The sequence below is a fragment of the Acetobacter tropicalis genome, from assembly GCF_030644465.1.
GTDB lineage: Bacteria > Pseudomonadota > Alphaproteobacteria > Acetobacterales > Acetobacteraceae > Acetobacter > Acetobacter tropicalis.
Genome location: NZ_JAUYUW010000001.1, coordinates 2,442,672 through 2,904,044 on the forward strand (window position 1 = coordinate 2,442,672; position 461,373 = coordinate 2,904,044).

389 protein-coding genes, 2 tRNA genes, 25 pseudogenes, 2 riboswitches and 2 other annotated features (2 of these 420 running past the window's edge) are annotated in these 461,373 nt (G+C 53.9%); of the genes and pseudogenes, 220 read left to right on the forward strand and 196 right to left on the reverse strand.

Annotation, left to right across the window (positions count from 1 at the left end; all coding sequences use genetic code 11):
* Positions 1-598 (reverse strand): IS3 family transposase gene (locus QWU00_RS11095; protein ID WP_150395601.1). Its coding sequence is split into 2 segments (ribosomal slippage): positions 1-340 and positions 340-598, totalling 1,152 coding nucleotides (it extends 553 nt beyond the left edge of the window); the frame shifts between segments, so codons are not numbered across the junction.
* A 501-nt stretch (positions 599-1,099) separates the two neighbouring features.
* On the opposite strand from QWU00_RS11095, the gene QWU00_RS11100 reads away from it, so the two are divergent.
* From QWU00_RS11100 to QWU00_RS11115, 4 genes are all read left to right on the forward strand, one after another.
* Positions 1,100-1,648 carry a dTDP-4-dehydrorhamnose 3,5-epimerase family protein gene (locus tag QWU00_RS11100; RefSeq protein ID WP_035378821.1) on the forward strand — a complete coding sequence of 183 codons (549 nt, stop codon included), beginning with the start codon at positions 1,100-1,102 and terminating at the stop codon, positions 1,646-1,648.
* A gap of 39 nt (positions 1,649-1,687) precedes the next feature.
* Positions 1,688-2,974: a class I SAM-dependent methyltransferase gene (locus tag QWU00_RS11105; RefSeq protein WP_035378823.1), complete on the forward strand. Its 1,287-nt coding sequence runs from the start codon at positions 1,688-1,690 to the stop codon at positions 2,972-2,974.
* Positions 2,975-3,035: 61 nt separating this feature from the next.
* Positions 3,036-3,917: a hypothetical protein gene (locus QWU00_RS11110; RefSeq protein ID WP_150395721.1), complete on the forward strand. Its 882-nt coding sequence runs from the start codon at positions 3,036-3,038 to the stop codon at positions 3,915-3,917.
* A gap of 56 nt (positions 3,918-3,973) precedes the next feature.
* Positions 3,974-5,005, forward strand: coding sequence for a glycosyltransferase family 2 protein (locus tag QWU00_RS11115; protein ID WP_052051234.1), 1,032 nt, complete (start codon positions 3,974-3,976; stop codon positions 5,003-5,005).
* Positions 5,006-5,529: 524 nt separating this feature from the next.
* On the opposite strand, the gene QWU00_RS11120 is transcribed toward QWU00_RS11115, so the two are convergent.
* From QWU00_RS11120 to QWU00_RS11130, 3 genes are all read right to left on the reverse strand, one after another.
* Positions 5,530-7,017, reverse strand: coding sequence for an NCS1 family nucleobase:cation symporter-1 (locus QWU00_RS11120; protein ID WP_035378827.1), 1,488 nt, complete (start codon positions 7,015-7,017; stop codon positions 5,530-5,532).
* A gap of 67 nt (positions 7,018-7,084) precedes the next feature.
* A complete protein-coding gene (locus tag QWU00_RS11125) occupies positions 7,085-9,565 on the reverse strand; it encodes a TonB-dependent receptor domain-containing protein (RefSeq protein WP_035378829.1) in 2,481 nt (826 codons plus the stop codon).
* Between the two features lie 123 nt (positions 9,566-9,688).
* The gene (locus QWU00_RS11130) at positions 9,689-10,453 is read right to left on the reverse strand and encodes an aspartate/glutamate racemase family protein (RefSeq protein WP_035378831.1); all 765 of its coding nucleotides are present in this window, start codon (positions 10,451-10,453) and stop codon (positions 9,689-9,691) included.
* A 166-nt stretch (positions 10,454-10,619) separates the two neighbouring features.
* Between QWU00_RS11130 and QWU00_RS11135 the strand changes: the two genes are divergently transcribed.
* On the forward strand, positions 10,620-11,327 hold the full coding sequence (locus QWU00_RS11135; protein WP_052051238.1) for a GntR family transcriptional regulator: 708 nt from the start codon (positions 10,620-10,622) through the stop codon (positions 11,325-11,327).
* An 817-nt stretch (positions 11,328-12,144) separates the two neighbouring features.
* On the opposite strand, the gene QWU00_RS11140 is transcribed toward QWU00_RS11135, so the two are convergent.
* Positions 12,145-14,466 (reverse strand): TonB-dependent receptor, encoded by a 2,322-nt coding sequence (locus QWU00_RS11140; protein ID WP_035378833.1) that lies wholly within the window; start codon positions 14,464-14,466, stop codon positions 12,145-12,147.
* A gap of 238 nt (positions 14,467-14,704) precedes the next feature.
* On the opposite strand from QWU00_RS11140, the gene QWU00_RS11145 reads away from it, so the two are divergent.
* Complete coding sequence (locus tag QWU00_RS11145) at positions 14,705-15,541, forward strand: phytanoyl-CoA dioxygenase family protein (protein ID WP_035378835.1); 837 nt, start codon at positions 14,705-14,707, stop codon at positions 15,539-15,541.
* Between the two features lie 260 nt (positions 15,542-15,801).
* Here the strand turns inward: QWU00_RS11145 and QWU00_RS11150 are convergent, their stop codons facing one another.
* The 7 genes from QWU00_RS11150 to QWU00_RS11180 form a co-directional block, all read right to left on the reverse strand.
* On the reverse strand, positions 15,802-16,548 hold the full coding sequence (locus QWU00_RS11150; protein ID WP_035378837.1) for a class II aldolase/adducin family protein: 747 nt from the start codon (positions 16,546-16,548) through the stop codon (positions 15,802-15,804).
* Between the two features lie 39 nt (positions 16,549-16,587).
* Complete coding sequence (locus tag QWU00_RS11155; RefSeq protein WP_035378839.1) at positions 16,588-17,652, reverse strand: isopenicillin N synthase family dioxygenase; 1,065 nt, start codon at positions 17,650-17,652, stop codon at positions 16,588-16,590.
* A 14-nt stretch (positions 17,653-17,666) separates the two neighbouring features.
* Entirely contained in the window at positions 17,667-18,518 is an 852-nt protein-coding gene (locus QWU00_RS11160; protein ID WP_035378841.1) for a sugar phosphate isomerase/epimerase family protein, read from the reverse strand.
* The gene (locus QWU00_RS11165) at positions 18,508-18,726 is read right to left on the reverse strand and encodes a hypothetical protein (protein WP_148262781.1); all 219 of its coding nucleotides are present in this window, start codon (positions 18,724-18,726) and stop codon (positions 18,508-18,510) included. The genes QWU00_RS11160 and QWU00_RS11165 overlap by 11 nt, the downstream gene beginning before the upstream one ends.
* A 134-nt stretch (positions 18,727-18,860) precedes the next feature.
* Positions 18,861-19,586, reverse strand: coding sequence for an amino acid ABC transporter ATP-binding protein (locus QWU00_RS11170; RefSeq protein WP_035378861.1), 726 nt, complete (start codon positions 19,584-19,586; stop codon positions 18,861-18,863).
* A gap of 64 nt (positions 19,587-19,650) precedes the next feature.
* The gene (locus tag QWU00_RS11175) at positions 19,651-21,171 is read right to left on the reverse strand and encodes an ABC transporter substrate-binding protein/permease (protein WP_392388292.1); all 1,521 of its coding nucleotides are present in this window, start codon (positions 21,169-21,171) and stop codon (positions 19,651-19,653) included.
* Positions 21,172-21,371: 200 nt separating this feature from the next.
* Positions 21,372-22,352, reverse strand: coding sequence for a LysR family transcriptional regulator (locus tag QWU00_RS11180; protein ID WP_035378842.1), 981 nt, complete (start codon positions 22,350-22,352; stop codon positions 21,372-21,374).
* A gap of 427 nt (positions 22,353-22,779) precedes the next feature.
* On the opposite strand from QWU00_RS11180, the gene QWU00_RS11185 reads away from it, so the two are divergent.
* The 3 genes from QWU00_RS11185 (at position 22,780) to QWU00_RS11195 (ending at position 26,056) form a co-directional block, all read left to right on the forward strand.
* Positions 22,780-23,652, forward strand: a complete 873-nt coding sequence (locus tag QWU00_RS11185) for a dimethylarginine dimethylaminohydrolase family protein (RefSeq protein ID WP_035378844.1) — start codon at positions 22,780-22,782, stop codon at positions 23,650-23,652.
* A gap of 127 nt (positions 23,653-23,779) precedes the next feature.
* On the forward strand, positions 23,780-24,721 hold the full coding sequence (locus QWU00_RS11190; protein WP_035378846.1) for a 2-hydroxyacid dehydrogenase: 942 nt from the start codon (positions 23,780-23,782) through the stop codon (positions 24,719-24,721).
* Between the two features lie 84 nt (positions 24,722-24,805).
* A complete protein-coding gene (locus QWU00_RS11195) occupies positions 24,806-26,056 on the forward strand; it encodes a M20 family metallo-hydrolase (protein ID WP_035378848.1) in 1,251 nt (416 codons plus the stop codon).
* A 303-nt stretch (positions 26,057-26,359) separates the two neighbouring features.
* Here the strand turns inward: QWU00_RS11195 and eat are convergent, their stop codons facing one another.
* The 7 genes from eat to QWU00_RS11230 form a co-directional block, all read right to left on the reverse strand.
* Entirely contained in the window at positions 26,360-27,712 is a 1,353-nt protein-coding gene (gene eat / locus QWU00_RS11200) for an ethanolamine permease (RefSeq protein WP_035378850.1), read from the reverse strand.
* Complete coding sequence (gene eutC / locus QWU00_RS11205; protein ID WP_035378851.1) at positions 27,709-28,464, reverse strand: ethanolamine ammonia-lyase subunit EutC; 756 nt, start codon at positions 28,462-28,464, stop codon at positions 27,709-27,711. Before eutC ends, eat begins: the two co-directional genes overlap by 4 nt.
* A complete protein-coding gene (locus QWU00_RS11210; protein ID WP_035378854.1) occupies positions 28,461-29,837 on the reverse strand; it encodes an ethanolamine ammonia-lyase subunit EutB in 1,377 nt (458 codons plus the stop codon). The genes eutC and QWU00_RS11210 overlap by 4 nt, the downstream gene beginning before the upstream one ends.
* A 106-nt stretch (positions 29,838-29,943) precedes the next feature.
* A complete protein-coding gene (qhpR, locus tag QWU00_RS11215) occupies positions 29,944-31,023 on the reverse strand; it encodes an AraC-like transcriptional regulator QhpR (protein ID WP_052051235.1) in 1,080 nt (359 codons plus the stop codon).
* Positions 31,024-31,143: 120 nt separating this feature from the next.
* Positions 31,144-32,148: an HAD family hydrolase gene (locus QWU00_RS11220; RefSeq protein WP_166443793.1), complete on the reverse strand. Its 1,005-nt coding sequence runs from the start codon at positions 32,146-32,148 to the stop codon at positions 31,144-31,146.
* 236 nt (positions 32,149-32,384) lie between these two features.
* Positions 32,385-34,454 (reverse strand): phosphocholine-specific phospholipase C, encoded by a 2,070-nt coding sequence (locus tag QWU00_RS11225; RefSeq protein ID WP_035378856.1) that lies wholly within the window; start codon positions 34,452-34,454, stop codon positions 32,385-32,387.
* Positions 34,455-34,490: 36 nt separating this feature from the next.
* A complete protein-coding gene (locus tag QWU00_RS11230; protein WP_081938992.1) occupies positions 34,491-36,065 on the reverse strand; it encodes a TonB-dependent receptor in 1,575 nt (524 codons plus the stop codon).
* Positions 36,066-36,083: 18 nt separating this feature from the next.
* Between QWU00_RS11230 and QWU00_RS11235 the strand changes: the two genes are divergently transcribed.
* On the forward strand, positions 36,084-37,124 hold the full coding sequence (locus tag QWU00_RS11235) for an IS110 family RNA-guided transposase (protein ID WP_012813095.1): 1,041 nt from the start codon (positions 36,084-36,086) through the stop codon (positions 37,122-37,124).
* 543 nt (positions 37,125-37,667) lie between these two features.
* On the opposite strand, the gene QWU00_RS11240 is transcribed toward QWU00_RS11235, so the two are convergent.
* From QWU00_RS11240 to QWU00_RS11255, 4 genes and pseudogenes are all read right to left on the reverse strand, one after another.
* Positions 37,668-38,690, reverse strand: coding sequence for an IS110 family RNA-guided transposase (locus tag QWU00_RS11240; protein WP_035380744.1), 1,023 nt, complete (start codon positions 38,688-38,690; stop codon positions 37,668-37,670).
* Positions 38,665-39,606: a TonB-dependent receptor plug domain-containing protein gene (locus tag QWU00_RS11245; protein WP_262411453.1), complete on the reverse strand. Its 942-nt coding sequence runs from the start codon at positions 39,604-39,606 to the stop codon at positions 38,665-38,667. The genes QWU00_RS11240 and QWU00_RS11245 overlap by 26 nt, the downstream gene beginning before the upstream one ends.
* Before the next feature lie 504 nt (positions 39,607-40,110).
* A pseudogene (locus QWU00_RS11250) lies at positions 40,111-40,721 on the reverse strand (transposase); the annotation flags it as partial.
* Between the two features lie 323 nt (positions 40,722-41,044).
* Entirely contained in the window at positions 41,045-42,220 is a 1,176-nt protein-coding gene (locus QWU00_RS11255) for a cystathionine gamma-synthase family protein (RefSeq protein ID WP_035380567.1), read from the reverse strand.
* A gap of 238 nt (positions 42,221-42,458) precedes the next feature.
* On the opposite strand from QWU00_RS11255, the gene QWU00_RS11260 reads away from it, so the two are divergent.
* Entirely contained in the window at positions 42,459-42,938 is a 480-nt protein-coding gene (locus QWU00_RS11260) for an Lrp/AsnC family transcriptional regulator (protein WP_006558068.1), read from the forward strand.
* 176 nt (positions 42,939-43,114) lie between these two features.
* Here the strand turns inward: QWU00_RS11260 and QWU00_RS11265 are convergent, their stop codons facing one another.
* Genes QWU00_RS11265 through QWU00_RS11275 form a run of 3 tightly spaced genes read right to left on the reverse strand, consistent with a single transcriptional unit; the run spans position 43,115 to position 45,234 of the window.
* Positions 43,115-44,077: a cyclodeaminase gene (locus tag QWU00_RS11265; protein WP_035380564.1), complete on the reverse strand. Its 963-nt coding sequence runs from the start codon at positions 44,075-44,077 to the stop codon at positions 43,115-43,117.
* Positions 44,078-44,079: 2 nt separating this feature from the next.
* A complete protein-coding gene (eutB, locus tag QWU00_RS11270) occupies positions 44,080-45,048 on the reverse strand; it encodes a hydroxyectoine utilization dehydratase EutB (protein WP_035380562.1) in 969 nt (322 codons plus the stop codon).
* 12 nt (positions 45,049-45,060) lie between these two features.
* Positions 45,061-45,234: a hypothetical protein gene (locus tag QWU00_RS11275; protein WP_156105417.1), complete on the reverse strand. Its 174-nt coding sequence runs from the start codon at positions 45,232-45,234 to the stop codon at positions 45,061-45,063.
* 777 nt (positions 45,235-46,011) lie between these two features.
* On the opposite strand from QWU00_RS11275, the gene QWU00_RS11280 reads away from it, so the two are divergent.
* The 7 genes from QWU00_RS11280 (at position 46,012) to ehuD (ending at position 53,622) form a co-directional block, all read left to right on the forward strand.
* Complete coding sequence (locus QWU00_RS11280; RefSeq protein ID WP_035380556.1) at positions 46,012-48,267, forward strand: TonB-dependent receptor domain-containing protein; 2,256 nt, start codon at positions 46,012-46,014, stop codon at positions 48,265-48,267.
* Positions 48,268-48,334: 67 nt separating this feature from the next.
* Positions 48,335-49,516 carry an ectoine hydrolase DoeA gene (gene doeA / locus QWU00_RS11285; protein ID WP_035380573.1) on the forward strand — a complete coding sequence of 394 codons (1,182 nt, stop codon included), beginning with the start codon at positions 48,335-48,337 and terminating at the stop codon, positions 49,514-49,516.
* Positions 49,517-49,526: 10 nt separating this feature from the next.
* The gene (gene doeB, locus QWU00_RS11290) at positions 49,527-50,537 is read left to right on the forward strand and encodes a N(2)-acetyl-L-2,4-diaminobutanoate deacetylase DoeB (protein WP_035380555.1); all 1,011 of its coding nucleotides are present in this window, start codon (positions 49,527-49,529) and stop codon (positions 50,535-50,537) included.
* 5 nt (positions 50,538-50,542) lie between these two features.
* Entirely contained in the window at positions 50,543-51,331 is a 789-nt protein-coding gene (locus tag QWU00_RS11295) for an amino acid ABC transporter ATP-binding protein (RefSeq protein WP_035380572.1), read from the forward strand.
* A gap of 8 nt (positions 51,332-51,339) precedes the next feature.
* Positions 51,340-52,224 carry an ectoine/hydroxyectoine ABC transporter substrate-binding protein EhuB gene (ehuB, locus tag QWU00_RS11300; protein ID WP_052051385.1) on the forward strand — a complete coding sequence of 295 codons (885 nt, stop codon included), beginning with the start codon at positions 51,340-51,342 and terminating at the stop codon, positions 52,222-52,224.
* A complete protein-coding gene (gene ehuC / locus QWU00_RS11305; protein WP_035380554.1) occupies positions 52,221-52,880 on the forward strand; it encodes an ectoine/hydroxyectoine ABC transporter permease subunit EhuC in 660 nt (219 codons plus the stop codon). The genes ehuB and ehuC overlap by 4 nt, the downstream gene beginning before the upstream one ends.
* Positions 52,881-52,884: 4 nt before the next feature.
* Entirely contained in the window at positions 52,885-53,622 is a 738-nt protein-coding gene (gene ehuD, locus QWU00_RS11310) for an ectoine/hydroxyectoine ABC transporter permease subunit EhuD (RefSeq protein WP_035380553.1), read from the forward strand.
* 103 nt (positions 53,623-53,725) lie between these two features.
* On the opposite strand, the gene QWU00_RS11315 is transcribed toward ehuD, so the two are convergent.
* A complete protein-coding gene (locus QWU00_RS11315) occupies positions 53,726-54,214 on the reverse strand; it encodes an Lrp/AsnC family transcriptional regulator (protein ID WP_035380549.1) in 489 nt (162 codons plus the stop codon).
* A 170-nt stretch (positions 54,215-54,384) separates the two neighbouring features.
* On the opposite strand from QWU00_RS11315, the gene QWU00_RS11320 reads away from it, so the two are divergent.
* Together QWU00_RS11320 and QWU00_RS11325 are read left to right on the forward strand one after the other, a co-directional pair.
* Positions 54,385-55,320, forward strand: coding sequence for a DMT family transporter (locus QWU00_RS11320; RefSeq protein WP_331280071.1), 936 nt, complete (start codon positions 54,385-54,387; stop codon positions 55,318-55,320).
* Between the two features lie 309 nt (positions 55,321-55,629).
* Positions 55,630-56,178 (forward strand): IS5 family transposase, encoded by a 549-nt coding sequence (locus QWU00_RS11325; RefSeq protein WP_166443833.1) that lies wholly within the window; start codon positions 55,630-55,632, stop codon positions 56,176-56,178.
* Here QWU00_RS11325 and QWU00_RS11330 read toward each other — a convergent pair.
* A pseudogene (locus tag QWU00_RS11330) lies at positions 56,158-56,424 on the reverse strand (integrase core domain-containing protein); the annotation flags it as partial. The gene QWU00_RS11325 and the pseudogene QWU00_RS11330 overlap by 21 nt on opposite strands.
* 245 nt (positions 56,425-56,669) lie before the next feature.
* Positions 56,670-57,440, reverse strand: coding sequence for a LexA family transcriptional regulator (locus QWU00_RS11335; RefSeq protein ID WP_052051275.1), 771 nt, complete (start codon positions 57,438-57,440; stop codon positions 56,670-56,672).
* A 203-nt stretch (positions 57,441-57,643) separates the two neighbouring features.
* Between QWU00_RS11335 and QWU00_RS11340 the strand changes: the two genes are divergently transcribed.
* From QWU00_RS11340 to QWU00_RS11600, 53 genes are all read left to right on the forward strand, one after another.
* The gene (locus tag QWU00_RS11340) at positions 57,644-57,928 is read left to right on the forward strand and encodes a helix-turn-helix domain-containing protein (RefSeq protein WP_166443787.1); all 285 of its coding nucleotides are present in this window, start codon (positions 57,644-57,646) and stop codon (positions 57,926-57,928) included.
* Complete coding sequence (locus QWU00_RS11345) at positions 57,925-58,749, forward strand: ParB N-terminal domain-containing protein (protein WP_035379183.1); 825 nt, start codon at positions 57,925-57,927, stop codon at positions 58,747-58,749. The genes QWU00_RS11340 and QWU00_RS11345 overlap by 4 nt, the downstream gene beginning before the upstream one ends.
* Complete coding sequence (locus tag QWU00_RS11350; protein ID WP_035379181.1) at positions 58,746-59,027, forward strand: helix-turn-helix domain-containing protein; 282 nt, start codon at positions 58,746-58,748, stop codon at positions 59,025-59,027. The genes QWU00_RS11345 and QWU00_RS11350 overlap by 4 nt, the downstream gene beginning before the upstream one ends.
* Entirely contained in the window at positions 59,024-59,476 is a 453-nt protein-coding gene (locus QWU00_RS11355) for a hypothetical protein (RefSeq protein ID WP_035379179.1), read from the forward strand. Before QWU00_RS11350 ends, QWU00_RS11355 begins: the two co-directional genes overlap by 4 nt.
* Before the next feature lie 12 nt (positions 59,477-59,488).
* Positions 59,489-61,444 carry a transposase domain-containing protein gene (locus QWU00_RS11360; protein ID WP_081939008.1) on the forward strand — a complete coding sequence of 652 codons (1,956 nt, stop codon included), beginning with the start codon at positions 59,489-59,491 and terminating at the stop codon, positions 61,442-61,444.
* A 25-nt stretch (positions 61,445-61,469) separates the two neighbouring features.
* Positions 61,470-62,468, forward strand: coding sequence for an AAA family ATPase (locus QWU00_RS11365; protein ID WP_035379176.1), 999 nt, complete (start codon positions 61,470-61,472; stop codon positions 62,466-62,468).
* A 6-nt stretch (positions 62,469-62,474) separates the two neighbouring features.
* Positions 62,475-62,678, forward strand: coding sequence for a hypothetical protein (locus QWU00_RS11370; RefSeq protein ID WP_035379174.1), 204 nt, complete (start codon positions 62,475-62,477; stop codon positions 62,676-62,678).
* A gap of 20 nt (positions 62,679-62,698) precedes the next feature.
* On the forward strand, positions 62,699-63,331 hold the full coding sequence (locus tag QWU00_RS11375) for a hypothetical protein (RefSeq protein WP_304651041.1): 633 nt from the start codon (positions 62,699-62,701) through the stop codon (positions 63,329-63,331).
* Positions 63,331-63,618: a hypothetical protein gene (locus tag QWU00_RS11380; protein WP_035379172.1), complete on the forward strand. Its 288-nt coding sequence runs from the start codon at positions 63,331-63,333 to the stop codon at positions 63,616-63,618. The genes QWU00_RS11375 and QWU00_RS11380 overlap by 1 nt, the downstream gene beginning before the upstream one ends.
* Positions 63,618-63,842, forward strand: coding sequence for a hypothetical protein (locus QWU00_RS11385; RefSeq protein ID WP_035379170.1), 225 nt, complete (start codon positions 63,618-63,620; stop codon positions 63,840-63,842). The genes QWU00_RS11380 and QWU00_RS11385 overlap by 1 nt, the downstream gene beginning before the upstream one ends.
* Positions 63,839-64,147: a hypothetical protein gene (locus QWU00_RS11390; protein WP_035379168.1), complete on the forward strand. Its 309-nt coding sequence runs from the start codon at positions 63,839-63,841 to the stop codon at positions 64,145-64,147. The genes QWU00_RS11385 and QWU00_RS11390 overlap by 4 nt, the downstream gene beginning before the upstream one ends.
* Entirely contained in the window at positions 64,144-64,446 is a 303-nt protein-coding gene (locus QWU00_RS11395) for a hypothetical protein (RefSeq protein WP_035379166.1), read from the forward strand. The genes QWU00_RS11390 and QWU00_RS11395 overlap by 4 nt, the downstream gene beginning before the upstream one ends.
* Before the next feature lie 9 nt (positions 64,447-64,455).
* The gene (locus tag QWU00_RS11400) at positions 64,456-65,091 is read left to right on the forward strand and encodes a DUF3164 family protein (RefSeq protein ID WP_035379164.1); all 636 of its coding nucleotides are present in this window, start codon (positions 64,456-64,458) and stop codon (positions 65,089-65,091) included.
* A complete protein-coding gene (locus tag QWU00_RS11405; protein WP_035379162.1) occupies positions 65,088-65,396 on the forward strand; it encodes a DUF6874 family protein in 309 nt (102 codons plus the stop codon). Before QWU00_RS11400 ends, QWU00_RS11405 begins: the two co-directional genes overlap by 4 nt.
* Positions 65,393-65,830: a gp16 family protein gene (locus QWU00_RS11410; RefSeq protein ID WP_035379160.1), complete on the forward strand. Its 438-nt coding sequence runs from the start codon at positions 65,393-65,395 to the stop codon at positions 65,828-65,830. Before QWU00_RS11405 ends, QWU00_RS11410 begins: the two co-directional genes overlap by 4 nt.
* Positions 65,823-66,521, forward strand: a complete 699-nt coding sequence (locus tag QWU00_RS11415) for a DUF7168 domain-containing protein (protein ID WP_166443784.1) — start codon at positions 65,823-65,825, stop codon at positions 66,519-66,521. The genes QWU00_RS11410 and QWU00_RS11415 overlap by 8 nt, the downstream gene beginning before the upstream one ends.
* Entirely contained in the window at positions 66,518-66,838 is a 321-nt protein-coding gene (locus QWU00_RS11420; protein WP_035379158.1) for a hypothetical protein, read from the forward strand. Before QWU00_RS11415 ends, QWU00_RS11420 begins: the two co-directional genes overlap by 4 nt.
* Before the next feature lie 156 nt (positions 66,839-66,994).
* A complete protein-coding gene (locus tag QWU00_RS11425; RefSeq protein ID WP_052051272.1) occupies positions 66,995-67,372 on the forward strand; it encodes a hypothetical protein in 378 nt (125 codons plus the stop codon).
* Positions 67,373-67,471: 99 nt separating this feature from the next.
* Complete coding sequence (locus QWU00_RS11430) at positions 67,472-68,146, forward strand: glycosyl hydrolase 108 family protein (protein ID WP_052051271.1); 675 nt, start codon at positions 67,472-67,474, stop codon at positions 68,144-68,146.
* Between the two features lie 130 nt (positions 68,147-68,276).
* Positions 68,277-68,648 carry a hypothetical protein gene (locus tag QWU00_RS11435; RefSeq protein WP_035379152.1) on the forward strand — a complete coding sequence of 124 codons (372 nt, stop codon included), beginning with the start codon at positions 68,277-68,279 and terminating at the stop codon, positions 68,646-68,648.
* A 4-nt stretch (positions 68,649-68,652) separates the two neighbouring features.
* The gene (locus QWU00_RS11440) at positions 68,653-68,952 is read left to right on the forward strand and encodes a hypothetical protein (protein WP_035379150.1); all 300 of its coding nucleotides are present in this window, start codon (positions 68,653-68,655) and stop codon (positions 68,950-68,952) included.
* Positions 68,949-69,101 carry a hypothetical protein gene (locus QWU00_RS11445; protein ID WP_304651042.1) on the forward strand — a complete coding sequence of 51 codons (153 nt, stop codon included), beginning with the start codon at positions 68,949-68,951 and terminating at the stop codon, positions 69,099-69,101. The genes QWU00_RS11440 and QWU00_RS11445 overlap by 4 nt, the downstream gene beginning before the upstream one ends.
* Positions 69,098-69,403, forward strand: coding sequence for a hypothetical protein (locus QWU00_RS11450; protein ID WP_035379149.1), 306 nt, complete (start codon positions 69,098-69,100; stop codon positions 69,401-69,403). The genes QWU00_RS11445 and QWU00_RS11450 overlap by 4 nt, the downstream gene beginning before the upstream one ends.
* Positions 69,404-69,406: 3 nt before the next feature.
* The gene (locus QWU00_RS11455) at positions 69,407-69,976 is read left to right on the forward strand and encodes a DUF3486 family protein (protein WP_035379147.1); all 570 of its coding nucleotides are present in this window, start codon (positions 69,407-69,409) and stop codon (positions 69,974-69,976) included.
* Positions 69,973-71,556 (forward strand): hypothetical protein, encoded by a 1,584-nt coding sequence (locus QWU00_RS11460; protein ID WP_231551640.1) that lies wholly within the window; start codon positions 69,973-69,975, stop codon positions 71,554-71,556. Before QWU00_RS11455 ends, QWU00_RS11460 begins: the two co-directional genes overlap by 4 nt.
* Complete coding sequence (locus tag QWU00_RS11465; protein WP_035379145.1) at positions 71,553-71,795, forward strand: hypothetical protein; 243 nt, start codon at positions 71,553-71,555, stop codon at positions 71,793-71,795. Before QWU00_RS11460 ends, QWU00_RS11465 begins: the two co-directional genes overlap by 4 nt.
* Positions 71,795-72,049, forward strand: coding sequence for a hypothetical protein (locus QWU00_RS11470; RefSeq protein ID WP_052051270.1), 255 nt, complete (start codon positions 71,795-71,797; stop codon positions 72,047-72,049). The genes QWU00_RS11465 and QWU00_RS11470 overlap by 1 nt, the downstream gene beginning before the upstream one ends.
* A gap of 3 nt (positions 72,050-72,052) precedes the next feature.
* A complete protein-coding gene (locus tag QWU00_RS11475) occupies positions 72,053-73,777 on the forward strand; it encodes a DUF935 domain-containing protein (RefSeq protein ID WP_035379143.1) in 1,725 nt (574 codons plus the stop codon).
* Positions 73,767-74,969 carry a phage head morphogenesis protein gene (locus QWU00_RS11480; protein ID WP_052051269.1) on the forward strand — a complete coding sequence of 401 codons (1,203 nt, stop codon included), beginning with the start codon at positions 73,767-73,769 and terminating at the stop codon, positions 74,967-74,969. Before QWU00_RS11475 ends, QWU00_RS11480 begins: the two co-directional genes overlap by 11 nt.
* A gap of 165 nt (positions 74,970-75,134) precedes the next feature.
* On the forward strand, positions 75,135-75,671 hold the full coding sequence (locus QWU00_RS11485; RefSeq protein ID WP_035379141.1) for a phage virion morphogenesis protein: 537 nt from the start codon (positions 75,135-75,137) through the stop codon (positions 75,669-75,671).
* A gap of 205 nt (positions 75,672-75,876) precedes the next feature.
* Entirely contained in the window at positions 75,877-76,893 is a 1,017-nt protein-coding gene (locus tag QWU00_RS11490) for a phage protease (protein WP_081939006.1), read from the forward strand.
* A complete protein-coding gene (locus tag QWU00_RS11495; RefSeq protein WP_035379139.1) occupies positions 76,893-77,339 on the forward strand; it encodes a hypothetical protein in 447 nt (148 codons plus the stop codon). Before QWU00_RS11490 ends, QWU00_RS11495 begins: the two co-directional genes overlap by 1 nt.
* Positions 77,340-77,346: 7 nt before the next feature.
* Positions 77,347-78,297 (forward strand): Mu-like prophage major head subunit gpT family protein, encoded by a 951-nt coding sequence (locus QWU00_RS11500; RefSeq protein WP_035379137.1) that lies wholly within the window; start codon positions 77,347-77,349, stop codon positions 78,295-78,297.
* 4 nt (positions 78,298-78,301) lie between these two features.
* Positions 78,302-78,775: a hypothetical protein gene (locus tag QWU00_RS11505; protein ID WP_035379135.1), complete on the forward strand. Its 474-nt coding sequence runs from the start codon at positions 78,302-78,304 to the stop codon at positions 78,773-78,775.
* Between the two features lie 3 nt (positions 78,776-78,778).
* Entirely contained in the window at positions 78,779-79,201 is a 423-nt protein-coding gene (locus QWU00_RS11510; RefSeq protein WP_081939005.1) for a gp436 family protein, read from the forward strand.
* Positions 79,147-79,812 carry a hypothetical protein gene (locus QWU00_RS11515; protein ID WP_166443783.1) on the forward strand — a complete coding sequence of 222 codons (666 nt, stop codon included), beginning with the start codon at positions 79,147-79,149 and terminating at the stop codon, positions 79,810-79,812. The genes QWU00_RS11510 and QWU00_RS11515 overlap by 55 nt, the downstream gene beginning before the upstream one ends.
* The gene (locus QWU00_RS11520; RefSeq protein ID WP_035379130.1) at positions 79,809-80,015 is read left to right on the forward strand and encodes a hypothetical protein; all 207 of its coding nucleotides are present in this window, start codon (positions 79,809-79,811) and stop codon (positions 80,013-80,015) included. The genes QWU00_RS11515 and QWU00_RS11520 overlap by 4 nt, the downstream gene beginning before the upstream one ends.
* Positions 80,012-81,499, forward strand: coding sequence for a hypothetical protein (locus QWU00_RS11525; RefSeq protein WP_035379128.1), 1,488 nt, complete (start codon positions 80,012-80,014; stop codon positions 81,497-81,499). Before QWU00_RS11520 ends, QWU00_RS11525 begins: the two co-directional genes overlap by 4 nt.
* Position 81,500: 1 nt before the next feature.
* On the forward strand, positions 81,501-81,863 hold the full coding sequence (locus QWU00_RS11530; protein WP_035379126.1) for a phage tail tube protein: 363 nt from the start codon (positions 81,501-81,503) through the stop codon (positions 81,861-81,863).
* Positions 81,860-82,207 carry a hypothetical protein gene (locus QWU00_RS11535; RefSeq protein ID WP_035379124.1) on the forward strand — a complete coding sequence of 116 codons (348 nt, stop codon included), beginning with the start codon at positions 81,860-81,862 and terminating at the stop codon, positions 82,205-82,207. Before QWU00_RS11530 ends, QWU00_RS11535 begins: the two co-directional genes overlap by 4 nt.
* A gap of 138 nt (positions 82,208-82,345) precedes the next feature.
* Positions 82,346-84,523: a phage tail tape measure protein gene (locus QWU00_RS11540; RefSeq protein ID WP_052051266.1), complete on the forward strand. Its 2,178-nt coding sequence runs from the start codon at positions 82,346-82,348 to the stop codon at positions 84,521-84,523.
* Positions 84,520-85,944, forward strand: a complete 1,425-nt coding sequence (locus QWU00_RS11545; protein ID WP_052051265.1) for a DNA circularization N-terminal domain-containing protein — start codon at positions 84,520-84,522, stop codon at positions 85,942-85,944. Before QWU00_RS11540 ends, QWU00_RS11545 begins: the two co-directional genes overlap by 4 nt.
* Entirely contained in the window at positions 85,941-87,290 is a 1,350-nt protein-coding gene (locus QWU00_RS11550; RefSeq protein ID WP_035379122.1) for a phage baseplate assembly protein, read from the forward strand. Before QWU00_RS11545 ends, QWU00_RS11550 begins: the two co-directional genes overlap by 4 nt.
* Complete coding sequence (locus QWU00_RS11555) at positions 87,287-87,877, forward strand: phage baseplate assembly protein V (RefSeq protein WP_052051264.1); 591 nt, start codon at positions 87,287-87,289, stop codon at positions 87,875-87,877. The genes QWU00_RS11550 and QWU00_RS11555 overlap by 4 nt, the downstream gene beginning before the upstream one ends.
* A 77-nt stretch (positions 87,878-87,954) precedes the next feature.
* Positions 87,955-88,407 (forward strand): phage GP46 family protein, encoded by a 453-nt coding sequence (locus QWU00_RS11560; RefSeq protein ID WP_052051263.1) that lies wholly within the window; start codon positions 87,955-87,957, stop codon positions 88,405-88,407.
* Positions 88,404-89,477 carry a baseplate J/gp47 family protein gene (locus QWU00_RS11565; protein ID WP_035379120.1) on the forward strand — a complete coding sequence of 358 codons (1,074 nt, stop codon included), beginning with the start codon at positions 88,404-88,406 and terminating at the stop codon, positions 89,475-89,477. The genes QWU00_RS11560 and QWU00_RS11565 overlap by 4 nt, the downstream gene beginning before the upstream one ends.
* Complete coding sequence (locus QWU00_RS11570) at positions 89,474-90,016, forward strand: putative phage tail protein (protein WP_052051262.1); 543 nt, start codon at positions 89,474-89,476, stop codon at positions 90,014-90,016. Before QWU00_RS11565 ends, QWU00_RS11570 begins: the two co-directional genes overlap by 4 nt.
* Complete coding sequence (locus tag QWU00_RS11575) at positions 90,016-91,419, forward strand: hypothetical protein (RefSeq protein ID WP_304651043.1); 1,404 nt, start codon at positions 90,016-90,018, stop codon at positions 91,417-91,419. Before QWU00_RS11570 ends, QWU00_RS11575 begins: the two co-directional genes overlap by 1 nt.
* Entirely contained in the window at positions 91,416-92,054 is a 639-nt protein-coding gene (locus QWU00_RS11580; protein WP_304651044.1) for a hypothetical protein, read from the forward strand. The genes QWU00_RS11575 and QWU00_RS11580 overlap by 4 nt, the downstream gene beginning before the upstream one ends.
* Complete coding sequence (locus QWU00_RS11585) at positions 92,054-92,371, forward strand: hypothetical protein (RefSeq protein ID WP_035377011.1); 318 nt, start codon at positions 92,054-92,056, stop codon at positions 92,369-92,371. The genes QWU00_RS11580 and QWU00_RS11585 overlap by 1 nt, the downstream gene beginning before the upstream one ends.
* The gene (locus QWU00_RS11590) at positions 92,368-94,884 is read left to right on the forward strand and encodes an SGNH/GDSL hydrolase family protein (RefSeq protein ID WP_035377012.1); all 2,517 of its coding nucleotides are present in this window, start codon (positions 92,368-92,370) and stop codon (positions 94,882-94,884) included. The genes QWU00_RS11585 and QWU00_RS11590 overlap by 4 nt, the downstream gene beginning before the upstream one ends.
* The gene (locus QWU00_RS11595; protein ID WP_035377013.1) at positions 94,881-95,669 is read left to right on the forward strand and encodes a hypothetical protein; all 789 of its coding nucleotides are present in this window, start codon (positions 94,881-94,883) and stop codon (positions 95,667-95,669) included. The genes QWU00_RS11590 and QWU00_RS11595 overlap by 4 nt, the downstream gene beginning before the upstream one ends.
* 1 nt (position 95,670) lies before the next feature.
* Positions 95,671-96,084: a hypothetical protein gene (locus QWU00_RS11600; protein ID WP_035377014.1), complete on the forward strand. Its 414-nt coding sequence runs from the start codon at positions 95,671-95,673 to the stop codon at positions 96,082-96,084.
* A gap of 114 nt (positions 96,085-96,198) precedes the next feature.
* On the opposite strand, the pseudogene QWU00_RS11605 reads toward QWU00_RS11600, so the two are convergent.
* Positions 96,199-97,153, reverse strand: a pseudogene (locus tag QWU00_RS11605) (IS3 family transposase); the annotation flags it as partial.
* Positions 96,759-96,875: a sequence feature (AL1L pseudoknot), on the reverse strand. It overlaps the preceding pseudogene by 117 nt.
* 270 nt (positions 97,154-97,423) lie before the next feature.
* On the opposite strand from QWU00_RS11605, the gene QWU00_RS16915 reads away from it, so the two are divergent.
* The 3 genes from QWU00_RS16915 (at position 97,424) to QWU00_RS11620 (ending at position 99,499) form a co-directional block, all read left to right on the forward strand.
* On the forward strand, positions 97,424-97,762 hold the full coding sequence (locus QWU00_RS16915; protein ID WP_035377402.1) for an efflux RND transporter permease subunit: 339 nt from the start codon (positions 97,424-97,426) through the stop codon (positions 97,760-97,762).
* Positions 97,763-97,951: 189 nt separating this feature from the next.
* Positions 97,952-98,455 carry an RNA polymerase sigma factor gene (locus QWU00_RS11615; RefSeq protein ID WP_035377400.1) on the forward strand — a complete coding sequence of 168 codons (504 nt, stop codon included), beginning with the start codon at positions 97,952-97,954 and terminating at the stop codon, positions 98,453-98,455.
* Positions 98,456-98,545: 90 nt separating this feature from the next.
* The gene (locus QWU00_RS11620; RefSeq protein ID WP_035377398.1) at positions 98,546-99,499 is read left to right on the forward strand and encodes a FecR family protein; all 954 of its coding nucleotides are present in this window, start codon (positions 98,546-98,548) and stop codon (positions 99,497-99,499) included.
* Positions 99,500-99,537: 38 nt separating this feature from the next.
* On the opposite strand, the gene QWU00_RS11625 is transcribed toward QWU00_RS11620, so the two are convergent.
* The gene (locus tag QWU00_RS11625) at positions 99,538-101,988 is read right to left on the reverse strand and encodes a TonB-dependent siderophore receptor (RefSeq protein WP_052051128.1); all 2,451 of its coding nucleotides are present in this window, start codon (positions 101,986-101,988) and stop codon (positions 99,538-99,540) included.
* A 463-nt stretch (positions 101,989-102,451) separates the two neighbouring features.
* Positions 102,452-102,913 carry an MFS transporter gene (locus tag QWU00_RS11630; RefSeq protein ID WP_231551538.1) on the reverse strand — a complete coding sequence of 154 codons (462 nt, stop codon included), beginning with the start codon at positions 102,911-102,913 and terminating at the stop codon, positions 102,452-102,454.
* A gap of 188 nt (positions 102,914-103,101) precedes the next feature.
* Between QWU00_RS11630 and QWU00_RS11635 the strand changes: the two genes are divergently transcribed.
* The 4 genes and pseudogenes from QWU00_RS11635 to QWU00_RS16860 all read left to right on the forward strand — a co-directional run bounded on the left by QWU00_RS11635 (position 103,102) and on the right by QWU00_RS16860 (position 104,696).
* Positions 103,102-103,347 carry a hypothetical protein gene (locus tag QWU00_RS11635; RefSeq protein WP_231551537.1) on the forward strand — a complete coding sequence of 82 codons (246 nt, stop codon included), beginning with the start codon at positions 103,102-103,104 and terminating at the stop codon, positions 103,345-103,347.
* 196 nt (positions 103,348-103,543) lie between these two features.
* Entirely contained in the window at positions 103,544-103,873 is a 330-nt protein-coding gene (locus QWU00_RS11640; RefSeq protein WP_231551536.1) for an AraC family transcriptional regulator, read from the forward strand.
* 267 nt (positions 103,874-104,140) lie between these two features.
* Positions 104,141-104,386, forward strand: a complete 246-nt coding sequence (locus QWU00_RS11645; RefSeq protein WP_035377434.1) for a type II toxin-antitoxin system CcdA family antitoxin — start codon at positions 104,141-104,143, stop codon at positions 104,384-104,386.
* Positions 104,352-104,696 (forward strand): annotated as a pseudogene (locus QWU00_RS16860) (CcdB family protein). The gene QWU00_RS11645 and the pseudogene QWU00_RS16860 overlap by 35 nt, the downstream one beginning before the upstream one ends.
* A gap of 22 nt (positions 104,697-104,718) precedes the next feature.
* Here the strand turns inward: QWU00_RS16860 and QWU00_RS11655 are convergent.
* Positions 104,719-105,434 (reverse strand): annotated as a pseudogene (locus QWU00_RS11655) (IS5 family transposase).
* Between the two features lie 739 nt (positions 105,435-106,173).
* Between QWU00_RS11655 and QWU00_RS11660 the strand changes: the two are divergent.
* Positions 106,174-106,971, forward strand: coding sequence for an IclR family transcriptional regulator domain-containing protein (locus tag QWU00_RS11660; RefSeq protein ID WP_035377394.1), 798 nt, complete (start codon positions 106,174-106,176; stop codon positions 106,969-106,971).
* A gap of 7 nt (positions 106,972-106,978) precedes the next feature.
* Here QWU00_RS11660 and QWU00_RS11665 read toward each other — a convergent pair whose 3' ends face one another.
* The 6 genes from QWU00_RS11665 to QWU00_RS11690 form a co-directional block, all read right to left on the reverse strand.
* The gene (locus QWU00_RS11665; RefSeq protein ID WP_197056300.1) at positions 106,979-108,499 is read right to left on the reverse strand and encodes a tripartite tricarboxylate transporter permease; all 1,521 of its coding nucleotides are present in this window, start codon (positions 108,497-108,499) and stop codon (positions 106,979-106,981) included.
* 36 nt (positions 108,500-108,535) lie between these two features.
* Positions 108,536-108,991 (reverse strand): tripartite tricarboxylate transporter TctB family protein, encoded by a 456-nt coding sequence (locus QWU00_RS11670; RefSeq protein WP_035377392.1) that lies wholly within the window; start codon positions 108,989-108,991, stop codon positions 108,536-108,538.
* A 28-nt stretch (positions 108,992-109,019) separates the two neighbouring features.
* Positions 109,020-109,403 (reverse strand): RidA family protein, encoded by a 384-nt coding sequence (locus QWU00_RS11675; protein WP_052051126.1) that lies wholly within the window; start codon positions 109,401-109,403, stop codon positions 109,020-109,022.
* Positions 109,400-110,398 carry a Bug family tripartite tricarboxylate transporter substrate binding protein gene (locus QWU00_RS11680; RefSeq protein ID WP_035377390.1) on the reverse strand — a complete coding sequence of 333 codons (999 nt, stop codon included), beginning with the start codon at positions 110,396-110,398 and terminating at the stop codon, positions 109,400-109,402. Before QWU00_RS11680 ends, QWU00_RS11675 begins: the two co-directional genes overlap by 4 nt.
* Positions 110,395-111,666: an NAD(P)/FAD-dependent oxidoreductase gene (locus tag QWU00_RS11685; RefSeq protein ID WP_052051125.1), complete on the reverse strand. Its 1,272-nt coding sequence runs from the start codon at positions 111,664-111,666 to the stop codon at positions 110,395-110,397. The genes QWU00_RS11680 and QWU00_RS11685 overlap by 4 nt, the downstream gene beginning before the upstream one ends.
* Before the next feature lie 144 nt (positions 111,667-111,810).
* Complete coding sequence (locus QWU00_RS11690) at positions 111,811-112,728, reverse strand: LysR family transcriptional regulator (protein WP_052051124.1); 918 nt, start codon at positions 112,726-112,728, stop codon at positions 111,811-111,813.
* Positions 112,729-112,983: 255 nt separating this feature from the next.
* Here QWU00_RS11690 and QWU00_RS11695 point away from each other — a divergent pair, with 255 nt between their 5' ends.
* The gene (locus QWU00_RS11695) at positions 112,984-114,918 is read left to right on the forward strand and encodes a hydantoinase/oxoprolinase family protein (protein WP_052051123.1); all 1,935 of its coding nucleotides are present in this window, start codon (positions 112,984-112,986) and stop codon (positions 114,916-114,918) included.
* The gene (locus QWU00_RS11700; protein ID WP_035377388.1) at positions 114,915-116,522 is read left to right on the forward strand and encodes a hydantoinase B/oxoprolinase family protein; all 1,608 of its coding nucleotides are present in this window, start codon (positions 114,915-114,917) and stop codon (positions 116,520-116,522) included. Before QWU00_RS11695 ends, QWU00_RS11700 begins: the two co-directional genes overlap by 4 nt.
* A 46-nt stretch (positions 116,523-116,568) precedes the next feature.
* Here QWU00_RS11700 and QWU00_RS11705 read toward each other — a convergent pair whose 3' ends face one another.
* Together QWU00_RS11705 and QWU00_RS11710 are read right to left on the reverse strand one after the other, a co-directional pair.
* Positions 116,569-117,786, reverse strand: a complete 1,218-nt coding sequence (locus tag QWU00_RS11705; RefSeq protein ID WP_035377386.1) for an NAD(P)/FAD-dependent oxidoreductase — start codon at positions 117,784-117,786, stop codon at positions 116,569-116,571.
* Entirely contained in the window at positions 117,786-118,109 is a 324-nt protein-coding gene (locus QWU00_RS11710) for a 2Fe-2S iron-sulfur cluster-binding protein (RefSeq protein WP_035377384.1), read from the reverse strand. The genes QWU00_RS11705 and QWU00_RS11710 overlap by 1 nt, the downstream gene beginning before the upstream one ends.
* A gap of 198 nt (positions 118,110-118,307) precedes the next feature.
* Between QWU00_RS11710 and QWU00_RS11715 the strand changes: the two genes are divergently transcribed.
* The 6 genes and pseudogenes from QWU00_RS11715 to QWU00_RS11740 all read left to right on the forward strand — a co-directional run bounded on the left by QWU00_RS11715 (position 118,308) and on the right by QWU00_RS11740 (position 126,183).
* Entirely contained in the window at positions 118,308-119,642 is a 1,335-nt protein-coding gene (locus QWU00_RS11715) for an aromatic ring-hydroxylating dioxygenase subunit alpha (protein ID WP_035377382.1), read from the forward strand.
* Entirely contained in the window at positions 119,603-121,078 is a 1,476-nt protein-coding gene (locus QWU00_RS11720; RefSeq protein ID WP_197056299.1) for a glutamine synthetase family protein, read from the forward strand. Before QWU00_RS11715 ends, QWU00_RS11720 begins: the two co-directional genes overlap by 40 nt.
* 366 nt (positions 121,079-121,444) lie before the next feature.
* Positions 121,445-123,712 (forward strand): TonB-dependent receptor plug domain-containing protein, encoded by a 2,268-nt coding sequence (locus QWU00_RS11725; RefSeq protein ID WP_052051122.1) that lies wholly within the window; start codon positions 121,445-121,447, stop codon positions 123,710-123,712.
* Between the two features lie 60 nt (positions 123,713-123,772).
* Positions 123,773-124,714: an NAD(P)-dependent oxidoreductase gene (locus tag QWU00_RS11730; protein ID WP_035377377.1), complete on the forward strand. Its 942-nt coding sequence runs from the start codon at positions 123,773-123,775 to the stop codon at positions 124,712-124,714.
* Positions 124,715-124,839: 125 nt separating this feature from the next.
* A pseudogene (locus tag QWU00_RS11735) lies at positions 124,840-125,093 on the forward strand (IS481 family transposase); the annotation flags it as partial.
* 68 nt (positions 125,094-125,161) lie between these two features.
* Positions 125,162-126,183: pseudogene (locus QWU00_RS11740) on the forward strand (IS3 family transposase).
* 1,256 nt (positions 126,184-127,439) lie between these two features.
* On the opposite strand, the gene QWU00_RS11745 reads toward QWU00_RS11740, so the two are convergent.
* The 6 genes from QWU00_RS11745 to QWU00_RS11770 are packed head-to-tail and all read right to left on the reverse strand — an operon-like array spanning position 127,440 to position 136,360.
* Positions 127,440-128,036 carry a hypothetical protein gene (locus tag QWU00_RS11745; protein WP_238706722.1) on the reverse strand — a complete coding sequence of 199 codons (597 nt, stop codon included), beginning with the start codon at positions 128,034-128,036 and terminating at the stop codon, positions 127,440-127,442.
* Positions 127,985-130,432, reverse strand: a complete 2,448-nt coding sequence (locus QWU00_RS11750) for an ABC transporter permease (RefSeq protein WP_035377376.1) — start codon at positions 130,430-130,432, stop codon at positions 127,985-127,987. Before QWU00_RS11750 ends, QWU00_RS11745 begins: the two co-directional genes overlap by 52 nt.
* A gap of 17 nt (positions 130,433-130,449) precedes the next feature.
* Complete coding sequence (locus QWU00_RS11755) at positions 130,450-131,847, reverse strand: TolC family outer membrane protein (protein ID WP_150395698.1); 1,398 nt, start codon at positions 131,845-131,847, stop codon at positions 130,450-130,452.
* A gap of 5 nt (positions 131,848-131,852) precedes the next feature.
* Positions 131,853-134,324, reverse strand: a complete 2,472-nt coding sequence (locus tag QWU00_RS11760) for an ABC transporter permease (RefSeq protein WP_035377372.1) — start codon at positions 134,322-134,324, stop codon at positions 131,853-131,855.
* Between the two features lie 11 nt (positions 134,325-134,335).
* Positions 134,336-135,019: an ABC transporter ATP-binding protein gene (locus QWU00_RS11765; RefSeq protein ID WP_035377370.1), complete on the reverse strand. Its 684-nt coding sequence runs from the start codon at positions 135,017-135,019 to the stop codon at positions 134,336-134,338.
* 18 nt (positions 135,020-135,037) lie between these two features.
* Positions 135,038-136,360: an efflux RND transporter periplasmic adaptor subunit gene (locus tag QWU00_RS11770; RefSeq protein ID WP_052051120.1), complete on the reverse strand. Its 1,323-nt coding sequence runs from the start codon at positions 136,358-136,360 to the stop codon at positions 135,038-135,040.
* Between the two features lie 156 nt (positions 136,361-136,516).
* Between QWU00_RS11770 and QWU00_RS11775 the strand changes: the two genes are divergently transcribed.
* The 18 genes and pseudogenes from QWU00_RS11775 to QWU00_RS11855 all read left to right on the forward strand — a co-directional run bounded on the left by QWU00_RS11775 (position 136,517) and on the right by QWU00_RS11855 (position 156,923).
* The gene (locus tag QWU00_RS11775) at positions 136,517-137,737 is read left to right on the forward strand and encodes a sigma-54-dependent transcriptional regulator (RefSeq protein WP_052051119.1); all 1,221 of its coding nucleotides are present in this window, start codon (positions 136,517-136,519) and stop codon (positions 137,735-137,737) included.
* On the forward strand, positions 137,727-138,947 hold the full coding sequence (locus tag QWU00_RS11780) for a sensor histidine kinase (protein WP_035377368.1): 1,221 nt from the start codon (positions 137,727-137,729) through the stop codon (positions 138,945-138,947). The genes QWU00_RS11775 and QWU00_RS11780 overlap by 11 nt, the downstream gene beginning before the upstream one ends.
* Before the next feature lie 236 nt (positions 138,948-139,183).
* Positions 139,184-139,946 (forward strand): annotated as a pseudogene (locus tag QWU00_RS11785) (IS5 family transposase).
* Positions 139,947-139,948: 2 nt separating this feature from the next.
* Positions 139,949-140,208, forward strand: a pseudogene (locus tag QWU00_RS11790) (IS5/IS1182 family transposase); the annotation flags it as partial.
* 404 nt (positions 140,209-140,612) lie between these two features.
* The gene (locus QWU00_RS11795; RefSeq protein ID WP_231551533.1) at positions 140,613-141,353 is read left to right on the forward strand and encodes a haloacid dehalogenase type II; all 741 of its coding nucleotides are present in this window, start codon (positions 140,613-140,615) and stop codon (positions 141,351-141,353) included.
* A 114-nt stretch (positions 141,354-141,467) separates the two neighbouring features.
* A complete protein-coding gene (locus QWU00_RS11800; protein WP_035377362.1) occupies positions 141,468-143,399 on the forward strand; it encodes an NAD(P)-binding protein in 1,932 nt (643 codons plus the stop codon).
* Positions 143,400-143,477: 78 nt separating this feature from the next.
* Positions 143,478-144,038 (forward strand): hypothetical protein, encoded by a 561-nt coding sequence (locus QWU00_RS11805; RefSeq protein WP_035377360.1) that lies wholly within the window; start codon positions 143,478-143,480, stop codon positions 144,036-144,038.
* Positions 144,039-144,118: 80 nt separating this feature from the next.
* Entirely contained in the window at positions 144,119-144,763 is a 645-nt protein-coding gene (gene paoA, locus QWU00_RS11810; protein ID WP_035377409.1) for an aldehyde dehydrogenase iron-sulfur subunit PaoA, read from the forward strand.
* On the forward strand, positions 144,760-145,713 hold the full coding sequence (locus QWU00_RS11815; RefSeq protein WP_035377358.1) for an FAD binding domain-containing protein: 954 nt from the start codon (positions 144,760-144,762) through the stop codon (positions 145,711-145,713). Before paoA ends, QWU00_RS11815 begins: the two co-directional genes overlap by 4 nt.
* 62 nt (positions 145,714-145,775) lie before the next feature.
* Positions 145,776-146,045: pseudogene (locus QWU00_RS16865) on the forward strand (xanthine dehydrogenase family protein molybdopterin-binding subunit); the annotation flags it as partial.
* Between the two features lie 66 nt (positions 146,046-146,111).
* Positions 146,112-147,910: pseudogene (locus tag QWU00_RS11820) on the forward strand (molybdopterin cofactor-binding domain-containing protein).
* Between the two features lie 17 nt (positions 147,911-147,927).
* On the forward strand, positions 147,928-148,260 hold the full coding sequence (locus QWU00_RS11825; protein ID WP_035377407.1) for a tRNA-binding protein: 333 nt from the start codon (positions 147,928-147,930) through the stop codon (positions 148,258-148,260).
* A 205-nt stretch (positions 148,261-148,465) separates the two neighbouring features.
* Positions 148,466-149,652, forward strand: a protein-coding gene (locus QWU00_RS11830; protein ID WP_150395534.1) for an IS3 family transposase whose coding sequence is annotated in 2 segments (ribosomal slippage) — positions 148,466-148,736 and positions 148,736-149,652 — 1,188 coding nt in all. Because the reading frame shifts where the segments join, the coding sequence is not laid out codon by codon here.
* A gap of 255 nt (positions 149,653-149,907) precedes the next feature.
* Positions 149,908-150,582 carry a cupin domain-containing protein gene (locus QWU00_RS11835; RefSeq protein WP_166443794.1) on the forward strand — a complete coding sequence of 225 codons (675 nt, stop codon included), beginning with the start codon at positions 149,908-149,910 and terminating at the stop codon, positions 150,580-150,582.
* A 419-nt stretch (positions 150,583-151,001) separates the two neighbouring features.
* Complete coding sequence (locus tag QWU00_RS11840) at positions 151,002-153,542, forward strand: TonB-dependent receptor (protein WP_052051484.1); 2,541 nt, start codon at positions 151,002-151,004, stop codon at positions 153,540-153,542.
* A 23-nt stretch (positions 153,543-153,565) separates the two neighbouring features.
* Positions 153,566-154,276, forward strand: coding sequence for an HAD-IA family hydrolase (locus QWU00_RS11845; protein WP_035381624.1), 711 nt, complete (start codon positions 153,566-153,568; stop codon positions 154,274-154,276).
* A 13-nt stretch (positions 154,277-154,289) separates the two neighbouring features.
* Positions 154,290-155,618 carry an MFS transporter gene (locus QWU00_RS11850; protein ID WP_035381626.1) on the forward strand — a complete coding sequence of 443 codons (1,329 nt, stop codon included), beginning with the start codon at positions 154,290-154,292 and terminating at the stop codon, positions 155,616-155,618.
* A gap of 21 nt (positions 155,619-155,639) precedes the next feature.
* A complete protein-coding gene (locus tag QWU00_RS11855) occupies positions 155,640-156,923 on the forward strand; it encodes an NAD(P)/FAD-dependent oxidoreductase (protein ID WP_035381628.1) in 1,284 nt (427 codons plus the stop codon).
* Positions 156,924-157,030: 107 nt separating this feature from the next.
* Here QWU00_RS11855 and QWU00_RS11860 read toward each other — a convergent pair whose 3' ends face one another.
* The 13 genes from QWU00_RS11860 to QWU00_RS11920 all read right to left on the reverse strand — a co-directional run bounded on the left by QWU00_RS11860 (position 157,031) and on the right by QWU00_RS11920 (position 171,298).
* Positions 157,031-157,960: a 2-hydroxyacid dehydrogenase gene (locus QWU00_RS11860; protein ID WP_035381630.1), complete on the reverse strand. Its 930-nt coding sequence runs from the start codon at positions 157,958-157,960 to the stop codon at positions 157,031-157,033.
* A gap of 39 nt (positions 157,961-157,999) precedes the next feature.
* Positions 158,000-158,887: a GNAT family N-acetyltransferase gene (locus QWU00_RS11865; RefSeq protein WP_150395627.1), complete on the reverse strand. Its 888-nt coding sequence runs from the start codon at positions 158,885-158,887 to the stop codon at positions 158,000-158,002.
* On the reverse strand, positions 158,884-159,381 hold the full coding sequence (locus QWU00_RS11870) for an Lrp/AsnC family transcriptional regulator (RefSeq protein WP_035381632.1): 498 nt from the start codon (positions 159,379-159,381) through the stop codon (positions 158,884-158,886). Before QWU00_RS11870 ends, QWU00_RS11865 begins: the two co-directional genes overlap by 4 nt.
* A gap of 72 nt (positions 159,382-159,453) precedes the next feature.
* Positions 159,454-160,917, reverse strand: a complete 1,464-nt coding sequence (locus QWU00_RS11875) for an NAD-dependent succinate-semialdehyde dehydrogenase (protein ID WP_035381633.1) — start codon at positions 160,915-160,917, stop codon at positions 159,454-159,456.
* Between the two features lie 24 nt (positions 160,918-160,941).
* Positions 160,942-162,744 (reverse strand): ABC transporter ATP-binding protein, encoded by a 1,803-nt coding sequence (locus tag QWU00_RS11880; protein WP_035381635.1) that lies wholly within the window; start codon positions 162,742-162,744, stop codon positions 160,942-160,944.
* Positions 162,741-163,553, reverse strand: a complete 813-nt coding sequence (locus QWU00_RS11885) for an ABC transporter permease (RefSeq protein WP_150395628.1) — start codon at positions 163,551-163,553, stop codon at positions 162,741-162,743. The genes QWU00_RS11880 and QWU00_RS11885 overlap by 4 nt, the downstream gene beginning before the upstream one ends.
* Complete coding sequence (locus QWU00_RS11890) at positions 163,550-164,506, reverse strand: ABC transporter permease (protein WP_035381637.1); 957 nt, start codon at positions 164,504-164,506, stop codon at positions 163,550-163,552. The genes QWU00_RS11885 and QWU00_RS11890 overlap by 4 nt, the downstream gene beginning before the upstream one ends.
* The gene (locus tag QWU00_RS11895; RefSeq protein WP_231551843.1) at positions 164,503-166,101 is read right to left on the reverse strand and encodes an ABC transporter substrate-binding protein; all 1,599 of its coding nucleotides are present in this window, start codon (positions 166,099-166,101) and stop codon (positions 164,503-164,505) included. The genes QWU00_RS11890 and QWU00_RS11895 overlap by 4 nt, the downstream gene beginning before the upstream one ends.
* Positions 166,102-166,187: 86 nt before the next feature.
* A complete protein-coding gene (locus tag QWU00_RS11900; RefSeq protein WP_035381639.1) occupies positions 166,188-166,856 on the reverse strand; it encodes a haloacid dehalogenase type II in 669 nt (222 codons plus the stop codon).
* Between the two features lie 185 nt (positions 166,857-167,041).
* Positions 167,042-168,193: an NAD(P)/FAD-dependent oxidoreductase gene (locus QWU00_RS11905; protein WP_052051485.1), complete on the reverse strand. Its 1,152-nt coding sequence runs from the start codon at positions 168,191-168,193 to the stop codon at positions 167,042-167,044.
* Positions 168,190-169,575, reverse strand: coding sequence for an FAD/NAD(P)-dependent oxidoreductase (locus QWU00_RS11910; protein ID WP_035381641.1), 1,386 nt, complete (start codon positions 169,573-169,575; stop codon positions 168,190-168,192). Before QWU00_RS11910 ends, QWU00_RS11905 begins: the two co-directional genes overlap by 4 nt.
* Positions 169,560-169,859 carry a 2Fe-2S iron-sulfur cluster-binding protein gene (locus QWU00_RS11915; protein WP_035381643.1) on the reverse strand — a complete coding sequence of 100 codons (300 nt, stop codon included), beginning with the start codon at positions 169,857-169,859 and terminating at the stop codon, positions 169,560-169,562. Before QWU00_RS11915 ends, QWU00_RS11910 begins: the two co-directional genes overlap by 16 nt.
* 59 nt (positions 169,860-169,918) lie before the next feature.
* The gene (locus QWU00_RS11920) at positions 169,919-171,298 is read right to left on the reverse strand and encodes an aminotransferase class III-fold pyridoxal phosphate-dependent enzyme (protein ID WP_035381645.1); all 1,380 of its coding nucleotides are present in this window, start codon (positions 171,296-171,298) and stop codon (positions 169,919-169,921) included.
* Positions 171,299-171,541: 243 nt separating this feature from the next.
* Here QWU00_RS11920 and QWU00_RS11925 point away from each other — a divergent pair, with 243 nt between their 5' ends.
* Genes QWU00_RS11925 through QWU00_RS11935 form a run of 3 tightly spaced genes read left to right on the forward strand, consistent with a single transcriptional unit; the run spans position 171,542 to position 175,313 of the window.
* Positions 171,542-173,020, forward strand: a complete 1,479-nt coding sequence (locus QWU00_RS11925) for an aldehyde dehydrogenase family protein (protein WP_035381646.1) — start codon at positions 171,542-171,544, stop codon at positions 173,018-173,020.
* Positions 173,021-173,027: 7 nt separating this feature from the next.
* The gene (locus QWU00_RS11930) at positions 173,028-174,200 is read left to right on the forward strand and encodes an amidohydrolase (RefSeq protein WP_052051486.1); all 1,173 of its coding nucleotides are present in this window, start codon (positions 173,028-173,030) and stop codon (positions 174,198-174,200) included.
* A 45-nt stretch (positions 174,201-174,245) separates the two neighbouring features.
* Positions 174,246-175,313 carry a tartrate dehydrogenase gene (locus tag QWU00_RS11935; protein ID WP_035381648.1) on the forward strand — a complete coding sequence of 356 codons (1,068 nt, stop codon included), beginning with the start codon at positions 174,246-174,248 and terminating at the stop codon, positions 175,311-175,313.
* A 54-nt stretch (positions 175,314-175,367) separates the two neighbouring features.
* Here QWU00_RS11935 and QWU00_RS11940 read toward each other — a convergent pair.
* Positions 175,368-175,683, reverse strand: a pseudogene (locus QWU00_RS11940) (transposase); the annotation flags it as partial.
* Positions 175,684-175,794: 111 nt separating this feature from the next.
* Positions 175,795-175,845 (reverse strand): annotated as a pseudogene (locus tag QWU00_RS16870) (hypothetical protein); the annotation flags it as partial.
* A gap of 130 nt (positions 175,846-175,975) precedes the next feature.
* On the opposite strand from QWU00_RS16870, the pseudogene QWU00_RS11945 reads away from it, so the two are divergent.
* Positions 175,976-177,184 (forward strand): annotated as a pseudogene (locus QWU00_RS11945) (IS3 family transposase).
* Positions 176,252-176,368, forward strand: a sequence feature (AL1L pseudoknot). It overlaps the preceding pseudogene by 117 nt.
* A gap of 402 nt (positions 177,185-177,586) precedes the next feature.
* Here QWU00_RS11945 and QWU00_RS11950 read toward each other — a convergent pair.
* The 4 genes from QWU00_RS11950 to QWU00_RS11965 form a co-directional block, all read right to left on the reverse strand.
* On the reverse strand, positions 177,587-177,793 hold the full coding sequence (locus tag QWU00_RS11950) for a hypothetical protein (protein WP_150395519.1): 207 nt from the start codon (positions 177,791-177,793) through the stop codon (positions 177,587-177,589).
* 194 nt (positions 177,794-177,987) lie between these two features.
* On the reverse strand, positions 177,988-179,814 hold the full coding sequence (locus QWU00_RS11955; protein WP_035381553.1) for a hypothetical protein: 1,827 nt from the start codon (positions 179,812-179,814) through the stop codon (positions 177,988-177,990).
* Positions 179,811-180,281 carry a MobC family plasmid mobilization relaxosome protein gene (locus QWU00_RS11960; RefSeq protein ID WP_150395518.1) on the reverse strand — a complete coding sequence of 157 codons (471 nt, stop codon included), beginning with the start codon at positions 180,279-180,281 and terminating at the stop codon, positions 179,811-179,813. Before QWU00_RS11960 ends, QWU00_RS11955 begins: the two co-directional genes overlap by 4 nt.
* A 67-nt stretch (positions 180,282-180,348) precedes the next feature.
* The gene (locus QWU00_RS11965; protein WP_035381555.1) at positions 180,349-180,969 is read right to left on the reverse strand and encodes a hypothetical protein; all 621 of its coding nucleotides are present in this window, start codon (positions 180,967-180,969) and stop codon (positions 180,349-180,351) included.
* Positions 180,970-181,072: 103 nt separating this feature from the next.
* Here QWU00_RS11965 and QWU00_RS11970 point away from each other — a divergent pair, with 103 nt between their 5' ends.
* Positions 181,073-181,864: a hypothetical protein gene (locus QWU00_RS11970; RefSeq protein WP_035381557.1), complete on the forward strand. Its 792-nt coding sequence runs from the start codon at positions 181,073-181,075 to the stop codon at positions 181,862-181,864.
* A 692-nt stretch (positions 181,865-182,556) separates the two neighbouring features.
* Here QWU00_RS11970 and QWU00_RS11975 read toward each other — a convergent pair.
* Positions 182,557-182,814, reverse strand: a complete 258-nt coding sequence (locus QWU00_RS11975; protein ID WP_035381559.1) for a hypothetical protein — start codon at positions 182,812-182,814, stop codon at positions 182,557-182,559.
* The gene (locus tag QWU00_RS11980; protein WP_035381561.1) at positions 182,811-183,389 is read right to left on the reverse strand and encodes a recombinase family protein; all 579 of its coding nucleotides are present in this window, start codon (positions 183,387-183,389) and stop codon (positions 182,811-182,813) included. Before QWU00_RS11980 ends, QWU00_RS11975 begins: the two co-directional genes overlap by 4 nt.
* Before the next feature lie 138 nt (positions 183,390-183,527).
* Here QWU00_RS11980 and QWU00_RS11985 point away from each other — a divergent pair, with 138 nt between their 5' ends.
* Positions 183,528-184,334, forward strand: coding sequence for a hypothetical protein (locus QWU00_RS11985; protein ID WP_035381563.1), 807 nt, complete (start codon positions 183,528-183,530; stop codon positions 184,332-184,334).
* Between the two features lie 543 nt (positions 184,335-184,877).
* On the opposite strand, the gene QWU00_RS11990 is transcribed toward QWU00_RS11985, so the two are convergent.
* Positions 184,878-185,246, reverse strand: a complete 369-nt coding sequence (locus QWU00_RS11990; protein ID WP_150395517.1) for a hypothetical protein — start codon at positions 185,244-185,246, stop codon at positions 184,878-184,880.
* Between the two features lie 351 nt (positions 185,247-185,597).
* Here QWU00_RS11990 and QWU00_RS11995 point away from each other — a divergent pair, with 351 nt between their 5' ends.
* The gene (locus tag QWU00_RS11995; RefSeq protein ID WP_222941944.1) at positions 185,598-186,050 is read left to right on the forward strand and encodes a hypothetical protein; all 453 of its coding nucleotides are present in this window, start codon (positions 185,598-185,600) and stop codon (positions 186,048-186,050) included.
* Between the two features lie 81 nt (positions 186,051-186,131).
* Here QWU00_RS11995 and QWU00_RS12000 read toward each other — a convergent pair whose 3' ends face one another.
* Both QWU00_RS12000 and QWU00_RS16875 read right to left on the reverse strand, forming a co-directional pair.
* Positions 186,132-187,499 (reverse strand): site-specific integrase, encoded by a 1,368-nt coding sequence (locus tag QWU00_RS12000; RefSeq protein ID WP_035381566.1) that lies wholly within the window; start codon positions 187,497-187,499, stop codon positions 186,132-186,134.
* Positions 187,500-187,673 (reverse strand): annotated as a pseudogene (locus tag QWU00_RS16875) (DUF6538 domain-containing protein); the annotation flags it as partial.
* A 473-nt stretch (positions 187,674-188,146) separates the two neighbouring features.
* Here QWU00_RS16875 and QWU00_RS12005 point away from each other — a divergent pair.
* The 7 genes and pseudogenes from QWU00_RS12005 to QWU00_RS12025 all read left to right on the forward strand — a co-directional run bounded on the left by QWU00_RS12005 (position 188,147) and on the right by QWU00_RS12025 (position 191,215).
* Positions 188,147-188,389, forward strand: a complete 243-nt coding sequence (locus tag QWU00_RS12005; protein WP_035381568.1) for a type II toxin-antitoxin system Phd/YefM family antitoxin — start codon at positions 188,147-188,149, stop codon at positions 188,387-188,389.
* Between the two features lie 132 nt (positions 188,390-188,521).
* Positions 188,522-188,758 carry a transposase gene (locus QWU00_RS12010; protein WP_231551840.1) on the forward strand — a complete coding sequence of 79 codons (237 nt, stop codon included), beginning with the start codon at positions 188,522-188,524 and terminating at the stop codon, positions 188,756-188,758.
* A 212-nt stretch (positions 188,759-188,970) separates the two neighbouring features.
* Positions 188,971-189,276, forward strand: coding sequence for an IS66 family insertion sequence element accessory protein TnpB (gene tnpB, locus QWU00_RS12015; protein WP_052051474.1), 306 nt, complete (start codon positions 188,971-188,973; stop codon positions 189,274-189,276).
* A gap of 128 nt (positions 189,277-189,404) precedes the next feature.
* Complete coding sequence (locus QWU00_RS16920) at positions 189,405-189,698, forward strand: IS66 family transposase (protein WP_408735010.1); 294 nt, start codon at positions 189,405-189,407, stop codon at positions 189,696-189,698.
* Positions 189,631-190,583, forward strand: a pseudogene (tnpC, locus tag QWU00_RS12020) (IS66 family transposase); the annotation flags it as partial. The gene QWU00_RS16920 and the pseudogene tnpC, both read left to right, overlap by 68 nt.
* A gap of 72 nt (positions 190,584-190,655) precedes the next feature.
* Complete coding sequence (locus QWU00_RS16925; RefSeq protein WP_408735011.1) at positions 190,656-190,820, forward strand: transposase domain-containing protein; 165 nt, start codon at positions 190,656-190,658, stop codon at positions 190,818-190,820.
* Between the two features lie 29 nt (positions 190,821-190,849).
* On the forward strand, positions 190,850-191,215 hold the full coding sequence (locus QWU00_RS12025; RefSeq protein ID WP_262411391.1) for a PIN domain-containing protein: 366 nt from the start codon (positions 190,850-190,852) through the stop codon (positions 191,213-191,215).
* Between the two features lie 14 nt (positions 191,216-191,229).
* Here the strand turns inward: QWU00_RS12025 and QWU00_RS12030 are convergent, their stop codons facing one another.
* The 3 genes and pseudogenes from QWU00_RS12030 to QWU00_RS12040 all read right to left on the reverse strand — a co-directional run bounded on the left by QWU00_RS12030 (position 191,230) and on the right by QWU00_RS12040 (position 198,609).
* Positions 191,230-197,271, reverse strand: coding sequence for a DUF4011 domain-containing protein (locus QWU00_RS12030; protein WP_035381570.1), 6,042 nt, complete (start codon positions 197,269-197,271; stop codon positions 191,230-191,232).
* A 284-nt stretch (positions 197,272-197,555) separates the two neighbouring features.
* Positions 197,556-197,669: pseudogene (locus QWU00_RS12035) on the reverse strand (IS5/IS1182 family transposase); the annotation flags it as partial.
* Positions 197,670-198,003: 334 nt separating this feature from the next.
* Positions 198,004-198,609: a TetR/AcrR family transcriptional regulator gene (locus QWU00_RS12040; RefSeq protein ID WP_035381608.1), complete on the reverse strand. Its 606-nt coding sequence runs from the start codon at positions 198,607-198,609 to the stop codon at positions 198,004-198,006.
* Between the two features lie 247 nt (positions 198,610-198,856).
* On the opposite strand from QWU00_RS12040, the gene QWU00_RS12045 reads away from it, so the two are divergent.
* From QWU00_RS12045 to QWU00_RS12075, 7 genes are read left to right on the forward strand one after another with little or no spacing between them, the layout of a single operon-like run.
* Positions 198,857-200,503 carry an electron transfer flavoprotein-ubiquinone oxidoreductase gene (locus QWU00_RS12045; RefSeq protein ID WP_035381572.1) on the forward strand — a complete coding sequence of 549 codons (1,647 nt, stop codon included), beginning with the start codon at positions 198,857-198,859 and terminating at the stop codon, positions 200,501-200,503.
* Between the two features lie 45 nt (positions 200,504-200,548).
* Positions 200,549-202,813: a 3-hydroxyacyl-CoA dehydrogenase/enoyl-CoA hydratase family protein gene (locus QWU00_RS12050; protein WP_052051476.1), complete on the forward strand. Its 2,265-nt coding sequence runs from the start codon at positions 200,549-200,551 to the stop codon at positions 202,811-202,813.
* 27 nt (positions 202,814-202,840) lie between these two features.
* A complete protein-coding gene (locus QWU00_RS12055) occupies positions 202,841-204,613 on the forward strand; it encodes an acyl-CoA dehydrogenase C-terminal domain-containing protein (RefSeq protein WP_035381574.1) in 1,773 nt (590 codons plus the stop codon).
* A 29-nt stretch (positions 204,614-204,642) separates the two neighbouring features.
* The gene (locus QWU00_RS12060) at positions 204,643-205,392 is read left to right on the forward strand and encodes an electron transfer flavoprotein subunit beta/FixA family protein (RefSeq protein ID WP_035381576.1); all 750 of its coding nucleotides are present in this window, start codon (positions 204,643-204,645) and stop codon (positions 205,390-205,392) included.
* A gap of 31 nt (positions 205,393-205,423) precedes the next feature.
* Positions 205,424-206,359 carry an electron transfer flavoprotein subunit alpha/FixB family protein gene (locus QWU00_RS12065; RefSeq protein WP_035381578.1) on the forward strand — a complete coding sequence of 312 codons (936 nt, stop codon included), beginning with the start codon at positions 205,424-205,426 and terminating at the stop codon, positions 206,357-206,359.
* Positions 206,360-206,389: 30 nt separating this feature from the next.
* On the forward strand, positions 206,390-207,577 hold the full coding sequence (locus QWU00_RS12070; protein ID WP_035381580.1) for an acetyl-CoA C-acyltransferase: 1,188 nt from the start codon (positions 206,390-206,392) through the stop codon (positions 207,575-207,577).
* 60 nt (positions 207,578-207,637) lie between these two features.
* Entirely contained in the window at positions 207,638-209,149 is a 1,512-nt protein-coding gene (locus QWU00_RS12075; protein WP_035381582.1) for a succinate CoA transferase, read from the forward strand.
* Positions 209,150-209,449: 300 nt separating this feature from the next.
* Here QWU00_RS12075 and QWU00_RS12080 read toward each other — a convergent pair.
* Positions 209,450-209,683, reverse strand: a pseudogene (locus QWU00_RS12080) (IS5/IS1182 family transposase); the annotation flags it as partial.
* 61 nt (positions 209,684-209,744) lie between these two features.
* Here QWU00_RS12080 and QWU00_RS12085 point away from each other — a divergent pair.
* The 5 genes and pseudogenes from QWU00_RS12085 to QWU00_RS12100 all read left to right on the forward strand — a co-directional run.
* A pseudogene (locus tag QWU00_RS12085) lies at positions 209,745-209,972 on the forward strand (transposase); the annotation flags it as partial.
* A 235-nt stretch (positions 209,973-210,207) separates the two neighbouring features.
* Positions 210,208-210,537 (forward strand): annotated as a pseudogene (locus QWU00_RS16930) (IS110 family transposase); the annotation flags it as partial.
* A gap of 3 nt (positions 210,538-210,540) precedes the next feature.
* A pseudogene (locus QWU00_RS16935) lies at positions 210,541-210,972 on the forward strand (IS3 family transposase); the annotation flags it as partial.
* A gap of 100 nt (positions 210,973-211,072) precedes the next feature.
* Positions 211,073-211,474: a plasmid pRiA4b ORF-3 family protein gene (locus QWU00_RS12095; RefSeq protein WP_052051477.1), complete on the forward strand. Its 402-nt coding sequence runs from the start codon at positions 211,073-211,075 to the stop codon at positions 211,472-211,474.
* Complete coding sequence (locus tag QWU00_RS12100) at positions 211,429-211,731, forward strand: hypothetical protein (protein ID WP_150395514.1); 303 nt, start codon at positions 211,429-211,431, stop codon at positions 211,729-211,731. Before QWU00_RS12095 ends, QWU00_RS12100 begins: the two co-directional genes overlap by 46 nt.
* Before the next feature lie 74 nt (positions 211,732-211,805).
* Here QWU00_RS12100 and QWU00_RS12105 read toward each other — a convergent pair whose 3' ends face one another.
* Both QWU00_RS12105 and QWU00_RS12110 read right to left on the reverse strand, forming a co-directional pair.
* Positions 211,806-214,160 carry a TonB-dependent receptor gene (locus QWU00_RS12105; protein WP_166443748.1) on the reverse strand — a complete coding sequence of 785 codons (2,355 nt, stop codon included), beginning with the start codon at positions 214,158-214,160 and terminating at the stop codon, positions 211,806-211,808.
* 225 nt (positions 214,161-214,385) lie between these two features.
* The gene (locus QWU00_RS12110; RefSeq protein ID WP_331280075.1) at positions 214,386-215,789 is read right to left on the reverse strand and encodes an FAD-binding oxidoreductase; all 1,404 of its coding nucleotides are present in this window, start codon (positions 215,787-215,789) and stop codon (positions 214,386-214,388) included.
* Positions 215,790-216,062: 273 nt separating this feature from the next.
* On the opposite strand from QWU00_RS12110, the gene QWU00_RS12115 reads away from it, so the two are divergent.
* Positions 216,063-218,510, forward strand: coding sequence for a TonB-dependent receptor plug domain-containing protein (locus QWU00_RS12115; RefSeq protein WP_035381583.1), 2,448 nt, complete (start codon positions 216,063-216,065; stop codon positions 218,508-218,510).
* A 48-nt stretch (positions 218,511-218,558) separates the two neighbouring features.
* Here the strand turns inward: QWU00_RS12115 and QWU00_RS12120 are convergent, their stop codons facing one another.
* Genes QWU00_RS12120 through QWU00_RS12130 form a run of 3 tightly spaced genes read right to left on the reverse strand, consistent with a single transcriptional unit; the run spans position 218,559 to position 220,770 of the window.
* A complete protein-coding gene (locus QWU00_RS12120) occupies positions 218,559-219,455 on the reverse strand; it encodes a delta(1)-pyrroline-2-carboxylate reductase family protein (RefSeq protein WP_035381585.1) in 897 nt (298 codons plus the stop codon).
* Positions 219,456-219,504: 49 nt separating this feature from the next.
* On the reverse strand, positions 219,505-219,855 hold the full coding sequence (locus tag QWU00_RS12125; protein ID WP_035381587.1) for a RidA family protein: 351 nt from the start codon (positions 219,853-219,855) through the stop codon (positions 219,505-219,507).
* 33 nt (positions 219,856-219,888) lie between these two features.
* Positions 219,889-220,770 (reverse strand): D-amino-acid transaminase, encoded by an 882-nt coding sequence (locus tag QWU00_RS12130; RefSeq protein ID WP_035381589.1) that lies wholly within the window; start codon positions 220,768-220,770, stop codon positions 219,889-219,891.
* A gap of 207 nt (positions 220,771-220,977) precedes the next feature.
* Between QWU00_RS12130 and QWU00_RS12135 the strand changes: the two genes are divergently transcribed.
* A complete protein-coding gene (locus QWU00_RS12135; protein WP_035381590.1) occupies positions 220,978-222,294 on the forward strand; it encodes a dihydroorotase in 1,317 nt (438 codons plus the stop codon).
* On the opposite strand, the gene QWU00_RS12140 is transcribed toward QWU00_RS12135, so the two are convergent.
* Genes QWU00_RS12140 through QWU00_RS12175 form a run of 8 tightly spaced genes read right to left on the reverse strand, consistent with a single transcriptional unit; the run spans position 222,283 to position 229,504 of the window.
* Positions 222,283-222,936 carry an aspartate/glutamate racemase family protein gene (locus tag QWU00_RS12140; RefSeq protein WP_035381591.1) on the reverse strand — a complete coding sequence of 218 codons (654 nt, stop codon included), beginning with the start codon at positions 222,934-222,936 and terminating at the stop codon, positions 222,283-222,285. The two genes, QWU00_RS12135 and QWU00_RS12140, sit on opposite strands and share 12 nt — an antisense overlap.
* Positions 222,926-223,726, reverse strand: coding sequence for an ABC transporter substrate-binding protein (locus tag QWU00_RS12145; RefSeq protein ID WP_166443747.1), 801 nt, complete (start codon positions 223,724-223,726; stop codon positions 222,926-222,928). Before QWU00_RS12145 ends, QWU00_RS12140 begins: the two co-directional genes overlap by 11 nt.
* A 29-nt stretch (positions 223,727-223,755) precedes the next feature.
* The gene (locus QWU00_RS12150) at positions 223,756-225,213 is read right to left on the reverse strand and encodes an amidohydrolase family protein (protein WP_052051482.1); all 1,458 of its coding nucleotides are present in this window, start codon (positions 225,211-225,213) and stop codon (positions 223,756-223,758) included.
* Positions 225,210-226,097 (reverse strand): polysaccharide deacetylase family protein, encoded by an 888-nt coding sequence (locus QWU00_RS12155; protein WP_035381593.1) that lies wholly within the window; start codon positions 226,095-226,097, stop codon positions 225,210-225,212. Before QWU00_RS12155 ends, QWU00_RS12150 begins: the two co-directional genes overlap by 4 nt.
* On the reverse strand, positions 226,094-226,900 hold the full coding sequence (locus tag QWU00_RS12160; protein WP_052051483.1) for an amino acid ABC transporter ATP-binding protein: 807 nt from the start codon (positions 226,898-226,900) through the stop codon (positions 226,094-226,096). Before QWU00_RS12160 ends, QWU00_RS12155 begins: the two co-directional genes overlap by 4 nt.
* The gene (locus tag QWU00_RS12165; protein ID WP_035381595.1) at positions 226,900-227,751 is read right to left on the reverse strand and encodes an amino acid ABC transporter permease; all 852 of its coding nucleotides are present in this window, start codon (positions 227,749-227,751) and stop codon (positions 226,900-226,902) included. Before QWU00_RS12165 ends, QWU00_RS12160 begins: the two co-directional genes overlap by 1 nt.
* The gene (locus QWU00_RS12170; protein WP_035381597.1) at positions 227,748-228,551 is read right to left on the reverse strand and encodes an ABC transporter substrate-binding protein; all 804 of its coding nucleotides are present in this window, start codon (positions 228,549-228,551) and stop codon (positions 227,748-227,750) included. The genes QWU00_RS12165 and QWU00_RS12170 overlap by 4 nt, the downstream gene beginning before the upstream one ends.
* Positions 228,548-229,504, reverse strand: a complete 957-nt coding sequence (locus QWU00_RS12175) for an N-carbamoyl-D-amino-acid hydrolase (protein ID WP_035381599.1) — start codon at positions 229,502-229,504, stop codon at positions 228,548-228,550. Before QWU00_RS12175 ends, QWU00_RS12170 begins: the two co-directional genes overlap by 4 nt.
* A gap of 135 nt (positions 229,505-229,639) precedes the next feature.
* On the opposite strand from QWU00_RS12175, the gene QWU00_RS12180 reads away from it, so the two are divergent.
* Positions 229,640-230,536, forward strand: coding sequence for a LysR family transcriptional regulator (locus tag QWU00_RS12180; protein WP_035381601.1), 897 nt, complete (start codon positions 229,640-229,642; stop codon positions 230,534-230,536).
* A 5-nt stretch (positions 230,537-230,541) separates the two neighbouring features.
* Here the strand turns inward: QWU00_RS12180 and QWU00_RS12185 are convergent, their stop codons facing one another.
* The 3 genes from QWU00_RS12185 to QWU00_RS12195 form a co-directional block, all read right to left on the reverse strand.
* Positions 230,542-231,741 (reverse strand): MFS transporter, encoded by a 1,200-nt coding sequence (locus tag QWU00_RS12185; RefSeq protein WP_035381603.1) that lies wholly within the window; start codon positions 231,739-231,741, stop codon positions 230,542-230,544.
* A gap of 153 nt (positions 231,742-231,894) precedes the next feature.
* A protein-coding gene (locus tag QWU00_RS12190) for an IS5 family transposase (RefSeq protein ID WP_304651025.1) occupies positions 231,895-232,649 on the reverse strand; the annotation gives its coding sequence in 2 pieces (ribosomal slippage) (positions 231,895-232,310 and positions 232,310-232,649; 756 coding nt in all).
* A 106-nt stretch (positions 232,650-232,755) separates the two neighbouring features.
* Positions 232,756-233,967 carry an NAD(P)/FAD-dependent oxidoreductase gene (locus QWU00_RS12195; RefSeq protein WP_052051129.1) on the reverse strand — a complete coding sequence of 404 codons (1,212 nt, stop codon included), beginning with the start codon at positions 233,965-233,967 and terminating at the stop codon, positions 232,756-232,758.
* Positions 233,968-234,455: 488 nt separating this feature from the next.
* Here QWU00_RS12195 and QWU00_RS12200 point away from each other — a divergent pair, with 488 nt between their 5' ends.
* The 3 genes from QWU00_RS12200 (at position 234,456) to QWU00_RS12210 (ending at position 237,116) form a co-directional block, all read left to right on the forward strand.
* A complete protein-coding gene (locus tag QWU00_RS12200) occupies positions 234,456-235,451 on the forward strand; it encodes a sterol desaturase family protein (RefSeq protein ID WP_035377451.1) in 996 nt (331 codons plus the stop codon).
* Between the two features lie 73 nt (positions 235,452-235,524).
* Positions 235,525-236,133, forward strand: coding sequence for a hypothetical protein (locus tag QWU00_RS12205; protein WP_035377447.1), 609 nt, complete (start codon positions 235,525-235,527; stop codon positions 236,131-236,133).
* A gap of 146 nt (positions 236,134-236,279) precedes the next feature.
* Positions 236,280-237,116 carry a Vgb family protein gene (locus QWU00_RS12210; RefSeq protein ID WP_197056301.1) on the forward strand — a complete coding sequence of 279 codons (837 nt, stop codon included), beginning with the start codon at positions 236,280-236,282 and terminating at the stop codon, positions 237,114-237,116.
* Positions 237,117-237,325: 209 nt separating this feature from the next.
* Here QWU00_RS12210 and QWU00_RS12215 read toward each other — a convergent pair whose 3' ends face one another.
* Positions 237,326-239,200, reverse strand: a complete 1,875-nt coding sequence (locus QWU00_RS12215; protein ID WP_231551541.1) for a xanthine dehydrogenase family protein molybdopterin-binding subunit — start codon at positions 239,198-239,200, stop codon at positions 237,326-237,328.
* Between the two features lie 65 nt (positions 239,201-239,265).
* Here QWU00_RS12215 and QWU00_RS12220 point away from each other — a divergent pair.
* A protein-coding gene (locus QWU00_RS12220) for an IS3 family transposase (protein WP_150395601.1) occupies positions 239,266-240,416 on the forward strand; the annotation gives its coding sequence in 2 pieces (ribosomal slippage) (positions 239,266-239,524 and positions 239,524-240,416; 1,152 coding nt in all).
* Here QWU00_RS12220 and QWU00_RS12225 read toward each other — a convergent pair.
* The 3 genes from QWU00_RS12225 to QWU00_RS12235 all read right to left on the reverse strand — a co-directional run bounded on the left by QWU00_RS12225 (position 240,370) and on the right by QWU00_RS12235 (position 244,262).
* Positions 240,370-240,774: a molybdopterin cofactor-binding domain-containing protein gene (locus QWU00_RS12225; RefSeq protein ID WP_035378583.1), complete on the reverse strand. Its 405-nt coding sequence runs from the start codon at positions 240,772-240,774 to the stop codon at positions 240,370-240,372. The two genes, QWU00_RS12220 and QWU00_RS12225, sit on opposite strands and share 47 nt — an antisense overlap.
* A 156-nt stretch (positions 240,775-240,930) precedes the next feature.
* The gene (locus QWU00_RS12230; RefSeq protein WP_035378580.1) at positions 240,931-241,629 is read right to left on the reverse strand and encodes an SDR family NAD(P)-dependent oxidoreductase; all 699 of its coding nucleotides are present in this window, start codon (positions 241,627-241,629) and stop codon (positions 240,931-240,933) included.
* A gap of 146 nt (positions 241,630-241,775) precedes the next feature.
* Positions 241,776-244,262, reverse strand: a complete 2,487-nt coding sequence (locus QWU00_RS12235) for a TonB-dependent receptor (protein WP_035378578.1) — start codon at positions 244,260-244,262, stop codon at positions 241,776-241,778.
* Positions 244,263-244,665: 403 nt separating this feature from the next.
* Between QWU00_RS12235 and QWU00_RS12240 the strand changes: the two genes are divergently transcribed.
* The 10 genes from QWU00_RS12240 to QWU00_RS12285 all read left to right on the forward strand — a co-directional run bounded on the left by QWU00_RS12240 (position 244,666) and on the right by QWU00_RS12285 (position 259,270).
* On the forward strand, positions 244,666-245,052 hold the full coding sequence (locus QWU00_RS12240) for a non-heme iron oxygenase ferredoxin subunit (protein ID WP_150395615.1): 387 nt from the start codon (positions 244,666-244,668) through the stop codon (positions 245,050-245,052).
* Between the two features lie 267 nt (positions 245,053-245,319).
* Positions 245,320-245,420: riboswitch (guanidine-I (ykkC/yxkD leader) on the forward strand.
* Between the two features lie 205 nt (positions 245,421-245,625).
* On the forward strand, positions 245,626-246,357 hold the full coding sequence (locus QWU00_RS12245; protein WP_197056308.1) for an urea amidolyase associated protein UAAP1: 732 nt from the start codon (positions 245,626-245,628) through the stop codon (positions 246,355-246,357).
* A gap of 11 nt (positions 246,358-246,368) precedes the next feature.
* On the forward strand, positions 246,369-247,004 hold the full coding sequence (locus QWU00_RS12250) for an urea amidolyase associated protein UAAP2 (protein WP_035378575.1): 636 nt from the start codon (positions 246,369-246,371) through the stop codon (positions 247,002-247,004).
* Between the two features lie 93 nt (positions 247,005-247,097).
* Positions 247,098-250,697, forward strand: a complete 3,600-nt coding sequence (gene uca / locus QWU00_RS12255) for an urea carboxylase (protein ID WP_035378572.1) — start codon at positions 247,098-247,100, stop codon at positions 250,695-250,697.
* 4 nt (positions 250,698-250,701) lie between these two features.
* Positions 250,702-252,516, forward strand: a complete 1,815-nt coding sequence (gene atzF / locus QWU00_RS12260) for an allophanate hydrolase (RefSeq protein WP_035378569.1) — start codon at positions 250,702-250,704, stop codon at positions 252,514-252,516.
* 144 nt (positions 252,517-252,660) lie between these two features.
* Positions 252,661-254,379: an ATP-binding response regulator gene (locus tag QWU00_RS12265; protein WP_052051213.1), complete on the forward strand. Its 1,719-nt coding sequence runs from the start codon at positions 252,661-252,663 to the stop codon at positions 254,377-254,379.
* The gene (locus tag QWU00_RS12270) at positions 254,366-255,292 is read left to right on the forward strand and encodes a response regulator transcription factor (protein WP_052051212.1); all 927 of its coding nucleotides are present in this window, start codon (positions 254,366-254,368) and stop codon (positions 255,290-255,292) included. Before QWU00_RS12265 ends, QWU00_RS12270 begins: the two co-directional genes overlap by 14 nt.
* A 174-nt stretch (positions 255,293-255,466) precedes the next feature.
* Positions 255,467-257,056: a tetratricopeptide repeat-containing sulfotransferase family protein gene (locus QWU00_RS12275; protein WP_197056307.1), complete on the forward strand. Its 1,590-nt coding sequence runs from the start codon at positions 255,467-255,469 to the stop codon at positions 257,054-257,056.
* A gap of 184 nt (positions 257,057-257,240) precedes the next feature.
* A complete protein-coding gene (locus QWU00_RS12280) occupies positions 257,241-258,716 on the forward strand; it encodes an amino acid permease (protein ID WP_035378566.1) in 1,476 nt (491 codons plus the stop codon).
* Between the two features lie 239 nt (positions 258,717-258,955).
* Positions 258,956-259,270: a hypothetical protein gene (locus QWU00_RS12285; RefSeq protein ID WP_150395616.1), complete on the forward strand. Its 315-nt coding sequence runs from the start codon at positions 258,956-258,958 to the stop codon at positions 259,268-259,270.
* 69 nt (positions 259,271-259,339) lie between these two features.
* Here the strand turns inward: QWU00_RS12285 and QWU00_RS12290 are convergent.
* The 4 genes and pseudogenes from QWU00_RS12290 to QWU00_RS12305 form a co-directional block, all read right to left on the reverse strand.
* A pseudogene (locus tag QWU00_RS12290) lies at positions 259,340-259,761 on the reverse strand (integrase core domain-containing protein); the annotation flags it as partial.
* A 333-nt stretch (positions 259,762-260,094) separates the two neighbouring features.
* Positions 260,095-260,342 (reverse strand): annotated as a pseudogene (locus QWU00_RS12295) (IS5/IS1182 family transposase); the annotation flags it as partial.
* A gap of 384 nt (positions 260,343-260,726) precedes the next feature.
* Entirely contained in the window at positions 260,727-262,433 is a 1,707-nt protein-coding gene (gene traI / locus QWU00_RS12300) for a TraI/MobA(P) family conjugative relaxase (protein WP_052051209.1), read from the reverse strand.
* Positions 262,414-262,734 carry a plasmid mobilization protein gene (locus QWU00_RS12305; RefSeq protein WP_035378564.1) on the reverse strand — a complete coding sequence of 107 codons (321 nt, stop codon included), beginning with the start codon at positions 262,732-262,734 and terminating at the stop codon, positions 262,414-262,416. Before QWU00_RS12305 ends, traI begins: the two co-directional genes overlap by 20 nt.
* A 283-nt stretch (positions 262,735-263,017) precedes the next feature.
* Between QWU00_RS12305 and QWU00_RS12310 the strand changes: the two genes are divergently transcribed.
* The 6 genes from QWU00_RS12310 to QWU00_RS12335 all read left to right on the forward strand — a co-directional run bounded on the left by QWU00_RS12310 (position 263,018) and on the right by QWU00_RS12335 (position 266,306).
* Positions 263,018-263,440 carry a hypothetical protein gene (locus QWU00_RS12310; protein WP_150395617.1) on the forward strand — a complete coding sequence of 141 codons (423 nt, stop codon included), beginning with the start codon at positions 263,018-263,020 and terminating at the stop codon, positions 263,438-263,440.
* Positions 263,441-263,454: 14 nt separating this feature from the next.
* Complete coding sequence (locus QWU00_RS12315) at positions 263,455-264,132, forward strand: nucleotide-binding protein (RefSeq protein ID WP_035378584.1); 678 nt, start codon at positions 263,455-263,457, stop codon at positions 264,130-264,132.
* Positions 264,129-264,503: a hypothetical protein gene (locus QWU00_RS12320; RefSeq protein WP_035378561.1), complete on the forward strand. Its 375-nt coding sequence runs from the start codon at positions 264,129-264,131 to the stop codon at positions 264,501-264,503. Before QWU00_RS12315 ends, QWU00_RS12320 begins: the two co-directional genes overlap by 4 nt.
* Before the next feature lie 77 nt (positions 264,504-264,580).
* Positions 264,581-265,335 (forward strand): IS5 family transposase gene (locus tag QWU00_RS12325; RefSeq protein WP_304651020.1). Its coding sequence is split into 2 segments (ribosomal slippage): positions 264,581-264,920 and positions 264,920-265,335, totalling 756 coding nucleotides; the frame shifts between segments, so codons are not numbered across the junction.
* A 27-nt stretch (positions 265,336-265,362) separates the two neighbouring features.
* Positions 265,363-265,767 carry a hypothetical protein gene (locus QWU00_RS12330; protein WP_035378630.1) on the forward strand — a complete coding sequence of 135 codons (405 nt, stop codon included), beginning with the start codon at positions 265,363-265,365 and terminating at the stop codon, positions 265,765-265,767.
* 311 nt (positions 265,768-266,078) lie between these two features.
* Complete coding sequence (locus QWU00_RS12335; RefSeq protein ID WP_150395555.1) at positions 266,079-266,306, forward strand: hypothetical protein; 228 nt, start codon at positions 266,079-266,081, stop codon at positions 266,304-266,306.
* Positions 266,307-266,320: 14 nt separating this feature from the next.
* On the opposite strand, the gene QWU00_RS12340 is transcribed toward QWU00_RS12335, so the two are convergent.
* The 6 genes from QWU00_RS12340 to cydD all read right to left on the reverse strand — a co-directional run bounded on the left by QWU00_RS12340 (position 266,321) and on the right by cydD (position 273,248).
* Complete coding sequence (locus QWU00_RS12340) at positions 266,321-266,710, reverse strand: beta-lactamase hydrolase domain-containing protein (protein ID WP_081938979.1); 390 nt, start codon at positions 266,708-266,710, stop codon at positions 266,321-266,323.
* A gap of 105 nt (positions 266,711-266,815) precedes the next feature.
* A complete protein-coding gene (locus QWU00_RS12345) occupies positions 266,816-267,013 on the reverse strand; it encodes a hypothetical protein (RefSeq protein ID WP_035378626.1) in 198 nt (65 codons plus the stop codon).
* A 13-nt stretch (positions 267,014-267,026) separates the two neighbouring features.
* On the reverse strand, positions 267,027-268,166 hold the full coding sequence (gene cydB, locus QWU00_RS12350; RefSeq protein ID WP_035378624.1) for a cytochrome d ubiquinol oxidase subunit II: 1,140 nt from the start codon (positions 268,164-268,166) through the stop codon (positions 267,027-267,029).
* Between the two features lie 44 nt (positions 268,167-268,210).
* Entirely contained in the window at positions 268,211-269,812 is a 1,602-nt protein-coding gene (locus QWU00_RS12355; protein WP_035378622.1) for a cytochrome ubiquinol oxidase subunit I, read from the reverse strand.
* Positions 269,813-269,883: 71 nt separating this feature from the next.
* Complete coding sequence (cydC, locus tag QWU00_RS12360) at positions 269,884-271,569, reverse strand: thiol reductant ABC exporter subunit CydC (protein WP_035378620.1); 1,686 nt, start codon at positions 271,567-271,569, stop codon at positions 269,884-269,886.
* The gene (gene cydD, locus QWU00_RS12365; RefSeq protein ID WP_035378618.1) at positions 271,566-273,248 is read right to left on the reverse strand and encodes a thiol reductant ABC exporter subunit CydD; all 1,683 of its coding nucleotides are present in this window, start codon (positions 273,246-273,248) and stop codon (positions 271,566-271,568) included. The genes cydC and cydD overlap by 4 nt, the downstream gene beginning before the upstream one ends.
* A 289-nt stretch (positions 273,249-273,537) precedes the next feature.
* On the opposite strand from cydD, the gene QWU00_RS12370 reads away from it, so the two are divergent.
* Together QWU00_RS12370 and QWU00_RS12375 are read left to right on the forward strand one after the other, a co-directional pair.
* Positions 273,538-274,292, forward strand: a protein-coding gene (locus QWU00_RS12370) for an IS5 family transposase (RefSeq protein WP_304651045.1) whose coding sequence is annotated in 2 segments (ribosomal slippage) — positions 273,538-273,877 and positions 273,877-274,292 — 756 coding nt in all. Because the reading frame shifts where the segments join, the coding sequence is not laid out codon by codon here.
* 694 nt (positions 274,293-274,986) lie between these two features.
* Positions 274,987-275,385 (forward strand): helix-turn-helix domain-containing protein, encoded by a 399-nt coding sequence (locus QWU00_RS12375; RefSeq protein ID WP_222942020.1) that lies wholly within the window; start codon positions 274,987-274,989, stop codon positions 275,383-275,385.
* A gap of 38 nt (positions 275,386-275,423) precedes the next feature.
* On the opposite strand, the gene QWU00_RS12380 is transcribed toward QWU00_RS12375, so the two are convergent.
* Both QWU00_RS12380 and QWU00_RS12385 read right to left on the reverse strand, forming a co-directional pair.
* Positions 275,424-276,515 carry a site-specific integrase gene (locus tag QWU00_RS12380; protein WP_035381230.1) on the reverse strand — a complete coding sequence of 364 codons (1,092 nt, stop codon included), beginning with the start codon at positions 276,513-276,515 and terminating at the stop codon, positions 275,424-275,426.
* 88 nt (positions 276,516-276,603) lie between these two features.
* Positions 276,604-276,679: transfer RNA gene (locus tag QWU00_RS12385), tRNA-Glu, on the reverse strand.
* Positions 276,680-277,164: 485 nt separating this feature from the next.
* On the opposite strand from QWU00_RS12385, the gene QWU00_RS12390 reads away from it, so the two are divergent.
* Positions 277,165-279,450, forward strand: coding sequence for a TonB-dependent receptor (locus QWU00_RS12390; RefSeq protein ID WP_035381228.1), 2,286 nt, complete (start codon positions 277,165-277,167; stop codon positions 279,448-279,450).
* Positions 279,451-279,522: 72 nt separating this feature from the next.
* On the opposite strand, the gene mntR is transcribed toward QWU00_RS12390, so the two are convergent.
* A complete protein-coding gene (gene mntR, locus QWU00_RS12395; protein WP_035381226.1) occupies positions 279,523-279,996 on the reverse strand; it encodes a manganese-binding transcriptional regulator MntR in 474 nt (157 codons plus the stop codon).
* A 213-nt stretch (positions 279,997-280,209) separates the two neighbouring features.
* Here mntR and QWU00_RS12400 point away from each other — a divergent pair, with 213 nt between their 5' ends.
* Both QWU00_RS12400 and QWU00_RS12405 read left to right on the forward strand, forming a co-directional pair.
* A complete protein-coding gene (locus QWU00_RS12400) occupies positions 280,210-281,583 on the forward strand; it encodes an Nramp family divalent metal transporter (protein ID WP_035381224.1) in 1,374 nt (457 codons plus the stop codon).
* Positions 281,584-281,628: 45 nt separating this feature from the next.
* Complete coding sequence (locus tag QWU00_RS12405; RefSeq protein WP_231551812.1) at positions 281,629-283,992, forward strand: TonB-dependent receptor; 2,364 nt, start codon at positions 281,629-281,631, stop codon at positions 283,990-283,992.
* 161 nt (positions 283,993-284,153) lie between these two features.
* Here the strand turns inward: QWU00_RS12405 and QWU00_RS12410 are convergent, their stop codons facing one another.
* The 3 genes from QWU00_RS12410 to QWU00_RS12420 all read right to left on the reverse strand — a co-directional run bounded on the left by QWU00_RS12410 (position 284,154) and on the right by QWU00_RS12420 (position 288,115).
* A complete protein-coding gene (locus QWU00_RS12410) occupies positions 284,154-284,759 on the reverse strand; it encodes a superoxide dismutase (RefSeq protein ID WP_035381222.1) in 606 nt (201 codons plus the stop codon).
* Between the two features lie 34 nt (positions 284,760-284,793).
* Positions 284,794-285,315: a hypothetical protein gene (locus tag QWU00_RS12415; RefSeq protein ID WP_150395703.1), complete on the reverse strand. Its 522-nt coding sequence runs from the start codon at positions 285,313-285,315 to the stop codon at positions 284,794-284,796.
* Between the two features lie 649 nt (positions 285,316-285,964).
* A complete protein-coding gene (locus QWU00_RS12420) occupies positions 285,965-288,115 on the reverse strand; it encodes a M3 family metallopeptidase (protein ID WP_035381219.1) in 2,151 nt (716 codons plus the stop codon).
* Positions 288,116-288,539: 424 nt separating this feature from the next.
* Here QWU00_RS12420 and QWU00_RS12425 point away from each other — a divergent pair, with 424 nt between their 5' ends.
* Positions 288,540-288,989, forward strand: a complete 450-nt coding sequence (locus QWU00_RS12425; RefSeq protein ID WP_156105422.1) for a hypothetical protein — start codon at positions 288,540-288,542, stop codon at positions 288,987-288,989.
* Between the two features lie 110 nt (positions 288,990-289,099).
* Here the strand turns inward: QWU00_RS12425 and QWU00_RS12430 are convergent, their stop codons facing one another.
* On the reverse strand, positions 289,100-290,179 hold the full coding sequence (locus QWU00_RS12430; RefSeq protein WP_007397870.1) for an IS5 family transposase: 1,080 nt from the start codon (positions 290,177-290,179) through the stop codon (positions 289,100-289,102).
* Between the two features lie 80 nt (positions 290,180-290,259).
* Here QWU00_RS12430 and QWU00_RS12435 point away from each other — a divergent pair, with 80 nt between their 5' ends.
* Complete coding sequence (locus QWU00_RS12435; RefSeq protein WP_304651057.1) at positions 290,260-293,133, forward strand: TonB-dependent receptor; 2,874 nt, start codon at positions 290,260-290,262, stop codon at positions 293,131-293,133.
* Positions 293,134-293,222: 89 nt separating this feature from the next.
* Here the strand turns inward: QWU00_RS12435 and QWU00_RS12440 are convergent, their stop codons facing one another.
* The 8 genes from QWU00_RS12440 to QWU00_RS12475 all read right to left on the reverse strand — a co-directional run bounded on the left by QWU00_RS12440 (position 293,223) and on the right by QWU00_RS12475 (position 303,491).
* Complete coding sequence (locus QWU00_RS12440; protein WP_035377833.1) at positions 293,223-293,648, reverse strand: DUF1489 family protein; 426 nt, start codon at positions 293,646-293,648, stop codon at positions 293,223-293,225.
* A gap of 86 nt (positions 293,649-293,734) precedes the next feature.
* Entirely contained in the window at positions 293,735-294,847 is a 1,113-nt protein-coding gene (locus QWU00_RS12445) for a nucleoside hydrolase (RefSeq protein ID WP_035377835.1), read from the reverse strand.
* Positions 294,848-295,094: 247 nt separating this feature from the next.
* Entirely contained in the window at positions 295,095-296,255 is a 1,161-nt protein-coding gene (hemW, locus tag QWU00_RS12450; RefSeq protein WP_035377837.1) for a radical SAM family heme chaperone HemW, read from the reverse strand.
* Entirely contained in the window at positions 296,252-298,237 is a 1,986-nt protein-coding gene (locus QWU00_RS12455; protein ID WP_035377839.1) for a potassium transporter Kup, read from the reverse strand. The genes hemW and QWU00_RS12455 overlap by 4 nt, the downstream gene beginning before the upstream one ends.
* Before the next feature lie 95 nt (positions 298,238-298,332).
* A complete protein-coding gene (locus tag QWU00_RS12460; protein ID WP_035377841.1) occupies positions 298,333-299,016 on the reverse strand; it encodes a YggS family pyridoxal phosphate-dependent enzyme in 684 nt (227 codons plus the stop codon).
* A 162-nt stretch (positions 299,017-299,178) separates the two neighbouring features.
* Positions 299,179-300,222, reverse strand: a complete 1,044-nt coding sequence (locus tag QWU00_RS12465; protein WP_231551561.1) for an NAD(P)H-quinone oxidoreductase — start codon at positions 300,220-300,222, stop codon at positions 299,179-299,181.
* Between the two features lie 223 nt (positions 300,223-300,445).
* Complete coding sequence (locus QWU00_RS12470) at positions 300,446-302,215, reverse strand: chloride channel protein (protein ID WP_035377843.1); 1,770 nt, start codon at positions 302,213-302,215, stop codon at positions 300,446-300,448.
* Between the two features lie 211 nt (positions 302,216-302,426).
* Positions 302,427-303,491 (reverse strand): ABC transporter substrate-binding protein, encoded by a 1,065-nt coding sequence (locus tag QWU00_RS12475; protein ID WP_052051168.1) that lies wholly within the window; start codon positions 303,489-303,491, stop codon positions 302,427-302,429.
* Positions 303,492-303,935: 444 nt separating this feature from the next.
* On the opposite strand from QWU00_RS12475, the gene QWU00_RS12480 reads away from it, so the two are divergent.
* Entirely contained in the window at positions 303,936-304,217 is a 282-nt protein-coding gene (locus QWU00_RS12480; RefSeq protein ID WP_231551563.1) for a hypothetical protein, read from the forward strand.
* 29 nt (positions 304,218-304,246) lie between these two features.
* Here QWU00_RS12480 and QWU00_RS12485 read toward each other — a convergent pair whose 3' ends face one another.
* From QWU00_RS12485 to tkt, 8 genes and pseudogenes are all read right to left on the reverse strand, one after another.
* Positions 304,247-304,729 carry a gluconokinase gene (locus QWU00_RS12485; RefSeq protein ID WP_231551603.1) on the reverse strand — a complete coding sequence of 161 codons (483 nt, stop codon included), beginning with the start codon at positions 304,727-304,729 and terminating at the stop codon, positions 304,247-304,249.
* A gap of 105 nt (positions 304,730-304,834) precedes the next feature.
* A pseudogene (rpiA, locus tag QWU00_RS12490) lies at positions 304,835-305,536 on the reverse strand (ribose-5-phosphate isomerase RpiA); the annotation flags it as partial.
* A 32-nt stretch (positions 305,537-305,568) separates the two neighbouring features.
* Positions 305,569-306,309: a 6-phosphogluconolactonase gene (gene pgl / locus QWU00_RS12495; RefSeq protein WP_035377847.1), complete on the reverse strand. Its 741-nt coding sequence runs from the start codon at positions 306,307-306,309 to the stop codon at positions 305,569-305,571.
* Positions 306,310-306,313: 4 nt separating this feature from the next.
* Complete coding sequence (locus QWU00_RS12500) at positions 306,314-307,132, reverse strand: Cof-type HAD-IIB family hydrolase (protein WP_035377849.1); 819 nt, start codon at positions 307,130-307,132, stop codon at positions 306,314-306,316.
* Between the two features lie 4 nt (positions 307,133-307,136).
* On the reverse strand, positions 307,137-308,042 hold the full coding sequence (locus tag QWU00_RS12505; protein WP_035377851.1) for a Cof-type HAD-IIB family hydrolase: 906 nt from the start codon (positions 308,040-308,042) through the stop codon (positions 307,137-307,139).
* A gap of 99 nt (positions 308,043-308,141) precedes the next feature.
* Positions 308,142-309,143 (reverse strand): phosphogluconate dehydrogenase (NAD(+)-dependent, decarboxylating), encoded by a 1,002-nt coding sequence (gene gnd / locus QWU00_RS12510; RefSeq protein WP_035377853.1) that lies wholly within the window; start codon positions 309,141-309,143, stop codon positions 308,142-308,144.
* A gap of 23 nt (positions 309,144-309,166) precedes the next feature.
* Positions 309,167-312,022 carry a bifunctional transaldolase/phosoglucose isomerase gene (locus tag QWU00_RS12515; protein WP_035377854.1) on the reverse strand — a complete coding sequence of 952 codons (2,856 nt, stop codon included), beginning with the start codon at positions 312,020-312,022 and terminating at the stop codon, positions 309,167-309,169.
* 96 nt (positions 312,023-312,118) lie between these two features.
* The gene (gene tkt / locus QWU00_RS12520; RefSeq protein ID WP_035377856.1) at positions 312,119-314,221 is read right to left on the reverse strand and encodes a transketolase; all 2,103 of its coding nucleotides are present in this window, start codon (positions 314,219-314,221) and stop codon (positions 312,119-312,121) included.
* A 580-nt stretch (positions 314,222-314,801) separates the two neighbouring features.
* Here tkt and QWU00_RS12525 point away from each other — a divergent pair.
* The 5 genes from QWU00_RS12525 (at position 314,802) to QWU00_RS12545 (ending at position 320,147) form a co-directional block, all read left to right on the forward strand.
* Complete coding sequence (locus QWU00_RS12525; protein ID WP_081938934.1) at positions 314,802-315,374, forward strand: ankyrin repeat domain-containing protein; 573 nt, start codon at positions 314,802-314,804, stop codon at positions 315,372-315,374.
* A 363-nt stretch (positions 315,375-315,737) separates the two neighbouring features.
* Positions 315,738-316,805 (forward strand): histidinol-phosphate transaminase, encoded by a 1,068-nt coding sequence (hisC, locus tag QWU00_RS12530; RefSeq protein WP_035377857.1) that lies wholly within the window; start codon positions 315,738-315,740, stop codon positions 316,803-316,805.
* Between the two features lie 180 nt (positions 316,806-316,985).
* Entirely contained in the window at positions 316,986-317,255 is a 270-nt protein-coding gene (locus tag QWU00_RS12535) for a hypothetical protein (RefSeq protein WP_035377859.1), read from the forward strand.
* 152 nt (positions 317,256-317,407) lie between these two features.
* Positions 317,408-318,466: a transporter gene (locus QWU00_RS12540; RefSeq protein ID WP_035377861.1), complete on the forward strand. Its 1,059-nt coding sequence runs from the start codon at positions 317,408-317,410 to the stop codon at positions 318,464-318,466.
* A gap of 325 nt (positions 318,467-318,791) precedes the next feature.
* Positions 318,792-320,147, forward strand: a complete 1,356-nt coding sequence (locus tag QWU00_RS12545) for an inorganic phosphate transporter (protein WP_035377863.1) — start codon at positions 318,792-318,794, stop codon at positions 320,145-320,147.
* A gap of 266 nt (positions 320,148-320,413) precedes the next feature.
* Here QWU00_RS12545 and QWU00_RS12550 read toward each other — a convergent pair whose 3' ends face one another.
* Genes QWU00_RS12550 through QWU00_RS12560 form a run of 3 tightly spaced genes read right to left on the reverse strand, consistent with a single transcriptional unit; the run spans position 320,414 to position 322,487 of the window.
* Positions 320,414-320,749: a YnfA family protein gene (locus tag QWU00_RS12550; RefSeq protein ID WP_035377865.1), complete on the reverse strand. Its 336-nt coding sequence runs from the start codon at positions 320,747-320,749 to the stop codon at positions 320,414-320,416.
* Between the two features lie 11 nt (positions 320,750-320,760).
* Entirely contained in the window at positions 320,761-321,600 is an 840-nt protein-coding gene (locus QWU00_RS12555; RefSeq protein ID WP_052051147.1) for an ABC transporter ATP-binding protein, read from the reverse strand.
* Positions 321,597-322,487: an ABC transporter permease gene (locus QWU00_RS12560; RefSeq protein WP_035377867.1), complete on the reverse strand. Its 891-nt coding sequence runs from the start codon at positions 322,485-322,487 to the stop codon at positions 321,597-321,599. The genes QWU00_RS12555 and QWU00_RS12560 overlap by 4 nt, the downstream gene beginning before the upstream one ends.
* A gap of 192 nt (positions 322,488-322,679) precedes the next feature.
* On the opposite strand from QWU00_RS12560, the gene QWU00_RS12565 reads away from it, so the two are divergent.
* Positions 322,680-324,098, forward strand: coding sequence for a transglycosylase SLT domain-containing protein (locus QWU00_RS12565; protein WP_035377872.1), 1,419 nt, complete (start codon positions 322,680-322,682; stop codon positions 324,096-324,098).
* A gap of 103 nt (positions 324,099-324,201) precedes the next feature.
* Here QWU00_RS12565 and QWU00_RS12570 read toward each other — a convergent pair whose 3' ends face one another.
* The 5 genes from QWU00_RS12570 to rfaD are packed head-to-tail and all read right to left on the reverse strand — an operon-like array spanning position 324,202 to position 328,868.
* Complete coding sequence (locus QWU00_RS12570; protein WP_035377874.1) at positions 324,202-325,146, reverse strand: hypothetical protein; 945 nt, start codon at positions 325,144-325,146, stop codon at positions 324,202-324,204.
* A complete protein-coding gene (pgeF, locus tag QWU00_RS12575; RefSeq protein ID WP_045542941.1) occupies positions 325,143-325,964 on the reverse strand; it encodes a peptidoglycan editing factor PgeF in 822 nt (273 codons plus the stop codon). The genes QWU00_RS12570 and pgeF overlap by 4 nt, the downstream gene beginning before the upstream one ends.
* The gene (locus tag QWU00_RS12580; protein WP_035377876.1) at positions 325,961-326,989 is read right to left on the reverse strand and encodes a class I SAM-dependent methyltransferase; all 1,029 of its coding nucleotides are present in this window, start codon (positions 326,987-326,989) and stop codon (positions 325,961-325,963) included. The genes pgeF and QWU00_RS12580 overlap by 4 nt, the downstream gene beginning before the upstream one ends.
* Positions 326,990-327,000: 11 nt before the next feature.
* A complete protein-coding gene (lgt, locus tag QWU00_RS12585; protein ID WP_035377878.1) occupies positions 327,001-327,846 on the reverse strand; it encodes a prolipoprotein diacylglyceryl transferase in 846 nt (281 codons plus the stop codon).
* A gap of 41 nt (positions 327,847-327,887) precedes the next feature.
* On the reverse strand, positions 327,888-328,868 hold the full coding sequence (gene rfaD, locus QWU00_RS12590) for an ADP-glyceromanno-heptose 6-epimerase (RefSeq protein WP_035377880.1): 981 nt from the start codon (positions 328,866-328,868) through the stop codon (positions 327,888-327,890).
* 240 nt (positions 328,869-329,108) lie between these two features.
* Between rfaD and QWU00_RS12595 the strand changes: the two genes are divergently transcribed.
* From QWU00_RS12595 to QWU00_RS12605, 3 genes are all read left to right on the forward strand, one after another.
* Positions 329,109-329,702 (forward strand): LemA family protein, encoded by a 594-nt coding sequence (locus QWU00_RS12595; RefSeq protein WP_035378161.1) that lies wholly within the window; start codon positions 329,109-329,111, stop codon positions 329,700-329,702.
* A 27-nt stretch (positions 329,703-329,729) separates the two neighbouring features.
* Positions 329,730-330,632, forward strand: a complete 903-nt coding sequence (locus QWU00_RS12600; protein ID WP_035377881.1) for a TPM domain-containing protein — start codon at positions 329,730-329,732, stop codon at positions 330,630-330,632.
* Positions 330,633-330,767: 135 nt separating this feature from the next.
* A complete protein-coding gene (locus QWU00_RS12605) occupies positions 330,768-331,070 on the forward strand; it encodes a putative quinol monooxygenase (RefSeq protein WP_035377882.1) in 303 nt (100 codons plus the stop codon).
* Positions 331,071-331,228: 158 nt separating this feature from the next.
* Here QWU00_RS12605 and QWU00_RS12610 read toward each other — a convergent pair whose 3' ends face one another.
* Positions 331,229-332,827 (reverse strand): L-lactate permease, encoded by a 1,599-nt coding sequence (locus QWU00_RS12610; RefSeq protein ID WP_035377883.1) that lies wholly within the window; start codon positions 332,825-332,827, stop codon positions 331,229-331,231.
* Positions 332,828-333,040: 213 nt separating this feature from the next.
* Between QWU00_RS12610 and QWU00_RS12615 the strand changes: the two genes are divergently transcribed.
* Positions 333,041-334,441 (forward strand): lytic transglycosylase domain-containing protein, encoded by a 1,401-nt coding sequence (locus QWU00_RS12615; RefSeq protein ID WP_392388282.1) that lies wholly within the window; start codon positions 333,041-333,043, stop codon positions 334,439-334,441.
* Positions 334,442-334,510: 69 nt separating this feature from the next.
* On the opposite strand, the gene QWU00_RS12620 is transcribed toward QWU00_RS12615, so the two are convergent.
* The 3 genes from QWU00_RS12620 to QWU00_RS12630 all read right to left on the reverse strand — a co-directional run bounded on the left by QWU00_RS12620 (position 334,511) and on the right by QWU00_RS12630 (position 336,480).
* Complete coding sequence (locus QWU00_RS12620; RefSeq protein WP_035377885.1) at positions 334,511-335,554, reverse strand: MBL fold metallo-hydrolase; 1,044 nt, start codon at positions 335,552-335,554, stop codon at positions 334,511-334,513.
* Positions 335,555-335,567: 13 nt separating this feature from the next.
* Positions 335,568-335,969, reverse strand: a complete 402-nt coding sequence (locus tag QWU00_RS12625) for an Ivy family c-type lysozyme inhibitor (protein WP_231551572.1) — start codon at positions 335,967-335,969, stop codon at positions 335,568-335,570.
* A gap of 97 nt (positions 335,970-336,066) precedes the next feature.
* Positions 336,067-336,480, reverse strand: coding sequence for a hypothetical protein (locus tag QWU00_RS12630; RefSeq protein ID WP_035377887.1), 414 nt, complete (start codon positions 336,478-336,480; stop codon positions 336,067-336,069).
* Positions 336,481-336,564: 84 nt separating this feature from the next.
* Between QWU00_RS12630 and QWU00_RS12635 the strand changes: the two genes are divergently transcribed.
* The gene (locus tag QWU00_RS12635) at positions 336,565-336,747 is read left to right on the forward strand and encodes a hypothetical protein (protein WP_081938936.1); all 183 of its coding nucleotides are present in this window, start codon (positions 336,565-336,567) and stop codon (positions 336,745-336,747) included.
* Here QWU00_RS12635 and QWU00_RS12640 read toward each other — a convergent pair.
* Both QWU00_RS12640 and QWU00_RS12645 read right to left on the reverse strand, forming a co-directional pair.
* A tRNA-Arg gene (locus QWU00_RS12640) sits at positions 336,718-336,794 on the reverse strand. The genes QWU00_RS12635 and QWU00_RS12640 overlap by 30 nt on opposite strands.
* Positions 336,795-336,868: 74 nt before the next feature.
* Positions 336,869-337,336, reverse strand: coding sequence for a hypothetical protein (locus QWU00_RS12645; protein ID WP_035377891.1), 468 nt, complete (start codon positions 337,334-337,336; stop codon positions 336,869-336,871).
* A 221-nt stretch (positions 337,337-337,557) separates the two neighbouring features.
* On the opposite strand from QWU00_RS12645, the gene guaA reads away from it, so the two are divergent.
* Positions 337,558-339,159 carry a glutamine-hydrolyzing GMP synthase gene (guaA, locus tag QWU00_RS12650; RefSeq protein ID WP_035377893.1) on the forward strand — a complete coding sequence of 534 codons (1,602 nt, stop codon included), beginning with the start codon at positions 337,558-337,560 and terminating at the stop codon, positions 339,157-339,159.
* 124 nt (positions 339,160-339,283) lie between these two features.
* Here the strand turns inward: guaA and QWU00_RS12655 are convergent, their stop codons facing one another.
* Together QWU00_RS12655 and QWU00_RS12660 are read right to left on the reverse strand one after the other, a co-directional pair.
* On the reverse strand, positions 339,284-339,805 hold the full coding sequence (locus tag QWU00_RS12655; protein WP_052051150.1) for a DUF3574 domain-containing protein: 522 nt from the start codon (positions 339,803-339,805) through the stop codon (positions 339,284-339,286).
* A 73-nt stretch (positions 339,806-339,878) separates the two neighbouring features.
* The gene (locus QWU00_RS12660) at positions 339,879-340,919 is read right to left on the reverse strand and encodes a cysteine synthase A (RefSeq protein ID WP_035377899.1); all 1,041 of its coding nucleotides are present in this window, start codon (positions 340,917-340,919) and stop codon (positions 339,879-339,881) included.
* Positions 340,920-341,038: 119 nt separating this feature from the next.
* Between QWU00_RS12660 and QWU00_RS12665 the strand changes: the two genes are divergently transcribed.
* Positions 341,039-341,464 carry a rhodanese-like domain-containing protein gene (locus tag QWU00_RS12665; RefSeq protein WP_231551574.1) on the forward strand — a complete coding sequence of 142 codons (426 nt, stop codon included), beginning with the start codon at positions 341,039-341,041 and terminating at the stop codon, positions 341,462-341,464.
* Positions 341,465-341,505: 41 nt separating this feature from the next.
* Here QWU00_RS12665 and QWU00_RS12670 read toward each other — a convergent pair whose 3' ends face one another.
* The 3 genes from QWU00_RS12670 to mtnA all read right to left on the reverse strand — a co-directional run bounded on the left by QWU00_RS12670 (position 341,506) and on the right by mtnA (position 344,584).
* The gene (locus QWU00_RS12670) at positions 341,506-342,405 is read right to left on the reverse strand and encodes a DUF2272 domain-containing protein (protein ID WP_035377902.1); all 900 of its coding nucleotides are present in this window, start codon (positions 342,403-342,405) and stop codon (positions 341,506-341,508) included.
* 156 nt (positions 342,406-342,561) lie between these two features.
* Positions 342,562-343,056 carry a Cys-tRNA(Pro) deacylase gene (gene ybaK / locus QWU00_RS12675; protein WP_035377903.1) on the reverse strand — a complete coding sequence of 165 codons (495 nt, stop codon included), beginning with the start codon at positions 343,054-343,056 and terminating at the stop codon, positions 342,562-342,564.
* Between the two features lie 433 nt (positions 343,057-343,489).
* The gene (gene mtnA, locus QWU00_RS12680) at positions 343,490-344,584 is read right to left on the reverse strand and encodes an S-methyl-5-thioribose-1-phosphate isomerase (RefSeq protein WP_035377904.1); all 1,095 of its coding nucleotides are present in this window, start codon (positions 344,582-344,584) and stop codon (positions 343,490-343,492) included.
* Between the two features lie 305 nt (positions 344,585-344,889).
* Here mtnA and QWU00_RS12685 point away from each other — a divergent pair, with 305 nt between their 5' ends.
* Positions 344,890-345,570 (forward strand): hypothetical protein, encoded by a 681-nt coding sequence (locus tag QWU00_RS12685; RefSeq protein WP_052051151.1) that lies wholly within the window; start codon positions 344,890-344,892, stop codon positions 345,568-345,570.
* A 54-nt stretch (positions 345,571-345,624) separates the two neighbouring features.
* A complete protein-coding gene (locus QWU00_RS12690; RefSeq protein ID WP_035377905.1) occupies positions 345,625-345,822 on the forward strand; it encodes a hypothetical protein in 198 nt (65 codons plus the stop codon).
* On the opposite strand, the gene QWU00_RS12695 is transcribed toward QWU00_RS12690, so the two are convergent.
* From QWU00_RS12695 to QWU00_RS12705, 3 genes are all read right to left on the reverse strand, one after another.
* Complete coding sequence (locus QWU00_RS12695; protein ID WP_035377906.1) at positions 345,801-346,826, reverse strand: asparaginase; 1,026 nt, start codon at positions 346,824-346,826, stop codon at positions 345,801-345,803. The two genes, QWU00_RS12690 and QWU00_RS12695, sit on opposite strands and share 22 nt — an antisense overlap.
* A gap of 8 nt (positions 346,827-346,834) precedes the next feature.
* Positions 346,835-347,251 (reverse strand): hypothetical protein, encoded by a 417-nt coding sequence (locus QWU00_RS12700; protein WP_052051152.1) that lies wholly within the window; start codon positions 347,249-347,251, stop codon positions 346,835-346,837.
* A 189-nt stretch (positions 347,252-347,440) separates the two neighbouring features.
* Positions 347,441-348,004: a Fur family transcriptional regulator gene (locus QWU00_RS12705; protein ID WP_045542959.1), complete on the reverse strand. Its 564-nt coding sequence runs from the start codon at positions 348,002-348,004 to the stop codon at positions 347,441-347,443.
* A 328-nt stretch (positions 348,005-348,332) separates the two neighbouring features.
* Between QWU00_RS12705 and QWU00_RS12710 the strand changes: the two genes are divergently transcribed.
* The 3 genes from QWU00_RS12710 to QWU00_RS12720 are packed head-to-tail and all read left to right on the forward strand — an operon-like array spanning position 348,333 to position 350,858.
* Positions 348,333-349,208, forward strand: coding sequence for a metal ABC transporter solute-binding protein, Zn/Mn family (locus QWU00_RS12710; protein ID WP_035377910.1), 876 nt, complete (start codon positions 348,333-348,335; stop codon positions 349,206-349,208).
* On the forward strand, positions 349,205-350,017 hold the full coding sequence (locus QWU00_RS12715; RefSeq protein ID WP_035377912.1) for a metal ABC transporter ATP-binding protein: 813 nt from the start codon (positions 349,205-349,207) through the stop codon (positions 350,015-350,017). Before QWU00_RS12710 ends, QWU00_RS12715 begins: the two co-directional genes overlap by 4 nt.
* Positions 350,010-350,858 (forward strand): metal ABC transporter permease, encoded by an 849-nt coding sequence (locus QWU00_RS12720; RefSeq protein WP_035378174.1) that lies wholly within the window; start codon positions 350,010-350,012, stop codon positions 350,856-350,858. Before QWU00_RS12715 ends, QWU00_RS12720 begins: the two co-directional genes overlap by 8 nt.
* A gap of 11 nt (positions 350,859-350,869) precedes the next feature.
* On the opposite strand, the gene QWU00_RS12725 is transcribed toward QWU00_RS12720, so the two are convergent.
* The 3 genes from QWU00_RS12725 to QWU00_RS12735 form a co-directional block, all read right to left on the reverse strand.
* Positions 350,870-351,082: a hypothetical protein gene (locus tag QWU00_RS12725; RefSeq protein ID WP_150395557.1), complete on the reverse strand. Its 213-nt coding sequence runs from the start codon at positions 351,080-351,082 to the stop codon at positions 350,870-350,872.
* Positions 351,083-351,127: 45 nt separating this feature from the next.
* A complete protein-coding gene (locus tag QWU00_RS12730; RefSeq protein WP_254907003.1) occupies positions 351,128-351,259 on the reverse strand; it encodes a hypothetical protein in 132 nt (43 codons plus the stop codon).
* A gap of 85 nt (positions 351,260-351,344) precedes the next feature.
* A complete protein-coding gene (locus QWU00_RS12735; RefSeq protein WP_035378175.1) occupies positions 351,345-351,839 on the reverse strand; it encodes a flavin reductase in 495 nt (164 codons plus the stop codon).
* Positions 351,840-351,899: 60 nt separating this feature from the next.
* Here QWU00_RS12735 and QWU00_RS12740 point away from each other — a divergent pair, with 60 nt between their 5' ends.
* A complete protein-coding gene (locus tag QWU00_RS12740) occupies positions 351,900-352,919 on the forward strand; it encodes an enoyl-CoA hydratase/isomerase family protein (RefSeq protein WP_035377919.1) in 1,020 nt (339 codons plus the stop codon).
* Here QWU00_RS12740 and QWU00_RS12745 read toward each other — a convergent pair.
* A complete protein-coding gene (locus QWU00_RS12745) occupies positions 352,882-353,373 on the reverse strand; it encodes a hypothetical protein (RefSeq protein ID WP_052051153.1) in 492 nt (163 codons plus the stop codon). The genes QWU00_RS12740 and QWU00_RS12745 overlap by 38 nt on opposite strands.
* A 147-nt stretch (positions 353,374-353,520) precedes the next feature.
* On the opposite strand from QWU00_RS12745, the gene QWU00_RS12750 reads away from it, so the two are divergent.
* Positions 353,521-354,573: a glycosyltransferase family 61 protein gene (locus tag QWU00_RS12750; RefSeq protein WP_035377921.1), complete on the forward strand. Its 1,053-nt coding sequence runs from the start codon at positions 353,521-353,523 to the stop codon at positions 354,571-354,573.
* Positions 354,574-354,580: 7 nt separating this feature from the next.
* On the opposite strand, the gene QWU00_RS12755 is transcribed toward QWU00_RS12750, so the two are convergent.
* The 5 genes from QWU00_RS12755 to QWU00_RS12775 all read right to left on the reverse strand — a co-directional run bounded on the left by QWU00_RS12755 (position 354,581) and on the right by QWU00_RS12775 (position 363,566).
* On the reverse strand, positions 354,581-356,809 hold the full coding sequence (locus QWU00_RS12755) for an FUSC family protein (RefSeq protein WP_035377923.1): 2,229 nt from the start codon (positions 356,807-356,809) through the stop codon (positions 354,581-354,583).
* A gap of 13 nt (positions 356,810-356,822) precedes the next feature.
* On the reverse strand, positions 356,823-357,302 hold the full coding sequence (locus QWU00_RS12760) for a MarR family winged helix-turn-helix transcriptional regulator (protein WP_150395558.1): 480 nt from the start codon (positions 357,300-357,302) through the stop codon (positions 356,823-356,825).
* Between the two features lie 251 nt (positions 357,303-357,553).
* Positions 357,554-359,167, reverse strand: a complete 1,614-nt coding sequence (locus QWU00_RS12765; protein WP_035377925.1) for an efflux transporter outer membrane subunit — start codon at positions 359,165-359,167, stop codon at positions 357,554-357,556.
* Complete coding sequence (locus QWU00_RS12770; protein ID WP_035377927.1) at positions 359,164-360,363, reverse strand: efflux RND transporter periplasmic adaptor subunit; 1,200 nt, start codon at positions 360,361-360,363, stop codon at positions 359,164-359,166. The genes QWU00_RS12765 and QWU00_RS12770 overlap by 4 nt, the downstream gene beginning before the upstream one ends.
* Positions 360,363-363,566, reverse strand: coding sequence for an efflux RND transporter permease subunit (locus QWU00_RS12775; RefSeq protein WP_052051154.1), 3,204 nt, complete (start codon positions 363,564-363,566; stop codon positions 360,363-360,365). The genes QWU00_RS12770 and QWU00_RS12775 overlap by 1 nt, the downstream gene beginning before the upstream one ends.
* 573 nt (positions 363,567-364,139) lie before the next feature.
* Between QWU00_RS12775 and cobW the strand changes: the two genes are divergently transcribed.
* The 5 genes from cobW (at position 364,140) to QWU00_RS12800 (ending at position 369,583) form a co-directional block, all read left to right on the forward strand.
* Entirely contained in the window at positions 364,140-365,189 is a 1,050-nt protein-coding gene (gene cobW / locus QWU00_RS12780) for a cobalamin biosynthesis protein CobW (protein ID WP_035377928.1), read from the forward strand.
* A gap of 418 nt (positions 365,190-365,607) precedes the next feature.
* On the forward strand, positions 365,608-366,195 hold the full coding sequence (locus QWU00_RS12785; RefSeq protein WP_035377929.1) for a histidine phosphatase family protein: 588 nt from the start codon (positions 365,608-365,610) through the stop codon (positions 366,193-366,195).
* A 196-nt stretch (positions 366,196-366,391) separates the two neighbouring features.
* Positions 366,392-367,018, forward strand: a complete 627-nt coding sequence (cobO, locus tag QWU00_RS12790) for a cob(I)yrinic acid a,c-diamide adenosyltransferase (RefSeq protein ID WP_035377932.1) — start codon at positions 366,392-366,394, stop codon at positions 367,016-367,018.
* Positions 367,019-367,032: 14 nt separating this feature from the next.
* Positions 367,033-368,601, forward strand: a complete 1,569-nt coding sequence (locus QWU00_RS12795; protein WP_304651058.1) for a cobyric acid synthase — start codon at positions 367,033-367,035, stop codon at positions 368,599-368,601.
* A 214-nt stretch (positions 368,602-368,815) separates the two neighbouring features.
* Positions 368,816-369,583 (forward strand): SDR family NAD(P)-dependent oxidoreductase, encoded by a 768-nt coding sequence (locus QWU00_RS12800; protein ID WP_035377934.1) that lies wholly within the window; start codon positions 368,816-368,818, stop codon positions 369,581-369,583.
* 128 nt (positions 369,584-369,711) lie between these two features.
* On the opposite strand, the gene QWU00_RS12805 is transcribed toward QWU00_RS12800, so the two are convergent.
* Together QWU00_RS12805 and QWU00_RS12810 are read right to left on the reverse strand one after the other, a co-directional pair.
* Positions 369,712-370,485 carry a prephenate dehydrogenase gene (locus QWU00_RS12805; protein ID WP_052051156.1) on the reverse strand — a complete coding sequence of 258 codons (774 nt, stop codon included), beginning with the start codon at positions 370,483-370,485 and terminating at the stop codon, positions 369,712-369,714.
* 245 nt (positions 370,486-370,730) lie between these two features.
* Entirely contained in the window at positions 370,731-371,702 is a 972-nt protein-coding gene (locus QWU00_RS12810) for a DMT family transporter (RefSeq protein ID WP_187668546.1), read from the reverse strand.
* 278 nt (positions 371,703-371,980) lie between these two features.
* A riboswitch (Fluoride riboswitch) is annotated at positions 371,981-372,046 on the forward strand.
* A gap of 90 nt (positions 372,047-372,136) precedes the next feature.
* On the opposite strand from QWU00_RS12810, the gene QWU00_RS12815 reads away from it, so the two are divergent.
* On the forward strand, positions 372,137-372,571 hold the full coding sequence (locus QWU00_RS12815) for a CrcB family protein (protein WP_035377936.1): 435 nt from the start codon (positions 372,137-372,139) through the stop codon (positions 372,569-372,571).
* Positions 372,572-372,599: 28 nt separating this feature from the next.
* Here QWU00_RS12815 and QWU00_RS12820 read toward each other — a convergent pair whose 3' ends face one another.
* On the reverse strand, positions 372,600-372,986 hold the full coding sequence (locus QWU00_RS12820; protein WP_035377939.1) for a VOC family protein: 387 nt from the start codon (positions 372,984-372,986) through the stop codon (positions 372,600-372,602).
* Positions 372,987-373,661: 675 nt separating this feature from the next.
* Here QWU00_RS12820 and QWU00_RS12825 point away from each other — a divergent pair.
* The 3 genes from QWU00_RS12825 to QWU00_RS12835 all read left to right on the forward strand — a co-directional run bounded on the left by QWU00_RS12825 (position 373,662) and on the right by QWU00_RS12835 (position 380,519).
* The gene (locus QWU00_RS12825; RefSeq protein WP_035377941.1) at positions 373,662-376,055 is read left to right on the forward strand and encodes a TonB-dependent receptor; all 2,394 of its coding nucleotides are present in this window, start codon (positions 373,662-373,664) and stop codon (positions 376,053-376,055) included.
* 120 nt (positions 376,056-376,175) lie between these two features.
* Complete coding sequence (locus QWU00_RS12830; protein ID WP_035377942.1) at positions 376,176-377,495, forward strand: lipase family protein; 1,320 nt, start codon at positions 376,176-376,178, stop codon at positions 377,493-377,495.
* A 399-nt stretch (positions 377,496-377,894) separates the two neighbouring features.
* Positions 377,895-380,519 (forward strand): TonB-dependent receptor plug domain-containing protein, encoded by a 2,625-nt coding sequence (locus QWU00_RS12835; protein ID WP_193562547.1) that lies wholly within the window; start codon positions 377,895-377,897, stop codon positions 380,517-380,519.
* Positions 380,520-380,848: 329 nt separating this feature from the next.
* Here the strand turns inward: QWU00_RS12835 and QWU00_RS12840 are convergent, their stop codons facing one another.
* From QWU00_RS12840 to QWU00_RS12855, 4 genes are all read right to left on the reverse strand, one after another.
* Positions 380,849-381,889: an SDR family oxidoreductase gene (locus QWU00_RS12840; protein ID WP_035377944.1), complete on the reverse strand. Its 1,041-nt coding sequence runs from the start codon at positions 381,887-381,889 to the stop codon at positions 380,849-380,851.
* 412 nt (positions 381,890-382,301) lie between these two features.
* Positions 382,302-383,126: an acyl-ACP desaturase gene (locus QWU00_RS12845; RefSeq protein ID WP_006558449.1), complete on the reverse strand. Its 825-nt coding sequence runs from the start codon at positions 383,124-383,126 to the stop codon at positions 382,302-382,304.
* A 459-nt stretch (positions 383,127-383,585) separates the two neighbouring features.
* Positions 383,586-384,014 carry an acyl-CoA thioesterase gene (locus QWU00_RS12850; protein ID WP_006558448.1) on the reverse strand — a complete coding sequence of 143 codons (429 nt, stop codon included), beginning with the start codon at positions 384,012-384,014 and terminating at the stop codon, positions 383,586-383,588.
* Positions 384,015-384,060: 46 nt separating this feature from the next.
* Positions 384,061-385,524, reverse strand: a complete 1,464-nt coding sequence (locus QWU00_RS12855; RefSeq protein ID WP_035377945.1) for an AMP nucleosidase — start codon at positions 385,522-385,524, stop codon at positions 384,061-384,063.
* A gap of 213 nt (positions 385,525-385,737) precedes the next feature.
* Here QWU00_RS12855 and QWU00_RS12860 point away from each other — a divergent pair, with 213 nt between their 5' ends.
* Positions 385,738-387,102 carry an aspartyl protease family protein gene (locus tag QWU00_RS12860; RefSeq protein ID WP_081938940.1) on the forward strand — a complete coding sequence of 455 codons (1,365 nt, stop codon included), beginning with the start codon at positions 385,738-385,740 and terminating at the stop codon, positions 387,100-387,102.
* Between the two features lie 66 nt (positions 387,103-387,168).
* On the forward strand, positions 387,169-388,689 hold the full coding sequence (locus tag QWU00_RS12865; RefSeq protein ID WP_035377948.1) for a UvrD-helicase domain-containing protein: 1,521 nt from the start codon (positions 387,169-387,171) through the stop codon (positions 388,687-388,689).
* A gap of 323 nt (positions 388,690-389,012) precedes the next feature.
* On the opposite strand, the gene QWU00_RS12870 is transcribed toward QWU00_RS12865, so the two are convergent.
* The gene (locus QWU00_RS12870; RefSeq protein ID WP_006558084.1) at positions 389,013-391,382 is read right to left on the reverse strand and encodes a TonB-dependent receptor; all 2,370 of its coding nucleotides are present in this window, start codon (positions 391,380-391,382) and stop codon (positions 389,013-389,015) included.
* A gap of 62 nt (positions 391,383-391,444) precedes the next feature.
* A complete protein-coding gene (locus QWU00_RS12875; RefSeq protein WP_035377950.1) occupies positions 391,445-392,785 on the reverse strand; it encodes a cation:dicarboxylate symporter family transporter in 1,341 nt (446 codons plus the stop codon).
* A 324-nt stretch (positions 392,786-393,109) separates the two neighbouring features.
* Between QWU00_RS12875 and QWU00_RS12880 the strand changes: the two genes are divergently transcribed.
* On the forward strand, positions 393,110-393,811 hold the full coding sequence (locus tag QWU00_RS12880; RefSeq protein ID WP_045542977.1) for a GntR family transcriptional regulator: 702 nt from the start codon (positions 393,110-393,112) through the stop codon (positions 393,809-393,811).
* 75 nt (positions 393,812-393,886) lie between these two features.
* On the opposite strand, the gene QWU00_RS12885 is transcribed toward QWU00_RS12880, so the two are convergent.
* From QWU00_RS12885 to QWU00_RS12900, 4 genes are all read right to left on the reverse strand, one after another.
* Entirely contained in the window at positions 393,887-395,038 is a 1,152-nt protein-coding gene (locus tag QWU00_RS12885) for an energy transducer TonB (RefSeq protein WP_035377955.1), read from the reverse strand.
* 99 nt (positions 395,039-395,137) lie between these two features.
* Positions 395,138-396,991: a c-type cytochrome gene (locus QWU00_RS12890; protein ID WP_231551581.1), complete on the reverse strand. Its 1,854-nt coding sequence runs from the start codon at positions 396,989-396,991 to the stop codon at positions 395,138-395,140.
* Complete coding sequence (locus QWU00_RS12895; RefSeq protein WP_035377956.1) at positions 396,988-398,769, reverse strand: GMC family oxidoreductase; 1,782 nt, start codon at positions 398,767-398,769, stop codon at positions 396,988-396,990. Before QWU00_RS12895 ends, QWU00_RS12890 begins: the two co-directional genes overlap by 4 nt.
* A 3-nt stretch (positions 398,770-398,772) precedes the next feature.
* Positions 398,773-399,531: a gluconate 2-dehydrogenase subunit 3 family protein gene (locus tag QWU00_RS12900; protein ID WP_236709264.1), complete on the reverse strand. Its 759-nt coding sequence runs from the start codon at positions 399,529-399,531 to the stop codon at positions 398,773-398,775.
* Between the two features lie 97 nt (positions 399,532-399,628).
* On the opposite strand from QWU00_RS12900, the gene QWU00_RS12905 reads away from it, so the two are divergent.
* Positions 399,629-399,877, forward strand: a complete 249-nt coding sequence (locus tag QWU00_RS12905) for a hypothetical protein (protein ID WP_035377957.1) — start codon at positions 399,629-399,631, stop codon at positions 399,875-399,877.
* 92 nt (positions 399,878-399,969) lie between these two features.
* Here the strand turns inward: QWU00_RS12905 and QWU00_RS12910 are convergent, their stop codons facing one another.
* Positions 399,970-402,078, reverse strand: a complete 2,109-nt coding sequence (locus QWU00_RS12910) for a M13 family metallopeptidase (protein ID WP_035377958.1) — start codon at positions 402,076-402,078, stop codon at positions 399,970-399,972.
* A gap of 322 nt (positions 402,079-402,400) precedes the next feature.
* Between QWU00_RS12910 and QWU00_RS12915 the strand changes: the two genes are divergently transcribed.
* Together QWU00_RS12915 and QWU00_RS12920 are read left to right on the forward strand one after the other, a co-directional pair.
* Entirely contained in the window at positions 402,401-403,396 is a 996-nt protein-coding gene (locus QWU00_RS12915) for a 2-hydroxyacid dehydrogenase (protein WP_238706706.1), read from the forward strand.
* 530 nt (positions 403,397-403,926) lie between these two features.
* A complete protein-coding gene (locus QWU00_RS12920; RefSeq protein ID WP_231551585.1) occupies positions 403,927-406,362 on the forward strand; it encodes a TonB-dependent receptor in 2,436 nt (811 codons plus the stop codon).
* A 184-nt stretch (positions 406,363-406,546) separates the two neighbouring features.
* Here the strand turns inward: QWU00_RS12920 and QWU00_RS12925 are convergent, their stop codons facing one another.
* The gene (locus QWU00_RS12925) at positions 406,547-407,812 is read right to left on the reverse strand and encodes an MFS transporter (protein ID WP_035378195.1); all 1,266 of its coding nucleotides are present in this window, start codon (positions 407,810-407,812) and stop codon (positions 406,547-406,549) included.
* A gap of 232 nt (positions 407,813-408,044) precedes the next feature.
* On the opposite strand from QWU00_RS12925, the gene QWU00_RS12930 reads away from it, so the two are divergent.
* The gene (locus tag QWU00_RS12930; protein ID WP_052051157.1) at positions 408,045-408,893 is read left to right on the forward strand and encodes an ABC transporter ATP-binding protein; all 849 of its coding nucleotides are present in this window, start codon (positions 408,045-408,047) and stop codon (positions 408,891-408,893) included.
* Positions 408,890-410,461, forward strand: a complete 1,572-nt coding sequence (locus tag QWU00_RS12935; protein WP_035377973.1) for a type 1 periplasmic-binding domain-containing protein — start codon at positions 408,890-408,892, stop codon at positions 410,459-410,461. Before QWU00_RS12930 ends, QWU00_RS12935 begins: the two co-directional genes overlap by 4 nt.
* 144 nt (positions 410,462-410,605) lie before the next feature.
* On the opposite strand, the gene QWU00_RS12940 is transcribed toward QWU00_RS12935, so the two are convergent.
* Together QWU00_RS12940 and QWU00_RS12945 are read right to left on the reverse strand one after the other, a co-directional pair.
* Positions 410,606-411,808 (reverse strand): acyltransferase family protein, encoded by a 1,203-nt coding sequence (locus tag QWU00_RS12940; RefSeq protein WP_052051158.1) that lies wholly within the window; start codon positions 411,806-411,808, stop codon positions 410,606-410,608.
* Between the two features lie 132 nt (positions 411,809-411,940).
* Positions 411,941-412,321 carry a group III truncated hemoglobin gene (locus QWU00_RS12945; protein WP_035377975.1) on the reverse strand — a complete coding sequence of 127 codons (381 nt, stop codon included), beginning with the start codon at positions 412,319-412,321 and terminating at the stop codon, positions 411,941-411,943.
* Between the two features lie 288 nt (positions 412,322-412,609).
* Between QWU00_RS12945 and QWU00_RS12950 the strand changes: the two genes are divergently transcribed.
* The 5 genes from QWU00_RS12950 (at position 412,610) to QWU00_RS12970 (ending at position 416,933) form a co-directional block, all read left to right on the forward strand.
* Positions 412,610-413,575, forward strand: a complete 966-nt coding sequence (locus QWU00_RS12950) for a thiamine pyrophosphate-dependent dehydrogenase E1 component subunit alpha (protein ID WP_035377979.1) — start codon at positions 412,610-412,612, stop codon at positions 413,573-413,575.
* A gap of 108 nt (positions 413,576-413,683) precedes the next feature.
* Positions 413,684-414,712 (forward strand): alpha-ketoacid dehydrogenase subunit beta, encoded by a 1,029-nt coding sequence (locus QWU00_RS12955; RefSeq protein ID WP_035377981.1) that lies wholly within the window; start codon positions 413,684-413,686, stop codon positions 414,710-414,712.
* Positions 414,713-414,715: 3 nt separating this feature from the next.
* Positions 414,716-415,855 (forward strand): acetoin dehydrogenase dihydrolipoyllysine-residue acetyltransferase subunit, encoded by a 1,140-nt coding sequence (locus QWU00_RS12960; protein ID WP_035377983.1) that lies wholly within the window; start codon positions 414,716-414,718, stop codon positions 415,853-415,855.
* A gap of 409 nt (positions 415,856-416,264) precedes the next feature.
* A complete protein-coding gene (locus tag QWU00_RS12965; RefSeq protein ID WP_035377984.1) occupies positions 416,265-416,741 on the forward strand; it encodes an Hsp20/alpha crystallin family protein in 477 nt (158 codons plus the stop codon).
* A gap of 15 nt (positions 416,742-416,756) precedes the next feature.
* Positions 416,757-416,933 (forward strand): hypothetical protein, encoded by a 177-nt coding sequence (locus QWU00_RS12970; RefSeq protein ID WP_231551587.1) that lies wholly within the window; start codon positions 416,757-416,759, stop codon positions 416,931-416,933.
* A gap of 148 nt (positions 416,934-417,081) precedes the next feature.
* Here QWU00_RS12970 and QWU00_RS12975 read toward each other — a convergent pair whose 3' ends face one another.
* From QWU00_RS12975 to QWU00_RS12985, 3 genes are all read right to left on the reverse strand, one after another.
* Positions 417,082-418,368 carry an NAD(P)/FAD-dependent oxidoreductase gene (locus QWU00_RS12975; protein WP_035377987.1) on the reverse strand — a complete coding sequence of 429 codons (1,287 nt, stop codon included), beginning with the start codon at positions 418,366-418,368 and terminating at the stop codon, positions 417,082-417,084.
* A 120-nt stretch (positions 418,369-418,488) separates the two neighbouring features.
* The gene (locus QWU00_RS12980) at positions 418,489-419,541 is read right to left on the reverse strand and encodes a WD40 repeat domain-containing protein (protein ID WP_035377989.1); all 1,053 of its coding nucleotides are present in this window, start codon (positions 419,539-419,541) and stop codon (positions 418,489-418,491) included.
* Complete coding sequence (locus QWU00_RS12985) at positions 419,538-420,530, reverse strand: CobW family GTP-binding protein (RefSeq protein ID WP_035377991.1); 993 nt, start codon at positions 420,528-420,530, stop codon at positions 419,538-419,540. The genes QWU00_RS12980 and QWU00_RS12985 overlap by 4 nt, the downstream gene beginning before the upstream one ends.
* 280 nt (positions 420,531-420,810) lie before the next feature.
* On the opposite strand from QWU00_RS12985, the gene QWU00_RS12990 reads away from it, so the two are divergent.
* Positions 420,811-422,547: a Hint domain-containing protein gene (locus QWU00_RS12990; protein ID WP_081938941.1), complete on the forward strand. Its 1,737-nt coding sequence runs from the start codon at positions 420,811-420,813 to the stop codon at positions 422,545-422,547.
* A 102-nt stretch (positions 422,548-422,649) separates the two neighbouring features.
* Here the strand turns inward: QWU00_RS12990 and QWU00_RS12995 are convergent, their stop codons facing one another.
* The 3 genes from QWU00_RS12995 to QWU00_RS13005 all read right to left on the reverse strand — a co-directional run bounded on the left by QWU00_RS12995 (position 422,650) and on the right by QWU00_RS13005 (position 426,259).
* Complete coding sequence (locus QWU00_RS12995; protein ID WP_086641301.1) at positions 422,650-424,023, reverse strand: chloride channel protein; 1,374 nt, start codon at positions 424,021-424,023, stop codon at positions 422,650-422,652.
* 174 nt (positions 424,024-424,197) lie between these two features.
* The gene (locus tag QWU00_RS13000) at positions 424,198-425,133 is read right to left on the reverse strand and encodes a cation diffusion facilitator family transporter (protein WP_081938942.1); all 936 of its coding nucleotides are present in this window, start codon (positions 425,131-425,133) and stop codon (positions 424,198-424,200) included.
* Between the two features lie 52 nt (positions 425,134-425,185).
* Positions 425,186-426,259 (reverse strand): cation diffusion facilitator family transporter, encoded by a 1,074-nt coding sequence (locus tag QWU00_RS13005; protein ID WP_231551604.1) that lies wholly within the window; start codon positions 426,257-426,259, stop codon positions 425,186-425,188.
* A gap of 369 nt (positions 426,260-426,628) precedes the next feature.
* Between QWU00_RS13005 and QWU00_RS13010 the strand changes: the two genes are divergently transcribed.
* Positions 426,629-428,293 (forward strand): NAD(P)/FAD-dependent oxidoreductase, encoded by a 1,665-nt coding sequence (locus tag QWU00_RS13010; RefSeq protein ID WP_035377994.1) that lies wholly within the window; start codon positions 426,629-426,631, stop codon positions 428,291-428,293.
* Positions 428,294-428,304: 11 nt separating this feature from the next.
* Here the strand turns inward: QWU00_RS13010 and QWU00_RS13015 are convergent, their stop codons facing one another.
* Positions 428,305-429,090, reverse strand: a complete 786-nt coding sequence (locus QWU00_RS13015; RefSeq protein WP_035377996.1) for an alpha/beta fold hydrolase — start codon at positions 429,088-429,090, stop codon at positions 428,305-428,307.
* Between the two features lie 548 nt (positions 429,091-429,638).
* Here QWU00_RS13015 and QWU00_RS13020 point away from each other — a divergent pair.
* The gene (locus QWU00_RS13020) at positions 429,639-432,095 is read left to right on the forward strand and encodes a TonB-dependent receptor (RefSeq protein WP_035377998.1); all 2,457 of its coding nucleotides are present in this window, start codon (positions 429,639-429,641) and stop codon (positions 432,093-432,095) included.
* 350 nt (positions 432,096-432,445) lie between these two features.
* On the opposite strand, the gene QWU00_RS13025 is transcribed toward QWU00_RS13020, so the two are convergent.
* From QWU00_RS13025 to QWU00_RS13035, 3 genes are all read right to left on the reverse strand, one after another.
* Positions 432,446-434,437 carry an OPT family oligopeptide transporter gene (locus tag QWU00_RS13025; RefSeq protein WP_035377999.1) on the reverse strand — a complete coding sequence of 664 codons (1,992 nt, stop codon included), beginning with the start codon at positions 434,435-434,437 and terminating at the stop codon, positions 432,446-432,448.
* Positions 434,438-434,786: 349 nt separating this feature from the next.
* A complete protein-coding gene (locus tag QWU00_RS13030) occupies positions 434,787-436,553 on the reverse strand; it encodes an alginate export family protein (protein ID WP_392388279.1) in 1,767 nt (588 codons plus the stop codon).
* A 548-nt stretch (positions 436,554-437,101) separates the two neighbouring features.
* Entirely contained in the window at positions 437,102-437,626 is a 525-nt protein-coding gene (locus tag QWU00_RS13035) for a hypothetical protein (RefSeq protein ID WP_052051159.1), read from the reverse strand.
* Positions 437,627-437,893: 267 nt separating this feature from the next.
* Here QWU00_RS13035 and QWU00_RS13040 point away from each other — a divergent pair, with 267 nt between their 5' ends.
* Positions 437,894-438,127 carry a DUF3126 family protein gene (locus QWU00_RS13040; RefSeq protein ID WP_006558600.1) on the forward strand — a complete coding sequence of 78 codons (234 nt, stop codon included), beginning with the start codon at positions 437,894-437,896 and terminating at the stop codon, positions 438,125-438,127.
* A 290-nt stretch (positions 438,128-438,417) separates the two neighbouring features.
* Here QWU00_RS13040 and QWU00_RS13045 read toward each other — a convergent pair whose 3' ends face one another.
* Complete coding sequence (locus QWU00_RS13045; RefSeq protein WP_035378211.1) at positions 438,418-439,032, reverse strand: DUF2939 domain-containing protein; 615 nt, start codon at positions 439,030-439,032, stop codon at positions 438,418-438,420.
* 183 nt (positions 439,033-439,215) lie between these two features.
* On the opposite strand from QWU00_RS13045, the gene QWU00_RS13050 reads away from it, so the two are divergent.
* From QWU00_RS13050 to QWU00_RS13070, 5 genes are all read left to right on the forward strand, one after another.
* Positions 439,216-439,992: a HesA/MoeB/ThiF family protein gene (locus QWU00_RS13050; RefSeq protein WP_035378003.1), complete on the forward strand. Its 777-nt coding sequence runs from the start codon at positions 439,216-439,218 to the stop codon at positions 439,990-439,992.
* Positions 439,989-440,483, forward strand: coding sequence for a DsrE family protein (locus QWU00_RS13055; protein ID WP_052051160.1), 495 nt, complete (start codon positions 439,989-439,991; stop codon positions 440,481-440,483). Before QWU00_RS13050 ends, QWU00_RS13055 begins: the two co-directional genes overlap by 4 nt.
* 89 nt (positions 440,484-440,572) lie before the next feature.
* Positions 440,573-441,595 carry an SH3 domain-containing protein gene (locus QWU00_RS13060; protein ID WP_035378006.1) on the forward strand — a complete coding sequence of 341 codons (1,023 nt, stop codon included), beginning with the start codon at positions 440,573-440,575 and terminating at the stop codon, positions 441,593-441,595.
* A 36-nt stretch (positions 441,596-441,631) separates the two neighbouring features.
* Entirely contained in the window at positions 441,632-443,068 is a 1,437-nt protein-coding gene (pyk, locus tag QWU00_RS13065; RefSeq protein ID WP_006558606.1) for a pyruvate kinase, read from the forward strand.
* Between the two features lie 127 nt (positions 443,069-443,195).
* Entirely contained in the window at positions 443,196-444,401 is a 1,206-nt protein-coding gene (locus tag QWU00_RS13070) for an SMP-30/gluconolactonase/LRE family protein (RefSeq protein ID WP_035378008.1), read from the forward strand.
* A gap of 150 nt (positions 444,402-444,551) precedes the next feature.
* Here QWU00_RS13070 and QWU00_RS13075 read toward each other — a convergent pair whose 3' ends face one another.
* The 4 genes and pseudogenes from QWU00_RS13075 to QWU00_RS13090 form a co-directional block, all read right to left on the reverse strand.
* The gene (locus QWU00_RS13075; protein WP_035378010.1) at positions 444,552-445,718 is read right to left on the reverse strand and encodes an MFS transporter; all 1,167 of its coding nucleotides are present in this window, start codon (positions 445,716-445,718) and stop codon (positions 444,552-444,554) included.
* 153 nt (positions 445,719-445,871) lie between these two features.
* Positions 445,872-446,108, reverse strand: coding sequence for a DUF6587 family protein (locus tag QWU00_RS13080; protein ID WP_035378012.1), 237 nt, complete (start codon positions 446,106-446,108; stop codon positions 445,872-445,874).
* A 16-nt stretch (positions 446,109-446,124) separates the two neighbouring features.
* On the reverse strand, positions 446,125-447,966 hold the full coding sequence (gene feoB, locus QWU00_RS13085; protein ID WP_035378014.1) for a ferrous iron transport protein B: 1,842 nt from the start codon (positions 447,964-447,966) through the stop codon (positions 446,125-446,127).
* A 131-nt stretch (positions 447,967-448,097) separates the two neighbouring features.
* A pseudogene (locus QWU00_RS13090) lies at positions 448,098-448,325 on the reverse strand (FeoA family protein); the annotation flags it as partial.
* A 281-nt stretch (positions 448,326-448,606) separates the two neighbouring features.
* On the opposite strand from QWU00_RS13090, the gene typA reads away from it, so the two are divergent.
* Positions 448,607-450,430, forward strand: coding sequence for a translational GTPase TypA (typA, locus tag QWU00_RS13095; RefSeq protein WP_006557490.1), 1,824 nt, complete (start codon positions 448,607-448,609; stop codon positions 450,428-450,430).
* Between the two features lie 122 nt (positions 450,431-450,552).
* Here typA and bla read toward each other — a convergent pair whose 3' ends face one another.
* The gene (bla, locus tag QWU00_RS13100; protein WP_035378017.1) at positions 450,553-451,413 is read right to left on the reverse strand and encodes a class A beta-lactamase; all 861 of its coding nucleotides are present in this window, start codon (positions 451,411-451,413) and stop codon (positions 450,553-450,555) included.
* A 143-nt stretch (positions 451,414-451,556) separates the two neighbouring features.
* On the opposite strand from bla, the gene QWU00_RS13105 reads away from it, so the two are divergent.
* The 3 genes from QWU00_RS13105 (at position 451,557) to QWU00_RS13115 (ending at position 455,100) form a co-directional block, all read left to right on the forward strand.
* Entirely contained in the window at positions 451,557-452,717 is a 1,161-nt protein-coding gene (locus QWU00_RS13105; RefSeq protein ID WP_150395559.1) for a GNAT family N-acetyltransferase, read from the forward strand.
* A gap of 151 nt (positions 452,718-452,868) precedes the next feature.
* On the forward strand, positions 452,869-454,515 hold the full coding sequence (gene pgm / locus QWU00_RS13110) for a phosphoglucomutase (alpha-D-glucose-1,6-bisphosphate-dependent) (protein ID WP_035378018.1): 1,647 nt from the start codon (positions 452,869-452,871) through the stop codon (positions 454,513-454,515).
* Between the two features lie 258 nt (positions 454,516-454,773).
* Positions 454,774-455,100, forward strand: coding sequence for a hypothetical protein (locus QWU00_RS13115; RefSeq protein ID WP_035378020.1), 327 nt, complete (start codon positions 454,774-454,776; stop codon positions 455,098-455,100).
* 109 nt (positions 455,101-455,209) lie between these two features.
* Here the strand turns inward: QWU00_RS13115 and QWU00_RS13120 are convergent, their stop codons facing one another.
* The 4 genes from QWU00_RS13120 to QWU00_RS13135 form a co-directional block, all read right to left on the reverse strand.
* Positions 455,210-456,466 carry a D-amino acid dehydrogenase gene (locus QWU00_RS13120; RefSeq protein WP_035378022.1) on the reverse strand — a complete coding sequence of 419 codons (1,257 nt, stop codon included), beginning with the start codon at positions 456,464-456,466 and terminating at the stop codon, positions 455,210-455,212.
* 4 nt (positions 456,467-456,470) lie between these two features.
* Entirely contained in the window at positions 456,471-457,601 is a 1,131-nt protein-coding gene (gene alr / locus QWU00_RS13125) for an alanine racemase (RefSeq protein ID WP_035378024.1), read from the reverse strand.
* A gap of 134 nt (positions 457,602-457,735) precedes the next feature.
* Positions 457,736-458,755 carry an NAD(P)/FAD-dependent oxidoreductase gene (locus QWU00_RS13130; RefSeq protein ID WP_035378025.1) on the reverse strand — a complete coding sequence of 340 codons (1,020 nt, stop codon included), beginning with the start codon at positions 458,753-458,755 and terminating at the stop codon, positions 457,736-457,738.
* A 158-nt stretch (positions 458,756-458,913) separates the two neighbouring features.
* Positions 458,914-460,134 carry an NADP-dependent isocitrate dehydrogenase gene (locus tag QWU00_RS13135; protein ID WP_035378026.1) on the reverse strand — a complete coding sequence of 407 codons (1,221 nt, stop codon included), beginning with the start codon at positions 460,132-460,134 and terminating at the stop codon, positions 458,914-458,916.
* A 242-nt stretch (positions 460,135-460,376) separates the two neighbouring features.
* Between QWU00_RS13135 and QWU00_RS13140 the strand changes: the two genes are divergently transcribed.
* Positions 460,377-461,373, forward strand: the 5' portion of a protein-coding gene (locus tag QWU00_RS13140) for a peptide MFS transporter (protein WP_035378027.1). 503 nt of this gene lie beyond the right edge of the window; 997 of the gene's 1,500 nt are visible here — the first part of the coding sequence; its start codon is at positions 460,377-460,379; the stop codon falls past the right edge of the window.

Here is a 461,373-nt window from a genome sequence, read left to right on the forward strand (position 1 = left end):
GGGATGGTCATGGGAGAACGCGTCCCCAGCGCCCTCTTGCGGCCACCCCGATGGCGGACTTTCAGCCCTTCCTCCTTGTAAAGGCGGAACAGCTTCTTGTGATTGGGGCTAAACCCTTCCCGCGCCAGAAGATAACCCAGGCGGCGATAGCCAAAGCGGCGTCTCTGGCTCGCCAGATCCCGCAGGCGCTGGCGCAGGGCGGCATCATCTGCCCGGGTGGAAATATACCGCGCAACACGCCTGGCAAGACCAACAAGGGCACAGGCGCGACGCTCACTCAGTGCCAGAGCCTTTTGAAGGTGTAGGACCGCCTGCCGCTTTGCGACAGGCGTCACCACTTTTTTCCAACAATTTCCTTCAACGCCGCATTATCCAGCATCGCATCCGCCAGGAGACGCTTCAGACGACTGTTTTCATCTTCCAATGCCTTCAGCCGTTTGGCCTCAGATACCTCAAGGCCACCATAGCGGGTCTTCCATTTGTAAAACGTCGCATCACTGATCCCGTGTTTGCGGCAAAGATCAGAGACCTTGAGCCCAGCCTCCTGTTCTTTCAGCACCCCTATGATCTGCTCTTCCGTAAAACGACTGCGTTTCATTCGTCCGTATCCTTCTCGATCGGACTCTACTTTAAAATGGTGACATTTCCGGGGGGCACGTCATGCATGACGGAGCATAACCTTTCATAAGAAAATGAAAGCACAGCGCATTTAATTTGGTCGGTAGGTAATATTACTTACGGAAAGACATTCAGAAACAGCTTGGCCAAGCCAACCCTTTTGATAGAGCCAGCTTGGGGTAGAGGGCACGGCTTAGATGCCTACTTGCGCAAAACGTTTCTACATCACAAAACGCTTCCGTGATGGATCTACACATTTTCGTGTACAAAATATTATTTTTTGTAATTATTTACTCTCATATAGCAAGATAAATATGTCATAAATGCGAAGATAGTTGTCTAGCTACGATTCGACACTTGTGTGCCTAAGAGAATGGCTTAGGAAGCATGAACGTTTGAGCGTCACTCTTGAAAAGCGTTAAATGCCCTAAAAATTTCTTCCTGGAACATTTTATAGAAATTCATGTTAAGGAAAATAATAATGTTGTTTGAAGAAACACCAATTTCAGGAATGTGGAAAATTCATACTGAAAGAAAACAGGATACGCGGGGATCATTTGGGAGAATTTTTTGCGAGAAAGAGTTTAATATCAGGAATCTTGTTTTTCATTTTGTGCAATGGAGTAGTTCACGGACAATAGAAGCAGGAACTATTAGAGGGATGCATTTGCAACTACCTCCCGCTGGAGAAACAAAGCTGGTAAAATGTGTTCGTGGGAAAATTTATGATGTTGTTTGTGACTTAAGAAGAAATTCTCAGTCGTATTTAAAAAAAATAGAGATAACTCTTCATGAGGATGATGATATTATTCTTTATATCCCTGAAGGTTGTGTTCACGGATATCAATCTCTTACGAATAATGTAGATATTATTTACTTTATATCCAATTTTTATGATGCGGACCGATTGGGGGGCATTAGATATGATGACCCAATGATGAATGTGACGTGGCCTCTTTCTCCCACCTGTATATCTGCACGCGATCAAGCTCTACCATTTTTTAAACAGGGTCTTTTCGAGGGTTTATGAAGCTTCACAGACCGTTCTCTTTAAGGAAGGAAAAAAGAGATGCTTTCTCAAAAAGTGATAGACATAGAGTCCTCTGAAAACATACATCTCAAATCAAACCACGGGAACTGCCGCCTTTGTAATCAGGCACTCACCACAACGGTGATTGATCTTGGCATGTCGCCTCTTGCCAATGCGTATATCAGTTATGAAGCGCATAACAAGATGGAACCTTTTTTCCCACTTCATGCATTAATTTGTGATAGCTGCTATCTTGTTCAATTAGAGAAATTTGAAGAGCCAAAAGAAATATTTTCTGATTATTTATATTTTTCTTCTTATTCTAGTAGCTGGTTACGGCATGCAAAAAATTATATCATTGAGCAAGCTTTACGGTTTTCTCTTACATCCTCATCATTAATTGTAGAAATTGCTAGCAATGATGGGTATCTTTTGCAGTATGCTATGGAAATGGGAATAGGTGTGCTCGGCATTGAACCAGCAACGACCGTTGCCCAGGTGGCGAGAGAAAAAGGGATTCCAACTGAAAGCTTGTTCTTTGGAAGAGAGACAGCATTATATCTAAAGAATAAGGGATATACAGCGGACCTTATGACTGCGAATAATGTGGTCGCGCATGTTCCTGATCTACACGATTTTCTTGAGGGCTTTCGAATTCTGCTTTCAGAAAAGGGGGTGGTTACTTTTGAGTTTCCCCATTTGATGAGGATGATTCAGGAAACTCAGTTTGACACGATTTACCATGAGCATTTCTCCTATTTTTCTTTAAAAACTATTCAACGTGCTTTGTTTGAGCATGGTTTACGTGTGTTTGATGTAGAAGAATTACCAACCCATGGTGGTTCTTTGCGCGTTTATGCGACGCATGAAAAGAATGAAGAGCTATTAACCTTAGAGGCAGTGGAGTCTCTTTTGGTTAGGGAACGGAATGCTGGCCTTGAGCAAATTCTGACTTACGAGGCTTTTGCGCAGCGTGTCTTCAAAATAAAAGGAGATCTTCTTGAGTTCCTTATTAATGCTGGTCGAAATGGTTTAAAAGTTGTTGGATATGGTGCGCCAGCTAAAGGGAATACACTTCTCAATTATTGCGGTGTTAAGTCTGATTTAATTTCATTCACCACAGACATGAACCCGCATAAGCAAAATATGCTTTTACCAGGAACACATATTCCTATTTTTTCTCCAGATATAATCAAAAATAACAAGCCTGATTTTATTGTTATTTTTCCATGGAATCTGGAAGAAGAAATTGTCAATCAACTTTCATTTGTTTCAGAATGGGGAGGAAAGTTTGTTATTCCAATCCCGGAACTTAAGATTATATGAGATAATATTCTGATTTGGCAGGTAAGCAAGATTTTCCTGAAGATACGTAGAGTATGGTGGTATGACGTATTCATCTTTGTCTTTCGGAACATTTTGGTACGGAGGGCGTTTAAGTGCATTAGAACGAGCATGCGCTTACTCGCTGGTTCGCCAAGGTTATGAATTGACGTTGTATTCATATTGCCCGGTTTATAACATTCCGGAAGGTGTTTTTCTTGCAGATGCTGATCTGATTGTCCCACAGGAAATGACACAGCATTTTATTTTTAATGATGCGCCGGATCTTGGTCATTTCTCTGATTTTTTTAGATATTGCATGATCCAGAAGACGCAAAAAATATGGGTTGATTTGGATATGTTATTTTTATCAACACCATACATGGGTCCTTGTGGTAATATTGTTGTTAAAGAGCAGCAAGGAAGTGTGAATGGTGCAATATTGAGTATTACCTTGCCTGGCGTGGTTGATGAATTGATTTCGCGTTCGATAGCGCTGATGGACAAGAAATTGCGGTGGGGAGAGACGGGTCCACTATTGCTTGATTCAGTTTTTAGTAATAATAATTATGTAAATAAAATTTCTTCTGAAATTTATTATCCAATTGATCATTTAAATATTTATAGAGTTTTTCTCCCTGAGGAGATGGAGTGGTGTGAACGCAATACATCCCAAGCCGTTGCACTTCATTTGTTTAATAATATATTAAATAAAATTGGATATTGGAAAAATATTGCTCCTCCAGAAGGAAGTTATCTTCATAATATACTTCGGAATATAGATGCTTTAGAATTTTTTGAAAATATTTATCCTGATTATATTATAAGGAATATCATAAATAATTATAATCTTCGGTTAAATGGAGAAGACTTGGGAATTAAAAATATAGTGAAGCAGATTTTACCAAGTATGTATCGTACTTATACGCATTATAGGCCGACCTAGTGGATTCAATAAAACATGAAAATATCTGCCAGTTGCAGAATAGAAATGAGGAGAAAATGATGTTTCAGGAGCCTTCATTTTCTATCATAATAGCAAATTATAATTATGAGAAATATGTTGGGGATGCCATTGAAAGTGCTTTAATGCAAGATTGGCCTTCTAAAGAAATTATTGTTGTAGATGACGGATCTACTGATAGATCGGTAGAGATCATTAAGGGATTTGGAAACAAAGTCCTGAGTTTTTTTACTAAAAACAAGGGGCAGCGAGAAGCAAATAATTTCGGTTTTTCCATGAGTTCTGGAAAAATTATTATCTTTCTTGATTCTGATGATATGTTGTTGCAAGGCGCTCTTCGGAAGATTGCATCCGTGTGGCAGAAGGGGGTGAGTAAAGTTCAGGTGCTCGTTCAAAGGGCTGATGCTAGAGGGCATCCAGTTGGCGCAATTATGCCGCGAATAAAGGGAGGCATTACTCCGCAAGAAATTCGAAAACAGGTGGGAATATTTTTAGATTATCCAAGTCCTCCTGGTTCTGGTAATGCGTGGTCAAGAGATTTTCTGGAGAAAATTTTTCCGCTTAATGACAAGTTTGATTCTTCTACGGATACAACATGTATTGCGATGGCTCCTTATTATGGCGCGATTATTACAATTCCTCAACCACTTGTTCTGTATCGTACGCATGGAGAGAACGATAGTAATTTAAATAAGAAAAAGAAAAATTACAGTAGAGAAGTGTCTAGATCTCTTAAACGTTTATATGCGATTCAGGACGCCTGTTTGAAGACGGGTTACCCGGTCCCGAAATATGATGCTCTTTTTAAAAATAGTCATTTATTGCAGTTACGTATCGCATCCTTGCGTTTAACTCCAACGCTCCATCCTTTGTCGGGTGATTCTCTTCACAGAGCATTCTGGGATGCTTTTAGAATTTTTTGTGCTCCTAAAAAGGGCGAGTTCTTGTTTGGGGGAATGATATTGATCTGGTCTGTCTTAACGATCTTGGCGCCCACTCTTGTCGCGCAACAGCTGATTCATTTTCGATTTTCGAAAAGAATTTTAGAATGCAGTCTTTTGCCGGATTGATGAAGATAGCGGTTCTAATGCGTAGAAGTGATCAGCATTGAGAGAAATCCTAAATTAGATGAGTTTCTTCAAGTATAAAAATCTACCGGTTTTTATATTAACGTAAAATAGGAATTGGATTATATTATTGCTTAGAGTTTTTTTCAACTTACAGGTTGAAGAAAAAAGTCATATGACGTGCTGCATCCCCTCGACTGACACCCTCCCGCACGGCAGCCAGAGACAAAAGGAGCCGTGCAACATTCGCATCCCGTGCACGAGAGGCCAGTAGCGCGAAGCGCCTCAGCCGTATAATCCGTCCGCAATGCAATCGTACCGGCCATCTCCGATCCTCTCTCACAAGACAAAATCAGAAGAGGCGGACAATGTCACTTCACAGATGAATCAAACGTAATAGCCTTTGATATTATCATTCAGTCTTTCTCTTCACCTTCCTGTCATGGGGAGCGTGGAGGAATTGCAGAGGTCTTTTATGTTTGCCTGAATGATGTTCTTTAATACAAGGTCAGGTTGTTCTTACTGTGTTAATGGCTTCTTGTTTTCCGAAAGAGTTCTACTGAATTTGAGGCAAGTAAAGGATACAGAAAAACAGCCGAGAAGCAGCCGATAAACCATGATATGCCTGGAAATTCTGCCAAAGAGGAAAGGTAGCCAGACACGTTGGCAAGAATGGCTGATAGGCAGAGTGTCAGGATGGCCGGACGATTGATGCCATTCTCATACCAATAACGTCCTTCAGGAGAAAGGGAGTATAGGTCCGGCACGGAAATAGCCTTGTTTCTGATCAGAAAATAGTCGGCAATAATGATGCCGTAAAATGGGCCGATTAAACTGGCAAGAAAATCTAGAGTAAAGTGCATGGCGGCTGGACTATTGTAAAGATTCCATGGGGTTATAAAAACAGAAAGAAATGCAGCAGCTAATCCGGCAGTTCGCCAGCTTATTTTTTCAGGGGCAAGATTAGAGAAATCAAATGAAGCAGACACAAAATTGACCACTACATTGATGCCTGCCGTTGCGATCATGAAAGCAAGAATAGCAATAACAATAACAGTGGTATTGTCGGTTCTGGCGACTGTTTCCACTGGATCTGAAATCCGGATACCAAAGGCCGGAACGGTCAAGGCAATTGTGGTGAGAGTGAGAGCGGTAAATGCAAGAAAGTTGACAGGTAGCCCCCAGAAATTACCGCGGCGGATATCTTTTGTGCTTTTGGCATAGCGTGCAAAATCACCAAAGTTCAGCATGGGGGCAGAAAAATAGGAAATTGTCAGCGTTATGGTCATAAGGAAGGCGGAAAATACACCATGCGAGGAGAGGCTCTTACCTGGAAAAGTCAGGCTGTCCTGAATGGCGTGCCAGCCAGACGTAAAGCCAACTCGTTGAAGAAGGTATAAATCCAGTGCAAGCATGACAACATAAATGAGCGGGCCGGCCCATTCTGTGAAATGTTTGATAGCTTCTATACCACGCCAGAAGACTGCGGCTTGAAGGAGCCAGAGGGAAAGAAAGGCAACCCACCCTAAGGGAGAAAGGCCTGCCAGGCCGTGTTGTGTAACATCTGCCCAAGGGCTAAGGGTGGGGGCACATTTAAGAACAAGCACCACAAGGGCATTTGAGGCGAGCCAAGTCTGGATACCGTACCAGCAGACAGCAATAACACCCCGTATGAAAGCAGGAATAAGCGCTCCTTTTATGCCAAAGGAGGCGCGGCAGACAACGGGAAAAGGAGTTCCTGTTTGCAGGCTGGGCTGGGCAACAAGATTGCAGAATATCTGCACCATGAAAATGCCAGTAAAGAGTCCTGTTACAACGGCCATACTGGGGAGATCACTGGCAAACAGGTTTCCCAGAGTAACGTACGTACCCACGCTGTGGATATCAGACATCCAAAAAGAGAGATAGTCGAACCAAGACCAAGTCCGTTCTGTGGTTGGCAGAAGCGCGCTATTGGAAAGGCGCGGGTTCAGATCACTCTGCCTGGTATGAGAAATGGAAGCGGACTCAGGCATCAGGAGGTTTCTCCAACCAGAGGGTATGAGAAAAGGGGCCAGTTTACAAAGACCCCTTGGACGGATGTCAGAAACCAGTACGGAACGTTACGATAGCATAAAAATGACTTAGAGTATTGTAAGTAGGTGCACTGCCGCTGATTTCAGAACCAAAAATGCCGCGTGTTGTATGAGCGTTAAGTTTTACGCTGTTGATTGCGGAATAGGATTTGACATTGGCAAGATTATTGACCCACAGCATGATTTCAGGAGATTTCATGAAAGAAAGCTGCCGCCCTAGCCATGTATCACGCTTCAGGCGAGCACCAACTGTGAGATTCTCAGTGACAAGTTTAGGAAGATATTCGTCATTCATAAAGGTGGAATACTGGCGGGAGAAATACGTCAGGTTGAAATTCCAGAAAAACGTTCCGTTATCCCAGTCTATGCCAAGTGAGGTTGTCCATTTTGGAGCATTGGTTGAGGTTTTTCCTTTTGTGGGAAGGTAATCATTGCCCACACGAATATTGTTGTTAATAACTGAATGAAGATACTGGGCGGAAACATAGGGACGGAAATGGTAGAATGGGCGGGTGCCAAGTTCGACATCCACACCATCGCTGGTCTGGCCGCCACCATTGATATTTTGTGCAATCTGTTGATTGCCTAGATATCCATAGGTAGAAATTTGTCGGTTTGTAAAATTGTAGTGAAAATAAGTAAGAGAACCTACAAAAAGTGAGTCGTTGTAGCGGACGCCGGCCTCTTCCGAAATGGAATACTCTTCCTTGACGGAGTTACTGCCTTTGGAAGCGTAGGCTCCGGTGTTGGGGTTCATGGTGGTTAGCAGATAGCTGTCCGGTGGGGCTTTGGCACCCGTGGCGACACCAGCAAAGACCTGCCAGTTGCGGTTGATCTGATAATGGCCACCAAGTTGGGGTAGAAGTTGTAATTCGTTGAGGCCAATTTTGTAAGGCAGGCCGGGCAGGCGCTGGGTCGCGTTACGGTTAATCATGGTGACACGCATGCCGCCATCAATGACAAGTTTGTCGTGAAAAAGTTTAAGGGTATTACCGGCAAAAAGAGCGTGAGTGGTGGTGATATCGCTGTAGTTGGCAGTATAATAGTTCTGGCCATTAGGCATTTTCAGGCTTTTGCTTGACCACCCCCAAGGGGTTGTGGGGGAACCATCTCGATTGACCCCTGTGAAACCGGTAAGGGAGGTGGAGTTATCGTAATCGAACCAATATCCAAAATAAGGGTGGTTGGCACCCAGGTCCAAGGTGGCTTTGGTAACAACACCTCCTCGCATTTCGTTCAGGCTTGAATAAGATTCTGCATTACCGGAATTTGTTCCAGGAAGCTGGCCAGGAATAACCATGGCGGTAATCTGCTGATTACCATAATAGACGGTGTTGCCTAGGTCAGTTCCTGCACCGTAAACTTTATAATTATAAGCAGTATAAGGTGTGACTTCAAATCTGACTTTTCCAAATTTGAATTTTGATGGGGCAAGAATATTGTAGGTACGTGAGTGAAGCCAGTTTTGTTTCCAGTAGTCGGTGTTTTGCTCATGAGGGTTATAATAGCGGGCTAGCTGGTTGCTCCATCCTTGCTTGTGCCAGTTGGCCATGGTGGTGCTCCAGTAGGGCTCATTTCCGGCAAGACCGCGCATGAAGCCACCAATAAGCGAAATTCTGTTGTCTGCATCCCATTCTTTCAAAATATGAAAATCGAGATGCTGGAAACTTTCTTGGCCGGGGCCACGATAAAAGGAATCATGCTGGTTGGAGGCCGAAATGAAGGAGCGAATTCCGGAGTGTCCCCATTCACCGGTATCAATGCGGACAAACTGGCGGGTGTAATCACGGGAGCCCGCACCAAAATCGACAAGGCCACCGAATTTTCTGGAGGGATCACGCGTGGTCAGGGTGAACATTCCTCCCGAACCGTTGATTGCTGCTGTATCAAGGTTTGAGGAGCCAGGCTGAGCAGACACGGTACCAATATTTTCACTGTCCACAATCCAGGCAAGGTCCAGATTATAGCCTCCAACACTGGAGAGCGGCATGCCGTTATAAGTGTTGGCGATTTCATCTTGCGTCAGCCCACGCATGGAAAGAGCTGATTTTTCATGTCCTGCTGGATCTGTATTCGCCACAACCACACCAGGCATCATTTTTGCAAAATTGTAAGCATTCTGAGCGGGAGCCTGTTTGGCGATGTAGTCCTGAGAGACCGTACTGCGGGCTTTTGGTGCGGTCTGTACCCGGATAAGGCCACCCCCAGCAGCATGGCGGGTTACGCCGGAAGGGGAGAGCGCAGCGCTTACATTGATAAGCTCGGGAGAAGTGCTGACAGTCCGGCGGGGTTGGGTCGCACCATGAGGGTGGGGGGAGGCAGAATGCCGCGCTGTGTTGGGAGACTGACTGCTGGGCGAGGTGTTGCGTGTAGGGGCCGCTTTGGCGGGAGAGAATGGTAAGAGCAGCGTTTCGGTTGCGCTGGTAAACATGATGCCAGCCAAAAGGGTCGCATGGAATGTGTTGTTTCGGTGGAGGAGACGACGCATCCGGGAAATCCTTGAGGCGCGGGAAGGGCGCAGGTGGGTAAAAATGGCCCCGAAGTTGTTCCGGAATCCATATATTGCAAAAACAGAATGAATAAGACCGGCGCATAATGTCAACAATAAATGTTAACAATATTTCTCAGTGCAGGGATGCGCCAGAAGGTTGGCCAAGGGCGCGGAGAGGCCTGTTGTTATGAGCGGAGCGGGCTTTGATCCTTTCTGTTCGCAGGGTGAGTGGGCAATGTGGGTAATGCTTTCTGTAAACGAACAATAAACCGGCACGGGCAAGAGGGGAGAAAGGGCGCTGTTCAACCCGGCAAGTCCGGCTCCAGCCAGAAGAATATGGTCGGCGTGATCAGAGGTAATGAGATTACAGGCCTGTTCCCGAAGAGCTTGAAGAGTGGTTTCGGGGCATTTGGAGGCATGTTCGCCACTATCGGGGAGAGTGCGGATGCCTGCGATTGCGCTGCTAAACCCAGCAGCAGTAACCAACTCCTCAATCATTGGTTTCCAAGCGGTACCACCTGTAATAATCCCAGTGCGACCGCCTTTTTTCTGGCAGGCCTGAAGCGAGGCCTGGGCCATGCCGGTAACAGTGCATGAGGCAATATCTTGGAGGGCTGCAAGGCCTGGGTCCCCAAAGCAAGCGATCAGCACGGTTGTATCGGGCTTGGCAATGAGAGGATTGTCTTTGCTTGTGCGGGCAAATGTATCGAGTGTGGCGTGCGCAGCAATAGCGAGCGATGCACGGCAGGCAATGTATCGTGCTCCAAAGTTCGCTGTTGTGCTGCTGATTGTCGTGTTCTCGGGCAGCAGAGTAGTGGCCCGGAGGACGAGTTTTTGCGTGAGGGTTGAATCGGTGTTGGGATTAAGAATAAGAAGATGCCGCATGGGGTCCGTTTCTGATCAAGGGGTTATAAGGTCTGAAACCATTCGCCCGTGAGAAGGAAGTGAATCGTAAGTCAAAAAACGGGAACATTGTTAACAATAATTGTTGACGATGAAAACTGATCCACAAGTGTTTCGAGTGGAGGCCAGCGCGGAATGGAGCAAGAAGATGACGCGGGGGGGTGAGGAGGTGTCGCAGGAAGAGGGGTTGGTTCCGGAAGAAAGCGTTGTCGCGCAGGCGCTCCGTGATGCCATTCTTGAGCGCAGGCTGGGTCCAGGTAGCCGCCTGCCAGAGGAACAGTTGGCGGACATCTTTGCGTCCTCCCGGGGGCGTATACGGCGCGTATTGTTGGCCTTGGCTCAGGAGCGTATTGTTGTTATTCAGCCGTCTCGAGGAGCATTTGTGGCCTCTCCAGATGCGGTAGAAGCCCGGGAAGTGCTGGCTGCACGGAGAATGATTGAAGTTGGCGTGATGGAGCGCCCTTGTCAGCCGTTGACGGAAGAGAAGAAAGAACTCTTGCGGCAGGTGATTGAAGAAGAGAGATCCGCACACGCTCGCCATGATGTGGTGGGGATGATCCGCTGGTCTGGGCGGTTCCATTTGGAATTGGCGCGCGGGTTGGGTAACACGGTTATTGCCGACATTATTTCAGAATTGATTTTGCGGACATCTTTGATCATAGCCATTTATGAGCAACAGGAAGCCACATGCTGTTTGAAAGCAGATCATGATTTGTTGTTGAACGCTGTATGCACACGGACATGGCCGGAGGCTGCCCGTTTAATGTCGCGGCACTTGCTGGAAATTGAACAAAATCTCGATTTTTCTGCTCCAGCCCCCCCAACGGTATCACTGGGGTTGATTTTACGCCGTTAGGTTCAGCCTCCTCCTTAATATATAAGGGGCGATGTTTCAGGCTTCATACGCGGGGGTGAAGAAGAGATACCTTGTATCGTCGGTGTATGGGCGGAGAGAGAAGACGGCTGCCCTCTTTTATGAGATAAGCCAGATTAGTGATTATACGGAAGTTGCTTTGGTGCTCGGCCTCCTTACGGCACAATGGTAGTAACCTGATCTGGTGGCGCAAGCTGGTTTACGAGTATTTTGAAGGTTAGAGAGATCACGTTCTGCCTTCCAAATGCAAATTCTCTGCCCAATCTCTGAAATAGGACAAAGACGACTATAAATCCGGCACCTAGATTTCGTTTATATTAGGCGCCCCAATCACAGGCGGCGTGTCGCTATACAGGTTTGGACAGATGTGCCAAAATTTTCTTCTTAGCCATATACCTCCCCACGATTGTCTTGTTTTCGCCGTGATACCAGAATTTGATGGTGCTAAAGACCTATGCCGGCGAAGCGTTGTGGCAAGAAGATTAATGGATCTGGCCAGAGTTTTTTGTATTTGTAAGTAAATCACACGCCACACAATTTTTAAAGGATGAATAAGGCATCATAAAGGGTTGATGGCATGATGGATTGTGATAATTTTCGAGCGTTCATCCAAAATCAAGAGAAATTCAGTATTATTTTTAGATACTCTATGCGCTGCCTGAATAATAGGAGCTGGAGGTCTGCCAGAAAATAGCCAATGACCAGCACTTTGTGTTTTATAAAAATGTAAGTGAGATTCGAGAGGCGTGAGGCCGGTTTTTCTTGTTTGCTATCGGCCTCACATGATTTTTTAATGTGCCTAGAAATTGTAGGTCAGATCTCCACCAATCCATCGAGGTGTTTGTCTGTACTCCACACGGGAATTGTCATTGCTGGAAAAAGAGTAGGTATTCCCATGTTTGTTCAGAAGGTTATCTACCCAGACTGACGCTTCCCACTTGCTGTTGGCTGGACGCAACGCCAGGCGCATACCCATGGAACTGATTTTATCGGTAATACCGTTTGGATCGGCCAGACCGTCAATCTGGTTATCTTTCCACGTATAGCTGACCTGATACGCCATGACGTAATTTTTAGACAGATTCCACTGATAGCGTGCCACTGCGTCCCATGAAAAACGCGGAGAGAACGGTAGAACGGTATTGTTGGAGATAGGGGCAATCAGGCTCATCCCACGTACAGACGAGGGAGCTTTGAGGATAATCCCGTCCATATAGGAAAAACCTGCGTTGAAATCGAGCCCTTTGATCGGCGTTACCCACCGTGCCTGTAGCTCTCCACCGCGGGACCTGGCGCGTGGAACATTGCCCAATGTTCCTGCAACACCAGTAAGCGTGTTGGCGACTACCAGTGTTTGACGGTTATGGTATTCATAGTCAAACAGTGCGCCTTGTAGAGTCAGTTTGTGATTGAAGAGGGAAGCCTTGGCACCGACCTCATATGCTACCAGGTTTTCTGGTCTTACATAGGCCAATGCCTGCTGGCTGCCAACGGCAGCGGAATAATAGGTGCCGGGTTTGTAGCCGTTGGAAATTGTAGCATACAGCAGAACATCGGGCGTGACCTGATACTCCGCCCCCACTTTTCCGGTAAAGCGATTATTGTAGCGTGTCTGGCTAATATGGGTCAGGTTGGCCATGGGCACACCGCTCACGGCTCCATCATTATCAACCGTGCCGCCAAAATAGGACCGTTGATCCATGGAGTAGCGACCGCCAAAAATGAGGCGGAACTTGTTGGTTACTTTTACAACGTTGTTGGTGTAAACACCAAAGGAAACGTTCTGCTGCCGATAGTCTGATGTGAAATTGGCGCTTGGCAGTTCATACAGGTCTTTTTCCATATGTTTATAAAGACCATCGATATGATCGAATGATTCGAATAATCCGACAGTCCAGCGCACGGGAGAAGCGGTTCTGGACGTTAAGTGGATGTCCTGAGACTGCACAAAATAATTGTCTCGGAAGTAATAGTCTGACCGCTCCAGCCGTGATCCGTCAAAGTTATCATAGATACGGCGGGAATAGGCATCCACGGCTGAAGTTGCTACCAGCGTGGCAAAACTGAAGTCATGCCGCAGGGTTAGCGCTGCGCCGCCCCCATTCTCTCTGCGGCTTACGGGAAAATCTCCCACGTTTACGCGGGTTGCATCACGGTTGGAACCAGAAACGCCATTGGTGCCCACAGGTAAACCCATCAGGCTATCTGTTGTTGTATTCTGCGGAGAGTTTGGTGTGCCGTAATTACGAGTGTAATGAATGTTCAGCAGAAGGGATGTTTTGTCATCCAGTTCAAACTTTGTCATGTTGCGCAAAGCAAGGAGATCGCTCGCGCCATAGCGGTTGCCGTTATGCAGATCTTTCTGCCAGCCATCCCCATTGCGATAGGAAAAGGCAAAACGATCTGTAATGCGGTCTGTCAGCGCCCCATTGATGGCCCCTTTGGCGGTGTTGGTCGCATAACTGCTGTAACCCCATGTCAGATAACCACCAAATTGGTCTGTGGGCTTCACGGATTCATAATTTATGGCACCGCCGGTTGCGCTTCGACCGTAGTCAAACCCTTGCGGTCCTTTCATGACATCTACATGCTGGATGTCGAGCATTTGGCCGGAGTAGAAAACAGGAAAGGGCGAGTAAATACCATCAAAATACATTCCAATGCCGCTCATGTTCGAGGCATTGAAATCATCGAGCCCTACGCCGCGGATACTGAAAATGGGGACACTGCCGGATGTGGCCTCGACCGCACTGAGCCCAGGCACAAAGCCAGCAATATCCTTGGGGTTGTTAAGGTTGAGGGCCCGAATTTCCGCGCCTCCAATGGAGGTAACGGCTCCGGCAGTATGCAGGGCAGCGTTTCTGTGACTGGTGCGGACTTCCAGATCTTCTACCGCGCCTTCAATGGAACGCGGCCGGGGTGCAGGTTTGCGTTTTGTGACGGGTGTCTGTTTTTTTACGCTTCCCACCTTACCCGTAACGGCTGGTGCAGACTGCGCATTTGCATGAGAAGAGAGATTTATATGCCCCCATTCTGCCCCGACAAAAACAGCGCAACAGAGGAGAAGCTGCTTTCGGCGTAGCCCGGTTCTTCCGGAAGGCTGACAACGACCAGACATCATGATCTGTGGTTTCCTTATCCTCAAATCTGTGTTGAAGAACCAGCAAGATCTGGCAGGCGGTGTGGCCAGTCTGCATTTTCTTCCGGAAGAGTAACAGAATTTATGTGGAGAAGGAGCGCTTTTCAGGTGTTTCAGTTATCAAACAGAAAAAGTTCACTTTTCGAAATGATTAACAGAGGAAGATGGCTTTTTCTGGCATGATATCAGTCACAGAGCCGCAAGAAGGACGTGATTCGTGATGTCTCCCTTTATTACCTCTCCATTCATATCTGAAGCGCAATTCACTCAGTTTCAACAGGATGGAGCGCTTTGCCTGCGTAACGTGATACCGGCTGAAACACTACAATCACTTACAGAGGCGTTGCCACAAGCCATTGCCGCCGCTGGCCCGCATCATTTCAAGTTTGGGAACCCGGAAGAAAAAGGTGGTTTTTTCGGAGATGTTCTGGTGTGGCAGCGTGTTCTTGCTTTTCGTGATTTTGTTTGGACCGGTCCGTTGTCTCATGTTGCGGGTGCCTTGATGCATTCTCGTACCGTCACGTTTTATCATGATTTTCTGCTGATCAAGGAAGGAGGTACCTCTAAACGGACGCCATGGCATCAGGATCAATCTTATTGGTGTGTGGATGGTTCTCAGGCGCTTACGGTATGGATGCCGTTGGACGAGATTCCGCTTGAAACGTCTTTGGAATTTGTGCGTGGGTCACATCTTTGGAACACACTTTATGAAGCCGTGCCCTTTGACAGCGCCAGTCGCTTCAATGGCAGTCGCGATAACCGCCCTGCAGTTCCGGATATTGATGTTGCACGGGCAGATCATGAGATTCTGAAATGGGCCTTGAAACCCGGTGACTGCCTTGTGTTCCACTGCCGTACGCTGCACGCTGCACCGGGCAATACCAACCCCAATCGATCGCGCCGTGTGCTGTCCACCTGCTGGGCAGGCGATGATGCGCGTTACATGGAAATCAAAAGCGATCTTGCGCCGCCTGTCAAAGGTGACAATCTGGTGGCAGGAGGGCCGCTTACCTGTGCCACTTTCCCGCAGATCCTTCCGGCACCCACCGCGGCTTGAGGTGTTGTGGTGTTACCCCGCCGCGGCGGGGTAATGCCTGATCTTTTTCCGATATTTTTGCGTATGGAAAAAGTTGCGGCAGGCACTTATATGGCTGCGATAAGGGAGTGAGGGGCAAGCTTGTTTCCGTGGATCAGCAGATCAGGAAGGTAGATGCTGAGGAGGTATAACCCCCGGCATCCATGCAGGAACAGGCAGATGGGCGCAGTTGGATAACGGCTGGCCCTTGTGCGTGTTCAGTATCTGTTTCTAAGCCTGAGTTAGTTTTTGTAGTCAGGTTGTTCTCTGTCCAGTTTGCGGCGGAGTGCCTGCCAGATAAGCTGGCCCTGATCAGGGTCATCATCAAACTGCTTTTTGGTACGAAGAATTTTTTCTTCGGATGGGATATGCAATGGCATCCCTGTCGCCTGTGCCGCAATCTGGATACGGCATGCCTGCTCCATATAGTACATCCGGTAAAAGGCCTGCGCTACGGTTGCGCCCACAGTGAGCAGGCCGTGATTTTGCAGGATGAGCCCACAATGGTTGCCAAGATCGCGCACCAGGCGTTCACGCTCGCTCAGGTTGTCATCCGCAGCAATGCCTTCATAACCATGAAAGCCTACAGCACCATAAAATTCGATATTCATCTGGTTCAGGGGAAGAATTTTCTGATCCTGCGCGGCAACAACCATGCCTGCTACAGTATGGCTATGCATGACGCACGCTGCATCAGGCCTGCTGCGATGAATGGCGGAGTGAATGACAAACCCGGCAGGGTTGACTGGCCAGGATGTTTCCTGTCGGGGCTGACCATCAGCATCCACAATCACCAGAGAACTGGCGGTGATTTCCTCAAAAAGCAGCCCGTAAGGGTTGACCAGATAGCGATGGCTTTCACCGGGCAACCGTACGGATAGATGCGTGTAAACCAGATCGGTCATGTTGAAGAGCGCCATAAGACGGTAGGCGGCAGCCAGTTCTTCACGCAGAGCCTGTTCTGTGGGGGCAGCAGAGGCAAGAGACATTAAAATACGTCCTGTTTTTCTAAGATACGCACCATTTTTTCAGGCGGCAGGTTCAGATTTGGCCCGTTTGAAATGGCCAAAGGTGGCGGTTTTGCGTGCGCCTTCAGGCAGAGTGAGTTTGCCTTCCTGCACGCGGCGCACCAGATACTGATAGGTTTGCAGCGCCTGCGCCCACATATGCTCGCCAATGGTGATGGTTTCGTAATTCTCATTCCCTGTGGCGAAGGCGGGCAGCGGACGAATTTGGGTATGATAGTCACAGGCGTAGAACAAAGGAAAGGAGTAGCGTTCTTCCTTGACGCTCCGTACGCGGTGCGCTGTGGCCACAAAGGCCCCGGCCGTCATCACTTCCAGCATATCCCCGATATTGACCACAAAAGCGCCGGGAATGGGCGGGGCGTCAATCCAGTCTCCGTGCCCGTTCATCACTTCCAGCCCCGGCTGGTCCGCCAGCAGAATGGTGAAGCACTCGTAATCCGTATGAGCTCCGATGCCGGGGGCGTCCTGAGCTTCGGCGTCATAAGGGTAGTGGATCATACGCAGTTTTGACGGTGGGAAATTTGCGTGATCATCAAAATAGGTTTCTGGCAGATCAAGAGCGAGAGCAAAGCCACGGAACAGCGTGCGCCCGAGTGCGAATACTGCTTTGTAGTAAGCCTGTGCTGCTTCCTTGAAGCCGGGAACTGTGGGCCAGTTGTTCGGGCCCAGAAGCGGTGTACCGGCCTTGACCAATGGGTTATCTGCCGGAACTTCAAAGCCGATATCAAAGGCTTCCTTGTGGTCTGGCCGCCCGGAGCCGTAAACTTCTTCTCCTTCAGGCACAAAGCCTTTGTGGGTGGCGGATGTGCCAATGTAATAATCCATCTTGCGCTCAAAGGGCAGGGCGAAGAAGTTTTTCGCGGCCTCGCGCACGCCTTTGATCAGATCATCGGGCACTTGATGGCCAGAGATATAGAGGAAGCCGATATTCCGGGCGGCTTGCCCAAGTTCTTCTGCTACGGCCTGACGGTCTTGCGGGTTTTCACTATACAGGCCCGCAATATTGACAACCGGGATGGACGTGAAGGTTTCAGTCTGTTCTGCCTGAGGGGTGTTTGATGTCATGTCGGGATCTCCGGTTAGGGGCAGAGGGTCATGAACTGTTTGAAATGAACCTGTTCTGTTTGGCCCATCCACACATTCAGGCTCCACAAATCGGCAATGGGGGCGTTGGTGAAAGGCAGAGTGTGCAGGTAGCCATCAGGCCCGCATTCTGGCGTCAGGGTGGTAACGGCGTACCCACGTTTCTTTTGCGCCAGCCAGATCTGTTCCCAGATGTGCTGGTGGAAGCGTAAGGCTGTTTCATATTCCGGGGCAGCGGGATGCGGCACCTGCGGCCCCTGATCATAGCCGACACGTGCCTGAACGTGATGAACGCGGCTCAGAAAAGCTGAGAAATCATCAAGCGGGTCGTCCAGAAGCCGTTCACAACTGACAACCCAGTGGCTGATATCGGCCGTAAACAGGATATCGTCTGCAAGTTGGGGGAGCACATCCATTGTGATCCATGGGGTAGCCAGAATACGGGAGCGATGTGTTTCAAAACTGCAGAGCAGCCCCATTTCCTGACCGATGGCATGGGCCCGGTTTATGAACTTGGCCTGCTGGGGGGCGGACCAGCGGTCATTTCCTCCCAGCACGTTGATGAAGCGCGGTTTCATGCACAGCGCGCGTTCAAGAGCGGATTGAAGATCAGCCAGATGATCTTCAATGGTGGCCGCTTGCTGTGGAATCACACCGCCACCTGTCATGGCGATGGCAATATAGGGGATGCCTTCTCCAGCCAGCACATCCGCGTTTTGGCGCGCATCTTCCATTGAAGCGGGAATACGGGCTTCAATGCCGGTAAAGCCTGCCTTCGTCATATCCTTTATTGCGGCACCCCAGGGACGGAAATCTCCCCATAATGTTTTGAAAATATCAAGACGCATGGGATGATCCTGAAAGTGGGCTCCATTCCGGTAGTGTCAGAACGGGAGCGTGTTGGCGATCAGTCACTGTAGGGGAAGTCCATTCCCGGCAGGCACGGTGCTTGTGGAGGGAGGATGTCTGGCTGCTTTGGGGTGGTGGCAGACAGAAATCCACAGCGGGATGTGCCAACCCGTTTTTCACGAAAAGGCGCACAGAACAGGCGGTCATGATATCCCCTGTAAGCGGGAGCAGGCGAACCTGCCCGGGTAAAAACTTCATTTCCAGTTAATAATGAAGTGGACGAGTTTTCGTTTGAAATGTTGCAAACCTTACTTTTGGCAGGGCTTGGGTTTGGATGTGGCTCAGTAGCGAATCATCTGGTTCAGGAAGTTCTGGGCTCGTTCCGTCTGCGGCGTTGTGAAAAACTCTTCCGGCGGCGTGATTTCCAGAATGCGGCCACGGTCCATGAAAATGATCTTATCAGCAATATGGCGGCTGAAAGCCATCTCATGTGTCACACACAGGGTAGTGATACCCTGTTCTGCCAAGGTGTTCATGATGCTGACCACGCCGGTAATGGCTTCTGGATCAAGGGCAGCGGTCGGTTCATCAAACAGCATCACCTCAGGCTGCATGCAAAGGGCGCGGGCAATGGCCACACGTTGCTGCTGACCGCCTGAAAGCTGAATGGGGTATTTGTTAGCCTGTTCCGGTATGCCCACCTGTTGCAGAAAGTGGAGGGCCATATCCTTCGCTTCCTTGCGGGAGAGGGACCGCACAAGCTGAGGGGCAAGGGTGCAGTTGTCTACTACACTCAGATGAGGGAACAGATTGTAGTTCTGGAACACCATGCCAACCATGCACCGAAGCTGGGTAAGGTTGGTCTTGTCATCAATCAGGGTGCCATCAATCAGAATGCTGCCGCTGTCATGGGGTTCGATTCTGTTGAACGTGCGGATCAGGGTGGATTTTCCCGAACCTGATGGCCCAAGCACAACAATCTTTTCCCCACGCTGGACATCAAAATTCAGCCGGTCAAGCGCAACAAAGTCCCCGTAGAGTTTGCTCATGTTTCGTACGGAAATCATGGCGTCATCAGATGGCGTGCTGACAACGTCTGGAGTAACGGGGGCTGCGCCGGACAAATCAGGTTCAGGATGCATTGGCGGAAGCTTTCTTGCGGTCAGCCCAGGAGAAGCGACGCTCTACCCGTTTCTGCAGGAACAGGAAAAAGAACACCATGGCCAGATAATAGACGAGAGCCGCAGCGTAATATTCCGTAAATTCGAACGTGCGCGCCACCTGCACCTGCGTAATGGCCAGAAGTTCCTGCAAGGAGATTACGGAAGCCAGAGATGTGGTTTTCAAGAGACTGATGAAGTCATTGATGGTGGGGGGAAGTGCTATGCGAAGTGCCTGAGGGAAGATCACGTAGCGGTAAACTTGCCGGCGGCTCATGCCCAGTGCGTCCGCCGCCAGTTCCTGACCGCCATCCACCGCGCTCAGGGCTGAACGGTTGATTTCTACCTGATAGGCGGATTCATTGATGGAAAGGGCAACCAGAGTTGCCAGAAAGGGCGTAAACCATTGTTCCCGAAAGATGGGAAAGAACTGGGGTAGCGCGTTCCAGATGAACAGAAGCTGCAAGAGCGTGGGCGCTCCCCTGAAGACCGAGACGTAGGTTTTCAGAACGGCTTTGAGCAGGGAATTGCCGCGTCCATTGAGGGTAATGGCCATGGGGATGGAAATCACAATGGCAATGGCGTGGGATAAGAGCGCCACGGCAAGAGTAATGAAGGCACCCCGCAGGAAGGCCATGGAGGTTAGCGCAGAGAAAAAAGCCCCCCAGTTGAAGGCTGGTGCGCTGTTATCTTGTGTAAGCGCCTGTTCAGTTTGGGATGAGATAGACCATTTCTGACGATAAGCGGTAAGGGTACTATCCTGCTCAAGGGTGGAAATGGCATTTTGGACCAATGTGCGGTCCTGTGCGTTCTTGCGCAGGTAGATGGCGAAGTGTCTGTAGTCCGAATAGTCGGGTTTCAGAATAATACGGACCTTGCCATGGAGTTGCTTCTGCCGGAAATAAAGTTCCACATCTTGGCTGACAAAGGCAAACACACGGCCAATCAGCACCTGCTGTACAACCTGATCTTCTGTGGGGTATTGCTGGATGATAATGGGCAGCTTGCCCGCGGCGGTCAGGGCTTCGTTTTCCCGGTTGATGCGGGCTGCGTAACTGGTGCCAGACTGCACGGCTATGGTTTTGCCGGATAGATCGGCCATGCTGTTGATGGGTGCGGTATTGGCGCGTGCCACAACCGTGAGTGCCGTGTCCTGATAGGCAACAGCATCAAAATTCTTTTCCCGATCCGGCAACTGGATAATGCCGCTGATCACCATGCCGCAGCGTTGTGCGCCAAGGCTGGGGAACAGGCCCGTAAAATCCATGGGAATGATGGAGAGTGTGGCGTGCCATCGTTCAGCCAGCGCGCGGGCGACATCAATGTCCATGCCCTCCGGCTTGCTGGCGTCCGACCCTTTCACAAAGGTCATGGGAGGCAAGGTTGGGTTTGTGCAGACTGTTAAAGTGCCATTCTGAACAAAAGATGGGATATCTTCCTGATGACCTTGGGCATGGGCGACGTTTGCGCCTCCCATCATCAGTCCGGCCATAAGCAGGAAAGTGGTTCTGATATGGTGCACCGGTTTCCTCAACGGGAACGCCTTACGGGAGAACCCTATACCGGAGAGGCGTTGCCGGAAAAAATTGTTCCTGGCGTAAGGTGTTCCAATGGCGGCTCGGGAAGCGTGTAAAGGTGCGGTAAGAGGCAGGTCAGGATGTGAAGACCCAGAAAGCCATGGCGTTAAGGGCATCAGTAGGATTCTTCCAAAAGAGCGCGGAATGTTTCAACCATCAATCCTGTTTCTGGAGAGGAACGCGCCAGAAAATGAAAGCAGGTGATCAGTTGCAGGTTGTGAAACGAAATGCGTCGAAGCAGCCCACGGTCTACCAGTGGTTTGGCGAAGGCCTCTGGTAGAAAGCCAATAAAATTACCGGACAGGATAAGGAGGGCGCGGGCATCCACATTTTCCGCGGCAGCGTGAAATGAGAAATGGGAGCGGAGTTCATTCCACTGGGGAGATGTGGCGGCTTCTGCCACGGCAATCATGCGCTGGGCGGTCAAGATTTCCAGCGTAATGTTATCTTCCGGCACGGAAAACAGTGGGTGGCGCGCGCCGCAATAGAGATTGAGGGCTTCTGCCACCAGCGGGGTGCCTTTTACGTCCGGCATATCCTGCGGGTAGAGGGCGATGCCAGCCGTGGCTTGGCCGTTCATGACGGCAACTTCCACCTCTCGTGTCGAGGCGGAATGAACGGTCATGAATACATTTGGGTTCTGGGTGGTAAAGGTTTCTATAGCCCGCACCAGAGGAGTTTCCCCATGGGCTTGAATGTTATCCGGTACATAAAGGCGGAATATGCCGGAGAGTACCCCGCTGATCTGATTGATGCGCTGTTGAAAGCGCTGAATATCCAGCAAGAGGCTTTTGGTGGCTTCCAGTAAGGCGCGGCCTTCTCCCGTCAGGGAGAACCCACTACGCCCGCGTAAGCACAGCTTAAGGCCAAGCCGGGTTTCAAGGGCGGAAATGTCCAGACTGATGGAGGATTTGCTTTTGCCCAAGGAAATTTCTGCCGCAGAAAACCCGCCCTGTTCCGCTACGGTATGAAATACCCGCAGCAGCCGCAGATCAACCTCAGAAACCTGCCCCTGAAAGCCGCTGCTGCGTCTATGTTTTGGGGAACGAACGACTGAAGATGTTTTTGCTGGCGGGGGAGAAGCTGATCTTATCATGTGGATCTGGCGTGTCCTCTGTCAGATATAACATGCTGGAGAGATAACAACAGGATGTGAAGCAAGGTTCCTGCCTGATGAACGGCGGATAAACGCTTCGGCTAGAGGGTGAGTAAGGGGCAGTCCATTCTCCTGAGTTTTTGATCCGGCCTAGAAGACTGAGCCTGCGGCTTTCGAAAAAAAGATGCAAGAGGGGAATGATCCTCTTCCCCCTATCCTGAAGGCCGTCACAGGATGCGATGAAAGGGAGAGGATTCGGTAGTTATACTGATAATAAAGGCTATTTTTGTAAGAGTAAGATTTTCGGATGGGGCATTCATTCTGATGATTAACAAAATGACAAAGTGAACTCCGGTTTATTCTTATTTTGGAGCCGTTCTAAATTGGTTAGTGTGGGCGAGAATTCAGCAGTCTAAGGATTTCAGGAATGAAAGCGAACCGGTGGTTTATTGATAGCGAGACCGGTGATCTGGCTGATGTGCTTCTGTGCCCGCCTGAGTATTATCAGTGGATTCCCAGTAATGATATCGCCATTCAGACCATGGCACAGGGGGGAGCGGTTGACCGTGCAGCCCTGAATATCCAGTTTGCCGAACTGGTTTCCACTTTGCGGGAAGCAGATGTTTCCTGCCATTTCCTGAAGCCTCAGGAAGGAATGCCGTATCAGGTCTATACGCGGGATAGCTCACAGACCACACCGTTTGGTACGGTTGTGACGCGCCTTTCTCGTCCTGAACGGGTTGGGGAAGAAACAGAAATCCGGTCTTTCTATGGGGCGGATGAGATCTGGAAAACCTGTACAAAAGGAAACATTGAAGGCGGGGATATTCATATCATCCGTCCGGGTCTGCTGGCTGTTGGAGTAAGTGGTGGACGTACGGATGAAGCCGGAGCCGCCGAATTTATCAGCTGGTTTGAAGAGGCTGGCTGGACCTGCCGCATGATACGCTTCCCTGAGCATTTCCTGCATCTGGATGTGATTTTCACCATGGTGGCTGAAAATCTGGCGATTGCAGCCGTTGATTGTATTGCGGATGAAGATCTGGATTGGTTCCGAGCGCAGGGTATTCGTCTTCTGCCGGTGTCCTATAAAGAAGCGATGCGTGATATGGGGTGTAATGTGCTGGCACTGGGGCGCGAGCGCGTTGTAAGCCCGCACCATTCAACCCGTATTAATCAGATGTTGCGGGCTGAAGGGCTGACAGTGCTTGACCCAGAACTCAACCAGTTTTCCCGGGGGGGGGGAAGTGTGCACTGCATGACCATGCCACTACGTCGGAAATCGCTTCAATCAGTCTAAAGGCTGTTTCAGCCCCTCTCTTGCAGAAAGCAGAGAGGGGGAGTGAAAATCTGGTGCTGAGGCTCTGCGCCCAGCATGACCAGAGGCTGTGGTCGGTAGCAGAAGCATGTGCCTGGGAGAATAAAGCGTGGTCAGGCTTATTATCAGTGCTGATGGGGCAGACCAATTTGAAAGCTGGAAAAAAGCTTTTTTAGAGGTGTCGCCTGATCTGGATGTCTGTTCGTGGTATGAAGCTTCCGTAAAGCCGGGTGAGGCGGATTATGCTTTGGTCTGGACCCCCGAAGAGGACCATTTTGAACAGCTCTCTTTCGTAAAAGGTATTTTATGCGTCGGGGCAGGGGTTGATCACCTGCTGCGTACACCGCAGTTTCCGCGTCATGTTCCACTCGTGCGTATGGGGGGCGCGCAGACGGCTGAACTGATGGCAGATTATATAACCTGGGCGGCAATCGGCTTATTGCGTGACGCGCGGACATGGGCTGTTCAACAGGCTGGGCATATCTGGTCCTATAATGGTGTGGCCAGAACCAGTGGTGAGACCCGGATTGGCGTTATGGGGCTTGGGCATCTGGGGAGCCACGTAGCAGCTCATCTGGGGCGCATAGGGTTTCAGGTCTCAGGTTGGCGGCGTTCAACAGGCCTTCTGGCGGGTGTAGACGTGTTTTCCGGTAAGGCTGCTTTGCCAGATTTTTTGAAAAAATCTGATATTCTTGTTAATCTTCTGCCAAGTACAGCCGAAACCCGTGGGTTGATAACATATCCTTTCCTGAGTGCGCTTCCGCAGGGCGCTGGCTTTATTAATGTCGGCCGTGGAGATCATGTTGTGCAGGCCGATTTGGTGCGTGCATTGGATGAGGGGATGATCAGCGGTGCAGTGCTGGATGTGGTGACACCAGATCCGTTGCCTCCCACTTCCTCGCTTTGGTCGCACCCGCGTATTACGGTTACTCCGCATGTTGCATCTGTAGCTTCCAGAAATATGCAGGCGCGTTACGTTGCAGAGACCATTGCCCAGATGGAGCGTGGTGAACAGCCTCCTCTGCTTTATGATCCTGAAAAAGGATACTAAAAACAAAGTGGTTTCAAGATCTCCAATACTGACCTTCTGATAAAAGACGATCAGAACCCTTAACTGAGAAAGCGGAGAAAGCACATGGTTGCTCAAAGTAATATTGTAGTGGACGGTGCCGCTTTGTGGTCGGACTTGATGGAAACCGCACAGTTTGGGGCAACAGCCAAAGGTGGGATATGCCGTCTCGCTTTGTCAGGAGAAGATGCAAAAGTAAGGGCGTGGTTCAAAAGTACCTGTGAGGCTCTGGGGTGTGTTGTCTCGTGTGATTCCATGGGTAATCAGTTTGCGCGGAGAATGGGTGAAGAAGACGGGCTGGCTCCCATCATGATTGGCAGTCATCTAGATACCCAACCTACCGGCGGAAAATTTGATGGCATTCTAGGCGTGATGGGCGGTATTGCCGTGTTGCGCGCGCTACGCGATGCTGGCTTGAGCACGCGGCACCCTATTGAAATTATCAACTGGACCAACGAGGAAGGGGCGCGTTTTACGCCCCCTATGCTGGCATCAGGCGTGTTCGGAGGCGTATTTACCCAGGAGTTTGCCCAAAGTCGTGCAGACCGTGCAGGTGTAAGATTAGGGGAAGCACTGGAGGAAATCGGCTACGTTGGAGCGGAGGTCTGCGGTGAGCATCCTGCTGCTGCGTATTTTGAACTACACATTGAACAGGGACCAGTGCTGGAAACCGAGAAGCGGACGATTGGCGTGGTGCAGGGCGTGCAGGGGATGCGCTGGTATAACGTGACTGTAAAGGGGCAGGATGCGCATGCGGGAACAACTCCCATGACCATGCGCTCTGATGCGTTATGGGGTGCAGCCCGTATGATTGACGCAGTGCATCAGGTTGCCATGGATCACGCGCCGGATGGTTTGGGTACAGTGGGTATTATAGATTGTTTGCCTGGCAGTAGTAACGTTGTGCCCGGAGAAGTACAGTTTACTGTAGATTTACGCCATCCGTCCGATAGTGTTCTTGAAAAGATGGAAGAAAAATTCCGTCAATGCATGAACTATCTGGCCACACAATGCGGTGTGGAAATGGATATTACCCCCACTTGGGTGTCTGCAGCTGTTCATTTTGACCCGCTTTGCGTGGAATGTGTGCGTGAAAGCGCACAGGCGCTGGGTTATCCCTTGCGGGATATTGTATCCGGCGCAGGGCATGACGCTGTGTACGTAGCGCAAGTGGCACCTACAGCCATGATCTTTGTGCCGTGCTGGAAAGGTATCAGCCACAACGAGGCGGAAAGCGCAGAACCCGAGCATGTTACAGCAGGAGCTAATGTGTTGCTGCATGCCATTCTGGCAGCGGACGCCAGACTGGATGCCTGAGGCATCTGGGCTGATAGGGAAACTGCATGATTTGTCTTGAACAAGGCTTCTGGCTTAGCAGTGGTTTTGACAGAACTGTCGTATTGGACGTGTTCTTTCTTTTCCATCCCGGCAAGCAGGATGTGAGAGATTTTTATTCTTCTCTCACCAAGGTGAAGAAATTGAAAAACCGTCGATTAATAGGCCTGTCTGTCTGATTTTGGCACAGCAAGTACGGAGTGATCGGCTTTCTGTGCGCAGGACACATAGCTAGAACATGACAGTTACGGAGAGGTAGATATCGAGCTATTTCTTTCGATCAGGTCATGTGCGTTTCATGTGCCTGTCAAATAAAAGACGTCCGCCAGTCATCAGTGCGATGATCGAGACGTAAAGCCCCAGAAGCAGGGGTTTCTGGAGACCCACCAGTCCAAGGCAGAGGCCTGTGGCGAGCAGGGCATAGGCTGGGATAAAGGGATAGCCTGGAGCATGCCAGGAGCGCGGCATGTCGGGCGCGATCTGACGCAACTTGAAGAGGCTGGCCATGGTCATGATATACATTGTCAGCGCGCCAAAAACAGAAAGCGTGACGATGGATGCAGTCAGGCTTTCTCCTCCGAATGATACGATATCATCACTGAAAATGGCCAGAATGCCCACGCCTCCACAGACCAGAACGCTCGTATAGGGTGTCTGAAAACGCGGCGATACCAGCCCCATCCAGCGTGGCAGGCCGCCCCCCTGTGCAAGGGCGCAGATCTGGCGCGCGCAGCCCATGATGATGGCATGCAGAGAGGCAACAAGGCCAAATAGCCCGAGCCAGACGAGCATGTGAAGGTAAGGGCTATGTGAACCAACAACTGTTTTCATGGCAAACGGAAGTGGGTCATTGAGATTGGCCAGATTGCGCCAGTCTCCGACACCACCAGCAAGAATCATGACGCCAAAAGACAGGAGCACCAGCGTCACGATGGCGGCGATATAGGCGATGGGCAAGGTCCGTCTGGGTGAACGGGCTTCTTCGGCAGTTAAAGCTACGCCTTCGATGGCAAGGAAGAACCAGATTGCAAAGGGAACAGAGGCCGCAATGCCCCCCAGCACTGACCAGGAGAAATGATCGGTTCCGGCCCAACCGTGTGTCACGAAACGGTGCCATGAAAAGCCGGGCCAGACCACGCCCATGAAAATGAAAAGCTCAATGATGGCGGCTACGGTTACAATCAGTTCAAAGCTTGCCGCTACCTGAACGCCCGCGATATTCACGCCCATGAAAAGCAGGTAGGCCATTACGGCACCAGCCTTGGGCGGAAGTGCAGGAAACTGCACATGCAGGTAGGAACCAATGGCCAGTGCGATGGCCGGCGGCGCGAAAATGAACTCAGCCGTGGAAGCATAGCCCGCCACAAGACCGGCACGATGCCCGAAAGCGGCACTGACGTAGACGAAGGGACCGCCTGCCTTGGGCATGGCGGTTGTAAGTTCAGTGTAGGAAAAAATCAGAGCAAGATACATAAGCGCCACGAAGATGGTCGCAATCAGGAAGCCCAGGGTGCCAGCGCTTGCCCAGCCGTAGCTCCAGCCGAAATACTCACCGGAAATGACAAGACCTACGGCAATCGCCCATAACTGAACGGGGCCGAGGCTCTTGGCCAACTGCGGTTTGGAATGGTCCGTCATGGGGTTTTGGTTTCCGGCAGAAGTGTCATGTTCGTGCTTTCGTCCTTGAGGGCCACGCCCGTATATCCCAGTTTGCGGGCACTTTTCAGAAGCCAGCAAAGCTTGTGGCAACCTTCTCCAATCGAGAGGCCACGAGCATGGATGTTGGAGATGCAGTTACGTTCGGAATCTTGCCGCCCAACATGCGGGTTCCATGTCATGTAAAGGCTGAGGCTGTCTGACACGCTCAGTCCTGGACGTTCACCGATCATCATGACGACACAACGCACGCCAAGGAGAGCGCCAATCTCGTCTCCCAGAGCCACACGGGCATTATGGGCGACTACGAGTGGGGCAATACGCCATGTGTGAGCAAGGGCGGCTCGGACGGCGTTCTGAAGGGGGGGGGCTTGTCGTTCAACGGCAACGGCTGACAGCCCATCCGCAGCGACGAGCACAACATCCCATGGACCGGCCGGTGCAATCTGTTTCAGGAGTGCGATGGAAGGCCCATCAAGTCTGCGTCCCAGATCAGGCCGACGCACGAATTCAGAGCGATCCTTTGCTTGGCTTCGTACCTCAATAAAAGAATCTCCGACGGCCAGCTTAGCAGGATCAAGACAGGCATGGACAGCACGGCGGGCACATGCATGGGCGGCCTGCAGGGCGCGGACTTCGGACCCTGCAATGCTATCGCCCGTTCGTGGTAGTCCTATGCGCGCGTGCGTGTAACGTCGTAACGGTCCCCAGGGATCCTGGGCGAGCTGGCTCATGAACCGGCTCTGAAATTCGGTAATGCATACGGCTGGTTCATGCGCAGGCGGGTACCATCCACAAGCGCCATCCTTTCAAGCCACGCTTCAAATTCAGGTGCCGGACGCACGCCAAACACAGAGCGTAGGGTTAGGATGTCATGATAGGAGAGGCTTTGGTAGCTGAGCATGACGTCATCGCCACCGGGCACGGCAATCAGGAAATTCACGCCCGCGGCCGTAAGAAGCATCATCAGGGTGTCCATGTCGTCCTGATCTGTTTCTGCGTGGTTGGTGTAACAGACATCACAGCCCATCGGCAGCCCCAGCAGCTTGCCACAGAAATGGTCCTCAAGCCCCGCTCGGATGATCTGCTTGCCATCGTAAAGATATTCCGGGCCGATGAAGCCCACGACCGTATTGACGAGAAGTGGTGAATAGACACGTGCCACGGCATAGGCTCGCACCTCCATGGTCTGCTGATCCACGCCATGATGAGTACCAGACGAAAGTGCAGATCCTTGCCCTGTCTCGAAATACATGACGTTTGTGCCGACAGTTCCGCGGTTCAGTTCCCGAGCAGCCTGCCAGGCCTCGGAGAGGATACCCAGCGAAATACCGAAGCCAGAATTGGCCTGTTCTGATCCTGCGATGGACTGGAAAACCAGATCTACCGGCGCACCTTTTTCAATCATGGTAATGGTGTTGGTCACATGCGTCAGAAGGCAGCTTTGCACAGGCATATCAAAACGCTGTCGGATATCATCAAAACGCCACAAGATATCCATTCCTCGTCCGATATGGTCGGATGCCGGGTTGATCCCCAGAACCGCATCTCCTGCACCAAGAAGCAATCCATCAAGGAGGGCTGCGGAAATGCCATCTGGATCGTCAGTCGGGTGATTGGGTTGCAGACGGGAGCCGAGGCGAGCGGGAAGGCCCTGTGTGTTGCGAAATGCGCTGACAACACGCATTTTCCGTCCGACTGAAACCAGATCCTGGTTGCGCATCAGTTTGCTGACCGCAGCCACCATTTCAGGGGTCAGCCCTGGGGAAAGTTTCTCTAGGCTTGAGGTATCAGCCGCATAACTTAGCAGCCAGTCCCGAAACTGGCCGACCGTCATGTGTGAGATGGGGGTGAAAGCGGCTTCATCATGGCTGTCCATGATAAGGCGGGTAACTTCATCGGTTTCGTACGGGACAATGGCTTCCGTCAGGAAATGACGCAGTGGCAGATTAGCCAGCACTTCACGGGCGGCAACCCGTTCAACAGGGTCTCGGGCGGCAATGCCGGCCAGTTCATCTCCCGAACGGAGCGGCGAGGCGCTGGCCAGGATATGTTTCAGATCCTGAAAAACAAATGTTTCGCCTACGAGGGAAATGCGATGAACCAAAACGTCGATGTCCTGCCACAATCCGGATATGTTCTTTGCATAATCCTAACATGGACAGAAGGACGCTGACCGCCCAGCCGACACAATTGGTTGACATCCTGCATCATCACAGTTCCTTACGGAATGCCTGGGGCGAAACGCCGTACCATTTGCGGAACGCACGGCTGAAAGCGCTGACTTCAGAATAACCCAGAAGATAAGCGATTTCCCCGATAGACACGCCTTTCTGGCGCAGATAGGTCTGAGCAAGGCTACGGTGTGTCTCGTCCACAAGATTGGTATAAGTAACACCGATGGATTCTAGGCGGCGTTGTAGTGTCCATCGTGGAACACCAAGTTTTTCAGCCAGAACAGGAAGCTTCACGATCCCCTGTGGCAACATGGTGCGAACTTCACGCCGAGCCAGAAGCAGGAGATCGTCTCGCCCGTCAGTCGTCAGATGCTGGGAGTGATCAAGACGCGTAAGGCTTTCGCGGAGAACCGAAAGGAGCCCAGCGTTGGCGGCAGGCATGGGGACGTCCAGACCGATGTCAGAAAACAGGAGGGCGGTCGTGCCGCGCTGGAAGAAAACGGGGGCATCAAAAGCTGCGGCATAATCTGCCGCAGTGGACTGACAGGGATGTTCGAACCAGACAGCGTCAGGATGCCAGCTTTTACCAAGCGCCCGACGGAAGACATTGCAGAACATTCCCATCGTCAGCTCGGCGTCCTGTGCACGACGGGAGATGAGGGGATCAGTGATGCGGTACTCAATGCGAAACCCACCAGGCATCCGGACCAGACGTGTCTGGGTAGCTTTCTGATGGTAAGGGAAAAGTTCTGCAAGATTAACGAGGGCATCTCCGAGAGTTGCGGAGGTCAGGGCGATATAGCCGATAAGGCCGAGCTGGTCGGGCTGGAACTGCTGACCATAGACAAGGCCGGTATCATAACGGCCAGACTGGCGTGCTACTTCCTCGAACAAATTGCAGTAGTCTTCCAGACGAAGCGCAAGAGTGGGTGGCAGATCGTCAGCAATCTGAAGACCCACTGAACGAGCAATGATGTCAGGATCACATCCTTGCTGACGGATGAAGGAACTGGCACCCGTCATGGCCGCGGCCAAGACGCTGCCAGTCTGCCTGTCTGTCTGGGGAAAGGAATGCAGGCAATCATCAGTTAGGACCTGTGCAGAGAACACGGTCATCTCTCCTCACAACCAGGACGGAGTCCGCCAGTCATTTCTGTATCGCAATATCTTGTTGCGATCTAAATATAAATCCTCCTTCGGAATGAATTTTGTCAAGCATTCTGCCACGAGTAGGGGTCAGTTACCCCCCAGAAGGCGGGGCGTCTGGCTTCCGAAACCTAGGGTTTCCTCTGAGGGGCGCCATTCACCAGTATTGTCATCTCGCCCCTGAAGGATGAATCGAGGTGTAGACGATGTCATCTCATTGGCTGCCCGCTGGCTGAGGGCCCCTTCCGTCCCGTCTGCCAGGCGATTGATGATCACGGACAGGCGCGTATCGGAAAAGGCGGTTTGCATGGCGGTATCCCCGCCACTGTCCCCACACACAAGAACGGGGCCGTGCCCGCGCTCCCGGACAAGCCGGTGGCGTATGGCATCGACTTTCCCTGCACCATAGGTCAAAGGCCAGTCTGCAGCAGGTTGAGCCCCCAGCTTTCCGGAAGGCCAAGACATCCGGACACCCAAAATATTGTCAGCAGGCAAGCCGTAGCCGAAACCGGGGGCCGTGGCAAAAACCCGGACGACAGTTTCCAGAGATGCGGAACAGATGAAAACGTCAATATCTGCCTGTCTCAGGGCCGCTTGCAGGTCAGCGATTTCCGGGGTCAGACGCAACCCGTGAAAGACTTTGCATTGGAGTATACCTGATCTGCCGGATCGTTCAGGAGGGACGATATGTTCAACATATCCGATATCACGACCGAGAGCCCAGTGATTAGCCATGGCAGCCAGAGTCACAATATCGGTCTCCGTCATGCCGCAGAGCAGACGAATGATCCAGTATAAGGCAACTTCTGGCCCAGCTACAGCATCAATGGCTCTATAGCTGAAAAGGAGGCGGGCCCGGAGTGCGACGAGAGCTGTGATGTGTGATGGAACGGGCGCTCGCGCGGGCGACCACGCACCATACCGAGACCAGAGTTCGGTATAATCGCGGGTCATATCCTCGGCGAGATGGGAGAAACGTATCTGCTTTCCGTCCTGATTCAGGAAGTGGGGACCGAGTTCACCTTCTGGCACGTCCTGCTTGATTACATGCTCAAAACACGCGGGAGTCAGGGCGAAACTGAATGTTTCGAGCATGAACTGCAGGAGGGTTTCCTGGCAATCGCCAAAAATGCAGGTATTATCCCAATCGAATACGGCATAGGGCCGTCCGGATGTCGGCCTACTGACGATCAGTTCTGATAGGAGGCGCCGGTTGCGGGGCGCCCATTTCAAGGGAGACAATGGGGCGTTGTTGGTTGGTATCCCAAAAGCTGGCCTGCTTCCCATGAGAGCGGCCGTGCAGGCGAGAAAGCTTCTGCGATCAAACGTAGTCATACGCCGTATCGGCCCATCAGAGGATCAGTTCGGCTCGGACGTCCGGTCTGAATGTGGCCAGCGAAATGCAGCATGGCTTTGGTGGTTGGGCTAAGCCGTGTGGAGGTCTCGGTCACGACGATATCGTACCAGTTGTCACTGGCGGAAATGTCCCAAGTGACCTGTGCTTCCTGTTGGGGAAGAAGAATGATCTTGCGTATATCGGAGGGAATGTAATTACTGGAAATGATCAAATTCCGCGTGGTGGAAGAAAAATTTCTGATTTTCAGGGTGATCTCATCGAAGGACTTGCCCGTTTCAAGAACAGCCTGCGGAAGATCGGTGCCTGAAAAGGCTCGGTAAAACCCGTCTGGGCCATGAAGGGTTATTGAATAAGGCTCGTGCGCGTTGAGAAGAACGTCATGTGTGTGACTCGGACCTAAAGTGTAGTGCCGCATAGGGCGACCGTGCTCCAGAAGCTGGAAGACTGCGCCTTGCGTTCCGGTATTGGCAAGGTGGAGGCTGTGCGGGTTGGTTTTGTCGCGTACAAGGTCTGCGCTCAGCGCGTAGGGAAGTGAACGGGCGGGGCGCTGCATGATCTCCTGACGTGGCATTGTCTGTGGCTGCGGGATACTGGGCGCAGGAAGGCGGCAGGATGCCCGTGTTTCAGCCAGATAATGTTCGGTTTCGGGAAGATTGGTATTCCAGTGCAGGTCTGGGTTCGTGAAATCGAAAATACTTGTCAGGTCGCCACAGACTGTCCTGCGCCATGGGGTAATGTTGGGCGCAGGCACACCGAATCTGGCTTCGAGGAACCTGAGAACGGATGTATGGTCAAAGAGCTGAGAATTGACCCATCCCCCTTTTGTCCAAGGAGAGATGACAATCGCGGGAACACGTGGGCCGAGCCCGACAGGAACGTTCCCTAAGACCTCCCCATCCAACGGGACAGAACTGTAGCCCTGTAACGGATCATCGGCGCGGAGAGGCGGGACAGGTGCTGGCATATGGTCAAAAAAACCGTCATTCTCATCATAATTGAGGATAAACACGGTTTTTGCCCAGACCTCTGGATGACGCACAAATACATCCATCAGCCTTGAGATCAGGCTTTCGCCATATCCTGGCGGAGCATCTGGATGCTCGGACATGGCTTGGGAAGGGACGATCCATGAGACCTGTGGTAATTTTCCGGATGCTACGTCTTTCTCGAACTCTTCTACCAGAAACCGGCCTTCAGAGGTGGTGCTGTTACCTGCATGAGATCCCGGAACGATCTGGCGTGCTCGTTTGTGTTGCCAGCTTTCTGCAGGAACATTCCTGAATGTGGCAAAAGACTGGAGGGGATTGTCAGTAAAATTGTCATATTCCTGATAAACGCGCCATGAAACTCCAGCTTCCTGCAAGCACTCTGGATAGGTTTTCCAGTCAAAGGGCCTGAAAGAGGGATTATCAAGCGCGCTCTCGGCCGAGGGGTTGCCATCATCGATATTGACCGTGACCTGAGGTCCCTGGTTCCCAACAGCCAGGCCGCTCGTACCGGTAAAAAAATAGAGGCGGTTTGGATTGGTAGGGCCGAAAATGGACGCATGGTAAGCATCGCAGATCGTGAAAGCTTCTGCTAAAGCATAGTAATAAGGGATATCCTCGCGCGTGAAGTGTCCCATGGTCATTGCGGTCTTGTGCGGAATCCAGACGTCCCATTCGTTCCAGACGGCTTGGGAAGCTTTCCAGCTATGATCAAGGCTAGCAAGGCAGGCTGAAGATGTATGAACCGTGTTCAGGCGGAAGGGCAGGATCTGATGGCCGTGTCCGTCCGGCTGGGCAAAGACCGAGTTCCCATCCGGCAGGGGGAGCGCACGGGGATCCCCATAGCCCCGTACCCCGCCGAGAGACCCAAAATAATGATCGAAAGATCGGTTTTCCTGCATGAGGAGCACGACATGTTGGACATCCTGGATTGTGCCCGTCGTACGTTTGGCGGGAATGGCAAGAGCCTTGCGGATGTTTGCGGGCAGGAGCGTCATGCTAGCGGCAGTGGCTCCGGCTTTCATGAAAAACCGTCTGCCCGCATTAAACTGCGACATGTGTGATCTCCTTGCCCGTCGGAAGGGTGGTGAGCCTCAGAACGCTGCTGCGATGGAGCCGAAATACTGCCGCGGTGCCCCGATAAGGAAAGACTGGTTGTCTCCGGACATGGAGTTTCCGTTCTCGCCGGCGGTGGCAATATAGGTTGTATTGGTCAGGTTATAGACATTGAAACTGAAGGTCAGGTCCTGCAGGAAGCCGAGGTGCCGATTATACTGGCCCAGATTGCGCAGATGATATTGTGCGCCAGCACTGGTCAGCCAGTAGGATGGAATGCTCAGATCACCAGTATAGGTATAATTGCGCTTTCCCATATAGATTGTGTCGATATGAGCGCTAAGGTCACGCCAACTGTAAGACAGGCTCGCCTTATACATGAAGCGCGGATAATTGACGATCTGTTGTCCGGCAATGGCATAAGTTGTGCCGCCACTGGTTACGTTCTGGTCGTAGGTTGCATGATTCCAACTGATGGAGTTGGACAGAGACAGTCCTGTTACAGGAGTGATAACCAGAGCGGCATCCACGCCGTTCATCGTGACACCGCCCACATTCATGACTGCGGAATAGGGGTTGGTGATCGGGCCGCTGGTTATCTGCTGCAGGCGGTTATGGAAATTCGTATGGTAAGCGTAGAGGCTGGCGTTCAGCAGATGGTCCACGTAGCGATAACCTACAGCGAAGTTCCAATTGGTTTCCGGCTTCATCTTTCCGGCCCCCATGGTCTGGTCGTAAGCACTCTGAGTCATTGCGAACGGCGAGGCGCCACCTTTGTAGCCTGCGATCGGGTAGGATTTTACGTTCTCGGCAACATCGAAGAATAGTTCGTGGTTTTTGAGAAAATGCCAGTCTCCACTAATATGCGGGAGGAACGCGCGGGCAGTTGTTACCGTGCCGCTGGCAAGGGCATCCGTGCCAGTATAGGCTGGAATGTTGGTGGTTTGATCGCCAGTTACGGATTGCCAGAGAGATTTGAAGCCAAAATGCAGGCTTACATTCGGCAGGACGCGATAGGTGTCCTGAACGAATGCCGTGAAGCTATTGGACGAGAAGCTGTCGCCCCACAAATGGGCCGTTGGGTCAGGTAAGGATCCCATCGAGTTGATCGGGTTGCCTTCGCCAAGAACTGGTTCCTCGTAGGCGTTGCGGCCTACATTCACATGATAATGTTCGTACCAGATACCAGCGCTCAGATCATTATTGGCGATCTGGTAATGTAGGGCTGAGGTGAAGCCTCCGCGCTGGGCATGTTCGAGGGTGATCTGGTCGAAAAGCGGAGATCCATTCGGCATTAAGCCATCCGAATACCACGGATAGGGGCTGGCCCATGTGCCGCGTCCATACTGCCCCTGCGCATAAACGGTCGATTTCCAGCGTAGGCGTGATGTCAGGGCGAAGTCCATGTTCAGGCCGCCAAGATAGTCACGTTCGACCGTCCCGCCATCATAATATGAGGCATCATACGGGTCCGAGAGCTTGCTGTAGCCAGCAGGAAGGGCTCCTCCTGGCTTGTTGTTGGCGGCAAGTGCCAGCTTATAGGCTTTCTTCTGTGATGGGGTGGACGGCTCCCAACGGCATCGCGATGTGCCAAGGTGAAGTCGTTGCAGAATTCACAGAGGAGGCCACCCATGGAACAAATTATCCGTATTGGCATGGACACGTCAAAAAGTGTTTTCCAATTGCACGGTGTAAACGCGAAGGAGCAGCCTGTTTTGCGCAGGAAGCTATCCCGCCGGGAGATGGTAAAGTTTTTTGAGAAACTGCCCCCGATTGAAATCGCGATTGAGGCCTGTGGCGCCTCCCATTACTGGGGGCGGGTGCTCTCGTGTCTGGGACACACAGTGAAGCTGATCGCGCCGCAGCTCGTGAAGCCTTATGTCAAGCGCGGGAAAAACGATGCCGCCGACGCGGAAGCCCTCTGTGAAGCGATGAGTCGGCCTACAATGCGGTTCGTCCCGCTCAAGAGCGAGGAAGAGCAGGCAGCGTTGATGCTGATTGGAATGCGGGCACGACTTATCCGGAACCGCACACAGCTCGCCAATACGATCCGGGGATATGCTGCCGAGTTTGGGATCACGGCGCCCAAAGGCATGTGCCGGATTGAGGCACTCCTTGATCGGATCGCTGCGGACGAAAGCCTGCCCACATTGACGCGCGAGTTGTTTGCCCTTCACGCAAAGGAATATGCTGAATTGCAAGGTGAAATCGAACAGCTTGAGGGCAAGGTGATGGCATGGCACCGCGCCAACGAATGCAGTCAGCGTCTTGCGAAAATTCCGGGCGTTGGCCCGATCGGCGCAGCGCTGCTGATGATGAAAACGCCTGATCCGCATCTGTTCAAATCGGGTCGAGCCTTTGCGGCCTGGATCGGATTGACGCCCAGGGATCACTCAACCGGTGGAAAAACAAGGCTTGGCAGAATCACACGCGCTGGCGATGAGGTCTTGCGAAGCACGCTGGTGGTTGGCGCGACCGCAGTCGTGTCGCATGCCCGGCGGACCAATGGGAAGAATGCCTCATCTTGGTTACGTGAATTGCTGGAGCGCAAAAAACCGAAACTCGCAGCGGTGGCCCTTGCCAATAAGATTGCGCGGATTGCCTGGAAACTGATGGTCAGCGGCGAACACTATAAGCGCCTTCTGCAGCAACCCGGCGCAGCTGCTGTTTGAGCTTAGCCTGGCACGATGCGCTGACATTTGACGCTCTCGTGCCGAGCTGAGGTCGTGGCTTGCAAGTAATAGAGCAGATGGTGTGATCGATCGATCCATGGCGTGAGAAAACCCGTGGCAACCAGTGGTCATCAAAGACCGCTTCTGTGTTTGGGGCTCACGCTGCGGAAGCCATCTTGGCCAGCGACCCTATGGCCGCATCAACAGGCCGGACATATGGAAGCAAAGATCCGATCATTTTCTTGCCTAGCCCCTTGCAAGGGGGAGCCGTCCACATATGGTTGCCGTCCGTTATGCAAGAGTTTTCTGACCCATATTGACGTGTGATCGTGTGCGGTCTTCTGTAAGGCCTGTTGATGTGGCCTTTCAGAAGCCACTGGCCAGTATGGTGATCAGCGGATCAGATCCAAATCTCACAGGCGTGCTTTAAAGCACAGAGAAATCCACTGGTTTTTCCGATCCGGATCAGACGATCATGCGCCCATTCAGGTCATCGCCCTCTCACACCCCTACCGGTTCCATCCGCGGGAGCCGAGCCATCGCTCAGGCTGCCACGGACAGGGCCGGATCCCGATAATCCTCCTGTTTTGTTGCCATGGCCCAGATGGCTCGTGCCATCCTGTTGGCCAGCGCAATGGCTACCAGCATACGGGGCTTGCGGGCCAGCATCCGTGCCAGCCAGCTTCCCGGTGCAGGGGCCTTACGGGTGGCCCAGTTCACCTGGGTCATGGCGCCCATGATGAGAAGCCTGCGGATATCAGCCTGCCCGGCTTTTGATATCTTCCCCAGCCTTTCCTTTCCGCCAGATGAGAACTGACGGGGCACCAGCCCCAGCCACGCAGCAAAGTCGCGCCCGCGCCGGAAGCTCTGCAGGTCAGGCGCAAAAGCTTCAATCGCAAGAGCGGTCAGAGGACCCACTCCAGGCATGCTCTGCAATCTGCAGGTGTTTTCACTTTCCTGGGCAAGCATCCTGATCTTCTTTGTTCTGACATCAATCCGCACACTCTGCTCCGAAATCTGTCGCAGCAGATCAAGGCATTCCTGCTTCACAGCCTCTGGCAGAACCGCCTCATCCAGCATGGCTTCAATGTGTCTGATATGCGCAATCCCCTGTGGCACGACGAGACCGAATTCATACAGAACGGCACGCAGGGCATTCACCAGTTCCGTGCGCTGGTGCACCAGACGCTGCCGGGCCCGGAAAAGAACGCCACGCGCCTGCTGCGCTTCAGTGCGTGGTTCGACAAAGCGCATTTCCGGCTGACGGGCCGCAATGACGATCGCTTCCGCATCAGCAGCATCGTTCTTCTGGCGCTTCACGAAAGGCTTCACATACTGCGGAGCGATCAGTCTGACCTCGTGACCAGCTCCTGCCAGTTCGCGAGCCCAGTAATGCGCGCTCCCGCACGCTTCAAGAACGACCAGAGCAGGCGGCTGCGTGGCCATGAACTGCATAAACTGCTGACGACGCAGCTTTTTGCGAAACATCACCTCGCCCGCACGCGAAGCTCCATGAACCTGGAAAATGTTCTTTGCCAGATCAACGCCTATCACTGTATCCTTCATCTGCCGTCCTTTCGCGCAGTCGTTTATTCCAACGACCATTCTGGCACATTGCGATGCCGTGCGGGGAGGACGGCAACCACCCCATCTCATAGGCTTTGGGAGTGCCGATGAAATTGTCCAGACTGGAGCCATAGTTGTTCAGCATGTCAAACGACAGATCCTGATATTGATACTGATCAAGGTCGCCCCAGTCGAAGATAGCGGAGATATGGCTGTCTTCTCCGATGGGCTGCACGATCTTGGCATTGACCTGCTGCATGAACTGATTGCCGCCACCTTTCCATTTATTAAGGTTGTTGCGCATGTAGGAGGCATACATCCGCGTACCGGTCTTGTTGAGGTCTCCGGTATCGAAACGAATGAAGGTGTGCATGTTCATGCTGGACCCGAAGGTTTGGGCGACTTGGCCGCCAGCTTTATGCTTCGGGTCGCTGGAGAAATATTCGATCGATCCACCAAGGTTGGAGGTGCTGGCAATAGCTTCTGCGCCTGCACCTTGGGAAATCACCATATGCCCGATATTCTCGGAAGCGATGGCATTAATGATATTGAGGCCGTTGAAGGAATGGTACTGCTGATCCCCAAGTGGGATGCCATCAAGGGTCATGCCGACCTGATTCTGCAGGAAACCATGCATGAAAAACATCTGCGACCAGATGTCTACACCCTGTGCGTCAGCAGATTGGAGCATGATGCCTGGCAGCTTTCCCAGCACTTTGAGAACACTGGTTCCAGGTGTTTCAGCGCGAATAGCTGCCGAACCCACCACTTCCTGCACACCATGTGATCGATGAGCACCCGTGACGGAAATGGCTTCGCTTGAAGACTTGATAACGGCGGTTTTCCGGCCGGATGCAGTCGGAACGCGCCTTGATTTATCCGTTGTAGGCAGACGGTTTGTGGGGTGATGCGGCATTGCTGCTGCGTTCACACTGAAGCTGAGAATTGAAATGGCAATGACAAGAGGGGGGCGGTACCCGGATAGCATAATATGGTCGTCTCCTCGTAAGAGCGGGAAGATGTGCCCCCTCAGTTCGATACGAATGTGTTACATTTTTTCTCTACCAAATATCGTGATGCGCAGTCTTGACGGGGCGACACACTTTCTTGACAGGCCGTAATGATGGCGTGCGTCTTCAGGCCTCGTTGTAAGGAATAAGGAATGGTGCTTCTATCGACCGAAAATTCAGCCTGATCCACAAACGGAAGAGTGCTGATACTATGGTCCAAGGTGATACTAGACTGCACGAAGGCTCACTCGGCCAGAGTAACAGGAGGTGAGGCGTAGGTGCTTAGCCCTGAGTTTCAAGGATTAAATTAATGATGAATTTTTCCGGTTCGAGATGTTGTCAGTGAGTACTGATTATAATGGAGATAAGTTGCGTAGCCGTGAGGGAGGAGCCAGTTCTTAGTTTTTCTTTGACGGAATCGTTCCATCATCCTGCCGTTTCGCCTTGATAAATTTCAGCCTCTAGCGCGCTGGCGGTCCTTGAGGGACCGCTTTGCGGGGTTGTCCTTGCAAGCCTGATGATACGGTCCGCTCAGAGACCCGCCTTCTCCTCGTTTATATTGCGCTATTTTGGAGCAGCCACCAGCGTTGCGTCCAAGATCTGACCTGACATCAGTAATAACTGGCGTTACGTAGGGAGGCATCAAAGCGATTAAACAGTACGTCACTTACACCAGTCTGTGTCAGTCGTTCGCGAAACAGCCAAACCGTTTGGGCATCAGGCACGCGGTGCAATAGCCCAGACTAAGGAAACGCATAAAGGAGAGTAGGTCGTTTATGAGGTATGCCGTCCGTTCGTCGGGCAGGTTGTTCAGCGTCTGGATCACCAGGATCTTGAACATCAGAACCATATCAAAGGGCGGACGGCCGCGTTTGCTGCCGTCCGCATACGCCAGAATCTTGTCCAGATCAGGGCGGGATGCCTCAAAGTCCACAGTTCGGGAAAATGCTTCAAGCTGAACCCCCAGCCTGCTCAACCGGACAAAGTGCTCTTCAACATCAAAGAAACCCGGCGGCTTTATGATTCATCCTCCTATATCACTATAAGAGGTATGGAATCATAGATATGAATGCAAAACCATGGGTTTTGAGAACACTCCAGATCAGTCGATTGAAAATCATCAAGCGCACGATGTTTGGCAGAGTCGGCTTCGAACTCCTAAAGCTGCGTGTGCTTTCACTCTTACAATGCAAAAAAACTATACACTTTGCGGAAGAGCCTACTCCTTAATGAAAATCAGGAGAGAGAGCACAGTCAGATTTGTTTGTTCACAATTACCCACTCTTATGTTGAAGACTGGGTAATCACAGTGAAGACAATTTTCTACTATTTAATGATTTTATATCAGAGTTTGTCTAACGCGCTCGATAGATCTTCAATCAGATCACAGATGTCTTCCACACCAGCCGAGTATCGGATCAGGCTTTCAGGAATGCCGGCAGCCTGACGTTCTTCCGCGCTGAGTTCCACATGGCTGGTAGTTTTTGGGGGGCCAACCAATGTGCCGACAGAACCAAGGCTGGCCGCCTTGTGAGCATAGCGCAGGCTTTCCAGCAAAACGACAACCTTGTCAAAATCGCCTTTGACAGAAAAGCTGAGCATTCCACCAAAAGCCTTCATCTGCTTTTTGGCAACATCATGCCCCGGATGTGTCGCTAGGCCCGGATAAAAGACCTTGTCGATTTTGGGATGGTGAGAAAGAAATTCTGCAACTTTCATACCATTTTCATTATGGCGTTGCATCCTCAGTTCCAGAGTCTTCATTCCTCGTAAAATCATATAGGCCGACTGTGGATGCAGCGTTGCACCCGTAATCTCACGATAATGAAAAATCGTATCGATCAGATCTTTCCGGCCGACGGCCAACCCGCCCATTACATCAGAATGGCCGTTCAGATATTTTGTGGCGCTGTAAACCACAATATCGGCTCCCAGAGAAAGGGGAGTCTGGTTGATCGGGGTGGCGAATGTATTATCCACAATTACAATCGCACCATGGGCATGGGCGCATTTGGCAAGGCGCTCAATATCCAGAACTTTCAGTGTCGGGTTGGTCGGTGATTCCAGATAAACGACCTTACAGCCTTTTGCGATCTCACGTTCAATAAGATCATAATCTTCGGTATCACACAGGCAGACATCAACATTTATGTTTGGCAGAAACTCGATAAAAATCTTGTTTGTGCCACCATATGTATCCTTGATTGTCACAACACGGTCGCCCGGGCCCAAAAGAGCTAGCAACGTATTGCTTATGGCCGCCATGCCCGTGGAAAAGCTGGTTGCTTCTTCTCCACCGTCCATGATTTTTATTTTTTCTTCAAGAACACGTACCGTCGGGTTTGTGTTTCTTGAATAGATATGGCCGGGTTTTGCCCCCGTGGCGACGGCAAACCATTCCTCCATATCGTCATAGCCGAATGCAACGGAATTATAGACCGGCACACATATGGCCCCTTCGGAAAAAACGTCACTTTCTCCGGCCCAAACGGATTCTGTGCCAACACCCACGTTTTTCATAGCGTATACCTGAACAGAAGAGATTTCATTGAAGCGGCGGACGTTCTGATTTCATCCATTTTCTGGCTGCCACGCAGTCCGGAACCATTTCATTATTATGTTTCCTTCTTGTAACAAAAAGTGGAGAACGTCTCGATCATCAGAGTATAGGGCTATCCATAAACATATTTACTGCGTAATCTTCCGATTATGATATGATATCGTTCGTAATGATGTATTCGATGAGGATTTCCGGCTTATGAAGCTTTATGACCGCATTGATGCGAGTATTCTTGAGATCGTTCAGAAAAATAACCGTCTGACATCTCAGGTTATCGGAGATCAGGTTGGCTTGTCTGCCACGGCCTGCCAAAGGCGTTTGAAACGGCTTCGTGATATTGGTGTGATTGAAGGGGATGTCTCGATCATTTCCGCGCGGGCAGTAGGACGCCCGATTCAGATGATTGTTCTGGTCACCCTTGAACGTGAACGGTCTGATATTATTGATCGTTTCAAAAGAGCACTGCGTATTACGCCTGAAATTGTCAATAGCTTTTATGTGACAGGTGAAACAGATTTCGTTCTGTATGTTACAGCCCGCAGCATGGAGGATTATGAAGTCTTCACCAGAAACTTCTTCTATGAAAACCCAGATATCCGAGGTTTCAAGACGCTGGTGGTCATGGATAGGGTCAAAGCAGGTTTTTCGGTCCCTGTAGAAGTTCCTGATGAGGATTAGTACCGTTATCAGGGACTGACAGAACACTCGGTATCATGCCGTATTCTTGCTTGTGCATGCGAAGAGTGTTTGAAAGTTATATCAGATCCTGATGGAGGGATTTTCCTGCCATAACATAGAGGCTTTTTCTACTTCTTTTTTAAAAAGACCGTTTTGTGGATTATTTTCCCCGCATTTCATAAAGTTGTCTTTTTCCATAGGTCATAAGCCATTGTAGCAATAACAGTGTCCTGAACGCCTGTTCCAGTCAGATCGGCTACAGTAATCTCATCCGATGCGCGTCGGCCAGAGTGGTTTCCGTTCAAAACGGCTCCCAGTTCTGTGGAGCGGGAAGGATCAATGGTTAGGCCGCTTTCCAATGCATGGTGAAGCTCCCCAAGACGAGTGGTTTGAGGGAGACTATCAGCCACATAAAGGGATGCGTGAGAAATAATGGCCGGGTCTAATTCATTCTTGAATTCGGCATCTGATCCCATGGCGGTAACGTGCTGACCAGGCTCCAGCCAATCCTGTAGCAGAATGGGGCTAGCTGATGGTGTTGTCGTGACGAGTATATCGGCCCCTTTGGCAGCTTCTGCTGGGTTGGCATAAGCCTGAACGGGCAGACCATATTCTTTTTCACACCATTCAGCAGTTGCTTGCGCCTGCTCCGGGCGGCGTGCCCAAATCCGTGCCTCGGTGATGGGGCGTACCAGCGTCAGGGCTTCCAGTTGCAGGCGTGCCTGTAAGCCTGCACCATACATAGCAGCAATATGGGAATTCGGGCGTGATAGCGCGCGCGCTGCGACACCACCGGCTGCTGCAGTCCGTATATCCGTCAGATAGCCATTATCGAGCAAAAGAACTTTTGTCAGGCCTGTTTCTGCATCCAGAAGAACCATCATGCCGCTTAGGCTTGGTAGCCCCAAAGCGCTATTTCCAAAAAAACCAGAGCTTATTTTGACAGCAAAGCTTTGAACCCCTTTGACATAGGCTGTTTTGACATCCACTTCCCCACGATCGGGAATATCAAGCCGCAGGATATCAGGCATCACAACATTGCCATCGGTCAACGCTTTGAACCCATCGGCTACGGAATCAATCAGCGTTACATCCAGCTTTATCAGTGAACGCAGTTGAGGTTCGGTCAGAATTTGCATGCTTATATCTTCTGGTACTCTGAGACGAGCTTCTGATGCAAAGCCATGTCGATGTTTCTTCCAGAAACAACAACAGCTACCGTGCCAGATGGACGCACTTTTCCTGCCAGTAAAGCTGCAATTCCAACAGCTCCGGCTCCTTCAACAATTTTCTGTTCCTGCCAGTAGGCATGACTAATGCCAGCACTAATCTCTTCTTCCGTCAGAAGGATAATGTCATCAAGATATGTCTGGCACAGATTAAACGTGTAGTGGTTGGGAATGCCGATGCCACCGCCAAGAGAATCTGCCAGTGTCGGCTCTTCCGTTACCACAACAGGCTTGCCAGCCTGAAGACTGGCCGCCATGGCAGCGCCCTTTTCCATGCTGACCCCAATAACCCGAATGGAAGGTTTGACTGATTTGGCCGCCATGGCCACACCCCCGGCAAGCCCACCCCCAGAGAGAGGAACAAGAAGGGTATCAACCTCGGGTCTATCTTCCAGAATTTCCAGTGCGATTGTACCCTGTCCGGCAATCACACGCTTATCATCAAATGGCGGAACCGGAAGAAATCCTTCAGAGAGAACAAGCCGATCAACCTCTTGCTGCGCATCATCCTGCGAGGACCCAACGATTTTTATGTCTGCACCAAGCGCCCTTACAGCGCTGATTTTATTTTCAGGAACAAGTTTCGACATGCAGACAACACACGGTTTTCCCATCTGCTGTGCCGCATATGCCAGTGCGCGGGCATGGTTGCCGGTTGAGGCAGCAACAAATCCTTTTGCCGTCTGGCCAGAGAGAAGAAGCGTGTTGCTGACACCGCGTAATTTGAAACTTCCGGTGGTTTGACGAGTTTCCAGTTTCAAAAAAATAGATGAGGCTTGAGTCGTAGATAATGATGCCGACGAGATCAACGGTGTCCGAATAATTCGTTCCCGTAGCCGCCCTGCGGCGGCTATGACGTCACTTAGTACAGGCAGTGTCATGATGAAAGTTGTTCAGAAAAATACGTCGTTACGTCGCTTTGTTTTAGAGGTGACCTCTTGTAATCTGTTTGTAAAGAAAACAGGAAATCGGGTTTTGTTCTGTAAAGCCTTGCAATAATGGGCAAAGCCCCCTTTTTTTGAAGTTTCATCTGTTTCCTGCTCATGTGCCTGACGAATCGTTTCCATAGCACTGTATCATGATGCTGAACTGTTTTCCCGCATTTTGATACGTTGACGATATGGATTTCTACGCATATATGAAAATTAATGCAGAATTTCATCGCCAAAAGAGACATCGGAATGGCTCTTCTTTTTGTTATTTTTTAGTAACGTTATGCCTCTGAGGGATATTCTCTGCGATACCGCATTCTTATATGAATGAGATTCTGATGATAATAAAACAATTTTTCTCAATTACCGTTTTTTGGGAATGCAAAAAATCCTTACGTTAAAAAACAGGGAGATCACTCAAAACGCTGGTCGGGATACTGTTCTGAAAGAGGATGGGGCTAAGGACTGCAACCAGTATCTTTCAACGCGAGGGCGCAACGTTGCCAAGGAGACTAAAACAGAGGCGCATGCTTCACTACGAAAATATGTGAGAAATACGCTTATAGCGCATATTATCCTCTCATATTTGCATCGATATGATGCAAAGAGTCTCCCACGCTTTGTTATTCTGGTTTCGATATGAAACTGGAAAAGGCGCGATCCCCAGATCTTCTCGGAATGCTTTCTCCAGCCATGCCATCGCTGTGAGATACGCCCCATACGCAATCTGGATTTTCGTTGCCGACTGTTTCCTGACGAGACGCATGGACCAGTGGCCCTTGGCCTTTGATGAGGAACGTACGGATGAAACAAAGCACTTTGTGCCCATTGCTTTTATGCTCGACGCTATTTGTGTCGGTCGGGGGCTCTGAAAGTCTCGCAGCTGAGTCGCATCAGAAAGCGAAGGGCCATGTGGCGTTGCCCAAACAGGCTGGCGTCAAAAAGATTACGAGAGCAAAGGGCCGAGCGCGCGCAGCAATCTCTTCTGGAGAAGAGTCCGTAAATGTCGTCACGCGCCGTGCCTCCCATGGCTCCAATGAAATCATGACGGCGCGTGACATAGAGAAATTTGTTCCTGGCACCAATCCTCTCAAGGTGATTGCGCAACAGCCGGGTGTGCTCTTAACAGCAGCCGACCCTATGGGGCAGGATAGCTGGGCAACGCAGCTCTACGTTCGCGGTTTCTTTCAGGACCAGCTTGGCTTTACCCTTGATGGTATTCCACTTGGCGAGCTGACTTACAGAAACTACAATGGTCTGGGCATCAATCAGGCGATCTCACCTGATAACATCAGCCGGATGGATGTCTCGCAGGGGGCAGGGGCGGTTGATACCCCCAGCACCAATAATCTCGGCGGTGCGATTAGCTTTGTTTCCATGGACCCGACACGGAAGCGGCAGATTGATATTAGCCAGACGTTTGGAAGCAATAGTGCTTTTAGAACATTCGTGCGTCTCAATTCCGGCGATCTCAACGCGTCCGGTACACGGTTCTTCGTTTCCTATGCGCGTAGCAATAGTGAAAAATGGAAAGGTTCCGGCCCGCTGTTCGATCAGAAAGTGAATGCCAAATTGGTTCAGCCCATTGGTGAGAACAGTGAAATCTCGGCATTTTTTGACTGGGACGACCAGCAATATCTCAGCTATCAGGACCTTTCTCTTAATTATCTGCACACATTGGGGCCACGTCTGGATAATTTTTATCCAAATTATAAAGGGGCTTATCTTGCTGCGCAGGGCATTTTCACAAACGGGCAGGATAAAAGCAATGATCCGCTGGATGCCATGTTCTATGATTCAAGTGCAATCGCTCGGGATTATCTGGGTGGGCTAAAAGCGCATATTACACTTGCCGACAACCTGACGTGGGATAGTGTTGCGTATGGTCACTCAAATCTTGGATGGGGCGGCTACGCCAGTCCATTTGCGTCCTCACCAAATGGTGCCCCCCTGCGTTATCAGGAACATCAAGGATCCATTGCCCGGTATGGCTTTACGACGGGCGTAACATATCAGATCGCTCACAACACGATTAACAGTGGCGTATGGTATGAAAATAACCGTTATATGATGGATTATTTTGCGTATCAGATGCCGCTCCTTGGCGAAGGAAAGCCATTGAATCCGCTTTCCATGAGCAGTTTCAGAAATCCGATTGGGCAATTGTGGGGCACAACGTACAACACAAACACGTTTGAATATCATCTTCAGGATACCTACCGTATTCTCAAAAACCTAAGCGTACACGCTGGCTTCCGCTCCATGCTGGTTACAACTCATGGTGGTGCAACAGCGAATGATGTGGCTTATACAGGGCAGTCTGAGCTTCCTTCTGGTTCCTTGACCACAGCCGCCGCTTTTCTTCCGCACATCAGCGCCAACTGGCGTTTCCTGCCGGGGCACGAACTCTATTTTGATATCTCCCAGAACAAGCGCGCTTATGCTCAGGGTGGTTATCAGATGGGCCAGGCCTGGGGTGTAACCAATCAGGCAACGTTCCATGAATTGCAGAAAACCATCAAACCCGAATCAGACTGGGCCTATGAATTAGGCTATCGTTATAATTCCAATCTGATTTCGGCGTCGCTTAATCTCTATCGGGTTAATTTTTTCAATCGTCTTCAATCCATGGCCTCCGCATCCATTGTTGATCCGGTTTCTACCGTTGTGAATGTTGGATCCGTTACGATGAACGGCGTCGATGCCGCTTTTACAATCAGGCCAATAAAGAACCTTTCCATATATAACAGTATTTCCTATAACGATTCTCGTTACGGATCGGATATAACATCGGCGGGTGTGGCGTATCATCAGGCGGGAAAGAAGGTCGTGAACTACCCGGATTTCATGTACAAAGCGGGTGTGGATTATACCTATAAACGAATGTCGGCCCATTTTGATGTCAATTATATTGGTAAACGGTATCTGAGCTATATGAATGATACATCCGTTCCGGGCTACTGGCTTGCCAATCTTGGGGCAAAGTATCAGTTGGGAACAAAAGGGTTCCTGAAAAACATGACGTTTGAATTCAACGTCTACAACCTTTTCAATTCCTCTTACATCAGTACGATGGGAGAGAATGGAAACCCCTTTATGGGAGATTATCAGAGCTTCATGATTGGTGCGCCCAGACAGTATTTCGGGACAGTGCGTGCCAGATTCTGACGAACGATATTCGAAAAACTGTTTTATAAAATAGACTGTCTTCACTTTTTCAGAAAGAATGTGTGATATGGATCATGCAAGGTTGAGATTTTCCCGCGAAGAATATGCTGCGCGTCTTGAGAAGACACGTCAGGAAATGAGCCGACGCAATGTCGATCTTCTGATCGTAAGTGATCCATCAAACATGGCATGGCTGACGGGATACGATGGATGGTCATTCTACGTTTATCAATGCGTCATTGTTCCCTTGTCGGGAGAGCCAATCTGGTTCGGTCGGGAACAGGATGCCAATGGTGCGCGCAGAACAGCGTGGATCAGTGAAGAGAATATCCTTGGTTATCCTGATATCTATGTTCAGTCACCAGAACGCCATCCAATGACTTATCTGGCAGCCAAGATCTCGGAACGGGGGTGGCAGGCTGCTACTATTGGCGTGGAGATGGATAATTATTGGTTTTCTGCTGCCGCTTATGCCGCGTTAATGAAGGGTCTGCCAAATGTCCGGTTTTTGGATATAACTAGTCTTGTCAACTGGCAGCGTGCGGTCAAAAGTCCGCAGGAAATTGTTTATATGCGGCGGGCAGGTAAGATCGTCGAGAATATTCATTCCAGAATCTATGAAAAAATAGAACCAGGAATGAGAAAATGTGATCTGGTTGCAGAGATTTATGATGCAGGGCTTCGTGGCACAGCGGAGTTTGGTGGAGACTACCCAGCAATTGTTCCTTTGCTGCCATCTGGCACAGATGCGTCGGCTCCTCATCTTACATGGGATGACCGTCCTATGCTCAAGGGTGAGGGCACTTTTTTTGAAGTTGCCGGATGTTACCATCGGTATCACTGCCCGCTTTCCAGAACAGTCTTTCTTGGCAAGCCAACACAGGCTTTTCTTGATGCGGAAAAAGCAACTCTTGAGGGTATGGAAGAGGGGCTTCTGGCGGCAAAACCTGGAAATTTGTGTGAAGATATTGCCAATGCCTTTTTCGATGTCCTGAAAAAATACGGGATCAAAAAAGATAACCGGACAGGATATCCTATTGGTCTGTCCTACCCGCCAGATTGGGGTGAACGCACGATGAGTTTGCGGCCCGGAGACAAGACTGAATTGAAACCCGGAATGACGTTTCATTTCATGACTGGTTTATGGTTGGATACAATGGGTTTTGAAACAACCGAAAGTATTCTTATTACTGAGACAGGGTACGAGTGTTTGGCAAATGTGCCCCGCAAACTGTTTGTGAAGGACTGAGCGCCGCATCATGACGGATACACAGCTTGATTCCCCTATTGTCGCGACCGTTCCGTTTGATAAAGACGGTATTCATCATGGTTTCCTCCGCCTGCCTTACAGCCGTGATGATTCCGCCTGGGGATCAATCATGATTCCCCTAACGGTTGTGCGTAACGGGGAGGGGCCAACTGCTCTTTTGACCGGTGGTAATCATGGCGATGAATATGAAGGGCCTGTTGCGCTATTTGGGCTTGCGCAAGAACTTGATCCTTTAGATGTTTCTGGTTGTGTCATCATTGTCCCGGCAATGAATTATCCTGCCTTTCGTGCAGCCACACGTACCTCGCCTATTGATCGTGGGAACATGAACCGCATTTTTCCCGGCCGCCCGGATGGCACGGTGACAGAGAAAATTGCGGATTATTTTCAGCGCGTTCTATTGCCCATGTGTGATATTGTTCTGGACTTCCATTCTGGTGGTAAAACACTGGATTTTATTCCATTTGCGGCGGCACATGTTTTACCTGATCCTGTTCAGGAAGAGAAATGTTTCTCTGCTGTCAAGGCTTTTGGAGCTCCCTATTCATTAAAAATGGTCGAAATCGATTCACGCGGAATGTTCGATACAGCCATTGAAGAGATGGGAAAGGTATTTGTCACAACCGAACTTGGCGGTGGTGGCACGGTTTCAGCAAGAACAGCGGAAATTGCCCGGCAAGGCGTGAGGAATGTCCTGCGGCACGTGGGTATCCTTGCGGGTGACGTTGTGACGTCACCTACGCAGTGGTTGGACATGCCGGGAGATGAGAGTTTTGTTTTTGCAGAGCAGGACGGTCTTCTTGAAATGTGTGTTGATCTTGAAGCTTCTGTAAAAAAAGGTCAGACAATAGCGCGCATTCATACAATTGATAGAACTGGTGTCGCACCGACACGCATTCTTGCGCCCTGTGATGGTATTCTGATTGCTCGGCACTTTCCAGGCCTTATAAAAATGGGTGACTGTGTGGCATCTTTTGGCGTTGTAATAGAAGATTTATGATCATCATGGAGCAGATAGCCGCGTCACGTCCGATGATACAAATTTCAGACGTTTCAAAGGCGTTCAACGGTATATCGGTTCTTGATGGTTTGAACCTGGAAATTCCCATAGGCCAGAAAGTTGCTTTGCTTGGCCCTTCAGGGTCCGGAAAAACGACAATCCTGCGTCTTCTCATGACGCTGGAAACAATTGATGCAGGCCAGGTGCGGATTGAAGGTGTTCCGATGTATGAAGGAGCACCTGATACGCGACGCCTGCTTCCCGAAGGCCAGCTTCGTGCTGTCAGATCACGAATTGGAATGGTATTTCAACATTTCGGTCTTTTTCCGCATTTGAATGTTCTGAATAATATCGCACTTCCTCAGATCCTCAATGGCCAGGCAGGAAAAACTGAGGCAGAAAACCGAGCACACGAGCTTTTGCAAATGGTTGGATTAGGGGAAAAGGCCTACCTCCTTCCTGACCAGCTTTCTGGCGGCCAGAAGCAACGCGTTGCTATTGCACGGGCGCTGGCTCTTCAACCTGATATTCTGCTGTTTGATGAACCGACTTCAGCCCTTGATCCGCAGCGCGTTTCTGAGGTTCTAGATCTGCTTAACATGATTTGTCGGAAAACTGGCACCACCATGTTGCTTGTAACTCATGAAATGGAGTTTGCCCGGCAGTTTGCCGATCGTATCCTGTTTTTTGATCACGGTCAGATTGTCGAAGATGGCGCACCGGATGTGGTGTTCACCAATCCAAAGGATAATCGCACACGGGCCTTTCTGGGGCTCCCTGTCATAGATGTGTGATACGGAATATGATTTCTTTTTCAAAGAAAATAAAAAAATATAGTTTTATTTTAGGGATTTCTCTTTCATTTTTGTACTTTATCCATTCAGCAGATTGCCGAGCAAACGGTGAGAGCCGCCCAACGCGGCTGGAAAAATTGCAAAAACGTGGGTATGTACGAATTGGTCTGTCCAATGAACCTCCCTGGACAGTAATTGATGCAGACGGGCAGGTGGGTGGTGCTGGCCCAGACCTGACTCATGCTGTGTTTCAACGAATGGGGGTTTCAGAACTGCAGGGTGTGTTGTCAACTTTTGGCGGCCTGATTCCAGGGCTTCTGGCCGGACGAAGTGATGCAATCAGCTCAGGTTTGTTTATCCAACCCGGCCGGTGTCAAGCCGTTGCTTTCTCAGAACCGGACTTATGTGACCGAGAAGCATTTCTCATGAAAGAGGATATGCCTCTTGCACTAAAAACCTACCGTGATTTGGCGACAGACTCCTTGCTGCAAGTGGGCGTGCCCGCAGGAGGTACGGAGGAACGAGAGGCGTTGGCTGCGGGGGTTCCAGCGAGCCGCCTTGTTCCCGTTCCAGATGGTCCTAGTGGAATGATCATGCTTCTGGCAGGCCGCATACAGGTCTATTCCTTACCTGCATCTTCTGCACAGCATCTGGTTGATCTCTGGCGTGGACAAAAATTTTCTCTTGTGACGGTAAAAGACGCGCCGGTTATGTGTGCCGGAACAGCGTTCAGCCCGAATGCTGTTGACCTCAGGGATGCTTATGATCATGTGCTGGCAAAACTGAAGGCCGACGGGACGTATGACCGGATCTTGCGGGCGCACGGCTTTGATCCCTCTCTCGCGCGTGGTCATACGCGAGAGGAGTTTTGTAGGGGGAAACAGTCCTTATGACAGAACTCGTTTTATCTGATCTGCTCCGCTCTGTTCTGCGTGGGCTGGAAATTACGGTCATTCTGACAATTTCCGGTAGCATTCTCGCTTTTGTGTGCGCGTTCGTTTTTGGTTTGGGTCGTGTTTCGCGGTGGCGTTTCATTAGAGTTTTCAGCGTTTGCTATATTGAACTTTTCCGTGGCACGTCGGTGTTTGTTCAGGTTTTCTGGCTTTATTATGCTCTTCCGGCATTCGGGTTGTTACTCTCGCCTTTGCTTGCTGGCATCCTGGGGCTGGGTCTCAATGTTGGGGCATACGGGGCAGAAGTTGTTAGAAGCGCAGTGCAGGCGACTGGCCGAGATCAGTATGAAGCCTGCTGTGCGTTAAATTTCACCCGGTATCAGACATTCAGATATATTATTCTGCCTCAGGCTTTTCCCCGTATGTTGCCTGTGTTCGGCAATAATATGGTCGAGTTGATGAAAGCCAGCTCTATTGTCTCGTTAATATCGTTGTCAGATATTACTTTTCAGGCACAGCAGTTCCGTATCCGGACGGGGCAGACTTTTCTTCCATTTGCAGTGACGCTGATTGTTTATTTTATTCTCTATCTTGGCATTCTTTTCTTTATTCGTTCTGTAACGCGATTGGCTAACCCTCAAAAGGTGAAGGTATAATAATATGACGTGGGATAACCATTTTGCCGTCATGGTCTTCCCTTATCTGCTGAAAGGGTTGCAAGTTACTATCATAGCAACTCTCTGCTCATTCGCTTTGGCTGTGTGTCTGGGGCTGGCAATCGCCGTCCTTGAAAAAATAACCCGAGGGCCAATTTTTTTTCTGATCTCTGGTGTCACACATTTCATTCGTGGCACACCGCTTCTTGTTCAGCTTTTTTTTCTTTACTATCTTCTGCCGTACGCAAATATCACGCTTCCAGCGTTTGGTTGTGGAATTTTGGGTTTTGGTGTTCATTACGCAACATATCTGTCAAATGTTTATAAAAGCGGAATTGAAGCAATTCCCGTATTGCAATGGGAAGTGAGTAAAGCCTGCAATTTTTCGCCTTTCCAAACATGGCGATATGTTATTCTCCCTCAGGCTATCCGTCCTGTACTTCCCGTTCTGGGCAACTATTTCATTGCTCTGATCAAGGAAACACCGCTTTTGTCGTCAATTTCTGTTATGGAAATGATGGGAGAAGCCAGTTTGTTTGGCGATATGCACTATCGCTACCTTGAACCCATTACTATGGTCGGAGTGCTGTTTCTAGCTCTTGGTATGGTTGCCAGAGGTTGCGTTGGAAGTATGACGAGGATTCTCGGTGTGCTGCGTGAAAAAGACGATCATTCTGCGTCTTCTCTCAAGGGGCCTTATGAAAATTCTAAAATGGACCCGTCTGAGAATCTTATCTCGTAAAACGTAACAGAATAGAAATTAATTAACGCAAATAAATCCATTTTTTCAGAAATAATGGAGATTCACTGTATTTTATTATTTGACGAACATGACCTGCTATCATTTATTTGCCCAGATGTCCTGTTGGAAGAGCGGTTGTGTATTTGATCTGGCTCAGGGCGAAGCTTGAGCGTATATTGGAGACAACAGGAATTTTTGTTAGGAAATCCAGAATCAATTCCTGAAATTTCACCAGGTCTTCAACAACAATACGCAGCATATAATCAGACTCTCCGGACATAAGATAACATTCCATGACTTCGGGTCTGGTTTTTACGGCCTTGTTGAAAATCTCAAGAGAGTGTTTGTCCTGATGTGTTAAAGACACGTGGACGAAGACATTCACTGCCAAGCCAAGTGCTAGTGGATTCACAATGGCGACCGATCGCTGAATTACGCCCTGATTTTTCATCTCATTGACACGGCGCCAGCAGGGAGAGGCTGAAATTCCTGCTGCCATAGCAAGATCGTTATTGCTGATTTCACAATTTTCCTGAAGCACATTCAGAATGCGTATGCTGGTGGTATCCAGCGTAAAAGATGTTTCAGGCAAGATGTTCCCCTAAATTAGAGCATCAAGGTTATTATTACCAGATTATTCACCAACAACACAAAAGATAAGTCAGATTTTCCAACAAGCCTCCTTTAATATTTCGGCACATGATGCTGCAAGGTTTTTTTGCTTTGTGGTCCACGAAATTTCAAAAAAATGGACTTTCTTGAGTGTCGTCCTCAATAGTACAGCCAGTAAGAATTTCGGCAACAAATGAGACCAACTTCTGGTTGGGTGTTATGGTTGTGCTCTGGGGATTAAGTTGGCCTGCTATGAAAATCGCTGTTGGGCTAATGGATCCGCTGTGGATGGCAACACTCCGTTTTGCGACGGCAGGATTCTGCCTGTTTCTGTTTCTGGGGTGGCGACGTGAACTCAAACTGCCCAAGCGCGGTGACTGGGCCATTCTGGCAAGTATAGGCGGCCTGCAAATGATGGCTTTCACAGCGCTTGGTGTAACAGCAATGCAGTATACAGATGCGAGTCACGCGGCACTTCTTGCTTACACAACGCCTTTATGGGGCTTGCTGGCTGGTTGGTTGCTTTTTGGGGACAGACCAACTTCAACACAGTTAATTGCACTATGTGTCGGGCTTTGTGGCATTGGTTTGATCTGTTCGCCGCTAGAGATGGATTGGAATCGTCCTGGCGCAGTGTTGGGGGCCGCTATGTTGCTTCTGGCGGCGGTAGGTTGGGCGTTGGTGATCCTGCATGTAAAGCGGCACCAGTGGGTTTCCCGTCCTATTGATCTGGCCCCTTGGCAGATGCTGTTTGCAACTGTCAGCCTGACCGCGATGTCCTTGGCTATTGTGGGTTTGCCCCATGTTAAAAGCTGGACGCCCGAACTGTGGGGACTGCTGCTGTTTATTGGACCGGTTGCAACCTCACTCTGTTTCGTAATTTCAGCGGAATATGGACGTCGTGTTTCAACGTTTACCATGTCCAATGTGACATTGGGTGTTCCGGTTCTTGGTGTTCTTGCTTCAGCGGTATTCCTTCATGAACGCATTACCGCTTTGCTGGCAATTGGACTGGCGCTGATTGTTGGTAGCGTTATTTTCGCGACATGGGCAGGAGGAAGAGCGCGGAAGAGTGTTGATGAATGATGATGGAGTATCTTTTACTCTCGGTAACTTTACGTGTTTAGCAAATTCTTTCGTAATGTCGTGACGGTGTTATGTGCTGCTCAGTTTAGCAGGAACATGTAGAGATGTTCCTGCTAAAAAAGTTTGCTTCTTATTCAGATAGATTGATCTGCTTTTAATACGGCTTCCAGCAATATGTTGCCCTTGGAGGGTTCTAGGGCCAATCCATATTCATGATTTCCAAATGGCCTGATTGCTGATTGACAGATCTCCGTGCTGATGTGTGGAGCGGACGATGGGGATCAAGCAATACGAACTGAGCGCAGCTCAATGCGAGCAGATCAGGGTTCTGTGCCCGGGAAAGTGAGTGATCCTGGGCGGACGGGATTATATAATCGTCTGTTTTTAAAAGGATGCTTATGGGTCTTGAGATCAAGCGCGTATTGGTTCGATCTGCCTGAACGCTATGGAAACTGGAAGACGCTCCATCGGCGTTTCAGTCGCTTGTGTCATGCCGGCGTGTGGGAGCGGGTATTTACCGCGCTGGCCGCCGATCGCGACAAAGCGTATATGATGATCGACAGTGCCATCGTCCGCGCCCACCCGCACGCGACGAAAGGAAAAGGCGGGGCGCAAAATCAGGCGCTGGGGCGTTCCCGAGGTGGATTGGCCACCAAGATCCACACGCTGGCCGACTCCCAGGGGCGACTGTTACGGTTCATTATCACCAGCGGTCAGCTTCATGATGCCACCCAGGCATCTGCATTGCTCGAAGGTCAGACTGCGGGCGCGCTCATCGCCGATAAGGCCTACGACTGCGATTGTTTTGAATTGCCCCGGGATTTGTGGAGACGTTTTTTATCTGATTTCATCGGCTAATGCATGTGATTTCTGTTGCCCATAAAAACGTGCTTCAGCTTCTGCTGGCGGGATGTTTCCAATGGAGGACAGGAGCCGCCAATTATTGAACCAGTCGACCCATTTAAGCGTTGCCAGCTCAACAGCGTCCCTGTTTTTCCATGGCCCCTGCCGATAGATCCGTTCGGTTTTGTAGAGCCCGTTAATGGTCTCCGCGAGAGCGTTATCATAGGAATCTCCAACGCTTCCGACTGAGGCAACGAGACCTGTGTTACCGACCAGATGAAACTGAACTGTGGAGATTATCCGGGATTAGTCGGGATGGGCCGGGATATAATGGGATTTCTGCCCGGTAAACTGCCAAAAAATTTGGCTTCAACTGGCTGCGGTTCTGTTACCCTGTCAGCCAGTTGAAATTGGACTCCCGCCTATTTCATAAACAGTTCAGCCATATAAAATGGAACTGTAGCGAGTAGTGGGGCCGAACCTTTTAAAAGTCTTCTAAGAGCCTCTTAAAGCGTTGATGTCATTATCATGGCTACACGACCCACAATGCACATGCTGTCAGCTCCGTCAGGCTGCCCCCATCTTACGGAAGCCATAGAGACTTCCTCAGGTGGGTAGTTCTTGTTGTCACTAGAGACGAGGATCGTGCCATCGGTTCTCGCTGATAGGCGCTTAACGAATACAGCACCGTGCATCACGAAAACATAAATACCAAACAGCTGATCAGTTCTTCTGGTATCTATTACCATAGCATCGCCACTATTAATGGTCGGAGACATGCTGTCTCCAACAGCATGCATTACTATAGTATCTTTGGCTACACACTTAGCCATCTCTAATACGGCTCTAAATATTGGCATATAAATTGGCTTTTCTTGATCACAGTCAAGTCTACCAAAACCGGCAGAGGCGTCTATATCAAAATATCTGACATTCAGTGTGCTTTGGTCAGGAATAATTTCGACGTTAGAGAAATCTGATGAAGCCGTCTCCAAAGCAGATGGACCAGCCCCTTCAGCCAACCATGACAGTGAAACACCGCAGGCTCTAGCGATTGCTATCATCGCCCCCGCCTTCATCTCACGGCCAGCAATATAGCGATTTAGAGTGCCAAGAGGAATTCCGGATTTGGAAGCGACGAGTGCATTTCCGCCAGCCTCCTGCACGGCATGACGCAGCCTCTCTGATCTGGCTTTTATCTGCGGATCTACATCTTCCTGACCGAAACCGTACTTTCTAGGCTCTCTTTCCACGGTATTTTCGATTTCCTTTGTCATGACAAAGAGAATCCCGATATCGAAACTTGTCCGTAAAAAACTGGAACCGAAATGCCTTTATGAATTGACATACGGTTATTCATAGTGCAATGCTCCGGGGTAATGACACGGGGGAAAGCCCCGTGTTGTTGGACAAAAAAGAGAGTCGGTGGGGGCCGACTCAGTCAGAGGAGAATGCCATTATGGCACGAAAGCCGTGCGGAATGCACGTTGAGGATATTAAATCCGAGATTAGAAAGCGGTTTGGTTCCCTCTCTGGGGTATCCAAACAGATCGGATTGGCCAGAAACGGCATTAGCAACATTCTTTCCCAGCCTGGTTATTCCATTTCTGGAGAAAAGAAGGTGGCTAAGCTTCTTGGGCGTGAGCCATATGAAATCTGGCCAGATCGGTATCATGCTGACGGCACTCCTGTGTCTCGGGTTGTTGATCGGCAACCTACCAGCACGGTCCCTGCTGATCTCCGTCAAAACGGAGTGGCAGCATGAACGTCAAAAAAGTCAAACTGGCCGACATTGATCCGCGCATTGATGGGCGTATCCGCCCTGTGGATGAAAGCCATGCAGAAATCATTGCCCAAGCGTTTGAGGAGCATGGTCAGGAAACGGCTATCGTGGTCCGTTACGGCAGCGGTGCTGAGGGTGCGCCCAAGTATATTCTGGTCTCTGGGGCGCATCGTCTGCGGGCTGCTGAGATTGCCAAATGGGATAGCATTGATGCTTCCATCACGAAGCTGAATGCGGATGAGGCTCGGCTACAGGAAATTGACGAAAACCTCATCCGCCAGGAACTGGACGTCCTGTCTCGGGCTCGTTGTTTGTACGAGCGCAAGGAACTCTACCTTAAACTGCACCCTGAAACCAAGCTTGGTGTGAACCAGCATTCAGGAATTGCAACGGTTGCAAACCCTGCTCCGCGTTTCGCCCTGGACGCAGCTGCCCGTATGGGCGTGAGTGAACGCACCGTGCATGCCTATGTCTCCCTCTACAAAAACCTGCAGCCGGAAACGGTAAAGATACTGCAGAAAACGACGCTGGCAGATGATCGGCAGGAATTGATCTACATTGGTTCCATTGCGGAGCCAGTGCTTCAGGTTTCCACAGTCAAAGAAGCGATTTTCAAGGGTAAAAAGCCTTCTGAACTAAAGGAAGAGCCTGTTCGCCTTTCGGGCGATGCGCTTTGGCTGAGCCTGGGGAAAAAAGAAGCCTCCCGTGTCATGAAGATGGAAGTCCCGGCGCGCCGTGTGTTCCTTGATGAACTTGCAAAGGCCGGTGTGATCCGTCCTGAGCAGATCGTGGAGGCAGCATGAGCGGGGTGAGAATAAATGAACGCGATCTAGCTGCTGAGATCGGGAAAATCATACGACGTGAACGGCTGAAGCGGCAATGGACCGTTGAGCGGCTTGTTGTCGAAAGTGAACGCGATCGGAACACGATCATGCGCATTGAGAGTGGTGCAATTTGCTCCCGCCTTCCCGTCCTGATGGATCTGTTGTGGGCACTGGATTGTGAGCAGGATGTGTTTCTAGAAATTGTAGCTGCGGATGCTGCGCTGCGCATGCCGCATGTAGTGGCGGAGGCAGCATGAGCAAAACAGACACGCGCCAGCTTTCTTTGCTGGATTGGGAGCCCCCTGTGATCATCACCGGGTATGACCCGATGCAGGTTCGGGGCAATTCGTTCGGCTTCCGCCTTAGCCGTGCCATTTCCGTGACGCTGGAAGAGTGCGGAAAACCGCGTGGCGACGTGGCGGAGCGCATGTCCGATATTCTGGGCCGGACTGTTACTATGAACATGTTAAACGCCTATGCGTCTGGCCAGAGGGAAGATCATCAGATCAGCGTTCCTCGCTTTGATGCCCTGATTGGGGCAACCCAAGACAGGCGACTGCTGGAATTTCTGGCAGAGGGGCGAGGATGGGCTGTGATTGATCGTGGATATCTGCCGATGATCGAAATGGCGGCAGTTGCTGAGCAGCGCAAAAAGTTAGCGCGCATTGAGAGTGGACTACGGCGTCAGATTGGAGGCCGGTTCTGATGGACAAAGATCATGCTTACGCGTGAATGGGCAACGCTGCCTGAAATGGCGACGCTTGGGCTGCCTGGAATACCAGACGAACGGGCTCTTCAGATCAGAGCGCAGAAGAACCAGTGGAACAGACCGGAATGGCGCAACAAGGTGTGGCGCAAGCGGAACGTTGCCGGGGGCGGAATTGAATATTCTTTTCGGGTTCTTGATCGCGCTGCGCAGCTCGTGTGGATGCACAAGTTTCTCGAAATCAGCGAAGGAGATGAAAAGTCATCCGTGTCTGATGATGATCATCGCTATGATGCGGAATGGAAAGCATATGAGGAAGCAACTGAGAAGGCAAAATCCAAGGCTCTAAAGGTGCTCGTCTATCTCGATCGGATCAATCGTCTGGTGGCCGCTGGCCTTACAAATGAGGAGGCCATTCACGAGGTCCGTATGGATGCTTGTCTGTCTCGCACGACAATACAGAATTGGCGGCGACGGGTTAAGAATGTGCCCAGAAACCATTGGCTGCCAATGTTGGTTGATCAACACAAGGGAAACAAAAAGAAGCGTGCAGCGTGCGATGAACAGGCGCTGGACGCGTTCAAATCCCTATGGCTGCGCCCGGAAAAGCCTACATTTGAAAAGTGCTATCGTGATCTGGTGAAAATGGCAGAAGAACACGGCTGGGTTATTCCGAGCATCAACACGCTGAAGCGGCGCGTGAAAGAGTTGCCGCAAATGGTGGTGACTATGGCACGTGCCGGGAAAGATGCCGCCAAGCAGATGATCCCTGCTCAGGAACGTGACCGGACTGCACTGCATGCTTTGCAGGCGGTCAATGCAGACGGCCATAAATGGGATATCTTTGTCCTGTGGCCTGACGGGACTGTTGCGCGTCCGATCATGGCGGCATGGCAGGATCTGTATTCCAATATGATCTTGTCCTGGCGTATCGACCGATCTGAAAACACTGACCTGATCCAGCTTGCTTTTGGCGACATGGTGGAAAAATGGGGCATCCCGGAAGCCGCCTATCTGGATAACGGGCGGGCATTTGCCTCCAAGCGCCTGACAGGCGGTAGCAAGACGCGCTTCCGCTTCAAAGTGAAGGAGAATGAGGTCAACGGGGTGATGACCATTCTGGGCGTTAAAACCCACTGGACCACACCTTATTCCGGGCAGTCGAAACCGATTGAACGATCTTTCCGGGACCTCGAGGAAAACATTGCAAAGGATGTCCGGTTTTCGGGGGCGTATGTGGGTAACAACCCACTAGCCAAACCCGAGAACTATGGCAGCAAGGCGATCCCTCTTGATGAATTCTTAAAGGTCATTTCAGAGGGGATTAAGGAGCACAACAATCGCACAGGCCGGAACACATTGGTCTGCGGTGGAAAGAAGAGCTTCTACCAGGCTTTTTCCGAAAGCATGGCAATTCATGCTCCCAGAAAGGCGACTTCTGCCCAACGGCATCTGTGGCTGAAGGCTGCGGAAAACGTGACGACAAACAAGAAGGACGGCTCTATCCGCTTTATGCGGAACCGCTATTTTGCGGACTTTCTGCATGAGCATCTGGGGCAGCCTGTTGTAGTCCGTTATGACCCGCAGGATCTGCATGCCGATCTGCATGTTTACGACGCCAAGGGATCGTTCCTTGGGAATGCGCCAATTATCGAGCGGACAGGCTTTACGGATACAGAAGCTGCGACGACCACTGCGCGTAGCAAACGCCAGATCCTGCGGGCACGTAAACAGATACTGGATGCGGAACGCACCATGACGCCGCAGCAACTGGCGGACATGATGCCAGCAATCCCTGACGACGAAGAGGACAGTATTGAAAGCAAGGTTGTCAGGCCGTTCCGGCCCGGGCCGATCACCCATGGCAATGCAGCTGTGGCGCTTGATCCTGCTTATCTGGAGGAACACGACGATGAAGAGGTCTCCACAGTAGTAAAACTTCGCCAGTTTATGCGCGAACAGAACTGAATACTTTCTAAAAGGCCAGTAAATTATGTCTGAAACAGAAAATGGCATCGCCCATCTGGGCGATGAACGGGCGAACTCGGTCTCTGAAACGCTGCGGACACGGGTCCGGGCGCAGATGGAGACAGATGCTCTTTCTATCCGTGCTGCCTCAGATCAGTCTGGAGTTGGTTATTCCACTCTTTCTGCCTGGTTGAATGGAACTTACACAGGAAACCACAAGCAGCAGGAAGAAAAAATAGAGAAATGGCTGAATAGTTGCCGGACAAGCACGCACGTCCGCAAGGCTATGCCACAGGAACCGGGGTTTCTTGAAACGCCATCATCCCAGATCTGGCTGAGTGTGTTTGAATATGCTCAAGCCGGCCCAGATATCGGGCTGATCACTGGCAATGCCGGTGTCGGTAAAACGATGTCGGCTGAAAAATACCAGAAAGAAACACCCAACGTCTGGTTAATGACGGCGGACAGTTCCATGCGCTCTCCTACAGCTATCTTGCGGGAACTGACGGAATTGCTTGACGCCAATGAAAAGAGGGGGCCGCGTATGATGGCATCTGTCATTCAGCGTGTGCGCGGAACGCGTGGGCTGATCATTGTGGATGAAGCGCAGAACCTCACCACGGAAGCAATTGACTTGCTGCGAACCATATTTGACCGAGGCCGTATTGGTCTGGTGTTTATGGGGAACGAGCCCTTGAAAGGCAGGATTGAAGGCATGGGTCGCCAGAGCTCCCATGCGCAGATATTCAGCCGTGTTGGTATGCGGAAAAACCGGCTTAATCCGCTCGTAAAGGATGTGCTTCAGGTGCTCGACGCATGGGGCATTACTGATAGTAATCTGCGCAAAATGGGCCGCTGGATTGCCATGCAGGCTGGTGGGTTGCGGACGCTAAACAAGACACTGCGATACGCATTCATGCTGGTTGGATCGGATAACCGGGAGGAATTGGCAGAGGCCGACCTCAAAGCATCATGGAAAGAACTTACCGGCACCGAACTGCCAACTTTTGCAGGGCGGGAGTAATCGGCCATGGCTAAGAAGCAAAATGATCAGGCACCTGCCCACTCTGAAGACGAGATTTCAGAACTGTTTAACCAGGTCACTGACGTGGTTGCCGTTCAGGTGCAGATGGGGCCGGAAAGCAGGCAGCTTATCAGAGACTTTCTGATTGGGTTGGATGAAAACCTTACTGTGGCAGACGTGAAGTCTGCCCTGGAGGCGGACTGGTCATGATCATCCAGATTACTCCCGGTATGAAAACCATCATCTGGCTCGCCCACAAATATGGGGCGGTGAAACTGCGGTCACGTTCCGTACGGTTGACCTGGGAACCCGGTGAAGGGTGCGCTCTGATTGATACAACCACATACCAGACTGACACTATGCAAAAGCGCGGCTTTATCGTGCTTCAGGATGGTTCTGACGACACATTTATCCTTACGGAATTAGGGAGGGTTAAGGCGACAGCAATGTGGTTTGAGCCCCCACGCTTGCAAGAATGTCGGCGTAAATCTGGGTTGTTCTGGATCAGTGACGAGCAAATGCAGTGGCTAAAACCGTGGCTGCCCACCCGTTTTCACCATCTGCGAAATGATGACCGTAAACTTCTCAGCGGGATTGTTCATGCCTTGCGCGAAAATCTCAGCTTCCGTCAGGTTTCCGGCGAAAAATATGGGGCTGAGTTGGCATTGCACGGTCGCTGGGCACAATGGTGCATTTCTGGGACGATGGATGCTGTCCTGGGGCATTTGTTTGAGCGTGACGGCGAGAATATTCGGCTGGTTGTGACGACAGAGATGCTGCTGCGGCACCGGAAAGGCTCCGGTGCAATAGCCAGAGGTGAATTGCCGACCTTCTCCCCACTTCCTGACTTGGAGGCAGCTTGATGTCTATTCTTGAAATGCCGAACCCTTCTGAGGTGCTGCGGGCCGTTGTTGAGGGCAGCGTCTATAGCCAGCCTGACCGTTTCACGCCGCTGTTGCATGATATCCGGTCTCTGTTGCGCTCTCTTGGTGGAGACGTGACGGCAGGCAGTTTGGCGCACACGGTTCGCCAAGGCGTCTATTTCCTGCGCACGGCCCATCAACGGCGTGATCTGATGGCGGAGTTTTTTGAAAGCTACCCCCAAGCAATGACCGCGACCGAAATCCTTAAAACCATGGAGAATGTGTGATGCACGCAGCGACAGAAATCATTGCGACAGCCCGATCTCTTCGCGAAACAGCGCGCCTGTCTCGGGCTAGTGGGCCGTCTAGCCCAACAGACAACGCCTCCATGTGCGACTGGATGGAGCAGCAGGCGTCACGCCTGGAAGGTGCGCTAACACTGCTTGATGGGGTTGGGCATTCGTTCGGGCCGACCATCATTGATGCGGAATACACAGAGATACGGGCATGAGTGCCCGTATTGCAAAAGATGAGCTGATGACGGCGTGGGTGCATGGATCGGGGCGAATTGAATTTCGCCCTGGTGTTGGGTTTCCTGACGGCATGCTTCCGCTGTGCTGCGGCACACGAGACGCAATCCGCACAGCACTGAAAGCGCGCGCCTGGAACGGCCAGTATTACGCCGTGCCAGGGATAACGGACCGGCTTAGCGACCAGCAGGCATACGAGTGTCTGGAAAAACTGCGTGTCAGCCAGACGGGTATCTCGCCAGAGCTGATTTCCTATTACTCCGCAATGAACAGGAGAGACGTATGAGCGGCATCACCATGACCGTTGATGTTTCTGCTGCCCTGTCCGCACTGCGGGCTGGATTGCTCAAATTTATGACCAAAGACCAGCCGTTAGCAAAAGACGCAGCGAAACAGCTGAAAGATAAAGCCGGTCGTCTTAACCTTCGCATCCAGAACTCAGGGAAGCAGCCTGATCTTGGTGCTTTGGCAGACGATGCAGAGGATTTGACCATTCTGGCTCTGTATCTCGCACTGATGCTGCGGGGATACCAGAACGCGCAACATCAAGAAATGCAGGCTGCCAGCGCAGCCACGAAACACTGAGGAAATATCATGGGAATTAACCGCGAAGGTATGGTGAAGACGTGCAGTGGTGAGTGGCCGCGCGCAAAAGTTTCCGCCACCACGTTGCTGGCGAATGACTTTGCTATTGAGCTTGTTCAGGATGCCAAGGCCCTGCATGAACTGATGGCTGAGCAGAAAGCCAGAATGTATGAGAAGGCCGAAAGATATGAGCAGGAACTTCTTGCTCTGTATCGTACCAAGCGCCGGGGAAATTCACGCGGGCAATTCTCCGCAACGAGCATGGATGATTGCTTCCGTGTGGATCTGTCGGTTGCCGATTTCCGCCGTGTCACGTCTGATCTGATTGCGGCCCAGGCATTGATGGGTGAAGTTCTGGATGACCTGATGGATGGGGTTAATCCTGACATCAGACTGCTGCTGGAGGCAGCTTTCGTGCCGGACGAAAAGACCGGGCGTGTCAATGTGGACCGATTGCAGCAGGTGCGGAAAGTCCGGCTGTCTCACCCACGTTGGGAAGATGTACTGGATGCTGTGGCTGCAAGCATTGAGGTGACAAGCAGCAAGTCCTACCTACGATTTTACTGGCGCAAGCACCACAAAGATGACTGGCAGCAGATTGCTCTTCAGTTTTCCAAAATACAGGTTCCGGGAGTGGTGGCATGACCGTGAAGTTTGACGCCACGGATGCGGAAGCGGCAGCGGTCCGCAAGATTGCAAAACGGTATGCGCATTTGGCTCGCACCTATGGAGACACGAGGAAGTATAGAGCCATAAAACTGCACGCCACCATGGATCTTCTGGCAGTCAACGCGAATGGATGCCCGCTTGATTTCATGCGCATGCAGGACGCTGACGATTTTAATCTGTTGCACGACGTGTGCGGCATAGATCGGCACCTTGATCGTGATAGCGGCAAGCTGCTGGATTGCTTTGTGCCACGCTTTGCGAAGCAGGAGATGGTGGCATGAAACAGAAACGCACATCACGCCGTCCTGTGCGGCACGACAGCAACCGTGAGGGCATGGTCCGCAAGCTGCATGTCGGGCGGAAGCAGCTTGGGCTTGAGGATGCTGATTACCGGGCGCTTTTGCAGCGGGTAACCGGAAAGACGTCCTCAACGCAATGCAGTGAGGGAGAGCTAGACCTCGTGCTGAAGGAAATGAAGCGGATCGGGTTCAAGACCTCACGCCCCAGCGGGAAGCCGTGGGTTCGCAAGGTCTATGCGCTATGGGACGAAATGGGGCCGTTACTCCGCACGGGTGGAACACGTGAGGCACTCCGGGCCTACGTGCTGCGCATGACCAAAGTCAGTGCTCCGGAGTTTTTGGATGAACGCACGGCCTGCAAGGTCATTGAGGGGCTGAAGGCGTGGCAGAAGCGACTGGAGGATGGTCGTGTCTGATCAGAAACTCCATGAGCGGCTACGCAAACTGTTGGCTCTATCCAAGTCATCGAACCCTGCTGAGGCTGCGCTGGCGCTGGAAAAGGCGCAGCAGCTGATGGCAGAACTTGGCCTGGATGCTGATGACCTTGAATTGCTGGATATCGAAAGCGAGGATGTGGATGCTTTGCTGAGCACATCTACTGTGCTGCCGCTCTATGTCGCGGGCCTTATCCGCATGGTGACTGACACGATGGGCGTGGACGTTGTTTATACGCCGCGGCTGGGAAGGCTGCATTTCATTGGTAATAAGGCCAAGGCGGAGATTGCCGGATATGCCTACGGTGTCCTTGCCCGGCAACTGCGAAAAGAACGCCAAACCTTCCTCAAAGGACAGTCAAAGCGGTTGAAACGATCAACACGCATTGGCAGGGCAGACCAATATGCAGAAGGTTGGGTTACGGCAGCCAGAAAGAAAGTCTCTGCACTGGCAATTCCAGAAAAGGAGAAAGCCCTCATTGAGGTCTGGAAAGAAAAAAACATGGGTGATCTGGATACGTGCAAGCACCGCAAGGCTAAGGCTGTGAGAGGAAAGGATGACGCATGGCTTAATGGATGGCGGGATGGACAAGAATCCCGTCTGGATCATGGTGTGTCGGGATCTGGGGCCGCTACGGCTTTAGGTCATACCAGGCGGATAGGTGCCGCATGACGAATGGTCAGTCCGCGATACTGTCTAAGTTTAAATTGGGCAGCATTCTGATAAGTCCGATGAGCCAAGTTGATAAGAAAGTTGCCTTGGGTATCCATAGGTTTCGCACCAAGAAACAGGCTGAAAAGTATCTTGAGAAAATACTTGATGCGGCGCTTCGAGACGCATGGAGAGCTGGCGCAGAACATAAACATGACGGTTTTTCTGGTCCGGCATACATTCAGGGATCATATGGTTGGAGAATTGAGAAGGTGATTGAAGAAATTACCCGCCTTGAGATTAATGACAGGCTCAAAAAGCCACGACCTAAAATCTGATTGATGCATTGTGAGGGAGCCGAAAGGCTCCCTTTTTTTATGCGCTGGATACTCGGGACGAAAAACGGTAGAGTGTAAAAGCAGTGTGGCGCTAATCTGATTTTAAGCGCCTCTGAAAAGGCTTTTAAAACACTCCAAAACTGAAAGGCGTCTCTGGTGCAACCCCCATTATCAATCGCGTGGCTTGTTGATGCCGTGGGGGAAGATGCCGCACTGGAGTTTATTGACGGCAATGCGGGCCGTCGCCTTAAAATACCCCGGACCGCAGATGGCAGCCAGTTGGTGGAACTGTATGGCATGGCGTTGGCGCAGGCGTTGGTAGACAGAAATTATGGGAACGACGACTATCAGGTTCCCTTGGTGCGTGGCTGGCGTGCGCATATGTTGGCAAAACGCGGCTGCTGCAATAATGAGATTGCAACACGTCTTGGCACGTCGTGGCGCAATGTGCAGAAGCTGCTGAAGCAGGCTCCGGTTGATCGGTCCAGGCGTGACCGTCATCCTGCTGGGCAACTGGATATTTTCAGCCTGTAAGATGATGGGGGGGCGAACGTTTCCGCCCTGCTTTGATCAGGTGATGGCCCCTAGTGTTGGGGCATGCGAAACAACCTCTCAAAATCGCTGGATTTCACGATGGCTGCCGAAGGGGGCTATCAGTGCAACCGCTCGGACGATGGCAACTGGAGCGGTGGCCGCGTGGGGCGCGGTAATCTGGCTGGCACGAAATACGGCATTTCCGCAGCGCTGATGGCGCTTGTGATGGGTTCGGTCGCCTCTGTGACAGCAACCATCATGCGGCGCGTCACCATTGGTCAGGCGCGCTCTATCGCCACCGAGCGGTTCTGGCAGGTAATGCGCTGCGGCGATCTGCCAGCCGGTGTGGACGTGATGTTGTTTGATTTCGGGTTTAATTCCGGCGCTGAGCGGGCTGTTAAACACCTGCAGACTGTCACGGGTGTTGCGCATGTTGATGGCATTATGGGGCCGGATACACTGTTTGCGGTCGAGAATGCTGCGCTCCATCGCATCGCTCCCTTTATCTCCCGTGATTATGCCGAGCAGTTACAGGCGTGGCTGGGTGTCTCCCCTGACGGGCATATCGGTCCCCTGACCTTGCGGGCCGCTGCAGAGCAGCAGGCTCACGATGTGATGTTGGTCTATGCGCTGGCCTCCCAACAGGAGGCTGCATACCGCAGTTTCAAGCAATTTTCCGTTTTTGGTGATGGTTGGCTGATCCGGCTGGAGGCGCGTGTTGCTATTGCGCACCAGTTTCTGGCCGCGCGTGATGCGCCCGCTGCCGTCGCCTGAAATCAAGTGGACAAGCTTGTCCACTTGATCCGAACAGGCCGGGCGGGCGCGTCTGGTTTGCAATCTGATTGGCGCAGACGCAGCGCTGCATGGGTTTGCAAACGATGCAAACCCTTACGGAAGCACAAGCATGAAACTCGCAAGTTTTCTGCCGTCTCTGTTCGGTCTGCTGGGGAACGTTGGCTCCGCAGCACTGGGCGACAAGATGGCCGCTTACAACACAGCAGCCCAGACTGCGGTCAAAGCCGCTGTGACCAAGGTCGATGATGGTGTTGATCACCTTCAGACCGCGTTCAAAAGCTGGGAAGCCAACAATCCTGTTGCCCAGGAAGCCATTGACGGGACCGTTGGTCTGCTGCGCGATCTGGGTATTGCCGTGCCCAAGGAGGACGTTGTGGTGACACACGTCAAGGCGGCCATTGCTGATCTTGCCGGTATTTTTGTACCTGTGACCAGCACGGCTGCTGTCCCTGCCGCGTCTACCGACACACAGGCAGGCTAAACGGATGACCTGGGAGACCTTGCTGCATGCATTGACTGTAATCGGTGGTTTAGGCGGCGCTGCAGCACTGGTTCTTCTGGGTCGCCACCGCGCCCTGGCAGAAAGCCATAACAAGCTGGCTGCTTCCTGCAACAGCCTGACAGCGCGTGTTGTGGTTCTTGAGGCCACTCTCCCCGAGGTCCGGGAGCAATCCATGATGCTGTCCCAAGTCAAGCACACGCTCGACCTGGTGCAGCGTGATGGGAAGAATAACAACGAACTGCTGCACACGATCATTCGTGGGCATCTGGGTGACAAATCATGAAAAATCGTAAGAAGCGCAGTCTTTTTAAGGCTAGAAAGAGCGGTCCTTTCAAGAAAGTTTCGCGTGGTCATTCTGCATATATGCAGGAGCAGATGCTGCTGCGTGCCATGGCCCGTGGTGGTCGCATGTTGAAGGGTGTGCGGTCATGAGCCCTGCAACTGAGATTGCTGCCGACCGGCGGCGGAAGGTTCTGGACGCGCTGGCGCAGATGCGCGATGGCCTGCTTGGTGAAGATCTGATCCTGCGCGTTGTGTGCGATATGGGGCGTGATACGGACCGGACCATTCTGCGTGCAGACCTAGAGTTTTTGCAGCAGCATGGTTGCGTCCGCATCGAAAAGCTTGAAAAGGCCGGCGGAGAATTGTGGCTTGTGAAGCTGACTGATGATGGCTTGCTGGCAGCGCAGGGACATCTGCGCGTTAGTGGTGTTGCGCGTCGGACGGTAGGCTGAGTTATGGCGCGCCCTTCCCACATCATGCGCCTTCCTCCGAACGTGCGGGAAGGCATTACCCGGCTGCGTGAAGCTGGCCAGACGATTGATGAAATTCTCGAATGGCTGATTGAAAAGGGCTTTGTCGATATCAGTCGGTCGTCCGTTGGGCGGCATATCAAACGGGAAGACCAGGTGATGGAGCGGCTACGCCGTTCCAAGGTAATGGCCGATGCTGTTGTGCGGAGTGACGTTGATGCTCCCCCAGACAAACTGGCACGCCTGAACCATAGCCTGATGCACACGGCCATTTTTGATCTGCTGAGTGCGCTGGATGGCGATGATGACGCCATGAAGGAGCTGTTCAAAAATCCCAAGACGATTGAGCAGATTTCACGCGCCCTTTCCAGTCTGTCCAGTAGCGCCAAGACGGATATCGAATACCGGAAGCAGGTTCGGGAGGAAGTTGAGCGCGAAGTTCAGGCGAAGATGCGCAAAGAGACTGAAGAAAAGCTTGGTGACGCTATGAAAAAGCAGGGTCTGAGCAAGGACGTTGCGACTCAGATCAGGCAGAAAGTTTTGGGTATTTCATGAGCCAGAATACGGAAGATCAGGAAAAATGGCCTCTGCTGCCATACCAGCGTGAGGCAAACGAGATGATCATGCGTCACGATGTGACGGTGATTGAGAAATCGCGCCGGATTGGTCTGTCCTGGGGAATCAGTTGGCTGGCGGCTTATGTGGCCTCCTGCGCCCGAGATGCGGGCGGCATGGATGTGTTTTACATGGGCTTTGAAAAGGATATGACCCGCCAGTTTGTCTCTGACACGGCGGATCATGCCAAAATTCTGGAAATTCCGGTTTCAGAACTTGGTGAGACACTCTTCATAGACCCGGAAAACCCTGACAAGGATCTGAAGATTTTCCGGCTTGATTTCGCATCAGGCTATGAAGTTCTGGGGCTGCCCTCTGTTGCCCGCGCGTTTCGATCCAAGCAGGGCCTCGTGATTATCGATGAGGCAGCCTTTATTGATGATCTGGCTGCCGTGCTGAAGGCGGCTTTTGCGTTGCTGATCTGGGGTGGCCGCATTGTGATTGTTTCCAGTCACAATGGCGATGCCAATCCCTTTAACGAACTGGTCACGGAGATCCGTGCTGGGAAGCATCCTGATTACGGTCTGATGCGCATTACCTTTGATGATGCATTGGCGCAGGGTCTGTATAAAACCATCTGCGCCCGGCAGAAAAAGGACTGGTCACAAGCGGCGGAAGCCGAATGGCGGGAGAAAATCATCCGCCAGTATGGCGACGGTGCTGATGAAGAGTTGTTCTGCATTCCGTCTCCCACGACAGGAGCTTATCTGCCTCTGTCTCTGATTGAAGCGCGGCAGACGCCTGAGGCGAAAGTTATCCGGTATTCCTGCAAAGCAGAGTTTGCGCTTTTGCCTCAATATGTGCGCGAAGCTGAAGTCGAGATGTTTTGCGAGGAAGAACTCAAGCCGCTTCTGAACGGGCTTGATGTCCGTGTGCCCCACGCGCTGGGCGAAGATTTTGGGCGCAGTGGCGATCTGACAGTGTTGTGGATACTGGCTATTATGGAAAGCCTGAAGCGGACGACGCCTTTTGTGGTGGAGCTGCGGAATGTGCCGTTCGAGCAGCAGCGGCAGATCCTGTTTTACATTATTGACCGCCTGCCACGTTTCCGCGCCGCCAAGATGGATGCGAGGGGCAATGGTCAGTATCTGGCCGAAGTGGCGGTGCAGAAATATGGCAGCCGGGTTGAGGCGGTCATGCTGTCCGAAGGATGGTATCGGGATAATATGCCACCCCTTAAAGCAGCCTTTGAGGATGGCACGCTTGATATTCCTGCCGACCGGGACATTCAGGATGATCTGCGGGCTTTGAAAATTGTGCGTGGGGTGGCGCGTATTCCTGATGCACGCACCACCGACAAATCTGGAAAGCGCCATGGAGATGCTGCTGTAGCCCTGGCAATGGCGAATGCCGCCAGTCGGGCAGACGTCATGGAGTATGGCTTTACAGCCGTGCCTAATCCCCTGCGCGCGAACACTGATCCGAATGTCAGCGGTGAATGGCCCATTGAGCGTGAATTGATGATGGAGCGGTCTGGCATGCGCGATGCATCCGGCCTGCGTGGGAGTGTGCGGTTATGACCGACGTGCAGTGGATCTGTCTGACCATTCTGGTTGCGTTTATTTTTGCTGGGTCCGCCTGGATTATTTGGGCGGTGTGGCAGGCCAGCCAGAAGAAACAGACCGACGCGGACAGTGATGAAGAAAAGCAGGAAGATGATCTGGTTGTTGCTGTCACCCAGAGGATGGCCCAGGCACAGGCGGATGGCCCGGCTGATGATGCGGCGCTGCAGGCGCGCCTGAAGGCAGGCACGTTGTGATGCTCATGCCCCGATCCATGCGCTTTCTGATGTTCCTGACAGCGCTTGCCCTGGCTGCGCCACTGCTGAGTGGATGCGAGAGTGTGCGCTATAAGACCGTCTGCCCAACGCTGGTGACGTATTCTTTGGATGACCAGACCCAGCTGGCACAGGAACTGGTTGCTGCACCATCCGCCACCATGACGCATCGTGTCGTGCGGGATTACGTTGGGCTGCGCGATCAGGTGCGTGCTTGCCAGGCAGACGGAAAATAATCCATGGCCCTGCTTGACCATACCGGCAAACCCTTTCCCTCCTGGATGCTGCAGGGCAAGCCCGTTGGTGGCGCAAACCTGACGGGATCTCGCTCCGCCATCACCACCATGTCCATGGAATGGGTTGATCCTGCTGCTGTGGGTGAAATGCTGCGGTCTGCCAGTCAGGGAAACAGTCAGGCATGGCAGGAATTTTGTGAGTTAATTGAACAGAAAGACTTGCATTATCTGGGTGTGCTGAGCACCCGCAAGCGCACGGTCAGCCAGTTGCCGATCACGGTTGAAGATGCCGGGCCGTCGCCTGATCAGAAAAAGCAGAGTGAATTCGTTCGCGACTGGATTGCCAAGGGCGTCCTGCAACGCAGCCTGTTTGACATGCTGGATGCGATTGCCAAAGGATTTTCGGTGATGGCGTTGCAGTGGCATCTGGAGGCAGGAAATTACTGGCCGGATAATCTGATCTGGCGACCGCAGCGGTGGTTCGACATCTCGTATCAGGATGGTGAGACCATCATGCTCCGGGACGATGTTGGATCTGGGGTGACGCCGGACATGGCGGGTGCCGTTCCTGAAATGGGGTTTTCTGGGATTCTGGAACGCAGTGCTGTGATTCATCGGCATCAGTCGTGGTCCGGACTGACTATTGATCAGGGGCTGACGCGGGCCATTGCGTTTAACAGCCTCTTCAAACTGTTTTCAAACCGCGATTGGGGCGTGTTTGTGCAGGCATTTGGCATTCCCATCCGTGTGGGAAAGTTCGGACGCGATAGCACCGATGATGACCGTGCCACGCTCTGGCAGGCCATTGTGAGTAGTGCCGGCCAGCTGGGCATCATGATCCCAGAAAGCATGATGCTGGAATTTGTCGAGCCGAAAAATGGCGCGGGCTCAAATGATGTGCATGAGCGACGGTGCAAATGGCTAGACGAGCAGACCAGCAAGGCCGTTCTAGGGCAGACAGGCACCACGGATGCACGCCAGGGCACGCACGCTGCGGCTGCAGTGCATAGGCAGGTGCAGGACGATATTGAACGCGCGGATGCCATGCTAGTAGGGCACACGGTCAACCAGCAGATTGTGCGGCATATGATCGACATGAGCTTTGGTGCGCCCAAGGATGGGAACTATCCTGTGGTGCGCATTGGCCGCCCTGATGAAGCGCCGCTGGCGGATGTGATCAGCGCAGTGCAGAACCTTGGGCCGCAGGGCTTTAAAGTGCGGGCTGATGATCTGTATGGACGCCTGAACCTTCAGCCGCCGGAAGAAGGCGACGTGGTGGTGGGTATGATTGCCCAGCCACAGGTGCCGCAGCCTGCCAGCGATCAGCCTGCCCAGGTGAAGCCGCCGAAGCAGCTGCCGAGCCGTGACCCGGTGCCGACGGTGCATGACCCGCAGGCCGATGATCAGGCGCAGCAGACGTTGGCAGAAACCACTCTGCATACCCGGATTGGCAAGCTGGTGAGCCTGCATGTCCGCGATAATGGTCCGCTCCTGATTGACATGATGACGCAAAGCACCGCGCGTCGCGCCAACACGGCACTCCAAAACATGCGGGATCAGGTCCGGGAGGAGCTAGAAGCCTCATCATCATTGCAGGATTTTGAAAGGCGTCTGGATGTGCTGGACTTGGATGATGATGCCTTTGCGCAGGCGATGACAGAAGCGGTGCTTGTGATGGAGCTGGCTGGACAGGCAGAAGTGTTAGAACAGGTGCGCAATGACGGATGAAGTCATCCGTGGTATTGGCCTCGCCCCATCGGAGGCCATCAGCTTTTTCAGAAAGAAGATCAATATGCCCAGCAAGCGGTGGGGAGAACTGGAAGCGCAGGCACACGGCACCCAGTTTGCTGTGGCAGGCGCAACATCCAAGGCACTTCTGGATGACTTCCGGGTCGCGCTTAACAAGGCGCTGGTGGAAGGGACGACTCTTGCGGAATTCCGGAAGGACTTTGATCGGATCGTTCAGAAGCATGGGTGGAGCTATAACGGCTCACCTGGCTGGCGCTCCGCCATTATCTACGAGACCAATCTGTCCAGTGCCTATGCTGCCGGGCGTTATCGAGAGATGACGACGCCTGAGGCGCTGGATATCTATCCATATTGGCGCTACCGCCACCATGCGTGTGAGCATCCGCGGCCAGCTCACGTGGCATGGGATGGAATGATCCTTCCGGCAGATGACCCATGGTGGAATACGCACTACCCGCCAAATGGCTGGCGCTGCCATTGTACCGTGGAGCCTGTTTCTCGCCGCGATCTTAAACGTTACAACTGGACAGTCAGTGAGGCTCCCCCCCTAGAGGAACGCCCCTGGCGCAATCCGGCTACGGGCAAAACAGTCCTGGTGCCAAAGGGTATTGATCCAGGCTTCCAGAGTAACCCTGGCCGTGATTGGCTTGAGAGCGAAAAGTCACGCGCAACAGTGCGGATGACGCTGGATGCACAGCCAAAAGAAACGATGGCTCCGGCAGAACGTGAGAATTTCCAGAAGAAGCAGGTGCAGGAATTGCTAAAAGTCCGGTCAGGAATGGTCGAGGCAGGCACGGCGTCTGAACCACTGCAGCAGGCACTGAATGTAAAAACGGACAGTGTGAGACTGTCTGATGAAACACTGGGCAAAAATATGGCTGCGCATCCAGAAATCGAACAGGTGGACTACATGCGCCTGCCTATGTTGATTGCTGACCCCGTCGCCATTATTCGGGATAGAAAGCCGACATCTGTTGTGGTGATTTCCAGATATGCAGGCCAGCTATATCGGACGGCCATCAAGCGCACCGTGAACGGGGCTGAGATGTATCTGGATACGTTTTTTAAATTCGGGGTTACGGACGCTCAAAGGCTGGCGAGAAACCGTGGCACTCTTTGGGGCGAGGTTCCTGCTGAATTGTCAGCGAAGGATCAGACTAAAGAGAAGTGATGCACGGGTGGGGCCTGCCAGCGGAACCCCACAATGCACTCCATCGTATAGGTAATCCTCCCTGCTCGGGAGGGCCTTGCGACGTGTTACGGCAGGCAGAATATCACCGTGTCACCGTGCATCACACCTCACAGATACCACAGGACACTTTGAGAGGCGAGAGAAATGGGTGGTGTTTCCGTTCTTGGGTCAACGCAGCAGATCCGCGATGCCCTTGGTCGGGTTGCGGACATTGGCCGTGATCCATCCCGCGTCCTGAGTGCGCTGGGTGCTGGTGTTGTGCGGCATACACAGTGGCGGATTGAGGCCGGAGAGGATCCGCACGGTAAGCGATGGGATAGCTACGCGCCCCTCAACCCTATCTATGCCACCACAAAAGTGGGATCGGGAATCCTTATGGGGCGCGGCGGTATGGGTAGCGGACTGGCGGGGAGTATCACCTCTGCGGTTGAGGGGAACACTCTGGTCTGGGGATCAAAGAAGGTTTACTCCCGTATCCACCAGATGGGCGGCGTCATCCGCCCCAAAGACGCACCACAGCTTTCATTCAAGATGGGGCTGCACGACGATGGAAGTCCACGCTGGTGGCATAGGGGGAGCGTGCTTATTCCTGCTCGTCCGTATCTGGGGTTCACTGAGCAGGACCGCATGTTCTTGATTGAAGAGCTTGAGGATTATCTGGACCGTGCGGTGCGCGGATGATGCCTGCGAGAGGCCGTCCGGTTTTAAAAGGTTCTTAAAAGGGTCTAAAAGGGGTCTGTGTCAGTTTCTGAGCCTTCCGATCTCCGATTACCCATGATGGGGCATAACGCACACCAGCGGGCAAATATGGGAATGGTCTGACTTTGCGGATGGGGCGAACGTTTCCGCCCTGCGAACCCTGTCTGTAATCCGCCACAACAGGGGCATGCCCACTGTAACCTCATTCCATATGGCGCTGCCAGATGGTCCGGACAACAAACCGCCTGAGTGGATACATCTGACGCCCGCTGGCACGTGGGGCGGCAAGGATGGTCGCGGGCCGTTTGTGCTCAAAGATCCTGCTGGCGTGATCAAGCGCTCCATGCATATGGCTGGTGGCAAGCTGGTTGTGGACGAAAACCACAGCACGCATGTCGCTGGACCCAAAGGAGAGTCCACACCAGCCGTTGGTTGGGTGGTCGAACTGGCATCACGCCAGGATGGTATCTGGGGCAAGGTTAACTGGACCAGGCGTGGGGCAGAACTGATGGGCGACAAAGCCTATCGCGGCATATCACCTGCCATCGGGTCAAAGCCGGACGGCACGGTTGAATGGATTGAGGCAGTCAGTCTCACAAATCGCCCCAACTTCGGGGTGACAACTCTACATTCCCAAAATCAGGAGACGAGGATGGACCTCGCACAGCTACGGCGCACGCTCGGTCTATCCGAGACGGCGACGGAAGATGACATTAACGCGGCCATTGCACGCGGTAAGGCAGCGGTGACGCTGCACGCCAGCGTGGCAAAAGCGGTCGGCCTGGACGCGAATGCCACCGATGCGGCGGTGCTTGCTGCCGTGCAGGCCAAGGGCACTGAAGTCAGCACGCATGCTCAGGCTGAGATTGTCACTCTGCAAAGCCAGATGACAGCGGCACAGACCACAATTGAAGGCCTCAAAAAGCAGCTTTCGCAAAAAGATGCTGAAACATGGGTCAAGGAATTGGGCCGCACGAAGGTGGTCACTGAGGACATGGGCGCGACGCTTGTGACGCTGCACATGCAGGACAGCAGCATGGCCCAGAAAATTGCCGAAGGTCTGGCTCCTGTGCCGTCCAGCAAACTCTCGCTGCACACTCAGCAGAAGCCTGCCAAGAGCACGCCGTCTGGCAGTGGCACGGAAGAGTCACGGTTTGATTTCACCGACGAGGAAATCAAAGGCTACGTGGGGGATGAACGCTGATGCTGACGACCGATCGGGTTCTTGACCAGAAACAGTGCTCCACAGGACCGGTTTTTGGTGGCTCAGTTGCGAATGGCTTTGCCGTCAAGAAGGGCTCCATTGCCGGGATCTGTCAGGACGGCACCATTGTCCCTGCGGGCACCGCCAATCCCCCCACGCCCATTGTGGCCATTGGCGGCATCTGTGATCACGGTCAGGACAATACAGGCACCAGCAATACCTACGGCGCAACCACGGGTCCCGGCCCAGTGGACATGCTGAACGGCTGCTGGGCGCTTCCCTTCGACACTGCGCCTACGTGGGCGGACAAGGGCAAGCCTGTCTACGCCGTGGATGACGAAACCGTCTCCCTGACCGAAACGCCGGACGGCGGAACGGCGCGCCTGCAGGTTGGAACACTGGCGGGCCTTGAAACCAACGGCACGCCTTACGTGCTTATCCCCTGAGGAAAAGATGGATATTACATCAGCCAATATTGCTGCGCTGACGACTGATATTAACACTCAGTTCAACCGGTTTTTGCAGCTTGCTCCCGCAGTCAGTGCGCCGCTTGTGATGGAAATGCCATCCAAAAGCGCAGCCAATTTCTACCCGGATCTGACAGATTTCCCCGGCATGCGGGAATGGGTCGGCTCACGTGTCATCCATCGGATGAAAAACGGTGCGTTTGTCATCCCGAACAAAACGTTTGAGGGCACGATTGCGATCAAGCGGGAACATCTGGAGGATGATCTCTTTGGGATCTACAAGCCTTTTATTGCCCAGCTTGGCAAAGAGGCGACAAACCTGCCGGAGAAGCTTGTCTTCCAGCTGCTCAATGGTGCCACCAAGATCAAGGGCATAGACGGCCAGTATTACTTTGATGCTGACCATGTGACCTACGACGAAAATGGCACTGAAAAGTCCTACGCGAACATTGCAACCCCTCTGGAGGGTGAGCAGGCTGCCCCAGCTTGGTATCTGTTCAAGTGCGATGATCCACTCAAGCCGCTGATCTACCAGAAGCGTCGCCCTTACGTCATTACCGCCAGAACGAAGCTGACGGATGACAACGTGTTTTCTGACAAGGAATTCATCTGGGGTGCCGATGGGCGGTCTGCTGCGGGCTGCGGCATGTATCAGTTTGCCTACCGCTCCACCCGTCCGCTGACCATCGACAGTCTGGCAGATGCCATGGCTGCCATGGCCGAACAGCGGCGGAGCGATGGTGAGCCTTACGGCATTGAGCCAACACATCTGTTTGTGCCGACCGTGCTGCGCAAGACGGCAAATGCGGTTGTGAAAGGCGGCATGGTTCCGGTTCTGGCCCCTGACGGCAAGACCTGGTTGCCGGGCACGAACCCCGTTGAAGACAGTGTGAAGCTGGTCATCACGTCCCGGTTGAGCAGCAAGGTTGGAGCATAAGGCTATGGCACCGCGTTCTAAAAACACACATGCTGAAAAAGATGCAGTGTCTACACTGGACATCCCCGTGGCGGATGATGCCCCTGTCCAGGGCATCCAGGAGCAGCCTGAAACTCTGACTGCTTCTGTCGAAGGTGCAGATCAGTCAGAGCGTCTGCTGGCGGGAGATGCTTTTTCCAGTGATCGTATGGAAACCGCCGTTCCCGACGCTCGGGGCTCGGTAATTGTTGATCCGGAGCGGTCCAGAGCCGAGGAAGATGCCAAAGTGGCCTTTGAACGGGCCGTGCTCATCACATCAAACGGGCATGACTGCGTTGTGCGTCCTGGTGAAATCATTGTTGTCTGTCGTGATCCCGGCTTCCGCCGCGCGGGCATTGAACATCCTGCAATGCGTGTCTACCGCCGCTACGAGCTGAGCAAGAAACAGCTTGGGCTGATGCGGGCCGAGCCTCTGCTCGAAATTATCGAGGTCGGCTGAGCCATGGCTTACGCCACCGTGCAGGACATGATTGAGCGGTTTGGGGAACGTGCGTTGATTGATGCAACGCGTACGCTCAACCAGGACCGTGATGTCATGGACGTGATCAAGATTAACGGTGTGCTTGAGCGTGCCTCTGCCGCGGTGGATAGCTATCTGCAGCGGCGCTATGCGGTGCCGGTCCGTCCTGTCCAGTTGCCGGTGGTGGATGCGACCTGTGCTCTGGCACGGTATGCGCTGTGCCAGTTGGATGATAGCGAGCCAGCGCTGCAGATCCAGACGGGCCGCAAAGATGCCCTGAAATGGCTCTCTGATATCGGCTCTGGTGCTGCCACGCTGGACGCCACGGCTGTGCCCGACAAGAGCGATACGTGGTCCCGCTTTCAGGCGCGTCCGACCTCCATTCGGGGGGATGGCCTGTGGTAGCGCGCCAGTTTTCTGATGATCAGTATCCAAATTTTCTGGATGGCAATGTTCTGAAAGTTGCCTTCGTCGGCATCATGCAGAAATTGACTGAGGCTTTCGATCCAGACGGATATTCGCACTGTGTCCTGCCGCCCTCTCCGCAGGTGTCAACGTGGAAGCGCATTCAATCGGGAAAGTCCTGTGTTGCCATGACGTTTGGCGGATGGGTTCCTGAAGCCAAAAATGGCCAGACCTTTCGTGGCACGCTGGTTTTTTCGGTTTTCCTGCTGATCAAGCATAGACGCGTTGATGATCTGTGGCTGGGCAACAATGAGCTTTGGGGCTTCGGGACGCTTGGTCTGATTGCCCAGGCGATAGGTTATCTTCATGGCGAGGCGGTGCCTGGTCTGGATGCAACGATGCGCGTGACGCGCCAGATATGCCCGGCAGGGATTGACTGGCTGGATGAGAAATCTGCGCTGGCTGAACTGGAAATCCAGATTGAGGGCGTGGGGCTGGATACGGACGTTTTTACTGACAAACTGCCAGATTTCCTGCGGTTGGCTGAAATATGGACCGTGGATGGGAGCACCCAGCCACAGGCAATTTTGAATGTGAGGGAAAACGCATGACCGTGCGTGTAACTGTGGCCAAGGGGCGCGTTGTGCGTGACCAACATGGCCGGAAATGCCCGGACGGGGAGTTTCCCGTCGATGAAAAAGATTTTTTCTGGAGCGCGCATATTCGCAGCGGGGATCTGGAACTGGTGAAGCCCAAGGTATCTGACACGGCTGCAGCGGTGCCGGAGCCCAGCAATAAGGTGGCCGTGAAATGACCATTACTGTTGATCAGGTTCCCGCTGGCTGGAAGGTGCCGGGTAGTTACACCCAGGTGAGCGGCTTAAAGAGCAGCACCAGTCTGACAGGCATGCCGCTCAAAGTTTTGCTGATTGGTGTTCTGGGGGAAAACGGCAGTGGAATGCCTCTGACTGTTTACCCATACATCACTGCATCGCAGGCGGCGGCATTGGCGGGAGCTGGTAGTGCTGCCGCCAATATGGTTGCAGCCTTTCGGACTGACGCACCTTATACTGCTGCTGACCTTATTCTGGTCTCTCCTGCCAGCGGGGCTGCCTCTGCCGTATGGACAATTACGCCCTCGGGTCCTGCAAAGGCATCAGGCACGGTGGCGCTTGAAGTCAATGGCTATCGTGTCCCGGCGACTGTGACCAGTGGCATGACGGTTGTGCAGATTGGAGCCGCTCTTGCTGACGCCTGGACCGATGCGCTTTCTGTCTCCACCGGCTGTGCTCTGGTTGTTGATGCCACCACCGGCATCCTGACGCTGACAGCCACTGACAAAGGGGCCTGGACGAACGATATCGACGTGCGGGAAAGCAGCCGCTACGGCGACGGTGTTTCTGGTGCCGCATTGGCAATTGTGCAGGCGACGCAGGGCGCGGGTGTGCCTGATGTGACGCCTGCGCTGACAACGGTCAGCCGCACATGGTACACTGATATCGCATGGATTACGGCAGACCAGCCAAACCTGTCTGTGTTTGCAACGGAAACGGCGCGCCGATTCAATGCCATGGTTAAGCTGGATACGCATGTCTATCTGGGTATGCGGGGCACATATGGGCAGGCATTGGCCCTTTCCGAAACCCAGAACTCAAAGTTTGTCAGTATTCTGCCTGCCAATCGCGCACGGTTTTCCCCGTGGGAGGCTGCGGGATCGTTATGTGCTGTTGCTTCAGCTGCTCTTAATACAGATCCGGCGCGCCAGTTGCGTACGTTGGCTCTGACCGCACTTGCCGGGCGGGGTCCTGATGATGCGGACGATTACGACGACGACACACGCAACGTCCTACTCAATAACGGTATGAGCACGTTCAATGTGCAGCAGGGTGGCGCGGTTGAACTGGAGCGGGTTGTGACCACCAATCTGGTGGATGACACCGGCACCAAGGATGACACCTGGACGGACATCATGTCTCCCAAAGTGGCATCCCGTGTGCGGTATGAGTTTAACGCTTTCATCACCACCACATATCCGCGTGCAAAACTGGCTGATGATGGATCGCGATTGGCAAAGGTGAGTGCGGCAAATGTCGTGACGCCATCAACGCTACAGCTTTCATGGGTTGGGCAGTCCACCATCTATGCGGATTACGGCTGGATTGATGACGTGGATACGCTGAGCCCGCAGGCTGTATTTGAGCGCGATACGACAGATCGGAACCGTGTGAATTCCAGCCTGATCATCAACCGTATGGGGAGCCTGATGGTCGTGGCCAACTCCCTCGAATTGCAGGTGTAATATGGCCAAAACCGTAGGCATTATAGAGATCTGGTGGAAAGGCGTTCAGTATGAATGCGTGACTGGCAGTACAATCAAATTGCCAGGTTACAAAAACAACACGCAGGTGACCGGCAGCACCGTGCAGCGTTACCAGAGCTTTGCCGCAGGCGAAGTGAAAGCAACGCCGGTGCTGAAAAAAGGCATGAAGCTGAGTGCATTCACCGCAGATGATGAAGGCGAGCTTCAGGTGCGGTGTGATACCGGGCAGTCTTTCGTGATGCCGGACGCGTTTATCCTCGATAACCCCACACTGTCCGACCAGGGCGGCAAAGCGCCGGTGACCTGGAATGCGGGCCTGTTTCAGGAAATTGTAAGCTGGTGAGCGATACTTCCAAACTGACCAAAAAAGACCCTTTGGCTGATCCCCGGGTCACGAAAAATGATGACGGCTCTTACACCGTGCAGCTGACGCAATCAGTGCAACTGATCAAGGATGAGCCGCCGCTGACATCTGTCACATTAGGGCGGGTCAAAGGCCGTTCCATGGTGTCCATGCTGGATGCCACAGGAGAAGGGTCGCGCCTGGAAAAGCTGCTGCTTGCGTCTGCCGATCTTGTGGGGCCGAAAGGCGAAGCATTCATGGATAACGTGGAAGCGTCTGACTTCCTGCTCCTGATCGGTGTAGCCAGCACTTTTTTGGCGAGTGGCCAGACGACTGGCCAGTAATTCTGGCTGCCATTGGCAGTGAGATGGGCTTTTCGGAAGCCGAACTTCTGGACATGACGCCCAGGCGGGTTGCGTTCTGGGCTGTGGCGCTTGGCAAGCTGGCTGAGCGCCGCGCAGACGCAATACGACAGACGCAAAATGGCTGATGATCTGAGAGCAAAATTTGAACTGGATTTTGCTGTTGGGTCATCTGAGCCGCTACAGGCAATTCAGGGTGTCCTGGAGCGCATTGATGTTGCGCTCAACCGCCTGCGAGAGGTTACCAATCCTTTTGAGGGTCTGACCGAGCCAGTGGCCCGTGCCACGCGGGCCACTACTGAACTTAATGAAACACTGACACGCACGACCGGAGCCACCGAGGCTGCGGCTGAAGGCACAACAGCACTTGCTGAAACCCTGACGCGGGCGACAGCCACGACATCTGAAGTGACGGAGAGCGTCACGGCTATGAATGGGGTGCTGGAAGCAACCGGTGCCGCTACAGCAGAGGCTGCCAATGGGCTGGGGCGGATGGGCACGGAAGCAGAAGCGTCTGCCGCGCGTGTCAGCACCGCCATGGAACGGGCGCAGGCTGCGTATCGGGCAGGCTCAGAAATGGCGAGAATGCCTTCGTTACCAAGCAGCCCTGAAGGCGGAGACTATTTTGATCGCGTTCGGGGCGCTGGCCAGCATTTCATGCAGTCTGGCGAGCATGCCATGCATTCCGCCATGGGAGCGGCAATGACTGGCATGGCGTTTGTGGCTCCTGTTCACGCCGCTGCCGAATATGACAATGACCTGACACACATCGGCATTACGCTTGGTGTGCCTACTGCCCAAAATCCTGACTTTGCCCGCGACCTCGGGCGGAGAATTGATGCGATAGCGAGAGCCACTGGACAGCGCAGCACGGATCTTGTTGGGGCAGCCTCCTTCCTGTCCATGGAAGGATTTAAGCTGCCGCAGATCATGTCCATGGTTCCCGCTGTGGCAAAAATTTCGACTGGCTATAATGCTGACCCTGAAGCTGTTGCCAAAACAGCGTTTACCCTCAATCACAGCATGCATATTTCTGATCAGGATATGCCGCGTGCCCTGGCCATGGTTGCGCGTGTGGGTAAAGAGTCAGCATTGCCAATGGAAAAGCTGGCATCTCTCTTCCCCGAAGTTGCTGCTCAGGGGTCTTTTCTAGGCGTCACCGGCATGCAGGGTGTACGCGATATGGCAGCAATGACCGCCGTTATCCGTAAAAGTGTAGGGTCTGAAGGGCAAGCGACGACCAATCTACGTGCCATGATGCAGACACTGACCACGCAGCATGGACGCCAGCGTTTTTCCAAGGTGCTGGGTGTTGATGTTGAAAAGGTCATGAACAATGCGGTTGATCAAGGCTTAGACCCGCTTGAGGCTATTTTAGAAAAAATCCGGCGCACTGGCGATATGCGCACACAGGCGCATTACATCTCCCAGTTGTTCAATAATGAGCAGGATCAGGCGGGTGTTGCGGCCATTCTGAAAAATCTGCCTGAGTATTTTCGTATTCGTGGCCGGATCGGAAATACCTCTTCTAAAATGATTGATGAAGATTTTGATGCGGGCCTTAAATCCACATTGATCAGACTTCATGCATTTGAGGATGCTCTTGGGCAGGTTGAGCGCCGTATTGGCACCGCGTTTGTGCCGATCATGAATATTGGCACCAAGGCTCTCCATGGTCTGGCTAATGGATTTGACTGGCTGGATAAACACATACCCGGCGCAACTACGGGTGTATTGGCGGCTGTGGGCACGTTCCTTCTGCTATCCACGACCGTGGGTGCCATAGGTGCAATTGCCATCCCCTTCACGGCGGCATTCGGGCTGGTGGCAGCTGTTTTGGGAACCACAACGTTAGCGGCGGCGGGGGTAGTTGCAGGAGTAGCGGCTGTCGGAGCCGGTGTCGTGGCCGCAGGCATTGTCATCTATAAAAACTGGGGCACGATTAAAGGCTATTTTACAGCTTTTGGAGCATGGGTGACTGGGTGGGCATCCTCGATAGGCTCAGCAATCAGCCACGCTTTCGAAGGTATATTCTCAAAGCCTCTGGCGACATTGCATGCGGTGGATCAGTGGTTTGATCACTCATCCATTGGTCAGGCCATGGACAAATGGCTGGCGCATCCGGCTGTGCCAGCGGCGGTTCCGGCTGCCCCTGGTGCGCAGGCTGGTGAGGCAGGTGGCGGACAGTTTGGGCTGCATGTGAGCCACGATCCGGGAGTGCAGGTACGGCAGACATCCGGGCCGCGCGGGCTGGTTAGCATATCGCCTGACCGTGGGCGCATGGTGGCCCAGCCATGAGCGGGGCTCTTTCCGGGCTGACCTCTCTTTCCGGCCTTGGCGCCGGGTCTCTGGGTAGCCAGACCAATGTGCTGGGTGGCCTGCTTGGCGGGGCCGTGGGGAGTGCGCTGTCTGTTGCGGCGTGGCGGGGCGTGACGTTCTGGATGCCTAATTCGCAGGACGAGGCCGGACGGCGTGTCCTGCAGGTGTGGTTCCCAGGGCGTGATGACTACCGGGCGCAGGATTTCGGCTCCCTAGACGGGATGATCCGTGTTTCCGGGCTGATCATTGGCGATGATTATGTGATCCGTGCGCAACGGATGCGGACCGCGCTGATGCAGGCCGGTGCCGGGACGCTGGTGCATCCGTGGTGGGGTGCGATCCAGTGCCGTCTGATGCAGACGGGCACGATCTCCTTTGCGGACGGCGAGATCCGCATGGCGCGGTTTCAGGCCACGTTTGTGCGGGTGCCTGTGCAGTCCACCAGCAAGGGGCTGTTTGCTGATATTGAGGACACGCTGACCAGCGTGTTGACGCAAGCGGACGCCCTGGTTGATCAGGCCGTGCTGACCTGCCGGTCTGTGCTCTCCACGCTGACATTGCCGCTTGCCCTGGTAAGCGCCGTCTCCAGCACCATTGGCGTGACGCAGGGCGTGTGGGATGCCGCGACCGGATCAACGGCTGCTCTGCCGGTGCGCACGGCTGCTGCTGCACCGCTGGCCGCTCTATCGGCTGGCGTGCCGGTGCCGGTTGCCAACAGTGACACCAGTTACGCGGACAGTGTCGCCACGGTGCTGTCAGGCGTGCCTGCCGCCGTGGCTCAGGCAGTCTCTCCCACCGCATCCGCCGCCATTGCGCCTGCGGATGCGGTGAGCGGTGTGGATGCGGATGATATTGATCCTGCCGTTGCCACCACGCTGCTGATGACGGCCACAGAGTCCTTGCGGACCGCTGGGCAGACAGCGGCGGCTCAGGCTGCTGATCCGGCATCCGTGCGCGGGCTGATGATGGCATCCACCCTGGTGACGGCAGCGCAGGCCGTGGCTGCGGCATCCTCTCTGTCCTATACCAGTCAGGACGATGCGCTGACATGGCGCGACCGCCTGCTGGCCATGCTGGACACCCTGATTGATGACATAGAGACGCTGGCTGGCACCGCCGGGGCTGCTGTGCCGATCAGCGGCATGCTGGGAGCCATACGGGACTGCAAAGCCGCCATCACGGCGGATATTTCCGAGCGTCTGGGCCGTCTGCCTGCCGTGATTGCCGTGACTGTGCCGCGCCAGATGAGCGCGTGGCTGGTGGCGTATGCTGTGGCAGGTGACAACACAAGCGAGGTTGAGGAGGTCTGGACGGACATGGTGCAGCGTAACGGCCTGCGCCATCCTGCCGTTACCAGCCCAGGTGTGATCCGTGTGCTGCAACCGGGTGACGTGGCATGAGCGGGAGCACGACCGTCCGTGAGCGGCTGATGACCGTGCAGATTAACGGTCAGACCCTGCGCACATGGAGCGCGTGCGAAGTCGGCCGGGATCTGGCGGATATCGCCGGGGCTTTCCGGATCACCTATCTCGACACAAAGCGGGCCTTTGATGCGCTTGGCGGAGACGCACCCGAGTTTGCGCGGGTGCGTGAGCATGATCCAGTGACCATAAAAATCCGTGGGGAAACCGTGCTGAAGGGCCACGTGGACAACATCCAGTTGCGTATGGCCGACAGCCAGATTGAGGCCATTATATCCGGGCGTGATGTCACGGGAGACATGGTGGATTGCTGCTCCAATCCTACCGGGCCGGGCGAATATCGGCAGATTGATCTGGTGACGGTGGTGGGCAAGCTGGCCAGCCCTTACGGCATAGCGGTCGAAAGCGAGATTGATCCGGGCGCGCCGTTTACCCTGGTCGCCGTTGATCCTGGCGAGCGGACCATGCAGACAGTCGAAAAACTGAGCCGTCAGCGGGGCGTGCTGGTGGTGTCTGACGGGATTGGTGGCCTGCGCCTGACAAAGGCCGGGACAACGCGCGCGCCGGAGGATCTGCGTGTTGCGGACAATATCGAAGAGATAGATGCGCAGGTGGATGTGCGGGAGCATTACTCGGACATCTGGATCAAAGGGGCTTTCAAGAGCGTTTTAAGGCCCAAAAAAGCAGCGCTTGATGCCTCTGCTGCTCCACTGACTGACAAGCCGGAGCCAGCCCCCGCTGCGCCAAGCCACACCAAGACCGAGAGCATGGCCGTGGTGCGGTATGGCCATGCCATAGATCCGTCCGTGCGGCGGTATCGGCCTGCGGTTTATCTGGCGGCAACGCAGTCTGGCGGATCTGAAGCGACGCAGACCGCCACGGATGTGCCACTGGACAGCACTGCGCATGGGCTGAGCGCGGATGCTGGCCCTGCGCCAATGGCGTATCACGCGGGCAGCCGACGTGCGCCCCGTAAAGCGCGCAAGCCCCGGACGGACGCCAGCCCATGGACGCTGCAGGATCAGGCAGACTGGCGTATGCGCACCACACGCGCGCATGGCACGATGCGGATCTACACCGTGGCAGGACTGGCCGCACGCAACGGCGAGCGGTGGAAACCAAATGCCCTGGTGTATGTGCATGACCCTTACAGCGGACTTGACCAGGACATGCTGATTGGCGCTGTCACCTACGTGGATGATGAGAGCGGGTATAAGACACGCATCAGTGTGGTGCCCCCTGACACGTATGATCTGACCGGCGACAATGACCGGGTTAAAAAAGGCACGCGCCGGAGTGGACTGATCACCGCGAGGGGTGCATGAGCCGGAGCGTGCGGGATCTGTATATGTCCCTGCGCGGGCTGATCAGCCGGGCGGTTGTGCGGGATGTGGATGACAGCGGAGCCAACCAGACGGTGACGCTGGACACCCATTATGGCCGCACACGCGGCAAGGTGCCGGTCCATTATCCCTTCGGGTTCGGCAGTCATGTGCCGCACGATGGCGCGGTGACGGCGGTGGTGGCCGCAGGCGGTGACCATGCCGACCCGATTGCGTTGCCGCCCAGCAATCCTTCAGCCTCCCGCATGGGCAATCTGGCGGTAGGCGAAACGGTGCTCTATGACGCCGCCGGGCAGAAAGTCTATCTGAAGGATGGCAAGATTATCCGGGTGGACGCGGCTCAGCAGCTTGAGGTGCGTATTGCAGGCAAGAGCATCCTGACGGTAGACAAGGATGGCGCGACGCTGACCGGCACCCTGACTGTCAGCAAGGATATTATTGCCCAGGGTGACATGACGGCATCTGGCACAGTTACGGGCCAGAAGGACGTTGTGGGCAACGGCATCAGTCTCCGTGATCACACGCACACCAGTGCCGCAGCAGGTAGCCCAACCAGTCCACCCAAATAAGAGGGCGAACATTTCCGCCCTGCGACAATCCCGCATAATCCCGCATCAGGTGGGATATGGAGACGCCAACTACCCTTATGATGCGGTCAAACGCTGCTGGCAGGCTGAATCTTGTTGTCCAGGCTGGTGCTGGCGGGCGTGGCACGCTGGCGGTTGATGCGTCTCTGGCGACATGCGCCCAACTGGCGCTGCAATGCGACCGGCGTGCGGCATCTGATGACACCCTTCCAAATGAAATCAGTCTGCTGCCAGCACAGACCGGTGGCCTGCTGGCGCGCCGGGGTTGGATTGGCGATATCCTGATCGACACCCGGTTTGGTAGTCGGCTGTGGTTACTGGCGCGCGGAAAATATGATGAGGCAGACCGTCTGCTGGGGGCTGGCTATGCGGATGAGAGCCTGGCCAGCATCCGGGCGTATTGGGGTGTCAGCATCTCGGTAACCGCTACCCTGGTTGGCCGTGGCATCCTGCAGATATCCAGCGCGATTGGCGCGGTTTCGGTCTCCCGCACTGTGAGTGCAGCCGCATGAGCTGGGCGATCCCGACAACGCGCACTCTGGCGCAGCGTTTGGCCGCCTCCATGCTGGCGCAGCAGTTTGTGGCGGCAGACGGCACCGTTGTGCGTCTGGACCCCAATGCCCCCCATACGCTGGAGCAGATTTTGGGCGTTGTGTGGACGCTGGCACTTTCCGAAGTTTACAGCGCCATCCGCGACCAATTGCTGGAAATGATGGTGACGACGGCAACCGACGACGGATTGCTGTCCCAGCACGCCGAAGAGTGGGGCGTGCCGCGCAAGCCAGCTACCGGAGCCATTGGCAATGTGCTGGTCACGGTCAGCGCGGATGTGACGCTGCCCATTGGCACGGCTCTGGTGTCTGACGGCAGTGTGCAGTGGTTGGTGACCACGGCGACCACCATTGCGGCTGGCGCTATCGGCAGTGTGCCCGTGCAGGCCAACACCACCGGGACCGTCGGCAATCTGGCAGCCGGAACAGAGTTGACGTTGGTCTCTCCCGTAGCGGGTGTGACATCCGTTGTGGTGGATGATCAGGGGCTGGCCGGTGGCGCGGAGATTGAGGCCGTTGAGAGCTGGCGTGAGCGGATCATATCGAAGATCCGCAATCCGGTGGCGGGTGGCACCCCTACGGACTACGAGGGCTGGGCCAAGGATGCGGGCGCGGCTTACGTCAAGGTGATCCCTGAGGCGTATGGGCGTGGCACCGTGGGCATTGTCATTGCCATGGCTGGTCCTGCTGTGCCGACAGATGCGCAGGTTGCATCTGTGCAGGCGTATATTGATACCAAGCGGCCTGTGACGGCCAAGGTGACGGTGACAGCAGCCCAACTGGCGCAGCGCAGTCCTGCCGTGATGCTTAATCCGGATACCACATCAGCCCGCCAGCAGATTACTGCTGAGCTGACGGCCTATTATCCGTCCAAGGGTATTGGCGGCAAGCTGTATGTTGCTGAGATTGTGGCTGTGCTGACCACCATCAACGGCACCAGCAATGATCTGATTTCCCCTACGGCGGATGAGCAACTGGCGGACAACCAGATTGCCGTGCTGGGTGCGGTAGAGTGGCGGGGTGGCGCATGAGCCGCACGGCTGATCAGATCCGCGATGAATGGCTGCATGATCTGATGCCGCCCGGAGCCATTGAGCGCAGTCCGGATGGTAATCTGGCCAAGTTTCTGCTGGCTTTTGCAGGACCGTTCGCGGCGCTGGAAGGCGACATTGACGGTCTGGCACAGGAGATTTCGCCGCGCACGGCAGTTGGGCTTCTAGCGGATTATGAGGCTGTTCTTGGTCCTGATCCATGTGGGCGGGACCAGGGCAATCTGACGCTGGAGCAGCGGCAGGCGCTTGCCTATCAGCGCTGGGTTGCCGGTGCCGGTGTGACGCCTGCTTTTTTTGCCGCAATGGCGCAGGCCGCTGGCTACACGATCACGATTGAGGAGCCGGATACCCCGGTGCATGGCCGCGTGCGGTGCGGCGAGACGCGCTACGGCACGTCTGACCTGCGGTTCCTTTGGATCGTGACCCTTCCCGATAAATCAACAGGACTGGAGTGCCCCATGCAGCGGCTTTGCCCTGCGCACACGACCCTTGTTTTCAAATACGCGGACGCTGCCTGATGGTCGATTATACACAAACTGATGGTTTTGTGACGGACACCAAAGGCCGCAGGCAATATGCCAATCGTGACGATGCCAATCATGTCAAAGGGACTGAAATCGAAGCGGCTGACCATAATCAGGTGCGTAATGAGCTGGTTTATACGGTCAAGCAGGCAGGGATCACGCCAGATAACGATGATGACACGCAGCTCTATCAAGCGATCGGTAAGATCGCTGATGAACGGGCAGCATCTGCGGAAATTGGTTTTACCCCTGTGCAGCAGGGCGGCATTGAAGGTCTGACGGATGACAAGGTCCAGATTGGCAACAGCGCCAATGGTCTGGCGGCTTACGTATCAGGCAAACTGGTCGGGGTTTTTGCCTACACAGGCACTTATTTGCCTCTGTCTGGTGGCATTGTTGCGTGGCTTAATGTCAAAGGGGCGCTCAATGTTGGCGTGGGCGGCGGCTTTAACGGTGGGACTGCCCAAGGGTCTTTCAGGTGGACCAATCCGATCACTTTTGGCAACCCGAGCGCATCATCAAACAGTGCGTTTTGTGGCGGCCTGCAGATTGGCGACATTGTTAGTGATGCGGCCAATAACCAGTCCGGGATCAATCTGTTTGGATATGATTACTCTGGTGCCCGATATAATTGGTATTTCAGTTGGAACGGCAACATCATTACCCCAAAGGGGACTGTTGCATTTGCCTCTGATGTAGCGGCGGAGGCAACCCGCGCCACGACGGTTGAGAGCAATCTCCAGGGTCAGAAAGTCGATAAAGCCACCGGTGCCATGGCTGCGCTGTCCGTATCAATTGGTGCTGGCAGCTTTATGATGAGCAACACAGATGCGCCCGGATATGCGACCTGGATGCGGGCAACCAGCACTGGCAACGATGGCGTGCTGGATGTGTATAGCAATGCCGGGACTGCCAATAACAATGTGATGCGTCTCTGCGCTGACGGCTCTATCAGGATTATCGGCGGTGCTGGCGGATGGTTTTACATTGAGGGCGTGCGGGTCGCCATTCAGACAGATATTTCCGGGCTGCAAAGTCAGGTCAACGGCAAGCAGGCGGCAGGCGATTACGCGACCAATACGGCGCTTAGTAACGGGCTGGCGGGTAAGCTGGATATCTCGACGTATGAGGCTGATTTCAACAGCGGCGATAGTCGTGTCCATGACAGCCCATATGGCAAGCGCACCCAGCATTTCCGGGCTACGGCAAATGCCGGGGATTACATAACCTTCCCCGCCAAAATGGGCTCAGTTGATGCCTGCACGGTCCAGGCGGAGGCCAATACGGACTATAACTGTAAAGGCTACAATCCCGACAACAACGGCACTTATCTGCACATTAATGGTGGGGGTACCAACGTGCAGGTGGCTGTCATCGTCTCAGGAACAAAACCATGACGGACACAACTCTCACCGGTGCGGGGCTGATCGCGTCCGCGTATCCGGCGCGGTATTATGCGCAATATGACCGCACCGCCGCCGGGATCACACCGGTGACGGCGCTGATTGATACGCTGGCAGATGCCACGGTTGTCAATGCACTGCCCGCAGCAGCCGATATGGTGGCGCTGACGACTGATCAGTGGGCCTTGGCACAGACGGCTCTCTCCCTGCACGTCCAGGATGGAGCGCTGCTGTATCCGGACCGGTATTATGCGGAGTATGATGCGTCCGCTTCCCAGCCGACCAAGGTCATATCTTGGACGGATATGTGGGAGTGGTCTGACCTGACCGGAGCGCCCGATATCAGTAACCTGCTGGCTGTATCTGCCACGGATTGGGCGGACCAGTCTTACCGGCGTAATGGACGCGGTGTGCAGGACGGCAAGATCATTGATTATGTGCCGCCTGTGCCCATCGCCCTGCAGGCGCAGATGGTATTGTCAGGCGTGCCTGGGCAGACATGGGCCAAATTTGGCAGCCTTGGCGCAACGGTGCCTGAGGCGTGGGTGGCGTATCAGCAGGCGCTCAAGGCGATTGCTGATGGCAAGGATACCACCTCCACCACGCTGCCAGCGGAGCCCGCGAGCTGATGGCGGACTTTACCTTCAAGCGCGGCACGACGTTTTTGATCACGTGCATTGTCCAGGACCGCACAGGCGTGCCGGTTGATCTGGGCCGTGTGCGTGTGGCTGCGGATCTGCGCGATGCACAAAACACGCTGATTGCTCCGCTGGAGGCCAGTGTGGTGCCGGATCAGCCAGGCACCTACACGCTGGCCTATCCGGGAGACACAAGCGGTTGGCCCCTCACGGTGCTGCGCACGGATGTGCAGTTTACGGACCTGGACGGCACCATAATGCAGACACAGACCATCACGATTGCTGTGGTTGATAGGGTAACACAATGAGCGCGGTTATTGATCCGATGCGGTCAAATGGACCGTTGGCTGTAACTATTGCCGGGAGCGCCCCTGGGACCAAGGGTGATCCGGGGTTGAGTGTGTCATCTGTGGTTGTGGATGCTGCAGGCAACCTCGTGTTTACCATGTCTGACAAGAGCACGATCAAAGCGCCATTGGACGCGGTGGTGCAGCTTGCGGCGATGCGGGCAGCGACGACGATTGGCAGCAATTTTGACGATATCGCCCTGAGCGTAAAATCTGCGGCTGGATCAGCACAGACTGCGGAGCAGGCAAAAGCGGGCGCTGGCCAGTCCGCTCAGGTGGCACAGGCTGCGGTGACACAGGCGTTGCCGTTACTGCAATCTGCGCAACAGGCTCTCTCTGGAGTGAGTGCAGAATCAACTGCCGCCAAGGTGCTGATCACAGCCGCTCAGGCCGGTATCGCCCCGCTACATGAGCGCGGGTGGTGGGATGCCAGCGCCAACAACCCCCAGCTCACCAGTGGCACCGGGACTGAGGGCGACGTCTATTACGTGAGTGTGGCGGGCAATACTGCTCTGGATGGCAACGCCAAATGGGATGTTGGCGATGCCGCCTGGTTTTTTGGCGGCCAATGGCAATATTATTCGCGCGCCGTCTGGCCAGCCATTGCAAAATCCATCACGGCCCTGCGGGATATTACCGTTGCCGGGATCAAGACAGGCGGGGGTGGATCACAGCTATGGGCAGTAGCTTGGCTTAATGCATTTGCCGAGATTCTGGCTGGCATCCAGGCTGATGGATCTCCGATTTTTCCGGGTGTGCGGGCTCGGGTTGGTCCGCATAAGTTTGAGCCAGGGGCTCTGTCCGGTGCGGGGATGATCCTGCTGGATGATCTGGGGAGTGTCCTGGATAACAGCTCATCGCGCACCTGGCCCGGTCTGGACGATGCAGGCCCGTCACCATCGCCTATAGCGCGCCGACTGCTGGCACGCGGTCCTGGCGTAGGGGACTGCGCATCGCGGGGGTTTGGGGCTGGATCTCTGTGGCTGTATGACGGGGCTCTCTATCGTAGCCTCTACGATGCCCAGGACGCTGCCTGTTGGGATGTCCTTACGGACCAAGCCGCTGCACCGCTTGCGGCAGGATTTGGGTCGGCTCTTGCCGCTGCGTACGGACTGGATGCCATGGTCAGCGGATATACAGGGCCTGCGATTGACGTGGTTACGACTGTGGCCGCTGCTCCGGTCACGACGACTGTGGCCGTTGGGGCAGATGGACGCCTGGACCAGATTGCACTGGATACGGTGTTGGCATTGGCTGACGCCGGGACCAGTGCGACCGTTAGCCGATGGTATGATCAGAGCGGTGGCGGCCATCATCTGACTGTTCCCTCCGGAGCGAGCGCTCCGCGTATTGGTCAGGCACAGGTCAACGGACGTCCATGCATCAGTTTTGACACAACCGGGGCCGCCGTGCCGCTGCGGTTAGCCAATGCGGATATCTCGTTTGGCGCTGGCACGTTTACCGTGTGTGCGGTTGGGCGGGCATCAGGGACCAACTGCTCCGGGGATGATCGTATATCGGCCATATCTGTTGGATCAGGCACTGCGCGGATTGCGACCGTGTCAGGGATAGACGAGGACGCCCATTTGGGGCTGTGGGACGGAGCCGTGCTCCAACCCGGCCACCTGATGCAGTCGTCTAATCCGGGTGTGATGGGCATATCTGCTGCGGGCAAGGATACTGTTACTGTCTGGCACGGATCAACGCCCGACCCTGTCACTGTGACAGCAGCAGCCCTGGCTGGGGATTTAACCGGCCTGAGCATAGGGAGCGGTGATGGCTTGTCCTATGCTGCCAATATCCAGTGTGTCGGACTGATTGCTCTGACATCCGCAATGACACAGGCACAGGCGGATCTGCTGACACGTCGGTCTGCGCTCAGATACGGGTTTGCGCCCCAGACGGCCTACCGTGTTATCTGCATAGGAGACAGCCGGACAGCCGGTTTTCTCAATCAGGATGGCGCGTGCTGGCCCACGATGTTGCCAGATTATCTGGATGATCCTGCAGATATCTACAATGTTGCGGTATCGGGATCGACCACGCGAGACGCGGTCAATTACACGCTGGCGTCAATCCAGGCCGCCCTCTCTGGCTCTGCGGTCCCAACACTCTGCACCCTATGGTTGGGCGTTAATGATTTTGGGCGCATCGGCGGATCAGACTATTCGGTGCATGCACGCATCAAGACGTTGATTGACGGTGTTGTTGCGGCGGGGGCGCGTCATGTGTTCCTGATTTCCGAGGCCCCGATGGAAAATCAGCTGACATGGCAGGGTGCAACGGCCAGCGGATATTTTGGTCAGCATGTGACGCTGATCAACCCTTTCACATCCGGTCGCCCGTTGGCTGACCATACCGATGCCGTCCTGTGGCACGCAGATGGCGTGCACCCCACACGTGCTGGGGACAGATGCCTGGCCTCTGTTGTGGCGGACGCAATCAACACATATTTTGAGGGGCTCAACCCATGACCGTTGTGCAGACACACACCATTATTGGCCAGACAGCAGCGCGGGGGTTGGTTGGCATCCTGCTGCCGATTGCACGTCAGCCAGTATATTATAATCGCTTTGTCAGTGATGCTCTGAGCAACCTGGCCGAGGGCGGCAAGAGGGCGGCTGTTGCTGTGGGAGCGCCTGCGGTTGTTGCTGGTCCGCCGTCTTATCTCCCGGCAGCGGGGAGCGCTACGGGCATTGTTACGCCTGCATCAATGGCTGGGGATTGCACCCTGCTGGTGGCCGCCCGTAAGCCTGCGCAGGCAACTGGAGGTTTCCACGTCGCGCCTCTCATATCCAACTACTACACAGATGCATCCGGCAAATGGCAAGGTATCCTCTTTGGCCACGACACCTATGATCAGACGCAGGATTTGCCAGTGCTGTGGGCAGTCGAGAGCGAAACCGGGTCCAGCAATCAGATGGGGGGAGACCTGATCACCACGGCTCAGGGGCAAGCGTGGAATCTGCATTCTGTGCGGCTGACGGGCGTTGGGCAAAAAGGCTACACGGCGATTATCAGCAACCATACGACCGGCACAACCAAGACCATTACATCCGACAACACGATCCCTCTGCTGCCCGCCACTCCTAATTTTGCGGTTGGTACGACATTTATTGCGTCCAATGGTGGTCTGGTGGATCACGCAGACATCTTGTGTGCCGGGATATTTGATACCGCCTTATCTGATGATGATCTGCAGGCCGTTGTCGATATTGAGCGCCGCTGGCAGTCCAGCATTAACGGCGTCACGCTCTGATATGATTGGTCTGCTGGCGCTCTGGCATTCATATGGTGGTCTCGTAACGGGGGTCGGTGGAGTGGCTGGCGGCTGGTATGGCCGGATCGCCAGGACGCATGCTCTTGAGCGACGGGATCGACTGGATGCGGGAGCACAGGCGCTCCGCCTGACGGAGATGCTGACCGCCCGCGAGCGTGTCCTGAGTGACCGGCTTGATACGCTGCAGCAGCACCATTGGATGCTGATGGATCAGGTGCAGGACGTTTATGCCGAGGCTATTGCAGTCCGGCTGATCGTGCATGATCTGGACGCTATTGCGGGCAGACCCCTGCGCCAGTTTCGGCCTCTGCCGCCATACCCATTCCCTGCCCAGGATGATCAGGCAGCTTCTGGTGAGACATCCATATCGTCAGGTGGCGAGGATAATAAGTAGTCATTTAGGATGTCTTTAGAGACCCTTTAAAAGGCTCTTCAGACGGCCTTCATAGTATTGTTTTTGGGTTCCAAATTATGTGGCTGTGAGTTCCAAACCATGCGGCCCGCTACAACCTGCTTCAGCCAGTCTTTGCGTGTAGCGAATGGACACATACTGACAGCCGCGATCTGAATGATGGGTCACTTTTCCCTCAGGTTGCCTCTGGCACAGAGCCTGCTCAAGGGCATCCAGTACGAAGTCGGCATGGGCCGTTTAGGAGACACGCCAGCCCACAATAACCCGGGGAAACACATCAATGATGAAGGCCACATAAACAAAGCCCTGCCAGGTGGAAACGTAAGTAAAATCCGAAACCCAGAGCCTGTTGGGGGCTGGTGCATGAAACTGGCGCTGTACCAGATCCTGTGGACAGGGGCGTGCCGGATCGGGCCGTGTGGTTCTGACCTCCTTGCCACGAATGACGCTTTCAGCCCCATCCGGCGCATCAGCCGCTCTACCGTGCAGCGGGCGACATCCAGACCTTCACGTTTGAGCTGATACCAGACCTTGCGCGCTCCATAGACGCAAAAATTATCGTTCCAGACCCGGCGGATTTCATGACACAGTTCTTTGTTTTTCTGGTTGCACAAACAGGGATTTTTCTGTCTCGCCTGATAAGGATAAGAGGCAGATGGTGCAATCGACAGAACCCTGCAGATTGACCCGACAGCATATATCTGCCGATGCTCCTCAATGAAGCGTGTCATGGTCTGAAGATGCGGTCGAGCTCTCCTTCCGCAAAATATGCTGACGCCTTGCGCAGGATTTCATTGGCCGGCCGCAGTTCGCGGTTCTCTCGCTCCAGTTGCCTGATCGTCTCCCGATCAGGAAGATCACTTACCGCAGGTGCATTGGCCCGCTCATGCAGACGGGTCCATTTTGACAGCGTGTCAGGATGAATATCCAGCTTTGGCGCTATTATCATCACTGCGGACCAGCGTGATGGATGGTTCTCCTCTTCCTCCAGAACCATGCAGGCTGCACGGTCACGAAATTCAGGCGGAAAACGCTTCGATTTGTTGCTCATGAATTCTTCTTACCTCTCGGGTCGTTCTGCCTCCACAAATCCCAGGGCAATTCACTTCCAGCGCGATTCGGAGATCTTGAAACAGTTCTGGATCAGCCCATCCGGCAGCTCCGCCTCGGGTAGCTCGGCGTCAAACACCATCCGCGTGGTGACATCGCCGACAGCCAGCACTACGGCGTCGACGAGTGCGACGGCGTTCAGGAATCAGATCGCCCATTCTCTGGCGGGCGGGGCCAATGCATCGACCTGTTCGGGCTGCCGTTCTCGGGCATGGCGGTGATCGCCATGTTGCTGCTCACCGGCATTTCGCTGAAGAACGCCATCCTGCTGGTGGATTTCGCCATCCATGCCGAGCGCGCACGCGGCATGACGGCGCGCGAGGCTATTCGGGAGGCGTGCCTGCTGCGGCTGCGGCCCATCGTCATGACCACCTTTGCCGCCGCTCTTGGCGCGCTGCCACTAATACTGATGGGCGGCTGCGGCGAGGAACTGCGTCAGCCATTGGGTATAGCGCTGATCGGTGGCCTGCTCGTCAGTCAGGCCCAGACCATGTTTACCACGCCAGCACTCTATGTGGTGGTGGGGCGGCTTATCGGGCGGAGGAGATAAATGATATGTCTGATGGCAGTAATACGAGATTGTATTCCACATGACTTGGGTCTCATCCGGCGTAAAATAGGGTTTGACAGAATTAAAATTTACCTGCTGACAGCAGGTTGATGTCCTGCGCAAGAAGAGTTTGCGAATGATTCTTAAAAATGCTAGGAAGCCTTAGCTCTCATTGGATACCGGCATAAAATGCAGGACACAATCGCCCTTTTAACGGATATTATTGTCGATGAACGGCCTGTGCTTTTGCGCCTGATGTACCGTATCATTCGTAATAAAGAAGCAGCAGAAGACGCTGTACAGTCTCTATTTGAGAAAATTCTGCGTATTGAGCAGCCAGGCCTGATTACTAACCCCAAAGCTTATCTCTACCGTTTGGCCTCTAATCTTGCCATTGACCACGCCCGTCGTATCGGGCGGCAGGATGATGTGCAGGATAGCATTCATGACCTGCTTTGGCTGGAAGATGACAAACCTTCGGCAGAGCAGCATACGGCTGCTAAAAAACAGCTCGAAAATGTTGAAAATATTATAGAGACCATGCCAGAACCCATGAAAACCTTTTTCTACCTAAACCGTTTTCAGGGATTGACGCAAACTGAAATTGCCAGCCGCCATGGTAAATCTGTCTCTATTGTCAATCGTTATATTCATCAGGCCCTGGAAAGGTTGTCTTGCGCCAGAGATAAATGATATTCTTTTGTCAGGGTCATGATGTGTCAATATCCTGCTGATATCGCCTTGATAATATGACAATAAAAAACAACTGAGTACGGACAAATCTTGATCAGCGCGCACAATGAGATAGCAAAAACTGCACGGTTCTGGATTGTTCGCATGGCATCAGGCAAGATGACAGCGGATGAACTGTCTGAATTTCAAAAATGGCGGCATCTCTCCCCCGAACATAACAGAATTTTTGAAAGTGAGCGCACACTCTGGCGCACGCTTGCCGTTACACCCCTACAAGACCACACTTTGCAGGTCTCCGCGCACCGTATGCAGCGCAAGCATAAATTTAAAACACGTCTTTATACTCTGACCGCACTTGCTGCATCGGCAGTCTTTTTGTTGTACACACCCACCCTCAAACTATGGTTACAGGCCGACCAGTGGACCGGCACATCTGTTCGCACGGTCATGTTAGCTGATGGTTCCGAGGTTGTTCTTGATAGCAATACCGCTATTACGGTGCATTACACAGCCACTCGCCGGGATATTGGTTTACTGCGCGGGAATGCTCTTTTTAAAGTTCGGCATGACCCTGCTCGGCCTTTTCAGGTTGCAGACAGGTACGGCAAGGTGGAGGACATAGGCACTGTTTTTGAGGTGCGCGACCAGTTGGAGAAAGTGAGCGTCTCGGTTCTTCAGGGGTGTGTTGATGTGCATGGCTCCGAGTCCTCCCGTGTTGCAGCGCGTCTGCACGAAGGGGAGCGTTTTACCTATGGCGGGCATGGAGATGCTGTATTTGAGAAAAACATAAGCCCGAACGATATTGCAGTCTGGGCGCGGGGTGAGTTGATGCTGGATAACGCAACAGTACCCGAGGCTGTGCGGGCTATGGCACGCTATCTGCATGGTGCGGTCTATGTTTGGGGAGGAAAAGCAAAAGATATCCGAATAAGTGGGTCTTTTCGCTTGGACCGGATAGATGATGCACTCAAAACCATTGCGGCTACCGCAGGGCTGAAAATGCTTTATCTGCCCGGTCATATTCTGGTGTTACGGCCTTTATAATAACGGAAAAGGCCGCCTGAACAGAGTGTAGGGTACGCTTACCAGTGGTAACCAATCGTGCCATAAACAACGCGCTGGTTACCGTAGTGGCAGAAACGGGTTGAACCGCACTGAACATATGTATTATTTGCAAAATTTGTCATGTTCAGGCGAAAATTTAACCCGTTTACGGCTTTAAATACTTCTCCTGCGTTCCAGCTCATACCCGTGTCAAACAGTATAAAAGATGGGTTTCGGAAAGAGTTGGCCTGGTCTGCCCAGCTTTTATCTTGATACCGGACACCAAAATTGACCGAAAGACCAGGGGCAAGGCTTTTAGGCAGGTGGTAATCAAGGAAGCCTGATGCCGCATTGGTTGGTTGCTGCACAAGGCGTTTACCCAAAAGAGAAACACTTTCACCAGAAATGGTGTTACCTGTTAAAGTTGTGCGCGAATTGTAAACTTTATTCCATGTATAATTCAGGATAAGGTCAAGGCCCTGTGCCAGGTTAGCATGTGCTGAAACTTCAACCCCCCGGGATTTTACTTGTCCTATTTCGCTACTATATTGTGGAAAATAAGGATCACTGACCAGCACATTATTTTCAGAAAGATCATAATAAGCAACGGTCATAAAAGACTGAAGATGCGGGATCTGATATTTCAGCCCAACCTCCCATTGGTGCCCGCTTAGCGGGTCGGGTTGAACAAGGTTTCCTGCGCTATAAACCTTCCCGGTTTGCGGCATGAAAGACTTCGAATAATTGAAGTAGGGAGCAAGCCCAATTTTGGAAACATAATTGATGCCAACATTCCATGTAAACGGTCTGTTAAACATTTTTCCGTAGCCATTCCAGTCTTGCCGCCCTGCAAGGGTTACATAGAAACGCCGCCAGTTAATCTGGTCTTGAAAATAAATACCGTCTTGCCAGTAAGCATATTTTTCCGTTGTAGATTTGCCGCCCGTAGCCTGAATATAATCTGAAAACGTATATTGATTATAAAGCGGGTCAGTAATACTGACCGCAGGGGCAGAAGCAAAGCCCCAGCTTCCCTGCGACCATTGACCACGATAATCAACGCCTACAAGAAAGGAGTGAGAAACAGGGCCGGTTTTCATTTTGTAACTCACATTGGCCGTTAACTGTGAAGAGCGCCCGTGTGCATCACTATTACAAAATGCTGAGCGCTTCATGATATTTTTTGTAACATCAACCGCACCAGACATCAGGCTGCAACTTCCATCACTTTGTGCATCAAACCGGGCTGTTACGTTAAACTGGAGATTTTTTGTAAATTCATGATGAAAAAGGGCTTCCAGCATATATTGCCGGTTCCAGTTTTCATTAAAAGCCGGGTCACCATAAAATCGTGAAACAGGTATGCGGCCTGTCGGGCTTTTAATCAAGCTTCCATAGGCGGGAATGCCAATCCATGGGCTCCAGCTTTGCGGGTCATAGGCAAATTGCCCAATAAGCGTAATATCGGTTTTTTTGTCTATTTTCCATTCAATATCACCCTGTGTCGCAAGGCGTTTATAGTGGTTATATTGAGTTTGAGAGCCTTGCGTAACACCCATGCCAATAAGCCTGTACAGCACAGTGCGGCTTTTGTTTAAAGGGCCGCTCAGGTCGATCTGCCCCTGGTAGCGCCCGTAATTGCCAAAGCCAACATTTGCCTGCCCTTGCGCTTTTTCTGTTGGGCGCTTCAGCGTCATGTTTATCAGGCCGCCGGGGTTGGCCTGCCCATACATGACAGAGGAGGGGCCGCTCAGCGCTTCAATCCGGTCAAGAAAAAAGGGATCGGTTACGGATGTGCCATTCAGAAGGCCATCCACAAAAGTATAGGACTCAAACCCGCGTTGATGCACAGGCTGAAACAGGCTGGCCGAGGGTGTACTGTCGTTTGCAGTCAAACTGACAACCCCAGGTGTATAACGAAGCGCAGCACCAATGGTCAGAGGTTGGAGGTCATCCATCTGCTGTCGGGTTACAACGTAAACAGATTTGGGCGTGCTGATTAAAGGTGTGTCCGTGCGGGTAGCAGATGCACTGCGCGTTGCCACAAACCCTACACCGGGTCCGTAAGCAGATTGTGCGTCTTGTAGTACGGTCACTCTCCCCCCTACACGCACAGGCCCTAACATGATGGCTGAGTTTTCTTTGCCAAGAGTGGCGCTGTGAGCGCCGGTAAAACGGGGCGAAAGGCCTGTGGCCGTCGCCAGTCGGGTAAGTGCCTCTTGCGCTGTCATGGTGCCAGATATTGCCGTTGAGCGGGCGTTCCCTGCGGCAAGGGTGGGGTAGGCTACCTGCACACCAGATTGTTCAAGGTAGTGTTGCAATGCCGTGCGAAGTGGTTGTGCCGGAATTGAAAAATGGTGTGTAGCTTCGCTGTTACTTTCTGCCGCATGGGCCGCCCGTGACAGCAGGCCAGGCGCGATGGTGGATGTGAGGAGAGTAAGGTAGAGGCTCACAAGAGGGGCTGACGCGTTGCGTCGTATATCATCCATCGGCTCTGGTTTCCTAAATGCAACTGAGATGTGTTCTCAAAAAGAAAGTTATAAAAGGAAGACGAAATGAAAGTGCGGGTCTTCACATCCGGGTAAGTTTTTTTTGAGATTTTCTTTCTGCGGAAAAATCATCTGAAAATTATGCAGGCAAGTGTAGAGTAATAAATGGTATATTCAGTTTTTAGGATAGAATATCACATTAAAATTTTCAAATTATTAGTATATATTAAATAAAATTTATACAAAAGGATGCTGTATATTTAATTTAAATATTCTAAAAATAAATAATGGTAAAGAAATGGAGTGGTGTTTCGGGAGAAAGCGCAAAATCGAATGTCGGTCTAAACGCAAGGTCGGAGGAGGCTTGCCTGCTTTCATTTATAGATGGCTTGTGGCGTCCTGAAGAGGGTTGCTGTGGTGCTGGCTAACATAGTTCTGATTGTCCAGCCGAGCATTAGGGTCGCTACCCGTATATTCCACCCAGATAACTACCGAGCGGCACGGCGACGACGGTGGCCACAGAAATTCCGCTGAAAATGATGGATAAAGCGCTCGGCCGCAGTGGCGCCGGCACAAGGCGCATCGCCACTGCGGCCGCCATGCTCCAAAATCCTCCCAACGCAATGCCCAGCAGGACCCGCATTATGAGAAGTACGATGAGACTGGATGACAGAGCGGCAAAAAGATTGGACGCGATCATCAACACACTGAATGCAAGCAGCACAATGCGGCGATCGACCCGTCGCGTCAGGCTTGCAGTCAACAGTCCCGAAAACATGGCGATCGCAGCCGTTACGGTGATAGCCTGTTCGGCTAGAGCTTCTGAAACACCCAGTCTCGCTGCCAAGGGTGTCAAAAGGCTTGCGGGCAGAAACTCCGCTGTGAGAAGCCCGAAAACCCCCATTGCCAGTGAAAAGACGGCCATCCATGCGGGAGATGTCGGCTCAATGTTCTCTATACTGGCGATGTAAGATCCAGAGGTCTCTAGAAATTCGTCACTGATGAGAAACGTCCTTAGAATTGACTTTGCAACCTAAGCTAGACGGCATGCACGGGACGATCTATGATTAATAATCTGTTTTTCTTGATCAAAACACCGGAATATTTTTAGCGTTGGACCAGATCGCCCCATCCTCAGATCTCATGAACGAACTGTTTCTCGGGATGCGTCTGCGCGGGCTTCAGTATCGTCGTGTTTATGCTGAGGCCTCTTTTGGTTTTGCTTTCAGGGCAAAACCCGGTTGCGCCTATTTCTATTTCCTGGCAACCGGCATGGGAAAACTTCGGAACGAAAATTGTGAGATTCAGACACTTTCAGATGGCAATGCGGTTTTTCTTCAGTGGCTGCATGGAATTTGATCTCGGTGGCCTTCAGGGGCTTGTCCCCCTGATGCCGGAAATCATGATGATTGACGCTACAATCCAGCGTTACGACGAACTCATGCCGATTAGCGGCCATGGAGCAGGAGGCGCGTGTCGGACGCATAGGAGATGCTGGCGTGCTCGCACGTCTGGCAGATGTCGTGATGGCAGTCATTGTCCGAGGCTGGGTTGAATGCGGTTGCGGCAACCAAAACTGTCCCGTGCTATTCTTGCCCTGCATCGTCATCCCGGACACGACTGGACTGTGGCGGAACTGGCAACTGAAAGTGGTCTTTCACGATCGGTGTTTGCAAAGCGCTTCCAGGAGGTGATCGGCGTTTCACCTTTGCGTTACGCTGGAGAACTGCGAATGCGCATTGCCTGGACTTGGCTTGCTTACGACAGAATGTCTATCGAGAGCGTTGCCGATCAGCTTGGTTATAAGTCTCCGGCAGCTTTTAGCCGCGCTTACAAACGCATTGTTGGTGTACCGCCCGGTTACAGCCGTCGGGCAGTGGAATAATAGGTTTCATTCAGAAGCTTTTTGGTAATAATTAAACAGAAGATTGTCCGCTTAAAGCCAGATGATATTCGAAAGCTGACCTCCCGCCCTGACCTGCCTGTCAGCTCAGTGATACAAAAGTAGACGGGCAGTAATCGCCCTTATGTCGGACGTAAGAGGAATTGCTTCAGTTTTCGGAAAGCAGCCATATATAGGGATGATAATATGCGCATAGAAATGTGCATGAATATGTGCTTTACTCCGGTTTCGAGGGCATGGAGTAAAGCTATGGTTAGCCAGCATTCCACCAGCCTATTACGTGGTCCGACTAATGAGACGTTACGGGCTCAGCTACTCGAAGAAGCCAAATCGCTTGATCTCAACATATTGCAGGCCTGCGAACAGGGGTGGAAGTCAGCGATCGCTTCGATCCGTGCTCAACAATGGCTTGCAGACAATCGCTCGTCCTTCGAAGCATCCCGACAGTATGTCGAAGAGAATGGTCTTCTTCTCGCGGATTATTGGAACTTCTGAATGGTCCCGTTTTGATATGTATCGTTTGGCCGGACGAGGTGAAGCGCGTTTCGTTTTAGATGTGCAGGCAGACCTGCTGGACGCGTTGGGTAACCGCATTGTGGTGCCATTTTTATAACAGAAAGTGGCACCCAAGCCGGCAAAGAGACTGAATTCGGTTTATGTAATCGTCGATGACCAGTCGTTCATTATGATGACACAGTTTATGGCTGCTGTGCCTGAACGTGATCTGAAGAAAGTCGTGACTTCATTGTCTCTTTATCGGGATGAAATCACTCAGGCTATTGATCTGCTTTTAACTGGTTTCTGAGAGACAGTCTTACGGCTTGTCGTCAGCTAAGCAGGATGATGATTGAGGCGAACTGCACGGCTGCGCGGAAGGTCGATTTTAGTTTATCGTAGCGGGTTGCGATAGCGCGAAACTGATTGATTTCATTGAAGAACCTTTCAACAAAATTCCGTTCGCGGTAGAGAGAAAAATCGGTTTTCCGTCGTGTCGTTCTGTTGCGTTTTGGCGGGAGGACCGGAGTAATCCCGCGCTGTATCAGCCGATCGATCAACCTGTGCGCGTCATACGCCTTGTCAGCAAGGAAAACATCCGGGTCGATGTTTTCCAGAAGCGGTTCCGCCTGAGTGATATCGGCATCCTGTCCCGGTGTGATGCTGAGTTCCACCGGATTACCCAGAGCATCGCAGATGGCATGGATCTTTGTAGTCAACCCGCCCCGTGATCGTCCGATGGCCTGATCCTTGCCCCTTTTTTGAGAGATCCGGCACTATGCTAATGTGCCCGGACAATTGTGCTGTCGATCATCATGTATTTGTTGTCGTGATCAGCGGCCAGATAACGAAATATCCGTTCGATGACGCCGGTTTCACACCAGCGGGGCAGACGCCGGTGCACGTTTTTCCAGTCCCCGAAATGGGCAGGAAGGTCACGCCATGGAATGCCCGCGCGATAGCGATAAAGCACCGCCTCCGCGAACAGACGGTTGTCCGCTGCAGTGCCGCCGACATAGCCTTCTCGACCGGGAAGAAGATCCTTTATCTGATCTCACTGGTCATCGCGTAAACTATAGCGCCGCATCTGTCTGTCTCCCCCCAAAAACGGGAAAACAGTAGGCACACGTAGACACAAAGTACAACCCTCACGTGCCACACTCAGGGCTTAACTGACGACACGCCGTAGGTCTGTCTCACATTTCCAAAAACGGGCCTGATTTTCACGCGGTAGCGGGAAAGACGGGAGATTCAAAGAATAGACTATATCGTGCCCGACTGCCAAAGATGCTTATCAGAGTTGCGTTGAACAAGAACTGCGCTCATGGGGTGAGAGTTTACATAAATTTTAATGATGTCCTCATTCGAAATGTTGGCCCATTTGTTAATTTTTATTGAAAAATGTTAGATTTTCACTGTCAATGACGATCACTGCAAGCTTCTGAGATAGACGGATCATCTGAGGCGAGGTCAGCACAACCTGTTTCCTCTGTATCAACAACGTTGAGTTGAAACGCCTTTTTTGAGGTATTCATACCAATACGGACCAACTACTACATGATAGTTTCATCTCAGAAATTCTCAATATTTCCTTACAACGTTCTCAGAGCTGCAAGAAGGCGTTCGCATGATCGAAAATCAACAGTCAAAAAAACAGTTCCAAGTCTACAGAAGACCTTGGAAAGTTATAATAGATCCTCTAGGAATATTATCAGATACATTATGCCCGACAACAATGTTGAGAGCTATTTGAATCCCTAAAAAACGCCTTTGCGAATGGATATGTTGTGCAGAAGATCACGGGGCAGATCGAAGAGATCTCGAAACACAAAGCCGATAGTTTCTCTGAGGCGCTCGTGCGTGGTCTTGCTGTTATCAATGCCTTTGGGTCTGTGCATCCGGCAATGACCTTGAGTGAGGTCGCTGCCAAATTGGCTTTGCCTAGGGCAACGGTGCGTCGTACTCTTCTGACACTTGTTCATCTGGGTTACATGAGGTTGGAGGGACGGCTGTTTTCCCTTCGTCCTTCCATTCTTCGGCTTGCCACGGCCTATCTAGGGGCAGACCCGGTTTCAACTGTGATGCAGCCGGTGTGTGAAGAATTGAGTATGAAACTGGGTGTTACCTGTTCTGTGGCGGTTTTGGATGGACAGGAGGCTGTCATGATTGCTTATGCGTGTCCGCGTGGTGGGTACGGTATGGCGAGTGAAGGTATAGGGCTGCGTCTGCCGGCACTTTCGAGTGCAGTGGGGCGGGTTCTAGTGTCAGGTCTTGACGACGGGCATCGCGAAGACTTTCTGGATCACGTGGATATTAAAACCGTGACGCCCTATACAGTTACGGAGCGTGCCCATTTGCAGAAGCTGCTTATGGATGTCATGAACGAACGCTATGCCTTGGTGGATCAGGAGGCTGAACTGGGGTTCCGTTCTTTGGCTGTGCCGCTGTACCGTCATAATGGTCAGATGGTGGCGGCATTGAACGTCGGATTGCGTGTTGAATTGGCGACATTGAAAGAAATGAAGAAGAAATTTCTGCCTCGTCTGAAAGAGGTTTCTGCCTTAATACAAGAGCAGCTTGTCTAACACGGCTCTAGAGATCTTCATCGGCTGGTGTAAGGGGCGGGGCATTGGCAGCGCGCCATTTGGTGATGATTATGGCCCCTGTCAGAAGTGCGGTCAGGGCGATCAGCGTTGCGCTGATAGGGTGTGTGAATAGAATGGCTGCATTGCCGTGTGAAAGCAGCATTGTTCTGCGCAGGTTTTCTTCAAGCATTGGCCCCAGAACGAAACCGAGCAGAAGGGGGGCGATTGGAAAATCCAGAAAAATCATGATCGCACCGAGAAGGCCGAAAAAAAGTACCTCCCAGATGTGGAACAGGTTATTTTGGGTTGTGTAGACACCGATTGCGATGAAAAAAATTGCACTGGGGAACAGTATTCGATGCGGAACCCGTAGCATCCAGACCCAGATTCCGATCAGCGGCATATTGAGCACCAGAAGTAGGATATTACCGATCCAGAAACTTGCGATCAGCCCCCAGAAAATATCGGGATGTTCGTTGATCAGTTGTGGACCTGGCTGGATGCCGTGAATCAGCAAGGCCCCCAAGATAAGTGCCATCATGGCATCACCAGGGATGCCTAGGGTCATTGTCGGAATGAAATCAACCTGGGTTTTTGCGTGGGATGCTGCTTCAGGTGCAGCAACGCCTTCAATCTGCCCCGTCCCGAACAGCGAAGGGGTGGAGGAGAGACGCCGTTCAAATGCGTAAGCCACGAAGGTTGCGATTGTAGGACCTGTTCCAGGAAGGGCGCCAAACAGGGTGCCGATGCCAGTACCCCGAAGCATGGCGGGAAAAGCCCGTTTCAGGTCGGAACGGCTGGGTATGAGATCCCGCAGGGTGAGCGAAGCATGTGGGATAACTGGTGGTTCACGGTTTACGTGCATGATGAAATCAGCAATGCCGAATAATCCCATTGCCATGGCAACCAGTTCAACGCCGTCGGCCAGATTGAATGTTCCGAATGTAAAACGCAGGCGTCCGCTATCTCCGTCGATGCCAACCGTGCCAACAAGAAGCCCGATGAGCGTTGAGGCCAGACTGCGTACCAGTGGGCCACGGGACATAGTGGCGCCGATCAGCAGCCCCAGAAGCATGATTGAAAACATTTCCGGCGCACCAAAGCTGTCCGCAACGTGTACCAGAAGAGGGGAAGCCAAGATCATGATGATGATCCCGATTGACGCGGCCACGAAGGAAGACAGCATTGTCGTGCCAAGGGCGAGACCTGCCTGTCCGCGGCGCGTCATGGGATAGCCATCTAGGCAGGTAATGGCGTGGGGAGGGTGGGAAGGAAGGTTGAGCAGAATGGCGCTGATGGCCCCCCCATACTGCGAGCCATAGAAAATGCCTGCCAGCATCAGGATCGCGGCTACCGGATGCATGGTGTATGTCAGGGGAAGCAGGATGGACATGGTAGACAGAACCCCCATGCCTGGCAGGACGCCAATGAGGTTTCCGACAACGATTCCGAACAGGCACCAGAGCATGTTGTGCCACTGGAACGCTACGGAAAAGCCATAGAGCAGGTCTGTTAAAGAATGGGACATCAGGGTTCCGGTCTGGACTGGAAAGAGAGGTCGGCGTCAGGCGTAGAACAGGGGTAACTGTACCTTGAGGGCGCCCCAGAAAATTACCCCGGCGAGGATGGACAGGACCGTTGCAAGAATGAGGATGTCGCGCGGGCGGTTTGTTCTGTCCCCCAACGCGGCGACGGTAACGGTCAGGAAGGTTGCTGGTAACAGTCCAGAGTATCTTGCCAGGATTTCGAATGTCATCAGGCTCAGGATGATACACGTTGCGCCCCTCATGTCAGGCAAAGAGGGACGTACTGCATGGTGTGCTGCTGGCGCACTGATCCCCGCCTGCACAAGCATAGCCAGCCCACAGAGCATCAGTAGCGCTCCGATAACTGTTGGGAAGAAGCCGGCCCCGAGTGCTGCGAGATTGCCAATCCCGTAGGTTGCCCCTTGGGTTGCTGCCGCACAGCCGGCCAGAAATGTCAGCAGACCTCCGCAGAGATCGCGGTGTCGTGGAGACATGGGATGCTCCTTCAGGTCGGATGGTGTTTCATGGACTATTAGGCAGAACGGCGATGGCTTCCATCTCGATTTTGACTGGAGCGATCAACTGACTGATGACGGTTGATCGCGCGGGAGCATCTGTGCAGAAGTGGGCGGCGTAGGCGCTGTTGAATGCGGGGTAGTCTCTGGCATCGGTTAACCAGATAGTGGTTTTGACGATGTCTGACAGAGAACAGCCATGTCGAACCAGAATGTTACGGATCATATCGATGACGGCGTGGGTCTGGGTCGTAATGTCCTCTCCATTCGGCTTTCCGGCGCGCATGGGGACCTGACCTGCCACGAAGAGAAGCGTGCCCTGAGCTGTGGCGGCGGTACTGATGGGCTGGGGAGCGCCTGCCCGGATAACGGGGTCATGGGTGGTTTTCATTGAATGGAAAGCCCTGTTTGGCTGATGACATCGGCCCATTTCTGGGTATCTGCACGGATGAACGCCGCACTGGCGGCTGCATCTTTGCCCTCAATATCCAGACCGCGCACCGCAAGGAATTCGGCTAGATCGGGTGCACGGACCGCAGCGACAATTTCGCGGCTCAACAGAGTGATAAGGGAGGCAGGTACGCCGCTGGGTGCGAACATGGCCTGCCAGGACAGGCTTTCAAATGCAGGGTAACCGCATTCCGCCATGGTGGGCAGGTCTGGATAAAGTGCGTCCCGTGTAAGGGCCGTTACGGCAAGAGGGCGGAGTTTACCCGCGCGGATCTGGGGCGCGGTGATGGCGATATCACCAAACATGGACATGATCTGATTGCTGATTACCGCCTGCATGGCGGACGCACTGCCATGGTAGGGGATATGGGTCAGATGCAGCCCACCAGCTTGGGCGAACATGGCGCCTGTAAGGTGCATGGACGTGCCGTTTCCGGGCGAGCCATATGTCATGCTCCCCGGATTTCGGCGGGCAGCAGCCACATAATCGGCTACTGTGTGGATACCGGTGTCTGGGTTGACCACCAGCACCAGCGGGGCGCTGACAACAAGGCTGAGGGGGATGAAGTCCCGCAGGGGATCAAAAGGGAGTTCGGCATAAAGGGCGCGGCTGATGGCGTTGGTTCCCGTTACCCCAAAAAGCAGTGTGTGACCGTCAGGCTTGGCATGGGCCACAAAATTGGTTCCGATGATGCCACCAGCGCCACCCCGGTTGAGAACGATCACACCGCATTGCAGCGCCGTGGAAAGAGTTTTGCCGATTTGACGTGCCAGTAGGTCAGTGGAGCCTCCTGGTGGAAATGGCACTACAATTGTGATGGGCTCGGAGGGGAAGTCCCTACTTTCTGCCCGCGCATATGGTGCTGCAAGGAGGCTGGTCCCCGCCATGCCATGGCAAAGCAGCTTACGCCGCGAAAGTATGAAATTGGATTTCATCGGCGGTAAAGCCTCTGGAAAGACTGTGGGCCGGACCAGCGGGATGGGCTGAAGGGCGTAAGATCAATAGAGGGGGCGCGTCCGGCCACGAGTCCGGCAATTTCCCGCCCCGTGGGGGCCCCGGCGCACATGCCGATATGCCCGTGCCCGAATGCCAGCCAGGCATTTTCAACCGTGGGTGCCCGGCCAATGACCGGCAAACTGTCCGGAAGGCAGGGCCGGTGGCCCATCCACTTTGTGAGGCGGCTTGTATCCAGATGGGGAAACATTTCGATCCCGCGCGCAAGAAGGGCATCGGCACGGCTATAATTGGGTGGAGGTTTCAAGCCCGCCAGTTCAACCGTACCCGCCAGCCGAAGTCCCATTGCCATGGGATTGACCATCATGTTGTGTTCCACGGCCATAATGGTGTGTGAGAGCGTAAGATTGGAACTGTTGATCGTGACGTGATAGCCGCGCTGGGTTTCAAGTGGTACGGTTACGCCCAAAATATGCGCCAGATTGCCGGACCAGGCTCCACCAGCTACGACCACACCATCGACCGGTAGGGTTTCCCCGTTATCAAGCATGACGTTCTGTAACAAACCGTCCTTTTTTTTAAAGCCTGTCACACGCTGGCGAATATGCGTGGCCCCATTGGCAATGCATTTCGCATTGAGTGTTTTGACCAGCTTTGAAGGGTCCGTTGTGGCTCCATTCTGAGGTGCAAGAATACCAAAACGGAAACGACCCTTCAGATCAGGTTCCAGGCTTTCCAGTTCATCCCGGTTTACATCACGCATTTCGACACCGAGCCTACGGCGCAGGTCCATGCCCCATTGCCACTGGCTGGCAATTTCCCGGGAGGAATAGACATACAGGCAGCCGTCATGTCGTACCAGTTCCTGAGCGTGCGCCCATTCCAGTAGTGGTGCGTAGGATTCGAAAATAGGTGTTAGCAATGCGCGCAGCGCCGTGGCGATCCGTTCTACTTCCTTGCGGCTGGAATGATAAAGCAGGCGCACCAGCCAAGGCGCAACATGTGGCAGATATGGCCATCGTACTGTTAAGGGGCCGCTGGGGTCCATGAGCCAGTGGGGCACCTTGCGCCACATTCCCGGCATTCCAACAGGCAGGCAGGCGCTGGGAGAGAGAGAACCGGCATTCCCAAAAGAGCAGGCGTCGCCCGGTTCATAGGGATCAACAAATGTGACACGATGCCCATCGCGCTGCAGGTATGCCCCTGTACAGGTGCCTATGATCCCGGTTCCAATCACGCAGATATGCATTTCAGCAGCCTTTTACGGGTGCTCGGCAGTTTGAGGAGATGACGAGCATGAAAAATGGAAAGAAGTTATTTCCAGTATAACGTTGCGTAAATGGAACCATCATTCAAACGAGTTGTTCTGATGAAGATATCAATAAAATTGATGTCATGTTGTTTGGCCGGAAGAGGTGGCCAGCCCCCCCAGATGTTCGCGCAGGATATCAAGAAATGTCGAGGTGACCGGAGACATCGTGCGTATGCTCTGTCGATAGGCGAAAAAGCGCCGCTGGATGATGGGTTCGGTCAGACGGATCATGTGTGCCCCCATGGGTAGAATGAAAGGGGAAACATATTCAGGCGCGATGGTGATACCAAGACCTTGGCCAGCGAGGGCGATGGCTGTGGTCATGTGGTGGATGTCCCGGATAACTCCGGCTGGTGCCGGAATGTCCGCGCCTGCCAGAAGGCTTGGCAGCTCATGGCTGAATTCCGCCGAATAGTTGATCCAGCGGATATCTCCGATTTGGGACCAGGGAATTTCCTGGCTTTGGGCCAGACTGTGTGTCTGTGCACAGACCAGACAGAGGGGGACTTCAAAAAGAAAATCCCTTGTGATGTCTTCATCAAGCCGCCGTTCGGGGCCAATGCCCAGATCGACTTCTCCCCGCCTGACCAGCGTGACGAGTTCATCGACTGTTGTATCTAGAAGCTGGACTTCAACATGAGGAAAGCGTTTTTCAAATTCGCGTACTAGTGGCGGTATAAAAGTACAGGCCAGCATCTGGGTTGCACCAATTCGGAGCACGCCGCGGCGCAGGGTGCGGATATCGGCCGCACCGACAGCCACAAGTTCCAGATCCCGAAGAATGCGACGGACTAAAGGCAGAAGTTCCGTTCCTGCCTCCGTGGTGGATGTTCCACGGCCATGACGATCGAAGAGCGGAAGCATCAGTTCATCTTCCAACTGGCGGATCACCATGCTGATCGCAGACTGCGTAAGATGCATGCGTCGAGCTGCTTCCGTGAAGCTGCCCGTTTCGGCAACGGCCACAAAGGCACGGAGTTGTCTCAGGCTGATATTCATCACATTTCCTGATTGCTGCATCAAAACAACTTGTTTGTCTGATACCATAGCATTCTTCATAACGGTTTCGGAATAGTATCTTGTCATCAATTTAGCCGGTCTTCTGTAGAAGGCTGGCGCGGGATGCGTGTGGTGGTTTCACGGCTGGCCAGTATGTGTCTGTTCGGATTGTGCCTGCTGTCCAGGGAGCGTTCATGAAAAGACGCATGATAAATTCCTTTCTGTTCTCAGGCTGGTTTCCTTGGGGGGTTCGTTATGAGAGAGCATGATGACTGGGTGATCGGTTTTGATATGGGGGGAACCTATGTCGATGTTGCGGCCCGTGCTTCTGGCGGACAGTTGCTGGTGGCCAAGGTGCCATATGAGGGCACACCAGCACTGTCAGCGGTTCGGGCGCTAGAGCGATTTCTTGCACATCATGGCATCGCGGCGGATTCTGTCCGGAAACTTGTTCATGGCTCCACCGTAGTTACAAATCTGCTTCTGGAACGGGATGCCCCTGCGATAGGGGTCCTAACAACAGCCGGGTTTGCTGATGTGTTGTCTCTGCGTCGTCAGAACCGGAAGGAATTGTATGGGCTGGCGGTACGTGCCGAACAGCCTGAACATCTTTTTCCGGTAAGATTCAGGCGCGAAGTGACCGAGAGAGTATCCGCAGCAGCTAAGGAGCTTGTAAAGCTGGATGAAGAGGCTGTGCATGCGGCCGGGGAGTTCTGGAAGCAGGCGGGGGTGAAGGCGGTTGCGATCTGTTTTCTACATGCCTGCCGTCATCCTGTTCATGAACTGCGGGCGCGGGATATTCTGCAGGAATGTTGTCCGGGGTTAAAGATTTCCCTTTCTCATGAAGTTGATCCGGCTCCACGTGAATATGAACGTTTTCTGGCCACAGCGCTGAATGCTTATGCTTCTGTGCCGATATCAGACTACATGGGGTGCATCAGGCAGGGCTGCCGGGATATGGGGCTGCCAGAACCTTCTGTCATGCGGTCAGATGGTTTTGGGGAAACATTGCCAAAAGCCATGGAAAAACCGGTTTCTCTGGTCATGTCGGGGCCAGCGGCGGCGCTGGCCGGCGCCGTTGGATGTCTGGGTGGCACACGGCAGGCCGTGATGATTGATATTGGTGGCACGACCACGGATATCGGGTTGATCGCCCAAGGGCACATGCTGGTCTCTGAAGAAATCGGGCTAGGGCCCTTTTCCCTGCGGTTGCGCAGTGCAAATGTCCTGTCCGTGGCTATAGGAGGGGGCAGTATTGCCCGTATGACGCCGACAGGTGCGTTGCGGCTGGGGCCACAGTCACAGGGGGCGACGCCCGGACCGGCTGCTTACGGTAAAGGGGGAACAGAGGCCACCTTGACCGATGCTCTGGTGGTTCTGGGCAGATTACCGTCCTCCCTTGCGGGCGGGCGGACACTTTGTCCGGATCTGGCGCGGCAGGCCCTTCAACCGCTTGCAGATCGGCGTGGGTGCGGCTTGCAGGTGATTGCGGAGGCTATCGTGGCAGGGGCGCATGCTGTCATAGCGGAAGGCATAAAGACGCATGCTTATGCGGTGGGGCTGGAACCCGCGGATTGCATGTTGATTGCTGCAGGCGGCGGGGGAGCGCAACATGGCGTAGATGTTGCTGAACTTGTTGGGATAAAAACCGTTTTTCTGCCGCCTCATTCAGGAGTTTTAGCTGCCATCGGCCTTTTGGGGGTTTGTAAGGTTCGGGTCGAGGAGATCGCGCTTGATGTGTTTCTGGATGATCTGCACGCGGCTTTCCCGAAAGAGGATACAGGACTGAGGTTGCAGGAAGGTGAGAGTGAAAAATGGTCTGTCGCGTTGTGTTATGAAGGGCAGCAGGCGTCCATTGAGCTACCACTGGCGGGGAAGGCTGCCGATTTGGCAGTCCTGAAGGCGGAGTTCGAAGAGGATCACAGAAGGCTGAGAGGATACGTGCTTGAGAAGCATCGTCTCAAGGTCCGCCGGCTTCGTCGCGAACTGATCCTGACAGAGAAAGGTTATGGTCACGAGAAGGTAGCTACGCAGCCGGAGGGCCTGCGTGATGTTGCAGGCCCTGCCAGTGTTGTTCTGGAAACCACAACCCTTTGGATTCCTGCCGGATGGCGAGGAACGGAGGCGGAGGATGGGAGCTGGAGCGTGACGCCGCTTGTGGAAACCGATAGGATGGGGATGCCATTATGACGGGTACGCAATCTCTGGATGTTCGCTGGATCGAACCATTGCGGCTTGGCCTGCAAGGCATGACGGACCGGATGCAGAATGCCTTGATGACGGGAGCTCATTCCACTGTCGCTCGGGAAGGAGGAGATTGTGCAGCAGCAGTTTTCCTTCCAGACGGGCGGTTGCTGTCACAGGCACGTTCGCTGCCGCTGTTGCTTGGGTCTTTGATGCCAGCCGTAACGCACGTGATCGAGCGGTTTCCCGTGGAGACGATGCGCCCGGGCGATGGCTATCTGTTAAATGATCCTTGGTCTGGTGGGTCGCATCTACCGGATATGGTTGTGATCCGTCCTTTGTTCTGTGACGGCGTGATTTGTGCTCTGGCGGCGTCGAACTTGCACCATCAGGATGTGGGGGGCATGAGTCCGGGTTCTCTTCCATCCGCCGCACATGAGATTTTTCAGGAAGGGTTGCGTCTTCCGCCGATAAAAGCGTGGCGCGATGATGTGCTGGCTGATGGGGTACGCGCCATTCTGCTGGCTAATTCTCGGTCTCCGGATCTTCTTGCTGGCGATCTTGCATCCCAATGGGCCTGTGTATGTCTGGCCGAGCGAGAAATCAGACATTTTGTTTCGCGCTATGGGCAGGGGGCCTTTTTCCGGATGTGCGATCATCTGATTCTGGAAGCAGAGCGGATGACGCGATATGTTTTGGGTAATCTGCCGGATGGTGAGGCCGTCTGGTCCGACAGGTTGGATGGAGACGGAAGGAGTGAGGACCCGGTCCATCTGGTGGTCACGCTCCGTAAATGCGGTGAAAATCTGGAGATCGACTTCACGGGAACCCAGGATCAGGTGCAGGGGCCAATCAACGCCTCAAAGGCTTCCATGTTGGCGGCTGCGCTTTTTTTCATGCGGACGCTGGCGCCAGAAGCGCCCAACAATGCAGGCTGTCTGGCTCCCCTACGCTTCATTCTGCCGCAGGGTAGTATAGTTAATCCGCATTATCCTGCTGCGGTCAATGCGCGGACTGCCACGGTCAAGCTGGCAACCAATGCTATTTTGTGCGCATGGTCGCGCTATTGCGCTTCCCTACCAGGCGATATCAATCATCATGACCAGAGTGCCGCCAACGCCGGTGTGGCTGTTGTCGTGTCTGTCGGAGGGGAGCGGGAGGACGGAACGCGGTATTTCTTTACGGAAATTATTGCCAGTGGCGCCGGTGCCTGTGCGGATTGTGATGGCGTCGGTGGTATTTCCACAGATGTGAGCAACGCTCGTAACACCCCTATTGAAAGTTTGGAGGCGCGGGCACCGCTACTGTTTGAAACCTATGGTCTGCATCAAGGATCGGGTGGTGCTGGTCATTATCGTGGCGGAGACGGCGTGCACCGGTCCTGGCGGTTGCTGGAGGGGCACGCGGATGTTTCCTATCGGGGAGACCGGCATCGTTCCCAGGCGCGAGGTATGTCGGGTGGAGAAGATGGCGGCTGCACGCAGGCTTGTGTGATACACGAGGATGGGACGCGGGAATGGCTTTCTGCAAGGGCGACGGTCAGGATCAACGCCGGAGACGTGTTTTCCGTACAGACGGCTGGCGGTGGCGGGTGGGGAGAGGCGAAGTGATGTTGTCCCTGTTTCCTGAGATGAGGGAAACAGGGACAAGGTAGCGTTACAGCAGGTGCTTCAAATTGAAGAGTGGATCGGCAGCCTGTTCATGTGTGGGAGATACATTAGCAGCCAGAATTTTGCGGGCTAGCATATGAAGGGCGGGCTGGTTCACGGTTTCAATGGCGGTGAGGGTGCTCAGAGTATCGAAGTGGAAGAAGGCGCATCGGCCCTCTTCCGTGTTGCCCCGTAGCACGCAGGTTCCGCTATGTGGGATCAGCCCCGCAGTCTGTAGCTTTAGGCCAAGTTGGTCCGACCAGAACCACGGTACGGGATGATAGGACTGATGTTCCCCGGTAATAACGCTTGCAGCTACCCGAGCCTGATCATGGGCATTCTGCACGCATTCCAAGCGTAGGGCGGCACCGTTCATCAGAAACACGGAGCAATCTCCGATTGCAAAAATATCTGGATCAGTCGTCTGGCAATAGGCGTTGACTTCAATACCGTTGCTGCACGGAAGGCCAGCCTCTTCTGCCAGATCCTGATTGGGAATGACCCCAATCCCCATGACAACGATGGCAGCGTCCAGAACAGTGCCGTTTGTCAGGCGAACGCCCGTAACGGTTCCGCGATGACTTTCAAAGCCTGTGACACCTGTTCCAGTATGAATTTGAACGCCAGCCGAAAGGTGGTGATGGTGCAGGACGTTTGACAGATGCGAGGATGCAGCGCGGGCCAGAATGCGTGGAGCGGCCTCAATGACGGTTACATCACGTTGTTTGTCTTTGCGGAATGTAGCGGCCAGTTCCAGTCCAACATACCCCCCGCCTATGATCACAACGGGGCCGGATGTCTCAGCGATTCGAGTGCGGAGGCTCTGGGCATCATTGAAGGTTCTGAGGGTATGAATACCATGTGGCATATCATTGCCAGGCCATGGTCTGGGACGTGTCCCGGTAGCAAGAACCAGCGTTTTGTAATCGACTTTCTCTCCCGTCGAGAGAACGACTTGATGCTTATCGCGGAGAATTCTTGCAGCCTTTTTACCAAGGCGGAGGTCGATCCGTTCGGTCGTGTAAAAATCAGCGCTGCGGAGGGCCAGATTTTCGGGAGACGTTTCGCCCGTCATATATCCTTTGGAGAGAGGGGGGCGATGGTAGGGTAGCTGCGTTTCGGCGCTAATTACGGTAATAGGAGCCTCATACCCTTTTGAGCGGAGTGTGGCGGCACACTGGATGCCAGCGTGTGATGCGCCGATAATGACTGTTCCGGGTGCCATCAGTATTGGCGATCCGGAATGTCGATGATCATATCTCCAAGGGCGTCTGTAACGGTGATCTGGCAGGCAAGGCGGCTTCCTTCCCTGCGTTCGGCGCAGACACCATCCAGCATGTCCTCTTCTTCCTCCTTGGCGGCGGGGATTAGAAGTAGATCACTGGGAGCGATATAGACATGGCAGGTTGCACAAGCGCAGGCACCTCCACATTCAGCCTCGATACCACGGACGTTGGCGCGGATGGCAGCCTGCATCACGCTGCTGCCGTTTTCTGCAGAGACAAGTTGGGTAGAGCCATCAGGTTGGCGGAAAATCAGTTCTGGCATGAGACGGTCTTCCCTTTAATATCTGACATTAGAAAAACTGATCATAAGATCAGGAATATTTTTGAAACTGTATCGGTTTCAAAATGATCTTGCGTCCATTTGATCTTTATTGCAAGGATGGTGTTCGGAAACAGAAACATTGTTCGATAATTGAACAAACCTACTATTCTGTCTCTCATTTTAAGGAGTACGTCCACCATGATGAGCGCCGAACAGAATGCTGTGATTACTCAGACATCAGCCGGATCTCCTGCTGGCGCATTGCTGCGACAGTACTGGCAGCCTGCTGCTCTGGCTGTGGAACTTGATGGCGAGCGTGCGATTCGCCCAGTGAAACTTCTAGGGCAGGATCTTGTGCTGTTTCGTGATGAAGACGGTCGTCTTGGTCTGATAGACCGTGACTGCCCTCATCGCGGTGCCGATCTTGCGTTTGGTCGCCTGGAAGATGGTGGCCTGCGTTGCCCGTTCCATGGATGGCTATTCAATACAAAGGGTGATTGTCTGCAAACACCTGCGGAACCGAAAGATAGCCGTCTGTGCGAACGCATCAAACAGCAATCGTATCCAGTTATTGAGCGTAGCGGCATCATATTTGCCTATCTAGGTGAGGGTGAGCCACCGGCGTTCGCTGATCTGGATTGTTTTGTGGCGCCAGACAGCCATGTTTTTGCTTTCAAGGGGCTGATTGAATGCAATTGGCTTCAAGCGCTTGAAGTTGGCATGGATCCGGCCCATGCAAGTTTCTTGCACCGTTTTTTCGAAGATGATGACCAGTCCGGCGTATATGGACGCCAGTTCCGCGCAACATCGGCCGACAGTGATATTCCGATGACACGGGTTCTGCGTGAATTTGATTGCCCTACTATTGAAGTTGAAAAGACGTCATCCGGGCTCCGGCTGAAGGCGTACCGTAAAATCAGTGAGGCCAGTACGCACGTGCGCGTCACGAATGTGTTGTTTCCGCAAGCCTTTGTCATTCCATTATCGAGCGAAATGACAATTACTCAATGGCATGTTCCTATCGATGATACTAACTGTTACTGGTACGCAATATTTACCAGTTTTACAAAGGCTGTTGATAAGGAGGAGATGCGTGCGCAGAGGCTCAAGCTTTATACACTTCCGGACTATCGTCCACGTGTTGGGCGTTTTAATGATTACGGCTTTGACCCCTACGAGCAGGCACACAAGACCTATACTGGTATGGGGGATGACATCAACGTGCATGATCAGTGGGCTATCGAATCCCAAGGGGCGGTTCAGGACCGTACCCGTGAACATCTGGGCCAGACGGATAAAGGCATTGTGGCTTACCGGCGCCTGCTTTTGGAGGCGATCCGCAAGGTTGAGGCGGGAGAACGGCCCCTGATGGTACTCACGCCAGAAGAAGCATCTGCCATTCGAGGTCCGTCTACAATGGATGGTATCGGGCCCACGGGGCAGTCGGAAGAGTATTGGCGTGACGTAGATGCTCGTCGACGTGGAGGGGCATCGTGGCTGACGGAAAATCAGGTCGCTCAGGAGAAAAATTGATGGGCTTCATTGAAAAATTCGGATTGTGGACCGACCCCCAGATTCGTGCGGCAAAAGAAGTTGACCAGCGTGTGGAGGTAGAGGGAATTGAGGTTATCCGCTTTTCCTTTCCTGACCAGCATGGAATCCTGCGGGGGAAAACGCTTGTGGCGGCAACACTGAAAAGTGTTTTCTCGAATGGGGTGTCTGTTGCATCGTCCCTGTTGATGAAAGATACTGCTCATCGTACGGCTATTTCTATTTTCTCGGCCCAGAATACGACAGGGATGGCGGAGGTAAGGGGGTCGGCCGATATGATAATGGTGCCAGATCCAACCACTTTCAAAGTTTTGCCCTGGTCCCCCGGGACAGGATGGATGCTGTGCGATCTGTATTTTCGCGATGGTCGTAAGGTTCCGTTTGCAACCCGTCATATCCTACGTGACATGTTGGAGCGTCTGGAGGGAAAAGGCTACGATTTCATGACTGGTCTTGAAGTCGAATTTCATCTCACACGGATCGAAGATCCCTGCCTCAGGCCGGAAGATTCCGGCCAGCCTCCCAAGCCACCGCAGGTTGGACTCACGCATAGAGGGTACAATTATCTGACAGAATTGAACTATGATCAACTGGACCCGATCTTTGATATTCTGCGCCGTACCATGCAACAGCTTGGTCTGGGGCTAAGTTCGCTCGAAATCGAATTCGGGCCAAGCCAGGCGGAAATGGTTTTCAACGCGGATCTGGGTATGCAGCCAGCGGACGACATGATGTTGTTCCGTTCAGCGGCAAAGCAGGTCTGCCGTCGGCATGGTTATCATGTCAGCTTCATGTGTCGCCCAAAGCTGCCGGATGTGATGTCAAGTGGCTGGCATCTACATCAATCTCTGTGTGATCGGAAGACTGGTGCCAATCTTTTTATGCCGAGAAAAGAAGGAGAGGCTCTGTCGCCTCTGGGAAGGATGTGGCTTGCAGGTCTTCTTGATAATGCTGCGCCGGCTGCGGTTTTTACAACACCCACCATCAATGGCTATAAACGTTATCGTCCCTTTTCATTGGCACCCGACAGGGCAGTTTGGGGAGAGGACAACCGAGGAGTAATGTTGCGGGTCCTGTCGGGTGTAGGAGATAAAGCGTCAAGAATCGAAAATCGTGTTGGTGAACCAGCGGCGAATCCTTATCTCTACCTTGCTTCTCAGGTTGCTGCTGGACTGGATGGGGTTGCGCGAAGCGCCATGCCAGGTCCGTCTGCAGATGCGCCGTATACGGTTGAGGCCGCAATGCTTCCAACAACGCTTACACAGGCGTTGGATGCTTTGGAAAACAGTTCCGTATATCGGGATGCGATGGGTGAAACTTTCATAAAATATCTTATTGAAATAAAAAGATCGGAAATAAGGCGTTATGAACTTGAGGTCTCTGAGTGGGAGCAGAGAGAATATTTTGATATATTCTGATTACTTAATAGAAAGCTTTCAGTTTATTCTATAATCGGCTTTATCCTTATAAAATCTCTCTATTCGAATTGAGTATCAGTTTTTCTTTTTGTATCATCAAAAAATATCGCAACTGATTCTGCAATACATAACGCTTTCGTATTGACATTTGTATGCTAAATACAAAATAATAACGAACAATAATTACAGAAATATAAATATTTACGCAGACCGGCGTAAATAGACTCTCATGCAATACAGACAAGTGGGTGGTGGTTTATGTTGCGGTCAAGAAACATAACGAGACGAAGTGGTCTTCTGATAACGTCTTTCCTAGGTGTTGCGGGTCTGTACGAAAATGCACACGCTGCAGATCCGCAGGAAACCGTGAGTGATGAGCAAGTCATTGTTACGGGAACGCGTGATCCGCATCAGACGGCCCGTAAAAGTGTCAGCCCCATTCAGGTCATTAGCAGTAAGCAGCTTGCAGCAACAGGGCAGGCCGATATCAGGGATGCATTGTTGCAGATGGCGCCATCAATGACGCGATCCAATATGAACTTCGGTAATGCAAATATGACAGATGCGATCAGCCTGCGGGGGTTGACACCCAACCAAACGCTTGTGCTGGTCAATGGTAAACGGCGGCACACAACCGCGAACCTGTCCACATTTCGCGGTCCACAGCAGGGGACAACCCCGGTGGATATTGACTTGATTCCGGTTTCAGCTGTTGATCATGTGGAGATTCTGCAAGATGGCGCGGCAGCACAGTATGGGTCTGATGCTATTGCAGGCGTGGTGAATATTATCCTCAAACATGATGATCACGGTTTGAATGTGCAGGCTATCAATGGTGCCTATTACGCAGGAGATGGCTTTACAACTGGAGAGTCCGCGAACTGGGGAACAAAGCTGGGTCATAGTGGTTTTTTCGACCTGAGTGCTGAAATAAAACATAATGGCTATACTAACCGGAGTGGCATCGATAACCAGACCGGACGCTATGATAACAGAATTCTCGGAACACCCTGGCAATTGCGGGAAACGGTTTCCTATAATATGGGGTACCATATTACACCGGGAATCGAATTCTATTCTTTTGGTACTTATGGTCATCGTGATGCCTCAAGTCGTCAGAATTTCCGGCTGGCAACTGTTATTCCGTCAATGTATCCAAACGGTTTTGAACCAAGGATCACACTTACTGAAAATGATTTCAGTCTGGCAGGTGGATTCAAAGGCGACTTTCATGGATGGGATTGGGATATCGGAACGACCTATGGTGAGGACCATGACCGGACTGGAACGGAGAACACTGCAAATCCATCATTGATTGCGACTTATGGCTCTTCTCCCAACCATTTTGACAATATGGAAACCATTGTCTCGACAGAGTTGACCACAGACGCATCCCTGAGGCACGCCTTTGTGGTGCCCCTTCTTGCTGCCCCCGTCAATTTTGCGATTGGCGGCCAGTACCGATACAACACCTACCATATTGGCGCAGGGGAATATGGGGCGTATTATGGGGCCGGCCCCGCCGGGATGCATGGGCTTAGCCCGATGAATGCCTCCGATAACAGCCGTGATGTCGCTGCAGGATATATTGATGTGTCCACACAGCTGTTGCCAAAATGGCAGATAGATCTGGCTGGCCGTTTCGAGCATTATACAGATGCGGGAAACACCGTGACGGGTAAGGTTTCGTCACGGTATGATTTTAACAGGTTTTTTGGTCTGCGTGGAACCATCAGCAACGGGTTCCGGGCTCCTACGCTTGCTGAAGGGAACTGGTCAAGCCTTTCAGCATCTCCCACAGGTGCAAGCGGTATCCTGCCTGTCAATTCAGTTGCAGCGCGAGCACTGGGTTCGCGGCCTTTGAAACCTGAAAAATCGACCAGTTTCAGCGCGGGGTTTGTGTTAAACCCAACAAAAAATCTCTATATTACTTTGGATGCTTACCAGATTGCTCTTCGTGATCGGATTATGATCGGTGGTTCGTATAGTGGAACAACAGCCATCAATGCTCTTAATCTTCAGGGCTTTGGAATTCAGGATGGTGCTGACCCTAAAAACGTGACAGCGAGCTATTTTTCTAATGCTGCGGATACTCGCACCAGGGGGCTGGATATTACCGGGTCATATCGTACGAATTTGGGCCATGCAGGACATATTCTGTGGGATGTGAGTGCCAATTTCAATGAAACTCATGTCACTCATGTTGGTAGTATGACAAATGGCACAAGCCTGCTGAATGCACAGCAGATTGGATACCTTACCACTTACACCCCACGGAACAAGGTTATCTTTGGTGGTACATGGCATTATGGAAAGTGGGATTTTATAGTTCATGAAATACGATATGGGCATGCAACGTCACAGATGCAGCATTATACTGGTCCGCTAGCCTACTCGATTACTCAGTACCAGCGCTTCGTCAATGCTCCGAAATATGCGACCAATATTGCTATTGCCTACCAGATCAATCCACATTGGCGGGTTGCGCTTGGTGGCAATAATATTGGAAATGCTAAGCAGAATAAACTTCCCAAGGAGTTTCGTTACCTTGGAGCTCAACAGTACGATTACGATGTGCAGCAGATTGGCTTCAATGGTGGATTTTACTATGCGCAGATCAACCTTACTCTTTAAGGAAATCTCCTGTCGTGTCATGCGTAGTGTGGTGTCCGATAATAAAATGGAACGTTTTTGATGATGGATAACAAAGTTTCACCTAAGTTTGCATCTCCTTTGATCGGTGTTGTCGGTCTTGGTCGTATGGGAAGCAATTTTGCTCAAAATATGCTGGAATCAGGGTTTCAGGTTGTTGTTTATGACCGCAATCCTCCCCGCGTTGCAGCTCTTGTCACAGTGGGGGCGCAGGGAGCGTCTGTTCTTTCTGATCTGGCTTCGTGCGAAATTATCTTGACCGCACTTTCTGATGATCAGGCCATGATCGCAGTTTGTGACGGGCCTCATGGGCTTCTGGCCAGCATGGGGGCGGGGGCAGTGCATGTTTCCACAGGAACCATAAGTCCCGAGGCCGCAGAGGCGCTGGAGCGGAAACATGAAGCGTGTGGCCAGGCATTTGTTTCCGCACCTGTTCTAGGTAATCCGGATCTTGCACGCCAAAGATTGATTTTTGTGCTGGCTGCCGGGAAAATGTCAGCTATGAAAAAAGTCATGCCAATTCTAGAGGCTTTGTCTCAAAAAATCTGTGTAATTGCGGAACAGCCGGAGAAAGCCAATATCCTTAAACTGGCAGCCAATGTGCTTACCGCCCTGACAATGCAAGGAATGGGCGAGGTTCTGGTCTTGTTACGTAAAAGTGGTTTTAATGAGAGAGATGTTTTTGAAGTTCTGACCGGAACGCTGTTTGATTCACGCGTTCATAAGGGGTACGGAGGCAAGATCATGCAAAAGCACTATCTTCCTGCTGGCATGACGTTGCCTCTTGCTGTAAAGGATTTGCGTCTTGCCCTGTTGCAAGCAGAGAAAGTGCAAGCAGTCATGCCAACCGCAGCTATTGTCCATGACAGGCTTGTCGGTATGTGCGCGCAGGGCTGGGAAAATCTGGATTGGTCGGCGTTGGGACTTCTGACAGCACGGGATAGCGGTCTTGCTGACGATGTTCCGGGCAGAGACGAGGAATAGGTCGTCCTCTGTAGTTCGGCGTAACGTGGTGCCGAGGTATTCATCCGAAAATCCCATGCAGGAACTAGGTGTTGATTGCTGGGGCTTGATAATATGGTATTTTCACGCGAGTGGAAGGACGAATTATGGGACAGATACGTCATGGCAGCGCCACGACCACGCACGCGGTGCGGGCGGCATTACAGTGATCGCAGGCTTCGTTTTCGGCGCTAAGCGAGGAGTTCGGGATCAATCCAAAACGGTGGCGAAATGGTGAAAGCGTCCGACTGTCGAGGATCAGAAGGCTGGCCCCAAGGAGCCGCGTTCAAGGGTTTTGTCCGAGACGGACGATACGATGGTCGTGGCTTTCTGGCGGCATACTTTACTCCTGCTGGAAGATTGGACTTGTAACGGTTTTGTGCCGGTCATCTGAGCGTTTTAAGCTCGTATCAGGAGACCGACGAGACCATGAAGCATACGGAAGATTTCAAGCGCAACGCCGTGAGGATTGCGTTAAGCAGTGAGTTGTCACGCACGCGCATTGCGACCGACCTGGGTATTGGCAAATCCACTTTGGCGAAGTGGATAGTGTATTACCGTCCGAGCGAGCTGGTATCCGCGCCTCAGGCTGAGCTGGCCCGCGAGAATGAACGTCTTCGCCTGGAGAACCGGGTTTTGCGGGAGGAGAGGGAAATTCTAAAAAAGCTACCCAGTTCTTCGCAAGCCAAAATCCATGAGGTTCTCCATTCATCAATGGATATCGGCATGAATGGCCAATCGAGAGGCTCTGTCAGGTTTTAGGGCTCTGCACGGGGTTACCGGGCGTGGGCATCCCGATATTCCTGTCAGCGCCAGCGCACCGATCTGAAAGTGCTGGCGCATATTTGTGAACATTACGCCCTGAGAAACGGCCCTTATGGACGGCCGCGCATTACCATGGAACTCAGGGAAGCTGGGCGTGATGTCGAGGAACGTCGTGTCGGCTGCCTCATGAAGGACAACGGGATCCGGTCCGTGCACCAGTCGCCATAAAGTGACAACCGATAGTCACCACCAGTCTTATAGTGCGGCCAACCTTCTGGGTGGCGATTTCCTTGCAGAGAAACCCAACTAGAAATGGGCAGGAGATATTAGTTATATCTGGCCACACGTGCTATGGATATAGTGGTGCGTCTGCGTGACCCGGTGCCCGGCTGTATTTTCCACTCCGATCGTGGCAGCCAATACTGTTCTCATGATTTTCGGAAAAAACTGCTGCGCATGGAGTGCTGGCTTCAATGTCGGGAAAGGGAAACTGTTTTGACAACGCTGTTGCCGAAACATTTTTCAAAAGCCTGAAGGCGGAATGGGTCTGGAGGCAAAATTGGCCAACCGGTCGTCAGGCGACTGCCGCTATCACCCAGTATATCAATGGCTTCTACAACCTACGGCGACGCCATTCATATCTCGGCGGTATCAGCCCTCTCGTTTTTGAAGCAAGAGTGGCATAGGCACTTTCTGACCGGCACAAGACCGTTACGTTATAAAATTATTTTCAGAATAACCTGCACAAGTTCTTGCAAAACTTGGCGTGCCGACGGAAATGAAACTGAGAACTGGAACCTATTGATATCGCTGGAATAAAATAATCTGGCTATCTTGTGATGGTTTGAGTGTTAGAAACATTGCCTTGTAGGTCGAACGTCTGCTTCCTGGGGGATGAACGGACCCGCTGCGCGGGATTGGTGTTATGTAGAGCCCTGTCACCACAGCGTGAGAGACTTGTTTTATTTGGGACTGTCCTGATCTGGCCGGGCATTCCCGTTTCTTCCCACCAGAAAAAGTCGGATGATGACAAAGTCCCTGTGCATTGCTGCAATCAGTCCCTTCGTCAGCACCTGCTTGATGACATGGCGGTGCGGCGATTTTCCCCTAAGACGCTGAGCAACTATCTGCGCGATGTCGGCCGTTTCGGTACGTTGCCTGGGCTGCTCCCCCTATATGGCAACAGCCGAGGATGTGCGCCAGTTCAAGATTGCGCAGAAAGGGGCTGGCATGCCGACATCGACCATGAATGTCATCGTGTTGGCGCTGAGATTTTTCTTTCCCCAGACACTCGATTGCCCAGACTTTGTACGCAGGCTGGTTCGGGTGGCGCAGCTCCGCAACATACCCACGAGACCCAGCATTGAGAACTTCTCCTGTTCTGAGAAGGGGTTTACACTTTATCGTTTTCAGTTTTTCAATAAAATCAATGTTTTGAAGTGTGTGAACTGCGGGACTCGAACCTAGAGAATAGGAGGAGTTGCGTTCGAAACCTTTATGATTTTATCAAGGAAAACGCTAAAAGACGTCCTTCTTGGTAACTATTTACGAGAAAAATTTTGGAGAAGAAGTGATTTCTTGTCAAGAGACTTTCCAAAATACTCAGAACGGTGAGGGGATGCCTGAAATGCGGTGTTGGGTCTGGGGGTTGTGTGCGGGAAAAGATGCGGGACTGCGGGATAGAGACGGACTGATAAGCGTTTGATGTTTCACTTTATGGTTTTTCGTGTTAAGCAAATCAAAAAGTGGTTTAACTTCACGCAGAGCAGCATCTTTCTTGTCTATGTGCGCTCTGTTTCAATCAGCAATCCGTTTTTGGCGCGCTTGCACGATACGGTTAAAACGCTGGTTAAGCCATGGTTCCAGCATCTGTATGTCGGCCATGGCTGAAAATTCGGCATTATAGGTTTTCCTGAAGTGTTCCAGAGCCGGTTTGTTCTTTTCACTCAGGATGGAGCGGATCGGAGTGGGCGCTCTGCACGTAGCCCCACGATATGCAGCAAGGCTTGCACGACAAAACGCAGAACTTCCAGAAATTCGAAAAAGAGCTGATCCGCTCTTCTTTCAAGTTTTGTGGCTTTGCCAGTAAGATGCTGCCAGCGACTTTTTCCATGCGTATCCATGTGAACCGGCTTTCCAGAACATGATCCTGTTGCCACTCTGGCAGGACCAGGTGGCCATGTGTGCTTCCGTCTTTCTGGTGGATCACAAGGGTAAGGTGTTCGGGGTCTGTATGGAGTTCGTCACACAGACGACGGGCAATGGTACTCGCTCCGCTCTTTGTTGTGATTCTGCTTTCCTTGACGATCATTGGTCCTGCTCTCACAGGACTTTCAATGACGCGTCGTATGAGGCTCGTTGCTCCTGTGAAGGACTGCCGAATGGAAGGATTTTTGCGTGATCGTAACAGCACCTGCTCAGAAATTTTGAACTCGTTATGTTTGGTGTTGAAGCTGTGGATACTGGAAGTATTAAATAATAATTTTTTCAGAGGGTTTGACGGAGCCCGGCGGCTGGCGGACGGTGTGCTGCTCGCCACGTCTGACTGCAAATAGCAACGGCTGCGACACAAACAGTCAGGAAGGTTACAAGCATAAACGGGACCGGTGTGAGAGAGATTCTCTGATCAAACTTTGAGAGCCATGTCTGCATCAGCATCCACGCCACAGGCCACGCAATGATCGTGCCAAACATGATCGGGCGGAGAAACTGGCCTATAAGAAGGCGTAAAATATCCCCAGAGCGCGCGCCCAGAACTTTGCGGATACTGATTTCCTGCATCTTACGGCTGACCGTAAATGCAGAAAGACCGTAAAGACCGAGACAGGCGATTGCGACAGCGACGAGGGAGCCTATACTGAAAAGCGCGCTATGGTTAGCGTCAGACCTGTAATCCTCCGCAAGAATATCCGATACATCCCTGGCGGAAAACGGTACATCTGGCACCGTTTCTTCCCATACTTTTTGTAGGCGTGCCATTTCGATCTGTTCTGTTGCGCCGGTGTAGCGCACAATACCTGCGACATAATCGATCGGCGTTTTTGTTCCAAAAAAGAGCAGGGGGCAGATGGAGTTTTGTATTCCTCCAAGGCGGATATCTTCAATAACCCCGATAATGCGATACTTTATGCTTTTGTCGGGTACCTGAGCCTCCTGAATGTTCTGCCCAAGAGCCACCTCGGGTGAGGAAAAGCCAAACTGCTTTACCGCTAGACGTGAAATGACAACATTCTTCCCGCTGTCTGATGTGGCATTTGTCTGCGCGTAGTCTTGCCCATGCTCGTCATCAAACAATCGCCCTGCAACAAGCCTAGCGCCAAGAGTTTCAAAATATCCCGGCGTTGCGTAACCCCAATGGAGGCTGAAGGCGGTACTCTGGCCGGGGCGTTTCCAGTCATCACTGTCTGACATATGGTGGGGGTAGAGGTCCGAGCGTGTTGCAACCGTTACGCCTGCAACCTCGGCAAGGCGTGCCATGATGGAGGCCTGTCGGTTTTTCAGCGTGTCATCACTGAGCGCATCAATTACGATAAGCCCGTGGTTTGTCATGCCACGGTCCAGAGCCTGCACAAAGCGGGCCTGCTGGGCCATGACAAGGGTGCAGATGGCCAGAAGGCTTGCAAACGTGAATTGTAATGTCACCAGTGCGTTTCTGACTGTGCGGTCAAGCCGCCCGCCACCGGGCATTCTGCTTGCGGACAAAACATCAATGGGGCGGAAGGAAGAAAGGACAAAGGACGGATAGAGGCCCGCAGCCGTGCCGGAGAGGAGAGCAATACTCCCGGCGACCGGGAGTATAAAAGACCAGTTGTAAGAAATCTGCCAACCGCCGAAGGCATTAACCCATTGCAGGGCGAATTCGGCCAGCGCCAAAGCCAGTAGGCCAGCGCCGAATGTCAGGAAAATAGCTTCCGACATGAACCTGATAACAAGAGAGAAGCGTGAGGCACCAAGCACCTTACGCATTGCCACGTCTTTTGCGCGTAAACCAGCACGGGCGGTTGCCATATTAATATAATTGACCAACGCAGTTGCAAGTGCTGCAAGCCCTACTAAAGCCAGAATATCGACAAGCTGACGGCTTGTGCCTCCATCGCCAATATGAGCGTTGTGAAAGTGAATATCTTTCATTGGTATTAAAATTAAGCCGCCTGCTCCAAACATATTTTGTATCCCGCTCTGTGAATAATTACCGGGATGGCGGGCCGGATAAGCCATTAACTCTTGCCGGATACGGGGAACAGCATTGGCATTATCAATACGGATATAGATATGCCCCCACGTGCTGCCCCAGTTTTTAAAGGGAAGCGTATAAGGCGGTGTTGTAAAAAATTTACTTGGGAAGAGTGTAATAATATTAAAGGTTTCAGTCGAGTTTGAGGGCGTGTCGGCCATGACTGCGGAAATAATACCGTCCTCGTGATTATCAATACGAATTTTATGGCCCACAGCGTCCACTGTGCCAAAATATTTCCGGGCGAGGCTTGCAGAAATGATAACCTTTCCCGGCGCGCCCAGTGCAGTGGCTTTGTCACCAGACAGGAGAGGAAGGTCGAAGACTGACAGGAAATCCTGATCCGTCATGGTGACGGTCTCACGCCCCAGTATCTCGCCCGCGCGAACGGCCTGCGGGATGCTGAGAAGACGTATGGCGTGGCTGATTTCAGGGAAGTCCTGTTTCAGGAACGGAAAACTGACGAAACTGACGGCATCATTTTCATAAGCAGAATGCCCTGCCGGTTTGAGCAGTTCATCAACCTGATACAGGCTTGCTGCATGTGGAATATAGGAATCATAAGTCGTTTCGTATCGGACAATAAGCATCATGATGAGAAACACAGCGATGCCGAGTGCAAGCCCGATCAGGTTGATCAGTGTATAAAGCCGGTGGCGGGAGAGTGTACGGAACGTCGGGGTAAGAATTCCGGTCAGCATTGCGGTTCTCCTGTCCCTTACCAGCCAGCGCGGTCGAGTGCGGCCAGAGGCGCCTGAAGGGGTTCCCAGTCACGCGTACGGGCGTGCCGTAACTGAGCGTCGGCGTCATAGGAATGAACATTTGGTATCAGATCCTGTGCCTGCAAATGCCCGATGGCAGCCAGAAGCAGGGCTTGTGCAACAATGGTGTCATGCTGGCTGGTGGCCAGTTCCACCTGTGCGGACCGAAGGTTTTGGTCCGCATAGAGCACGTCCGTCGTGCTGCGCAGGCCATAGCCATATTCAAGCTGATAGCCTTTTAAGGTTGTCTCACCAGAGCGGACTTCTGCCTGACCTGCTCTTATGGCCTGTAGGCCGTTCTCTACTGCATTCCAGTATGTCACAACATCCTGCAGAGCGGAGCGGCGGGCCTGTTCCACGTTCTGGTGGGCCTGTTCATCTTTATCGCGTGCCTGCCTGATCTGGGAATTATAAAGGCCACCATTATAGAGAGGTTGAACCAGCGAGACCGTTCCTGTCACTTGTTCCCCGTATTCTCTTCCACGGAAAGGCGCACCCGGCCCGATGGTGCCAAACGTACCCTGAACCTGAATTTGCGGCCCCCATTGTGAACGGGCGGTATCAACATCCGCTAGGGTGGCACTTTTTGTCTCCCGCATCTGGGCAAGTTGAGGGTTGGACTGAATGGCGATTTTCATGGCTTGCGGCATGCTGGACGGCAAACCGGGCAGCACTACTGGCATGACAAGATGAGTGGGGTTTTCCCCAATAACGGCCCGAAACTGTGCCTCGGAGGCAGCCAAGGTGGCGCGGGCCTGCGTCAGAGCCACCTCTGCTGACTGGCGGCGTGTTTCGGCCTGTTCCACGTCAGTTCTGGTCACCTGCTCGGAGGGCGCGCCGCCAAGAGTATAGCGGGAAGTCGTCAGTTGCACCTGTCTTTGGAGCATGGTCAGATCCGCCTGGCGGATGTCCTTTATCGAACGGTCCCGCAATACGTTCATGTAGGCAGTGATAACGTTGGTGAAGACCTGCGCTTCCGTCAGGCGTAAGGCGTGCCCTGCGGCATGGGAGCGTGCATCAGCAGCTTTTACCTGATTGGCTGTGTGACCAAAGGAGTAAAGTGTCTGTTTGGCCGCAACATATCCTTCAGCATAGTTTGATGTATAGCTGCCCAGAGCAAACGCGTTGGTGTACGGGCCCTGCTGGTAATTGGCATCCATGTTGACAGAGACAGTCGGCCGCCAGCCGGACCGAGCCTGCACGGAGTTTTCAGTGACGGCACGCTGATTAGCCTGTTCTCCCAGCAGGGTCGGGTTGCTCTGGTAGGCATGTGCCAAAGCATCCTGAAGGGTCTGGGCTTGCGCGGCATAGGGCGGAATTACTGCAAGGGCAAAGCATGCAAGAATGCGGGACATGGGCATTATTCCGCTCTGAGGGCGCGTGCTGGTTCAGCCCGTGCAAGATGCACGGTCTGCCCCAGAACTGTGCAGGTTGCGATAAGGGTGGCTTCAGCCACGGCAAAGAGGAAAAGGGCCGGGGAGAGAGAAATACGTTCATCAAATCCGCTCAGCCACTGCCGCATGAGCAGCCATGCTGCCGGACAGGCGAGCAGACAGGCCAGGAGAACCGGTTTCAGAAAATCGCCGAGTAACAAGGCCAGTGTCTGGCCCGAGGTTGCTCCCAGTGTTTTGCGAATACCAATTTCATGCACCCGGCGCGCGGCTGCAAATGCTGCCAGGCCGTAAAGCCCAAGGCAGGCAATCAGCAGTGCGGCAACTGCACCAAGAGTAAACAGGTGTTCACGTTGTTCATCTCCAGCATAAAATTCTTCCATGAGCTTATCCGCTGGGGAGAAATGGCTGGGAATATCAGGCAGGAGAGTCCGCCATGTTCGGTCAAGCCGCTCAGACATCAGAACGGGAGTAACACCCGAGAAACGAACAGCCGGGACGGGATCATCAAACGGGGTGCGTTGCAGGGAGGAAAAGAACAGAATTTCCGGAGAGACAGTTTCACGCGGGGAACCGAAACGAATATCGTCAATAACACCAATAATTGTGAAGTGCTTCGCGCCTTCTCTAATAATTTTCCCTAAAGCATCGTCAGGTTTTTTAAAGCCAAAAGACAGGGAGGCTTTGCTGTTGATGATAATGTTCCAGTTGCCGTTCCCATTTTTAAAATCAGCGTTGGAGGGGCCGTCATCCTGCCCGTGTGTGGCATCAAACCAGCGTCCGGCCAGCAGGCGGGGCTGGTAGGTTTCTCTGTAATCGGATGAAACGCGATCCCGCAGCATCTGCACCTCAACCTGTCCCGCAGGACTCTCATAAACAAAACCCGTGCGGGTGAGAGAATGTGGATTGGGCTGGAGTTCACCTAACGTCACGGAGGTGACGTTAGGGAGGGATTGCAACGTATCCAGCATGTGCCGTTGCACCTCGATATCTTTCGAGTGCATCTGCTGGCCGATCAACAGGCCAGACTGGATGTAACCCCGGTTGGCATGCCGCATAAAACTGGTCTGCCGGTCAATCACTAATGTGCAGATAACGATGCAGATTGCGACAGAAAATTGCGCCACAACCAGCACGTTCCGTAGCATAGCTGTTTTCCGCCCCCCTGCGGGCATGCGGGCGGCTGCCAGAATAGAGGCAGGGTTATAGCCTGACAAAATCAGTGAGGGATAAAGCCCGGATGCCAGACCGCTCCCAAGGATCACGAGCGGGAGCAAGAGCGCTATAAAATAATAATTAATGCGGACGGCTTCCCCTGTCACGCTGGCAATAGCCGGGACACATATCTCACAAAGCACCAGTCCGCTCAGGCCCGCAATGCAGGAAAAAACCATGGCCTCTCCCATAAACTGGGTAAACAGCATGAAACGGGAAGCGCCAAGAGTCTTGCGGAGAGCAACTTCCTTTGCTCTTAGGCCAGCGCGGGCGGTTGCGAGGTTAACGGTATTGGCACACCCAAGAATAAGGGCAAGCAGACCAATCAGACCAATGCCGTCAATAACGTATTGTTCCACACTATTGTCCGTATCCTCAACCTGTGAGTCATGAAAATGTGTTTCCTTCAGAGGAACAACGGAGAGCGCGTAGACTCTTTTTCCATCTGCCCCAATGGAAATCTGGTCTTCCGCTGTGCCCGATGCTCGGTGTTGCACAAAATCAGAAAGGCGTGCGTTTACGGTAGCAATATCATTGTGTTTATGGAATTTAAGCAGAATTTCTCCACAACTACTGGCCCAGAAAAGGAAACAGGAGCGCTGTAACCGGTCTTGCGGAGGGACCGGCAGGAGCATATCCACATTATCCAGTAGTCCGGGGGAGGGAGCATCACCCAGTACACCAGTGACGGTATATGTGCTTTTCTGCCCAATTCTGTTGATTTCTACAGTTTTTCCCAGAACATCAGGCTTGCCAAACACTGTCATTGCGGCCTGCCGGGAGAGAACAAGACCATCAGGCCGCGTCAGTGCCGTATCAGAATTGCCCTGCAAAAGCCGGAGCGAAAACATCCGAAAAAACCCGGGGTCTGTCATTCGACCGGAAAAGTGTGTGAACTGCCCGTTTTTCTCGACATTCAGATTTGTGGCCGTAAATGTTACGCTGTCCTCAATTTCCGAAAAATCCTGTTTTAAAAATGGCAATGCTCTGAAGCTGACATCGGCACTTTCATAAGGTGTTGTGCCCGGCTCGGACCAGTGTTCATCCATGCGTGCCAACCTGTCCGCATCCACAAAACCAGTATTAAAACTGTATTCAAAGCGCACAACGAGAGCGAGAGTGAGGAAGACGCCAATCCCCAAAGCTAAACCAAAAACATTCAGACCAACATACAGGGGATGCCGCCGTGCCTGACGACCGATACTTCTGAGAATGACTTCAATCATCACGGTATCTTTCAGATGACATTGCGCACGGAAATGACAATCTGTCCGTCCAGCATATCAACCCGGCGTCTGGCCAGATCCGCATGGCTGGGGGAGTGGGTGACCATGATGATTGTGGACCCTTCATCATTCAGGGTTTGGAGAATATCCATCACCTGTGTGCCGTTTTCGGTATCAAGGTTGCCGGTTGGTTCGTCAGCCAGAATCAGGCGTGGTTCTCCTACAATGGCGCGGGCAATGGCGGCGCGCTGCTGCTGACCGCCAGAAAGCTGGGAGGGGTAGTGCCTGGCACGGTGGGCAATCCCAACACGGTCCATAGCCCGCGCAACCCGCTGCCGGCGTTCCGGTTTGGGGATGTTCCGATAAATGAGCGCCAGTTCGATATTTTCTTCAATTGTCAGTTCATCAATCAGATTGAAACTCTGAAAAATATAGCCAAGGTTTTCCCGGCGGAAGCGGGCAAGCGCGGCCTCGTTGAGTTTTGTCAGTTCTTCATCGCCAAAACGATAGGAGCCTGCCGTGGGCTGGTCGATTGTGCCCAGAATATTGAGCAGGGTAGATTTGCCACACCCTGAGGGCCCCATAATGGCGACAAACTCTCCCTGCGCGATCTCCAGTTCGATATCGTGCAGGGCTGTTGTCTCTACTTCGTCGGAGCGATAGAGGCGCTGGATACGGGAGAGGTGAATGAGCATAGCTGGCAGTCCTGTCACTTAGTGGATGGCGAGATGGTTGAAATTTTTATAGGAATTGTAAGAGGAGATGATCACCTGATCCCCCGCATGCAGGCCGCCTGTAATTTCTGCCTGCTCGGGGTTGCGGCGCCCGGAAGTGATTGTCACACGGTCGGCACTCCGGCCATTCCCTGCGACGACAAAAGCCGAGGACCCACCGCTGGCTTCAAGCCATGCACCATTAGGCAGAACCAGCGCCCTGTGCGTCTCCCCCAGTGTGATGCGGATATCAATGCTTTCACCGCGTCTCAGGCCCGGTGGCGGGGGGACGTCAAATGTCAGTTCCGCCCGAAACTGACCATTGGTGACCTGAGGGTGGACGCGCGTCACGGTAAGGGGAATTTTGACATCCCCGATGTCCGCCTGCGCGCGCTCTCCAGTTGCGACGCGACCCAGATAAAATTCATCAATATCGGCATCGAGACGATACTGGCCTTCACTATCAATCTGCCCGATCCTGTCGCCTGCCTTAAGAGATTGACCGGGCTGGAGGTCAAAATTGGTCAGGCGACCATCAAGCGGGGCACGAAGGGTCAGAGCGCCAAGGCTGTTCTCAACCACTTCCAGATTGGAACGGAGGCGTTGCCCCTCCTGGTCAATTTCTTTTTCCTGCCGGTCTGCTACCTGAATATCCTGAGTGCGTGCGGCATCCAGCCTTTTAAGGCGCTGGGCATAATAGTCTGCTTCATCACTGTAAGACTGCACGTTGGCATCAGATTCAAAGCCCTGCTGCCGGAGCTGTTCACGTATGGAGAGTTCATGTCGCGCTTTGAGAAGATTATAGCGGGCTTCAGCAAGCTGCGTTTCTTCGGTAGTGCGGGTTTGCTGCAATGTCAGGCGTTGCGCGCTGACTGCCCCGAGTTGACTGGCAATTGACGCCTCGCGGGAGGTTACATCCAGCTGAAGCTGCGGATTGCTCAGACGGGCCAGAACATCGTCTTTTTTGACCAGAACACCATCTTTTGCCACAGCCTCCGTAACCTCGCCCCCTTGCACGGCATTGATGAATGTAACATGCAAAGGGGCTACAGTGGCCCGTAGCGGCAGATAATCGAGAAAGGGTGCAGACTGCACTGTGGCCACGGAAAGCTGGTCACGCTTGACGGACAAGGAGCCGGAAGCGGGGGCAAGATGCCACCCACCCCAGATCAGCAGGACAACTGCAACGGGGCTACCATAACGCACGGCGCGCCGCAGAAAGATCTTTCGGGCGGATGGAACAACCGCCCGGTCCATGCCGGAGCCGGACAAGGGCTGAGGTTTTTCTGGCATTTCCACGTTGCCTGAAACCGGGTGACGCATACACTGTTTCTCCTCTTGAAAAACAGTGTATCGTAGAATCATAAAATTATATCCTATTGAAAAATAAAGGATATTTTTACTGTCGTTTATGTGTCTGTTCGGAAATGGACGGACTGTCCGGAAACGGACACCTTTCAGGGAGCTGTCAACAGAATAATGACGACATTTCGAAGCAAAGTGAGAGAGACCGATACGGCTCACGATGCAGGTTCGCCATGCCTGCTGTTTGTTGATGATGATCGGGATATTCAGGTTGCGGCCCGTCTACTCTTCCAGCGGCGGAGAATTAAAATATTGTCCGCCTATGATGCTGCGGGAGCCCTGACGCTGCTGGCCTCTCATCCTGTTGACCTGGTGCTGCTGGACCTTAACTACACCAAAGGCGCACGCACCGGTGCAGAAGGGCTGGCTTTACTGAAAGATATGCTTGTGTTGCGGCGGGATTTGCCAGTTCTTGTCGTTACCGGGCATAGCGGGGTGAGCATAGCGGTTGAGGCGATGCGGACAGGTGCGACCGATTTTGTCATGAAGCCCTGGAACAACGACCGGTTGGTCAGTCTGGTCACCAGTGTTCTGGAAAAATGTGGTCACAATAATGGTGTTGACGCAGAGCCGGTTCTGATCACGGCCTCCGATGCCATAAAGCAGATTGTTAGTGAGGCAGACCGGATTGCCCCAACGCGCGCATGTGTCCTTATTTCCGGCCCTTCAGGGGTTGGGAAAATGCTTCTTGCACGGCGTATTCAGGCTCTTTCGTCAGAAGCCAGTGCTGCGCAGAGTTTTAGTGCAGAAGACTGTGATGATTTGCCACAGGAGGGCGGTGTATGGATATGCCGGGAAATAGAAGCGCTTTCTCCAACGCTACAGCGCCGTTTGACAGACCGGCTTGACGGGAGTGCTCCACCGCGCCTTATAGCCCTGTCCTCACTGGATTTTGCGGCGCTGAGTGAACGCCTGCAGCCCAAGCTGATGTTGCATCTTGGTATGGTGAGTCTGGTAATTCCACCTTTGCGGGAGCGGCCAGAGGATATTGCTGCTTTGGCCAGCCACTTTCTACATTATTTTTCCGCGCGGCATGGGCTGCCTGAACCCCAATGTGACGCGGACCACATTGCGGCCCTACAGGCCGAGGCATGGCCCCAAAATGTAAGGGAACTGCGGGCCGCACTAGAACGCGTGGTGATTATGGGAGAATGGCAGCTCTCCGCAAGCAAGGCCGCGAACCAGACCTCTGAACCACAGACCTTGCGCGACACAGAAAAATCACTGGTTGAAGCTGCGTTGCGTCGACACAGTTTTAACGTGACACAGGCTGCCAAAGAACTGGGCCTGACACGTCCTGCACTCTACCGGCGCATGGCCCGCTATGGGCTTTAAACTCCATACGGTCTCGGCCGCCCTGCTCAGGCTGATGGGGCTTGTTAGCGTGTGCCTGCTGCTCACGCCTGTCTGGCAACGGGGTCTTTACGCTACGGCCTCTCTTCTGGTCTGTGTTGGGGCTGGGTGCATTGTGTCTCTGGTTGCGACGCAGGTTGATCTGGCCCGGCGCATGCAGCGCAGTGAACCCTCTGTTGTTACCCCGACTGATCGTGAAAAACTGCGCAACCGTGCCCTGCTGGACCATGCGCCCGTGCCGTTGTTGTTCCGGAGTGTGGATGGCACATTGCACGCTGCAAACCGCGCGGCACGCAAACTGTTTAAAACGGAAGATCGCCTGATAAATCCTCCAGCCGAATTGCTTGCAGCCTTGACTGAAAAACGCGTTTCTCCTGAAGGTCGTATGATAAGGCTACATTCTTCCGCCGATAGTCGGTTACGGATGTATGCGCTGTCAGTCGGGCAAGGAGCCGGAGTAGGGGGGATTGTTGAGTATCTAGCGCTGACCAATGTGGAAGCTGGCCTGAAGGCAGCTGAAGCACAGGCGTTGCGGGATCTGCTTCAGATTTTGAGCCATGAGATTATGAACTCTCTTACGCCCATTGTCTCCCTTTCCGTCACGGCGGAAGAGTTATTTACAGACGCTGATAAGGATGCATCCTCTCCCCTTATCCGTGAAGCATTGATGACCCTGCGGAGGCGAGCAGAAGGTCTGGATAAATTTGTAAGGGGTTACCGGGAACTCGCACGGCTGCCTCCACCGGATTTGGCTCCTGTTGAGCTTGAAGTGCTCCTGCGTGAGACGCAAACGCTCTTTCACGCCCGCTGGGGTAATGGCGTCCCGCTTGAATTGTGCCTTCCCTTCACACGGGTTTTGATTAGAGTGGATAAAGTTCAGATCGAGCAGGCTCTGCTTAACATTCTCAACAATGCGGCAGAGGCGTGTGCAGGTCAGCCTTCACCCTCGGTCCAAATTGTTGCTGAGGTTATTGATGGTGCTGCGGTGATCATCGTCAGGGATAATGGAATGGGTCTTGACCCGTCCTTACACGAAGAGATTTTCCATCCTTTTGTCTCGTTCAAAGAGAACGGAAACGGAGTAGGTCTCAGTCTGGCAAGACAGATTATACTAGGTCATGGAGGCGCTTTGGAGGTCGATGCCCCAGAGCCGGAAGGTCCCTGGAGCACAGCATTCAGGATGCGTTTGTAAATCGGGCTGCTTGCTGAAGAGCTGCAATCATGTCTTTCGATTGCCGGACGGGCTAGCGACTATCTATTTTGCGGCATGGTCATGAGCGCAGCAATAAGCTTACGCTTTCTTCATTTATTCTCCCAAATCAGACATTTTTTCCCCCTAAACCGTCATAGCCTAGGCTCAGGACCTATTAATTTATTGAACTGTGCGAGAGGTTGTGATTCACAGGCTTACCGATGGAGGGTGAGCCTGTGAGTGACGTATTTTTGCTGTCTGAACGTCAAATGGAGCGGATTGAGCCGTTTTTTCCTCTGGCGCACGGCGTGCCACGCGTGGATGACCGGCCTGTTCTGAGCGGGATCGTTTATGTCATCTGTAACGGTCTTCAGTGGAAAGACGCTCCGAAAGCGTATGGTCCGCACAAGACTTTGTATAATCGCTTTATCCGGTGGAGCCGCCTCGGTGTTTTTAACAGGATTTTTGTCGCCCTGACCGAACAGGCTGGCCGCTCGAAGCGTCTGATGATCGATGCAACACACCTCAAGGCACACCGGACATCGGCGTCCCTGCTCAAAAAGGGGCTTTTCTCCGCCATATCGGACGGACAAAAGGCGGCCTGAACTCAAAACTTCATGCCGTGGGCATTGATCTGGTGGCCATGTGCGCCTTCATCTGACTGCTGGACAGGTCAGTGATTTCAAAGGTGCTGATGTGCTGCTGGCCGATCTGTCGGATGAGACAGAGGAAGTCATCGGTGATCGGGGATACGACAGCAATAAAATCAGACAGTCTCTCGCAGACCGGAACATCACCGCCTGTATTCCACCAAAGAAGAACAGGAAATCAAAGCCACCTTACAATTGGCATCTGTATAAAAAGCGCCATCTGATCGAAAACATGTTCGCAAAGCTGAAAGACTGGCGACGGGTGACAACACGATACGACCGCTGCGCTCATACATTCATGTCCGCAATCCACATCGCAGCAAGCATCATCTTCTATCTTATAGAATGAGTTCTGAGCCTAGTGAATCTTTCATGGGAAAGCAAGGTTTTGTCTCAAAGATGCACAGGAAAATAGCTGCATCTCCAGCAGTCCAATGCCGGGAAATCCGTTATCCGATCCCGTCGTGAGTATGTTTTTTCTGAAAGAGAAATCACAGCTTGGACTGTTTGTCCGTAAAATCGGTATGACCCATGTTAACATGAGGATCGAGATGGTCAACATCGTCTGCTACACGCGCCGCGATCTGTTCCTGAAGCGGATTAGCGCGAGCGTGTACAAAGCCAAGGTGCCAAGTTTGCTGCTCTGTCTCAGAAGCAGAGCCAAAAATCATTACCCAAGATCATGATACGGCACCTTCATTCGATCATTTTTCGATTCTTCCATTTATTTCAAAATGAAAATCAGAGACATTTCACATCCATGTACGCCATATTCTACCTTTTCATCTTTAAAAACGACATAGAATATCATTTTTGGATCAGAATATAATAGGATTGTGCATGCTAGATGCGTCACTGTTTTCATTGCGAAACAAATATGTTTCTACTTCTGATGCGAAAGGATTAAATAAATATCATTTTCTTTCGACTTCGTATTACATAATGAAAAACGCATTGTGTAAAAAAGAAGAAATTCTTAATTTTAAGGCATTTCAAGAAGAAATGTGCTTACGGAATGATGGAGCGTAAAATGAGATTAAAAGACTTCAAGGTTCTGACTTTCGATTGCTACGGTACCCTGATTGATTGGGAGACAGGCATCATTAATGCTCTAACACCGTTACTATCACGGCTGAAAAAGCCTCTTAGCCGTGACGCCGTTCTCCAAGCACATGCCAAATATGAATCTCGTCAGCAGAAATGGACGCCGGACCGTCCCTATCCAGCTATTTTGTCGAGCGTCTATCGCCGCCTCGCGGAGGAATGGGGTGTTTCCCATACGATTTCCGAAGCGCAAGATTATGGCAATTCCGTTCCGAACTGGCCTGCTTTTCCTGATAGTGCGGAAGCACTTGCATATCTTAAACAACATTTCAAACTCGTTATTCTGTCCAATGTTGATGCTCGTTCTTTCAGTGGGAGCAACGCTCGGCTAAATGTCGTATTTGATGGCATTTATACGGCCGAGGACATTGGGTCTTATAAACCGTCAATGCGTAATTTTAAATACATGCTGGAATATCTGTCTGATATCGGTTTGGAACCGTCTAATGTGCTGCACACGGCGGAGAGTTTGTTCCACGATCATATGCCAGCTAATCAGGCAGGACTTGCATCATGCTGGATCTATCGCCGTCATGCTCAGGACGGTTTTGGGGCGACGATGGATCCAGGTGCGATGCCTAAGATTGATTTCCGCTTTAACTCCATGGCTGAACTGGCCGAAGCGCATAAAAAAGAAATGGCCGAAGGCTGATATCTGTTTCTCCTGTCATCATCTCCTGATATCTAATGGTTTTGAGGTCATGTATGAATAGCCGCGATAAAAAGTTGGGCATGGGAAACAGGATTTCCCGGCGTGATCTGATCCATGGTATTGCTGCAACTACACTCGCTTTACCCGTGGCTCAATCAGGGGGGGGGGGCTGTTGCGGCTGGCATGCAAACAGCCCTTACCAATTACGAAGGGGAAATTACGGATGCCGCGACTTATCCTCCCTTGCGTGAGGGCATGCGTGGTGCTCACCCGGGTGCGTTCGAGGCGGCGCATGCCCGCCGTGATGGTGTGTCTTACCCGACACCGGTTCATACGGGAGAGAGTTATGACCTTGTGGTTGTAGGGGGAGGTTTGAGCGGCCTTGCAGCTGCATGTTTCTACCGTCGGCGCTTCGGTTCGGATACTCGTGTTCTGGTGCTAGATAACCATGATGATTTTGGTGGGCATGCCAAGCGCAATGAGTTTGTTAGTGACGGTCGCATTCTCATGGCTACAGGAGGATCAGCCTATTTTGTCGCGCCGGATCAGTGGACCGACAACGCAAAGGAATTCGTAAAAAGTATTGGTGCGGATTTTACGGTCAAACGCCAGGAAGCCAATCCATATGTTCAACTGGGCATGCGGCCTGCGACTTTCCTTGCGCGTGAGAGTGGGGGAGACGGGCGGCTGTATCCCCACGTCCGTTTCACCGCGCCGACGCCTGAATTTCTGAAAATGGCAATCTTACCGTCTCGTGTGCGGCAGGATCTGACTGCAGTTTATTATGGTAAGACCGATTACATGGAGGGTATGACAAAAGCGCAGAAAATTCAGCGTCTGCAAACCATAACGTACAAGCAATATCTTCTGGACTATGTAAAGGTTGCTCCTGAAACCTTGCCATGGCTGCCAGGTGTGTGGTGCCTAAGCAAGACAGCCGCCAGTGCCTGGTTTGCTTATTTCCGTTATGCACCAGGGTTTTCTACGCTTGGGGTGGAGCGCGCGCCATATTCTCCTGAAGCCCCGGAGGATGAAGCTGCTGATTTCCATCTGCCCGCAGGAAACTCGGATCTTGCGCGTCTTATGGTCCGTGAACTGGTTCCCTCGTCCTTGCCAAAGGGCTCATGGCAGACTTTGGAAACAGTTCGCGTGCGCTATGACACATTGGATCGTGTGCACTCACCCGTGCGGATCCGGTTGAGTAGTATCGGGGTAAGGGTCCAGCATGTGGGTCCTGTGCCAGTGGGGCTTTTTGAACCAGAAACGCGGCCAGTGGCCGTGGATTATATACGGGATGGTAAATGCTATCGCGTCATAGGGAAAAACGTTGTTCTAGCTGGCAATAACAATATGATTCCCTACCTCTGTCCAGAGATGCCGGAAGAGCAGAAGGCAGCGCAGCATAAGGCTGTGCGTGCTGTTAACCAGATAACTAATGTTCTGGTACGTAACTGGGAAGCTTTTCACAAGGCGGGTGTGACCCATGTGGATACACCGACAAAGTTTTTTGGCAGCTTTGCTCTGAACGTGCCTTGGATCCAGAATGATGGCATGTCGGATTTGGATCCGGCCAAGGGCGCTATCGTGAGTTTCATGACCGGGACCAATTCTGGCATTTTGAACAATGAAACGATGACGCGTACTATTCTGGGTGATGACATGCCCGACGATCTGAGTATGCAACAACAGTTTCGCATTGTGCGAATGGGATTGTTGCAGACTCCTTTTGAAACATTTGAACGTGCGGTAAGGAGCCAGATGAATGATGCACTGGGTCCATATGGTTTTGATGCTGCACGCGATATTGTGGGAATAACTGTCAATCGTTGGCCACACGGTTTTGCCATGGCGCAGAACTCTTTGTTTGATCGACCCAGCCCAACGGGAGAACAGCCCTGCGAGATAGCGCGTAGGCAGTTTGGCCGGATTTTTATCGCCAATAGCGATGCTTCGGGGCAGGATTTGTGTAACACCGCAATTGACCAGGCATATCGCGCGGTGGAAGAAATGGTTCCTCATAATTATGGCTACTATAACAGAATATAGCCACATGGTGGTTTTGGTTGTCTCTATGCATTATTGTAAAATGCTAGGTAGACCTTAATCCAGAGAAGTTTGGAAGTAATGGCCGACATGAAAAAAGTATATTCTGCCATCGGTTTTTTGCCTCGTTATTTTTGGATTTATGCATTTCTGCTTACGGTCTCCTCTATGGAATTCGTTTCTCCAGCCGTCCAGGCGGCGGAAGAACCCTGGCATGGTACTGATGCACGGCAGCAGTTGCCGGATGCTTTGCTAGGACCATGGAAAGAGGACATTGCGGCATCACATTATACGGATCCTCCACCGCGTAAGGCACTACGCTTTTTTTCTTATACCGAGGGCGGAAAGGTTCTTGTCTCCTTCATGACACTGAGCGCCAAAGGACAATTTAGCTCTGGTCACTGGACTGCGGCTGTGGATGGAACACCTGGCACCGAATACCATAGTCAGGGCGGTTCAATTCCGTTTAATGTTGTTTATTTCACAAAAATTGATGATTATAATTATCATCTTCTTGTGAAAAGAAATGGCAAGTTGGAAATCACAGCAGATTATAGTTTGTCCAGTGATGGCAGGACATTATCATATCGTTACGGTAATAACGTGATTGTCTATCATCGTTGGGACATGATGGAAGAGTAGCGGATTACAACAGGTGGTATTGAGGCCGTCCGGTCTTTGTTCTTTCAGATTTTCTTTATACTCTGCGGGGATTTATGCCCATGCCTATCTTCCATTATCCTAGTCTTTCCAGGCGTAATCTTATGGCAGGTGGGGCTGTCACCGCAGCGGTAACGGCAGTTTCAGCTGTTCCTTCTACAGCATCAGATCCTGAAGGGCAGGGGGAAGAGCCCATCACTATCGCCTTTAACCTCAAGGTTAACGGTACGCTGTATGCTCTGGCGATTGATACCCGCACGACTCTGCTGGACGTCCTGCGTGAACATTTGCATCTGACCGGCACCAAAAAGGGGTGTGATCATGGGCAGTGTGGAGCTTGCACTGTCATCGTGGATGGTCGGAGACACAACGCCTGCCTAAGCCTGGCAGTGATGCATGAAGGTGATACTATCACAACAATAGAGGGATTAGGTCACCCCGACCGCCTGCATCCCATGCAGGCCGCTTTTATCCGACATGATGGATATCAGTGCGGATATTGTACGCCGGGTCAGATCTGTTCAGCGATCTGTGTCATGCAGGAAATCCGTGATGGTATCCCAAGTCATGTTACTGAAGATCTGACGGCTCCTTTTCGGCCTGACGCTGTGGAAATGCGTGAACGTATGAGCGGTAATTTGTGCAGGTGTGGAGCGTATTCCAATATTGCAGAAGCTATGGCTGAAATCGCGGAATCTTCCTCATGAAACCCTTCCGCTATGAACGCGCAACCTCCCCAGAACAGGCGGTTATGGCCAGGGTTCGTACACCGGGTGCACGCTTTATTGCAGGAGGGACCAATCTGCTGGATCTTATGAAATTACAGATTGAGAGTCCGGCACATCTGATTGATATTAGGCATATTGGTCTTGATACCATTGTTCCCACTTCTCAGGGGGGACTTCGTATTGGTGCACTGGTGACGAATACTGATCTTGCGGCTGACCAGCGCATTCGTCGTGATTATGGGGTGCTGAGTCGTGCAATTCTTGCTGGTGCATCTGGGCAGTTGCGCAACATGGCGTCCGTTGGGGGAAACCTCATGCAACGCACACGCTGCCCCTATTTTTATGATACCAATCAGGCCTGTAATAAGCGGCAACCTGGCGCGGGATGTGCGGCCATGGAGGGCGTTAGCCGGCAACTGGGTGTTATAGGCACTAGTGATTCTTGTATTGCAACACATCCAAGTGACATGGCTGTGGCCTTACGTGTGCTGAATGCGGGTGTAGAAACGGTAGATGCGCAGGGCCAGACACGCATGATACCGATTGAAAATTTTTACTGTTTGCCAGGCAACACACCTCACATTGAGAGTGTCATACGTCCGGACGAACTGATAACCGCCGTCATTCTTCCTGCTCCACTAGGTGGAGTTCATTTGTACCAAAAAGTGCGGGACAGGGCATCGTATGCATTCGCTCTGGTTTCGATTGCGGCTGTCGTGCAGCGCGATGGCACCGGCCTGATTGCGGTGGGGGGTATAGCCCCGCGTCCATGGCGGGTTGAAGCAGCAGAGGCCTGGCTGGCACATGGAGCAAAGCTGGTAGCCGAGGGCCTTCTGGCCGGGGCCCGCCCACGGCCAGACAATGTCTTCAAGCTGACGCTGGTGGCTCGTACGCTGGCGGCTGTTATGCATAGGGCAAAACAGGCATGAAGTTTGATCGGCCTGCAGGGCATAATCCCATCGACCAACTCCGCGTTGTCGGCAAGCCGATCATGCGGGTAGAAGGCAGACTAAAAACCACCGGTACTGCGCCCTATGCTTATGAACGTCACGATGTGGCGCCGGATCAGGCTTATGGGGTTGTTGTGGGGAGTTCGCTTGCCCGTGGCCGTATCAGGCATATTGAGACACGGTCTGCACGAATGGCCGGAGGCGTTCTTGCGGTTGTTACGGCGCTGGACGTGCCTCCTCTGGAAAGGGGACCTTTCAACGCGGCGCATCTGTTTGGCGGTAGGGAGATTGAACATTATCATCAGGCAATAGCGGTGGTCGTCGCCAGGACGTTTGAGCAGGCACGTGCTGCCGCAGCTTTGATAACGGCTGATGTCGTGGCTGTTTCTGGCGCATATGATCTGGCAGAGCAGGCAGAACGTGCACCATTGGCTCCCGAGAAGGTCAGACCACTGGACCGGGTGGGAGATTTTGAAGCGGCTTTTGCTTTCGCCCCCATGCAGCTTGATCAGACCTATACAACCCCCGATCATACCCACGCCATGATGGAGCCCCACGCGACGATTGCTGCGTGGCATGGGGAAAATTGACGTTATGGACGTCCCAGCAAATGGTGGCATGGGTGCGACGGGACGTTGCCCGTGCACTCGGGATATCACTCGACAATGTCCGGGTAGACTCCCCGTATGTTGGGGGCGGGTTTGGTGGAAAACTGTTTCTGCGTGCTGATGCCGTAATCGCGGCGCTTGCGGCCCGGGCTGCCGGATGTCCCGTCAAGCTGGCTTTACAGCGTCCGCTGATTATAAACAACACCACACACAGGCCCGCGACCATCCAGCGCATTCGTATTGGTGCTACGTATGACGGTGTCATGACCGCCATCGCTCATGAGAGTGTTTCAGGCAATCTGCGCGGCGGCAGGGTGGACACAGCGGTGGCACAGACGCGGCTGCTCTATGCTGCGGCAAACCGTCTGACATCTATGCGACTGGCGCACCTTGATCTGCCTGAAGGAAATTCCATGCGGGCTCCGGGTGAAGCGTCCGGCATGATGGCGTTGGAAATTGCAATGGATGAAGCTGCGGAACGGCTAGGGATTGATCCCGTTCGCTTCCGTATCCTCAATGACACTCAGGTTGACCCGGAAAAGCCGAACCATCCCTTTTCCGAACGCCGGCTGACAGCCTGCCTGTGCCTTGGGGCTGAGCGTTTTGGCTGGAAACATCGCGTGGCTCGTCCAGCGTCCACACGTGACAGAAACTGGCTGACAGGGGTGGGAATGGCTGTGGGCTTTCGTGATAGTCCGGTGACAAAATCGGCAGCGCGCGTAAGGCTTGATGCGCGAGGTACGATTACGGTTGAAACCGATATGACCGACATCGGAACTGGCAGCTATACCATTCTCGCCCAGACGGCGGCAGAAATGATGGGGGTAGAGGTCAGCAAGGTCGTGGTTAGGCTGGGAGATTCAGATTTTCCTGTCGCAGCTGGATCTGGCGGTCAGTGGGGAGCGAACAGCGCGACCGCTGGAGTTTACGCGGCTTGTGTGAAGCTGCGTCAGGTTGTGGCAGACAAGCTGGGGCTGGATGCAGAACGCGCTGTTTTCCGTGATGGAACCGTGTGGGGCGGGGGGCAGCATTTCAGACTGGATGCTGCTGCACGCAATGGTGAAATTGTTTGTGAAGATGCCATTGAGTTTTGTAATCTGGATAAAAAATATCAGTTATCCACCTTCGCCAGCCACTTTGTGGAGGTCGGCGTAGATATTTTTACGGGTGAAATCCGGGTTCGGCGCATGCTGGCTGTATGTGCGGCAGGGCGCATCCTGAACCCCAGAACAGCGCGTAGTCAGGTGATAGGTGCCATGACGATGGGGGTGGGGGCTGCATTGATGGAAGAACTGGCTGTTGACCATCAGCGAGGTTACTTCGTCAATCATGATCTTGCCGGGTATGAAGTACCTGTGCATGCGGATATTCCACATCAGGACGTTATTTTTCTTGATGAGGTAGATCCCCTCTCATCACCTGTGAAAGCAAAAGGGGTTGGTGAACTCGGCTTATGTGGAGTCAGCGCGGCTATTGCTAACGCGGTTTATAACGCCACGGGGGTGCGTGTGCGTAATTATCCCATTACGCTTGACAAACATCTTGATAAATTGCCACCCGTTACATGATGGAGACTGTAAGTATCATGGAAAAAATAAGCTGGAATGATTTTCAAAAAGTTCTCATTGTCGCAGGTACAATTATGCGCGTTGAGGATTTTCCGGAAGCACGTAAGCCAGCCTACAAAATATGGGCTGATTTCGGTCCCTATGGTGAACTGAAGACCAGTGCGCAATTTACGAGACTGTACAATAAAGATGACCTAATTGGACGACAGATAATCGGAATTATCAATTTTTCGGAAAAGCAGATAGGGCCTTTCCGTTCACAGTTTTTGTTATCGGGTTTTGAAACTCCTGACGGCGTTGTTCTGGCCTCACTCGAACGAGGTGTTCCAAACGGAACACGGTTAAGCTGACAGTGAATTTTGGCTTGGAAGTATTATATAAACCACAGGTTATTCTGTGGTGGAGTAAAATATTTAATGCTTCGCAAAGTGAAGTGATCTGTCGGAAATTATAAATTGTAAATAAGCGAATATTTTTTGCTTTTTATTCAGAGGTGGTCCCCATTTTTCGGACAGGGCGATAAGCTATCATCTGGCCTGAACGAGGACGGGTTTTATGGGCAAGGTTACGCGGAAACGGTATGCGGCAGAGTTTAAGTCACGGGTTGCGCTGGAGGCGATCCGTGGGGAACTGACGCTGGCGGAACTGGCTTCGAAACATGGCGTGCATCAGACGATGATCGCCCAATGGAAGCGCCAGGCGATCGAAGGCATGGCAAGCCTTTTTTCTGGTAAGTCAGTAACGGAACCTTCAGTCAGCCCTGCTGATGTAGAGAAACTGCACGCCAAGATCGGCCAGTTGCTGGTGGAACGGGATTTTTTGCGGGATGCCTCTGCTCGGTTGGGCGTGATCAGAGGCGGCAGATGATTGACCCGAAGAGAGCATGCCTGCCGATAATCCGGCAATGCACGCTACTGCAACTCAACCGGTCGGGCGTCTACTATCGGCCTGTGCCACAGAGCGAAGCCAATCTGGAGCTGATGCGGCTGATCGACGCCCAGTTCCTGGAAACGCCGTATTATGGCTCACGGCAGATGACATGGCATCTGCGCCGCCTGGGACATGAAGTGGGCCGCAAGCGGGTCCGGCGGCTCATGGCGATCATGGGCCTGCGGGCGATCTACCAGAAGCCGCGCACGACCGTGCCCCATCCGGAGCATCGGAAATATCCATATCTGCTACGGGATCTGGTCATCAATCGGCCTGACCAGGTCTGGTGTTCCGATATCACATATATTCCCATGAAACGGGGATTTCTCTATCTCGTGGCGATCATGGACTGGTTCACGCGCAAGGTCCTGTCCTGGCGTCTGTCGAACACGATGGACGTGGAGTTCTGTATCGAGGCGCTACAGGATGCCCTCATGCGCTATGGCGCCCCGGACATTTTCAATACTGACCAGGGGTCGCAATTTACGACACCCCGTTTCACCGGGATACTGGAAGAGCGTCAGATCCGCATCAGTATGGACGGGCGTGGGCGATGGCTGGACAACGTGTTCATCGAGCGTCTGTGGCGGTCGCTGAAATATGAATGCGTCTACCTGCACGCGTTCGAGACCGGATCAGAGCTGAGGGCCGGGCTTGGCAGATGGATCGCCCATTATAACGAAAGGCGTCCGCATACGGCGCTGGCTGGACGAACGCCCGATGAGGCGTATCATAACGTGCCGACGCCATCTGGTCCGGGGTTAACCCCGGACCAGATGGCCAACAGCAACGCCGTCAGAAGGGCGGCATAACAACAACCGGGTATAGCTTATCAAGCCCGCAAAACTGTCCGAACGGACGGGACCACCTCTTTCTTTCCACCTGTTTTGTAAAAGTTAATATGATCGCTCTTTTAAAGAGATAAATTTCTTTCTAAAAAAGAAGAAAATATTTTTTTCGAACGAAAAGAAGCATCTTTTACGGAAAGAAATTGTTATGATGGTGAAAATATAAGTTCAAATCATACAGGCATTAAAAATAATGCTGAAGGACATAAAATGGTAAATATGAGACGTGTTCTTGATCTTAAGGCTATGGCGGCGGAGACGGCTCTGACGGCAGGAGATTATTTAACGGCACGGTACAGGTTGCCTGCAAATGATGCTGCTGTAATATTCGAGCTGGTTGCCCCGCTAGGGCAAGGTGATGTCGGGGGGATAGCCTATGATGTTTTTGTATTTGTTCTGACAGGACAGTTCTCCATTAATGACATTCTTTTTGAAAAAGACTGTGGATGTAAAATTTCAGCAGGAATGGCATTTAGATGGACGGCAGCCCCAAATACCTGCCTTTTTGTTATGAGTGCCCCCGCAACTGAACAGACTGAGGAAGAGGTCGTTACTATTAACCCTCAGGCTCAAATGTCTCCGTCCTTGCCTCCTCCGGTAGAATATCTTCAGGGGCCTGTTCCTGTATGCCAAAGCGCTCCGGCATGGCGTAGCTGCGAAGGACAGTTTTACGGTGGAATCTGGGCTTCTACTCCATATTCCCGCAAACAAATTCCATATGTCCATGATGAATTCATGTTTCTGCTTGAAGGATGTGTCACGTTTGTCTGTGATTTAGGAGAAAAGCAGACCTTCCGGGCCGGAGATGCATTTCTGATTTGTCGTGGGGCAAGTTGTTCGTGGGATAGTCTGGAAGATGTCAAGAAAATATATGTTATTTTTAGGCCGGAATAAAATATAGATTGAATTTTTAATTTCAGTATAGATATCTATTTTCGTCATTATTTTTTTAGTGCGAACTGACAGATCCACGCAGGTCTCTCGGCAATTAGACATCTTATTTCAAAAGGGCAGGGGAATGATATTCCCTGCCCATGCAGGTACTGTTTCAGAACAATGCAGACCCGTAGTTTCTACTTACAATTAGAAATTGATCTCCCTCCTGTGCTTGAAAAATGGCAACGCGAGGTGCTTATTTTTTCTCTCTCTTACGGCTCGAAAGAATTTTATTTATTCCGGTTAGAAAATGATATGATGTTCTGTATTGTTTGAGAAAAAGGGGTATTCCGCTGCCTGCTTCTGCTCATAATCATTTGGATATTGGCGCTGTATCACGCTTTATCGCCCTTTTTGGGGTGTTCCGGAGGATAGGCATGGCAAACACTTACCCCTCTTTTATGGCGCAGAATGGTAAATCATTCCTGCTATCCTGTGGTGTGGCACGAGGGGGAATGTCCCGCTCGCTGCTCCTGCTGCTTTCAGTTTCGTCTTTCACAGTTTCTGGCACTCTATATTGTTCCGAAATCGGAACAGCTAATGCTGAAACCAATCATTCTTCTTCCATTGCAAAGCATGGTGGTCAGGTTGCTCCTCACAAAAATAGTTCAGGAAGAAAAAAAGAACTAAAACCACGTTCAGTAGTAAAAGGGCCACAGGCTCTTGTTTCTTCTGGAACGGAAGAGGTTGGTGTGACCGGTCATGTTTCCATGCCAAACGGTGTAACAAACAGAACTCCGGGTGGAGGTATGATGCCTCCGCAGACCATTGCCAAATCTCGCAGTGGTCTGACGCGAGACTATATCGCCAAGCAGAGCCCAACAAGCAATCCTGCTGCTCTTGTGGCTAGTCTTCCTGGTGTTGTCTATGCCGGAAATGACCCGCTTGGAACAAATGATGACCAGCAGGGTCTGACCATACGAGGTCTTAACCAACAAGAAATCGGCTTTTTGTTTGAAGGCATCCCTGCGGCTGCACCTGTTTATCTTCTGCCGTATACGTCAGCAGCGGCAGACAATGAAAATATTCAGTCTTTAACGCTAACCCAGGGATCTCCAGATACCCGCTCCCCTCTTTATAACGCGGTTGGGGGCGAGCTTTCTGAAACGATGCATGATCCTTCACATCACTTTGGTGGTCTGATTGATGCTTCTTATGGCTCCTTTAGTCTGCGGCGCCACTTTATCCGTGTGGATACAGGCGATCTTGGGAAGACTGGGGTTCGTGGTTTTCTGTCTTTCTCGCACCGTGAAGCAGATGAATGGCGTGGTGTCGGGGGAACGCGGCGTTACCATATTGATATGAAATTCGTGAAGGATTGGGGCGCAGACAATCACGCTGCCTTCATCATGACTTACAACGATGCCAAGCAGTATTACCTGCGCGCGCCAACCAAAGCGCAGTGGGATCAGTATGGCGTCAACTTCAATTATAACGATACCCCCTGGGGATCTTCTCCCTCAAACTACTATAAATATCAGGAAAACAGGATGAAGAAATTCATTCTGGGTGCGCCTGTAAATCTGAAATTCGGGCATGGTCTTGCTCTGGATGTTACGCCATATTTCACGTATTCTTGGGGGTATGACAACGGAGGCAGCACTCTGAGCCGTGACGGCAGCTTCCTGGGGCCAAACGCAGCCGGACCTTTGCAGGTGGGCGGCACAAACACCTCCATTATTGCGGCTTCTATTGATACATATCGTCTGGCGTATTCAGGGATTAATACTGCGCTTTCCTGGACACATGGCCACAACACCCTGACGGGTGGTGCATGGTATTCTTATTTTGATCAGACGGAACCGCAGAGCTATCAGGCGGTTAATCCGGATGGCGGCGTACCCAGCATGTGGGGCGATAAACCCATTCTTACAGCGAATGGGAGTGTGCTGCGCACCTATAACATCCATCTTATTCAGCAGACGAATGCTTTGTTCATCAATGATACTTACAAAGCGCTGAATGATAAGCTGACGGTGACAGCAGGTTTCAAGGAAATCATGGTGACCCGGTCACAGACAAACCTTGTACCGGGCGTGACATATGCAACCGGACAAAGTGTTGCTGAGCCTCTGCCTCAGTTTATGGCCAGTTACAAAATTACGCCACATGACCAGATCTATATCAACGGCACAGCGTCCTTCCGCATGCCAGCATCTATCATGACCTATGCAGATCGCTATAATGTTTCCACGGGAAAGCTCTCGTCCCGTCATGCGACTAATATCAAACCAGAATTTGCGATTGGTGAAGAAATCGGATATCGGCATACAGGTTTTGCCAATGTCTCAGTTGCATTGTTCAACTATAATTTTACGCATAGACAACTGAGCACAACGACCTATCAGAATGGACTGCCGGTTTCTGAGTCCATTGATGCCGGCGGCCAGACCATGCGCGGAGCACAGATTGAAGTGGGGCTACAGCGCTGGCATCACTTCAGCCCATACGTCTCCGGGCAGTATGAACATGCGACCATTGACAGTAACCTTCCTGCTGTCGCCAGTGATGGCATATCGGTCGCTCTGCCAACCAAAGGGAAAAGAGCAGTCAATACGCCAGAATTTACTGCGGCCGTCGGACTTAACTACGATGATGGGTCTATTTTTGGCGGTTTCAACATGAATTATATTGGTAAACAGTATTCCACATTCATGAATGATGAATCTATTCCAAGCTATGAAACCTTCAATGTGAACGTTGGCTACCGGTTTAAAAATATGTGGCTCGCAAAGCATCCGCAGCTTCAGCTTAATCTGCTTAATATTGGTAATAGTGGTTACTTGTCCGGCACGAGCAGCATTAAAACCAATGCACGCAGCATAATGGTGGCAGGGCACACAGTCGCAGGCTCTTCACCCCAGTACTATGTGGGTGGTGGCTTTGCCGGTGTCCTTTCTTTTTCAACAGGTTTCTAAAAATATTCGACGGAGACTTTGGTATGGCACGTTTTCCTAAAGCTTTAACTTTTGATGTTGTTGGCACTTTGATCGACTTTGAAAGTGGTATGATCAGCGCCTTACAGAAATTATGCGGGGTTGCTATCGACCGTGAAGCTTTTCTGACGGCCTATCGGGGGATGCGGGCACGGGGTCAGACACTGCCGTTCCCGCAGGACCTCAAGCCTATCTATCAGGAACTGGCAGCGCATTTTGGCTTGCCGGCAGATGAGGCATATGCCGATGCATTTGTTTACGCAGCCAAAGACTGGCCTGCGTTTGAAGATAGTGTGGACGCTATGCAGCGTCTTGGGCAGCACTTCACTCTTGTCGCCATGACCAACACGCAGCGGTGGGCTTTTTCCGGAATGGAAAAGACACTTGGTATGCCCTTCCATGACTCCATTACAGTGGATGATGCGTTATGTGAAAAGCCGGATCCTGCATTTTTTGGGTTTGCACGGGGGCGTCTCAGCCGGGATGGTCTTCTGCAGGGAGATATTCTGCATGTTGCGCAAAGCCAGTATCATGATATCGGGATCGCGCGTAAACTTGGTTACACGGTTTGCTGGATTGAACGCAGAAAAGCTGTTGGTGGATTTGGTGGTACCATTGCGGTCGAAAATTTGACGACGCCCGATTACCATTTTTCCACACTGAAGGAACTGGCTGATCTTGCCGATGAAGGTGGTCTGAAGCTGCTCTATTCCTGAGAGGCCGGAGACCATGGAAGTACGGACTCTTGATGATGTCCCGGCATCGGCTTTTCATTTGCGCCTTGCTCTTGTTGCCGGTGGCGGACCGTTTTGTGATGGTTATATTCTGGGCGTTATCGGTGTTGTGCTGCCTGTTCTGGTCTCCAGCTTTCATTTGAGTGCAGACGCGACCGGGCTTGTTGGTGCGGCCTCTTTGCTGGGCGTCTTTATGGGTGGTTTTGCAGGGGGGATAGCGTCAGACCGGTTTGGACGGAAAATTCTTTACACCGTAAATATTCTCATGTTTACGGTTTTTTCCGCAGCTCAGTATTTTTGCAATAGTTTTGCTGCCTTACTGGTCTGGCGCTTGCTTATCGGTATTGCTATCGGCGCGGATTATCCGATTGCCACGGCTTACGTTACGGAGTTCATGCCTCGCCGCTGGCGCGGGCCAGCTCTGAGCGGGCTTATTACTTTCTGGTGGCTGGGCTATGTGTGCAGTTTTGTCGTTGGATATACGCTGCTCTCATTCTTTCCTGAAAACTGGCAATTTGTCATGGGTTCCAGTTTTGTCCCCTCACTTTTTCTGCTCTTGTGTCGTGCTGGTATGCCGGAATCTCCTCTCTGGCTTATGAGTGTGGGGCGGGTGACCGAAGCACGGAATATCGTGAAGACTTTTTTGAAAACAGAGATTTCTTTCGAGTGCGTTCGACCTTCTGTGGTACCCGATAGCCCCGGTAAGGTTATGGGAAAATTATGCAGTCCGCGTTATCGTGGATTACTGATTTTTGTGAGCGCATTCTGGATCTTGCAAAGTGCTCCGGCATTTTCAATCCATACCTTACAGGCCCAGATTCTTGCGCAGATGCATATGAATAATCCTATTCTGGCGGCCTGTGTTGTCACGTGTTTTACGTTTTTGGGCATTCTTCCCGTCACGTTCGGGTTGATTAACCTTATCGGCCGACGAACGCTTCTGATCTGGTCCTTTATTCTGGCTGCTCTTTCTCTGCTCTTCATAGCCTTGTGGTCTGGAGAGGCTGGTTGGGCCGTCATGGCTGCCTTTATTATCTATTCCGCAGTGGAAGCTGCTGGGAGCGGCTTACAGTTTGTCTACCCCAATGAACTTTTCCCCACAGAAATACGGGGCACTGCGGTAGGGTTTGCTTCTTCTGCCAGCAGGTTAGGAGCCGCTTTGGGGACCTTCCTGCTTCCTGTAGGGGTCGCTCATTTTGGTGTGCGGGCTACTTTATTTGCTGCAGCAAGCCTGCTTGCTCTGGGGGCCTTTATATCTTGGCGCTGGGCCCCGGAAACGGCCGGGCTTAGTCTTTCTGAAGCCAGTCATATTACTCTTTCCTGAGATCACTATGGGGAATCTATTATGAAATTGACCTCCTACTGGCTAGATACCGCCCCTTCATTCGTGGCCAGTCCTGCTGCGGCTATGCCCGGTATGGTAGATGCTGTGATTGTGGGAGGTGGGTTTAGTGGTCTTTCTGCAGCTTTGCGCCTGCGGGAGCTTGGAGCTTCCGTTGTTGTGCTGGAGCGCGAGCGGGTTGTGGGCGAGGCTTCTGGCCGTAATGGAGGGCATGTTAATAACGGGCTGGCAGGTAGCTTTTCCATGGCCTGCAAAACGATGGGAGAAGACAAGGCAACTGCTCTTTATAAAGTTTTCAATAAAGCAGTGGACACTGTTGAAACTATTATAAGCACGCACGCGATCGCGTGTGATTTTGTGCGGTGCGGCAAGCTGAAAGTGGGGAATTTACCCGCTCATCATGCCGCATTACAGGCTGACTATGAGCAGTTATGCAAGAGTGCAGATCCAGATGTCCGGTTGATCAGTTATGCACAGATCCATGATGAGCTAAGATCTGACCTGTTTAACAATGGCCTGATTTACCCCCATAGCGGACGTATGCATATGGGGCGCTTTGGCGTTGGGCTGGCACAGGCCGTTTTGAAGGCTGGTGGTCTTATTTTCGAAAACACACCTATGATATCAATAAAATTCGGTCAGGGGTGTTTTGAAGTCATAACGCCTCAAGGCAAGATTGTTGCAAAATCAGTATTGATGGCAACAGGTACCAGTCGTCATGCTCCATCATGGTTCCGTCAGCGGATTATGCCCGTAGGGAGCTTTATCGTTGCGACTGAACCTATGGATGCTGCGACGCTGAAGCAGGTCATGCCTGGGGGGCAGAATGTTGTGACCATGCAGAATATTCACAATTATTTTCGTGCCACGGCTGATAATAGACTGATTTTTGGGGGAAGAGCGAGCTTTTCCCGTTCCCGAACTACAACGGATATTGTCAGCGGCCATATGCTGCTTGCCGCCATGAGACGCACATTGCCTGACCTGCCTGATGTGAAAGTTGAATATTGCTGGGGTGGTGACGTTGATATGACGGTGGACCGTCTCCCGCGTGCAGGGCAGTGGAACGGAATTTACTATACCATGGGTTATAGCGGGCATGGGACGCAGATGTCCGTTTATATGGGGCAGCGGATGGCTGAAGCCATGGCCGGTATGCCGGATACGAACCCGCTTGCAGGCCGTTCATGGCCTAAAATTCCGTTTTATGGTCTGGCATCGTATGTGCTGCCCGTTGTGGGGGCTTATTATCGCGCTAAGGATTACGTTCAGAATTTCAGAGCATAAAATCTTTTTTGATGATTATCTGATGTGCGTTTTTATACCGAAGTAAAGATTTAAAATCTCTTTGGTCTGTTTTGAAAATAAACTGACCAAAGAGAGGATCTTATTTTTTAATAACCTTTTGAACGATCAACTCTGGAGGAGAAAGTCCTTTCTCCTGCCAGATAGCGTTCTACAGTATCCAGCAGGACGTGACCTGCGGTTTCAGTCTGGCTGCTACTGGCGATGTGCGGCGTTATCAGGATGCGTGGATTGTCCCATAACAGGCTGTCGGCAGGTAAGGGCTCTGGATCCGTCACGTCCAGAATGGCAGCGCTAAGGTGTCCATTTTCCAGCATTTCAAGCAGATCCGGTATTACAAGATGCGCTCCTCGTGCTGCATTGATGAGTTGTGCGCCTTGAGGTAGTTTTTTAAACAAATCGGCATTAAGCATACCGCGCGTTGCGTTTGTGAGAGGCAGCAGACAGATAAGAATGTCTGTGATAGCCAGAAACGCATCAAGTTCTTCCGGTCCGGCATAACAGGTTACATTGGGCACTTCATGCCGCGAGCGTGACCAGCCGCTACAGGTAAACCCGTTACTCGCCAGAGCCTGCGCTACGGGTGCCCCCAGTGTGCCCAGACCCATGATGCCAACACGCCGTTGTGCTGCGACCAGATTGGGTCTGGCTTTCCAGATATGTTGTTTCTGCTGGTTAATATAGGTCAGTCCATCCCGGTGCAGAGTGAGGGTTGCCCATAAGATGTAGTCGACCATGCCATCTGTCAGGCCAGGTTCGATCATGCGGATAATGGTCACATGCTCAGGAATTGCAGAGAGATCAAACTGATCCACACCAGCGCCAACAGAGAAAATGACTTCAAGGTTGGGAAAATATGTCAGTAAATTAGCGGGTGGTTCCCATACGGCTAAAAAGCGGACCTCTTCTGGGTTTCCGGTTTCCGGCCAGACATGGAACGCAAGGTCTGGAAGCGCTTTGTTGAAAAGTGGTTTCCATACTTTTGCCCTCTCCGGGGTGGATTTGAGCAGAAAAGACATGCAAGCTTGCCCTTCAGGAAGAGGAAGATGTGTGGCGGGTCAACCCAATGCCTGGCTACACAGGGCAAAGCATGAAGGGGAATCTGATAAGGTATCAGTGTTTTCCGTCGGTTCTGTTGTCATGGAGACAACAGAGCTCACACGGAGCAGTCCCCACTGGTCCAGCAGGGTTGCCAGAGTTTCATCTTGTGGAATATCGACGCGCAGGAACTGCCCTGCACAGGTTCCTGCCCAGTATGCCAGCATCGGGAGGGCAAAAATTGAGTCCGTAGCAATGACGGGGCCGGCAACATGCCCCCAGCCAAATTTGCGACAGAAAGAAAAACCCTGAATGCCTTTCTCTGAATCCACAACAATACCTCGGCCATCATCCATCAGATGTTCAATGAGGGCTGATCGATCCATTTTGAGCGCTGCCGCGTCCATTGCGCAGATTGCGTTCAGATCGGCTGTGCCCATTGGGCGCATTCTGTAGCCTTCAGGAAGAGGAATAAGCGGCACTGTGGAAACATTCCCCTGATGCTGCGCAACGACCCCGGTGGAGCGGAAACCGGTTTTTTCGTATAGCGGGACGCCAGCGGAGGTCGCGTTCAGATGCAGTCTGAAGCCCGGCAGGGCTTGCCGTGCCAGTGTCATGAGCTGTTTGCCAATGCCGTGCCCTTGCCATGCCGGACTGACAATAATCATTCCCAGACAGGCAGTTTGCGGCCCCCACATCCACCATAGGATTGTGCCGATGACGCTTCCTTCCGGTGTGGTGGCTACCGCACCGTTACCAAGGCTGAGCATCTGCTCCCAGTCTTCAAGCCGATGCGGCCATGCCAGATCTTTGGAGAGCTGCCAGGCCTGAGTGAGGTCGTCCGTCTGCATGACGCGGAACGTAATTTGCATTTGCAGAAGTGGGTGAGAGGGGGCGATCTGAATCAAATTTTCTGCTCCGGGAAGAAATCCTGAATTGGGAAAGACTCTTTTAAGATCGGTGATTTTATGACGATGTAACTGAAATATTTTTCAATCCCGATATTTACCTCCAGAAGGTTTTCTATGATGGTCTGATAATGTTCCACGTCACGGGTCACGAACTTGACCAGATAGTCATACCCTCCACTGATCAGGTGACATTCAACGACCGTATCAAGCTTGCTGATGTGACTCTCAAAGCGTGCAAAGTCATGCCGGCGATGATCAGAAAGGGTGATTTCCGTAAAAACTGTCAGAATGGAGGTGATTTTTCGGATATCAATCTGAGCACCATACCCCGTGATATAACCAGCCGCCTCCAGCCGCTTGACACGGATCAGGCAGGGGCTGGCGGACAGGCCAACCCGGTTTGCAAGCTCAACATTTGTCAGCCGGCCGTTGCGCTGCAACTGTGTGAGAATTTTCAGGTCGATCCTGTCTAATTTCGGGGTGGGCTGCATGGCGAAGACTGTCTCCGGAACAGGATGTGTACCCCAGCGGGGGTATGGAAAATGTTGATCAGAATGTTCCGATTATAAAACGTCAAGGCCGCCGAGGTGGAGGCTTTTTATTTCCATGAATTCATCCATGCCTGCATGACCTCCCTCACGACCGAGCCCGGACTCCTTGACCCCACCAAATGGCACGCTTTCCATTGAAATCGCACCCGTATTATGGCCAATCATCCCAAATTCCAGAGCCTCTCCCACACGCCACAGCCGACGGATATCATTAGTGAAAAAATAGCTCGCCAGACCAAAGGGGGTATCATTTGCAATGCGGACGGCTTCCTCTTCCTCCTTGAAACGAAACAGGGGAAGCACCGGGCCAAATGTCTCTTCGTGCGCGACACGCATGTCGGTCGTTACACCTTCCAGCACAACCGGCCACACAAAACGTCCTTCAGTGCGGAGAGGTGAGCCTACGTAGCGGGCACCTTTGGCTAATGCATCCTCAACATGGGCGCGTACCTTGGTGACCGCAGCTTCGTTAATGAGTGGCCCGATGGTGCTGTTGGCATCCAGCCCGGCTCCAACCTGCAGAACATTCATTTTCGCCATGATGACTGGCAGAAGCTGGTCCCATATTCCGTCCTGCACCAGCACCCTGTTTGCACAGACACAGGTCTGACCGGCATTACGGAACTTACTCTGCATGATGCCTTCGGCTGCGGCTTCTACATCTGCATCGTCAAACACAAGGAAGGGAGCGTTTCCACCTAACTCCATGCTGCATTTTTTTACTGTAGCTGCTGATTGTTCCAGCAGAATTTTGCCAATGCCGGTAGAGCCGGTGAAGGTCAGTTTCCGGACAACTGGGCTTTCAGTCAGCACTTTCCCGACGGCAGCGGGCCAACCAGTCACAACGCTGAGCAGCCCCGCAGGCAGGCTTGCACGCTCGGCGAGTGCGGCGAGTGCGAGTGCCGAAAACGGGGTCAGTTCAGATGGTTTGATTACCATGCCGCATCCTGCGGCTATCGCGGGACCACATTTGCGGGTGATCATGGCCAGAGGGAAGTTCCAGGGGGTAATGGCGGCAGTCACACCAATGGGTTGCTTGAGCACAAGTACGCGGCGGGCCGGGTCCGCCGTGGTCAGGATGCTGCCTTCGCTCCGCCGGGCTTCCTCAGCGTACCATTTCAGGAAGGAGGCAGCATAGCGCACTTCCCCGCGTGCTTCGGCCAGTACCTTGCCCTGTTCGGCCGTCATGATTAGGGCGAGGTCTTCCACATTCTCGAGAACAAGCTGGTACCAGGCATTCAGAATTTCTGCGCGATGGCTTCCCGTTTTGTTGCGCCAGGCAATCTGGGCAACGCGTGCGGCCTCTATCGCCTTTTGCGTGTCGTCCGCCGTGCAGGCAGGTACCGAGCCGATGATGTCCCCGTTGGCTGGGTTATCGACGTCGATGGTCTGACCATCTGCTGCATCGCACCAGGTTCCGGCAATAAAGGCCTCCTGGCGGAAGAGAGTTGCATCATTCAGGGTTGGATGGGTCATGCTTGGTTTCCTAAATGCAAGGGGTCAGGACAGCTCTTGCGCTGTGCGGTGGCAGGCGATGAATGCGTTGGAGGGGGCCTGCCACACAGGCGGCGGCGTGTGCGTGCAGGCGGCTATGGCCATTGGACAACGCGGCATGTAGCAGCAGCCGTTTGCAGGGGGGGGGCCGGCTTTGTCCTGCTTCGACCCATGCTGGCGGATCACGCCATCCAGCCAATCCGGGCGCATTTCAGGCACCGAGGCTTCTAGTTTGCGCGCATAAGGGTGATGCGGCGCGGTCTGCAGGGCTGTTATTGTGGAGAATTCTACACAGTGTCCGGCATACAGGACGGCAACATGGTCACACACCGAGCGCAGGGCGTGCAGGTTATGCGTAACAAACAGCCATGAAAGGCTGAGCTCGCGCTTGAGCTCCATCATCAGGTCCAGAATGGCCGCAGCGACAACGGTATCCAAGGCCGCCGTGATTTCATCACACAGCACAAGGCGCGGGCGGGCAGCGAGTGCGCGCGCCAAATTGACGCGCTGCTTTTGGCCGCCTGAAAGCTGGGTGGGCAGACGGCTGGCCAGAGCGGCGGGCAGACGCACCATGTCCAGAATATGCCGGATGGCGTTATCAGAGGCATCTTCACCATAAAACGTCAGCACCCTGCGCAGGGTGGCTTGCACGGTCATGGCGGGATTCAGCACAAGGTCCGCGTTCTGCGCCACCAGTTGCAAGTGCTGGCGTTGTTGAGGGGAGCGTAAGTTGATATCGGCCGCAAGGGGTTGCCCCTCAAACATCATGCTACCGGCCGACCAAGGCTGAATGCCCGCAATGGCGCGGATCAGTGTGCTCTTGCCGCAGCCGGATTCCCCGATAATGCCCATGGTTTCGCCAGCCAGAACCGGCAGGCTGACTTGATTCAGAATGGTGTGCACGGGGCGCCCTTCCGGCGTGATACCCCCATAGCCAACCAGAATGTCACGCACATCCAGCAGCGGAGCGGAGGCCGGGACCGGATCATGATTGCGCGTGTGGGGCTCACTGGCCGCCACAAGGGCCTGTGTATAAGCTTGAGTGGGCGCGGTCAGGATCTGGCCGGTGGACCCTTCCTCCTGCACGGTGCCATTTTTCAGCACTACGGCACGGTCTGCCATCTGGGCGACAATGGCCAGATCATGCGTGACATAAACGCCGGTAAAGCCGCACTGGCGCATGGCAAGACGAAATGCTTCCAGAACCTCTATCTGGGTCGTGACATCCAGTGCCGTTGTGGGTTCATCAAAAATCACCACTTCTGGCTCGGTGATCAGGGCCATGGCAGCCATAATCCGCTGGAGCTGTCCGCCTGAGCACTCATGGGGGTAACGTGCACCGATGGTATGGGGAGAAGGGAGTGCCATCAGCTCAAACAGTGCTATGGCCTGCTCCACAGCCTCTTTGCGGGGCATGATATGGTGCACCAGAGCGGGTTCTATCACCTGCTCCATCAGCGGAAGGGCCGGGTTGAAAGCTGCTCCGGCATTCTGTGCGATGTAGGCGATTGTCATGCCACGAAAGGCATGTAGCTCACGCGCATTCATGTGCAGCACATCGTGCCCGGCCACACGTAGAGTACCGCCTGAAATGCGGCAGCCCTGCCGGGCGTAGCCTGTCAGGGCAAGGGCTATGCTGGTCTTGCCGGAGCCGGATTCACCAATCAGAGCCAGCATTTCCCCTTCCGCCACATTAAAGCTGACATTGGTGACAATAGGGGTTTCCGGGCCACGGCCTCGGCGGCCTGTCAGGCTCAGGTTCTGAACTGAAATGAGAGGCGGAGGTGCTGTAGGGTGAAGCAGGCTCATTGGCGTTGCCCTTTGCCGTCGAGTGCAAGGTTGAGGCCTACAGTCAGAATGGCGATTGTCAGGGCAGGGGCGATCACCGCGGGCGCGCCATACACAAGGCCCAGTAGATTTTCCCGTGTCAGGGAACCAAGGTCCGTCTGTGGCGGCTGTAGCCCGACACCCAGAAAGCTCAGGTTGCTCAGCAGCCGGACAGCATAAATGAAGCGTAAGCCGACATCTGCCAGCACGGGGCCGGTCATGTTGGGCAGGATCTCGCGCAGGACCAGATAACCCGTTTTTTCTCCCCGCATGCGTGCAGACAGAATGAAATCCTTCCGCACGATCGAGAGAGCCAACATGCGGCTGGTGCGGTAGGAGCCGGGCATGTAGATGCACGCCATGGCCAGTACCAGAACCGGAACGGACGAACCAAATGTCGCGACGGCCACCAGTCCGCTAAGCAGGGATGGAATGGAAATGACACCATCCATGAAGCGGGAAAGCAGGGTATCCGTCAGTCCTTGTTTAAGAGCAGCCATTATGCCCAGAAATGTGCCTGCGCCACACGCCAGTACGGTCGCTACGGCACAAAGCAGGACAGTACTGCTGGTGCCAAAGAGCAGGCGAGTCAGGACATCACGCCCCAGATAGTCCGTACCCAGCAGATGTGTGGAAGATATGGGTGCGAAAACCGTGGAGCTGACGACTTCGCCGGGTGGGCAGGGTGCTATGAGAGGCCCTGTAACGGCCAGTAAAAGCCAGAACAGAGCCAGCAGGACTGGTGTTTGCCGCAGGGGGAGCAGGCGATGCAGAGGCCGGGAGAGCATCATGCGCGTGTTCTTTCCTGCGAGGAGCAGAGCGCCACGATATCGGCCAGTGTTGTGAGTAGCAGGTAGGCCGCGCAGAAAATAATTGCGCAGGTTTGCACCAGCGGAATATCGCGCGAGGCCACACTATCCACCATCAGGCTGGCTATGCCTGGGTAATGAAAGACGGATTCCACGATGACCACGCCACCCAACAGGTAGGACAGGCTGAGGGCAATGACGTTGAAGAGGGGAGCAATCACGTTCGGCAGGACGTGGCGCAGTATGATGAAGGCCGGGGAAATGCCTTTGAGCATCGCCATTTCCACCCATGAAGAACTTAGTACGTTCACCATGACGGCGCGTGTCATGCGGGCCATCTGTCCGACAATGACACAGCCAAGTGTTGCTACGGGCATGGAAAAGGCGGCCAGAAACGAGCCGATGGAATGAATATCACTGATGCTGGCCAGTGCGGGAAGCAGATGCAGTTCCACGGCAAAAACCAGCACGGCCAGCGTCGCGATCAGAAATTCCGGCACAGACACAACGCACAATGTGAGCAGGGAGATCGTGCGGTCAAACACCGTATTGCGAAAAATGGCGGAAAGGGTGCCAAGAAGCAGAGCGGCAGGCACGGCAAACAACGTTGTAATGCCTGCCAGAAGGAGAGAATGCAGCAGACGGTCATGCACCATGCTCAGCACGGGCTGGTGGCTGACAAGGGATGTGCCGAAATCTCCCCGTAGCAGTCCCCCTGCCCAGCCTGCAAAACGCAGCAGCACAGGTTGATCCAGCCGCAGGCTGTGGCGCAGGGCGGCTATGGCATCGGGTGTGGCTGCCTGCCCAAGCAAGGCTTCAGCGACATCTCCCGGCAATGCGGAAGTTATAAAAAAGACGGCAACAACAACGAACACCAGTGAGACGAGGGAAGCCCCAACCCTGAGGGCAATCGCTTCACCCAACCGTGCTGTCATGGCTGGCCTCCTGCGGTATCCGTCTCATCAACCCAGATGCTGCGGGCAAAATTGTAGCCCATCAACTGGCCACCCTGACGCGGGCGCAGGCCCCGGATGCGTGGATGATATCCATCCAGACTGGTGATGAAGGTGGGGATCGCTATTCCGGCATCCGTATGGATGAGTGTTTGCATGTCATCATACAGAGCACGGCGTTTTGCCTCGTCGGGCTCACTCCGGCTGAGAACCAGAAGCTGGTCGAACTGTGCATTGCGCCAGTGCGATTCATTCCATGGCGCAGTGGATGCAAAACTGAGCGCAAAGGTCATGTCCGCTGAGGCGCGTGGGTTTACATTGCCGAAGCCCATGGGGAAACGCATCCATGACTGGCTCCAGTAGCCATCGGCAGGCATGCGGCGCACGTCCAACTGGAGGCCGATGCGTCGTGCGTCATTCTGGAGCAGAACCGCCATTTCGACGGATCCGTTGGCAGCGGGCGAGCAGATGAGCGGGGGCAGGCTCTGGTTTAAATAACCGCTGCGGCTAAGAAGAAATTTTGCCTGTTCCGGATCATAGCGGGTCTGAGGAAGGTGCGTGTTGAAATCACGATGTTCAGGGGGCAGGGGCTGGTCATTTCCCATGCGGCAGTAACCAAGATAAATGGAATCACGCATCTGTTCGCGGTTGAACAGCAGCTTCATGGCGCGGATAAAGTCCGCGTTGCGGCCCGGTCCGACATCCTGCCGGATGGCAAGATTGGTGTAAGTGCCTGTTGGGCTTTCCATCACTGCAAGGCCACGTTTGCGCACAAGAGCGACAAGGCGCGGGTCTACGGCGGCAATAATATCAACATCGCCCGAGAGCAGGGCATTGTGTCGGGCCATGTCATCACTGATGGAAATCAGCTCCAGACTGTCCACCCACACCCCGCCGGGGTTCCAGAAATTTGCGTTGCGCAAGGCAAGTGAACGCACGCCAGGCTGGAAAGCCGCACACGTAAAGGGACCTGTGCCATTGGCCTTATCAAATTGCGTTGTGCCCTCGCGGATGATGGCAAAATTTGTCAGCCCGAGCACGGAGGGAAACGTGATATTCGCGGTGTCTAGCTCAATGATGACACCCAACGGCCCATCTGCTCGTATGGTGCGCATGGCCATGGCCTGATAATGCACCTGCGAGCCAACAGTGGGATCTTTGTGCCGGAGAATGGAATACACAACATCGGCAGAAGTCAGCGGTGCCCCATCATGGAAGTAAACACCGCTGCGCAGCCGGATATGCCATGTCCGGAAGTCTGTGCTTTCAAGGCTTTCCGCCAGAGCCGGGCGTGCCGTCAGGGTCTCGTCCAGTGTGACAAGACCATCATAGAACATATTGCCGCGCATATAATCCGTCGCCATGGATTGGCGCGCGGGGTCGAGCGTGTCGCTCAGAGAACCTGTGGTGGAGGCGGCACGGACATGACCACCATGTCGCGGAGCAGAATTGGTCTGGCTATAAACAGAGTTACTGGAAACTGTTGCAAAAGCTGCGCCGGACCATGATCGTGCAGCACAGATGCCGGCTGCTGCCAGATGCGCTCCCTGTTTCATCATGTTGCGTCGGTTCAGCATCAATACGCTCCGGCGGGGGTAAAGCGCGGGACTGGATGGGAAGGCTAAGTCTGGCGTGCCAGACGTAACCTTCCCTGACGGAGGGTTTAAAGACCCAGAACGCCCGGCAAACCACCGATATCGGGAATTTCAGTATAGCCGTAGTAGGGGGTGGAGGGTTCATGACCACGGGCGACAAATACTTTGTTGCGAATACCCAAATCATGCGCGGTCATCAGGTCGTAACGCAGAGAAGAAGAGACATGCAGAATGTCTTCAGGCCCACAGCCAAGGCTGTCCAGCATGTATTCAAACGCACGCATATGCGGTTTGTAAGCCTGCGCGTCTTCTGCCGTAAATACGGCATGGACCGGAGCACCCAGCTTGGCAACGTTGGAATGAATTTGTGAGTTAGATGCGTTGGAGAGAATGACCAGCGGGACTTCCTTTGCAATCTTGGCCAGACCGGCCGGAACATCATCCCACGGCCCCCAACTAGGAACAGATTCATAGAATTTGTTTGCGATTTCCGGGGAGAAAGGAACTTTCCATTTTTTACACGTACGTTCCATCGCATTGAGGAGCACATAGCGGTAAGGCTGCCATGGGCCCAGAACTTCATCCAGCCGGTAAGCCGCAAAGTCCTTGCAGAACTGCTCCATTCCATCGGCAGGAATGACATCAGCATAAAGCTCACGTGCCATCTCGCTCATCCGGAAGCGGGTCAGGGTGCCGTAGCAGTCAAACGTTACGAATTTCGGCTTGAACGTCGTCATGATGTTTCTTGTCCGTCTGGGTTAACGTTACGATATCACAACATGGACTCTCGAGAGATTGCTGCCGCTTTTTGGTATTATGCAGCATAGCCTTCTGTATCTTGAAAAAGGGACAACAGAATATGCTGCACAAAAATTTTTACCTCGTAAAACGGCTTGAAGGAGCCTGTTTATGAGAGTGCAGGCTAAGCAAACCGCGCAATACTGAAGGGCTCGAGAGGAATGTCAGTTTTTCCTGAGAGAAGCAGATCTGCCATGGTGGCTCCTACGCCCGGACCAAGCTGGAACCCATGCCCGCAAAAACCGAAGGCATAATACAGACCTGGCACATGTGGACTGGGGCCCATAATGGGCAGATCATCATCGGTGTATCCTTCAATGCCCGTCCATGTGCGGATTACGCGCAGGCGGGCAAAATCAGGCAGAATACGCTCCAGATGCGGCATCTGTCGTACGGTATTCAGAGGATCCAGTCGGGCGCGTTTGGCTACAAGGTCGACAGTACCCCGAAAACCGCCACCAAAGATGATATTGCCGCGCTCTACCTGCCGTAGATAAACGCCTTCTTCTTCGACCCATGACGCATAGCCAATAACTGGCTGGATACGATAGGGTACGGGCTCTGTGACACCCATTTGCGGAGCTTTGGGTGTCAGGCGCAGGTTATCACCAAACGCCGCAGCCATTTTCTGCCCCCATGCCCCGCTGGAGATCTGCAACAAGGGGGCCGTAAAGCGTTGACCTTTTGCTGTTTCCACAACAAAATCTTCAGACGTGCGGGTGATATTGCTGACTTCCATCCCCTCCAGAACCGTAGCACCCGCCCGACGTGCAGCGCGACCAAAGGCGGGGGCTGCAAGGCGAGGGTTGGCATGACCATCAAGAGGAGAGAAAGATGCGCAGTCCACATCGGCTGCAAGCATAGGGAAACGGTCTATTGCTTTGCGTCCGCTGTATAACTCCAGATTAAGACCGTAAGGTTTACAGTCCTGTGCATACTGTTCAAGCCGTGCACTGTCCTGTGGTTTAAAGGCAACGCGCACATGCCCGCTGGGAAGAAATTCGACATCTTCTCCAATGAGTTCAGGAAGCTTACCCCAGATTGCACGAGACCGGTTGGCAAGCGGGAGTTGCGGCAAAAAACGCCCCTGCCGCCTGACGTTTCCAAAGTTCGTTCCTGATGCGTACTGGCCGACAAGATCGCGTTCCAGCAGAATGACGGAAAGACCTTTCTGGCGCGCAAAAAAAGCGGTTGCTGCCCCCATTAGACCTCCGCCGACAATAATAACATCGGCCCGTGCTGTGGTGGTTGTAACGGGCAGGGCAGGGTGGTTCATGTCATAATACCCCGAATTCTGGCAGGCAGTGGTTTGACTGGCGCTGCACTCCTAACGCGCCCGGCTTCTGCAACAGGGATCTTGCGGGCTGCCGCAAGAATTTCTGCGCCCGCCAGCCCACACATGCGTCCCTGACACCGGCCCATGCCCACACGCACAAATGCCTTGGCCCGATTGATCTCTGGTGCATCCAGAGGACCTGCTGCGCGCCGAATATCTCCGGCTGTTACGTTTTCACACCGGCAGACAACAGTTTCATCAGGGAGCTCGGCTGCATTCTGCCAGGGCCAGGGGAAACCGGTTTCCAGCCCATGCCGAAAGGCATTCATCGGTTTAAGGGCATTACGGAGGCGGACAATCTCTTTCTGAGATGAAGAAAAACCAAGACTTTCAAGGCAGCGCAGTGCAGCCAGTGCGCCGGCACTTTCAGCCGCATCGGCTCCGCGGATACCTGCACCATCTCCCGCCAGATAGATCCCTTTTTGCGAGGTGGCGCCATCTTCGTCTGTAACGGGCAGCCACTGGCGAGAGAGGTTGTCAAACGCAAAATTACATTTGAGCAGATCAGCAAGTTGTGTTTCTGACCTCAGACCATAGCCGATGCCAACGGAGTCAGCGTTTGTATGCTGCAAGCGTCCTCGAGCATCGCGCCATGTAACACCAGAGACCCTCAGATCCGCGTCATCCTCTGGCTGCTCTATCCTGACAGGCGTGATGCCTGAATGCAGAGGCACGCCGGCCCGAAACAGGTCACTCATGTAGCGGAAACCCTGGAGCATTACGGCCGGACGATGCCGCAGGCCGCTCAGCCCTTTGAGGCGTGTTTTGAGAGTGGACGTATCCAGAACAGCGCGAGGTCTGACCCCGGCGCGAAGATACTGCCAGGCTACCAGATACAGTAACGGGCCGGTTCCCATGAAGACTGGTGCTGCGCCGATCGTGCAGGCCTGCGCCTTAAGCGCAATCTGCGCGCCCCCCAGAGTGAACACGCCCGGTAAGGTCCAGCCAGGACATGGCATGATGCGGTCCGTGGCTCCTGCGGCAATAATCATGGCATCAAAGGGCAGAGCCTCAACGTGCTGATTATGCTGCGTTAGCAGATTTTTGTCGGATACACCCCATGCCAGAGTTTCGGGACGATAGTCTATATGGGGCAAAAGGGCTTCAAAAGCAGAATGAAGCGCTGTCGCGGCCCTTGCGGAAGTCCCGTAGAGTTTACTCGCTGGCCGTGAAAAATTTTCTGGCTGTCTGCGGTAAATCTGTCCGCCCTGCTGCCGGTTTTCATCCAGCACTACAGGACGAAGGCCGGCCTGAACAAGCGTTTCTGCAGCGCGTGTGCCCGCTGGCCCGGCCCCCACAACAATGACTACTGGCTTGTCCATGGCACCTCTGCTGTCACAATACGCAGGCCGGAAGAGACGGGGGTGGAACAGGCACGCAGTTCATCGCCTGTTTCTGTCCACACACGGCAATCCTGGCAGGCGCCCATAAGGCAAAAGCCTGCTCTGATTTTTTTATCAAATTCGTTTAGCCGCAGCTGGCTGCCAGCTAAAAGCAGGGCGGTCAGGAGTGTATCCCCTTCCAGTGCGATGACGGGAGTTCCATCGACTGTAATGATGATTTGTGCCCGATCTACTTCGGCCACGCGTCGAAATAGTCCCTTCATGAGGGGAGAACCTCCTGCCGTGCGCCCTGACGATGAGTCTACGCCAGGGCCAGAGTGTTTCAGGCGATTGCTGCGGCAATATCCTTGTCATCCAGAAGTACATTCAATACGATTTCGATACGGTCGCATAGAATATCAGTTTCTTCCAGTGTCAAACAAAGAGGAGGCGCCAGTCCGATAATGTCATCGCCAAAGGCACGGAACAGAACACCCTTCTCGTAACCTATCCGGGCCAGTTTTTTAGAGATACCGAGGGAGGCTGTGGGTTTGGTTTTAGCGGCTTTATCTGTCACCAGTTCAATGGCGCCGAGCATACCAATCGAGCGTGCATCCCCAACAAGCGGATGGTCTTTCATTGCAGCAAGACGGGTTGCCAGATGGTTGCCAGATGTTACGCCGTTATCCAGCAGACCATTTTGGTATAAATCCAGCACGGCAAGACCAATAGCAGCGCTAACAGGATGGGCGCTGTAGGTCATGCCGTGGCCAACAGCGATACCCGGTGGAGTGGCGTCGCGAATGGTGGAGTACATCCCTTCACTCATGAACACAGCTCCCATGGGGGCATAGCCTGAGGTCAGGCCTTTGGCGACGGTCATCATGTCCGGCACGACGCCTTCATGCTCACAGGCAAACAGCGGACCTGTACGACCAAAGCCCGTGATGACTTCGTCAGTGACAAACAGAATATCCAGCTCACGGCAAGTGTTCCGCATGGCGGTCAGCCAGCCTTTGGGAGGGATGGCAACGCCGCCAGACCCCTGCACAGGCTCACAGAAGAAGGCCGCGACATGCTCTGGCCCACCTAATTCTGTCACTTTATTGCGAAGATCAGCAACAGAAGCAGCAATAATGGGGGCGGCATCAGGCCCTTCAGGATGTCTGTAGGGGTCAGGGCTGGAAATATGGTGCTGCCACGCCAGAGGGACATCGGCATCACGATGGAAGGCAGCAAGAGCTGTCAGCCCTGCTCCGGTATAGGTGCTGCCGTGATAGCCTCGCGCAAGCCCAATCACATGACGCTTTTCAGGGGTTCCGCGCGCATGCTGGTAAAAGCGGATAAAGCGCAGAGCACTATCAACAGCGTCAGACCCGCCCTGTGAGAAAAAGACACGGTTCAGATCACCGGGAGTAACCACCGCAAGTCGGGAAGCCAGGGTGATTGCACTTTCGCTGGCAAAGCCAAAATAGCCGGTTGCGTAGGGCAGCCGTGCCATTTGTTCCGTAGCCGCCTGCACAACCTTTTGCTGACCGTAGCCGACGTTAACGCACCAAAGGCCGGCAAAGCCGTCAAGCAGCTTATTTCCTTCAATATCCGTGAGCCATGCCCCCTGGCCGGACTGGAGAATACGAGGGCCGTATTCCTCCTGATCACGCCATGATGAGACCGGATGAATGAGATGAGCACGATCAAGTGCGGCGAGTGTCTCTGGAGTCATGACGTTTGAGGTCCGTTATTCTGTTGCCAGTTGTTTTCCTATGCGGGCTGGCGAGAAAAATATGGTGCTATAAGCAAAGGATCTTAAAGTGGATTGTGCTGTTCTGAGCGGGAGGCCAGCAAGAATGCGTTAAATTGCCGCGAGGTCTGTTTTAGCGTTTGCATTGGGGTATGGATCAAGGAGAATGCGATACCGCAACGACCTGGCAGGTGTTTGCATCACAAGGGTGCAGGGGAAAAGAGCGTGACCAATCTCAGCTTTCGTCCAGAAGATATTACACTGCCTGTCGGGCATTTTCTGTCTGGAAAGATTGTTTCAGGTAAAAAAAATATTGCAGTCACCAGCCCCGGAAATGGCTGCATTTTGGGGTATATTCCTGAGGCTGGTCTGGAACTGGTGAATGACGCGGCACAAACTGCTGCCCGTGTGCAGGATGAGAGTGGCTGGGCGACCTGCGCACCGCGGGAACGGGCACGGGTGCTGCGCCGTTGGGCCGATCTTGTTGAGCAGCATGCTATGGAGCTTGCTCGACTGGAAACCGTGTGCTCCACTCGCCCCATTTCTCAGACTATTGGCTGGGATATTCCATTTCTTGCGGAGGGAATAAGATTTTTTTCTGAATATTGTGACAAGATTGGCGGAGACGTGGCAGCAACGTCTGCCAGCCTTCTGGGAATGACTGTTTACGAGCCCTACGGTGTGACGGGCGCTATTGCTCCATGGAATTTCCCGCTTGTCATGGCAAGCTGGAAGGTTGTTCCGTCTCTTGCTGCCGGGAACGGGACTGTTCTCAAGCCTTCTGAAATGACACCGTTTTCCGTTGTTCGCCTGGCAGAGCTTGCTGTGGAAGCGGGGATACCTGCCGGGTTGTTCAACGTGGTGCAGGGGACGGGACTTGCAACTGGTGAGGCTATCTGCCGTCACCCGGATATCGGCAAACTCAGTTTTACCGGTTCTACCCGGACGGGGATTGCTGTCATGAAAGCTGCAGCCGAAAGTGGGCCGAAGCCGGTGACATTGGAACTGGGCGGAAAAAGTCCACAGCTGGTTTTTGATGATATTTCCTCTGTAGATGAGGTGGCCGCCCGCATTTTTCGGGCATTTACAGGCAATGCCGGACAGGTGTGTGTAACAGGCTCCCGTTTGATTGTGCAGCGTGGTGTGGCAGAGCCATTAATTGAAGCGCTGGTTGCCCTGTGCAGTCGTGTTGCCGCTTTAGCTCCCTGGGAAGAGTCTGCGAGTTATTCGCCTATCATTTCAGAATTACAGGCGCAGCGTATTTTAAATCTTGCAGAACACAGCATAAAAGGCGGGGCGCAAAGCTTGGCTCCATGCCTGCGTATGAACAGTGAGGAAGGAGGGGTATTCCTCTCGCCCGGTATTCTGATGGTCACGGATGTCAATTCTCCTGTGTGGCAGGAAGAAGTCTTTGGGCCTGTTCTGGCTATGCAGATTTTCGATGAAGACGACGAGGCTTTTGCACTGGCACAGCACCCGATCTATGGGCTGGCGGCTGGTGTGCATACAGCCAGTATGGCCAGAGCAATGCGCGCCATTCGTACACTCAAGGCTGGTACGGTGTGGGTCAATCGGTATGGCCGGTCATCAGATTTTGTAATTCCGACAGGCGGGTTCGGTGGATCCGGCATTGGCAAGGATCTCGGACGACAGGCGTTTGAGGCTAATCTCCGGCTCAAAAGCGTGCTGATGGCGGCGGGGTAAGCAGAAAATGCATCGACAGGGATTTGATGCAGACTTCTTGACCAGAGTAAGAAGAGATCTGCATACGCATCCGGAACTTCGGTTTGAGGAGAAAAGAACAGCGTCTATCGTGGCAGAGCATTTGCGCAGGCTGGGATATGAGCCTCATGCCGGTTTAGCCAGAACAGGTGTGGTGGCAACGCTGGATACAGGTTGCCCCGGCCCTGCAGTTATGCTGCGCGCAGATATGGATGCTTTACCCATCAGGGAAACGGGGCAGGGTCCATGGGTCTCTCAGGTCGATGGTGTTATGCATGCCTGTGGGCATGATGGTCATACCGTCATGCTTTTAGGGGCTGCTGCTGCTCTGGCAGCAGATCCGCCAGAATGCGGGAAGGTTCATTTCGTATTTCAGCCCGGTGAAGAAGGCGGAGCAGGCGCACAGGTCATGATTGATGAAGGCCTGTTTACGCTTTTCCCGACGGATTATTGCTTTGGTCTGCATAACTGGCCCGGTCTGGCCGCCGGTAAACTGGCAGTGTGTTCAGGCCCGATCATGGCCGGTGGGTGGCGGTTTGCTATTGAAATTACAGGAAAAGGATCTCATGCCGCACAGCCGCATCTGGGGCGCGATCCTTTGACTGTGGGAGCCGCTCTGGTGCAGGAGGCGCAGCTTCTGGTTGCACGCCGCACTGATCCAATTATTCCGGCTGTCGTGTCTTTCTGCATTTTTGACGCGGGCACTGCTGATAATATTTTACCTGAGAAAGCACGGCTAGCCGGTACACTGCGTGCTCTGGCTCCAGATGTTCTGGATGAGCTCAGAGATGGGCTTCAACTTCTGTGCAATGGTCTGGCAATGGCTCATGGCGTGACAATTTCCGTTCATTTTCACCAGCCTTATCCGGTTACGGTCAATGATGGTGCGGCTACCCGCCTTGCAGCCAAAGCCATGCAGGCTCTGGAAGCCATGGAAGGTGGTCCTGTTCCGGATCTCGATATTGCGCCTAGTCTAGCTTCAGAGGATTTTGGCTTCATGCTCCGGCAGAAGCCGGGTGCATATGCCATGATAGGAAATGGAGAGTCCTCAAAGCTCCATGCTCCTGATTATGATTTTAACGATAATGTTATTCAGAAAGGTGTCAGGTACTGGCACATGCTTGCCCACCTATGTGCGGCATCGACGGCTGAAGTCTCTTGAAACAATGCCCCCTTTTTACTCAATGACAGGAAGAAGATAACGCACATGAAAACTTATGATATTGCGGTTATTCCGGGTGATGGAATTGGTCTGGAAGTCATGCCTGAGGCTCTGCGTGTTCTGGAGCGCGTGGCTGATATCTGTGGCTTTGTTCTGAAGTTTCATAACTATGACTGGAATTGTGAAACATGGCTGCGTACCGGGCAAATGATGCCTAATGACGGTATTAATCAGCTTTCGCAGAGTGATTCCATTCTGCTGGGCGCTGTGGGCTTTCCGTCTGTCCCGGATCATATTTCGCTGTGGGGTCTTCTTATCCCTATTCGGCGGGAGTTCCACCAGTATGTTAACCTGAGGCCTGTGCGGCTTCTACCGGGCATTCCGTGCCCGCTGGCGAACAAAAAGCCAGGTGATATTGATTTCTGGATTGTGCGCGAAAACTGTGAGGGTGAGTACTCGCAGATTGGCGGTGTATTTGGTGAGGGTACGCCATCCGAAGGTGCTATGCAGACTGCCGTTTTTACCCGTTACGGAACAGACAGAATTCTGCGTTATGCTTTTGACTATGCACGTAAACTGGGGCGGCCTCATGTAACGTCCGCAACCAAATCTAACGGGCTTTTCCACTCAATGCCATATTGGGATTCCCGCTTTGAGGCGATTGGGAAGGAATATCCCGATATCCGTATAGACCAGTATCATATTGATATTCTGGCAGCGCGCTTTGTCATGTCTCCCGAACGGTTTGATGTCGTTGTAGGAAGTAATCTGTTTGGCGATATTCTCTCTGACCTCGGGCCGGGGATTACGGGTACTATCGCGGTGGCTCCGTCAGCCAATATTAACCCCGAGCGTACGTATCCATCCATGTTTGAGCCGGTGCATGGGTCAGCGCCTGATATCGCAGGACGCTTCATCGCCAACCCAGTCGGGCAGATATGGGCTGCTGCAATGATGCTGGAGCATCTGGGTGAGGTAGAGGCCGCAAATCTTGTGATGAAGGCTATTGAAAAAGCCCTTGACGATCCACTGGCGCCACGTACTCCAGATATGGGAGGTAAGGCGGGGACACGTGAACTGGGAAATGCTATCACTAAGAAAATTGTCGCCTAGGCTCAAGACCTTGTCTTATGAAATCCGGGTCGCTGTATGTGCGATAAAGGCAGCAGTCAGGACGATCCGGCGCACGCTGACTTTTACGACTGTTACGATTTTGAGTAGTCCTGCGCTGATGGTGCCACAGGTCGCCTTTCTTCATGCTGGTCTGCCCAAAGGCTATATGCTGCAGGGCGGTGAACAGGACATAGGCGGCCGCGCAGAACCACAGCTCGAGCAGGTTGGCCCGGATGGTATGGGAGGACGTCCTGTCTCAGAACAGATCCATCTGGCATTCCTTGATCCGGTTTTCCATGTTCCTGCGTGCGCAGTAGATATGCTCATAAAGGGCGCGTGGCTCGGACGTTGCCTGCGGCAGGGAACTGATGGACGTGTCACGATTTAGCTCCGGACCATAGGTTATCTGTTGAGCGGCGTTGCGCTCATAATCCAGAGCGCTTTTCCATTGAAGTGCGGAGTGCAGCCTATGCGGATTATAGAAATCATTGATGTGGGATGTGATAGCCTGCTCGATTTCCTGACGCGTCATCCAGGTTTGCCGCCACAGGAGTTCAGCTTTCAGGGTTTTGAAGAAGCTTTCCGTGACAGATCATTATCCCAGTGGTTTCCCTTTCTGCTCATGGACACGATAAAGCCATGAGCAGAAAGGAGCTTCCGGTATGCCTCTGAACAATACTGACCGCTACGATCCGCATGATAGATGCAGCCTGCATGGTTCTGGAGGAAGAGAAGAACCATCCATCACGCTGGTCCGCAGTGATGATAATAGCGCCAAAGCTGGATATTCATCCTGACACGCTGTCAAAATGGACCCGTCTGCATGAGCGGGCCAATGCACCTGCGGTAAGTGATCTTCCTGATCGGGAGAAGATCAGGTAACTGGAGCGAGAGAACCGCGAACTGCGGCCGGCCAATGAAATCCTGCGCAAGGCGTCAGCATATTTTGCGGAAGGAGAGCTCGACCGCATCTTCAGACCATGACACGCTTCATTGAGGAGCATCGGCAGATATATGCTGTCGGGTCAATCTGCAGGGTTCTGTCGATTGCACCATCTGCCTCTTATCCTTATCAGGCGAGACAGAAAAATCCCTGTTTGCGCAACCAGAAAAACAAAGAGATGTGTCATGAAATCCGCCGGGTCTGGAACGATAATTTTTGCGTCTATGGAGCGCGCAAGGTCTGGTATCAGCTCAAACGTGAAGGTCTGGATGTCGCCCGCTGCACGGTAGAGCGGCTGATGCGCCGGATGGGGCTGAAGGCGTCATTCGTGGCAAGGAGGTCAGAACCACACGGCCCGATCCGGCACGGCCCTGTCCACAGGATCTGGTGCAGCGCCAGTTTCATGCACCAGCCCCCAACAGGCTCTGGGTTTCGGATTTTACTTACGTTTCCACCTGGCAGGGCTTTGTTTATGTGGCCTTCATCATTGATGTGTTTGCCCGGGTTATTGTGGGCTGGCGTGTCTCCTCAACGGCCCATGCCGACTTCGTGCTGGATGCCCTTGAGTAGGCTCTGTGCCAGAGGCAACCTGAGGGAAAAGTGACCCACCATTCCGACCGCGGCTGTCACTTATGTGTCCATTCGCTACACGCAAAGACTGGCTGAAGCGGGTCTTGTTGCTTCTGTCGGCAGTGTTGAGGGTTCCTATGATAATGCTCTCGCGGAGACCATTAACGGACTTTACAAAACCGAACGGATCTATCGGCAGGGGCCATGGAAAAACAGGGACGCTGTTGAGCTGGCAACGCTTAAATGGGTCGACTGGTTCAACAATTGGCGGCTCCTGTCCTCCATTGGAAACATCCCGCCAGCAGAAGCTGAAGCACGTTTTTATGGGCAACAGAAATCACATGCATTAGCCACTTAAATCAGATAAAAAAAGTCTCCACAAATCCCGGGGCAATTCAGTCCTCCTTTCGGCTATCGCACCGTGGAAGCGGAGCGTCGTGGGCAAAGCTGGCCGATGGTCCCATCGCTATGCGCAAGGAATATCTCCGTGCGATCGTCGATCGCATAGAGGCCGATGACAGGGAAATTCGTATTTTTGGAAGGAAAGACAGGCTGATGAACCAGCTCGTCTCAGACCGTCCTAAACTGAACCCGAAAGTTCCCAGTTTTGGACGGGAGTGGCGTCCCGTACGGGAGTTTTTGACAGCACTGCCACAATATGTTGATTTCGCTTGGTATTTAATCACTATATCTAGTGCCTACCGCTCCTGTGCCACAAACGTGTGCCACACGGTTGTCATGGCGGTCAAATAATCCGGGATTACCCGATGACCGTCAGCACCGTGAGCCGCTCCAATCGGCAGACCTCAAGGCAATGCTGTGGCATATCGAGCGACCAGGCCATCCGTTCCACAATCGCGCCGTCCGGCATGCCTGCCCGCACGCACTGCTCGAACTCGTCCACGAGAGGGCCTTCATCGAGGCAATCGAATTTTCCAGGCCAAATCACCACGTCAGTATCAGTCACCTCACTCTCCTTCTGTTGACCTGGAGATATCGAATCACGAAACGAGAGGGGACGCAATAACCGGCAGAAAACCGCCATTGATGAAGCCTTCATCAATTCACGATGGCACTCATGACCTGTGATGACGATTCATGAAAAAAGGGCCGTCACTCATGATGAATGATAGCTCTTCCTGTCACACTTTGTCGTAACTCTCAGAACTTCAGGCGCTCGATTTCCTCATCCAGACGGACCTCTGGGCCAAGCTCAGGCGCGTCAATCTCCACACGCTCACGAGCCGCCACCGCCTGGGCTTGGCGGGCTTCCTCTACACGGGCACGGCGTTCCTGTTCCTCGCGTTCGGCCTCCTCCTTGGCTTCGATGCCGGAGAGCTTGAGACGGGCGGGCGCGGTGTTGTCGAGCCAGTCATCATGTTCAACCTGGCGGGCCTGGGCGACCTGCTGGCTTTTGAGTGTGACGGCCTCATCATCAGGAAGGTTGGCGATATATTCCCTGAGTTTCTCCGCTTCCTGATGTGCCTGCTCGTGCTCTTTGGGATTGCCAGGGAGCTGACCGACAACACGGGGGCCGCCGAAATTCGGATGCGGTATCTCGGGGATTCCCAGCACCTTCAGAACTGTGTTGATGAGCTTGAGAGCAATACCAGCGGCGATATCCGCAAGTTTCTCGATGCCTTTACCCTCGGCAATCTCATCTTTTGGGGCCGTCCGCTCGATGGTTTTTTCTGTGGTTCCCAGCCGTTTTTCCGCTTTCTCGCGGACCACCTGCACGCGCCTGCGGTACTCGTCAGAGATGCGGGCAGGGTCACGATTGGCGTCTGACCAGGGACTCTCACCGATGACGCGCTTGAGAGCATCTTTGTCATCTGGCAAGGGCAGCGATTTCGGTCGTGATGGAACGACCTGCGCTGCTGGTGATGGGGTCTCCTGTGGCGCTGACGGGTCGGTATCATTGAAGGCTCTGGGCCTGCGGGATGCCGAGGGCTCAGAGAGGGACTGCTGACGCTGCGCTTCCTGTTCCTGCGCCCACGAAACGTAGTTCTCCAGGTCATACGGGTACTCGGTCCCATGACGGGCGTGATAGATACGCTGAAACGCCTGAAAGCTGCCCTGGGCACGCTTCTGGTTCTGCGTGCTGAGCTCGCCATATCCGCCTGCCGCCCTGGTCCACGCCGGGGCTTTCCTTTGTGTCGCCATCTCGCTCTCCACTTCTGACGATTTCACTTTCAGGAGCCGATGCAGCGCGGTGATTTCCACGCCATTTACGGCGGCGACCCAGGCCCCGGGACGCTTCCCGGGCACCAGGTCGATGCCCGTATGATGAAGCATCTTCTTGAAAGGCAGGCCGATTTCCTCGCGTGTCGCCCAGGCAGCCGATATGGCCGCTTTGATTGCGGGGGTGCTCAGGCCGTTTCTCTTCAGTATCTGGTGTGTCGCTGAGCTATATGATTCCCTCGGTGCGGCCTGGGCGGCTGGTCCGAATGAGGGGGCGGCTGGACCCAGGCGGACGGCCAGCGCGGCATCGTGGAAGCCCCTTTGTTCCAGCGCTGCCGCTGCCCAGGCGTTGTGTCGTCCAGGTGTGAGGCGGTGGCCGAGCCGAGCTTCAGCCAGCCGGGCAACCATCTCATTCCGCCTGAACATGAAGCGTGAATCCAAGACGGCTCCATCTAGCTTCATCTCGGGAATTGCCGCGTGCCAATGGACCCCAAAACCCTGGCCGTCCTGACGGGGCTTGCGGTGCTCGATGAGTGTGCAATCCGTTGGGTCGTATCCAAACTCGTTGCCGTGGAAGCGAAGGACTTCTAGGGCTTCGGCCCGGCTGGTGACCTCTTCGGGGTTGATGACAAGATGACGGATTCCGTATGTCCGACCTGCCGCCCTAGCGTCGTCCACCATCATAGCTAGGGCGGCCTTGCTGCCCTGAATACACACGATTTCCTCATTCCCTTTGCCGTGGAACAAGTGCCGGGTCAGGGCATGAGGGCCGGATGCGGTCTTGATACGGCTGGTCTTCAGAATCACCCTGCCGACCTCCTGCGACCGCCCCCTTTCCGGCGAGGGGCGCGGGCGTCATTAAGGAAGTCGGACACGTCGAGCATCGCCGCCTCTATCGCCTCAAGAGCCGCCTGAGGGCTGGCATTGCCGCCGGAATTGAGGTGATGGGCAATCTGATTCACGTTGTTGCCTATGGCTGCGAGCTCACGCCGCAATCTGGTTAGGTCGTCGGCCAGGGCACCAGGTGTCTGCCCTGTCGTTGCGGCCTCGGCTGCCAGGGACCGGAGCCACGACGTGCGATTGGTCCCGGCCGCATGGGCCGCCCGCTCCCAGGCCAGAAGGTCGGAGCGAGAGGCGCGGATTCTGAAAGAATGGATGCGGTCAGTCTGCATGTCGGCCTCCAGTCCCTCTGGGCGGGACGGCGAAAGGGTGGGGTCCACGGGGAGGGCGGAGCCTTCCCCTGGCCTGCTTGTTGTTGGGGTCCGAAGGGCCACAAACAACACGGCTGGCTACTGTCGAAGACAGTGACACCACCGGATGCAAACGAGACGATTTCAGAGGTCAGAAAAGGAAGTGAGGGATGCCGATGAACACCCCGGCCAGCGCGGCCACCACGGCAATCGGACGGACCCAGGAGAGGACGGGCTCCCACTTCTCCCTGCGGCGGCGCTTGAGATGGGCAGCGTGTTCAGTACCTTCATACAGCCGCTCGAAAACGTGTTGAGCTGTGCCCCGGCGTGCTGGCGTGAGCTGAAGGCCGCTGGCCCTGGCTGCGGCATAGTGCTCGAATGCCCGCGCCGCGCGCTCTCGGGGTTCATTGAGATAATCGCAATCCCAGTCATCACCTCCGGCGACTTCTTTATATACAGTCTCCAAGTCGCCCGCAGAGATGGCCCGCTTCTCTGCGTGATGCCAAAGTTCATGAAAGAGATTCGTCTGTTGATGCCGTCCCAAGCTGTCAGTGAAGAGGACTATTTTCTGTCCATCGACCACACCACCCACGCGCGCCCTGGCCGGTGCAATAATGACCGGCACATCCGGATATATACGCACGGCATGAGTGGTGAGATTGCTCTCACATGAGGAACCCGATTTCCTCACGATGTTAGTTTCGCTCTCATCGTACTCGAACTCCACCCGCTCGCCCGTTCCCAGCCTGCGCCCCTGAATGATTTCCGCCATGATGGACCCCCCTTTAATGTGGCCCTCTCATCTTCCTGTGGCGGTTTGCATACGAGCGTGAGAAAATGGGAGAAAACCGCGCAGTTTCCGGGAGCGTTTCCACATGAGAGAACCGTCACCAGCCGCCCACATTGACGGCATCTTTGAGCACCTGATTCCGTTCGCAGCGGTCACGATGGAATTGTGGCGTGTGTTGATGGAGCGGCTGATGGGCGACTTCCAGGCCATGGGTGAAGCAGACCGGCGGTTGATGGCGGCGAGACCGCACAGGTTCGATACAAGGCCAGGTCGTGATGCCCTTCAGTGTGCGCTACGGGAGCGCACTGCTGACCTGAGAGAAGCGCGTGACCGTGCGGAGAGGCTGCCGAAAGGATGGTTTGCGTGGACTGCGGCGTCCAAGAGGAGAGCGGTGGCTATCGAGGAAGCGTCGGCGGCGCTGAAGACATGGCAAGGCCGTGGGACGATAGACTTCATCCAAGCCGAGGCTGCCAAGATGGAGCGGACACTGAGACGGCAGGACAAGAAAATCAGGGACTTTGATGCTCGTCCTGATGTCATCCAGGCATCCCGTCGCCTGGATGATTTGCCCGGGGTGCTGCGGATGGCGGAAGGCTTGGCGGAGCTGAAGCCGGATAAGGAATTGCATGCCGCTCTTGCTCCTGTGGTCGGCCAAGATGGCGGCCTTCTTCGCATTGATGGCTTGGCTGGTCTGGCTCTGCTGCGGCGTAGGGTCGCCATTGCTGCCGCTGTCCAAGGAGCGGGCGGCAAGACCGGCGGCCCGAAGGCGGTGATGGAGCCGAACCAGCCGGACCCGAAGGCCGCTGACGTGGTGGCCGAAGTGTGGGAGCATGCGGCAGGAATGGGGCTGGATGACTTGGCGATGATGGGAATGTGACCTGACTGCGGCTGGCGAGGCGTAGCCGAGACCTGCTGCCCCTGGCGAGCCTGAGCCGCACCGGCGGCGATAAGGGCGAGCGGATGGGCTGGTTTGCATATCCGGATGAGAAGATGGATGGCCCACAAGGAGGGGGACATCATGAATCCTGAATTATCCACGCTGCCGGAACTCAAATTCACTCCATCTTGCCGAAAATATCGAGCGCAGATACCTCCGAACTCACCCCCGGATTGGTGCCACGCGGCGCACGGATATTTTAGAGAACTGACCGGAGAGATATCATGTGTGCTCTCATCTCAGACCGCCGATGGATTCTGCGAAATGGGGATTCTGATGAGCCCCAGCCGGGTTGAATCCCCTGACGCTCCGGACAGGCCGGCGATTCTCGTGGCGGCCTTTCTTCCTGGCCCAGACCGGCTATTCCCGGGTCACAGCGGGCTCCTTCCGCATGGAAGGTGCATTCCCAGTAAATGCCTGCCGGATTTGCATAGCTGGGCAATATGCGCGGCTCAAAATGTTCTGTTTGCCCTGGACCATCCAGAGAGGTCTAATCTAGCGTTGTCCATGATTTCCAGTCAGCCGCCTGGCTGACCGTAGCGAAGCGGAGCACCTTTTCCCCAGGCGGAGAGCGACTCCAGGGTCTAGCTGAGGAGCCTGGAGAAAAGGTGTGGCAAGCGTGGGCAACGCGGTCACTCTGTGTACTCCGCGACTACGCATAGAAATCCATAACTGACGTAAGCCCGGCACTGGCGACCGATGGCCTGACTGGCCTTGGCGGCAATGACCTCCAGCGTCACACCATTATGGAAATCACGGAGCAGGGTGTGGCGCAGGTCGTCATGGCCAGGCAGTTCGTAGGTGCGTCTGTCGAACTGCCCGAATGTGTTGCGGTACTCCATGACATGGCAGCCGTCCGGCTGCTCCGGGATTTCCAACCTGAATGTCACGCTGCTGCCCGCTCACGCTGTAGAGCTCTCACAACAGAGGATTTCGATACTCGGGCAATACCGGCTGCATCCCTATGCGAGTGACCTTCTTCAATCAACTTCAAAGCTAGTGATACAGCCCGACCCGTGCGCCTGGGTCTTCCAATGGCCTGCCCCGAGCGTGTGCCAAACTTCTTTGCTTTGGCGATTCCAGCATTAATGCGCTCAATGATGTATGTCCGCTCCCATTCCGCCAGCAGCGAGAATAGTTGCATCATCATGCGCCCGAGAGCTTGGTCTGTGCGGATTCCCTCTCCAACCGACACAATGGTCACGCCCTGCCCGTGAAGGTCGTCGGCTAACTCAATCATGTTCTTGAGCGACCTGCCCAACCTATCCATCCGGAACACGACTACCTCATCGCCTGGCATGAGGACGGAAAGAAGGTTGTCGAGGCCGGGGCGGGATTTCTTCGAACCAGAGATGCCGACATCAACATAGATATGCTCCGGGAGTACCCCCGCATCTGACAACTTGGCCGTCTGACTGCCGACATCCTGGTCAGTAGTCGATACCCTGGCATATCCGTATCTCATAGCAACAATCCTCCCGCCGACTTTTGAAACCAGGGTTTTGACACCACAAAACCCCTTGGAATCATTATAGAGTCGGGCGGGTGCATAAAAGAAATGGTTTGCGCATCCTGAGTAATGGCATGTCAAAAAAAATCTAGTATGATTTCATTTTTTCATGTTGGTGTGGATAAATCGATGAATGGAAGCGAAGCAAAAACTTCTCCAGATATTTTAGAAACTGTTTTCATGTCGTTCAGGAATTTTTTGCCGAATGCGTCAAATACTAATATAACTATTTTAATGGCCTGGGAAAAAACTTTTGAGGCAGGCCTTATTGGGCAATCTGCATTGTTCGCAAGGATTGGAGAAATATCTGAGATATTAGAAGAGGTTAATTTACAAATATCATCTTTAGATAATCTTAGTGAGGCACGAAAGGTGCGAGCAAGAAGTGTGGTATCATTGTTTATACCTGCTGTTACTCTTGCGAACATCAACAATAATGCCTGGTCTATGACTTCTAATTGTTCTGTCGAAAATTGTGGAAGTCTAGGGTTTTTGGGGGATGCTCTAAGGCCACATTTTTCTGAAAATGTACTTTCGGAACAAGATGTTTCAGAAATACTCGGAGTATTGGAAGAGGTAAAAACCCTTCTGAATCAAAACGATTTTCCTTTGAGATTGAAAATTATTTTGAAGCGGAAGCTAGATGTCTTAATTTGGCGCCTTAAGCACCCTGAATTTGAAACTTTGCAACAAGCTTCAGACGCTCTTGGACAAGCTACCTTAACCGCCAACCAAATGGAAAAACTGTGTCCTATTGATAGTAGCCGAGAGGCTGCTGCAGATATGAGAGGAAAACTTTTTGAGTGTTTTAAGAAAACTAGCGAAGTGGCGGAGCGTGGGGGAAAAATGGTTGTTGCTGGAAAGATAATTTATGATGTAGCTAAGCCGCTTCTTGGCTAAGAAATATAATAATTACGCTACAAATATATGGTAAAAACTCGAGAAAGCATTGTCGTTTACTGGGTCGAAAAAACGAAGTCTTTTTGGGCGAGGTGACACATTTGTCTTCTGGGTCTTGTCGAGCCTGGCCCTCATCTTCTCGACCACTGGGCCAATTGGGCCTTCCCAGAACTGAGCGCAGGCCATCACCGACGCCCTGACCTGAGCATCAGTAAGTCGTGGATTTAGGTCACGGTAGAACACTGAGAGCTGCTCGAAGTCCTCCTGGGTGGGCTGGTAGGCATCCTGAGTCTGGTCTTCATGCTGGATGGCTTCCGTGACGGTGTGGGGAGGTTGGCTGGAAGGCGGGGATGAAGCTGAAGGCTGGGGATTCAGGTCTTCACTCTTAGATGATGACTGACATGATGGAATCTGGGTTGAACTATCTGATGTCTTACAGTTGAACCGTAAGGCGGGCGGCCTCCTGGAGACGCTGAGTGTTCCGCTCGGCCCATCTGGCAGCCTGGTTGCACCTGTTCATAATCATGTCGAGACCGGAATGGCCTATTTCGGTTGTGGGCGTTCCAGTAAAGCCGAGCACGATAGAACACGGTTCACATACACTCGAAAACCGTGGGTGTGCCTGTCGGTGGTTGGCGGGCGCGGTTCCAGGCGTGGGCGCTGCACTCTCCTGAGCTCACGTTTGCCGTCGCGCCTGGGCACCCAGCGGATTTCTTCCCTGTTGTCGTTCAGCGATTTGCAGAAAACCTGGAATGAGCGGAGCGGCTTCACACGGGTGACGCCTAGGGTGGCGTGATAGTACCAGGCGAGTTCATCAGGTGTCAGCTCGTCAATGCCGACCAGACCATCAGCCCGGTCATCTGCGGTCAGACCTTCGCGGCCCCAGGAGAGCTTGAGGACGTACCTGACCACTGCTGCCGCGCTCCGTAGGGCTCCGCAATCACGCCAATGAGCCCCACCGAGACGGCCCCGGCTCCATCTCAGGAATCTTTCCCAGTCCTCAGGACTCAGGCGGCGCGTCGGACGATAAACTAGGTCGGCGTGGAGATTCACTCCGTCTGCCGTTGTTCCCTCGGCCCGGCAGAAAGTATCGTTATCGCCGCGATACAGAACTTCGATGCCGTATCTCCGCCTGGCCTCTGAGCTCCAGCGGTTGATGCGGTTCAGGAACTCCGCCCTCCGACCTTTCAGGTCTGCGCCCCACGGCACCCGCTGGCCAGAGGTGGCGACGGCATACCGGCAAGTCCGGCCCCGGTTGACGCAGTGCTCAAGGAAAAAGGAGAGCTGCCTAATCATGCGGTGTCGGTGCCTCTGGGCAAACTCAGGCAGAAGGTGCAGGCGACGGAAACCGATGATTCTCTCACACTCTCCCGTCAGCTCACCTACAAGAGTGATATCCCGGCCCTGGTCCCGTGCCTGGATGCCAGCCTCTTCCAGAGTGGCGGCTATCCTTTCGGTCTGCGAGATGATTGCCTCGCGGCTGGCGGCATAGCTGTCGAAATCGTCGGACGTCAGGCCGCATCCCCGGCTGATAGCGGTGAGAAGCTGTATGGGTCTATCTGTCCGCCGCGTTGCCACAAAAAAATCCTCGTCATCAGAACTGACAACGAGAAAGAATTGATGGCCTCGGCTGGCTTGGCTATAATGCTTCCATCGTCGTCAATACCCGCTCGCACTGGTCACTGGTCCTGCAAGACCTACCGGGGCAGCGGGTAAATTCTTTGAATTGTGACATCGCTGAATCTCCGATTTCAACTGTCACGGACGAGCTCCGCATTACAATTTGTCCATGTGTGTTCATCGACGGGCAGGCATCAGAAGATGGTCTAAATGGACAGGGAACCGGACGTGCTCGACAACCTGCTGAGCCTCCCCGATTGCTAGGGTGCGCCCATACCACTCGCCAGCTTTACCGGTCTCATGACCGAACACTTTGTTTACGATTTCTTCATTGATGCCTGACGCCCGGAGCATCTGACGGAAAGCATGGCGTAGGGAATACAGAACAAGCTCAGGGTTATCACCGAAGCCGATGGCATCGAAATAGTGTCCCAATCGCTTTCCCCACGCGTCAGATGTTCGCGGGCTGTCTGGTCTCTTTTTTGTGCGCTTGCCATCGTCCATCAGTAGACGACCGGCTCGGGCCTGTGCCTCTGCGTATTCAATGAAGCCAATTTTCCGAAGGCATGGAATCACGGGAATGAGGCGCGGGGAATTGTGGGTCTTCCGCCCGGCTTCTCGCAAGTCGAGGCATGGGATTCCGTTGAGGTCGTGAAGCCGGGCCGGGGCTGCTGCAAGCTCTGCTGGTCTTGCCCCGGTCATTGCTGCGATGGCGATAAACCAGAAGTCTCCCGTCCGGTCATGGCATCTGCCAGGCTTCTTCCAATAGACGCGGCTCTTATAACCAGTGAAGAGAGGGCTATCGAAAAGGCGTTGAAGCTCCGCTTCGGTAAAGGGACGGCGCACGTCTTCTTTGCGTCGCATCTTCTCCTCGGCAGTCTTCTCCCTAGGCATGATTTTCTCGAAGCCTCGGTCATGGACGTGGCCGTTAGACACGCACCATTCCAGAAACTTTTTAACCTCACCGAGCTGCCGTCCGATGGTCTTCCGGTCCAAGTTGCCACCTCTGGCGCTTGGCTTGTCTCGCAGATAGTCCGCAAATGCTTTCAGGTCCGATTGTTCCAAACCAGCCGGAGTTTTGCCCTTGGCGACCCCATGGAACTGCTCAAGCGTCTTCTCGTATGATTTGACGGATTTTGGGCTAAGGCCCGGCCTGTCTTTGAAGAACTCGGGAAGTAGCTCGGTCCATGACTTTCCAGATAATGCAGGTGTCTCATGCATAACGGGGGCAGGGGCTGCCAGGACGGTAGGGGCAGATTGCTGGAAGGCCCGCATTGCTCGCTCCATGCCGCGCATCTCGGCGTCATGAGCAAACTGGCGCATATCTGCGAGAACGCTGACACTGGCCGAGTGCCGGGACAACATAGCGTTGACCTCTTGCATGGATTCCATAAGCGCCGCGTTCAGGTCGGCCATGACTGCATCGACGACATCCGGTGGCAGGCTCTCAACGTCTTCAATGAGAGCGGTCTTTAATTCGTCTTTGGTGATTTCTTGGTTTCGGTATCGAGCAAGGTGCTCTGAAACCCGGTTTCGTACGTCCATCCAACAGCCATCTAATCGAGACACCAGGCCCGTCACTACTGTGCGGGCAGTCCGTTTATCCGATGTGCGAAGAGAGCGGACAAGATGTTGTCCGAAGATGGGTCTTAGGTCTGCCGGAACCCGTATCTTGAGATACCAGCCAGCCCGACGACGCTGCATGTATGGTGCTGCCATTGTCTTCCCGTATGTGCCACATGCGTGTGCAACAGGAGCGGGAAGTCAAAAGAAAAGCCTAGCAAAATCAAGCACTTATAGGTTCTGGTGTCCCGTACGGGATTCGAACCCGTGTTGCCGCCGTGAAAGGGCGATAAGTAGTGGCTAAATGGCTGGGCTTATCTGTTTAAATTGCTGATAACATGTTGTTTAATATCACTTACTATCACTGGGTACAACTGGATATCACATCAGGGTGGGCCCATATTGGGCCCAAGTGGTTACCGCTCTCTTTGGTTTTCTAACTTATATCCTGTGAATTGATGCTGCCTCATTTGAGGGGGTGAGAGCGTTTATCGTGATGCTGTGTTCCTTGAGGAATCACACTTCCGGGATGCTTTCTGAATGAATGGATTGGAATTGCGGGTGGTCTCGGATCAGTAGCATTCTCTTGCAACGAGGTTATGACTACAGTGGTTTCAATGGAGGCGATCATGCACGAAATTCAGCTACGTGATGCCAAGGCGACCCTGTCTGCGGTTGTCGATCACGCCTGCGCGGGTGAGCCGGCCATCATTACGCAGCACGATAAACCAACAGCTGTTATCCTGAGTTATGCGGAGTGGGAAAGGCTTTCCCGCGTGCCATCATTTGGTCGTTTGCTGATGAGTGCTCCCCTGGATGAAGCTGATCTCCCGGAAAGAGTTGAGAGTGGTCTCCGGGAAGTGGAATTCTGAGTGTATCTCGTCGATATAAACGTCCTCTCCGCGGCCGCACCAACCAAGGCTCGGATAGAGACAGGTCTCGTTGAATGGATGGACAGGGTAAGCTTCCGGTGTGAGACGCCTTGTTGAGTTTATGGTGTGGTGATGTGCTCTGTTCATGACAGAGAGCGATCAGAACAGAATGACGCTTGTGTCGCAGCGACATTCGCTGCGAAAGCATCGCGAGCCCTTCATCCGGTTATTGAAATTGTTGGCGAACGGCGCCGGGCTTATGATGACACGTTCAGGCGTCGGGTTGTGCTGCCTTCTTATGAAACTGGTCAGTCAGTCCGTGCTGTTGCGCGCCAGTTTGGTGTCCACGTCAGCGTCGTTTACCGATGACGTCAGAGACTGGATTTCGTAAACCCGTCTGCTAAAGAGCAGCTTTCTTTTGTGCCGGTTCACGTGACATCCCCAGTTGAAGGGCTGGGAGGAGACCAGTCCTGCGGGAGTGGACATGAAGCCAGCATTCTTTTTCCTGGTGGCGAGAAGATGATGGTTGACAGCCGGATCGCGATTGAAGATCTCCGTAAACTCCTTCAGGTTTTACGCTCATGATCCCTCTTCCCTCTGGCCTGAAGATATGGCTGGCGGCAGGTGCGACAGACATGCGCCTTGGCATGCCCGGTCTGGCGCTGAGGGTTCAACAGTTTCTGGGGAAAGACCCCTATGTTGGTGATGTTTTTGTCTTCCGGGGCCGACGCGGCGATCTGGTGAAACTGATCTGGCAGGACGGGGTTGGAGTGTCTCTCTATGCGAAACGGATTGAACGTGGCTATTTTATCTGGCCCTCGGCAAAGGAGGTGGCCATCCATCTGAGTGCGTCACAATTAAGTTGTCTGCTCGAAGGGATCGACTAGCGCAATCCGCCGAAAACATGGTGACCTGAACTGGTGGGATAACAAAAAGGGGATCGTGAGCCATAGTCCTGTACCCTTTTTAACGGTTTTGTGCTGAACTGTTTTTCATGACGGGAAGCATGGATGACATGACGGCCTTACGTGCGGCACTTACCGCTGTCGAGGCGCGTGCCCGTGCTGCCGAAACCCGGGCCACAGACGCTGAAGCCCGAACAGTCAGCGCCGAAGCGCAGATTGCCCATCTTAAACATCTTGTTGCACGGATGCGTCAGGACCGCTTCGGGGCGTCATCGGAACGGGGGCGGCGCCTGCTGGAGGAGCTGGAAACAACGCAAGCCGAAGGCGCGTCCGAAAATGCGGCGGACCCCACTGTCGGTGCAACAGCACCGCGAAATAACTGGGGGGCACCCCTTACCCGCTGATCTGCCACGTGAACGGGTGGTTCTTCCTGCGCCAACACAGTGTCCATGCTGTGGCGAGACGCGCCTGAGTAAACTGGGTGAAAGCATCACTGAGACGCTGGAAGTGATCCCACGCCAGTTCAAGGTCATCCAGGCGGTGCGGGAGAAGTTCACCTGTCGGGACTGCGAGAGCATCACCCAGCCACCAGTGCCTTTCTACCCGATCTCACGGAGGCGTGCAGGGCCAAAACTGCTGGCGGGCATTCTGTGCGACAAGTATCTCCAGCATCTGCTGCTGATCCGGGTACATGTGCTGGCAGCTGGTCGTCTGCATGCGGATGACACCACCGTGCCCGTGCTGGCGAAGGGCCGGACAGTCACCGGTCGATTGTGGAATTATGTGCGGGACAATCACTCCTTTGGAGGCACAGCGCCGCCAGCCGTATGGTTCCGTTATTCACGGGACCGCAAGGGCGAACATCCTGTCGATCATCTTTCGGGCTGGACGGGGATCGTGCAATCCGATGCCTATGCCGGATATAACGCTCTGGCAAAACCGGGCCGTCAGCCTGCACCTGTCGTGTCTGCAGGGTGCTGTTCAAAATTGCAGAAAAGGACAAAGCCCCCCTTGCCATAGAGGCCGTGCGCCAGATCGACGCCATCTTCGAGGCTGAACGTGTGATAAACGGCGCACCTGCCCAACATCGGTTCGCAGTCCGTCAGGAAAGCAGTGCTCCCATGGTAGAGGACCTGTTCATGTGGATGCGTGACACGTGCCAACGCATGTCGTCAAAAAATCCCATTGCACAGGCCATGAGCTATTTTCTCAGACGACCCGATATGTTCACACGGTTTCTACATGATGGGCGCATCTGTCTCACAAATAACGCCGCAGAGCGTGCGCTCCGTGGGATAGCCCTCGGCAGAAAAGCCTGGTTATTCGCCAGGTCAGACCGGGGCGGAGAACGCGCTGCCGCCATGTATTCCCTGATCGTCACCGCCCGTCTGAATCTTGTCGATCCCAAAGCATGGCTCGCAGATGTCCTCGTCCTTATCAACGATATGCCAAATCCACGCCTCCATGAACTCCTGCCATGGCACTGGAAAACCCTTCACCAGAGCAATAATACCATCGAAGCCTGATTACGCCCGCGGTTCTCTCCAGATGCTTACTGGACAGGAACAGTGATAAGCTGTTCATCTCTGTCATTACAATTGCAGAGATTGAGGCTGGTATTGCCAAATTAAAGGACAATGGCAGTCTGAAGAAGGCACAACGACTTTACGAATGGCTTGAGACGCTTCTCCATCTCTATCAGCACCGAGTGCTGCCGCTGGATATTCAGCTGGCACGCGAACTGGGGCGTATGACACAGGCGGTACGTCAGGCAGGCCGCATGCCCGAAATGGCCGACCTGTCGATCGCGGCAACAGCGATAGTGAGGGGCTATGTCATGCTGACTCGCAATCTGCGATATTTCCAGGGAACGGGTGTTACAGCCCTTGATCCCTTTGAAAGCCTGCCAACTCAAGGTTAGCAGGCAGTGCATTCCTATAGATGAGGCGTATCGGGCGCATCTTTCATACGGCGCGCTTCATTCAGAGCCGTGGCGAAGCGAGCGCGCGTTGCCTGTCCCATACGGCTCATACCGCAGGCATCGCGCATTCTTGCTATAGCGTCGTCATCCGGGCAGTCGATAGCGATGGCGCGGCAGGCGAGGTCTACGAGGGCCGCAAGAGGGACCAGCGCCGGGTCCAAGGGTTTCTCAGCTGTTAATGATGCAAGGGACAGTCGTGGAACGACAGGCTGTCGGTCCGACCATAGAAAAGTGCCAACATCTTCCTCGGTGCGCGTCGTTGATGAGGGAATGGCACGCTGGACGCGTTCACGAATCTCACGACCGACGCGACTGAAGCCGTGTGCCCGTGACAGAGTCTGAATGAGAACGTCTTCCCGCATGACCTTCGCCTGATCGATTGTACGAATGGTAAGGTGAGTCAACGTTGGCAAATAATCGTCCTGCGTAAATCTGGATGGATCAGCCTCGATATCCGAACTGGTTACATCATCAGATGGAGTATGTTTGGGTGCCTTTGCGTAAAGAGGCTCCAAATGCTCGATCTCTTCAGGTGAAGGTTCTATGGCGGGTTGAGCGGTGACTACTTCACATTCCGGGGTTTCGGCCGAAGCAGCGGGGTCTTCTTCGTGCTCATCCGGACCCGTGTTCAACAGTGCTTCAGCTTTTGCCGCATCCTGCTTTGCCTGATCAGCGCGCTTCTGACGGGCAATCTCCAGAAAGCCTTGCAGGGCGATGTTGACTCGTTCAACCTCGCGAGGGGCGTTCGTCCACCAGTCCGTGGACCAGATGCGCAGAATATTCCAGCCGAGATTTTCAAGAACGGCCTGTCTTAGGCGGTCGCGATCACGTGCCGTGGCACTCCGGTGATATGTGGCGCCATCGCATTCGATGCCTGCGAGGAATGTGCTGGGTAAATCAGGATCAATGACGCCAAGATCCACGCGGAATCCTGAAACACCGACCTGTGTCGTGACCTCCCAGCCTTTTGCCTGAAGCATTGTCGCAACTTCGACTTCGAAGAGACTGTCATATCCTCCGACAGACCCTGCATGCGCGCCGACCAGAGCCATTGGACCCCGTTCTGCGAATAGCAGGAAGCGGCGCAGATCCCGAACACCTGCCGCGCGTGTCCGTTCTATCGCAATCTGATCCCCCCGCAGCGACCCAAACACGATTAACTGTTCACGAGCACGGGTGATTGCAACATTAAGACGACGCTCCCCGCCATCGCGGTTCAAAGGGCCAAAATTCATGGAGATTTTGCCTGCGATGTCAGGCCCGTAAGTGAGCGAGAAAAGCATGATATCACGCTCTTCGCCCTGCACGTTTTCCAGATTTTTCACAAGCACTGCCTCATGAGCCTGTTCTCCCGTGAATCTTTCAAGCGCAGGGTCTTTGCGGACTTCGGCATCAAGAAGGTCGACAATCAGTTTCTGCTGCTCTGCGTTGAAAGTGACGATACCGACCGAGCGATCGGTACCATCGCGCATGATCCGGACAGCTTCGGCAACCACCATCCGCGCCTCTGTAGGATTGGTATGCGATCCATTCTTTCCGGGTTCATAAATCCCTTTCGGGACAAAGCGGAAAGAGACGGCTTGATCCGCCGTGACCGGCGACGGAAAGGTGACCAGATCGCCGCCGTAGTAGGCCTGATTCGAAAAAGCGATCAGACTTTCATGACGACTGCGATAATGCCATTCGAGACTGATGGCCGGGATACCCGCCCCGAGGCATTCGTCGAGGATCGAGTCAAGATCGGTCATCTCATCGGATGGATCAGCATCTGCTGCCGCGCGACCCGCTGTAAAGAAATCCGTGGGTGGCAACTGTTTGGGATCGCCAACCACGATGACCTGTTTGCCACGACCGATGGCGCCAATCGCGTCCCACGTCGCGATCTGGGACGCTTCGTCAAAGATGACAAGATCGAACGGATCTGCGTCGGCGGGCAGATACTGAGCGACCGACAACGGACTCATCATGAGACATGGCGTAAGGGTCCGAAGAGCTCTTGGCATCTTTTCCGCCAGTTGACGGACCGGAAGATGACGGGATTTCTTTGCGATCTCGCGCGTCAGAACTTTGTATTCCGGATCGTGCTGTCGTGCGGCCTCGCCGGGAATACGTCCGGCAAGGCGTGTACGGATCAGACGAATGGCCAGGGTTTTCAGCTTCTCGTCCAGTTCGCGGAACCTGATGATGCGCCCTTCATGGGTTGCAGCCACGAAACTACTCAACAGAGCAGAATCACTGACGGCGTGCATGGTCCACCAGCGCGCATAATTTGCTTCGAAAACGGCCAGCACGTCATCCTGCGCGACTAACCCGTGTTCGATGGCGTCGATCATGGGTGTCAGACCGAGTTGCGCCGCTTGATGGCAGGTGCGGCGCCATGAGCACCAGTCGCGCAGTTCGCGAGTGGCCTCTTTCCAGTCCCTCAGCCTGTCCGTGGTTTGTTTGAGCCAACCGGGATTTTCGGGAGGAGCCAGCCGGGTGACGTCGCTGGCGCTACAGTTCCCCAGCGTTTTCAGGGCGGCATCAAGGTCGGTAAATGCTGCGAGATAACGGTTCAGGGATGCGTGGATTGTTCCGCCAGGTGCCAGAAGATCCTGTCCTTCTGCCAGCAGAGTCCTGAGATGGGTGCGGGCAGTGAGCAGCTCTTCCGTCTCGGCTGTACAACCCGCAAGGCGGGTGCGTGTTTCCTGTCCCCAGTCAAATGCGACGTTGATTGCGTCGAAGTCAGTCTCCAGACCCCGCCACATCGGACCGATGCTTGTCTTGTGAGACGCATTCGCGAGCTTTTCAAGAAGGGCCGCACGTTCGACAAGAGCCTCAAGGTCGTTTTCGCAGTCTTCAGGCAGGGAGACGGCATGAGGTTCAAGCCGCTTACGGATAGCCTTCTGTCCCATAGAACGCGCAAGCAGCCATTTTCCCTTGGCGGTACGCCATTCCGCAAGTGTTTCAGCCAGTGAAAGAGAGCGTATGCTGTCTTTCCAGCGGGTATCAAGATCTGCTGTCAGGGCTTGGCACCGTGTAACAGGTTCCAGTTCCAGCAACACGGCATCCCTGGTTTCGCGTGCACTTTCTGTAAAGCTCCATGCCACTGCATGGGGTGACAGGAGATGGGAGCAAAGCGCTCTGATCTGTTCAAGCCGCTGAAGTGAGAGATTGTTCTGGGGGAGGGAAAGCGCCCTGATGACATTTTGGGCGGCCTCTCTCAGTACGCCGAGGGCGGAGAGCGTTCCATTGACGGCATCAAGCAGTTTGCCTTCCCACAGCGGTGACCAGTCCGTCTGCTCAAGACCTGCCAGTCTGGGTGAGACGACAACGTCTCCGATACGGGCATAGAGGGTCGACAGATCTTCAACCGACTGTACCAGTGCGTCGTAATCGGCTTTTGAATGAACATCCGCATTGGCCCATTCCAGAGGAATACGGATGATGGATGCCTCCTGAGCGCGAAGAGTGACACCAATTCCGCGATAGGGTGTCCAGCCATTGCGACGGGGCGTATGGAGATCGTGGACGTAGGCGTTCAGTTCAGTACGAATGGTATCCAGCGTCTGCTTCGTCCGAGAGTATTCCTCAGGCTTGAAATCCTCCAGCGCAGCCTGTGCTGTCTGGAATTGTTGCAGCACCGCCATCTTGTTCGCCTTGGGAGAGAACAGATCCAGACAGAATTCAGCAATGCCCAGTTTGGCCAGACGCGCACGCACCACTTCAAGCGCCGTCCGTTTTTCAGCCACGAAAAGGACCGTACGACCCTGCGCGAGCGTATTGGCAATGATGTTGCCGATGGTCTGACTTTTTCCTGTGCCAGGTGGCCCGATCAGGACGAAGTTTTCGCCCGCTGCCGCGCGTGCGATGGCCTTGAGCTGAGATGAGTCGGCCTCCATCGGGCAGACGAGATCGGCTTTGGCGAGAGCGTCGTCGAGGTCGCCAGCTGGATTAAAACCTTCAGACAGAGCAGAACCTGCCTGCTCACTGTCTTTGACCCCGTTCAGCAGACGGCTGGCGACGTCGTTCGTGGCAAGATGCTCTTTCCGTTCCAGCAGATCCTTCCACATTAGGAATTTCGCGAAGCTCAATGTCGTCAGACTGACATGCTCGCGAATTTCCCATCCCGGAATGTGTCGAAGGTGCAACCGGAAGGCTTCGATGATTTTTGGAACATCAAGGCCGGATTCATCTTCCGGAAGCGTCTCTCCTTCCAGCAGGGGAATCCGGATATCGTATTCGGCACGCAGCATTTCCAGCAGCGTTGTGTTGATACGGGTTTCATCCCCGTGCGCCCGTAATGTGAAGGGTGACTTGATGCTGGCTCTTTCCAGAATGACCGGAACGAGAATGAGAGGCGCGAGATAGGGCCTGGATTTATCCTGAGATGTCCAGGCCAGCGCCCCGATGGTCAGGAAAAGTACGTTCGTGCCGCCTTCCTGTTCGGAACTTCTGGCATGACGATAAATTTCGGTCAGTGCGGTCTGAAGCTGATCCTCTTTCCGCTGAACGACGATCTCGCGCCGCTTGAGAGCCTCCAGGGCATATGCTCTGGAGGCATCTTCGTGATGCCGTCCCTGATGGAGAGCCTTGTTTCTGGGATCATCGTCGTCCATGAGCCTGGGCGCTGAAATAAAACGAAGCGGTTTGGCGCTCCCGCCGGAGCGCATCTCCGCCACCATGTCTTCCAATGCTGCGGGATCAGGACAGTCGAGTTCAATCAATTGACGATCTGATTTGGGCAGATTCAGCAGCCGGTTGCGCGCGGACATGTCGAGCAGGCGATTACACCATCTCTGCACACGATCTGCCGGACGATCCGGCAGGCGCTCTTCCTCGCGGTCCTCACGTAACGGGGGAGGAGCCTCGAATGCCGGTTGTCCCGCTGACTCATCAAGGGCGGTTTCTGCCGCGTCGTCAGCCGGCATGGCAGCAGAGGTGGAGAGGGGACGAATACGGCGCAGGCGTGCCCGGTGAACATCGATAACTTCGCGGAATGCCTCCGGATCGTCATCGTCTATGTCGCGCAGATGGGCCTCGCCCCGCTCGCATGCCGCGGTGAAGCTGGGTTTGCGGGCAGCCGTCACCAAAGTTGTTTCAAAGACACGCAAATCGTCGAGCTTCAGGCGGTTGCGAATACCAGGCAGATCCTGGACCACCGAAGAACCCGCATCCTGCTGGGCCAGCCACAGGCCCGCGAAGGCGTGCCCGCGCGTCAGGACGATCAGGGGACGCAGACCAATGGCTTCGAGACATGCGGCAAACAGAACGGTCGTATCGAGACAGGTCGCCAGACGTTCCTCGACAACCTGTGTTGGAAGACGGATACGCTGGCCGTTTTCAACGAAAGACGCGGGCGGATTGATGTAGGTAATATCCAGTGCGCAGATGGCGCACCACAGCGCCTGAGCCTGCGCCCATACGCGCACTTTGTCCCCCTGATAGCCTTCCAAGGAAGGGGATCGCCCCGCTTGCCGGAGGATCTCGGATGCATTGCGCAGGATACGGGCAATAGCGGGGTCATTGGGAAGTACAAAGGCGGCGAGGATGTCGGGGATACCGGACAGGCCCCCCCATTCGTTGCGGGCAAGCATCCGGACATCGCGTGTTACCCTCGCAAGTTCCTGTTCTCCCGCACGGGCGATAATGGTCACTACAGCCCTTGACGCTTCGGTCTGGGCAGAGAGCAATGGGCCGTCCAGTGTCAGGTCACGATCGTTCAGAATCCGAAGTTCATCGGGGCCGATCTGCTGGAGCATCCACGACCGAGGCGTCAGAAAATGCGGCTCGCTGGTAATGGTTATTTCAACAACCGGATATGTATTTTCGCTTCTGTTGTCGAATTCCAGTTCTTCAAGGATCGGGACGCTGTTTTCCCACAGGCTGGCATTGACTGTTTCCTGTAAGACGATCCGAAGTTCGGGCTTTTTTTCCTCTGTGGTGATTTCAACATCGTCAGCAGTCTGTTCATGGTCGGCTGTCACTGAAATCTCCACAACTCTCGATAATCTCATGTATGCGCCTAGGATCTCGCAGAGCGCAACCGTAAGAAAGATCTATACTTCGTCACAGAAGACTGTCGGGGATCAGAGTGTAATTTTCAAGTGATCTTCAGGCGATCGACAGGACCATCTGTGCGACGGCACATATTTGGCCGCGCAAGATGGAGGGTCCGAAGAACCGTGAGTTGAAGACTTTTCTGCCTGATTTTGGGGGGCGGCAGGCTGGTATTGAGGTTTCTGGATAATGATTTTCGCTCTGCGATTTGAGCAGAGCGAGGATTTCATGCTCTGGATTGCTATGTGGCGGCGTTAATCCGCTCCAAGAGGAGAAAACGACGCATGTTATAGACGATGTTGGCCAGTCCGATCCTCATGGTGGCTCGAGAGATGCCTACGGTCTGGATGAACAACCATAATGTTTATGGTGCGCGCGTAGCCTGGCACAGCCTGCGGCGTGAGGGATAGCAGGGCGCGCGTCGCACTGTTGAGCGTCTAATGCGGTTGCATATGCGTGACAACCCGCTGCTCAACGCAATCCTCACGGCCTTGCGCTTGAAATCTTCCGTACGCTTCATGGTCTCGTCGGTCTCCTGATACGAACTTAAAGCGCTCAGATGACCGGCACAAAACCGTTACAAGCCCAAACCACGTGTGAGCGCTGTGGCAACGACACCGTGTTTCCCAAGGGTTCCTCGGCCTCGCCACTCAACCCACTGGTTTGGGGTTTTGTCAAGGTTACGGAGATTAATGCCTAAAAATCCTGAGTATCTGTTCGGCAATCTCCTCACGCGACAGACGCCCTTCGCGGAACCATCCATCAGCCGAGTTCAGCAGACTGAGCAATAAAATGCGGTAAAGATTTTTATCGATATTGCGATCAAGGGGCAGATCCGCCACGAGCCCGCGAAAGATTTTTTCAAAATCGTCACGTTGCTGGATCAGGACATCGCGGACACTTGTCGGCACGCTGCGCAGGTTATTCATGATCGGCAGGGTCAGGGAGCCTGAATTGAGCTGGATTTCCAGCATTTCCAGGCAGGCCGCCTGTAAGCGCGCCCAAGGGTCTGTTACGTCCTCCAGTGCGTTGTGGATACGCATGGCTGCTGCCGCCAGGGCCGTATTATGGATTTCAACGAACAAAGCCTCTTTCGAGCGGATATGATAGTAGAGCGATCCGGCCAGCAGGCCGGCTCGCTCCGCAATGTCGCGAATCGATGTGGCCCGGTAGCCCCGTTCGGCGAACAGTTCTGCTGCTATTTCCAGAATTTCATGGCGTCTGTCTGCTCCTTCCTCCTGCCCCGGGGTGCGGGGTTTTCCGTCTTCAGGCTGGGTCCGCGCACGGGCGGGCACGTCTTTTGCGTGTCTGGTGCGCGGGCTTTTGGAGGCGGTGGCGGGCTGGGCGGATCGTTTCATAGGCAACCGGAAAACAAGGGCGGATACGTGCCGCGCGAACAAGCGGGAACACGCCTGCTCATACAGCTGTGACCATGTCTATGTGCATTTTCTCTCGACAGCACGCAAAAAATTGCCTTCCTTTAATTCTAACAAATGTTTGGTTGTGAATCGGGCGGCAATTCCCGAGAGGAAGGCGCTGGTAATGGACGAATTGACACAACGCGATCACGTAACTTGCGACGTGGTGATTGTGGGGGCAGGTCCCGCAGGGCTTTCGGCCGCGATCAGGCTGAAGCAGCGCGCACCGGACATGGCGGTTATTGTGGTGGAAAAAGGGGCTGAACCCGGGGCGCACAGCTTGTCAGGCATGGTCATGGACCCCTCTGGCTTGGATGCGCTGCTGCCCGACTGGCGTACCGATACCGACCGCCCGCTCCAAACCGAGGTCACGGACGATCATTTTGCGTTCCTGACACAGCGGCGCGCCATCCCTCTGCCTGAAAAGCTGTTCCCGCCGTTGATGAGTAACAAAGGCTGCTTTATCGGTTCTCTGGGCAAGGTCGTAGCCTATCTTGCAAAAAAGGCTGAAGACCTTGGCGTTGATATCTATCCCGCAATTGCCGCGACGGAACTTCTATTCGATCCCGCCGGTCGTGTCATAGGCACCGTGACGGGGGATATGGGGGTCGATAAAGATGGCACGCATTCGAGAAACTACACTTCAGGTATAGAGTTACGTGCAACGCACACGTTGCTGGCTGAAGGTGCGCGCGGTTCGCTGAGCAAGATCGCCATCGCGCATTTCGGTCTGGACGCACAGTCCGGCTTTCAGAAATTCGGCACCGGTTTGAAGGAAATCTGGGAACTGCCGCCTGGCCGCGTTGTGCCGGGTCGTATCATGCATACGCTCGGCTGGCCGCTGGACCGCAAAACAGGCGGTGGGTCCTTTGTCTATCATGGTCAGGACAATCTGCTGACTGTGGGGTTTGTTGTGCATCTGGACTATACGAACCCGACTCTGTCGCCGTTTGATGAGTTCCAGCGTTTCAAGACCCACCCAAGCATGCGCGCCCTGCTGGAGGGCGGTAAGCGGATCGCCTATGGCGCGCGCGCCCTGACCGAAGGCGGCTGGCAGGCCGTGCCACGCCTGACTTTTCCGGGCGGGGCGTTGATCGGTTGTGCCGCGGGTTTCATGAACGTGCCCCGCATCAAGGGGACGCATAACGCCATTGCCTCGGGCATGCAGGTGGCCGACGCCCTTGTGGCCGATCCAGACGCAGCGGAACTGACCGCCTGGCGCGATGGCTGGCAGGACAGCCCCATCGGGCGGGATCTTTTTGCTGTGCGCAACGTCAAGCCGCTGTGGTCACGCCACGGATTGCCGATGGGTGTCGCGCTTGGGGCGCTGGATATGTGGTGCCACACGCTTTTCGGTAAATCGCCTTTTGGCACACTACGGCATGACAAGCCGGACTGGGCGACGCTCAAGTTGCTGGCGGAGGTGACGCCCATTACCTACCCCAAGCCGGATCAAGTTCTGACCTTTGATCGGCTGTCATCGGTGTTTCTGTCTGGAACCACACATGCGGAAAACCAGCCCTGCCACCTGAAATTGGCAGATCCCACCGTTCCGCTGGGGCGGAACCTGCCGCTTTACGGGGAACCGGCGCGGCTCTACTGCCCAGCCGGCGTGTATGAAATCGCAAAATCACCCGATGGATCGGACAGTTTCGTCATCAATGCGCAGAACTGTGTGCATTGCAAGACCTGCGACATCAAGGATCCGAACCAGAACATTACCTGGACCCCACCCGAAGGCGGGGGTGGCCCGATCTATGCTGGCATGTAGGCAGAACATCCCATTGCACAGTCCATAATCCGCAAGGAACAAAACATGTCTTACAAAGGCGATAAATTTCGTAAATGTGGTGTCATCGGTGCCGGAACCATGGGCGCGGGCATTGCAGCCCATATGGCCAGTTGCGGCGTGGATGTCGTGCTGCTGGATCTGGACGCACAACTTGCGGCTGAGGGGGTAGCGCGGCAGGTGAAATCGGGTGGGTTCATGATGCCCGAATTCGCCGCCCGGGTTACGACCGCCAGCACCAGGACCGATCTGGGTCTTTTGCAGGACTGTGACTGGATTGTGGAGGCCGTTGCCGAACGGATCGACATCAAGCGCGATCTGTTCGCGCAGATCGACACGGTGCGCAGGGCAGGGTGTATCGTTTCATCCAATACATCTACCATTCCACTGGCTGAACTGGTCGCCAATGCTTCGCTCGAGCTTGCAGGCGATATGCTGATTACGCATTTCTTCAACCCGCCACGTCATATGCGATTGCTGGAACTGGTGTCGGGTCCGCGCACGAAACACGAAACCGTGGAACGCGCAACCCATTTCATGGACCATGTGCTGGGTAAAACCATTGTTCCGTGCAAGGACACACCGGGTTTTATCGCCAACCGCATCGGCTGCTACTGGCTGGCCGCGGGTCTGGGTGAAGCGCTGAAGCTGGGCATTTCGCCCGAACTGGCGGATGCCGTCATGGGCCGCCCCTTCGGTTTTCCCAGTACCGGCATGTTCGGACTGTGGGACCTGATCGGCATCGACCTCATGCCCGGGCTGATCCGCTCGTTGCAGCACGCACTTCCCGCTGGTGATTCCGTACAGGCTTACGAGGCCGCGCCCGAACTGGTGGCAGCCATGCTGGCCCAGGGGCTGAAAGGTCGCAAATCGGGTGGCGGGTTTTACCGCCAGAGCGCGGACCGCCGCGTGAAGGAGACATTCGACCCCACGACCAGACGCTGGCGCCCGCGTGAAAGTCCGGTCCTGCCCAGGATGGATGCCGCAACGCTGATTGCGTCCGACACACCGGCGGGCCGATACGCCTGGGCGGTCATGTCGCGCACGCTGGCTTATGCGGCAGCGCTGGTGCCCGAAATCGCGGATCGCCCCGATCAGGTCGATACGGCTATGCGGCTGGGCTACGCCTGGCGGGCAGGCCCGTTCGAACTGATCGACCAACTGGGGGCGGCGGCCTTCGCAACCCGTCTGGCGCTGGATGGACAGGCCGTGCCCACCCTGCTGGCGGCAGCGGGGGAGGGCGGGTTCTATGGCCAGGCTGGCGGCCAGCGCACGGTCCTGGTTCCGGCCGGTTCCGGGGCGGTGCGCGAGCCTGTCGCCCAGCCAGCAGCTGTTATCGCGCTGCCCGCCCTGCGCTTGGCTGGCCAGCCGGTTTTTACGACGGATGCGGCATCCCTGTGGGATATTGGCGAGGGCGTGGGCCTGTTCGAATTCCGCACGCCGATGAATGTTTTCACGCCCGCGTTGCTGGACAGCCTGCGCCGGGTTCTTGTTGAAACCCCAAGGCATTTTCGCGCCCTTGTTGCGGGCAATGACGGGCGGGTGTTCAGTGCGGGGGCCGATCTCAAGGGCATGCTGGCTATGTCCGAAAAGAACGACAAGGCGGGCCTTGCGCGTTTCCTTGCCGATGGCGTGGACAGCTTTAACGCCCTTGCCGCCGCACCGTTTCCCGTTGTCGGGGCGGCGGGAGCTCTGGCGCTGGGCGGTGGCTGCGAATTCCTGCTGCATGTCAGCGCGGATGCCCTGCATACGGAGGCCAGCATAGGCCTTGTCGAAAGCCGCGTCGGCCTGTTGCCGGGCTGGGGTGGCGTCGCGCGCTGGCTGCTGCGTCACCACGAAGCCGGTCTGTCGCCCGAGGAGGCGGCGAAGCAGGTTTTTGCCGGGGTCCTGCGCGGTGTGGTCGCCCCCTGTGGCTTTGCCGCCCAGGCCCAGAACCTGATCCGCCAGACCGACCGGGTGGTGATGAACGTGGACCGCCTGATCGCTACCGCGCGGGACTGGGCGGTTGATCTGGCGGCCGGTTTTACCCCCGCAGTACCGCCCGCCGTGGTTCTGCCGCATCGCACGGTATTGGCCGAAATACTGGCGCAGCAGCAGGACAGCCTGTCCCCCCATGACCGCGTTCTGGGTGCCGGGCTGGTGGAAATCCTTTCAGGTGACGCAGAAACGTCGGTTTCACTGGCGGAGATAACTGATCGCGTCACCATGTATTTTCTCGAAATCGTTTTTACAGGCCTCACACGTGCGCGTATCGCGCACATGCTCGAGACCGGAAAACCCCTGAAAAACTGAAACCCTGTTCGAACTGGAGCAGAAACCATGCCGCACTACAAAGCCCCTGTCGAGGATATGATGTTTCTCCTGCGCGACGTGTTCCGCGTGGAGGATGTCTTTGCTGAATTACCTGAGCAGCAGGAGAACGATCTTGAAACCATAGGCAATATTCTTGAGGAAGCCGGAAAATTCTGCTCGGAAATTCTCTATCCGCTGAATGCGGTGGGCGATATCGAAGGATGCCGTCTGGAAAACGGCGTTGTCCGCACTCCACAGGGTTTTGCCGAGGCCTGGAAAGCCTTTTCCGACGCGGGATGGGGTGGGCTGTCGGCCCCGACGGATTATGGCGGACAGAACCTGCCGCGCACGGTGCAGATTCTGGTCGATGAAATGCTTTCGGCCTCCAACCTCTCTTTCGGTCTGTTCCCCGGCCTGACACGCGGGGCGTGTGAGGCGATCGAGGCGCACGCCAGCCAGAATCTCAAGGATACCTATCTACCCAACATGATCAGCGGTGTCTGGACAGGAGCCATGGCGCTGACAGAAGGCAATGCCGGTTCCGACCTCGGGCTGCTCAAGACGACGGCTGTGCCGCGGTCTGATGGGTCATGGACGGTTACAGGGTCGAAGATTTTCATCTCCTCGGGCGATCACGATATGGCGGAAAACGTCATTCACCTCGTGCTGGCCCGTCTTCCGGACGCACCCGCCGGCACGAAGGGCATCAGTCTGTTCCTGTGCCCCAAGGTGCTCGTCAACGCTGATGGGTCACTGGGAGCGCAGAACGCCATTTCCGTCGGGGCGCTGGAACATAAGATGGGTATCCACGCCCAGCCGACCTGCGTGATGAATTATGACGGATGCCAGGGCTGGATGGTGGGCGAGCCAAATCGTGGGCTCGCGGCCATGTTCACGATGATGAACGCTGAACGCCTGTTCGTGGGTGTGCAGGGGCTGGGTGTGGCCGATGCGTCGGGCCAGACCGCGCTGGCCTATGCGCGTGAGCGCCTTCAGGGTCGCGCCGACGATCGCAGCGGCGTTGTGCCTATCATTGCCCATGCAGATGTGCGCCGCATGCTGCTTTCCATGCAGTCTTTCATCGAGGCGGCCCGCGCCATGGCTGTTTACACGGCGCTGGAAATGGACCGGGAGAAATTTCACCCCGATGATGCCGTCCGCCAGCGCGCGGGTGAGAACGTCGCCCTCCTGACCCCCGTCATCAAGGCGGCCCTGACCGATTTCGGGTTCGAGGCGGCGGTCGCCGGCCAGCAGGTGCTGGGTGGGCACGGCTATATTCGCGAATGGGGGCAGGAACAGTATGTGCGCGATGCCCGGATCGCGATGATTTATGAAGGCACCAACGGCATTCAGGCGCAGGATCTCGTCATCCGCAAGCTGAGCCTGGCCGACGGTCAGCCGGTTCGCGCCTATTTCGCCCAGATCCACCAGACGCTCGCCAGTGCGGCCATGGACAGCTACGCCGCAGCCCTGGCCGAACCCCTGCGCGCTGCCTTGGACCTGCTCGAAGGCGTGACGGCGCGGCTTGTCAGCGGCGATCTTGCCAGCGCTGATGACCGTAATGCCGCCGCCGTCGATTACCTGCGGCTTTTCGCCCTGGTCAGCTTCGGTTGGATGTGGCTGCGCATGGTGCTGGCCTGCGCAGCCCCCGGAAAGACTTTGCCGGAGCCACGCGTGCGGCACAAGCGCGCGGCGGCAACCTTCTTCATGCAGCGCGTGCTGCCGCAGGCCGCGGCCCTGACCCAGCAGATCGGCGCGGGCGCGGGCTCTATCATGGCGCTGCCCGACGAAATGTTCTGACCGGACGCAACAAGACAGGATATCATTCCATGAAAAAAATTCTTGTCCCAATAAAGATGGTTCTGGACGCCAATGTGCGCCCGCGTGTGAAGGCGGATGGCAGCGGCGTCGATCTGTCAGGCATGAAGCTGTCGATCAACCCGTTCTGCGAAATCGCGATCGAGGAAGCGGTAAGGCTGAAGGAAAAAGGCCTGGCTGAAGAGGTGGTGGCGATCAGCATCGGCCCGGCCAAGGCGCAGGACATTCTGCGCCAGGCCATGGCGATGGGGGCGGATCGCGCGCGCCTGATCGAGACGGACCGGCCCATCGAACCCCTGACGGCCGCAAAGCTGATCCGCACCGTGGTTGAGGAAGAAAACCCCGATCTGGTCATTCTGGGCAAGCAGGCCGTGGACGATGACTGCAACCAGACGGGCCAGATGCTGGCGGCCCTTCTGGACTGGCCGCAGGCGACGTTTGCATCCGCCGTGGCAGTGGACGCGGGCACCCTGCATGTCACGCGTGAGGTCGATGGCGGGCACCAGACACTCGCCCTGCCGCTGCCGGCCGTGGTGACGACAGACCTGCGCCTGAACGAACCGCGCCATTGCTCCCTGCCCAATATCATGAAGGCGCGCAAGAAGGCGCTGGACATAACCCCGGTCGCCAACTGCGGGCTGGATTTGGCGGCGCGCCTGAACGTGCTGGGCGTAAAGCCCCCCGAACCCCGCAAGACCGGACGCCGCGTCGCCAATGTGAGCGAACTCGTCGGGGACCTGCGCGCCGCCGGCGTGATCTGAGGCCGGCGGCCCGAACGGAAAGAGTAACGACATGACCATTCTTCTTCTTGCCGATCATGACGGACACACGCTGGGCGACGCGACCGCCCGCGCTGTCAGCGCCGCCCGCGACATGGGTGGCGCCATCCACGTGCTTGTCGCGGGTGAGAACGTGGGGCCCATCACGCAGGTCGCGGCGAATGTATCCGGCGTGGACAAGGTTCTCGTGGCTGATGACCCGGCCCTGGCGCATCTGCTGGCCGAACCCGTGGCGGACCTGCTGGTGGGGCTGAGTGCGGATTATGCAGCCGTGATCGCCCCGGCGACCTCCATCGGCAAGGATATCCTGCCCCGCGTCGCCGCCCGGCGCGACGTGATGCAGGTCTCAGACATAACGCGCGTGATTGCGGCCGACACGTTCGAGCGCCCGGTCTATGCGGGCAACGCCATCGAGACGGTGCAGAGCACCGATGTGCTCAAGGTCGTCACCATCCGCAGTTCCGCCTTCGACGCCGCACCGCAGGGCAGTGTCGCTGCCCCGGTGGAGAGCGTCAGCCTGCCCGCCAGGGCTTGGAAAGCCCGTTTTGTGAGCGAGGAACTGACAAAAAGCGAACGGCCAGAACTGACATCCGCGCGGATCGTCGTCTCGGGCGGGCGCGGGCTGGGATCGGCCCAGGCTTTCCAGACGGTGCTCGCGCCGCTGGCCGAGTGCTGGCATGCGGCCATCGGGGCGTCCCGCGCGGCGGTGGACGCCAGCTACGCGCCCAATGACCTGCAGGTGGGGCAGACAGGCAAGATCGTCGCCCCCGAGCTTTATGTCGCCATCGGTATTTCCGGCGCGATCCAGCATCTCGCCGGCATGAAGGATTCGAAAGTGATCGTGGCGATCAACAAGGATCCTGACGCCCCAATTTTTCAGGTCGCTGATTTCGGTCTTGTCGGTGACCTTTTCACCCTTGTTCCGGAACTGGTGCGCGCACTGGGCTGAGCCCGCAGCACCCCGAGGAGTCCTCAAAAAATGACTGTTTCCGATCCCGTCGTCATCGCTTCGGCAGCCCGGACGCCCATTGGCTGGTTCCAGGGAGATTTTTCCACCATCGAAGCACCCCATCTGGGTGCGACCGCCATTCGCGCCGCCATCGCGCGCAGCGGCGTGGACCCCACACTGGTTGACGGCGTGTTCATGGGGTGCGTGCTAAGCGCCGGGCTGCGGCAGAACCCGGCCCGTCAGGCCGCCCATTACGGGGGGCTGCCGTTCAGTGCTCCAACGCTCAGCGTCAACAAGCTGTGCGGTTCGGGCATGATGGCCATGGGCCTAGGATATGACGCGCTGGCGGCCGGTTCGGCCAGTCTTGTCGTCGCCGGTGGGCAGGAAAGCATGACCAATGCGCCCTATCTGCTGAAAAAGGCCCGCAGCGGCTACAGGCTTGGCCATGGCGAGATTTACGACCACATGTTTCATGACGGTCTGGAAGATGCTTACGAACCCGGCCAGCTCATGGGGCATTTTGCGGAACTGACAGTGCGCCAGTATGGTTTCACCCGCGAACAGCAGGATGACTACGCCATCCAAACCTTAGAGCGGGCCCGCAAGGCAGTGGAAAGTGGCGCATTCGCGGCGGAAATTGCGCCCATCACCGTCAAGACCCGCAAAGGCGAGGTGGTGATAAGCCACGATGAAAACCCGCTCAAGGCCGATCCGAAAAAAATCCCGACCCTGCGCCCGGCTTTCGGCAAGGATGGCACCATAACCCCGGCCAGTTCGTCCGGTATTTCAGACGGTGCGGCGGCCTTGGTCATGACCCGGCGGACACAGGCCGAAAAACTGGGCCTGCCGGTTCTTGCAACTGTCAGGGGGTATTCGGTCCATGCCATGGCGCCGCGGGATTTTACCATAGCCCCTGTACCCGCCATGGAAAAACTGCTCAGCAATGTGGACTGGCGGGTGGGAGATGTCGATCTTTTCGAGGTGAACGAGGCCTTCGCCGTGACGGCCATGGTGGCGCAGAAAGACCTCGGCATTCCTGATGAACGGCTGAATGTCAATGGCGGCGCCTGCGCGCTCGGCCACCCCATTGGCGCGACCGGGGCGCGGCTGATCACCACCCTGATCCATGCGCTGAAGGCGCGGGGCCGGCACAAAGGGGTGGCCTCGGCCTGTATCGGCGGTGGTGAGGCAATCGCCATGGCTGTGGAACTGCCCTGATACAACACAGAACGCTCCGGCCCTGACGGGGCCGAAGCAAGCGGGAAAGTCTGAGAGAGCATGACAACAGAACGGATCGGATACCACGCGTTCCGCGACAGGGTGATGACCGCCGATGAGGCCGCCCGGCTGATCGCGGACAAGGAGACGATCGCCACCAGCGGTTTCGGGGCAGGGGGCACGCCCAAGGCCGTGCCGCGCGCCCTTGCTGCCATGGCGAAGGAACGCCATGCGCAGGGTGAACCGTTTGCGCTCAGGCTGTTCACCGGGGCCTCTACCATGACCGATGTCGATGGCGTGCTGGCGGATGCGGATGCGGTCAGTTTCCGCATGCCTTATATGAGCGACCCGATCATGCGCAAAAAAATCAACGCCGGCAGCATTACCTATGTCGATACGCATCTCAGCCGCGTGGCGTCTTGGGCCCGGGCAGGCTTTTTCGGCAAGATTGACGTGGCAATCATCGAGGTCGCACTGGTGCGCGCCGATGGTGGGTTCGTGCCCACCTTTGCGATCGGTAACGCACAGACCTGGCTTGATCTGGCCGACAGGGTAATTATCGAGATCAATACGTGGCACACGCCCCAGATCGAAGGGCTGCACGATATCTGGAACACCACCGCCCCGTATGCCGCCGCAACCCTCGCACGGATCGCAACACCCGGCACGCGTGTGGGCCAGGCGGTCCTGCATGTGGACCCCGACAAGGTCGCGGCAGTCGTGTTCACGCATGAAGCCGAGCAGAGCATCACGTTCCGCTCGGACCCGGATGCGGCGATCATTGCGGGGCATATTCTTGATTTTCTTCAAAACGAGGTTGCGCGCGGTCGTCTGCCACGCGCCCTGCCACCTTTGCAATCGGGTGTCGGCAATATCGCCAACGCGGTCATGGGCGGGCTGGCCAATGCGCCCTTCGAGAATCTGACCGCCTATACGGAAGTCATTCAGGACGGCATGCTGGACATGCTGCGCAGTGGTAGGATGACAGCCATTTCAGGGGCAGCTCTTTACCTGAGCCCCGCCTGCGCGGATTTCGCAAATACGCAGATGCACAGTCTGCGTGACAGGATTGTCCTGCGCCCACAGGAGGTCAGCAACAATCCCTCCGTCGTGCGCGCCCTGAACGCCATTGCCATGAATGCGGCGATTGAGGTCGATATCTACGGCAATGTCAATTCGACCCGGGTCGCGGGGTCGCGCGTGCAGAACGGGATCGGCGGCTCGGGCGATTTTGCCAGAAGTGCGATGCTGTCGATTTTCATGACACCCTCCATTGCGAAAAATCGCGATATTTCTTCAATCGTTCCTATGGCGTCCCATGTCGATCATATCAGCCAGGACGTTCAGGTGGTGGTAACGGAACAGGGCCTGGCCGATCTGCGCGGGCTAGGCGCGCGGGACAGGGCGCGCCAGATCATCACCCACTGTGCCCATCCCGCCTACCGCCCATTGCTGCTGGACTATATGCAGCGCGCCGAACGCCAGCCTGGTGGAGATACGCCGCATATCCTGTCAGAGGCGCTTTCATGGCATCAACGTCTGATGGATACGGGCGTCATGATGCCCCGGTGAGCATACTAGTACCGACAAACCTTTTCCCATCGCCAAAAACAAATGACGTACTATGCCCCGTTCTTGCCCGCCTGACGTCATTCCGACCCTGTATGTAGTCGCCACGCCCGTGTACACCAACTCGATGGGCGATGTGTTCAGCGGGTGGCTTATCTCCCAGATGGATATGGAGGGTTCGAAGAACCGTTGATTGTTTCCTCTTTTGTCTGATTTCAGGTTTTTGGCGTGTTGATTGCTGGTTCCTGGACCTGATTTTCACTCTGCGTTTTGAGCAGAGTGAGGGTTTCATGCTCTGGATTGCTACGCTGGGGTGTTAATCCGCTCCAAGAAGATAAAGCGGCGCATGTTGTAGACGATATTCGCCAGCCCAATTTTCATGGTGGCCCGTGTGATACCGACGATACGTATGAACAGTCGCATCTATGATTTCTGATCAGCAAAGACATGCTCGACACGTGATCTGTGAACTTTTCAGACAAAGCCGTTCTTTTCCATGAAGGCTTCATTGGCTTTGGACTTGTAACGGTTTTGTGCCGGTTGAGTGAGCGTTTACAGCATTCAACAGGAAAGGCATGAGACCATGGCATTGAAGTAGACAGAAGAGTTTCGCCGTGAGGCGGTCAAGATCGCACTTAGCAGCGGTTTGTCCAGGACACGGGTTGCGGCGGATCTGGGGATTGGCAAATCAACGCTGAGCCACTGGATTTCGCGGTATCGGTCGACTGATCTGACAGCGCCTGAAGCGCAGACGGACCTCGTCCGGGAAAATGAGCGTCTTCGCCTGGAAAACCGTGTCCTGCGGGAGGAGAGGGAAATATTAAAAAACGATCCCGGACGTTTGCCCGCCTGTGCGGCATGGAAACAGGCCATGCTATCATGCCGGACAGGAGGGTAGCGGCCGTTTGCTTATTGGCGGTATCGTTCCCGTTAAAAAACGTGGTCCATGGAACTGTGCGAACTTGAGAATGGTGACACTGCCTTGCGGTGATTCCGGTTAGGAAGATGATTGACTGGCATGTTCCACACCCTCCTCCAACACACTGTGTAGAGATGTTACGGTGCCTCGAAAATCCGCAAAAGCGTCCTTTGATCTCACACGTCATATTCAGGGAGCCGCTGCAATCGATATTGGATCACGGATGCATATGGCGGCGGTGTCCCCTGAGGCTGCGAAGGACCCAATCCGGTCCTTCGACACATTTACCTCAGACCCCCACGCTTTAGCTGAATGGTTCAAGGCTTGCAAAGTCACCAGTGTCGCCATGGAATATACAGGCGTCTATTGGATCCCGGTTTATGAAATCCTTGAGCAGCATGGTTTCGACGTCATTCTGGTGAACGCGCGCTACGCCAAGAATGTACCCGGTCGCAAGACAGATGTGAGCGATGCTGGATGGCTTTACCTTGCCGTCGTCATTGGCCTGTTCAGCCGCCGCGTTATCGGTTGGGCCGCCAGTGACCGGATGAAAAAGGATCTTGCTATCAGAGCACTCGATATGGCGGTGCGTCTACGCAACCCACCACCTGACTGTATTTTCCATTCTGATCGTGACAGCCAATATTGCTCCCATGATTTTCAGAAGAGACTGACGGAATACAAGATGACACCGTCCATGTCCGAAAAGGGAAACTGCTACGACAACGCTGTGGTCGAGACCTTTTTCAAGAGCGTGAAGGCCGAAATGCTTTGGCGACAAAGCTGGCCAACACGGCGTCAGGCAACGACCGCCATCTTTCAATACATAAACGGTTTCTATAATCCGCGACGGGGCCATTCTTATCTGGGCAATATCAGCTCCCTCGCTTTCGAGGCCAAAGCCGCGGAGAAGAGATCACATACTGGCACAAAACCGTTACAAGTCCAGGTCGGGATGGCCCTCTCGACGCGCGCAGGACGACCCTGGGCTAAGGCCCTTGGAAGGCATGCGCAGCAAATCCTTCCAGTATTTTTATGACTTCGGTGACGGCTGGGAGCATACCGTCAGAATCCGCACCATCATACCAGCCGACCCGAAGCTCAGCTATCCACGCCTGATCGAAGCCAGCGGAACCCGCCCGCCGGAAGATTCGGGTGGTCCCTGGGGTTTTGCCGAAAAGCTGGAAGCTCTTACCGATCCCGCACATGAATACCATGAGAGCGCCGAGGAAGAACTGGGAGAGGAATACGATCCCCATGCTCAGCCACCAGTCGACTGGTTTCAAACCCGTCTCGACGGACTCGCAAAGCAATGGACAACACGGCAGCGCATGACCAAATATCCCTATGTCAATGCCTCGTTGTGTCGGCGCTTACGGCAGGTCTACGTGCGGCTATTTATTTACTGACCGAGTCTGCAAGTCGCCAAGCCAAAGTTGTACTTGAAAAAATTCCGGCCTTGGTCACAGTCGAAACCAATGCGGATCACGGTGGCACAGATCGCTTGCGAGCACTCGTAGAAAATTCAGATATTTTTGTTCTAAACTGTTTGTCTGCCAAGCATGCAGCGACGGATTTTATTCGAGCACATCATGGTGACAAGCCTTTAGCTTATTCACAAGGAAAAGGCTTATCAAATATGTTTCATGAAATTGAAGTTTTTTAAATTTTAGCAAGTTCACATAAGGAAAATGAAGGACCATACCGCATAAATTGTGAGTGGTCCTTCAAACTGCTGTTTTAGAAGCCGGTACTAACAGAAACGACGGCGGCAAAACCACCACCTACATAGTAAGTAGGCGACCCTGCTGCAGCGATGGTTGTACCACGTATCCCTGTGGTTGCTTTTGCATTTGTTTTAATGCCGTAAGCACCAGAAAGATAATGCTCATTGCCAATGTTCATGAGGTTAAGCTGGATTTGCGGGTGTTTTGCAGCACCAATATCTTTGTAACGGTAGCCGAGCGTTACATTGGCGGTTTCGTAAGATGGCATTTTCTCATCATTCATGAGTGACGTGTATTGAGAGCCAACGTAAGTTAATGCAAAGTTTCCGAAGTATGTTCCATCGTCATAGGATAGTCCTATGGAACCCGTAAATGTCGGCATCATGGTGGGTTTCTTGCCTTTTGTTGGCAAATAGTCAGAACCCTGAAGAATATTATTATCAATTGAACCATGTAAATACTGGGCAGAAACATAAGGGCTGAAATGGTGCCATGGACGCAATCCAATTTCTCCCTGAACTCCACGAGTTGTTTGACCACCAGCATTAATTGAAAAAGTTTCGGGTGTGCCATTGACCAGTGCACTGGTGGAAAGCTGCCTGTTGGTGAAATTATAGTTAAAGAAAGCAAGTGACAGATTCAGGAAGCCGGTGTGACGGTATCCAAGTTCTTCAGAAATTGAAAATTCTGGATTGAGATTGGTATTATGTGTGCTGGACATTTTTCCAGTCGCGACGCTGTAGATATCAATGTAGGAGTTGATGGATGCCGGCTCACGGAATGCCGTTGTTCCATTGATATAGATCTGGTCGTGTGGCGTAATTTTATAACTGGCCGAGACCTGCGGCAGCGGTTGAGCCGTGTAAGCATTAACACGGGCCGTTGTGCCTGGCAGTTGACTGCTGGCGTTACGCGCAATCATGACTTCCTTGAAGCCAGCGTTGAGCAACAGTTTATCATGCAAAAGACTGAGTGAGTCGCTGATGAAAAGACCATTGGCCTGCTGTATGATATGTCCGTCAAAAGACCTTAGAATACTGCCGTTCTGCGTAAGAACAGGAGTGTGTCCGTAAGAATTGCCCACATTCCCGTTAGCATCAGCTTCTGCATAGGAAGTGGCTTCATTATGATCGAAATAGTCATACCAGGCACCAAACTGCAGAGTATTGATCCCCTTTTTCCATGTCAGATAAGCGTTTATGCCTGATCCAAACTGGGTGTAAGGATCAACGTTTTCAGCAGTTGCCTTCCCGTTAACAACATGTTCCAGATTAAGTTGTCCGGCAGGCGTATTGCCAAGATAGGAGTTGTCCTGACTGAGTGTGGACCCACCATTGATAATGCCGTGTCCATAATTGAAATACGGCGTTACAGAAAACGTCAACCCCTTGGCAATATGCAGATTGGTTGGCGCAGCCATCATGACAGTCTGACGACGGTAGAAATGGAACCCCTGATACATGGAGTCTCCAAACTGATATTTCCCGTCGTAATTATAGGAAATACCATATTTTTTCCACTGCGCCATGGTTGGGTTTGTGAACAGATCAGCTCTCACGAGATTCCATGAGACAAAAGGTGCAATCTTGTTGCCATTTCCCCATTCTTTTATGAAACGTGTATCAACATGGTAGCGTTTCTGCCCACCGGTGCCGCGCCAGTTGTTATTGGATTCGTGCGAGAAGGAGGTATAGTTCTTGATTCCAGAATTGCCTATATAACCGGTATCAATACGTCCGAACTCCTTGTTCATGGATTTAGTGCCACCTGCAAGGTTGAGGTAGCCCCCAAACTTGTCAGAGGGGTTGCGTAGGCCTGCGTTGATCTGGCCGCCTACAGAGTTGTACACTGGTGCACTGATATCAGCAGAACCCTGTGCGACATTCACAAAGCCGAGGTTTTCGGTGTCTGCCCATTCAGATGTAAAGGGACTGTAGTAAATTCTGTCTCCAACGGGCATACCTTCAAAAGTAGTTCCCAGTTCTGTTTGGTTCAGGCCGCGAATGGAAACATTCATGCGATCCGATGTGCCAAGAGAGTCAGACCCAGAAACGACAACCCCCGGCATGGCTTTAAGGAGCGTAAGCGCGTTTGAGGTTGGTGACTGTTTTGCAATAAAGTCGCGTGTCACGCCACTGATCGCCTTTGCAGCGGTCTGAGGCGGCATAAGGCCTCCCCCGGGGGTTTTGCCTCTTACGCCATCAGATGTCTTAAGTCCCCCTGCTGTCACGGTGACAAGTTCCTGATTTTGAAGAGGGCTTACAAGGTTTTGTGCATGAGCTTTGTCACATACTGTATAAAATGAAAAGCTTATTACCCCAGAACAAAGAACTCGTCTTAAGGGAAAATGTGACCGGGCTTGTGCCATGATTTTTCCTGCCATTGTGCGTGTTCTACCGTATGCAATAAGCATCCCATAAAAATTATCATTACGGTATAGAAACACCTATTATTAAAATAGGCACTTCATTACTCAACATTATAGAGAAGCACCTGATGGTAATTTTTTTAGAGAAAATTAGTAAAATTCAAAAAAATAAGAATATTTAAATTATTAAAATAAATATTTAAGGTATTAAATTGAGAGTGCTGTCTATTTCGGGATTGTTTTGCCAGGATTGAGAATGTTGTTGGGGTCTAGAGCGTTCTTTATAGACCGCATGATTTCCAATGCGACACAATTTTTGTGTTTTTCCATAGATTGAAGTTTACAGAGACCTATGCCGTGTTCTGCTGAGAACGTGCCCCCCAGAGCGACTGCCTGGTCGTCAATGGCTATCCGCATGGCTTGCAGCAAGCTTTCATCATCACGAGAGGGCCATACTGTATAGTGGATATTACCATCACCTAAGTGCGCAACTGCAATATCTGTATAGTGTGAGTCCAATTCTTTCATGCGGGAAGGAATAAGGCGCAGATATGTTGCAACCTGATCAAGAGGCACCGCAATATCTGTATCAACCACTGGGTGTTTGTGGAAAGAGATTTCTGCAGCGGCTTCTCGCAATAGCCACAGGTTTTTTCTTTGTGTCTCGCTTTGAGCAATGATCGCATCCCGCACCATATCATCTTCCATAGCACCGGCTAGAACATCCTGCAGAATTTTAGAGAGTGACGTGCAACTGGAGCTTGCGAGTTCTATAAGGATACAAGGAGAAGAAAAATCGAAGATTCTTTTTTCTTCAGGATGGAGTGAATGATAGTGCTGAACAAATTTTTCGCACATATATTCATATGCAATAACAGCACCATCGGAAGCATCTTGGAGCGCGTTCAAAAGAGCCGGGGCAATGCCAGGGTCGTCAATCGCCACAAGTGCTGTCGCATAAGTTTTTGGGTGTGGGTATAGTTTGAAGGTTGCGGCCGTTATGACACCAATCTGACCTTCGGCTCCAATGAAAAGGTCCTTCAAGTCAAAGCCGGAATTGTTTTTGGGTAATGCCTGCATCAGATCGAGAATACGCCCGTCTGGCATGACAGCTTCCAGGCCAAGGCACAGGTCGCGTGTGCTACCATAATGCACAACATTAGAGCCGCCCGCATTTGTGGAGAGCACACCGCCAATAAGTGCTGAGCCCGTGCCACCGAATGAAAGCGGGAACATCAGGTCGTGCTGTCTGGCTGCATTGTCCAGTTCACCCACAATAACGCCAGCCTCCACGACCGCAATGCGCGTGCTGGGGGAAAGTGAGCGGATACGGTTCATCCGCTCGAGGGACAGAACCAGACTGTTGTTACAGGCGGTGCCGCCTGACAGGCCTGTGTTGCCAGAGATCGGAACCACCGGGAGGCCGTGCGTGTTTGCGAAGTTAAGAATGCTCGCGACCTCATTCGTCGTGGCAGGGCGCACAACGGCCAGCGGGGTGCTATGGTACTGACCCGTCCAGTCAGATTGCCATTTTTCCGTCTCATGACCGTGGAGCACATTGGCCTGACCAATCAGTGACGCAAGTTGGCTAATGAGAGTGCTGTTTATCATGCTATTTGGCTTCATCATTTCATGAGAGAAAGTGGGCTGTTTACGGTTCGGAAAGAGATCCAAAATTAAGGAAGGGTAAGTCTCTCTGGAAAACTTATTCTTACAGAGTGTTTCTGGAGAAAAATAGATATGACCAGATCAGTTCCCTATTATTACTTTTCGAATAATATATCTTCCAGTGATAGTTTGTGCGTTTTTCTGATACTCAAAATTATAGAAAATTCTCGTTCTGCAACGATTATGCATTAATGTTCTTTTATCGGAATAATAATGGCTATTGGATGAGACAGCATGTTTGTCAGGCGCGTAAATTTTCTGTTGGTTTCTACATCACTTTCAGTTCTATGGAGTGCTGGTGCGTATGCAGATCCGGTAAAAGCGACATCCAAGGCCAGATCTTCTGCTTTGTTGCAGCAACCTGGGGCTTCCAGACATTCTCCTTTCAAGGTCAGGAAGAAGCGTCCTGCTGGCGATGATGAAGTGGTCATTGTAACGGGAACACGAGAAAGTAACAGAAAGGCAAGAAACAGTATTGCGCCAATTGACGTTATTACTGCCCGGCAATTGCAGCAAACAGGAGAAACCGATCCTTCCCGCGCACTTACGCGCGTTATGCCGTCAATTTCCATGAGCTCCTATGGTAACGATACATCGGCCTTCAATTCGACCATTCGGATGCGCGGCCTGAACCCCAATGAAGTCTTGATTTTGGTTGATGGTCAGAGGCGTCATCAAACCAGTCTCATGAGTTACGATACGGGACCGGAGCAAGGGGCAACGCCAACGGATATCGATACAATCCCTGCAAGCATGATCGACCATATCGAAGTTTTAAGGGATGGCGCTGCTGCGCAATATGGTTCTGACGCAATTGCAGGTGTTGTTAATATTATTCTTAAAAAGGATTCCCATAAGGGGAGTGCCTATAGTCAAATCGGTCAAACTGAGGAAGGTGATGGCTTTGCCGTTACTGCGGGGTTTGACAAGGGGTTCTCTTGGGGAAAAGATGGCTTTGTGCATCTGAGTTACGATTACAAACATCAGGATCATACTGTAAGAAGCGGACCAGATAACAGAACAGGCCAGTACGATAACAAGGTGCTGGGGCAACCTGAACTGACGCGTCACTCTTTTGGCACGACTTTTGGGAAAAATATTGTTGATGACCGCCTCGTGTTTTTCGGGAATGCAACATATGCGCACAAACATGGTGAAAGTTATCAAAATTACCGTCTTCCAACGTCACTACCAGCCGTTTATCCTAATGGTTACACGCCTATTCAGACAGATAACGAGAATGATTATTCGGTGACTGTCGGATTTAAAGGGACAAAGTTGTTGGGCTTTGATTGGAAAATATCTTCCACATGGGGGGAAGATATTGCAGATATCAGCAACAAGGATACCGCCAATCTTGCCTATTATGCAGATTATGGAACAACGCCGACAAATTTCGATGTCGCAGGGTATCGTAGCACTCAATGGACAAACAACTTTGATTTGCGGCGGAGTGTAGACGTAGGGCTCGCCCTGCCAATTGTTTTTGCGGGTGGGGCAGAATATCGGTATGAAAAATATGATATTTCAGCTGGTAGTCCCGCGTCATACTATAAAAGTGGCTCCCAAGGGTTGGGGGGAATTATTCCAGCTATTGCGGGTGGCCATAGCCGCGATGTAACGGCTGGTTATATTGATGTTGATATCCATCCTATAAAGCAACTGGATATTGATCTTGCTGGACGGACAGAACATTACACGGACGTAGGGGATACGCAGACCGGAAAAATAGCTGCACGCTATGACCTTTCACGCCGTATTGCTTTTCGTGCTGCTATAAGTAGTGGTTTCCGCGCTCCAACGTTGGCCGAAGAATACTTCAGTAATATCGTAACAGATGCAACCGGCGGCGCTAGTGGATTACTGGCTACCGGGTCTACTGGTGCGCAATTGATTGGCGCCAGCAAGCTTAAGCCCGAGCGCTCAACAAATGCGAGTGGCGGTATTGTGCTGGAGCCAATTGACCACTGGCATATTGCAGCGGATGTTTACCAGATCAACATTCGTGACCGGATTGTAGGTGGCGGGCGCGTTAATGGTGAGCAGGCTATCGAAGCTATCGAGGCAAACGGCATCCCGCTTCAGACAGCGACACCAAGTGATGTCACAGCCAATTACTTAACTAATGGCGCGAGTACGCGCACTCAGGGCCTCGACATTACATCTGATTATACATTGCGTACGCAGAAATATGGCACGTTTCAGTTCAATCTGGCGCTTAACCTGAATAGAACCACCATTCACCATATGGCGCTAAATGCATCCGGGGGACCGCAACTGAATGCACAGCTTGCTACATATCTGACAAATGCGACACCAAAAAGTAAGATTATTCTGGGTATGAACTGGAACTTTGGGAAATTTGATTTGATGTTGCGTGAAACCCGTTTTGGCAGTTTGGCGGAGAATCTGACATTTTATGCGGCAGGTCCCAACCAGTATTCAACATCGGTCTTTCAACATTTTATCAATGCCCCACGATGGAATACGGATATTGAGCTGGGTTACAAGCCATTCACCTATCTACGCGTTGCCGTAGGGGCACGAAATGTAACCAATATCAAACCCAGTAAGCTTCCTGCGGCAAATAGTTATGTAGGGTCTTACTGGTATTCGATCCGAAATGGTCAGATGGGTTTTAATGGCGGATTTTATTACGCACGAGCTAATTTGTCATTCTAAGCGTAACACGTCACGCCTGTCTTGCACTGCAGGACAGGCTGCCTGGTATCAAATAAGATTTTTTGTTGTTAGAGCAAGTCTGCAGGCTGCCAGATCCCATGCGGCGCAACCAACGCTTTTGAAAAAAACAGGTAATTCGCTATCTGGCTTATTTTGAAGAAAATCAGAAAGCTTTTTTACCTCTTGCCAATTTTTTCCAGCCTGAATGATATCTCCAGCTTCAGTAGGCGCTCCATTCGGATCATCGACAATGCATAAGCTGTTGTTGACAATTTGCGGGCCAATTTCAATCATGTCGGGTCGATAGGCACCGACACCAATAACCAGTGTTTCTGGTATTGCTGGCTGATTATACAGTATTTTGGTACTGCTAGTTACGGTTATAACCGTATCGTAATGTATATTCTGTGTTGGCTCGGCGTGTAACGTAAGGTTTGAATAAGGGGTTTTGACAAGAGTGTTGACGTGCTCGGGAGTGCGCCCGCGAATGAAAATGTTAACACCTGGGTATAATTCATCAAGAGCTTCTAGATGGACTCGTGCTTGTGCTCCGGTGCCAATAAGAAGAATATTCTCGAGTTTTTTTCTACTGAAGGCTTCCAATCCTATCATGGATATTGCCGCAGTTCTGCGTTCTGTAGTGGTAATGCCGTCCAAGGCAAGCAGGAAAGCGCCATCTGTTGCGCCAAGGCAGGTCACTTGCCCCTGTAGTGTGGGCAGGCTTTTGTTTTTGGGAAAAATAGTCAGAAGTTTGTGTGTGAGAATATCAGGGGCACATGCAACCATGGAAAGCACATTGCCCTGATGGTTCACTGATGGAACAACAAGCCGTTCTGGACAGATAATATGACCGGCGTCAAATTCTGCTATGACAGAGCGTAATGTTTCTATCAGTGGCCTGAACGGAAGAGCCTTACGGGTTTCTTCTGCGGAGAGTGCACGCATTATGATATTTCTACTATGTGGTGGAGGGAGGGCAGGTCTGTCCCAGATATTAACAGGTTTTGGCAATAAGTGTGATTTCGACTTTCCATTGAGGGTCAGCCAGTTTGGCCTCTACGGTGGCACGTGCCGGTTTGTTGCTGGTATCAAGCCAAGCATCCCAAGCCTTATTCATGGCGCCGATATCGGCAATCTCAGGCAGAAAAATCTGGACCGAGAGAATATTCGCCTTGTTGCTTCCAGCCTGTGCGAGCAGACTATCAATCTGTGTCAGGATGTTTGCGGTCTGACCTTCTGTGTCCAGCGTTGTATTTGTCGAGACCTGACCAGCCAGATAGACAATACCATTGTGAATGACAGCACCGCTCAGGCGTTCATGCGGATCAAGGCGTGTAATGGACATGATGTGTTCCTTTTGAATTGGATTTTTAGTGTTTTATGATGCAACGGGTGTAAGCTGCATGACTTCTTGCATATAGGTAGCGTAAAGAGCTTCAAAAACAGGACCGGGTTTTGTGCCCCCTACAGGCACACCATCCATTTCAACCACGGGAATGGCGATGGTCGAGGCGCTGGTGTAAAATACCTCGCGGGCATCTAATACTTCCTGCCGGGTAAACGGCCGCTCAACGATACGGAGTTTGAGGTCCTGTGCAATGCGAAGGAGAGTCTGGCGCGTAATGCCGGGTAGAGTTTCGTGCGAGAGTGCGCGCGTCACCAGATCACCGTGCTGGGTGACGATATAGGCAGTGGATGAAGCCCCTTCGGTAATAACGTCGTCACGCATCATCCACGCCTCGGAAACTTCGGCTTGAGAGGCTGCATGTTTTGCCAAAACTTGTGCCAGCAGGGATGTCGATTTGATATCGCATCGTGCCCATCTCAGGTCGGGCACGGTTATGATGCGCGCACCTGTCTTGGTCAGGGGGTTATACTGCACAGGTGAGAATTGCGGGAACACGACCACCGTCGGCACAAGCCCGTCTTTGTATTTGAAAGCCCGTTCAGCAACGCCGCGTGTCACTTGGAGGTAGATAAGGCCATTCGTTAGCTTGTTACGACGTACAATTTCCTCTTCCAATCGGGTCCATTGACTGGCTGTATGCGGGTTTACGATTCCAATTTCTTTCAAGGATCGCTCAAGGCGTGCCAGATGGGCTGCATCATCTACCAGTCGGCCTTCAATAACGGCCGTGACTTCATAAACGCCATCACCAAACAGGAAGCCGCGATCCATAACCGGAATACTGGCCTTTGTGAGGGGAACAAATTCCCCTCGTATATAGCCAATGCGCGTGTCTGCTGCTGTATTGTCCACTCTGGTCTCCTCAATGTCAGTTCTGGCCCTGTCGTGCGTCAATCATACGAAGCCAAAGGATTTTTAGCATATCGTATATTGAATTAGCCTATTCATCACAATGATACTCTTGAGCGTATTCCAATACGACATGAGGTGCAGAATATTGCTAGACTGTATAAATTGAAGAATGGATACACTTCTCCCAAAGCAGAACAGGGCGTGCATATGCAACATTTCGATATCATTTTGAAAGGCGGTACGGTTCTTGCCGAAAAGACAGAGGTTACAGATATCGGCTGTCGGCATGGTCGTATCGTCGCCTTGGGGGACCTCAGAACTGCCACGGCTGAGAATATTGTAGACTGCCGCGGGTTGCATGTTCTGCCGGGAATTATCGATCCACATGTGCACTTGCGTGAACCCGGAGATCCGACTGTCGAAACAATTTATGATGGCACGAAAGGCGCCATATTGGGCGGTGTGACAGCGCTGTTCGACATGCCCAACACACGTGACCCTGTGGTGTCTGGAGAAGCTATTGCCCGCAAACGTGATCTGGTATTGCAAAAGGCGTGGTGCGATATCGGGATGTATGTAGGCGGTACGAAGGCCAACATACCTCATCTGAATACGCTTGAGGTGGAAGAGAATATCTGTGCCATCAAGGTTTTTTCCGGGTCTGCCCCACCTGATTATCTGATTGAGGATGATACCAGTCTGGAAGCTCTGATGCGGAATGGGACGCGCACAGTATGCTACCATTCAGAGGACCAGACGCGGCTAGAGGAGCGCCGTAAACTTTTTACGGTCGGGCAGCCTTATCGCACGCATATGGAGTGGCGCGATGTGGAATGTGCCTTTCTGGGCACGCGCCGCCTGATGGCGCTTGCGCGCAAAACCGGACGTAAAGCGCATATTCTCCATGTCTCGACTGCCGAGGAGCTTGAGTATATGCGCGGCTTCAAGGGGCTGGGAACGGTGGAAGTTCTGGTGAATTATCTGACGCAGGTTGGGCCAGAGGCATATGACCGGTTGGGGGGATATGCCATTATGAACCCCCCTATACGCGATAAGCGCCATTATGATGCCTCATGGGCAGCAGTTAACGCAGGAGATGTTGACTGCATCGGGTCTGACCATGCCCCTCACTCGCGCGAGGCAAAGGAGCGGCCATGGCCCCTGACACCAGGTGGCTTGACGGGTGTGCAGACGCTGGTGCCCCTCATGCTGGACCACGTTAACGCGGGCCGCCTGTCATTGGAGCGCATGGCACAACTGATGTCCGCAGGGCCTGCGCGCGTTTATGGTGCGGTTGGTAAAGGGCACATTGCCTCTGGGTATGATGCCAGCTTTACAATTGTGGATTTGCACAAGGAGCGCACGATTGAGGAAAGCTGGATCACATCCCCCTGTGGCTGGACGCCTTTTGCCGGGCATCACTGCACCGGCTGGCCTGTCATGACGGTTATTCGTGGGAATATCGCCATGCGTGAGGATACTGTTTTGGACAGTCCGGCAGGGCAACTCATCTCATTTCGATAAAACGAGATCTCCGATAAGAAGTGCGACAGCCGCCTTGGTGGGTTCAATAACCGGGCGGTTTGTCTGATGTTCTAAGTTTTGCTGAAAGTGCGCCATCCCCGCGCAGCCCATGATGAAGGTGTCTGCTCCCATTTTGCAGAGGTGGGTGGCAGCATCCAACATGCGCTCCAGCAACATGCTGTCTGTCGCACCTTCTGCCGTTGTCTCGATAGGATAGCTGCCAGCATAGCGTTCGCAAAGTCCCATCGTGCGGACAAGGCGCCGCTGCCGTAGAATGGATTTGTGTGAGAGCGCGATAATGCCAAAGCGGTCCCCACGCGTCATGGCCTGTAGAATGGCGCTCTCGCCAATGCCTCGTATCGGTGTCGTGGGTGCGTTCTCTCGGGCGCCAGTAACGCCAGGGTCACTGAAGCACGCAATGCCGTAGGCGGCAGCCTTATGTGCCTGAATAGCGGCCTGAACCAGAGGGGCAGTTGTATCGGCATCGCTTTGCAGGGCAATGCCGGCAGGCGCCTCGGGTATATCAATAACCTCTATCGGGAACGGGCTGTATACGCGCATGGCATCAAGTACGGTATCGATGCCATGCGTCACGCGGCGTGATGAATTGGGGTTGATGACAAGTATACGGTCATGGTGCATGGGGCGTACATTCGGGCTGGGTTGGGAGTGGCGCTATGGCGCTGCTTTCGGGCAGGTTCCATTTCCTGATCAGGGCATGATAGGTGCCGTCAGCCTGTAGTTCTGCTAGGGCTGCCGTAATCTGACACTGAAGATGCACATCAGTCTTGGGTAGCCCGATCCCCAGGGGGGTCAATTCAAACGGCTCACCAAGGAGCTGAAACAGGCCGGTGTTGATGGCAATCGTCCATGGGGCAGTAAGGCTGTCTTGCAAAACGGCTACAACACGGCCCTCGCGCAGTTGCAAGCGGGCATCGGCTGAATTTTCAGAAGCAAAAAGCTCAATGGGTGGTTTCTGTTGCGCAACACAATGGGCGTTACTCCAAGCGATCAGGCTGGCCGGTTCGGATGTGATGCGGCTGGTCGCTACCATCTTGCCACATAATGCGGGCAGACTGTGGGGGGCGAGCGGGTCATTTGCCAGAGTGATGAATTGCAGGCCGGATTGCAGGTAATCCACAAACCCGATGCTGGCCCGGCGCGCTGGCGTATCCATCATACCATTGAAAAACAATTGGATGCGTTCTGTAAGAAGAGACGGAATGAGCTGTGCAAAAGATGTTTCAACAATATCCAGCGGACGCCCTATCCGTTCAAGAAGGGCGCGGCTGAGGTCAACGTCAAACCCTTCCAGTTGGTTGGTTTGAGGGTTACGCATATCCAGCGGAGGGTAGCTGGGGTACATGCCAACCGAGAGCGAGCGCTCCTGTGCATGCCCCGCTGCCTGCGGCATGAACAGGAGACCTAGCATGGCCCACTTTCTTTTGCCGCCCGTCTGCATCAATAACAGGTCGGGTAGGTTGAAGGAATAAGGTCTTCTACCGAACGCCCCAACCGGTCGCGTTGCGACACCGAGCCTGCAATGCGCGCCTGTTCCTTAACAAGGTTGGCAGTGGCTTTTTCGTAATCCATGGTCAGGACACGCCCTTTTTCTACAACCTTACATCCATCGACATAGACTGAGTGAATGGCCCGGTCATCGCATGAGAAAATGAGTGAGCGGATGGGGTCAAGGGAAGGGCGCATCATCGGGTGGGTCATATCGACCAGCACAAAATCTGCACAAGACCCCTGTTCGATACGGCCAATATCGGTGCGGCCCAGAAGCGAGGCCCCCACATGGGTTACGGCATCAAAGACATCTTTTGTGGAAACAGCTTCAGGCGTCTGTTCCTGAATTCGGCCAAGATAGGCGGCAAGGCGCAGATCATCCAGAATGGTGTGGGGATAAGTGTCTGTTCCAATGCCCAGACGTAAACCTGCACGCTTGTAACGCCCAAAATCACGCAAGACGTATCCACGTCGCGCAAAGACCGTAGGGCAATGCGCAATGGCTGTGTCATGCTGTGCCAGAATGTCCAGATCTTTTTTGGTGTGCCATGGTGTGGAGGGATGGTCATCCAGAAAAATGCCATGACCAATAATGCTGCGTTGTGCCAAAACCCCCAAACTATCCAGCCACTGGATAGGCGTTAAGCCGTGGCGGTGGGTTATTTCCTGAAATTCCACAATAGACTGCGCAGCATGTGTCTGCCATGGAATATTGCGAATTTCCGCTGCCTTGAAAGATGCCTTCAGAATTTCGGCAGAACAGGTGTCAACCTGGGCGGGCACGATCATGCCGGATAACCGGCCGGATGTATGGCTGCTGGCGGCATCGACCATAGCCAATGCTTCCTCCATGGAGCGACGGCCGCCATCTTCAGCCCATGTATAGTCAACCGTGTAGCCGTTTGTTGTTTTCCACGCGGCAGAACGGAACATAGGACCCAAACAGACACGCAGGCCGCTTTGCGCGGCAACGTCCAGCCAGTCGCTCCATGGGGTGGAGAGATCGACCACCGTGGTCACACCGGAGAGAAGCATTTCGCTGTAAGCAACACGGGCGCAGTCTGGTTTGCTCGCCGCATCCGACCGAAAAACCGGCATGTATTCATAAAGGGATGAATAGAACAGGCCGGGTGAACCAAGTTCGTCAAACATGCCACGGCTCATGGGTTCTGTCGCCGGGTGAGAGTGAACATCCACCATCCCCGGCATAAGCAGAAAGTCCCGCGCATCGACGGCAACAGGGAGCTCCGCATAGGCTGCGGGAAGGTGCTTGCGCGGTCCTGCGTAGAGCACTTTGCCGAGCTGGATGACAAGTTCAGCATCGGGTACATAACAGTGACTGTTTTTGGCCTTATCCCATAAAATGGCTTGTTTGATCTGGCTGATACGGTAAGGGGCGCTCCTCATGCAGCGCCTCCGCGTGCTGCGGCTTCGCATGTTTCAAAATGGCGTGCAATCTGCTCACCTGTTGCAATCCAGACGTCCCGGCATTCAAGCGTATAAAGCAGAAAGGTACGCAACAGGCGTAACCGCATGGGCCTGCCACTGACAAGGGGGTGTAAGACCGTACCCACCATGGCCCCCCAGGCCCGTGTTTCGTCTAGATCATCTTTCCACATGGAAAGGATATGCTCCTTGGGGAACACGGGGCGGGGGCCAAACCGGGTGCTCAGACCCAGTGTCCAGTCATCATACCCGGCAGTAGGGGGAAGTTCCACAACGCCGGGAGAGCCATCGGAGAGAACCTGACGATAGGGGCGTACATCATCACGCCAACTGCTGGAATAGAGCATACCTTCCCGCTTCAGGGCCGTGCGGAGTTCCTCGCAGCTTTCGCCATAAGGCGCACGATAGCCAACGGGACGCACACCGTGACGCGCGAGAGCTTCAAATCCTTTAGCCAGTTCGCTTTCAATGTGGGGCGAACCGGGGTCGGGCAGAAGGTGGTGGTAACCATGATGACCAATCTCGTGCCCATCCTTCAACACTGCTTCCACCATAGCGGGGTAGGCATCTGCAACCCACCCTGTCGTAAAGAAGGTTGCCTTCAGGTTGAGTTCACGTAGTAATTCCAAAATTTTTGGAAGACCTACGCGTGCTTCGTATCCTCCATAAGACATATAAACCAGCTTTTCAGCATGGGCTGGGTCTTTGGAGGTCATGGCTGTTTCTGCATCGATATCAAAAGACAGCATCATGGCCGCACGTTTCCCATCAGGCCATGGGAATTCCGGCGCAGGGCCCGCCATGTTCGAGGGGCGGACAGGAACATCATCATAAGAGCGGATCATGGCGTGGTCTCCTTGGAAGGCTCTTGCCGGGCGGTATTGCCCAGCACAGCTGACAGAAAGGCGCGGGTGCGCTCCTCTTTTGGGGTGGTAAAAAATGTGTTGGTTGCGGCATCTTCCAGAATAATACCGTTGTCCATGAACAGGATGCGGTCAGCAACCTTGCGGGCAAAAGCCAGTTCATGTGTCACGACCAGCATAGTGACGCCACTGGCTGCCACATTTTGCATAACGGCCAGGACATCGCCTACAGATTCAGGGTCAAGGGCACTGGTTGGTTCATCAAACAGCATGACTGAGGGCTTGAGAGCCAAGGCGCGGGCAATGGCCACCCGTTGTTGCTGCCCGCCCGAAAGCTGAGCCGGGTAATGACTGGCGCGATGCCCCATGCCGACCTGTTCAAGGAGAGCAAGTGCTTCTTCCTTTACTGCGGTTGCCGGGCGTTTTTGAACCTGTACAGGACCCTCCATCAAATTTTGCAAGGCGGTCATATGCGGAAAAAGGTTGAAGCGCTGGAAGACCATGCCAGTTTGCCGCCTCTGGCGTGCAATGTCGGCTGCGCTGCGGCGCACCATGCGTCCATGATGTTCCTGTTGGCCTAGAATTTCGCCGTTCATGACGATGAGGCCGCGCTCCGCTGTTTCAAGCTGAGCAATGCAGCGCAGGAGCGTTGTCTTGCCCGAACCTGATCCGCCCAGAACGCAGACAACCTGTCCTGTAGGAATATCAAGCGAAATACCTTTCAGGATATGTGTCTTACCAAATGATTTATGCAGATCACGTAACCAGATGGCGGGCTCGGTCATCAGCGTTTTCCTTTGGCAAAATGGCGTTCAAGGAGATGCTGGAGCGGGGACATGATGGTAACAGCCAGCAGATACCAGAACCCTGCTACAATAAGGAGTTCGATAACACGCGTGTTCGCGTAATAAATGGTCTCGGCATTATGCAGAACTTCCGGATACTGGATGATGCTGGCAAGAGATGTCAGCTTGATCATGTTGATGAATTCATTGCCGAGAGGGGGAATGACCGTGCGGAAGGCCTGCGGCAGAATGATGCGCTTCATGGCCTTGAAGCGTGTCATGCCTATTGCGGAAGCAGCTTCATACTGTCCGGCATCAACACTTTGAAAGCCTGAACGGAAAATCTCCGCAATATAGGCGGCCTGATTCAGCCCCAATCCCAGCAGGGCTGAGAGGAAGGGGGTCATGAGATCGACCGTACGGAATGTTCCGATGCCTGGCACCATGATATGAGGAAAAATAAGCGCTAGGTTAAACCAGATGAGAAGTTGCAGGATGACCGGCACCCCACGAAACAGCCAGACATAAAGACCAGAAACGATCCGTGGCAACCACGCTGAGGACAGGCGGCCGAGCGCGAGGAAAAGTCCTCCTGCCATACCGAGCGCCATGGCACTGACCGCCATGAGCAAAGTGGCGCCAACTCCCCTGATAATGGAGGGCACGAACAGGAATTGCGCAACGTAAGACCATGCAATCTGCCCAACGGCAAAGGCGTGGACAATCCAGATCAGCACTCCCACCAGGATGAGGCCGATTGCCAGATTGCCCCATAAAATACGGCGCCCGACTGGAAGAGAAAGATATTCCGGTGCGTCATCTCGTGTAATGGTGGAAATAGGTAGCTTCATGGAGAGGCTCCTTCTGCGGTCTCGATGGCGTCTTTTGAGAGTGACCATTTTTCAAGGAGCGTGGCGTAACTCCCATCCACTTTCATCCGTGCAAAAGCATTTTGCATTTTTTGTTCAAGAGATTGTGCATTTTTGGGAAAAGCAATGGCTAATGTCATGTGGGACAGAGGGCTTCCCAGTTGCCGGAATGCATTGTTTGTCATTTTCATAAAATATCCGACTGTTTCACGGCCCTGTACCATTGCGGCCACACGGCCCTGCAAAAGCTGAATGCGGGCGTCAGCACCACTTTCGGAAGGATAAAAACTCATGGCCGGCAAATGCTTTGCCGTGCAGTTCTTTTTGCTCCAGTCCTGAATCATCAAGGGGAAGGAGGTGGCACGACTTGCGGCTATTGTCTTGCCGCACAAATCCTGTGCCGTCGCAACGCTATCATCAGCCCGGACCAGTACCTGCGCCCCGGACCACAGATAGGGAATGAAGTTGAGCAGGGATCGTCGTTTGGGCAGGTCAGAGAAACCACTGAGAATGACGTCAGTGCGGCCGCTCTGCACCGAAGGAATCATTTGAGGGAAAGATGTTTCCACCCACTCCACCGTCATGCCCATTCTGGTTGCCAGAGCGGTTCCAAAATCAATATCAAAACCGATCAGGGTATCTGTAACAGGGTCCCGAAATTCCAGCGGGGGATAGATCGGATTGACAGCAATACGAAGCACCTCCGCAGCGTGGGCCGCGGGAGAAAGGCTTGCTATAAGAAGCGCTAGGCTGCCCAAGGTGTTCCGTATTGCTGTTTTCATACGGTTTTTTCGTTTTCGGGAATGATCACACCAGTTTGTTTGCAAAGGCGTTCGTAGTGCATGGGGCGTCGATGCGCCTCAAAGTTGAACATCTTGCTTTTGCCCTGCGTACACAGATCCATGTCACAATCAGCCACGATAACTTCGTCAGCCAGTGAGTGAGTCTGGGCTACAATAAGGCCATTGGGGTCAACAATGCAGCTGCCGCCAATAAGACCCGATCCATCTTCATTGCCGGCTTTGGCAACGGCAACGGCCCAGCAGGCATTCATGTAAGCATTGGCCTGTACAACAAGCTGGGCATGGAATGTGCGCAGTTCAGCACTTTCCGTATCCCCCCCGTTCGGATCATAGGCAGCAGAGTTATAGCCGACGCACAGCAACTCCATGCCTTGCAGGGCAAGACTGCGCCATCCTTCCGGCCAGCGGCGATCATTGCAAATCAACATGCCCATGAGCGTATTTGCCCATTCTGGTCCGCTTCGAAAAACAGGAAATCCCAGATCCCCGTAATCAAAATAGCGTTTTTCAAGTTGCTGATATCGTGCGCCGGCTCGTGGCTCGACAGAACCGGGTAGATGCACTTTGCGGTATTTACCTAAAAGCTTGCCATCAGGTGCTACAATTATGCTGGTGTTGAACTGCTGGCTGTCCGGCGTCAATTCTGCATAACCGACGTAAAATCCCACGCCAAGTTCTCTGGCGCGGTCGAACAGAGGCTGAACATGTGGGTTTGGCATCGCGGTTTCAAACTGACTGAGAACCTCTTTCTCATCAAGCAACCAGCGGGGAAAAAATGTTGTGAAGGCTAATTCTGGAAAGACAACCAATGTTGCCCCTTTTGCGGCTGCATTTTCCATAAGCTTAATCATACGCGCCAGCGTATTGTCGCGACTGTCAGCACGTTGTGTTGGCCCCATTTGAGCTGCAGCGATACGGATAATTCGGCTCATTATATAATGTAACCTCGTTTGGGGTGGCTGCCAGCGTGTGACGTGGCATGATGAAAAATCATTGCCATCTTGTTCCGAATTCTTCAATTATAATGACAATCAGATATCCGCCCTCCTTATTCACGTTGGTTATAGATGAACCTCAGGCAGATCGAAATTTTGCGGGCTATCATTCGCCATAATACCACCGTTGCGGCAGCGCGTGTGCTTGGGCTGTCACAGCCGGCTATCAGCAATGCACTGAAGGCCATGGAGGAGCAGACCGGCTTTGCACTCTTCCAGCGCGTAAACAACAGGATATATCCAACCGCAGAAGCCTCGATCATTGCAGAAGATGCGGAAGCCCTGTTTGATCTGCACGATAAGCTGGAGAGGCGTATCAAGGATTTACGTGAAAGTCGTGCCGGTCAGTTAAGATTGGTGGCAACACCTCCTGTCGGTTACGGAATTGTAACAAAATCAATCCAGAAAACACAGGCTCTTCGGCCAAAAATACGGACATATTTCGATGTAAGACGATATGAAGGGGTGGTGAATGGCGTGGAAAGCCATAACGCCGAATTGGGGTTTATTCTTGCCTACGGCGGAAAACCGGGCTTGCAGTCAGAAAAGCTATATGAGTGCAAGATGGTCTGTGTGATGCCAGTTGGCCATCCTTTGAGTAGCAAAAGTGAGATTACCCCGCGCGATCTGCGGGACCACCATTTTATTGCTCTTGAGCGTGAAACGCGTTTGGGAGAGGCAACAAGAGCTGTTTTCGAGCAGGAGGGAGAAGAGTTCAATTTCTCATCTGAAGTGCGCTATGGCAATACAGCTTGCGCTTTGGCTGAGGCTGGAGCTGGAATAGCTGTAGTCGATCCTCTGACGGCCTATTCGGGGCGCTTCAAGACCGATGTGCGCCCGTTTGTGCCGGTAATTCCTATTACTGCTTACGCAATCTGGTCAGAAAACAGGTCCTTATCGAGGCTGGCAAGATTTTTTCTTGATAGAGTGAAGGAAGTTATTGGTGAGTTGCCCAAAGACTTGCAGTGAGAGGGTCATGCAATAATTTCCTTCGTATTCTTGAAGTCAATGGTGGGAACAAGAAAAAATGTCACCAGAAAGTCAATGATATAAATTGAAGACAAGACAAAAAGAGCAGACGTGTAGGATGTGTGTGCTAACATATAGCCAAAGAGTGCGGGCCCCAGTCCTCCTATAGCGCGTCCTATGCTCCAGAGTGCATTCTGCGCAGTACTTCTGATCGCTGTGGGGTAAAGGCTGGCAATAAGGGCACCGTATCCGCCCATCATGCCATTGACGAAGAAACCCGCTATAAAACCGGCAAACAGAAGGGCGCTGGCTGTTGTCATGAGCGCATAAAATCCAACAGAAATTCCGGCAAAAACCTGGTATACAAGAAAACTCTTTTTCAATCCGAATGTATCGGATATACGACCAAAAACAAAAACACCTGCCATCATGCCGCAAACCGATACGGCAGTCCAAATGCCGGAAAGATGCAGGGAGAGATGAAAATGCACAACCAAATAAGACGGCAACCAGATCATCAGTCCATAATAACCAAAATTTTGAATGGTACTGAGGCAGAGTATAGAAAGACTCTTTTTGCACATGCTCCATCCACGGAATAATTCCCACAATGGAAATTGCATGGTCTGCACGCGTTGTGATTTTTGGAAAGCTTCTGGTTCAGGCAGTGAGTGCCGTATAATCCACGCCATGATAGCAGGTATGCCACCAATGACAAACATTCCCCTCCATCCGACATACGGGAGTAGCAAAGGTGTGAACAGGGATGCGGCCAATACTCCAAATTGCCAGCTCATACCAACCCATGACGTAATCCGCCCCCGCATGGTCGCAGGGTAATATTCACTAACCAGCGTCATGCCGAGGCCAAATTCACATCCCAGGCCAATGCCAGCCAAGATGCGCCAGGCAAGAAGATCTGAAAAGTTGACTGAAAATGAACAGAGAAATGTAAAGAGTGAAAACATCACGATGGCAATGTTAAGTGTGCGGACACGGCCAATGTAGTCACCTGTCGTGCCAAAAAGAATTCCGCCTATTGCTCCGCCAATCAGAGTCCAGGTCATGAGAGTGCCAGCCTGAATTGAGGTGAGATGCATGGTCTGCGTAATTTCTGGCAGCAGAAAGCTGAGCATGATGATGTCAAAACCATCTATGGCATAACCTGACATTGCTGCAAAAAGAGCGCGATGTTGTAAGTTCATGTAGATACCTGAAAATCATACTGTATCTGAAAAACTATATGGGATTCAAACAAATTTCTATATAGGAATGAAAAATTTTTCTTAAAATCGCAATTATGGTATTTTCGATTTCATTTGATTTTTTAAAATTTATTATTTGTCTAGGGTGTGTCGTCAGTTAATTCCAATGATGGCGGAGACGAATTGCACGGCTGCGAGGAAAGTTGACTTCAGCTTGTCATATCGTGTTGCAATACCCCTGAACTGTTTAAGTCTGGCGAAGAAGAGTTCGATGATGTTTCGTTTTTTATAAAGCGAGAAGAGGATTTTCCGTGGATTGCGTCGGTTTTTCTTTGACGGAATAACCGGTGTGATCCCCCGCTCTTCAAGCTTTTCGATGAGGGGATCGGCATCATAAGCCTTGTCGGCGATGAAGACCTCGGGATCGACTTCATCGAGCAATGGCTCTGCTTCTGTGATGTCGGCCCTTTGTCCGGGCGTCAGGGAAAGAGCCGCAGCCTTTCCCGCGGCATCGACAATGGCATGGATTTTCGTGGTCAGTCCGCCACGGGACCGCCCGGTGGCCTGATCCGCCCCCCTTTTTTACGGGCGCCCGCGCTATGCTGGTGAGCACGGACAATGGTGCTGTCGATCATCATGTATTCGTTGTCATGGTCAGCAGCCAGATGCCGGAAAATCCGCTCGATCACGCCGCCTTCGCACCAGCGACGCAGCCGCCGGTGCACGTTCTTCCAGTCCCCGAACCGGGCAGGCAGATCACGCCAGGGAATGCCTGCACGGTAACGATACAGCACGGCTTCGATAAACAGACGGTTATCCTCAGCCGTCCCACCGACATGACCTTCGCGACCCGGGAGAAGATCTTTTATTCGCTCCCACTGACCATCGCTCAAACCATACCGTCGCATTCACACTCTCCCCGTTCCAGAAACAGGAAGAAAACATCACAGATCAAACGGGAGTACAAGCTTCATAATCCCCCCGTTTAACTGACGACACGCCCTAGTAATCAGTTCAGTCCGTTGTTGGGTCCGCTAAAATATCTTGTGGTAATGCGCTGGAATTGTTGACTAACCGCCGTAATTTGCGTAACTCGCGCGTGGCATTAACGGCAGTTATCCCGCAGATAACTGAGTCATTAAGGTGGAAAATAACAAAAGCTCCATCGCTCGGGTTACCGCGTATAACTTCGCTGGTTCCAAGCGGGTTACCTACAACTTGAATGTTAAAGGTGTACTGGTCTGTCCAGTATGATCCTGGTGATGAGTAATCGTCAGGCACACCAAGAATCGCTTTAGCTACGTGCTCGCCATGGCTCGCTGCATGCTGCCATGTTTCATCACGGCGTTGCGTGCCGTAATGTACGTTGTAATGAAAGGCGACCTCTCCCGCAGCATAAATGTCTTTAATGCTGGTTCTGCCGTGTGCATCGACAGCAATGCCACCAGTTGCAGCCTCAATCCCAGCAAGGCTGCCAAGTTCGTGCTCAGGGCACACACCAATGCCAACAACAATCAAATCTGCAGCGAGGGTGCTCTTGTCGGAGAGGGTGAGAGAGTAGCCAGACTTGCCTTTTTCTACATCTATAATATGCGTTTGGCACCGAATATCTACACCGTGTTTAGTGTGTTCTGCCGCAAGAAAGCTGGACAGTAACGGGCTGCCAGAGCGCGCCAGTGGCCTTTCCCCAGCCTCAATAACAGTAACATGAAAGCCTTGTGCCGTTGCCGAGGCAGCGACTTCAAGGCCAATAATGCCTGCACCCACAATAACCATGCTGGCCCCTTTGGGTAGGCTTTGCATGTCCTGTCTTAATCTTTGCGCATCAAGGGACGTGCGCAAATAATGGATAAAGGGCGCACCGTAAGGAAAAAGAGGCAGCGTGCGGGGACGTGAGCCTGTGGCCAAAAGGAGCGTACTGTAAGGCAGTTGTGTCCCGTCAGAGAGCGTTACAAGGTGGGCTGCAGCATCAATAGCGGTCGCTTCAGCACCGAGCCTCAGGTCTATCTGGTTTGTCTTGTAAAAGGCTTCGTCACGGAGCAAGAAAGTGGCGGGAGGTGTGCTTGTATGCAGAGCATCTTTAGAGAGCGGTGGCCTGTCATAAGGCATTGTATTTTCACGGCTTAACAAGATAATCTGCCCTTTAAAGCCATTTTCCCGCAGGGCTTGGGCGGCAGATACGCCAGCTATGCCAGCCCCTACAATGACAACCGTTTTTTCTTTCACTCTCAACTCTCACTTACTTGTTAATGCGCATACAAGCAAAAAATAATACTTTACCCCTATGTCAGATAAACTTTTCCCTCACAAGAGAGGGAGTATATTAAAAATTACGTTGAAATAAGAAAAAATCATGTTTGTCATACGAAAGGAATAACTTGGGAGTTGTTCCTGATTGGCGAGTGGAATGCACTATTTTAATCAGTGGGCAGGACGCACAGGAACTTCTTACGCAGCATCACTCGGCGCTCATATTAAAAATTATCAATATTGTGTGCTGTAAAGTATAAATATCTCTTCATCTTTCGTACGCCAGAATTTTATAAAGACTAAAAATTTCTAGTGCATATCACCATAAAAAGCGCTTAAAAGAGAATTGTTGCGTTTAAAGAACGGAAAAGCCAGCCAGAAACCCTTCGGGCTGCGTCGAATGACGTATGAAACTCTGATGGAGAATGAGGTAAATTCAAACCAATGAATTTTTGGAGGTGGAGATGAGCGGAACTCGCGTTGGAAACAGAGTGATCGGTTCGCAAGCTCCCGTCACGATTGGCTGGGATAATATACCAAAAGTGGAGGGGGGTAAGGTTAAGCAATTTGTCTTCACCTATTTTCAGCCGACTATGCTCTTCGCCTTGATTATTTTTTGGTATTACGCTCCCAATTCAATAGCGACGGCCACAACGGCCATCTGGATAGGCGTAGGCTTTCGGGTTCTCTTGATGGCGCTTGAGTGGGTAAATCCACGTTATGAAAGTTGGCGTTTGACCTGGAAAGAACTGGTCACGGACCTTTTTTATGTCGGCGTCGGTTATACTTTTTTACGGATTGTAAATAGTTATATTGGTAGTGATGCGGTGATTGATTTCATCCAGAGCTATTTTCATTTTGATAAAGTTATGTGGTTTCTTGTTCTTCCTCTTTTGGTTCAGGCGTTTATTATTTCATTTATTTTTGATTTTGGGCAGTACTGGATGCATCGCGGTATGCATACATGGTACCCGCTGTGGTTACCGCACTCGGTTCATCATTATGTTACCCAATTGAATATTAATAAAGGTGCAGTGGGCAATCCAACAGAGTTGTTTCTTATCGGACTTGGTTTAGGTGGCTTTTTTGATTTTTTGCCACGAGCTGTTTTGTTGGCTGGAGCCATGTCTATGGCAATTGGCGAATATCAGCATATTAACGTAAGGTTTAACACGCCGCGTTGGTGGAGATATTTGTTTAATACTACGGAGCATCATAGTTTGCATCATGCACAGGATTATGAAGCAACATGTAGCAACTATGCGAGCGTTTATATCTTCATAGATAGAATGTTCGGTACTTGTGTTGACGGTGAGGCTGAACTGCTTGGAACAGAAGGCGGGCGTCGTCTTACAATCAGTGAACAAATGACGTACCCGTTCACGAATGGTTGGCGTTACTATAAGAGGAAAGTCAAAAAAATGACCAAGCAATGGTTTGGAACAAAAGCGCGGCAATAAGCCCTAAATCATTGTTTCATTACTATTGAATGGGTTTGACCACTTAAAATGGTTAAAGAAAAGGGACACAAAAGTGAACAGGCATCTTATTGATTGGATATGGCATGTAAGAGGATGTCTTTCAATTCCCGCGCAACAAACCAGCAGCGAAGTTTTTTGTAAAATAGATCCTTTGTTTCAGGAATTTGGAACAACGCATGAATTGAAAAATGAGAGTCTGATTTTTTCTAAAAAAAATCAACCTTCTCAAGATAAGATGGCTGTATTTGATGGTGGTGTTTTGAGCATAGAGAGCAAAAAAGAAGGTTCTGTTTTGCAATATGACTTAAGAAGTAAAACACTCCTTTTTTGTTTTCTGGCACCGTTTTTCTTTCTGGCAATGGCCGAACTCACAATTGTGGTTAAACACCTCCAAAAGTCATCAACCGAAGTGTCACAGTCTTTAGCCGAGAAGGAAAAAAAGGAAGAGGCCAGATATCTTATTCAAAGCCCGATAGACAAAGCTTTGGGGGTGCCTGCGCCAGAAAAGAAAACAGATAAAGATGACGAGAAGCAGGGCAAGAAAAAACTCTCTCCCGTAGCGGCTTATGTTTTTGCCGGTATCTTTTCGGTCTTATACGTTATCGGCAGGATTAGCGAAGCTTTGTCCGTAAAGTCTCTTTTTAGAAAATATTTGTCTTAGTATTGATTTTCTAAGACATTAGAAAAGGTTGCGGTGTGCGTATTAAAAAAATACTAAAACATGCTTTAATGTTGGCGGTGTTTTCACCGTTCAGTTGTCTCCCTCATGCATTTGCGGCAACAGCGCCTACACAGCAGGTTATGCATGTGCCGGGTTCACCTGATTTTCTTGCCGTTGATGGTGCTTCAGTTTGGGTTATGAACAGAGGGCGTGTAGAGCACTGGTCTGTGTCGGGGAAACTGGCTGAAGTTAAGCTGGACCATCCTTGTGGTGCCATGTCAGTAGCGTTTGGCTCCCTTTGGGTTGCTGATTGCAAAGCGAATACCCTAAACCGGATAGACCTCAAGACTGCACAAAAAGACGTTGTTATTCAAACAGGTATAGCAAACCCCAAAGGTGAGCTGAATGTTGTCAGTGGGGAGGGTTCTATCTGGGTAGCCAGTGATGGCAGCGGAAAAGTTGCTCGTGTTGACCCCCTTACAAACAAAGTCATTGCATCTATCCCGGTCGATTCTGAAACCTATTATCTTGCATTCGGTTATGGTGCCCTATGGGGTGTAAGCGCTACCCATAACACGCTTCAAAAGATTGATCCGCAAACTAACACCGTCGTCAAAAAAACCGCTCTTGGGCGTGCTCCTGGCTTTCTTGCTGCGGGGGAAGGGGCAGTTTGGGTACAAGAGCAGGATGACGGAACCGTTGCACGTGTCTCCCCAGAAACAGGAGAGGTTTCTGGCCGGGTGAACGTCGATAACTCATTGATGTATGGGGATATTGATGCCGGGGGTGGTAAGGTCTGGCTGCGTACCACAGACCATCAGACATTTGTCGTCATTGATCCCCAAACTCTGGCCATTCGTGCACGAATTGGTGCACAAACGGGCAGTGGTGCGTTGCGGTACACCCCAGAAGGTATCTGGACAACATCTCACGATATTCATGTTCTGGCATGGTGGGAAAACCCGGAAAATATCGGGAATTAAAAAAAGCTGAAGAAAGTTATCTTATAGAGTGGCAGATGCTTCGTGCGCGTCGGGTAGTATCTGTATTTTATAAAAGTAGTGACAAGGTAAGCCCTGCCTGTCTAACTCAGCCAATAGAGAGGCGAGCACAAAAAGCACCCTCCTATAAAGCTCTCCCTCTTATTGAGTGAGTTTTCCAAAAGCGAGAAACAATCCTATTACAAATTGGTCTAAATTGAACCGTAATCGCCATTAAAGAAATGTGGAGAGAACGGATAGCGCCTACATCTTTTGCCCGTAGCATTAAAAAGTGCATTGCCAAGCGATGGAAACGCCGCAGTCGTACCAACCTCTCCAATACCGCCGGGGTTGTCAGTACTTTTGATGATATGCACATCAATGGGCGGAGCGTCATTAATGCGCATAAGCGGGTAGTTATGAAAATTACTTTGTTCTATGCGCCCATTTTTTATGGTTATTTCTCCATAAAGTGCGGCGCTAAACCCAAAAAGAAGCCCACCTTCCATTTGTGCTATAAGTGCATCCGTATTAACGGCTATTCCGCAATCCACAACGGCGGTCACTTTTTTTATAGTAATAGATTTTTTCTCCGTTACCACTGCTTCAGTGACCACAGCGCAATGAGAGCCAAAAGCATTATGCAAGGCCAGGCCACGGCCGGTGCCTGTGGGGAGCGGTTTGCTCCATTGGCTTTCTTCCGCAACACGTTTTAGAACTGCTACGGAACGAGGGTTTTTGCCCAAAAGGCGTAACCTGTATTCGAGCGGGTCGGTATGTGTTGCGGTGGCTAATTCATCTATAAAACTTTCCACTACGTAAACATTATGCGCTGGGCCAACACCCCGCCACCAGCCAACTGGCACAGGTGTGTCAGCGCGCGTCCATGTTACAAACATCTGGGGCAAGTCATAAGGTGTATCTACTGCACCGGCTACAGCATCAGTATCGAGCTTGCCTGCGGGCAACCCGCCTGGGGCAAAGCGGTCAACAACAGAAGGCCCACTTACATGGTGCTGCCAAGAAAGCGGCTGCCCATTTTGCCCCAGTGTTGCACTGATACGGTCATAGTACGCGGGCCGAAAAAGATCCTGACGGATATCTTCTTCCCGGCTCCAGATAAATTTTACAGGGTGAGAGACCTGACAGGCAAAGTGTGTTGCCTGTTCTAAAAAGTCTGTAGCCAGCCTACGCCCAAAACTACCGCCTATCATGTGGTTATGAATTGCAACTTTTTTTGGCGGCAAACCTGTTATCTTTGCAACTGCAGCCCGTGCACGGGTCGGAACCTGTGTACCCATCCAGACATCGCAATGCTCTGCACGCACATGTAATGTTACATTGGCGGGTTCCATAGGCGCATGAGAGAGAAATGGGAGCTCATAAGCCGCTTCCAGTTTTTTGCCAGACTCTGCAGAAGTATTCTTGGGTTTATCATCACGCGCAATAATTTCTGGCACCGAAAGGGAGGCATCGCGGATTTTTCGTCTGATGTCTTCAGAGCTAAGAGAAGAATTTTTTCCTTCTACCCATTTAATTTTGAGAGCAGCTAAGCCTTTTCTGGCGGTCCAGTAATTTTTTGCTATAACAGCAACGGCTGTACTGGTTTTTAGAACATTCAGAACACCAGGGATAGTCCTGCACAGTGTGTCATCAAGGGTGTCGAGAGTAGCGCCAATAACAGGTGCTCCCATAACAGCGCCAATCGCCATTTCTGGCACACGCACATCAATACCAAAAACAGCAGTACCGTTCGTTTTGGCAGGAATATCAACCCGCGGGAAAGACTTGCCTATCAATTTCCAGTCGCTGGGGGCTTTTAGCGGCACATTTTGGGGTATGTTCTGCCGGGCGGCATCAACTGCAAAGTCACCATACTGCGCACAATGCTGGCCTGTATGGTCTTTTATGTAACCATTTTCGGCTGCTAACAAATGCTGCGGTATATTCCAGCGTGCAGCAGCAGCAGTAAGAAGCATAAGCCGAACCGCTGCACCAGCTTGCCGTAAAGGTACCCACGCATTACGGACAGAACGCGAACCGCCCGTTGAAAGGGATTTTAGAAACTTTGGAGCAACATCACTCACGTTGACGTGCCCCCCGGAAATGTCACCATTTTAAAGTAGAGTCCGATCGAGAAGGATACGGACGAATGAAACGCAGTCGTTTTACGGAAGAGCAGATCATAGGGGTGCTGAAAGAACAGGAGGCTGGGCTCAAGGTCTCTGATCTTTGCCGCAAACACGGGATCAGTGATGCGACGTTTTACAAATGGAAGACCCGCTATGGTGGCCTTGAGGTATCTGAGGCCAAACGGCTGAAGGCATTGGAAGATGAAAACAGTCGTCTGAAGCGTCTCCTGGCGGATGCGATGCTGGATAATGCGGCGTTGAAGGAAATTGTTGGAAAAAAGTGGTGACGCCTGTCGCAAAGCGGCAGGCGGTCCTACACCTTCAAAAGGCTCTGGCACTGAGTGAGCGTCGCGCCTGTGCCCTTGTTGGTCTTGCCAGGCGTGTTGCGCGGTATATTTCCACCCGGGCAGATGATGCCGCCCTGCGCCAGCGCCTGCGGGATCTGGCGAGCCAGAGACGCCGCTTTGGCTATCGCCGCCTGGGTTATCTTCTGGCGCGGGAAGGGTTTAGCCCCAATCACAAGAAGCTGTTCCGCCTTTACAAGGAGGAAGGGCTGAAAGTCCGCCATCGGGGTGGCCGCAAGAGGGCGCTGGGGACGCGTTCTCCCATGACCATCCCTCAGGAACCCGGGCAGCGCTGGAGCCTGGATTTTGTCTCGGATGCCCTGATCTGTGGCCGCCGGTTCCGCATTCTAGCTGTTATCGACGATTTCAGTCGCAAGAACCTGGCATTGGTTGCCGACACGTCATTATCAGGTGGACGGGTGGCGCGGGAACTGACGGCTCTGGTAGAACGATATGGCAAACCCCTCATGATTGTCAGCGACAACGGTACGGAGTTCACATCGCATGCCATCCTGAAATGGGCAGATGAGATGAAGGTTGAATGGCACTATATCGCCCCCGGGAAACCGCAGCAGAACGGCTTTGTCGAAAGTTTCAACGGCCGGCTGAGGGATGAATGCCTCAACGAAACGCTGTTCACCTCCCTCAGCCATGCCCGACAGGTTCTGGCTGACTGGCGGGAAGACTACAACACGGTGCGTCCCCATTCCCAATTGGATGGCAGGACACCGGATCAGGTCGCCAGACAAGTGTCTCGGGGGCATGCCCCCGAGACACTTGTCATCCCACCAACCCCAAGCCATAAAAAACGGGAACTCTCCTTTTGAGTGGATACAAAAAGGGGGGCACGTCAACGTCCTGCGGGAATGCAGGCAGGACAGTAATGTCTTTAGGGTCTACTTCCAGTTCTTCTGCAATAATAATGGCTTCGGTTGTGTAAATACCCTGTCCCATTTCAATGTTTGGAACAATGAGAGACATTTTATTATCACTCCCAATACGAACAACACCCCCAAGCGTAATATCTGATGGGGGGCGAACATTCAGGCTTGTTTGCGCGAAGGCCACTTTACTACGTGCAGCAGGTAGCCCTGCAAAAGCAAGCGCTATGCCCCCTCCCAAGAAGTGGCGCCGTAAAATAGGGTTCAAAGCGTTGTCAGTTTTGCTAACAAAAAGAGAAGGCATTTGTGCGCTTGTCACCTAATAGTCTCAAGGGAGAGGAGAGAAAGTAATGCGAGTAAAAATAGTTCCACACAAAGAGTGTATCAGGGTTATTAGACTGGCCAAGGCAAAGTTCTTGTGAACTCATCCTTGCTTTTCAAGTTTATTTTAAAGTCGAGCTTAGTAGCTTTCCTCTGCCCTGCAATTTACGGGAATTTCCGAAATACTAACCTCATTGGGCGACGTGACAAGGAAATGCGCAACGCGGGCAATTTCTTCTGGTGGTGTCATGTTCAGTTCCGGCATCATGCCTTCAACCATGTCGGTTTTTACAAAGCCAGGGCAGATCACCGTGGCTCTAATGCCATATTCAAACCCAGTGTGACGAATGGAGTGCGCCAAAGCAAGCGTTGCAAATTTGGACACGGCATAAGGGCCAGAATCTGAATCATAAACGCGTTTGCTCGACAGGGAGCCAATCATAACAACTCGGCCGCTGCCACAGGCAACAAGTTGTTCCCATGCAGCTTTTACGAGGCGGCGGGGGCTTTTAATATGTACGTCTAGCAGATCGTCCATCTCACGTTCAGAGATGTCTATAATGTTTTTCCAAATGCCAATGCCAGCATTTGCGACAACTGCATTAATATGCCCAAAATGGCTTATTGTGCTTTCAACCCAACTGGCTTCTGTTGTTGTGTCTAAGGCATCGTAGTGGCCAATCAAAACGCGCTCTTTGTCTGTTGCCCATGCTGGTATTTGGGATCTGCGGATACCAAGGCTAACACACCAGCCTTCATCGTAAAATTTTTTGGCAATCGCAGCCCCCATGCCTCTTGCTGCGCCTGAAACCATAATGACTTTTTGTGTTGTTCCCATCAGAAATTTTCCTGCTTATGGTAATTTTTTGAGTTGATATGAGCATCGAAACAAGGTGCACACCAAAATAATAGAAAGACCCCCGTATGGAAAATATGTTTCACATAGAGGGGTCTTTCTTTGTGGCATCAGTCAGGCACTAATTTTTAGAAATGTGCGCTTGCTTCCAGCCCAAAAGTGCGTGGTGTTAAAACGCTATAGGCATAATAACGTTCAGCAATGCCATCACGGGAACGAATGGAGCTCATATCATTACTGACTGCAGTTACAGCATACTGATCAGTCAGGTTATTGACAAAAAGATCAACACTCCATTTCCGTGTGTTGTATGTAATAGACGCTCGGTGCGTTACATAACTGGGCATGCGGTAGCCATAGCCTTCTAGCCCCACACGAGAGAAGATGCTGCCTTGATAAGTGGTCGCCCAATTAAACTGGATATTTCGGTCCTCATCTAGGGGGAAGGTATAGTTTGCAATGATACTCCCCGAATTCTTGGTCGAGCCGGGTAAACGGTCCCCTGGTTTTCCTGCATAGGAGCCTAGTACGTTGGTGACTAATCCGGGAGAGTATTTTGTCAAGTGTGCATCAACATAAGAATAGGTTGCTGAAATCGTAAAGTTTGGCAGAACTTTCACATTTACAGACGCATCGAAGCCTCTTGAGACAGCAGCCGCGCCGTTTTTCGTAATTCCAACATTCCCATATTGGGTCTGGCCGGGAACCTGTATGTTCGTCCAGTCAATATTGTAGCCAGCCAATGTAAATATTAACCGGCGGTGGAAAAAATTCCCACGGATACCAAGTTCGGCATTGCGTGTTTTATCTGGTTTATAACTGACTTCATTGGGTAGGGCGCAAGCATGCTGGACGCTTGTGTCCAATGGCATGGAACAGGGGGCCACTTTGTTTACCCCACCCACACGATAACCAGTACTGTAAGTAAAGTAGGTCATGATATTCGGGTTAATACGGTAGGAAATGTTCGCTTTCCACATGGTGCCATTGGCACCGGTAGAACCCTGTTGTGAGCTATAGTTTACATTCGGGTAGGTTTGGAAGAGCGGCAATGCAGTGCCACCATCTACCGAAGAATCATAATCAAAGTACCGGAAGCCACCTGTAATCTGAAGATTTTTCAAGATATGGTAGGTAAGCTCGCCATACACTGCGCGCTCCTGCGTTTTGGTGTGCACGCGTGAGGCATACTCAAGTTCATCAGGCCGATCGATACCCGCCCAAGATGTATACCCAGGGACATATTCGTGGCGGTTGGTATCTGTTTTCTGGTTGTTGTAAAAACCACCAATAACCCAGCTTATCGGCCCCTTATGGGTAGAAACAAGGCGCAGCTCTTCGTTGAACTGTGTGTATTTTCTGTGATTCTCGGCATAGGAAGAGAAGTTTGGGAAGGCTTGGTACCCATAATCAAGATCAAGCAGAAGATCCGTATTATCTTCAACTGAGTCTATGGTCTGGTGTGTATAAGCCGTTGTGTTGACCAACTGAGCAAAGTTGAAAATGTTGAAATAGAATTCCCCACTATAAAGGTCTGATTTGCGGTTTACTGGCTCCTGATAGCGCCACGGTGCATCATAATGGCCAGTCCCGAGCACGCCAGCAGCATTGGCCTGCTGGCCGCCTGTACGGGTTTCCTGGTGCATGTAGGTCAGGTAACCCTTGATGTTAGGGTTAACCTGCACCAAGAGCTGGTTACGGGTTGTAAAGGTGTGGTCGTAGTTCAGATCTTTACGGCGGTAAAAATTCTGGGCGCGCTGTTCAGCTGTACCCAAAGAGTTAGCACCCGGCTGCGGGTTAGAAACTCCCGGTGTCTTCAGCAGGTAGTTGTAGTCCATAAAGCCGGGGTCGTTATAGTACCCAACAACCGTTCTGAACGCCAGATGGTCTTTGATGAGTGGAATATTAAACGTGCCCGTTGTTTCACCACCGGGGGAGCCACTGTGCGATTCCCCAAAGGTCTTGCCGGTTACATCTGCAGACCAGTGGTTCAGAACCGGGCGGTGGGGCATATAACGAATAGCGCCAGCCAAGGTGCCTAAACCGTATAGGGTACCCTGTGGCCCCTGTAGCACTTCAAGGCGATCGATATCGACCATCTTGAAGTCTGTATAAAGCGGCACTTCACCCAGATAGACACCAACCGAGTTGTTGGTGAAGTTCCCGGTTGTTGACGTTGAGCCAGAAGAGAGGCCGCGCATAATAATGTTACCGGTATTGCCCGGGCCGTTATCGGTAATGGTCAAACCCGGCACAAAAGAGCTCAACTGACGAATGTCAGTGATCCGCTCATTCTTCATCAGCTTCTGATCAACGACAGAAATATTGATGGGCGAGTCTTCCAGCTTGGTTGAACGCCGCGTTGCGGTAACCATAATCTGCTCTTCTTGGGCAGCACGTACTTTCTGCTGAACAGGCTTAACCGCGGCGGCTTTCGTTGTTGCAGGTTGCTGCTTTGCTGGTGCGCCAGAATGTGCCTTCTTTTCTGCCACTGGGCCATTCTTCTGGTCAGACGAGGCTGCATGGGCAGAGGCAGCGAGAGCAAAGGGAGCGCCACTGATCAACATGGTGGCGCAGAACAGATATGCCCTTCTTTTAGCCGGACAATCCTGCATACATTACTCCTGTTTTCACTTTGGTGAGTGTCTTAGTCGCCAGTTTGAGCAATCAAGAAGAGAGTTGCTAAACAAATTCATATGGGAGCGTAGATCAATTATTCCGTTACCGATATATGTTGTTTGACGTAATTAAAGGTGTTTGTCATCAAAAAAGCATCGGTTTTCAAACATGAAGTGCATTAAATGATCGTTACCATTGAGATGTGGTAAGGATGTCAGATGCAAAATAGCGATTTTCCTATTTAGATAATTATGAAAAATAATGATAAAACAATATATCTTTCGGGTTATGTGAGGCGCAATAACGGCACGTACCAAGCGTGCTGTAGGCATAATCTGGTTTGGTAAAATATTTTTTGTGGCATGGGGAGGGCATGGTGATTGTAAAACCAGGCAACCTATGTCAGCTTCTATTCTCAGATCGAAACGGTCTACAGATTTACAAAAATATATGCTGGAGAAAGCAATGGTCGAAAAAGTTTTTTTGTGCCGTAACAGCGAGCTTAAAGAGAGCGCTATGCGCCAGGTGGCCGTTGCGGGAATAGATGCTTCGCTGGTGGTTTATAAGGTTAAGGGCAAGGTTTATGCGACAGACGCCCTTTGCACTCATGGTAAAGTAGCTCTTACGGAGGGTGATCTGGAAGGAACCACCATTTACTGCCCATTGCACGGTGGTGGTTTTGATGTGTGTACGGGCAAGGCTGTGTCTCCGCCGTGTACTGTTCCGCTCAAAACATATTCTACCGTTGTTGAGGGTGATGATATTTTCGGTTTGTTGGAGGATTAATCTTCCCCATCTTATGCGGATTTAAGCTGCCATCTTTACGTCAAAAAAGAAAAATGGGTGCTTTTGGCCTTAGTTGAAAGCACCACCTTAATTTCAGATAAAAAACAGTTACAATACAATATGTTAACCGTGTTCCTTGTGGCGTGCGGGCAGGCTTCACTCTGGTAAAATAAATGTTTCTTCCAAAAAATCCATTACGGTATTGATTCAATGTCAGAGACTCTGCTATAAAAGCGTTATGCAGTCTTAGTTAGACTGTAACAATATGCAATGGTTCGCTAGGGTTCCGACCTGTTTATGCAGGTGCCTGGTCCGAGAGCGAACGACCTCTGGTTGGGGTTACACGGCGGGACAAAAGCCCGGGAGACAGCACACTTTTTGTGTCGCGCTGCTCTGTTTGTCGTCGTGTTAACCGGAGGTCTTTAAAATGCATTTCTCTCCTTTTCCCTTGTTTATCAATGAGATAGGACTCTCGCTTACACCATCTTGTAGGCCTGAGTGTTCTGTTCCTGCTGCTGCACGTGCTTGTTCACGCTGTTGCGCTTCCCGCCCTCCAGGAGCTGAGAGTCTATAATGAAAAACGATATGTCGACGTTACGTCCGTGTCTTTACGAAGAGCTTGTCCCTGGTGGGGGGCATACGTCTTTTATCCTTAAGCGTGGGCGTGTTTTGCGCATTAAAGATATAGAAGGCGGTGCAAATGTAAGTGCCACTTTTCTCAATGCAGATCAGAAAAGTGAGCGTTTTAATCTACCAGATACCCTAAAGGGGCAGCATACTGCAAAACTGACTGCCGGGCACTGTCTGTATTCTGATATGGGACGCGTTTTACTCGCTATATCAGAAGATAGCTGTGGCTGGCACGACTCTTTTGGCGGCGTACTGAACGCGCAGGAAGTAGAAGAAAAATATGGCCCTGGCCGCTATCAGGAACTGCGCAATAAATTCCACCGCAATGGACATGATAACCTTCTTGTGGAGATGGGAAAATGGAACCTTAATATTCAAGACCTCCTGATGGTTGTTAATTTTTTCAGTAAAGTCATAGTTGATGAAACGGGTCAGTTTTCCTTTGTAGAGGGCAACTCTTCTGCGGGTGATTATATCGACTTATACGCCCCGATGGATGTGCTGATTATTCTGACTGCGTTGCAGCACCCCATGGACCCTTCACCGCAGTACAACCCAAAACCTATCTCTTTTTCAGTACATGATGTTGCAGAAGACGGTATTTCTTTTGGTTGTCACACCTCTCGGCCAGAAAATGGGCGTGCTTTTTTCAATACAGCTCTTTATTGCGTGTAAGGAAAACAGACATGAAATTAACGCCAAGTGCTCTGTCACCCGAAACAGCGTTTTTCCGCCATGTGATTCCCGCAGGTGAACCGTTTCTTTTTGAAGTAAAAGCTGGTCAAACACTGCGCCTTCTTGATCTGGAAGGTAATCAGGCCATAGATACTTTGTTTTATAACGCTCAAGCGCCACGGGAGCGTTACGACCCCCAGCGTACAATACGGCGCCAGAACAGCGTTTACCTTACGTGTGGCACAGTGCTGTATTCCAATATGGGCAATCCTATGTTGACAATTGTGGCAGATACATGCGGTCGGCACGATACTTTGGGCGGCGCTTGCGCGCAGGAGAGCAATACCGTTCGCTATGCGCACGACCGCCGGTTTATGCATAGTTGCCGTGACAATTTTTTGTGTGCCTGTCTGCATGATGGCAGATTAGGTAAGCGTGATATTGGCGCCAATATCAATTTTTTCATGAACGTGCCCGTTACCCCAGATGGTGGGCTTACGTTTGAAGATGGTATTTCCGCCGCCGGAAAATATGTTGAAATGCGCGCCGAACAAAATGTCATGGTTCTTATTTCTAATTGTCCGCAATTGAACAATCCCTGCAATGGGTGGAATCCCACACCGGCTGAAGTGCTGGTCTGGAATTAAAAACGGCCACTTCGGCTGTTTTTAAGCGGGTTGTAGAGCCAAGCCAGTCTTTTTCCCGTAGTGGGTAGCCACTTTCTTCTGAATGAAATTGTAATGTTTAAAAAATTACTCATAGCTAATCGTGGCGCCATTGCAGCCCGTATTGAGCGGACTTTACAAGACCTGCATGTTTGTTCGGTGGCTGTCTATTCAGAAGCAGACCTTGGCAGCCTTCATGTACGCAATGCAGATCAGGCTATTTCGCTTGGGGAAGGCGCTGCAGCTGAAACCTATCTGAAAACAGATAAAATTCTGGCAGCAGCCCGGCAGGCGGGTGCTCAGGCTATTCATCCTGGTTACGGGTTCTTGTCTGAAAATGCCGCTTTTGCTGAAGAGTGTGAGAGTCAAGGTTTTGCGTTTGTTGGTCCTACACCAGAGCAACTTCGTACTTTTGGTTTAAAACATACCGCGCGAGATCTGGCCGCCGCACAAGGCGTGCCTATGCTACGTGGCACCCCTTTGCTCAATACAGCCCAAGACGCAACAGATGCCGCCGCCCAGATCGGGTATCCGGTCATGCTCAAAAGTACGGCAGGCGGTGGCGGCATAGGCATGCGTGTCTGTTACTCTGAAGAGGAATTGATAGAGGCCTTTGATAAAGTTCGTCAGTTGGGCCTTAATAACTTCTCTGATGGAGGGGTGTTTATTGAAAAATACATTGAGCACGCAAGGCACCTCGAAGTTCAGATATTTGGTGATGGACAGGGTGAGGTTATTGCCCTTGGGGTGCGTGATTGTTCAATACAACGCCGAAACCAGAAAGTTATAGAAGAAACCCCGGCTCCCGGCCTGCCCGATGGCATAGCTGAAGCCTTGTGTGAAGCCGCAATTCGGCTGGGTAAAGCCACGCACTACCGCAGTGCGGGCACTGTAGAATTTGTTTATGATAGTGATGTCAAGCAGTTTTATTTTCTAGAAGTTAATACACGGCTGCAGGTTGAGCACGGGGTAACGGAGCAGGTCTGGGGTGTAGATCTGGTTCGGTGGATGGTTGAACTGGCGGCAGGCACACTGCCCCCGCTCAGCACGCTCATGGCTAGCTTAACGCCGCAGGGGCATGCCATTCAAGCCAGACTGTATGCTGAAGACCCTGGCCGTAATTTTCAGCCTTCTCCCGGCCTTGTCACTCATGTTCACTTTCCGCCAGCAGACGGAAAAGCTCTGCGTATAGATACATGGATAGAAGCAGGCGCAGAAATTCCGGCTTTTTTTGACCCTATGGTGGCCAAGGTTATTGCGCATGATAGCACACGCCAAGCAGCGCTTGCCCGGCTGGATGAAGCACTCGCCGAAACAGAGATTTACGGGGTTGAAACTAATTGTGCCTACCTTAGGCAAATTCTAGCCTATCAACCGTTTGTAGAAAGCAACCCATGGACAAGATGCCTTGAGGGCTTAACCTATAAAGCCAATACGTTTGAAGTTCTTGTCGCTGGCACACAAACCACCGTGCAAGATTTTCCCGGCAGGTTGGGATACTGGGCTGTTGGTATTCCCCCCTCTGGCCCCATGGATAGCCGATCTTTCCAGATGGCTAACAGGATTTTGGGAAATGCCGCAGGAACGGCCGGTCTTGAAATAACCATGAATGGCCCAACTCTGCGTTTTAACACAGACGCCGCTGTTGCCATTACCGGTGCCGAAATTGTTATTGAGCTTGATGGGCAGCCTTGCCCAATGAACACCGCATTCCGTGTTTGTGCGGGGTCTGTTTTAAAGCTGGGTAGTATCGTCAGAAAAGGAGCACGTAGTTATCTGGCCCTGCGTGGCGGTATTGTTGTTCCCTCTTATCTGGGCAGTTGCAGCACGTTTATTCTGGGTCAGTTTGGCGGGCATGCAGGGCGCGCGTTGCGTGTGGGTGATGTATTGCATCTTCCGCCATCACAGAGCCTAATAGATGGTGCTGTGCTGCCTGTATCGCTTGCACTAGCACTGCCCGATGTGCAGACCGTGCGTGTGATCTACGGCCCCCATGCCGCACCGGAATATTTCACGCCCGCCTATATGGAAACATTTTTCGCTACAGAGTGGGAAATCCATTTTAACTCCAGCCGCACGGGCATTCGTCTTATTGGCCCCAAGCCGGAATGGGTGCGTGAAAGTGGTGGAGAGGCAGGCCTTCACCCCTCCAATATTCATGATAATCCATATGCGATTGGGGCAGTCGATTTTACGGGAGACATGCCGGTTATTCTGGGGCCAGACGGTCCCAGCCTCGGTGGGTTTGTGTGCCCCGTAACCGTTATAAGCGCGGACCTATGGAAGCTGGGGCAGCTACGGGCAGGTGATTTGGTGCGCTTTGTACCGGTTGACCTCCCCACGGCGCACAGCTTGGCCCGTGCGGATGAAGCTGAAGTCCAGACACTGGAGGAGCAAAGCCCATCGTGGGAGCACGCACAGCTTTCCTCCCCTATTGTCATGACCGAAGGGGCGGGCAGCACACGCCTTGTGGCCCGGCTCTCGGGTGATGCAAACCTTCTGCTTGAAATTGGCGATCCCGAACTTGATCTGACACTCAGGTTTAGGGCGCATGCGCTTATGCGCGCAATGGAGGCAGAAAATCTCAACGGCATTATTGACCTAACGCCAGGCATTCGCTCCTTACAGATCCATTATGCTTCCAATCTAATCACTTCTGGGCAGTTACTCAGCATCATTAAGCAGCTGTGGGCTGATGTTTTAAAAAAAACCAACCTACGTGTTCCGTCTCGTATTGTGCATCTCCCCCTCTCGTGGGATGACCCCGCTTGCCAGTTGGCCATTCGCAAATACATGACCACCGTGCGCAAAGATGCGCCATGGTGCCCCAGCAATTTAGAATTTATCCGGCGTATTAATGACCTTGGCAGAATTGATGACGTGTACAACATTGTCTTTAACGCCAGTTACGTGGTCATGGGGCTGGGAGATGTCTATCTGGGCGCTCCAGTCGCAACGCCGCTAGACCCGCGTCATAGGCTGGTAACCACAAAATATAACCCGGCCCGCACCTGGACAGCAGAAAACTCGGTTGGCATCGGCGGGGCTTACCTGTGCGTTTACGGCATGGAAGGCCCGGGGGGCTATCAGTTTGTAGGCCGTACCTTGCAAATGTGGATGCGGTATCGCTTGCCAGCAGCGTTTCAGGGCAAATCTTGGCTCCTGCGCTTTTTTGACCAGGTCCGTTTCTATCCGGTTTCAGCTGAAGAGCTGGAAGTTATCCGCCGAGACTTTCCGTTGGGCCGTTATGATATCAAAATCGAACAAACAGAAATCGCTCTTTCAGATTATCATGCGTTTCTGGAGCAGCATCATGAGGCAATTTCTACGTTCCAAAAATGCCAGCAGGCCGCTTTTGATGCAGAGCGCCAACGCTGGATAGAAAATGGTACGGCTAATTTTGAAAGTAACGATGTAGCTCCAGAGGAAGGGGAGGATCTACCGCTAGCCAATGGCCTACAGGCCGTTGAAAGCGGCATTGCGGGCAACCTATGGCAGGTACTTGTTAGCCTGAACGACAGAGTTGAAGTCGGTCAGGTCGTTGTTGTTCTGGAATCCATGAAAATGGAAATATCTCTTGTTGCACCCTGTTCTGGCACAGTCATGGAAATTCGCGTTCAACCTGGCGCTCCTGTCAGATCCGGACAATGCGTCATTGTAATCAAGGAAGACTGAACTCATGACAAACAATTTTCCTAATTTACAGATTGATAGTCTTTCCGCAGCTTATACTCGCGGCGATATAACCCCGCGCGACCTTATGGCACAGTTGAAACGCCGTTCGACACAACTCAATGCAGAATTTAATCTGTTCATACATATTCTAGATGAAGCGGAACTCGATCCTTATTTGGAAAGACTTGAAAATCCGGCAGCCAAAACCAAACCGCTTTATGGTATCCCGTTTGTTATAAAAGATAATATTGACCTAAAAGGTGTTGCAACCACAGCCGCGTGCCCGGCTTTTGCTTATATGCCCAAGAAAAGTGCCACTATTGTTGAGCAGCTAATTGAATTAGGGGCTTTACCTGTAGGCAAAGCCAATCTGGATCAATTTGCAACAGGGCTTAACGGCACACGCTCCCCCTACGGTATCTGCAAAAACAGTGTTCTGCCGGAGTATCCTTCAGGCGGGTCAAGTGCGGGCTCTGCATTGGCGGTTGCGTTGGGTGTGGCCAGTTTCTCTTTGGGTACCGATACAGCCGGTAGTGGGCGTATTCCTGCTGCGTATAACAATCTGGTTGGCCTTAAGGCCAGTAAAGGACTTATTTCAACAGCCGGTGTTGTGCCCGCCTGTCGCACGCTTGATTGCACAACCCTTTTTACTGCTACGGCGGCAGAAGCCAGCCGTTTGCTGGGGTTGGTTGCCCGGCACGACCCGCGTGATGACTTTAGCCGCCACAACCCGGCATGGAACGATGCAACAGCCTTTGGCGATATTGAACCGGGTTTTCGGTTTGGTGTGCCAAAAGTAACAGAATTTTTTGGTGATGATGAAAGCGCAGCACTCTTTGCGGCCTCTATCACCACACTCAAAAACATGGGAGGAACAGAAGTCTCCTTAGATTTTAATCCATTTTTGGAAGCCGCCCGTTTACTGTATGAAGGGCCATGGGTGGCAGAGCGTTACCTGGTTGCGGGTCCATTAATAACAAAAAACCCAGAAGCCGTTTTGCCTGTTATTCATGATGTCCTTGAAAAAGCACCGCATTATTCAGCGCTCGATCATTACAAGGCTTTATACCGGCTGCAACACCTAAAAATGGCGTGTGATGCCCTGATGGCTGACCTCGACTTTGTAATAACCCCTTCCATGCCGCACCCGGTTACCCTGAATGACTTGTACAGGGAACCTGTTGAGGCCAATTCAAAATTGGGCTGGTACACCAATTTCATGAACCTGCTGGACTACGCTGCTGTAGCCGTGCCTGCCAGTTTTATGACCAACGGCCTGCCATGGGGCATTACGCTGTTTGGGCGGGCGTTTACCGATCAATACCTTCTGTCTGTTGCCAATAAATTCCAGCATACCACCAAGTTAGCGCTGGTGGGCGGCCACACACTGCCGGCTTCTGTGGGCAAAATGCGCCGGACAAGTAATGACAGAGCGCGGGTTGTTGTTTGCGGTGCTCATCTGGAGGGTTTGCCGCTTAACTGGCAACTGCGTGAGCGGCAGGGGCGTTTGGTCTCTGCCACCACAACTTCTGCGCATTACCGCCTATATGCCTTGCCGGGTGGGCCGCCTATGCGCCCTGCCATGGTACGCGCTAGAGAAGGCGGGCAGGCCATTGAAGTAGAGGTGTGGGAAGTGCCTTCAGCAGAGCTAGGGTCTTTTTTAACCAACATTCCAGCCCCATTAGGCCTTGGAAAAGTGGAACTGGCAGATGGCTCATGGGAGACAGGCTTTGTCTGTGATGGCTACGCCATTGCCGACGCACAGGAAATTACCAGTTGGGGAGGGTGGCGTGCATGGCTGAAGTCGCGCGCTCCATAAAGTGAGGCGGGTTCGGCTCCATTTTCAATGAAGTAATGATCCATTGAATAGTCTTAAAATGGGTCTGCAATAGCTTTTATCATTAGCGTGGGGTGCTACGTTAGCTAAGCATTGTAATAGCGTGCATACAAGGCAGGTCATGGCATGAAGATAAGCAAAAACATGTGGGAGAAACAGCATTGGCCGCTTATTGCGCCAATGCTACTTACTGCGTGTTTTCTTGCTGCTGTTTTGTTTGGGAGCGTGTTTTGGTCTGGCGTGGTTTTGGGTCGAGGTTCTACACTCATCTGGTATAGTGTGAGTGTTATTCTTTGTCTCGGCCTGCAGGCTGGCGTTGGCGTATGGCAGTTGGTTCTACAAGAAAAATGCCACCGCACAGCAGAGGTAGAGGCGCAAAATCACCTCAATGCGTTAAAAGCTGAGCTTGATGAGAGCACCAGAGCGCAGACTGCCCTACGTAGAGCGCATGATGCCGCCCTTGCCGCTAATGAAGCAAAAACACGTTATCTGGTCTCTGTCAGTCATGATGTTCGCTCACCACTAAATACCATTTATGGCTATGCGCAACTGTTAGAGCGCGGCAACCCGTTCCCCCCCAAAGAAGCCGGGGCTGTTATTCGTCAATCAACCGAGTATCTGACAAGCCTTGTCGAGGCCCTGCTTGAGGTTTCAAAAATAGAAAGCAAGCATGTAGAAGTCCAGTCAGACGTTGTTTCAATACGAGACTTGCTTGAACATGTTATCATGATGTTTCGGGTACAAGCACAAGCAAGAGGTCTTAAACTAGACTTCATTGTGCATGATCCATTACCAACCACAATCAGGACAGATGAAAAACGGCTTCGTCAAATTCTCGTAAACCTCCTTTCAAACGCCATTAAATATACAGATGAAGGCTGCGTAACGCTTTCTGTCCATTATCGGAATGAGGTGGCACGGATTGAGGTGAGTGACACAGGGGCAGGCATTGCCGCAGATGATTTGGAGCGTGTGTTTGAACCTTTTGAACGTGGTTGCGATGCGCAAACCCAGGGCAAGCCCGGAATAGGACTTGGCCTAGCCATAACACGAGTGCTTACGCAGATATTGGGAGGCGAGATCACAGTGGACAGTCATGTGGGGGTTGGGACCACATTTTGCCTCAGAATTATGCTGCCCATCGTTCATAACCTGTCCGATACAGCAGAACCCACTCCCTCTAAAGGTCAGATTGTAGGGTATAAAGGCAAGCCGCTTTCCGTGCTGGTGGTTGATCATGATGCGCTCCAGCGTGACTTTCTGGAAGCCTTGTTGGTGCCGCTAGGCTTTGTTGTGCATCAAGCGTATGACGGTCTTTCAGGTCTTCACGCCGTGGCGCAATGCCACCCAGATATGGTGTTGCTGAGCGTGAAAATGCCCGGTGAAGATGATCTGGTAACGGCGGCAAAAATACGCTCCGAACACCCAAGTAAACCAGCTATCATCATGGTTTCTGCCGGCAATGCCGAGTTAAGTGCAGATGCAGACAGAGCCACAGATTATGATGCTTTTGTTACAAAACCCGTTGATAGTAACACCTTACTCACCACCATTGGCCGCGTACTACACCTTGAGTGGATTTACGTGAAAGACGATGAGGTGGAAATCGACATACCTGATTTTTCTAACGATTATTTTTCGGGTCTTTCATCGAAAATTCGGCAGTCTTTCCACAAAATTCGCCAAGCGTCAGAACTGGGGCATGTCCGAGGTGTAGAAAACGTGCTGAATTCTCTCGCAATCGAAACGGAATCTGATAGAGTCTTTATTGCGATAATAAAACGGTATGTACGTGACTTTGACCTGGCAGCAATAACCAGAGCAATTAACGATGCCGAATTATGATCAACTGACAGAAAGAGCACAGCCATGTGTTCTGGTTGTCGATGATATGCCTCAGTCACTGCATTTTGTGACAGCTGCACTGGAGGAAGCAGGCATGACCGTGCTGATCGCTCGTGATGGTTTTGCGGCACTGGACCTTCTTAAGAAGGTGGTGCCCAACATTATTATTATGGATGGGTTAATGCCGGGGCTAGATGGTTTTGAGGTTACGCGGCGGCTACGGGCCGATCCCACGTTTACCCATGTGCCGGTTATTTTTATGACAGGCCTGACCGAAACTGAGCACGTTGTGCAGGGCCTTAAAGCGGGTGGCGTTGATTATATTCGTAAGCCAGTTGACGTGAATGAACTGGTGGCACGTGTACGTGTACATCTGCACAATGCTAGAACAGGGCAGGCTGTTACGCAGGCGCTCGATTTTGGGCACCGCCCAACAATTGGTGTCGATAATCAGGGCATCTTGTTGTGGCACACCCCACAGTCTGCTGTTGTGTTAACTAGTGCTTTTCCTGGTTGGGTCATTAATCAGCCTCTGCCAGAGCCACTGCGTTCCGTCATCATCAACCTCCTCGAGCAGCACTCCCTTACCATGCGCCAAACAATAGAGGTCGCTGGTGGGGTTATAGAGTGTGTGTTGATGGGTACAATGGATGACAGCATAAACGCTGTCTCGCTTTTATTAAAACGGCCAGGTGATGAGGAGCGTTTGCTTGAAACACGCCTTGGGCTTACGGTGCGTGAGGCACAAGTATTGCTCTGGATCAGCAAGGGTAAGTCTAACAGAGATGTGAGCATTATCTTGAACATCAGCCCGCGCACGGTCAACAAACATCTTGAGCAGATCTTTGTTAAACTTGGTATTGAAAACAGAACATCAGCCGCAGCTATTGCTATGGCAACAATGAATAAGTGAGGTCGTCTCAACATTATAAAAATCTGTCAACTCACAAACAAGAATAAGTCTTTTTCTTATCGTAACTATCACCTAAGGGAGTATAAAATCGATGCCGACATTGCCCGTCGCTCATAATGCCCCTTTTCGGGTAAAGAGCTTAGGAATATCAGTATGTTGCAAGAATAGGCTTTCATGATGCCGCATTTTCTTCTCAGCAACCTTAAGCAGGCTCGTAGCGCGCTTGAACAGGGCAACTTGCCAAAAGCACACTCTCTTGCCATGGCCGTCGTGGCGCAAGATGCGCGTTCAGCCGCTGCATATTTCCTACTTGGTGTTTGTGAAATAACGAGGGGAAACATACGGGCGGGAAAAGATCTTTTAGAAACATCTGTTGGTTTTGAACCCTCTGTGGAAGGTTGCGCCCAGCTGGCACGTGTTTTTTTACTGTTGCGGCGCGATGCAGATGCCTTAGCTGCGTTGCAGGAGGCCGAATCTTGCTTAAACGCTGGCAAAGAATCCGATGCTATAACGCGCGATACAATAGGCTGTGCCTATTCTCGTTTAGGTATGCACACGGCATCTCTTGCACATTTTGAAGCGGCAACCCGTGGTGCGCCAAGTAATGCAGCATTTTTGTATAATTGGGCAGTAGCTTTAAGCTTTGTTGGGTGTATAGATGAGGCCGATAAGGCTTTTGAGGCCCTTATAGCCCGTGCTCCAGATAATGCACGGGCTCACCACGGTTTAAGTGGGTTGCGGCGGCAAACCCCAGAGCGTAACCATGTGCCCCGTTTACGCGCAACACTGGCTCGGGCAGAAGATCCAGAAGCGCGCTTACTGCTGGGGTATGCGCTGTCAAAAGAACTCGAAGAAATTGGACAGGCAAAGGAGTCTTTCCAGTTTTTGTTTGATGCCAACAAAGCACATAAAAAGCAGTTGGCGTATAGCATTGAGCAGGATGAAAAAATTTTTGGTGCTATAGAACAAAACTGGCCGCTTTATGCTCAAGCACCCGTCAATAATGCGCCTGTAGAGGCTCCAGTTTTTATTATAGGTATGCCAAGAACAGGTACAACCTTGGTGGATCGTATTATTTCCTCTCATCCAGATATGGTGAGCGCTGGTGAACTTCAGGCTTTTCCCATCGCAGTCAAAGCCGCTTCTGGAGTCAGAACCAGATTAGTTCTTGATGTTGAGACAATTGCTAAAGCTGCAGATAAAAACCTTGGCATGATAGGGCGCGACTATATTGCGCGTGCACGCTCACATTTGCCTGCACAAGGCATGCGGTTTAGCGACAAGTTTCCTGGCAACTTTATGTATGCGGGGCTTATCGCCAGAGCGCTGCCCTCTGCACGTATTATTTGCCTGCGCAGACATCCGATGGATACTGTTTTAAGTAATTTCAAAAACCTATTTGCTACAACATCACGTTATTACGATTACAGCTATAGCATAGAGGATATTGCTAGATATTACGTGCGTTTTGATAGATTAATGCGTTTTTGGCAGAAGGAAATGCCGGGTCGTATCTTAGAGGTTCAGTATGAAAATATTGTTCTGGACCAAGAAAACATCACGAGGAATATTCTCGCGCATTGCGGTTTAAGCTGGAATGATGCCTGTCTTTCTTTTCATAAGAACAGTGCCGCAGTGTCAACACCAAGTGCATCTCAGGTGCGCCGTCCACTCTACCGAGATGCTTTAGAGCGTTGGAAGCAGCATGAGGAAGCTTTGATGCCTGCACGCCGTATTTTGGAGCAGGCAGGAATTGCATTGTAGAAAACCATCCTTTTTCGACGTGTGTAAAAGTGGTGGTTTTTCATCCCGTTGTATCATTCTTCCTTCCAAATGTTCGGTACAGCTGGTTTCTGCATGATGCTCTTTGTTCTTTTGGGCCTGCTCCCATGTTCAGTGTTTGTTATGATTGCTTGTCGAGGGTAAATTGATGTCATGTTCTCAAAAAATGTCTTCTGTCAAAGCTGTATCTGAGCTCTCTGGGGCGGAAGATCTTGCGCAGTTTGGATATGGTCAGGAATTGCGCAGAGAATTAGGGCCATTTGCATCTTTTGCATCTGGTTTTTCATTCGTCTCTATTTTATCGACAATTTTTGAACTTTTTGCGACGGGTTATGGCTTTGGCGGTCCGCTTTTTTTCTGGACCTGGCCGATCGTTTTTATCGGCCAGTTTTCTACCGCTCTCTGCTTTGCAGAACTTGCCGCTTCTTATCCTGTGGCGGGAGCGGTGTACCAATGGTCTCGGCGTTTATCCAATGAAAGCATAGGCTGGTCTGCGGGCTGGTTTATGCTGCTTGGCTATATTATGAGCGTGGCGGCCATTGCTATTGCCATGCAATCTGTGTTGCCAAGTGTCTGGATTGGCTTTCAGGTTCTTGGGGGTGATACAGCTTTGGGTTCCCCAACCGGTGCGGCCAATGCTGTTATTTTAGGAACAGTTGCCATTGTTATTTGCTCCGTAATCTCTTCTCTAGGAGTGCGGGCAGCAGCTACGGCAACAGCAATTGGTGTGTATTGTGAAATAATCGGTTTGATTATCCTGCTTGTTGTTTTGTTTACCCATACCAGTCGTGGCCCGTCTGTTGTGCTGGGTGGCGGGGTGCCATCACCTACATTCTGGAGTTTTTTGTCATCTACCTTAATGGCGGCCTATGTTATGTATGGGTTTGATAGCGCAGCAGAGCTCTCCGAAGAAACCAATGACCCACGGCGCACCACGCCCAAAGCTATTATTCAATGCCTTATGGTTTCATTTTTTGGCGGTGCTCTTATGGTCATGGGGGCTCTTATGGCCGCGCCATCGTTAACAGACGGCAATTTGGCCAAAGATGGTGTTTCCTATGTTTTGGCCGCTGTAACAGGTGGTTTTGCAGGGCACGTACTGTTTGCAATGGTCGCAATTTCCATTCTCTCTGCCACCCTTGCCATTCAAAACGCGGCAGCAAGAGTTATGTTTTCGATGGCGCGCGATGGTGCGTTGCCTCTCTCTTCTTTTTTAACACGCGTGTCAGTTAGAACCGGAACACCTTGGGTTGCAACACTCGTGGTAACTGTGCTGGCTATAGCACTATTGTGGTTGTCTTACGGTGACCCCGCTATTTTTAGTGCTTTGTGTTCTGTTACGACTGTTACAATTTATTTTGCTTATTTGTTGGTCACGCTTCCTATGCTTATTTTGCGTATCAAGGGTGTTAACCCTGCCTCAGGGGGGATGGATTATTTTTATTTGGGACGAAGCAAAGGGCTTATCATTAATTTTGTTGCTGTCGTTATTGGGGGCTTTCTACTTGTTAATGTGGCATGGCCAAGATTGTCAGTTTTTGATCCCGGCAATACCCATTGGTACCTGCATTATTTCCCGATTATTTTTATGGTCGTTGCGTCTGTTTTTGGCTTTATTACATATAAATATAAAAATAAATAAGCCGCGTTATCGGCTCTGTTGCATAATTCACTGATTGAGGGCGTTGAGCGCTTGGATCGTCTATGTATTTACCAAACGGCGTGTGAGCTGGGTTCCGAGTGCTGTGAAGAGATTGAGGACGGCGATACGGACGTGAACTTTGGCGGTCTAACGGTCGAAATCCCGTGCCGTCAGACGCTACCCGAGTAGTTTGATACACTGCATTCTAGAGCAGTTCCACTGAATTCCAGACCTATGCGGTGACACAGGATGTGAATTGTGATTCTCCGTTTTCATTGATGGAGACAGTGATGGTACGAGCATTGAGCGATGACCTTCGGGCGCGTGCTCTGGAAGCGGGAGTTTCGGGTGCATCACCCCGTTCGATTGAGGCCCGGAAGAACATCACGCTCAACGAAATGATGGCGCGTCTGGGCACTGAACGTGACGTTGGGATTGGTCATAGGATGCTCTGCGAGTGGCTGCAGCAGCGCGGCAGGACATTGAAAAAAGATCGCTCATGTACACTGGAGCAGGAGCGCGAGGACGTCCTGAAACGACTGCAGGACTTTTGATGCCCAGCCTGAGGACTTGTAACGGTTTTGAACCGCCCCGGGTTTACCGGAGAGTTTTTGGTTCAATAGTCAGGCTGCTTTTTTATCATCGTTCAGTCTTGTAGAGAAGATCTCCTCTGTTTCGTTCGGGGTGACGTAACCGATGGCGCTGTGCAGACGTGTGTTGTTGTACCAGTCGACCCATTTCAGGGTTTCTCATTCGACCTGTCCGACGGGCTTCCACGGGCCGAGGAACTTGATCACCTCTGTCTTGAACAGGCCAATGATGCTTTCGGCGAGAGCGTTGTCATAGGAATCCCCGACACTGCCGACCGAAGTATCGATGCCTGCCTCAGCCAGTCTCTCTGTGTATCGGATCGGCAGATACTGGGCGGCTTCAACCGGTCGCTGTGATGGATCAGTTGACTGGTCTCACCTGGCGCACGCTGACAGATGGCTTGGTTCAGGGCGTCGAGGACGAAGCCCGTCGTCATTGAGGTCGAGACGCGCCATCGTCGTAGATCTGAGCGAGGTGATCTCCGCGAATGGCCAGATCAATACCAATGGTACGGAATGTCATGGTCGGTCCTTTCTGGTGAGGGAACCAACGCTACGGTCACAGTCAGGTGTGTCATTCGTGGCCGATCAACTTCATTGAAAGAAGACGCCACAATCATGTTACTCTTGCCCCGTCAGCGCGGCCGGACCGGGTTCATGCTTCACAAAAGGCGAGACGATCAGCGGATCTCTCAGGGACTTTAGCCCCGAACCGGGTCTGATCCACAAGCACATTTTCGAAGCCTGCGCTTCTCTGACTTTCTCCATGGCATCAAACCCGGCACCGCTATCGATACCTGCGATTTATAGCCAAGAATGGGATGGGGAGATCCGTTGAGGGGATCGTTCCGTCATCCTGCCGGTTTTGCCTTGGTGAATTCAGGGGCCAGTGTGCATGACGATCCTTGTGGGACAGCTTTGCGGGTTTGTCCCGTCAGTCTTGTGGGATCCGACCTGCCCGAAGATCCGCCTTCTCCGCGTTGGTATGGCGTTGCTTTGGAGCCGCCACCAGCGTTGCGTTCAGGATATGGCCGCTGCGAATGACGTGAATGATCCTGCTCAGGACTTGTCTGTCGTCCACTCGTGGCACGCGTCATGCGCCAGAGGGAAAAATGGCTCAATCCGCTCCACCTAGTGTTTAGACATTAAAAATACGTCATTCACAGTCTTACCTCCATCGGTCAGCCTGTGAATCACAACCACTGGCTCAGTTCAATAAATTAAAAGGTTCTAAGCCTAGCAAGACATTCTTCAACATCAAATACACTCCACTATTTTATATAGTCATTCCTCTAATTAGAACCGGAAAAATGTAAATACGGTTTGGGCCACGAAACCAAGCGGTTTTTAGAGTTCACAGGTTGTAGAATCATTATTTTTAACCGGTGTAATGCAATATCCCATAATACAGCTTTATCGTTCAGCGTTCGAACCCCTTTGAAGGCTTATGGGGAAGTGATTGATTTGCGGATGAAGACTGCGTTGCTTTTTCTTCTCTTTGCTTCTGCTCTACGATTTTGAGTTCTTCAGCTTCTTTCCGTCTTTTTTCGACGGTCTGGCGAAGATCCTCGTTCTTCAACCGAAAGCCATGTTCAACGGCAAGGTCCACGACGCACGCCTTGAAGTCATCGCTCCCGGTAATTTTGACTTCATCCCATCTGCTGGCAGCCAATTGTAAAGAGGCCAGGATGATTGCCCGATCTGTGGTGTCGCAGACATCGATCCGATCGCCACGATCGGAGAAGGCGATATGTTCTGGATCGGTAAGCTTACAGTAATGGACATAGGCTCCCCGCACGATCGACCTGAAGCCCGGGATGCTGTAAACCCGCCTCTCGCTATCGGAACGTGTCCCATGCCCCTCCAGACGCATGAAGTAATTAGGATGTGCCCACAGTGCCGCCAGAAACGGATCCCTGTTCGCCTTCAACCACTCCTCTATCGTGGGGAAGGGAGGCAATCTTTCCCGGTTGGCAAGGCGTTCTTCCTTCTGCTGGTCCTGAAGAAGGTGGAGCGCTGTCCTATGTTCTTCAGCTAGCGCATGCCGTAGGGCGTTGAGCGCCACGCCACGTCGTCGCCATTTACCCTTCAGAACGGTCTCGCGTTCCCGGCGCTGCATTTCCTTCAGGCTGGTCCTCTGGTTTGCATGCTGGCGGATAAGGTCTGATAACGCTTTCGTTCTCGCAGCTTCGTAATTTTTGCGCTCCTGATGATAGTCGCTCAAATCGACATCATTCGGTCTCACCTGGAGAGGAATGGTAAGAGTGCCGTCAGCGGGTATGTCCGCAGCCTGATCAGGCTCTTCGTAAGGTCCCAACCTGAGTTGCAGCTTGATGAAGCTGATCTGCCGATCAGCCTGACTGGCTTTGACTGCTGAACCCCCAATCATGATGACAGCGCCATTGCCATGTCGGCGATATCGTATTCCTTTTTGTGCCAAACCCTCATGAACGTCAGCCCAGCATGTCGCTTCTTTAATGACAGGAACCGCCTCTTCAATAGCGACATCCCGGACAGAACGTTTACCGGTTTTACGCTCTGCTTTTTTGCCGTCGCCCTTGACTGGAGCCGCCCGATCTCTGTGCCTGTCGCATCGGACCAGTTTTCCATGCGCGCCAACCTGATAAAGACCATTTTTCTCGTGCGCCCATCCTTGGCGGTGCTCAATCAAAGCGATGGCCCTGTGACCAGCCTCAATGTCAAATCCACGATTGATTTCGGTGCATCGAAGTGTCTCGGGGTCAACACGATTGACCACAACATGCAGGTGACGGTTATCGGTGTCCGCGTGTAGTCCATAGACAATCTGATGCTGTTCCAATCCCATTTCTTTTTGCAGGAGTGTGACGGCCTCATCCACCTGTTTTGTTGTGGGACTTTCTCCGCGCTTCCAACTGAGCACGTAGTGGTTCACGGTATCTGCAGAGCGTACAGAGTCAGTGGCAAGTGCGATCATCTCCCCGATCTGACTGTTAAGAAGATCCGTTAGAAAACCCCGTGCTCCGAAATAAATACATTTTTCTGACGTGTCTGTTTTTTCCGGACTTACGACGTAGAGAATCAACCGCCTGATCCGCTCAGATTTGGACGTCGATTTCTTCGGGTTTTTAATCTTTTTGATGATCACGACTGATCGCCTCGATTACTGCTCTCAGTGTGTTTAGGGTAGCCAGTGTTTCCCGTGCATGTTCACCGTTACTCGACGTGTAAAGGTGTTTGAGAAGTCCGCCCAGGCGACGCAACTCCCGGATTATGACGATATCAGCGTGGGCAATAATCGGCCGACCAAAATAACGGCGTCGGACCAGTTCTGAGACACTCATTCCGGCAAGGTCAGCGTCCTCTTTCAGGCGAGCTTTTTCATCCGTCGTCAGCCTGACATTGACGATCGCATCCAGTGGGAAACGACCTCTGATTTCAAAAGGCATAATCTGGACTCCTTCTTTGGGAAGAAGAGAAGAAAAAGAAGCAGGAAAGAGCCAGCCTGTGAGACGCGGAGCGCCGAACGGTCTGGCGTGGTTTGTCACACCATGCGGCGTATGTGTGTGACAAACCCCATTCTGTAAATCGAATCAGTGATAGTCTACCACAAATAAGCGCCATTTTAGGCATGTCAAAAATTGCGATTTTAGCGCCATAAAAAATATTGCCGATAATGTATAATGAAATCATAACAGCGAATCAGTTTGCTGATTTGAAGCGGGGACGACAATGCGCGCACATCACACACGCTCAAAAATAGATGCCATATGCAAGAAGATGTCAAACTTGCCCGAACTAAAGGCAGATGAAATTCAGCTTAATAATAAGGAAAGCATTGCCGTTCTCGCTGACGATATCGCTGCATTGCGAAAACGAGGATATGGGTTCGAGCAGATTGTTGAGTTCCTTCATGAAAACGATTTTGAGATCACGGCCTCGACGTTGAAGACATACCTAAGAGGACAAAATCCTGATAGTGGAAAAGAACCTAAAAATAATACGAAGAAGACAAAAAAACCTACGACTGAAAATAAAATAGTAGCCAAAGTGACAGTAAAAAACGAGACAAAACGACAGACAAAGAAGCAGACGGCGAAGGAAGATAACAATCAGGCTGAATTTCTGATTGCGCCAGATCGTGATGCATTATGAAGAGGGTGAATCTCATGGAAAATATTTATCTGGTTGGCGGTGGAAAAGGGGGCGTCGGCAAATCAATAGTGAGCATGAGCCTCATTGATTTCTTGATGAGTGAGGGTAAAAATGTCTTATTTGTTGAGACAGATAATTCAAATCCTGATGTTTTGAAATGTTATGGCGGCGTGACAACTGCAGTCGCCTTGAATCTTGATCATGTCGACGGCTGGATGGATCTCATCACTCAATGTGACAACCATAGAAATCATGTCGTGGTCATTAATTCGGCGGCCCGGAATGATCATGCGGTACAGACGTATGGGGATCGCCTTCAACAGGCCTTACCATTGCTGAAGCGCAAACTGATCACGTTGTGGGTTATCAATCGCCAGCGTGATTGCGTGGAATTACTAAGAAATTTTTTAGAACAAATACCTGAATCCAAAACAAACGTTCTCATGAATTCTTATTTTGGGAACAAGGAAAAATTTGAAACCTACAATAATTCGCAAACCAAGAAATATATTGAAAAACTCTGTGGAAAGTCACTTGTTTTTCCAGAAGTCGCTGATCGGGTTGCTGATCAGTTGTACATAAAGCGGATGACGATCGAGAAGGCGTCGGAAGATCTTCCGATTGGCAATCGGATTGAACTTATGAGATGGCGGGCTGAGGTCAAAAAGATGTTTGAGGAGGTTGTCGAGTGACAAAATTCGAGACCGTTTTCCATGGATTTTATGGACGAAATCCCACGGATACCGAGATCCAGGAGCATTACCGGATCAAGGCTGCAATGGATATCCGGGATAGCGATGCGTTGTGGCTGATCCTGATACCTTTTCAGTATTATACAAAAGTATTGCAGGATATTCCAAAAACTATCGAAATCGTCTCCGATGAATTCAATGAGAATTCACGTGCTGCAATGCAGAGACATGAGCAAAGCATAAAATCAGATTTGAATTCCGCTGTCGCAGCAGCGGGGCAGGGCGTTGCGTCAACAATTCTGCGGCGAAAGATGCGGACATGGAGTGCAATTTCAATTGCGGTTTTTGCCCTAGGGCGTGTCGTCAGTTAAACGGGGGGATTATGAAGCTTGTACTCCCGTTTGATCTGTGATGTTTTCTTCCTGTTTCTGGAACGGGGAGAGTGTGAATGCGACGGTATGGTTTGAGCGATGGTCAGTGGGAGCGAATAAAAGATCTTCTCCCGGGTCGCGAAGGTCATGTCGGTGGGACGGCTGAGGATAACCGTCTGTTTATCGAAGCCGTGCTGTATCGTTACCGTGCAGGCATTCCCTGGCGTGATCTGCCTGCCCGGTTCGGGGACTGGAAGAACGTGCACCGGCGGCTGCGTCGCTGGTGCGAAGGCGGCGTGATCGAGCGGATTTTCCGGCATCTGGCTGCTGACCATGACAACGAATACATGATGATCGACAGCACCATTGTCCGTGCTCACCAGCATAGCGCGGGCGCCCGTAAAAAAGGGGGGCGGATCAGGCCACCGGGCGGTCCCGTGGCGGACTGACCACGAAAATCCATGCCATTGTCGATGCCGCGGGAAAGGCTGCGGCTCTTTCCCTGACGCCCGGACAAAGGGCCGACATCACAGAAGCAGAGCCATTGCTCGATGAAGTCGATCCCGAGGTCTTCATCGCCGACAAGGCTTATGATGCCGATCCCCTCATCGAAAAGCTTGAAGAGCGGGGGATCACACCGGTTATTCCGTCAAAGAAAAACCGACGCAATCCACGGAAAATCCTCTTCTCGTTTTATAAAAAACGAAACATCATCGAACGCTTCTTCGCCAGACTTAAACAGTTCAGGGGTATTGCAACACGATATGACAAGCTGAAGTCAACTTTCCTCGCAGCCGTGCAATTCGTCTCCGCCATCATTGGAATTAACTGACGACACACCCTAGTACGTGAAGCTTTGGTGACAGTTCTGTGGACCGGAAGAACACGGATTCACGATGAGCATTATGAGGTAGGTTATAATGCAGGATACACCAAAGGAACTGCGGACGGGCAAAAAGAAGGATATAGCGCGGGGAGCAATGCCGGGCAGAAAACCGGTTACGAAAAAGGAATGGCGGATGCCCTTGACACGAATGCGCTGGCGATGACGTCCTGGGCGACGAGTGAAACCGGGAAGACAGCCCGACAACTCTATGAACGCGGATTGATCGATCCGATCTACAAGCTCTACAAATCGGGTGACCTGACCAAGATACTTAAATGTGCAGGGAGTGGATGGCGCATACAGAACGGCTATTGTGTCAGTGCAGTGACGACGGATAATGGAGGTAGCGTTGTTTATGATGGCTGGAGGCTCCCCTGAGTTGTCTGTACGTTTGCTCGGCATTAAGCGGACCTCCCGCTTCCGCCCTCATCCTAGACACACAAGTACAACCATACCTTTTCCAAAAGCGGACATCGTGACGCGTGAAGAAGGCTGTGCCGTATCAGACGTTTAATGCTGTATTGAGCAGCTCTTAGCGCAATCTGGCACCATTTTGGCGACTGCATCCGTTGCCTACGTTTATCAGGCATGAGCGCCCCTTTCCTACATGACGGCCTCATGAAAGACGCGGTGTTTCAGGCCTGTGTCGAACAGGCTCCCATATCAACACTGGAGTGGACGATATCGTCATGATGGACAATCCGTCCGGCTCACAAGCTCCCGGCGGCACAAAAACCATCGGGCAGGCTGGAACTGTGTTGGTGTTCCGCCTGCCATACGCCCCCGACTTAACCTTATCGGAATGGCTTTCTCAAAACTCGATGCCGTGCTGCAAGAAAAAGCAGGACGAGTTGTCATTTCTCTGCGATAGGTCTGGGATGCGCTATTCTTTGCTTTTTAAACCCAAGGCCATGTAAGACTGGTTATAAATTTATAATGCCATTGCCTCTGCCCATATCCGTGCAGCCCGGAGATCACTTCCAGAATAAATGAGAACGGGACTTGGAAGTTTGGTTAGCACTGACTTGATTTGTTCGAGCTTGGGTGTGGCTATCGGGCCAGATTGCGGAATAGCGATATCAGCGAAACCAAGACCGCTACAAAAAGATGCCTGTTCAATTTGAAGGCTATTAGGAAACCTCTCCTTTGTTTCCTCTGGACTCAGGCATAGGATACTTCTAAAGCCTGCCCCCGCGACTGCCCCAACATCTGCAGCGACAATTTGTGACGATACCGAGATATCCGAAGAAAGTTTCTCAAAAAAATTACGCATGATTTCATCCTGATGATAGGGTTCAGAAAATTCCGGAATTCCGGTCATTAATTTCCGGTCATGGCAAACGGCGCTTCATACAGACATATGCCACCAGATAAATGGCCATATAAAAGAACGGAACGAAGAAGATGATGGCTTCCAGATCTCCCATCATGAGAGTTGCTCCCCGTTCGTGATGCCTTCTTCCTGTGCATCCAGAAGAACAGCGCCAGCACCGGAAATCAGAACGATCATGACTGTTCCAATCACCCATGCGAAATACCAGGGTCCCTGATCGCCCACAAAGACGGCGAACAGCAGCGCAATAACAAGAGCCAGACCCATTCCGGCCAGTCTGAAGATTTTCATGAAGGATAACTCCTCAATAGCTATGAGAGTCGTTGATGACGTCCTGAACCCGCACACGGCCACGCATGACATGATAGCACCACGACGTGTAGCTCAGGATGATCGGGACAAAGATAACCGCCACAACCAGCATGCAGCTGAGTCCATAGAGACTTCCGGTTCCGTTCCAGACTGTGAGGCTCTGATCGGGTGCGGTAATGGACGGCATCAGAAACGGGAACATGGCAGCCCCGACAGTCGTGATTGTTCCTGCCCAGGCTCCCAGACCGAACCACCAGCCCAAAGCCGGACGATTGACACGCAGAAGAAGCGCTTCACCAATCATGCAGACCGTACCAAGGGTCGGTAGCAGCCACAGAACCGGGTGGGCATGATAGTTTTCAAGCCATGCACCGGGACGGATTGCCGCAGTCTGACCATGGAGTGGGTTGGCAGGCATCGCAGGGTCAGACAGGGATGTCAGAACAAAACCCGGCATGTGAGCAATCCAGAAACCGCCAATAACAAACAGAGCCGCCGCAACAAATCCGCCGATCGAACCATAAGCCCGTGCTCGGCCATAAATCGGGTTTTCAGAGCGCAGCATCAACATTGCTCCACCCTGCTGCACACTTAATGCAACGGACATCAACCCGCACAAAATGGCGAATGGGTTGATCAGATAGTTCAGGAAAGATTCATCCTGAACATACTGCCCCGTCCAGGTGAAGTGATAGCCCACGCCTTCCAGAATATTTCCAAATGCCGCGCCATAAACGAACATGGGCACAAAACCCGAAATCAGGAACGTCACGTCCCAGCTTGCACGCCAGTGTCTGCTATCGGCTTTTGAGCGATATTCAAATGCCACAGGGCGCAGAATCATGCTGAACAGCAGCAGGATCATGACAACATAGAAGACAGAAAACGACGTGCCATACAGTGTTGGAAACGCCGCGAAAATCGCACCTCCACCCAGAATGAACCATACCTGATTGCCGTCCCAGTGTGGCCCGATGATATTGAGCGCCGTCCGACGCTCCCCATCATTGCGCCCCACGAAGCGCAGCAGCGTACCAACGCCCATATCCATACCGACCATGGTGCCAAGTCCGATGAACAGGACACCGAGAATTCCCGTCCAGATCAGTTTGAGAAGTGCATAGGTCTCCATGTCAGACCCTCCGGTTTTTCAGAGTAAGAAAAAGGACGTTCATATCAGGCGTGGCTCCCGTGGAAGTGGGACAGCAAAGCGTCTGTTTCGTTGTGAGGCGTTCCATGCTCTTCTGGACCGAGGCGGGCAAAGCGGAACATCAGATAGAGTTCAGCGGCGATAAACACACTGTAGAGCAGTGCAAAACCGGCCAGCGAGAAGACCATGTAGCCCGTGCTGTGCCCGGAAGCGGACAGGAAGGTCGGCAACTTGTTGAAAACAGTCCAGGGCTGACGCCCGGCCTCTGCGGTAATCCAGCCAAACTCTGTTGCGAGGATAGGAAGCGGGATCGACCACATGACCGTTTTGAGCAGCCAGGGGTTGGCTTCCAGCCGGTTCTTCAGGCTCAGGAGTGCGGATACTGCAAAAATTGCGAAGAAATACCCACCGAGAAAAACCATGAACCGGAACGACCAGAACGTCACAAACACGTTCGGCAGAATGTCAGGCTGTGTCTGCTTTACGACCGCATCAAGCTGATCGGCAGGGATATTCGTGACATCCTGATGGGGTGCATGACGCGTTGCCAGGAAGCCAAAACCCATATCGTCCTGATGGGCATTGAACAGATCCAGGTCGGCTTTGTCATGCGTCGCCCCATAACGGCGTAGTGCTGTCAGAGCGATAATCCCCGAGCGGATGCGCGGGGCAGCCTGATCTTCGAGTTCAGACATTCCGGTAACAGGTTGATCGAAGCTGTGCGTGATCAACGGCGTCAGAACATAGGGAATGTTGATCTCGAAGTGATTGACCTGCTTTTCATCATCCGGAAGAGCCGCAAGGATCCACGGTTCGTAAGGCGGCTTCGTCGTATGCCACAGACCTTCGATGGCGGCGATTTTCGTTGGCTGTTTTTCGTAGTCCATCCGGCCCAGAACATCGCCTAGTGTGATGACGGCAACGGATGAAATAAGACCAAACAGAGCCGCCATGCGGAAAGAGCGGGCTGCCAGTTCGCGATGCTGTTTGCGCAACAGGTAAAACGCGCTGATTCCCATGACGAACATGGCCGCGGCCACATAGCCAGCGACAGAAGTATGCACAAACTTCGCCTGTGCATCCTGACTGAAGACAACACGTACGAAGCTGTCAAACTGCATGCGCATCGTATCCGCATCGAAATGCGCACCTTCCGGCACATTCATTCCAGCATTGGCAATCAGGATCCAGAGCGCTGAAAGGTTGGATCCCAGCGCCACAAGATAGGTGATGGCCAGATGAGCAGGCTTACTCAGACGATCCCAGCCAAAGAACATGAGACCGACAAACGTGGATTCCATAAAGAAGGCCATCAGGCCTTCAATGGCGAGCGGTGTGCCAAACATGTCGCCAAAGAAATGCGAATACATGGACCAGTTGGTCCCGAATTCGAATTCCATGGTCAGCCCGGTTGCAACACCAATGGCGAAGTTGATGCCAAACAGCTTGCCCCAGAACTGGGCCATATCCCGATAAATTTTGCGGCCGGTGACAACATACACTGTCTCCATTGCGGCCAGCATGAACGTCAGCCCAAGCGTCAGGGGCACAAACATGAAGTGATAGAGGGCCGTCAGCGCAAACTGGAGACGCGAAAGATCGACGACCTGCGGGTTGATGAAATCCACGATGGGATCCTCCTGTGAACAGGACAGAAAAAGGAACGAAGGGCCGGTATCCGGCGTGCATCATCGTCGGATCACGGCAGTCCCTCCCGCTCATGAAGTCGACCATCCTCCAGTCGCAAAACACGCTGCATGAACTCCAGCGGCTCGGGACGGTGGGTAATACAGAGCACTGTTGTCTGTGGCAGTGCTGCCAGTATCGATGCGATCAGGTCTCTGCCTTTTTCAGGGGGCAGTCCTTCGGTCGGTTCATCCAGAATGATCCAGCGCGGTTGACGCAGAATAGTCTGCGCAACTGCCAACCGGCGCGCCTGTCCACCAGACAGCCGCATACCATGCTCCCCGATGAGGGTATTCAGCCCGTTTTCCATAAGCCGGATGTCTTCGGCGAGGCAGGCGCTGGATAATGCCGCCCACATTTCCGCGTCAGTTGCGTCTGGGCGGGCCAGCAATAAATTACGCCGGACACTGCCCTGAAACAGGTGAAAGTCCTGCGACAGAACGCCGATCTGCGTTGAAAGCGTCTGCGTATCGAGCTGTTTCAGATCAGTTCCACCCCATTGAATGGAGCCCGACTGATAGTCTTCCAGCCGAAGCAGCAGGCGAATAAGCGAACTTTTTCCCGCCCCTGATGGCCCGACGACCCCAATACGCTCCCCGGAATGGATGCTTAGGGAGCAGCCTTTCAGCACTTTCTTCCGGCTACCGGCATAGCCAAACTGGACGTCCCGCATCACAAGGCGTGTGAAATCGGCACTTTTCCAAACGTTTTCTGCTTCCGCAACAGGCAGGGGTGCCTCGCACAGTGTCATGAGGCGACGTATGGAAAGCCGCGCCCGAGCCAGGGCCTGGCGGGCCGGAACGACGCCCGAAACAAACTCCATTGCCGCCATGGTCCCTAGGATGAGCATAGGCAGTTCGGGGGTGCTCAGGGCTTGGGATTGTAAAGCGTGCGCACCGATCATCAGCATTCCGGCAACCGCGAGGACGGCGATGAAAGCCACCATCTGCCGCGACGCATGGGACCATGCGAGGGAACGCAACTGCATTTTTCCTGAAAGATCCTGCGTGGCATTAAGCGACGCTACTGTCCGTGCCACTGCGTCGCACAGAATGATATCGCCTGCACACTGCACAGCCTCAACGAGATCCGCACGGAAGTTGTCGCCAAGCTCGGCCAGGCGCTGCACGTCATGATCAACCCGACGGCCGACCAGAGAGGGCACCCCCACTCCCCCGAGCAATAGCGCCAGAGCCAGAAGCAGTCCCGCTTGAAGAGAGAACACAGTTGTGATGGCAACACTGACTGTCCCGCAGATTGCCGCCACACCAAACGGCATCAGTGCATCAATCGGGAATTGGCCGACGGTCTGAGTATCGGACACCAGTCTTCCCAATACATCTCCGCTACGGTGATCCGTCAGGAGAGTGGAACGGGGGATGAGGCGTGTAAACACCCAACTGCGCAGAACGCTGACACTTTCAAGCGCAGCGTCATGCGCTACCAGTCGTTCCCCATAGCGTGTCAGGATGCGGGCGGTCGCAAAAAACCGGACACCTGCGGCAGGCATGAACAGGTTAAAGAGATTGCGCGTCACTATTCCGCCAAGACCCGCCGCAGCTGCCGCCGCAATCAACCAGCCCGACAGGAAAAGAAGTCCGAACCCTGAGAGAGATGCCAGACAGGCAAAGGAAAAACCAAAGATCATTTTCCCCCGTGCAGGTGCGATCAGGCGAAAGGCATAGCGAAGCTCCGTCATGCTACGGCTCGCTGAATTTCATTGAGGTGAAGAACACCTTCGGGAAGGTGAAAAACTTGCGTAGCCTGATGAAGAATGTCCGGACGGTGCGAAACAGCGATCACGATGCGACTGGCTGCCAGTTGCTTGAGGGCGGTCGCAATCATGGCTGCGTTGGCACTATCCAGATCCGCAGTCGGTTCATCGAAAACCAGAATATCTGGTGCATTCATTAAAGCCCGCGCCAATGCCAGACGCCGGACCTCGCCACCCGAGAGAGCAGTGCCGCGATCACCCACTACGGTATCCAGCCCGTCAGGCAAGTCGTTGATAAAAGAGAGCACGCCAGCGAGAGCGGCGACAGACCGCAACCTGGTATCATCGGCATCCGGGTCTGCCAGACGCAGATTGTCCCGAATTGTCTCGTTCAGAAGATGCGGAGACTGCGGGACCCAACCAATACGCCAGTTCTGTGCAGCAATGCGGCTGCCGGCATCATCAACAGCAATAATCTCTCCGGCGCGAACTGGCATCATTCCCAGAAGAATGTGCAGAAGTGTGGTCTTACCACATCCACTGGCACCTGTTACCGCCGTAATAGTGCCGCGATGAGCAGTAAAGGAGATACCACACAGAATGTCTGAACCCTGTCCGTAACCTGCGGAAACATCCTTGAAAATAAGCTTTTCAGGGGCCGCAGTTTTGGCCTGATGAGGGCGCGCGCCCTGATCGACACAGAGTTCTGGAAGACGCATAAAGGCCATAAGCCCGTCCATGGCTGACAGCGCGTTCTGACGGGCATGATAGCTGGCAGAAAAATTGCGGAGCGGCGCGAAATACTCCGGGGCCAGCAGAAGAACCAAAAAAGAGGTTTGAAAATCAACCTGCCCTGAAAGCAGACGAGAGCCCAGAACAATCGCGACAAGTGCGACCGCGAGGCTGGAAAAGAATTCCAGAACGGCAGAAGTCAAAAATGCAACGCGCATGACCTGCATCGTCGCCAGTCGGTGCGCCTCGGCCATAGCCTGCACCATTTTTACGCTTTCCCGTGCCTGACCAAAAAGACGCAGAGTTGTCAGTCCCTGTACGGCATCGAAAAAAGACGCACCAAGCAAAAGAAGCCGCGTCCACTGTCGGTCCATCAAGCCTTGAGCGCTGTAACCGACCAGAGCCATGAAGATCGGTATCAGTGGTCCCGTCATGGCAAGGATCAGAAAACTCCAACCATCCAGCCCTGCGACAACCGCAAGAATAACGCACGGCAGGATCACCATTGCCGCAGCTCTTGGAATGTACTGTGCGATATAGGGCTGAAGGGCTGCCACACTATCCGTCAGAGACGTTGCAAGGCGCCCGGTTTCCAGATCCTGCAATCCGACAGGACCAATTCGGAACAGACGCTGGATCAGGTCCTGACGAAAGACGGTCACAACCTTCTGGGCCGCTTGCTCACCCGTCATCTCTGAAGCCCACTGCACGCAGCAGCGCATCAATGCTGCGCACAGGAAACCTGTGAAAGGCCAGAACTCTGCCTCGACAGGCAGGCGTTGCAAGGCAACATCAGCCACCAGTTTAGCCAGAAGAATCATCTGCACAACAAGCAAAACCGCCCCCACTCCGCCCAACCCGACAGCAACAGCCAGAGCTGGGGAAGCCTTGCGTGCGATTTCTGAGATGTCCGAGATTCTACCCGCAGACACTAGCTTTAACCCTCACTTAAAGTTTCTAATTTCTATTAACTCATAAATTATAGGTTTTATTAAAACGTAAAGTCAACGCATCATTGCCCCTTCCCCTCAAAGCGGTGAAAAAAGAAACAAACGAATTATCTAGGGATTTTCACCATCAATGAGGTCTGGAGATGCCTCACCAGATGATAGGAAGCATTTTCCTAGGGCGTGTCGTCAGTTAAACGGGGGGATTATGAAGCTTGTACTCCCGTTTGATCTGTGATGTTTTCTTCCTGTTTCTGGAACGGGGAGAGTGTGAATGCGACGGTATGGTTTGAGCGATGGTCAGTGGGAGCGAATAAAAGATCTTCTCCCGGGTCGCGAAGGTCATGTCGGTGGGACGGCTGAGGATAACCGTCTGTTTATCGAAGCCGTGCTGTATCGTTACCGTGCAGGCATTCCCTGGCGTGATCTGCCTGTCCGGTTCGGGGACTGGAAGAACGTGCACCGGCGGCTGCGTCGCTGGTGCGAAGGCGGCGTGATCGAGCGGATTTTCCGGCATCTGGCTGCTGACCATGACAACGAATACATGATGATCGACAGCACCATTGTCCGTGCTCACCAGCATAGCGCGGGCGCCCGTAAAAAAGGGGGGCGGATCAGGCCACCGGGCGGTCCCGTGGCGGACTGACCACGAAAATCCATGCCATTGTCGATGCCGCGGGAAAGGCTGCGGCTCTTTCCCTGACGCCCGGACAAAGGGCCGACATCACAGAAGCAGAGCCATTGCTCGATGAAGTCGATCCCGAGGTCTTCATCGCCGACAAGGCTTATGATGCCGATCCCCTCATCGAAAAGCTTGAAGAGCGGGGGATCACACCGGTTATTCCGTCAAAGAAAAACCGACGCAATCCACGGAAAATCCTCTTCTCGCTTTATAAAAAACGAAACATCATCGAACTCTTCTTCGCCAGACTTAAACAGTTCAGGGGTATTGCAACACGATATGACAAGCTGAAGTCAACTTTCCTCGCAGCCGTGCAATTCGTCTCCGCCATCATTGGAATTAACTGACGACACACCCTAGTCAGCAGCTGCGTGTATTAAGGGATCACCATATCCTTGAAAGTCGTCGTTCTGCGCGAAACGTATTTTATAGAATAAACAAAAATAATTGTTGAAATAAAATTATTGATATTATCGATATTATTATATGTTATTTTTGTGTATTCGTTTGTCGCTTGGTATTTAAATATAATATGGTCCAGATGTATTTCATGCCGCCACATGCCGTATGAGGCTTTCAGCCCTGGTATATATCTCTGGTGGCAGCAAGCCCCATCAATGCCACGATATCTACCGTCAGTATTAGCGCAAAAGTCTCATCTGGATGCGGGTTTATAGCCACAACATATATCCAAGTATCGCGATATATGTCGCTAATCGCACGTCATCAGCATTCTCCAAGAGTAGCATAAATCACAACTATGACCGTATAGCTGTTGTAAGCATCGGTCAGATGAATGACTGCTTTTCTAACCGCGCCATCCGCAAGCTGACCTTCCGTTCCCCCCCCCATTGCTGCCTTTTCTGAACGATTTTTTCAGAAGGAGAAGCAGTGCTTGATGGAAGCATTTTTAGCTCAGAAATTGAGGTATTATTTTCAATCAGTTTCTATCCCTCGCTGGCGGTTTCAGAACTGTGAGTTATCATTAAAGGAGAAAGTGATTCGTGAGTGTCACGGATCTGGCCATCGCAGAGGGTCATCATGTCACGAAACGCTAAACGCTTGCCTCAACAGGATAGTCTGGAACCGGCGTCCGCCTCACAACGTATTTCCGCCTATGTAAGGCGGGGATTGATGCGGTATCAAGAGGCAGCAGATTATCTTGGGATCGCCAAGGGAACGCTGGCCAACTGGGTCTCGCTACGGATTGGCCCACGGTCCGTCAAGATCGGCAGCATGCGGCTGTTTCGCCAGGAATATCTCGATCTCTTTATTGAAGAAAAGCTTTTTGAAACCGAACGGTTTGAAAAGCGTCGCCGCCGTCAGCGCGGACGGGGCGCACTGGTACTGAGCTGCCCGCATCCTGATCTGTTTCTCTTCTCCGTGATGGCGCTGGCGTTGGCAGCCTTCCTCTTCACCCGTGTTATCGGCTTCCAGTAAAACGCGCTCTGGTTACCTTTGATTATCCTGGCTGGCAGTTAGCGTGTCTTGTCCGCAATATCTCCAGGCACAGGCTGATAGTAGCGGTTAAGTGACTTCAGATCGCGATGGCCAGTGACTCGGGTCAGTTCAATTGGGTTCAGATAGCGCGCTAGGCGCGATGTTGCTTCGTGGCGCAAATCATGAAAGGTCAGGTCCTGAATTCCTGCTTGCCGGGTCATGCGACCGAACAAAACAGAAAAGATTTTTCTCTCTCCTACCGAAAAGACAATATCTTTTCGGTCAGGCACCGTTTCCATGGCGGCCCGCTTTTCCATGAGAACACGTTGTGCACCCTTGGTCATGGGACGGATTTCGGGACCAAGTTCTTCTCTGTGCCTGTCACTCTTCACGCGGGCGAGGGAAATGGTCTGCTTGCGGAAGTCGATATCCTGCCAGCGCAAACTGAGGGATTCCCCTAAGCGCCAGCCTTGTTCAATCGACCACCTGATGAGCCACACCACATCAGGATAATGCCTGAAAACCCCGTCGGGCCGAGAAGCAGCCCGCAGAAGTTCGTCTTCTTCGCCGTCCTTTAATCTCCGGTTTCTCTTGCGATCCGCTCCCTCGGGCCGTTTGGTCCTTTTGGCGGAAGCATGATTGAGGATGGTCGTGTCCCATTCCGAGTTGGCGTATTCGATGATGGCCGCAATCATGTTTAGGCGTTTGACGACGGTTCCCTTGGCCAGTCCCGCTGCCAGCATGGTGTCACGAAAATCCCGGACATCGCCATTGGTCCATTTGTCGATTTTCAATAAGGCAATGTCGGAACTAAGAAGGGCTGGAAGATGGCCCATACGATCGGCATCGCGTTCTGTCATGCGCTCCCGGCCGAAGCGCTCAAAGAGTTCACCAAAAGTGATCTGGTTTCTCTTGCGTGCGGGTGGCTCAAGTTGGCCCACATGCGCCTTGGCCCGTACGTCCTGAAGCCAGCGGCGGGCGAGGCTGGCTGACGCAAAGGTTTCGCGGTGACGTTTGCCGTTCACCATCTTGCGGGCCTGATACTGGCCGGGGCCACGATACCAGACGCCCTTGGGCAACGGCTTCCCTGTCACAGGGTCCTTGAGGGTCTCTTTTGGTGGTTTGGTCATCGTTACTCGATCCTCTCCCAGTTTGGCTCGGGATTGGCTCAAAAATCAACGATTTTCAGATTAACCTGCTGCAAGTTCTTGAAAAACTTGGCGTCCCGTACGGGATTCGAACCCGTGTTGCCGCCGTGAAAGGGCGGTGTCCTAGGCCTCTAGACGAACGGGACTTGAGGCTGTCTTGGGCTTTGATCTAGAGGTGTTTGAAACTGCCGTCAAGTCGTCTCGTGCAGTTTTTGGAAGAAACATGAGTATGTATGCTCCTTAATGGTTAGAGCGTATTTATCGCGTAAAATTAATAAAAATAATAATACATTTCATAATATATAAAATAAAAACACAAAAATTACATTTCATTATATATTATAATCTATTTTAAATGTATTTTTATGAGTTATTAAATATAAAATACATTATGGCGATTGAATTTTTCGGTGGTATTTTATTGGGCATTACGCATACGGAGTGATTGCGTGGGAGGAAGAACGCCAATCTTCTCTTTTTTATTTTCCGAACGTTTCATGTTGAAAATTTCTATCGCCCAAAAATTTTTATGTTTATAATGCGAATCATTCTCGACTAAGTTGCGGTGGATCACGGCTGGCGTGCAAGACGCATGCGGGGCTGGGTTTGTTATAGAACAAGGATTACAGGAATGAGCCAATCAGGCCGTTTTGCTTTTCAGAAACAGAAGGTCAGCCTTGCTGTGGCGCTCGGTATGACAACCAGTTTTGGGGCTGGAGAAGCGTTTGCCCAAGACACAACGCCATCAACCAATGAAACGGACAGCTCCATCAAACTGCCTGCAGTGCGGGTGCGCGGTGAGGGCGATGCAGGAGTTGCAGCCGGGAATACGAACAGTTCTACGCTGAATATCTCCCGTATGCCTGCTTCAGTCCGTGATACGCCTCAGACCATTACGGTTGTCCCTCATGAGATCATTAAGGAACAGCGGGTGTTCACGCTGGATCAGGCGCTGGCAAACGTTCCGGGCATTACGCTTTCCACTGGTGAAGGCAATGGCGGCATGAATGGTGACCAGTTCCGTATTCGTGGGCTACAGGCGCGTCAGGATATGTATACGGATGGCCTTCGGGATTTTGGAACCTACACACGTGATATTTTCAACACGGAGGATGTGCAGGTTATCAAGGGACCGACGGGAGAATATTTTGGTGCTGGTAATGTTGGGGGGGTTATCAATCAGTCCCTGAAACATGCCCATGCTGGAACAGACTATAATTACGATCAGGCTTTTGGTAGCGCCTCGATGTATCGCGGTGCGGGTGATGTTAATTATCAGATCAATGATGATATCGCCTTGCGGATCAATGGAATGTATAACCGCCAAGGTGTCGCGGACCGGAAGCGCACTACGTCCAACCGTTACGGGACTGCTGTTGATCTTGGTGTGGGGTTACACAGTAAGACATCCTGGCATTTGAATTGGCAGTGGTTCAATTCAGACAGCGTGCCTGATTATGGCGTGCCTTTTGTACAGATGGCGGATGGTGTTTACAGACCGATAACCAGCCATGGTCTGGCGCGGGACACCAGTTATGCGCGCAGTTTTGACCGTGACAAGAACAATGTACATACGCTGACATCCTTGTTGAAATCCGAAGTAACCCGCTGGTTTACAATTAGTAATGATACGCGTCTGACAAAATATGACCGTGAGTATGCGGCCACAACACCGGCAGCCTGTAGCTTTGCCAATGGATGCGCACCTTCTTTCTTTGCAGGCGGGAACCCCACGTTTCCTTATGGTGCTGGCGGCGGGGTCGGGTATCGTCAGGATGGATGGGCGGCTCAGAATATTCTTATGGGCACTGCCAAGGTCAAAACCGGGATTGTGTCTCAAGAAATCAAAGCTGGTGTTGATGTTGAATATGCTTATGACAACCGACATTACGGGACATGGGTCAATCGTTCCAATATCCAGACTCTTCGTGACCCGGATTATTCTTATCCTAACACGCGCCTGACTTTTCCTGATACGGGGCAGCGTGTCGCTTCTTCGCGTGATGTGGGGCTGTTTTTATCTGATCGCATAAAAGTTGGAAAATATGTTTCCCTGTTTGGAACAGGGCGGTGGGACTCATTTGTATCGACTTATAATTCAGCGTCTGTAGCTTCCGGTTTGCAAAGTCAGAGAGCGGATCGCTGGAGCCCCTCGGGCAGCATCATGGTGAATCCTTTGGAAACAGTCTCCTTCTATTTCACGTTTGCCCGGTCTTATAAACCGATTGGAACGGATGTGGCGGGGACTGTGACGAACAACGTTAATTCCGCAGATGTGGCCAGCGACACCAAGGATTTCAAGCCGCAGCGGAGTGATCTGTTCGAGTTTGGCAGCAAGGCAGATTTTCTGCATAGACGCTTGGGCGCAACGTTATCATTCTTCCGCATCAATGAGACCAATACATATTATTATGACACGAATGGCGACATTGCGGTGGGACAGGGTGATGCCGGTAGTGGGCGGCGGATTCAAGGTGTTGAACTCAGCCTGACGGGAAAGATTACAAAAGACTGGAACATCTACGGTTCCTATTCTTACCTTGATGGTAAGGTGACGCATAGTACCACGGGCGATAACGGAAAGCAGGCACCTCAGATTTCGCACAACAACTTCTCGTTGTGGACATCTTATGATCTTTCTCGTGCGTTGCTTAATCCGGGTTGGGGGCAGTTGAAGGTGGCTGGTGGCGCGCAGTATGCCTCAGGCTATTGGGCAGGGCCTGCGACAGCACAGCTTTATCGGATGCCTTATATGTTTAATCTGAACGGAATGCTGTCCTGGGAGATGAAGCATTATCGTGTTTCGTTTAACGCCAACAATATTACCAACCGTTTGAATTATGGTTCAGCATTTTCTGGCCGGACAGTACCTTCGGCTGGCAGGACATTTATCGGGAATGTTGGGTTAACCTTCTAATCTGAACGGATCATTTCCCCTTTTGCTTTCGTGGAAAATTTTTCTCGGACCAAAAGGGGATTTTCTCAAAATTTATGAGGGCTGAGTGTTGCGGGCGTTCGCCATGAAGTCACTCAAACCTGCATTGATGGCAGTTTGAAAGGCGGCGAGTGTCTCTGTTCCCACATAATGTTCCAGCCCTTCGGCATCAATGCGCGCATTTTCCGGACTGACGCCTAGTGCCAGAAGAAAGGCTTCAACAATCCGGTGGCGTGAGCGTACTTCTTCCGCCAGTTTTCGGCCTGTCTGGGTGAGAAAGATGCCACGGTAAGGTTTTCGCGCCACAAATCCTTCATCTGTCAGGCGGGTCAGCATTTTGGCCACAGTGGGCTGGGAAACGCCCAGACGTTCGGCCAGATCCACCTGCCGTGCTTCTTGGCCTTCATCCAGAAGATCGGCAATGAGTTCCACGTAATCTTCAACCAGAACATTCTGCCTTGCCGCGCGGTTGGCGCGAAATCCTTCCGAATGTGTTTCAGCATCAGGGAGAATGTCGAATGACGTCATAAGGTGGGCAGCCTGCTGGTTAGGGACATGTAGATGCGGATAGATGCCAGCGAAAGACCGTGGGCGCCTATCATTATTCTGTTAAGAATACTTTATTACGCTTGGAATGTCATGACTGAAGATCAGGAAAAGTGATTTTTAGAGCAAGTTTTGCCACTACTTTTTAATATAGCATGTTGCATATCATGGCGCGGTAGGCTCTAGTCTGTAACTATGCCTGACTCCTCTCACCATAGTTGTTCTGCTCCTGATTCCGCCAAGGCTGGCTGGCGTTTTGCCAAGCCGACCGAGGCTGGCAGCAGCAGTCTGCCCGAAGTTTTTGCCAGCGTTCGTCTGCCAGGGGAAAATGCGTCTTGGTTCCGGCGGTTTCTGGCTTTTGTCGGGCCGGGCTATATGGTTTCCGTGGGGTATATGGACCCCGGAAACTGGGCGACGGATCTGCAGGGTGGCGCGCAGTTTGGTTACACGCTGCTATCTGTCATCATGTTGTCCAACCTGATGGCTATTCTGCTTCAGGCGCTTTCTGCCCGCTTGGGAATTGCGACAGGCCGGGATCTTGCGCAGGCCTGCCGGGATCATTTCCCGCCAGCCGTGAACATCCTGCTTTGGCTGGCGTGTGAGCTGGCGATTATTGCATGTGATCTGGCAGAGGTGATTGGCACGGCGGTGGCCCTGCAATTGCTGTTTGGTATCCCCCTGCTTGGGGGCGCTGCCATTTCAGTGCTGGATGCCTTTATTGTTCTATTTTTGATGAACAAGGGCTTCCGGTATCTGGAGGCCTTCATTATCGGGCTTCTGAGCATCATCGCTCTCTGTTTTGCTGTGCAGGTTGTGGCGGCTGCTCCCCCATTGGCGGGGATCATAAAGGGGTTTCTGCCTTCCCCTGAGATCGTGACCAATAGTCAGATGCTCTATATTGCCATAGGCATTATTGGGGCGACCGTTATGCCGCATAATCTTTATCTGCATTCTTCCATTGTGCAGACGCGTGCGTTTGAACGCTCCTCCGAGGGGCGGCGGGAGGCTATTCGATGGGCAACGTGGGATAGTACCATCGCGCTGATGCTCGCCTTGTTTATCAACGCAGCCATTTTGATTGTTGCTGCGGCGGCCTTTCATACGACCGGGCATCAGGATGTTGCGGAGATTGAGGACGCTTACAGACTTCTATCCCCCATTCTTGGGCTTGGTATTGCCTCCACTCTCTTTGCTGTGGCTCTGCTGGCTGCGGGGACTAATTCCACTATAACCGGCACTCTGGCGGGCCAGATTATTATGGAAGGATTTCTGCGGCTGCGCATTCCTCATTGGGCGCGCCGTTTGCTAACGCGGGGGTTGGCAATTATTCCGGTGATTGTGGTGACCGCTCTTTACGGCAGCAAAGGCGTGGGCGAATTACTGTTGCTCAGCCAGGTTATCCTTTCCATGCAGTTGCCTTTTGCCGTTATTCCGCTGGTTCTGTTTGTGTCTGACCGCAGGAAAATGGGGGAGTTTGTTATCTCCCGCACAAGTGCTGTTCTCTCCTGGGTTGTGGCGGCGGTCATCCTGATCCTTAACTTCAAACTGCTCTACGACACCATTTTCTAGGTTTAACCCGCCTTCGGGCTTTCTTTGCTGAAGAAGTACGTCTCCATGTTCACCACACGATATAGCAAAAGCTATCTTTATAAGCAGGTGCGTTTCCCTAAAAATCATGCAGGTCGCTGCACTAGATCTGGTGCGGGCGCGCGGGCATTACTGTGCTCATGTGTGGCGGTTGGGTTGGGCTGCTTCAGTGGCCCCATTGCCTGTGCGAATACGGATACAGGGGCAGAAAAGGCGCAGATAACCGAAAAACGTGCGCAGGGCGGGCAGTCTGCACCGGCATCGGCGGTTGGCAAAAAACAGAAAGTCGAGCAGTCAAAGGCTCAGAAGGACGCAGAGATACCTACGCGGAAAGAAGCTGCGTCTGGTGAGCAGATTAACGTGGTGGGGCATCTCAACCGTCAGCGAGCCCGTATTTTTCCGGGGCTGGGCGCCGTTGATTACAATATTGACCAGCGCCAGATTGCGTCCACCCCTCAGGGCCAGAATGCGGCCTTTAATCAGATCCTTCTTCGTGTTCCTGGCGTGGTGATGGACAGCTATGGAGAAGTGCATGTTCGTGGGGAGCATGGAGGTCTGACATACCGGGTTAATGGTGTGTTGTTGCCGGAAGGTTTGAATGGTTTTGGGCAGGAACTGGATACCCGTATCATTCAGTCAGTGGATCTGTTGACCGGCACGCTTCCCGCGCAGTTTGGTTTCAGAACCGCCGGAGTGGTGGACGTCAATACCAAGACAGGGGATAGTCTGAAACATAATCAGGTTTCGCTCTACGGAGGGAGCTACAACACTTTTGTGCCCTCCATCCAGTTGGGAGGGCAAAAGGGGAAACTGGATTATTTCACCACAGTGTCCTTTACGCGTAATAATATCGGAATTGAAAACCCCAGTGACACCTTTCGGCCTATCCATGATGTGACTGAGCAGGAAAAGGCATTTTCCTATCTTTCCTATCATATTGATGACGTGAGCAGGATTTCCCTGCTGACAAGTGCGTCCTATGCAGATTTTGAAATTCCTAATTCGTTCAAGACGTTTGACGTCAATAGCCCGGATTATACGACCATCTATGATGTTGCGGGGGTGAATGCACATGACCCGTCCATGCATTGGTCAAATCTGGATGACAGTCAGACGGAACAGAATTATTACGCTGTGCTGTCCTACCAGCGGAGTGCGGACAAGCTGAATTTTCAGGTCTCACCTTATTTCCGATATGGGCGCATTGATTACACGCCGGATCGGGATCGGGACCTGATTTATCAAGGTGTTTCTGAACACGAGGTGAATGATTTTACCACTGGCGGTGTGCAGTTTGATCTGTCTTATGAAATTGCGCGGCATCATACATTACGTGCGGGTATTCTGGGGCAATATACGTCCGAGCGGCTGGATACGAATACACTGGCTTTTCCGGTCGATGAAAATGGGAACCAGACTTCAAATGTGGCACGCCGTATTATTGATAATACGGGAAACTGGTCTGTTGAGGCTGGTGCCTACATTCAGGATGAATATAAGATTACCAATAACCTAACATTTAACTATGGTATTCGTTATGACCGATTTGCATCCTCTTTTGGAAATGAAGGACAATTGAGCCCGCGCGCAAATATGGTGTGGAAACCCACGCGTACGACAACGTTGCACATTGGTTATTCCCGCTATTTTGCGCCGCCTTCTCCGCAATATGTCTATCCTTCCACATTGGCGAAATTTGTTGGCACCACAAATGCGGCAGCCAATCTGATAAATAACGCGACCAAGGTTGAGAAATCGAATTATGTGGATGGCGGGATTCTTCAGCGCATTACACCTGAATTCCAGATTACGCTGGATGCCTATGCCAAATGGGCTCATGATCTGACCGATCTGGGGCAGTTTGGCCGAGCCGTTATTCTTGCTCCGTTCAGTTATAAACGTGGCCGGGTTTATGGGGCAGAATTCGGTAGTTCATGGCGGCATGGTCCGTGGTCTGTCTTTGGTAATTTTTCGTATGTAAAAACTTCCGCGCGTGACATCAATTCTGCGCAGTATCAGTTTGATCTGGCTGAACTGGCTTACATTAAAAACCACGCTATTCAGCTTGATCATCAAGGGGAATATACGGCAACGGCTGGGGTCTCGTGGAGCACCAAGCACGATATGGCCTATGTCGATTTTGTTTACGGCTACGGTTTGCGGAGTGGGTTTGCGAACCTTCAAAAACAGCCGGAATATGATGTGTTCAATATTGGCTATCAACACACCTTTACAAAAGTTCCCTTTGGCCATGATATCCAGATTCGTGCTGATGTGGTCAATCTGTTTGACAAGCGCTATCAGCTACGAGACGGAAGCGGGGTAGGGATCTATCAGGCGCAGTATGGGCAGCGCCGCGGCACCTATTTCTCGGTGGTTTCAGAGTTCTGATAATCGCTTTTTGATGATGTATATGGGGGCGGCGCGGAAGACTGGGGTGTCCGCTCCCAGTGACCCAACAGGGCTGCTCAGGGCAGCCAAAAACAGGGGATGGGCAATGGAATGCCCCATCCCCTACTTAACAAAAGGCTTCAGCCTAAAGTTTTAAAATTTTACCGGGACGAAGCCTGTTCATAGAGAGCCGCGACACGTTCCCAGTCCACCAGATCGCTCAGGAAAGCTTCAACGTATTTTGGGCGCATGTTGCGATAATCAATATAATAGGCATGTTCCCACACATCGCATGTCAGCAGGGCCGTGTGGCCGTGTGCAAGCGGTGTGTCTGCGTTGGCTGTTTTTGTAATGGTCAGCTTTTCGCCATCATGAACCAACCAACCCCAGCCGCTGCCAAACTGAGACACACAGGCCGCTTTGAATTCGGCTTTAAATGCGTCCAGCGCGCCAAAATCTGCAATCAACTGTTTTTCAAGTGCCCCTGGAATGGTACCGCCGCCTTTGGCTTTCATGCTCAGCCAGAAAAAGGAGTGGTTCCAATGCTGGCCAGCCTGGTTGAATAAAACTTTCTGGCTTGGGTCCTGCGCTGATTTGCGGATAATTTCTTCCAGATCCAGACCATCAAAGGCACCGCTGGCTGTCAGTTCATTCAGCTTGTCAACATAGGCTTTGTGATGTTTGCCGTGATGATACTCAAGTGTTTCGGCAGACATGTAAGGAGCAAGCGCATCCAGAGCGTATGGCAGCTCAGGTAATTTAAACATGTTTTCCCTAATCCCTTTTTTATTAACCCTCATTTTATGAGGGGCGTTCCGTTACCGGAGCGTCTTCCAGCCGGGTTTGCACCGCGTAGCTGGCAACCTGATAAACCGTGAGCGCCGCTGTACGAGCCTGCGCTATAAGGTTCTGAATGTCCTGTTGATGTGACAATGAGGGTATTGACTGTTCGCTCAACACATTGACGGCGGGGCGGAGTTGCTCAACGCACGCCAGTCGCGCTTGCAGGGGGAGTTCTGGCCGTTGGGCAAGGTGGGTCAACTTGGTGCATGCATAACGCAGAAAATGCGCTGCTTGGTCCGTCTGTTTTTGGGTCTCCAAGCAGTCAGCCAGATTATGACAAGAGATGACAAAGGCCAGTGGCGCAGAAAGGGGAACACCAGTTTCCTGAAAAATCTGAAGCATCTCCTCTGCCTTGGTCATGGCCTCCGTATATTTTGCGTGTGCGCTCAGAGTGTGCTGCTGAGCGTATGCGGCGTTCGCTTGCTGGGTGAGCATTCGCCATAGGGCTTCAGAGTGAGGCGGCTGGCTAACCTGCTGCATCTTCAAACACTCCGCAAAATAGGATAAGCTGCATAAAATAGCATAAACACTAAAATATACAATATGCTATAATTCCATGCGTCATGGCATGGGCCCGTAGGGGGTATGGTGGTAGGATGTTGGCTAAAGGGGATGCCTCAATCAGGGTTTAAAGGGTTGTTTCCTGTCTCTTCTAAGCCGTTATCGGGAATGAAACTATGAACGGAGGACAGGGGAAGCGGGGGATTCCCAAAGCGCGTAAGCAGAGATTTTATGGTGGGATCTGGTGGTGTCTGTTCGGCGTTTTGCTTGCTCCGTTCGGTGCACAAGCGGGTCCTAAGGACACATCTGTGAGAGTCTGCCAGTTTTCTGTAGGGCATCTCGATTTTTGTCAGGTCCCTTATTCGGGGATGGCGGTGGTCAAACAGTCCGGCTCATTACGCCTTTGTTCTATCACGATTGGACGTGTTTCGGTCTGTCAGGGCCCCTATACGGGCCGTACTCTGGTAAAAACGGATCTGGGTTTTTACGAACAGTGTGACATTACTCTCGGCCAGATACGGTTTTGCCATGGTCCGTATACAGGAAAGGCGGTTCTGCAGCCTGAACCACAGTAACCGCCTTTTGTTCTTTCTGCTCCCTCTAGCCAAGGGGAGGGAGCGAGGGACTATTATTCGCTGGTATCTTCCGCCAGACCACGGGAAGCCAGCATGGGGCCGATGTCTGGATCTTTGCCGTAGAATGCCCGGAACATGGGTCCGTAGTCCTGCGTATGGCCACGAGAGAGGATCATGTCACGGAAGCGTTGACCGTTCTGGCGGGTCAGGCCACCGTGCTTTTCAAACCATGCGAAGGTGTCGTCATCCAGCATTTCTGTCCAGAGATACGCATAGTAGCCTGCGGAATATCCATTGGCCCAGATATGCAGGAAGTAGCTGGAGCGGTAGCGTGGAGGAACGTTTTCCGTATCCAGCCCCATTTTGGCAAGAGCTGTTTTTTCAAACGTATCCACATCCTGCTTGGGGGCTGTGGCTGTCAGGCTATGCCAGTCCATGTCCAGTTCAGCGGCGGTTACAACTTCACCAAACTTGTAACCTTGGTTGAAAGTTGCCGCTTTTTTCAACTGCGCCACCAGAGTGGCAGGCATGGCGGCCCCCGTCTTGTAGTGGCGGGCATAGTGGTTCAGCACAGTGGCATCAAGTGCCCAGTGTTCATTGAACTGGGAGGGGAATTCCACAAAGTCTCGTGCGACGGATGTACCGGATACAATCGGGTAGGTCTGGTTGGCAAACAGCCCATGCAGCGCATGCCCGAATTCATGGAACATGGTTGTGACATCATCAAACGAGATAAGGGCCGGTTGGCCTGCAGCGGGTTTTGCAAAGTTGGCGACGTTATAGACAACAGGCTTTGTACCCAGAAGAGTGGATTGCCCCACAAAATTGGACATCCAGGCGCCACCGTTTTTATTGTCACGCTGGAAGTAATCAAAATAGATTAGCCCGAGTGCCGAACCATCTTTGTCAAAAACTTCAAAAACCATCACATCAGGGTTATAGACTGGAATATCTGTGCGGCGTTTGAACGTTATGCCGTATAGGCGGTTGGCAGCAAAGAAAACACCATCCTGCAGAACAGTATTCAGCTCAAAATACGGTTTAACCTGATTTTCATCAAAGTTGAATTTTTCCTTGCGAAGCTGGTCTGCATAGTAAGACCAATCCCAAGGCTTGAGCTGGAAGGAGGGAGCGCCGTTTTTTGTGCTTCTGTTGATCAGGTTTTGCAGGTCACTCACTTCCCGTTTCTGCTCTGCCGCGAGAGCGGGAACAATTTGAGAAATGAAGCTGTGAACAGCTTCTGGTGTTTTGGCCATTTGGTCAAAAAGGACATAGCTGGCGTAGTTCTTATAACCGAACAGAGCCGCCTTTTGCGCCCGTAATTGCGCCAGTGTGGCAATGGTCTCGCGGGTATCGTTCTCGCCGCCTTTTTCCGCGCGGGTCCAGGACTGTTCAAACAGTGCCTGGCGTGTTTCCCGGTCCGTCAGGGCTGCCAGTTGCGGCTGCTGGGTGGTGTTCTGCAAGGGCAGAAGCCATTTGTCCGTCAGCTTGCGGTCTTTGGCGGCGTTTAGAGCATTGGTGATGGCAGCCTCATCAAGCCCGGCAAGCTTGTTTTTGTCAGGAACAACCAGAGCCGCAGCTTTGGTGGCTGCCAGAAGCTTTTGCTGAAACAGCGTTTCCAGCTTGGAAAGCCGGGTGTTCAGATCACGTAGCGTCGCTTTGTCTGCGTCGGAAAGCTGAGCGCCTGCGTGGATGAAGGCTTGATAATAGACATCCAGCACCTGCTTCTGCTCTGCATTCAGGCTTAGGGCGTCCTGACGTGCATGCAGATACTGCACACGTGCGAACAGTTTGGGATTCAGATAGATGCTGTCCTCATGCGCGGAGAGCTTGGGGCCGATAATCTCCTGCACTTTGTCCAGAGTTGGATTCGTGTTGGCGGAGTACACGCCACTGAAGGCTTCGTTCACCCGATCCAGCAGACGGCCGGAGCGTTCCATGGCCACAATGGTGTTGTCAAAGCTTGCGGCTTCCGGGTTGCTGGCAATGCGGTTTATTTCGTCCGCCTGTTCAGCCATGCCCTGTTCAAATGCAGGCTGGTAATCTGAATCCTTGATCAGATTAAAGGGGGGGGCATGGTAGGGCAGCGTGCTTTCCGCAGCGAACGGATTGGAGTCTGGCAGGGGGGCGGCGGTCGCGGTAAAAGCCCACCCGGTAAGGCAGGTGGCGGCTGTCATGGCGAGCAGCCAGGGACGGCGGATCATTCTGAATCTCCTAGAGGTCCGGACCCTTGGTAATCCGGTATAACTTTGTCATTCCAAGGTTATGGTTCCTTCCGGTTATGGGGCAGAAACCGGGGTGTCAAGGCAAGCCTGTGTCTTTTATGATACAGATGGAAAAGACTAACAGGCAGAGTGCTTTTTCTGCTCGCAAAAGGCATAAAAACTGAATAAAGACGCTTCGCGCAGTCTATTTCATATTTCGGTTTCCTAATGAGGTATGAATTGAGCGCATGAATTCCCTATAGTTATGCGTTTTTCTGCCAGAAACTGTGTCAAAAATGCAGCATTTCTTGAGCAAAATATTGCACACCCGGAATTTTGGGATCGACCAATCGAAAAATAGGCTCTTAATAAAGGCACCGCTTTTTTAAAAAAGCATTTAACCTTGGTTTCGGGACTATTTTGAATGATACAAGGACATCGTAGGAAGAAGGGGACCTCACTTTCCTTCTCTTTGCTCTACGTCTTGCCTGTTCTGGCGATTAGCACTCCGGCTTTGATAAGCGTTGCAAAAGCTCAAACAAACGCAGAAGTTGCTCCCAAAGCATCTGCTAAAACAAGCAAGGCGAAGAAAGCTCACGCTAAAACTGCTACAAAGGCAGTATCTCAGCCTGCAACGGGCGCTTCTACCACTACATCCGCTACTGTGACGCCTGCTGCATCTGCAACGCAGAGCCAGGCGACTTCCACGGATCAGGATTCCGTAGCGTCAAAAGTTATGAAGCAGGCTTCTGATTCCAGTGCCGGAACGGAATCGAATACAGAAAACGTGACGGTTACGGGTTCGCGTCTGTTGCAGAACCGTCTGACCAACACGATGGCAACCATGGATCTGGAGGGATCGAAGAACCGTTGATTGATGTGCTTGGCGGGTAATTTCTGGCTTTTGGCGATTTGATTGACGGTTTTTGCGATGGCATCCGGTCTGCGTTTTGAGCAGATTGGGAGCTGTTACCCGCTTGATAGCTACGCTGTGGTGCTGATCCGCTGCAGGAAGAGGAAGCGGCGCATGTTGTAGACGATATTGGCCAGCCCGATCCTCATGGTGGCCCGGGTAATACCGACAGTTCGGATGAACAATCCCGTCTGTGATTTCTGGTCGGCAAAAACATGCTCGACACGCGAGCGGATCATGGACTTTCCTGCATTGGACCGCTGGATATGGAGTGGCATGGGTTTGAGATGCGGCTTCTTCCTGTGAACCTTTGAGACAAAGCCATGCTTTTCCATGAAGTCTTCATTGGCTTTTGAGCGATACGCTGTATCAGCCCAGACGCTTGAGGCCGTATTGGTTTTATCCAGCAGCCCCTCTCTCAATCGCGCACCATCACTGGCGGCGGCATCCGTCGTCTTCCATTTTCGGATGAACCGAAACTTCCGATCGATGGAGACGTGGGATTTGTAGCCAAAGAACGGGATGGCAAGATCGCTGGATGGCATGGTTCCATCATCCTGCTGCTTCGCCTTCGTGAACTTCAGCGTCCATCGTGCATGCCTGTCCTTGTGCGACAGTTTGGAGGGCTTGTCCTGCCAGTCTTCAGGAATACGGCCTGCTCGCAGATCCGCTTTCTCTGCGTTTGTATTGCGCTGCTTCGGAGCCGCTACGAGCGTGGCATCCAGGATCTGGCCTGACATCGGCAGATAACCAGCGCTGCGCAGGGTCGCATCAAAGCGCTCAAACAGTCTTTCAATGGCCCCCGCCTGTGTCAGGCGTTCACGGAACAGCCAGATTGTTTTGGCATCGGGCACCCGATCTGAAAGTCCCAGACCAAGGAAACGCATAAAGGAGAGGCGATCGTTGATGAGATACTCTGTCCGCTCATCAGACAAATTGTTGAGCGTCTGGATCACCAGGATCTTGAACATCAACACCGGATCAAATGGCGGTCGCCCGCCCTTGCTTCCATCTGAATAGGCCAGAGCCTTCTCCAGATCAGGGCGGAACACCTCAAAATCCACAGTCCGGGAAAACGCTTCAAGCTGATCGCCAAGACCGCTCAAACGAGCAAGCCGCTCTTCAACATCAAAGAAACCAGGCTGTTTCATCTTCCACCATCCCCAATCAACGCCGAAGAAATGGAATCACACAAAATACTCAGAGCCAAGAGGTTTTTCGAACCCTCCATCTGGATGCAGAGCAGATCCAGAAGCGGGGTTATACCAACATCGGCTTAGCGCTGATGCGGGAAAATCCAAACTATTCTGTGCCAGACAACAGCCCGATCGGAGCTCAGCAGGGGGATTTTGGTGCAGGTCAGACCTATGGCGATCTGTTGGGGCTCGGTGCTCAACGTACCCTAACACTGGTTAATGGGCGTCGTTTCGTATCTTCTGCTACCTCTTCTATCTTTGGGGTTGTTGCTGGCTCGCCTGTGGATATTGGCAATATCCCGACTCTCCTGATTAAAAAAGTAGAAACGGTTGTGGGTTCCGGCGGTCCTGTTTATGGCTCTGATGCTATTGCCGGTGTGCAGAACTTTGTTCTGGATGACGACTATCAGGGCGTAAAGTTCGATGGTCAGACTGGCTTCAGTCAGCGGCAGGATGCCATTAATTATCGGCTGGCTGGCAAGGTTGGTCGCCATTTTGATCATGACCGTGGCACCATTGTATTCGATACGGAATACAATCAGGTATTTGGTATGACCAATGCTGACCGCGCCAACTGGGTCGGTGCAGGCGATGATCGCCGGCAGTACGTGCGTAACGAGGCTGGCAGCGGTTATGAACTGTCGCATGGTGGGCGGTATTATCTACCATTCACCACGGCAGGTGTGCCGTCTATGTCTGGCGCTTATTATGATCTGCCTAATGAATATGGGCAGAACGCGGGAACGGCTATCACCAATGCAGCGGGGCAGCCGCTGGTGTTTAGCCAGGATGGTAAGTCTCTGGTGCCATTGAGTTATGGAAAACCTACTGGCGATGGCCTGACCGCAACTGGCAAAAAAGCAAATAACAATGGTTTCCCGATCAGCAATTACAATAATCTGATTACCAACCAGCAGCGTCTTAACCTGACCCTGTTGGGGCACTACGATATTACCGATCATCTTCGCGCTTCTTTTGAAGGGTGGTATGTTCGGTCTTCAGCGTCTAATATGGCGAACCAGCCTTATTATAACACGCAGATGTTTGGCGATGCCATGACCGATAGGTATAATGGCAATGGTGCATTGCCTCTCAGTACCAACAATCCTTATCTGACATCCGCGGAACGGGCGACTATTATCAATAATCTGCAAGCCGCGGGTCTTCCTACGGATCAGTTCTACCTTGCGCGTGCAAACACGGATTATTACACTGGTAAATATACAACCAACACAAACCTGTTCCGGTTTGTTGGTGGTTTACAGGGGGATTTCCATTTTGCTGGCCGCAAGTTCGAATGGAAAGGAAGTGCTGAATATGGGCAGTACCGTTCCAGCACGGAACAGCGGGAAATTCTGACCCAGAATTATATAAATGCTATTAATGCGGTACCAGATGGGGCGGGGAATATTGTGTGCGCTTCTGGCTATACCAGTGCCGCGTATCCTTCTCTTAATTCAACGTGTTCGCCTATTAATCCTTTTGGTGTGAACCAGTCCAATAAAGCTGGTGCTGATTATATTCAGACAGATGCACGTACCAAATCCATCAACCAGCAATGGGATTTCAACGCGGATGTTCGAAGCACGGTGGTGAAGCTTCCTGCTGGGCAATGGACATATGATATTGGGTATGAGCACCGTTATGAAGGTATGAATTTTAATCCCGGTAATTTCTACCGTGGAGAGTTGATGTCTGACGGTTCATATCAGCAATACGGTAATACCCTGCCGCTGACAAATGTGGGTGGTGCGTACCATACAAACGAAGTCTATGGCGAAACCATGATTCCGCTTGTATCTCCGCAAATGAATATTCCGGGTGTGTATGCGCTAACTGCAACAGGTTCTGGCCGTTATGTGAACAACAGTGCGACGGGCGGTTTCTGGGCTTATTCAGGTGGTGGTAGTTATGCGCCGGTACGGGATATTGTATTCCACGGTAATTATACAACATCTTTCCGTGCACCTGCCATTACTGAGCTTTATTCTCCTGAAGCGACCGTTTTTAATCAAGGGACTGATCCTTGTGACATGACGGCCATCAATTCTGGCCCGCATCCTGATATTCGGTTGGCCAATTGTCGTAAAGCGGGTGTTCCTGCAAATTTCCAGTCTAATTATAACAAATTTACAATTAAAGGTCTGAATGGTGGTAATAAGAACCTTCAGAATGAAGAATCAACCCAGTTTACCGGAGGGGCGTCTTTTCAACCACGGTGGGTACGGGGGCTGACCATTGGCGCAGATTTCTACGATGTGCGGGTGAAAAACGAGGTCGCATCCTTGGGTATGGATGATATTCTTGCCGCATGTTATGATTCTGCCTCTTATCCCAATAACCAGTATTGCCATTCCTTTTCCCGCGATTCAAATAGCCAGCTTAGTGAGGGGTTCCATACCGGGTATTATAACATCGGAACCGAGCACTACCGGGGATTACAGGCGCATCTGTCTTATTATTTGCCTTTGAGCAGGCTGGGTCTTTCTGAAGATGATGGCGCTTTACAGACAACCGTAAACTATAAGCATGGCTTCATTCATAATGGTTCCATTCTGACCAGTCAGTACGACTATCTGGGTACGTCAAGCGATCTGCGTGACAACTTTACGGCCAACTTCAACTATATGCGTGGCCCGTTGTTCGTTCAGTGGCAGATGATGTACTACGGGAAAGCGAAATATATGCTTCAGGTTGCTGATGGCGTCTATCCGAACAACACCATGAAGCAGTATTTCATGTTCAACACGACCATTGGCTACACATTTGCCAAGCATTACAATGTGAGCTTTGTGATGAACAACGTGTTTGATGCTAAACCCCAGTATCCGTACCAGGGCAGCACCAACCGTTATTGGGATGCCATTATTGGCCGGAACTTCCAGGTTCAGGCTGGCGTGGAGTTCTAAGAAAACAGGTCAGGATGCATTGGCATCCTGAAACCTGCGGAGTGCAGAAAGGCCATCCTTTTGGGGATGGCCTTTTTTGTGAGAGTTTCTTAAAGCCCGAGCAGTGTCAGCTCTTTTTGCAGATGCGGGGGGAGGGTTGATATCTGGGTGGTGGTGAGGTCTTTAGGGGCGTCTTTGGTTTCCAGATACCGCCACCCCTGAAAGGGGCGTAGAGCGCGGGGCTCTACGCGAATGATTTCTGGAGAGAGCAGGAAGATCGTGCCCTGAGTGCCGTCGGGCCGTGTTTCGGTCTGAATATCCAGCACGCGTTGGCGGCATTGGATCAGGCCGCTGATAACCCTGTATAGTGATCCACCTTCAAGAATGTCAGCCGCCCGGCGAGGGTAAGAGCGGGTATGAACGACCGGCAGAGCGCCGTGCTCCTGATGGAGGCGGCTGTTGAGCGGCATTTTCTGCCGCTCCATCAACTCTTCCAGTGAACTGACACCTACAACAAGTTTGATCAGGTTGAGCATGGTCTCAGTCTAGAACAAACCGAGACCAAGGAACATTCCGATTTTTCAGACCACTGGTGTGCGGTGGGGGAGCGGGCTGTGGTGTATCACAGCGATTGCGCCTGTTGCACAAAGCTGGTCAGGAAGCGCTCTGCATCAATTTTCTGCACAATGGTTACTTCGCGCACATGCATGGTGCGTGGAGCGAGATCCTTGGGCCAGACATGGGCGTGGCCATAGTGGATACCCTTGCTGATATCAATATCCATGTAGGCTTTGACGGACTGCTGCACCAGAGAAGGATCTGCGGTGATGGCTGCGGCCATTTCATCCCACATGGGCAAGGGGGAGTAGTATTTGCTCAGGTAGCTCGTGACGGGTGAGGTCTTTTTGGTGATTTTGGCCATGTAATCCTTGGTCATCATCACATCGTTCGAGATGTTGCCAACCACGGTGATGGAGGGCCAAAGGGCGGTGAGGGTGATGTGGGCTGCTTCCGGGTCAAAAATCATATTGAAATCAGAAGCGAAATCCGCGTTGCCGGTAATGGACATCATGTTGGTGTCCAGCAGCCCACCCATAAAAACAAGCTGTTTGGCGGTGGCGGCAAAAGAGGGATCAAGCCGAATGGCAAGCGCCAGATTGGTCATGGGCCCGGCCTCCAGAATGGTGACCTGATGCGGATGTTCATGCACCATGCGAATCATGAACAGGGCGGCGCTTTCTGCTGCGGCAGGCGTTTTGGGTGCGCCTTCGGCCAGTTTTGGGAGATCCGGCTGTGTGTCAGGCACTTTGTCCATGGAGCCCAGGCCGCCCCACGCGCCTTTCCATGGAATACGACCGAACTGCTGTTCACGCAGTTTCATGAGCGGAACGCTGTTGATCAGGGGATAGACTGCGCCATCCGCGACCGGAATCTCGCTTTTGTTGGCAATTTCCAGAAAGCGCCGCAGATGTGCGGACTCTGCGTTTTCCCAGTCATCTCCTGTGCTGACAGTAAAACCCAGCACCTTGATATGCGGGTTAGCCAACAGCGGGATGGCAGACTGGATATCTGACCCGCCAGGCCCCAGAAAATCATTATCTTCAATGACAAGGGCGGGCTCCTGCGTTCCCTCGGCGTGGGCATGGGGCTGCGCTGTGGAGAGCAGAGCCAGTGCTGTTGCAAGGGCGGTTGTCAACCGCAGAGCTGAACGACGAAAGAAAGAGGGCGAACGCATGCGGAGCCTCGGTTTTGAGAAGAATGGCAGCCCTCCGGAGAGAACCGAGACGCACTATAGAGAGATGTGGAGGGGCATCAAAAGCAGTATCACGAGAAAGGCGGCAAAAAAGCGCGGAGGCCCGGCTTGCCTCATAACGTGAGTGGGGATAGAGGCTGGTCATAGCCGCGCCTGAGGGCAGGAGGCGCGGCGTGTATCCGGCTTTGTAAAAAGATGTGTGGTGGTTTTCTTGAGCCCTTGGAACTTTTTACAGCACCAGCGCGTGCAGAAGGGCTTCCAGCCGCAGGCGGCCTTCCGGCGTAGCGCGCAGGGTTGTGGCGCTGCGTTGCAGATACCCTTCTTCAATGGCCGCGGCCAGAATGGTTGGGTCTGTGGCCTGTTCCAGTGTCAGGCCTGTGCGCGCTTCAAAGCGGGGAAGGGTCAGCCCTTCGCTGACACGTAGGCCCATCAGCAGCATTTCACGCGCACGTTCCAATGGCACGAGGGCTTCCTGAGAGGTCTGGCCGGTGCTTGTACGTTCTACCAGATCAGCCCATGGTTCTGGGGCGCGGTGGCGGCGGGTGGCGAACAGGTCCGTGCCTTGCGTGACGCGCCCGTGTGCGCCGGGGCCAAGCCCCAGATAGTCTCCGTAGCGCCAGTATGTCAGGTTATGGCGGCTTTCACTGCCTGGCTTTGCATAATTGGAGACCTCATACCCGGCGAGCCCATGGCGGCCAGTGACGGTTGCGGTTTCCTCATATAAGGCGGCGGCCTGATCTTCATCTGGCAGGGTAAAGGCACCGGTGCGGTACAGGGCTTCAAATTTGGTGCCGGGTTCGATGGTCAGTTGGTAGAGAGAAACATGGTCCGCCACCAGTTGCAGGGCGGTATCCAGTTCGGCTTTCCAGTCTGCCAGAGATTGGCCGGGGCGGGCGTAGATCAGATCAAACGTGATGCGCGGGAACAGGGTGCGGGCTGTTTCCAGTGCAGCGAGTGCCTGCCGGGCGGAATGTTGCCGGCCCAGAAACTGGAGGGATGCATCATCCAGCGCCTGTATGCCCAGAGAAACTCGGTTGATGCCTGCCTGACGGAAGGCGCTCAGGCGGCTTGCTTCCACACTGGTGGGGTTGGCCTCCAGTGTGATTTCCATGTCCGGCAGAGGGTCAAACAGGCTGGTAGCGTCTTCTATCAGGGCCGCCACGCTCTCCGGTGCCATCAGAGATGGCGTGCCTCCGCCAAAGAAGATGGAGCCTAGCTTACGACGGCCAAGGCGTGCGGCATCGTGCGCGAGTTCAGTGCGCAGCGCTTGAGCAAAGCGGGTTTCCGGCATCCTTTCCCGTACGTGTGAGTTGAAATCACAGTACGGGCACTTGGCCAGACAGAATGGCCAGTGGATGTAGAGCGCAAGGGGTTCGGTGGACTGGGTCAGATAGCCACCTTGACGCCCAACTGCACCACGCGATCAGGCGGGATGCGGAAGAACTCCATGCTGGATGTGGAATTGCGCGCCATGAACATGAACAGGGACATGCGCCAGTGGGACAGGCGCGGCACGGAAGACCGGGTGATGAGTTCGCGTGACGTGAAATAGGAGGCCTGGAGCGCGTCAAAATCCACGCCATTGGCCTTCAGATCTTCCAGCGCCCGCGGGATATTGGGCATTTCCATAAACCCGTAACGCAGGATCACGCGGTAGATGTTGGGAGCCAGTTCTTCAACAGAAACACGGTGGCCTCGGTCTGCTTCCGGCTGATCAAGGTTCTGCACGGTCACAAACAGCACATGGTCATGCAGAATCTTGTTATGCCGCAGGTTGTGCAGCAGGCAGGGGGGCACAAAGTCCGGCGTGCCTGTCATGAACACGGCCATGCCGGGCACGCGGATAATGCGGGACTGGGGCAGCCGCGCAATAAAGGAGCCCATAGGCAGACTGTCCTGCCGTTGACGGCTGACAATCAGGCCGCGTCCTTTTTTCCATGTGGTCATCATCAGGGTCAGAACACAGCCCAGCAGGACCGGCACCCAGCCACCATCTGGAATTTTGAGCGCGTTGGCGGAAAAGAAGATAAGGTCAAGCAGCAGAAAGCTGCCGAACACGGCGGCGACTTTGTAGCGTGACCAGTTGAAGTGGCGGCGGAAGACCACAATGGCCAGCACGGAGGTGCAAATGAAGGTGCCGGTAACCGCGATGCCGTAAGCTGAGGCCAGCGCATCAGAACTACGGAAGGCTACAACCAGCAGCACGGCTCCCACTGCCAGAAAGCGGTTGAAGTCTGGCAGGTAGATCTGGCCTTCTTCTTCCGCATTGGTGTGGGTAATGCGCAGCCGCGGCATGTAACCAAGCTGGATAAGCTGACGGCAGATGGAGAACCCGCCAGAAATACCGGCCTGGCTGGCAATAACCGTTGCCAGTGTGGACAGCACGATCATGGGGGCCTGCATCCAGTGCGGGCACAGCAGGAAGAACGGGTTCACCAACGCTTTGGGGTCGGAAATGACCAGCGCCGCCTGCCCGAAATAGTTCAGCACCAGCATGGGTAGCACAAAAAACAGCCACGCATAACGGATGGGCGCACGGCCAAAATGCCCCATATCGGCATACAGGGCTTCCGCCCCGGTTACGCACAGCACCACGGACCCTAGGGCAAGGAAGGAAAGCTTGCCGTGATAAAAGACGAACTCCAGCGCATAGGTAGGAGAAAGCGCCATGAGAATGGCCGGGTGATGCAGGATTTCCAGCAGCCCCAGAACGCCCAGCGTGCCAAACCATAGCAACATGACAGGGCCAAATATGGTCCCGACCTTGCCCGTGCCGATCCACTGGACACTGAACAGGCTTATGATGACGATAATGGCGAGCGGTATGACAAAATCATGCGCCGCCGGAACACTGACTTCCACCCCTTCAATGGCGGAGAGCACCGAGATGGCAGGAGTAATGATGCCATCCCCAAAGAACAGACAGGCCCCGACAATACCAACCAGCCCTAACGCTGTTCGGACCTTGGTGCTGGTGGCAACGCGCTGTGCCAGAGAGGTGATGGCAAGAATACCGCCCTCTCCATTATGGTCGGCCCGCATGATGAGCAGGACATATTTGACTGTCACGATGAGGATGAGCGTCCAGAAAATCAGACTGGCGACGCCCATGATCTCCCACGGTGCAACGGAGTGATGGCCGGAGATGACTTCCACAGTGGAGCGGAAGGCGTAGAGCGGGCTGGTGCCGATATCGCCATACACCACGCCCAGCACACCAAGAAGAGCGGCAAACCCTACGGGGGCGGCGGTATGTTGCGGTTGGTCGGCGTCAAAGTCGGTAATATGCCGTGGAGCCGCATGTGTGCCGGTATGGGGCGGTGCGGATTTACCGGGATCGGCCCCGGCGGGTGTGCTGGTTGGATCGGTCATGTCAGTTCTGGCTCCACGTGGCGCGTGGGAATTCACTCCCGGCGGCTTGCATAAGGCGGGTTTCCATAAAGAAGCAAGTCATCACTGAATATCCCTCAGGTGGAAGCCGGGCGTGGGCCGAAGATGGCCGTCCCGACCCGGACCATTGTTGCCCCTTGTGCAATGGCCTGTGGGTAATCGGCAGACATGCCCATGGAGAGCATGGGCAAGCCATGTTCCTGCGCCATGCTGCGGAGGAGTTGGAAGTGGGGTGTGGCGTCTTCCTGCGCCGGGGGAATACACATTAATCCCCGCAGTTTGTTTCCAAAACGCTGGCGGCAGGTGCGGATGAACGCATCAGCGTCCTCACGCGGGACGCCGAATTTCTGGGGTTCATCACCCGTGTTCACTTCAATCAGAAGCTCAGGCAGGCGGCCCACGATTTCTGCCGCATGGGCCAGAGCATCAGCGAGGGCGGGGCGATCGAGGCTTTCAATCATATCTGCCAGTCGTACGGCATCTCGCGCCTTGTTGGTTTGCAGGCCCCCAATCAGATGAAGGCGCAGATCCGGGGTGGTTTGCCTCAATGGCGGAAACTTGGCAGCAGCTTCCTGCACCCGGTTTTCACCAAAAACGCGTTGCCCCGCTGCTATGGCGTCTTCAATGCTGCTGGCAGGATGAAATTTGGAAACAGCCACCAAGGTTACGGAGGCGGGGTCTCGTCCTGCATTGCGCGCGGCGGCGTCAATACTGGCGCGGACATGTTCAAGCCTGTCCGCAAGGGGGGATGATGGGGCCATAAAAACAAAGCTTCTCAAACAACAAGGATGAGGCCATGCCCCTTCTTTCCCGCCCTCTGTAAAGCAGGCAGGAATAAGGCGCACATGTCCTCCTGTTGCCACTTTAGCCGACAATGGCCGGAAAGGGCACCCTCCCTCTCGGATGGTGTGCCTGAGAGACTGTTATTGAGGTTTGGGCGTGGACTCTAGTGTGAGAATGATTTTGCCCGAATGCTCCCCATTTTCCATCTCCTGATGGGCCTTCGCCACGTCTGCAAACGGAAAGGTGGCGTAGATGATGGGGCGAATGGTGCCGTCTGCAAGCAAAGGCCAGACTTTTTCTTCTAGCTGGCGGGCAATGCGGCTTTTGGTTGTAATGTCGCGTGCCCGCAAGGTGCTGCCGGTTACAATCAGCCGTCGGGTCATGATCCGGGCAAGATCCGCTTTTTCCGCTTTGGCTCCCCCTTGCAGGGCGATGATCACCAGCTTGCCATCCACGGCAAGAGAGCGGAGATTGCGGTCCAGATAGGCTCCGCCAATCATATCCAGAATGAGGTTAACGCCTTTGCCGTTGGTTAACTCCCGCAGGCGCTCGGCAAAATCCTCTTCTTTATAGTTAATGGCGGTTGCCCCCAGCGTTTCACACAGGGCGCATTTCTCTGCCGTTCCGGCTGTCACGTAAGGAATGCCGCCAAACGCTTTGACAAGCTGGATGGCCGTCGTGCCAATTCCGCTGGAGCCACCATGGATCAGCACATTCTCTCCTTTGGTGACAGGCGTGGGCATGAAGAGGTTGGACCACACGGTAAAGAAAGTTTCAGGAAGGGCAGCCGCCTGTACGGCGGTAAGCCCTTCCGGCCATGGCAGGCATTGGCCTGCGGGCACAAGGCAATACTCCGCATAACCCCCGCCATTGGCTAGAGCGCAGACTTTGCTGCCTATGGCGGGCATGTCTTGATCGGCCAGCGCCGTGCCACAGGCGACCACTTCTCCAGAAATTTCCAGCCCCAGCCGAGGGTTTGCTCCCGGTGGTGGGGGATAAAGCCCTTTCCGCTGCATGATATCCGGGCGGTTTATCCCTGCTGCCATGACACGCACCAGCACCTCGCCGCGTCCCGGCTGCGGGATGGGGAGGGACTCAATTTGCATGACATCCGGCGCACCCGGTTCCGTAAAACAGACGGCTTTCATGGTGCCCGAAAGATGCGTGTTGGTTGAAGCGGTCATGATATGCCTACTGGTTGATCAGAGCAGGAAGCGTATCAAGCCTCATTTTGTTTCAAACCAAAAGAGCAGGCGGCTTCACGTCTCCGGTAGAAAGACGTCGAGATGTTCTGGGTGCTTATCAGGACGGAGTGGCGGATATTGCTTTGTGGGTGCGGAAAAATCTGTCTGGAAGATCAGAGTCTTCCCGCCGGTTAAAGGAGGGAAGGCGGCTTCTGAGCGGTGTTCAGGGCCTATATTTTTCTCCCGCCAGTTCGCGGCGGGTGCGTTCCAGTTCTTCCGCATACCGGCGCAGGACATAGCGCTCGCTGAGCAGACCAAGAACCTGATGTCTGGTGTTGATCACAGCACAGGCCGGGCGACTGGTGCGTTCAAAACAGGCCAGCGCTGCAGAAAGCGATGTTTCCGGGAGAAGTGCTTCATCATCAGGGGGCACCAGATCCATCAGTGGAGTGGTGGCTGTATAGCGGGCGGCATGGAAGGCAACATTTTCCACCAGCCCTTTATAATGCTCCTGCTCATCGCGCAGAATGATGTAACGCGGGGTGTGAGATGGAAAGGCCTGTCGGGCGGCGCCGACGGTCTCCGTGGCCGGGAATGTGACAGCTTCCGTGCGCATCATCCGTTCGACTGTCAGGCTACGCATCCACCCCACATCCACTCCGGAGCGAATGTTCTCGCCCCGCAGATGGAAGCGCCATGTTGCGAAGGAATATCCAAACGTGCGCCGTACGGTAATGGACGATACAATGGCCGAGACCATAACGGCACTTGTCAGTGGCAAGCTGCCGGTTGTTTCCAGTGCCAGAAAAATCATGGTCATGGGGCCACCGATGACGGCAACGGCCAGTGCGCACATACCCACCACCGCGCATACGGAAACAGGAAGAATCATGAGAGGTGAGATGATCCCCGCGAAAACAGCGCCGGTGAGCACCCCCAGATAGAGCGAAGCAAAAAAGAGGCCGCCCCGAAACCCCGAACCGATGGAGATGGCGGAAGCCAGCGCCTTCAGACCTAGCAGGCTAAGGGCGATGAGGAAGGGCGGGGTATCAATCAGCCCGGCCCGCATGGCCATGTGACCAGAGGACAGTACGGAAGGGGAGACAAGTGCCAGCAGACCCACCAGCAGACCACCTATTGCGGGCCGTAACCAGACAGGAGCAGGCAGAGCATGCATTGCCCGCTCTGTGAGTGTGACACCCTTCATGAGGGCCACCGCGACAAGTGCGCTAACGGCTCCCAGTAAAGCAATGGGAAGATAGGCTAAGGGAGGAATCGCTGGCGGCGTTTGCACCACAATGGGGGGAAGCACCATGCCGGTAAGATGCACCATACCAATGGCGACAACTGCGGCGAGCGCTACCGGAGCCAGCGCCGTAAAGGTGTAGGAGCCGATAATCAGTTCAAACGCATAGAAGGCCCCAGCCAGAGGGGCGTCAAACGCTGCGCCAATGGCTCCTGCTGCCCCACACCCTACCAGAAGGCGCACATCCGCCCGGTGCATACGTAACTGGCGACCAATGCGGGACCCGAAGGCGGCCCCAAGCTGACTGAACCCGGCCTCCAGCCCCAGAGAGGCCCCGCAGCCATTGGAGAGCACCGTCTGTCCGGCCACAATCAGACTATCACGCAAGGACATGCGGCCTCCGTGCAGAGCGTTGGCTTCTACCGGGTCAACGGGCCTGAACCGTGTTTTGCGCGCCAATATATATCCTGCCAGCCCCAACAGCAGGCCGCCCAGACTTGGCACCAGAAGCGCACGGGCAGGCATGACAGAAGATAGCCCGGAAAGGCGACCGGACCCCGGTGCCAGCAGATGATGTGCCACAAAGGTTGCGGCTGTCATGAGGCTGACGGTTGCCCCCGCCAGAAGGCCGACAATGGCCGCGAGGGCGACCAGCCACAGGGTATCCGTGCGTACAAGAGCCCTGACCGCTGCCAGAAAACCGGGCACGGTCGCATGGGTGCGTATGTGGCCCAGAAAGCCCGTCATGGTTGCGGCAGGACTGGCTGGAGAAGATCCATCCGTTGTGTCACGTGGCAGACGGTGCCTGTTTCGGGCCAGCGGGGCAAAGGTTTTTTGCGCATGCTGGCCTGATAGCGCGAGATAGGAGGGAAATTCAGTTATATTTTAAAAATATTCTGGTTTTTCGTCTTTCCCGCTCTTTAGCGCGAAGGGGCTGAGAGGCAGGAGCCGTGCTGTTTCAGGGGGTACGGGCTGGGGGCTGAGCGGCCAGAATGCGCGTGATGTCTTCTTCGGTCAGGGCATAGTGGAAAAAGGAGTGATAGAAAGTCCGCACGTCCTGCCGCATATCCAGATCTGCAAATTCTGCCGGGTGGAACAGTTTGGCGGCCCATTCTAGCTGGAGCAGTTCCTCACAGCCGTAGCGATCCCACGGAAAGACTCCTTGAGGGTTACGGGCCCATTTCCTCTGCTGGAATGCAGGCAGGAAACGAAGCGGGGAGGAGGGGTCAACTTCTCCGGCTGTGGCCCCCAGAATAATAATATCCGGGTTCCATGTAGCAATCTGCTCAAACGTGGTGGGGCGATGATTACCGGAGACAGTAGCGGCGTTTTCTCCTCCGGCTGTTTTGATCCATGTATCAATCATGGTGTTTTGCCCGTCTATCTGGAGCGGATTCAGGGCGGCAATGTGCAACACCCGTGGGCGAGCCGAGGCTGGGAGACGGCTTACACGGCTTTGCAGCAGACTGGTGAGAGTGTCCATTTTCTGCCGATATGCGCGAGCTACATCATGGGCATGGGATGTGCTGAGCGCATCCGCTGTCATGTCGATTGACTGAAGCATCTGCGGGACAGTGGTGTATTGCGCATGCAGTGTTGGCAGGCCGAGCTTGCGGAGCGCATCCGCCTGCCCCCGCTGGGGCACAATGACCAGATCAATATGCCGGGAAAGAAGATCTTCAGGATTGACTGTCTCTGCATGGACGCCTGTTTCCGCTTTCAGGAGCACAGGGGCGATCTTGAACAGCCATGGGCGGTCAGCGGGTTTTTCCGCCGTAACCCGGATTTTGTCTGCCGCCCCCAGCATGACAAGAATCTCATTATGCGCAAACCAGAGATCAGCAATAAAGGCAGGGGTATCCTTGATCTCCACAGGGGTGCCGCTCATATCCACAACAGTTCGAGCCTGTGCTGTCAGGCTGAGTGAAGGGAAAAGGAGAGCGGTAGCCAATGCCGTGCCAAACAGGCCAGCCAGAAGAAAAGAGCGGCGGTTTCTGGAGCGTGAAAGCTTAAGCGCGCGCATGCAGACCTCAATAGAACTTGAGTATATACCATAGAATATGGATAGGCGGGACGCAATGCGCGCCAACAGGCCTTTCAGAGAACGAGGCAAAGAGGAGAGAAAGCCATGCGCCAACACAAAGTGATGCTGGGAGATAAGGTCCTTTACCAGGCGGCGCAGCTTTCTCATGCAAATCGGTTTGCAGAAGCCCGTCAGGCGGAGGGCGTTGCCTGTTACGTGGTACCGGATACCACACCCGGCAGACCGCGGAATGTGCGTATCAATTCGTTGACAGGGCAACCATATAAAAAGTCAGTTAGTTGTAAAGACACGGTTGCGCGGCGTCCTGCAACAGAGCTGGGTTAAGTATAGGCTGCGTGCTCCATCGCCAAGACCCAGAGATGCACGGAGCCGTCTTTTCCTTCTACGGTGGGCTGGGCATACTCTTTGGACCACTTTTGCGGTGTGACACGGCTTCTGAAACAAGAAGCGGAACAGAGCAGAGACCGAGGCAACGCCATGGGCCATAATTACGCAAAACCGCTGACATCTGGCCAGAAGATAGAACGGCTTCTGGCCCGTATTCCGCCATCATGGGTTATCAAACTGGAGCGCCAGACCGGCACTGCGGCATGGCGTGCGCTTGCTCATGCGCCAGATACGGATGGCGCATGGAGCGGTGAACATATGGACCCAGCTGATGCCCTGGAAGACACCTGGCGGCGTAACCGTACGGTTATGGCCTAGAGTGCTTTCTGCAAAGTCTTTGCTGTCAGTTAAAGGCTTTTCAGTTTTGAGAGAATTTCCGCAATGGTCTGGGGCGGCGGGGTGGCCACGGATACGCTGATGGCGTGTTCATCGGCTGCCGGGGGTTCCAGTGTTTGCAACTGGCTGGGAAGCAGGCTGGCCGGCATGTAATGCCCGGTGCGTGTTTGCAGGCGCTGGGCCAGAACGGCTTGATCGACATGCAGATAGATAAACAACGGATTCAGCCCCTCCCGCCGGAGCACATCACGGTAGGAGCGTTTGAGGGCGGAGCATGTCAGAATGCCGCCTGTTCCGTTCTGCTCACATTGCGCCAGCCATGCGTGGCAATGTTCCAGCCACGGCCAGCGATCCTCATCATTCAAAGGAATGCCTGCGGCCATTTTCTGCACATTGGCGGAGGGGTGCAGGGCGTCTCCTTCCTGAAACGGCCAGCCCAGTTCATTGCGCAGCCCTTCAGCGACTGTGGTTTTGCCGCAGCCGGATACCCCCATGATGACCAGAAGATGCTTCTTGATGCCTTCTGCCGCCGGTTGGGTGGGTAGAACCTGCTGGCTGCCCAGAATCTCGCTGCTTAACTGTGCGGCAGATCTCTCGCCGGGATGCAGAATGCGAATGCCTTCTGGCCCGGCTGTAATGGTCTGGGTGGCCATGTGGAGAAACAGGCCGTGCTCAATAACGCCCACAATATTGTAAATGTTCTGGCTCAGCGTATCGGGGTCTTCAATGCGACCGAACACACAATCCATGATCAGATTTTTTTCATCTGTCAGATAGAAGGAGCCATCCCGTTTTTTGCGGGGTGCCACCTGTGCGCCAAGGCGTGCAAGCCGGGCGGCGGCACTTTCCCATCCAAACGGCACAACCTCAACAGGAACTGGGCAGAGTGTGCCCAGATGGTCCACATATTTGCTGTTGTCGGCCACAACCACAAACTGGCGGGCGGCAGAAGCCACTATTTTTTCACGCAGCAACGCACCGCCGCGGCCCTTGACCAGATTTAATGTGCCGGGTTCGATTTCATCCGCGCCATCAATGGCAATGTCCAGATCTGGGTGTCGGCCAAAATCGGTAAGAGGAATCCCTTCCTCGCGGGCCTGCGCTTCTGTGGCGTCAGAGGTTGGAATGGCGCAGATGCGCAACCCTTCTTCCCGCATACGGCGGCCAAGTTCCGCTACAACAAAGACCGCTGTTGACCCTGTGCCCAGGCCTACGGCCATGCCATCCTGCACCAGGGAAGCTGCTCTGATGGCAGCCTGCTGTTTGAACTGTGCGGCAGGATCAAGTTGCGTTCCGGTCATGGCGTTTTCCTAGTTTTTTCTTCTTGGTCTCGTTATGCGTCAGGGCTGGCGGCGCGGTCCAGCACCCAGCGCAGGTCTCCCATAGCAGTAATGGCGCTGGCCGGGCAGGAGGGGTCTTGCGCACGCACTTTGGCAACAGCTTCTTTCTTGCCTGCGCCTTCTACCAGAAACACCACATGGCGGCTTGCATGAATGGCCGGATAGGTGAGGGTGATGCGGGTATAAGGGGCAGCAGGCGGCACGCAGGTGGCAACCCAGGCTGTCTGTTCCTTCAGAACCGGCTGGCCCGGAAAGAGGGAGGCGGTATGACCATCGCTGCCCAAGCCGAGCAGGTTGACGTCAAAGAGCGGACGATCAGCTTCAAACGTGTCTGCCCCATAGAACTGCTTCAGTCGCGTTTCATAAGAGCGGGCGGCATCTTCGGCTGTGCCAACGCCGGGCATGGGGTGCAGGTTTTCGGCGGGGACTGGCACGCGCGAGAAGAGCAGGCGGTGCATCATGCCGAAATTGCTGTCCTCATGGTCATGCGGCAGGAAACGGTCATCACCCAGAAAGAACTGCATCCGCGCCCATGGAAAACGGCTGGCATAGGGTTCGGTCGCCATCAGGCTATACAGGCTTTGTGGTGTACTGCCTCCTGAAAGGGCGAGGGCGAAAGGGCCTTCGTTTTTTTCCGTGGCAAGTTGCAGCAGCCAGTCTGCCAGATGCCGTGTGGCTTCCTCCCGGTCTGCAAAAACACTCACACTTCCTGTCCGAGTATCCTGTCCTGCCATGGTTTTAGTCCTCTCCTAGCACAAAGCGCTCTATGCCTCGGGCAAACCCTTCCTCCTCAGAGGATGCAGTTGTCCATGTGGCACTTGCCTTCACGTCTTCTGTGGCCTGCCCCATGGCAATGGACACGCCACTGGCACGGAACATCAGCACATCATTGGGTTGATCACCCACTGTCAGCATGGCGGTGGTCGGAACGCCCAGCAGCCGTTCAAGTGTATGCACAACGCCGCCCTTGTTGGCGTGCGGGTGAGTGATGTCAACATAGTAGGGCTGAGAAAGCGCGGCGGAGGCTTCTGTTCCCAGTTCTCGCTGCAATGTGCTCGCCACTGACTGCATCAGAGCAGCATCATCACTCACGCCGGTAATTTTCACGACGTCATCAAGCGCTGCGTCAAGATCCTGTGTTTCACGCGGGGGGAACTTCACGGTCCATTCTTCCCGCGCCACATGCGGGCCATGGGCATCAGGCACCAGCCATTCCGTGCTGGTGTAAATCCAGGCGGGAACCTGATGGTCTTTCAACAGGTCCAATGTTTTTTGCGCAGTGCTGCGGGGCAGGCGGAGGGCCTCAATCAGGCTGAGGTCCGGATGTACCATCATGCCGCCGTTGAACCCGGCCAAAGGGGCGGAAAGTTCTAGGGGCTGTACCAGCATTTCCATTCCTCGCGGAGGTCTGCCGGAGGTAATGGCGAAAATGATATTCTTTTCCCGCAGTGCATGAACGGCCCGAATGGCACGCGGCGTCAGGATTTTTTCCCGCGTGACCAGCGTGCCATCGACATCCGCCAGCACAAGACGGATATCATGCTGGGGAGTGGCCATGATGTCAGGCTCCGTGGGGAGTAGTGGCCTCAGGGGCTGTTTTGTCGGACGTGGGTTTTTCCACGCGCGGCAGAACCAGTTGCTCCATGGCCTTGGCCCAGCCGTCGTGATCGTTGCTGTCGGTCACAAAATGCGCGTGAGAGCGCACATGGTCCGTTGCCTGCCCCATGGCGATGGCCAGACCGGCCAGTTTCAGCATGGGGATATCGTTATTCATGTCTCCGATGCATGCCACTTCCGAGGGGGAAATACCGTAGAAGGCCGCAAGCTGGCGCAGGGCGTGGCCCTTGTTGGCGTCGGATGGGGTTATATCCAGAAACCATGAACTGGACCGGGCAACGCTGGCGCGGCCTTCCAGCAGGGAGCCAATTTCCAGTTCCTGCCGTTCAAGGGCCTCATAATCTGCGCTGGAGCCGGTGATTTTGCCAATTCCGTTCAGGGAACCGGCGAATGAGGACACAATATGCGGCTGCATGTGAATGGCGCGTTTTTCAGGCTCCACATAGGCTCCTGTTTCGTTTTCCACCAGCCATTCATGGCCGCGGAACAGCCACGCATCAATGTGATGCACTTTCAGCATGTCCAGCGCTTCCTGCACGGCTTCCGGGTCAAGAGAAAGCTGGGAGCGAATGGTGCGGTCGGCGTTGAAAATGGTGCCGCCATTCAGCGCGCCATAGGGTGTATCAATGCCCAGCACTTCAAAATACATTTCCATGCCATTGGGCGGACGGCTGCTGACAAGACAGACCGGAACGCCAGCCTCTTTCAAGGCTTTGATCGCCGCGATGCTGTGGTGCGTGACCTGTTTTTCTGGCGTGAGCAATGTGCCGTCCATATCGGACACCACAAGTTTGATGCGGGATGCCGGGGGCGGGAGGGCAGCCTGACGGGCGTTTTCGTTAACCATCATGCAGCTTCAACTCCCGATCACATCAAAAATAGGGTGCGGCTTTGCCTGTCAGGCTGAAAGGAAAGCCGCACCGGTAAAGGATGCGGTTAAAATACCGCGTTAGTCTTTGGTTTCAACATGGCCACCAAAGCCGAAGCGCATGGCAGACAACACTTTTTCCGCGTAGGTATTGCCGGAGCGTGAGCGGAAACGGGTAAAGAGGGCTGCTGTCATGACCGGAACGGGCACGGCTTCCTCAATAGCGGCTTCAATGGTCCAGCGGCCTTCGCCGGAATCATTCACCTCCCCGGAGAATTCGGAAAGTTCACCATTTTTGGTCATGGCCTGCGCCGTGAGGTCAAGCAGCCAGGAGGAGACAACACTTCCACGGCGCCAGACTTCGGCAATATCCGCCATGTTCAGAGAGAAACGTTCGTCTTCGGCCAGAAGTGGAGAATCCTTGCGGTACATGACGTCAAACCCTTCCGCAAAGGCCTGCATCATGCCGTATTCAATGCCGTTATGAACCATTTTGACAAAATGGCCTGATCCCGCCGGGCCACAATACAGATAACCCTGCTCAGCCCGAGGATCGAGGTTTTCCCCTTCGTCACGGCCGGGGGTGCGCGGAATATCGCCAATTCCGGGTGCCAGTGCGGCAAGGATCGGATCAATATGGTCGGCTGCGGCCTTGGGGCCGCCATACATCATGCAATAGCCGCGTTCCAGGCCCCACACGCCGCCGGACGTACCGACATCAATGTAATCAATGCCTTTTTCGCCCAGAACTTTGGCGCGGCGGATATCGTCCTTGTAATAGGTGTTGCCCCCATCAATCACGATATCGCCGCGCTGTAGCAGGCCGCACAGAGACATCACGGTTTCTTCCGTAATCTCGCCAGCAGGCAGCATGGACCAGACAATTTTTTTCGGGCCGCTCAGCTTGGCCACCACATCGGCCAGATTGCTGGCTGCTGTGGCGCGTCCGGCTTCTGCTCGGGCCACAATTTTTTCCACGGCGGAGGTGTCACGATCATACACCACCACGTCATGCCCGTGTCGTGTCAGGCGGACGGCAATATTGCCGCCCATTCTACCAAGCCCGACGATGCCGATCTGCATGCTGCGTTCCTTCTGTTCTGTTATCAGACTGCTTGGTGCACGGCTTTGGCCAGTTCGGCCAGACCGTCTTTCAGGCTGCCCCGAATATGCACGCGCAGAGCCCGGCGGCCACGTTCGGCCAGCACATCAAAATCTCCCCGCGCCTGAGCCGCTTTGACAACCCCGAAGGAGTAGTTCTCGCCAGGAACCGGCAGGTCATGGGCATCATCGGCTGTAATTTGCAGGAAAACGCCGGTGTTGGGGCCGCCTTTGTAGGCCTGCCCGGTGGAGTGCAGAAAACGGGGACCGAACTCGGCCGCTGTTGCTACGGTTTTGGTGTCACGGATTTTCAGGCGTGTGTGCTGAATCCATTCCCGCGTTGCGGTGTCCCGTTCGATATAGGCCAGCAGGGCGACATAATCCCCGGCTTTTACACGATCGAAATGGGCTTTCAGAATGGCTTCTGCGCTATCGCCTTTCAGGGCAGCGGCATTGGTCTTGTCTGCAAAGAAAGCAAACGGGCCGTGTTCCGCAAAAGGCTGTTCGGCAGGTAGTTTGCCGGTTTTGTTGTAGGCATCTGTCAGCTTGCGGGTTTCAACCTTGCTGGCTTCCACATCCGGCTGGTCAAACGGATCAATGCCCAGAAACGCGCCTGCGACCGCAGTAGCCAGCTCCCACCGGAAGAATTCCTGCGCAATCTGGCGTTTGCTGTGCAACGTGATGGTCACTACCGGCTGCCCGGCGTCAATCAACGTGGCAATGGCTTCATCCTGCTCATGCCGGTGTTCTGGTGCCAGACGCAGGTACACAAACAGACGATCCGTGCCATAGCGTTTGGGGCCGCCCAGTGTTTCTTCATCAATGGGGATAATGCCCTTGCCGTGCTTGCCTGTGGATTCCGCCACAAGCTGTTCCAGCCAGGCGCCAAAATCGGCAATCTGCGGTGTGGCGATAACGGTCAGTTTGTCATGCCCGAACTGCGTTGCGGCAACGCCCAGAATGGTGCCGAGCAATACGCCGGGGTTCTGGGCAGGGGGCACGCTGGCATCGCTCATGCGCACGCCGCGCAGAGCGTCTTCCAGAAACAGTTTGACCGGAATGCCAGAGGCTGCGGCGGGAACCAGACCGAAATTGGAGAGCACGGAATACCGGCCGCCAATCTGCGGTTCGCCAGCAAAAATTTTCCAGAAACCTTCTTTTTTGGCGAGGGCTTCCAGCTTGGAGCCGGGGTCTGTAATCGCGACAAAATGGCTGCCAACTTTCTCGCCCAGCGCCTTTTTGGCGAGGTCATGAAAATAGGCCAGCATGATGTTGGGTTCAAGCGTGCCGCCAGATTTGGAGGCAACGATGAACAGCGTGTTCGCCGGGTCAATTTTCTTGGCGTAGGTCGCAACCTGCTGCGGGTCCGTGCTGTCCAGCACATACAGGTGGCCAAAGCCTTCATGCTTGCCGAATGTTTCCGCCAGCACTTCCGGACCAAGGCTTGAGCCGCCCATGCCCATCAGCAGAACTTGTTTGAAACCACGGGCTTTGACTTCAGCCTGAAAGCTTTCCAGTTCGGCAACGTGGGCAAGGCGTTCATCAACCGTGTCCAGCCATTTCAGCCATTTGGCTTCCTCTCCGCCGGTCCAGACGGAGGCATCCTTGTTCCATAGCTTGCGGATGGTGCCGTTCTTGCGCCAATCGTCCAAGCCGTCCTGCACGGCCTTTTCCAGTTTTTCGGGTAGGGCGGTCTTGATGTCGGTCAGCTTGTCGGTCAGCAGGGTTTTCTGCTTTGCGGCGACAGAGCCCAAAAGGCCGTCAAACGCTTCCTCAAAGGAGGCGACGCCTTCATCAACCAGAATTTTTGTAACGCCTTCAAGGTTCAGCCCGAACCGTTCTGCTTCGGCCAGAACGTGGCGTGCGGCATCAATTCCTGTGCCGAGTGTTTCCTTGACGGTACCGTGGTCACGGAAAGCATCCATGGTGGCGGGGGGCAAGGTGTTGACCGTATGCGGACCAATCAGGTTGTCCACGTACAGGACATCACTATAGGCTTTGTCCTTGGTGCCGGTGGAGGCCCACAGAAGGCGCTGCGGTTGCGCGCCTGCAGCCGCCAGTGCTTTCCAGCGCGGGGTCTGGATAATTTCCTGCCAGTAAACATAGGCCAGTTTGGCATTGGCAATGGCCACCTTGCCACGCAGGGCCTGCAGGCCATCGGCGTTCTTGTCACCAGCTTTCACGCGGCGGTCTATTTCCGCATCAATCTTGCCGTCAATTCGGCTCACAAAGAAAGAGGCGACAGACGCCACGCCGGAGAGATCACCGCCTTTTTTATGCAGGTCTTCCAACCCGGAGAGCCATGCATCCACAACGGCCTTGTAGGCGGAAAGCGCGAAAATCAGTGTGACGTTGACATTGATGCCCGCTGCGATGGTTTCCCGAATGGCGGGGATGCTTTCCGGGGTGGCCGGAATCTTGATCATCAGATTGGGTTCAGCCACATCGGCCCACAGGCGGGCGGCTTCATGGGCCGTGCCTTTTTCGTCCCGTGCGAGATAGGGGGAGACTTCAAGGCTGACAAAGCCATCACGGCGTTTGGTCTGCTCGTAAACAGGGGCCAGAACATGGGCCGCTGTCTTGATGTCCTGCACGGCCAGTTTTTCATACAACGTGCCGGGGGAGACAATCTCCTGCGCCAGAACAGATTTGATCTGGGCATCATATTCCGTGCCTTCTCCCATGGCTTTCTGGAAGATGGCAGGGTTGGAAGTAACACCACGCACATCATCAGTCTGCACCAGGCGCGCCAGAGACCCGTCTTCCACAAAGGAGCGGCGGATGAAGTCCAGCCATGGAGACTGTTGAACCGCTGCCAGAGCCTGTAACGGGTTAGCCCCCTGAGTGTGTGAAGCAGTCATGTTTAACGTCCCTTATCTGCTGCACTCCTGCCCGGAATAGGGCAGGAGTGCATTCCAAGTGCATCTGTATGGCGCGTGGCGGAGCCACGTCCGGCGTTAACGGGCCTGACGGCGTGCGGCATCCAGAACGGCTTCTGGTGTAAAGCCGAACTTTGCCATCAGTTTGCCCGCCGGGGCGGAGGCCCCAAATCCGTGCATGGCAATGATCTCACCACTGAAGCCAGTGTAGCGGTCCCACCCGATAGGTGAGGCGGCTTCAATGGCAACGCGGCCCGTTATGGAAGGCAGTAGCACGCTATCACGGTAGGATTGTGGCTGGGCTTCAAACAGTTCCCAACTTGGCATGGAGACCACGCGCGCCGGGATGCCGTCCTTGCTCAGCGTTTCATAAGCGGAAACAGCCAGAGACAGTTCACTTCCCGAGGCAATCAGAATCACCTTGGGTGTTTCCTTGCTGTCTGCCAGCACATAAGCGCCTTTCGCAACGCCGGAGGCCGGAGCGTAACGGCTGCGGTCCAGCGTAGGCAGGTTCTGGCGGCTGAGTGCCAGAGCGACCGGGCCATCCTGCTTGGCAATCAGGAAGCGCCATGCTTCCGCAACTTCATTTGCATCACCGGGGCGGATGGTGGTCATGCCCGGTGTGGCACGAAGCTGCACAAGCTGTTCGATTGGCTGATGGGTTGGCCCGTCTTCACCCACCCCGATGGAATCATGGGTGAACACATATGTGACCGGCTGCTGCATGAGGGACGCCAGACGGATGGGTGCCTTCATGTAATCAGAGAAAATCAGGAACCCGGCGCAGAACGGGCGCAGACCATAGAGGGCCATACCATTTACAATGGCTCCCATGGCGTGTTCACGCACACCAAAGTGGAGGTTCCGCCCTGCATAGGAGCCGTTCCATTCCTTGGGCTGGAAGCTTTGCTCGCCTTTGAGAAGGGTTTTGGTGGAAGGGGCAAGGTCAGCAGAGCCACCCAGCAGCCACGGCAGGCGACCCGCCACAGCGTTCAGCACTTCACCAGAGCTGGCGCGCGAGGCAATGCCTTTTTCGCTGGCCTCATAGGTCGGGATGTCTGCATCCCAGCCCTCCGGCAGGGTGCCGCTGAAAATACCATCCAGTTCAGCGGCCAGTTCCGGGTAATCTTTACGGTAAGCCGCGAACAGTTTTTCCCACGCTGCGCGGGCGGTTGCGCCACGTGTGCCAAGGCCCTGCTGCATGTGGGGCAGAACGCCGTCAGGCACATAGAAGCTTTTGTCTTCCGGCCAGCCGTAGGCTTTCTTGGTTTCCCGAATTTCTTCCGCACCCAGCGGCTCGCCATGGGCTGCGGCCGTGCCTGCCTTATGCGGTGCGCCCCAGGCAATAACAGAATGTACAAGGATAAAGGTGGGGCGGGTTGTCTCTGCTTTGGCTTTGGCCAGAAGGTCTTTCAGGGCTGCGGTATCGTTCGCGTCCTTCAGTTCCAGCACCTGCCAGCCATAGGCGGCAAACCGTTCACCCACATTTTCTGTCAGGGCGATATCGGTGGACCCTTCAATGGAGATACGGTTGGCATCGTACATCCAGATCAGGTTGCCCAGTTTCAGATGTCCGGCGGTTGAGGCGGCCTCGCTGGAGATTCCTTCCATCATGTCGCCATCCCCACACAGGGTATAGACATGGTGGTTGAACAGCTCAAAACCCGGCTTGTTGTAGCGGGCGGCCAGCCATTTCTCGGCCATGGCCATACCCACCGAATTGCCACAGCCCTGACCCAGCGGGCCGGTTGTGGTTTCAACGCCCGTGGTGTGGCCGTATTCTGGATGCCCGGGTGTTTTGGAATCAAGCTGGCGGAACTGCTCAAGGTCTTCCACCGTCAGGGCAGGGGCGTTGGTGACCTTGCCCTGTTTGACCTGCCGAACACCGGCCAGATAAATGAGGGAATAGATCAGCATGGACGCATGGCCGATGGACAGCACAAAGCGGTCACGGTTCGGCCACAGCGGGTCTGCCGGATCGTAATTCAGCACATCCTGCCACAGGGTATAGGCAACAGGAGCCAAGGCCATGGCTGTGCCCGGGTGCCCGGAATTGGCTTTCTGCACAGCATCCATGGAAAGGGTGCGGATGGTGTTGATGCACAGGTTATCGAGACTGGCCGTCCCGCCGGCTTCCGCACCGTCTGGTGCGCGGAGAGGGGTGGGAAATAAGGCACGCATGCTAACCTATCCTCCAGAGTGGGCTTCTTCCGGCCCGCAAAATATTCTGGAGCCCGTACACTGCTTTATAGAACAAAAAGCGGCTGTTGGCTCCTCAAGGCTCCGCACATTCACACGGTCAGGTGTTGCTCGGCAAGAGAGCAGGCGCAATCCTGATGAAGCAGGGACATAAAATGCGGAATGGTCTTCTGCATGTAACGCCGGAAAAACCTGCGGGCTGCATGAGAACTCAGGGCATGGGGCCATTATTTTTCTGCATCTGAAACTGGGTGGGGCGCGGAAGAAAACTAGGGGAGCCCTCTTTAATGGGAGCTTGGTGCCTTTGTTGGGGCGGATAGCCTGATCAGGTGAGGGAAGATTGAGCAGAGGAGGATGTCATCACAAACCTGTGATGACGGTCTGATGAGGCGCGACGCATCATACTCGCGAGAGTGTAATCTGCTCTGCGGGAAGGAAACGCTGCACAGGATGGTGCGTTTGCGTTATAGAGTTTTATGCGCGGTGCAATGCTTACCTTGGGGTGCGTCGCTGACTGCGCGCTTGTTTTGCAACCCGTAAACACTTTAACCGGAGGTTGGTCATGACAGAGGTTTCTTCTCAGGACCCCCGTTTGCAGGACTCCATGCCCGCAGGCGCAGAGGCCGCGGCAAGTGGGTTTACACAACAGCAGATTGAAGCCTTGTTCATTAACGCCGCGCGTGAAGGGGATGCAGAACTTCTGGCAAGTTTTCTTGAAGCCGGAATGGACCCCAACCTGCGCGCTGAAAAAGGATATACGCCCCTTATTCTGGCGGCTTACAACGGCAATATAGATGCTGTTTCAGCCTTGCTGAAAGGCGGAGCCAAGCCTGATCTGCAAGATGAAAAAGGGGCAACTGCACTGGCTGGGGTGGCCTTCAAAGGCAATCTGCCGATCGCGCGCCTTCTGCTGGAAGCAGGGGCCGGGGTTGATGTGCCCAATAGTGTTGGCCGTACGCCGCTGATGTTTGCCGTAATGTTCGGGCGGGATGACATGGCCAAGCTGCTGCTGAAAGCCGGCGCCTGCCCAACCCGCCGTGATGGAGAAGGGCTGAACGCGCAGGATCTTGCACGCAGGCAGGGGAACACCGTTCTTGCAGGCCTCATGAAACAGGAAACACGCGCAGCCTCCTGACGGAACTGGGCGTGTTGAGACGCGGATTGAAAAGATCGTCCGTCAGTTTGGAAGAGCCGTCAGGCTGGTCTGGCGGGGTGTCCGTGGCTGAATGCTGAGGGTTTTTGTCTTCATGGGTCGTGGGGTCTTTAAAACTGCTTTTTTAGGTTCTGCAAAATCCTTCCTCTCGCCTGTGTCGCAGCTTTTCCGGTAGCGTCTTTGGGTGATTAGAGTGCTGGCAGGCGTAACAGAGCCCATTGTCCGCGTAGGATATAGGGCGGAGGGATCTGCTTCTTGATTGGCAGGGTTTTCAGTCGGGGCGGCATCAGGTAGGGGAAAGGGCGGCCACTTTTGGGTCGCCTCTTTTTTTGCGGATAGTTCAGCATGAGCCGTTTCTGGAGCCCCCTTGTCCATAGTCTGACGCCCTATGTGCCGGGTGAGCAGCCCAAACTGGCTGATCTGATCAAGCTGAACACCAATGAATCTCCCTATGGTCCGTCTCCGCGTGCGCTGGAGGCCATGCGGGCCACAGCGGATGAGAGCATGCGCCTGTATCCTGACCCGGAATGTCTGGCCCTGCGCACGGCGCTGGGGAAGCGTGTCGGGTTGCCGCCCGAGTATGTGTTTGTCGGGAACGGGTCTGATGAGGTGCTGGCGCACGCGTTTCAGGCGTTGTTCGCACATGGGGACCCGCTGCTGTTCGCGGATGTGACGTACAGCTTCTACAAGGTGTATTGCGGCCTGTATTCTTTGCCATACAGGCTTGTGCCGCTGACAGATGATATGCGTATCCGGGTGCAGGATTATACAGGCCCTTGTAGTGGCGTGGTGCTGGCTAACCCCAACGCGCCCACCGGGGTTGCTCTGGGGTTGGATAAGATCAAGGCGTTGCTGGCCATGCATCCGGACCGTGTGGTGCTGGTGGATGAAGCCTATGTGGATTTTGGTGCGGAAAGCGCTGTAACCTTGGTGAAAGACTATCCCAATCTTCTGGTGGTGCAGACGTTCTCCAAGTCTCGGGCTCTGGCTGGTGCGCGCGTCGGGTTTGCATTCGGTCAGCCGGACCTGATTGAAGCGCTGGTGCGCGTCAAGGACAGCTTTAATTCCTACCCGCTTGACCGTATTGCGCAGGCGGGTGCAACGGCTTCTGTTGAAGATGAAGCGTGGTTTGAGCAGTCCGTTCAGAAGGTTATTGCGTCCCGCACCAGTTTGACCTCCGGCCTGCAGGGACTGGGGTTTGACGTCTTGCCTTCACAAGCCAATTTTGTTTATGCTTATCCTGCTGATCGTGATGCGGTGCAACTGGCGGCGGCCCTGCGGGAGCGCGCCATAATTGTTCGCCACTTGCGTGGTCCGCGCACATCATCGTGGTTGCGTATTACGGTTGGGACAGACCAGCAGTGCGCTATGCTGCTCTCTGCCTTGCGGGATATCCTGCACCGCAATACCTGAACAGGCTCTCACCGTCGTGCCGACAAGGCTGCGGCGGTTAGGCGTGTTTTCTGTATCAATAATCAGGATCGCTTGTTCTCCCCTTTGCTGAAAGAGCGGGAGAGGAAGTGCGTTATATGTGTGCTCTGTTGTGGTGTGGTGCCACATCCGGGCGTGTTTGAGAGATGGAGTTTTACCCCCATGCGTGCCTTTCATGGTCAGCTTTCTGATAACCAGCCCATCCGCCGCAATCTGGCCGAAAAGCAGAAACAACTGCGCGACCTCAAGGAAACTCTGGCGGGTATGAAGTCTCATACGTCTCCGGCCTTAAAGGAGAGCGTGCGCAAGCGTATTGCCCAGCTTGAAGCCGAAATCAGTGCGGCTCCGGTGTTGAAATCCGCCCAGAAAACCTCTGCACCGCGTCAGGGAGCCGGAGCGCCGCAGGGGCGTCGACCTGTGCGTGGGCGGTAAGGGGTAGATTGGGAGAGCCGTATTTTGTAACCCCGCCACCTCGTGATATGTAGCGGGCGACTCTGCAATGGCAGGCTGAAATGCCTTTTCAGGAAGCAGTTCAGCCGCCTCAGGGGCAAAGGTCATCATTTCGGGAAGTAGGGAGTAGAGTGATGGCCGGAACCACCTCGTCCACTATGCCTGATCTTCTCTCGGAAGGTGGCACCTTGCTGCGTGATGGCCTGATCTGGGCCATTTTCTGCCGCCCCGGGCAGGAACCTCTGGAACTGGACCGTGAAGTGGTCTCCCATAGGCTGGCGACAGGCGTTTTCCCGCCTGAAATTGCTGCCATGGAAGGCTGGGCCTGGTTTCATTTTGATATTGTCCACACCCTCTCCCGCGCCCAGATTGAGAGCATTCCGTCTCTTCCCGAGGAAGTGCGGCAGGTTCTGACCAATCTGGAACGCAGCATCCGTCTGGATAATGAGGATGAGACGGTGTTTGGCGCGCTACCCGCGTTTGATGATACCACCACGGATGATGACCGTAATGTCAGCACATGGCGGTTTGCACTTCAGCCCGATTTGCTGATTACTACCCGACGGCACCCCATTCCGGCGCTGGGGGTTGTGTTTCATGAATTGCAGCGCGGTCTGGTGCCACGTTCTCCGGCTAATCTGGTTGATCGTGCCCTGCTGGAATTTGCTGATACGCTGCGGCGTGATTTTGCGCGGCTTGATGATCAATTGGATCGGGCAGAAGATGTGTTGCTCATGCTGGATCGGGACACGGATCTGGGCCGTATGAGTGGGCTTCTGGGCCTTGTTCGGCGGCGCTCTACGGAGTTACGCCGGGTGCTGGCTCCTGTTGATCGTATTTTCCGCGATGAAGAACTTGAACTGCCGGAATGGGCTGAGGACGATCTGCGTGACCGCTCCCAACGGCAGGTTCATGCAGCGCTGGATGACCTTTTAGCCTTGCAGGACCGTGCCCGGTCCCTTCAGGATGAACTCACATCCAATCAGGCGGAAGAAACCAACCGTCGGCTGTATATCGTGTCTGTCGGCACAACCTTGATGTTGCCTGCCACCTTTGTGACCGGCTTTTTCGGTATGAACACAGGCGGAATGTTCCTGACGGATGGCTCCTGGGGCACGGTAGAGGCGGGCGGTCTGTGTTTTATTATCATGCTTGGCACCTGGTTTGTACTGAAGCTGACAAAGCTGCTCTGATTTTGGACTCGGCCCGGGCATTTTGCAGGGCGAGCTCGCGTTCAAAGGCGTAAGAGCCTTTCTGCCCGCAGTGTTTTACAGGCATGGTCTGACGTAGGGGGCTTGAGTGTAAAAGGTACCTGGAGCCTGATAGAGACTTCTAACAAAAGAAAAAAATTCGTTTTTTCTTTTTAAAGAGCAAGTCAGAGCGTCTCAAGGAGAGAAATGGTCGCTCTCCGGTCAGGTAATGGTTTGGTTAATTTTTTATGAAATCCGGCCTTGTGCAGGTGAAATACATAAAATTCCGCGTTTAATACGGGGTATCGCAACTCACCTCGTGGTTCCCATGCTCCATTTTGCTCCGTATTCGGTGCTCTCGCTTCTGGCGCTGACCATCTGTTTTCTGCTGGTCTGCGTTTTTGAATTTGTTAACGGCTTTCATGATACGGCTAATGCCGTTGCCACGGTTATTTACACGCATTCCCTCAAGCCCAAGCAGGCCGTGCTCTGGTCTGGCCTCATGAACTTCATCGGGGTGTTGGCTGGCGGTATCAGCGTGGCTTACGGCCTTGTTGAACTGCTTCCCGCAGACGTGCTCTCTCCCCCTAACGGTGACCCCGCCGTGCCCATGCTGATCGCCCTGTTTGGCACAGCGCTGGCGTGGAACCTGTTTACCTGGTGGTTTGGTATTCCCAATTCCAGTTCGCACTGCGTCATTGGTGCTCTGATTGGTGTGGCGATTGGGGATGCGTTTCTGCATGCCCGTGGACTGGGCAACAGTGTTGACTGGTCCCAGATCTGGAAAGTGCTGCGGGCGCTGGCAATTTCCCCCATTCTAGGGTTGGTGGGGGCCGGGCTGCTCTACACCCTCATGAAACTGGTGATAAAGGACCCGGAACTGTATCAGCCGTCGCAGGGTGAAAAGCCACCGCATAAATTTGTGCGTGGCCTGCTGATCCTGACCTGCACGGGTGTCAGCTTCTCCCACGGCAGCAATGATGGTCAGAAAAGTATCGGCCTGATCATGTTGACCATTATCGGTATTCTGCCCGCTACCTTTGCACTCAGCCCCAATGCGGCACCGCATATTGCCCAGATCGCGCCTCAGGCTGTCATCGCTGCTCCGTTGATTGACAAGTATGATCATGATGGCCTGCGTGATGAAGCCGTGCTTTCAGCCAACCGTTTGCAGCAGACAGACCCGGAAAAGGTTGTTCCGTCCATGCTGCGGGCTGATATTTACGAGGTTATTGCTGGCCTGAAAGCCGTGACCAACAACCCGGATGCCTCTGCTGCTGATAAGAAAACAGCCAAGGATATCAGTGCTACCCTGCGTCCTACTGTGGAATATGCGCCATGGTGGGTGCGTCTGCTCAGCGCGCTGTGCCTCGGTCTGGGCACAATGATCGGTTACAAGCGCATCGTGCATACGTTGGGTGAGAAAATTGGCAACACCCATCTTACACCGGCACAGGGCGCTTCGGCAGAACTGGTGGGTGCAGGTCTGATTGCCACGGCTGGTTATACTGGCTTGCCCGTATCAACCACGCATATCATCACGGCTGGTATTGCTGGCACCATGATAGGTTCAGGAAGCGGCATCAACCCGGCCATGCTGACCAAAATTGCGCTGGCTTGGATCTTCACACTGCCCATTACCATCGCGATTGCAGCATCGCTGTTTTATGTGATGAGCATGTAAATACGCGCCGCCTGAAGTGGCATTGTGTCGTTAAGGAAATTCCTGCCTAAGCTTTTGTGCTGGCAGGGATTTTTTTGACCACAGCAGGGGCCTTGCAGATGTCCGATGTATTATTCTGGCGTCGCACAGGGCGGAGGGAGCGATGGATGCCTCTAGATATGGCTTGCAAGAGCGCGGCTTATTCTAAAATACGCAGCAGAAAGGACTGTTTTCGAGCCATACACGCATAAGGCGGAGCGTCTCAGAGGACGGGTTTGCCGCACCTGTCACGCGCTGCGGGGCGCGAGAAGGATCATCAAGGCTCCTCCCAGACAGATCAGTGCTCCCAGTATTTCCCACCTGTCTGGGCTTCTCCCTTCCACTAGGCGCATCCACAGGAGAGAGGCGGTGATATAGACGCCGCCATAAGCGGCGTAGGCCCGGCCTGCGCTGTCAGAATCAATGCGGGTCAGCACGATTGCGAAAAACAGAAGGCTGAGCACACCCGGCGCCAGCAACCAGGCCGAGCGTCCTTCTTTCAGCCAGAGCCAAACGGCGAAGCATCCGGCAATTTCAGCGAAACCTGCCAGCAGATAAATGACCAGAGGTTTCAGAAACAGCATGCCGCCTTCTGTTAGGCTGAGGACGCAGCAGAGGCACGATAAGCCTGCATAACGTCCCTGGTCGGGCCATCCATGCGGATACGGCCTGCTTCCATCCATACCAGCCGTGTGCACCATTTTTCCAGAACACCCAGCGCGTGGGAGGTAATGACCAGAATATCCGTGCCATTCACTACAGAGGCGAGGCGTTTCTCCGCTCGTTCCTGAAAATGCACATCTCCCGCCATGAACCATTCATCCATCAACAGGATCTGAGGCGTCATGGTGGTGGCAATGCCAAACCCCAGCCGGATACGCATGCCAGTAGAATAGAGGCGCACAGGCAGATCCAGAAAGGTTTCAAGCTGGGCAAAGGCTTCCACATCCTGCTCCAACTGTTTGATCTGCGCGGTAGTCATGCCCTTATGGCGGCCCATCAGGGTGATGTTCTCACGCCCTGTCAGTTCCTGATTCATACCAGAATTGACATCAAGCAAAGCAGCAACCTGCCCGTGAATATGCACATTCGGAGCATCGGGCATGTAGATGCTGGCCAGAACGCGCAGAAGAGTCGATTTGCCCGCGCCGTTATGACCAATCAGCCCCACGCGTTCGCCCGCGCGGATGTGGAGGGAAACATCCTCCAGTGCCTGCACATATACGGTGCCACTTTCACCGGGTCTTAGCTGGACCTGACCACCAGTACGAGGGCCAGTGGCGTTGGTGAGAATGGACTTACCCCGCTTGAACAGCATTTTCTTGAGGGAGCGAGCCCCTCCATGAAAAATAGGGAAATCAAGGGAGAGGTGATCAATATCAATGCGGGAAGTGCCATTGGGCACACGCCGAGTCTGAAGAGGAGAGGTGCTCATACCCAGAATGCCAGCCGGTTGCGGGAGCGGGAGAACGTAAACAGCGCCAGCAGACAGAGGAGCACGCTACCGCCAAGAGCGATCAACCACGCCATTCCACTGGGAAGTTGGCCAAGAAAGGGCCTGCGCACAATTTCAAGCATGGAATAAAACGGGTTCAGATACAGCCACCATGCAGCGGAGCCAAGCTGTTTTGGCTCCCAGATGATAGGGGTAACGTAAAACAGGATCTGCAGAAGACTGCCAACAATGGGAGGAATATCCCTAAAACGTGCGCACACAGAGCCCAGAAGCAGGCAGAACGCCACACAGTCCAGCAGCCACAGAATAAGGGCAGGGAGGGCAAGTAGCATGGTTATACCAGGCCACACACCCATGATGATAAAAACGGCCACGGGAACAACAACCGTATAGCTGAACATGATACCGCACCGGATTGTGGTGCGCAAAGCCTGCACCGTGTACGGCATTGTGACCGAGCGGAGGGTTCCGGCGGCGCGGGTGAAGGTGCTGCAGCTTTCCTGAATGAGGGTGGAAAGCCCGTTCTGCCACAGAATCAGCGAAATTGAGATGTAGGGCAGATAATCGTGTATGTTCAGATGAAAAAGCTGGGAATAGATAACCCCCATGGCGCCAACCATTACCGCCGTTGTGAGCGTGAGCCAGAAAGGCCCGAAGGTTGAGCCGCTATATTGCAGCCGCACATCCAGCCAGCCCAGAGTTGTTGCCAAGCGCCACAAAGCGCAGGCCTCTGCAATATCCTGGCACGCAAGCAGGATGCGGGATTTTTTTGCGCTCCACTCTTCTGGTTCTCCAGAATGCTGGGGAGCGGGCGCAGAACGATCCGCGGCAAATGTCTGCTCGGGGGAGGAGGAACTGACCATCATGCTTTCTCGCCTATCCGATCAGGCTTGCGCCTGCAACTCTCAGCTCTCACGCCATATGCTTCCTGCGCATGACGTGTTGCATGGAAAAGAATGGCGTTATAAACATTCAGGAAAGATTTTTTCCAAATACTTTCAGGAGGATTTCCGGGTCGGCCGGTGCTCCTCGTCTTTCAGGCAGGGCGGATATAATTCATGACATCCAGGCCATCTTTCTGTTCCGGTGCTTTCCTGGGCCGGCGCAGTGGCAGAATGCTGCGTCGTGTTTTCGGCACATCGCCAGCACTTGGTCTTCTGGCCTTGCTGGCCGCCTGCGCGGGCCAGCCGCGGCCAGGGGATGCCCCTACTATGCCTGTAGCAGAGGAAGCCGCGCAGTATCGGGCGCATGCCCGGTCCTACTACGCGCCGCCGGGTCCGCCCGAAGATCCGTGGGGGCCGTATATTCAGGAGGCCGCCAAACGGTTTGACGTGCCGGAAGCCTGGGTCCGGGCCGTAATGCAGCAGGAATCAGGGGGGCGCCTGTTCCATAACGGTCAGTTTGTCACATCGGTTCCCGGCGCCATGGGGCTGATGCAGCTTATGCCGCCCACCTACGATGAAATGCGTTACGCCTACAACCTTGGCGATGACCCCTATGAACCGCATGATAATATCATGGCGGGCACCGCCTATCTGCGGCAGATGTATGATATCTACGGGTCTCCCGGTTTTCTGGCCGCCTACAATGCGGGACCGGGTCGGCTTGAAGATTTTTTGACCCGCAACCGCACCCTTCCGCGTGAGACCCGCAATTATGTGGCGTCCATAGGCCGCAAGATTGTCGGAATTTCTCCGTCCAATCGGTCTCAGGCCGATATTCTGGTCGCCAGCCACGATTCCATGGCTCTTGCCTACCAGCCTGTGCAGACCAATCCTGAAACCAGTGCGGTACGGACTGCCTGGGCCCGCAGGCGGGAGGGAAGTGCCGATACGCAGCCCGTGCAGGTGGCTGAGGCCGCCAATGATGGCAATGCACCCGTCACGCCGTCTTATGGGGCAGACTGGCATCCCGTTGCGCATTCAGGCTCCAGCATAGCGGCTGCCACAAGCCGGAATGATGTCAGTGCGGCTTGGGCCAAACGGCTTGGTGCAGGCGCGGCAACCTCCGAGCCGGTACAGGTTGCGCAAGCGGTCGATTCGTCCGAACCTGTTGACAATCCCATTGCTGACCCTGCGGCGCAGGAAGAAGCGACGCCCGCGCATGTTGTGCGTGTGGCGGCTTCCACCCCTGCTCCGGCAGCTCGGCAGAATGGCCATAATTTTCATCTGGTCACGCCTGCCATGGCTGAACCCGCACCGTTGTTGACCCGTAAGGCGCGGACTGCTGCGGCGCGCGACTGGGCTATTCAGGTGGGGGCTTTTGGCTCTGCGTCCATGGCGCAGCAGGCGACAGGGCAAGCCAGAACCCGTGCCAACTCGTCCCTTTCTGGGGCAAAGGTGCAGGTGGCTGCGGTGCAGGTGAACAAAAGCCGCCTTTACCGGGCACGACTCACCAATCTCTCGCACGAAGATGCCGTAGCAGCCTGCCGTCATCTGAGCGGATGTGTGGTTGTGTCCCCCTCTTCCCGCTCCTAAGCGTTAAAAGGCCAATCTCGGGCCGGTATGGCCCGAGAGAACAAGGGCGTGGAGCAGGAGGATTATCTTTATGCTCCACGCAATCCTTCTATCGACGTTAAGATTACTTCTTCTGATCAGCGTTTTTGGATTTCGCCGTTGCGTCTGGCAGGGGTGCGTTTTCCCGGCCCGAATAGCGGTCAATAATCTGGTCCACTGCCGCCGCAGCTTCCTGTGCAGCAACAACGGCCACATCCCCCCAATACTGGTCCAGAGAATGGGCTTCGATATCGTGAAGCTGGGTGGCGGCTCCTGCTTCCTTCCCCGCTTTATCCAGCACTTGCCAGACAATCTCGATGTGTTCCTGAGGATGGCCGGTAGTGCCTGCAGGGCCCGGTGTCAGCTTGACGTGACTTTTGACCGTGAAATCGGCATTTTCAGGCGAGTTCTGCAAGGTGTCCGGCGTATTGCGGAAGGAGGCGGCAAATGCGCGGGAAAGAGAGATGTCGCCATCGCCCGGGGCACCGGTTACACCCGTGAAGTAGACACGCGCGGCCCGATGTTTCAGGCTGTGCGGGTCCTTTTCCATATCATCCGCCTGAATACCCGTCAGGACAGAGGCAATGCGCGGGGCAGCATCAGCCGCTACAAGGTTGAGCATCTGCGCATCGGCCGTTGACCATTGCTGTGCGGGTACGGGGGCACCTTCCTGTGTGGCCCGGATCTCGTTCTTGGGGGTCATGACAACATAGAGAGGCACAACCTGACCGCCCCGCATTTCTGCGCGCACTTTCAGCCACCAGTCTCCCTTGCGTACAGGCTGGGCCATGGCTGGAATGGTCTGCTGCAAGAGTTCTGCCGCCAAATCCTTGGCCCAGACCTGCGCACCATCATTGGGGAGTAGAGAGTCCGTGGGGGTGGGAATATCCAACCGGGAGGGGGGCGCGTTGGCTGCAAGCTGTTGGGCTTCTTTCCCCGGATTGGAAAAAGGATGAGGCACATCCAGACAGCCGCCAAGCAGAAGAAGAGCGGAAAGGGGAAGGGCAGTCTGGCGGAAGAAAGACATCATCCGTTCTGGGCTCCGGGCGCAATGACAGAAATCTGGTGTCCGATGGGGCCTCCTCCTGCCAGAGTGCGCCTCCGGTGGCTGAAAAAGCGTTTCTCATCCCGCATGGTATCTACGCCCAGAGCCACGGCGTGGCCAACGCCGGCCCGTTCCAACCGGAACACGCACCATCCGGCCAGATCAAACTGGTAATGGTTGGGGCGTTGGCCCGGCGCAAAAAAACGAGCAGCCTGTGGGTCAGCGGAGACAATGGCGTGGTGCATGTCCTCGCCTGTTTCATAGCTTTCCTGTGCAATGCAGGGGCCAACTACGGCCCGTATGTCTGCCGGGGTTGCGCCCAAATCCTGCATGGCGTTCAGGGTTGCTTCAAGAACTCCGGCCAATGCACCACGCCATCCAGCATGGGCAGCCCCCACCACACGGCCATCGGCCGAGGCAAACAGCACGGGAGCGCAATCTGCGGTTATGGTGCCTAGCGCAACATCCGGGCGTGTGGTGACCATGGCATCAGCTTCTTCTCCCGCTCCAAACGGCCAGGGCTCAGTTACCGTGATAACGCGCTTGCCGTGAACCTGCGTAACGCCGAGCAGATTGTCTGCGGATACGCCGATCCACTGCGCAACACGGCGGCGGTTTTCCGCCAGATTGGCCGGATCATCCCCTGCGCGGGTTGAGCAGTTGAGGCTGGCATAGGGGCCGGTGGAGACCCCGCCTTCACGCGTAAAAAACCCGTGCCGTGTGCCGGACAGCAAGGGGCTGGTTAAAGGAGAAGGCTTAGTGCCAGAAGGCTGAGAGGTGCTGGGGCGGATGCCGGAGGTCATGCAGCCGGTCCTTTCATAAAGCCGGGAGGCGCAGGCAGGGTGGGGCTGGTGAGCGCCAGAACGCGGAAAAGGTGCCCCATTTTTTCCGGTGCCGCCAAGCGTTGGGCACCACTGCGGAGCATGGCGGCGTCTTCCTCGCTGGCATGGGTTGCAAGCTGTTCGGTCCGTTCCATCAGTCCTAGAGCACGTAAAAACGTCCCTTGTGTGACCGCCCCATAAGTTTGAGCACCCGCTTGCTGCGCTTGCGCAGCAAAAGCTGTGAAATCAACATGGGCGGTCAGGTCGGCTTCCCCGGCGGCTTCAAGGGGGTGGGCCGGGCGAGCATGCCGCAATGCCTGCAGGGAGTCTCCGGTCAGGCTGGAAGAATGGCCGTAATCAAGAAACAGAGCTGCTCCCGGTGTGTGGCAGAAGCGCTGGCCGAGCATCTGGGCCACAGCGAGGGCAGGTTCACAAACCTCCACCACGCTGTTGTCTTCCAATGTTCGGCCATCTGGCAGAACTGGTGGGGGGCAGGGAGCCAGGCAGAACAATGCACCTTGGACATAGCGTTCCTGCCAGCCGTTCTTGGGGTTGTGTTCAAACTGGCGGATGGGGAGGGCATCGAGAAATTCATTGGCTAGTAGGATCATCGGTCCGTCAGGCAGGCTTTCCAGCGTGTCATGCCAGGTGGGGTGCGTGTAGCGTGCCAGGGCGGCCTGCTGAGCTTTTCGCATCAGCGGGGAGGTTTCAATCAGATGCACCTCAAGGGACTGGGCAAAAGCTGGCACCTGCTTGGAAATCAACCGCAGGGCATCCGCCATCAAGGTGCCGCGCCCGGGTCCTGCTTCTGCAAGAATGATGCGGTTCGGGCGGCCCATGCTAACCCAGACCATGGCGGCCCATGCCCCCAGAAGTTCCCCGAAGACCTGCGAGATTTCAGGCGCAGTGATGAAGTCCGATAGCAAGGGGTGCGTTGCGTAATAGCGGGCATTGGCGCGCGCCATGAACACATCCAGCCGTTCGGCTTCGGGGGGGAGGGGAGGCATGGTTCGCAGTCTCAGGATTCAGCGGTTTCAGCATCCGTAAGCGGCAAACCTGCATAAACGGGGCTGCGGCGGGCATGCAGGATCAGCGCACCACCAGCGATAATCATGGGAATGCACAGTAATTGCCCCATGGTCAGCCCGCCCGGCAGGAAGCCGAGAAAGGAATCTGGCTCACGGAAAAATTCGCAGAAACTGCGGGCACAGCCGTAACCCACAAGAAACAGCCCGGCCAGAAAGCCGGGGCGTTCGCGCAGGCTCTGTTTGCGAGAAGCCGCGAACATGACCAGAAACAGCAGCAGGCCTTCTGTCAGCGCTTCATACAGTTCGGAGGGATGGCGGGGAATGCCCCCGGCATCCGGAAAAATCATGGCCCAAGGCAAGCTGGCTGGCGCTTCCCGCCCCCAGAGTTCGCCATTGATGAAGTTGGCAATCCGGCCCAGCCCCAGCCCGATTGGTACGGCCACCGTAACGCGGTCAGCAAAGGCAAGAAAATTGATGCGATTGTACCAGGTAAACAGCGCCATGGCGATAATCACGCCAAGCGCCCCACCATGGAAAGACATGCCACCCTGCCAGACTTTGAGAATGGCGAGAGGATGCGTGAGGTAATAGCCCGGCTGGTAGAAAAGGATATAGCCCAGCCGTCCGCCCAACAGCACGCCAAGGGTGACCCACCCTAGAAAATCATCAGCCTGTTCTGCTGTGCCGGCTCGGGGCGCCAGCCTGACGAGCCGCCGAAGCAGGGCGATGCCCAGCACGATGCCTGCAATATAGGATAGAGCATACCAGCGGATGGTAAGCGGCCCCAGATGCACCAGTACAGGGTCAAACTGGGGAAAGAGAAGAACAGGCAGCATGCAGAGGATGATCCAGTAGGGCTGAGGAGGAAGGGCAGGCGTTACAGGTATGGATTGCCGGTGACCAGATAGTTCTGCACGTACCGGCGGATTCCCTCTTCAAGGGGGGTAAACGCCTCCGTATAGCCTGCAGCGCGCAGGCGCGTAAGGTCCGCCTGTGTGTAGGACTGATACTGTCCGCGCAGACTTTCCGGCATGTCTATGAACTCCACTTTGCGGGCAACGCCTGCCGCATCACACACAGCGTGGGCCAGATCCAGATAGGTGCGCGCCGTGCCGCTGCCACAGTTGAACAGGCCGCAAACGGCGGGGTTATCATACAGCCAGAGCATGACCTTCACCACATCTTCCACCCAGATGAAATCACGCGCCTGCGCACCATTGGCAATGTCCGGGCGATCAGAGCGGAAAAGGCGGGCCGGGTTTCCGGCCATCACTTCATCATACTTTACCTTCACCACAGAGATCATCTTGCCTTTGTGGTATTCGTTAGGGCCATAAACGTTGAAGAACTTCAGCCCCGCCCATTGCGGAGGCCGTGGAGCGCGCTGCTTCAGTGCTTTCATGACGTGTTGGTCAAAGACATGCTTGGACCACCCGTACAGGTTCAGCGGTTCAAGCGTGTTCAGCTTGGCGGGGTCATCCGAAAACAGTTCCGGTCTGTCTGCCGCGCCATAGGTGGCAGCGGAGGAGGCATAGATGAAGCGGGTGTTATTGCGCGCACACCAGTGCCAGAGGCGGCGGGAAAGGGCGATGTTGGTGCGCCACACCAGATCCGCATCCCGCGCGGTGGTTTCACTGATCGCTCCCATATGGAAGACCGCGTCCACTTTGGGGTTGGTCTCCAGAAAAGCGTCAAGTTCTTCCGGCGGGATGAGTCGGGCAGGAGCATGCCGCGCCAGATTCCGCCATTTCAGGTCGGACCCCAGCCAATCCACCACAAGAGTATCCAGCCCGCGTTTGGTAAGGGCAGCTTGAAGACAGGAGCCAATGAAACCGGCGCCACCGGTAATGATAATCATGGAAGCAGAGTATAAAGGCCTCAGCCTCAGCCTCCAACCCGACAAGGGCCATAGAGGGCTTTTTGCTATCTATGGCTTTTGTGGTGTGGCTGCATCAAAACGCGCCAATAGGGCGGGAAATGCAGAATTTGGGGGCTTTTGAGCCGGGTTTGTCTTAATGAGGGGCGTAATGGGGCCTCCACAGGGTTTTGAATGGCTCTGGTATCTGGGGCACTCCATCCGTTTCTAAAGGATTTCTTGATGAAGAAGCTTCTTGTTCCCGCGATTCTCATCGTCGGTCTGATTTTTATATTTGGAACAAGTTATAACCGGTTCATGAGCGCGGATCAGCGCGTGCAGGAACAGATGGGGCAGTTGCAGAACGAAGTGCAGCGCCAGTCTGACCTGATTCCCAATCTGGTGAATACGGTAAAGGGCTATGCCACGCATGAGCATGACACGCTGACAGATTATGCGGGGGCCCGCACGGGTGAGACCGCGCTGAACAAGATTGATCCGCGCACTGTGGATGACAAAACCCTGCAGGAAAAAATTCTGGAGGCCCAGACCCGGAACGCACAGGAAATCAAGGCCATCAACGCTGTGGTGGAACAGTCCCCCCAGTTGCAGGCCAATCAGGATTTTACCCGCCTGATGGTGCAGCTTGAAGGCTCACAGAACCGCATTACCGTTGCACGCCAGCGGCTGCAACAGGCCATTCTGGCCTATAACCAGACAGTAGCGCGGTTCCCCGGTAATCTGCTGGCTGGCATTCTGGGCTACCATACCCGCGTTTATTATGAAGCTTCTCCGGCAGCGCAGACACCGCCGGTGGTTGATTTCTCCAAGCACTGATCCGTGCTGTTCAGTAGGGCGCAGGCCATGTTGCAGGTTTCTATATTCCGTGATGCCGTGCTCCGGCCTGTGCGTATTCTATGCGGCGTGTTCCGCGTTGCTCTGGCGCTGTGCGTTCTCTCGGTAGCGGGGGCTTTGTCCTTGCTGCCTGCACAGGCGCAGGACGCCGCTCCATTAAGCCAATGGGTGAATGATCCGCAGCAGGTGCTCTCCGCGCAGGATGTGGAGGCGTTGACCCACAAGCTGTTTTCTCTCTCCCAGACACTTCCCGGTCATCCGCAGATTGCCGTCTCTCTGCCGGGGCATGTGGATGACATTGACAGCTATGCGAATGAGGCCTTCCACGCCACGGGGTTGGGCCGCAAGGGCGAAGATAATGGTGTTCTGATTGTTCTGGATATTCCGGACCGTCAGTCCCGCATAGAAGTGGGATACGGACTGGAAGGCGTTCTGACGGACCTTCAGAGTTCCGACATTCTCCGCGCCGCACGCCCAGCCCTTCAAGCGGGCCAGTATGCGCAGGCGCTGAACGGAATAGTGGATGCGCTGGCAGATATTCTGGTCCATGCCGAACCGTCCAACCCTGCCAGTGTGAGTGCGGCATCGCAGGTTGATCCGTCAACAGATGCGGTGGAAGCGCTTGTGGGGCTGGTTGTGGTGATGGGCCTGTTTGTTGTGCTGCCCTTCATCATGATGCGCCGCGCCAGAAAGCGGGCCATGCGGTATCCGGGTGGATATGTGCCGCCGGAAAACCGTCAACCCAGCCCGGGTTGGTCTCTGGCGTTGAATATAGGGCTCAATCTTCTCTCTGCGTTTTTGCAAAGCGGAGGAGGTCGCCGTGGCGGCGGTGGAGGAGGCAGTGGGCCATCTGATCCATTCCGGCCCGGCGGAGGGGATTCCGGCGGGGGCGGCGCACGGGATAGCTGGTGAGAGCACAGTGCGGTGGTGATCCGCTCCGCCTTTCCGTAGGATGCGCTTGCTAACTGACTATGAGGCTGTGTGAAAAGCCAGCAGAATAGGCTGCTGCACGATGGTTCACGCAGTCTCTCTAAACAGGGGAAAAGGATGTCTGAGGAAATTACTGTGGTGGCTGTTGTAAAAGCCAAAAAGGGGCAGGAAAAAAGTGTGGCGGATGCCATGGCGGCCTGTGTTCCAGAGTCACGCGCAGAAGCAACCAACATCCAGTACGTTCCCAACCGTGATCTGGATGACCCGCAGACCTTTATTTTTATTGAAAAATGGGCCAGCCGTGCTGCCTTGCAGGCGCATATGGAAACGCCCCATTTCAAGGTGCTGGCTGAAAGCCTGAAGGACAAGGTGGCAGAGCCGCTTTCAGTGCGTATTCTCCAGCCTTTGGTAGCTGAATAAAAACAAAATAAAGGAGGTAGCCCCACAGGACAGGCAAGAGCCTCCGGCCATGGGGTTGCAGACTGAAGGCTAATAAGAAAAAAACCGGGTGGGCCATATGGCCCACCCGGTTTTTTTTTGTGCGTTTTTATCGCCGTGCCGTAAGGCTCAAGGCAGTGTTAGCGCAGGACGTATTGCTGGAACACCACCACAAGGCCCATCAGCAGGGTAAGGAAAATACTGTGCTTGAAGGTGCGGGCCAGCACCACCCCTTCCTGTCCTTTAAGGGAGGTGACAGCTACGCCAGTGGTGATGTTCTGGGGTGAAATCATTTTGCCCATCACCCCGCCGGAAGAGTTGGCGGATGCAAACAGCACGGGGTCCAGAGAAAGCTGGTGGGCGGCGGCAACCTGCAAATTGCCGAACAGAGCATTGCCCGACGTATCGCTGCCCGTGAGGAAAACGGCAATCCATCCCAGAAAAACAGACACAAACGGGAACAGCACACCTGTAGAGGCAACGGCGTAACCAAGTGTGTACGTCATGCCGGAGTAGTTCATCAGGAAGGCCAGCCCGATGGTGAGCGCTACGGTAATGACGGCAAGCCAGCCCTGCCTGGCCGTTGTTTTGAGCGCAGCCCAGAATTTTTGCGGGGAAATGCCGGTCACCAGAGCTGTCAGCAACGCGGAAACCAGAATTGCGGTGCCGGTGCCCAGAGGTTCAAAATTCCATACGGCAGCGTAAGGCTTCTGGTAGAGCGAAATGAAGACCTGCTGATCCAGCCCCGGCCAATGGACCGGCGTTGCACCAATTTTGGCGATGTGCAGGGAATCCCATACAATTACGACCAGAATAACGATAATCCACGGAATCCAGCCCTGCCAGTGCGGGCCGTTCCAGTTTCCCTTCTGAACAGGAGCCTGCGCCAGAAAGGTTTCATCAATGGCATAGGCGGGGTCCGGTGCAGGTTGCCAGACTTTGAGGAAAAGAATGGTGACAACCAGCGAAATGCTGGAAGAAAGCACGTTGCTGAGGCTGTAGGTGATCCATGTGGAAACCACGACCATGGTGATGGCAAAACTGCTGCCGGCAATCAGCAGAACAGGCCACAACTGCTTGACGGAGCGCCAGCCTGCGTAAAGCACCATCACGTAGAACGGAATCAGGCAGGCAAAAGGAGCAAGTTGCAGGCCGATTGTGCTGCCGAGCGTTGTGGCGGGCAGACCGGTAATGGACGCCAGAACGGTAATGGGGATGCCCAATCCGCCAAAAGCGACCGGCGCGGAATTGAAAATCAGCACATAGGTCAGCGCTTCCAGCGCAGGAAATCCCAGCATGATCAGCAGGGCGCTGGTAATGGCAACCGGTGTGCCAAACCCGGCAACCCCTTCCAGCGCGGCGCTGAAACAGAAGCCCAGAACCACCAGCATGATGCGTCTGTCATTAGGAAGGTGGGTGATGATCCACATTCGGAAGGCGTCAAAACGGCCTGTCTGGATAGCGATGTTGAACAGGAACAGGGCGCTGAGCGCGATCCACATGACAGGGAGAATGGAAAATACCATACCGTTGCTGACGCTTGCAAAAGCTAGCGAGGAGGGAATTCCCCACACAGCAATGGCCATGATGAGGCCAACAATCAGCCCCCCCAGCGTGGCCTGCCATGCCGGACGGCGTAGAACGCCCATCAGAATAAGGGTGATGATAATAGGTGAGGCGGCAAGAAGAAAAGAGAGAACAAGATTGTTCCCAACAGGCGCAAGAGGCTGGGTGAACATGAGCGGCTCTTCAAGTCATTGTTGCTTCCTGCAAGAGGAAGGTCGCACAGTATAATGGCTGGTATGCACTAAAGGTAACGTCACGTTTATGTGTGATGAGGCTTACAGCTTAGGGGGTGCGCCAACTGTGCAGGCTGCCGAAAATTTGCCGGAAAGATATGCGGCAACAGTGTATGGCCCGCACGGGGCGGAGGCAGACAATGGTGTATGGCAATGCGCAGGGGTAACAAGCAAAGACGGCAGGCTCGCCTACAGAGCGATGGACGGCGTGCGTGTGCGCTGGTCGCCCTGATGAGCGTAGGAGCCTCTGTATTACCTGCTTCCGGACATGCTGCGTCTTACAGTTTGTATCAGTCGGTTTCGCAAGCGTGGGCGTCCAGAGGCTTTGTGGCGCGTCCATCCTCCCCAACATATCGCGCACCCGGTCCGGCCAGTGATCCGTGGGGGCCGTATATTCAGGAGTCGGCCCGGCGTTTTTCCATTCCAGAGACATGGATCAGGGCCGTCATGCATCAGGAATCGGGTGGTAAACAGTATCTTAACGGCGGACTGACAACATCGGGTGCGGGGGCTATGGGGTTGATGCAGCTCATGCCCGCCACCTACGCAGATTTGCAAAGCCAGTATGGTCTGGGCTCAGACCCGTATGATCCGAGAGACAATATTCGGGCCGGGGCGGCTTATATCCGCCAGATGTATGACCGATACGGGGCACCGGGTTTTCTGGCAGCCTATAATGCCGGGCCGGACAGAGTGGATGCTTATCTGAATTCTGGCCGTCCGTTGCCAGATGAAACAGTGAACTATGTTGCGGCCATTACGCCTAATCTTGGCGGAGGTGTGGCAGTAAGAGGCCGGTGGGCTCCGGTACCGGCAACTGAAACAGGTGCGACGAGCACCGAGCCTGATGCCTTTTATGCCCGCGCTGACCTGACACGCACTGCCGACGGATGCCTGCGTGATCCTAATGCTGCGTATGATCCAACAGGCCCATGCCTGATGGACAGGGATATCCCTCATCCTGATCCTGTGCCCGATACGAGTACTCCCGAGGTTTCACCCGTGCAGGTTGCTTCAGAGACTGTGACAGATCCGGCTGTTTTTCCCACGCAGGCCGAAAGGGCGCAGGTTCAGATGGCATCGCTTACACCGTCCTCGCACAATATAGGTGCAGGTGGGCACCCTGCTACTCTGGCATTTGAAAAGCATGAAGCCGCAGCGCGCCTTCAGCCTGCTGTTGCGATAGCACCTTACGGGGCTGCGCAAAAAACCAGTTTTGACGCAGCGGGTCGGCCCGTGCATACGCTGACTTTGCCTCACGCAAGGCAGAAAACGGATTTTTCTGTTGCCAGCATGCCAAGAACGGGAACCGGGGCAATGGTGCAGGTGGGGGCATTTTCCTCCTATGCGGAGGCCCGGCGGGTTGCAGATCATGGCACGCGGGTGCTTGCTGCACGGGCCTTAAGAGCGACACCCAAGGTAGCTTCTGTCTCGGTTTCAGGAAAATCCTTTTATCGAGCACAATTGGTTGCCGAAAATACGCAGGGAGCCTCTGGAGTGTGCCAGATCCTGCAAGCTCAGTCTGTTCCATGTATTCCGGTTAGAAAAAGTTAAATAATCCCGGCTGCTAAACACCATTTTTGAAATGAAAGTTGCACACAGAGTTGGAAAATTCCGCTGTTTTTATTGTACGTGTAGGCGTAGCCCCTGTTCTGCAATCACAAATTTCACCCCCAGATCGTTCTCTGCATCCAGTTCCCGTCTGATGGTGTCCTGTATCTTCTTGCCTGTGGTCAAGGTGTATTTGATATGGCTGATCAACACCGTAAGCCCCTGAAGGCTGGTGGCCTTACCCGTTTCCTGAGCCAGATCATGCAGGCTTTTTAACACCCATCTGGGTGTCATATGTCCAAAAAGAGTCTTGTCTGGCCGGCTGTTATCATAAGAGGATTCTATAATGATGGCTTTTAACTGATGGTTCTGAACATCCGGCGCCACAGCATGCCAGAGTGTTTTGAGCCGATGTGTGTTTTCTACGGAGTCCGGCCCTGTATCACCCAAATATAGGAGCGCGTTTGATCCTGATTTTATCAGGAATGCTGTGGAGATTACCGGACCATGGCTAAGTGGCCATGCTGTGACTTCCATGGCGGTATTTTGCAGGGGGAGGGGCTGGGCGGGTATCAATGGGTGATAGGTATAGGTTTTCAGAAACGGGGCGCTACCTTGATCTGCAAAATTAGGCCATATGCGCCAGTTGAATACTGAGTGGCTTAGATCATCCACAGTGGATTGAAGCGCATAAAGGGGCTTGGGCGTATCATCAGGCGCACTGATGGCAAGACCTGCAATATGATCAAGATGAGCGTGGCTGATCAGATAGCCCTGAATAACATGATGCAGCATATAGCCTGTTGGCGTAAGGGGTGTTGTGTTTTCTACAGAAAAATCAGTCAATTTTCCAAGGTGGTCAGAAACATTCAGTCCGTTCACAAGGGTTCCTGCATCACACATGATGGCATGATGGTCCCCATACGGCATAATCATGTAGGCAGAAAGATTACCGTCCTGCACTCCACCACGTGCGCCTAAAACCAGAATATCAAACCCGTTCTGTGAGGGGGCTGCTCGAGAGGTGTTGCCTTCTGCCCGGCCCGGCTGTGCCCAAAAAGCATGTCCTGCAATGGCAGCAAGGAGCGCGCAGAAAATGCTTTTTGTAAAAGACATGGATAGGTTTGTTTCAGTTGGGATTGTTGGCGCGGTAGGAGGCCTGCAGGGCATCCAGAATGGTAGCATCGGGCTCACCTAAAGGCATCTGATACACGGTTTTACCGTAAACGCGTGAAAGAAGACCCCATGCGGCTTTTCCATTGTCAGAAAAGACAATCTCCAGTTGATTGTCACCGCAATCATGAGGTTTGCATACATGCCCCACAATATAGGAATGACCAGCGAGCGTGATGGATTTGGTGGGAACGGAAACCGCATCCGTGCCTGTTACCCATGCGGGAAGATGTGTCATTTCCTGATAGGCTTTGGCGAATTTTGGACTATGTGCCAGTTCTGTTGTGTAAGTGCCATTTTGCGCGAGGGCTGGTGTAGCGAGGCAAAGCGTGAGGAGGCTAATTATAATGGGTCGCACCGGGTTCTCTTTCATTTCTGGTCCAGGCTCTCTTTCTACGTACAGAAACATATTCTGCATTATAGGAAGAGTGAGCGAGTAAGGAAGATCTGGCTCGTTATTGGGAAACCGCTGAGGCACCTTCTGTTCGTGCATATTTCTCGCAGTCCCTGATCAGGGGTTCACAGGCGGCGAGGGGGCCGTACAGTGTCTGGGATGGTCCGGTGTAGGAAACCCGGCTGACTTTTCCGTCGCGCAGGGTTGCCACAAAATGGCATGTGCCACGGCCTGCTATGGAGACCCCAATCAGGAATGGGGTGCTGACAGAAACACCGCCATCCACATTCTGATCCTGTTTCCATACAAGCACTTCCTGACCGTCCCGTGTTTCGTCAGCATCAGGAACGCCTGCGCAGGAAAGAAGTTCTGGGCGGGTCAGGCCGATAAGCTCTGTCCGGGCTTTGTGGGCAAGGCTGTGGCAGTTGGTCAGGAGCAGGCATGCCACGGTGCATACCACTGCTTTCTGTCTCATCAGGGTGCGATAACTTCCATTCACATCAGGCAACCGGGCTCAGGAAAACAGGTCTCCAGCCCACATTGTGGGAGAGTATGCCCAATGGAGCGGATGCGGCAAATATTCCGTCCAGATTTTCATTTTGGAGATAGCGATAGGCAGAAGGCTGACAATATAGATCAGTCTGCTGCGGAAGGAGACATTATTGAAGAATGTCTGCCTGAAACGCCGTTTTTGAATTTTGCGAAAAAATTCTGGCGCACCCGAAAGGACTCGAACCTCTAACCCCCAGATTCGTAGTCTGGTGCTCTATCCAGTTGAGCTACGGGTGCGCCGTGAGGCGGTTTCTAGTCGAGATATGGGGGGGCTGGCAACCCCCCTTTTGAAATTTTTATGATTTTTTTTATCAGTCGTTCCCGAGGAAGTTTTTCCAGCTGCGGCTTTCCGGCCTTTTCAGCGTGATATGGGCTCGGCATTCTGGCGTGCCGTACACGCCTTCAAACGTGTCCCCCACCGGATGCGCTTCAAAAACCATGGGGAGCGGCTTGTGGTTTGCGTCTTCCATCACAAGCTGGGCATGATAATGCTGCTTTGCCTTGTCTGGTTTGCCACGCAGAACCAGTGACCCCATCTCTGGCGTGAAAATCATGCGTTTGGGCTGGATCTGGAGTAGGGATGTGCCGTTGACCGGGCAATTATGGCCCTGGTCCTTCACCAGAATGCCGACCCAGTCTCCATAGGGATCATCTGCCGCTGGTGCTGCTGCGCCGCACAGGGCCGCGACCACCGTAAGGCCGGTGGTCAGGGCGGCAAAGGATTTCCGGCTACGGGCCAAGGGAGAACGGTGTTTGGACGCATCTGTTATCATGAACACACTCCTGTTGTGGCTATGATGTGAGGCGGAAGCGCCCGTGGCGCAAGACGCGCCACCGCCAGGGCAGGAAGGCTGATTGGCAGGCGAAATGCTTATTTATAGGGTGACGGCACGCCTGCGCCGCTTTATATCCGCTGTTTAGCACGCAACTGCCTTGCGCTAGGGCGGTTGTTTTTTACCTGAAAAGCCGTTCAGGCGCTGACCAGAAAGACCAGTAGCTCATGCCTGTTGAGAACACCATGCCCGCTGCCACCGCCAAACTGGATGAAACTCTGCATCAGGACCGTATTCTGATTCTGGATTTTGGCAGTCAGGTGACACAGCTTATTGCCCGCCGCGTGCGTGAGAGTGGCGTGTATTGCGAAATCTGGCCTTTTACCGCAGATGCTGAGCGTATTCGGGCCTTTGCGCCGCGCGGCATTATTCTTTCTGGTGGTCCGGCCAGCGTTATCAGCCCAGATGCCCCCCGTATTCCAGAAGTGGTGTTTGAAATGGCCATTCCGGTTCTGGGCATCTGTTACGGCCAGCAGGCTATGTGCCTGCAACTGGGCGGCCAGGTTGAAAGCTCTGACCACCGTGAATTCGGGCGGGCTTTTGTTGATATTGTGGAAGATTGTGCTCTGTTCCGTGGCGCATGGGCGCGTGGCGGCCGTGAACAGGTATGGATGAGCCATGGGGACCGTGTAACGGAACTGCCCCCCGGTTTCCGTATTGTGGCGGTAAGTGAAGGCGCACCGTTCGCCGTGATCGCTGATGAAGGCCGCCGCCTGTATGGTGTGCAGTTCCACCCGGAAGTTGTGCATACGCCGCACGGTGCCGCATTGCTGCGGAACTTCACTCATAATGTAGCAGGCTGCACTGGCACCTGGACCATGGCCGGTTTCCGCGACATGGAAATAGCCCGCATCCGTGAACAGGTGGGCAGTGGCCGCGTTATCTGCGGTCTTTCCGGCGGCGTGGATTCGTCCGTGGCAGCCGTGCTGATCCATGAAGCCATAGGCGACCAGCTTACCTGCATTTTTGTTGATCATGGCATGCTGCGCGCGGGTGAAGCCGAGGAAGTGGTAGAAACCTTCCGTGGCCGTTTCAACATTCAGCTTGTGCACCGGGATGCGTCTGATCTGTTCCTGAACGCGCTGGATGGCGTGACAGACCCTGAAATCAAACGCAAGACCATTGGTCGCCTGTTTGTGGAAGTGTTTGAAGAAGAAGCTGTCAAACTGGGTGGCGCGCAGTTCCTGGCGCAGGGCACGCTTTATCCGGACGTGATTGAAAGCGTCAGCTTTACGGGTGGTCCGTCCGTCACCATCAAATCCCATCATAATGTGGGCGGCCTGCCGGAACGCATGAACATGCAACTGGTGGAACCCCTGCGTGAACTGTTCAAGGATGAAGTGCGCGAACTGGGCCGCGAACTTGATATTCCTGAAACCATCGTCGGGCGGCACCCCTTCCCTGGGCCGGGGCTTGCTATCCGGATTCCGGGCAACATCACGCGTGAAAAGCTGGATCTGCTCCGGCGTGTGGATTCCGTCTTTCTGGAAGAAATCCGTGCGGCAGGGCTGTATGATGCCATCTGGCAGGCATTTGCCGTGTTGCTGCCTGTAAGAACAGTGGGCGTGATGGGGGATGGCCGCACATATGACCAGGCTTGCGCCCTTCGTGCCGTAACCAGCACGGATGGCATGACGGCTGATGTTTATCCATTTGATATGAGCTTCCTGAATCGGGTATCCAGCCGTATTGTCAACGAAGTGCGCGGTATTAACCGCGTTACGTATGACATTACGTCCAAACCGCCTGGCACGATTGAGTGGGAATAAGAGCATCCACGCAGATCCAGACTGTCTATGGCAGTCTGGTCTGATGCCCATATTTCAGGCGGCTTGCTGGATGAAAAATCTGGCAAGCCGTTTTTGGTTTTCGGTCAGGCTTAGGCCATTGTAGCTAAAAGGCCGAGCAGGAAGGTGTGATTGTCACGCCCACGGCTTGCTGATTAAAACGGTGCTGATAACTGGACCGGATTTCCGCGATGTTTTGAGACAGGTTTGGAGTGGAAACGGGCGCGGAGATTAGAACAAAGCGGGAAGGTTCCTGGCCAATTTTTCCTGTCACTCTGTCCTGCCACTGCCCTTCAACTGGAAGAATGGAGAGACCGGACGGGAAGCGCGGGGTGATGGTAGTTTTTACAAACTCCTGCCATTCGTGCTGCGTAATATCCGCCCCCTGAGGACGTTTTAGCCCAAACATCAGGGTAAGTGTCAGCGTGGGCTCAGCTTTCAGGGCAGAGCAGACAGTAGAGCGTGCTTGGCTCTCCTGCTCAACGTTTTCGTGCGTGGCAGAAAAAACGTCTGGTGCGGTGTTGGAGGGATGAAAAGAATGTCCGCCAAGTTGCGTGGAGAGTGTGTGATGGGGATTATGCGGTGCAGGGTCATGCTGAGCGTTTTCCTCGGCACAGGCGCTCAACATGACTAACATGACGCTCCCTGCCAGAAGATGAGGAAGTAAATCTGATCTGAATCTGGCAGGCACAGTCTATCCTTTATTTATCAAGCCACGGTGCTACGGGCAGATCTTTGCCGCGCAGAAATTCCGGGTTGAACAGTTTGGACTGATAACGCGCACCACCATCGCACAGGATGGTCACAATTGTGTGGCCCGGCCCCATTTTGCGTGCGGTACGAATGGCGGATGCCACGTTGATGCCGGATGATCCCCCAACAGAAAGTCCTTCATCAATGAGCAGGCTGTAGATAATTTCCAGCGCTTCAGGGTCAGGAATACGCTCGGCGTCATCAATAGGAGCCCCTTCCAGATTACCCGTAACACGAGATTGACCAATGCCTTCCGTAATGGAGGAACCGGTTACGGACAGATCATTGCTTTTAACCCAGCCATACAGGCCCGAACCTTCAGGGTCAGCCAGCACAATACGGGGTGTTTTTACACCTGCCTTTTTAGCGGCTTCATGTAGCCCAATGGCCGTGCCAGCCAATGTGCCACCGGTTCCGCAGGCGCAGGTGAACGCATCCACTTTGCCGTCCAGTTGATGCCAGATTTCCGGGGCGGTGGTCAGGCGATGGCCTTCACGGTTGGCAAGGTTGTCAAACTGGTTGGCCCACACATATCCGCCTTCTTCTGCCAGACGGCGGGAGACGTGCACATAATTGCCCGGATCTTTATACGGTTTGGCCGGAACCAGCCGCAGGTCTGCGCCGATCATGCGCAGAAAATCAATTTTTTCACGGCTCTGGGTTTCCGGCATCACAATAATGCAGCGATACCCGCGCGCGTTGGCAACCAGTGTCAGCCCAATGCCTGTATTCCCCGCTGTGCCTTCTACCAAGGTGCCGCCGGGTTTCAGAATGCCCCGGCGTTCAGCATCTTCAATAATGGCAAGGGCAGCACGGTCTTTCACGGACCCACCAGGGTTCATGAATTCGGCCTTGCCGTAAATGTCGCATCCCGTAGCATCCGATGCCTTGCGCAGCCGGACCAGTGGTGTGCCACCAACGGCTGCGGGCATATCTGCGGAGGGTGATTCCCAGCCGGGAAGGGAGGCGGGAATTGCGCTTTCAGTCATCCAGTTGCACCTTCTCTTTATTAACGGACCCCGCTTCCTTTTCTCTGGTGTCAGGCGGTTCTGCTTCTCCTTTCATAAAGGAGCAGGCCTGAGCAGACGGAGGCAGAGTCCACCATGTCATGAAACAGGATACCACGATGATTGAAGATGTCTCACCCCAGTATGTGTGGGCAGAACTCGAAAAGAATGATCAGGCCGTACTGGTGGATGTGAGAACCATGGCGGAATGGCAACTGGTGGGGGTGCCTGATCTGGCATCACTTGGCCAAAGACTGGTGTTGGTCAGTTGGCAGGATCTGGATGGAACGCCAAATGCGCGCTTTGCGGAAGATTTGGAACAGGTGGGCGTCAGAAAAGACGCGCCTGTCTATTTCATTTGCCGGTCAGGCGTGCGGAGCCTCTCTGCGGCGCAGGTTGCGCGGCAGGCGGGTTACCGGACGGTCTATAATGTGGCGGATGGGTTTGAGGGACCATTAGATATCCATGGTCACCGCGGTTCTACTGCGGGTTGGAAAGCCTCAGCCCTGCCATGGCGGCAAAACTGAGGTTTTCAGTCCAGGCGCAGGGGCTGGCCCTGCGCTTCCGGTTACATGCCGGCGTCTGGTTCGGCTTCTGCGTCAAAGAGCACTTCCAGCACGGCGCACCATGGGTAGCGCGTGTCATAGCTCTGGCCGGAAGGGGAGGAGATGCGGCCCTGCGTATCTGTCGGCACGTGAGTCAGCGCAACGGCATCGTCAATATTGCCACCAATAATGCTCAGTTGTCTGCCAAAAGGCTGGCCGTTCTGGCCGGTTGCAACCACATATCCGCAATGGGCGGGAAAGCCATAAGACGTTGGAAGGCTTGAAAACCGAACCATGGTTTTAGCGCGTCCACGGGCAACGCAGATCAGATCTCCCAGCTTTGGGGTGTAGCTGGCAGGATCATGCGCACGCAGGACAGGAGACTGTCCTGAAGCAGCCGCGTTGATGTAGGTGGAATGATTCTGGGAGTAGGGAAAGCGGCTGTTGGCGCCGGAAACCCGCATAATATAGGAGATAAAGGCGGCCGACCACGCATAATTGCCATCCTGCACAAAGTTTGTGAGTTGGCCGTTATTGTCGTGCTTGCCGGTCCATGAGGCTTCTGGTGTGTCCGGTTCCATGCCGATCCACCAATATTCACCAACCCGTTCCCACAGGCCGGGAGCGCGTTCAGGTTTGACGGCGGCGGTCTGCGGTTCTGGGCGATCTTCCGGATCATCATCGTTTACCGGGCTGCCGAACAGACGCCATTCCCGCATGGCGATAGCCACGAGATCCTGCCGGTTGAAGGGTTCAAAATTACGGGTCGCGAAATCTGGAACATGGCTGGCATAGCCATATGCACCGCCTGCCGCCCCATTTTGTCCGCTGGCCGTTGGGGTGGCACCTGGCACCGAGGACTGGGTGGCGCAGGCTGCAAGGCATAAAGGGGCCAGCAGGGCAACAGAGAGCTTACGTGACATCTCGTCTCCATTCAGACACGTCGCCCCGGAGGGCCCGAAGCGTGCAGGAGCTCTCTTTATCAGCAGAGCCCGAATTTAATATCCATAAGCTGCTCTGCTGTCAGCGAAAAGAGGGGGCGTGTTTTTCCACTCTTTTCTCAGGCGCGGGCAAATTGATCAGGTGGCTTCAACAGTCAGGTCGGCAGTCTGACCGTTTACGCTGGTAATGGCTTCCTTGGGGGAAAGCCCGACCACAATGCCCCGACCACCACCGTTGATGTACATGACATCCTGCTTCAGGGCGGCGTTTTCAAACACAACGGGAACCTGTGTGCGTGCGCCAAATGGGCTGATACCGCCAACCTGAAAGCCGGTGAGGGCTTCGGCCTTTTCCGCGTTGAGCATGCGGGCATTCTTGCCCCCAAACAGGGCAGCAACCTTTTTGAGGTTCATTTTCTGATGAACGGGAATAACCGCACAGACAATCTGCTTTTTATCGATTTCGACCATCAGGGTCTTGAAGACCTTTTCCTGATCAATTCCGATCCCTGCGGCGGCCTGTATGCCAATTTTACCAGGTTCGGAGACATACTCATAGTCATGCACAGTATAGGCAATACCGTGCGCCGTCAGAAAACGGGTTGAAGGTGTATCAATAGCTGTCTCTGACATAGCGCAGTCCTTTCAGAATGCTTCGACGGTACGGAACCGTAAAAAATCACGTTTTTCTTATCAGGCGGCGTATCTGGCCCGTCAAGAAAAGAGGTGCGCATAGGCATATGCATGGCGTTTTACGGGGTGGTGGGGGCGCTGCTCTTGACGAAGTGTGGAGAGGAATAACAGCCCATAGGATACAAAAAACAGATGTAGAGAGCGTATGTTCTCAAAATGTTCTTATTTATTGGGCGGCTGGGTAGAGATGATCTGTCACCACGGCTGCGTGTGTCGCTTCCCAAATGAGAACAGACCTGAAAAGACGAGGACAGTTAAACCGTGTCAGATAGTGAGAGGCTCGAAAAAATAGTTGGTTGTTTCAATCTGATTTTGGGGAGGAGTCTGGTTTGCAGGCGGAGCGTTGTTCCGCCTGCAACAGAAGGAGAACGCGTTATTGCTCGGGAAAAAGGCTGCGCAGGCCACTTTCTGTTGCCGGGCATAGGCCACGTTCCGTTATCAGGCCAGTTACAAGCCGTGCGGGTGTGACATCAAAAGCTGGGTTGGCGGCAGAACTCCCATCTGGTGTAATCTGCACTTTTGTCAGAATACCATTCTCCGTTCGGCCCGCAACATGGGTGATCTCGGACGCTGCGCGTTCTTCAATAGGAATTTCACGGATGCCATCTGCCACAGTCCAGTCAATGGTGGTGGAAGGCAGCGCGACCCAAAACGGTATTCCATTATCCTGCGCTGCCAGCGCTTTCAGGTAAGTTCCAATCTTGTTGGCCACATCTCCTGTGCGGGTTACGCGGTCCGTGCCCACAATAACCAGGTCCACCTCACCATGTTGCATCAGGTGGCCGCCAGCATTGTCTGCAATAATGGTGTGGGGCACGCCATGGCTACCCAGTTCCCATGCTGTCAGGGCAGCCCCCTGATTCCGTGGGCGTGTTTCATCAACCCACACATGCACGTTCAGCCCGGCATCATGCGCCATGTAAATAGGGGCCAGCGCCGTACCCCAGTCCACCGTTGCAATCCAGCCTGCGTTGCAATGTGTCAGAAGGTTAATGCGTGTGCCAGGCGGACGATTTTTTGCAATCTCCTGAATCAGGGAAAGACCATGGCGGCCAATGGCTTCATTCTGTGCGGCGTCTTCATCACAGATGCGGCCTGCTTCAGCATAGGCGGCCTGTACGCGCTGGTCAGGTGATAACGGGCGCAGATGAGACAGCATACGCTCAATAGCCCAGCGCAGGTTTATGGCGGTAGGGCGTGTGGCCGCTAAAAGATTTGCCTGTTCCTCTATGGCGCTATCAGAACTGTTCTGCCTGAGCGCCAGAGCCAGCCCATAGGCAGCAACTGCACCTATAAGCGGTGCACCGCGCACCTGCATTGTGCGGATAGCATGTGCAACGTCTGCAGGCGTGGTGAGTTGCAGAATATCCAGAGAAAAAGGGAGGCGTGTCTGATCAAAAATGTGGATGGACCAGCCGTCTTTCTCATCCACCCATACACTACGGTATGAAGTACCATCAATTTTCATGTGTATCACCTGAGAGTTCGGAGCAAAACAAGACGGGATATAAGCGTCCTTTCCAATCTAGGCTACCATCTCTCAAGCGCAAGGAGACGGGGGGAGATGAAGGGAAAGTAATGTCTGTTGTGACTATTCTTGAAAGCCGAAAGTATTTTTTGCATTTTTTGGCGTTTTTGTTATGAAGGGCTGAAGTTCCAAGTGCAGAAGCATGTTTTTCAAGATGGTCCTGAAAGTGTCAGGATGAACAATCTTACGGAATATGCTTATATGTTCTTGTATTTTTGAAATTTATAGAATTACAGGAGTTCTAAATGAGTGAAGTGAAGAAGCGCCGCGCAGCCCCCCGCACCAAGGTTGCCGCAACCCGTGCCACCCCTGTCACAACACGCCGCACGCGTGCAGCGGCTGTGAAAAAAGATGTGGTGGAGGAAGAAATTGCTCCGAAATCAGAAGCTCCGAAGACCCGTCGTAAGGCATTGAAGGTTCCTGCTACTCCTGCCAAGCCGGCACGGGCCGCTAAAGAAACAAAAGCTGTGACCGCCAAGAAAGCTGCCGTTGTGAGCGAAGAAAAGCCCAAGGCAACAAAGCGCGTTTCTCGCAAGGTGGCTGAGCCTGTAGAAGTGGCTCCCCGCAAGACCCGCCGTAAGGCTGCTGAGGTGGAAACAGTTGTAGCAACGCCTGCACCGCGTGGCCGTCGCCCCAAAGCTGCTGTGGTGGCGGAAGCTGCTCCGGTCAAAGCCACGCGCAAGGCTGCAAAGGTGGTTGCGGAAGCTCCTGTTAAGGCACGTGCAAAAAAAGCCGCTCCGGCTGAGAAAAAAGTGCGTTTGTCTGCTGTTGAAAAGCTGCGGATTGTGCAGGAAACACGCCGCCAGAAACGGTATGACCGTCTGGCTGCAGAGGCTGCTGAAACTGAAAAAGCAACCTCCAGCAAAGGCACCCGTGGCCGTAAGGCAACCACGACGGCTCGTAAGCCGCGTGCGCGCAAGGCATAAGCCTTTTTTCTGCCTTTAGACAGGTTCAGAAAAAAATGAGGCCGAGGAACGAGTATGTTCCCCGGCCTTTTTTGCGATCTCATGTCTGAAATCTGTAGGGTTAGTGGCAGCTTTCTACAGATGGTGTTAGAAATTGCAAAGCCTGAAGCGTTGTTTGGTGGCACTGTGCCGCTGATTTGTATCAGTTTTGAAAAATACAAAGAGAACAAAAGAAAAACATCGCCGCCCTATCAGGAGGGAGCGGCTGGATAATGGTCCTCAGCCAATGTGGCAGACACTCTGAATTCTCCCACACTTTGCCCGTTCCAGTTTTTCAGGTTCTGGCGCATGAAATGAGCCAGCTCCGGGTTATTTTCTGTCCCAAAACGGGCGATGAGCGCGGCAGCCGCTGCTTCAGCCGCGCGAACGCCGCCATCACGGCATTTGATGGCAATGCCAAGACCTTTTTCAGGAAGCATGGCAATCATCACGCCTTCAGCCCCCATTTTGGTGAAGACACGTGGTGCAAGGACTTGCATGACACGTGTGTCAAACTGGTTGGTTCCGGCAACCATGAAAGGATTGGCTGCAATGGCGGATCGTAACCGTGTGGCAGCCTGTGCTCTTTCTGGTGTCAGGCTCTGGCCCGTTGCAAAGCGGGCGTAAGCCTTTGCCAGAGCATGAAGAGGAATAGCCCATGTGGGAATGGCACAGCCATCGGTGCCCCGGTTATCATCCGTGTGGGGAATGCCTGTTACCTCTTCCAATGTCCGGGCCACAGCTTGCATGACGGGGTGCTCTGGCCGCGTGTAATGTTCTGGGTCGTGCCCTGTTGCGCAGGACAGGCAGACGAACCCGGCATGTTTGCCCGAACAGCAATTATGCAAGGCGGAGGCCTGTTCTCCACTGGTGGCCAGAGCGCGTGCCGCACGGGCATCCAGCGGCCAATGCGTGCCACATTCCAGAGAGGTTGCATCCCGCCCCGTGCGGGCCAGCATATCCGCTGCAACGGCCACGTGGGCAGGTTCGCCTTGGTGGGAGGCACAGGCCAAGGCCAGAGCTTCTTGCCCCAAGTTATATTTGTCAGCAGCGCCTTCTGTCAGCAGTGGCAGGGCCTGCAATGCCTTGACGGTGGAACGGGGGTAAATGGGGGTTTCTACATCCCCGGCGGCAAAGACGGTTTTCCCGGTGGCGTCCACAACCACGGCAGCACCATAATGACGGGATTCCACGCGATTACCGCGGGTTGCTTCAGCCAAAAGTACATCGTGGGGCATTGCTGCGTTTACCTGTCCTGTTCTTGTGGGGCACCGGTTAGCAGATAGCATTCTGCTGAAAATTCGGCGCTATGATCCGGGTCTGGTTCCAGCATGTCTGCCACCATGCTTCGGCGTAAGCGCAGAACACAGGGAGAGGCAGTTGCTGTTGCGGGGTCTTCTGCCAGTTTATCCCGCCACGCACAAACGCCATTGCGCTCTATCAGTAAAAGCGGCTCCGTTTTGGCCAGATGCACACCACTGGAGAGAAGATGCTGAGCGTTTTCTTTGTTGCTGACCAGATAAAGCCAGCTATCGGGCGTGATTTGGGGCGTGAAATGTTGGGGCGGGCTATAGGAGAGCCGCAATTCTTCCGCAGTAAAATGCGTGCGGGGTGATGTGGGGAGGGGCGGAAAAGGGTAAGAAAACAGGTCCGTTTGATGCATGCTGCCCGATTGGGCTGCCTCTATCGCAGTGGCTGGTGGTTTTTTCAAATTCTTTTCGGGGCACAGTCTTTCTGGCGAAAGAGGCCTGCGTTTCTTTTCAGGCAGGGCAACAGGCAACCGGAACTGGTTCTGGAGGGGAAGGGTGCTTGGCTTTGCACCGCGCCGGGTGTGTTTTGGCAAGTAACGTCGTTACAAATGGTGATGTGCAGGCGTTTTGCGTTGTGAGGCGCACTGAGCGCAAAGCCCTTCAATTTCTATGGATGTGCTTTGAATGACAAAACCTTGCTCCCGGCAGGTTGCCCGCACGGCCTCCAGAATGCTGGGGTTAGTGATTTCAATCACACTTTTACAGGATCGGCAGATAAGAAACTGGGCCGTGTGCAGGCAGATACTGTCGTGATCGTGGTCATGATCGCACCCGGCTGCGTGGTCATCATGCAGAAGGTGGGTGCAGGGTACAAACGCAGACAGCCGCTCAATACGGTGAATAAGTCCGTGTTCCAGCAGAAAATCCAACGCACGGTAGACTGTAGGCGGTGCGGGGCGGCGGTCGGGGCTTTTCATCTGTTCCAGCAGATCATAGGCCCCTACTGGCGCATTGACACTCAGGATCAGCCCCAGAATTTCGCGGCGCTGTTGTGTTAGTCGCGCGCCCTGATGTGTGCAAAGGGCTTCTGCCCTGTCCAGCAGAGCCTGCGTGGCGGGAGAAAGCGTTTCAGGAAAGATGAGTGCAGGCTGAGTGGCAGATTTCATGATTACATCCGTTCTATCCGTATCTTAGCCATGCAGCACAGGGAAGGCAAAGCGTAGCAGGAGGAAGGTTTCTGCGGAGAAAGAGGTATGTTATAGTATCACACAACCTGATATGCAGTGTTGTCGGGCAGGTAGCTGGGGCGCAAGGGTGTTTTGGCGATCGGGGATGTGGCCAGTCTGACGCCACAAAACAAGAGGATCGGGCGGTAAAAAAGGCTTTGGTACGAGCAAGAACAAAGCCTTGCCAGAGTGGTCTGGCCGATTTTTCGGGCCTCTGTGAGGGTGCATGCGCCTTTATGCGGTATAACTGAGGGTGTGAGTCTGTTTTATGCGTTTTGCCGTGTCAGTTTTCTCCTGCCTTATTGCCGCATGTGCGGGTAGTGTTGCTGTTCAGGCTGCTGAAGCCCCAACAATTGTTGCTGCGGAAAATACGTGGGGAGATCTGGCGGCTCAGGTGGCTGAGCCAGACATGCATGTCCATTCCATATTGGCCTCCCCCGCCCTTGATCCGCATCTTTATGAGCCCGGTCCGGCGGAAGGGCGGCTTGTGCATGATGCAGCGCTGATTGTGGCCAATGGGGCCGGGTATGATGCGTGGATTGATCGACTGGCGCAGGCACGTGGAGGGAAATCAGCCCCCGTGGTGAGGGCGGATGGCTGGAGCGGATGGCATGCCGGGGATAACGCTCATCTGTGGTATAATCTGGCGGCTGTTGCCTCTTTTGTGGGGCGGTTTGTTGTGGTGTGTCAGGAGGTTGATCCAGCCCATGCCCCCGCTTACGAAGCGCGCGGAAAGACCGTTCTTGCGGCAGTCAATCAGGTGCGGGAGCAGATTGCTGCGGTAAGGCCCAAAACGGAAGGGCAGCCGGTAGCGGCAACAGAGCCCGTGTTTACCCCCTTGGCGGACAGTCTGGGCTTGCGCATGACTCAGCAGGCTTTTCAACAGGCTATTATGAATGATGTTGAGCCCCCGGCCTCTGCCGTGGCGGCATTTGAACAGGATATCAGCCAGCATGCTATCAGGTTGGTGGCTTATAATGCGCAAGCCGACAGACCGTCCGTCCAGCGTTTGATTGCACAGGCCCGGCAGCAAAACATACCGGTGCTGCCTGTGCTGGAAATTATGCCGCCCGATCAACACTGGCAGACATGGATTCAGCAAACAGTCACGCAGGTTGCGCAGGCGCTCGGGCAAGACCAGTGAGTATTCCTGCTCTTGATCTCTCCCATGTCACGTTGACGCGTGGTGGCCAGACTGTTCTGAAGGATATCAGTTTCAGTGTGCCGCCTGGCAGTTTTGTGGGGGTTCTGGGAGCCAACGGCGCTGGAAAAACCACGCTGTTCCGAGGGCTTCTGGGGCTGGAACCCGCGCAGGGTGGCGTCATCTGTGTGAATGGAGTTTCTGTAAGGCGTGGCAATAGATCCATAGGGTACATGCCCCAGATGCGTAAGTTGATAGGTGGGCAGTTAAGCGGGTGGAGCATGGTTGCAGCCGCACGGCGCGGGGAATGCTGGGGCCTGCCCTGGTGCGGGGCAAAGGGCCGAAAATCCGTGCAGGCGGCGTTGGAAGCAGTAGATGCGCTTGATCTGGCCCGCAAGCCTGTTGCCACTCTTTCCGGTGGGCAAAGGCAGCGATTGCTGTTGGCGCAGGCTCTGCTGGATGATCCTACTCTGTTATTGCTGGATGAACCCTTGGCTAGTCTGGACCCGGCCCGAATGCGGGAGACAGCACTCAGAATCCATACTCTTGCGCGCTCTCGGGGCATGACGGTTCTGATGTCGGCTCATGATATCAATCCGTTGCTCGGGTTGATGGACCATGTTTTGTATCTGGCCCGCGGTAAGGCTCTGTTGGGTAAGGTAGAAGACGTACTGACCACCGAGGCATTGACCGCCCTGTATGGAGCACCCGTGGATGTGGTGCGCGCGGGAGGACGTGTGTTTGTGGTGGCGGAAGGTGGTGGCGCCATTCTGCAACCCCATGAGTGCGTGGGGGGCCACACGCATGCTTGAGTATGATTTCATGCGCACGGCCTTTCTGGCCGCCTTTCTGGTGGCGGTTGTATGTGGGCCGGTGGGCTGGTTTCTGGTTCTGCGCGGCCAGACATTTGCCAGTCATGCGCTTTCTCATGTGGGATTTGCAGGCGCTACAGGTGCGCTGCTGATAGGGCTTTCCCCTCTGACAGGCCTTACGGCGGGCGCGTTGGGTGCGGGTGTGCTGATGGGGCTGGCGGGAGACCGAGTGGCGGGGCGGGATGTCATGATTGGTCTTGTCCTGTCCGTCGCCATGGGGGCTGGTGCTCTTTTTCTGCATTTCCTGACCCATTCAGCCAGCGCGGCAACGGCCCTGCTGTTCGGGGATATTCTGGGTATCAGTTCTTCCATGCTGGGCTGGCTGGCCATATTGAGTGGGGGGTGCCTTCTGGCGTTGGGGGGTATGGCGCGCCCTCTGTTATTTGCTTCCTTGCAGCCAGAACTGGCGGAAGCCAAAGGTGTGCGGACGGCATTGCTGGACGTGCTGTTTCTGGCTCTTGTTGCCATTGCTACGGCGGAATGCGCCCAGATAACTGGCGTTTTACTGGTTTTCACGCTGATGGTTGCGCCTGCCGCGGCCATTCTCCGCCTGGGTCTGCCACCTTTTGTTGGGCTGCTGGCGGCTGCGGGTTTGGCTGTGGTGGAAGCGTGGGGGGGGCTTATGCTCTCATGGCAGACGGATTACCCAACATCCTTCTGGATTGCAGTGCTGGGAGGAGTAGGGTTCCTGTTGGCCGGGCTTGTTGCATCCTGGCTCAATGGGCACGCGCAACAGGTCGCCTCAGATCAAGCCGGGGCGCTGGATATGAATGATCTCTGACAGCGCAGTTTTTAGGCTATCGGGTATCGGATGAAGAGGCAGCCGCCCGGTGGTTTGTCGTAAAATTTTGGAGGGTGAGAAGGCCTGTCTGAAAGCGCGATGGCGTGATGCTGGTCTGAAAATCCGCAGGCTTCCTGCCCAAAAAAACGGCGGAAACTGCACCGAGCGTGTTTGAAGGCGTAATCTTTACCCAGTTCCGGCAGCACCATAGCAGGGGTGCCCATGGGGGCGCGCACGTAGCCAGAAGCAGTGTGGGAGTAAAAAATCTCTTACTGGGGCAGAGACCAGTCCAGCCATCCCCAGAACAGTAAAAAGAGAGCCAGCCCCACATGGATAAGGATCAACCCTTTGAGGGTGATGACTGGAACGTCTGACAAATCTTTTTTGGGCGGCGGTGCCATGGGCGATAATCCTGCCTGTTTGCCGGAAAGAGTGAAGCGACCGACAAAGCTGTAAACTCATAAAAACGGATGCCGTTGCTTCTTGTCAGGAGGCTATATGCGGCAGAGAATGATAGGCGCGGTTAAAATATACCAGCCCGCCCACATGCTGGTTGATGCGGAGCGCTTCAACAATCCCGAACATGACGCTATGGGTGCCCACTTCCACAATCTGGCTGATGCGGCAGTCAAACGTGGCCACAGCTTCTTCCAGCACCGGAGCCCCGGTTGCCAGTGTTGTCCAGTGGCCTATGGCAAACCGGTCTTCCATGGTGGTCGGGCCGGAAAAATGGCTGGATAACGCCTGCTGTGCGGAGGAAAGGACATTCACGCATAAAGGGCCGCCTTCCGTAAAAGCAGGCCTGACCCGGCTTTCGCGTTTCAGGCAGACCAGCAATGTGGGAGGGGTATCTGTAACGGAGCATACGGCAGAGGCCGTAAAACCAACCGGGTGTGCCTGCGTTCCTGTAGTCACAATATTCACAGCCGCTCCAAGTTTGGCCATGGCATCGCGGAAGGCGCTGGTCTCCAGAGCCAACATCTGCTCTCCTTCAAACATGTTCAGACAGAGTGTTTTGTGCATGAATAAAGAAGGAAAGCAATGACTGAGGACGTTCTTTCAGGCACGCCCAGTGTCAAAACCCGGCGTGCAGGCCATCTGGGCCGTATCATTCTGGATCGTCCCAACCGCTTGAATGCGGTGGATCTGGACATGGCAGAGGGCATAGCCCGTGTGCTGGATGCGTGGCAGGAAGATGCATCCGTACAGCATGTGCTGCTGGAAGGGTCTGCTCCGCGAGCATTCTGTGCCGGCGGGGATCTGAAAAAAATCTGTGAACTGCTCCAGATAGAAGGCGCAGATGAAGCCTTCCGGCAGTTGAACCGCGTGTATGAGATCATGCAGCAGATTGCGGCTTACCCCAAACCCACCATCTCGTTCATGGACGGAGTAGCCATGGGCGGCGGCATTGGGTTGGGCGGCCATGCGCATTATCGGGTTGTGACGGAGCGTTCTGTTGTTGCCATGCCGGAAACGGGGATCGGCCTGACGCCTGATGCTGGAGGCTCCTGGATTCTCAGCCGTGCCCCCGGTTTGTCCGGATTGAGGTTGGCCGTTACAGGAAACCGTATGAATGGGGTAGGCGCAGTCATGATCGGCTTTGCCGATAGACTTGTGCCTTCTGAGAGCCTGCCCGACTTGCTGGGGCTGCTCGAAACGCGCTCGGCCGAGGATGTGTTCGCCCTTATCAACCCGTTGCCTCAGTTGGCCAATGTGCAAGAGATGGACGCCTGTTACGATGCCCCGGATCTGGCGCATGTGGTGCGTAATCTTGCTGAAAACGGAAGCGAACAGGCCAGACAGGATCTGCTTGCGTTATCCTGTGCCTGCCCGTTTTCCGTGCAACTGACATGGGAGGCATGGCATCGAGCACGAGATTTGTCCTCTCTAACCGCAGTTTTTCAGCAGGAAGGGACACTGGTCAATCATCTTGTCCGGCGCGCTGATTTTGCCGAGGGTATAAGAGCCCGCCTGATTGACCGGGATAACCAGCCGCGCTGGACACCGGGGACTTTGGCAGAAGTCAATCTGGATGAGGTTCGGGCCTGCTTTCAGGATTAACGGAAGGCGTAGTGCGGGCGGCGCAGGGTGAAAGAAGACGCTGCCACAGAGCATATGTTGGCTGAGCCTGCGGTGAGGGGCTCCGCCATTCTGTTTTGCCGTGGGTCTGATAATGGGCCTGACCAGATGGCCAATCCCCCAGTTGTACGGCAATGGCTACATCCGGATTCTGTTGCAGATACCAGTGCTCTGAAAAAGCGGGTTGGTGTCCTTCCCGCTCTTCCTGATAACCGCGTTGGAGAAAATGCTGCTGGCCGGAACTGAACTCTCCTCTCCCCACAGCCAAGGCGACATCCGGGTTGGCGTGCAGATAGCTGGCTTCATTAAACGGTTCGTGCGCCATGTACTGTTGCACAAGGAACAGCAGAAGAGCGTGAGGGACCGGGACGTTCTCCTGTTCCACAGCAAAAATATTGTAACCCAGCGCGTGGGAAAGAAGAGAGCAGGGAATCATTGTTGTCGCAAAAATGTTAATAAAGTCTTAATTTAATCTGTACAAAAGCTTTATGCCCGTCAACCTTCCCCACTGACCATGCGGGGTGTTGGGGAAGAGGCCCTACTGCCTTACTATTTGAAAAACGGGCGAGGCAGGGAATGCGGCATGGTGGATTATACTGATCTGGAAAATGTGCATCGACACGTGGTGGCAACCATCGTCTCGCCCAGTTTTAGTGTGCCGGTTCCGCGTGTGCAGAACGTGCATCTTGTCCCAAAGCCGGTTCTGGAAGCCATGCGTGCAGGCTGGCTGACAGGCACACACGCTGAACGGCCGATCACGGTGACAAAGCTGTTTGATGTGTATGTGACAGAAGAAGGTCTGGTTTTTACGCACGACAAGAAGCTGATTGCCCAGACCATTGCGCAGCATAGTTCAGAGGAATGTCAGCGTGCTTTTGAGCGTCTTCATGCCGTGACGGATGTGGTTGAAGTAACTGAGCCTGGTTTGTTGCTGCGGAAACGGGGAGACCATAATTACGGACACTGGATGGTGGAGCTGCTTCCCAGATTATGGCTGGCGGAGCAGTTCATGACGCCGCAGCGTCTGGTTGTTCCAGATGCAGGAAACGCTATGACCCACGTGATCCGGGATTCCATAGTGTTATCTTCCACCCAGCCGCATCAGTTTCTGGCACTGGACAATCAGGCCGTGTGTTTTTTCAAGGATCTGAGCATTGTGGAGGGGCTGACTGACCACGGCGTTTATATGTCTCCGCTTGTCTTTGCCCAAACGGATGCTATGCGGGCCTGTGTTCCAGAAGTGGCACCGCAACGTCTTTATGTTGTACGGTCCGGCAGCCCTCGGGCCGTGGTACAGGAGCCAGAAATCCGCGCGCTGTTACAGCATTACGGGTTTCGGGTGGTAAACCCGGCTGAACTGACATTTCTGGAGCAGGTGCAGCTTTTTAAAAGTGCGGAATGTGTGGTGGGGGTGATGGGGGCAGGGATGACCAACACCCTTTTCTGCCCGCGTGGGGCCAAGGTTATAACTCTTGCTCCTGCCACCATGCCTGATACTTTTTTTGCGTTTATCGCCGGGTTGCGGGGCCTATACTATCATGAAATCCGTGGACAGATGATGGAGGCCGATACCACCCAGTGGGATGGACCATTCTCCATCATGCCAGCCCAGCTTGCAGCCCTGCTGGAGGCGTAGCAGACTGTTATCCAAACACCGGGTTGCGGTGGGGAACAGCGGCAGTAACGCCCGCATTGGCTCCGGGAATATCACGGGAAAGCTGTAACGGGCCGTACCGATGGAAAAAGCCCGGAACGGATGAGATGATATAAGCTGCCTGTTCCAGACAGGAGACGACCCGTTCCCGTGCAAGGCAGGCTGCTTCCGGGTGTGGGATGGTGCTGATGATACGCGCAGTTTTCAGAAGTTCAGCAGCAGTCTGCTCCGGTGCGTGGTGTAATGTTTTGAAAGATTTGAGTGCATCCAGCAGGGCGGTATGGGCAGAGGGGGCCAGAACGGTATGGCCAGCGTTCCAGCGAAGGCGTACAATCAATCGTCCAAGAGAGAGTGAGGCAAACGCGGCGTCTGTATAGCCTTTGCGGTCAACAGTTTCATCAAGAAACGAAAGGCGCATCATCAGGCGCGCAATTTTCTGTAATTGCAGGCTTTCCCACACCACCCATAAAATAGGCCGTTTTTGTGGGGCAGCGGCAAGGTGTTGCACACTGCGGGTAAGGGAAGAGACAAGCCGGGCAGCATCCAGCCTATGATCTGCCGGAAGAATAACGCGGAAGACCAGAACCAGCAGGACGCAGGCTGCAACCATGGTCATCCAGTTATTGGTCAGCGTCATGTCATCATACACAATAGGGTTGGTGACAGAGAGCATCATGGTGAAGAAAACGGCATAGCCAAACGCGCCAATACTGTAGCGCGGGTGGAATTGCAGCCACACGCCCGGCAGAAGAAAGAGGCACACCGTCATCCATAACAACGGATACCCGTCTATTCTGGGCAGGCCGATAACATGGCACAGAAAACTCGCTGGAATGGCAAGGGCCGTGCCCATAGCCATAAGGGGACTGGTTTTTGCGGCTGAAGGTGTCGTGGAGAGCAGGCTTGATGCGGCAACCACGTATAGCATCAGCATGGGCCCCGCGCTCCAGTGCAGAACATACCATAACATGCCGGCCAGCAGGGCAATAAACATGCCACGAGTGCCGTTGCGCAATGCCATGGGCCATTCCAGATAGGTGGCCATCTTCACAGAGGTTCTGCCCGGGCGGCGGGTTGTGATGTCATGCAGTGCCATATCGAGTTGCACCAGGACATCACGTGTGTTGTCCAGCGATGCCAAAACAGTTGGCGTGGGGTTCTGATGTTCCAGAAAGTCCAGTTTTCTCAATGTTGCGTGGATACAGTCTGAAACGGGTTTGGGGTTATCCTGCCATCCGGGCTGCTCTGTCAGATCCAGAATATTTTTGAGGGTCTGTGCCACTTCCTGATGAACCTGACAGGAGGCACCGTTGGCAAGCGAAAGGTTGAGCCAATACGGGTGATAAGTCACAATCAGGCCGGTCAGGCGGCTTAGTCCAATACGCAGGCGGCTGACACGCGCCTGCATGTCCCGATCATCTGCTGCGGCATATTCAATGGCGGGGCCAAGGCCCGTCATGCGTGCCAGCAGGCGGCCTCTGCTGTCATATAATGGTTGGGGCAGGCCACGGAAGGCGGGCGTGGAAGAGGTATTTTCCAGTCCAGGCATCTGGTCTTCCATGGCCTCTGCGGCTTGAGCTGGAGAAGAGCGGTTACTTTCAGCAGAATGGAAAGAAAGTGCGTGGCGTACGGTTTCCCGAAAGGCGTCTCCCAAAGTGCTCAGAACCTGAGAGGGCTTGCGGGGTGTTGTCACCATGAACACAAAGGCGGTGACCACAACGCCTGTTGTGACAGCGGAGAGACGGCCCATTGCCGCCAGAAAAATAGAGTCCGGGTGCGCAAAGGCTGGTGAGGACACAATAACAATGGTGTAGCCGGTCAGAACCGCAGCATAGGCCCGGAACAGCCGCAGAAATGTGGCCACCATACAGGCCAGGCCCACAAAAAAGGCGAGTGCTGCATAATATAGCACAGGAGACTGCACGAATGCCGCCATGACACCTACGCTGATGCTTGCCCCAATAATCGTGCCAATGACACGCCACATGCTTTTGGAAACCATGGCCCCAACAGTGGGGTTTGCCACAATCAGAACAGTTGTGGCGGCGCTCATGGGAGACTGAAGCTGAAAGGTGAACGCCAAAAACAGGGCAATCCCGATCGCCAGAAAAACACGGGCTGTGTACGCGGCGGTGGCAAGCGTTGCGCGCCACCGTTCATCATGCGTAAAAATGCTGGGGAACCAAGAGCGTATCAAAGTGGAGAGGGTGTCTGTCATGGTGAGACGGTTTTCATGAAAGGTCGGGCCGAGCGGAGTGGGTGTTCAGAAGCTGGTCGAGTTGCCCGATAAGGCTGCGGATATCCTCGGAGGGAAGTCCTTGCGTAATGGTCTTTTCCTCCTGTGCTGAAATATCATGAAACAGCGCACATTTTTTCTGGCCCTGTGGGGTCAGAATAAGCCGTTTTGCGCGGCGGTCTCCTGCGTCGGTCTGGCGGGAGATCAGCCCTTCTTTCTCCAGAAGATCCAGAACCCGAACAAGAGCGGAGCAGTCTGTATCCATGGCGTTTGCCAGATCACGCTGGGTTGCACCATCAGGCATCATCATAAGGTACGCCATGGGGCGCATCAGAGCTACTGTCATGCCATGGGGGCGCAGGGCGCGCTCCAGTTTGGTGCGCCATATTGCCGCCAGCCGCATGACACGAAATGTCAGCGCCATGTCCTGAAAGCGCGTTTCATCAAGAGCGGAAAGGCCACGCAGGGCTTCCATTGTGCGGCTCCATAGTTAGTATAGATATATTTGACATGAAAAATATATTGATATGAATATATCAGAACCGCCAGAACGGTCAACGACCTTACATTTTTCCACAATTCGGCCACACTCCGCGCCGGTGAAAAAAGCTATGCAGAAGGTGGTCGAACCCGTTTTTACATTGCCTTCCTCACGAAAAAGGCCCTTATGCGTCATACATAAGGGCCGTGTACATCAGAGATGCTTCTGCGGGTGCAAGTGCTGCCTCACTCCTTTTGGGGAGCAGCCGAAGCAGGATCAGAAATATCCAACCCTGCATCGCGTGGGGAGGAGGCTGGTCCGGGCCTGTCCAGATTTTCATACTGTTCGGGAGTGGATGGGACATCAATGCCGCCAGAGGGTGTTGGATGCCGTAACCCCTCATACTGGAAGCCGGTAAAGGTCATGGTCTGGTTTGGCGTGGGCAGCAGTTTGTCCTGCCAGCCGCCACCAAGAGCCCGCACCAGTCCGACAGAAGCTTGAAGGGAACGCGCTTGAATCTGCGCCTGTTCAATACGGGCATCAAGTGTATTCACTTGGGCAATCAAGGCATCCAGATACCCGTCAGCACCCCCTTTATAAAGAGTCATGGTTAGGGTCTGAGACTGCATTGCGGCATCAACCGCCTGTTTCAGCCGTACATTTTCTGCTCGTAGTCGCGCCGTCAGGGAGAGGCCGTTTTCCACATCTCTGAAGGCTGAGAGCACCGTCATGCGGTAGTGGTCGCGCGTTTCACGGTAAGCGGACCAGGAGCGCTGCAACTGGGCACGCCGTAAGCCCCCTTCAAACAGTGGCATGGTCGCTGAAGCGCCATAAGACCACATGCTGTTTGCCAGATTGGCCAGATCAAAGCCGTTGCCATCAAAGCCCCCGTTGGCGTTGAAGGAAACGTGGGGATAAAATGCCGCACGCGCAATGCCGATTGTACGGTTGGCCTGCGCCATTTCGCGTTCAGAAACGGCAATATCCGGTCGCCGTTGCAGCAGTTCCGAAGGAAGGCCTAGCGGCACAGTCGGTTCAGCATCGTCCTGCTGCGCAACAGCAGGAATATGGAAAGAGGAAGGGGAGGCATTGACCAGTACGGCCAAGGCATGTTCCAGCACTTCACGTTGTGCCTGTACGTCAAGCTGGCGCGCCTGTGTCATGTAAAGCTGGTTTTTGGCGCGGGCGACATCAATGCCTGTGGCGTCCTGATTATCAAGCCGTGTTTGGGTCACATGCAGCGCCTGCTGATAATAGCTGATGGACTGGCTATAAATGGCGTTCTGTGCATCCAGCCCACGGAGGGAAAAGTAATCCGTTGCCACTTCAGCCTGAAGGCTCAGGCGCGCTGCTGCGTATTGGGCGGCCTGTTCCTGTGCATAATATTTCTGCGCCCGCACACGGTTACGAATAGCGGACCAGATATCAGGTTCCCAACTTGCTAGACCTCCGTAATATTCATCAGTTGCAGTGATAGGGCCTTTGTATCGGAAGAGCCTGTCCGCTGAACTCTTATTATCGCTTGATCCGAATGCCAGCGCAAAATGGGGTAACAGATCAGACCGTGCCTCCATAACAATGGCGCGGGCCTGAATAAACCGTTCAGCAGCGGCCTGAAGGTCCGCATTGCTCTCTGTGGCCTGTGTTTCCAGCGTTGTCAGGGTAGGGTCTGCAAACAGGGTCCACCAGTCAGACCGCAGGACTGTATCCTGCGGCTGGGCTTCCCGAAACAATCCTTGCCCATGCCATGAGGCCGGCACAATAAAATGCGGAGCCTGATAGGTGGGGGCCAGATCACAGGCGCTCAGGACCGTCAGCGCGGCAAGGGTCGTGCCTTTTAGAAGGATGTGCTTGCTCATTCGTCATCATCCCCATCGGTCTGGCTGTCCGCCGTTGCCAGGTAGCCTTTTTCCGGCACGCTGAGCCGAACACTTTCTCCTTCCAGAAGATCAGCAGGAGGGTTGTTGATGATACGATCCTGCGGGCTCAGGCCAGCATCCACTTCCGTATAGGTATCAGACATACGGCCCACGGTAATTGCCTTGTAATGCGCCTTGTTTTGCGCATCGACCGTGACCACCTGCATACCTTTTTCTTCAAAAACCAGCGCCCCTGTGGGAATGGTGTAAATGCCCCCTTCCGCCGGTGCGGAAAGAGCGACAGAAGCAAAGGTACCGGGCCAGAGTTTCTGGTCTGCGTTATCAATGGTAAATTCCGTTACTGCCGTGCGGGTATTGGGATCATACCCTTTGGCAATGGTGAGGAAACTGGCCGTAACAACCTGATTAGGGTACTGCGGCACGGTGACACGTGCTTTCAAACCCGGTTTCAGAACGTAGGAAAACACCTCTGGCACCGAGACAAAAAGCCGCATTTCGTGTGTGTCCGCCACGGTAAAGAGCTCGCTGGCTGTGCCGTTGGCGTTCAGGTTGCCCCCGCCCGCCGCAACATAGTCCCCAACGCTGATGTTTCTGGCGGTCACAACACCATCAAAGGGCGCTATGATGGTTTTGAATTTTTCCAACGCATCATAATGGTCCACATTGTGCTGCGCGGCTTCTAGCGCAGCGCGGGCCGATTGTTCATTGGCGTTCTGCACGGACACGGATTGCCCTGAAACAGCCTGTGATTTCCCCATGGACCGCCAGCGGTCAGCCGTAACGGTTGCCAGCCCATATTTGGCCTGCGCTACCTGGAGGTCCGCTTTGGCCTGAGCATATTGTGCATCCAGTCCGGGTGCGTTGATTTCAGCCAGAACATCCCCTTTTTTGACCGGGGCACCGTAGTCCTTATACCACATTTTCACATAGCCTGAGACCTGCGCGTAAATAGGGGCTTCGTACCATGCGCTGATATTACCCGGCAGTGTCATGGACAAAGTGGGTGGGGCAGGTTTGGGCTGCACAACAGCAACATCCGGCACGCTGGCGTGTGTGGCATCCGCTTGCAGCGCAACTTCATTGTGCAGATGCTGGATTTCCAGATAGCCAACATACGCAACCAGAGTGCAGAGCAGGGCGCCGACAAAAAGACGTTTTTTGGTAAGGGTGGACATTATGCAGCCTCCTTCCCGTTCTCGTGGCCCATATCTGTCGGGCGGCGGGGTTTGGTGTGAGAGGTATTGTGAAAAATTGCGTAAACACAAGGAACAAACAGCAGAGTGGAGACTGTTGCAAAAATAAGTCCACCAATCACCGCTTTGCCCAAAGGTGCATTTTGTGAATTGCTGGTAGCCATGGGCACCATGCCAATCACCATGGCGGATGCGGTCATGATCACAGGACGGATGCGGCCAAAACCAGCTTCTACGGCGGCAGAAAGTGCGTTGCCATGCAGGGCCAGACGTTCCTTGGCAAAAGAGACCACCAGAATGGAGTTGGCGGTGGCCGTGCCCATGCACATGATGGCCCCTGTCAGCGCCGGAACGGAAAGACGGGTCTGGGTCAGGAACAGGCTCCAGGCAATGCCAGCAAGGGCACCAGGAAGTGCGGAGATAATGATGAAAGGATCAAGCCAGGACTGAAAATTGATCACAATCAGCATGTAGATCAGCACAATGGAGACCACTAATCCGGCTATCAGTTCCACATAGGCGCCATGCATGGTAACGGCCTGGCCACGGATATCCACAGCAGCGGTTGAGGGAAGATCAGCCTTGCTGTCAGCAACAGTTTTCTTCACACGGGCCAGAACGGAGCCAAGGTCAGTGCCTTCTGTTGAAACATACACATCAATTTCCGGCATGGAATTATAGTGTGAAACCTGCCCCGGTGTGCCGGTTGGCGTTACGGTGCTGATGCTGCCAAGAAGCTGCATGTCTGTGCCCTTGGGGTCATTATCTCCTTTATCAACCGGAATGGTCAGCAGATCATTGTAGTGCGTGAGCTGGTCTTGCGAGACATAGACATTCAGTGGGAAGGTAATGCCGCTTTTGGGGTCCAGCCAGTATTGCGGATCAACCGTCTGGCTGCCTGAAAGAGTCATCAGTTCATTATTGGCAATGTCAGCTTCCGTCATGCCAGTCGCCTGTCCGAAGGTGCGGTTGCCCTGCACAAACAACGTGGGCGTTTTCATGGTTTGCTGAACAACCACATCCACCGCGCCGGGAATGGCACGCAGTTTGTTTACCAACAGACGTGCGTATTGGTAATTGTCACGAATATCCGGGCCAGAGACCTGAATATCAATGGGAGCAGGAGACCCAAAATTCAGAATCTTTTCAGTCAGGTCAGCGGGCTGAAAGGTGAAGACAGAGCCTGGAAATCTGGAAGAAAGATCCGTACGCAGCAGTTTGCGATAATTCCAGACAGGCGACGTTTCATTCTTGAGGGAGATGGTGAGGTCACAATCCTGCGTGCCAATGGATGGAGTAGGAATAAATGCCTGATTATGCGGGCCTTCCGGCAAGCCACAGTTATTGATAATACCCGAGACTTTTCCTGGCAGAATCTGCTCAATCCTGTCATCCACCAGAGCCACGATGCGCCCGGTTGTTTCAATGCGCATACCCAGCGGTGTGCGCATGTGCATCTGCATCGTGCCGGATTTGACTTCGGGAAAGAAATCCTGTCCCGCCATAAGGAACAGGCCCAGAGAGAGCACGGATGCGCCCAGAAAACAGGCTGCAAACAAGCCGCGCCGCACAATAATCCGTTCCAGAAGTCTCCCGTAACTTATGCGGAAATTATGAAATCCATGTTCGAATTTGTTCTGGAAACGCCCCAGAACACCTTTCGGTAACGCCAGATGTTCATCACTATGCAAGCCCGGATGCACCTGTCCGGCCAGAAGATATTTGGCCATGGTTGGCACCAGAGTGCGGGAGAGAATGAAGGAGGCAAGCATGGCGAAAACAATGGCTTCCGCCATGGGCATGAACAGCCACCCTGCCACGCCACTCAGGCGGAAAAGGGGTGTCCACACAATGCAGATACACAGGGTTGAGACCAGCGTGGGAATAACAATCTGGTTGGCTGCATCAATAATGGCAGGTTCCAGTTCTTTCCCTTCTTCAAGGTGCGTATCAATGTTTTCGATCATCACCGTGGCATCATCCACCAGAATCCCCACGGCCAGAGCCAGGCCGCCCAGAGTCATGACGTTGATGGTCTGACCAGCCATCAGAAGGCAGATAATGGCGGTCAGAATAGCCAGCGGTATGGATGTTGCGATAATGAGCGTGGACCGCCACGAACCCAAAAACAGAAGCACGACAAGGCCGGTCAGAACTGCTGCGGTCGCCATTTCCCTTACCACATCCTGAATGGCGTCTTTCACGAAAATCGAGGCATCACTCAATATGGAAATATGCACGTCTGGCGGAACAAGTTTCTGAATGCGCGGGAGGAGTTCCTTGGTGCGTGCCACGACATCCAGCGTGGAAGCATCACCACTTTTCATGACCACTACTTCCACCCCCTGCCGGCCTTTGACCAGAACAAGGTTTGTCTGTGGGTGCCCGCCACGGTAAACCTGTGCAACATCATGCACGTAAATAACCGCATTTCCCACGCGTTTTACGGGAATGTCTCCCAGTTCCTTCATGGAGCGCGGGGTGGCGTTGGTCTGCACCATCCAGTCCGTCGTGGCAATTTTCTGATCCCCGGCGGGCAGAACAATATTCTGCTTACGCAAGGCGTTCTGCACATCCATGGCGGATAGATGATGGGCCTGTAGCTGCTTCTGGTTAAGCGCCACCATGATAAAACTGTCCATGCCACCATAAGGATGTGGCAGAACGGCCCCTGGCACGGTTACCAGAATGGGGCGGATGCGTGTCATGGCAATTTTATACAGATCAGACGGTGTCTGTTTTTCAGAGGTGATCTGAAGCGCCAGCACAGGCACGGAAGATGCTTCCAGCCGCATGACCATGGGGGCAGGTATGTTATCAGGAAGCTGTTTGATAACAGTCTGAGAAATGGCGGTTACTTCCGCCTCAGCTTCACCAATATCCGTGCCTGGCTGGAAGTAGATGTTGACAATGCTCCTGCCGTAATAGGAGCTGCTTTCCATATGTTCTATGCCCTCCACTGTGGAGGTTACGGCCAGTTCATAATTGTAGGTGATACGGCCAGCAAACTCTTCAGGCAGCATCCCGCCGTAAGTCCATACCACGGACACAACGGGAATCCGGATATTGGGAAACACATCAGTCGGCGCCTGAAAAAGGGACAGTACGCCAAAAGCGAGAATAAGCAGCGAGAGGACGACAAATGTATAAGGTCGCTTCAGCGCCGTCACGACGATGGCGTTCATGCGTTTCCTTCCTTGCTGGAATCAGTGGAATTCCGCGCAAGATAGAATTGGACTTATGCAATAATCTTTTAAAAAAAATATTATCCTGTTAAAAAGAGTTTTATGAAAAGAACGCTATAAGAAATAGTTTTTATGAAGCGGAATTTACAGAATTACCTTGAACGTGATTTCCACTTTGCAGTTTTGGTTTTTCTTTCTTATTTTCTGAATGTGCGGGTCTAAAACATTCCGCAATTCTATTGCTGCCGTCAGAACGTTAAGGGGATAACTGCTCTGGTTGGGGTAATCGTTTTTTCTTCCCTATGGTGAGAAGGGGGTGTGTGAGAGGAGCCGTTTCTACTTGGAAAGGACACTAACCCCCAACCGTGTGATGAGCGCGCCTCTACCTAAGGACGGAAATAACCCCTTATCCCCGGTAAACCTTATGCAATCTCGCACGTTCACTGTGGAGAAACTGCGGGTTGGTCGTTATGTCTCTTGTGATTGCAGGTAGGCGTTAGCTTTTCTTGTGGCGTGGATGTGAAATGGGCGGTCCCGCTATTATCCTTCTGAACCAATGAGCAGGACAAAACCATGAGTGCTGCATCTGCCAAACGGGTTCCTGTCTCTCTGATTACAGGCTTCTTGGGGGCAGGAAAAACAACCCTGATGCGTCATATTCTTCAGAATGTACGGGGACATCGGGTAGCGATTGTGGTGCAGGCTGATGGGGCAATCGGCAGTGAGACGGATTTCCTGCACAAATGCGGCATGGAGGGATGTTGTGGGGAAGAGATTGTAGAACTTCCCAACGGCTGCCTGTGTTGTACTGTGCGAGAGGATTTCCTTCCCATTCTGGAAGCCCTTTTGGATCTTGAGCACCCTCCTGAACATGTTGTGATTGAAACATCGGGTCTGGCTTTGCCGAGACCACTTCTGAAGGCTTTTGGTTCGCCTACCGTGCGTAATCGCGTCACGGTTGATGGAGTCATAACTGTATTGGATGCGTTTGCCGTGGCGTCTGGTCGTTTTGGAGACAGACCCGCCAAGGAGAGCAGGGCGACAGTCGCCGCAAAAGCCTTCCATCATGATGATCCTGTGGTGGCTATTTTTGAAGACCAATTAAGTGCGGCAGATCTGATTGTGCTGAACAAAACGGATCTGTTGGATGCGGCCGGGATAGATACGGTGGAAAAAGCCATCAGGCAGGTTGCGCCTCCGGCTGCCAGAATATTGCGCGCGAGCGAGGGGAAAGTAGATCCTGCCATCCTGCTGGGTGTGGGCGCAGATGCGAAGGCTGATCCCGGCGCATACTCTGCTTTTTCAGAGGGAGATGGCCACGTATTTGCACATGACGATTTTGAAAGGTTTGTGATCAAGGTGCCAGAGCAATCCAGTGTGGAGGGGTTTTTGACACTTTTGCAGGCCGTGGCCCGTAAATATGATGTGCTGCGCACAAAAGGCTATGCGGCGGTGCAGGGGCAATCCAAACGGTTGGCCGTGCAAGGGGTCGGCACGCGCTTTCGGCACGAGTTTGACCGTTCTTTAGCCGCAGGGGCCGATCGGATGGGACGTATTGTCATGATCGGTCAGAAAGGATTGAAGGAAGCTGTGCTGCGGGCAGCGTTGGTGGATGCGGGTTAATCCGTACGCTGAAATGTGAGCGGAGTATATCGGGCCGAGAGAAAAGCCTTCCCCCAACGTTGTGGCTGTTACATGAGACTTGCTGAGAACGTCCCTCCATACAATATGATAGAGCGGTCTAAGGATGGAAGAAGCATGGGAGGGCATGGTGTGCGGCATAGTCTCTTAATATGCGGTAGGTGCCAGCATACGGTTCCGAATAGCGAGCGCGGCTTTCCCGAAAGGGTAAGACCCTCCTCCCTTTTGAAAAGGGGAGGACACAGTTACGTGTGGTTCCGCCTTTCTGCCTCATATCCGCTTTGCCAAAAAAGCAGGCGCTGAACGGGTATGATCCTGTTGTATGGGGCCGTAAGATAACTCTACGCCAGAGTATGGGCAGCGGTTGAATGAGATGGGCCGAAAGCCCAAGGAGAGAAGAATGGCGCAGTCTTTCCCTGTTTTATTGGTTCGGCATGCTCCGGTCCTGTTGCCGGAAGGGGTATGTTACGGACGGCAGGATGTTGCCCTCCGGCCCGGGTGGGAAGGGCTTGCCTCAGGGTTGGCTGTGCTGGCACAGGGGGCAGTATGCCGCATAATATACAGTTCGCCCGCCATGCGCTGCCGGGAGATGGCGCAGAAACTGGCCACCGCCACAGGTATGGAACTGAAAATTGATGAGCGTTTGGCCGAACTGAATTTCGGCTACTGGGAGGGTATGAACTGGCAGGAAATCAGCCGCGCTCAACTGGATGAATGGGCGGCAGATCCCGCCCGCTTTGCCCCGCCGGGCGGGGAAAGTGGCATGGCGCTTAGTCAGCGTGCCCGCGCTTTCTGGCAGGATATCAAGCAAGCTGGTGTGCCCGCCTGTGTTCTGTCTCATGGTGGTCCGCTGCGCGTGCTTAGCGCATTGGCGGAAGGAAAACAGCCGGAACTGCTGGCTCCGTCCATGCCGCAGGGGTCTGCGCGCCTGTTTATGGTGGCGCACCAGCAGGAACTTTTGGCGGAAGCCAGTTGTGCAGCAGAATAAAAGGGTATGAGGGGGCAGTGGCAGGAGACGGATCAAGACGGTGCCATTGTGGATAGTATGGCATGATGGGGAGTTATGATATCCGGAAGCCTCTTCCCGTTCTGTGCTCCTGACAGAAATCTCACAGATTTTTAAGGCTTCTGCCAGAGAGATTCTATGAAAAATACAGATAAGACAAAAGAGACCATAAAAACTCATGCCAGATCAACCGATTGAACAAGAGCAAGCTGCACAGGCGCGCCATCGTGAGAAAATGCAGAAACGCAAGAAAATGCAGGATCAGGAAGTGGCCTCAAAATCCATAGAAAAGGGATTATTGATGGTCAACACCGGGCCGGGCAAAGGGAAATCAACCGCTGCATTTGGAATGGTGCTGAGAACATTAGGCTATGGCCAGCATGTAGTGGTGGTGCAGTTCATTAAAGGGGCATGGGATACAGGTGAACGTCGCGCCTTGGAGCGGTTTGATGATCTGGTGGAATGGCATGCCTTGGGCGAAGGATTTACGTGGGAAACACAGGATCGGAACCGGGATATTGCCGCGTGTGAGCGCGCATGGGCCGTAGCCAGACAGGCGTTTGCACGGCCCGATGTGGCGCTTGTGGTGCTGGATGAACTGAATGTGGCGCTCCGGTATGATTATTTGCCCATAAAGCAGGTTTTGGCAGATATTGCAGCGCGCGTGCCCGGCCAGCATGTGGTGGTGACAGGGCGGAATGCAAAACCAGACCTGATGGAGGCTGCTGATCTGGTAACAGAAATGGGGGCAGTGAAACATCACTTTAAAAATGGGGTGAAAGCGCAGCAGGGCGTGGAGTTTTGACAGCACGCGTTCTTATGGTGCAGGGCACGGGCTCAAGCGTTGGAAAATCAACCTTAGTGGCCGGGTTGGCGCGGGCGTTTACGCGGCGTGGATTAAAGGTTCTTCCCTTCAAACCTCAGAATATGTCCAACAATGCGGCAGTTACGCCCAATGGGGGAGAGATTGGGCGGGCGCAGGCGTTGCAGGCGCGAGCGTGTGGGGTGTTGCCAGATGTGGACATGAACCCCGTTCTGCTCAAGCCGCAGGGTGAGACGGGGGCGCAACTTATTGTGCAGGTGCGCAGGCAGGATACGGTTGCCGCACGCGCGTATCAGAAACAGAAAGGAAAACTTCTTCCTGCTGTATTGGAGAGTTTTTACAGATTGGCGGCGCGTGCGGACCTGATAGTGGTGGAGGGGGCAGGCTCAGCTTCAGAAATTAATCTGCGGGCGCGGGATATCGCCAATATGGGTTTTGCTCAGGCGGTCAATGCGCCGGTTGTGCTGGTAGGAGATATAGACCGTGGTGGTGTTATTGCCAGTCTGGTTGGCACTCAGGTTGTGCTCGCCCCAGAAGATGCTGCCAGAATAAAAGGGTTTATTGTCAACAGAATGCGTGGTGATATCACGCTGTTTCATGATGGTATGGATTTTATAGCCCAGCGGACAGGCTGGGCTCCTCTTGGGTTGGTGCCTGATCTTCCTGCCGTGAGAACTCTGCCCGCCGAAGATGCAGCTGATCTGATGGTTAATCTGGCCTCCGTTGCTTCAGATGGGGCGCAGGTTGATGGTAACGGGAGGGGGCGTCCTGCCCCTCTTCTTCGCATTGCGGTGCCTCTTCTGCCGCTAATTGCCAATTTTGATGATCTTGATCCTCTTCGCTCGGAACCGGGTGTCACACTTTTGCCCGTAAAACGGGGGCAACGCCTGCCCGAATGCGATCTGGTGCTCTTGCCAGGATCAAAAGGAACTATAGCCGATCTGGCTGTTTTGCGCGCGGAAGAATGGGATAAGGATATTTTATCTCACGTTGCGCGGGGAGGTCATGTCATGGGTGTGTGTGGCGGGTATCAGATGCTCGGGCGGACGATTGCTGATCCTTCTGGCACGGAAGGAGAACCCGGATCTGTGGCAGGCCTTGGGCTTCTGGACGTGGAAACCGTCTTGAGCCATGAAAAAAATCTTGAAGAAACAAGCGGCTTTATTGAAGGCACACATACAGCTGTCTCCGGTTATGAAATGCATATGGGGCGGACGTTTGGCGTGGGCAGAGAGCGGCCTTTATTGCGCCTGAAAACACAGCCGGAAGGGGCAGTTTCAGCAAGCGGGCAGATATACGGCACTTATCTGCATGGCGTGTTTGCAAACCGTGCTGCACGCCTTGCGTTGTTGGCCCGTTCTGGTGGAGCGGATTTTGCGCCCGGTGGCCAGTGGTATGAAATTGGTCGTGGAAGAAGCGGGGGCAGCGTGCCGGATCATCATGACGCAGCCATAGAGCAGGCTCTGGATGCATTGGCTGCTCATATGGAAATGTATGTGGATTTGGATGCCGTTCTGGCGCTGGCTGTGCCGCCATGTTCAGCCCATGTTGCGGAGAAAGCGTAAAAGCTTGGGCTGGAAACGCGCAGGTCTATCGGCCTCTCAGACTTCATGGGTGACCGTTTTCGGGTGAACGCCTCTTCCAGCTTTGGCCATTTCTGCTGGATGTCCGCCCGGTAAGCGCCTCTGTTCAGAGTTCGGCCTGAAAATGAGGGGGTGATTGCGGCATGCGGCTCCAATGCTAAGGTGATGCATGACGTTCACTCAGAGGAGATCATTCATGGCGCATCCGCTTAAAACGGTTCTGGTTACCGGAGCTACGGCCGGTTTTGGTCATGCCATTGCATTGCGGCTGGTAAAGGAAGGATTTCGGGTTATTGCGACCGGCCGCCGGCAGGAACGGTTGGAGGCTTTAGCCAGGGAGGCAGGCGAAAACCTGCTGCCTTTCAAGCTGGACATGACCGATCTGGATGCGGTGAAAGCTCTGCCGGGCAGTCTGCCTGCTGAATGGCAGCAGGTGGATGTTTTGGTGAATAATGCCGGATTGGCTCTGGGGCTTGAAAAAGCATGGGAGACCAATCTTTCTGACTGGGAGCAGATGATTGCGACCAACGTGACCGGGTTGGTTGAAATTACCCGTGCCTTGCTGCCCGGCATGGTGGAACGCAACGCAGGCCATGTGGTCTCTCTGGGCAGTACGGCGGGTATCTATCCTTATCCGGGGGCCAATGTGTATGGGGCCACCAAGGCGTTTGTGGATCAATTCATGCGGAATCTGCGCAGTGATCTGTTGGGCAAACAGGTGCGGGCAACCAATATTGCCCCTGGCCTGTGTGGAGGGAGCGAGTTCAGTCAGGTGCGGCTGGGTGACAGCCAGAAAGCGGCAGCAGTGTATGATAAGACGCAGCCTCTTCTGCCGGAAGACATTGCAGAAACGGTGGCCTGGGTGCTGAAACTGCCGCCGCATGTGAATATCAATATGGTTGAAATGATGCCAACCTGTCAGGCTTCAGCCGGGCTGGCTGTTGATCGGACCATGGCTGGTTAAGGGCGATAATAAACCCGGCATGGCATCCTGCGGTGCCGGGTTGCAGGCGCGAAAGAGGCGTACAAATCCTTTGGCCACGCTGTTAAGCGGCTGTGTAGGGCAAGGCAGAGAAGGAGCGGTTGCGCGGCTTAGGCGGGGGTGAGCGTATCCAGTTTTTTGTCCAGAGTACTCAGTAGGCCAAGATACTGCTTGCGCATAGAAGAGGCGTAAGGATTGAGGCATTCTATGGCTTCAAAGACCTGGGGAGCATCTTTTTCTACCATTTTCATGGCGTCTCGGAGCAGATCGAAACTGCGTGTTGTCAGGTGGGGGGAGAAAGGTTCAAGTGTTTTCAGGCCTTGAGCCAGCCAATGTGTAAGCGCCTGCGTAACGGCCATGTTCTGATCATGGTATTCTGGCGTGCAGATAATAACGTTCAGCCGGAGAGTCTTGCGCAAAAAGGCCGCTACTGTGTGATAGGGGCCGCGTGCAGGGCACAGTACGATTTTCAAACCTGCTGTTGTCTGGCCAGCACTCTGTGGGCCGAACAAGGGATGCGTGCCAATAATGCTGACAGTGGATGGCAACAGACTGACCATTATCTCTACTGGTTTGACCTTTACGGAACCAACATCAATTACCAGCGCATCGGACCTGAGTAAGGGGGCAATGCTTTCAAGCACATCAGCCATTGCCTGAACAGGAACGGCTAGAATGATAATCCGACACCGGGCAACAGTTCTTAGGTCAGTCAGTTGGACGCCAAGTGCCTGTGCGGTGTCTTCAAGCGAGTTTCGACTATCATGAGCGAAGACCGGCGCATACGGGGCAATATGGCGCGCGACTAATTGCCCGAAGGCACCAAAGCCGATGAGGCCAACGGATGGTGGTTCATCATGGGGCAAGGGAAGAGAGTGTCTCATAAACGAACATTCCTTAGCGTGCCGACAACAGCCAAGGGTGTTCGAGAAACATCGTCAACCGCTGGCAGGGCGGCGGTTGACCAATAATAGACAACATTCACCGCTATGTGCGCGGTGAATAATACAGTCCACTGTTGTGTGTGAGCGTTGCCATGACCAAGAGCCTGCAGGAAAATACTGTGGGAGTCAAATTGCTCCATAAGGGGAGGACGCAGTATATGCTCCCTCTGTAGTGAGGGAGGGGCTCAGGGTTTGGAGGCGGCAGCAGCTTGTTTGCTTGCCTGCTTTGCCGCCAGTTTGGCTGCCTTTTTGGCTTTTTGCCGTTCCAGTCGTTCTTTTAAGGCCATGCGTTCGTACCGGATACGCTGACGCACCCAGTTGAGCATACCGGAGAACGTGAGCACGATAATCCCCACAAAAGTCCAGCTATCCAGCGGCTGATGAAACACCACATAACTGAGCACGACCCCCCAGACCATCTGGCTGTACTGGGGCAGAGCGACGCGGTTGGCGGGCGCGCGTGCTGTGGCGAGCATCATAAGAAGCTGACCGAGCGCTGCCAGAAAACCATACCCAAACAGATACACCCAGGAGCTAACGGTTGGGGGCCAGGTAGCGTGTAGCCCCATAAGCAGAGCATTACCAATCAACGGCCCGATCAGGCTGGAGCCAAAGAGGGAAAGCCGAACGGTTTCCTTGCTGGCAAGGCGGTAGGCAATCACGCTACCTGCGTTGGCAAATGCTGCCACCAGTGCGCACAGGTGACCCAGATGAAGCGCGCGTACACCCGGCCGAAGCACAATCAGCACGCCTACAAATCCCAGCACAACTGCCAGCCACGCCCAGGCCGTTACTTTTTCTTTCAGCAACACAACAGAAAGAATGGTGACAAACAGGGGCATCAGAAACATGAGCGAAAGTGCTTCTGGCATGGGAAGCAGCATGAAGGCTTCCACGCTGGCGGCTGTAGCCAGAAAAACACAGAAGGCGCGTAACACCCACATGGCCCGCTGTTGTGGACGGAAGATATCCAGATAGGATTCATGCGGCTTGCGAAGAAAGGGAAGAATCAGAAATCCGAAGACACCGCCGGAAAACGCAACTTCAAACGGATTTAATTGGCCCGCCAGAAGTTTGGAGAAGGCATCGCTGATAGCGAAGGAGGCGTAAGCCCCAAAGGCCAGCGCCATGCCGGAGAAAAGGGTTTTGGGGTCCATTACCGTAAAAGCCGTATCAGTGGTGCCAAAGAGGCAGGATGTCTGGCTCGTCCCTTTATGGTGACGCGCTGCGCAGGGGAGGGCCAATACCTCCAAAACACATAAAGTAAAAGGAGTTTGTTTTTACATGTTTTTTGACTGCGGCAGGACTGTTCTGGCGGGATGGGCGGCCGAGCAGCCTTTTATGTGACGGTACAAGCAGGCAGCAGGGCAGTGCGGAGGACGAAGATTTTCTGGTGCGTGTTTGCTTGAGCACTTGCTTTCTCTGCCCTATAAGGCGCGGCACAGGGGATGGGGTTCCCCCTTATAACCGCCCGCTCGGGGCTGATGACTCCTGCCGTTATAACCGTGGTGGAAGCCGGGGCCTTGGGCTGCGTCTATCGCCATAACGGCGGGAGAGACATGGCCCGCCGCAAGAAAGAGGGTCGGGTGTGATGTCTTTTTATACCTGTCTTATTGTTATGCTGGGCGGTGCGTTGGGCACACTGGCGCGGTATGTTGTGTCCGTGCTGACTGGCCCATACAGCCGGATGATGCCATGGGGTACCATACTCGCCGTGAATATGGTGGGGTCTTTCATCATCGCATTTTTTGGAACGTTGACACTGGCTGGCGGGCGTTATCCTGTTTCTGAAAACATGCGGCTGTTTGTCATGATCGGCCTGTGCGGTGGTTACACCACCTTTTCGTCCTTCAGCCTGCAAACGCTTGATCTGCTGCGTATCGGGGCCTGGGGGCGGGCTCTGCTGACTATAGGGCTGTCAGTTTTCTTGTGCGTAGGGGCCGCGTCTGTGGGGCATGTTCTGGCATCCCGCCTGAACCACCATGCCATTATGGTTGCTCAGGCGGATATTGAAGAAGAAGTGTAAGGAAGTTTCCTCTCTATAAGGATGCGCCTCAGGCGCTCGGCATTTTATACATGGCGCACAGTTTGTTGCCGTCTGGGTCCCGCAGATAGGCCAGATACAAGTCTCCCATTGCCGTGTGGCGCACTCCGGGCGGATTTTCGATGGTTTTTCCGCCATTTTCCACACCTGCCTTATGCCAGGCTTCAACCTGCTCTGCGCTGGTCATGGCAAAGCCGATTGTGCCGCCATTGGCTGCCGTGGCGGGTTGGCCATCCAGCGGCGTGGTGATCACCAGGCGTTCGCCGTCATGCGTATAGGTCAGGCGGCCTTTGGCGTTAGGGGTTGCGGGCTCACAGCCCAGAACACCCAGCGTTGCATCGTAGAATTTTTTGGAGCGGGCAATGTCGTTGCTGCCCAACATGATGTGACTGAACATGAAAAATCGTCATTCCGTGTAACGTTCAGGAAGACGCCACCTTACCCCTCTGTTTAAAGACGTCAAATGCAGGCCGCTTATGAACGGGCATTCTTTATGACAGGGTGGATTTGTTAAAGTTCTGAGAAAACACCAGAAAGACATTGCGGGACGGCCCGGTATTTTTCTAGCGATAGAAGGGCCTGTCAGATGGGGTGTTAAAACGATGCAGGATCATGACCAGCTAACGTCTTTTTTCTTCTTCCAGCACTAGCGTAAAAAAATGCAACACTGTTGCGGATAAGTAACATCCGTCCTTCTGGAACGGTCATGAAATTTTTTTCTGATGCTATAGGCATCATATTTTTGAACTCGGTTTTATCTTGTTTTTAATACTGGTGTTGTTCCCGTCAGGAAACAGGGCCTTATGCGCCAACAGATGTCTGGACAGAGACTGGATATAAAATTAAGTGCTCTGCCCCTTCGGCCTGATGTTGTGAACGCCGCTTTCCCCTTGCCCTTAAATGATAAGAGACACACGTGAGCAAAAGACCTGTTTTCCTTTATTCGCCCCTTGTGTGCCGTAAACGTTCTTTGTGTTCTGTCCGTTCGTATTCTACTGCATTGGTCGGGGCTTTTTCTGTTTGGGCCTGTGTGTCGGGCTATGCAGGCGCGGCTTTTGCAGCAGGGGAGAGCGTGGAAAAACGTTCATCAGGCAAACTGCATGCTGCTCAGGCACCGGGGAAACAGGAAGCCTCCATACGGCAGGTTTCTCAGCCACATAAGAAGCCCAAGGCGGAAGCCGCAGCAGGGGCCATGGAAGCGGTGACGGTAACGTCCACCCGTCGCGCAACTTCCATCATGCGTGTGCCGGTCAGTGTTGCCGCGTATAATCAGGCGTATCTGGATATGAAGGGCGCCAAAACCATTCAGGATGTGCTCCGCTTTACGCCGGGCCTGACATTTGACCCCACATCCAAAACGCCGGTTGTGCGTGGTCTGGCATCCAGTGCAGGGTCAGCTACCACGGGAATTTATCTGGATGATACACCCATCCAGATCCGTAATCTGGGTTTCAGTGCGGAAAACACGGTGCCGCAACTGTTTGATATGGAACGGGTGGAAGTGTTGCGCGGCCCGCAGGGTACCCTGTTTGGGGCCGGTGCAGAAGGCGGAGCTGTGCGTTACATCACGCCTGCACCGAACCTGCATAAATATACATCCTATGCCCGTGCGGATGTCTCAGCATCACAGTATGGCGCGCCGACATATGATCTGGGTGTGGCGCTTGGCGGGCCGATCATCAAGGACAAGCTGGCGTTTCGCGTCAGTGCGGAACGGCAGGGGCAGGGCGGTTATATCGATCACCTTGATTACCGAACCGGGAAAAAGACAGACAAAAACACCAATAATGATGATGTAAACGTGTTTCGTGGTTCTGTTCTGGTCAAACCGATTGAAAACCTGAGCATTACGCCGTCCATCATGTATCAACAGCGTCTGGTGGGGGATAGTGATACCTATTTTGCGGGTCTTTCCAATCCTGGCAAAAGTGAATACCGTACCAATTCGCCCGAATACCAGCAGAACACGGACCGTTTTTATCTGCCGTCTTTGAATATCAAATATGATATCGGGAATGTCTCGCTGATTTCGAACACGGCCTATCTGCACCGTAACAATATTACGGGCTATAACGGCACGCTTTATCAGCTTTCCTATTATAATGAATTTCTGGATGGCAGCAGCCCGTACTATCCCTTGCTGACCCAGCAAGGGATCAACCCCAACACGCCATATTATTATGGTCCCTCACGCGTGTTGAACCAGCAGCGTAATTTTACCGAGGAATTTCGTGTGCAGTCCCGCAATCCGGTGGCTAACCGCCTGATGTGGGTGGCCGGTGTATACTATCAGAACGACAAGCAGATGAGTTCCGAGCAATTGCAGGAACCCAACGCAAACGCTTTGACACAGGCGTTGTTTGATATGTCTGCTTCCGATTTCTGGGGCGGCTGGCCCAATGCAGGGCAGAACGCCTACATCAACCAGACACGCGCCACGGATGAGCAGGTTGCCGTTTTTGCCAACGCGACGGTGGAAATTATCAAAGGGCTGAAGTTTGATGCAGGTGTGCGGTATGCCAATGCCAATTATCACTTCCACAACTTTGCTGATGGCAGCCATAATGGTGACCGCACAACAGCCAGTGGCCAGATTACCGAAAACCCGGTGACCCCCAAATTTACCTTGAGTTACCAGATTGACCGCCACTCCATGGTGTATGCGGGCTGGGGCAAAGGGTGGCGTGTGGGCGGTGCCAACGCGCCCGTGCCACAGCTTTTGTGCCAGAATGATCTGAATAATTTTGGCATGACCTCGGCACCCAGCAAATACAAATCAGACACGGTAAAAAGCTGGGAAGTTGGGTCAAAGAACCAGTTTTTCCATAATCGTCTGCAAATTTCAGGAAGCCTGTATTACATCAACTGGTCCAACATTCAGCAGAATGCCTATCTGCCGGGATGCGGCGTGCAGTACACGACTAATCTGGGCGAAGCGGTTAGCAAAGGGTTTGATCTTCAGGCCACATTGTATCCGTTTGATGGCCTCTCGATCGATACCACGCTTGGCTATACAGATGCGCATTATACCAAAAATGCGTATGTGGGCACCAACCAGAACGGCCTGCTTGCCCGTAAAGGCGATACACTGGGCTCACCGGGTTGGACCTATAGCCTTGGGGTTCAGTACAATATTCCCAAGAACATCATCTCCATTGGTCATGGACAATTGTATGTGCGGACGGATTACCAGTATATCAGCCGCCCCAGTGGCACCACACCCATTCGGGATTCAGAAACACTGATGTACAATTCGGGCTATTACCTGACACAGGCCCAGCATTACCTGACCCTGCGTGTGGGGGCCCGGTTCAATAATAATATGAACCTGTCTTTCTATGTGAATAATCTGCCCAATCTGCACCCCATGGTCACAAGTTCAAACGAGGTACAGGGGTCTCTGCTGCAACTGAACTCTACCATGCGGCCGCGTTATGCTGGCGTCTTGTTGACGTATAACCGCTGATCGGCGAGGGCAGGAAGCGGAGGGAAAATCCGCTTCCTGTTTAATTAAATGCAAGCCCTGGCTGATTTTTGCGGTCAGTCATGGTTTTATAGCGTTCTCGAAACAGAAATGGCGTAGGTTATGTCCTTCACTCACCCCGAAATTCTTTCTGAAAAACGTAACCTTCTGGCGCAGTGTCTGAAAAAGGCGGCGGTACCCAAAAATGGTGCGGTGCGTAAGGTGCTTCTGGCCGGGGCGGGTGTGGCTGCTATGGCATGTGGTGTGTCGCAGGCTGCCTTTGCTCAGGCTGACCTCCCCAAAACCATCCCCGAGGGCTTGAAGCTGGAGGCAGCACAGGCGCTTCCCATTACGCCTTTCTATACAGATGCTCCATCGGCTGATGCGCCCACATGGCCCGGTGGACTGATCCGGGCGGAAAAGGTCACGGATTATGCCATCCCGGCGGGGATGACGGTATGGCGTATTCTGTACCACTCTCTGGATGCGGAACGGCATGATGTTGTGACATCTGGTTTCGTGCTGTTGCCTGCGGGGCCAGCGCCTGCTGGTGGATGGCCTGTGGTGGCGTGGGCCCACGGCACCAGCGGTGTGGCGCAACCTTGCGCGCCTTCTCTGATGAAAGATCTCTATTACGGGGATGAAGGGTTGTTTGAATTTCCCAAAGCGGGGCTGGCTGTTGTGGCGACGGACTATCATGGGCAAGGCACGCCCGGCGCACACCAGTATATGAACAAGCTGGCTCAGGGGTATGATGTCATTTATTCCGTGGCCGCTGCTCACGCCGCGCTGCCGAGCGTGCTGAGCAAGCAGTGGGTGGCCGATGGCCATTCACAGGGCGGTATGGCATCCTGGAGTGTGGGGGAAATGGAGCAGCAGATGAACAACCCGGATTATCTGGGTACGGTTTCTGTGTCTGGTACAGTGGATATGCTTGATTTTATTGACCCCAAGCCAGAAGAAGTGGGTGCTCCGTTTTACTTCCCTATGGTGGCATATGGCCTGAAGGCCCGTTATCCGGACTTTGATGTAAAGAGTGTCCTGACCAAGGAAGGCTATGAACATTACCCGTTGATTGCCACCAAGGGGTGCTGGTTTACGGGGTATGCGGCGTATCTGGGCAAAACCAGCGCACAGATCATGAAACCGAACTGGACCAAAGTACCTGCGGTTCAGGCCATGCTGAAGGAAGATATTATTGGCGATAAGCCGGTAAAAGGTCCGCTGATGGTGCTGACGGGAGGAGGAGATGTGTCCGTGCCACCCGGCGGTGTGAAAAAAACGGCTCAGAAAGCCTGTAAAAATGGCATCAAGCTGTTCTTTCACCTCTATCCCGGCCTAGATCATGATCCGACCATGATCAATTCCACTCAGGATCAAATTGTCTGGATCAAGGATCGCTTTGCAGGCAAACCATTTGAGCAGAACTGCAACACGCTCTGAAACTGTAACGACGGACTCGGAGAGAGTCCGTCCTACTGCATGACGGCTTCGATTTAGGCTGGACAAAGCAAAAACGGCTGTTTGCGGCATATGCCAGCCAGGGTGGTTGCGGGTGTGTCCCGTCCTTTCTTCCCCAAAACGTTTCAAGGCGAATGAGAGAGACTGAGCAGCTTGGGCGAGGGCTATTGCCACAGGAAGACTGTTCTGTCCGTTTTTGTGAAACATGAAGGACAAGAAGGTTCCTCTCTGTAGAAGATTTGTTGTAACAGAGAGTATGTTGCAAAAAGACAACAAATCTTCCAAACAGATACGGGATCGTAACTTTGGAATTGCAAAAAACACGTGGCTGATATCCCATGAGTGGGCAACACACTCAAATGCAGTAGGGATTGGCGGCACATGACATCCCGGAAAATATTATTTTCTGCTACTATTCTGGCAGTTCCCATGTTGGGAATGGCATCACAGGCGTTTGCTGCTACCGTGCCCCAGGGCACCCAGCATAAATCTCCCCACAAAAAAGCGACAGTACGCGATCTCCCCCATACAGCCGGTGCGGCAACCGCTACCCGGCCTGCTGTACCGGCCCGCTCTCTTCCACGTCCAAGCCATCGTGTGGCGGATTCCGGTGAAAATGTGATTGTTACTGGCACACACTCGGAAAATCGTCATGCACGGCAGAGCATGAGCCCGGTTAAAGTGGTAAGCGGCGCGGTATTGCGCCGGTCTGGCCAGATGAACCTGGCTGATGCCTTGACCCGCACTTATGCGTCCGTCAACGTGGAAGCCATGGGCACAGATGCGGCGGCCCTTGTTTCCTCCATTCATATGCGGGGGCTGAGCTCCAACCAGGTTCTGGTGCTGGTGGATGGAAAACGCCGCCATACAACAACAACGTTTACAGCCACTTCCGGCCCGAACTTTGGTACGACCGGCGTTGATCTCAACATGATTCCCGCCAACATGATTGATCATATTGAAGTACTGGAAGATGGCGCGGCGGCCATGTATGGGTCAGACGCCATTGCCGGTGTGATCAACATCATTACCAAAAAGCAGGATCATGGCCTGAATGTTTCAGCGCAGACAGGGGCCAATGCTTATAACGGGGATGGCTGGCAGTATCAGTTCAATGCCGATGGGGGCATGAAACTAGGGAATGATGGCTACCTGCATCTTTCCGGCCAGATGTACCATACGGACCACATGGTGCCCAAAAACGTGCGCGATCATCGTCTGGTAGGGGAACAACCGGCTGATCATGATGTGGCATCCTATGTCAGCACCGGCGCGCATATTCCTGCTACTTCCAATAAAGTGTTGAGCACAGCGGAGGAAACGCGGGAAAGCTTTGGCCTGGACTGGGGTAAGCCTCTGAACCAGAATGTGATGTTTTATGGCAGCATCACGTATGCGCACCGTCATGCTGAAACGTATCAGAACTATCGTGTGCCAAACGTAGGGGGTGGCGTTGCGCTTCCTTACTGGCCATGGGGTTTTACACCGATTGAAACAGCGGAAGAAAATGATTACGCCGCAACTGTAGGAGCCAAGGGCGACCATTTTCTCGGCTTCCAGTGGGACATTTCTTCCACCTACGGCGCGGACTACAACAAGATCGGGAACAAGAACACCGTTAATACCGGCGTTCTGCAGTCCACCTGTTCAACTGACCCCAATGCAGGCGCAAATTTTTCTCCTGCCGGATGCGGGACCAGCCCAACGGATGTACGGGCTGAAAGCTTCAATATGGCGCAGTGGACAAACAATCTTGATCTGCGGCGTAATTTCAAGATTGCAGATACGGTTCCCGTGGTGCTGGCCTTTGGTGGTGAACACCGTATGGAATCCTATCAAATCTGGGCTGGTAATCCCTATTCCTATGCGCTGGGGGGCACGCAGGGCTTTGCGGGTCTGGCCCCGCAGAACGCGGGCAAGTGGTATCGTAACATCTGGGCCGCTTATGTGGATGGTGATTTCCATCTTCTCAAGAACTGGGAACTGGATTTTGCAGGGCGGTTTGAACACTATACAGACGTAGGCAATACGGAAAACGGCAAGGTTTCCACCCGGTATGACATTACAAAACGGATTGCCCTGCGCGGTACAATCAGCACCGGTTTCCGCGCCCCCACGCTGGCTGAAGAGCACTACAGCGCCATGAACGTTTCCCCCAACGGGGCTTCCGGGTTGCTGGCGGCTGACTCTGCAGCGGCGCGTAGTCTTGGGGCACCTGGGCTGAAGCCGGAACGTTCAACCAACGTGTCAGGCGGGATTGTGGTTGAGCCTGTTCGTGGCTTCCACGTGGAAGTGGATGTCTACCAGATTAATATTCGTGATCGTATTGTGCAGGGCGGAACTGTTAGTGGTCTTTCTGCTGTGTCGGCCATTCAGTCCATGGGCTTTACGCCTCCCGCGAATGACGCATCACTGGACAATATTCAGGCTTACTATCTGTCCAACGGTGCAAGCACCCGCACACAGGGGCTGGATATCAATGCGGACTACACGTTCCGTATGGGAAAATATGGCACCCTGACAACAACCATGGCGTTGGACCTCAACCGCACACGCCTGCATCATAACGGTCTGGGCACCAATGGGGAGGAACTGCTGAACGCCCAGAATATCGGTTACATCACCACAGCTTATCCGCGTAGCAAGATCATTCTGAATGCCTTCTACACGGTCGGAAACTGGGATGTGAATATTCGCCAGACCCGTTACGGTGAAACCACAAACATGCTTCAGTATCAGGATTGGGGTCCAAAGGCGCTGCAATATAGTGTGACCGATTTCTACCAGTTCAAAAATTCGCCCCGTTGGCTGACAGATCTGGAAATTGGGTATCGGGTAAACAAGAACTGGCATGTGGCAGTAGGTGGTAACAACCTGTTCAATATCCGCCCCCGGCGCGTGCCGCAAAGTGTGAACTACCTTGGTGCCTACATCTATGATCAGTCATCCTCTCAGGTGCCCATGACGGGTGGTTATTACTACGGACGCGTGAACGCGACGTTCTAAAGGGTTCTTACTGGAAGCGGCTGATAAAAGCCGCTTCTTTTCAGAGGATGGTGTCAGGAAACACTTTGAAGACCATTTTTTGAAAACCCGTTTATCGTAAAAGATAAAGAAAAGGCCATCTCTGTTAACGGAGATGGCTTTTTTTGTGACCCTTTGCACAGCCCGTAAAGAGGGGATGGCGTGGGGTCATTGAAACCGGCAAAACAGGTTTGAATCTTGGCGCAAGGATAACAGGATAAAAGCCGTTTCCTTCCCGTGGAGGAAACGGCCGGATTGCGTTTGCAGACTTTTAAAGCCGCTTGCATCCGTGCAAGGGGCAATTTCCGGGGTTAGGGGAGGCCCACACCGCCATTTGCCCCCACAACCTGGCCAGTGAGGTAGCTGCTCTCACTGGATGCCAGCATCACATAGACCGGGGCGAGTTCTACTGGCTGGCCCGGGCGCTTCATGGGAACAGTTTCACCAAATTTCTCGACATTTTCCATGGTCTGGCCACCACTGACCTGAAGGGCCGTCCAGAATGGACCGGGTGCTATGGCGTTCACCCTGATACCTTTTTCAACCAGTTGCTTGGCGAGCCCTTTGGCAAAATTGGAGATGCCTGCCTTTGTAATTGAATAGTCCAGAATATTAACTGAGGGCTCGTACGCATTGGTGGAGGAAGTGAAGATCATGGTTGAGCCTGGCTTCATGAGCGGAATGGCCGCTTTGCTGAGCCAGAACAGCGCGTAAAGATTGGTTTTGAGTGTCCAGTCGAACGCTTCGGTTGTCACATCCAGAATGCTGTCATGTGTTTGTTGGCGTCCGGCACAATTGACGAAGATATCCAGCCCACCAAGTTCTTCAGCAGCCCGCTTTACCAGATCCTGACAGAATTTTTCATGACGCAGATCCCCGGGCAGTGCGACGAATTTGCGCCCTTCCTTGCGCACCAGTTCTGCCACTTCTTTGGCGTCTGCTTCTTCTTGCGGCAGATAGTTGATGGCGACATCCGCACCTTCTCGTGCGTAAGCAATGGCTGCGGCGCGGCCTAGACCGGAATCTCCGCCTGTAATCAGTGCTTTGCGTCCGGCAAGGCGTCCGCTGCCTTTGTAGCTCTTTTCCCCGTGGTCTGGCAGCGGCGTCATTTTGGATGCAAGGCCGGGCCATTCCTGTGGCTGTGCCTTGAACGGTGCATGTGGATACAGGGAGCGCGGGTCTTCCAGCGGGGTGTTGGAGGCATTGGGCATGGAAGCTCCTGTTTTCTGGGATGGCGCGGCAGAAGTGGAAAATGGCAAGGATGATGCCCCGGCAGCGGCTGCAATGCCAGCAACCTTAAAAAGGCGGCGGCGCACCGGATCATGCTCGGGGGTATGCGTGTCATCCGTCATGACGACTTCTCCTCTCTTAAAAAGCTGGGGGCAGGCAAGGAGCCAAGAGAGACTGTAAAAGTCTCCATCCCTTAGGCGGGGCCATGTCTTGTGTAGACAGACGCGAGCGGTGCCAGGAGGTTCCGTTTTTATTGAAAGCAGAGGGGAAGAATATCTGTAATGAATATCGTGTATAAATTGAAATAGGGAGCTGGATTATTCTTTAATTTGGCTCGTTCAATGTTATGAGAAACTCAGAAGAAGATAAATAAGTATTCACTCACGCTGCTAGCGATTAGAAACTGTTGGTGTCTGGTCTCTTTTGCGTTGCGTAATTTAAGAGACGGGATGGAACATGCCTGCGGCGAGCACGGTGGCCGCTCGCAGGTTTTTTCTGTTGCTTCGTCGCGTGGGGGGCTGAAAAGCGGAAACGCTAAGTGAGCCCCACCATGCGGGCGAATTTCTTCTGGCGGCTGAAAAACAGTTTTTCAGCAACATAAAAGGCAAGATCCTGCAATTTGCTGTGCGGGGTCAGGCCGATGGTCTTGAAGATCATGCCCGTTACCCGTTTCAGGTGTTTGGGCTGATAGGTCTTCATGGCGCGGGCCATATAGTTGGCAATGCAGCGGTTATGATCGTAAGGCATGCCCGCCGGTTCATTGGTTGTATGATAGGCGGAGGCGAGTTCATCATCCTCGCTTTCTGTCACGCGGCCAAGGGCGATGCGGGCGCGCTGTAGCGTACTGATCTTCTCACGCTTCAGATAGCGATGCATGTGGTCATAAAACAGCTTGAAGTGGCGGAATTCATCCGCTGCAATCTGTTTGCACAGGGCCTTCAGCACAGGTTCGTCCGTTGCATCCGCCAGCGCCGTATAGAAGGAGGACGTGCCGGTTTCCACCATGCAGCGCGCAATCAGTTCACCCGTGCGGGAGCCACGGATGGACTGATCAACATCCAACTGAATCTTGTAGAAATCACGGTAGCGCTGGAAGGCCTCCTGATAGTCCCATTCAGGGTCAGCCAGCATGGCCCAGCGGCCCAGTGCATCCCCATGCTGAATTTCTTCCACGGCCCAATGGTCGGCCGCCTGACGGAAATCCGGATCATCATAGAACACGTTATTCAGGTACTGGGCGTAGTCCACGCTGTTGCGTTCCACAACAGAGGCTGCCTTCACGGCCTTCACCAGTTCAGGGTCCACCTTGGAGGGATCAAAGCTGTCCCACGGTAACTGATCAATCTGCCAATGTTTCATACGCGCCCGGTCTCCCGTCCTGACTGCTTGCTACCCTGCCATCCAGCCTGTGGTTAAAAGGCTGGCCGTGCAGAAACCACCCCGCAAGAGAGAATTTGCGCGGCGGCTGATCCTTAGCCTTTGCTCTTCCAGACGCAAGAGGGCTGGACTCCTGATGCGCTCCGCCGCAGGGCGAAATCTCTACCGCTAACGTAACGGTAAAGAGGGAAGATGGATGCCTGATGACACACTCAGGCTGACACTCAACCTGATGTCTGCCAACGCTCTAGCTTAAATCCGGGCCGGACGGAATGCTCTGCCGCAAAAAAGAAGCCCAGAAGCGATCGGGAAAATAGATGGCAGGATAGCGCGGGCCGCTTCGCCCGATTATGGGCCGCGACGGACCAAACAGGGTTTGCGCGCAGGGGAGAGGGAGAGGCATCCCGGTAACCTTGAGCAATGGCTACCGGGATTACGGCCTCAGATTTCAGGATTGACGGGGGCGTCGCCCGGTTTGATGGGGGGCAGGGACCGAGGGCGGCGGTTGGCGTCAAGGGCGACGAACGTGAAATCCCCCTCCGTCACCTTGGAGGTAAGATGCGTATGGCGGGCGCGCCGCCATGTTTGCACATGAATGGTCATGGATGTGCGGCCTTCACGGGTGATTTCCGTATAGATGCTCACCTCATCACCCACGGCCACGGGTTCAAGGAACACCAGCCCGTTGATGGCGACCGTAGCGGCACGCCCGTTGGCCCGGAAGGCGGCGGTGGTGCCTGCGGCAAGATCCATCTGGGAAATGATCCAGCCACCAAACACGTCCCCTGCCGGGTTGGTGTCCGTTGGCATGGCGACAACGCGGATGGTAGGAACCCCTTCAGGGATGGTGGAAGGTGTGGCGCTAGGCATACAGTTCAGGCCCTTTCCAGGCTCGTTGCAGTTTGTTCATTGTCCATTACCGGAACGGGGGCTCATCAAACCCGCGCAGTTTGCGTGAATGCAGGCGGGCAACGCCTTCCTCACGCAACATATGCATGGTTTCAATGCCGACCATCAGGTGCTGGCTCACTCTCTCACGATAAAACGCATTTGCCATGCCGCGCAGCTTCAGTTCTCCGTGAAGAGGCTTGTCTGAAACGCAGAGCAAGGTGCCGTATGGCACGCGAAAGCGGAAGCCATTGGCCGCAATGGTGGCGGATTCCATGTCCACCGCTATGGCGCGGCTCATGTTGATCTGTGTGAAGAGCTGACGCAGCCGCAGTTCCCAATTCCGGTTGTCCGTGGTCATGACCGTGCCTGTGCGCAGGCGAGTCTTGATTTCCGACTCGTGCAGGCCGGTGATACGGGCGGTGGCTTCCTGCATGGCCACCTGAACTTCGGCAATAGGGGGGACAGGCACCCATGGCGGGAGATCGTCGTCCAGCACGTGGTCGTCCCGAACATAGCCGTGGGCCAGCACATAATCCCCTAGAATCTGGGAGCGGCGCAGGCCCGCGCAATGGCCGACCATGATCCAGCAATGGGGGCGCAGAACGGCCAGGTGGTCTGTAATGGTTTTGGCGTTGGAGGGACCGACCCCAATATTGACCAGTGTAATGCCATCCCCATCCGGGCGGCACAGATGGTAGGCGGGCATCTGCGGCAGGCTGGTAAGCGGCGTGAACGTTTCCGCACTGTCCGGCCCGGTGTAGATCTGTTCTCCCGGTTCGACATAGGCAGTGTAGGGGCTGTTCGGATCATCGACCTGCGTGCGTGCGTAATCGCGGAAGGTGTCTACATAGCGTTGGTAGTTGGTCAGCAGAATAAAGCGCTGGAAGTGGCGCGGTTTGGTGCCCGTATAATGATGCAGCCGTGCCAGGGAGTAGTCCGTGCGTTCTGCCGTGAAGAGCGCCAGAGGCCGTGGGCGGGTGGGGTCTGGCAGTAATTCACAATTGGCGATGCTGTCATCCGTGTAATGGAGATCAGGCAACACAAACTGTTCTTGCAGCAGCCGCAGGTCTGTCTCTGTCAGGCCGGTTACGGCTTCTTCCATGACGTAGGGCAGCGGCACAGGCCGGTGTGAACAGCCAACCAGAACAGGCTGGCCATAGTGGTGCAGAAGCAGGCCGATCTGTTCGCGCAGATAATCCCGGAACAGGGCGGGTTGCGTGATGGTGGAGCAATAAAACCCGGGCTCCAGCATCACATCAAACGGGGGCCGGCCCTTGATGGCAGTTCCCGCGGGCAATTCCAAAGCCAGACAGGGATATGTGGCTTCATGCGGAGGGCACCCCTGCCGCGCCGCAAACTGGGTATGCAGGCGTTGTGTGCTGTTTTTGTAAAGGGCGCAGAGCTGATCCACAGCGGCATCGGCCGAAGTAAACGCTTCAAAGTTTGTGCCAGCGGCTTCACGAAGGGCCGCCATGTTTGTGTGAGCCATTCTACTCCTTACCGGACTGATCAGAGTCTTCCTTTTTGTAATTGGAATTAAGCCGCGGTAGGCGATCGTGTGCAAGGGGCAAGAGTGTTGGTCCAGCTACATCTAAAAACCCAAGGTATAAAATTTGTGGTACTTGGATGTGTATTTTATAGAATCAATTCTATGATTGAATTAAGGTAAAAGTGTATTTTTAATTCTGGATTGTCTATTATTATGATGCATCGTTATTTTTCAAGAATGCCTGCTTGGAAAGCTCTTGGTGTCGTGTGTCTATGGATGGCGGTTTCGGTCGCGGCAGAGGCTCAGACAATTTCACCAGAGTTCACGCGGACCATAAGACACAACCCCGATGGAAGTGTAACGTTGGGTATGGGGGATAAGGCGGGTATTGTTCAAGGGATGCATGAGGGGGACCCGCACGCGGTGCAGACAATGCTGGCGAGCCAAACTCCCTTTTGGTCGTTACTGGCTGCATCAGTGCTTGCACGCATGCAGGGCGACTTCACACAATCGGACAAACAGGCAAACCGTATGGTGGCGTATCTGGAGCGCGAGGGAGGGCTTCGTGATCTTGAACCGCTTGTTATGTATGCGGAGATTCTAAAGGCTGGAAATGCTGGTTTGGCTGGATCATGGAAAGACTGGCTTGTGGCCTTGCATGGTCTGCAAGGAAAATATGAGAAGCCTTTAAGGGATTTCTTCCGTATTCCATCACTAAAATTTATAAATATGGATCATATTACCCTCAATGTCCCGACAGAAGATTTACCAACGCCTTCTGTTGATTGGGCACCCGTTAACCATGTGGATTACGTAAAAACCTTACAAAGAAAAGCCGTGCCTGGTATCAATCCGGTTGTACCGGTATTGATCAATCAGCAAAAGGTCGATGCTGTTCTGGATACAGGGGTATTTATCAGTATATTGCCAAACGAGTATCTTAAATCAGGCAGGTTTAAGAGTATTGGAAAAGTATCTAACTCTTTTGATGCTGAAGGTCGATCAGATACTGGTCCGCTTGTTGTGGCGGATAATCTGACGATTGGGAAAACTGTTTTTCATAATGTCATTTTTCAGACAACGACGGCGAAAAAGACAATTCTTGGCTTGCAGATTTTAAAACAGTTTCCTCATTTTCATATGACCGATACTGGGGTGACTTTCGGCCCGGCGGCGGAGTATGATTGTCACAGGCCAATGCTTCTTTCGAGTGATCCGTCTGCAAACTCGGCATATCTGGTTTTTCCTGTCGTTTCAGATCAGTCGGTGCGCTATGCATACTTGGATAGCGGTAATATTGGTGACGCTTTATTTTTTGAGCATGTGCCGTATTTTTCTCCAGAAGAACAAAAACAGGCAACATCTTTCAGGGCTCTGACAACTACGGGAGTAGGGACGTTTCTTGCCGTATACCGGCCCATGACAGCTACGGTTGATGGCGTAAAACTGACGGGAAAGGTCCAGAAAGCCCTCCGGCATATTCCAAGCCTCATACCTGACTTTTTGCTGACTTCGGCACTATTGCAGCATGGATCGTTTTACTTCGATTTTCCCACCCACACATTATGTTACAAATAAACCTCCCTCATTTCGCAATCTGGGTTACAAGGCCCCAGCGTTGGTACGTAGAGATGAGTATGGTGAATGAGTGCATGTACACCCGAGCAGTTGGCAATTCTGGCCAAGAGCCCCACAAGCAGTTTCAAGGTGGTGGCCGGAGCCGGGTGTGGCAAGACAACCACGCTGGTTCTGTTCAGTGAAAAATGGGCGGGACATAAAGGGCTCTATCTGGCCTTCAACAGTGCCATTGCACGCGAAGCCCGTAGCCGGTTCCCGCGGCATATTGAGGCCCGTACCGCCCATAGTTATGCTTATCAGGACCTGAATATTCGTGCCTTGGAGCGTGAGCGCATCATTCCGCGCTACACGACCCGGCATATCAGGCAGCTTGAACAGGAACTGCGGATGACCGCCCCCGCCGGAAGTGCGGAGATGGTGCTGAAAACACTGACGGCTTTTCTCATCAGTGGGGGCACCAAACTGACGCAGGCTCACTGCCCGGAAAAGGATGCCAAACGGAACCGCGCTATCCGCACTTTTGTGGCGCAGGCTTTCAAATATATTATTCGGTTTGAAAACACCACCTTTCCTATAACGCATGATGTGTATCTCAAGCGGTTTGAAATGGACCGCAAAATCACGGGCTATGATTATATCATGGTGGATGAAGCACAGGATCTGAACCCTGTGCTGTTTTCCATTCTGGAAAAATCCGGTTTGCCCGTTGTAGCGGTAGGGGACCCGCATCAGTCCATTTATGCGTTCCGGGGAGCCATAGATGCCATGGGGGCGCTGAAGGTGCAGGAATTGCCTTTAACGCAAAGCTGGCGGTTTGGGGAGGACATAGCCCGCCTTTCAAACGCGACCCTGGCCCAGCATTCTAGACCAGCGCGGCATCGGCTACGCGGAAACCCGGCGCAGCCGAGCACAATCCGTCATTACACCGGGAAAATCCGTCCTGCGCGGAATACGCTGGTTCTGGCACGTACCAATGCGCGCCTGTTTGAAAGCCTTGTAAACATCCAGACGCCTTTTCATGTTCTGGGCGGTGTGCAGGATATGATGCAGGAAATTCGGGCCGCGCTGACGTTATACCGGCGCCACACCAACCCTATGGCCAGAGGGACAGAAGGCGCGCTACCATTTGGATCATGGAAGGAACTGCTTGCCGCCAAGGATGGTGAAAATGCGGACCCGACCGCCAAGCGGCTTTTTACTATTATAGACAGGCATAATCATGATCTGGATACGAAGGTGAAGGCCATTCAGGCATTACATCGTGAAAGCCCGGACGATGTCAGCCTTGTCTGCTCAACGGCGCATAAAGCCAAGGGCCGCGAGTTTGACACCGTTATCATGCTGGATGATTTTCAAGCGCCTTCAGAATGGGCCGCTCGGCGGGAGCGTGCTTTGGCGCGTCTGTTGAAACTGGAGGAGCAGGAGGACCTTTCTGAAAAGTTCTTGGCCCGCCAGAAGGAGAAGCTTTTGCGACGTGTGGAAGAGTGTGATCAGGAAATCAACCTTCTCTATGTGGCGTGTACCCGTGCACGTAACCTTCTGTATGTTCCAGAACCTGTCTATAAATTTTGGCAGGAGCGTGCCTGAATAAGAGCGGCTTACAACAGGCATAGCATTGATCTATGCCTGGATGTGTCATGGCCTGTACCGTGTATTGACTTGATACGGTCATCTGAAAATAAAACATGATGCCTTTTTGGACGTGATTTACGTCTCGTTTGAAAAAGAGAGAGTAAATAGGGCGGAATAGAAAATATATTTGTAGGGATCGTGAAAATAGTATCCTGATATGAGCATAATAAAAAAAGGCGTCCTCTTCGTCGGACGCCTTTTGGTGTATCTGGGGAAGCCGCTGAACGTTTTCTTTTCCTGAAAAATCAGATCAGTGAACGCTGTCTTTTCCAAAAATATTAGTAAGTGAAGTTCAGTTTAGCCCCTACAAAGCGCGGGTTGCCGGGAATAACGGAGTAGAAAGTGGACTGTGTGCCGCCAGACAGCCAGTAACGACGATCCGCCAGATTCTGCCCATACACGGTGACGGACCAATGCTGTTTGGGTGATGCAAAGGTCAGGAAGCTGTTGACAAGAAAATAGGCGGGCGCGCGGTAATAGCCGCCAAGCCCAATATATTGCGGCTGTGTTTGTGCACCGCGATAGCTGTAGTCCACGTCAAACGTCATCTGATAGTCACGCAGAACCTTCCATGTATACATGGCGGAACCGCTGAGGGTCAGATTAGCCAGCCCCATATCGACGCCGTTATAGTTGGTGTAGAAAGCTGACCACTGGCCAGTCTGGTTATAATGGGCTGTGGTTGCGGAACGGTCCACGCCCTGAAACTGGCTGTAAACACCATGCTGGTAGCCAAAGTTCTGGGTCAGTGTCAGGCCACGGAATGGGCGGATCTGGGCGTTGAATTCCGCACCGTAAATATAGGACCGTGGGGCGTTAACATATGCGCCCTGCACGCCATAAACAGGCACCACAATACTGCCCAGAAGTTGCTGGTCCCGATAATCATAATAAAAACCGGCCGCATTGAAGCGGAGTTTATCGTTCAGGAAGGAGGTTTTGAAACCGCCTTCATAGGTCAGAACCTGTTCCGGTTTGAAGGGTTTAAGCTGTTCGGGCACGCTGGTCATGTTGGCAGAGAACCCACCGGGCTTAAAGCCACGGCGGAAGTCAACATAGGTGAGGATATGCGGTGTTATCTGATATTCCAGCCCAACCCGGCCTGAGAACTGGTTGGCCAGCGCACCGCTTGAGCCAAATACGGTGGAGGTTGTGGCTTTGGCCCCGCTGTAGGTTGTGCCAACCAGATTGAGCAACTGGCGATCATCAGATTCATGGCTGATAGCGCCAATCAGACGCAATCCCTTGATCAGCCGGTAGGAAACCTGTGCATATTGGTTGAAGGTTTGCTGGTTCTGGCCGTATGCCGTTTTGTAGAAATACAGCCCGTTATCTGTGGAGGCATAACGGTCTGACATGTCATACCAGAAATTGGAATTGGTTCTGCCGCGGTTGTAATACATGCCAACAGCCCATTGCAGGCGGTCTGCCATGTTGTTGGATGCCAGTTTTACTTCCTGCGAGAAGAAGTTGGTCTGATTGTTGCGGTACATGTTGCCATAGGCCCCAACTGTGTTGGTCTGGTCTGACAGTTCATGTTCGTCCATGCTTTCATAGGCGCTGACAGTGGTCAGTCTTCCCCATGAAAAATCCTTGGTGAAGCGGACATTTGCGCCCCAGAACAGATTGTCTTCCCGTGGTTTCTGATTGCTGGCGCTGATACCAATGGCGTTGGCAAATTGCTGGCTTAGCCCCCAGTTGGTGGCCATGATGTCATTCTGGTTGGTGGGAATGCCGTAGCTGTTGGTCATGATGGCGCCTGCTGGGGCGTCGGACTGGTCACTTGTCCAGTGGCCGCCAATATCCAGCCGGGTGGTATCATCTATCTGCCAGCGCAGCTTGCCCCGTAACGCGCCCAGATCCGCATTACCAAAACCTTTGCCTTGCGTGTTGTGCTGAAAACCGCCGCCGGTAAGGGACTGGCCTGAGATACGATAGGAGAGTGATTTACCAATGGGGCCGGACAGATAACCTTCAACCCGGTTGCGGCCATAGCTGGCAATATCTTCTGTAATGCCAGCATGGAAAGTGCGGGTAGGGTCTGCGGTGTGGAAGTTGATTTCCCCGCCGGTTGTGACCTGCCCATGTGTCAGGCCGGATTGGCCGGGGTTGACGGTCACATTGTCCATATCAAACATGATGCCGGAGGTCATGATGCTGATGGGCATGGCCACATCATCCACATACGGCATCACTGATGGCAGGTTGTTCTGGGTCAGGTCCGCCATGCCAACGCCGCGCAGGGCGAAGTTCAGCCCGGCAGATCCGTTGGAGGGCTGGACGGTGAGGTTGGGGGCAACGCGGATCAGATCAGTCATCTGCCGTACGTTGCGTTCCTGCAAATCCTTGCCGGTCAGGCGGGTGGCGGAATCAGGCACATGCTGCTGATTACGGAAAGGATCACGATGAATGCTGACCTGCACATCTTCGCCCTGAGACGCGGTGAGCGGCCCGGTGTTGCGGCGTGCGTGGGTGGGTTTTCTGGCCGTAGGGCCTGCATGGCGCGTGCTTGCCTGCACGGTGCGGGGCGCAGCATGATGCGCAGGCGTTGTTGCCGCCATTGTTTCAAAAAGCGGAATGGCGCTCAGGCAGGTGCAGGAGAGAACAAGTTTCAGGCAAAGCTTGGGCGTTGGCGCACGAAGAGACATCGTCAACCTCAGGGGAAAACAGAACGGGTGGGGAAAGGATGGGGGCGCGGAAGCGTTACATCTCATTCTCCCCCGATATCGTCGTTAGGGATGTTTTTCAGAGTATGCGTGTTGGTTCGTCTGGTGTTTTCTGAGGTAGAAGCATGGGCCAGCGTTTTGCGAACATGCTGTAGGTCTATGTCTTTTTCCCATGTTGCGACCACAATGGCGGCGGCGCAATTGCCCACAATATTGCCAAAGGCACGGGCAATTCCCACAAACCAGTCCACAGACACCAGAAGCACAAGGCCAACGGTCGGAATTTCAGGAACCAGAGAAACAGTGGCGGCAAGAATGACAATTGCCACCCCCGGTACGCCATGCGCCCCCTTGGATGTTATGAGCGCCATGCCAATTACCAGAAGCAACTGGGGCCAGCTCAGCGTAACCTGCGCAACCTGTGCCAGAAAGAGAATGGAAAGGCCCAGATAAATGGAGAGCGCATCAAGATTGAAGGAATAACCAGCGGGAATGACAATCCCTACCGTTTTGCGGCCCACGCCCATATCAATCAGCTTCTGCATGATCTGGGGGAGAACTGCGTCAGACGACGTTGTGGCCAGCACGATGCTCATTTCTTCACGCAGATAGAGCAGCAGAGAGATGATATTGACGCCGCAATACCAGCGCAGCAGGCCGCCCAGTATCAGCCCAACAAACAGAATAACGGCCAGAAAATAGACAAACAGGAAGCGGAGCAGAGGCTCGATAGAGCCAAGACCGTAATGGCTGATGGTGTAGCTGATGCCCCCAAACACCCCTAGAGGTGCAAAGCGGACGATAATACCCATGATACGGAAGAAGATGGTGCTGAGCGCCTGAACAAGGCGTGTCACGGGGGCTGCCTGTTCCCCGGCGAGGAGCAGGGCGCACCCGAAGATGAGTGCAAAAACCAGCACCTGCATGACATCATTATGCACAAAGGCATCAGCAGGGTTTTTGGGGATAAGGTGCAGAATGAACGCGTCCACGCCGCCTGTTTTCAGGGCAGAGGCTTGCTGATGTGCCTGCTGGGCGGCTTGAGAAAGATCTTGCTGCGGCAGGGATAGGCCTGTTCCGGGATGCAGGGTAACGGCAGCCAGCAGCCCCACACCTAACGCCACAGTTGTCATGGCCTCAAAATACAGAAGCGCCTTGCTGCCCAGCCGCCCAACTGTGCGGATGGTGCCTGCCCCCTGCATGCCCTGCACAATCACGCAGAAAACAAGCGGAGAGACAATCATGGAGATCAGTTTGAGGAAGACATCACTCAGCAGCTTGAAATGCTGAGCGGCGTGCGGCGTGAATACGCCTGCAAGCACACCGAGCACTGTCATGACCACAATCTGCAGGAACAGGGAGCGCATGGGAAAAAAGGCTTTCACAATGACAGCCCCATAGCGTTGGCGTGTTGGGCATCATGATGCTCAACGGGATGCTTTCTGCCTCTCTCAGCCATGGTGAACACCTTGCATACAAGAACCTTATGGAACGTAACATAACTGCAATTATTTCTTGCATACAAGCGAAATGATCTGATTAAGCAATAAAAAAAGACGGCCTTTCCGGCGTGCAATCCGCTGCAAAATCTCTTTGCATGGAAAAACAGAGACTTATCAGAAACGGATGGAGCAGGCTTTTCTGATGGCATGGAGGCACAGCCACGCAGCAGGCTTGTCTAAACCCTGAAAACGGGGCCATAAATTGGTATGACCGAGTCTTCAGAACCCGCTTCGCACCACCAGCCTCATGTGATTGAGAACCGCATCGTCTATGCGGCGCTCTCTGGATACATCGCGCCCGGTGAACGGCTTGGCGAGAAGGAATTGTCCGAGATTTTCAAGGTCTCCCGCACCCTTGTGCGGGAAGCCATGATCCGTTTGCAGGCACGGGGCATTGTGGAAGTCATGCCGCGCCGGGGATGGTTTGTGATCGAACCAACGGTGGAGGAAGCCAGAAACACCATCAATGCCCGTCGCGCGCTGGAAGTGGGCATGCTGGCCACGGCGGATCACGTAACGCCGGAAAAAATAGCTATCCTGCGTGAGCATGTAAGGAACGAGCAGCGGGCGCTTGAGGAAGATGACCGTGCACAGCGCAGTTATCTTCTGGGGCATTTTCATGTCTGTCTGGCGGAAACCATTGGTAACCCGGTGCTAGGCTCCATTCTACAGGACCTGACCACCAGAACCGTGCTGATTGCCGCCCTTTATCAGTCCACTCACGATGCCCATGAATCCTGCGATGAGCACAGCCAGATTATTGATGCACTGGAAGCCGGAGAGCCTATGGAAGCTGTCAGGCTGATGGACATGCACCTCAAGCATGTTGAAAAGGCGCTGAATTATCGGGATGTCGCCAGCCGGATGGAAAGCCTGAAATCCGTTTTGCAAAAAGGCCCCTCTCTTTAAAAATCGGGGCTTTTCTATTGGGCTGAGGCAGGATGCTGTTGTGGGATTTCCTGCCGCGTTCGGTTTCTGCCGTCCTTAGTGTCGGATCAGGATGTAGTTGATCGTCAGGTCAATATCGAAATGGTTGCCCTTCATGTCTGGTGGCACGGGGGGGAGCTGCGCCCCGTGGAACATGCCGGATGTGGCGGCATCGAGATAATAGGAGCCTGATGATCCTGTCTGGTAAACAGATTTCACACGGCCATTACGATCCAGCACAACATGCACAGAAGAAGGACCTTCCTCCCCATTACGGGCGGCTTCTTCTGGATAATACATGTGGCGCATGATCCACGCATTGATTTCCTGCCCGTAATCATCACTCACGCCGCGAACGGACGTGCGGGAGGTATAGTGCGCGTTGATCTGTCCGTTTTCCACGACCGGACCAACGGAAAGATCAATGGGGCCACCTGAACCGCCCGGTCTGCCATGGCGATGCCGCCGGGGTGCCGGAGCTTCGTTGAAAGACAGGTCCATCGGGTTATCAAAGGGCGAGGCAGCGTGACGGTTGGCGTGCGGCTGCGGTTTGCTGCGGGGAACCGGACGTGCCTTGGCGTTGGCCTCTGGCTTGTGACCGGAGGGAGGACGCGCGGGTTTGACCGTTTTGTGCTCTTCCGGCGTGGGTTTTGGTAGTCCGTCATCCGACTGCGGTAGCGGCGGAGCTGTGGGCGTATCTTCCGATGGAACGGCTGGCCCGGGCGCGGCTTCCGCGGGTGAGGGTTCGGCCTGTCCGGCGGCGCTGGGGTTTTTGCCGGAGTTGCCTTCCCCCGCATCGGGTGATTGCGGGCCAACCATGCCACTGGTGGCCTGTGGCTGCGCAAACACCATCTCCACAGGAGAGGGCTGTGCACCGTCTGGTGTGCCGTGGGGCTGGTGGTGCGTGGCTTGCCACAGCAAGGCTGTCAGAAGTGCAAAATGGGCAAACAGAGAGCCTGTCAGCACCGGGCCGAGTGTAGGCTCTGCGTAGACTTCTTTACGGATAAGGGGAGTGGATGTGCCCTTTACCCGTTTGTAATTATTGGGACGTGCAATTGGCCACGCAGAGGGTTTCAGGCTCTCCCGGTTGCTCTCGGAAAGGGGGGTGGCCCCTGAATCAGGGAGGACTCTTCCTGCATCGGACGGTGGAACCAGACGCGGTTCCTGTGCTTCTGTCCGGCGTGAAGAGCGACTGAGCATAGCCTTCATGAAGTGCCCGTTCTCTCCTCTGCCCGGACAGGGCTGTGTTTGGGCCAGTTGCTTTCCCTAGTGTGCCATTGCTTGAGCATTGTTTCCAGTCAGAACTTGTTATTCCGTTGCCTGTCCGCCGGAATGTAAAGCGGGTGCGGCAGCGGAACGGCTGTCAGGCGCAGCAGAGGGAGGGTGGGGAGGAGTGTCTGGCGCCGGCGGAACGAAGGATGTGCCGCTGTTTATGGCTGCTCCAGAGGGCGTGGGCTGGGACGGAGCAGGGAGCGCTGCGCGTTTTTCCGGAGGCTGAACAGGGCTGGGCGGAGCGATCTGCGTTTGAGCAGAGCTCAGACGCGCACGCATGTGCCGAACGTCCACATCTGTCACGGCCGGGGCGTTATTGCCCCACGCATGCCGGACAAAGGTGCCCACAGCGGCAATCTGGGCATCTGTCAGGCGGGCTGCAAAACCTGGCATGCTGAAGGCAGAAGGCGCGCTCTGCGTGCCATGGAGGGTGGCCCCAGTCAGAATAATATGGATGACCGAATCTGGAGCCGGGTTCATGACCACGGGATTATCTGCCAGCGGCGGAAAGGTGGTGGGATATCCGGCCCCGTTGGAGCGGTGACACGCGGCGCAGTTATCCAGATATACGCGCTGCCCTAAGGTAAGGTGGCTGCCAGATTGCAGTGCCTTGGTGGCGGCTGCATCCCGCTTCCAGCCTGCTTGCTGGGGCGCTGCGGCTGGCAGGCTTTTCAGGTATCGCGCCATGGCAGTCAGGTCAGCCTCGGACAGATATTGCGTGCCGTGGTGTACGGCGCTGTCCATGTTGCCGAAGGCACTGCCTCTGTTGTTGCGGCCGGTTTTCAGGAATGTGGTGATTTCTGCCACACGCCACGTACCAAGGCCGGTACGTGGCTCACCGCGTAATGAGGGCGGAGTCCAGCTATCCACTGCCTTGCCGCCAGCCAGATAACGGGGGCCATCCTGTGCGGTCAGGGCTTCTTCCTGCATGGCAATGCCACGCTGGGTATGGCAGGCCCCGCAATGCCCCGGCCCTTCCACCAGATAGGCTCCGCGCGCCAGTTCCGTATTGGCAAAGGGGCGGCCTGTAGCCTGCCGTGCGGCCTGAGGGGAAGGCGCAAATGCCCAGCGCCAAAAGGTTAAGGGGAAACGCATGGAAAGCGGCCAGGGAATAGCGTTGGCTTTTACTGATTGGGCCACCGGCTGTACGTCCTGCATAAAATACACATACAGCGCGTGCAGGTCCTCATCTGTCATGCGGGCGTATGAGGGATATGGCATGGCAGGATACAGGGTGGCCCCGTCTGGCCGGATACCTTCCCGCACGGCACTGATAAACTGTGCTTCCGTCCAGTTGCCGATACCATGGGTTTTATCCGGCGTGATGTTGGAAGCGTAGAGGGTGCCAATGGGCAATTCGAACGCATAACCGCCCGCGTATGGAGCATTCTGGTTTGTGGTATGGCAGGCCGCGCAATCAGCCGCTGCGGCGACGTAGCGGCCTCGTTCAATCCATTCCTGCGGGGTGCGAGGTGTTTCGGATGAAAGGAAGGCATCCTTAGACTCCGGCCCTGAATGTGCGGGAGAGGAAGACGCTTCCTGTGATGGTGGGTTCTGCTGTGCTCTTGATGTCAAAGGGTCTTCGGGCTGGACCGTGCCAGTAGCTGGGCCAGCAGGAGAAGTGGCCGATGCTGCTACGGCAGGGTGAGCCAGGCAGAAAGGAAGGCTGCCCAGAGCGAAAGCCGCCACGCCGTATGACAGCATCGACAGGTATCGCTTTCCACCCAAGATGCACGCCAACAGCAGGCCAGCCGACCGTGGGGTTGCCATTTTTTCAAAAGAGACGGTGGTCTTTGCAAGAGCTTTGCGGGGAATATCGGTTGCGGGATGCTGTGCCAAAGCCGAGCGTGGGAAGCGCGTGGAGGCGGCAGTAAAGACAGGCTGTCTCATGGCGTTACCAACGGGCCGCCGTTGCCCTTCAGCCATTGCGTGCGGATATGATGAGCGGACCAGTAGGCCAGGGCGGCGACCAGCCCTGTAGGATTATAGCCCATACCCTGCGGGAAGGCGTTGGCTCCTACCACAAACACGTTCGGTACATCCCAGCTTTGCAGGTAGCGGTTCAGGGCGGATGTGTTGGGGTCATCCCCCATGACGGCCCCGCCACAGAGATGGGTTGTCTGATAGTCACGCACGTCAAACGGTTTGCCCGGTTCGCGCATGCTGTAGTGCACATCACGCGCACCTAGAGCTTTCACCACGCCATCCAACTTGCTGACAACGTGGCGGTTCATGCGGATATCGTTGTCTTTCCAGTCAAACGTCATGCGCAGCAGCGGCTGGCCGTAAACATTGGTCCAGGTGGGATCAAGGTCCAGATACACATCGCGGTAGGCCATATTGGAGCCCTGCGCATTGATGGTGAAGGCATGGCGATAGGTGTCAACGGCCCGTTTTTTCCATGCGCGACCCCATCGTGGAGCGCCGGGAAAAGTGGCTTTGGCTCCGGCAATAGGTTTAACGCCCGCCTGATTGACCCATAGCGGTGAACCGCCAATAAAGCCCAGCGGCCCATGATCGAAGTTATCACAGTTGAAATCATCAATTGCCACACCGCCAGCCGAGCCGATGAACTGGTCCGTGCTGCGGGTGGGGGGCATCAGCACCGTGGTATTGGTGATGTTCTGATACGTGAAGTTGCGCCCTACCGTGCCGGAATTGCTGTGCGGATCATATGGTTTTCCAATACCTGACAGCAGCATCAGATGCACGTTGTGGAACTGGAAGGCCGCCAGAATAACCAGCCCTGCAGGTTGGGTAATGTGGTTGCCTTCCGTATCCTGATACACAACGCCAGTTGCTTTCTTGCCTGTGGAATCCAGAAGCACTTTCAGCACATGTGCGTTGCTGCGCAGCGTGAAGTTGGCGTGCTGTCGCAGGGCGGGCAGGATGTTCACATTCGGCGAGGCCTTGGCGTACATGTAGCACGCATAATCCGAGCAATAACCGCAGAAATTGCACGGCCCCATCTGGGCCCCATACGGGTTTGTATAGGGGTGGGACGCATTGGCCGCAGGCATGGCGTAGGGGTGAAACCCGGCCTCGGTCGCGGCCTTGCGGAACAGATGGGCGGTATAAACATCCCGCAGGGGCGGAAGCGGGAAATCATCAGACCTATCCGGTGCAAACGGGTTGCCTTTGCCTACTACCTTTCCGTCCACGGTGTAGGCTTCGCCCGATGTGCCAAATACTTTTTCCGCACGGTCAAAGAAGGGCTCAAGTTCTTCGTATGTGACGCCGTAATCCTGCAGGTTCATGCCATCAGGAATGAACGTCTTGCCATAGCGTTCAGTAATATGGCTGCGCAGGCGCAAATCCTGTGGCATGGCGCGGAAATGTACACCCGTCCAATGCAGGCCTGCGCCCCCTACGCCTTCGCCCGGCAGAAAGGCGGCCAGGCGGCGGTAAGGCAGGGCCTCCTGATTCAACCTGTTGCGGACCGTCACGGTGGTCTGCGCAGGGTTCTGGAACAGCTTGTACCGGGTAGCACCTTCCAGTTCATCAATGGAGGCAGGATAGGCGCCATCTTTGGCGGTGGAGCGTCGGCCGCCGCGTTCCAGCATCACCACGGAAAGGCCTGCTTCACAAAGCTCCTTGGCCATGATGCTGCCGGCCCAGCCAGCACCCACCACAACGGCATCTACAGGGGGGAGAGTTTTTTCCGCCATGGGTCAGCCTGTCTCCCCGCTAATGGAAACCGGGCCATAAGGGTAGGGGGTTTCGTACCGGTCTACCCAATCCATGTAATCGGCGCGGGCACCGGGGAAGCCCATCATTTTCCAACCGCCCATGTGACGATTGCCTCCATGGGTGGGGTCTGCAAACGCGCCTTCAATCGTGTCAGAACGAAGCTGCTCAAAAAAGGCGCTGGCGGGCAGGGCGTCAAACTGGGTGGCGTTGTGTTCAAGAGCCGTCAGGATAGCGTCCTGTGTGGTGGGAGGTAGGCTTTCAAATGGGGCGTTATGCTGCTGGCGCACCCAGGCCTGCGTTCCGGCAATGCCTATGCGGTAGATTTGCCTGGGGCTATAAGGGAGCTGATAACCCAGATTGTCGGGGCCGGTACGGTGCGGGCCGCTCATGAACCATTTTTCGCCACGGCCCCAAGGGGTGTTCATCTGGCCTTCAATAAAGTCCGGCACACCAAGCATGGTGGCACCCGGCCCCATATCATCTTCCGGGAACAGCCGTTCACAGGCGGCCGTCAGAAAGGCGAACTCGGCAGCGGTGAAAAAGCGTGTTGAGGTGCCAGCTTCCTGATGATGCGCTGTAGCGGCGGGTGACTGTTCAGAAGAGGCTGCTTCAGCCGTTTGCGTTGCCAGTCCACCAAGCGAGAGCGCTGCCATACTGGTTCCCAGCCCTTGCACCACCCGGCGACGTTTGGGCGTGAACGCGGAGGAAGGCAGCGGAGCGATGGCAGCATCGTGAGCCATATGCTCCTCGCCCCTTACCTGCTGTTTAACGTGGCTGGGTGCGGACGCATTAGTTTTGGAGGATGTCATCGGATAAGCCGCCGGAGAGCCGTCAGGAGTGGGGAGGCTGAGAGGAGCCATTGCTGCCGAGGTATTCGCGGCTGGTTTTGCGCAAGAAACAGGGCTGGCTGGGCGTCGGGGCGTATGGGGCGCGTCGGTCATCGGGGGGCTCGTTACCGTGAACAGGGAGCGGCGACCACAAATCGGTCCTCGCGGCCGCTTCAGCGCAGTGCGCGCGACCATGCGGGCCTTGGTTAGCGGAGAGACGGCCCTGAAACAAGCATGGCCCGCACAAGGCGAGCCATGAGAGGGACTTGAAAGTCCGTTCTGGAAGGGAAAAGAGCGGCGGTAACCCGCAGACTCTCGCGCTTTTCCATCCAAAGTGTAAAACCGGATTTATTACCAGATTTTAACGCGCTGTTTCGGGGACAGATACAGCTTTTCACCAGCTTTCACATTCCATGCCTTGTACCAAGCGTCCAGATTGTGCATGGGAATGTTCACCCGGGCCTGCGGCGGGGAGTGCGGATCTGTCACCACCAGTTGCTTGACGGTGTCATCGCGCAGTTTTTCCCGCCATACCTGCGCCCAGCCAAGGAATACGCGCTGATCGCCCGTCAGGCCATCAATCACCGGAGCAGGCTGGCCGTTCAGGGAGGCATGGTAGGCGTCAAGCGCCAGTGTCAGGCCACCCAGATCGGCAATGTTTTCGCCCATGGTCAGCTTGCCGTTTACATGCACGCCCGGCAGGACCTCAAACGCATCATACTGAGCGCCGAGGCGGTCAGCCAGTTTCTGGAAACGGTCTGCGTCAGCTTTGGTCCACCAGTCACGCAGGCGGCCATGTTCGTCAAACTTACGGCCTTCATCATCAAACGAATGGGTCATTTCATGACCAATCACGCCACCAATGGCCCCGTAGTTCACAGCCATGTCTGCCTTGGCGTTGAAGAACGGCGGCTGCAGAATGGCTGCCGGGAACACAACCTGATCAAACAGCGGGTTGTTGTAGGCGTTCACGGTCTGGGGAGTCATATCCCATTCGTTCCGGTTAACGGGCTTGTCCAGACGGGCTACCCAGTAGTTCCATTCAAACCGGATGCCGTTTTTGGCGTTGCCGTAAACATCCCCTTTCTTCACGACGAGATCGGAATAATCACGCCATTCGCTGGGGTAGCCAACCTGCACTTCAAAGTTTTCCAGCTTGCGCAGGGCGGCTTCACGCGTGGGTTTGCTCATCCATGTGTTGTGCTGCAGGCGGATGCGGAAGGCATCTTTCAGGTCGCCGGTCAGCTTCTGCATGGCGGTGCGGTTTTCTGCGGGGAAGTAGCGTTCCACATACACCTTGCCCAATGCCATGCCCATGGCGGAGCTTGTGGCCTGCACACCGCGCTTCCAGCGGGCCGGAAGGGCTGGCTGGCCTGTCAGCGCCTTGGAGAATTCAAAGCGGGCCTGCACAAAAGCGTCCGGCAGGTTGCTGGTGGCGTTTTCTACCGTATGGAAGGCTTCCCATGCCTGTAGAAGCCCGACATCGGCATTGGCCAGCAGGGCTGCGCCGCCCGTAATGGCGGAGGGTTCACCAACAATAACCGTACGGTTTTCAAGCCCTTCTGTGGGCAGGCCAGCAGCGGTCAGCCACGTGGTCCAGTCAAAACCGGGGGCGGCTTTGGCCAGATCAGCCACCGTCATGGGGTTGTAGGTTTTTTCCGGGTTGCGCAGGTCTGCACGTGCCCAGTGGGTTTCAGCCAGTTTGGTTTCAAAGGCGACAATGGCAGCAGCAGCCTGCTCGGGTTGCGGCCATTTGATAAGGCTCAGCGCCTTGGTGATGTAGGTCTGGTACGCAGCCTTCTTCGCGGCAAATTCCGGCTTCAGGTAGTAATCACGGTCCGGCAGCCCCAGTCCGTCCTGATCAATGTTCAGGGCGTAATGGGTGGGGTCTTTCGCATCCGGGTTGATACCCAGAGAGAAAGGAGAGGTTGCAAAGCTGCCTGAAGCCGCACCTGCAACGGTAGCAAACGTCTTGGCGTCAGTTATTTTGCGGATGCTTTCCAGATCGCCTTTCAGGGGCTTGGTGCCCTGTTTTTCCACGGATTTTTCATCCATGAAAGAGGCGTAGTACGTGCCCAGCTTTTCCTCGATAGTGGTCGGATGCTTGACCGGGTGAGCAGAAAGCTCGTTCAGGATGGTCTGAACACGCTGGCGCGAAAGTTCAGCCAGCGCATTGAACGGGCCATAGCTGGTCATGTCTGACGGAATGGTCAGATTGTCCAGATAGGTGCCATTGGCATAGCGGAAAAAGTCATTTCCAGGTTTGACCGACGTATCACGGCCCGCAAGATCAACACCCCAGGCCCCGAAGGTGGCGGGGGGAACGGCTGCCGGTGCCGTTACAGGTGCAGCAGCTTGCGCGGTGGCGGCATGGGCTGCCCCGGCCACACTGGTCAGGCCGATGGCAGCAGACAGAAGAAGCCCGACCCGCAGTGACACTTTATTATTATGCTTAAGCATCTGTTGATGTTTCTCCAAATAAATGCCGGGAAAGATAAAATGATGTCTTCTTTCCCTGTTAGTTCTTTAGATACCGTTCTTTAGGTGATGGTAGGTTAAGCATGCCCAGCATAGAATGACTACCCCACCGGAATGATTTTTAATTCAACAGGCCACCCCTTTGTTACGTGACGTAGAGCCAAGCAGTGTGAAGGCCGCAGCTTTGATGGCGGGCGTATTTTTCTCCCTGTAAATGCCTCTTGCCCATTGTTCACGCATGGAAGTGCAGGCACTCTTGATGTGAGTGTGACACAGTTGTTTGTTGGGGCTGCGGAGCGCAGCCTTGAGTGGTGGCACTTCATTTTCCGGCGGTATCAGGAGAGCTGAAGGCATGGCGTGTCTGGTGGTGAAGGCTGGAGGACGGTCTGTCTTTCCGGAGTGGAAAGCTCTGTTTGCTGAACTCATGCCCCAACTCGATGTAAGAGATTGGTACGATTCAGCCCTTGATCCGACCGAGGTGACTTATGCACTGGTATGGGAACCGGATGCCGGTCGGCTGGCCCAGATGCCTCACTTGAAAGCGGTTCTGAGTGTTGCCGTGGGGGTTGATCATATTACGGCAGATCCGAACAGGCCGCGTCATGTGCCCATTATCCGTATGGGGGGAGCAGAGACCGCCATTCAGATGGCGGATTATGTGCAGTGGGCCGTATTTTCCCTGCTGCGGGAAGCACCGCGTTGGCATACAGGGCAACAGGAAAGACAATGGACGCGGCGTGGTATGCCGCAAACCCGGCTTTCTACAGAAACACGCGTGGGCGTTATGGGTCTCGGCAGTTTGGGCGGCCATGTGGCGCAAAGGCTGGTACAGACAGGTTTTCAGGTTTCCGGCTGGGCACGGCATGAAAAATATATTGAAGGCGTAACCTGCCATACCGGGCCGGAGGGCTTACCGGCTTTTTTGGGCGAGTGCGACACACTGGTATGTCTCTTGCCGGAAACAGCGGAAACGCGCGGTATCATTACATATGATGTTCTGGCCCAACTTAAAAAGCCTTCGGGCTTTGTTAATGTAGGGCGCGGGGCGCTGGTGGTTGAAGCGGACCTTTTGCGGGCGTTGCAGGATGAAACCCTCCATGGTGCCGTGCTGGATGTGTTTTCTACAGAACCCTTGCCGGAAACCTCGCCTCTCTGGGGGCAACCGGGCGTGCTGATTACCCCGCATGTGGCATCCGAAGCCTCACGCGCAACGCGGGCACGGTATGTTGTGTCTGTTATTCAGGCACTTGAGCAGGGGCAGGATGTGCCGCTGCGGTATGATGCGGAGCGTGGATATTAGAGGGGGGTTTGACGCTTCTGGAAAGAGACCGTGCACGGCGCGCTTGGGCAGTTTGGTGGGGTTTTTGGAAACCTTTCCAAGAGTGAAAAGGGAAGGAATATCCCTTTTTCCCCATAGAGTTAGGACGACATCCGTATGCAAGCCGCGTGATAAAGAAAGAGAATACGTACTGCGGGAAGGGGACGAGTTCTCTCTATTCCATCGGTTACTCTTTGGCGTAAAATCCGATTTTGCAGGGCTTCAGGGTTGCAAGAACAGGGGCACGCCCGCCATACGGGAGCCGTCTGGCTCGGAGAGGGGCAGATAGATTTAAAGGCATGGTGGGAGCTGGCTGACAGAGGCCACGGCACCGCTTCTGTTGCAGGTGCGCAGGGAGCTTCATGCTTTTTAAGAGAAGTGGGAGCGGTCGGATTTTTTACCGAGGTTTTAACGTTGAAAGCAAAGCGGGGCTGATACAGGACCGCAGAACATGGGCTTTCAGTTCGGCGCTGACGGTGTTGGGGCTCCTGCCTGCAGGATTGATTGCTCCAATGCCTTCTGCCCGAGCGGCGGATATGCCGGTGCCGGTAGGCAGCCGGACTGCTGCATCTGCGAATGTGTTCCCTGCGCAGATGGATGGTCAGACGGCTTCTTCGCATGGAGGGCAGGCAGGAGCTCTCCCGGCTTCTGTTCATCGTCAACAGGGAGGGGATCATGGCCACCTGCGAAAGGGGCGATCCTCAAGAACAGCCTCGGGAGAGGGCGAGGGGATGCTACGTGCTTCTGGGGCGGGGGCCTTACCTCCTACCGTCCGGCCTGTGCGGCACGGTGGGCCAGTTGTGTCCAGCCATGCTACGGATGTTGATGTCAGCGCCCGGCGGCATGATTTTGCCTATCCGGATGCCCAGCATCAGCCTGATGCAACCACCCGCATTACCTCGGAACGCCTGAAAGAGCGGGATATTGTGACCTTGCGCGGGTTGGAGCGCGTGGCTCCCAACCTGACCATGCAGAGCATCAACGGCACAGCCTCCAGCAATTTCTATCTGCGTGGTGCCGGATTTAATGATTTCACACAGAACAATATGGGGCCGGTGCTGACCTATATTGATGATGTGGCTTATCCGTATTCCACAATGTCCAACGGCCAGATGTTCGATCTGGCCGGGGCTACCGTGACTCCCGGCCCGGTGGGCACGGAACATGGGCAGTCCGACACGGGTGGGGAAGTGCATCTGCACACCAATGATCCCACGGATGTCTGGCATTATGGGGCGTCCCAGGACATTGCCTCCTACGCACGTAGCCGGAGCGAAGCTTATGTGTCTGGCCCGTTGGCCAAAGGGCTCAGCTTTCGCCTGGCCGGACAGACCCGCCATGGAGGAGGGTGGCAGACCAATCCGCAGAACGGAGACCATCTGGGGGATGCGGATTTATGGGCGTTACGCGGCAAGCTGCAATGGAAGCCTGATAGCCACACCACTATCCTGCTGGGCGGTCATTTTGTGCAGGATAACAGTGAGGTTGTCTCCAGCGTGCCTGTGCATCGCCTCATAGGGAAACAACCCCTGCCACAAATGGGCTCATGGAAAGAGGCGGAATGGTCCTCCCGCCCTGAATTTGCACGACTGATCGGGCGCAAGGCCGGTATCAAACCCAGTGAACACAACCAGTTCTGGGGGGCGGATCTTCATATCACGCATGATTTCGGGCCGGTGACATTCGCTGCCATCAGTGCATTTGAAACTGAGCGTGAAGGGGAATACACAGATCAGGATGGCACGGCGCAGTCTCAGGCTGATACCTATCGCACCATAGATGCCAACAGCTTTACGCAGGAAGTGCGGCTGAGTAATTCCCACCCTGATGACAAACTGCAATGGGTGGTGGGCGCTTATTATCAGCGCACCCGTATGAACCAGCGCTTTTTCTTTGATTATACGGACTACTCAGCCCGCGGCTACATGATGGCCACCAATTTTGGCATGAATCAGGAAAGCGTTTCTGAATTCGGGCATCTTAGTTATCGGCTGCCGCATGGAGTGACCATCTGGGCTGGACTGCTGCATGAATTGGATGATCGGTCCATTACTGGTCTGCAATCGCAGATATTTGGTGGTGTCACACGGAATTTTCATGCGGAAAGCACGGCGTCCAACCAGTTTGCGGGGCAGGTGGGTGTTTCCTGGCAAATGGCACGCCATGCCCTTGTCTATTACAAGATGAGCAAGGGCTTCAAACCCGGAGGCTTTACCGCCAATAATACGCAGATTCAGGCACAGCTTGACCCGTTCAGGCCAGAAACCGTGCTGACCTATGAAGCCGGGTTCAAGGCAGACCCTATCCCTAACCGGCTCCGTATCAATGGCGCAGCATTTTACAATGATTTTCATAACCAGCAGATTCTGGGGACGGTATTGATCCCCAATTATGGACCGTTGAGCGAAATTACCAACGCACCCAAATCTGAAAGTTGGGGGTTTGAAGGGACCATAGAAGCTCATCCGTTCAGCCATCTGTTTGTGACGCAGAACATTGGCTGGCAGCGTGGCAATTTTCAGAATTTTCCTACGGTCAATCGCGCCAAAACCAACGCGTATTACGCACAGCATGGTGTGTGGAAAGCCATTAACGATAATTTTGGCGGAGTTGATAATGGGCAACCCAAGCTGACACTGAATGGCTCGGCGGACTGGCGGCAGCCGATCGCCCGTGCGTATTCTCTGGATATCGGGCCGGACTGGCTCTATCGCGGGAGTCAGGCCATTACCCCCGGGGGTACAGGATTTTACCGCCTGCCGCCTTACTTTCTTCTGGGGGCGCATGTTACGTTCCGTCCGGCTTCCGGCAAGTGGGAGGCAACTCTTTACGCCCGGAACATTCTTGATCGGCGCTACGCGGAAAGCGGAGGGCAAGCGACAACAACCTATTTCTATATTCCGGGTGAGCCGCGCTTTATTGGTGGCCGGATTTCCTGCGGCTTCTAAAGCATGGAAAATCCGGTTTGCGGCAGAAGGTGCCGGGTATGGAAACAGGGCCACTCAGGCGGACGCCCTGGCACGCCAGGTTCGTACGGCCTGCTCATGTCGGTGTGGGCGGTGGGGCTGTCTAAGGTGTTGGGGGGTGTCGTCAGTTAGGCTATGCGGTTTGATGACGCTACTGTCCTTCTACTCATGATGCCCTTTGAGGGTGGAGTTTGGCGTTCAGGAGTGTCAGCACCAGAACGGCAAGGGCCGCCAAGCCAACTGTCAGCATCAGGGCAGGGGCAAGCCCTCGGCCCAGAACGCGGCCTATTTCAGTTTGTAAAAGGGCGTTGCTGGCCGCCAGAAGATTTCCACATTGATAGGCCAGACCGGGGAAGGTGGCGCGTATGGAGGCGGGGGAAAGTTCGCTCAGATACGCAGGCACCACGCCCCATGCCCCCTGAATACAGAACTGGATGCACATGGCTCCTACCGCCAGCCAGAAGGCAGATTGGGGTAAGGTCCAGAGTGGCAGCAGCGGGATGGTCAGCAAGGCGGCAAGCGCAATGGCATATTGCCGCCCAATGCGCTGGGAGAGAACGCCAAAGAAAAGTCCACCAGCAATGGCCGCCACATTATACAGAACCACAATCAGCGTAATGGACGGGGGTGGGATGTGCCGTTCCAGAGCCAGAAACACTTTGGGATACAGATCCTGTGAGCCATGGCTCATGAAATTGAAGCCCGTCATGAGGGTAATGGCAAAAACGCAAAGAGCCGCATTCTGGCGGACAATGGGCCACAGACCCTGATGTTTCTGGGTCGGACTGGCCGACGCTTTCTGTCGAGCCAGCCAGTCCGGGCTTTCCGGCACCCGGAGCCAGATATAGAGCGCCGAAAAAACGGCGCTTCCGCCAAGAATAAACAGGCCACGCCAGCCCACCACGGGCAAGGTGAGAAAAAGAATGGAGGCCAGCAGGTATCCGGCAGGGTACCCTGCCTGCAAAATGCCGGAGGCCGTACCGCGCCATGATGCAGGCACACTTTCCATAATCAGAGACGTGCCGACACCCCATTCTCCCCCCAGCGCGATGCCGAAGAGAGTGCGCAGAACAAGAAAGACCCATAGTGTGGGAGAAAAGGCGGAGAGCACTTCAATAACGGAATACACCAGAATGGTGATGATCATTACCGGCTTGCGTCCGTAAGTGTCTGCTGCCCGCCCACACAGATAAGCGCCTATGGGGCGGGTCATCAAGGTGAGGGTGGGGGCCAGCAACACGCTTTCCAGAGAGGTATTGAAGCTGTGGGCCACGTTATCCAGCGTGAAGAGCACAAGAAAGAAATCACACGCATCCAGCATCCATGCCAGAAAGGAAGCCGCCACCACATGTCGGGCAGTAGCGCGCTCCTGCGGGGTAAGCAGTTGTGCGGTAGGTGAGGACAGGTCAGGCTGAGATGCGGTAAGTGTCATGGGCATGTATCCGTTTCTTGCACCATTCTGTGTGTCATGAACGGAAAGAGGGTTCTATCGGCTCCGGGCATCACGAATAGGATAGACACAAGGCACGGAAGGTTTTGCACCGTCACTCCTGCGTGAGACAGAGGGGTTCGGCCGGGAAAATCCGTCCATTGCTTCATACTCTTGACGGCTTTCCGGTCTCACCGGCACCATGGCGGGTGACATCCCGCAATGGAGCCGAAGTGTGTCTGAGCCTGTTTTTCCGTTAGAAATTACGCATCTTGTCAAAGAGTTCAGCACAAAGCGGGCGCTGGATGGTTTCAATCTGACACTGGCGGAGGGCGAAATAGCTGCTCTGCTGGGGCCAAATGGTGCAGGCAAGACCACGCTGATTGGATGCCTGCTGGGGTTTCTTTCAGCCGATGCGGGGCAGATCCGCCTGTTTGGCGAGGATGTCAATCACCTGACGTCACAGGTACGTAATCGCATAGGGTTTGTGCCCCAGACCCTGACAGGCTTTACATGGTTCAAAGTGGGGGAACTGTTGAGCTATCTGGCGGGATATCGGCCGGCCAACACCCCGCAGGATAACCGCTGGCTGGAATGGGCGGCACTGGACCCTGCGGCGCGTATTAAGTCTCTCTCAGGTGGGGAGCGGCAACGCTTGGCCATTGTTCTGGCACTGCGTTTCCGGCCTGATCTGATCGTGCTTGATGAACCCGTTGCCAGTCTTGACCCTCAGGCACGGCATGATTTTATGCGGCTGCTGCCAGACTATGCGCACCAGCATGGTGCTACTGTTCTTATTTCGTCTCATATTATCTCTGATCTTGAGAATATCTGTGATCGCTTTGTCATTATGCGGCGGGGGCAGATTGTGCTGGATGTTTCGGAGGCCGTCTTGCAGGGGCAGGTGCGGCACCTGTCTGCGGTGCCGCCTGATGAATGGGGCGTGCGTGTGTTGGCCCCGGCGGAGGATGGTGGTGTGTGGGTGGATGGGTGGCAGCCCGTTCTGGATCAGGCTGCCGCCGGTCAGGGGCTTGATGTGGCTTTGCCAGATGTAGAAACCCTCTTTCTGGCCCTGTCACGATGAAAAACGCCCTTCATGCGTTGCGGCTGTATGTTAAGCCCGTTTTTTGGCGGGAAAACTACACCTTGTTGACCGGGCTGTTATGGACGATGGTCGCTTTCTTCGTCGCATTTACGGATCATTCGGCCACACACTGGCAGAACGGGCTGTTCAAATTACCCTCTTCCTTTGGCACCTGGTGGTGGCTGGGGTTGCAGGCGCTTATTTCCGGAGTGGCATGCCAGTATTGGCGGCAGGTCCGCAGTCCGCTCGCCAGCATGACACCTGGCATGATTGAGGCTGAATATCAGGCCGTGCAGGTTGCCCTGTCTGGTGTGGTGGTGCTTATGGCAGTGCCTTTGCTGCATCTGGGTGCGCCGTTTCTGAATAGTCTGGCACAGGAATCCATCTGTCTGGCGCTGGGCGTCAATGGCGATATGACCGGCCCCAAAAACCTGCGCAAACCCGTGCGCTGGTTGCGGATGTTCATGATGTTCGTGTTGTTTGTTGCCTTCATGTTTCCGCAATCACAGGAACGGATTTTGTCTGCGCCATGGTATGTGGCGGTAGGGCTTCTGGCTGTTGGTATCAGCATGACCCTCATTGAACTCGGTCATCGGCCACAGCCTGCGGCTCTGCCGGGTGGCGCAGCGCCAACAGTTGCACAGCCTCGCTATCAGGCACGGAGGAACGCTCTTCAGGCGGCCAGAACCCAAGGCCAATCTTACCCGTTTCAAAGGGATGGGATGCCTGCTGGAAGTGGGTGGGCTACGGAAAGCGCTTTTGCGGGAGAGTATGGGGTTACGGCTGCTTCCTCTTACCATGCCGTTACCATCAATGGTGGCGCGCGTGCGCAGGAGGGCACCGGAATCAGGAATTTGATGCAATGGCAGTTTCCATGGTTACGGAAGCCGCCCGTGCCGAATACCATGATGACACCCGGGCCTGTTGGATTTCTGGCCAGCAGTGTGGTCGTTCTGGTTTTTCTTTTTATTCTGAACATGATTCTGGAGGCTTTTTCTGCAGGAGGCATGCCGCATTGGTCTGCCATCAGAAAATCCATGCTGATTGCGCCGCAGATGATCTGCATGATGTCCGCCAGTGGTCTGGCTTCCTGGATGCTGATACGGGCGGACTGGCCGTTTCTGCTTAATCTGGCAGGGTATGGCACCCGGGCGGATTTTGCGCGGGCGCTTTATAGAACCCACGCCAAGCGTGCGGTGCAGAGTGCTGCACTTGCGGCTCTGTTCTGCGCTCCTTTGGGGATTGTGTTTGGCGCAGAAAGCTGGAGAGAGTTGTTTCTGAGCATGGGAGCAATTTTCTCGGTTATGATGGGTGCCAGCTATCTTCCTAGCTTGCCGTTGCTTTTCTCCCGCAAAACACGCCCGGGTGTTCTTCAGGCCTTCAATCTGCTGGGGAGCTTTGTTTGCGTGCAGATGGGCGTTAGCCTCCTGTTCTCCGAGGCCTCGCCCCCTGCGTGGTTGTGGGGAACCCTGTTTGCAGGTCTTCCATTTTCTGCACTTATGGCATGGCTTGCACCGCGTGCATTGGCACAGGCTGACTGGCCCATTGAACCGTTGGCAGCCCCCTAAACGGGCATTTTTTCTTGTCGTTTGAAGGAATGTATGGCGGCGTGGGGCATCTGTGTGTCTGCGTGCGCGTAACGCTCTCTTCGCAGGCTCGGTGGTTACAGAAAAAGAGGATTGCTCCGCCCTGATGTTTTTTGCATCAGGGTTTCAAATCCGTCTTTTCAGTTTAAGGCCTCTCGTGCTCTCTCCTTGTGGCGGACTGTTCAAAGTGCGCCTGAGTATCCTGTTGAGAGGTTCGGCAAAGAAGTGGCCAATCAGGCTGGCTATGCCGCAGGAGCCAATAAAGAAAACTGCCAGAAGTACAACGCGCATCGGGCCGGTGTTTGGCACGGTGCTGGCGGGGAGGAAAGTGCGCAGAAGCCCCAGAACAATCAGATGAAACAGGTAGAGTTCGTAGCTCAGGCGGCCAGTCCATTCCACGCCACGCAGGAGGCGCACACGGGAGATAATGCGTCCTTCAGCATGAGGAACGGACGCGATCAGCAGGATGGCAGTGCCTAACGCCATGGTGGAAACACCCCAGATATTGGTGCCGCCTATGGAGCGATAGAGATAAAGGCTTGCCATACCAATAATGACAACGGGTTGCAGGATACGGGCCAGTTGGTGCTGCAACTGCCATTTTGAGACCAGAACCGCAGCCATGCAGCCAATGGCGATGCCGTCAAAAGATGCAAAATAGGCGAAGAGAAAGCCGGATTCATCATCCTGATGAGCCATGCGGTAGAAAGGGCCAATTACGGCAATAAGGGCCCAGAACGCCATAATGAAAGACTGGCGACGCAGCAGCAGGGCGACCAGTGGAAACGTGGCGTAAAAGACTTCCTCAACCGAGAGGGACCAGAGAACACCCAGAGCATAATTGGCCCAGCCATGGTGGGCAATAAACACATTCATGCTGAAGGTGAGGGCGGCAAGATTGGCCCGTAGCATACCGGCCAAGGGGGGAAGGCCGGGGCAATGAGTGGCAAAAATGGGAAGGTCTGCAAGAGCCAGACTATTTACCACAGCCAGCAGCAGAAGCAGGCAGGGCAGAATGCGCGCTATGCGAAAGGCGTAGAAAGATCGGACATTGAGTGCTGCCAGACTGCCCCAGCGTGCTAGCGCGTTGCTGGTAATCAGAAAGCCGGAAATGACAAAAAACAGCGTCACGCCGTAATTGCCGTTACGGGCTATGGCGCGCACCCCGTCTGGGGTGAGCAAAGTGCCCAACCAGGAGTGGTTGAGCGGATAGGCAATGCAGAAATGGTGAAACAGCACCAGCAGAATGGCCACGCCGCGTAGCAGATCAATCCGCCGGTTACGGTGGCTGAGGGGGAAAGGGGGAGCCACAGAACCTGAAGGGAGCATATGCGGTGTATCCGACGCGGATGGAAAGCCGAAGGACTACCCGGGGTTCATGGTGGAAATGGGGCTGATTTCTTAAGAATGAGGAATGCGGGGAAGAGTGATGCCCTCAGATGAGGCCGTTTGTAGACCGCTCTAAAGGCCACTCTGGAAGGACATGGCGCGTTGAAAACTGTTGCCAATACATTCGGCCCGGTTTTGCAGCAGGGCCGCAGCTTCTGGCGAGAGGAGTTCCGTGGTGGTCTGTTGCCACAGCGTCAGCCAGCGTGTGAAGGCGGCTGGAGTCATGTGCTCGCGGTGTTTGAAATGGGCGGGCACTGGCCGCCCATTATAGCCCGTGTTGCCGTATAAAAGGGAGGCCCAGAAATGGAACAAGGTTTCCTGATGGGCGTTCCAGTCAGAAATGGATGCGTTGAAAACGGGGCCGATTAAAGGGTCCTTGCGCACCCGTGTATAGAAAACGGCAATCAGCTTGCGGAGAGTCTCATCTGGGATGCGGGGGATGGGCTGCTGCATACGTCTTCTCCAGTAGCGGGGAATTACTCCCTCATCAGGTCTGTTCAAAAATGTGCGGATTATAAAGGTGGCAGGCCATAAAAGTAAGGCAGAGCACGCCTGTCCAGACCGACACTGAGTGGGCCGTGGAAAATGGGGAAAACAAAGCCTTTCTGATATAAAAATTAAGAAATTCACATATGCGTGAATCGCATGAATTGAGCTGACGTATGCGCAACGGTACGTAACATGGGGGCGTTGGCACTCTAACTCTCATAACACTCAATAATAAGGGGAAGGATCTCCTCCATGCAGATTGCCAGAGAAACACTGCTCCAGTCCTACCGGGCCATGCGTACCATTCGTGCGTTTGAAGAACGGCTGCACGTGGAATTTGCCACAGGGGAAATTCCCGGCTTCGTGCATCTTTACTGCGGCGAGGAAGCCTCCGCCGTGGGTGTATGTGCGCATCTGACGGATAATGACACCATTGCCAGCACACACCGCGGCCACGGGCATTGTATTGCCAAGGGCGTGGATGTTGGCGGTATGATGGCTGAAATTTATGGCCGCCAGACCGGGGTGTGTCGTGGCAAGGGTGGCTCCATGCACATTGCGGACCTCTCCAAGGGGATGCTGGGCGCAAACGGTATTGTTGGTGGTGGTCCGCCGCTTATCTGCGGTGCGGCGCTTTCTCACAAAACTCTGAAAGATAATGGTGTGGCCATTGCCTTTTACGGGGATGGTGCGTCCAATGAAGGGTTCACGCTTGAAAGCCTGAATTTGGCCAGCGTGTGGAAACTGCCAGCCGTATTTGTGGTGGAAGATAATGGGTATGGTGAAGCCACCGGCGCTTCCTATGCCTGTGCAGGTACACAGAAAGACCGGGCTGCCGGATTTGGTATGCCGTACATGGAGTGTGACGGGACGGATTTCTTTTCTGTTTATGAAACAGCGCGTGAGGCCATTGATTATGCGCGCTCAGGCAAAGGTCCGGTGATGCTGCATGTGCATCTTAGCCGCTGGTATGGGCACTTTGAAGGCGATGCCATGACCTACCGTGTTGCTGGCGAAGTGGCAGAACAAAAAGAACATCATGATTGCCTGAAGCATTTCCGTGAGCGTGTAACCTCTGCCGGTTTGTTGGAAGCCACCGCGCTGGATGACATTGATGCAGCCGTGGCGGATGAAATTGAAAGCTCCGTTATTGCCGCCAAGGCTGCTCCATGGCCTGAGGATTCAGCCCTGATGGCTGATGTCTATGTGAAATACTGAGCACAGCTTCAGATAAACAGGAACAACGCCAGCCGGTGGTAGGGCTTAAACGCAGTAAGCAGTTACAGCGTAAGGGCGCTCCCGGCAGGACAGAAGGACGAAAAGACAATGAGTAAAAAGAGTTTTCGTCAGGCCATTAATGAGGCCCTGCGGCAGGAAATGCGGCGTGATCCGCGCGTGATCCTGATGGGGGAAGATGTGGCTGGCGGCCGTGGCGGCACATCCGGCGTGAAGGATGCGTGGGGTGGCGTGCTGGGGGTGACCAAGGGTCTCCTGACCGAATTTGGGGAAGACCGTGTGCTGGATACCCCGATCTCGGAAGCTTCCTACATTGGGGCCGCCGCAGGTGCTGCGGCAACAGGCCTGCGCCCGGTGGCAGAACTGATGTTTGTTGATTTTATCGGGTCCTGTCTGGATCAGGTGCTTAATCAGGCAGCCAAGTTCCGGTACATGTTTGGTGGCAAGGCCCGCACGCCCATGGTTATTCGTGCCATGTATGGCGCAGGGTTCAATGCGGCCGCGCAGCACAGCCAGTCCCTTTATCCGCTGTTTACGCATATTCCGGGGCTGAAAGTGGTTATTCCTTCCTCGCCGTATGAGGCCAAGGGGCTGCTGATTGAAGCCATCCGTGATGATGATCCGGTCATTTTCCTTGAAAACAAGGTGATGTATGATGAGGAGGAAGATGTTCCTGATGAATCCTACACCATCCCGTTTGGGGAAGCGAACCTGACGCGCGAAGGGGAGGATGTGACCATTGTGGCCATTGGCCGCATGGTGGGTATGGCGAATGAAGCTGCGGATCGGCTGGAAAAACAGGGTATTACCTGTACCGTGATCGACCCTCGCACCACATCCCCGTTTGATGAAGACACCATTTTAGAATGTGTGGAAGAAACGGGCCGTCTTGTGGTAGTGGATGAATCCAGCCCGCGCTGCAACATGGCCTGCGATATTTCTGCCCTTGTGGCGGAACGCGCTTTTGGTGCGCTTAAGGCCCCGATTGTGCGGGTTGTGCCACCGCATACGCCAGTGCCATTTTCTACCCCGCTTGAAAAACTCTATATGCCCAGTGCAGAAAAAATTGAAGCTGCTGTGAAAACAGTCATGAAACAGCATGCGCGTGAGGTTGCCTGAACCATGACAAATACCATTGTACCTCTGACAATGCCCAAATTCGGTCTGGCCATGACAGAAGGCAAACTTGCCTCCTGGCTGGTGGAACCGGGGCAGAGCGTGAAGCAGGGTGATGAACTGGCTGACATTGAAACCAGCAAAATCACCAGCGGCTATGAAAGCCCCACGGATGGGGTGTTGCGCAAACAGGTTGCGCCAGCAGGTGAGACATTGCCTGTGGGTGCCCTGATTGGCGTTCTGGCTGATCCTTCCGTGTCGGATGCGGATATTGAAGCGTTTGTCACCCGTTTTCAGGCTGAGCAGAGCACGGGTGAAGAAGCGGAAGGGGCAAACTCTGCCGACACGGAACCTCATCAGGTGCAGGCTGGTGAGTATAGTCTGAACGTGCGCGATGTCGGGACCGGGGATGATCTGCCGCTTCTGCTTATTCATGGGTTTGGCGGTGATATCAGCAACTGGCTTTTAACGCAGGACGCCCTTGCCTCCGACCGACGGGTAATTGCGTTTGATCTGCCGGGCCATGGGGCCTCTACCAAAGCAGTGACGGATGGTTCTCTGGCGGGGCTGGCGGGTGCCGTGGCGGACCTGCTGGACGCACTCTCCATTTCCAAGGCGCATGTCATGGGGCATTCTCTGGGCGGTGGCATTGCCCTCACACTGCTGCGCGACCATGCGGATAAAGTCGCCTCACTTTCTCTTGTGGCTCCTGCCGGGCTGGAAAAGGCGGTGAATATGGCGTTCATTACCGGCTTTATTGAAGCAGACCGAAACCGCGCCATGCAGCAGGAACTTGAAAAACTGGTGCATGACAAAAGCCTGATTGGGCGCAAAATGGTGGATAGCGTGATGCGGGCACGCCGGTTGGATGGCGCACGTGATGCGCTGCGCACCATTGCCACGGCATGTTTCCCCAATGGGGAGCAGGGGGATGATCTGCGTCCTGTGCTGGATGCAGCGAAAGTGCCGGTACAGCTTTTCTGGGGAGAAGCTGATGAGGTGCTGCCTGTAGCGGGTGCCGAGAATGTTCCTTCTTCTGTCAAGAAACATATTCTGCCGGGCGTGGGGCATCTGCCCCAATTGGAAAAAGCATCGGACGTGAACAAAGAGATGGAAGAGTTTCTGAAGGAACGCGTGCCTGCCTGAAAGGGCGCAGGAGGTATTCGGTCAGGATGCCTCCTCGATTTTCACATAAGGTAAAGTTGGGGACGGCAGAGTAAATGCTCTGCCGTCTTTTTTTGTGGCGGATGGAGAATGGGGAAAGAGAGGCTGGTGGCGGAGATGCGCCATTCTTTTACGTCTGAAAGGGCGGGAGTCTGATCCCTTTTTGCAGTGCGGTGCTATCAGTCTGGATGGGGTTTTTGATTTATTCATATAAATGGAAGCGTTTTTCATAAAAAAGAGAAGTCTCATGCCATGCGGTGGGCGCATTGCGGCGTTTCTGGTCGTTCTCTGGATTATTTGATCTGGATCAAAGGAGAGCGAGCAGAAAAGGGAAATCATGCCCATGTTCAGAGGCTACGGTCGGTAGCGCCTCTGAAAAGAGGAGGATGAGATGACGTATTCAGCAAATGGTCGGTCGCCGGTTGTACGTGTTCCGGTTGGTAGTGTGCGCGTGGCAGATCCGTTCATAGCGCTTCAACGCCAGATGAGCCGTCTGTTTGAAGATTACAAAGCGCCTGATGCCAGCGGGGCCCATCGGTTTGGGGCAACCGATATTACAGAAACAGCAAAAGCGTATCAGATTGTTGCAGAAGTGCCGGGATGTTCTGAAGAAGACATCAAGCTCGGAACGGCCAATGGTGTTCTGACCATAAGCGGGGAGAAGAAAAAGCCCGTTACGGAAGAAACAGCGAAGCATCATGTTAGTGGGCGTCAGTTTGCAGCGTTTGAAGAAACGTTCACGCTTCCGGACGATGTGGATGTGGAGAAGATTTCTGCCGGTCTCAAGTTGGGCGTGTTGACCATTACGTTGCCCAAAAAGGTAGAAAGCAAACCGGCCGAGCGGCATATTGCCATCAAGGCCGAATAAACAGGACGAATGAAAATGAGTGTAAAAGACCGCAAGGTTGACGTTTCTGGAACCCACTACACCATGCTGGGCACCGTTAACGATGGAGAGTGCAAGGTCCGGCTGAAGAACACCAAAGGTGAAGTGGTGGAAATGCTGTGTGAGCATTTTATTGAGGGCCTGAATAAGGGCACCGCAAAATATCTGGATTAAACTGTTCCTGCCCTCTGGCGGAAAGAGCGCAAAACAAAACCCTGCGTGATTCGCTCACGCAGGGTTTGTTGTCATGCAGAAACAGGCTTTGAAAAACACAGATTGGCTCCAGACGATACTTCATACCGTCTGAAGTGGGAGACCGGACTTAGTCCATTCGGATGGGTGGGCGTACAAAGCCATCCAGCCAGTCTGTAAAGCAGGCAATCAGCCCGCGTGTCACGCCGTAGAGCTCAATCTGATGCTGGCGATACAGGGCTGTGTGGCCAAGCCGGGCGCTTAGTCCATGCAGGGCACCACCGCCAAAGGTCTTGCCATCTGCAAAGGCACCCCAGCCGTTGTAGCTGCCAAGGGCCACAATGGCGCCTTTGTTATGGAATTTGAAAGGCGGTACGGGCTTTTGGTGCAAAATCCAGTCTGGCAGATATTTTGCCAGATGATGCGCTTCCTGCCGGGCAACCTGTGCTGTGGGCGGGAACGGATTTTCAGTAATGAAGGAGCAGTCCCCGACAGCAAAAATCCGATCATCCTGCGTGGTCTGGAGATTGGGTTTGACCACAAGCTGCCCGCCACGGGCGCAGTCCAGACCATCCAGAACGCGGGTGACATCCGGTGCTTTCACCCCGGCAGCCCAGACACGGAACTGGGCATCCACGCGAGAGCCATCCTTGAGGATAAAGCCTTTCTCATCCACACCGGAGACCATGGCTCCCGTGCGGACGGAAATTTTCAGTGCCTCAAGCTGTTTACGTGCGCCTTCCGATACATCTTCCGGGAAGGAAGGCAGGATGCGGGGACCAGCTTCCAGCAGCGTAACGCGCATTTCAGGCGTTTGGGGGGTGAAATTGTAAAGGGAGCCGATGTCCAGCGCCTTGTGCAGTTCCGCCGCTAGCTGCACGCCAGTCGCGCCGCCGCCTACAATGGCAATATCAAGCGGAGTGCCGCGCCCGTAGGACTGGAGCAGCGCATGGCGGAAGCGTTCATTGAAGTTGTTCGCTTCAACCACGTTATCCAGAAAAATGCAGTGCTGTTCCACGCCGGGGGTGCCAAAATCATTGGCGCGACTGCCAATGGCAAAAATCACGGCATCATAATCCAGATACCGTTCTTCCAGAATCACATCCTCATCGTCCTGCTCCACCAAGGGGGCAAGAGTGATGCGCCGATTGGTGCGGTCCAGCCCTGCAATCTCACCATAGCAAAAGCGAAAACCGTGTCCTGCCGCATGGGAGATGAAGGTGATGCGATCATTCTCGTTCCGGGCTGTGCCTGCGGCAAAGCAATGGAGCATGGGTTTCCAGACATGGGCAAAGCCTTTGTCCACCAGGGTAATATCCAGCTTGCCCGCACGGCCAAGGCTGTTGCCAAGGCGCGTGGCCAGAGCGAGCCCGGCAATACCGCCACCCACAATCACCAACCGAAACTGATCACTCATACCAAATTAACCCTCCATTGCTCCTCACCTATTTGGCGAGAAGCGGATAGACGCAACGCACTGCTTGTTGAGGTCACGCAAATGTTGTCTGCCAGACGCACAGGGTCTGGCAGACCTGCGTCAGGCAGCGGCCAGATCAACCAGACCGATCAGTCCTTCTTCCGTGCCAAAACCCAGCATGCAGCCATCTGCGCTATAGGCCAGAGCACTTATGGGACCATTACCGCCCAAGGAGACTGGTAGCACTCGTTCCGTGGCAGGTTCAATCATAAGCACCGTACCATCGGCAAATCCTGCTGCAACAACTTCCTGTTCAGGATGAAACGCCACCCGGGTGCAGAGGGCACCACCGGCACCGGGCAGTTCCGCAGGTGGTTTGCCCATGGGGCCACCACCAAAGAACGGCCACATGACCACGACATCCGCCCCGCTGGTAGCCAGCCACTTGCCGTTGGCGGAAAAGGACATGGAACGGACCTTGGTGGGGTAGCCGCTCATGCGGATATTGTGGCCATCAGACAGCCGCCAGCCATGAAGATCATTGTCCTGCATGGCAGTGACCAGTGCCTCACCCTGCGGGTGCATGGCTATGCCAATGTGGCTGCCCTTCCATTCCAGCAGGCGTGGATTGTCACTCTTGGACTGCGTGTACCATAGCGATGCCCCGTTATAGTGGGAAGCCGCAAGACGCTTGCCCTTGGCGTCAAACGTGATGCCCGACACAGAAGAGGGGTGCTCGAACGTTTTTAACACGGTGCGTCCGGTAGCGTCCCGCAGTTCAACCTGCTTGCCCATGGCGGCAGCAATGTAGGACGCTTTGCCGTCCACATAACTGAGCACATGCTCCACCCACCGGCGGCTTTTGCCCAGTTCCTCAATCTCGCCGTGCATGTCCAGACGGCAGAGACGCCCATCATCACCACCCGTTAAAAAACCATGAGGGTCGGTGTCGGGTGCTACGGAGAGGGCTGGGCCGTCATGCACCGCATAGGTATTCCAGCTTGCCGCATCAGTCAGATCGCTCCGATGGGCGACAATCACGTCACCCTCGCCTGTGGTGAAGGCGAAGCGTTGATGATCGCGGGAGGCAGCGCAAGACGTGATATGGCCTTCCACTACGCGGGATGCACCGCGTTTTTCAATCAGGCCACGCAGGGTCAGGGTCTCGCTCATGCTACGGCACAGCTTTCAAGCCCACGGCGGAGCTGGGGCCGGTTGAGGTTGCGGCCAATGAACACCAGACGGGATTCGCGGGGTTCACCTTCTTTCCATGGGCCGATGTTATTGCCATCCGCCATCATGTGCACGGCCTGAAAGGCAAAGCGGTCAGGCTGGCCCTCAAAATTCAGAATCCCCTTGGTGCGCAGAATGTCCGCACCTTTTTCCTGAAGCAGTGCGCCAATCCACATCTGGAATTTGCCTGCATCCAGCGGGGTCTTCACGGTCAGGGAAACGCTGCTCAGATCCTCTTCATGGTGGTGTTCCGGGTTTTCCAGAAAGTCTGGCATGTGTTCCAGAACGCGCTGAAGATCAAAGCCACCGCGGTCCATAACGTCCGTCAGCTTCACATTGCCTTTCTGGGCACGATGGATGGGGGCAATGGCATTGATGCTGCGCAGGGTGTCTTCCACCTGTTTCAACTGTGCATCATCTACCAGATCTGTCTTGTTCAGAATCATGACATCGGCAAATGCAATCTGCTGATGCGCTTCCGGGCTTTCCTTCAGGGTTTGCAGGATATTCAGGGCATCCACCACTGTCACCACAGCATCCAGCCGCGTTTTGGCGCGTACGTCTTCATCCGCAAAGAAGGTCTGGGCCACGGGGGCGGGGTCTGCCAGGCCCGTGGTTTCAATAATAATGCCGTCAAACTTGCCACGGCGCTTCATCAAACCACCCAGAATACGGATCAGGTCTCCGCGCACGGTGCAGCAGATGCAGCCATTGTTCATCTCGAACACTTCTTCATCGGCATCGACCACAAGGTCATTATCCACACCGAGTTCACCGTATTCGTTAATCACAACAGCATATTTGCGGCCGTGTTCGGCGGTCAGAATATGGTTGAGCAGGGTGGTTTTGCCAGCACCCAGAAAACCCGTGAGCACGGTAACAGGAACAAGTGCGTCCTGAGTATCAGAAGGAAGGGGCGCATCAGACATGAATAACAGGGCCTCCGTTAACAGAAACAGGTGTCATTCATATAGGGCTCGGGGCGGCATCACACCAGAGTAGGGGAGAAGCTGCCTTGTTCAGGAGGGACGGGGAGGTGGTTCTTGGCTGTCTTCGCCAGTTTTTTGGCAGGAAGCGATACGAAAAGAGGCCTGTTAGAAAAAATCAAAACGAATCGCGAGTGTTAATAGTTTTGCTAACTTTAAATTAATAATTTGGAATTATGTAACTCAAGGACGAAATTTTTATGTATTAATGAAAGGTTAAGACATGGCCGGTGCTCTCGTTAAAATCAATGCAGGGGTTGCTACTGTATACAGTAGTGGCGATCTGTCATCATTAGCTGGTGTTTCGGCTCTGAGTGCTATTGTCGTAACCAAAAATGCGGATACGCCAGCAGGCGATAATGTTGTTGTCGATCTGTCGACCGGATTGGCGGGTGTCAGTGCAATTTCTTCCATTACCGTACAGAATGGTGCAACAGCCAAAGTGGGCGGAGGACTTCTGGATGCAGGGGTTGCAACCTCTCTCACTGTCAATGGCGGAATACTGGATTTGCAAGGCAGTGTTATTGGCGCAAAAGTCCTTAATACTGTTACAGTTGGTCCCGCTGGTGGCGAAATTAAAGTTGAACCTACCGGATTGTCGCTTGGTGTGTTGAGCCTGCCAGTGTCATTTGTTGATACGAATGGGAACACAACGACAACCATTCCCAAGAATTTTGTAATGGATTTTCCAAGCAGCAGTTCAATTCCTGCATCGTACAACCCACTAACAAACACAACGACAATTGGCGATGGTGTCAGTTTGCTGGGGATTCTAGGGATTGGACGAGCGATTACATTGTCTGGAGACCCCTTTGATCTGACAAATACGGGAACGCATAACTGGCTCGCTGGTACTTACGGTAAGAACTTTACTCAGTCTGATGGCAATGGCGGCGTTATCACCTGCTTCCTGTCTGACTCCATGATCCGCACTCCTGAAGGGGATGTTGCTGTTCAGGATATTCAGGTGGGAGACAGTGTTGTTGCTTATGTGGATGGGCAGCAGCAGGTTCGGAAAGTGGTGTGGGCTGGCAAGGCGCACGTTACAGTCAAGGCTGGTTTGCCGGACGATGAAGCCGGGTATCCGGTGCGTATTCTGAAAGGCGCGCTGGCGGAAGGTGTCCCCTACAAGGACATGCTGGTGACACCAGAACATTGCCTGCTCTTCAATGGTTTGTTTACGCCTGTGCGCATGCTGGTGAATGGTGCATCCATTTTCTATGATCACTCCATTACCTCTTACGATTACTATCACATCGAAACCGAGCAGCATTCCGTTATTGTGGCGGATGGTGTGATGACAGAAAGCTATCTGGATACCGGTAACCGGGGTTCTTTCCGGCAGGAAGGCACTGTTGTCAGCCTCAACGCTGGTTCCCACAAGACCGTTCGTACATGGGCGGAAGATGCTGCTGCGCCGTTGGTTGTGGATCAGAGTGTTGTGGAGCCGATTTTCCGCAAGATTGAAGCTCGTGCAAAGCATGCCGGAATTGAAGCTGTTACCCCGGCACCCGTTCTGACCAATGATGCTGATGTGCATCTGGTGACAGAAAACGGTGCTATTATTCGTAAGGCTCGTGAACAGAACGGCAAAGTGTTCTTCCTTGTGCCCCCCGGTGTTGAGCGCGTGTGGCTGGCGTCTCGTACAAGCCGCCCGGCAGACACAATTGGTCCGTTTGTGGATGATCGGCGTCAACTGGGTGTTCTGGTGAGCAACATGAGCCTGCAGGAAGGGGTCGGGGCTGCCCGCAATCTGGAAAACACCATGCAGGATGCAGACTTGCAGGGTTGGCATGGTGTGGACGCTGGCCACACCATGCGCTGGACGGCAGGACGTGCGGAAATTCCACTCAGCGGGCGTAAGCCGGGTGCGCTGGCTATGCTGAGTGTGCGGATTGTTGCTGCAGGTCCCTATGTGCTGGAAGACGTGCAGACGGAACAGAAAATTGCCAGCGTGTAAAACCTGTTAATCTTTAGGCATCAAAACAGAAAAGGGGAGCGCTGTTAACGCAGCGTTCCCCTTTCTGTTTATGGGCCTGTTATCCCGTTCCGGAAGCTGAAATCAGCGTGCTGTATCTGTGGCGGTAGAGGGGCGGGTGGACATGCCGGGGCGTGGGTTGGCGGAGCGCAGGAATTTTACGGCCAGTGCGCCGTAAAGAGCGTGGCTGCAAATGGCACGGGAAACACCAAACGCCAGAAAGGCGCTGGCCAGCAAAGCCAGAGTGACCTGCTGGTTATCGCACATTTCCATCACAATAACTGTTGCCGTAAGGGGAGACTGGGTCACGGCGGCAAAATAGGCCACTGTTCCCAACAGAACGACGGCTCCTGGTGTGGTGTGGGGCAGAAACTGTGCAATCCAGCCACCCATACCAGCGCCAACGGAAAGGGAAGGGGCAAACAAGCCGCCGGGAATGCCGGAACAATAGGAAACAATGGTAGCAACGCATTTCAGCACAAAGTAGGAGGCCGGGTAATGTTCGTCTCCCATAATGATATCACGCGCCTGGAGATAACCCGTTCCGTAGGTCATGCCGCCAGACAGAAGGCCAATCACAGCCAGAACAAGGCCGCACAGCGCAGCAAAAGTGATCGGCCAGTTTGCAACGAACTTGCCGAATTTTCCAGGAATACCTCGTGAAATTCGAATAAGCAGGGCAGAGAACATGCCACCGCTTACCCCACCCATAATGCCGCAGGCCAGAACAGCCAGCCAACTGATGCCAACAGGCACCACAGAATCCGTATGCCCGAAATAGGTGTAGTTGCCGACCAGAGCAATGGCGGTTACCCCCGCCAGAACCACACAAGTCAGCATGGTGCCACTGGTACGCTGTTCATAGGAATGAGCCAGTTCCTCAATTCCGAACACAATACCAGCAAGAGGGGTGTTAAAGGCTGCCGCAACCCCGGCTGCTCCCCCTGCCTTGATGAGCGCATGCTGCCGTACCGGATCATTGATGCCGATAAATCGTCCTACCGTGTGCATGATGGAAGCGCCAACCTGTACAGTTGGTCCTTCTCGCCCGATGGAAGCGCCGGACAGTAGCCCGAGTGATGTGAGAAAGATTTTGGCGATGGCGATTTTAAGAGAAAGAACACGGTCCACAACCCGGAAATCATGCAGATGCATGCAGGCAATGGCCTGAGGAATACCGCTGCCCTGTGCCCCCTTGAACCATTTGCGTGTCAACCACGTGGACAGTGCCAGACCGCCAGGGGTGACAATCAGCATAAGCCAAGGGCTGAGTGTGATAATGTGGCTTCTCAGATCTGCTGCTTTATCGGCAAGCGTGGCGAATGCAACCGCGATGATCCCGACCATCACCCCGCCGGACCAGTAAATGAGTTTGCGCCGCCAGTTGACGGTGCCTGCTTTGGCCTGCTCCCGGATATGGCGGAGATGAGCAGAGGTGGCGGTCACGCTGGCGGGCATGAGACTATCCTGAAAGTCCGAGGAAATATTAGGGGCCTTGTAACATGCTCGTTCCATGAAGGAAGCAAAGTCTTTCCTTGTCGAAAGGCTTTATGAGCCAGACGCATAGCGTGGAGTGTGTCATGCTTGCAGAGGGACGCGGCCCAAGCGTGACCAGAGGGGTATCAGGCCGCTTTACTGGCCAGATGCTGTGTCTGGCCGAGGCCAGAACACAATCCCTTCATGCTTGGCCTTGTTGTCCGGCTCTACATGGATATGGACCAGCGTATTGCCCATTTTGCCCTCAAGCGCATTTTCAATCCGGTCACAGATCTCGTGCGCATCATGCACGCTCATGCTGCCCGGCACGACCAGGTGGAAATCAAGGAAGGTCATGGCTCCGACCACACGGGTGCGGATATCATGCGCCTCTATGGCTCCGCGCCCGTTATCGGCAATGACCTCACGGATTTGATCGAGTGTCTCAGGGTCTGGAGCCTGATCCATTAGCCCTGCAATGGAGTCTTTCATCACGTTCCAGCCTACGCGGAGCACGTTCAGCGCAATCAGCCCAGCCAGCACGGCATCCAGCCGTACCCAGCCTGTCAGCGGAATTAGCAAAATACCGACCACCAACCCAACGCCGGTCCACACATCAGAAAGCACATGTTGGCCGCCTGCCACCAGAGCAGGAGAGCGGCGTGCGCGCCCTGCCTGAAGCATGGTCAGGCCCCAGCCCAAATTGACCAAGGTGGCAATGCCGTTCAGCGCTACACCTGCATAAGGAGCTAGTGCGGGATGAGGGTGTAACCACCCTTCTACAGCTTCCCGCCCGATAATGAACGCTGTCACCAGAACCATAGTCCCTTCCGCCACGGCGGAAAGATATTCGGCCTTGTAATGGCCATAGGTATGGTTGTGGTCAGCCGGACGTTCAGACACAGCCAGAGCCCACAGTCCCCCGACCGCTGCGACCACGTTGATGATGGTTTCCACGGCATCGGAATACAGCGCCACGCTGCCGCTAACGGCCCATGCGGCGTATTTCAGCCCCAGCGCGACAAGACTGATAACAAGGCTGCACGCTGCAATACCTTTGTTGCTTTCGGGTAGGGGGAGACGCAAGGTCAAAACAGGCGGAACCCTTTATACGAAACACATGTGAGAGAGCGGAAAAACGCAGTCAGACAGTATGCGGATCAACCAGATGGCAGGAGGGCGCGTAGCAGGCTTCTTCAATCTGCACGGTGGGGTGGGCAATATTGAAGCGTGAGCGTAGCCCCTCAACCACATTCTGCAACAGGGCCGTCTGGGCGGCGGAATTGATGGGTGGTGTGGAGACCAGCACCAGATGGACCGTGAGGGCGGTTTCGGTTGTGCTGATCGGCCAGATATGCAGGTCATGAAGATCTGCCACAGCGGGAATAGTGCGTAGAAAATCTTCCACGGCCGCATGGTCAATGGAGCGGGGTACGGCATCCAGCGCCATATCCACGGAATCGCGCAGCAGGCCCCATGTGGTCAGCACCACCAGCGCGGAGATGGCCAGACTGACAGCCGGGTCTATCCAGTTCAGGCCGGTCAGCAGAACCAGACCGCCAGCAATCACCACCGCCAGAGAGGTAACGGCATCCGCCATCATGTGCAGAAAGGCACCACGAATGTTGAGATCGTTTTTCTGGCCAGATGCGAACAGCATGGCGGTGCCGCCATTCACCAGAATGCCTATGGCTGCCACAATCATGACGGTCTTGCCCGCCACCGGGCTGGGTTCCAGTAGGCGGCCAAAGGATTCCCACGCGACCCCGCCTGTAACAACCAGCAGGATCACGGCGTTTGAAAGGGCTGCCAGAATGGAGGAGCGCCGAAGGCCATAAGTGAATCGGGCCGAGGGGGAGCGTTTGGACAGTTTTTCCGCCAGCCATGCAGCGGCCAGTGCCAGCACATCGGACAAATTATGGCCAGCATCGGCCAGCAGCGCCAGAGAATGGGAGAATACGCCCCACAGGGCTTCAGCCGCCAGATAGACCAGATTCAGAGTGATGCCGATAGCAAAGGCTGTTCCGAAGGACGCCGGTGTGTGGGCATGATGATGGCCGAAACCGTGATGGTGGCTGTGGTCATGGCCTGCATGGTCATCATGGTGGCCCGCAGCGTGGTCGTGTCCGTCACTATGTGCATCATGGGTGTGAGTGTGGGCTTGGCAGCCTGACAGCTTGGTTCCATGTTCCGCAGAGTCGCTGGTGTGCGAACTCATGCAGGCTTCATGGTCATGCCCGGTATGGTCAGGCTCATTATGCTGATGTGCGGCGTGAGCATGTGCCTCCGTGCCGGATGATGCTGCCACTGAGGAGTCTGCCTTGTTGCTGGCGATTTCCTCCGTGTGGTGGCGACAGGCTGAGTGATCCTTAGGGAAGGCGTGGTCAGAAGCAGGCGTTACGGGAGGGGGAGCTTTGTCCGTCGTGCCGGGGTGCGGGTGCTGTGGAGTGGTATCGGCCATGAAACGCTACATCCTTGCGGGCTGGAGTGCCACCATACCGTTGCGTTCAGACGCTGTCCGGCATAGGAAGCCCGGGCTCCCTTTTTCTGAATTTTTTGTACTATCACATCTGATGAAGGTCACGCCATGCTCCGACTGACCGAACTGCGGCTTCCACTCGATCATCCTCCACAGGCGCTGGAGGAAGCGGTCCGCGAGCGCCTTGCGCTGGCTCCGGATGAGCTGGAAAGTGTTAGCGTGTTTCGGCGCGGGCATGATGCGCGGCGGCGGAGCGTCATCAAGCTTGTGTACACCGTTGACTGCGTGGTGAAGAACGAAGCTGCCGTTCTGGCACGTTTTCAGGCGGCCTACCCGACCAATCCCCATGTGACCATAGCGCCGGATATGTCCTGGCGGCAGCCGGTGGCGGTGGAGCAGGGCGCAGAACTGGCGGGCAAGGCGGGATATAAGCGGCCAATCGTGATAGGCGCTGGCCCCTGCGGGTTCATGGCCGCGCTGATGCTGGCGCGCATGGGGTTGCGGCCTTTGTTGCTGGAGCGTGGCAAGGTGGTGCGCGAACGCACTGTGGATACGTTTGCCCTGTGGCGGCGCGGGGAACTGACGCCGGAAAGCAACGTGCAGTTTGGAGAAGGCGGGGCAGGAACGTTCTCGGACGGTAAGCTGTACAGTCAGGTGCGGGACCCACGCTTTCTGGGCCGCCGCGTGCTGGAGGAGTTTGTAAAAGCCGGTGCCCCGGAGGAAATTCTCTATCTGGCGCACCCGCATATTGGCACGTTTCGGCTGGTTTCCATGGTTGAGCATATCCGCGCAGAGATTGAGGCCGCCGGAGGGGAATATCGCTTTGGCACCCGTGTGGACGGACTGGTTCTGGAGGATGGAACACGCCGGATAAAAGGCGTGCGCACGGCTACTGGTGACGTGATAGAGGTGGATCATGTGGTCATGGCCGTGGGCCACAGTGCCCGTGATACGTTTGCCATGCTGCGGGACGCAGGTGTGGAAATGCAGGCCAAGCCGTTTTCCATTGGGGTGCGGATTGAACACCCGCAATCGGTCATTGATACCGCCCAGTTCGGGCCGAGTGCAGGCAACAAGCTTCTGGGTGCGGCAGAATATAGGCTGGTGCATCACGCCAGTAACGGACGCGGGGTGTATTCTTTCTGTATGTGTCCCGGTGGCACGGTTGTGGCGGCTACGTCCGAAATCGGGCAGGTGGTCACCAACGGGATGAGCCAGTATTCCCGTGCGGAACGAAACGCCAATTCCGGTATGGTGGTGGATCTGCGCCCCGGTGAGGATTATCCGGATGATCCGCTGGCTGGCATTGATTTCCAGCGCCATTGGGAGCGACAGGCCTTTGTGGCTGGCGGCTGCAATTACAACGCTCCCGCCCAGCGTGTGGGGGATTTTCTGGCCGGACGACCCTCCACCACATTGGGGAATGTTGTGCCATCCTACAAACCCGGCGTAACGCCCACGGATCTTTCAACCTGCCTGCCTGATTTTGCAGTGGAAGCCCTGCGGGAGGCGTTGCCGCGTTTTGATCGGAAGCTGCGCGGGTTCGCTATGGAAGACGCGGTCATGACTGGTGTTGAAACCCGTACGTCCTCTCCCGTGCGCCTGCCGCGCGGGCAGGACGGGCAATCTGTAGGAACGCCCGGCCTTTACCCGGCAGGAGAAGGAGCCGGATATGCGGGCGGCATTCTTTCCGCCGGGATAGACGGCATCCGTATTGCGGAAGCAGTGGCGCTGGATATGGCAGGTCGTCCGGTGGAAGGGCTCGGGCTGTAACGGGACAGCCCTTATAATTTCGAGAACTCTTCCACCAGTTCTGCAAACCTTCTAGGGGCATCTGCATGCACCCAGTGGCCTGCGCCGCTTATGGTTTCCAGCGTGTAATGCGGGAAGAGTTTGCGCATGACAGGATAGTTGCGCGGCTGGATGTAGGGAGAAATTTCTCCGCGGATAAACAGCGTCGGACCATTATAAACGCAGGTTTCGGGCAGATCAGGCCATCCCATGATGGCTGGAAGTGAGGACATGATCTCGTCCAGTCCGATCTGCCAGCCCGGATGCTCCCCTAGCCGCATGTTCTGGATCATCAACTGGCGTACGGATTCATTGGGGATAAGGGGGCGCAACAGCGCGTTTGCACCCGCAAGATCCAGCGAGGGGGGAAACTCCAGATTTTCCAGCCCTGTGGGAATGTCCATGCGGGTAAAGCCGCCTTGCGCGGGGGCGATATCAACAACCACCAGACTATGAACCTGCGTAGGGTGGGTCAGAGCCAGCATCATGGCTGTTTTACCACCCATGGAATGCCCCAGTATCATCGCCGGCAGCGCGTTGTGGTGCTGCAATGTTTCCAGAACATCGTCCGCCATGGCCTGATAACTGACCGGCCCATGCGGGCTATCTCCATGGTTGCGCAGGTCAAGCGCCAAAGTGCGGCGGGTGGTGGCCAGCCGCCGTTGTACAAAACCCAGATTCCGGGCGCGCCCGAACATGCCGTGCAGAAGCGCAATGGGGGGCAGGTCCGGGGTGGCGGTGGCGTCTTCTGGGCCTCGTTCAATCACATTCAGCAGCACGATGTTCTCTGGTCCTTATGTCTTGAAGCCTGACTATGCATGGATAGGCCCAGCGCTGATTTTTGCGCATCCTGCCGTGAAAGGCGAGGGGTAAAGACTTGTTTTCTCGTCACCTTCTGGAGAGAGGGGTCAAAAGAAAGCAGAATAAGCGCGATCAAAGCCGGTTGGCAGGTGAACAAGGTTAAGGAAGCAGATGCCTTGCTGGCGAAAGAGCTGCTGGTGTGTGCGGTGGGAGGCTGCCTTCTTGTGAGCCGTAGTAAAGGCGCGTTTTGCTAGCAGCCATTATTTCAGACGCAGAGTGGTGAGACTGCATATGGCTCTTTTGAGAGAGACATGCAGAATTTAGTGATGAGATATGCTTTGCGGTGGACTGGATACTGTAACCGTCAAGAAGTTCTGGAAATAAAAAGGTTTTCCCGGAAATAAAATTTTTTTTATGCGAATGAGAATTGGAAACACTTAAATCCTGCTTACTAAAAGCACTTGCGAATAATTATCATTCATGGATAACAGCGCAATTCCATTTTCTTAAAGCGGGTGTGCGGTTCATGCGTGTCTATAGTGTTCGTCGGCGTCTCCGTCCTGCGCCATTAGCTGTGGGTTTGACCTTGGGATGTACCGCAGCGTTCTATATGGCTGAGGATCAGGCGGTGGCCGCACGTGGCCATTCTCTGGCTGATGCAAAAAAAACCGGGCACCGTGATCATAAAAAAGGAACGCACCGGGATCAGGCTGGCGTAAAAGGAGCGCCGGTTTCTGTAACGGCTCCTTCTGCACCGGAGGGTACCAAAGCCACTCTTGCCAACGCCAAAGGCAAGGGGCCCGCTTTGGTAGCCGACAAAGGCGGCGCAGAGGCTGAGGAATGGACTGTTACAGCCTCTCCCATGAACACATTGCGGACTCCTATCGGCTTGAGCCGTATGCCGCAGGATGTTTTGCATACGCCGCAGACCATTGATGTTGTGCCGCAGATTGTCATGCAGCAGCAGAATGTGAAATCTCTCGATGAAGCCTTGAAAAACGTGCCGGGAATCACTGCCTCAGTTGGTGAGGGAGAAGGTGGCATGGCGGGGGATCAGTTCCTCATCCGTGGCTTTGCCGCGCAGAATGACATTTACGAAAATGGCTTGCGTGATTTTGGTGTTTATACCCGTGACAGCTTTGATTATGACCATGTAACCGTAATCAAGGGTCCTTCTTCCCAAGTGTTTGGTAATGGCACAACCGGGGGGGCTATTAACATTACAACTAAAACGCCCACAGCCGGAAACCATGTTAACGCCAGCTTCTCTGGTGGCAGTGGGGCCTATTATCGCGGCACGCTGGATTTTAATCACAAGATTACAGACAGCATTGCATTCCGTATCACGGGTATGGGTAATGAGAGCAATATGGTGGGGCGTGATGCCGTTTATTCCCACCGCTGGGGTATTGCTCCATCCATTATTTTTGGTCTGGGTAAAAAGGTAAATTATACCATCGAGTATCTGCACCAGACTGACAACCGCGTTCCGGATTATGGGGTGCCGGTGGTTAAAAAACCGGGTAGCAGTTACGGAAAGCCTGTTACGGAATACGGCGTGCGCCGTACCAACTGGTATGGCACCACGTTTGATCAGGACAATTCAAACGTTGATATGTTGACGGGCCGCCTGCAATGGGAGGTCAATAAATATGTCACGGTTTATAATGATACGCGGGGCGGCCTTTATAGCCGCTACTTCTCCGCATCACAGGAATCCTGCAATGCGGCCTGTAATTCCGCACTTTTCTCATCTAATCCGCAGGCGGCTCAGGTCTCCCGCATTGGGGGCGTAGGGGGACCAAACCCTTACCAGCAAAATGACTGGTCAGTACAGAACGTGGCGTCTGCCGTGGCCAACTTTAATACGGGCAGCATCAAGCACCAGATGATTGGTGGCTTTGATATTGAGCATATTTATGATCGGCGCCAGAATTATGCTTACAATAATCCGGCCATTCGCCGCTGGGCCAATTTGCTGAATCCTGTTGCTTATATTCCGGGGCTTGATGTGGGTGTTGGGTCACTTAATCCCGGAAATCTTGTGAATATTCCAAACGGAGTGGGCCGTAAGGAATGGAAGACAAGTGCGGCAACAGATGTTGGAGCATTCTTTTCAGAACAGGCATGGTTGACGCCATGGTTCTCCATCAAGGCCGGGTTCCGGTGGGACCATTGGAGCAGTAATTATAGCGCGACCGGAGGTGTTGCCAGCACGTCTGATACGCATCTGGGCCAGAAGCAGGATACGTTTAACCCCAACGTTAGCCTGATGTACACTCCCAATGATCATACCATGGTGTACTTCAACTGGGCGGAATCCACCACACCGCTTGGCTTGTATGTCACGAACAGCTCGGAGCCGCTTTCTCCCAAAAACTCCAAGTTTGAGCCAGAACGCAGCAGGCTTTATGAATTGGGTGCTAAATATTCGGCTTTTCATGATCGGATTGGCTTTACGGCTTCCGTTTTCCGTTTGGAAAAAGGAAATTCGATCCTGACTGACCCGAGCAGTGGGCAGGTAACGGATTCTGGTGATACGCAGCGCAACCAGGGTATTGAACTGAGTGTATCTGGTCAGATTTTGAAAAACTGGAACATGATTGCCACATATGCCCGGTATGACAGCAAGACCACCGGCGGGACACTGGCGGATATTGGCAAGCAGATTCAGTATGTTCCACGAAATCAGGCGACTGTGTGGAGCACTTATGAAATTGCCCCCAAGACACCCTATAACCTGACCCTTGGTGGTGGCGTGACGTGGCGAGAAGGTGTGTTTCTTGATCCGGCCAATACGGCCCGGGTTCCGGCTAACGTGGAATTTGACGCCGTGGTTTCTCATCAGTTCGGCTCACATTGGAGAGTGGCCATGAATGGTTACAATCTCGCCAATCGTTTGAACTATGGCAATCTGTTTAGTAATCGCGTGACACCCTCCATCGGGCGTGCGTTCCTGTTCCAGCTTTCCGCTAATTATTGAGCTACGTTCCCCATCCAGAGAGAATTCCTCTCACGTTTTTCCAAAAAAAGCGCCGGACGAAGTGTCTGGCGCTTTTTTGCTTCTCTGCTTATCCGAAGGCTGGATTTTTGTAAGAGAGACCTTGTGTTCAGCTTCTAAAGGCTTTTGTGGCCATCCTAATCTGATCAGATCTGTCTTTTTGAGATTTCAATGCCTTTTTGGGAAAGTTTATTTTTTGGTATTTACGTAGGTCCGGTCTCATACGACCTGGGCAGGGAAACTGTCTGAAACGCGTTATGAGATGCCTTGTTTTACCCCTGCGGCAGGGTTCTGGGCCTGCCTCAGGGAATAAATCATAAGCAGTTTTCAGATCATTGTGTTGGTTCCGGTTTCAGCACCGTGCGGGAAAACCAGAGGCAGATTGCGCAGAAAATTATAAAACCCAACACAGTTGTTACGGAGGCGGGGAACCATGCGGCGAGGGACAGGGCATCGTCCTTCCCCAAAGCGCCAGACAGAATGGCGAGCGCTACGCCAGTCAGGCTTTCTCCTACAATAAGGCCCGAGGCCAACATGGTGCCAACGCTGGCATCATGCTCTGCCACTGGTGTTGGGGAAGTCGTGTGTCGGGATGAGGCCGCATGTGCACGGCTGCGCATCATGTGCCGTTTCAGCAGCCAGCCCATAATAGCGCCTACTGCGAGCGTAACACTGACGGAAGGAGGGAGATAGATACCAACAGCTACGCCCAACGGCGGAAGAGAAAGTTTGCGACGCCGTAGCAGCAGATCAAGAATAACCAGAACGACGCCAAGCCCGATGCCCAGAGACAGCATGCTCCAGTCAAGGGAATGAGTGAAAATCCCTTTGGCAATGAGAGAAATCAGGGCTGGTTGAGGGGCGGAAAGGGCGTGGGTGGGGTCCATGCCCGGCCGGGGCATGGCGCCTGCAAACCCGTAGGCCTGATAGAGAACGTTCAGCACGGGCGGAATAACGGCAGCGCCCACCACGCATCCTGCAATAAGTGCGACTTGCTGCTTCCAGGGAGAAGCCCCTACAAGCTGGCCGGTTTTCAGATCCTGCAGGTTATCATTGGAAATGGCGGCAATGGCCGTAATGGCGGAGAGCAGCAGGATGGTGAAGCCGGTTGCCAGTGTCTGGTTGTTGGCCATCAACTCGGCAGGCATCAGTCCGAGTGTTTCAAGTCCGAGAATCATCAGGGCGGACAGCACTGCGGCAATAATGACAATGCCGGAAATAGGGGAGGAGGAGGAGCCAACAATCCCGGCCATGTAGCCGCATGCCGCAGCCATAATGAACCCGAACACAACACAGAACAGCACGGCCGCAATAACAGCAGGCCAGATACCATGGGCGACGGGTGCCAGAAACGCTGCAAAAAAACTGCCCAGCAGCACGACGGTCACGGCAAGCAGAAGGCCCAGCATGCGTGGAGACAGATCTCGGTCACGATCGGTTGTCAGAGGGTCGCGGCTGGCAAGCACCATGGAGCGCAAACCACGGGCGACTGGCCCCATCAGTTCCACAAGGGTCCACACAGAGGCCATGGCGATGGTGCCTGCTCCAATAAAGCGGACCTTATGCAGCCACATGGATTGCGCGAAGGTGGCGGCACTCAAATGGTCCGGGTTGGACATATGCGCAGTTAGCCATGGCACCCCCAATCCCCACGCCAGTATGCACCCTACCAGCATGGCCAGCCCTCCGGCTAACCCCACCAGATAACCAGCCCCGATCAAGGCCAGAGAAAGGCCGCCACTCGCCTGAAAGACGGCTGTCCCCACAGTGGTGGTGAGGGTAACGGTATCCGCCAGTAACCTCAGGCCATTGCTGGCGAACGTGAAGAGGGCAGCAACCACGCTCCCGCTGATTAGTGCGCTTAGGCTTCGGCTGTTTCCCTCTTCCGCTCCGGCACGTAGGATTTCGGCTGCGGCAACGCCTTCCGGGTAAGGCAATGCGCTTTCCGTTACGAGTGCGCGGCGAAGGGGAATGGTAAACAGCACTCCGGCAATGCCTCCAGCAAGAGAAATACCCGCCGTCTGCCAGAACGGAAAGTTGCTCCATATTCCCGTCATGATCAGACCGGGAAAGGTGGCGAATACGCAGGACAGCGTACCGGCGGCAGAAGCCTGACTTTGCACCATGTTATTTTCAAGAATGGTGCCTTTTCCCAACGCCTTCAGCACCGCCATGGAAATAACGGCTGCTGGAATGGAGGATGCGAAAGTAAGGCCTATACGCAGGCCCAGATACACGTTTGATGCCGTAAAAACGACGGTAATCAGTGCCCCAAGAATAAGCCCGCGCAGGGTAAGTTCTCGCAGGGGGGAAGGATGCGTCATACGCCAAGGCCTCGTGTGGTCGTTATGGACTGGACGGCTGGTGCAGGATCGGTGCTCCGGGCAGGCGGAAGCAGCCTGCTGACCGTCTTTCATAAACTTCTCGATACGATGCCTGAGCGGGCTTGTCTGCCCCTGAATGAACCGGAACAGCAACGGTGCAGGTAAGCGGGGCGGAGCAAGCCCGTAATTCATGGAGTGCGGATGGGCCGTTCGTTCTATAAAAAAGACCTGCGAGGCCGGGCCTGCAGGTCTTTTCCGGGAAGGCAAGCTCGGGAAGAGCTTAGAAATTGTCCCTTGTATTCTGTTGTTACCGTTTGTGTCCCGACTGATAGTTATCAGGACGATACGATCAGAATGTCAGTTCCAGATTGGTTTGTACAAATGCGCCAGAAGACGCCCCTACCTTGATCAGGGATTTGGAGGCAAAGGCATATTCTCCGTCTATGCTGAATGTTACGTGTCTGGTAGCGCGCCACGTAAAGCTGGCCTGTGGCATGGTGGCCGTATAGGCTCCGCTGGGCCGGAAAGCATATGGCGCGGTGGGGTTGGAATAAATGGCGTCATTCACGCTGCTGCGCCAGATAACGGGCACTTTCATGAGCAGGGATGTGTTCCGGCTGGTGGCGATTGTGGCAATCGGCCCAACATCAATAAGGTTGGAGTTGCCGATATAGGTGCTGATATCCAGATAGTACGCGCTCGGCACATACGGGGAGAGGAAGTTCCCCCAACTGCTGGTCTGGCTCTTGCGGGTATCACCGCCTGAAATATCGTCAGCCTGAATGCCGATGGCCGGACGCCCCCACCAGTTGGCAAAGCGCCATGAAACGGTGGCGTTAAAGGAATAGGCAGATACGGGGCGGGTACGTCCATTATTGGCCGGACGGAACTCACCGCCCTGCCACATGCCGCCCAGAGAGAATTCAATGGGGCCAGCGTTGCCCCATACGCGCATGCCGGGTGTATCGCGGTGCGTGGACCCGGGGATGGTGCCACGGCTTGCGGCAATCGGGTTGCTGGCCAGCAGGTAGCCCAGATAAAATGTATCAACAAAAATCTGGCTGTTTCTGTTCATTAGCTTGAAGTTGGGCAGCGCATAGGATGTGTAAGCCCCAAATAGCCGCGACCGCCACCCCACCTGATCATGAAAGGCTACGGGCGGAGCGTTATTGGTCAGGCTGAGGTCAAAGATGTCAAACCGGAAGCGCTTCCAGAAGGCGTAACCGCGTAGCCCGTTCCAGGAATAGGGCAGGGTGGGATACACCGCGCCAGCGGTCACGTAGGGCGGGGCATCCAGAAAGGTCATGCGCCCCACCATGGCGCCCATGGTGGCCCCAAGCATATGACCGCGCACTTCAACAAATGCCTGCTGGGCATCCAGCTTGCTGCGCCAGCGGCCACCGGCATAGCCAAAATAGTTCATCCCGCCTGCCTGCGCGCTCATCAACTCACCATAGAGGCGTACATGCTGGCCCAGGTGCAGGTCTGCGCCGGCGTTCCAGCGCAGGTTGGACCGGTAGGAGGGGCTGGTGCGCAGGGTGCCAAACCCGGCCTTCTGATCATAAAATCCGTGGTGGCGGAAGTTACCGCTCAGGCTGAGATAGATGGAGCCACTGTCATTGAACGGGATGTATTTCAGGGGGTCCAGCATATCAATGCGGTTACGTTTGTCCCGCAGGGAAGACCAGTCTTCCGCCCAGCGGGAGACTGCGTAATAGCCAACGGTGCCAAAACCGGCAGCCGCCCCCGTGTTGGCGTTGAATACCCCCCAAGGCCCCTGATGCAGCAGCGCTGACGGAAGAGGTTTCAGTTCCAGAGACTGCGGCTGGCCGTAGGCTTCCGGTCGGCTGGTCAGCGGTGGCAGAAGCATATTGTCCCAGAATCCAGGTCTTTTCATGGGTTCTGGGTGTTCATGCTCCGGGGTTGGCCCGTGAGGGTCTGCCAGCGTGTTTGTCTGGGTGGAGGGGTGGGATGTAGGCACATTCGGGTGCTGCATAATGGCGGAGTTGGGTGCCGTTTCTGGCGTATGTGCCGCATGGGCCGCAACCGGAAGACAGGCCATGGCCGCGAGGAGGCCAAGAGACGTGAACGGTGCGGGCGTGAGGGAAGAAGACATCAAACTCCAAAAATTTTTTTTTGGAAGAACGTAGCCAATGTTTTCCATGGTTCGTAACTTTGAACTGACATGTTTTGGAAAGAGAGCCGATCCGTATTTTTTATTGTTGGTTGGGGAAGCGGACTCTCTACGGTCTGAACACCTGTTACGGTGTCAGACGGGCGTTGACATCGTTCTACGCCTGAAGGGAGTAAGTCGCGCGTCAGAATGCGGGAGAACAGCACAGGGCACAGCCGGGGGGAAAAAAGAAAGAGACGCAGGCTGAAAGACCGGTTCAGTCTTCAAAAGAATGCTGTGCATCGCGAGTACCTTAAAATTGGGTGGCATAGTGAGGTGAAAACACCGGCTATGCTCTTTGGTTTTTTCTGCTCTGCACTATGGGTATGACTATATGAGCAGATTGTCATCTCGCGTTTGCGTGTGAAAAATAAAATTTAAAAAGCAGTTTTTTTGGGAACCATCACCGAAAGTCCACGCCAGAGGGCGCACTCTACTGCGGATAGAGTGCAAAACTGCGAAAGGACTCTGGAACACAGCAGGACAATTTTTTAGTGTGCGGCGGAGCCATCCAGCGCCTTCAGGCAGGTATCTGCACGCACGGAAAAGTGAATATCATGCATCGCCATTACGGCCTGTCGGGCACGCACGCGCCAGCTGCGGGGCATACCTTCCGGCGAGCAGACGGCCTGTATGCTGAAATTGGGGTCTCTGGCCTGAGTTGTAGAGGCCAGCACCGCCGCAGGGTGAGCCGGCAATGCATACCGCATGGCCAGCCGTAACGAGCGGGCGGTGGAGGCATCCGCCAAAGGCATGAGGGCGGGGATGACGCGCGCGGTGTCCAGTTGTCCGCTGCTTACGGCCTGCCTGACCTCGGACCATTTGTGTGTCTTGTTCAGGGTTTCAGCCGTCTGACGCGCGCCATCCGTTTCAATCATGTGTAACAGGTGAGAGGAAGAGGAATCAGTCGTCTGATGAGGAACTGCCTGAAGAGGGTGATCCGTGAGGGTAAGGGAAAAGGCCCCAACTGTTCCCGCGGCAAGCAGAAAGAGGGCCGAGAAACGGGCAAGACGCATGAAATCGGTCTCCTTTCCTGACAGTAAGGGCGCTGAGGGTGGCAGTAAAAAAACCGGATAAAACTGATGAAAGAATAGCTGCCCGAAAATGGCGGGGAGAAGGCGTTTAAACGGAAAGGTTGCGGCAAGAGGGCAGGCTATTCTATAGCAGGCCCAATTCGTCAGACATCAGGGGAACCTGAACCATGGCGGCGCCGCGGGTTGCCGCTATAAGCCCTGTGTGATCTGGCTATGAACCCGCAACCCCACCCCAAGGATTGAGTTTCCATGAGCGGCAGCACCCCATCACCTTCTGAAATCGCCCGTTTGCAAACAGCCCTGCGCCGCCTGCTTGGGTCTGCCGGGCTGACGGTCAACAAGCCGCCGCGTGCCGGTATGTCTGTTGAGCTGGCCGTAAATGGCGAAGTCATTGGCACCATTCATCGTGATGATGATGAAGGTGAAGTGTCTTACGCCATCAACATGGTTCTGCTTGAAGAAGATCTTCCCGCCGAAAAGTAAGGTTTCTCTCCTGCGATTGCAGAGGCTTTCCGGTACCAAAGACGAAAAAAGGCTGCATGGCTTTATAGCATGCAGCCTTTTTAATGGCCGAGCCTGCGGCTGGTGGGGTGCGGACCGCACGGTAGCCCCTGAAAGAGTGTTTGAAAAGCCGGCGGTCCAGCGGGTTTCTTGGTGGCAGAAGAGTTACTCATCACCCAGAGGCGATGGCCGCGCATCAGGCTATGAAACCTGCCTTTTCAGCCTCGGAAACCCTTCCCGAATCTCTGACTGTTGGCTCTCCCACCGTGCCTTCAGGCGTTGGAGGGCGTTGCCGAGGCGGTAAGGGTCGGCTGCCGTGCCACGGGGAAATCCACCTTTGTGATCTTCCAATGCCAGCCCTGGATGCGCATCTCAATTTTCAAGGGCGTTTCCCGTTCATGGCCGGGCAGGGGAATGGAAGCCTCAAACTGGTCCAGCCGTGCAAAACGGAACGAAGTTTTGCTGATCAGCGCCCCCAGAGAGGGTGCTGGCTGCTTGGCAGGGAGGGCTGCAGGCATGGCTTCATCCACCAGCGTGCCCAGATTGGCCTGCGTCACATTGATATCAACTGCGTTGGAGACGGCTGTGGAAGCAAAGGAGGAGCCAAACTCCGGTAGATCATCCGATGCGGGTTGAAGCAGATTAAGACCGGAGAGCGCCTGATGTTTGATGGACGCATCCAGAGAACCCCAGTTGATGACATGCCCCAAGGAGGCCATATCATGCGTCTGGAGAGACGTTCCAACAGTCCATAGCGTGACAAAAGGAGACGCAAGATAAAGCCCGAAGGCTGCCGCTGAGGCACCAACACACACTTTCCGCGCGGTCTGGCGCGAAGGCAGACTGGCTGACCGGGCAGAGCGTCCGGGTGTGGTGAGGGCAATCATGCTATGCAATCCTCGTATGCTAAATTGGTAATTCACATATAGCAGACGCATGCCACCCATGCATAGTTTCATGACTAATTTGTCATATTTCTTTCAAGATATGACACAACTCCCCCAACTCCTTACAACGCGGGGAAAATCGGGCTCTATGCTCTGCTTGGTGTTCTGGAAAGGATCAGATGGATGGCGCTTGAATTTACCGAAGCCGAAATTCAGCGCTATTCCCGCCATATTCTGCTGCCTGAGGTGGGCGGTACGGGGCAGGCCGCTCTACGGGCTGCCTCCGTGCTGATTATTGGTGCAGGTGGGTTGGGCTCGCCCGTGGCGCTGTATCTGGCCGCCGCCGGTGTTGGACGGATTGGGCTTGTCGATGATGACGTGGTCGAGCTTTCCAATCTGCAACGGCAAATTGTGCATGTCACGGAGGCTGTGGGGGTGCGAAAGGTGGAGTCCGCCCGTGCCCGGCTGGAGGCGCTTAATCCGGAAACAACTGTTGAAACATGGCCCATGCGTCTGACGGCTGAAACCGTGGATGATCTGGTGCAGCGGTATGATCTGGTGTGTGATGGATGTGATAATTTTTCTACCCGCTATCTGGTGAACGCGGCGTGCGTAAAAGCGCGTAAGCCGCTGGTGTCTGCCGCCGTGCAGCGGTTTGAGGGCCAGCTTTCCACATTTCGCCCTTGGCAGGATGGCCCCTGTTACCATTGTCTTTATCCGGAAACAGATGGTGTGGCAGAGGGTTTAAGCTGTGGGGAAGCAGGCGTTTTTGGGGCTGTTACCGGGGTAATGGGTACATTGCAGGCGACAGAAGCCCTGAAAGAATTGCTGGGGCTGGGCACATCCCTGGCCGGACGCCTTCTGATGTGGGATGCTCTGGCCACGCGCTTTACCACCATTGCCCTGCGACGGGACCCTACATGCCCCGTTTGCAGCGCCGAGCAGGATGTTTCCGCATGAGCACGTCTTCCGCTGGTTCCCGCACGCCATCACGGTCTCACGCCTCTGCCTCGGTGGGGCCGCTTGCAGGCGTTTCCGGCCTGTCCGCCGCCGCTGCCTATGCGGAAGGGGGTATGTGTGATCTGGCCATCATGGTGGTGGAAGCGCGGTACGAACGTGTGCATGCCGCGCTGATGCTGGCTGTTACGGCCAGTGCGCTGGGGCAAACAGTTTTGTTGTTTGGCATGGGGGCTGGCGTGGCAGCCTTTTGTGAGAAATGGGATGGGCTTGAACAGCCCGAGCAGGATGCTGCGCGGCAGAAAGCCGGGGTGGCAGGCGTGGAAACCCTGCGCACTGCGTTGACTGAACTGGAGGAGGTGAGCCTGATGGTGTGCGACTCCGGTTTGAAAGCCATGTCTGTGTCTGAGCAGGCGCTTCTTCCGGGTGTGGCTGTGGTGGGGCTTCCTACTTTTCTGGATCAGGCAGGGGCAGCCCGTTTGGCTGTTTTCTAAGGAACCAACACGGTTTGGGAGAGAGTGCCCGAGGGTTCAAACGTGCAAGCCTCTTGCCGCGATGGCCCTCTCTTGGCAGGGATGCAGCCATGATGTTCAGAATGTCTTCAATGTTCCGGTTTCAGTTGCTGTCCTGCGTAGCAGGCTGCGTATTTGCCGTGTCTGGTGCCGTGGCGGCTGAAAAGAAGCCAGCCCCGCATAAACACCATACGCATGCAGCCTCTGCTGCACATGATGCGGTAGTCAAAAAAAAGGCCGCGTCTCATAAGGCAGGAGAGGCAAAGGATGCCTCCGGCCAGAAGGCGGCTTCCGGCAAGCATGCGCATGGTGCGGCTGCACATCATGAGGACAAGGCCCACGGGGGCTCCAAGGGGCATCACGCAACTGCGGGCCATACGGCTGTTCATCACGGAACGGACAAGCACAAAGCGGCGGTAGCTGCTGGTGCAGCGGGTGTTGCAGCCGGAGCCGCTGCTACCAATGCCGCGGCAACACCTGCGGACGCCGCACCACCACCCGAGGCAACACCGCCTGAACCCCCGAAAGGTTCTGTAACAGGGCTCCCTTTGCCCCGTTATGCCTCCTTGCGGGCGGATGAAGTGAATATGCGGGCCGGGCCGGGCCGTCGCTTCCCCATTCTATGGGTGTATCATCGCCGTGGCATGCCCATGCGTATTGAGCGCGAATTTGACGTGTGGCGCCTGGTTGAAGATCCTACCGGGCAGAAAGGCTGGGTTCAGCAGGCAACCATCTCTGGTGGTCGGGACTTCCTGATTCCGGGTGAGGCGCCCGGCGATGAAAGCCCTATTCCCGAAAAAACAGATAAAAATGGTGTGAAAATTCCACCCTCCGGTCATATGGATACGCGCGTGCTGGGCACTGTGGCGACGGCTGATGATGCCAAGTCTATTGCCGGGGCGGTACCGCTTTATGCCAGCGCCCGGACTGATGCCCCGGTTGTGGCGATCCTGAAACCGGGTACAGTCGGCTCAGTTAAAGAGTGTGCGGCTGGTGCGGACTGGTGCAAGGTTTCGGTCAAGCAGTACACCGGCTGGATATCCCGTCGTGCGATCTGGGGTGTGGACGCAGAGGAAGCGATCTCACCTTCCTGAAGACCGGTGGCGGGCGGATAAGGAAAAAGATAAATCATGCCTACAACAAACGCGCTGCATTGCCGTACAAAGATTGTGGCAACGCTCGGCCCGGCTTCTTCCGATTATGAGACAATCCGTGATCTGGCTCAGGCCGGGGCAGATGTGTTTCGCTTCAACTTCTCCCACGGCACGCACGAGGACCATGCCGCCCGCCATGCCATTGTGCGGCGGGTGGAAGCGGAACTGGGGGAACCCATTGGCATTCTGGCAGACATGCAGGGCCCTAAGCTGCGTGTAGGAAATTTTGCTGACGGCAAGGTGACGCTAAAGCCGGGGGCCCCGTTCCGTTTTGACCTCTCGGATGAACCGGGGAATGAAACGCGCGTCCGTCTGCCGCATCCGGAAATTATTGCTGTCGCCAAGCCCGGCAGCCGCCTGCTGATGGATGATGGCAAACTGGCCGTGATTGTAGAGCAGGTGGGGCCGGACTGGCTGGATACGCGGGTTGAGGTTGGGGGCGTTCTCTCCAACCACAAAGGCGTCAACGTACCGGATGTGACGCTGCCTATTCCAGCCCTGACAGAAAAGGACCGGCGTGATCTGGCGTTCGCGCTGGGGCTTGGGGTGGATTACGTCGCGCTTTCGTTCGTGCAGCGGCCGGAAGATGTGAGCGAGGCGCGCGCCCTGATCGGGGATCGCGCCAACCTGCTGGTGAAGCTGGAAAAACCGCAGGCCATGGATAATCTGGAAGCCATTCTGGAACTGACAGATGCCGTTATGGTGGCCCGTGGAGATCTGGGGGTGGAACTTCCGCCAGAAAACGTGCCGCTGGCCCAGAAACGGATTATTCGTCTGGCTCGCAAATTGGGCAAGCCGGTGGTTGTTGCCACCCAGATGCTGGAAAGCATGATTTCTTCCCCCACGCCCACCCGTGCCGAAGCATCGGACGTGGCGACGGCGGTGTTTGATGGGGCGGATGCCGTCATGCTCTCTGCTGAATCTGCAGCGGGGCAGTATCCGCGGGAAGCCGTACGGATCATGAACCGGATTATCTGGCGCATTGAGCAGGACCCGGAATGGCAGTCCATGATGGCCGTTGCCCGCCTTGCGCCAGAAGATTACGTGGTGGACGCCATTGCCAGCGCTGCCCAGCAGGTGGCGGACACACTCAAGGCTTCCGCCATTGTGGCGTATACACACCGGGGGGCTACGGCGTTCCGTATTGCGCGCGAACGCCCGCTCTGCCTCGTGCTGGGCATTACCCCCACTAAGGAAGCCGCCCGGCGCATGGCGCTGGTATGGGGTGTGCGGGCTTTTGTGAGCGATGATCGGCGCAACGGCACCAGTGTGGAAGAAATGGTGACGATCGCGCAGGAAGTGGTTGCACAGGCCAAGGTGGGCAGCTCTGGCAATTCTATTGTTATTGCCGCAGGGGTTCCCTTTGGTGTTGCAGGGTCCACCAATCTGTTGCGGGTGGCAAAAATTCCCTGATAATGGGAAACGCATGGCTTTCCATGCTCTATGGTCTGGGAAGCGGTGCGGAACCACCGGATGACAGGGGGTGTATGACACGGTATTTCCCCGCCAGCATGATGATACAAGGCAGGAGAGATAACGGATGAAGCCAGCCAACGGACACTTGCCGCGCCGTAAATTATTACAGGGGCTGGGGTGCCTTTCTGCCGGGCTGGCTGCAACCGGGGCTGCACCTGTGGCGGATGTCACGGAAAATGTGCGCCCGCCAGATGTCACGACCAACCCTCCCCGCCAGTGGGGGCCGGGCGCGCCGCCGTCTTATACGCCAGACCCGGATGTGGTGATTATTGATCGCTCTTTCCGGGACTTGCTGTTCAGTGCCGCCACCATTCATCGGGTGTGGGATCAGGGAACATGGCTGGAAGGGCCCGCCTGGTCTTCTGAAGGGCGTTATCTGCTGTTCAGTGATACCGTAACCAGCCGCCAGTACCGCTATTTGTGGGAAACGGGAGAGGTAACGGTTTTCCGCCCGGAATCCTACCACTCCAATGGCAATACGTTTGACTATCAGGGGCGCCAGATCTCTTGCGAGCACTTCCTGCGCCGTGTGATCCGATGGGAGCATGATGGGTCCGTGCGCGTGATTGCGGACCATTATGAAGGTCGCCCCTTGAATTCTCCTAATGATGTGGTGGTGCATCCGGATGGCGGCATCTGGTTTACAGACCCCGGTTATGGGGATGGCTTTACCGAGGGCCACGCGGATGAACCGGGCGGTGAAGCCAACCCGGATGGCAAGATACGCTGGCGTCTGGGTGAAGAACTGATTGGTGAGATTGGCGGCAACAAACGGCAGGCGGATCATACCTTCCGTGTGGATCCTTCAGGTCGGATTGAAGCGGTGCTGACACAGGCCCAACTGCCTAACCCCAACGGACTGTGTTTTTCGCCCGATCATAAAAGTCTTTACGCTATCTCCTCAGGTCGGCAGCCCGGAGGGAATGGGCATGATGGCGATCAGGCCATTCATGTGTTTGATATCCAGAAGGACAACACACTGGCCAATCCGCGCCTGTTTACCAACATGCGGTTTCAGGGCGTGCAGATGGGGCCAGATGGCATGAAGGCCGACATTTTCGGCAATCTGTGGTGCGGGGCCGGGGGACCACTGGGTCTGTGCGGTGTGTTCGTGTTCAACCCGGAAGGGCATCTGATCGGCCGCATTCGCCTGCCACATGGAGTCTCCAACCTCACATTTGGCGGTCCCAAGCGGAACTGGTTGTTCATGTGCGCCGGGGAATCTCTTTACCGCTTGCAGGTGAACACACAGGGCGTTGCCCCGGCCTGAGTGCTGAGTGCTGAGTGCTGAGTGCTGAGTGCTGAGTGACTGCTTGCGACTAAGGGATGGGGGAAGAAGAGGGCGCGAGGTCTCAGTCTTCTATTCCGTTGGTTGGGAAAAAGACTCCTCAGGCGGCAGTCCAGAGCGTTGCTGAGCGCCTTAAGCACTTTTCCTGAGGAAAATGGGCAGGAGCGTGAACAGGCCGCAGGCCAGAGAGACAAAGTAAGGCAGGCCATGGCGGCTGATGTCTATGGCCGTGCCCGCCATTTCTGGGCCGATGAAGGCACCCAAGCCCCAGGCAACAGAGGTTGTCGCGTAGATTGAGACAAGGTCTCCACCAGAAAAACGGCTGCCGACGACGGACATGGCCAGCGTATAAATAGCTGCAAAAAGACCATCCCACACAAACAGAAGCCCATAGGCCCATGGTTGATGCGTGATACCCAGCGGCCAGAGCAACGCGCCGAGGCAGGAGGCAACGCCAAGGCCGATCATCAGGTGCCTGCGGTTCATACGATCCCCCAGCCAGCCGAGTGGAAACTGGAGGGTAATGGCCCCAAGCAGCATGACAGACAGCAGCAGCGTGGCGGCCTGCTCGGTCCAGCCGTTACGAATGGCGTAAAGTGTCAGGAAGGAGGACCCTGCGGCTTCCAGCATGGCCATGAGCAACGTAATGCCAATGGCGATAGGGGCGAGGCTGATGTAGCGCCACAACCCCGAATGGGTTGCCCGTTTCAGCGCGGGAGCGTGCATCCAAGGCATGCAGACCAGCACCAGTGCTGTCAGGACAAAGCCTGCACTTATGGCGTAGGGCGTGAATCCGTGTCGCCCGGCCACAGCAAGAATGAGTGGCCCCAGTGCGAATCCTAATGAGAGCATGGAGCTATAGAGGCCCATGGTGCGTGTGCGCGTCTGGTCCGCTGTGATCTGGTTCAGCCAGCTTTCAGACAGGATGAGCAGAATTTCCGTGGCGCAGCCAAGAGCCAGCCGCAGGGGAAACCAGAACCAGATGGAGGGCACCACTGGCAGAAGCACGAGCACAGAAGCGATGACCCCAAGGGCAAGAACCAGAGGGCGGCGCGGCCCAAAATGGGCTGCAATGCGCGGCAGAAAAGGGGCAACGCTCAGAACCCCAACGGCGTGCATCATGGCGTTGGCGGCAATGATCTGTGCGCCGTAACCCCGGTCAAACAGTTCAAGCGTGAATAAGGGCGCGCTGAGCCCGTAGGTCAGACCGAAAATCATACCCACCGCCAGCAAGCACGCGATGGGTAGAACGGGCGTGGCGGAGAGGGGTTTTATGCGGCCCTGTGAGGAAGAAGACATGATCCCTTGTAGCGCGCTTTTAGCAGGCTACCAGCGTGTCAGAGCTACAATGAAGGCTGTTTGCTTTGATTTTATTCTGAAGACCGTTTTTGATCTGTCCGCAGGATGTGTTTTCAGGGACGATGGCGCTGCAACGCTAGAAGACGCGCTGTTCTAGTGGCACCTGCCGTTTTTATCATCACAGCCTTTGCATCCGCCACAGCCGGGGCTTGCGCTGGAGGGGGTGGCAAGTCGCTCCGCTTTGGTGCGGAGGCCGGGAAGCGCCTGTGTGGCGGCCAGCAGCCCTGCGAGGGCACGCCAGAGAGGGATCATGGCGGAAGGTGCGAGCCTCTGGAGCCAGTAACCGGCACAGAGAAGGACAACAAGGCCGACAAGTAGAATCTGTGTCACAGGACGTCTCCTGTTGTTATCCGCTGATCAGTCGGGTGATGTGATAGGCCAGAAAAGAGGCAGCGTAAGCCATGCCGAACAGATAGGCTGTAGAGATCCAGACCAGTCGCCAGGAACCGGTTTCCCGGCGAATAACGGCCAGAGTGGAGAAGCATTGCGGCGCGTAAACATACCATGCCAGCAAAGAGAACGCTGTTGCAAGGCTCCATTGGGCCGAAAGCAGGGGCGCAAGCTGGGATGCGGCATCGGCTTCCGATGCGCCGACCGAATACACGGTGGCAAGCGCGCTGACAGCAACCTCACGCGCGGCAAGGCCCGGAATAAGCGCCACGCAGATCTGCCAGTTGAAGCCAATGAACTGGAAGAACGGCAGCATCAGGTGGCCAATACGGCCAGCCAGACTATAGTCAATGGCTGGCCCTGTGGCACCGGCTGGGGGAGCAGGGAAGCTGGAAAGCGCCCACATCAGCACGCTGAGCGTGACAATAATGGTGCCTACACGGGATAGAAAAATGCGTGCGCGCTGCCACAGTTCAATAGACAGGCTTTGCAGGCCGGGTAGACGATAGTTGGGCAGTTCAAGCAGCAACGGGTGCTCATCTGTGGTGGCACGCCGCTTTAAAACACGCGCCACAACCAACGCGCTGAGGATTCCGGCGGCGTACAGCCCGAAAAGAACAAGCCCCTGCAGGTTGAAAAGACCTGCAATATGCCGGGCGGGAATGAACGCCCCAATCAGAAGCGCATAGACCGGCAACCGCGCCGAACATGTCATGAGCGGGGCGATCATGATGGTTACCATCCGGTCTCGCGGGTTCTGGATGGTGCGGGTGGACATGATGCCGGGCACGGCGCAGGCAAAGCTGGACAGTAGGGGAATGAAGGAGCGTCCACTCAGCCCCGCCGAGGCCATCAGCTTGTCCAGCATGAAGGCGGCGCGTGGTAGATACCCGGATTCCTCCAGTGCCAGAATCCAGAGAAACAGAATCAGAATTTGCGGCAGGAACACAATAACCGTCCCTGCGCCTGCAATAATGCCGTCCACCACAAGGCTGCGCAAAACGCCGTCTGGCAGCAGGGCTCCCACATGGTCCCCCAGCGATTTCATGCCGTTATCGAGCATGTCCATGAAAGGTTGTGCCCAGGAGAACACGGCCTGAAACATGATAAATAGCAGCACAAACAGGATGAGCATGCCCCATACGGGGTGGAGCACCCAGCGGTCTAGCTTGTCTTCAAAAAGCTGTTTGCGTTCGGACGTGCGGGCAACACAGAGTGCTAGCAGGCGGCGCACTTCCGCATGCAGATCGGTGCCTTCAGGCAGTGGAGTTGGGGGGGGAGGAGGTGGGGCATCCAGCGCTGCCAGAATATTCTGGCCACCGCCCCGCTTGATCCCGACCGCTGTGACAACTGGCACCCCCAGTTCTGCCTGCAGGCGGGGGATATCAATGGTGAGACCCTGCTTGCTAATGGCGTCAATCATGTTGAGCACCACAATCATGGGGCGGCCAAGCTGCCGTAATTCCAGCATGAAGCGCAGATGCAGGCGCAGGTTGGTGGCGGCAACAACACTTACCAGCAGGTCTGGTGCGGGCTCGCCTTTGTAGATGCCACGGCAGACATCGCGGGTTACGGCCTCATCCGGGCTGGTGGCTGCCAGACTGTACGTGCCGGGCAGATCAAGCACCTGCACGCGGCGGCCTGCCGGCGTGACAAGGCGGCCTGCCTTACGTTCAACCGTCACGCCTGCGTAGTTGGCAACCTTCTGGCGACTGCCCGTCAACTGGTTGAAAATGGCCGTTTTTCCGCAGTTGGGGTTGCCAACCAGCGCGACGCGTAGAGGGGAAAGATCAGTCATGCAAGGGGACCAGCCACGGGGGCCTGATGTGAGGAACTGTCTGCTGTGCTGGCAGAGGGGGAGGATGCTGCAGGGTCTGCCTGCTCATGGGGTTGGGCTGCGCAGGATGGGGCGGTGGCTGCTGTGTTGTCCCGCAACACAATACGGTGTGCTTCCGAGCGCCGCAGGGCGAAACGCGTAAAGCCGATTTCCACCGCCATCGGGTCTCCCCCCAGCGGGCCGAACGCAATGACCTTCACGGGCTCTCCCGGCACAAAGCCTAACTCACCCAGACGCTGGGCAATGGCGTCGTGCGTGGAGAGGGCTTCTATATGGTCAATCACACCGGCGGCGCGAAGGGAAAGCTGGTTCAGGCGCAAGGCTTGGTCATCCTGCTCAGACGGACTAAGGAGTCACGTATATATTGAGAATGATCCTTAATTCCAAGCTGGCCGGGTGTCCAATGTGTGGGGTAGGGGGCAGTTATGGGCCCGCAGCAGCAAGGCCTGCTGGCAGGTTCTGGGCGCCTTGTGAGGATTTTACGTGCATTTCTGCACGCTGGCGCTTATCAACAGGGCCAGCATTCTTTATACCGCAACTCAACCGCCCCGTTTGCATGACTGGTGGCGGCAGAACGCGCAGGGACAATCAGGCACCTTTCATGGATATCCGCAATATCGCCATCATTGCACACGTCGATCATGGCAAGACCACTCTCGTTGACGAACTGCTGAAGCAGTCTGGCTCATTCCATGAGCATCAGCAGGTTGCTGAACGCGCCATGGACAGCAATGATCTGGAACGTGAGCGGGGCATCACCATTCTGGCCAAGTGCACCTCCGTTGTGTGGCAGAACACCCGGATCAACATTATCGATACCCCCGGACACGCCGACTTCGGCGGGGAAGTGGAACGTATTCTCAGCATGGTGGACGGCGCGATTGTGCTGGTCGACTCCGCTGAAGGCGCATTGCCGCAGACCAAGTTTGTGGTGGGCAAGGCTCTGGCCCGTGGCCTGAAGCCGATTGTGGTTGTGAACAAGATTGACCGTGGCGACGCCCGCCCGGACGAAGTGCATAATGAAATCTTTGATCTGTTCGCGGCTCTTGGCGCCAATGATGAACAGCTTGATTTCCCCATGCTGTACGCTTCTGGCCGTCAGGGCTGGGCCGATGTTGAGCTTGATGGACCGCGCAAGGACCTCAGCCCGATGTTCGAGTTGATCCTGAAGCATGTTCCCGCACCCAAGCTGGACAAGGAAAAGCCGTTCGCCATGACGGCCACCATCCTTGAAAACGACAACTTCCTCGGTCGTGTGCTGACGGGCCGTGTGGAACAGGGCCGCGCCAAGGTCAACATGCCGGTAAAGGTGCTGCGGGCTGATGGCTCTGTGGTGGAAACTGGTCGTCTGACCAAGCTGCTGTCCTTCCGTGGGCTGGACCGTGTGGCGGTTGATGAAGTGGAAGCTGGGGACATTGTGGCCGTGGCCGGTCTGTCTGAAGCCACTATTCCTGACACCATTGCATCCCCCGAAGTGACTGCACCGCTTGAAGCCATTCCGGTTGATCCGCCGACCCTGTCCATGACGTTCCGTCTGAACGACGGTCCTCTGGGTGGTCGTGAAGGCAAGAAGGTGACATCCCGCCAGATTCGTGACCGTCTGTTCAAGGAAACGGAAAGCAACATTGCTATCCGCGTGACCGACAGCCCGGAAAGCGAAGCTTTTGAAGTGGCTGGTCGTGGTGAACTTCAGCTTGGCGTGCTGATTGAAACCATGCGTCGTGAAGGGTTTGAACTGACCATCGGCCGTCCGCGCGTGCTGTTCAGCACGAACGAGGAAACGGGTGAGCGGGAAGAACCGTTCGAAGAAGTCACCATTGACGTGGATGAGCCCTATTCCGGCGTGGTTGTGGAAAAGATGTCTCAGCGTAAGGGGCAGATGCAGGATATGCGTCCGTCTGGTGGGGACAAGGTGCGTCTGACCTTCATCATCCCGTCTCGCGGGCTGATTGGGTATCATGGCGAATTCCTGACCGACACGCGCGGCACGGGTATCATGAACCGCCTGTTCTATGGGTATCAGCCTTATGCTGGCACCATTGAAGGCCGCCGTAACGGATCTCTGATCTCTGCGGAAGATGGTTCAACCACCCAGTATTCCCTGTTCTCTCTGCAGGACCGTGGTACGCTGTTTGTGAATGCGGGTGAAAAAGTTTACGTGGGCATGATCATTGGTGAGCATTCCCGTGAAAATGACCTGGAAGTGAACGCAGTCCGTGAAAAGAAGCTGACCAACATTCGTGCCGCAGGCAAGGATGAAGCTCTGCTGCTGGTTCCGCCGCGCCGTATGTCTCTGGAACAGGCGATTGCCTACATCGAAGACGATGAACTGGTGGAAGTGACACCATCTGCCATTCGTCTGCGCAAGCGCTATCTGGACCCGAACGAACGCAAGAAGCGTGAACGTAAGGGTGATGCGTCCTAAGCGTCAGTCTGATTGCAAGGCGTAGCCGTCTTGCAAAAGAGACGGGTAATTGCCCGAAGGAAGCCTGTCTGCATGAAAATGCAGGCAGGTTTTTTTTGTATCGGGAGGCCTGCCGCGATGTGTCAGGCTGTCAGCCGTGTTGCCACCAGTTTGCCTATCCCCGCAAAAACAGAGGAAAGCTGCTGTTCCGTCGGGTGGCCGCCCCGAGTGTAGGCGCAGACAACAATGCTGGTTTCAGGGTGCGGCCAGATAACGGCAATATCTCCTGCGGCATACTTGCCATTATTGCCTGTTTTATCTCCAATCTTCCATGCGCTCGGAAGCCCTGCGCGGAGCCGGTGCTCGCCCGTCCGGCATCTGATGAGCCAGTCTGTCAGGATAGTGCGGGAGGGAGCGGACAGAACCGGTCCCGACACCAGATGCTGTAGAATAAAAGCCATGGAGCGCGGGGTGGTAGTGTTCTGTATGGCGCCCGGTGGAGTGCGGTTCAGATAGGGCTCGACATCATCAAGGCGTGTTGTTTTGTCCCCAAGATGCCGCCAGAAAGCCGTTAGAACAGAAGGCCCGCCAATGTGGGCCAGTAGTAGATTGGCGCAGGTGTTATCGCTCTGCTCTACCGCGCCAGCACAGAGTTCCCGGATGGTCATCCGGCCTTTTGCCAGATTGGCCTTGGCGACAGGCGCGTAAAGATCCCCGATATCCGCTGCAGTGTAAGAGAGCGGGCGTTCAAGAGCATCCAGTCCTCCGTCAACGCGGGCCAGCACACAGGCCGCAAGCGATGCCTTGAATGTGCTGCACATGACAAAGCGTTCGTCTGTCCGCCAGCCAAGAGTTGCACCAGTTTTGGTATTTTCTGCGTAAAAACCAACGTGACCGCCGGTTTCGTTCTCATACTGCGAGATCACGGTGGGCGCTGATGTGCCAGCGATAGCGGGCGCGGCGAGCAAGGCGGAACTGCCCCATAAAAAATGTCGTCTTCTCATGGCGTGCCTTTCCTTGCTTTATTCTCTCTTTATCAGCCCTCCGATGTGCAGGTTTTGTCAAAGGAAGAGTGACATCATGCTGTGCGGGATGTGTGTGGGCAGTTCAGCCACGTAGGCCGAAAGGGAAATGACGGGATATATAGTTGACTTTAGCAACTAATTGCCTGCATCCTGCCAAAATGCAGCAGACAATAGACGCCATCTGGACATTCAATCGGTTTTACACGCGTTTTATTGGCGCGCTGGATGCCCATTTTCTGGGAAGCAGGGTCAGCCTTTCAGAAGCCCGCCTGCTGCTGGAAATAGCAGGGAATGAACCTGTGCAGGCCAGCGCCTTGCAGGCCATGCTCGGGTTGGATCGGGGGTATCTCAGCCGAATGATCAGTCGTTTTGAAAAGCACGGCTGGGTTTCGCGCGATCGCTCCGGCCAGGATGGACGCTCCCGCCCCATCAGTCTGACGACGGAGGGGCGGGCGCTTTTCGCGGATATTGATCAACGCCAGCATGATGAAATTGCGGCCGTTCTTACCCGTCTGGATAAAGCAGGGCAGCAGGAACTGGCATCAGCACTCACCACAGCCAGACGACTGCTGTCAGAAGCCTCTTCTCCCGCGGGTGAAGCGCGTGCGGCCCGGAACGTGTTGGACAGGCCTGTCTGGAACGCGCTCACGGGGCGGCAGGCTGCGCTCTCAAAGGGCAATGACGTCGTGCGCTGTTTTGATCCGGCTATCAGTCCGTTTGGCGCCGTCAGGCAAGAAAGTGCGCAAAACTGGGACGCATTGCTGGCTCTGGCAGACGGCGCAGAACTCTGGGTGATGGAAAAGGAACAAGTGGCTTTTCCTCCCCAGATCAGAAAAGTGCGTTCGGCGGAATGCCTTCAGATGGTGGCGCGGGATGTGCCTGCTGAAGACAGCACTCTTTCATACTGTGATCTGGGGGAGGAGGAGGCCGCTGACATGCTGGCCCTTGCCAGACTGACGGCTCCCGGTCCGTTTTTGCCTCAGACGTATCGGCTGGGGGCATTTGTGGGCATTCGCGATGAGGGGCGGTTGGTCGCCATGGCGGGTGAGCGGCTGAAACCCGGAAATTTTACGGAAGTCAGCGGGGTCTGCACGCATCCTGATCATCGGGGGCGAGGCTATGCCCGGTTCCTCATGCGGGTGGTGGCACGCCGTATTCTGGCCAGGGGGGAGCAGCCATTCCTCCATTCCTATTCCAGCAATACGGCTGCTATCGCTCTGTATGCTGCGCTCGGGTTTGAACCGCACCAGACCATTACCGCGACGGTGATTCGCAAGGCATGAGGTGATGGCAAGGGGCACTAATCTGCCCGCTTTTTCCTGCTGTCGGGCCACTCCTCTCTGGGCATCCAGCACAATCCATGGTTTTCTGCATGCCATTCAGGAGTTCGGGCGTTAGCCGATAGCCCGTAGAGATGTAAGGATTTTTACAGCAATGGTTCAGATCAGCCCTATGGCCGGCAAGACTCTTCCTTCTGCTCAACTGACGGATATTCCAGCACTGATTGCTGCCTATTATGATCGCAAGCCTGATGTTTCGATCCCAACGCAGCGTGTGTCCTTTGGTACATCCGGGCATCGTGGCTCTTCATTCCATACGAGCTTTAACGAAAATCATATTCTGGCTATTTGCGAGGCCATCAGCCGCCATCGGAAGGCGGAAGGTATTGATGGACCGCTGTTTATCGGCATGGATTCCCATGCTCTTTCCGGCCCGGCCCAGAAATCCGCTATCGAGGTTTTTGCAGCACATGGTCTGGATGTGCGGATTGATGAAAAAGGCGGTTACACGCCCACGCCCGTTATTTCCCATGCCATTCTGACCTACAACAAAGGCCGCACCACGGGGCTGGCCGATGGCGTGGTGATCACGCCTTCCCACAACCCGCCTTCTGATGGCGGGTTTAAATATAATCCCCCCAATGGCGGCCCGGCGGATACAAGCATTACCAAGGCGATTCAGGATATGGCGAACGGCTTTCTTGCTGATGGCATGAAAGATGTAAAACGCCTGCCGTATGAAGAGGCCAAAAAGGCCGGCTGCATCAAGGGTCATGACTACGTGACCCCGTATGTGGAAGATCTGGATGCTGTCATTGATATGAAGGCCATTCAGGATGCCGGGGTAAAGATTGGCATTGATCCGCTGGGTGGCGCTGCCGTGGGGTACTGGCAGCCGATTATTGACCGCTACGGCCTGAACGCCACGGTTGTCAGCACGGAAGTGGACCCGACATTTTCCTTCATGACGGCCGACTGGGACGGACAGATCCGCATGGACTGCTCCTCTCCCTACGCCATGGCGCGCCTGATCGAGATGGGTGACCGTTTTGATGTGGCTTTCGCTAACGATACGGATGCAGACCGGCACGGTATTGTGGCGCAGCCGGATGGCCTGATGAACCCCAACCACTATCTGGCTGTAGCAATTTCCTATCTGTTCCAGAATCGTCCAGAATGGGGCAAGGATCTGGGCATTGGTAAAACGCTGGTCAGCAGCGGCCTGATTGACCGTGTTGCCAAGGATATCGGGCGGAAACTGGTGGAAGTACCCGTTGGGTTGAAATGGTTTGTGCCCGGCCTGCTTGATGGTTCCCTCGGTTTCGGGGGGGAAGAAAGTGCTGGCGCCACCTTCCTGCGGCGTGATGGCACGGTCTGGACCACGGATAAGGACGGGATCATTCTCGGGCTGCTGGCGGCGGAAATTACGGCCAAAACGGGTAAGAACCCGAGCGTGCATTATCATGAGATCATCGCGCGTCTTGGCACACCGTACTACGCCCGCATTGATGCTCCGGCTTCCCCCGAACAGAAAGCCAAGCTGAGCAAGCTGACACCCGAGCAGTTTCCGCTGGAAACCCTTGCCGGGGACAAGATCATCAGCAAGCTGACACGGGCTCCGGGGAATGATGCTCCCATCGGTGGCCTGAAGGTGGTAACGGAAAACGGCTGGTTTGCGGCTCGTCCGTCTGGCACGGAAGATGTTTATAAAATCTATGCGGAAAGCTTCAAAAGTGAAGCGCATCTGAAAGCGATTCAGGATGAAGCCCAGGCTGCCATTTCCAAAGTATTCGCCGCTTGAAAGCGCGGTAGTGTGCCGCAGAGAGAAGGACTGTCCTCTGCCGGAGGCTCTCTCCTTTTACGGGATTGTGTCGGGAGTTAGGTGGCCTTGCGTCAAACTCACGGCACACTCCTGTTTTTTAGAATTATAGTGCGAGACGCGGGTTTTCCGACATGATATGAGTCATGCCAAGCCAGCCGGGTGCATGACCTCATACGCCGCTCTGGCACTATTAAATCATGGTCTTGATGGGCCTGATTATTCTTGGAGACAATTTTCATGATTTCTCGTCGTCTTCTCGCAGCTCTGTCCACCGTTGCTCTGCTGGGCGCTGCTGCTCCGTCTTTCGCTCAGGAAGCTCCGGCTACCGCACCTGCTGCTCCAGCCGTTCCGGCCGCTCCTTCTACCCCTGCTGCTCCGTCTGCTGAAGCTCCGACCACTCCTGAAGCTGCACCTGCTGCTTCTGGCGCTGCGGAAACCGGCAAGGAAGAAGGCACCAAAAAGAAGAGCAAGAAGCACCACGGCAAGAAGCACCACCATGGCCACAAGAAGGCCAAGAAGGCTGCTGAAAGCGATGCTTCTGGTTCCGATTCTTCTGCTCAGTAATCAGAAGCTGGTGCAGGCTTAACAGCCTCCCACGTTTCTGCCTGAACAGGGTAGAGCCAAAGGCAGGGCTGGGGAGTTTCTCCTCAGTCCTGTTTTTTATGGGTATTTTTCAGTCGTAACGGCTGAGGGAAAGATCCAGAGCGGGAATATCTGTCTTTCTGCCATGGATCAGATCAGCAATAAGGCGGCCTGACCCACAGGCCATGGTCCAGCCCAGTGTGCCGTGTCCAGTATTGAGCCACAGGTTCCTGAATGCGGATACTGGGCCGATTACAGGTGTTCCGTCAGGGGTGTTGGGGCGCAGGCCCGTCCAGTATGTGGCTGCGGACAGATCGCCCCCTCCGAACAGTTCAGAAAACGAGAGCTCAAGTGTTTCCCGCCGGTCCGGGCTCAGGCGCAGATTATAGCCTGTCAGTTCGGCCGTACCACCCACACGAATGCGGTTGCCCAACCGTGTGATGGCAACTTTGTAGGTTTCATCATTCACGGTGGAGGTCGGGGCGTGGCTCTCATCCGTCAGGGGCAGGGTGAGAGAATAGCCCTTCACTGGATAGACCGGCAGATGAATCCCAAGCGGCTTCAGAAGAAGAGGGCTGTAGCTGCCCATGGCGACCACATAGGCATCGGCCCGCAGGTGGCCAGCACTGGTGCGGACAGACATGATCTCATCCGCAGCTGCATCCATCCCCTTGATGGTCGTATTATACAGGAAGGTTACACCCTGTGCCTCGGCCATCTTGGCCAGCCGTTGCGTGAAAATATGGGCATCGCCCGATTCATCGCCGGGTAAATACAAGCCTGCTTTCAACAGGTGTTTTGCATGGGCCAGACCGGGCTCATGTTCCAGAATCTGATCCACCGTCAGCAGGGCGTGGGGAATGTGGCTTTCAGAAAGCAGGCGCATATCCCGCTGGACCTTGTCCACCTGTTTGTTGGTGCGGAAAAGCTGGATCAGGCCGCGTTGGCGGTCATCATATGTCAGCCCGGTTTCCTCACGCAGGGCGTCCAGACAGTCCCGGCTATACTCGGCAACACGCAGCATGCGGGATTTGTTGATATCATACGCATGGGCGTTACAGTTTTTCAGAAACTGCTCAATCCAACGGAACATGGCCAGATCAAACCGCTTGCGGATAACAAGCGGACTATGGTGCCGTTGAAGAAGCCATTTCATGGCCTGTAGGGGGAGGGACGGTCCTGCCCAGGGTGTTGAATAACCGGGAGAGACCTGGGCCGCATTGGCAAAAGAGGTTTCAAGCCCGGGTGCGGGCTGGCGGTCCACCACGGTTACTTCATGGCCCAGTTTGGACAGGTACCAGGCAGAGGTGGTGCCAATGACGCCGGCGCCGAGAATGATGATTTTCACGGTGTCATCCTTTCCGGGGATCGTGGTGGGTGCGGTGGTAGCGTGAGCCGAGATCTGTCAGCAATTCGTAGCCGATGGTGTCTGCCAGAAAAGCTGTTTCATCAAGAGGGTTGTGGGGGCCAATCAGATCAAAAGCCACGCCCGGCGCGAGGGGCAGCCCTGCAAGAGCCGTAATGTCCACGGCCAGTGAATCCATGGAGATACGCCCGATTATTGGCAGTTTGATGTCAGGCCGTTCTGGCAGAACAACAACACCTCTCTCACCCAGCCGACGAGGAAAGCCATCTCCATACCCGATACCCAGAAGCGCAATATCTGTCGGGCTAGGGGCAACAAAAGCGGCACCATACCCAGCACAGGCTCCGGCGGGGATATGGCGGGTCTGAATGACACGGGCTTGCAGGCGAATAGTGGCCTGCATGGGGTTGGGGCGCCCCGGTGTGGGGTTAATACCGTAAAGTGCTGCTCCGGGCCGGATAAGGTCAAACCGCCACTCCGGCCCAAGGAAAATACCGGAGGAAGCAGACAGGCTGGCGGGAGCAGCAGGCAGCCGTTTCCGCGTTCGTTCAAAACTGTCTCGCTGCTGCCGGTTTAGCGGATGCTCAGGGGTGTCTGCACAGGCCAGATGGCTCATGACCAGCACAATTTTGAGCCCCTCCAAGCCCGAGCCCTTGCTCAGTCCGGTCACTTCGTCTTCTGATAGTCCGAAGCGGGACATGCCGCTATCCACCTGCAAAGCCGCCGGCAGAGTGTTGTTCTGATCACGGGCGAGCGCCTGCCATTCCTGCACCTGTGGCAGGCTGTTCAGTACAGGTAACAGGTTGTGCGCCAGAAAAGCGGGAGCCGTTCCCGGCGGAGGGCCATGGAGTACAAAAATGCGGCTGTCACGAGAAATCAGGCTACGTAAGGCGACCCCTTCAGCCAGATGTGCCACAAAAAAAGTCCGGCAGCCTGCTTCATACAGAACAGGTGCAACTTCCGAGAGACCTAGCCCATAGGCATTGGCTTTGACTGCGGCACCCGTTTCTGTGCGGGGGCCCATAAGGGTTTGAAGCTGCGTGTAGTTTGCTGCAATGGCGGCCAGATCAATCAGTAGATGGCCACCTTCCCACCCATCATGAGAGAGAACACTCATAAGTCGGAGAATGGCCGAAGGTAGGGGGAGAGAAGGGGGCTGTTTGGCCTGAGTATGGGCATGGCTGCTTTCCCTTCTTTCCGTTTACGTCGTGTTATTTATCCATAAGAGCGAAGCGGACGCAAAGGTCGACCTCAGGCAGCGGGAACCCCTTTGCTGGTGGAATATTCAAAATGCAGTGCCTGATCCGGGTTCACAATGGGGTAGATGGCATGCGCAGCCATGGCCCCTTCACTGAAGCCCTGCAGAATGAGTTTCAGTTTGCCGGGGTAGGTGGCCACATCGCCAATGGCGAACACGCCGGGCATGTTGGTTTCACAACTTGAGGGCACAACAGGGATGGTGGAACGCACGGTATCCACGCCCCAACGGGCAATGGGGCCAAGGTCTGTTGCCAGCCCGAAGAAGGGCAGAAGGGTATCGGCTTCTAGCGCACGGGTTGCGCCATCCAGATCTGCAACCTCCACGGCTTCCAGCACGCCGTTCTGCCCACGCAGGGCATGAAGCTGATAAGGCACCACTTTTTCAATCTGCCCTGCGGCAACAGCTTCATCCAACAGGCGCAGGCTTTCCGGCGCGCCACGGAAGCGATCTCGACGGTGTACAAGATACAGTTTTTCCGCCTTGTCTTTCAGCGCCAGAGCCCAGTCCAGCGCGGAATCGCCGCCGCCTGCAATCACAATGCGTCGGCCTTCAAAATCAGCTTTCCGGCGCACGTAATACTGCACGGCTCCTGTGCCTTCAAAGGCATCCAGCCCATCAAGTGGCGGCCGATTGGGGCCGAAAGCACCCGCCCCGGCAGCAATGATAACAGCCTTACTGTTGACCTGCGCCCCTTTGTCCGTGCCCAGCGTAAAGGCGCCGCGGTGGCCAGTCAGGCTTTCAATACGGTGTTTCAGCAGGCGAGGGATGGCAAAAGGTTCAATCTGTTTTTCAAGATTGGCAATAAGCTGCGCCCCTTCTACCGCCGGGCAGGCCGGAATATCATAGATGGGTTTTTCTGGGTACAGCGCCACGCACTGGCCACCTACTTCCGGCAGAACGTCAATTAACAAACACCGCAGGCGCAACATGGCGCATTGAAAGGCGGCAAAAAGCCCGGCAGGGCCAGCGCCGATAATGGCGACGTCTGTCTCAATCGGCATGTCAGTCATGGCGCGGCGGATCTCCCCTTTGGTCCGGCTGATGAAAGCTGTTTTTTTGCGCTACCACGCGGGCGGGCGCAATGGGGTAGCGCTACAACATGACCCATAAAAAAGAGGGAGCGCCCAGGAGCGCCCCCTCTGCCATGCCACCTGAGAGATGTTTCAGGTCAGGATTTGGCGAGTTCCTTTTTCAGCCCGGCATCCAGCACATCAAGGAAAGGCTGGGTGTCCAGCCATTTTGTGTCCTTGCCAACCAGAATGGCCAGATCCTTGGTCATCTGGCCGGATTCTACTGTGTCGATACACACTTTTTCCAGTGTTTCCGCAAAGTGCACTACGTCCGGCGTGTCATCAAACTTGCCACGGTAAGCCAGCCCGCGGGTCCATGCGAAAATGGAGGCAATGGGGTTGGTGCTGGTGGGCTTGCCCTTCTGGTGTTCACGGAAGTGGCGGGTAACTGTGCCGTGGGCGGCTTCAGCTTCCACCACATCCCCCGTGGGGTTCAGCAGAACGGAGGTCATCAGCCCGAGGCTGCCAAAGCCCTGCGCCACAATGTCACTCTGCACATCGCCATCGTAGTTCTTACAGGCCCATACATAGCCGCCGTTCCACTTCAGGGCGCAGGCCACCATGTCATCAATCAGGCGGTGTTCGTAGGTCAGGCCAGCTTTTTCAAAGTCTGCCTTGAACTCTTTTTCATACACGTCCTGAAACACATCCTTGAACATACCATCATAGGCTTTCAGGATGGTGTTCTTGGTGGACAGATACACCGGCAGACCACGGTCCCGCCCGTAGGAGAGAGACGCACGGGCAAAACCTTCAATGGAGGCGCGGGTGTTGTGCATGCCCAGCGCCACGCCGGGGCCTTTGAAATCATGCACATCCAGCGTCACGGTTTCACCACCGCCTTCCGGCACGTAGGAAAGGGTAACCTTGCCGGGGCCGGGGATCTTGGTTTCCGCCGCGCGGTAGATATCGCCATACGCGTGACGACCAATGACAATCGGCTTGGTCCAGTGCGGAACCAGACGCGGCACGTTTGAGCAGATGATGGGTTCACGGAAGATGGTGCCATCCAGAATGTTGCGGATGGTGCCATTGGGGGAACGATACATGCGCTTCAGCCCGAATTCCGTCACGCGGGCTTCATCCGGGGTGATGGTGGCGCATTTCACGGCAACGCCGTAGCGTTTTGTGGCTTCGGCTGCCTCAACCGTCACCTTGTCGTCCGTAGCGTCACGATGCTCAATGCCCAGATCATAGTATTTCAGGTCAATATCGAGATAGGGCAGAATCAGCCGTTCCCGGATGAAATGCCAGATAATACGGGTCATTTCATCACCATCCATCTCTACGACGGGGTTTTTGACCTTGATTTTTGCCATGGTTAAATCCGTTCCAGAAAAAATCTCGAAAAATTTGCGCAATGCGTATGGGCATCATGCAAGAGGCGGATGAACGGATTAAAAGCCTTGAGAGCCAGCGGCTATTCACATTCCTGACAGCATAGCCGTTGCAGGCGTGCCTGCTTTGCCGGAGTGTGCTCATAAAAGGCCAGTTTCCCGCAGCTTGCACGGGCTAGGCATATCTGTTCTAGGGAGTGTTATCACAATATGGTCAGGACTTTATGACGGCATCTTTGTCTTCTTCGCCAACACGTTCGCAGTCTTTCTCAGTCGTGCTGGCTATTGAACTGTGGGAACGCTTCGGGTTCTACGGCATGCAGGGCATCCTGCTACTGTATATGGTGCAGCGCCTTGGGTTTGATGATGCTCAGGCCAATCTGCTGTGGGGCACGTTTTCCGCCGTGACCTATGCCGCCCCGGCTATTGGTGGTTGGATTGGAGACGCCCTGCTGGGGTCCCGGCGCACCATGACAATGGGGGCCGCCGTGCTGGCCATTGGCTATGCTCTGCTGGGGCTGGATTTGGGGGGGCAGTTTGCCCTGTTTGTGGCGTTGGCGGTCATTGCCTTGGGGAACGGCCTGTTCAAGGCGAATGCCGCTAATCTGGTGCGCCGTATCTATGAAGGGGATGATGCCCGGATAGATGTGGCTTTCACCATTTATTACATGAGCATCAACGTTGGTTCCACGTTCTCGCTCCTGTTAACACCGTGGTTGCAGCAGCATTATGGGTGGGGCCCGCCCTTTCTGGTGTGTTCGACCGGGTTGGTGTTTGGGCTTGCCTGCTATGCAGTTTTCCGGAGCCGTTTGCAAAATATTGGGTCCGCGCCGGATTTCCGGCCTGTTGTGCCCCGGCATCTTGCCGGTGTGCTGGCAGGAGTGGTGGTGGCTCTTGCCGTCATGGTTGGCATTCTGGGTGTGCCCGCAGCCGGTAAGGCCTGTGTGTGGATTGCTGCACTGACTATCGCGGTTATCTGGGTTCTGCTGTACCGGCGGGCAACGCCAGCGCATAGGCCCGGCCTGCGGTTGGCTTATCTGCTGATTGTGCAGACCATGCTTTATTTTGTATTTTATCAGCAGATGGTCACGTCCCTCACGCTGTTTGCGCTGCGTGATGTGCAGTCCCAGTTCACACTGTTTGGTGTGCCGCTGTTTTCCATGTCAGCGGGCCAGTTTCAGGCGCTTAACCCGGTGTGGATCATGGCGGCTAGTCCGGTTT

Coding starts and splice junctions, on each gene's coding strand:
- QWU00_RS12740 (WP_035377919.1), top strand. CDS start 351,900: ATGACTGAGGACGTTCTTTCAGGCACGCCCAGTGTCAAAACCCGGCGT.
- QWU00_RS11770 (WP_052051120.1), bottom strand. CDS start 136,360: ATGCGTCACCCGGTTTCAGGCAACGTGGAAATGCCAGAAAAACCTCAG.
- QWU00_RS12550 (WP_035377865.1), bottom strand. CDS start 320,749: ATGCTGTTTCTGAAACCTCTGGTCATTTATCTGCTGGCAGGTTTCGCT.
- QWU00_RS12580 (WP_035377876.1), bottom strand. CDS start 326,989: ATGCCTCCCCTCCCCCCCGAAGCCGAACGGCTGGATGTGTTCATGGCG.
- QWU00_RS12180 (WP_035381601.1), top strand. CDS start 229,640: ATGAACCTCAGGCAGATCGAAATTTTGCGGGCTATCATTCGCCATAAT.
- QWU00_RS11825 (WP_035377407.1), top strand. CDS start 147,928: ATGGAAAAAATAAGCTGGAATGATTTTCAAAAAGTTCTCATTGTCGCA.
- QWU00_RS12200 (WP_035377451.1), top strand. CDS start 234,456: ATGAGCGGAACTCGCGTTGGAAACAGAGTGATCGGTTCGCAAGCTCCC.
- QWU00_RS11750 (WP_035377376.1), bottom strand. CDS start 130,432: ATGCTGACCGGAATTCTTACCCCGACGTTCCGTACACTCTCCCGCCAC.
- mtnA (WP_035377904.1), bottom strand. CDS start 344,584: ATGAAAATTGATGGTACTTCATACCGTAGTGTATGGGTGGATGAGAAA.
- QWU00_RS12380 (WP_035381230.1), bottom strand. CDS start 276,515: ATGACCAAACCACCAAAAGAGACCCTCAAGGACCCTGTGACAGGGAAG.
- QWU00_RS11715 (WP_035377382.1), top strand. CDS start 118,308: ATGATGAGCGCCGAACAGAATGCTGTGATTACTCAGACATCAGCCGGA.
- QWU00_RS11930 (WP_052051486.1), top strand. CDS start 173,028: ATGCATCGACAGGGATTTGATGCAGACTTCTTGACCAGAGTAAGAAGA.
- QWU00_RS11260 (WP_006558068.1), top strand. CDS start 42,459: ATGAAGCTTTATGACCGCATTGATGCGAGTATTCTTGAGATCGTTCAG.
- QWU00_RS11875 (WP_035381633.1), bottom strand. CDS start 160,917: ATGACCCATCCAACCCTGAATGATGCAACTCTCTTCCGCCAGGAGGCC.
- QWU00_RS12995 (WP_086641301.1), bottom strand. CDS start 424,023: ATGCCCGCCAGCGTGACCGCCACCTCTGCTCATCTCCGCCATATCCGG.
- QWU00_RS12700 (WP_052051152.1), bottom strand. CDS start 347,251: ATGCATCAAACGGACCTGTTTTCTTACCCTTTTCCGCCCCTCCCCACA.
- QWU00_RS11525 (WP_035379128.1), top strand. CDS start 80,012: ATGACCATTACTGTTGATCAGGTTCCCGCTGGCTGGAAGGTGCCGGGT.
- ehuB (WP_052051385.1), top strand. CDS start 51,340: ATGATTTCTTTTTCAAAGAAAATAAAAAAATATAGTTTTATTTTAGGG.
- tkt (WP_035377856.1), bottom strand. CDS start 314,221: ATGCGTGCCTTATTTCCCACCCCTCTCCGCGCACCAGACGGTGCGGAA.
- QWU00_RS11500 (WP_035379137.1), top strand. CDS start 77,347: ATGGATATTACATCAGCCAATATTGCTGCGCTGACGACTGATATTAAC.
- QWU00_RS11630 (WP_231551538.1), bottom strand. CDS start 102,913: ATGGCCGTCTTTTCACTGGCAATGGGGGTTTTCGGGCTTCTCACAGCG.
- QWU00_RS11675 (WP_052051126.1), bottom strand. CDS start 109,403: ATGAAAACCACCCATGACCCCGTTATCCGGGCAGGCGCTCCCCAGCCC.
- QWU00_RS11465 (WP_035379145.1), top strand. CDS start 71,553: ATGACCGACGTGCAGTGGATCTGTCTGACCATTCTGGTTGCGTTTATT.
- ybaK (WP_035377903.1), bottom strand. CDS start 343,056: ATGTCAGAGACAGCTATTGATACACCTTCAACCCGTTTTCTGACGGCG.
- QWU00_RS11880 (WP_035381635.1), bottom strand. CDS start 162,744: ATGAGCCTGCTTCACCCTACAGCACCTCCGCCTCTCATTTCAGTTCAG.
- QWU00_RS11155 (WP_035378839.1), bottom strand. CDS start 17,652: ATGACATCAAACACCCCTCAGGCAGAACAGACTGAAACCTTCACGTCC.
- eat (WP_035378850.1), bottom strand. CDS start 27,712: ATGACGGACCATTCCAAACCGCAGTTGGCCAAGAGCCTCGGCCCCGTT.
- QWU00_RS13005 (WP_231551604.1), bottom strand. CDS start 426,259: ATGAGTTCGCACACCAGCGACTCTGCGGAACATGGAACCAAGCTGTCA.
- QWU00_RS12150 (WP_052051482.1), bottom strand. CDS start 225,213: ATGAGGAGCGCCCCTTACCGTATCAGCCAGATCAAACAAGCCATTTTA.
- QWU00_RS12430 (WP_007397870.1), bottom strand. CDS start 290,179: ATGAAACAGCCTGGTTTCTTTGATGTTGAAGAGCGGCTTGCTCGTTTG.
- QWU00_RS12535 (WP_035377859.1), top strand. CDS start 316,986: ATGCGTGCCTTTCATGGTCAGCTTTCTGATAACCAGCCCATCCGCCGC.
- doeB (WP_035380555.1), top strand. CDS start 49,527: ATGACGGATACACAGCTTGATTCCCCTATTGTCGCGACCGTTCCGTTT.
- QWU00_RS11460 (WP_231551640.1), top strand. CDS start 69,973: ATGAGCCAGAATACGGAAGATCAGGAAAAATGGCCTCTGCTGCCATAC.
- QWU00_RS11375 (WP_304651041.1), top strand. CDS start 62,699: ATGAAAACCATCATCTGGCTCGCCCACAAATATGGGGCGGTGAAACTG.
- QWU00_RS12805 (WP_052051156.1), bottom strand. CDS start 370,485: ATGAGACACTCTCTTCCCTTGCCCCATGATGAACCACCATCCGTTGGC.
- QWU00_RS11835 (WP_166443794.1), top strand. CDS start 149,908: ATGAGACGTGTTCTTGATCTTAAGGCTATGGCGGCGGAGACGGCTCTG.
- QWU00_RS12845 (WP_006558449.1), bottom strand. CDS start 383,126: ATGAAACATTGGCAGATTGATCAGTTACCGTGGGACAGCTTTGATCCC.
- QWU00_RS12600 (WP_035377881.1), top strand. CDS start 329,730: ATGTTGCAGGTTTCTATATTCCGTGATGCCGTGCTCCGGCCTGTGCGT.
- QWU00_RS12890 (WP_231551581.1), bottom strand. CDS start 396,991: ATGAGACAGCCTGTCTTTACTGCCGCCTCCACGCGCTTCCCACGCTCG.
- QWU00_RS11295 (WP_035380572.1), top strand. CDS start 50,543: ATGGAGCAGATAGCCGCGTCACGTCCGATGATACAAATTTCAGACGTT.
- QWU00_RS11855 (WP_035381628.1), top strand. CDS start 155,640: ATGAAATTGACCTCCTACTGGCTAGATACCGCCCCTTCATTCGTGGCC.
- QWU00_RS11100 (WP_035378821.1), top strand. CDS start 1,100: ATGTTGTTTGAAGAAACACCAATTTCAGGAATGTGGAAAATTCATACT.
- QWU00_RS12145 (WP_166443747.1), bottom strand. CDS start 223,726: ATGCTAGGTCTCCTGTTCATGCCGCAGGCAGCGGGGCATGCACAGGAG.
- alr (WP_035378024.1), bottom strand. CDS start 457,601: ATGAGTGTTCTCTCTCATGATGGGTGGGAAGGTGGCCATCTACTGATT.
- QWU00_RS12475 (WP_052051168.1), bottom strand. CDS start 303,491: ATGCGCGCGCTTAAGCTTTCACGCTCCAGAAACCGCCGCTCTTTTCTT.
- QWU00_RS11895 (WP_231551843.1), bottom strand. CDS start 166,101: ATGCTGAACCGACGCAACATGATGAAACAGGGAGCGCATCTGGCAGCA.
- QWU00_RS12605 (WP_035377882.1), top strand. CDS start 330,768: ATGTCTGAGGAAATTACTGTGGTGGCTGTTGTAAAAGCCAAAAAGGGG.
- qhpR (WP_052051235.1), bottom strand. CDS start 31,023: ATGACCGTGTTCTCTGCACAGGTCCTAACTGATGATTGCCTGCATTCC.
- QWU00_RS12570 (WP_035377874.1), bottom strand. CDS start 325,146: ATGATGTCTTTCTTCCGCCAGACTGCCCTTCCCCTTTCCGCTCTTCTT.
- QWU00_RS11775 (WP_052051119.1), top strand. CDS start 136,517: ATGACGACATTTCGAAGCAAAGTGAGAGAGACCGATACGGCTCACGAT.
- QWU00_RS12765 (WP_035377925.1), bottom strand. CDS start 359,167: ATGAGCAAGCACATCCTTCTAAAAGGCACGACCCTTGCCGCGCTGACG.
- QWU00_RS11595 (WP_035377013.1), top strand. CDS start 94,881: ATGACCGTTGTGCAGACACACACCATTATTGGCCAGACAGCAGCGCGG.
- QWU00_RS12225 (WP_035378583.1), bottom strand. CDS start 240,774: ATGCCTTCTCTTTTTGTTAGCAAAACTGACAACGCTTTGAACCCTATT.
- QWU00_RS11445 (WP_304651042.1), top strand. CDS start 68,949: ATGAAAAATCGTAAGAAGCGCAGTCTTTTTAAGGCTAGAAAGAGCGGT.
- paoA (WP_035377409.1), top strand. CDS start 144,119: ATGCCTATCTTCCATTATCCTAGTCTTTCCAGGCGTAATCTTATGGCA.
- QWU00_RS12830 (WP_035377942.1), top strand. CDS start 376,176: ATGTCCTTCACTCACCCCGAAATTCTTTCTGAAAAACGTAACCTTCTG.
- QWU00_RS13055 (WP_052051160.1), top strand. CDS start 439,989: ATGAGCACGTCTTCCGCTGGTTCCCGCACGCCATCACGGTCTCACGCC.
- ehuD (WP_035380553.1), top strand. CDS start 52,885: ATGACGTGGGATAACCATTTTGCCGTCATGGTCTTCCCTTATCTGCTG.
- QWU00_RS12835 (WP_193562547.1), top strand. CDS start 377,895: ATGACATCCCGGAAAATATTATTTTCTGCTACTATTCTGGCAGTTCCC.
- QWU00_RS12630 (WP_035377887.1), bottom strand. CDS start 336,480: ATGAGACAGAAAGCAGTGGTATGCACCGTGGCATGCCTGCTCCTGACC.
- QWU00_RS11495 (WP_035379139.1), top strand. CDS start 76,893: ATGCTGACGACCGATCGGGTTCTTGACCAGAAACAGTGCTCCACAGGA.
- QWU00_RS11555 (WP_052051264.1), top strand. CDS start 87,287: ATGAGCCGGAGCGTGCGGGATCTGTATATGTCCCTGCGCGGGCTGATC.
- QWU00_RS12335 (WP_150395555.1), top strand. CDS start 266,079: ATGATGGACAATCCGTCCGGCTCACAAGCTCCCGGCGGCACAAAAACC.
- QWU00_RS12560 (WP_035377867.1), bottom strand. CDS start 322,487: ATGATGGTCAGTTCCTCCTCCCCCGAGCAGACATTTGCCGCGGATCGT.
- QWU00_RS11970 (WP_035381557.1), top strand. CDS start 181,073: ATGAGAGAACCGTCACCAGCCGCCCACATTGACGGCATCTTTGAGCAC.
- QWU00_RS11665 (WP_197056300.1), bottom strand. CDS start 108,499: ATGTCCCATTCTTTAACAGACCTGCTCTATGGCTTTTCCGTAGCGTTC.
- QWU00_RS12855 (WP_035377945.1), bottom strand. CDS start 385,524: ATGGCTCACACAAACATGGCGGCCCTTCGTGAAGCCGCTGGCACAAAC.
- QWU00_RS11485 (WP_035379141.1), top strand. CDS start 75,135: ATGGGTGGTGTTTCCGTTCTTGGGTCAACGCAGCAGATCCGCGATGCC.
- QWU00_RS13060 (WP_035378006.1), top strand. CDS start 440,573: ATGATGTTCAGAATGTCTTCAATGTTCCGGTTTCAGTTGCTGTCCTGC.
- QWU00_RS11265 (WP_035380564.1), bottom strand. CDS start 44,077: ATGCAAATTCTGACCGAACCTCAACTGCGTTCACTGATAAAGCTGGAT.
- QWU00_RS11195 (WP_035378848.1), top strand. CDS start 24,806: ATGGTTGCTCAAAGTAATATTGTAGTGGACGGTGCCGCTTTGTGGTCG.
- QWU00_RS12840 (WP_035377944.1), bottom strand. CDS start 381,889: ATGACGGATGACACGCATACCCCCGAGCATGATCCGGTGCGCCGCCGC.
- QWU00_RS12060 (WP_035381576.1), top strand. CDS start 204,643: ATGAAAAAAATTCTTGTCCCAATAAAGATGGTTCTGGACGCCAATGTG.
- QWU00_RS11335 (WP_052051275.1), bottom strand. CDS start 57,440: ATGACAAAGGAAATCGAAAATACCGTGGAAAGAGAGCCTAGAAAGTAC.
- QWU00_RS12665 (WP_231551574.1), top strand. CDS start 341,039: ATGAAACAGGATACCACGATGATTGAAGATGTCTCACCCCAGTATGTG.
- QWU00_RS12465 (WP_231551561.1), bottom strand. CDS start 300,222: ATGACCGCTTCAACCAACACGCATCTTTCGGGCACCATGAAAGCCGTC.
- QWU00_RS11480 (WP_052051269.1), top strand. CDS start 73,767: ATGACGGATGAAGTCATCCGTGGTATTGGCCTCGCCCCATCGGAGGCC.
- QWU00_RS12975 (WP_035377987.1), bottom strand. CDS start 418,368: ATGAGTGATCAGTTTCGGTTGGTGATTGTGGGTGGCGGTATTGCCGGG.
- QWU00_RS12045 (WP_035381572.1), top strand. CDS start 198,857: ATGGACGAATTGACACAACGCGATCACGTAACTTGCGACGTGGTGATT.
- QWU00_RS11640 (WP_231551536.1), top strand. CDS start 103,544: ATGCGGTTGCGGCAACCAAAACTGTCCCGTGCTATTCTTGCCCTGCAT.
- QWU00_RS11420 (WP_035379158.1), top strand. CDS start 66,518: ATGACGAATGGTCAGTCCGCGATACTGTCTAAGTTTAAATTGGGCAGC.
- QWU00_RS11340 (WP_166443787.1), top strand. CDS start 57,644: ATGCACGTTGAGGATATTAAATCCGAGATTAGAAAGCGGTTTGGTTCC.
- QWU00_RS11450 (WP_035379149.1), top strand. CDS start 69,098: ATGAGCCCTGCAACTGAGATTGCTGCCGACCGGCGGCGGAAGGTTCTG.
- QWU00_RS11220 (WP_166443793.1), bottom strand. CDS start 32,148: ATGCTCGAAACATTCAGTTTCGCCCTGACTCCCGCGTGTTTTGAGCAT.
- QWU00_RS12305 (WP_035378564.1), bottom strand. CDS start 262,734: ATGCCTTTTGAAATCAGAGGTCGTTTCCCACTGGATGCGATCGTCAAT.
- QWU00_RS11395 (WP_035379166.1), top strand. CDS start 64,144: ATGAGCGGCATCACCATGACCGTTGATGTTTCTGCTGCCCTGTCCGCA.
- QWU00_RS11710 (WP_035377384.1), bottom strand. CDS start 118,109: ATGCCAGAACTGATTTTCCGCCAACCTGATGGCTCTACCCAACTTGTC.
- QWU00_RS12865 (WP_035377948.1), top strand. CDS start 387,169: ATGAGTGCATGTACACCCGAGCAGTTGGCAATTCTGGCCAAGAGCCCC.
- QWU00_RS12235 (WP_035378578.1), bottom strand. CDS start 244,262: ATGCAGGATTGTCCGGCTAAAAGAAGGGCATATCTGTTCTGCGCCACC.
- QWU00_RS12945 (WP_035377975.1), bottom strand. CDS start 412,321: ATGCAGCAGCCCATCCCCCGCATCCCAGATGAGACTCTCCGCAAGCTG.
- QWU00_RS11885 (WP_150395628.1), bottom strand. CDS start 163,553: ATGATGCTCTCCCGGCCTCTGCATCGCCTGCTCCCCCTGCGGCAAACA.
- QWU00_RS12885 (WP_035377955.1), bottom strand. CDS start 395,038: ATGAAGGCTATGCTCAGTCGCTCTTCACGCCGGACAGAAGCACAGGAA.
- QWU00_RS12815 (WP_035377936.1), top strand. CDS start 372,137: ATGTCTTTTTATACCTGTCTTATTGTTATGCTGGGCGGTGCGTTGGGC.
- QWU00_RS11980 (WP_035381561.1), bottom strand. CDS start 183,389: ATGAGATACGGATATGCCAGGGTATCGACTACTGACCAGGATGTCGGC.
- QWU00_RS12055 (WP_035381574.1), top strand. CDS start 202,841: ATGCCGCACTACAAAGCCCCTGTCGAGGATATGATGTTTCTCCTGCGC.
- QWU00_RS12635 (WP_081938936.1), top strand. CDS start 336,565: ATGGAGCGGATGCGGCAAATATTCCGTCCAGATTTTCATTTTGGAGAT.
- QWU00_RS11580 (WP_304651044.1), top strand. CDS start 91,416: ATGACGGACACAACTCTCACCGGTGCGGGGCTGATCGCGTCCGCGTAT.
- QWU00_RS11470 (WP_052051270.1), top strand. CDS start 71,795: ATGCTCATGCCCCGATCCATGCGCTTTCTGATGTTCCTGACAGCGCTT.
- hisC (WP_035377857.1), top strand. CDS start 315,738: ATGAGCCGTTTCTGGAGCCCCCTTGTCCATAGTCTGACGCCCTATGTG.
- cydB (WP_035378624.1), bottom strand. CDS start 268,166: ATGGAGACCTATGCACTTCTCAAACTGATCTGGACGGGAATTCTCGGT.
- QWU00_RS11170 (WP_035378861.1), bottom strand. CDS start 19,586: ATGATTTCCGTACGAAACATGAGCAAACTCTACGGGGACTTTGTTGCG.
- guaA (WP_035377893.1), top strand. CDS start 337,558: ATGCCTGTTGAGAACACCATGCCCGCTGCCACCGCCAAACTGGATGAA.
- QWU00_RS12400 (WP_035381224.1), top strand. CDS start 280,210: ATGCCTGACTCCTCTCACCATAGTTGTTCTGCTCCTGATTCCGCCAAG.
- QWU00_RS11430 (WP_052051271.1), top strand. CDS start 67,472: ATGGCTGCCGAAGGGGGCTATCAGTGCAACCGCTCGGACGATGGCAAC.
- QWU00_RS12265 (WP_052051213.1), top strand. CDS start 252,661: ATGAAGATAAGCAAAAACATGTGGGAGAAACAGCATTGGCCGCTTATT.
- QWU00_RS12615 (WP_392388282.1), top strand. CDS start 333,041: ATGCGCAGGGGTAACAAGCAAAGACGGCAGGCTCGCCTACAGAGCGAT.
- eutC (WP_035378851.1), bottom strand. CDS start 28,464: ATGAGCCAGCTCGCCCAGGATCCCTGGGGACCGTTACGACGTTACACG.
- QWU00_RS13030 (WP_392388279.1), bottom strand. CDS start 436,553: ATGTCTTCTTCCCTCACGCCCGCACCGTTCACGTCTCTTGGCCTCCTC.
- QWU00_RS12005 (WP_035381568.1), top strand. CDS start 188,147: ATGCACGAAATTCAGCTACGTGATGCCAAGGCGACCCTGTCTGCGGTT.
- QWU00_RS11180 (WP_035378842.1), bottom strand. CDS start 22,352: ATGATAAGATCAGCTTCTCCCCCGCCAGCAAAAACATCTTCAGTCGTT.
- QWU00_RS11365 (WP_035379176.1), top strand. CDS start 61,470: ATGTCTGAAACAGAAAATGGCATCGCCCATCTGGGCGATGAACGGGCG.
- QWU00_RS12695 (WP_035377906.1), bottom strand. CDS start 346,826: ATGCCCCACGATGTACTTTTGGCTGAAGCAACCCGCGGTAATCGCGTG.
- QWU00_RS11565 (WP_035379120.1), top strand. CDS start 88,404: ATGAGCTGGGCGATCCCGACAACGCGCACTCTGGCGCAGCGTTTGGCC.
- QWU00_RS12980 (WP_035377989.1), bottom strand. CDS start 419,541: ATGAGCGAGACCCTGACCCTGCGTGGCCTGATTGAAAAACGCGGTGCA.
- QWU00_RS11615 (WP_035377400.1), top strand. CDS start 97,952: ATGCAGGACACAATCGCCCTTTTAACGGATATTATTGTCGATGAACGG.
- QWU00_RS13115 (WP_035378020.1), top strand. CDS start 454,774: ATGATTTCTCGTCGTCTTCTCGCAGCTCTGTCCACCGTTGCTCTGCTG.
- QWU00_RS12555 (WP_052051147.1), bottom strand. CDS start 321,600: ATGAGCACCTCTCCTCTTCAGACTCGGCGTGTGCCCAATGGCACTTCC.
- QWU00_RS11575 (WP_304651043.1), top strand. CDS start 90,016: ATGGTCGATTATACACAAACTGATGGTTTTGTGACGGACACCAAAGGC.
- QWU00_RS12725 (WP_150395557.1), bottom strand. CDS start 351,082: ATGGGCACCCCTGCTATGGTGCTGCCGGAACTGGGTAAAGATTACGCC.
- QWU00_RS12250 (WP_035378575.1), top strand. CDS start 246,369: ATGAAATTAACGCCAAGTGCTCTGTCACCCGAAACAGCGTTTTTCCGC.
- QWU00_RS11125 (WP_035378829.1), bottom strand. CDS start 9,565: ATGCGTCGTCTCCTCCACCGAAACAACACATTCCATGCGACCCTTTTG.
- QWU00_RS11845 (WP_035381624.1), top strand. CDS start 153,566: ATGGCACGTTTTCCTAAAGCTTTAACTTTTGATGTTGTTGGCACTTTG.
- QWU00_RS12405 (WP_231551812.1), top strand. CDS start 281,629: ATGTTCACCACACGATATAGCAAAAGCTATCTTTATAAGCAGGTGCGT.
- QWU00_RS13040 (WP_006558600.1), top strand. CDS start 437,894: ATGAGCGGCAGCACCCCATCACCTTCTGAAATCGCCCGTTTGCAAACA.
- pgeF (WP_045542941.1), bottom strand. CDS start 325,964: ATGACCTCCGGCATCCGCCCCAGCACCTCTCAGCCTTCTGGCACTAAG.
- QWU00_RS11870 (WP_035381632.1), bottom strand. CDS start 159,381: ATGCAGCCCACCCCGAAATTAGACAGGATCGACCTGAAAATTCTCACA.
- QWU00_RS12670 (WP_035377902.1), bottom strand. CDS start 342,405: ATGTCACGTAAGCTCTCTGTTGCCCTGCTGGCCCCTTTATGCCTTGCA.
- eutB (WP_035380562.1), bottom strand. CDS start 45,048: ATGACACTGCCTGTACTAAGTGACGTCATAGCCGCCGCAGGGCGGCTA.
- QWU00_RS12860 (WP_081938940.1), top strand. CDS start 385,738: ATGATGCATCGTTATTTTTCAAGAATGCCTGCTTGGAAAGCTCTTGGT.
- QWU00_RS12750 (WP_035377921.1), top strand. CDS start 353,521: ATGGTGGATTATACTGATCTGGAAAATGTGCATCGACACGTGGTGGCA.
- QWU00_RS12460 (WP_035377841.1), bottom strand. CDS start 299,016: ATGGCCCCATCATCCCCCCTTGCGGACAGGCTTGAACATGTCCGCGCC.
- QWU00_RS11110 (WP_150395721.1), top strand. CDS start 3,036: ATGACGTATTCATCTTTGTCTTTCGGAACATTTTGGTACGGAGGGCGT.
- QWU00_RS12470 (WP_035377843.1), bottom strand. CDS start 302,215: ATGACGGGCTTTCTGGGCCACATACGCACCCATGCGACCGTGCCCGGT.
- QWU00_RS11165 (WP_148262781.1), bottom strand. CDS start 18,726: ATGACCGCCTGTTCTGTGCGCCTTTTCGTGAAAAACGGGTTGGCACAT.
- QWU00_RS12985 (WP_035377991.1), bottom strand. CDS start 420,530: ATGTCTGATGCGCCCCTTCCTTCTGATACTCAGGACGCACTTGTTCCT.
- QWU00_RS11860 (WP_035381630.1), bottom strand. CDS start 157,960: ATGTCTTTTCTGCTCAAATCCACCCCGGAGAGGGCAAAAGTATGGAAA.
- QWU00_RS11780 (WP_035377368.1), top strand. CDS start 137,727: ATGGGCTTTAAACTCCATACGGTCTCGGCCGCCCTGCTCAGGCTGATG.
- QWU00_RS12110 (WP_331280075.1), bottom strand. CDS start 215,789: ATGATGAAGCCAAATAGCATGATAAACAGCACTCTCATTAGCCAACTT.
- QWU00_RS11160 (WP_035378841.1), bottom strand. CDS start 18,518: ATGCGTCTTGATATTTTCAAAACATTATGGGGAGATTTCCGTCCCTGG.
- QWU00_RS11585 (WP_035377011.1), top strand. CDS start 92,054: ATGGCGGACTTTACCTTCAAGCGCGGCACGACGTTTTTGATCACGTGC.
- QWU00_RS12900 (WP_236709264.1), bottom strand. CDS start 399,531: ATGGCTCACGATGCTGCCATCGCTCCGCTGCCTTCCTCCGCGTTCACG.
- QWU00_RS12960 (WP_035377983.1), top strand. CDS start 414,716: ATGACAAATACCATTGTACCTCTGACAATGCCCAAATTCGGTCTGGCC.
- QWU00_RS11730 (WP_035377377.1), top strand. CDS start 123,773: ATGATGGATAACAAAGTTTCACCTAAGTTTGCATCTCCTTTGATCGGT.
- QWU00_RS12870 (WP_006558084.1), bottom strand. CDS start 391,382: ATGTCTCTTCGTGCGCCAACGCCCAAGCTTTGCCTGAAACTTGTTCTC.
- QWU00_RS12410 (WP_035381222.1), bottom strand. CDS start 284,759: ATGTTTAAATTACCTGAGCTGCCATACGCTCTGGATGCGCTTGCTCCT.
- QWU00_RS11235 (WP_012813095.1), top strand. CDS start 36,084: ATGGAACAAATTATCCGTATTGGCATGGACACGTCAAAAAGTGTTTTC.
- QWU00_RS12275 (WP_197056307.1), top strand. CDS start 255,467: ATGATGCCGCATTTTCTTCTCAGCAACCTTAAGCAGGCTCGTAGCGCG.
- QWU00_RS11510 (WP_081939005.1), top strand. CDS start 78,779: ATGGCTTACGCCACCGTGCAGGACATGATTGAGCGGTTTGGGGAACGT.
- QWU00_RS12880 (WP_045542977.1), top strand. CDS start 393,110: ATGACCGAGTCTTCAGAACCCGCTTCGCACCACCAGCCTCATGTGATT.
- QWU00_RS13050 (WP_035378003.1), top strand. CDS start 439,216: ATGGCGCTTGAATTTACCGAAGCCGAAATTCAGCGCTATTCCCGCCAT.
- QWU00_RS11380 (WP_035379172.1), top strand. CDS start 63,331: ATGTCTATTCTTGAAATGCCGAACCCTTCTGAGGTGCTGCGGGCCGTT.
- lgt (WP_035377878.1), bottom strand. CDS start 327,846: ATGCTGCCTGTTCTTCTCTTTCCCCAGTTTGACCCTGTACTGGTGCAT.
- QWU00_RS11805 (WP_035377360.1), top strand. CDS start 143,478: ATGGCCGACATGAAAAAAGTATATTCTGCCATCGGTTTTTTGCCTCGT.
- QWU00_RS12515 (WP_035377854.1), bottom strand. CDS start 312,022: ATGACTGCTTCACACACTCAGGGGGCTAACCCGTTACAGGCTCTGGCA.
- QWU00_RS11140 (WP_035378833.1), bottom strand. CDS start 14,466: ATGATGTCTGGTCGTTGTCAGCCTTCCGGAAGAACCGGGCTACGCCGA.
- QWU00_RS12310 (WP_150395617.1), top strand. CDS start 263,018: ATGCGCGCACATCACACACGCTCAAAAATAGATGCCATATGCAAGAAG.
- QWU00_RS11120 (WP_035378827.1), bottom strand. CDS start 7,017: ATGCCTGAGTCCGCTTCCATTTCTCATACCAGGCAGAGTGATCTGAAC.
- QWU00_RS11915 (WP_035381643.1), bottom strand. CDS start 169,859: ATGAAGGGACTATTTCGACGCGTGGCCGAAGTAGATCGGGCACAAATC.
- QWU00_RS11910 (WP_035381641.1), bottom strand. CDS start 169,575: ATGGACAAGCCAGTAGTCATTGTTGTGGGGGCCGGGCCAGCGGGCACA.
- QWU00_RS12245 (WP_197056308.1), top strand. CDS start 245,626: ATGAAAAACGATATGTCGACGTTACGTCCGTGTCTTTACGAAGAGCTT.
- QWU00_RS11900 (WP_035381639.1), bottom strand. CDS start 166,856: ATGACGACGTTCAAGCCGAAATTCGTAACGTTTGACTGCTACGGCACC.
- tnpB (WP_052051474.1), top strand. CDS start 188,971: ATGATCCCTCTTCCCTCTGGCCTGAAGATATGGCTGGCGGCAGGTGCG.
- QWU00_RS13135 (WP_035378026.1), bottom strand. CDS start 460,134: ATGGCAAAAATCAAGGTCAAAAACCCCGTCGTAGAGATGGATGGTGAT.
- QWU00_RS12965 (WP_035377984.1), top strand. CDS start 416,265: ATGACGTATTCAGCAAATGGTCGGTCGCCGGTTGTACGTGTTCCGGTT.
- QWU00_RS11240 (WP_035380744.1), bottom strand. CDS start 38,690: ATGAAGGATACAGTGATAGGCGTTGATCTGGCAAAGAACATTTTCCAG.
- QWU00_RS11115 (WP_052051234.1), top strand. CDS start 3,974: ATGATGTTTCAGGAGCCTTCATTTTCTATCATAATAGCAAATTATAAT.
- uca (WP_035378572.1), top strand. CDS start 247,098: ATGTTTAAAAAATTACTCATAGCTAATCGTGGCGCCATTGCAGCCCGT.
- QWU00_RS11370 (WP_035379174.1), top strand. CDS start 62,475: ATGGCTAAGAAGCAAAATGATCAGGCACCTGCCCACTCTGAAGACGAG.
- QWU00_RS13075 (WP_035378010.1), bottom strand. CDS start 445,718: ATGTCTTCTTCCTCACAGGGCCGCATAAAACCCCTCTCCGCCACGCCC.
- QWU00_RS11760 (WP_035377372.1), bottom strand. CDS start 134,324: ATGATTGAAGTCATTCTCAGAAGTATCGGTCGTCAGGCACGGCGGCAT.
- QWU00_RS11255 (WP_035380567.1), bottom strand. CDS start 42,220: ATGAAAAACGTGGGTGTTGGCACAGAATCCGTTTGGGCCGGAGAAAGT.
- QWU00_RS11670 (WP_035377392.1), bottom strand. CDS start 108,991: ATGTCTCCACGACACCGCGATCTCTGCGGAGGTCTGCTGACATTTCTG.
- QWU00_RS12545 (WP_035377863.1), top strand. CDS start 318,792: ATGCTCCATTTTGCTCCGTATTCGGTGCTCTCGCTTCTGGCGCTGACC.
- QWU00_RS12120 (WP_035381585.1), bottom strand. CDS start 219,455: ATGCGTGCACTCTCCGCAGAAGAAACCCGTAAGGCTCTTCCGTTCAGG.
- QWU00_RS12345 (WP_035378626.1), bottom strand. CDS start 267,013: ATGAAAATCTTCAGACTGGCCGGAATGGGTCTGGCTCTTGTTATTGCG.
- QWU00_RS13045 (WP_035378211.1), bottom strand. CDS start 439,032: ATGATTGCCCTCACCACACCCGGACGCTCTGCCCGGTCAGCCAGTCTG.
- QWU00_RS11410 (WP_035379160.1), top strand. CDS start 65,393: ATGAAACAGAAACGCACATCACGCCGTCCTGTGCGGCACGACAGCAAC.
- QWU00_RS11455 (WP_035379147.1), top strand. CDS start 69,407: ATGGCGCGCCCTTCCCACATCATGCGCCTTCCTCCGAACGTGCGGGAA.
- QWU00_RS11150 (WP_035378837.1), bottom strand. CDS start 16,548: ATGTCTCTTGCCTCTGCTGCCCCCACAGAACAGGCTCTGCGTGAAGAA.
- QWU00_RS12050 (WP_052051476.1), top strand. CDS start 200,549: ATGTCTTACAAAGGCGATAAATTTCGTAAATGTGGTGTCATCGGTGCC.
- QWU00_RS11850 (WP_035381626.1), top strand. CDS start 154,290: ATGGAAGTACGGACTCTTGATGATGTCCCGGCATCGGCTTTTCATTTG.
- QWU00_RS16925 (WP_408735011.1), top strand. CDS start 190,656: ATGTATTCCCTGATCGTCACCGCCCGTCTGAATCTTGTCGATCCCAAA.
- QWU00_RS11765 (WP_035377370.1), bottom strand. CDS start 135,019: ATGCTCATTCACCTCTCCCGTATCCAGCGCCTCTATCGCTCCGACGAA.
- QWU00_RS12795 (WP_304651058.1), top strand. CDS start 367,033: ATGGTGCAGGGCACGGGCTCAAGCGTTGGAAAATCAACCTTAGTGGCC.
- QWU00_RS12685 (WP_052051151.1), top strand. CDS start 344,890: ATGAGTGAAGTGAAGAAGCGCCGCGCAGCCCCCCGCACCAAGGTTGCC.
- QWU00_RS12990 (WP_081938941.1), top strand. CDS start 420,811: ATGGCCGGTGCTCTCGTTAAAATCAATGCAGGGGTTGCTACTGTATAC.
- QWU00_RS12340 (WP_081938979.1), bottom strand. CDS start 266,710: ATGACCGGAATTCCGGAATTTTCTGAACCCTATCATCAGGATGAAATC.
- QWU00_RS12445 (WP_035377835.1), bottom strand. CDS start 294,847: ATGCGTTCGCCCTCTTTCTTTCGTCGTTCAGCTCTGCGGTTGACAACC.
- QWU00_RS12095 (WP_052051477.1), top strand. CDS start 211,073: ATGCGCAGCAAATCCTTCCAGTATTTTTATGACTTCGGTGACGGCTGG.
- QWU00_RS11625 (WP_052051128.1), bottom strand. CDS start 101,988: ATGGATGATATACGACGCAACGCGTCAGCCCCTCTTGTGAGCCTCTAC.
- QWU00_RS11325 (WP_166443833.1), top strand. CDS start 55,630: ATGCGAGCAGATCAGGGTTCTGTGCCCGGGAAAGTGAGTGATCCTGGG.
- QWU00_RS12455 (WP_035377839.1), bottom strand. CDS start 298,237: ATGACCGATCCAACCAGCACACCCGCCGGGGCCGATCCCGGTAAATCC.
- QWU00_RS11175 (WP_392388292.1), bottom strand. CDS start 21,171: ATGGCCGGACTGATGATGGGAGGCGCAAACGTCGCCCATGCCCAAGGT.
- QWU00_RS12375 (WP_222942020.1), top strand. CDS start 274,987: ATGTCACGAAACGCTAAACGCTTGCCTCAACAGGATAGTCTGGAACCG.
- bla (WP_035378017.1), bottom strand. CDS start 451,413: ATGAGAAGACGACATTTTTTATGGGGCAGTTCCGCCTTGCTCGCCGCG.
- QWU00_RS11690 (WP_052051124.1), bottom strand. CDS start 112,728: ATGAATATCAGCCTGAGACAACTCCGTGCCTTTGTGGCCGTTGCCGAA.
- QWU00_RS12315 (WP_035378584.1), top strand. CDS start 263,455: ATGGAAAATATTTATCTGGTTGGCGGTGGAAAAGGGGGCGTCGGCAAA.
- QWU00_RS12420 (WP_035381219.1), bottom strand. CDS start 288,115: ATGATCCGCCGTCCCTGGCTGCTCGCCATGACAGCCGCCACCTGCCTT.
- QWU00_RS11225 (WP_035378856.1), bottom strand. CDS start 34,454: ATGTCGCAGTTTAATGCGGGCAGACGGTTTTTCATGAAAGCCGGAGCC.
- QWU00_RS13070 (WP_035378008.1), top strand. CDS start 443,196: ATGAAGCCAGCCAACGGACACTTGCCGCGCCGTAAATTATTACAGGGG.
- feoB (WP_035378014.1), bottom strand. CDS start 447,966: ATGACTGATCTTTCCCCTCTACGCGTCGCGCTGGTTGGCAACCCCAAC.
- cobW (WP_035377928.1), top strand. CDS start 364,140: ATGAGTGCTGCATCTGCCAAACGGGTTCCTGTCTCTCTGATTACAGGC.
- QWU00_RS11145 (WP_035378835.1), top strand. CDS start 14,705: ATGTCTCCCTTTATTACCTCTCCATTCATATCTGAAGCGCAATTCACT.
- QWU00_RS11490 (WP_081939006.1), top strand. CDS start 75,877: ATGCCCACTGTAACCTCATTCCATATGGCGCTGCCAGATGGTCCGGAC.
- QWU00_RS12135 (WP_035381590.1), top strand. CDS start 220,978: ATGCAACATTTCGATATCATTTTGAAAGGCGGTACGGTTCTTGCCGAA.
- QWU00_RS12970 (WP_231551587.1), top strand. CDS start 416,757: ATGAGTGTAAAAGACCGCAAGGTTGACGTTTCTGGAACCCACTACACC.
- QWU00_RS12030 (WP_035381570.1), bottom strand. CDS start 197,271: ATGAGATTATCGAGAGTTGTGGAGATTTCAGTGACAGCCGACCATGAA.
- QWU00_RS12230 (WP_035378580.1), bottom strand. CDS start 241,629: ATGGGAACAACACAAAAAGTCATTATGGTTTCAGGCGCAGCAAGAGGC.
- QWU00_RS16915 (WP_035377402.1), top strand. CDS start 97,424: ATGGCGGTGATCGCCATGTTGCTGCTCACCGGCATTTCGCTGAAGAAC.
- QWU00_RS12270 (WP_052051212.1), top strand. CDS start 254,366: ATGCCGAATTATGATCAACTGACAGAAAGAGCACAGCCATGTGTTCTG.
- QWU00_RS12620 (WP_035377885.1), bottom strand. CDS start 335,554: ATGTCTTTTACAAAAAGCATTTTCTGCGCGCTCCTTGCTGCCATTGCA.
- QWU00_RS12760 (WP_150395558.1), bottom strand. CDS start 357,302: ATGGAAGCCCTGCGTGGCCTTTCCGCTCTTGATGAAACGCGCTTTCAG.
- QWU00_RS12390 (WP_035381228.1), top strand. CDS start 277,165: ATGAGCCAATCAGGCCGTTTTGCTTTTCAGAAACAGAAGGTCAGCCTT.
- QWU00_RS11545 (WP_052051265.1), top strand. CDS start 84,520: ATGAGCGGGGCTCTTTCCGGGCTGACCTCTCTTTCCGGCCTTGGCGCC.
- QWU00_RS11840 (WP_052051484.1), top strand. CDS start 151,002: ATGGCAAACACTTACCCCTCTTTTATGGCGCAGAATGGTAAATCATTC.
- QWU00_RS11590 (WP_035377012.1), top strand. CDS start 92,368: ATGAGCGCGGTTATTGATCCGATGCGGTCAAATGGACCGTTGGCTGTA.
- QWU00_RS11505 (WP_035379135.1), top strand. CDS start 78,302: ATGGCACCGCGTTCTAAAAACACACATGCTGAAAAAGATGCAGTGTCT.
- QWU00_RS11985 (WP_035381563.1), top strand. CDS start 183,528: ATGATTTCATTTTTTCATGTTGGTGTGGATAAATCGATGAATGGAAGC.
- QWU00_RS12010 (WP_231551840.1), top strand. CDS start 188,522: ATGTGCTCTGTTCATGACAGAGAGCGATCAGAACAGAATGACGCTTGT.
- doeA (WP_035380573.1), top strand. CDS start 48,335: ATGGATCATGCAAGGTTGAGATTTTCCCGCGAAGAATATGCTGCGCGT.
- pyk (WP_006558606.1), top strand. CDS start 441,632: ATGCCTACAACAAACGCGCTGCATTGCCGTACAAAGATTGTGGCAACG.
- QWU00_RS12730 (WP_254907003.1), bottom strand. CDS start 351,259: ATGGCACCGCCGCCCAAAAAAGATTTGTCAGACGTTCCAGTCATCACC.
- QWU00_RS11685 (WP_052051125.1), bottom strand. CDS start 111,666: ATGCATATCTGCGTGATTGGAACCGGGATCATAGGCACCTGTACAGGG.
- QWU00_RS12810 (WP_187668546.1), bottom strand. CDS start 371,702: ATGGACCCCAAAACCCTTTTCTCCGGCATGGCGCTGGCCTTTGGGGCT.
- cydC (WP_035378620.1), bottom strand. CDS start 271,569: ATGACGGAGCTTCGCTATGCCTTTCGCCTGATCGCACCTGCACGGGGG.
- QWU00_RS11890 (WP_035381637.1), bottom strand. CDS start 164,506: ATGACAGCACGGTTGGGTGAAGCGATTGCCCTCAGGGTTGGGGCTTCC.
- QWU00_RS12820 (WP_035377939.1), bottom strand. CDS start 372,986: ATGTTCAGTCACATCATGTTGGGCAGCAACGACATTGCCCGCTCCAAA.
- QWU00_RS11360 (WP_081939008.1), top strand. CDS start 59,489: ATGCTTACGCGTGAATGGGCAACGCTGCCTGAAATGGCGACGCTTGGG.
- QWU00_RS11920 (WP_035381645.1), bottom strand. CDS start 171,298: ATGACTCCAGAGACACTCGCCGCACTTGATCGTGCTCATCTCATTCAT.
- QWU00_RS12800 (WP_035377934.1), top strand. CDS start 368,816: ATGGCGCATCCGCTTAAAACGGTTCTGGTTACCGGAGCTACGGCCGGT.
- QWU00_RS11550 (WP_035379122.1), top strand. CDS start 85,941: ATGAGCGGGAGCACGACCGTCCGTGAGCGGCTGATGACCGTGCAGATT.
- QWU00_RS12595 (WP_035378161.1), top strand. CDS start 329,109: ATGAAGAAGCTTCTTGTTCCCGCGATTCTCATCGTCGGTCTGATTTTT.
- QWU00_RS12710 (WP_035377910.1), top strand. CDS start 348,333: ATGCGTTTTGCCGTGTCAGTTTTCTCCTGCCTTATTGCCGCATGTGCG.
- QWU00_RS12160 (WP_052051483.1), bottom strand. CDS start 226,900: ATGACCGAGCCCGCCATCTGGTTACGTGATCTGCATAAATCATTTGGT.
- QWU00_RS12745 (WP_052051153.1), bottom strand. CDS start 353,373: ATGATTCCCTGCTCTCTTCTTTCCCACGCGCTGGGTTACAATATTTTT.
- QWU00_RS12170 (WP_035381597.1), bottom strand. CDS start 228,551: ATGAAAACAGCAATACGGAACACCTTGGGCAGCCTAGCGCTTCTTATA.
- QWU00_RS12705 (WP_045542959.1), bottom strand. CDS start 348,004: ATGAAATCTGCCACTCAGCCTGCACTCATCTTTCCTGAAACGCTTTCT.
- QWU00_RS12140 (WP_035381591.1), bottom strand. CDS start 222,936: ATGCACCATGACCGTATACTTGTCATCAACCCCAATTCATCACGCCGC.
- QWU00_RS12115 (WP_035381583.1), top strand. CDS start 216,063: ATGTTTGTCAGGCGCGTAAATTTTCTGTTGGTTTCTACATCACTTTCA.
- atzF (WP_035378569.1), top strand. CDS start 250,702: ATGACAAACAATTTTCCTAATTTACAGATTGATAGTCTTTCCGCAGCT.
- QWU00_RS13010 (WP_035377994.1), top strand. CDS start 426,629: ATGCTCCGACTGACCGAACTGCGGCTTCCACTCGATCATCCTCCACAG.
- QWU00_RS11795 (WP_231551533.1), top strand. CDS start 140,613: ATGATGGAGCGTAAAATGAGATTAAAAGACTTCAAGGTTCTGACTTTC.
- QWU00_RS12565 (WP_035377872.1), top strand. CDS start 322,680: ATGACATCCAGGCCATCTTTCTGTTCCGGTGCTTTCCTGGGCCGGCGC.
- QWU00_RS12175 (WP_035381599.1), bottom strand. CDS start 229,504: ATGAGCCGAATTATCCGTATCGCTGCAGCTCAAATGGGGCCAACACAA.
- QWU00_RS12105 (WP_166443748.1), bottom strand. CDS start 214,160: ATGGCACAAGCCCGGTCACATTTTCCCTTAAGACGAGTTCTTTGTTCT.
- QWU00_RS11570 (WP_052051262.1), top strand. CDS start 89,474: ATGAGCCGCACGGCTGATCAGATCCGCGATGAATGGCTGCATGATCTG.
- QWU00_RS12720 (WP_035378174.1), top strand. CDS start 350,010: ATGCTTGAGTATGATTTCATGCGCACGGCCTTTCTGGCCGCCTTTCTG.
- QWU00_RS12955 (WP_035377981.1), top strand. CDS start 413,684: ATGAGTAAAAAGAGTTTTCGTCAGGCCATTAATGAGGCCCTGCGGCAG.
- QWU00_RS11705 (WP_035377386.1), bottom strand. CDS start 117,786: ATGGCACCCGGAACAGTCATTATCGGCGCATCACACGCTGGCATCCAG.
- QWU00_RS11645 (WP_035377434.1), top strand. CDS start 104,141: ATGGTTAGCCAGCATTCCACCAGCCTATTACGTGGTCCGACTAATGAG.
- QWU00_RS12540 (WP_035377861.1), top strand. CDS start 317,408: ATGGCCGGAACCACCTCGTCCACTATGCCTGATCTTCTCTCGGAAGGT.
- QWU00_RS11695 (WP_052051123.1), top strand. CDS start 112,984: ATGAGAGAGCATGATGACTGGGTGATCGGTTTTGATATGGGGGGAACC.
- QWU00_RS12610 (WP_035377883.1), bottom strand. CDS start 332,827: ATGTTCACCCAGCCTCTTGCGCCTGTTGGGAACAATCTTGTTCTCTCT.
- QWU00_RS12125 (WP_035381587.1), bottom strand. CDS start 219,855: ATGTCCATTACACGCCTTGATCCGCATGAACGCCTGAGCGGTGCTGTC.
- QWU00_RS11355 (WP_035379179.1), top strand. CDS start 59,024: ATGAGCAAAACAGACACGCGCCAGCTTTCTTTGCTGGATTGGGAGCCC.
- QWU00_RS12000 (WP_035381566.1), bottom strand. CDS start 187,499: ATGGACGTACGAAACCGGGTTTCAGAGCACCTTGCTCGATACCGAAAC.
- QWU00_RS12935 (WP_035377973.1), top strand. CDS start 408,890: ATGAAAAACGCCCTTCATGCGTTGCGGCTGTATGTTAAGCCCGTTTTT.
- QWU00_RS12950 (WP_035377979.1), top strand. CDS start 412,610: ATGCAGATTGCCAGAGAAACACTGCTCCAGTCCTACCGGGCCATGCGT.
- QWU00_RS12785 (WP_035377929.1), top strand. CDS start 365,608: ATGGCGCAGTCTTTCCCTGTTTTATTGGTTCGGCATGCTCCGGTCCTG.
- rfaD (WP_035377880.1), bottom strand. CDS start 328,868: ATGATTATCATTACCGGTGGCGCCGGTTTCATTGGCTCCTGTCTTCAA.
- QWU00_RS11385 (WP_035379170.1), top strand. CDS start 63,618: ATGCACGCAGCGACAGAAATCATTGCGACAGCCCGATCTCTTCGCGAA.
- QWU00_RS12940 (WP_052051158.1), bottom strand. CDS start 411,808: ATGCTCCCTTCAGGTTCTGTGGCTCCCCCTTTCCCCCTCAGCCACCGT.
- QWU00_RS11600 (WP_035377014.1), top strand. CDS start 95,671: ATGATTGGTCTGCTGGCGCTCTGGCATTCATATGGTGGTCTCGTAACG.
- QWU00_RS11540 (WP_052051266.1), top strand. CDS start 82,346: ATGGCTGATGATCTGAGAGCAAAATTTGAACTGGATTTTGCTGTTGGG.
- QWU00_RS11700 (WP_035377388.1), top strand. CDS start 114,915: ATGACGGGTACGCAATCTCTGGATGTTCGCTGGATCGAACCATTGCGG.
- mntR (WP_035381226.1), bottom strand. CDS start 279,996: ATGACGTCATTCGACATTCTCCCTGATGCTGAAACACATTCGGAAGGA.
- QWU00_RS12415 (WP_150395703.1), bottom strand. CDS start 285,315: ATGCAGCAGGTTAGCCAGCCGCCTCACTCTGAAGCCCTATGGCGAATG.
- QWU00_RS12770 (WP_035377927.1), bottom strand. CDS start 360,363: ATGTCCACCCTTACCAAAAAACGTCTTTTTGTCGGCGCCCTGCTCTGC.
- QWU00_RS11800 (WP_035377362.1), top strand. CDS start 141,468: ATGGTATTGCTGCAACTACACTCGCTTTACCCGTGGCTCAATCAGGGG.
- QWU00_RS11520 (WP_035379130.1), top strand. CDS start 79,809: ATGACCGTGCGTGTAACTGTGGCCAAGGGGCGCGTTGTGCGTGACCAA.
- QWU00_RS11815 (WP_035377358.1), top strand. CDS start 144,760: ATGAAACCCTTCCGCTATGAACGCGCAACCTCCCCAGAACAGGCGGTT.
- QWU00_RS12910 (WP_035377958.1), bottom strand. CDS start 402,078: ATGCTTAAGCATAATAATAAAGTGTCACTGCGGGTCGGGCTTCTTCTG.
- QWU00_RS13025 (WP_035377999.1), bottom strand. CDS start 434,437: ATGACGCATCCTTCCCCCCTGCGAGAACTTACCCTGCGCGGGCTTATT.
- QWU00_RS11435 (WP_035379152.1), top strand. CDS start 68,277: ATGAAACTCGCAAGTTTTCTGCCGTCTCTGTTCGGTCTGCTGGGGAAC.
- QWU00_RS12755 (WP_035377923.1), bottom strand. CDS start 356,809: ATGACAGACACCCTCTCCACTTTGATACGCTCTTGGTTCCCCAGCATT.
- QWU00_RS11560 (WP_052051263.1), top strand. CDS start 87,955: ATGATGCGGTCAAACGCTGCTGGCAGGCTGAATCTTGTTGTCCAGGCT.
- QWU00_RS11440 (WP_035379150.1), top strand. CDS start 68,653: ATGACCTGGGAGACCTTGCTGCATGCATTGACTGTAATCGGTGGTTTA.
- QWU00_RS12500 (WP_035377849.1), bottom strand. CDS start 307,132: ATGGCCACTCCCCAGCATGATATCCGTCTTGTGCTGGCGGATGTCGAT.
- QWU00_RS12165 (WP_035381595.1), bottom strand. CDS start 227,751: ATGAAGCTACCTATTTCCACCATTACACGAGATGACGCACCGGAATAT.
- QWU00_RS11275 (WP_156105417.1), bottom strand. CDS start 45,234: ATGGAAACGATTCGTCAGGCACATGAGCAGGAAACAGATGAAACTTCA.
- QWU00_RS11905 (WP_052051485.1), bottom strand. CDS start 168,193: ATGAACCACCCTGCCCTGCCCGTTACAACCACCACAGCACGGGCCGAT.
- QWU00_RS12155 (WP_035381593.1), bottom strand. CDS start 226,097: ATGATCCGCTCTTATGATGATGTTCCTGTCCGCCCCTCGAACATGGCG.
- QWU00_RS11135 (WP_052051238.1), top strand. CDS start 10,620: ATGACGCGGGGGGGTGAGGAGGTGTCGCAGGAAGAGGGGTTGGTTCCG.
- QWU00_RS11390 (WP_035379168.1), top strand. CDS start 63,839: ATGAGTGCCCGTATTGCAAAAGATGAGCTGATGACGGCGTGGGTGCAT.
- QWU00_RS12505 (WP_035377851.1), bottom strand. CDS start 308,042: ATGATGGTTAACGAAAACGCCCGTCAGGCTGCCCTCCCGCCCCCGGCA.
- pgl (WP_035377847.1), bottom strand. CDS start 306,309: ATGGCAGGACAGGATACTCGGACAGGAAGTGTGAGTGTTTTTGCAGAC.
- ehuC (WP_035380554.1), top strand. CDS start 52,221: ATGACAGAACTCGTTTTATCTGATCTGCTCCGCTCTGTTCTGCGTGGG.
- QWU00_RS16920 (WP_408735010.1), top strand. CDS start 189,405: ATGACGGCCTTACGTGCGGCACTTACCGCTGTCGAGGCGCGTGCCCGT.
- QWU00_RS11755 (WP_150395698.1), bottom strand. CDS start 131,847: ATGTCCCGCATTCTTGCATGCTTTGCCCTTGCAGTAATTCCGCCCTAT.
- QWU00_RS12485 (WP_231551603.1), bottom strand. CDS start 304,729: ATGGGGGTATCCGGCTGCGGCAAAACCACAGTCGCTGAAGGGCTGCGC.
- QWU00_RS11475 (WP_035379143.1), top strand. CDS start 72,053: ATGGCCCTGCTTGACCATACCGGCAAACCCTTTCCCTCCTGGATGCTG.
- QWU00_RS11185 (WP_035378844.1), top strand. CDS start 22,780: ATGAAAGCGAACCGGTGGTTTATTGATAGCGAGACCGGTGATCTGGCT.
- QWU00_RS12775 (WP_052051154.1), bottom strand. CDS start 363,566: ATGAACGCCATCGTCGTGACGGCGCTGAAGCGACCTTATACATTTGTC.
- QWU00_RS11130 (WP_035378831.1), bottom strand. CDS start 10,453: ATGCGGCATCTTCTTATTCTTAATCCCAACACCGATTCAACCCTCACG.
- QWU00_RS13035 (WP_052051159.1), bottom strand. CDS start 437,626: ATGCGTCTTGCCCGTTTCTCGGCCCTCTTTCTGCTTGCCGCGGGAACA.
- QWU00_RS12185 (WP_035381603.1), bottom strand. CDS start 231,741: ATGAACTTACAACATCGCGCTCTTTTTGCAGCAATGTCAGGTTATGCC.
- QWU00_RS12065 (WP_035381578.1), top strand. CDS start 205,424: ATGACCATTCTTCTTCTTGCCGATCATGACGGACACACGCTGGGCGAC.
- gnd (WP_035377853.1), bottom strand. CDS start 309,143: ATGCAGATCGGCATCGTCGGGCTTGGTAGAATGGGCGGCAATATTGCC.
- QWU00_RS11935 (WP_035381648.1), top strand. CDS start 174,246: ATGAAAACTTATGATATTGCGGTTATTCCGGGTGATGGAATTGGTCTG.
- QWU00_RS12920 (WP_231551585.1), top strand. CDS start 403,927: ATGCCTTCTGCCCGAGCGGCGGATATGCCGGTGCCGGTAGGCAGCCGG.
- QWU00_RS12425 (WP_156105422.1), top strand. CDS start 288,540: ATGATACAAGGACATCGTAGGAAGAAGGGGACCTCACTTTCCTTCTCT.
- QWU00_RS12690 (WP_035377905.1), top strand. CDS start 345,625: ATGTTCCCCGGCCTTTTTTGCGATCTCATGTCTGAAATCTGTAGGGTT.
- QWU00_RS12850 (WP_006558448.1), bottom strand. CDS start 384,014: ATGCCTAGCGCCACACCTTCCACCATCCCTGAAGGGGTTCCTACCATC.
- QWU00_RS12240 (WP_150395615.1), top strand. CDS start 244,666: ATGTCAGCTTCTATTCTCAGATCGAAACGGTCTACAGATTTACAAAAA.
- cobO (WP_035377932.1), top strand. CDS start 366,392: ATGCCAGATCAACCGATTGAACAAGAGCAAGCTGCACAGGCGCGCCAT.
- QWU00_RS11245 (WP_262411453.1), bottom strand. CDS start 39,606: ATGCCGCATCACCCCACAAACCGTCTGCCTACAACGGATAAATCAAGG.
- QWU00_RS12735 (WP_035378175.1), bottom strand. CDS start 351,839: ATGTTGGCTCTGGAGACCAGCGCCTTCCGCGATGCCATGGCCAAACTT.
- QWU00_RS11680 (WP_035377390.1), bottom strand. CDS start 110,398: ATGAAATCCAATTTCATACTTTCGCGGCGTAAGCTGCTTTGCCATGGC.
- QWU00_RS12075 (WP_035381582.1), top strand. CDS start 207,638: ATGACAACAGAACGGATCGGATACCACGCGTTCCGCGACAGGGTGATG.
- QWU00_RS11345 (WP_035379183.1), top strand. CDS start 57,925: ATGAACGTCAAAAAAGTCAAACTGGCCGACATTGATCCGCGCATTGAT.
- pgm (WP_035378018.1), top strand. CDS start 452,869: ATGGTTCAGATCAGCCCTATGGCCGGCAAGACTCTTCCTTCTGCTCAA.
- QWU00_RS11405 (WP_035379162.1), top strand. CDS start 65,088: ATGACCGTGAAGTTTGACGCCACGGATGCGGAAGCGGCAGCGGTCCGC.
- QWU00_RS12655 (WP_052051150.1), bottom strand. CDS start 339,805: ATGTTGAGCGCCTGTGCCGAGGAAAACGCTCAGCATGACCCTGCACCG.
- QWU00_RS12660 (WP_035377899.1), bottom strand. CDS start 340,919: ATGACTGAAAGCGCAATTCCCGCCTCCCTTCCCGGCTGGGAATCACCC.
- QWU00_RS11400 (WP_035379164.1), top strand. CDS start 64,456: ATGGGAATTAACCGCGAAGGTATGGTGAAGACGTGCAGTGGTGAGTGG.
- QWU00_RS12525 (WP_081938934.1), top strand. CDS start 314,802: ATGACAGAGGTTTCTTCTCAGGACCCCCGTTTGCAGGACTCCATGCCC.
- QWU00_RS12070 (WP_035381580.1), top strand. CDS start 206,390: ATGACTGTTTCCGATCCCGTCGTCATCGCTTCGGCAGCCCGGACGCCC.
- typA (WP_006557490.1), top strand. CDS start 448,607: ATGGATATCCGCAATATCGCCATCATTGCACACGTCGATCATGGCAAG.
- QWU00_RS11350 (WP_035379181.1), top strand. CDS start 58,746: ATGAGCGGGGTGAGAATAAATGAACGCGATCTAGCTGCTGAGATCGGG.
- QWU00_RS11965 (WP_035381555.1), bottom strand. CDS start 180,969: ATGGCGGAAATCATTCAGGGGCGCAGGCTGGGAACGGGCGAGCGGGTG.
- QWU00_RS12925 (WP_035378195.1), bottom strand. CDS start 407,812: ATGACACTTACCGCATCTCAGCCTGACCTGTCCTCACCTACCGCACAA.
- QWU00_RS13020 (WP_035377998.1), top strand. CDS start 429,639: ATGCGTGTCTATAGTGTTCGTCGGCGTCTCCGTCCTGCGCCATTAGCT.
- QWU00_RS11105 (WP_035378823.1), top strand. CDS start 1,688: ATGCTTTCTCAAAAAGTGATAGACATAGAGTCCTCTGAAAACATACAT.
- QWU00_RS12440 (WP_035377833.1), bottom strand. CDS start 293,648: ATGCTCAACCTGATCAAACTTGTTGTAGGTGTCAGTTCACTGGAAGAG.
- QWU00_RS12280 (WP_035378566.1), top strand. CDS start 257,241: ATGTCTTCTGTCAAAGCTGTATCTGAGCTCTCTGGGGCGGAAGATCTT.
- QWU00_RS13130 (WP_035378025.1), bottom strand. CDS start 458,755: ATGACTGACATGCCGATTGAGACAGACGTCGCCATTATCGGCGCTGGC.
- QWU00_RS11530 (WP_035379126.1), top strand. CDS start 81,501: ATGGCCAAAACCGTAGGCATTATAGAGATCTGGTGGAAAGGCGTTCAG.
- QWU00_RS12895 (WP_035377956.1), bottom strand. CDS start 398,769: ATGGCGGAAAAAACTCTCCCCCCTGTAGATGCCGTTGTGGTGGGTGCT.